Origin of the sequence: Archangium minus (genome assembly GCF_044360475.1) — a bacterium.
GTDB lineage: Bacteria > Myxococcota > Myxococcia > Myxococcales > Myxococcaceae > Archangium > Archangium minus.
In genome coordinates this window covers 11,589,155-12,042,432 of sequence record NZ_CP043494.1, presented here as the reverse complement: position 1 = coordinate 12,042,432, position 453,278 = coordinate 11,589,155, and the positions used below count along the sequence as shown (strand labels likewise).

The following is a 453,278-nucleotide window of genomic DNA, read 5'->3' as shown; positions in this document are numbered from 1 at the left end:
CGAGAGGTGCATGGCCCGGAGTGCTGGCCCCCCCTAGGAGGGAGCCGCCGGGCGTGGGTCGGAGGGTGGGCGCCTCACGAATGGCAGCGGCTCCATCTTCAGGGCATGGCGGAGCATCCAACAACCCTGGAGACCTCGGGGCGCCTGCATCTGCACGAGTTCATCCGGGAGCACCGCTCACGTATCCTGGAGCACTGGGAGCGAGCGGTGCGCCTGCTGCCTGGCACCCGGGGCCTTCCCTATCCCCGGCTTGGCACCCACCTCCCGCTCTTGCTCGACCGGATGGCGGGGATGATGGAAGCGCTCCACCAGGGGGCGGAGCATGGGGCGCTCGCAGAGACGCCGGAGCTCGATGCACTGGAGCGGTTGGATTTAGGTTACGACTTGGAGGAGGCCTCGGGCGAGTACTCGGCTCTGCGCACCAGCATCCTGCGGCTCTACGCCGAGCACCTCGAGCGCACTGCTCCGGGCGAGCTGGCCGCGCTCCTCTGGGAGCTAGAGCGCTTCAACGGGGCCTTCGATGAGCTGGTGGCCGCCGCTGTGGCCCGGCATGCCCGGGCGCGCGAGCGCACCTTCCAGGTCCTCGAGCGCATCTCCCAGGCGGCGCTCGGGACGGAAGACCTGGACGTCTTCCTGCCGAAGCTGCTGCGCGTCATTCTGGAGTCCACCACGGTGGTGGACTCGGTCACGCTGCTGCTGCGCGAGGGGGACCTGCTCCGGGCGAGGGCCTCGGTGGGGCTGGAGGAGCTGGTGACCTCCGGCTTCAGCATCCGGCTGGGCGAGGGCTTCTGCGGACGCATCGCCACCGAGCGGCGTCCCATGGCGCTGCGTTCGGCGGCCACGGCCCCTCAAGTGAAGGCGGGGGTCTTCCGGAGTCAGGGCACGCGGGGCCTCTATGGGGTGCCGTTGATGCAGGGGGAGGAGGTCCTCGGGGTGGCGATGATGGGCAGCCGCACCGTCTTCGAGTTCACCCAAGAGGACATGCTCCTCTTCCGAGCGATGGTGGGCCGCGCCACCGTCCTCATCCTCCAGGCGCAATTGGCCACGCGCGAGCGCCAGGCGCGGGAGCAGACCGAGCGGGCGTTGGCGCGGCTGCGAGAGCAGGAGTCGCGCACCACCCGCCTGCAGGAGGTGACAGCCGCGCTGTCGCAGGCGCTCACCAGTACCGAGGTGGCCCACGTGGTGGTGGAGAAGGCGGTGCGGGCGCTGGGGGCGGCGGGCGGCTCGCTCGGGCTGCTGTCGGAGGACGGACGGTGGTTCGACCTGCTGGAGACCACCGGCTACCTCGAGGAGGAGCTGCGCGAGTGGAAGCACTTCCCCTCCGACACCCGCGTCATGTTCCGCGAGGCGGTGCGCACGGGAGCCCCCGTCTTCTATGAGTCCCGCGAGGCCTTCCTGGTGGAATATCCGGAGTGGAAGGGGCACCCCCAGGTGGAGGACTACGACGCCTTCGCCGCCCTGCCGCTCTGGGTGGAAGGGCGGGCCTTGGGTGCCATCGGACTGTCCTTCTACAGGCGGCACCCCTTCCCCGAGGACGAGCGAGCGTGGATGCTCGTGGTCGCCGGCCAATGTGCCCAAGCGCTAGAGCGTGGGCGCCTCTACGACGCGGAGCTGCGGGCGCGTACTGCCGTTCAGGTGGCCCTGTCCCGCCTGGACGCCATCATGGAGACGGTCCCCGTGGGGCTGGGCTTCTGGGATACAGAGCTGCGCTTCGTCCGCCTCAACGAGCGCCTGGCCCGAATCAATGGGCTGCCCTCGCATGAGCATCTGGGGAAGAAGTTGCGCGAGGTGCTACCGGACGTTGCTTCCCAAGTGGAGCCCCTCCTGCACCGAGTGTTGGAGACGGGGCAACCGGTGATGGACGTGGAGATTTCGGGGGAGACTCCCGCCTTGCCTGGAGTGAGGCGGCACTGGCTGGCCAGCTACTACCCGGTTCACGACGAGGACGGCACCACCTCGGGGCTGGGGTCAGTGGTGGTGGACATCTCCGAGCAGAAGCGTGCGGAAGAGCACCTCCGCCGGACAGCGGAGTTCCGCGAGCGCTTCATGAGCATCGTCTCGCACGACCTGCGCAACCCGCTCAACGCCATCCTCCTGTCTGCTCACGCGCTGCTGCGCTTGGAGGACCTGGGCGAGCGGCACGTGAAGGGGGTGCGCCGCATCGTCACGAGCGCCGAGCGCATGAAGCGGATGATTTCCGACCTGCTCGACTTCGCGCGAGGGCGGTTGGGGGGAGGCATTCCCATCAGCCCGAGAGAGCTGGAGCTGGGCGCACTCTGCCGCGAGGTGGTGGACGAGCTGGAGGCGGGGCGTCCCGGGCGGGAGGTGGTGCTGGAGATGGAGGGGGACCTGCGAGGGGAGTGGGACCCGGACCGGCTCACCCAGCTGCTCGTCAACCTGGGCAAGAACGCGCTCGACTACAGTCCCGAGGAGACGCGAGTCCACATCGTGCTGCATGGGGAGGACGGGACCGTCCGGTTGGAGGTGCACAACGAGGGTCCGCCCATTCCGCCCGAGCGGCTCGCGTCCATCTTCGAGCCCTTCCGGCGGTTCGCGGAGGAAGAACACCCCTCATCCTCTAGCGCCGGGCTGGGGCTAGGACTCTACATCGTCGAGCAGATCGTCCAGGCGCATGGGGGCACGGTGGCGGTGCGCTCCACGGAGCAAGAGGGCACCACGTTCACGGTGAGGCTGCCGCGGCGCCCGGTCGGGCAGGGAGGGCACTGAGACTTCACCTACCCAGCGTCGGGAGTGCCCCCATCCAGGGCTGGGGCGGACTCCAGGGGCACGGCAACGAGACCGCCGTCCCGATACTCCCAGGTGTACCCAGAATCGGGTGGGAGCATCGTCACGAACGGAATGACTCCTGGCTCCGCTTCCACCGGGCCCGCCGAACCCTCGAATGGCAGCATTGACATGCCTGGGACGATTCCATTGCCCTCTCTGATTGGCTTGGAGTCCTGGAGCGGTTCGATGACCATTACATCCGGCATGTTCACGGGGTCCGTGGTGATTTTCAGGATTCCACTGTCGGGTTTGTCCAAATCCTCCAGGTCCGGGCTGTCTGCCGATTCCGTGACGACTGTCACCGTCCCACCATCGGGTGTTTTCAGGCTCCAGACGTGATCGTCCTCATCAAAACCATCAATGACGCGCCGGAGGATACGGCCATCCTTGCTGATCGCGTACTTCGCGCCATAGTGAATCGGCCTGAGCTTTCGGTCACAATATTCGAAGTTCTCACCGATGTAGACGAAGATGATGTCCTCCCGGCGGGTGAATCGGTAGGTGAGTGCTTCATGTCGGGCCCAGCACGGTGGGTTGCGGATACCGGGAGGGATGTAGTCATTGGCGGCAACCATCAGGGCCTTCATGACTTCGCCATCCAGGTCATAGGTTGCTTTTTGCGCCTCCACCTCAACAAGGCCTTCCCCAACGGACAGGGGGAAGATGATGGACCTGTCGCGTCCCGCTGGGGTCGAGAATTGTTCCGGCTTCCGTACGCAGCTCGAGAGGGCGATGGTGGTGACGAACATCAGCTTTCTTGGTGTCATGAAGTGCCCTCGATGTGGATTCCGGCGGAAGGCTGTCTATATTTTGTTGAGTCGGTAGGTCTTGTCATTGATCCAACTGACGATTCCGTAGTCTGTCCTCTCCCAATAGCCATCTATTCGGCTCCACGTCATGAGCTCACGCGTAGCGGGAATGTACTGATGGAAGCCATCGCAATTGGGGGCCGCGGGGTCCTTCGAGTTCGAGAAGAAGGCGATGATTGAAAGTCGAACCTTGCTGTTCTTTGGGTTGATTTCCCAATCGTGAATGCTTGCCTGCTGCTCGATGAACCGAAGATCCACCGGGGAGAGCCTCGAGCCAAATGGGTGATTGTGGAGTGCGAAGATGTACTTGATCTCGCCTCGTTCGTAGCGCGGATCGCTCACGAACGTGGGAAGCAAACAGGTCTTCTTGTTGGCCACGAGATCATCCAGCTTCGCCAGGTCCGTCAGCATGCTCATCTCGTACTTGTGCTCCGGCGTGTAATAGAGCCAAGCGCAGTACTCGGTAGCCGTCCGGGCCGCCAACTCGGGATTCAAGTCCTGGAGGTAGCCCACGGTGGCGTTGGGTTTGGAGAGGATTCCGCGTAGGCGTCGAACGGTCCGAAGTTCTTCATCGGTCCCGGGATGTGCTCCGAATCCTCCCCGGGCCCCGGGCGCCAGACGCCTTCGACGGGCCGGGGCGATGAGCACCCCAGGGCGAGGAGGAGTGGACCCAGGGGCCACCTGGCGAACCGCTTCGTTCCGGACATGGGGACCAGCCTATACCTATAGGAGACGCCTGTTCGCCAGGAGCGCTGAAACCCGCGCGGCGCTCGGGCATCCTCCTCGCACCATGGTACGTCACGTCATCGTCGTGGGAGCGGGACCCGGGGGCCTGTTGGCGGCCATCAACCTGGCGGGGTTGGGCCTGAAGGTCACGGTGGTGGAGAAGGAGCCGATTCCCGGGGGGCGCATGAAGGGGCTCACCCTGGGCGAGCGGGGCGAGTACGCCGTCGACACGGGGCCCTCCATCATGCAGCTGCCCGGCGTGCTGGAGCGCATCTTCGAGCGCGCGGGCAAGCGCATCTCCGACTACGTGAAGCTGGTGCCGCTGGACACCAACACCCGGGTGCATTTCTGGGACGGCACGCACCTGGACACCACGCGCGACGTGGCGCGGATGGAGCGGGAGGTGGCGAAGTTCGGCGCGGAGAAGGGGCCCGCGCTGCGCCGCTGGCTGGAGGAGAGCCGGCAGAAGTACCCGCTCGCCTACGAGAAGTTCATGGCGACGCACGCCGACAGCCTCGCCTACTACGCGCCCTGGCGGCTGCTGCCCACGCTGCGCTTCAAGCCCTGGCAGACGCTCTACAACCACCTGAACGAGCACTTCCACGACGACCGCCTCATCTACGCCCTCTCTTATCCCTCCAAGTACCTGGGGCTGCACCCCACCACGTGCTCCTCGGTGTTCAGCATCATCCCCTACCTGGAGCTGGCCTTCGGGGTGTGGCACGTGGAGGGCGGCTTCCGGGCGCTGTCGCGCGGGATGATGAAGTGCGCGGAGGACCTGGGGGCCACCGTCCGCCTGGGCGCTCCGGTGGAGCAGGTGCTGGTGGAGTATGGCCGAGCGGCGGGCGTGCGGCTGAAGGGCGGTGAGCGGCTGGAGGCGGACGCGGTGGTGGTGAACGCGGACCTGCCCTATGCGGCCCAGAAGCTCGTCCCCGCCGAGGCTCGCGCCGGCACCCGGCTGACGGACGCCGCGCTGGAGCGGGCGAAGTACTCGTGCAGCACCTTCATGGCCTACTACGGGCTGGAGCGCGTCTGGGACGACCTGCCCCACCACCTCATCTACCTCTCCGAGAGCGCGCGGCGCACGGACAAGGCGGCCCTGGAGGACCAGGAGCTGGACCTCGAGGACCCGCCCTTCTACGTCTGCAATCCCTGCGTGACGGACAAGTCGGGGGCGCCCGCGGGCCACTCGACCCTCTACGTCCTGGTGCCCACGCCCAACACCTCGCGTCCGGTGGACTGGGCGGCCACGGAGCGCACGATGCGCGAGCGGATTCCAGCCATGCTGGAGAAGGTGGGCATGAAGGGGGTGCGCCAGCACATCCGGGCCGAGCGCTACTTCACCGCGGAGACGTGGCGGGACGACTTCAACGTCTTCCGGGGCGCGGTGTTCAACCTGTCGCACAACTGGACGCAGCTGGGCCCCTTGCGCCCACATGTGAAGAGCCCCAGCGTCGAGGGGCTGTACTGGGTAGGAGGCGGGACACACCCGGGGAGCGGGTTGCTCACCATCATGGAGAGCGCGAATATTGCGGCGGATTACCTGTCCCGGGAGGCAGGAAAGGGGCCCCTGGCCGGCTGGCCGTATGTTCCACCGGTCGAGGGGGGCGCGGCCGAGCCCACTGCTCGTGTAGGCTGAGGTCGCCCGGAATACGTGGTAGGACTCCGGGACTTCCGACACGCGAACGAATGAACGAAGCGCTCCAAGTCCTGCTGACCGATGGTGTGATTGACGAGGTGGTGGGCCGCCTCAAAAGTGGCAAGGAGGCGGACGTGTACCTTGTTCGCCACGGCGGCGAGGTCGTCGCGGCGAAGATTTACAAGGAGCGCGAGCACCGCAACTTCCGCAACAACTCGGGCTACCGGGAGGGCCGGCAGGTGCGCAACAGCCGCACCGCGCGGGCCATCGCCAAGGGGAGCCGCTTCGGCGTGCAGGCCGCCGAGGATGCGTGGAAGACGGCGGAGGCGGACGCCCTGGGCAAGCTGTACGCGGCCGGCGTCTGCGTGCCCAAGCCGGTGATGTTCTACGAGGGCGTGCTGCTGATGGAGCTGGTGCTGGACCTCGAGGGCCACCCGGCGCCGCGGTTGGAGGAGGCCGCGCTCACGCCCGAGGAGGCCTCGGCGCTGTACTTCGACCTGCGCAACCAGGCCATCCGGATGCTGTGCTGCGACCTCATCCACGGGGACCTGTCAGCCTTCAACATCCTGCTGGGCAACCGCGGGGCCACCATCATCGACTTCCCGCAGGTGGTGGACGCGGCGGCCAACAGCCAGGCCGAGTTCTTCTTCAAGCGCGACATCGAGAACCTGCGCCGCTACTTCGAGGCGACGGACCCCAGCCTGCGTTCGCGCTCGGGAGATGCGCACGAAATCTGGCGGGCGTACGTGAAGCGCGAGCTGACGCCGGACTTCGTGCCCACGGGGCGCTTCCAGGGCGAGGGCGGGCCGCGCGATCGCCGCTTCTCGGGTCCGCGCAATGGCTCGGACGGTGGCTTTGGCGGAGGACATCCGCGAGGAGACCGTCCCCAGGGCGAGCGCTTCCCGCGAGGAGACCGTCCCCAGGGAGAGCGCTTCGAGCAGCGGGGAGACCGTTCCCAGGGGGAGCGTTTCCAGCAACGCGGGGACCGGCCCCAGGGCGAGCGCTTCGAGAAGCGAGGAGACCGTCCTCAGGGTGAGCGCTTCCCGCGAGGAGATCGTCCTCAGGGTGAGCGCCCGCCTCGGGTGGACGGAGAAGGCCAGCGCCCGTGGCGCGAGCAGGGCGCGAGGCCCCCGGAGTCACAGGGTCCTCGGGAGATGCGTCCTCGAGGAGACCGTCCTCCACGTGGCGATCGTCCTCGGGGCGAGCGTTCTCCCGAAGGAAACGGAGACGGTCAGCGTCCGTGGCGGGAGCAGGGCGCGAGGCCCTCGGAGCAGCAGCGGGGTCAGCAGCAGGGCCCGCGCGGGCGTCCTCCGGAGCAGCGGAGGGACGGCGGAGCCGGGCGTGGGCCGCGTCAGGGTCGGGGGGGTGGTGGTCCGCAGGTGTCCTACGTGCAGAAGACTCCGGTGGCTCCCACTCCATCCCCGGCGAAGCCGGACGACGAATCCTAGCTAGCGGTAGCGGTCCGGCTCGGGCTGGCAGGCCACCTCGAGGAAGGTGGTGCTGCGCCCGCGTAGGATGACCCACAGACAGCGCAGGAGACAGGCGGCGCCGAACTCCCGGTAGATGAGACCGAGGTTCTCGAGCACCTCACGGCTGGTGATGACTCCGCGCATCGCGCACCCCCTCTAGAAAGCTTCGCCTGGGGCCCTCTGCAAAGGCTTTGCCGAGCCACTCCTGGCGGAACTACAGGGTTTGTTCTGCGCTGGACGCGCCAAGCCCCCTGTCTTCCGTTGGGCGATGCACGTGGAGCTGCTCCGAGGTGTGACTGCCCTCCCTGAAGCCTGAAGTTCCTACAGGCGGCTTGTGGAACGGTTGACGGGGGCTCGTGGATGATGGGCTCGCGGTTCAACCCTTCCTCGCGGGAGTCTCCTGATGCGTCGCACCGTCATCGCTGTCGCTGTTGCCTTCGTCCTGGGGGGGTTCACCCAGCGGGCCTTTGCCGAGAAGCAGCCCAAGCTGGAGGCGGCGCTCGTGCACCTGCGCTACGCGTTGGCCTCGCTGAAGACGGCCCCTGAGGACAAGGCGGGCCACCGCGCCAAGGCCATCGAGCTCACGGAGAAAGCCATCGAGGCGGTGAACAAGGGCCTCGACCCCAACGCCAAGCCCTGACGCCTCGCGTCAAGAGCCCCGCCGGGGTGGGTGCTCCGGTGGGGCCGGGTGATCCGGAAATCGGACCCGCGCAACTAGAAATCTACAAGTCCGATAATCTGAAAGCAGGGAGCTCCCCTGACATACCCCGAGCCGCGCGCACCCCAGAGGAGACGCGAGGCCTTCGCGAGATTCCATTCATGGCGATCGACAAAACCGGTGGTCCGAAGTCCTACAACAAGCCGAAGCCGCCGGAGCCGAAGCCCGCCAACACGGTGAAGACCCCGTCTGGGACGACCGCGAAAGGTGCTCAGGGCCCCACGAGACGCAACGAGGCGACTCCGCGGCGAACGGGGGGGGACGGTTTTGAAGGCGGCAAGCAGGCCACGTCGGCGCAGCGCGGCCAGCAGGCGCAGCGGCTGGGGTCCACCACGGCGCCCGTGGCGGCGCAGTCCTCCGGTGCTCCGGATACGAGCGCGCTGTCGAAGATTGGCCTGACGGAGGATGACCTCAAGAAGGCGGGGCAGGCGGCGCAGCCGCACCTGAAGAAGGCCGCCGATTCTGTGAAGGGAGGGCACCCGGAGCAGGCGCTGGAGCACCTGCGCAACGCGGCGCTGGCCGCGCCCGAGGTGGCGCAGAAGGCCATCCGGGGCCTGGCGCAGAACCTGCCCGAGGGTCCGGCGAAGTCGCTGCTGACGGATGAGAAGGTGGCCAAGGCGCTGGTCACCAACAACGCGCTGCACGCCTCGATTGGTAAGCTGATCAAGAACCCGGCGGACACGGGAGCCCTGCGCGAGTTGCTCGGCAACGACAGTGCACGCGACGCGGTGCTGGGCGCGCTGGGGAACGACAAGACCATCAAGGAGCAGCTGGCGAAGGTTGGCCTGGAGCCGCAGGACCTGGTGGGGTTGGGCGCGGCCGCGCCGAAGCTGCTGGATGCCGCCGAGAAGATTCGCGCGGGGGATGTGAAGGGCGCTCTGGCGGACATTCAGGCGGCGGCGGAAGCCGCGCCGAGTGTGGCCGAGAAGGTTGGCGAGAAGCTCGAGAAGCTCCTGCCCCAGAGTGTGAAGGACCAGTTCGCCAAGCTGGGCATCACGCCGGAGCAGATCCGCACAGCGGGCCCGGCGCTGCCGCACCTGTATGAAGCGGCGGACGCGGCGAGCAAGGGGGACTGGGGCAAGGCCTTCAACAGTCTGAAGGATGCGGCGATCTCCGCGCCGGACCTCTCGACGCAGGCGCTGAAGGGCCTGGCGCAGCAACTGCCCAGCCAGCTCGGCGCGGTGAAGACGCTGCTGACGAATGACGCCTTCCTCAAGCAGGTCGTCACCAACGGCGAGCTGCATGACCAGGTAGGCAAGCTCTTCAACGAGTCCACGCGCCTGGAAGGCCTGCGCGGGCTGCTGGGTAACGACAAGGTTCGCGACACGGCGCTCACGGCGCTCGGCAACGACCCGGGCATCAAGGATGCGCTCAAGAAGGTCGGCCTGGAGCCGCAGGACCTGGTGGGGATGGGCGCGGCTGCGCCGAAGCTGCTGGATGCCGCCGAGAAGATTCGCGCGGGGGACGTGAAGGGCGCTCTGGCGGACATCCAGGCGGCGGCGGAAGCCGCGCCGGAGCTGGCGGTGAAGCTGGGTCAGAAGCTCGAGAAGCTCCTGCCCCAGAGTGTGAAGGACCAGTTCGCCAGGCTGGGCATCACGCCGGAGCAGATCCGCACGGCGGGCCCGGCGCTGCCGCACCTGTACGAGGCGGTGGACGCGGCGAGCAAGGGCGAGTGGGGCAAGGCCCTTGAGGGACTGAAGGAGGCGGCGATCTCCGCGCCGGACCTCTCGGCGCAGGTGATGAAGCGCCTGGGGCAGCAGCTGCCCAGCCAGTTTGGCGCGGTGAAGACGCTGCTGACGAATGACGCCTTCCTCAAGCAGGTCGTGTCCAATCGGGACCTGCACGGGCAGGTGAGCAAGCTCTTCAACGAGTCCACGCGCCTGGAAGGCCTGCGCGGGCTGCTGGGCAACGACAAGGTGCGCGACACGGCGCTCACGGCGCTCGGCAACGACCCGGGCATCAAGGACGCGCTCAAGAAGGTCGGCCTGGAGCCGCAGGACCTGGTGGGGATGGGCGCGGCTGCGCCGAAGCTGCTGGATGCCGCCGAGAAGATTCGCGCGGGGGACGTGAAGGGCGCTCTGGCGGACATCCAGGCGGCGGCGGAGGCCGCGCCGGAGCTGGCGGTGAAGCTGGGTCAGAAGCTCGAGAAGCTCCTGCCCCAGAGCGTCAAGGACCAGTTCGCGAAGCTGGGCATCACGTCGGAGCAGATCCGCACGGCGGGCCCGGCGCTGCCGCACCTGTATGAGGCGGTGGATGCGGCGAGCAAGGGGGACTGGGGCAAGGCCTTCAACAGCCTGAAGGACGCGGCGATCGCCGCACCGGACCTCTCAGCGCAGGCGCTGAAGGGCCTGGCGCAGCAACTGCCCAGCCAGTTTGGCGCGGTGAAGACGCTGCTGACGAACGAGGCGTTCCTCAAGCAGGTCGTCACCAATGGAGAGCTGCACGCGCAGGTGGGCAAGCTCTTCAACGAGTCCACGCGCCTGGAGGGCCTGCGTGGGCTGCTGGGCAACGACGCGGCGCGCGACACGGCGCTCACGGCGCTCAGCGAGGATCCGGGCGTCAAGGAGATGCTGTCGAAGGCGGGCCTGGATTCGAAGGACCTGCTCCAGGCGGGCGCGGCCGCGCCGCACCTGTTCGACGCGGTGAAGGCGTTCTCCGAGGGCAAGTTCGATGACGGCATCACCGCGCTGGGCAAGGCGGCCGATGCGTCGCCGGACTTGCTGAACAAGATTGGCGAGCGGCTTGTCAGCAAGCTGCCCGAGGGCCTGCGCAACAACATCAACAGCCTGGGCATCACCCCGTCCGAGCTCATCCAGGCGGGCCGTGCGCTGCCGGACCTGCTCAAGGCGGGCCAGGCGCTGGGCCAGGGTGACTTCCAGGTCGCGCTCAAGAGCCTCAAGGACGCGGCGGGCAAGATGCCGCCGTCCATCATCGAGAAGGCCATCACCACGACGGCTGGCAAGCTCTCGGACGAGGGCTTCGCGGGCGTGGCCAGGTCGCTGCTCACGGACAAGGACTTCGTCCACGAGCTCGTCACCAACAAGGACCTGCACGCGTCCTTCGACAAGATGATGTCGGGCGACCTGGTGCAGGGCACCAAGGAGCTGCTGACCAACGAGAAGCTGGCCACGGCGGCGGGCAACGCGCTGGCGAAGAACGCGGGCCTGATGGAGAAGCTCGCGCCGTTCGGCATCCAGAACGGCCAGGACATCGCGTCGCTGGGCGGCACCATCTTCGACGTGATGCAGGCCGGCCAGCAGCTGGCGAGCGGCCAGCCAGGCGAGGCCCTCAAGTCACTCGGCAAGGCGCTGGCGGACGTGCCGCCGGATCTCCGCGGTCGGATGGTGGGCGCCCTGGCAGACAAGCTGCGCGTGCCGGAGTGGGCCAAGGACACCCTCGTCGCGGCGGCGAGCCTGCTGGGCAACGACGATGTGGGCAAGGCGTTGGGCGATGCGTTTGGCGCCCTGCAGCGTGGGGACCTCAGTGGCTTCGTGGCGGGCATCGCCACCACGGGCAAGGCCATCGCCGAGACGGCCCCCGAGGCGGCCAAGGCGTTCCTCGACTCGCTGTCGAAGATTCCGGGCAGCCTCGGCAAGCTGTTCGCGGACAGCGAGCTGAACGCGGCGATGGTGGACTCGGGCGCGGTGACGAACCTGTTCGAGGCGGCCGAGAAGCTGGCGCGCGGTGACATCGGCGGGGCGCTGAACGAGATTGCCCAGGCGGGTGGGGCGCTGCTCACGCAAGGGGACCACTTCGAGGTGGCGGGCCAGGAGCTGCCGTTCGGCAGTCAGGGCATTGAGAACCTCACGCGGATGTTCGGCCGGTTCGTGGATGCGCTGCCGGATGAGCTCAAGGAGAAGATCACCAAGGAGGCCACGAAGTTCGCGGCGAAGGCGGGCCTCAAGTCGGTGCCCCTCCTGGGCAACATCGTGAGCGCGGGCAGCGCCATTGGCAGCGCCAAGGACCTGTGGGACGAGCTGCACAAGGACCCGAAGGACGCGCTCAACATCGCCCTGACGGCCGGCCAGCTGGGCCTGGACATCGCCGGGGTGATACCGGGCCTGAACAGTATCACGGGCCCGCTGCAGATCGTGCTCGGGACGGCCAAGGTCATCAAGGGAGCGGCCGATCTCATCGGAGACATCAGCGAATTCCAGAAGGGCCTCATCGGCGCCTGAGGGAGCTCCACCGGGGGGAGGGCCTGAGCCTCCCCTCCACCGGAGAGGGTCGAGCCCCCTGTGCCGCTGCGGGGGCTCCTGGGTGTATGGTGTCGGCGGGTTTCAATCGCCCTGGGGGGCGCCTTGCCACGAGTACCATCACCATGAAGCGCTTGTTGTCGGCTGTTCTGACCCTGGTCCCCTTCCTCCCCCTTCCGACCCTCGCCGCGCCGGCGATGAAGGTCACCCTGCCCGAGAAGACGAAGAACGCCTGCATTCGCAAGGTGGCCCGTCTCTCGTCCACCCAGAAGTACGATGCCGCCCTCACCGAGCTCTCCACGCCCGAGTGCACCGAGAACCTCGGCACCGAGGAGCAGCTATGGGTCGCGCTGATGCAGGGCGTCCTGTACCAGAGCCTCGCGAAGACCCCGGAAGCGGAAGACGCTTTCTGCCGTGCGTTGAAGCTGGAGCCCCTCGCCAGTCTGCCGCTCGCCAAGCCTTCCGCGGAGCAGGACGCTCTCTTCGAAAAGCTGCGGATCGACTGCCCGGAGCGAGAGCGGCTCGAGGCCGAGAAGGCCGCTGCCGCCGCTGCTGCTGCCGAGGCCGCGGCGAAGCAGGCTGCGCTGGCGGAGGCCACGCCCCCGCCGGCCGCGGAGACGCCTGCTCCTGTCGATAGTGAGCCCGCGGAGCCTCCCCTCTTCGGCGCGTTCCAGCTGTACGCCGGTGTTCACAGCGAGGCCGACTTCCAGAGATCGCTCCCCCTGCCGCTGTTGGGGGTGAGCGCCCAGGGCACGGTGCACCTCATCCACGGGCTGCGGGGAGGCGTGGGCCTCACGGCGCTCGCTTCCTCCGTGGGCACCTCCACGCCCGTCTTCCTGCTGATGGCGGACGTGCGGCTGGCCTATCCGCTCATCGCGCCCAATCCGCGCTACGGCCTGCAGGTCTATGCGACGGGTGGACCGCTGCTCTACACCATGGACTCGGGGGGCGGCGGAGCGAGGGCCGGCCTTGGGCTGGCCCTGGACCTGTCCCGGGTGCGTGTGTCCCTGGGCGGCGCCTACGAGTGGCGCGACCACTACCGCCTCGGCTACCAGGCGCCCATGGCCTGGCTCGAGGTGGGTTGGCGGCTCTTCTAACGGAACGAGCGTGACAGCTCGTCGATGCGGTTCAGCTCCTGCTGCGAGAGCTTGAAGCCCATCGTCCCGACGTTCTCCTCGGCGTGGCGCCGCTTCGTCGCGCCGGGGATGACGACCACGGTGTCCCCGTGGAAGTGGATCAGCCAGTTGAGGGCGACCTGCGAGGCGGTGACCCCGTGGGCGGCGGCGATCTTCCGGAGCTCGTCGATGAGCGGGCGGCTGCGCGCGAGCCCCTTGGCGCGGAAGCTGGGCAGGTACTTGCGCGGGCCCACGCTCTTCTGGATGAGCGTGGGGTCATCGTGGAACTTGCCCGAGAGCAGGCCCTGCGCGAGCGGCGAGTACGCGATGATCGTAATGCCGAGCTCCTTGGCGGCAGCGAGCACGCCATTGGACTCGATGCGCCGATCGAGCAGGCTGTATTGCATCTGATTGGAGACGAGCGGGATGCCCCGGGCCGCGAGCGCCGCGTGGGCCGCGCGCATGCGCTTCTCGGAGAAGTTGCTGACGCCCACCGTTCGAATCTTCCCCGCCTGGACCAGGTCCGCCATGGCATGGGCCTGGGCCGCGACCGTGGTGAACGCAAAGGGCTGGTGGATTTGGTGCAGGTCGATGGGGAAGGGGCTCAAGCACGCGAGCCGCTCGTCGATGGTGTTGCGGATGCTGGAGGCGCCGCGAAAGGGATAGGGGAACCACTTGGTCGCGACGGCGACGTCACCGGGCTTTTTGCCCAGGCTCGTGAGCGCGGCGGCGAGCGCCTTCTCCGAGCGGCCGTTGCCATAGGCCTCGGCGGTGTCGAACCAGTTGATGCCGCCGCGCAGCGACGCATCGACGATCTCCTGGACCGTCTCGGACGGCAGCGCCTCCCAGAAGCCACCCGCCAGGCCGAAGCCCTCGGAGAACTGCCAGCACCCCAACCCGACGGCGGAGATTTCGAGCTCCGACCGCCCCAGTCTTCGACGCTCCACCGTGTGTTCCTCCTGATGCCCCCATCAGAGGGCCAGCGGGCAATCTCCCGCGCTTTGCTGCGGAGGGCAACGGCGTCAGGCTCATTCTTCCTGTAGGCCGCGAAGCGTTCGTGCGGCGTCATCGAAGACTTTGGCCAGGACCGGTTCTGTTGGGCGATGTGCTTCGATGAGCGAGGCGTCTTCTGGCCTCCCAACGAGCTTGAGCAGGATGGCGGCTCGGAGGGAGCAATTGGGAGCGGTCGCTGCGACCAGTGTCCGGGTCAGGTCTCGCAGCTCGGCTCGAGCCTCCTTGGGGAGCGCGGGGAGGACTCGCTCTTTGTACAGGAGCAGCAGGGTGAACAGGCGGTCACAGTAGTACGAGGCTTCACCGTTCTGCCGCGCGGCCGTCTCCGCCAGGGCGTGGGCCGCGGAGATGAAAGAGGGAAGGGTTGCTGCCAGCGCATCCGGCAGCTCCGCGTCGAGTACCGTGAGTACTTCCGTTTTGTGCGCCACGGGCACCGAAGGGTTTCCGGCCCACGTGCTGACTTCCTCGGGGGTCTTCTCCAGAAGTACGAGCAGTCCTTGCAGGACCTTGGAGGTTGATGGGTCGAATCGCTCCAGGCACCGTCGGACGGCTGGGATCATCTCCGGGTGGCGCTTTCTCCAGAGTGCATTGACCACCGTCCCCACGTCTGAGGACTCCTGCGGGCCTGTCGCCAGGCGCTCCAGCTTTCGCATCAGGCTTGCCCGTGCGCTTGCGTCATCAATGCGTCCCAGTGCTCGGGTGATGGCCTCCACTACCGACTCGCCATCGTAATCTCCCCGAGCCTCCTCCAGAGCAAGTTGCTGTTCCAGACGCTTGGCGCTGGCTCTGCCGCCAAGTTCACCCAGACCGAATGCCGCTGCTTGTCGCACGAGTGCATCGGGGGCTGCGAGCATGGCCTCCAGGATGGCTCTCGCCTGTCGAGGTTGCACGGCAAGCTGGGCTACGAGCCCTCGCGCCCGGAGCTCATCCCCTTCATGGACCGCGTCGATCAACTCGTCCTGGAATCGTGGGGGAATCATGGCTCGGTCCAACCTCCGCCCTATGGGAAGCTCACTCCAGGAGGGATATAGCGTCTGACCAGGGTTCCATTGAGCAGGTACAACTCATGGATGGCAGACGGATCCGCCCGGAGCATGGAATCGAAGGCATCCAACTCACGCTGTATCTCTCTCGGATTGGAGACGTAGTTGGTGTTTTGCCGTACTCCATCCGGCCGGACCGAGGAGACATCCGGTTTACGGAAGTGCACGCCCTTGACTGGAGTTGGATCGTAGACGTCCCTACCGCGGGCATCCTGCTGGGCTTTGTTCTTCCTCAAGTGGGCATGTCCAGCCGCCTCTCGCCTGGCCAGTTCCTCCTCAATGGCCTCGTTGTGCGGTGGGTTCTGCCGGGTGTGGGGTTTACCATAGCGTGTGGAGAGCCTCGGGCCACCGCTCGAAGCACTCCCTTTTGTATCCGCCATAGTGCAGGCGGTGAGTTCGCCACAGATGGACACTGCGGAGGTCCCCGCGGCCACCCCCGTAACGAGGAGAGTTCCATTGGACACCACCTGAACCGTGGTGATGGAATCCAGCAAGGGTCCACCTGCTGGTGCATGGCGCAGAGGGCTCAAGAGGGTCCATAGGCCGCCACCAGGCATTTTGGGAAGCACCTGAGGGACACCGAGACTGGCCACCACCACCAGGACTCGCAGGGCCGTACCTCCCACTGATTTTCCGAAGCGCTCAGCCGCGCCTTCCAACTCTTTGGGCGTGGTGGCGATCTCCGCCTCGTGGTGCAGGCGCATGCACGCCTGGGCCAGGCGGCCCAGTTCCACCAGTCCCACGAGCAGGGCCAGGCGCACGGTGAGCGTGGCCGCGAAGGTTTTGGAGAAAAGGGGTTCCGGAGCCAGCCAGGCGGCGAAGTACACCATTACGGACAGCGTGAGACTGGCCAGGAATGCCGGAGCGCTGAAGAGTTCCTGTGCAGCCTCGCGGATACCGTCGTCCATGTAGCGGGTAGAGAGTGTGAGCGCGAGGGTGAGGCGACTTGTCTCCAGGGTCGCAGGGACGGGGAGGAGTGCTGGACCGAAACGGGAGAAGAACTCCTCGCGCAGTCGTAGTTCCCACGGAGGGGTGGGCCTCTGGCTCGGGTTGACCAATCCCGGGGGCTCCAGCATGAGCCTGAGTTGACGGCTGACCTGTGGACGGAAGGATGCGAAGGCAGTGAGCAGCGGGCGTATCTCCTCCACACGCAGCCTCTCCATGCCTGGAGGGAAGGCAGGGGCTGGGAAGGAGAGCCGCAACTGGCCTTTGGGCATCGTGCTGATGAGCACTGGCAGGAGTTCTGCCCAGGTGGGTTCGCCCGCGAGGGCCTGATGCTGCTGGTGTATGACGGCGGGTGCCTCCGTGCTTGAGGGCACTTCGGCGGGTGATTTCGAGGACAGGGAAACGCCTGCCGGGGTTCGTGCCTGTCGCTGCTCCCCGTCCGGAATTCCTGTCCGTGACGTAGCGCACGCAATGGGGAAGAGGAGACTCAAGGCCAGGGCCAGGTGCAACAGCAGGGGCGCTATCCTCATGTCCTGGCAGCATGCCTGATGCCAGGGTCCTCCGCTCGCGATGCCTACTCCACTTGCTTCTTCCTCCACTCCAGATGAACCCCGGCTCAGCAGACGCAGTCCATAGCCTTCAACCTCGAGCTTCCTCGGGATGGCATGCCCTACGACCTCGCTCGCTATTACCCGAGCTTCTTGATGAACGCCGCGGCGAGCTCGGCCTTCTTCGCGTCCTTCTCGTTGGCGGGGAGCACGAGGATGCGGTCAGCGGGGAGCACCTTGCGGGCGCGCTCCTGCAACTGGGCGGAGTACTTCGCGACATACTCGTCGGCGGTCTTCTGGGGGACGCCGGAGGCGAGGCCCTTCTTGCGCTGCTCCTCGAGGCCGGAGAAGTCGAGCACGCAGCCATCGGCCTGGCCGAGGTAGAGCAGCCAGCTGGCGCTGTAGAGGCCCACGCGCGGCTTGTCCGCGGCGACCTTGTCGAGCGCGGCCTTGTAGAAGGGGGCGAGCTTGGGGTTCTCACCGGGAGGCAGGCCGCCCTGGAGCATGAGCTTCTGGGCGTCCTTGTTGTCGGAGACCACGTCAGTGATGGCGTCGTTGTCCACGAAGGTCAGCCCGGCCGCCGAGCAGGCGCTGGCCATCCAGGGAGCCGCTTCTGCCGGCTCATTGTCGAAGACGATGACGAAGCGCTTCATCGAGGAGTCTCCAGGAGAGGGAAGTCGGACCATCATAGCCGCAGAGTCTGGACGGAGGGCACCCAGTCAGGCACGGGCCCAGAGGGAATGGGGGGGCCGGGAAGCCCGCACTTAGGGTGTTCCTCGGGCTCGCGAGATGCGGCACGCGTGGGAGGGCTGAGTTAGACAGAGGGCGTGTCTCCTCCGTATCGAGCCCCTCCTCCTCCCCAACCCCTCAAGGTCCGGCTGCAGAGCACGGGCAGCCTCTTCCGTCAGCTACCGGGCACCTTTCGCCTCTTCTGGGCGGCGAGTCCCCGGGGCGCGGTGACGCTGGCGGCGCTCACGCTGGTGGCGGCGGTGCTGCCGGCGGCGATCGCCTGGGTGGGCAAGCTCATCGTGGATGGGGTGGTGGCGGCGGCGAAGGACGGGAACGACGCGGCGCGGGCGCAGGTGCTGCGACTGGTGGCGCTGGAGTTCGGGCTGATGGTGGGCTCGGCGACGGTGGACCGGGCCCTATCGCTGACGCGTGAGCTGGTGCGTGCCAGCCTGGGCAACCTGCTCAACGAGCGGATCCTCCAGAAGGCGCTGAAGCTGGAGCTGCGGCACTTCGAGGACTCGGACACGTACGACAAGATGCAGAACGCGCGGCGCGAGGCGAACAGCCGGCCGCTGGGGCTGGTGATGGACGCGTTCGCCATCGTGCGCAACCTGGTGACGTTGTCGACGTACGCGGTGCTGCTGGTGTCGCTCTCTCCGTGGAGCGTGGTGGTGCTGGTGGCGGCGAGCATCCCGGCGTTCATCGCGGAGGCGCGGCTGGCGGGTGAGGGATTCCGGCTGCACTCGTGGCGAGCGCCCGAGGGCCGGAAGCTGAACTACCTGGAGTGGATCCTCACGCGAGACAGCCACGTGAAGGAGGTGAAGGTGTTCGGGCTGGGCCCGCTGGTGCTCGGGCGGTACCGGACGCTCTTCCAGAAGTTCTTCCAGGAGGACCGGGCGCTGGCGACGAAGCGGATGGGGTGGGGGCTGGGACTGGGGCTGCTGTCGCTGGGGGCGTTCTACGGGTGCTACGGGTTCGTGGCGGACCGGGCAGCGCGAGGCGCCATCACCGTGGGCGACATGGTGCTGTACCTGGGGGTGTTCCGGCAGGGGCAGGCGGCGTTCCAGGGGATTCTCTCGAGCGTGGGCAGCATGTACGAGGGCGCGCTCTTCATGAGCAACCTCTTCGCCTACCTGGAGATACCGACGGGCCAGGAGGCGCCGAGGGTGGTGCCAGCGCTGACGGCGCCGAGGGGACGGGGCAACGCCATCGAGCTGCGCAACGTGTCGTTCCGCTACCCGGGGAAGGACGCGTGGGCGCTACGCAACCTGTCCTTGCGGCTGGAGCCGGGGGAGAAGCTGGCGCTGGTGGGCGAGAACGGGGCAGGGAAGAGCACGCTGGTGAAGCTGCTCTTGCGGCTGTACGAGCCGACGGAGGGAGAAATCCTCTACGGGGGCGTGAACCTGAAGGACATGGACCCAGAGGACTTGCGCTCGAGGTTTGGTGCGGTGTTCCAGGACTTCGTGCGCTACCAGTTCAACGTGGCGGAGAACATTGGGCTGGGACACGTGCCGGCGCTGGAGGACCGCGACCGCATCGTGCGAGCGGCGGAACAGGGCGGGGCGAGTGGGGTGATTGCAACGCTGCCGAATCAGTACGACACGATGCTGGGAGGCTGGTTCGAGAAGGGACACGAGCTGAGCGGCGGACAGTGGCAGAAGCTCGGGGTGGCGAGAGCCTTCATGCGGGAGGATGCGGAGGTGCTCATCCTGGACGAGCCGACGGCGAGCATCGACGCGGAGTCGGAGCACGCGCTCTTCGAGCGGTTCCAGGAGCTGGCGGCGGACCGGATCGCCCTGGTGATTTCACACCGCTTCTCGACGGTGCGGATGGCGGATCGGATCGCGGTGCTGCACAACGGCGAGGTGGAGGAGATGGGCAGCCACGCGGAGTTGATGGCGCGCAATGGGCGTTACGCGCACCTGTTCAACTTGCAGGCCCGGGGCTACCGGGACTGAATCCTCGCCCGACCTCGATACGCCCCGAGGAGGCCCAGGAGCGCGAAGAAGAGCGTGGAGTGCGGCGCACCGGAGCCCGCTCCACAGCCGCAGCCGCTGTCGGAGATGCCCGGGTCCTCGGTGTCTGCATCTGGCTCCGTCCCTCCATCGAACGGCGGCGGCTCGCCCGCATCGGTGCCCGCGTCGTCATCCGGAGTGCCCGCGTCGTCATCCGGAGTGCCTGCGTCAATGCCCGCATCCGTGCCCGCGTCCACGCCACCATCCACGGGGCCTGAGTCCCCGGCGAGCACGCGGATCTCCACGGTATCGACGGTCGCACGGTTGTCTTGCCCCACGGTGACTCGGAAGCCCAACACCGTGTCCTTGGGCACCACGGGCGCAGTGAACGTCGCGGCGCTCTTCCCACTGTTCTCAAGCACTACGGGAGGACCCGACACCTGGTGCCATTGGAACGTCAGAACGCCGGCCTTCGGAGCATGGCTTCCGGAGGCATCAAGGGAGACGCGTCGGCCACCCGGGACGGTCTGGTCCGGACCCGCCTGCGCCACCGGATTGCCGGGGCTGTTCACGGAGAAGTCCTCGACGACACCGGTCAGGTCCATCGAGTCTCGCCGTGGGGAGATGGCGCTTGGCCCCGCTCCTCGGCGGGCATAGGCCTCTGCCAGGAGCGCATGGTCCGTCAAATCCTGCGCCGCCGCGACCGCCAGGAGCGCCTGGAGTTGCTCGGTATAGGTCGCGTTGGAGGGCGCGAGCTTCATCCCGGCGACGATGTAGTCGGCCATGCGGCGCCTGGCCGTCTGGAAGCTGTACCGGGGCGTGGGAAGCCGCGTCTCTCGGAGCAGGGCGATGTACCCCTCGAACAACATGCCCGCGAAGATCTCCCCCGCGTTGTGGATCTCCGAGTTCCCCGGCTTCCGGCTGGCCATGGGGTGATGGGTGGGCAAGGGCTCGCCTTCGGAGATGTGACGGAAGCTCAAGTCATTGATGCGCTTGTTGACGGAATAGGGAGCCCGACGGATGCCGAAGTAGGCGCTGTTGCCGAGCGCGGTGCCCGCATAGGAGGCGAGGGCATAGCTCCCCTCGAGCGCATCACCCTCACGGAGCAGCATGTGCAGAGCGATGAAGTCCGCCCAGCCCTCGCTCATGGCCTGGCACTGCGTCGTGGTGCACGGGTTCATCAGGCGCAGGTGCAGGTAGTGTCCCCACTCATGGGCCACGAGCGTGTTGTCGATGGCACCCTCTCGGTCGGTGGCGCCTCGCCACAGGGTCGCGGTGAGGGGGTTCTGCTGCTCGGCGAGCCGCTTGAGGCGCTCTCCGTCCTCGTAGGTGACCGAGAGCACGGGGAGCTTCACGACAATGGACGCGTCGTCGTTCGTCATCCGGGGCGGTGGGGCGCCCGGTATGTTGTTCAGGATGATCACCCCCGAGGCACCCGCCTGCTCGGCGTTCCGGGCCTTGAGCGCCATGGGGCACGTCCCTCGTTCAATCATGACCAGGGTGCCACCCAGGTTGCTGCCCAGGGGCTCACATCCGTCATGAGCGCTCGGGTTGGCGATCCCATCATTCAAGAGCACCAGCGGTTTCGTGACCTGGAAGGACTGCGAGCCGAAGAAGGCCATGCCTGTCGGGTAGCGCTGGCCAGAGACCTCCACGAAGTGCTCCTCGCCACCCAGCCAGGTGAAGATCTGCATGCGCGGTGACAGCCCATCCGCGGGCACAGTCATGAAGGCGTTGTTGGACCCTTCATGGCCCTGGGCTTCGGCGAGCAGCGGATCTCCTTCCACCCCACCCCGACCGAGATTGCTGGCCTGGGCATTTCCAGCAGCCTCGTCAAAGCCAGAGACGTAGAAGTCATCGTGGAGCCAATTGGTCGTGTAGAAGAGCTGGGTGACGGCGGCCTGGGTCTGCTCGGCACGAGCCAGGGGGCCGAGGTTCGTGTCATAGACATGGTCGAACCGCCTGCTCCCCGGGATGGTCGCCGCGCGGACATCGTGCCCGGGCGTGAAGCCATCCGGAGCGGTGAGATCCGCATAGGCATCGACGTTGTTGCCTCGGCTCTCGGTCGCACCCGAGGGGAGCCAGACATCTCCCTTCCCGTTGAAGCCCTCCATCGACACCCGGCGCGAGGGAATAAACGCGGGCCCGGTTCCATCCGGAGTGCCCGTTGGATGCGGTGTGTAGTCGGCCTGGGGTCCATCGAGCGGCGTTCTGGCCCCGTCCGTTTCTGCCCAGACCCGATACTCGAACGAATCCGCATGAGTCAGCCCCTGGCGCAGCAAGACGGTGCCATCCTCCGCGGAGATGACGGAAGCCTCCGCGATGGAGCTGTTGCTCGCGGTCGCCCCAAGGAAGGTCTCGACGTAGTACGCGGGAACGAGCTGGCCGTCCTTTGGATAGAGGACCTGCTTCGCCCGGGCGGGTGAGACCAGGGTCATCCGGGAGCTGTCGAAGGCCCTGCCAGGAGACAGCGCGAAGGCGCGGAATCCTCCTGGCATCGGCTCCGTCTCACGCAGGTCCGCGGAGGCGCCCGCGACACGGGATAGCTCGCTGAGCGCGTGCGCCACGGCCTCTCCATGCGAGAGCCGAAAGGCAGGAGGCTGGGAGCTTGCGACGTCCTGGAGGTTGCCTCCCACGGCGACCAGCCGGAGGTCTCGCGTCAGCAGCACCTCGAGCTCGCTGTCGAGGACCTCGAGGCCCTCGAGACGCTGGCGGAAGGAGACGATGATTCCGCCGCGACCCGTATCGTGGACCTGGCGGATGGATGCCGTGCGGAGTGTGTCTTCCTTTAGGTGATAGAGCGGTGCGAGCTGCTCCAGGTACCAGGACGCGGCGGCCTCGGGCGTGGAAGGCGTTTCCGCGCTCGACTCCCAGGTCTGGCTCCAGAGGAGCGTGGGCACACCCCGCAGCGGCTCCAGGGAAGTGAGGTGGACGTGAGCGGGTGTGTCGGGGACGTCGCGCAGGGGAGCGGGATTGTCGCAGGCCGAGAGTGCGGCGAGCGCGAGGATTGTGATGGCTTCGCGGCGAAGTTGCATCTCCTACCCCTGGGCGATCACGCCACCACATGTGGCTCGAACCATTCTGAAACGACGAAAGGAAGGACGCCAGGGCTTCCGTCCTTCCTTCCGTCAGGTACTTCTCCTGGGCGGTTTATTACTTGTTGATGAAGAGCGAGTTCGAGCCGCAGCCAGCGCCCACGCCCTGGTTGTTCACGACGATGGTGTAGTCGTAGTAATCAATGACCTTGTCATTGTTGAAGTCCGCCGCGGGGTTGCCGGGCGGAACGGTGGCGCCGTAGTTCGCGAGGACCTCGGAGTAGTCCGTGTTGTCCACGCAGAAGTCCTGGTTGGTATCACCAAAGACCGGAGCCGGCTTCGAGTCCACGATCTCGGTGTAGGAGCCACCGGAGTTCTGCGCCAGCGTCTTGAGGAACGTGAAGTAGTTCGCCATCGTCGACATGGAGCGCGGGGTCATCACCTGGCCCGCCGGGGAGTACTCAGGGGCGGAGGCCGACATGTTCCACAGGCTGATGTAGCCGCTCAGCACGGTCACGTTGAGCACCGCGGGGAAGAAGGCACCAGCGGGGGGAGGCGTATTGGGATTACGGGTCGCGAACTTGTTGTAGACCTTCCACTCCCAGGAGTTCGTCGTGTAGGGCGGGGCATCCAGCGTGCTGGAGGGGCCGTAGCACTGGGTGCCAACCGGCGTGTTGTTCTCCTCGCCATCGGAGACCAGCTTCACCACCTTCTTCGCCTTGTTGCCCAGGTCCGGCCTGTAGGTGAAGAGCGCGTCAATGGCATCGCAGACCGTATAGGCCAGGGGCGTGAGGCCCGTGCCAACCGTCAGCCTGTTCAGGGTGGCGATCGTCGTCGTGGCGCTCGCGAAGCCCTGCTCCTTGATGTAGCTGGAGCCCTCGAAGGTCCAGACGGCGAAGAAGTGGGGGATGTTGAGGGGCAGGTTGACGTAGTCCTTGGCATTCTGGATCGCCACCTTGAAGCGGGTCTGGCCATCGCTGCGAACGGCCGTCATGGAGCCACTTCGATCCACGACGATGATGCTGTGCTGCTCGGTGGGAAGCGGAGGCGGCTGCGCCAGGGCCTCGCCCGCCTGCATAAACAAGGTGAAAATGGCAGCAGCCAACAGTTGGATCGTACCCTTCTTCATCTTCGTTCCTTTCGCTTTGTGGCTTGGACTGTCTTTCTACTTGTCTACTGCGGGGCTCGAGCCACAACCCGAGCCGTAGTTGTTCACGACGATGGTGTAGTCGTAGTAGTCGACCACGCCGTCACGGTTCACATCCGCCGCGACGGGCGCGGGAGGAACCGTGTTGCCGTAGTGGTTGAGCACCAGGTGGTAGTCGGTGTCGTTGACACAGTAATCCTGGTTGGTGTCCCCCTGGACGGGGACGGGACTTGAATCGCCAATCGCTGTAAAGGTGCCTCCCGAGTCCTTGGACACACCCTGGAGAAAGGCGAAGTAGGCGGAGGTCAACAGGGGGCGGATGGGCGCCGCGTTCCCCGTGGAGGACACTTCGCGAACCGGGCTCCCAGCCCTGGCGAAGCGGACGTAATCATACAAGACATTGACGTCGAACACGAGCTTGTAGGGGCCGGGATCATCCCTCAATGGATCCCCCGTCTTGAGCATGTTGCGGACCTTCCACTGCCAGGAATCCATCGAGAAGTTGGGGTAGGGGCTGGTGCTGTCGGGGCCATGGCATTGGGAGCTGGAGGGCGTGCTGTTCTCCTCGCCATCGGACACCAGCCGGACCACCTTCTTCGCATTGACTCCGGGCTCGTATTGCAAGAGCTCGTCGACGGCATCGCAGACCGCGTAGGCCAGGGGCGTCACTCCGTTGCCAACGCTCAGGCGGTTCAAGGTGGAGAGCGTCGTCGCGGCATCCGCGAAACCCTGCTCCTTGATGTAGCTGACCTCCTCGAAGGTCCAGACCGCGAAGGAGCGGGGCCGCGACGACGGCAGGTTGACGTAGGCCTTGGCCTGTCTGATGGCCTCGGTGAACCGGGTCTGGCCATTGTTCCGCACCAGCTGCATGGAGCCACTGCGGTCAATCACAATGAGGATGTGCTCTTCACTGAAGGTTTGAGCTACCGCCTCGCCGGCCCCTAGAACCGGCGCGAGGGCGGCGACCAGGAGCACCTGCAGGGCCAACCAGGACAGTCTTGTCTGGGTCTTCACTTCCATCTCCTCTCAAATGCCCAGGACCCGGATGGGCACGAGGGTGTCGTTTCGCGTCCCGTCCCCAAGCTGGCCTTCGCCGTTGTATCCCCAGGCCCAAGCAGAGCCGTCCGAGCGCAGCGCCAACGTGTGGTAGTCCCCGGCGACCACGGACACCACGCCGCTCAGGCCCGTCACCTTCACGGGTGAGTGGCGATTGATGAGCGTCCCATCCCCGAGCTGGCCGTCGAAGTTGAACCCCCAGGCGCGCACCGTGCCGTCCGAGTGCAGCGCCAGTGAGTGGTAGTTGCCGGCCGCTACGGACACCACGCCGCTCAGGCCCGTCACCTGCACCGGTGCGGGCTTGTTGAGCACCGTCGTCCCATCCCCGAGCTGGCCCGAGCCGTTGTAGCCCCAGGTCCACACCGTGCCGTCCGAGCGCAGCGCCAGCGAGTGGTAGCCTCCAGCCGCCACGGACACCACCCCGGACAGTCCCGCCACCTGCACGGGCAGGATGTGCCAGGCGTACGAGCCATTGCCAATCTGGCCGTCGAAGTTGTACCCCCAGGCCCACACCGTGCCGTCCGAGCGCAGCGCCAGGGAATGGCTGTCTCCGGCCGCGATGGCTACGATTCCGGAGAGCCCAGAGACTTGCACGGGCTGGGGCCTGTCCGTGGTCGTTCCATCTCCGAGCTGTCCGTAGCGATTGAAGCCCCAGGCCCACACCGTGCCGTTCGAGCGCAGGGCCAACGCGTGGTAATTGCCAGCCGCCACGGCGGAGACACCGGAGAGCCCCACCACTTGCACGGGCCGGGGCCTGTCCGTGAAAGTCCCATCCCCGAGCTGCCCGTACTCATTGACGCCCCAGGTCCACACGGTGGTGTCGCCCTTGAGCACCACGGTGTGCTTGAACCCGGCGGAGACGGCGATGCTCCCGCTCAGATTCAGGGGGGCCGCGACGAGGCTGTCGAGCCCCGTCCCATTGCCGAGCTGCCCGTTGTAGTTGTCTCCCCAGACCCATACCGCACCGCCCGAGTCCACCACCACGGAGTGCAGCTGTCCGGACGTCACATCCGCCCTGCCCAAGGACAGAAACGACACCTTCACCGCGGAGCTTCGGGGGTTGAACGTGCCATCTCCGAGCTGGCCGAAGACGTTGTCACCCCAGGACCACACGGTGCCGTCCGAGCGCAGCACCAGCGAGTGCTTGTACCCCGCCACCAGGGTGACACCTCCGCTCAAGCCCGACTGCACGGGCACGCGGCTGCTGGTAGTCGTCCCATTGCCGAGCTGGCGGTAGCGATTGTCACCCCAGGACCACACCGCGCCATCCGAGCGCACCGCCAGCGAGTGGTAGTTGCCGGCGACCAGGGTCATCACGTCGCTCAGGCCCACCTGCACGGGTTGGAGGCGGTTGGTGTTCGTCCCATCTCCGAGCTGGCCATACGTATTGAGGCCCCACGCCCACACCGTGCCATCCGAGCGCAGCGCCACGGTATGGGAGGCGCCGGCGGAGAGCGTCACCACCCCACTCAAGTTCAGCACCTGCACCGGCACGTTGCGCGTGGCCGTCGTGCCATCCCCGAGCTGACCGAAGCGGTTGTCGCCCCAGGCCCACACCGTGCCGTCCGAGCGCAGCGCCAGGGAGTAATAGCCTCCGGCCATGACAGCGATGACGCCGCTCAGGCCCGGCACCTGCACGGGCAGGTTGCTGCTGGTCGCCGCCACGTTGCCGAGCTGGCTGTAACGGTTGTCGCCCCAGGCCCACACCGTGCCATCCGAGCGCAGCGCCAGGGCGTGGGAGAACCCAGAGCCAAGGGAAACGACGCCGCTCAGGTTCTTCACCCGCACGGGCACAGGGCTGGCGGTGTTCGTCCCATTGCCGAGCTGGCCGCTGTAGTTGTCACCCCAGGCCCACACCGTGCCGTCTGAGCGCAGTCCTAGAGCGTGGTAGTCCCCAGAGGCCACGGACACCACACCACCCAGGTTCGCCACCTGCACCGGCGTGGGGCTGTCGGTGAACGTCCCATTTCCGAGCTGGCCCTGACGGTTGTATCCCCAGGCCCACACCGTGCCATCCGAGTGCACGCCCACCGAGTGGTATTGACCCAGCGCCAGCCTCGCAGCCGCGGGCCGGCCTCCCAGCGGCGAGCGCACTCGCCCCGGGACGGGCTCCTCCAGGCCGGTCGCGGGACCACAACCCGTCACGAGCCACGTGCCGAGCAGCACTGCCAACGTCAGACACCCGAGCCTCGCACCGAGGGATTGCCTACCAGACATGCACCGCCTCAACGGAATGGCCGTCAGTGACGGCACCAGGTTTGCCCCTCGGGGTCCTTGCAACCTTCCAACACCCAGCGTGCGACGAGGCGCCGGAGCTCCAGGGGAAGCTCCACTCCGGCCATGGGCATGCCAGGTCGCGCGGCGACGAGCCCGTGCTCGGCCTCCAGCGCGCGAGTCTCCAACCGACGCCAGAACTCCTCACCCGATTTGCGGCGCAGGTAGGCCTTCAGCCCTTCCGCATCCGCGGTGAATGCGCTCGCGGCACGTGGGCTGGTCGCGTGACAATGGACACAGGTGGCGTCCCGGAAGAACGGCCCCCAGAGATAACTCAGCAGCGCGGGTGGCAGCGCCGTGGGGGTGGCCATGTCCTCCAGCTTCAGTCGGGAGACACGCGCATCCAGCTCGCGCTCCGCCTCGACTCGCATCTCTCCGAAAAGCCGGTGCAGGAGCTTCGCCTCTTCGGTGGAGAGGGGCACCACGGGCATGGTGCGCGCCTCGCGAGGAGCGCGGACCTTTCCAGCCGCGTAGTCCCGCAGCCACTCGGCGGTGTAGAGCCCCAGCGCCACTCCGCTCCGGCCCGATACCGGCCTCGGGCCTCCATGGCAGCTGAAGCAGCGGGTTGTCCACAGCGTGTCGGCCTGGCGCCGCTCCTCCACGCTCAGCTTCGCGGGCGTCTTCTCCCGGGCCTGTGGCCGCACCCCCAGGAGGTCGGCCACGGCCTTGAGCGCCTTGGGCTGAAGCGACGGGTAGGCCATCATCCGCGGGGCTCGGCTTCCTTCTTGGGGGGAGAGGTTGCTCGGGCGCTTCAGGAAGGCTGCGAGTCGCTCCCAGGACACCCGGGGAACGGTCCCTTCGGGTGGCTCCACGGTCTCCGGGGCATTCATGTACGCCAGCGGCGTGGTGGCGAGCTGCGCCAGCTTCTCCTCACGCACGGGCACGGCGAAATAGCGCCGGTCTACCTGCCCCTTCTGTTTCCGCGCGGCCACATCGTTCAGCTCCGCGTGGCAGCCATAGCATTGGCTGTCATTCCAGTGCCCCAGGCCATTGGCGAAGCGGGACTTCGGCTCGTTGCGCCGGGCGGTATGGCACCCGACGCACTCGTCCACCTCCAAATCGCTGGCGAAGGCTCCTGTGCCCACGAGCAGGATGAGGACGAACAGGACTTTCACTGCGTGCCTCCAGGGAGGGCGGTGATTCGCACCGAGGCGGAATCCGCTTCCAGTTGAGCAATCTCTTGCACCACGGCACGGAAGTCCGCGGCCGTCGCCTGCTCCGGCTTCTCCTGACACTTCACATAGGCATCCACCAGCATGTACCCGGACACCTTCCACTCCGTGGCCGTGGCCTCCGCGGGGGGTACCCGCTGAAGGATGCAGGCTTGGAGCTCTTTCTTCCTCTGCTCGGGATCCACGCTGTCGTTGCCCGGGCACGCGGTCCACCACACGAGCCCACCCAGAATCCACACATGCCTTGGCATCACCCGTGCTCCCACGCCGGAGCGGCCACGGCACCGGCCATGGCTGCTCCTGGCGTCCTGTTGATGGGGGTTGAAGCGCAGTCCGCGCTCTACCCGAACTGCAGGACCAGCGGGTCCGGCGTGCAGATGTAGACGGGCTGGCTTGCCGCGGAGGTAGACATCGTGGCCGTCTGGGCGTTCAGGTCCAGCGTGAACGCCTTGATATAAGCCTCCCAGCCCACCTGGGGATCCGAGGTGAGGAAGAGCGAGGGAGAGAGCTGGGCCAGCCGCGAGGACTCGAAGAGGACGTCCCAGCTGTTCCCCGTCAGGCCCGTGGAGGTGCTGCGCAGCACGCCGTCCGTCACGAGCCTCTGGTTGATGGCGGAGATGTTCAGCTTCTGGCTCGCCGGGCTACACAGCGGGATGGAGGCGCGCAGGGTGATGACCGGGCGCGCGTTGATGATGGACAGCACCTTCGCCTCGTCCTCACTGAAGAAGAAGAGGCTCAGGCTGCAGGCGATGGGGTAGTTGCCCGCGAGGATTCGCGGCGTGTAGCCCACGGGCATGTAGGAGAGCAGGTCTGCAATCTCCTCCGTCGGCTGGCACGCACTGGCCGGCGGCAGCACCTTCGCGTCGGTGATGCCATTCTGGGAGACAAAGCCGTTGTACAGGTTCTGCCGGTGGGCCGTCGGGAACAGGTTGACGATGAGCTTGCGCATCCCACTGACGTTGGTGGGCGGCCCGTTCGGAACCTGCTCGTAGCTCGTGTAGTAGATGGGGCCGCGGTTCATGCCCACGTACGGCACGAACACCATGCCGGACTGCTCGATGGTGCGCGCGTAGTCGAGCGGCGGTTCGGTCTGGGCGTGCGCGGCTGGCGCCACGAGGGTGAAGAGGCCCAGCACGGCTGCGGAAAGGACGTAGGGAAGACGCATGGAAGGAGGGGGGCGGGAGGGTGAGAGGAAATGAGGGGCGGGAGCTCTCCTCGTGGAGACTCCCACCCCCCTGGCTCACGTCTTGATTACTGCTGACCCAGCAGCGCGCGGCAGCCCGGATCGTTCATGTTCCAGTTCACGCGGCCCATCTCGAAACCGCCCGTGAGGCAGGACACGTTGAGCATGGTGGGGGCCTGGAAGTCCGTCGGGCCCGGGTTGTACTGAACGTAGACCACCTCGTTCTTCTCGAGGATGAGCTTCTCGTAGTTCGCACGCAGGGTGAAGATAGACGTCACCTGGTTGGACACCTGGCCATTGACCGGCGTGGTGTACTTGCGCACCTCGTTGAACAGCTCGTCCTGGAGCCGCCGCTGCACGGCGTTCACCACGTTGATGAAGTTGGCGTCATTGGGCGCCGTGGGGCCCCAGGTGCCGTTGGACTGCAGGTACTCGATGCGGATGCCGCACTCGTTCTCCGCCGAGCACTGCACCAGCCGCTGGAAGAAGGCGCGGACCTCGATGTCCACACACGAGCTGAGGTGGAAGGCGGCGAAGGCGCTGGCCTGCTCGAAGAGGGACTTCCAGTTCACGTGGAAGCGCGCCTGACGGGTGAGCTCGCTGGTCTTGATCTCCCAGTCAATCTTCGCCGACAGGACGTTGTCCCACTGGGCGCCCGTGGCCATGAACGTCCGCAGCTGGTTGGTCCAGCCGGGCAGCGTGGTCGCCTGGAAGGAGATGTCCTGCGCCACGACACTGCCGTTGAGCGCGGGCAGGCTGTTGAACTTGTACATCACGTTGGTGTCGAGGTCGTACGGCTGGGTCGGATCCTCGTGGGTGAAGCACTTCGGGACGGTGATCGTCCGGGTCTCGCCCGTCGTCGGGTTGGTGATCTGGAAGGTCTCCTTCTCACACTTGACCTCGACGCGGCCGTTGGGGGGCGCGTAGCCAGAGAGCAGGAACTTGGTCTGCGCCTTGGTCGCCGGAGCCGGGGTGATGCGCATGCCCTTCGCGGTCGCCTCGCTCTGAAGCAGGCCGAGCGCGCCGAGGTCGCTGGTGGTGGAGAGCGAGCCACCCAGGTTGGTGAGCTCCTCACCCGCGAAGAAGCCAAACGACGGGTAATAGGCGGAGACCTGGAAGCGCGGGATGGGCGAGGTGCTCAGCGGCGACTGCACGGCCACGCCACCGCGCCGCGGCACGTAATAGACGAGCTTGGTGTCATCCGTGTCCCCCAGCAGGATGAAGGCATCCTGCACGGTGGCGGAGAAGTACTGCGACACGTTGCGGGCGGAGGGAGACATGGGCGCGGCGACGGCCTGGCCGGCGGCGCCAGCGGACAGCGCGATCACTGCGGCGGACAGCAATGCTTTCTTCATGGTTTGAGGCCTTCCTTGTCGATGACGGCACGTCAGTCATGCCTGGAGGGCACACCACTCCCGTGTCTGCTTGCCCGAGAGCGCGCAAACCTGTCGCCGCCGTCCCCGTCGCTCGTTTGAGAATGCCGCTCGAGCACCAGGAACGGTGTATGCAAAAGACAAACGCACAGGACCGCCCGCGCGGACTGCCGTCAGCGCGGAACCGATCTGGGTGACGACGTGATGAAACCCCCTCTGATCCAAAGCGGAGCCTGCTCTGCTTGGACCATCACACAATACATATTATCAAACAGGACTGCGAGTAAAAACTGCGCAACCCGACAGATAAATGTAACATTTCTGTTCCAATGAAAAACGACTCTCGCGGGAGATGTCGGTTTCAATGGTTTCAAGGGCTTGGTGTGTGTTGCTTTGGAGTCTACAAGACGTGTGTTGCTTTGGAGTCTACAAAACGTGTGTTGCTTCAGAGTCTACAAGGGCGGCGACTCAGGAGCCGGAGGGGAGTAGGCCGGCTGGCGCCTACCCGATGACTTCTTGCGATGCGCTGCGTGAGCTGTAAGAGCTATCCCCTATGCGCTACACGCCCATCATCGGCACCCTTGGCTACGTCCTGTCTCCGGATGGGACGAAGGTCCTGCTCATCCACCGCAACGCGCGTCCGGACGACACGCACCTCGGCAAGTACAACGGGCTCGGAGGGAAGATGCACCCGGACGAGGACGTGGTCTCCTGCATGCGCCGGGAGATTCGCGAGGAGGCGGGTATCGAGTGCACCGAGTTGACGCTGCGCGGCACCATCAGCTGGCCCGGCTTCGGCCCGAAGGGTGAGGACTGGCTCGGCTTCGTCTTCCGCATCGACCGCTTCGAGGGCACGCCCTACGAGCGCAACGCGGAGGGCACCCTCTCCTGGGTCCCCGTGAAGGACATCATGAGCCTGCCGCTCTGGGACGGAGACCGCCACTTCCTGCCGCTGGTGTTCGATGGCGACCCGCGGGCCTTCCACGGCGTCATGCCCTACGCCGACGGCCACGCGGTGAGCTGGTCCTTCACGCGCATCTGAGGTGCGGCACTCCGCGGGTACGGCTCATCGCCTCCGGCCGGGCGCGTCCTCGCTGAAGGTGTCACAGGCCTCGACGGTGCCCTGCTCGAGCCCCCGGCGGAACCAGAAGGCACGCTGCTCCGAGGAGCCGTGGGTGAAGGACTCGGGGACGACCCGGCCCCGGGCGCGCCGCTGCAGCGTGTCATCCCCCACGGCGGAGGCCGCGGTCAGCCCCTCCTCCACGTCTCCCTGCTCGAGCACCTGGCGCTGGCGCTGCGCATGGTGGGCCCAGATGCCGGCGAAGCAGTCCGCTTGCAGCTCCTGCAGCACGGACAGGGCGTTGGCGTCCTCCGGAGACTGGCTCCGCATCGCGTGGACGCGCTCGGAGATGCCGAGCAGGTTCTGCACATGGTGCCCCACCTCATGCGCCACCACGTAGGCGCGGGCGAAGTCACCGGGCGCCTCGAAGCGCTGATCCAGCTCCCGGAAGAAGTTGAGGTCCAGGTACACGCGCTCGTCCAGCGGGCAGTAGAAGGGCCCCACCGCGCTCTCCTGGAAGCCGCAGGCGGACTCCACGGCGTCTGAGAAGAGGACGAGGTGTGGCTCGACGTATTGCACGCCCAGGGGCAGGAGCAGGTCCGGCCAGGTGTCCTCGGTGTCCGCGAGCACGACGGAGACGAAGTCCTCGAGCTGCGCCTGCGCGGGGTCCACCGGTCTGCCAGAGCCGCCGGTGCCCGGCCCCACTGCGGGCTCTCCCCCGGACAGGACGGTCCCGGGGTCGCCGCCGAACAGCATCACCAGGAGGGCGATCACGATGGTCGCGGCACCGCCTCCCACCGCCAGCGGGCGTCCCACGCCCATGCCTCGCCGATCCTCGATGTTCGAGCTGCGACGACCCCCTTGCCACCTCATCCGTTCCCCCTCCTCTCTGACTCTCTACCCGCTCCAAGGTAGGCAGCCCGGCATGGGCCATCGAGCAAGGTCTCACCCGTGTCCCGGTGCTCGGGCGAAGGGAGGGCAAGCAAGAGAGCAGCGGGCGTGCTCAGCGCAGGGGACGTTTGAAGCAGTAGTTGCGGTAACTGTCGATGGTGACGAGTTCCCAACCCTGTAGGCCCGCGGCCTGCAGCTGCGGGGTGAGGTCTCGCGGATCCATGAGATTGAGCGGCATTTCCGGTCGCATGCAGTAGTAGTCCCAGCGCGGCATGCTCGTCTCCGACTGCGCGAGCGCGGGGGGGAGCCACCGCACCTGGGAGGCCGCGCAGCCGGCCAGGAACGTGAGTGCGAACAGGATGTTGCGGCGGGTGTTGGTGTCCATGGTCCTCTCTCCTTGGGGTACCTTGAGCCTTCCATGGCCCAGTCAGCCCCTCCACTTTCGTCCTCTCCTCCGCCTCCGGCCTCCTCTGAAGTCTCTCCCCAGGGCGGTGCGCCGCGCTTCAGTTGGCTGCCCGCGCCGGGCACGTGGAAGTTCCACCTGCTGCTGAGCGCGGTGGCCATCTTCGTGCTCGGGCCGCTGGGCGGTATCGCCGCCTCGTACATGAACTTCAGCCTGGGCTTCTTCGTGGGCGGGCAGGTGCTGGCCGGCATCCTCGGCAGCGCCGTCACCTATGGCTATGGCCCCGAGGGCAAGCACGGCGCCAACTACATGCAGACGATGGCCGCCTCGGTGGCCTCGATGTGCGCCATGTCCGTGCTCATCCAGGCCATGGTGTGGCTGGGCATGCCGCAGCCGGCGGCCTGGCACCTGATGCTCTTCGTGGGCTGCGTGGGCATGTTCGGCGTGGGCCTGGGCATGCTCTACACGCCGCTGCTCGTGGACCGGCTGCAGCTGGACTACCCCTCGGGCTACGCGGTGGCCAACATCCTCCGGGCGCTCACCGACAAGCGCCTGCTGAAGGTCTCCATCGCCAAGCTGGGCGGTGGCACTGGCCTGGGCGTGGTGGTGGCGGGGCTCACCGAGCGCTTCGCCGCCCTGGGCTCCATCGGCTTGAGCGGCTCCACCTTGGGCGCGGGCATGGTGGTGGGCAGCCGCAACACCGTGCCGGCCATCGTTGGCGGGCTCGTCGGTGCGGCCTTCACGCCCTACCTGCGAGAGATTGGTTGGCTGGGCGCGGAGGAGCCGTTCCGCAAGATTGGTTTCATCATCGGTCTGGCCATGATTTGCGGCGCGGCGGCGGTGGACCTGTCGCTCCTGGCGGTGCAGGCGGTGGAGCGGATTCGCAACCGAGCGAAGGCCCCGCCCGACGAGGTGCCCGCGTGGAAGCAGGTGAACCTGCCGAGGCTGCTGGCGTGGGTCGTTTTCTGGGGCGTGGCGCTGGTGGGGGTTGCCACGTACCTGCTGAATCAGCCGCTGGGCTTCATCCTCTTCGGCATGGGGCTGTCGGTGTTGTTCGTGCTCATCAACGGCATCGCCTACGGCATCACCGACCAGAACCCCCTCTCCAGCGCCTTCGTCATCTCGGTGCTGCTGATGTCGATGCTCGGGCTGAGGAACCCGGTGGTGGGGTTGTTGGCCGCGAGCATCCTGCTCATCTCCACATCCGTGGGCTGTGACATGCAGCAGGATCGCTCCACGGGCTGGCGCCTGGGCACCAACCGCACCATCCAGTTCCGCTACCAGGTGATTGGCATCGTGATGGGCTCGGTGCTGTGCCTGGGACTGGCGAAGGTCTTCATGAGCGCCTATCCGGTGCTGGCCATCAACCAGCTCGACCTCCCGGAGGTTGAAGTGGGCCAGTGGAGCTCGGCGATGACGTACAAGCTCGTGGGCGCCATCCGCAGTCTGGGCACGCTGTCGGACTACACGGTGAAGGCGCTGCTGCTGGGCTTGACGCTCGGCTTCACCATCGAGGTGGCGCGCAAGCTGCTCAAGCGCAACGCGCGCTACCAGGCCTACGTGAAGGGCTCGCGCGCGGGCTACGCGGTGGGGTGGACGATGGACTCGGTGCTGCTGGCGAGCCCCTACGCCTCGTCGTTCGGCGCCTTCATCAACCTGCCCGCGGCGCTGTGGTTCGGCGTGGGCGGCATCGTGTCCTCGCTGTGGAACACGCTGGCGAAGAAGCCGGCGCCGCATGCGGCGGGCTCGCCCGGAGAGGGCGAGGCGCTGCCCGAGGACATGAGCACCACGTCGCTGGTGGGCGGTGGGCTCATCGCCGGCGAGTCGCTCTACTTCCTCTTCGTGGGACTCGCCGGCCTGGTGTCGCTGCTGTGGTGACGTCCCCTCGCTAGAAGAGGAAGTCGGTGGTGAGGAAGTCCGACTCGCGGCGGGTCAGGATGGATTGCACCAGCGTGGTGTTCTCGGTCGTCGTCTTCGCCGCGACGAGCGTGCGAATCGAGAACACCCGCAGTGCATCCGCCACGGACAGCGTGCCCTCCGCGGAGTCCTTGCGGCCGTTGAAGGGGAACGTGTCCGGCCCGCGCTGGCACTGGCAGTTGAGGTTGATGCGGCCCACCTGGTTGGAGAACGCGTCGATGAGCTTCCCGATGCGCGCCGAGTCCTTGCCGAAGATGCTTAGCTGCTGGCCGAAGTTGGAGTTGACGACGTAGCGGATGACCTCCTCTTCTTCGTCGAACACCATCACCGGAATGACCGGGCCGAACTGCTCCTCGGTTGCCAGGCGCATCTCGCTCGTCACCGGGTACACCACGGCGGGTGCGTAGTACGACTGGTTCGTCTGCCCACCGAGTTTGTTGACGACGCGGGCGCCCTTGGCCACGGCGTCGTCGACGAGTCCCTTCAGGTAGGCCGTCTTTCCAGGCTCGGGCAGCGGGGTGAGCGCGACACCCGGGTCCCAGGGCATGCCGGGCTTGAGGCGGTCCACCGCGGCGGTGAAGCGCTCGAGGAACTGCTCGACGATGCGCCGGTGCACCAGGAGCACCTTGAGCGCCGTGCACCGCTGGCCGTTGAAGGACAGTGTGCCGGTGATGCACTCCTTCACGGCGTTATCGAGGTCCGCGTCCTCGAGGATGATGGCCGGGTTCTTCGCATCCAGTCCGAGCACGGCCTTCAGGCGGTGCGGACGCGGGTGCATGCGCTTGAGCTCGCTGGCGCCCTTGTTGGTGCCGATGAAGGCGAAGACGTCCACCTTGCCGCTCTCCATGAGCGCGCCGACCGTCTCGCGGCCCCGGCCGTAGATGATGTTGATGACGCCCGGCGGGAAGCTGTCGCGGAACGCCTCCAGCAGTGGCCGGATGAGCAGCACGCCGAACTTCGCCGGCTTGAAGACGACCGCGTTGCCCATGAGCAGGGCGGGGAAGAGCGTGCTGAAGGTCTCGTTGAGCGGGTAGTTGTACGGGCCCATGCACAGCGCCACGCCCAGGGGCGCCCGGCGGATCTGCGCCATGATGCCCTGGTCCTGCACGAAGCGGGACGAGGTGCGGTCCAGCTCCTTGAGCGCGCGGATGGTCTCCACGATGAGGTCCACCGTGCGGTCAAACTCCTTCTCGGAGTCGGCCTGGGTCTTGCCAATCTCCCACATCAGCAGGTTGACCACCGCGGTGCGCTGCGCGCGCATCGCCACGAGGAAGCGCTCGACGTGCTCGATGCGCTCGGCGACGCGCATGGACGGCCAGACGCCGCGGCCGTTGTCGTAGGCCTGCACCGCGGCCTCCAGCGCCTCAAGCGATTCCTTCGAGGTGAGCAGCGGCGTGGCACCGATGACTTTGGGCTCCAAGCCCTTGGGCGTCTTCACGAAGACGGGGCTCTGCACCGGGTTGAGCTCGCCTTCCCAGACCCGGAGCTTGCCTCCCACGAGGTACTCGCGCTGCTCGAGGTACCCGGGGAGCCGCACGTTGGCGGGAATCTGTTCGTCCGTGGGGAAGAGGTCGTCAAGGGAGGTCATGGATGTCCTTTCTGCGCCACTATCTACGACCCGGGCTCCTTCCGCGCTCTTGAACTTGAGGGCGCACGTGAGCGGGTTGCTTGAATATTCCGCAGGGACTGTGCGTCCAGGCATCCTCGTGGGCATGGTGGACTGGGTGAAGAGTCATGACACGGTGGCGATTCCTCGTACCTGTTCTCCGACCCCTCCGGTCCCGATGCGACCACCCTCATGTGGGACTTCTTCAAACAGCACACGCGCTGAAGTGGGTCTTCGGGACTGCGCCGCCTGCCCTCATGTTCTCGGGCAGGTCCGACGCCGCGAGCCAACTGCGGCACGCGGCTCGAGGAGCGCAAGTGCAAGCTCCTCTGCACACGCTGCGGCTACTACATGAGCTGTGCGGACTACTACTGACACCTCCAACGGCCGAGCCGCCTTCGGCATCCAGCTGTTACATGGACGGGGGCCGTGCTCGTTCGCCTACTCGGTCTCGACCCAACACGCCCAGTGATGGTCCGAGCACTGGCAATACCCAATCGAGCCATTGCTGAAAACACACGCGGTCTCGAGGTAGTCAGCGCGGCAGTTGATGCGCATGAGGTACTCGCACGAGGCGAGAGCTTCGCTTCGAGGAGAATCATTCTCGGACGGAATCTGCTGCTCGGATTCGACACCACCACAGCCCGTGGTGACCGTGACGAGAGCAAAAGCAAACGCAAACAGGCGACGACGCAGCATGAAGCCTCCTGAGACTGCGGGTGAAGCCCGAGGTTCGAGCATGATGAGTCAATCTGTCAATACAAGTCCTTCTTCCAGGCCGGCAACAGCGTACAGGTGCTGCTTCCGTCCTGGTTCACATCACCGTGCTGGACTTGTCGCTCGCGCGGTTCCCCCAATCAGGCGCGGAGAAGGCGAGCGTGGCGCCCCAGGCAGCGGTCAGCAAGGAGCCGATGAAGGAGAAGGAGAGGGGTGGGGTGAGGGGATGCGAATCCGTGGGCGGCGCGTTATGAGGGCGCACCATGAAAGCGATTCGTTACCACCAGACAGGGGGACCCGAGGTCCTGCGGCTCGAAGACGTACCGGAGCCGGAGTTGGGTTCAGGGGAGGTCCGGATTCAGGTCCACGCGGCCGGCGTGAACTTCGCGGACACGGAACGGCGACGGGGGCTCTACGATGCGCAGGTTCCCCTGCCGCGGATCCTCGGGAGCGAGGCCGCGGGCGTGGTCTCCGCGGTGGGCCCGGGGGTAGACGCGGCCCTCCTGGGTCGGCGGGTCGTCACGCTGACGACGAGCACCTATGCCGAGTTCGTGAAAGCTCCCGCGAGCGGACTCGTCGTCCTGCCAGACACCGTGTCCTTCGAGGTAGCGGCCGCGGTGCCGGTGCAGGGCCTGACGGCGTACCACCTGCTGCACACGGTGACCCAGGTGCGTGACGGCCAGTCCGTGCTCGTCCATGCGGCGGCGGGAGGCGTCGGGGTGCTGGCGGTGCAGCTCGCGAAGGCCCTCGGTGCGCGCGTCTTCGGCACGGTCTCGAGCGAGGCCAAGGCCCGACTCGTCCAGGAGCTGGGCGTCGACGAGGTCATCCGCTACGACCGCGAGGACGTGGTGGCGGAGGTCCACCGGCGCACGGGCGGCAGGGGCGTGGACCTCGTGCTGGACGCGGTGGGCGCGAGCACGTGGGAGGCAAGCCTCCGGGTGCTGGCTCCCTTCGGACACGCGGTGAGCTATGGCTCGGCGAGCGGTCCGGCTCCCGCCGTGGACGTGGAGGTCCTCTTCGAGAAGTCCCTGAAGGTGAGCGCGTACTGGATGCACACGCCGCATCCCCCGGGGGCGCATCACCGGGCCCTCGAGTCGCTCATCCGCGATGTCGCGGACGGGAGGCTTCGGGTCCTCATCGGCCTGAAGCTCCCGTTGGCCGAGGCGGTCGAGGCCCACCGGCGGCTGGAAGGCCGGGAGACGGTGGGCAAGGTGGTGCTGACCGTGGCGGGGTAGGGGAGGACGTGGCCTACCGGCGGCCTGGGCTCGGCCGGAACCACGTGGGCTCGGGCCGGACCGTCGTGCCTCCCGTGAACATGCCGCCGGTGAAGAAGGCCTCCTCGAAGAAGTGGTACGGGTGGACGAGCTCGGGGCGGCTGGCGGCCTCCAGTCGCTCGGCGAGCGGAGCCGGAATCTCCACGTCGAGGGCGCGCAGGTTGGTCTCGAGCTGCTCCAGCCGCGTCGCGCCGATGATGGTGGACGCCACGCCGGGCCGGCGCGTCACCCACGCGAGGGCCACCTGTGCCGGAGGCCGGTCCAGTTGCCGGGCCACGTCCTTGAGCGCATCGACGATGTTCCAGTTGCGCTCGGTGAAGAGCTTGGTGAACCCCGGGTTGCCGGAAGTGGAGATGGAGGGGAGCCGGCCTTCGCCCTTCGCCCCTACGCCCTCACGCGTGTACTTGCCCGACAGCAGCCCCGATGCCAGCGGGCTCCAGGGGGTGATGGCCGCTCCGAGCGCCAGTGCCGCCGGGATGTGCTCGCGCTCGATGTTGCGCTCGACGAGCGAGTACTCCAGTTGCAGCGCCGCGATGCGCTCCAGGCCCTCGCGCTCCGCGAGCGTCTGCGCCCGAGCGAAGTACCAGGCCGGCACGTCGGACAGGCCGATGTAGCGGACCTTGCCCTCGCGCACGAGGTCGGTGAGCGTTTGCATCACCTCCTCCACGGGCGTGAGGCCGTCCCACGCATGCAGCCAGTAGAGGTCCACGTAGTCCGTCTTCAGCCGCCGCAGCGAGCCCTCCAGCGCGCGGTAGATGTTCTTGCGGCCGTTGCCGCCCGCGTTGGGGTCTCCTGGCGAGGTGTTGACGGTGAACTTCGTCGCGATGACCGCGCGGTCTCTCCCGCCATGTTGTGCGAAGTATTCGCCGATGAGTTGCTCGCTGGTGCCGCCCGTGTAGCCGTCCGCCGTGTCCAGGAAGTTCCCGCCCGCTTCCAGGTAGCGCGCCAGGATGCGGTGGGCGGTTTCCTTCGGGCTGCCCCAACCCCACTCGGTGCCGAAGGTCATGGTGCCCAGGCACAGCGGGCTCACGCGCAGGCCGCTGCGGCCCAGCAGGTGGTACTGCGCCAGCGAGTCGATTCGAGGTGTCGTCGTCATGTGTCTCCCCTGTGGATGGCTTCAAATTGCCGTCCAGGGGCCGCGGAATGAAGACGCGGAATCCGCACACACTCTTTAGAATCTCTTAGAAATGGCCCTCACGCCCCTCAATGCCCTGGCCGTGTTTGTCACCGTCGCCCGGCGTCGCAGCTTCTCCCAGGCCGCGAAGGAGCTCGGGGTCTCCTCCTCCGCGGTGAGCCAGGCCGTCCGTCAGTTGGAGGAGAAGCTCGGGCAGGCGCTGCTCGCTCGCACCACGCGCAACGTGTCGCTCACGGAGGCCGGGCGTCGGCTCATGGAGGACGCCGCGCCGGGTCTCCAGTCAGCGCTGGCGGCGCTCGAGTACCTGTCCGCCGACACCACGCAGCTCACGGGCTCGCTTCGCCTGTCGGTGCCCGCTTTCTCGTTGCCGCTCGTGGTCGAGCCCGTGTTGACGAAATTCCTCGTGGCCCATCCGCATGTCCGCGTCGACGTGTCCGTGCAGAACCGGTTCGTCAACATCGTCGAGGAAGGCTTTGATGCGGGCATCCGTCTGACTGAGGCGGTGGAGCGTGACATGGTCCAGGTGCGCCTCACGCCCGCCTTCCGGTTCCTCGTCGTGGGTGCCCCCTCGTACTTCGAGCGGCACGGTGCTCCGCGGCGGCCGAAGGATTTGGTGAATCACGCCTGCCTGGGTTACCGCTCGCCCTCGACGGGGCTGCCGTACCACTGGGAGTTCGAACAGGGGCGGCGGGAGCTCAGCGTTCCAGTGAAGGGGCCGCTTGCCTCGGACCACGCGCCGTTGCTCCTCAGCATGGCCGCCGCGGGACTGGGCCTGGCCTACGTAGCGGAGCTCGAGGCCGCACCCTGGTTGCGCACCGGTGCGCTGCGGCCCGTGCTGGAAGATTGGGCGCCCACCGTGCCGGGCCTCTTCCTGTACTTCCCGAACCGCACGCGAGCCTCTCGCCCGCTGCGCGCGTTCATCGACATGGCGCGAGACATCCTCCCACGCCGCTGAACCCTTGCACCGTCAACGCGGGCTGGGGGCGCGTCTACGTCCCTCCCCAGCCCGAGAGACAGGCATTACTTCGCCGCGGTGTCGCGCTTGCTGAGGACGTCGCACTCGGTGGTCATCTCGTAGATGAGCGGCACGCCCGTGGCCAGCTCCAGGCCCACCACCTGCTCGCCGGTGAGCTTGTCCAGCTTCATCACCAGGGAGCGGTTGGAGTTGCCGTGCGCCACCACGAGCACGTTCTTGCCCTGGCGCAGGTCGCCCGCGATGGCGCGGTCGTAGAAGGGCAGCACGCGCTTGGCCGTCATCTCCAGCGACTCGCCATTGGGGGGCGGCGTGTCGTAGGAGCGGCGCCACAGCTTCACCTGGTTGTCTCCCCAGCGCTTGGCGGCGTCCTCCTTGTTGAGGCCCTGGAGATCGCCGTAGTGGCGCTCGTTGAGGGCGGCGTCGCGGATGACGGGGATGGGCTGGCCGAGCGTCTGCAGGATGATGGCCAGCGTCTCCTGGGCGCGGGTGAGGGCCGAGGTGTAGGCCACGTCAAACTTCAGGCCGGCGAGCGCCTTGGCGGCCTGCTGGGCCTCCGAGCGACCCTTCTCCGTCAGGGGAACGTCCACGAAGCCGGTGAAGCGGTTCTCATGATTCCACAGGGACTGACCGTGTCGGACGAGAGCGAGAATGGGCATAGGCGCGCCCTACTAGAACCCGGGGCTGGATGTAAACCTCTATGATTCCGCTTAGTTGGCCGTGTGGTCCCCTCGCCGAGCCACCGGGCTCCTCAACGCGCGGGTGCGCTCCAGCAGCTTGAGGAATTCCTCGCGCTCGGCGTTGCCTCGGGGCGTGGCGTCCCGGGCAATCTTCACCACCTGCTCGAGGCTCCAGCGTTCGGCGTGCGGGCTGTGGCGCAGTAGCTCCGCGGCGCCCATGACGGCGGTGGCAAAGCGCAGGTCTTGAGGGGCTCCGGTGAAGGAGGCCGCGAGCGCGCTGGCGGGAAAGCGGTACACGTGCTCCGAGGCCGTCTCGCCCCGGGGCTGTTTGGCGCGGAGTCGCACGGTGGCCAGGCCATCGCCTGCTCCGGGCTTCAGCTCCAACTCGTAGAGCGCGGTGACCGTGTGGCCGGAGCCGATCTCCCCCGCGTCTACCTTGTCGTTGCGGAAGTCCTTGTCGGCGATGTTCCGGTTCTCGTAGCCCACGAGCCGGTAGCGGGCCACCTGGGCGGGGTCGAACTCCACCTGGAGCTTCACGTCCTGGGCGATGACCTCCAGGGTGCCGCCGAGCTGCTCCTGGAAGATGCGGCGCGCGGCCATCAGCGAGTCCACGTAGTAGTGGTTGCCATTGCCCTGGTTGGCGAACTGCTCCATGAGCGTGTCCCTGTAGTTGCCCATGCCAAAGCCCACGGTGGTGACGGTGACGCCCTCCTTCACGTAGCCGCGGATGAGCTTCAGGATTTCCTCGTGCGAGGAGGGGCCCACGTTGGCATCGCCATCGGAGAGGATGATGACGCGCGATACCGAGCGCCCATCCAGCGTCTTCATGGCTTGCCGGTAGGCGAGCTGAATGCCGGAGGCCATGGCGGTGGAGCCCCCAGCGGTGAGCTCCTCGATGGCGGCGTGGATGCGGGCCTTGTGCTCGAGGCCGGTGGGGGGCAGCGCGAGCCTCACGCCACCCGCGTAGGTGACGAGCGCCACGGTGTCGCCATCTCGCAGGTTGTCCACGAGCAGGCGCAGGGAGCGTTGCGCGAGCGGGAGTTTGTCCGGGGAGTTCATGGAGCCGGAGACATCCACCAGGAAGGTGAGGTGCGCGGGCTTGCGCTTGGAGATGCTCAGGCGCTTGCCCTGGACACCCACGCGCAGCAGGTGTTTGCCGGGGGTGAAGGGCGAGGGCGCCGCATCCAGGTGCACCGCGAGCGGAGCCTCCTGCTGGGGCTCGGGGTAGGTGTAGCGGAAGTAGTTGAGGAACTCCTCCACGCGCACGAGCTCGCGCGGCGGCTGCCTGCCCTCGAGAAGCGTGCGCCGCGCGAGGGTATAGGAGGCGGTGTCCACGTCGAGGGCGAAGGTGGACAGCCGGTCCTCGGCGGCGGTGACGAAGGGATTCACCGCGTGGTCGCTGGACGGCTCGGCGTTGTTGGCGAGCGGCTCAGCGGGGACATGGGCACGTGGGACGCTCACGCTGGCCTTGCCTCCGCCTCCCCGGCCCCGGGTCCCGAGGCCTCCAATCCCAATCCCCAGGGTCGTGTCGCCGCCCGCCCCCTGAGCCGCGCCCTTGAGCCCGAGCCCTCGGAGCCCCAAGGCGGTGCCTCCGCTGTCCGCATTGAAGACCTTCGCGCCGAACAGTGCGCTCCGGTCGGGCGAGGGAGGCGCGTCTTCCCGCTTCGGGGCCTCGGCCTGTTGCTGCTTCATGGCCTGAGGCTCCGCGAGCATCACCTTTCGGGACACCGTCTGCTCCATCGCGAGTGGCTGTGCCTCTTCGGCGCGCTGACATCTGCCGAGCGTCCCGCTTGCAACGGCCAGCGCGCACACGACTCCCGTGACGGCCAGGGTCTTTCGTCTCATGCACTGCCTCCAGGCTGGGTGGATTTCGTCTGTCGGAGCCCTTGGACAACGGCGTGCGCGACGGGTTCCCGAGGTGCAGGTGAAGGCCGGGTGCCCTTCCCTCCGGGGCGGGGATGGGACAGGCTGAATCCCATCGTGGAACGTTCACGCCCCTCCGTCCGTGCGTCTGAAGCGACTACCGAGGTCTCCGAGCTCGTGAGTCTCGGTGAGCTGCCATCCCCTCGCGAGCTGCCGTCCCCTCGCGAGCTGCTGGAGCAGGTGCGAGCCCCGGGAGTGAGCCGCTCCGACGTGGATGCGCTCCTGAGCGGGCTCGCGTTGCCGTTGGGGCCTGGCGAGGAGGCACGGGAGCGGGCGGAGCTGCTGCACGACATCCTGGAGGACTCGCAGGTCCGTACGTTCACGGGCCGCGATGGGCGCCAGGTGGGGCATGCGGCGGTGCTGGCGCTGGCGGAACTCGGTTATCCCCATGCGCTGGAGGTGCCACCAGAGCTGTTCGCCGAGGCGCGTGCCGCCGAACGGAAGGCCACCGGAGCAGGGGTGGAGCGCAGCTCGCGCCACGGTCTGGGCGCGGTGTCGACCAGTGTGGCGGGGTTGGTGGAGCTGCTGCCCGTGCTCTTCTTCGGCATCAGCGCGGGCGTGGAGGCGTGGCCGTTCGTTCTGCTCTGGGCGCTGCTGGTGACCCTCACTTCGTTCCTGCCAGCCTTCCTGTTGGGGTCCGAGCCAGTGTCGCGGAGGCCGTGGTTGCACTACCTCCTGCTCCTGCTGGTGGCGCTCCCGGGTCTGCCCTGGTTGGGTGTCACCCTCTCCATGCTGGGAGGAATGGACAGTTCCTATGTCTTATTGTCCCTGCTGCCCCTGGTGATGGCGGCGCTGCGGCTCGGGGGGGCTTTCTGTCTGCACGACAGGCCGTCGGACGCGGAACCCTCGGACAACGAGTAGACAGAGCGAGCCGAGGAGCGGGCAGGGGCTTGCTGCTCGGCATGCAAAGGGCGGGAGTCATCCTTAGCTTCGGCGTATGCGCCGCCGCACGAGCCTCACGCTCCTCAACGCGCTGTCCCTGACCCGTCTGCCCCTCGCGGCTGTTTTTGTCGTGCTGGAAGACCCGCTGGTCCGAGTGGGTCTGGTGGTGGCCGCGGCGCTAACGGACTTCCTGGACGGGTATATCGCCCGTCACAAACACCTGGAGTCGTACTGGGGCGCGCTCATCGATCCCATCGCGGACCGGGCCTTCGTCATGGTGGCGCTGCTGACCTTCGTCCTGGAGGGCAGCTTGACGCCGGTGGAGTTCGGCATCCTGGTGGTGCGCGACGTAGCGACGGGGCTGGGCTTTATCGTGGCGCGTATCGTGCCGCAGTTCCGGCCCGTGCAGTTCAAGGCTCGGATGCTGGGCAAGGTGGTGACGACCCTGCAACTCGGAGCGCTCCTCGCGGTGCTGCTGGTGCCGGTGCTGGTGCGTCCGCTGGTGATTGCCGTGGGCCTGACTGCGCTCGCCTCGGTGGTGGACTACACGGCGGCGGTGTGGCGGGCGAGGGCTCGTCCCGGCCCTCGCGGGCCTCACATCCCTACGCCTTCGGGGCGTGGGGCCGCGTGAGGAGTTGCTCCGCGGAAGCTACCATTCCACGTGGACGGTGAAGTCGGTGCCGGGGGTGTTCTTCACCTCCACGCGCACGCGCGCGGTCACCTTCGCCGCTTTCAGGAGGGCCTGCTCCACCACGCCTTGCATCCACGCGGGGCCGAGCAGTTCCCCCTGGCAGATCAGCCGGCCGGAGCGGGCCCCCACCCGTTCGTACGTGCGCTCACCGAAGGTGGTGACGGCTTTGTAGGCGGAGGGCGAGCTCGCCATGAGCCGGTGGGGCTCGTCTCCCGACAGGAAGGACATCATCTTTCCTGCCTGCGAGTCGAAGAAGTAGTTCACCGCCGCGCGGCCGAACTCCGCGATGGAGCCGTCGTAGTTGCTCGTGCCCGCCTTGCTGCGCTGCACGCCCAGGTCGGCCAGCTTGAGGAGATCGGCCACCGGGTAGCGGAAGAAGCTCACGATGCTGCGTGAGCCGAGGGCCTCCGCGCGCACGGCCATTGCCGCTGCCGGGCCCAGCATCCGCTCGAGGTTCTCCTGGGAGCTGTCGAAGAAGATGCCGAGCAGCTGATCCTTCTCGGTCGCTGCTCGGATGCGAAGGTTCAACGCCTCACGGCTGTCCACGAACTGCCCCCTGGGAAGAGTCGCTCGACAGGCTACTTCGCGTCGAGGTACGCGCGGTAGGCCTCAAAGCCGTAGGGCCGGCCGAGGAAGTCCTTCACCAGCTCGGCGGCGGGCTTGGAGCCACCGGGCTCGAGCACCGTCTTGCGGTACTTCATCGTGGTGGCCGTATCCAGGTAGCCGTGCTTCTGGAACTCGGTCTCCAGGTCCTTGGCGATGACGAGCGACCAGACGTACGTGTAGTAGGCGGCCGAGTACCCCTCCAGGTGGCCGAAGGCGAGCTGGAAGTACGTGCCGTCGCGGTACTCGTGGCGGAACGGGCTGTACTTCTCCTGCAGCTTCTTCAGCGACTCGGTGGTGTCGAAGCCCGGCGCGCGCGAGTAGTAGTCCAGCGACACCGCCGCCAGGAACATCTGCCGGCGCGTCCACAGGCCCTTGCCGAACTCCTTCGACGCGCGGAGCTTCTCCACCAGCGCGGCGGGGATGGCCTCACCCGTCTCGTGGTGGCGGGCGAACTCCTGGAGGATGGTGGGGTTGGTGGCCCACTGCTGCAGCAGCATGGAGGGCGTCTCCACGAAGTCCCACTCGGTGGAGATGCCCGTAATTCCCTTCCACTGCTGGCGGCCGGCGAAGACGTGGTGCAGCAGGTGACCGAACTCGTGGAAGAACGTCTCCACCTCGTCCTGCGTCATCAGCGCGCCTTCCTTGGGGAAGTTGCACACCAGCGCGCCCTCCGGGTAGCGCTTGCCGGCCTGTCCCGCGACGATGTCGAACTGCGCCGCGTGCTTGTACTTGTCGTCACGCGGGTGCATGTCCAGGTAGATGCGGCCCAGCAGCGTGCCGTTCTCGGTGACGTCGTAGGCCTCCACCTCGGGGTGCCACACCGAGGCGTCCTTCACCGGCACGTAGGTGATGCCCCACATGCGCGAGGTGATGTCCATCACGCCCTTCTTCACGCGCCCGTACTCGAAATAGGAGCGCAGCGACTGCGAGTCGAACCCGAGCTGCTCGGCCTTGAGCCGGTCCTCGTAGTAGTCCTGATCCCAGGGCTCCAGCACGGTGGCCTTGGGGTCGTCCTTCTTCTTGCGGGCCAGCAGGTCCGCGTACTCCTGCTTCGCGCGCTGCTCGGCGGTGGCGGCCACCTTGTCGATGAACTCCGAGGCCACCTGCTGCGTGCGCGTCATCTTCGTCTCGGTGACGTACGCGGCCCAGGTGGGGTAGCCCAGGAGCGTGGCCAGCTCGTGGCGCTTCGCGATGAGCTGGTTGAGCACCTCCAGGTTCTTCGGGTTCGCGCGCTGGCGGTAGGCGCGCCACACCTTCTCGCGCGCCTTGCCGTCGCGCGCGTACGTCATGAAGGGGAAGTAGTCGGGGTAGTTGGAGGTGATGACCACCTTGCCGTTGGCGCCCGGCGCGTGGGCCTTGATGAAGTCCTCGGGGAGGCCGGCGAGCTCCTTGGGGTCGAGCTCCACCTTGCGCACGTCCTCGGCGATGTTCTGGTTGAAGGCCTGGCCGAGCTTGAGGATTTCTTCGTTGAGCGTCTTCACCTTCGCGCGGGTGGCGTCGTCGCGGTCCACGCCGGCGCGGCGGAAGTCGAGCAGGGTGCGCTCCATCCAGTAGCGCGTGGAGGCATCGGCCTTGGAGAGGTCCACGGCGGCCAGGGCGTCATAGACGCCGCGGTCCTGGGAGATCTCCACGTTGAGGGAGTCCGCCTTCTGCTCGCACGCGCGAGCGGCATCGCGGAAGGCTGCGTCGGGATGCACCTCGCGGGTGAGGCTGGAGCGGCTGAGGGCATTGCCAATCGCGGCCGTGGCCTCGTCATAGGCCGCGAGGACGGCACGGCCGTCGGTGGCGGACTTGAGGGTCTTCAGGGTGGAGATCTGCGCGCGGGCCCTCTCCAGGTCGGCGGAGCAGGAGGCGTTGAAGGCCTCGAGCGTTCCGGACATGAGCTTGGAGCCCTCGGGGGCTGGCAGGGACTTGAGGGCTTCAGCCTGAACGGAGGAGGGCTCGGGATTCGTCATGGTCGAGTGGGAGCAGCCGGCCGCGCCGAGGGCGGCCGCGAGGGAGAGAGCGGCGATTCTCAAGTCGACTCCTTCTGGGGTGTACGGAGGCGCGGAATGTAGCGTTGGGAGCAGGGGACCGCAGCCGGGATGCGTACCGGTAGCGGGTAGACGTGCCCCACTGTGGATGTCCCCTCTCCCTCTGGGAGAGGGCTTGGGTGAGGGTCTTTCCCTGCACGCGGCCAGAGTCCGGAGCCGGGACTGCACGGGGACGTGGAGATCGCTCGCCGGTTCCTCACGATGCTCGAGGAGTCGCCGGAGGTGGACTCGGACCTGGCCTCGATGGAGGAGGCGGCCATGGCGTCGGAAGACGACGGCTGCCGCATCCTGCTGGACTGAGCGCGAGTCGACTCGGCGCGTCGTGCCACAATGCCATCATTTTCTGATCCGCTCGAAGGACACGTGGCCCCGCTATCCTGTGTTCAACAGAAACGTTGCCTTTCCCAATTCATTAGGTTGTCGTGAAACTCAGTGATTACCACTAGTCTGATGTTCTCAATTCGTCAGAAAGCAGGAGCCCGGAGACTCAGCTCAGCCACTCACGCCTACAGTGTGGTTTTTGTAGCAACGTTGCAAAATTACAGCGTGGTCGGGTACTAAGGGATGCGTCCCGTCTGAGCCCACACCCTGTCGCGAGGTGCCGATGCTGATGGCCATCAACTCGGGTTCCGCTGCTGCCTTGTCAGAAGAGGTGCCACTGCTTCAGGGTCCCAGCCTGTCGGCGCTGCGGATGCCCCCGTCCTGTCCGTTGGAGCCGAGCCTGCATGCGAAGGCCATCGACCGGGCCACGCGGGCGCGGGTGCTCGAGGTGAAGCTGCTGCCCAAGGAGCCGTCGCGGGTGAAGCGCTTCGATGCGAGCCAGTTCGGGCTGCTCACGGCGTACACCTACCCGAAGGGGACGCGGGAGCGGTTGGAGCTGTGCAATGACTGGCACGTGTGGCTGTTCCTCTTCGATGACGAGGCCGACGAGCAGAAGGAGGTGGGCCAGCGTCCGGAGTACCTCCAGGCGTATGTGGAGGCGTGCCTGAAGGTGCTGAGAGGGGGGCCCCTGCGCTCCCGTGCGACGCCGCTCGAGCGCTTTACCCATGAGCTGCACACGCGCATGTGTCGGCTGGCGAGCGACATGTGGTTGGAGCGCTTCGCCCGTGATGCGGAGGACTACCTCTACCGGGGCACGCTCCCGGCCGCGCGAAACTGGGCCGCGGGCAATGTCCCCGAGCTCGAGCCCTACATTGAGCAGCGCGCCATGGACTCGGCCATGTACACGGCCCAGGACCTGGTGGAGTTCGCGCAGGAGGGCCAGGAGTTGCCCGAGGCGCTCTTCCAGCTGCCGCTCGTGCAGCGGATGCGGCACCTGTGCACGCGGGTGGTGGGGCTGACCAATGATCTCTTCTCTTTCGAGAAGGAGGTCCTCTGGCACAACAACCCGAACAACTTCGTGTACGTGCTCCAGGTCAACCGGCAGCTGGGCCTGGAGGAGGCCATCGACGAGGCCATCTCGCTCATCAACGCGGACACGGACGCGTTCATCGCGTGCGAGGAGGAGCTGCTGGCGTCGGGGCCGGTGGATCCGCGGGTGCTCTCGTACGTGGAGGGGATGAAGGCGTGGATCCACGGCAACGTGCGCTGGTCACTGGTGACCGGGCGCTACTGCTCGCCGACCTCGCCCTTCCCCGAGCTGCGCCGCTAGCGCTCAGGCCGTGGGCAGGTGATCCCTGACGACGCCGAGCCAGTACTCGCGTCCATAGTACTGGCTCATCTTCCCGAGCAGCTTGCCGTCGCGGAACAGCAGGAAGGTGGGGATGCCGTACAGCCCGAAGCGTCGGGCCAGCTCCTCGTGCTCGTACGCGTTCACCTTCACCACGCGCATCCGCGCCCCTTCCAGCTCGGACAGGAGCGCGGGCTCGGCCGCCGCGTAGATGTCGCAGTTGGGGCAGCCGGGCCCCCAGAAGTCCACCACCACCAGCTCGTCCTTGGGTTGCAGCACCAGCGCGTCGAAGGTCTCCGTCGTCGCGTCGTAGCTCACGGGATGTGCCATGCCCCTGCCTAACCGCGCGGTGTGCCCGCTTCAACCGGAGAAGCGGGCTCCCGTGGTGGCTCAGCGGCGCTCGCCAGCGGGCGGACGGGCCTGCTTCTGCTGCGGCTGCGGCTGCGGCTGCGGCTGACCGGCCTGGGCCTGCGGCTGAGGCTGGATTTGCCCGAGGAGCTGGTACGCCTGTCTCCGGTGCTCTTGGAGCCGAGGCAGCAGTCCATCCAGCACGGGCGCGAGCTCGGGGTACAGCTGCCGCCCGATTGTCACGATCTGGATGGTTTCGTCGTGGGAGGCCACCTGTGAGGCCAGGTACTGCTGGTCGTAGATTTGACCCTGCAGCACGGACAGCTTCGCCTTGGTGGCATCGGTGGCGCTCAGGAGCCGGCGCTGGACGTCGTTGGTGGGCTCCATCATGGGATCAAGCCGGAGGTTGCGCTGCTTCGCGAGGTCCGCGATCTGCTGCTGGGCCTTCCGGTGGTCCTGCACCATGTGCTCGCCGTACTGCTGCACGGAGGGCGAGGAGGCCTTCTCATGGGCGAGCTCCCCGAGGGTGATCTCCGTCTCGTTGATGCGCTGGAGCTGCGAGAGGAAGGCGGGCACACCGTCGGCGACCATCGCCCGGCCCAGCTGGGTGGCTTGGAGCGCCATCGGGTCGCGTTTCTGCTGGTGGTGTGGCTGCTGTTGTTGCTCTGGAATCTGTTGGGAGGCGCCTGGCCGTCCCTGCGCCATCGCCGAGCCGCCCACCACCAGCGTTCCGAGCAGTGCCCATCGTCCCCACGAGCGCTTCATGTGCTCCACTCCTTGTCGGTCTTTTCCGGGAGAAGCTGGGCTCGGGAGGGGGCGGGAGGACAGGGGGGAAGAGCGGGGCAACGAGCGAGGCCCCCCCGGTCGGGCAGGGGGGCCCTGGCGTCCGAGGGTTAGCGAGCCGTGACGTCGAGGGTGAGGGTGATGGTGGCCTCGAAGTCGCTGCTGGTGCTCCGGGTGGTGGTTCCACGCAGCCCGAGGCGGAAGTCTCCCTTCGCCAGGTTGTTCTCCAGGGTTTCCAGGGAGTTACCGGTCGTGTCCATGTCCACCTGGGCGCTTCCGCGGGGCTCCTCGACGGAGGCGATGTCGACCTGGGTCCCCGTCTCGCTGGAGCGCAGGTAGGCCGTCGTCTCGCCGGTGAGCACGTCCTGGAGCGTGCCCACGTTCTTCGACTGCGTCACGTCGAGCTGCATGCGCGCGCCGGTCACCTCGAAGCGGGTGGCTGCCTCGCCCAGGGTCTCCCGGGCCTGGTTCAGGAAGGCTGTCCACTGGACATCACCTGGCTCCACGCGCAGGTCATTGGCGATGGTGCTGCCCGTCACGTTGCTGGGCTTGAGGCGCACGGAGTAGGTGACGGTGCCTTCGTGGCCGGCGCCGCCGCAGGCGATCAGGGAGAGGGCGAGGGGGATCAGGAGGAAGAGACGTCGCATGGGGACTCCGCGAGGGGATGTGGAGGGTGTTCCCGTGGGTTGACTCAACACGGGATCAGCAGCTCCCGTGGGTGCGGAAAGGCTGCCCACAGGGGCGCTGGCTGTGCACAATATCCGACGAGGCGCACTGCGCAGCAGGCCCCGGGCGCCATAAGTTGGGGCCCTTCGACGCGGAGGGGATATGTACGAGTGGCTGGAGGGACTTCAGAAGTCGGCGAAGCGGACGGCAGCCGGAGTGGGAGCGGAGGATGTCCGGCGGGCGGAGACCGAGTGCGGGGTGCCCTTCCCCGTGGAGCTCGGCCTGTTGTACCAGAGGTTCGACGGCGGTGAGTTCCAGGGAGATGTGACCCTCTTCCCGCTGCATGGCCCCGAGGGCGCGCCCAGCGTGCTGGAGAAGACGCGCCTGAAGCTGGAGAGCCTGCCGGCCGCGGGCGTCTGGCGCATCGGGGTGAAGGGTCCCCACCGGCAGCTCTTCGCGGCGCGCAAGTCCGCCATGGTGGAGCAGGCGGATAGCCCTCTGCCGAGCTGGGCGGAGACGCTCTCGGACGATGATTGGATCTACGGCACCTGGGAGACGGAGAAGCGCGAGCTGCGGCTGTATCGCTCGCTGCGCGACATGCTCGAGGTGCTCGTGCCTCCTGCTGAGGTGGAGGAGTTTGGTGACAGGACCTTCGCCCGGGCCCTTTCCGCGGTGCAGGGCGCCCTGAGCGAGCTCCACGTGGAGTACGAGGAGGGCGGGCAGCCAGAGGACGAGGAGGAGGACGAGGACGAGGAGGAGGTCACGGCCGAGGCGGAGGAGGACGAGGAGACCGAGGCGGTGCAGGTCACGGCTCAGGCCGATGAGGAGGAGGAGGAGTCCGAGGCGGAGCAGGCCACAGCCGAGGACGAGGAGGAGGAGGAGACCGAGGCCACAGCCGAGGACGAGGAGGAAGAGGAGGAGACCGAGGCCACAGCCGAGGACGAGGAGGAGGAGGAGGAGACCGAGGCCACAGCCGAGGACGAGGAAGAGGAAGAGGAGGAGTCCGCCGAGGACGAGGAGGAAGAGGAGGAGACCGAGGCCACAGCCGAGGACGAGACTGAGGCGGAGCAGGCCACAGCCCAGGCCGACGATGAGGATGAGGAGGAGGCCGAAGAGGAAGAGCCCGAGGAGCGGGCCGCGGCCGACGAGGAGTCTGAAGAGGAGGCTGATGAAGGACTGCTGCAGCCTGTGGTGGCCGCCGCGGAGCGCCGTGTGGTGCAGCTCCTGCAGTCCTCCGGGGAGGAGCAGGCCGAGCCCGTGGTGTCTGCACCGGCGGCGGTGAAGAAGGCCGCAGCCCGGGTGAGGACTGCCGCGAAGGGCGCCGCTGCTGTGGTGAAGACGGCCGCGAAGACAGTGCCTGCCCTGGCTACGTCCCCCACTGGCGAGAGGGGCTCGGTGAAACCTCCTGTCGAGGTGAAGCCCGCCGTGAAGGCGCCGGCCAAGAAGGCTCCAGCGAAGAAGGCCCCAACGAAGACGGCGGCAGCGAAGACGGCACCGGCGAAGAAGGCTGCGACGGCGCCGGCCAAGAAGGCCCCGGCGAAGAAGGCGCCAGCGAAGAAGGCCCCGGCGAAGAAGGCAGCCGCCAAGAAGGCTCCAGTGAAGAAGGCTCCGGCGAAGAAGGCGGCGAAGGCTCCGGCGAAGAAGCCGGTGGCGAAGAAGGCCCCGGCGAAGAAGGCAGCCGCCAAGAAGACGGCGGCGAAGGTTCCGGCTCGGAAGGCGGCGGTGAAGAAGGCTCCCGCGCGCAAGGCCGCGAGCACCCGGACCGCCGGCAAGCGAGGCGCGGCGCGCGGTCGGCGCTGAGCCACGTCAGCACCCTGGCGCTTCTTCCCAACGAGGGAGGGGGGGCTCAGTGCTGGATGACGGGCGGCTCGGCGGGGGGCCCTTCGCGGGGTCTCGTGTCCTCGGGCGCGAGGATGACCCGCCTCTCCCCGCCCTCGCCGTTGCGCCACTGCTCGCGCAGCTGCACCAGTCGATCCTGGAGCAGCACCTGCACTGCGCCGGCGATCGGCAGCGCCAGCAGGGCGCCGATGAGCCCTGTGAGGCTCGTGCCCACCAGCATCACCAGGGCGATGAGCAGCGGGTTCATCTTCAGCGTCCGGCGCTGGATGAGTGGCTGCAGCAGGTTGCCCTCCACCTGCTGGTAGACGAGGAACACGCCCAGGGCGATGAGGCCCTCCTTCGTGCCCACCGAGGCGAGCGTCGTCACCGACACCAGGATGGCGCCCAGGAGGGAGCCCACAAAAGGGATGAGCCCCAGTACTGCCATGGCCAGTCCCAACGGCAGGAAGTAGGGCACCCCCAGCAGCAGCATGGACACCGCCGTCACCCCACCGCCGATGAACGAGATGAGGAAGGCTCCCGCCACGTAGCCGCCCACCGTGCGGTGCATCTCGTGACCGAGGTTCCGCCAGTGCTCGCGCCGTGACGGCTCCACCCACTGCAGTGCCTTGTCGAACAGGTCCGCTCCGAACAGCAGGAAGAAGACCGTCAGCACGGCAATGGTCATCCCGGCCGCCAGCTCCCGGAGGATGTTCGTCACCACCCCGAGCACCGGCCCTGGCGCCATGGATATCCGGTTGCGCAGCTCCGCGGACACCCGGTCGATGAGGTCATAGCGCTCGTCCAGCTTCTGCACCCAGGGGTGGTGCTGGAGCCGTTCGATGTAGTCCGGTGCCGCCCTCACCAGCCCACGGCCCTGCTCGATGAGCATCGGCACCAGCGTCATCAACAGGGCCCCCAGCAGGCCCAGCCCCAGCAGTGAGACCGCCAGCACGCCCAGGCCCCGGCGCAATCCTCGCGCCTCCAGCCAGCGCACCAGCGGGTTCGCCGCCAGCGCCAGGAACAGGGCCACCATCACCCAGGTCAGCACTGTCCAGGCCTTGGCGAACAGCCACAGCAGGGCCACCAGCGCCAGCACGTTCAACGCCACCGTCCACACCGTGCGGGGCGTCACCTGGGAGCGGGGTCGTGTGTGGGTCGCCAAGCGCGCGGCCCTCCCGCCTAGCCTTCCGGCATGTCGTTGGGCGGCACGGGCCGCAACGGCTCCCTCGGACGAGCGGTGATTTCCTCCTCCTGCTCCTCCTCGTCACCCCGCCGGAACTCGTGAATCTGATCCGGGAGGATGTCCCGGTAGTCCGGGTCGTCCTCGAGGGGCGGGGTCGCGGTCAGCTCCGCGTCGGTGAAGTTGATCTGCTCTTGGCCGGTGACGGGGTCCCGGTTGCGCAGGGATTCGGACTCGCCCACGTCCTCGGACCCGAGATTCTTGAAGCGCATGGTGTTTCCTCCGAGCACGCCGGGTTGGCTGCTCCGAGCCAACGGTGCGAACCCGATGGATTCCACGCAACAGAGCGCGGCTGCCTGCCTGTCAGGTGGCTCAGCGCGACGAGGGGAGCGTCCGGCCGGAGGGGTAGCGGGGCTCCGCCTGGGCCAGCACCATCCCCAAGGCCAGCACCCGGGAGAACGTCTCGCGCAGGGCGTAGCGGCGGGTGCGGGGCCGCCCCTCGTCCGCGGCCACCCCCCAGGCGTCGATGCCCACCGAGTTGGCGATGTAGAGGGCGCGCGTCAGGTGGAAACGTTGGGTGACGAGCACTGCCTCTCGCACGCCGAAGACGGTGTGGGCCCGCACAGAGCTGTCGTAGGTGGACAGGCCCGCGTCGTCCTCCTGCACCGCGGAGGCTGGGACGCCCCGGTCCAGCACGTAGCGCACCATGGCTCGCGTCTCGTCATGGAAGCGGTCCGAGTTGTCCCCGCTGAGCAGCAGGGTGTCCACCTTGCCCGAGTGGTAGAGGTCGATGGCCGCATCCAGCCGTTGGGCCAGCACCGCCGAGGGGACACCCCCGGGAGCCAGCCCTGCCCCGTATACGAGCGCCACCGGCTTCTGGGGGGCCTCGGCCCGGGGGATGATGCGATCCACGTAGCGCCCCTCGACATAGAGGGAAATGACCCACAGGCACAGGACCGCCGCCAGCCCCAGGGCCAGCAGCCGCAGGATCCACCGACGCACCTGACGTGCTCTGTTGCCGCCTCTCCCCATGGTCCCCGGCCCAACCGCCGGGAAGCCTATTCTCGTCCCTTCATTCCCCGTGGGAAGTCGCTCTCTTGCCTGGTGCTCACACGGGGACACCGGCGGATGGTACCTCGGCCTTCAGCGAGTGCCGCTCCACGGCCTCCAGGACTTGCTTGGGATCGGCCGGTTTGCCCAGGAAGGAGGCCACCCCGTAGCTGGCCGCGTACAGGGCCCGATCCCTCGGGCTCATCCCCGCCATGGCCGCCGAGAGGATGATGACGGGGATGGAGTGCAGCGTGGCATCCCCCTTCCGGGCCGTGAGCAGCCGGTGGCCATCCATGACGGGCAGGGACATGTCGAGCACCACCACCGCCGGCCGGGGCACTTGCCCCATGCGTTCGAGGGCCTCCTTGCCGTGGCTCGCCGCGAGGACCGGGTAGCCATTGGACTCCAGGAAGTTCTGGAGGGACTCCCGGATGTCCGGGTCGTCCTCCACGATGAGTACCGGGCCACGGAGGGACGCCATGTGTCAGAGCTCCGCCGAGCAGTGGGAACCTGCCCTCCAAGGCTAAGCCTCCGGGTCCAGTCCGGCACCCCCGGAGGAGGGGGGACGTCGTGCCTGAATGCCCGGCATCAGTCTCGGGGCTCACTTGTTGGAAGGCCACGGTTGACCGGCCGGCACACCGCCCTATATAGGGGGCCGCGTCCGGGCTCCGCCCCTCCTGGAGGGGCTCACGCCCGCGTTTCCACAGGAGTTGGTGGCCCCATGGCGTCCCTTCGCGACATCCGCAAGCGCATCCGCTCGGTGAAGAACACGCGGCAGATCACCAAGGCGATGAAGATGGTGGCCGCCGCGAAGCTCCGCAAGGCGCAGGACGCCATCATCGCCGCGCGTCCCTACGCGCAGATGCTGGACCAGATCATCTCCGACCTGGCGACCCGCTCCGAGGGCGAGGGTCTGGCGCATCCACTGCTCGCCTCGCGCCCGGTGCGCAAGGTGGAGGTGCTGCTGCTCACCTCGGACCGCGGCCTGGCGGGCGGTTTCAACTCCAACGTCATCCGGCGCGCCAGCCGCTTCCTCTACGAGAACAGCGGCTGGGAGATTGAGGTCTCCACCGTTGGCCGCAAGGGCAACGACTTCTTCCGTCAGCGCGGCCAGAAGATGCGCAAGGACTTCGGTTTCCTCTACCAGCGGCTGGACTACCCCCACGCCTCGCAGGTGGCCGAGGAGCTGAGCGCTCGCTTCCTCAAGGGTGAGGTGGACGCCGTCTACGTCATCTACAACGAGTTCATCTCCGCCATCAGCCAGAAGGTGACCGTGGCGCAGCTGCTGCCGCTGCAGACGCTGTCGGTGGGCGCCCCCACGGCCGCCCAGGCTGGACAGGCCGCTCCGGTGGCCGCGCCTACCCAGGCGCTGGTGGACTTCAAGTACGAGCCGGGCCGTCAGGACGTGCTCGATCGGCTGGTGCCCCAGGCAGTGTCCATCAAGCTGTACCGCTCCCTGCTGGAGAGCGTCGCCAGCGAGCATGGCGCCCGTATGAGCGCTATGGAGAACGCGACGAGCAACGCCACGGACATGATCGCCAGCCTGTCGCTCACCTACAACCGCACGCGTCAGGCGGTGATCACCAAGGAGCTGATGGAGATCGTGTCTGGCGCGGAGGCTCTGAAGTAGAAGCTACGCTTCTGGCCGCGGGGCCTTGAAGCTTGACCCCCGGGGGAGGCCACCTGTAGAGGGGGCCCGCCCGTCCCCTGGATCCAAATTTCGACGAGGAACGGAAGAACAGTCCATGAGCGCTCAAGTTCCGACGGTAGGCAAGGTGACCCAGGTTCTCGGTCCTGTGGTCGACGTGGAGTTCCCGCCCGGTGGGCTCCCCGAGGTGTACACCGCGCTGAAGGTGACGAACGTCAACATCAGCTCGGCGGCCGACAACCTCACCATCGAGGTGGCGCAGCACCTGGGTGAGAACACCGTGCGCTGCATCGCCATGGACTCCACCGACGGTCTGGCCCGTGGCCAGCCGGTGAAGAACACGGGCGCGCCCATCCAGGCGCCGGTGGGCAAGGCCACCCTGGGCCGCATCCTCAACGTCACCGGCGACCCGGTGGACGAGAAGGGTCCCGTGGCTGCCAAGGAGAGCTGGCCCATCCACCGCCAGCCGCCCCAGTTCACGGACCAGGACGTGCGCGTCCAGATGTTCGAGACGGGCATCAAGGTCATCGACCTGCTGGCCCCCTACACCCGTGGTGGGAAGATCGGCCTGTTCGGCGGCGCCGGCGTGGGCAAGACGGTGCTCCTGCAGGAGCTCATCCGCAACGTGGCCGTGGAGCGCGGTGGCTTCTCCGTGTTCGCCGGCGTGGGCGAGCGCACCCGCGAGGGCAACGACCTGTACCACGAGATGCAGGACTCCAAGGTTATCAAGATCGACAACCTGGAGGAGAGCCAGGTGGTGCTGGTGTACGGCCAGATGAACGAGCCGCCCGGCGCCCGTGCTCGCGTGGCCCTCACGGCGCTGACCATCGCCGAGTACTTCCGCGACGTCGAGGGGCGTGACGTGCTCCTCTTCATCGACAACATCTTCCGGTTCACCCAGGCCGGTTCCGAGGTGTCCGCCCTCCTGGGCCGCATCCCGAGCGCCGTGGGTTACCAGCCCACGCTGGCCACGGAGATGGGCGGTCTGCAGGAGCGCATCACCTCCACCACCAAGGGCTCGGTCACCTCGGTGCAGGCCATCTACGTGCCCGCCGACGACCTGACGGACCCGGCCCCCGCTACCGCGTTCGCCCACCTGGACGCGACGACGGTGCTCAACCGCGCCATCTCCGAGCTGGGCATCTACCCGGCCGTGGATCCGCTCGACTCCACCAGCCGCATCCTGACGCCGGAAATCCTCGGCCAGGAGCACTACACGGTGGCTCGCCGCGTCCAGGGCATCCTCCAGCGCTACAAGGAGCTGCAGGACATCATCGCCATCCTCGGCATGGACGAGCTGTCCGAGGACGACAAGCTGGTGGTGGCGCGCGCCCGGAAGATCCAGCGCTTCCTGTCGCAGCCCTTCTTCGTGGCCACGGTGTTCACCGGCGCCCCGGGCAAGTACGTGAAGCTGCAGGACACCGTGCAGGGCTTCAAGGAGATCTGCGACGGCAAGCACGACGACCTGCCCGAGTCGGCCTTCTACATGGTGGGTGGCATCGACGAGGCGGTGGAGAAGGCTCGCAAGATGGCGGCGGCCTAGTCGGCCGACCGCGCCGGGGGGTCCGCTCAGGTGTTGCGCTCAGCCCTCATCGTGATGCTGTTGCTGGTGTCGCTCCCGGCGTTTGCCGCGGAGCGCTCCAGCCGTACGCGGGTGAGCGCCAACGGGACCTTCAGCGTGCGCCTGGTGGAGAAAGCCCCCGGGCAGTGCACGCTGGAGGTGTCGAAGGAGAGCGGGCCGGTCTGGAAGTTGAAGGAGTGCGTGGGCGGGGTGGACGACCTGTACTTCGTCTCCAATGACGGAGAGCGGGTGTGGGTGCTCTACCCGCTGGCGCCCAAGGGCACGAAGAAGCTGCCCGGCAAGAAGTTCAGGAAGGTGCCCGCGTGGGCCAACACGGTGGTGGCGGTGCAGTATGACCGTCAGGGTGGGCGGGTGCAGGAACGAAGCCTGTTGGACTTCGTGGGCCAGCGCGAGTTGCCAGAGGTGCGGCAGTTGGGCCAGCACCTCAAGTGGTTGGAAGGACTGCTCGGGGTTCCGGGCAAGGGCCCGCGCCTGACGGACGCTGGGCACATCGAGTTCGAAACGGTGGGCAGCAAGTCCCACAAGCTGACCTTCTGAAAAGAGCAGTACCGAGGGAGCACGGAAGCCCATGGCCAAGCTGACGGTCGAGATTGTGACCCCCGAGAAGCGCATCCTGTCGGTGCAGGCGGACGAGGCGATTGTCCCGGGCGGCAAGGGTCTGTTCGGCGTTCGGCCGGGCCACACGCCGTTCCTGTCGCTGATGGAGCCGGGAGTGCTGACGCTGATCGACGGGGGTCGGCGCGAGTACTACTTCGTGGCGGGCGGCTTCGCCGAGGTGAGCAACGACAAGGTGCTGGTGCTCGCGGACGTGGCGGAGGCGGTGACGGGCATTGACGTGGAGGCGGCGCGCCGGAGGATGCAGGAGGCGCAGGAGCGTCTGCGCGGCATGTCGTCGGACGACGTGCGCTTCGACATCGAGCAGGCGACGGTGCGTCGCGAGACGGCGCGCATGTCCGCCGCCACGATGCGCTAAGCTATAGAGACGCTCCCTCTCCCTCTGGGAGAGGGTAGGGGTGAGGGTATCTCGCCCCATGAGCAGTACCGCAGTACGGGCTCCACAGGCCCGGCGGTGCAGGACGCGAGGCTCCCTCTCTCGAGCCCCCCTGGCCGCCAGCCGTAAGCCTCTTCCCAACCCTGCCACCCCCTACGCAACGTCCGCTCGGACGCACGGACAGTGCGTGCCCTCTTGACGTCTCGTCAGAAAAGGTGCATTCCACATGCATCTTAAAAGATGCATTTCAAATGCATCATTAGCGGACCCGAGGAGGTCCGGGGGAGCGGGCACACATGAGCACCAACGTCGCGGAGAAGAAGAGCAGCCTGTACGAGCAGATTGGCGGGGAGCCGGCGATGGCGGCGGCGGTGGAGCTCTTCTATCGGAAGGTGCTGTCGGATGAGCGCATCAGCCACTTCTTCGAGGACGTGGACATGGAGCGCCAGGCGGCGAAGCAGAAGGCGTTCCTCACGATGGTGTGCGGGGGCCCGAGCGCCTACTCGGGCAAGGACATGCGCAAGGGACATGCGCACCTGGTGAGGCAGGGGCTGAACGACACGCACTTCGACGCGGTGGTGGAGCACCTGTCGGCGACGCTGACGGAGCTGGGGGTGGCGAAGCCGCTGGTGGAGCAGGTGCTGGCGATCGCCGGGGGGGCGCGGGCGGACGTGCTGAATCGCTGAGGACAAGGGGGGCACGCGCATGGCGAGGATCAAGCACGAGGGGCAGTGGTACGGGCTGGACGAAGGCGAGTCGGTGCTCGACGGACTGCTGCGGCGGGGGGTGGAAGTGCCGCACTCGTGCCGGGCGGGAGCGTGCCAGTCCTGCTTGATGCGGGCCGAGCGTGGGGGGGTGCCGGCCAAGTCGCAGGTGGGGCTGAAGGAGACGCTGAAGGCGCGAGGGTACTTCCTCGCATGCGCGTGCCAACCCGAAGGAGAGCTCGAGGTGGCCGGGGCGGGAGCGGACCTGCGGGTTTCCGCGCGAATCACCTCGCTGGAGCGACTCAGCGACAGCGTGCTGTGCGTGCGGCTGCGTCCCGAGGGCGGCTTCGAGTACCGGGCCGGCCAGTACGTGTCCGTGCTCCGGACGGACGGACTGGCCCGCAGCTACTCGCTGGCGAGTCTGCCGCACGAGGACACCCTGGCGCTGCACGTCCGTCGCGTCGCCGGAGGCCGGATGAGCGGCTGGCTCTTCGAGGAGGCCCGGCCGGGTGATGTGTTGGAACTCCAAGGACCCGCGGGCGAGTGCTTCTACGTGCCGGGGCGGCCAGAGCAGTCGCTGCTGCTGGCCGGTACAGGCACGGGCCTGGCGCCGCTCTACGGCATCGTCCGAGACGCGCTGGCACAGGGACACACGGGGCCCATCTGGCTCTTCCACGGCGCGGTAGACGCCTCGGGGCTGTACCTGGTGGAGGAACTCCGGGCATTGCAGTCGCGCCACCCCCAGCTCCACTACCGGCCCTGTGTCCTGAAAGGGCCGGAGCGGGTGGGGGTGACGGTGGGAGCGTTGGAAGCGCTCATCAAGGAGACGTGCCCTCGGCCGGCAGGCTGGAGGGGTTACCTGTGCGGCAACCCGGACCTGGTGCTATCCCTGAGGAAGAAGCTCTTCCTGACCGGGCTGTCGCTCAAGGACATCCACGCGGATGCATTCCTCCCGAGCACACCTTCGCCGCAGGTGGGAGCGGGAGTGATGGCCGGTGCATCTAACTCTTCACGCTGACTACGCGCTGCGCGTCCTGCTGTACCTCGCGGCCAACCCGGATCGGGTGGTCTCCACGGGCGAGGTGAGCGACGCCTACGGCATCTCCAAGCACCACCTCGTCCGGGTGGTGCAGGGCCTGGGCCGTCACGGCTTCGTGGAGGTGCGGCCGGGACGGGCGGGAGGCGTCGTCCTGGCGCGGCCGCCCGCGGAGATCTCCGTGGGGCAGGTGGTGCGGCACATGGAGCCGGACTTCCACATCGTGGAGTGCTTCAACGGGGAGCGGAACAACTGCCCCATCACTCCGGCCTGTGGGCTCATCGGCGTGCTCAACGAGGCGACCCGCTCCTTCCTGGCCACGCTCGACCAGTACACGCTGGAGGACATCCTGCGGCGCAGCCCGCGCAAGCTGTCCGCCTACTTCCTCAAGCCCACGGTGGATGTGGGCGAGACGGGCTGAGGCTCGGCCATGACGGGGCACGTGCTGGAGCTCTTCCACCGCATCGCGGACCTGCCCTCGGCCGAAGCGCGCCGCTACGTGGTGGACTACGAGCTCGAGGACCGGGTGCGCTTTCGCAATGTCGCCTTTCCCGAAGCGGAGGCGGCCTGGCGAGAACGAGGTGGACACAGCACGCCGGCGCTTTGGGATGGCGAGCAGCTGCACCAGGGCGCGCAAGCGGTCGTGGCGAGACTGCAGGCGGTTGTCAACCTCGGACGCGATCCGTAATACGCCCGTCATCTTCCGGGCACGTTGCGTGCCATGCACCGCACGTGCGTGCGTACCTTGTGGTGGGAGAGCGCCCTTCACCCAAGCTGTGCGTCGGCATGCGCGGAACTCACGAAGAGATGAAAGTCGGGGCTAGTCACAGAACGCGGCTCGGTTATCTTGCCGCTCCCCATGTCGCTGACTCCCGCCGAGCGCCAGGACAGGTTTCAAGCGGCATTCCTGGGACTCGCCATCGGGGATGCCCTGGGATTTCCCCTGCGCGGCATCCCTCCGGCGAGCCTGTCGCGACTCCCTGGACTGGCAGAAGACTTCGCACCTCGGCCTCGGGGGAAGTTCGCCAAGGGCCAGTTCTCGGATGACACGCAGCTGATGCTGGCGGCGGCCGAGAGCGTCATCCGCGAGGGCAAGGTGGACGGGCGCAGCGCAGCGGCGCACTTCGCGTGGCTGTGGCAGGAGGGCATCATCCTCCAGCCGCCCAAGCAGCTGGCCGAGGCGCTGCAGAAGCTGGCGCAGGGCACCCCGTGGATGAGCGCGGGGGCGCCGCTGGGCGTGAAGTGCCACTCGGTGCTCAGCCGCGCGGTGGTGGTGGGTCTCTTCGAGAGCAAGAGCCGGGTGCGCATCCGCCACGATGCGGGCGTGCTGTCGGTGCTGACGCACAAGGATCCAACATGCGCGGCGGCCGCGGCTGCCTTCGCGCAGGCCGTGGCGCTGGGGCTCACGACGAAGGAGCCCCTCACGCCCGCCGCCTTCTGCGAGGAGCTGGCGCTGTCAGCGGCGGCGCATGACAAGGAGCTGGCCGAGGAGCTGCGGCACCTGCCCCGGCTGTTGACGTGGGACACGGCGCGGGCGCTCGGGCAGCTGCGCAAGGTGAGCGTGCCGCCCAGCCAGCTTCGGGGCGTGGATGGCCTGCCGCCGCACGTGGTGCCGGTGCTGCTCACGAGCCTCTTCGCGACGCTCAAGGTGCCGCACGACTTCCGTCAGGCGGTGGAACTGGCGCTGCGCTGCGGGGGCGAGGCCGACGTGGCCGCGGCCTGCACGGGCGCTCTGCTTGGCGCGCACCTGGGCACGGCGGCCATTCCCGCGCGGCTGCGCAAGCACGTGCTGTACGCGGAGACGCTGCTGGACACGGCGGACCGGCTCTTCCAGGCCCGGCAGGTGCGCGAGACGCTGGCCACCGCGCTCGCCCAGCAGAACCCGCACAAGCGTCGCCGCTGATATCGAGCCCCTGGCTGCTCGCTCCCTCCTGGGGGAGGAGGCGGCCGGGCACCTCGCGCATCCTGGCGTCCCGACTTCCCCCGGTCTCATTCCGCGCCCACCTTCCGCGAGAGAGCGCGGGACGTACCTGGCACTCCAGCTGGGAAGCCCGCCGGATGCCCCGGGAGGCGGCGACGTGGAACTCGAATCGGAGCGTCTGGAGCGCAGACAACTGGAATCGCTATCGACGGCGGAGCTCATCCGCCATGCCATCGAGGAGGCTCGGCTCCTGGCGCGCGCCGAGGTGCTGCACGCCAAGAAGGAGCTGCGCGAGGAGGTAAAGGCCGCGCGCACCTCGGGCATCCTCCTGGGCTCGGGCGCCGTGCTGGGGCTGGTGAGTCTGGCGGCCCTCCTCGTGACGGTGGGATTGGCGCTGCCCCTGTCTGAGTGGCTTGGGGTGCTCCTGGTGGGGGCCTTCCTGCTGCTGCTGTCGGGGGGCCTGGCCTTCGCGGGCTACAAGCGGTTGCCCAAGAAGCCCCTGCCTCACACCCAGGAACGGTTGAAGACGGACATCGCCCGCACCCGGGAGACACTGCAATGAGCGAGCAGGAGAACAAGGGCGGTGGGCGCATCACCGCCGGCATGGACGACCGAGAGCAGGTGGAGAAGACGGCGGACCGTCTGCGCGACGAGCTGCTGCTCACCCTCGAGGAGCTGGACCGGCGCCGCGAGCGCGCGATGGACGTGCGCTACCAGGTCCGTCAGGCGCTCGACAAGAACCGCGACCTGTTGATCAAGGCGGGCGGTGTCGCGCTGGGCGCGGTCCTCGTGGGCATGGTCGTTTCCTGGTGGAGGCATCGCCACCACGAGGAGCTGTTGTGGAAGCATCGCCGCGAGGCCCTGCGGCGCGCTTGGGAGCACCCGGACCGGGTGGCCTCCCACGCCAGTGAGGGCCCCATCGGCGTCGAGCTTGGCCGGAAGCTCGTGCTCATCTTCGCCAGCACGCTGGCCTCGGCCATGGCCAAGAGGGCCGTTCAGACGCTGGTTCCTGCCTCCGAGCAAGGCCCGGAGCAGCAGGGCAGGAAACGTCTCGGGCTGCGCATCAACCAGTCCCCTGCACACGCGTAGTGCCCTGGGCCCGAGACGTCGAACGCGGCACTCTCCTGTGACGGGAGGGCGCCGCGTTCAGTCTTGGTAGATTCATAAGTATTCGTGATTGCATAGAATTCGCGCATAAAGCAGATTCATCCATGCCATGGATCTGCTCTACGCACGCGCACAGATGGGGATGTCCCTCGCCTTCCACATCATCTTCGCGGCGGCGGGCATCGCGCTGCCGCTGCTGATGGTGCTCAGTGACCTGAAGGCCCGGAGGACGGGAGACGCGGACTACGTCACGCTCAGCCGCAAGCTGGCGAAGGGGACGGCCATCCTCTTCGCGGTGGGCGCGGTGAGCGGCACGGTGCTGTCCTTCGAGCTGGGGCTGCTGTGGCCCGAGTTCATGGGGACATACGGAGAAGTGATAGGGCTCCCCTTCTCGCTGGAGGGGACGGCCTTCTTCACCGAGGCGGTGTTCCTCGGCATCTACCTGTACGGGCGGGACCGGATTCCCTCGGGGCTGCACCTCTTCTCGGGGGTGATGGTGGCGTTGAGCGGTGCGGCGAGCGCCTTCTTCGTTACGCTGGTCAATGTCTTCATGAACCACCCCTCGGGCTTCACGCCCACGCCGGGCGGGCCGGTGAATGTGGACCCGGTGGCGGCGATGTTCAGCCCGGGCTGGCAGTACCAGGTGGTGCACACGCTGCTGGCCTGCTACCAGTCGAGCGCCTTCGCCATGGCGGGCATCCACGCCCTCGTGCTGCTGCGCCACCCGGGGGCGACGTTCCACCGCAAGGCGCTGTCCATCGCGCTGCCGATGGCGTGCATCACCGCGCTGTTGCAGCCGCTCGCGGGACACCAGTCGGCGGAGCACATCGCCCGGGAGCAGCCGGCGAAGCTGGCGGCGGCCGAGGGTCTCTTCGAGACCCAGAGAGGCGCGCCGCTCACCGTGGGTGGGCTGCCGGATGAGGAGTCGCGCACCACGCGCTACGGGCTGGAGATACCCAAGGGGCTGTCCGTGCTGGCCTTCACCGACCCGAACGCCGAGGTGAAGGGACTGGACCAGTTTCCTCGTGACGAGTGGCCCCCGGTGCTCAAGGTGCACCTGGCCTTCGATCTCATGGTGGGCGCCGGCGGCGCGATGGCGTTGCTGGCGGTGGTGACGCTCTTCCTGCGCTGGCGGCACAAGGCATGGCCCGAGGGCCGACGCGTGCTGTGGGGCTGGCTGCTGTGTGGACCGCTCGGCGTGGTGGCGATGGAGGCGGGGTGGCTCGTCACCGAGTGGGGGCGCCAGCCGTGGATCATCCGCGGGGTGATGCGCACGGCGGACGCGGTGACGCCGGTGCCGAACCTGGCGGTGCCCTTCTGGACGTTCACGCTCGTCTACCTCTTCCTGGGCGCGATGGTGGTGTTCCTCCTGGTGCGGCAGGTGGCGGGCACGCTGCCGGGCCATGATGAGCCGCGGGAGGTGTCCCATGCCCACTGAGCTGCTCCTGGGGGGCGTGCTGGTGGCCGCCTTCGTCCTCTACGCGCTCTTCGGAGGCGCGGACTTCGGCGGGGGCGTCTGGGATTTGCTCGCCTCGGGGCCTCGCAAGGCGGAGCAGCGGGCGCTCATCTCCAAGGCCCTTGGCCCGGTGTGGGAGGTGAACCACGTCTGGCTCATCATCGGCATCGTCATCCTCTTCTCGGCCTTCCCTCGGGCCTTCGCGGTGCTGTCGGTGGCGTTGCACATTCCGCTGACGCTGCTGCTCCTGGGCATCGTCTTCCGAGGGACAGCCTTCACCTTCCGCACCTACGACGCGCGCGGTGACAGGGTGCAGCGTCGCTGGGGGCTCGTCTTCAGCGTGGCGAGCGTGCTGTCCCCGGCGCTGCTGGGCATGTGCGTGGGCGCCGTGGTGAGCGGGGCCATCCGCGTGCGGGGGTCCGTGGTGGAGAGCGGCTTCTTCGCCGGATGGCTGTCACCCTTCGCGCTGGCGGTGGGCCTGCTCGCCCTATGCCTCTTCGCCTTCCTGGCGGCGGTGTACCTGCTCGCCGAGACGCGCGAGCCCGCGCTCCAGGAGGACTTCCGCAAGCGGGCGCTCGGGGCGGGGGTGGCGGTGTTCCTGGCCGCTTTCGGCGTGCTGGTGCTCGCGCGAGAGGGGGCGCCCCGAGTGTGGTCGGGGCTGACAGACTCGCCCTTCGCGCTGGTGCTGCACGCGGCGACGGCCGTGGCGGCGGTGGCGGCCTTCGGGCTGCTGCTCACCCGGCGCTTCTGGTTGGCGCGCGTGGCGGCGGCGGCACAGGTGGGCCTCATCGTGGTGGGGTGGGCTGTCTCTCAGTACCCCTACCTGGTGGTGCCGGACCTCACCCTCCAACAGACGGCGGCGCCCGAGTCCACGCTGCGGGCCTTGCTGGTGGCGCTCGCGGTGGGCGCGGCCCTCATCCTCCCCTCGCTCCTGTTCCTGCTGCGTGTGTTCCAGTCCTCACCTCGAGGCGTCTCTCGGTAGTCGCGCCTTAGAGGTCCGGAGCGCTGTGCTAGGAGTCGGGTCATGCACAGCGCCCCTGGCGAACGCGTCGCGGTGACGATTGTCTCGTTGCTGCGGCTGGCGTGGCCCATCATCATCTCGCGGTCCACGCAGGTGGTGGTGGGGCTCGCGGACGCCATCATGGTGGCCCACCTCGGCGAGTCCGCCCTGGCCTCCGCCACCACGGGCGCGATGAACTCCAACCTGGTGTTCATCCTGCCCATGGGCACGGTGTTCATCGTCTCCAGCTTCGCTTCCCAGTCCTTCGGCGCTGGGGACCTGGGCGGAGCTCGGCGCTATGCCTTCTACGGGCTCGCCATCGCCGGGTTGGCCCAGGTGCTGTGCATGGCCCTGCTGCCCGTGCTGCCCGCGGGGCTCTCCCTGTTCGAGTACACCCCCGAGGTGCGCGACGGCGTGCGCACGTACCTCCAGGTCCGGCTGCTGTCGGGCGGGCTCGTCGTGGGCTTCGAGGCGCTCGCCAACTACTACGCGGGCCTCGGTAACACTCGGCTACCCATGGTGGCCAGCCTCGCCGCCATGGGGCTCAACATCCTGGGCAACTGGTTGCTTATCGACGGCCACTTCGGGCTCCCCGCGCTCGGCGTCGCTGGCGCCGCGTGGGCGAGTGTCATCTCCACGGGCGTCTCCTTCGTCGGGTTGCTCGCGTTCTTCCTCGTCCAGGGAGGAGGCGCCCGGTGGCCGCGCCTCCACGGGCGCGAGTTCCTGCGGACGCTGCGCTTCGGTCTCCCCTCGGGCCTCAACTGGTTCTTCGAGTTCCTGGCCTACAGCTTCTTCGTCAACGTGGTGGTGGCGGGGCTGGGCACCACCGTGCTGGCGGCGCTGATGGCTGTCATGCAGCTCAACTCCATGGCCTTCATGCCGGCGTTCGCCATCGGGAGTGCGGGCGCCATCGTGGTGGGCCAGGCCATCGGCGCGAGCGCCCGGGACGAGGTGCCGCGCGCCGTGCGGCTCACCTTCGTCCTCACGGGCTGCTGGCAGGGGATGGTGGGGCTCGTCTTCCTGTTGGCCCCCCGGTGGGCCTTCATGCCCTTCACGGGTGGGGTGTCGGAGGGAGAGCTGCTCGACACCGGTGCGCGGATGCTCCGGCTCTCCGTGGCGTGGCAGCTCTTCGATGCGATGGTCACCACCCTCGCCGAGGCGCTGCGGGCCGCCGGAGACACCGCCTTCACCCTCTGGATGCGGATGGCCCTCGCCTGGTTCCTCTTCGTGCCTGGGGCCTGGGTGAGCGTCCGGGTGCTCGGGGGCGGGGAGGTCGCCGCCATGCTCTGGCTGACTGTCTATATTGGCGGACTGGCGCTCGCCCTCTACCTGCGCTTCCGAGGAGGCGCCTGGCGGCGGTTCAACCTGTTGGAGCAAGATTTTCCACCTGGGGTGCGGACGAAAGTGCCGCCAGACCCATCCAGTAGGGACCCTAAATGAGGTAGCTTCCCGTGTTCTCAGGCATAGGGGGGGTCTATCTCCTGACGACCGCCCATCTCCCGACCCGAAGGAGCCCGAGCACATGGCGAGTCCCAAGTTCGAGACGCTGGTCGACATCTTTCTGCAGAGCACGGCCCACTACGGCCCCCGTAACCTCTTCGGCGAGAAGAAGAACGGGCAGTGGACGTGGATGACGTACGCCCGCTTTGGGCAGATGGTGGATGACCTGCGCGGTGGGCTGGCCCAGCTCGGCGTGATGCCGGGAGATCGCGTGGCGGTCATCTCCAACAACCGGCACGAGTGGGCGGTGGGCGCCTATGCCTGCGCCACCATGGGGGCCGCCTACGTCCCCATGTACGAGCAGCAGCAGGACAAGGAGTGGAAGTACATCCTCAACGACTGTGGCGCCAAGGTGGTGTTCGCCGCCACCGAGGCCATCGCCGCGAAGCTCAACGCGCTCCGGCCGGAGCTGCCCAAGCTGGAGCAGATCATCCGCTACACCGGCACCGAGCACGAGACGGACAGCTTCGCCTGTCTGCTGCGCCGCGGGGCCGAGACGCCCGTTCCCGTCACCACGCCCAAGGGCTCGGACCTGTGTAGCCTCATCTACACCTCGGGCACCACGGGCAATCCCAAGGGCGTGATGCTCAGCCACTCCAACATCGCGCGCAACGTGGCGGCCATTCACGAGATCTTCCCCATGACGGAGGACGACTGCTCGCTGGCGTTCCTCCCCTGGGCGCACGTCTTCGGGCAGACGGTGGAGCTGCACGGCCTGTTCTCCATGGGCGCCTCCATGGGCATCGCCGAGGCGGTGGACAAGATTATCGACAACCTGAGCGAGGTGCGGCCCACGCTGCTCTTCTCGGTGCCGCGCATCTTCAACCGCATCTATGACGGGTTGCAGAAGCGCATGGCCGCGGAGTCGCCCGTCAAGCGCCTGCTCTTCTCGCGCGGACTTGAAGTCGCCAAGCAGCGTCGAGAGCTTTCAGAGAAGAAGCAGAGCAGCGTCCTGCTGGACCTCCAGCACGCCTTCTTCGACAAGGTCGTCTTCTCCAAGGTCCGCGCGCGCTTCGGTGGCCGGATGAAATACGCCTTCAGCGGCGGCGCGGCCATTGCCCGCGAGGTGGCGGAGTTCATCGACAACCTCGGCATCACCGTCTACGAGGGCTACGGCCTCACCGAGACGTCCCCCATCGCCACCGCCAACTTCCCCAACAACCGGAAGATCGGCTCGGTGGGGAAGGCCCTGCCCGGCACGCGCGTGGAGATCGACCGCAGCGAAACCGGCGACCCCAAGCAGGGGGAGATCGTGGTCCATGGCCACAACGTGATGCTGGGCTACTACAACATGCCCGAGGAGAACGCGAAGGCCTTCACCGGCGATGGTGGCTACAAGACCGGCGACATGGGCTTCCTGGATGACGACGGGTTCCTGTGGATCACCGGCCGCATCAAGGAGCAGTACAAGCTGGAGAACGGCAAGTACGTGGTGCCGGTGCCCATCGAGCAGGCGCTGCAGCTCTCGCCCTTCATCACCAACGTGATGCTGCACGGGCAGAACAAGCCCTTCAACGTGGCCGTCATCGTTCCGGACATGGAATCGCTGAAGAAGTGGGCGACGGAGAAGGGGCTGGACACGTCCTCCATCCCCGAGCTGCTCAAGCGCGCGGAGGTGCAGCAGCTCTACCGGGAGCAGATCGCCGAGTACACCAAGAGCGTGAAGGGCTACGAGAAGCCGCAGCGCTTCCTGCTCATCAGCGAGGACTTCTCGGTGGCCAACGACATGCTGACGGCCTCGCTGAAGCTCAAGCGGCGCAGCGTGCTCAAGAAGTACGGCGAGGCGGTGGAGGAGCTGTACCGCGAGGCCGAGAAGAGCGGCGAGACGCGCGCCGCCTGACTTCCCCTCTCCCCCTGGGAGAGGGACAGGGTGAGGGTATCCGGATCCGGGCTTGAGTCCCCGGGTCCGCCGGCCCTCGGACCCTGGGGTGGGAACCCGTTACCCTCACCCCGCCCCTCTCCCAAAGGGAGAGGGAGGGGCCCACGGGGACGCTACTTGGCCGCGGGCGAGGCGACCTTGCCGTCTACCGGGCGGTACTTCATGCCCAGCTCGTTGAAGAGGAAGGCGTAGACGTCCACCTTCTCCTCAATGCTGTCGGCCAGCGGCGTGCCCATGCCGTGGCCCATGTTGTTGGTGCGCAGCAGCACCGGGCGCTTGGAGGCCGTGGCCTCTTGCAGCCGGGCCACCATCTTGCGCGAGTGGAAGGGATCCACGCGCGGATCGTTCTCGCCCGAGGTGAAGAGCACCGAGGGGTACTTCACCCCGTTCTTCACCTGGTGGTAGGGCGAATAGGCATACAGCGCCTTGAACTGCTCGGGGTCCTTCACCGTGCCGTACTCGGTGGTGTTGAACTGGCCGTTGGGCGTGAGCTCCACGCGGAGCATGTCGTAGAGGCCCACGAACGCGAGCACCGTGCGGAACATCTCCGGGTGCTGAGTCAGCGCCGCGCCCATGAGCAGGCCGCCGTTGCTGCCGCCCTGGATGGCCAGGCGCTCGGGCTTGGTCCACTTCTTGTCCACCAGCAGCTTCGCGCAGGCGTAGAAGTCATCGAAGACGTTCTGCTTCTTCGTGAGCGAGCCGTTGGTGTGCCACTCCTCGCCGAACTCGGAGCCGCCGCGCAGGTTGGCCACGGCCACCACGCCGCCCTGCTCGATGAAGGCGAAGTTGAGCACGTTGAGGCCGGGGCTGAGGGAGATGTTGAAGCCGCCGTAGCCGGTGAGCAGCGTGGGGTTGTTGCCGTTGAGCTTCGTGCCGCGCGCGTGGAGGATGTTGAGCGGCACCTGGGTGCCGTCCTTGGACGTGCACATGACACGGTCCACCACCACGTTCCGAGTGTCCACCGGCGAGGTCCGGCCCAAGGCCGTCTTCGTCAGCGAGCCGTCCTTCGCCGCATAGCGGTACACGGTGGGCGGCTCGGTGTAGCTGACGTTGGTCATGAGGATGTCATCACCGCCCAGGGGCACCGCGCCGCCCACGCTGGAGACGGGCGGGGTGGGCACCACGCCGAGCTCCTTGCCGTCCAGGCCCACCATGCGCATCTGCGAGGGGCCACCGAGCTGCTCCTGCACGTAGAGACGCGTGGCGGTGGGTTGGAAGCTCGCGATGGAGGCCTTGCCCTCGGGGATGAGGACGGTGGCCTTGTCGAGCGATGGCGTGGCGAGCGGAATCCGCAGCACCTTGCCGCGCGGCGCGTCCTTGCGCGACAGTGCGTAGAGCGCGCCGTCCTTGCCGAACTCCGCGTGGATGAGCTTGTCCTCGAACTTGGACAGCTGCGTCCAGGTGCCCTTGGGCCCGCGCAGGTAGAGCGCGTACTCGCCGCCGTCGCCGTTGCCCAGGGTGGCCAGCACGGAGGTGCCATCCTCGGACGTGGAGAGCTTGAAGTTGGCGATGCGCGGGGCGTCCTTGCCCAGCTCGTAGGTGTCCTTGTCCGTCGGCGTGCCGAGCTTGTGGAAGTACACCTGCTGGTAGAAGTCGCGGTCCGCCGCCGGGCGCTCCTCGCCGCGCGGGTAGCGCGTGTAGAAGAAGCCCGAGCCGTCCGCGTTCCACGTCAGGTCGCCTCCCGCGGTGCCGCCGTTCACTCGGGGCACCACCTCGCCGGGCAGCGGCTTGCCGGTGGCCACGTCGTAGACGGTGACATCACCGCTCTCCGTGCCGTCCTTCGACAGCGACACCGCCACCTTCTTGCCGTCCAGCGAGGGGACGAAGAAGTCGATGGTGGTGCGGCCGCTCGGGTCGAGCTCCATCGGGTTCACCAGCACGCGCGCCGTGGAGGGGTCCTCCGGCGAGGCCAGTACCACCAGCATGGACTGCTGCTGGGGCGGCTGGAACTTCATGGAGAACAAGACTCCGCCGCGCTGAATCAGCCCGAAGTGGGCCGGCGACTTGTGGGTCATCAGCGTGGTGATGCGGGCGCGGATGGCGTCACGCGAGGGAAGCTTGTCGAGCACCGCGCGCATGTGCGCGGTCTGCCCCTCCACCCACTTGCGGACCTCGGGGTCGTCGCTCTTCTCGAGCCACTGGTAGGGGTCCTCGACCTTCGTGCCGTGGTAGGTGTCCACCACGGCCTTCTTCGCCGCGACGGGCGGCGGGGGCACGGCGCTCTTGGCGTCAGCAGCCAGCGACGTCATGGGCAGCATCAGCGACAGCGCGGCGATCGCCGGCTTCATGCGTTGTTGCACGGAGTCCCTCGTGTGTCGGGTTGGGTGCCCCTAGCCTGCCACGAGCCGCCGCCGTCCGCTTGTCCCGGCGCGTCAGCGCGCCATCCGGAGGCCCGGATAGCTGCTCCGCAAGAGGGCTCACGCCCCGCCGCGCAGGTGAGCCGCCAGCTTCGCCAGCTCGGCGTGGTCGGTCGGGGTGCCACCGAAGGACGGCATCTCCGCCATGGAATTGGTAGGGATGAGGTGCACGTGCGCGTGCGGCACCTCGTAGCCGAGCACCACCTCCACCACGCGCTGGCACTGGGTGCGCTCCTTCAGCAGCCGAGCCACCGTGCGCACCGCCTGCATCAGCGCCCCATAGGCCTGGGGGTCCATGTCGAAGAGGTAGTCCACCGCCACCTTGGGGATGACGAGCGTGTGCCCTGGCCTCAGCGGGCGGATGTCCAGGAAGGCCAGGTGTTGGTCGTCCTCCCAGACCTTGTGGCAGGGAATCTCGCCTCGGACGATCTTCATGAAGAGGGTGTCTGCGGCCACGGTGCTGCCTCCGTTGAAGAAAGAGGCGGCAGGATAGCGGCTGCGGACGGGGAGGGCGCCGGGCACGTTGCGCGAAGTGCGGCTTGGCGACACTCAGGCCCGACGCGAGGGCCGGGCGGTCTTCTTCTTCGAGGGAGCGGGCTTCTTCGCCGCCGAGGGGGACTTCGCCTTCACCGGAGCGGGCTTCTTCGTCGCGGTGGACTTCTTCTTGGCGGGCTTCTTCTGCGCGGCCCGGAGGGCGGCGTCCACGGCACGGCGAGCCCAGGGCAGTAGCGCGTGGGCGTCGTCACTCGCGTCCGAGGGGGGAGTCCAGTACGACATGGTGACGGGCTTGCGGCCCGTGCCCGGGTCGTAGACGAACGGCTCGCCTCCCGCGGACTCGAAGGCGGCGCGCGTGGTGTCGTCTGTCTTCAGGTAGAGCCGTTCCTGGATGATCAGTCCGAACATCCTCCCGCCGTGGTACAGACCCCACCCGCCGAACATGGAGCGTGCTTGCACGAAGCCGAGCGGCTCCAGCAACTCCAGCGTGTACTCCACGTAGCTGTCCATGCGCGCCATGAGGCCTCCCGTTCACCCCATCATGGGGCCGGTGCCGCGGCGGGGCCATGCTCTTGTGTTGCGCATGCACCCTCTCCCTCTGGGAGAGGGCGGGGGGTGAGGGTATTCGAGCCCGCTCTTCAACCCGTGGCCCACGGGTGTGGACAGGGGGTTCAACCCGGGTGCACCCGATACCCTCACCCTGGCCCTCTCCCAGAGGGAGAGGGGACATCCACAGGCTTTCGGACCAGGTCCAGAGACTTCGTGGATGCTCCACCAGGGTGGGCCATCGCCGCGGCCTCGAACCGGACCTCGCCTCCCTCCCGCGTCCCGGTCGCCAGCACGAGCGTCTTGCCGAGCCAGGAGAGCCGCCCCTCCGGTGCCTCGAACCATAGGACCGAGCAGAAGTAATAGGCGTGCGCGGGGACCTGCTCTCCACGGGCGAGCGCGGCCATCACCTCGGGTGGACCATGGCGGTAGCCCTGGTTCCGCACCGACAGGAGGCCCCCCTCCTGGAGCTGTACGACGAAGCGGGCATCGATCTCGACCACCCCATCGCCTCGGATGAGCTGCCAGTCAGAGCCACCCGGGAGCACCTCGCCGGTGAAGAAGGGGCCCTCCACCCGACCTCCGGTGATGAGGCTCACCCTCCGCTGCCCCTGTGCGACGGAACCCACCGTCTGCACCTCCCCGAGCGCGATGCGGAAGCGTCCCACGGGATGAAGCCCCATGCCCTCGAAGGAGCCGAGGGCGCCTGGAAGGGCCGTCATGAGCGGTCTCCTCCGGCGTTCGACCCAGGCAGGACCGTGTAGCTCATCCGCTCGTTGAGCACCTTCGGGTCGAAGCCGGTGATGCGTTTGTACTCGTCTGCGATTGCCTTGCGCTCCTCGAAAGGCACCCGGGCGTCGAGGTCGTCGTCTGGGTGGGGCGCGCGCTGCTCGACGAGCTCCATCACCTGGTCCGGTCCGTTGGCGCGGTTGGTCATGACGATTCGAGTGGTCGCGGTACGCCGCTCACTCTCGTAGCGGGCCAGGGCCTCGTCGATCGAACCGGCGGTCGCGAGGTGATAGCTGAAGACGCGCGCGTCGAGGAGACCCTGGGTCGCTCCATTCGAGCCGATGGGGAACATGGGATGCGCGGCATCGCCCATCAGGGTCGCGCGGCCGAACGTCCAACGCGGCAGCGGGTCGCGATCCACCATGGGGAACTCGAACACCTGTTCTGTCGCCTCGACGAGCGCCGGCGTGTCGATCTCCGGGAAGCGCCAGCTGGCGAAGGCCGGCAGGAAGTCCGCCTTGTTCCCGGGCTTGTTCCAGTCCTCCTTGGGCGGGGTTCGGGTGCTGTCGCCGCGCAGCTCGCAGATCCAGTTGATGAGCGTCTTGCCGGTCGCCGGGTCGTGCCGGATGGGATAGGCGACGAGCTTCTGGCGGGAGTGGCCGGCCCAGACCATGGCGCGGCCTCCCAGGAAGGGCGGCGCCTCCACTGTGGCGCGCCACAGCGTCGCGCCGGAGAAGTTCGGGGGCCCCTCGTTCGGGTAGAACTTGCGCCGGACCGCGGAGTGGATGCCGTCGGCCCCTATCAGCACGTCGGCCTTTCGGGCGCCGAGTGACTCACCCGTCGCGCGCTGGACGAAGTGAGCCGTGACGCCCTGGTCGCTCGTCTCCAGGTCCGCGAGCGTGTGCCCCAGGAGCACGTTCTCCTCGCCGAGCCGCTCCACCGTCTTGCGCAGCAGCAGCATCTGCAGCTCTCCCCGGTGGATGGAGATCTGCGGCCACTTGTAGCCCGCGGCCAGCCCCCGCGCCTCGCGCCAGATGGGCTTGCCGTGCTTGCTGAGGTAGACGAGCTCGTTGGTCTCCACTCCCAGCCTGCGCAGGTCATCGAGCAGTCCGAGCTCGGCCAGCTCCCGTACCGCATGGGGAAGCAGGTTGATTCCCACGCCCAGCGGAGCGGGCCGGGACACCGCCTCGTACACGCGCGGCCTGAAGCCGGCCTGATGAAGGCTCAAGGCCGCGGTCAGGCCCGCGGGGCCGGCTCCGATGATGAGGATCTCCATGGCTCTCTCCCTGGGGCGCTCTTCCTGCGGCACGCGCCACCTCCACTCAGGAGGAGATTGTTATGGTGCATTACAAATGAATCAAGTCTCGGTGCGTCGATTGAGGCGTCGTAGGCTGGGGTCTGCTCGTTGAAGGTGGTGCGAATGAAGAAGGGACGAAGTGCGCGGTCGGGGGAGGAGTCCATTGGTGAGCGTCACTCCGCCCCACGCGTGGAGGGCGTGGACTACGGGGTGCTCGACGAGCTGGTCGGCTACGCGGTTCGCCGTGCGCAGATCCGCATCTTCGAGGACTTCGCGGCGTCGCTGTCGCACTTCGGCATCACGCCCGCCCGGTTCTCGACCCTGCAATTGATTGCCGCCAATCCCGGGCTGAAGCAGACCCAACTGGGCGACATCCTCGGCATTGCTCGTTCAGGCGTGATGGTGCTCATCGATTCGCTCGTGGAGCAGGGGCTCGTGCGGCGCGAACCGCAGCCGGACGACCGGAGAGCCTACGGAGTCTTCCTCACCCCGGCTGGCCAGACGGCCTTCGAGCAGATCCGACGCGAGGTGCTCGCTCACGACCGGCGCATCTCGGCACGGCTCAGTGCGCAGGAACGGGCTCGGCTGCTCCAGTTGCTGGAGAAGCTCGCGTCATCCACATAGCAGGGAGAGCAGGGCCTCTACCGCACGGCCGCTCGCCTGCTTCACCCCTGGAATACGTCTCCTCTATCTGGGTGAAAAAACCAAACTCTCCAATCCCAGACGCTTGCTTGCCTGCCTTCCAAGTCCAGCAGGCAAGCAGCGGGACGGAAAAGAGTTTGGAATAGTGAATAGGCGTTCTGTCGTTTTCGCGCGGCCCACTCATGATCCTGCCCACGCTCTTCTTGCTTGCTTCCGCTCCGGCAGTCCCCCCTGCTCGCAACACCGTGGTTCCCGAAATGGGTGTCCCCTTCGGATGTGGCCGTGTGTTCCAGGTCAGCCAGGGTCACGACACGGGGAGCCACCTGCAGAACGACACGTATGCGTGGGATTTCCGCATGCCCGTCGGCACGCCCGTCGTCGCCGCCGAGGATGGGACGGTTCGTCTCGCTCGGGGTGACAGCACCCAGGGCGCCTGCGACCCGAAGATGGCGCCGTACGCCAACTACGTCGTCGTCGCGCACTCGGGCGGAGTCGAGACCCAGTACCTCCACTTCAGCGCCGTGGTGGTGAAGCCCGGCGATCAGGTCCGTCGGGGGCAGCTCCTCGGCTATTCGGGTAACACCGGCTGGTCGTGCGGCCCGCACCTGCACTTCAAGGTGGCTCGCACTGCGGGCTCCGGGTGGAACAACCCCTCCGTTCCCGCGCTGATCGCCGGCTATGGCGACCCGGTGCGCGATACCCTCATCGCGGCGCCCTCGTGCGGCAAGAACCAGGACATGCCTGTGATGGCCGCCAACGACCCGCGCGGCAACGAGTCGCTTGCGCCCGCGGGTGCCCCTGCGCGCGAGGGTGAGCAGGCCGCCGGTGGTATCCCGCCCGGCGCCAAGGCCATCATGGAGCAGGTCTCGCGCACGGCTTCCCAGGCCTCCCAGAAGCGCCAGCCGCTGCCCGAGGCCCAGGCCTCGGACGGCGCGGGCGGCTCCCGCTAGCTCTTGGGTTTTTGAAGGTGAGCCGCGGATGGGACCCCCCGCGGCCCCTCCACCCGCGCTCACGCTGCGCCCGGTGGAGCCCTCATCCGCCCACGGGTGGTTCAGGGGGTGGGGGTGGCTTGCTGCAGATGCCTGAGAGGCACTTCAGCTCGGGGAGACAATCCGCGTCTTGTCTGCACGCGACCCCCTCCGCGCAATCCTGGGCCGCGCCTCCGCTCATCCCGGACACCTTGAAATCGGAGTCCTTGACCCACTCGAAGACGGGCTCATTGCCAGACGGGCCTGCCTTCTTGTTCAAGAGGTGCACTGTCTTGTCGAGAGGCACATGGATGGCCGCGACGATGTTGAGGTCGGAGTCGTTGATCGCCTTTTCGATGGCGATGGCCACTTTGTAGGCGTCAATGAGATCATCGCCGATTTTGACGGCGATGTGTTCCTCCTGTGCGTCCCCTGATTTGGTGAACTCGAAGAACAGCCGCTTTTGCCCGTCACTGAGGGAGAAGAGCTCGCCCGCGGCGATGTGTTTACTCGCCACGGCGACGATCTTTCCTGAAGCAGTTCCAGCTACCTGTTCTTTGGTGCACGTGGCATTGCAGGTGCCACAGGCTTCGGCGTTGCCGTCATCGCACTTCTCGCCCGCGGCGCTGTTGATGTGACCATCCCCACAGCGGGGAATCTTGCAGGAGGCGCCATCGCAGAAGGTGCTGTCGTTGCCATAGCTGTCGCACTCTTCTCCGGCAGCTAGGTTCTGGATGCCGTCGCCGCATCGCGAAAGCGTACAATTGATGTTGCATTTTCCGGCGTCATTCCTGGGATCACATTGCTCGCCTGACGCCGCGTTCGTGTATCCGTCACCACAGCGGGAAATCGTGCAGGTGAGGTGATTGCAGAAGGCGGAGTCCTCTTGACCGCTGTCGCACTCTTCTCCGTCAGCGGGGTTGTGGATGCTGTCGCCGCAGCTCGAAAGCGTGCAATTGAAGTTGCATCCTTTGGCGTCATTCTTGGGATCGCACTGCTCGCCAGCCTTCTCGTTCGTATAGCCATCGCCGCAGTGTGCGAGTGTGCAGTCGAAATTGCAGGTAGGGGTATCCACGCCTCGGCTGTCGCACTGCTCTTCGTTGTCGATACTTCCATTGCCACAGGTCGCGTACGAGCGACAGTCGGAGCTGCATTCACCTTGGGGGTTGTCGCCGTTGTCACACACCTCACCGGCGGCTTTGTCCGTGATGCCATTGCCACAGACTTCCGTCGACGCGCAGGTTGAGCTGCAGCCGTCGCCGTCGAGGCTGTTGCCGTCGTCGCACGCCTCACCTTCCTGGCGGATGCCGTCGCCGCAATCCGTGCTGATGCAGACGTTTTGATTGGCGGCGCACCGCTGTCCCGGGGGGCAGACCAGGTCGGGTCCACACTCCACGCTCAGGGGTTCGAGGCAGGACTGGAGCGGCAGGAGCAGGAGCACCAGGACGAGCGGGATGACGCTGCCCGGATGAACGCGGAGAGGGAGTTCTTGTCTCATCGTACGCCTCAGAATTGGAAGGTAGCCAGGAGGCCATTCGTCCCGCCGAGCAACGGGGTGACGCTCACCGTCTTTTTTCCCGGGTCCGGATTCACGGGGACTGCCTGGGGCTGATTGAGGTAGGCGAGAACCACGCCGGTGACGAAGGCTGCTCCGCCCAGGGCATAGGCGCCGTACGCCGCCCTCTGCAGGTTGTCTCCCCGGCTCCTGATGTCCGAGAGGCCATTCTCCCTGGGGTTGCAGCCGCTGTCGCACTGCTCCAGGACGATGTCATCGAAGCGGCGGTAGTTCTTGCTGGTCTCCAGGTGCAGCAGCCCGCCCCCCGCCGCCGCGGCCAGGCCTGTTCCCATCACCGTCCAGGGCATCCAGACCGGCCAGCGCCGCTGGTACTCCAGGCGGTACGGCCTCAAGTCGAGATTCACCTGAGCGCCGGGCAGCAAGGGTTGGCTCTTGTCCGCGGTGACATAGCCCTCCTTCATCGCGACGATGCTGTGCGTTCCCGGACGCACCAATCCCTGGTAGCGACCGGGACCCATGAACAGCGTCTGGCCATCCATCGTCACGGTGGCGCCGGGCTCGTCGCAGGAGATGCTCAACCGGACGAGCTGCGTGTCGAGGAGCTCCTTGTACCGGGTGGCGTTCTCGAACTTGTCGGTGCCCAGGGGCTCCGGTCCGTAGCGCATCGCGGACAGCAGGTGCTCGTGGACCTCGAGTGGCCGGTCGAGCTTCATCAAGGCCAGCGCCAGGTTGTAATGGATGGCGGGATGGTCCCAGTGACGGAGCGCCTGGAGATACTTCTCACTGGCCTCGACGAAGAGACCTTCGGTCAGGGAGGTGTTGGCCGCGTTGAACAGCTCGCGCGCCGCCTGCTGGTCCTTCCCACTGACATTCTGGACCCAGGGACGCTCCCCTCCCACGAGAGGCTGGGGGGACTGCGCGGCCGCCGGAAGGGCCCACGGCGATAGCAGCGTCACCCAGAGGCCAAGGCCGAACGAGGCCTTTCTCATCATGTCTCTCACGGTCATTCTCAATCCAATTCCTTGATGATCACGCCGATCTGCTGCTCCGCGCGTGCGGCGCGCTCCTGCTCACGGCGCAACGACTCTTCGAGCTGGCGCTGGGCCTGGTACGCCTCTTCCGCGCTCTTCTGGGCACGCAACCAGGCGAGCCGGGCGCGCTTCTGCAGCTCCTTGGCTCTCTTCAGTGCGGACTCCAGTTCGCCATTCTTGTTCAGGAGCGCGTTGTTGGTGAGCTCGACCTGCTCCATGGCCTTCTCTTTCGCCTGCTGTTCCCGGAGGCGCTCCAGCTCCTTGGCCTGCACTTCCGCCAGTCGCTGCTTCGCCTCTGTCTCGGCATTGCGTGCGAGCGTCTCCGCCTCGCGCGCCGTCGTCTCCGCCTTGCGTGCCACGGCCTCGGCTCGCAGCGCCGCCTCGGCCTGACGCTCGGCCTCCTGCTGGGAGTTGTGGATGACCACCAACGCCACCGCCGCCGCCACCACCAGCATCGCCAGGAAGGTCGTGGTGCCGATGACCAGGGCCCGCTTCATGCGTGTGGCCCGCACGGCCTGGGCGAAGACCGCGTCGAGGAAGTCGCGCTGAAGCTTCGGCAGCTCCCCGCGGTAGCGGCCTTGGAAGCGCCGCGCTTCCTCCACCATCTCTCCGCGCCACAGCAGGTTGTTGTCGAAGTTCTTGGCCTGCCACTGCCGGGCCGCGTTGCGCAGCTGCTCCAGGAAGCCCGCGTCCTCCTGGCCCTCGTCCAGCCAACGCCGCAGTGTGGGCCAGCTGTGCAGGAGCGACTCGTGCACGATTTCCACCGTCGCGCCCGTGGCGCCGCCTCCCGTCTGCACGACGAGCAGACGCGCCTGGACGAGGTGATCGATGAGCCGCTGCATCTCCCCGGTGTCCTTCGTCAGCTCGCGCAGCTCGTCCGCCGAGACGAGGGCTCGCGTGCGCTCGGGGGTGACGAGGCGCAGGAAGAGCGCGCGCACCAGCGTGCGCTCCGTGTTGGTCATGCCCGCGAGCACGCTGTCGGCGTGGCTGGCCAGCGCGCCGGCGATGCCTCCCATCGCCTCGTAGGCGCGCTCGGTGAGTTGTTTGTGCGCGGGGTCCCGGGACTCCCAGAGCTGGGTCGCGGCGAACTGGAGCAGCGGCAGCGCGCCCTGGGTGGACTCCAGGTGCTCGAGCATCTTGTCCACCATCGCCGGGGTTTCGAAGCGGTAGCCGGCCATCTCCGCCGGCTGCACCAGCGCGTCGCGCAGCCCCTCGCGGCTGGGCGGGGTGAGGAAGTAGAGCCCCTGGCTCAGCTCGGCCATGAAGCGCTCGTCCTCGGGCACCCGGTCCAGGAAGTCCGAGCGGATGGAGAGCACGACGCGGATGGGCGAGGTGGCGTCGTCCGCGATGCCCGACAGGCACGCGGTGAAGGCCAGGCGCTCACGCGCGTCCGGCACCAGCGTGTAGAGCTCCTCGAACTGGTCGATGAAGAGCAGGATGTTCCGGCGCTCACGCCGAGCGCGGCTGCGCAGCACGTTGCCGACGAAGCCGGGCTCGGCGCGAAGGTGCTCGACGAGCTTGCGCTGCTCCTGGATGTCCTCCTCGATGGAGCTCGACGAGCTCACCAGCGGCGCCACCATGCTGGCCAGCGCCGCCAGCGGATGGCGACCCGGGCGGATGACGAGCGACTCCCAGGGCGTCCCAGAGCGCTTGAGGACGGGCACGAGGCCCGCGCGCACGAACGAGGACTTGCCGGTGCCCGAGGGGCCCACCACCGCCAACAGCGGCTGGTCGTGGATGCGGTTCACCAGCGCGGCGATCTCTCGGGTGCGGCCGAAGAAGCGGTTGGCGTCCGCTTCCTGGAAGGAGCTGAGGCCGGCGTAGGGACTCTCGTCGATGCGCAGCTCGCGGGTGTAGCGGCCGGGGAGGAAGGGCTCCAGCGCGCGCAGCAGCGAGAGCGCGTCCGGGAAGCGCTGCTCCTTGTGCTTGAGCAGACAGCGATCGACGACTGCGGCCAGCTCGGGTGGGGCGTCCGGTAGCACGTCACGCAGGCGGGGCATGGGCTCGTCGAGGAGCCCCGTCACCGCGAGCTGGGGTCCACTCACCGAGCCCAACGGGTGTTGGCCCGAGAGCATCCGGAACAGCATGATGCCCACGGCCCAGATGTCCGTCCGATGGTCGATGGGCACGCCATTGCCCCACTGCTCCGGGGACATATAGGCCATCGTGCCCAGGATGGCGCCGCGGCGGGTGAGGTCGCGGGAGTCCTCGTCGGCGAGCTGTCCCACGAAGGTGCCGGTGGCGGCCGCCTCCGGGACCTCGTCTCCCTGGAGCACCTTGGCGATGCCAAAGTCGAGCACCTTGATGGCGCCCGAGTCGGTGACGAGGATGTTCTCGGGCTTGAGGTCGCGGTGGACGATGCCCTGCTCATGGGCGCACGCCAACGCGCGCACCACGGGCACCATCAGCTCCACCGCGCGCGCGGGTGGCAGCCGCTGGCCGGTGACGAGCTTCTTCAGCGGCTGGCCCTGGAGGTACTCCAGCACCATGAAGGGGTCGCCGTTGTATTCACCGACCTCGTAGATGATGACGATGTTCTCGTGGCTGCAGCGCGCGGTAGCGCGTGCCTCGAGGATGAAGCGCCTGGTGAGGTCCGCGTCCTGGGTGTGCAGGAACTTGATGGCCACGCGGCGGCCGAGCCGGGTGTCGCGCGCCAGGAAGACGGTGCCCATGCCTCCGCGTCCCAGCTCGCGGATGAGCTCGTAGTGGTGGATACGGGTGCCGGGCGCGAGCCCGCCTTCCGGCGCAGGGGGCCCCGTGACCGCGGAGACCTTGCGTAGGGCGTTGCTCTGGTGCGTGCTCATGTCTGGCCAGATCCCCCGAGGCAGCCACGAACCTGGTGGGACGTGGCTGGATGCGCGCACCGGCCTCGAGCGGGCCGCTGCACGTGTATGTGATTGGAGATTAAACCGATTGGAGCACGAAGGAGCTACATTCTCCCCCCCCGTACTCATATTCTCAATCCTTGGGAGCGCGGCGCCCGTTTCCGCCCACGTGCCCCGTGAGGGCGCCCCACCTGTCTGTCTCAAGGCAATGCCATCCACATCCTGAGCACGGCTGCTTGCTCGTCATCCCCAACGCGATTGCAGGGAGAGTGTTTGTTATTCAGCGGAGCTGGAGCAGCGCACGGGCGGCCTCGCGTCCGGAGCGGAAGCTGTCCTGGACGGATTCCCCCAGCCGGCCGCCGAGTACCCCGAGGAGCGAGGTGAAGCGCCCCAGGCCCGCGCGGCGCACGGCACGGGTTGTCCCCGCCAGGCTCACCGAGGCCAGCAGCGCCCCGGCTCCCGCCAGCACCGCGAAGAGCGCTCCCGCGTTGATGAAGTAGTCCACGCCCAGCAGGGGGCCCTCGAGGTACGCGCGCACCACGCGGTAGCCCACGTGTCCCAGCAGCGCCAGCAGGGGCAGGTTGATGAGCGGCAGCAGCAGCCAACGCGCCAGGCGCCACCAACCGGCCACGGCCTCCGCCACGGCCGTGGTGACCGTGTAGCGCCAGGCGCTCGCGCGTGCGGACTTCAGCTCCACCAGCAGCGTCTCCACGTCCGGAAGCCCCAGCGTCTCCGGGGACAGCCCGCTCGCGTGCGCCAGGCTCCGCGCCTCTGCCAGGGCGGCGCGTGCGGCTCCCTCCACGGAGAGGTCGTCCTCGAAGGGCTCCACCACCGCTGTCTCCGCCGCGCGGGCGCGCGTCTTGTCCCGCACCGCATCCAGCACGGTGGAGGTTGCCGCCACGGCCAGCCCCACCGGCAGGCTGCGCCGCGCCAGCAGCGTTGCCGCGCCCAGGCCTCCGGCTCCCACGTAGGAGAGCCGCATGCCCCACGCCGCTGGGCCCCAGAAGCGCCCCGCTGCCTGACTCCGCACCTCCGAGGCCAGGTGGCCCTGCGCCAGCTCCAGCCGCGTGTCGAAGTCTGTCTTCAGCCCCTCGGCGGCGCGCCCGAGGCCCGACTCCAGCGCGGCCCTCGCCCGTGCCAGCGTGTCCTCCGTCTCCTTGAGCGCACCCTCCACCCGCGAGGTGATTTCCTCCAGCGCGCCCTGGGCGTTGCTCCGCCGCACCCGCTCGGCCACCGCCTGCGTGGCCAGGGTCTTGAGGTGGAAGAGGAACGCGCCGAACTCGCCCGAAGGGTCCTGCCCCGCCTTCGCGGCCCGGCCGCTGATGGCGAAGACGGGCACGGACTCCGCCGGCAGCCCGTACTGCTCCAGGGCCAGCCGGCGCGCCTGCGTCTTGAGGGTCTCGCGCGAGTCGGCGGACAGCTCGTCCGCGAAGTTGATGAGGAACACGAGCGCGCGGCGCCGGGCGAAGTCGGCGAGGAACTCGGCCTGGGTGGCCTCGGCCACGCTCCCGCGGTGCATCACCACCAGCGCCACGTCCGCGCGCTCCAGGGCCGCGCGCGCTACGTCCCGGTGCATGGTGGCCACGCTGTTGAGGTCCGGCGTGTCGATGAACACCTGGCCACTCCACAGCCCTCGCGGGTCTGGCGTGTAGCGCACTGTCTTCGCGCCCACCTGGGCCAGGTCCTCGAGGCTGGCGCCCTCGGGGGCGAATACGGTGGCGGCCGTGCTGGTGGGCCGGTCCTCCCCCTCGCGCGCGAGCGGCTGTCCCGCCAGCGCGTTGAGCAGGGTGGACTTGCCTGCGCCCGTGGCACCCACCAGGGCCACGGTGAGGGGCGCGTCCTTGCGCTCCAGGCCGCGCGCGTAGTCGTGGCGCAGCCGCTCAAGGCGGGCGGCGTGGGGCTTCAGGGCCGGCAGGGTCAGCGCGGTGGAGAGGAGGGGCTCGAGTTGTTCAGGGGCGGGCAGGGTGTCCACGGGCCCCAGCCTCGCCAAGGAGCGCGCCTCTGCCCAGCACGGAGTTGGCGCGAGCGCCGTGTTTCCAACCCTCGCCCTTCCTTCGCCTCATCCGAGGGCTCCCCGCGCCGGGCTTCATGTTAGAGGCGTGGCGGGATGCAATTCCAAGAGCCCACAGCGACGGCGTTCCTCCTGACGGTGTTCGGTCTCCTGATGGGCGTGAGCGCGCTCTTCAGCCGTGCCGCCGGACGGTTCGGTGTGCCCGTGGCGCTGGTCTTCATTCTGCTCGGCGTGCTGGGCGGCTCCGAGGGCCTGGGTGGCATCGCCTTCGAGGACTACGGCTTCACCTTCCGCCTGGGCACCGTGGCGCTGGTGCTCATCCTCTTCGATGGCGGCCTCAATACCCCGCTGGCCTCGGTGAAGGAGGGGTTGCGGCCCGCGGCGGTGCTCGCCACGGTGGGCGTCATTGGCACGGCGGCCTTCATGGGGCTTGCCGCTCACCTCTTTGGCTTCGACTGGAAGCATGCGCTCCTGCTGGGGGCCATTGTGTCCTCCACGGACGCGGCGGCCGTCTTCGCGGTGCTGCGTGGCAGTGGTCTGCTCCTCAAGCGCCGGGTGGGGGTGACGCTGGAGCTGGAGTCCGGCCTGAACGATCCCATGGCCGTCATCCTCACCACGGCGCTCACCGAGGCGCTCGTGAGTGGCGAGCCCCTGGGCTGGGGCATTCTGCTGGGCGCCGTCGTGCAGATGGCCGTGGGCGCGGCCATGGGCCTGGGGTTCGGGTACGCGGGCCGGCTCCTGCTCAGGCGCGCGCGCTTGCATGCCGGTGGCCTCTACCCCGTGCTCACGCTGTCACTGGCCTTCCTGGCCTTCGGGCTGCCCACGCTCTTCTACGGCAGTGGCTTCCTCGCCGTGTACGTGGCCGCCATGCTGCTGGGCAATGAGGCCATCCGCTACCGCAGTGGCCTGCTGCGCGTGCATGACGCCATCGCCTGGCTGTCGCAGGTGGGCATGTTCCTCATGCTCGGGCTGCTCGTCTTCCCCTCACAGCTCGTCGCGGTGACGTGGACGGGGTTGGGGCTGGGGCTCGTGCTGGCCTTCGTCGCCCGGCCGCTGGTGGTGGTGCTCTGCCTGCTGCCCTTCCGCTTTCCCTGGCGTCAGTCCCTCTACGTGGGATGGGTGGGCCTGCGAGGCGCGGTGCCCATCATCCTGGCCACCTTCCCCGTGCTGGCCCAGGCCCCCGGTGCCCTCCCCATCTTCAACGTGGTGTTCTTCATCGTGGTGGTGAACGCGCTCGTCCCCGGCGCCACGGTGGGGTGGGTGACGCGCTGGTTGGGGCTTGTCTCCCAGGCCCCACCCCCACCCACGGCCACCATGGAGCTGACATCCACCCACCTGCTCAACGGCGAGGTGGTGCCCTTCTACATCGACCCGGCTTCGGCGGTGGCGGGGGCCACCATCGCGGATCTCCCCCTGCCCGAATCCGCCGTGGTGACGCTCATCGTCCGAGGCAGCGAGCTGGTGCCGCCCAAGGGCCGCTCCGCGCTGCTCGCGGGCGACCACGTCTATGTCTTCTGCAAGGAGGAGGAGCTCCCGCTCGTCCAGCTTCTTTTCGGTCAGCAGATGCAGGAGTGAGGTCGCTCCACGAGGAGAAAGCGGGTGGCCTGTACGTCGGAGCGAGGGTCAGGAAGGCGACCGGACCTCGTAAGGGGTACCCTCGCCCCGGTGGTTTGATTCCTCCATGCCTTCTCGTTCGCGTCGAACCCCGAGACATGTCTCCGCGATCGCTCCCTCCAAGGGGTCCCCTGCGTTCCTGGAACCGGCCACCCTGGAGCCTGACAGCCTGGACAGCGAGGCGGGATTCCGCCTCCTGGTCGAGAGCGTGGAGGACGCTGCCCTCTTCATGCTCGGCCCGGATGGCCGCATTGCGACCTGGAACGCGGGCGCCGAGCGCATCAAGGGCTACCGCGCCGGGGAGATCCTCGGACGGCACCTCTCGGTGCTCTACCTCGAGGAAGACGTCGCCGCGGGCCGTCCCCAGCGGCTGCTGGCTGAGGCGCAGGCCCAGGGCAAGGCTCGGGACGAGGGCTGGCGTGTGCGGCGGGACGGCTCACGCTTCTACGCCCTCGTCTCCCTCACGGCGCTGCGCAGCCCGGACGGCCAGCTGCGCGGCTTTGCCAAGGTGACGCGCGACATCACCGTCCGCCGTGAGACCGAGGCTCGGCTTCGTGAGGCGTTGGACGCGCTGCGTCGCAACGAGGCCTTGTCCCTCATGGGCACGTTGGTGGCGGGAGTGGCTCACGAGGTGCGCAATCCCCTCTTTGGTATCTCCGTCACCCTGGATGCCTTCGAGGCGCAGTACGGCGATGCGCCGGGGACCGAGCGCTACGTCTCCGTGCTCAGGCGCGAGGTGTCGCGCCTCAACGAGCTCATGCGCGGGTTGCTCACCTACGGTCGGCCGTCGAGCACGGAGCTGATTCCCTGCACCCTCTCCAGCGTGCTCGCGGAGGCGGTGGACGCCACCTCCGCCCTCGCTCGGGAGCGAGAGGCGCGCGTGGAGGTCCAGGTGGAGCAGGGCCTGCCCCGTGTGCCCATGGATCCGGGCCGGCTCGCCCAGGTGTTCCAGAACCTGCTCGCCAATGCGCTCCAGCACTCTCCGTGCGGCGCCTCCGTCCGGCTCACCGCGCGGCGGCTCCAGGATGAGGGCGCCACCCGGGTGGAGTGCGTGGTGGCGGACCAGGGTCCTGGCTTCTCCCCCGAGGACCTGGCGCGAGTCTTCGAGCCCTTCTACACCCGCCGTCAGGGGGGCGTGGGTCTGGGGCTCTCCATCGTTCAGCGCATCGTGGAGGAGCATCACGGAACGGTGTCGGTGGGTCACGGCCCCTCGGGAGGGGCGGAGGTCCGGGTGTGTCTTCCCGTAGAGGCGTAGGCGTGAGACAGGTGCGTGGCCGGGTCCTCGTGGTCGATGATGAGCCGTCGATCCGCTTCGGCATTCGCCACTTCCTCGAGGCCCAGGGGCTGGCGGTCCTGGAGGCGGAGGGCTGCCGTCAGGCTCGCACGCTCTTCCGCCAGGACCGGCCGGACGTGGTGCTGCTCGACTACCGCCTGCCGGACGGCACCGCGTTCGACTTGCTCCCGGAGCTGCGCGCGGTGGACCCCTCCATCCCCGTGCTGGTGCTCACCGCGCACGTGTCGCTCGACACAGCCATCCAGGCCATCAAGCTGGGCGCGGAGCACTTCCTCCCCAAACCCGTGGAGATGCCCGCCCTGCTCCTATTGGTGGACCGCCTGCTGGAGGCCCATAAGGCCCGCCGTCGCCAGCAAGCCCAGGTTGCCAACGGTCCGGGGGATTTGGAGCCCTTCCTCGGTGAGAGCCGGGCCATTCGCCGCCTGGAGGCCACCGCGCGCCGCGTGCTGGACAGCGACAGCCCCGTGCTCCTCCAGGGGGAGACGGGCACGGGCAAGGGCGTGCTCGCCACATGGCTGCACTTGAACGGTCCGCGCACTGGAGGCCCGCTCGTCCAGCTCAACTGCGCTGGGCTGTCGCCCCAGTTCTTGGAGACGGAGCTCTTCGGCCACGAGCGCGGAGCCTTCACGGGCGCCGTGAGCCGCAAGCAGGGCCTGCTGGAGGTGGCCCACCGGGGCACCGTGTTCCTCGACGAGGTGGGCGACATGGATCTCCAGGTGCAGCCCAAGCTCCTCAAGGTGCTGGAGGAGAAGCGCTTCCGCCGGCTGGGCGAGGTGGAGGACCGCGTGGTGGACGTGCGCCTCATCGCCGCCACCCACCAGGACCTGAGCGAGGCCGTGCGCGCGCAGCTCTTCCGCGGAGACCTCTACTTCCGCATCAGCACCCTGCCGCTGCGCATTCCCGCGCTGCGCGAGCGGCCCGAGGACATCCCCGTTATCGCTCGGACGCTGCTCGCGGGGCTCTCGCGAGAGCTGGGACGCCCTGGGTTGGAGCTCTCGTCTGGGGTCGATGCTGCCCTGCGCTCCTACTCCTGGCCCGGCAACATCCGAGAGCTGCGCAACGTGCTGGAGCGCGCTGTGCTTCTCTCGTCCTCGGCCACCCTGCGGCCGGCCGACCTGCACTTCAATCCCGTCATCGCCCAGGTGCTCTCTCCCTCTCCCTCCGGGCCTGGCGTGCCCGCGTCCGAGGGCTCGGAGCTGGACCTGACGCTGCGCGAGGTGGAGCGCCGCCACATCGCCCGGGTGCTCGCCGCCGAGGGCGGGCACGTGGAGCGAGCAGCCAAACGTCTAGGAATTCCGCGGAGTTCGCTCTACCAGAAGCTCAAGACCCTGGGCCTCTCGTCCAAAGTCTAGAATCCAGAATCCGGACACCAGACTCAGTCCCTGAGAATCCAAGCCACTCGTTGCGATTCCGAGGAGTTGTCACCTGGTTCACAGTGGCGTGTGGATTGCTCTTGCGCGGGGCAGATGAAGCCCGAGTTGGAGAAGGTCCACGCCGTCTTCCTCACCGAGACGGAGGAGCAGCTTGTCACCCTGGAAAGGGACCTGCTGACCCTCGAGTCCTGCCCCGGCCCGGAGAGCCTGCGAGCTGCCTTCCGGACGGTACATACCCTGAAGGGCGGAGCCGCGGTCATGGGCCTGACCGAGGCGGTGGAGCTCGCCCATACGCTCGAGGAGCTGCTCACCCGGCTGGAGGCCGGCGTGCTGGTGCTGCACTCGGGGTTGGGCACCCTGCTGCTGCAGGCCGTGGACGCGATGCGCGAGCTGGTGGGGCTGAGGCCCGTGACCGAGCCCGACCTGCGCCTGCCCGCGAAGGATGTGCACGCCCTGCTCGCCTCCACCGTGGAGGCGGCGCGGCCCATCGCGTCCAGCGCGGGGCGCGGCTGCGCGGAGAAGTCCGGGCTCGAGGTCCAGGCCGAGGCCCCGAACCGTGAGCGCACCCTGCGCGTGGGGTTGGACCGGTTGGACCGGATGTTGGACCTCACGGGAGAAATCGCCATCGCGCGCGGGCGCCTCACCTCCATGCTCACGCAGGCGCACCGCTACTCGCCCCAGCAACTGCTGGAGGCGCACCGCGAGGCGGACCGGCTCTACCTGGACCTGCAGGAGCTGGTGATGAAGGTGCGGATGGTGCCAATTGGCCGCACCTTCCAGACCTTCACGCGCACGGTGCGCGACCTGTGCCAGACCACCGGCAAGCTGGTGCGGCTGGAGACGAGCGGCGAGGACGTGGAGGTGGACACCACCGTCACCGAGCTCATCCGGGATCCGCTCACCCACCTGGTTCGCAATGCGATGGACCACGGCATGGAGACGCCGGAGGTTCGTCAGGCGTGTGGGAAGGACCCCACCGGCACGCTCTCGATGCGCGCCTTCCATGAGGCGGGCAGCATCGTCATCCAGGTGGCCGAGGACGGGCCGGGGCTGGACCGCGAGCGCATCCTCGCGCGCGCGCGGGAGCGGGGGCTGCTGGGACCGGACGAGGATCGTCCGGATGCGGACCTCTTCCAGTTCATCTTCGAGCCGGGCTTCTCCACCGCCCCGCGCGTCACCGAGCTGTCCGGCCGGGGCGTGGGCATGGACATCGTGAAGCGCAACGTGGAGATGCTGCGCGGCACCATCTCCCTGGAGACCACGCCCGGGAAGGGCACCACCTTCTCCCTGCGTCTGCCGCTCACGCTCTCCATCATCGAGGGCTTCTCCGTCGGCGTGGGCGAGGAGACGTATGTGATTCCGCTGGAGCACGTGGTCGAGTGCGTGGAGCTGCCCCAGCCCGAGCGCACCTCCGGCCGCACCGGCGTCTTCAACCTACGGGGCGAGCCGCTGCCCTACCTGCGCCTGCGCGAACACCTCTCGCTGGGAGGCGAGCCGCCGTCCCGCGAGAGCATCGTCGTCATCGGCCAGGGTCGCGGCCGGGCCGGCATCGCCGTGGACACCCTGCTCGGTCAGGGCCAGACGGTCATCAAACCCCTGGGCAAACCCTGTCAGGGATTGCCTGGCCTCGCCGGCTCCACCCTGATGGGTGATGGCCGGGTGGCGCTCATCCTCGATGTCCCCGCTCTTCTTCAACAGGCACTCAAGGCGGCCCCATCCGCCGCCGCTGCCTGAGCCCCTCTCTCGTTCGCAACTGACTCCATGACCTGGTTCTACAATCTAAAGATCTCCTCGAAGCTGGTTGTCTCCTTTCTGCTCCTGAGCTCCCTCACGCTCGTGTTGGGCGTCTTCGCCATCAGCCAGATGGAGTTGATGAACAACGCCACCGATGAGGTGACGGACAACAGAATGCCGAGCCTCATCTACGTCTCGGACGCGAACACCGACACCTCGGACTTCCTCATCGCCGAGTTGCAGCACGTCCTCTCGACCGATGCCAATGAGATGGCCCAGTACGAGCGGGAGATGCGGACGCTGTTGGAGACGATTGAGCGCGGCCTCGACAGGTATGAATCCCTCCTCAACCACGAGGATGAGCGGCGCCTGTACGGGGATTTCACCCGGCTGTGGAAGGACTATCTGGAAGTGCACGACAAGGTCATCGCGCTCTCGCGCGCGGGCCAGCAGGAGGAGGCCCGCCGGCTCTACCGTGAGAGCGCGAAGCCGGCCTACCTGGCCGCCAACGACAAGCTGGAGGAGTTGGTGGCGTTCATTCAGGCGGACTCGAAGAAGGCGTCGGACTCCTCGGATGCGATCTATGCGACCGCGCGGGGGTGGATCACCGGCACCATGGGGGCCAGCTTCCTCATTGGCCTGATCATCAGCCTCTTCATCGCCCAGGTCATCTCCCGGCCGTTGAACAACGCGGTGCAGGTGGCGGACCGCATCGCCGAGGGAGACCTCACCGTGCGCATCTCCTCGGAGACGCAGGACGAGACGGGCCGGTTGCTGAGCGCCTTGCAGCGCATGGTGCAGAAGCTGGCGCAGGTCATCGGCGAGGTACGCGAGGGCTCCAATGCGCTCGCGTCGGCGTCGTCGCAGGTGTCTTCTTCCTCGCAGAGCCTGTCACAGGGCACCAGCGAGCAGGCCAGCAGCGTGGAGGAGACCACCTCCAGCCTGGAGCAGATAACTGCGAGCATCACGCAGAACCGGGACCACGGCCGGCAGATGGAGCAGATGGCGGTGCAGGGCGCCCGGGACGCGGAGGAGAGCGGCAAGGCGGTGAAGGAGACGGTGGAGGCGATGAGCTCCATCGCGCAGAAGATCTCCATCATCGAGGAGATTGCGTACCAGACGAACCTGCTGGCGCTGAACGCGGCCATCGAGGCGGCGCGGGCAGGGGAGCACGGCAAGGGCTTCGCGGTGGTGGCCACGGAGGTGCGCAAGCTGGCGGAGCGGAGCCAGACGGCGGCGCGTGAAATCAGCGGGCTGGCCTCCAACAGCGTGAAGGTGGCGACGCGCTCGGGAGAGCTGCTGGGAGAGCTGGTGCCGTCCATCCGGAAGACGGCGGACCTGGTGCAGGAGGTGGTGGCGGCGTCGGTGGAGCAGGCCAGCGGGGTGGGGCAGATGAACAAGGCGATGGGGCACGTGGATCAGGTGACGCAGCGCAATGCGTCGGCGTCCGAGGAGCTGGCGTCCACGGCGGAGGAGCTGTCCTCCCAGGCGGAGGCGCTCAGCCAGCTCGTGTCCTTCTTCCGCGTAGGGGAGAGCGCCGAGCGTGTCGAGCGGAACAACTGGCGCGCGACGCCGCCCCGGCCCACGGCGGGTGGCCACCCGGTGGGGCACGCCATTTCTGCCGCTCATGGGTTGAAGGCCGCGGCCAACGGCGTCGTCCCCGTGGCTCCTTCCCCACGTGTCTCCGTCCCCGCCGCGCTGTCGGACGAGGACCGCGAGTTCAAGCGCTTCTAGGTGACAGCCATGAGCACACAGCCTGCTGCTTCGTCTATGCAATACCTCAGCTTCATCATCGCCGGAGAGGAGTACGCGCTCGGCATCCTGCAAGTGAAGGAGATCATCGAGTACGACACGGTGACGCGCATTCCCGGGGCGCCCGTGTGGGTGAGAGGGGTGTTCAACCTGAGGGGAAGCGTGGTGCCGGTGGTGGACCTGGCGGTGAAGCTGGGGATGGCGCCTTCCCAGCTCACGAAGTGGAGCTGCATCGTGGTGGTGGAGGTGAGGATGGGGGGAGAGCGCATCGTGCTCGGACTCCTGTCGGACGCGATCGGACAAGTCATCGAGCTGGAGCCAGGAGCCGTGATGCCACCGCCAGCGTTCGGCACGCCGGTGCACGTGGACTACCTGCAGGGGATGGGCCGCGTGGGCACGGGCAAGAAGTTCGTGCTGCTGCTGGACATCGACAAGGTGCTCAACAACCAGGAGATATTGGCGGCCAGCTCCTTGAGTGTCCCGGTGGCCGCTCCCTCTGAACCCGCGGTCCCGTCCCTTGGCACTTCCTCGTCCAGCTCGACGTAGAGACCGCTGCACGGATGCTCGGCCTGTTGCACGAGAGCTTCAACACCTTCACGGTGGCCCCGCCCGCTGCGGGGCCTGAGTTCCTTCGTTCGCGACCGATCTATGACCTGGTTCTACAACCTGAAGATCTCCTCGAAGCTGCTCATCTCCTTCCTCGGCTCGAGCGCCCTCACCCTCGTGCTGGGCGCCTTCGCCATCAACCAGATGGAGTTGATGAACGACGCGACCGATGAGGTGACCGACGATCGGATGCCGAGCCTCATCCACGTGTCGGACGTGAACACCGACACCTCGGACTTCCTCATCGCCGCGGTGCAGCACGTCCTCTCGACCGATGCCGAGGAGATGGCCCAGCTCGAGCGGAAGTCGCAGGAGCTGCGCGAATCCATCGAGCGCGGACTCAACAAGTACGAGTCTCTCATCACCCGCGAGAAGGAGCGGCGCCTGTACGAGGAGTTCACCCGGCTCTGGAGTGAGTTCCTGGAGGAACACGACAAGGTCGTCGTGTTCTCCCGCGCGAACCAGAAGGATGAGGCCAAGGCGGTCATCCGAGCCCGCTCGCGGCGAGCCTACCTGGCCGCCAGCGACAAGCTGGAGGAGCTGGTGACCGCCATCCAGGAGTCTTCAGGGAGGGTGTCGGAACGATCCGATGCCACCTATGCGACCGCGCGGGAGTGGATACTCGGCACGACGGGGGCCAGCTTCCTCTTCGGCGTGGTGCTCAGCCTCTTCATCGCGCGCGTCATCTCCCGGCCGCTGAACGAGGCGGTGCAGGTGGCGGACCGCATCGCCGAGGGGGACCTCACCGTGCGCATCTCCTCGGAGACGCAGGATGAGACGGGCCGGTTGCTGAGCGCCTTGCAGCGCATGGTGCAGAAGTTGGCCCAGGTCATCGGCGAGGTACGCGAGGGCTCCAATGCGCTCGCGTCGGCGTCGTCGCAGGTGTCTTCTTCCTCGCAGAGCCTGTCACAGGGCACCAGCGAGCAGGCCAGCAGCGTGGAGGAGACCACCTCCAGCCTGGAGCAGATAACTGCGAGCATCACGCAGAACCGGGACCACGGCCGGCAGATGGAGCAGATGGCGGTGCAGGGCGCCCGGGACGCGGAGGAGAGCGGCAAGGCGGTGAAGGAGACGGTGGGCGCGATGAGCTCCATCGCGGAGAAGATCTCCATCATCGAGGAGATTGCGTACCAGACGAACCTGCTGGCGCTGAACGCGGCCATTGAGGCGGCGAGGGCGGGAGAGCACGGCAAGGGCTTCGCGGTGGTGGCCACGGAGGTGCGCAAGCTGGCGGAGCGGAGCCGGACGGCCGCGAAGGAGATCTCAGGGCTGGCGACGAGCAGCGTGAAGGTGGCGACGCGCTCGGGAGAGTTGTTGGGATCGCTGGTGCCGTCCATCCGGAAGACGGCGGACCTGGTGCAGGAGGTGGTGGCGGCGTCGGTGGAACAAGCCAGCGGGGTGGCGCAGATGAACAAAGCGATGGGGCACGTGGACCAGGTGACGCAGCGTAACGCGTCGGCGTCCGAGGAGCTGGCGTCCACGGCGGAGGAGCTGTCCTCCCAGGCGGAGGCGCTCAGCCAGCTCGTGTCCTTCTTCCGCGTGGGAGATGGCTCCGTGCATGGTTCTCGTCCCAGGTACCTCCCTCCCATGGATTCCGCGGGGCACGGGCTGAAGAAGGTGGCGGCGTGAGCGAGAGCATCCAGGAGGAGCGAGAGCCCGGGCCTTCCCCCGAGCCATCGCCGATCACCGACAAGGAGTTCACCGGCTACCAGCGGCTCGTCTATCGCGAGGCGGGCATCTGGCTGTCACCGGTGAAGCGGGCGCTGTTGGTGGGGCGGATCTCGCGGCGGTTGCGGGAGCTGGGAGGATTGTCGTACGGCGCCTACCTGCGGAAGGCGGAGGAGGATGCGGCGGAGCGGGTGCGGCTGCTGGATGCCATCTGCACGCACGAGACGCACTTCTTCCGCGAGCCCAAGCACTTCGATTTCCTGGAACGCGTGGTGCTGCCGCAGTGGCGAGAGCGGGGTGACACCGGGAGCGGAGAGGGGCGGCGGGTGCGCGTGTGGAGCGCGGGGTGCTCGTCGGGGGAGGAGCCGTTCACCCTGGCCATGGTGCTGCGTCACCACCTGCCGCAGCGGGAGGGCTGGGACATTCAGGTTCTGGCGACGGACCTCTCCACGCGCGTCCTCGAGCGGGCCCGTCAGGCGCTCTGGCCCCTGGAGAAGTCGGAGGAGATTCCGACGCACTACCTCCGAGCCTACATGCTGAAGGGGACGGGCAGTCAGGAAGGGAAGATGAAGGCAGGCCCCGAGCTGCGCGAGCTGGTGCGCTTTCAGCGGGTGAACCTGAACGATGGACAGGGCGTGGTGGGGCGCTTTGATCTCATCTTCTGTCGCAATGTCCTCATCTATTTCGATGCGGCCTCGAAGGAGCGAGCGGTGGATCGGCTGTTGAACCATCTGTCGCCCAACGGGTTGCTGTTCCTCGGGCACTCCGAGAGTCTCTCGGGTCTGGGATGGCGCGTGCGCACGGTGATGCCTACCGTCTACGCGCCGCGCGGGTAGCACATGATCTCAATGCTACGGGTGCTCGTGGTGGATGACTCGGCGGTGGTGCGCCAGGGCGTGCTGATGCTCCTGGAGCACGTGCCGGGCATGGCGGTGGAGGTGGCGTCGGATCCCCTCATCGCTCGCGAGAAGATGAAGCGCCAGCGGCCAGACGTCATCCTGCTGGACCTGGAGATGCCGCGCATGGACGGGCTGACGTTCCTGCGCGAGCTGATGCGGGAAGACGAGCCGATTCCGGTGGTGGTGTGCTCGGGGTTGGCGGGGCCGGGCTCGGAGCTGGCGGTGCGCGCGCTGGAGGAGGGCGCGTTGGAGATCATCACCAAGCCGTCGCTGGGCGTGGGGGAGTTCCTGCGCGACTCGCGGACGCGGCTCGTGGAGGCGCTCCGGAACGCGGCGAGGGCGCGGACCCGGCTGGCGCGGCGGGGACCTCCGGTGCGTCTGGAGCCGGAGCTGCTGGAGCGGCCCTCACCCTCGCTGCTCGCGGTGACGACGGACAAGGTGGTGGCGGTGGGCGCCTCCACGGGCGGCACCGAGGCGCTGCGGCAACTGCTGGAGCCGATGCCTCCGGACTGTCCGGGGATCGTCATCGTGCAGCACATGCCGGAGCTGTTCACCTCGGCGTTCGCGAAGCGGTTGAACGAGCTGTGCCGCATCGAGGTGAAAGAGGCGGCGCAGGGAGATCGGGTGCTGCAGGGCAGGGCGCTCATCGCACCGGGCAACCGGCACCTGCGGGTGCGGCGCACCGGTGGGCACTACCAGGTGGAGCTGCTCGACGGAGGGCGGGTGTCGGGGCACAAGCCGAGCGTGGACGTGCTGTTCCAATCCGTGGCGCGAGCGGCGGGGGAGAACGCGGTGGGGGCGCTGCTGACGGGGATGGGGGATGACGGCGCGGACGGGCTGCTGGCGATGCGGCAAGCCGGGGCGTCCACCATTGCCCAGGACGAGGCGAGCTGCGTGGTGTTCGGCATGCCGCGCGCGGCCATCGAGCGAGGAGCGGTGGATGAGATTCTTCCGCTCGGAGCCATCTGCGCGGCCGTGCTGCGCCGGGCCCGTCAAACCCGCGCGCTCCGTTAGGTATATCCCCTCTCCCCACGGGAGAGGGAGTATCAGTCCACTCGGTTACTTCCCTGATGGGGATTCGGGACCCGCGTAGCCTCCCGTCGCCAGCCGCTCCGCGCTTCGCTCGTACACCTCGACCGGGTGCTCGCGTACACCCGTGGCATCCGCCCACCGGTTGTAGAAGTTGAACAGCGCGCAGACGGTAATGGCGTCGTAAATCGCCTCGTCCGTCCAGCCTGCCGCCTTCACCGCGTTCACGTCCTCCTGTTGGATGTGCTCCGACTCGCGGTTGACCTTCGCCACGAAGCGGAACAACACCCGCTCGGCCTCCGAAAGGGGAGCCGTCTCGAGATTCTCCAGGACAGCCTGGACCTTCTTTTCATCGCCCAGCATTCGCGCCGCGACCGCGGCGTGCGAGTTCGTTCAATACACACACTGGTTGCGCCGCGACGTGAAGGCGGCGATCAGCTCGCGCATTCCGGGCGGCAGGGGCGAGGGGCCTCGCATCACCGCCTGGGTGAACTGCGCCAGCGCCTCCGCCATCTGCGGTTTGAAGGCAAACAAATGCCAGAGGCCCGCGGGAGGCGTTGCACTCTGCCGAGCGCGCCGGATGAGCTCCGCGTAGGGGCCCGTGCCCTCGTGCTCCTCGATGTCCTTCAGGAACATGCTGTTTCTCCTGTCTCTCTTGTCTTCCGATGGATTCTCGTTATAGCACAGTGCGTCATGGTACCCGCCGCATGACGCGGGTGGGTGCCCGACAGAGGGCAACTTCCTTGAAACGACGTCTACAGAGCAACCCGGCGCGTGTTCTCGGGGCCGCGCTGACGCTGGGCGTGTGCCTATGGGTGACTCCCACCCGGGCGCAGCAGAACACCTCCGTGCTGACGGGCACGGTGGTGGATGCGAACAACAAGCAACCCGTCGCGGACGTGGTGGTGACCGCCACTTCGCCCAACCTCCAGGGCGAGCAGTTGGCCGTCACCGACGCCACAGGCCTCTACCGGATTCCGCAGCTGCCTCCCGGTGTCTACACGCTGCGTTTTGAGAAGGAGGCCTTCCAGCCTTACTCGCGCGGCGACATCACCCTGCGCCTCAACAGCACCGTCCGCTACAACGTGGAGCTCCTCCCCGACTCCTTCCAGGGAGACGTCTTCGTCGAGGCCACCGCGCCCGCCGTGGACGTGGGCTCCACCCGCACGGGCGTGAGCGTGGACAAGGAGATGGTGAACCGGCTCGCCCTGGTGCGCCCCGGCTCCAAGGGGTCGGCGTCCCGCTCCTTCGAGAGCCTCGCCGAGCTCGCCCCCGGTGCCAGCGCGGATGCCTATGGCGTGTCCATCAGCGGCACCACCTCGCCGGAGAACGGCTTCCTCGTGGATGGCCTGTCCACCGGCAACCCGGCGCTCGGCATCCTCGGCACGCCGCTGTCTGCCGAGTTCATTCAAGAGGTGAACGTCATCACCGGTGGCTTCATGCCTGAGTTTGGCCGCGCCACCGGCGGCGTGATGACGGCCGTCACGAAGTCCGGCTCCAACGAGCTCCACGGCTCCGTCTTCGGCAACCTCACTCCCGGCTTCCTCGAGGGCACGCCCACCCGCGTGGCGCGCGAGGGCACCGTCATCACCACCACCCAGCAGCTGTGGAACCTGGGCGACTTCGGCGCCACCCTGGGTGGCCCCATCCTCAAGGACAAGCTCTGGTTCTTCGCGGGCGTGGCGCCGTCCTTCACGCGCCGGGCGCTCGACCGGAGCCTCAACGCCTTCGTGCTGGGCGAGGACGGCAAGCCCCTCAAGAACGAGGACGGCTTCTCCCGCACCGAGCTCATTCCCAACAGCACCACCCGCTACTTCGCGGACCAGCGCTCCGTGCAGTACCTCGGCAAGCTCACCTGGCAGGTGCACGCGGACCACAGCTTCACGCTGTCTGTGTATGGCACGCCGGGCAGCTCCGGTGGCCCGGGCCGCTTCGGCTACAACCTGGACAACGGCGCCGTCGAGGTGGAGAACCTGAACGGCCGCTACGAGGCGCTCGCCCACCGGTACGACCAGGACGCGCGCGACGTCTCCCTCAAGCTGTCCTCGTCCTTCCTGGACAAGCGCGTGCTGCTCGACGTCAACGCGGGTTGGCATCACCAGTACGACTCCACCCTGCCGGTGGACGGCAGCGGCATTGGCAATGCGTCGGGCCTGTCCGGCACGCCTCAGTTCGAGATGCGCCGCACCGGCACCCGCGACGTGCCGAACTACTATTCCATCAACGACCTCGAGCAGCTGGCCGACCCGTCCCTGTGCGATCCCGCCGGCACGGCCAACGCCGTGCGCTGCCCGGTGTCCTCCAGCTACCTGCTGGGCGGCCCTGGCTTCTTGATGGAGCGCACGGTGGACCGCTACCAGGCCAACGCCGTCGGCACGCTGCTGCTCAACGCGCTCGGCCACCACGTCATCAAGGCTGGCATTGACGCCGAGGTGATGACCAACCGGGACGCGCGCGCCTACTCGGGTGGTGTGCTCTACCAGGAGTCGACCGATGGGACGAAGTTCCAGGACTTCCGCTCGTTCGGCTACCTGGTGGGCCCGGACCAGGTGAGGATCCAGCCGGTGGTCCCCTCTTCTACCCGTGCCAACGCCCTGGGCGCCTTCGTGCAGGACAGCTGGAGCATCCTGGATCGGGTCACCCTCAACGCGGGCCTGCGCTACGACGCGCAGGCCATCTACGGCAACGGCGGCGATCTGGCCTTCGCGCTGCCGAACCAGATTTCTCCGCGCGTGGGGCTCGTCTACGACTTCACCCAGAGGGGCCGCTCCAAGCTCTTCGCCAGCTACGCGCGCTACTACCAGAACGCGGTGCTGGCCATGGTGAACTCGCAGTTCTCCAACATCACCCGAATCCGCGCCACGCGCAGCCGCGCGCCCATCGCGGGAGGCCCAGGGTGTGATCCGCTCACCCAGGTCGCGCCCTACTCGGATTGCGCCGACGCGCGTAACGTGACCGTCCCCAAGGACACCAGCCCCACCACCCTCAGCGGCCGGTACTCGCAGACCTTCGCCATCAACAGCCCGGTGGACCCGGAGCTGAAGCCCCAGTCCTCCGATGAAATCGTCCTGGGTGCCGAGTACGAGGTGCTCCCGCGCGCCACCCTGGGCGCCACGTACACCCGGCGCTCCATGAACGACGTCATCGAGGACATGTCCATCAACGAGACGACGAACTACTTCATCGGCAACCCGGGCCGAGGCATCGCCTCCGTGTTCCCCAAGGCCATTCGCGACTACGACGGCGTCTCCGTCTACTTCAACAAGGCGTTCTCGGACCTGTGGCTCGTGCAGGCCAGCTACACCTGGTCCTACCTGCGCGGGAACTACTCCGGCCTCTTCCGGCCGGACGCCAACCAGCTCGCCCCCAATGTCACCTCGGACTTCGACCTCACCTCCATGGTGGACAACAAGGAGGGCCCGCTGCCGCTGGACCACACCCACGCTATCAAGGTGTTCGGCTCGCGCGAGTTCGTGCTCTCGCCCTCGTCGAGCCTCGATGTGGGGCTCTCGTATCGCAGCCTCTCGGGTGCGCCGCTCAACGTGCAGGCCTCGCACTATCTCTACGGCACCGGTGCCAGCTTCATCCTTCCGCGCGGCAGTGGCGGCCGGCTGCCCTGGGTGCACAACGTGGATGCCCACGTGGGTCTCAACTACAAGCTTGGCCGAGGCCTCATCGGCACGGTGACCCTGGACAGCTTCAATCTATTCAACTTCCAGGCCGTCACGTCGGTGGACCAGAACTACACCTTCGACAACGTCGACCCGCTCGTGGGCGGCACGGCGGCGGACCTCAAGACCGTGAAGAACCGGAACGGCGCGGCGCCGGCCCTCAATCCCAACTACCAGAAGCCTCTCACCTACCAGACGCCCCGCAGCATCCGCATTGGCGCGCGTCTGTCGTTCTGACCGGAGCAACGCATCATGAAGACACATCGAGCCCTTGTGTGGATGGTGCCGCTCGGGTGCGCGGCCTGGTTGGGCGCGTGCGGCGTCGAGCAGCCAGCGCCCCAGTGCACGGTGGGGCGCGGCGACCATGCCGTGCGCTACACGTTGAAGATGGGCGCGGGGACGTGCGCCCAGAAGAAGGCGGAGATCATCGGCGCGCAGGCCTTCCGGACGCCCGGCTCCGGCGTGCCTCCCACGCTGGTGCTGAAGCCGGCGCCGCTGGCGGCGCTGGAGGGGAAGGATCCGGACCACTCCGTCACGGCCTCGGGAGACTTCACCACCGAGTACCCCAATGAGGACGGGGTCTGCGAGGTGCCGAGCCTGTCCGAGGCGCGGCAGGTGGTGAGCCCGGAGCCCGGGACGACGGTGGACCTGCGCTACCAGTGGAGCAACCTGCGCATCCAGGGCCAGGCGGCGATTCCTGGCACGCAGTGGACGGCGGAGCTGACCTACTCGGAGGGGGACTGCACGGCCACGTACGAGGCGGTGGGCGTGTTCCCGGCCTTCAAGTGCGAGCGCCAGGAGAACGGCCAGACGGTGCGTGATCCGAGCCTCTGCAAGCAGCCGCGGCCGAGCCTGTCGATGGATCCAGCGTTCCCCATCTTCTGCGAGGAGACCACCAACCTGTGCGTGCTGGACGGCCAGCCGCCGGCGTTGATTCCCTGAGCGCCGAACGCAGGCATGCCCTTCTGATGACTTCCGCCGCCGGGGACCGGACTTCCGGGCGGCGGGAGAGGGCCGTTTCCCGTTCCCCCGGAGCCCGAGGTGCCGCCCTTGCCCCCCTGGCGGAGGGCCGCCTCGAGTCGTCTCTCCAGCTCTCGGATGTCGAAGGGTTTGCGCAGCGAGGCGAAGGCGCCAAGTTGCTGGTGTTGTAGCGCCTGCCTGTCGAGGTCCCGATGGGCGGAGATGAGGATGACGGGGATATGGATGCCTCGCTGGCGCAGCTCGGCGAGGACGCGCGTGCCGTTGAGCACGGGCATCATCAGATCGAGCACCACGACATCGAACTCGTGTTGTCCCAGCAGCTCCAGCGCGATGGCGCCGTCCTCGGCGGGGGTGACTGCGTAGCTGGCCTCGAGCAGCAATGTGAGCGAGTCGAGGATGTCTGGGTCGTCGTCGACGAGGAGCACGCGCTTCATGCCCGCCCCTCCTCCGGTGCCTCGGGAAGGAGCAGGGTGAGGGTCGTCCCCTGTCCCAGCTCGCTCTGGATGCGGAGCCCTCCACCGTGTGCTTCCAGAATCTCCTTCACCAGGGACAGCCCGAGCCCAAGCCCGGGGTAGTTCTCCGGGGAGACGTTGCTCGCGCGGAAGTAGCGCCGGGTCAGGGAGGGGAAGTCGGCGGCGGGAATCCCGATGCCGGAGTCCTTCACGGACAGCGCGAAGCCCGCGCCCTCGCGAGCGAGCGTAACGTGGATGGGGCCTCCCTTGGGCGAGTACTTGACGGCGTTGGTGAGCAGGTTGCTCAGCACCTGCTCCATGCTCAGCTCCAGCTCCTCCTTGTGCATGACGAGCGGCAGCTCCGCTTCCAGGCGGCCCGTTTCCTCCAAATCCTGCACCAGGGAGGAGACCCGCTCGAGCTGCGCGTTCAACCGGAGGAGTGGGCTGCTCGTCGCCAGCTCTTCCTGGGCCTGAGAGAGCTGTCGGCGCAGTGCCTCCATGTACATTCGCATCGAGGTGAGCGGGGTGCGCAGCTCATGGGTGGCGAGCGCGAGGAACGTCGCCTTGGCCCGGTTCGCCTCTCGGCGCTCGTGCACGTCCACGCAGCTGCCGATGAACCCGGCGAACTGGCCCGCGTCGTCGGTGAAGGGGACGCCCCGGTCGAAGATGTAGCGGTAGACGCCGTCGTGGCGTCGCAGTCGGTACTCCATCTCGAAGGCGGTGCGCCGCTCGAAGTTCGAGAGGTAGGTGTCCATACAGCGGCGCAAATCATCCGGGTGGACGCCCGAGATCCACCCGTCTCCCATCTCCTGTTCGAGCGTGCGCCCCGTGAAGCGCAGCCACGTGGCGTTGAAGTAGTTGCAGTGGGCGTCCACGCCGGAGCGCCACACCATCGTCGGGGCGTGCTCAACCAGGAGCCTGTACTGCTCGGGTGGGAGTGATGTTTCCATAAGGGCTGCGAGCGAAGGTGCTGGTGCGTTCTAAGCCTTCATTGGCAACGCTTTGTTTGTGTTGGAAGCTTGTGGTTGCTCCTGTTCAAGCCGACAGGCGAGCGCCTGACAGTCCAACCTGCTCTTCACTCCAGACCCAGAGGCGCTCGGCGAGCGCCAGGTCGCTCGCCTGCTTGGACACGGGGGAGATCTTCTTCCTGTAGAAGTACTCGCCGGAGACGTGGGTGAGCTCCGGGCTCGTCGCCAGGTACACGGAGGTCTCCGCGCCCTGGGCCGGCGTGAGGAAGAAGAGCTTGAGGAAGCCCATGATGGCTCCGCCGAAGCCCGTCTGCCGGTCGACGCCCAGGCTGGTGCCGACCGCTCCGGGATGCACGCAGTTGGCCGTGACGGAGGTTCCCCGGAGCCGCTGCGCGAGTCCCTTCGTGAACAGGATGTTGGCGAGCTTGGACTGCGAATAGCTCCTCCACACGTTGTAGTTCCGGGTGAGGAACGGGTCCTCCCAGTGGATGGACCCGATCTTGTGCGCGCCCGAGCTGAGATTGACGATCCGCCCCTGGGGCGCTCGCTCGAGCGCCTCGCGCAGCAGGTGGGTCAGCAGGAAGTGGCCGAGGTGGTTGACCCCGAGCTGCATCTCGAAGCCGTCACGGGTCGTCTCCCGCTTCAGGCTGATGACGCCCGCGTTGTTGATCAGCACATCCAGGGTGGAGTGCCGGGCCCGGAAGGCCGCGGCGAACTGCCGGATGCTGTCGAGCGAACCGAGATCGCACTGCATGAGCTCGAGCTTGTCTGATTGGCTCTGCCGGCGGGCTTCGGCGAGGGCCTTTTCGCCTCGCTCGGCACTGCGGCAGGCCATGACGACGGTCGCGCCCTGGCGGGCCAGCTCGATGCTTGTGGCGAGTCCGATGCCCGAGTTGGCTCCGGTCACGACGACAGTCTTGTTGTTCATGGGTTCGTTCCTGGTCGGTGAAGTGCTTCTCCCCAGGTGCGTGCCTACCCTGGAGGAGAGGCGCTCAAAAGAGGGAACGAACCATGAGACGGCTCACGGTGGTGGGATTGACGGTGCTGGGGCTCGCGGTGGGGGCGGGTTGCCGAGAGCGGGAGGAAGCTCGCACGGCGGCTACTCCAGCGGCGGAACGGGCCGTGGAGGATCCGCTGACGGGCTCGGTGGCGGGAACGGTCGCCCAGACTGCCGGGAGCGCGCTCCACCTGCACGAGGCGGACGGCAAGCGCATCGTCCTGAACACGGATGGGCAGACGCGGGTGGTACGAGACGGACAGCCGGTGGGGCTGGAGGCGCTCCAACCCGGGACCGAGGTGCGCGCCTCCTACGTCATCAGTGGGACGGATTGGATGGCGCGCGAGGTGGATGTGGTGTCCCCCGCGGCGAAGTGAGGCGCCGCGTCAGTGAGAGTCCGTGGAGGACGCGGTGCTGGTGTCCTCCTTCCACATGATGCACGTGCCGCGGTAGCCCCTGAGGGTGCGGCCGGAAGTGTGGCCTCCGTTCATCCCGCCGGTGCCGACGATCTCCACGCCGTCATTGCTGCCCAGCAGCACGAGCCCATCGCAGCCTCGGAGGGCCGCTTCCTCACGCAGCCGCGTGAAGACGGTCGTCTCGTTGTCGACGCTGTAGATGCTCTCCTGCTGGGTTTCGATGAGGCCCACCTCGACGAAGGGGCGCTCCGGCTTGGTGGCGGTGAAGACCTGCACCGAGTTCGCGCTTCGCGGTTGCATCATGCGCGGCGGCGTGTTGGTGGGCATGTACGCGACGCGTGTACCACAGCCAGTGATGGTCGCGGCGAGCAGGAGCAGAGAGCCAATATGCTTCAAGGATTCCCCCCAGAGGGAAAGGTGTGGGGGCGGACTCGTACCGAATGCGAGCACGAGGGGTCAAGTCGGGCACGGGCTTTCACTCCGAGGGTTCATCCAGGCCCGCCAGTTGGGGCAAGCTGTTCCGCCATGACTGCTACCGGTACCGTGTTGGTGTTGTCCCTGCTGGGCGCTCCGCCCGCTTCGTCGTCGGATCCGCTCTGCGCGAATCGCGAGCCCTGTCGTGTCGTGGAGACGCTCGAGGGGGGCAAGGACGCGCAGGGCCGAGCCCTGCAGGTGAAGCGGCTGGACCTGGGGTGGGCGGACGTGGAGACGTGGAGCCAGTCCGCTGGGCGTCGGTTCGGCCCGGGTGGGCGCAAGGCCCAGGGCTCGCGAGCGGAGGGCCAGTGTGAGGCCGCCGAGTGGTGGCTGCTGCGTCCGTCCCAGCCGGCCCAGCTCCTGCTGGCGGTGTGCAACGACGGTTATGGCGCCGCGGGTGTGGGCGAGGACTCGGTGACGGTGGTCGACAACTACTTCACCCACGAGCAGTCAGGCGGCAGCCGGGAACGGTGGTCACACGCGCGCACGTTGCAGCTCTCCCCGCTGCGGCTGACGAGCGAGAACCGCAGGTCCTCCGACGCCCTGGCCTCGGAGGGAGGAGAGAGCGGCGAGTCCTGGGATTATCAAACGCTGCGCGGAGACGTGGTTGTCGCCGCCCCCACGTGCAAGCCAGGCGAGTCCTCGCCGGGGGAGCGGACCCTGCCGTACCTGCCCCAGGTGAAGGTGGAGCCGGCGTACCTCCAGGGCGGGTGGAAGCAGGCGGGACTTGGCGAGTGTGGTTTCAGCTCGGGCCACTTCTTGTTGGGCAACCAGGACGACCCGAAGGATGCGTCGCTGAAGGCGCTGCTGGTGGCGCCGGACACGCTGCTTGTCGAGGTGCGCGACGACAAGTGGACGGGCCCGAGCGCGAAGTGGCTCAACGATGACCACGTCGAGCTGTGGCTGGCGCCTCAGGCGCCCCAGGAGCTCACGGGGTGCGGCAAGCCCACGGATGCGCAGAAGCCCTCGCAGTGGGGCATCCGCATCGCCGATGGCCAGGTGTTCCCCGCGTTCGGCTCGCCCAAGCAGCCCCTCCAGGTGGAGCGAGCGGAGCTGCCCGGCAAGCAGGGCTACGTCCTGAAGCTGAAGCTGCCCACGCCCTTCAAGGGCATCAGCGTCGTCTACAGTGACAGCGACAGCGGGAAGAAGCAGGAGCTGATGCTGGCCACCAGCCTGGTGAAGTTCGGCCGGCCCGAGACGCTCAACCCCGTGCGCGTGGTGCCCCCCGAGGAGGCGACGTGCGCGGTGAAGAACGGGCAGCTCTCGGTGGTGCAGGGTTCGCCGCTGAAGTCCGAGCCGGATGTGGCCGTGCTCCGCAACCCGTAGCGCGGCCGGGACCCCCAGTCCCTTTTCCTCACACCCGGTGCTGGGACATGCTCCGCGTCCTTCCATGGCCATGTCCCGTTCCGTCCCCGCCCTGTTGTCCCTGTGTGCTCTCGTCTCGCTCGGCGCCTGTCGCAAGAGCGAGCCCGCCCAGGGCCAGAAGACCGTGCACCCCGTGGTGGAGGCGCGCCGGGAGTTCCAGACGAAGCTCAAGGATGCGCCCGACACCACGCCGGCCCCGCAGCCGCCCGCGGGGGTGTTCGAGAAGGTGATGTACCCCGCGCCGCTCGGCAACAATGTCGCTTATGTCACCCCGGTGCGCGAGGGGCCCAAGCGGCCGGCCGTGCTGTGGATTCAGGGCGGCTTCAACTGGGGCATCGACGAGAGCGCCTGGGAGGCGAGCCCTCGCGACAACGACCAGAGTGCCCGTGCGTTCCGTGAGGCGGGCCTGGTGCTGATGCTGCCCGCGCTGCGCGGCTGCAGCGGCAACCCCGGCTCGCGCGAGTACTTCCTCGGCGAGGTGGATGACGTGCTCGCCGCGCTCGATTTCCTGGCGCGCCGCCCGGACGTGGACCCCGAGCGCATCTACCTGGGTGGCCACAGCACCGGCGGCACGATGGCCCTGCTCGCCGCGGCCAGTGGACCCCGCGTGCGGGGCGTCCTCGCCTTCGGCCCCGTCGCCTACGCCTACTATGGGGAGACCGGCACCGCGCTGGATCGCGCCAAGGGCGAGGAGCTGGGGATGCGCAGCCCGGTGGTCTTCATGAAGTACATCCGCGTGCCGACGCTGGTCATCGAGGGCGAGGAGGGCAACACCTCCGCCTTCGAGCCGCTGCGTAAGGCCGCGAAGGACGCGCCCGTGCGGTTCGTCACCGTGCCCGGGGGTTCGCACTTCAACATCCTGGCCCCGCTCACCGAGCTGCTGGCCCAGCGCATCCTCCAGAACGACCCGGCCGCGCTGCCCACCGCCCTGACCGAGCAGGAGGCCGTCCAGGCGATGCGGGCCGAGGCCTCCGCGCACTGAGGCCCGGCCTTCCCGCTAACGTGACTCGGTACCGCCCCGGTCTTCTCCCCTTCCCGGGGCGTGCACCACGCCCAGCCGGCAGTGGACGTGGAGCGACAGCCCCACCTCCTCGAGGGACGCGGGGCTCTTTTGTAGGACATGGCCGGGCGAGCCTATCCGCTGAAGGCCCGTGCGGCACCGTCCGTTGCTCAAAGGGGGTGGGAGCGAGTGGGGACCTCGGTGTCCTCGGCCAGGGCGCTGCGGAGCGCGGAGGCGCCGTCCTTCAGGATGGGGTCTCCGTGGGCGAAGCAGAGCACCTCGACGGGCAGGTGGTCGAGGATGCGTTGGATGCTCATGCGAGTGCGGCCGGGATCGTCCTGGTACTGGCTCTCCACGAAGCGCGGCGTGCCCTTCTCGACGTGGGTGAGGAGGTCCGAGAGGAAGATGACGCTCCGGGGCCGCTCCAGCCAGAGGGCGTACATGGACTCAGCGGGGCCGGGGGTGTGGTAGGCGACGAGGCCGCCGGGGAGGTTGTCGCCGCCGACATAGGTGGCGTCCGGTGTGTCCTCGAGGCCGTACGCGTCCTGCGGTGCCCAGACGGGTGCGCCGAACGCCTTGCGCAGGTGCCACGCCGCGCGCTGGTGGTTGCCCGAGGTGAGCACGATGGCCTCCACCCGGCCCAGCTTGCGCAGTGCCTTCTCGTCGATGGGCAGCGGGTCAATGAGGGTGACGGCTCCGTCCTCGGCCACCACGGCGTAGGCATCACTCTGAATGCCGCCGATGCGATCATCGCTGACGTGCCAGCGATGGATGCCGGGGAGGATCTGAACCGTGCGGTGGGCTCGTTCCTTGGGCTCGCTCATGCCGCAAAGCTAGGCACCCGTGCGCACGCGGCGTGAAGGCCTGGTCGCTCGGGCCCTTCCGGGGCGAGGGGCTTGCCATCATGAGCACGTCTCCTGGGGGACTCCCAGCTTTGGGGGAAGCAGGAGGGAGCCCATGCGAGCTGTCAGCCCCCGAGGCGCCAAGGCGTTCTTCCAGATGCTTCGCTCCTTGCCCGCCCGACGACCGCGCCGGCGGGCGAGGACGCGGGTGGCGCGGCTCCTGGACGGGCTCGCCGCACGTTCGGTGGCGCCACCCCATCACCGGCTCGTGAGGCAGGTCTTCCTCCAGGCGCTGGGGGGCCTCTACCTCATCGCCTTCACCTCGTTAGGGCGTCAGGTGCGGGGCCTCTACGGCTCGGGTGGCATTCAGCCCATGAGTCACCTGCTCGCCTCGCCGCGGTTGCTCGCCTTGGGGCGCGAGCGTTTCCACCTGTTGCCCACGCTGTTCTGGCTGGACGCGTCGGACAAGACGCTGGTGCGTGGCATCCGCGTAGGCCAGGTGCTGTCCGTGGCGGTGATGATGGGGCTCGCGCCCCAGGCGGCCCTGACGGGGCTGTGGGCCCTCTACCTCTCCTATGTCTCGGCGGGGCGCGAGTTCCTCTCCTTCCAGTGGGACGCGCTGTTGCTGGAGATGGGGGTGCTCGGAATCCTCACCGCGCCCGCGGGACTGCGGCCGGGGCCGGGCCGCTACGAGCCCTCCGCGGCGCAGGTGGCGCTGTGGCGGGCGCTCGTCCTTCGTCTCTACCTGGGCTCCGGGGTGTCCAAGCTGAAGTCCGGTGACAGGACGTGGCGTGAGCTCACCGCCTGCGACTACTACTACGAGACGGCGCCGCTCCCCACGCGTGGCGGTTGGTACGCGCACCACCTGCCGAAGAAGGTGCAGCGGCTCTCCACGTTGTCGGTGCTCGCGATGGAGACGGTGGCTCCGTTCCTCGCCCTCGCTCCCAGGCCGTTGAGGCTCGCGGGCTTCTGGCTCTTCTCCGGGCTGCAGGGCGTCATCATCGCCACGGGCAACTACGGCTTCTTCAATGTGCAGTCGCTGGCGCTCGGCCTGTGGCTGCTGGATGACGCGTCCCTGCGGCGCCTGCTGCCGTCCCCGCCCCCCGCGAAGCCGAGGCCCGTGTGGCGCACGGTGGGCGCGTGGCTCCCCGCGGCGCCGCTCCTCGTCCTGGGGGCGAGCGAGATATTGAGCCGCTTCGAGCGTCCGCGCCGTCTGGCGCCGAGGTGGCTGGACTGGCTGGAGATGAAGGTCCGTCCGCTGCGCCTGGTGAACCCCTACGGCCTCTTCGCGGTGATGACGGTGCGCCGGCCGGAGATTGCCCTCGAGGGCTCCGATGACGGCGAGACGTGGCGCGAGTACACCTTCCGCTACAAGGTGAGCGACCCGAATCAGGCGCCGAGGCAGGTGGCTCCGCACCAGCCCCGGCTGGACTGGCAGATGTGGTTCGCGGCGCTGGGCTCGCCCCCCACGTGGATACTCGCCCTCCTGCTGCGCCTGCTCGAGGGCTCTCCCGACGTGCTGAAGCTCTTCGCCCACAATCCCTTCCCCGAGCACCCACCGCGCTACATCCGCGCCGTCCTCTACGACTACCGGATGACGGACCTGGAGACGCGCCGGAACACGGGGGCATGGTGGACCCGCGAGCGGCTGGGGCTCTACCTGCCACCGCTGAGCCTCGCCCCGAGCGGGACGAGCTCCCGGCTGCAGTGGCACGCGGAGGAGTGAGGGCTCAGCGGCTGGGGGCGGGGGAGGGCTGCGTCTCCGGGTGCTCGGAAGCCAGCGGCTCGTTCTCGGCCTCGGGCGTGGAGTCCGCGTAGACGCCGCGGTACTGCGGGGGGAGCAGCTCGGCCACCCGCCGCATCATCGCGTCGGTGAGGGCCTGGCGCGGGTCCTCGGCCCCGATGGTTTCTGCTTCAAGCTCGTTCATGCGGAACGGCGGGCCGAAGCGGACGGTGAGGTGGGCCCGGCGCACCTGCTCCCGGCCCATGTCCCGGTCATCGATGGGCATGAACTTTTCCGTCCCGGTGAGGGCGACGGGCACAACGGGCACTCCGGCCCGCCGGGCGATGAGGCTGGCCCCCTTCTTGGCCTGGGTGAGCGCCCCCGTCCGGCTGCGGCCCCCTTCGGGGAAGATGAGGACCGAGTGGCCCGCCTTGAGCGTCTCCACCGCGCGCTTGAGGGGCTCGATGTCCGCCGAGTTGGGGCGGATGAAGATGGTGTCCACCGCCTCGGTGCCGAGCCGGGTCATCACGGTGGTTTGCAGCTTGATGCCGGCCAGGAAGTACACCTTGCGGGGCCGCAGGGCCCGGTCGAGCGTGAATCCATCCGCGTTGGAAAGATGGTTGCAGATGAAAAGACAGGGCTCGTCGGGGATGTTCTCGCGCCCGATGACCTGCTGGGTGGTGCGGAGATTCCACACCGTATCCATCAACCTGCGGACGGCCGCCCGGCGAGGGCGTTCCGGAAGTCGAGCGAGGAGCGAGAAGACGTTGTGAATCACGAACGGGTCCCCCTGTTGGCCACGAGCGTGAGCAGCGTACGCCCTTCGAGCGAACGCCGTCCTGCTTGAGTCCATTCCACCGTCTGGCATCGGGCAGAAGCAGGCGGACGGCCTGGCGAGCGGGCTTGCAAATGATTGCGCGAGGGTCGTATCGAAATACAGTCCTGTGCGCCTCAGTTCGAGACGCGCGCTGTACGCCCGCAAGCCCCCCTGACCGCCGCCGTGAAGATGCCGACGTCCATTCGCCCGTTGCTGTTGTTGTCCGCCGTCCTCGTGCTCGGTGCGTGCCGTTCCGCCCCGGCCTCGCTCTCGCTGGAGCTGCCGGAGAACCGGCCGCTGCACGCTCCGGGGGAGTCCATGGTGCTCCAGGCCGTTGCGCTCGATGCGAAGGGCCAACCGGTGGAGAACCCCAAGCTGCGCTGGGTGAGCTCGGCGCCGGAAGTGGCCACGGTGGACAACGGGGTGGTGGTGGCGCGCAGGTCCGGGAAGGCCACCATCGCCGCGGCGGCGTCCGGCAAGGTCCGGGCCGAGGTGGAGGTCCAGGTGTCCATTCCCAGCCTGGTGGACATCCGGGTGAATGGGGCGGACTTCCTGCTGGTCGGCAACTCCATCCCCATCTCCGCCGTGGTGAAGAACGAGCTAGGCAAGCCGCTGCTGGATGTGCCGCCCGAGTGGCGCTCCAGTGACGAGACCGTGGCACGCGTGGAGAACGGGCGGTTGATTGGGGTGTCGCCTGGGAAGGCCGTCATCACCGCCACGGTGCCGCCGCTGAGCCGCAGCCTGCAGGTGCAGGTGGTGCGCTCGGACTTCGCGCGGGTGGAAGTGGAGCCGACGCACCTGGTCTTCAAGAAGGCCGGGCAGACGCTGCAGCTGCGCGCCAAGACGTTCAACAACCGGGGCGTGGTGCTCGGTGACGTGCCCGTGTCGTGGTACAGCTCGGACTGGTCGGTGGCGACGGTGTCCCCCAACGGGCAGGTGACGTCGGTGGGTCCGGGGCGCACGGTGGTGACGGCGACTGCCGGCCGGCGCAAGGCCGCGGCCGAGGTCGTCTTCGAGGTCAAGACGGCCAACCGCTAATCGCAGTAACCCGAGGTGGCCGGCACGCGGCCACCTCTTGGTTGTGCTCCACCCCCCCCCGAAGCCTGCCGCCTCCCCTCAGGGACGCCCTCAGCGAGCGTCCGAGGCGGACCTGGCGGGCTCCGCGGTCTGCCGCTTCTTGCCCTGCTTGACCGGCGGAAGCGCCTGCTCAGCGGCGGGATCCGGCGGGCAGGCGGGAAGCGGCCCATCGACGGGTGGCTGGATGGTGAACTCGACGCGACGGTTGAGCGCCATGTTCGACTCGGAGTCGTTGGACGCCACCGGGCGGCTGCGGCCGAAGCCCGCCGAGCACAGGCGCTCCACGGCGATGCCGCTGTCGAGCAGGTAGTTCATCACGCTCGCGGCGCGGCGGCGCGACAGGTCGTAGTTGTAGGCGTCGCTGGCGCGCGCGTCCGTGTGGGCCTCGACGAGCACGCGCTGGATCTCCAGGTGCTTGAGCAGCTCGTCGGCCACTTCCTCGAGGATGGGGAAGGACTCGGGGAGGATGACGTCCTGGTCCGTGGCGAAGTGGACCTGGTCGAGGATGACGATCTTGTTGCCCTCGATGCGCGCGAGCGGGCAGCCCTCGCGGCCACGTAGGCCGGCGGGGTGCTCGGGGCAGCGGTCCAGCCGGTCCACCACGGCGTCGTTGTCCTTGTCGGTATCGGGGCAGCCGCCGTTCTCCACGGGGCCGGCGGCGGTCGGGCAGCGGTCACCCTCGCCGATGACGGAGTCTCCATCCGGGTCCACGGGCGGCGGAAGCGGAGTCTTCGGCTCTGGAGGCTCCTTGAAACGCTCGATGGCCTCGTACTCCTTGGTGATGGCCGGCACCCAGATGACGGAGGTGAAGAGGCGCAGGGTCGGGGACGTCAGCGCGCAGCCGCAGCCGGCGCCACCGCCGACGGTGAAGGTGAGGCCGAGCCCGCTGTACCAGCGCAGGCCGAGGAGGAACTCGGCGGGGATCTGCCGCACGTCGTCGGGGAACTTGTCCAGGGGGGTGCTGCCGGACAGCGTGCTCACGGCGGTGACGCCCCAGCCGCGGACGATGGGGACCTCGGCGCCGATACCGAAGGTGGCGGCGTTGCCCCACTTCACACCGGCGAACTCGCGCGGCGGGCGCAGCCAGAAGCCCGCGTTGAAGGCCAGGAGGATTCCCGACTCCCAGCGGTAGTCCATCATCAGGCCAGGCGTCCACGTGGTGGCGCCGTCACTGGTGAAGGCGTCCTGGATGCCGGTGGGCAGACCCATGCCGAAGGTGAGCGCGCCGCCCCACCCCGAGCCGGCGGGCTCGCGCCGCAGGCCGGGGATGGACACCTTGGTGGTAAGGCGCAGGTCTCCGGGGGTGAAGGATTGGATGAAGCCCTCGGTGCCGATGGCCTCCAGGTTGTCCGAGCTCTGGAACATCACCAGGGGCATGTCCAGGCCGAGCTCAATCCAGTCGAGGAGCCCCACGGAGGCCATGATGTCGAGCTGGAGGCGGTTGCCTACGATGCTGAGCGACTTGGAGTTGGTGCCCGCGGCGACGAGCACCAGCGGATCCAACGCGAAGTTGAGGTAGGCGCCACCGGAGACGGAGAGGTGCGAGATGGGACGGGTCTGGCCGACGCCGACCAGGTCCTGCGCCGCGCCGAGCGGACGGAAGGCCTGGACGTCGAAGCGGGCGTCCTGCGCGGAGGCGAGCCCCGCGGTGAAGAGCCCCACGGCGAGGCCGAGGGGGATGAGGACGGAGCGCTTCACGCGGTGCCTCGCGGGCGGAGGGCCAGGAAGGCCGCCACCAGGAGGAGCAGGGCGATGCCGCCGGGCGTGCTGTCCGCGGTGGTGCCGCAGCAGAAGCCGCCCCCTTGCGGCTCGCTCCCGGGCTTGCGTCGGCCGCGCTCACACTGCTGGGTGGCGGCAGAGCAGTGCTGGACGCCGAGGCAGTCGTTGCTGTCGTCGCACGAGGTGGTGCAGACGTTGAGGGCGGTGTCGCAGGTGCCGCCGCAGGGGCAGTGGGCATCGGCGAAGCACTGGACGCAGGCGTCGCCGTAGCACACCGAGCCCTCCGTGCAAGTCACCGAGCAGGTGGAGGCACTGCAGGTGCGCGTGGTGGGATCGCACGTGCCACCCGGGCCGCAGTCGGCGTTCTCGCGACAGCCCACGCAGGAGCTGCCCGCGGAGGTGCCGTCGGTGATGCAGAAGGGGGCCTCGGAGGGGCAGGCCTCGCAGCGCCCACCGCAGCGCTTGTCCGTGGTGCACGAGGCGCATTCACCACTGAGGCAGAACTTGCCGTCACCGCATTCGAGGTCCGTGCGGCACTCGACGCACACCTGGCCGTCCAGGCAGTAGGGCCGGTCGTTGGGGCATTTGGCGCACTGCGCGCCGCAGCGCTCCGAGGTGTTGCACTCGGCGACCTGCTCCACGCAGCGGCCGTTGGCGAGGTCGCACTTCTTGCCATCGGTGCAGTCGTCGTTGCTGGAGCACTCCACGCAGGAGGGGGTGGCCCCGGGAGTGGTCGCGGCGCACTTGAGCCCGCCGGGGCAGCAGTTGCAGGAGTTGCCCGCGCAGCTGTCCTGGGTGGAGCAGGGCTGGCAGGTGTTGTCCGAGCAGACCTCTCCGCGCGCGCAGTGGGCATCCGTGGTGCACTCGTGGCACTCGTTGTCGGTGCCGCAGTGCTGGCCACTCGGGCAGTGGTCGTCGGTCCTGCAGCCGCGGCACTCGTTGGTGTCCGGGTCGCAGCGGCCATTGGGGCAGTGCGAGTCCTCCGTGCACTGGACGCAGGTGTACGTGCCGTTGCGGTTGAGGCACTCGGGGGTGGAGGGACCGCAGGGCGAGCAGCTGGGGCCGCAGAAGAACGAGGTCTCACAGGGCGCGCACAGCGCGGCTCCGTTGCAGTAGTAGCCCGGGTCGCATCCGTTGTTGCCAGCTCGGTTCGCGTACTGGCGGTTGCACTGCTGGCACTGGTCGAGATCCGGGAACGACGGGCGCCCATTCTCCGTCTGATAGAAGGAGGTGGGGCTGGCCAGGGCGAACCCTGCGTCCTTCAGTCTGATGACGGGCGCCTCGTTCGCCGGTCTCTCGAAGTCGCTGAACGTCCCGACCAGGATCGCCAGCTCCAGCGCGGCGTGCTCACCGAACTCGGCGTACATCACCTCGACGGGGTAGAGGCCCGGCTTCGTGAAGGTGACGCTATTGGTTGTGCGGTAGGTCGGGAACCCGATCCGTGGCGGCCGGTTGATGATCTGATAGGCGCGGGAGCTGTTGTCGTAGATGACGAGCGCCACCGCATCGTCGGCGTAGAACCCGAAGTGGACCGGCAGGCCCACCATGTCCGGGGTCACGTTCAGGTAGCCACGCAGGCGGCTGGCGAAGGACGAAGCGGGGTTCACGCCGAAGAAGTCGCAGCCACCATTCGGGCAGCCCGGCACGGCGTTCTCGTAATCGCCGTAGCTCAGCTTCAGCCCAGAGGTGTTGTTGTTCGAGAGATCGAACAACGTCCGGAGCACCGACGTGACGCGGGCGTTGGGATTGGCGCTGTCGGGCGGGGTCTCCAGGAAGGAATTCAGTCCTCCACTGAAGCCGGAGTTGCTCTGTGGGAAGTCCCCCCCCGGGTCCATCGACACTCTCGAGGCCACGCACAGGCCCGTTCCAGGCTGTGCGGGCGAGGGCGCCACTGGAGCCCCGGTGATGACCACGGTGGGCAACTGCTCGGCGCGGGCCGTAAGGGCCAGCCCTACCAGCAACGTCGCCGCCAGAGCGGCCATTCTTCGGAAGAGGTGCACGGACACGGGCCTGGAAGATCCCCTGACCTACCTCTGCGGTCAAGTTAAGGCCGGGGACACTGTGAGGGGTGGGACGAAGTGTACCCGGCTCCCGGCTCGGCCTCTAGCGGTGGGTGATTTGGTGGACTGCCTACTCCTTCTTGAGGGCTACAGCCAACCGACCCAGGAGCTTGATCTGCCCGGAGTCCAGCTGACGCAGCACGCGCAACACCGCGCGGACTTCCGGCTTCTCACCCTGCTCGCTCGGTGGCTCGGCGAGCTTCAACGTTCCATCCGGACCCGCCAACCCCAACAACTCGTCCGCGGAGATTCTCAGCGCGCGGCACAGCCGCAGCAATGTTGGAACGCTCGGCACCATGCCGCCGCGCTCAATACGGCCGTACACTTCGGTCACCAGGTCGACCATCTCCGCTACATCCGCCTGGGTGAGCTGCGCACGCAGTCGGGCCGAACGGGCGGCCTCCCCAATCGTCTTCGCCAGTTTCTTGTCCATTCCTGAACCCACCCTACAGTGTAGGCAAGGCGGAATACGACGCATCAGGTTGTCGGAACAGGACTGTAAAGGTCACTTGTTCAACCCTATTTCTAAAGTCACCCTGTTCTCTCCTGCTTCCCGCGAAGGCCGGAACACACAGCCTTCGCCCCCTTCGACCGACCCCATTCCTCCCTCGGGATAACCTATGTGCGAAGCACTCCCACCCGCCCTCGTGGTCCGCGAGATGCGGTTGGACACAGAATGCCCGGGGGGTCTGACACGGCGGGTGTTCAGGGGGAGATCCGGGAGGTCGTCTCGGACAGGGTGGAAGCGGTGCGAGCCCAGGCCGAAACCTGGGTATCGAGGTGGCCCAGCAGGTCCGCGAAGAAGCGCCGTTCCAGCGCCTGGGCGAGGGTGGTGCCGTGGGCGTCCGCCCACTTCCGAGTGACGCGCTCGCGGATGTCCGCGCCCAGCATGTCCACGAAGCGCTCGAGCAGGGGCGTGGACAGGAGCGTCCCGGCCCAGATGACGGCGTCGTGGCCGAAGCCTCCGGTGGCCACCGTCACCACCGCGGCCCCCGCCGAGGGTACCGAGTAGACGAGCGTGGTGAAGGTCTGCAGCATCTCCTCGCGCATGCCGCCTTGCAGCTCCGTGCCCACCAGCCCCCGGCAGAAGGCGTAGAGGCTGTCGCGGTCCGCCGCGTGGGCATGGAGCGCCTCGAAGCCTAGGGGCTCGTCCAGGCGCGCCAGGTGGGTGGGGCCGAAGGCCTCGGAGAGCAGCTCGCGCGTCCGGGCATCACCGTGCCAGGCGGCTACTTCCGGGGCGAAGAGCTCCACCATCCGCCGGACTCCATCCCGGAGGGTGTCCTCCGTCACCTGCACCACGGGGGCGGAGGTGGGCTCGGGGCCGGTGAAGGAGCGGCGCACCTGGCGCGAGAGGAAGGTGAGGGCGGTGGCCAGTCCCCGGAAGGGCAGACGCACGTAGCGGTGGAAGGCACTGCGCGCGTCCAGCTCGTCGCGGAAGGCCTCCACCAGCACGTCCGCGGGGACCGCCTTGAGGGCTGCGTGACGGCCCACCGTGAGCAACTCGTGACGCAGCCGCTGGCGCAATCGCTCCGGCTCGTGCGCCGCTGTTGTGGCGGCCCGGGCCAGTTGCTCCATCTCCGCGCGCGCGTCTCGGAGCGAGGCCTCCAGGGCGCGGGCTTTGAGAGAGCGGACATGCTCGGCTTCGCCCAGCAGCGCGGAGAGGGAAGGCGCGCCGTCCAGCGGGTGCGTGGCAAGGGGCTTCTCCCCGGCCTCCACCTCCGGCTGGTGCGGAGCAAGGTAGCGCGCCAGAGGCGGGTGACCCACGTCCGAGGCCAGCTTCTCCAGGTGCCCGCGAGCCACCTCCTCGCGCGTGGCCTCGTTGTAGACGAGCAGGTAGGGGCGCCCATGGCCCACGGCGGCGCGCAGGAAGTCCACCAGCGCGGCGTTCTGGTACGTCTGCCGGCTGACGACGAAGACGAGCACGTCCACGGTGACGAGCAGGGCCTCGGCGCGCTCGCGGTTGTCGCGGTAGACGCTGTCGAAGTCCGGCGTGTCCATCACCACCAGGCCCCGGGGCACCGCCTCGGCGAGGACGAGGTAGAGGCGTCCGGCCGGCCCTGCCTGGTCCACCGGCGCGGCCTCGCCCGAGACCACGGGGACGATGTCGTAGCGGCGCGTGAGGAAGTCCTTGAGCGAGCCCGTCCAGGTGTCCGGGTGCGCGGCGGCGAGGCACTGCTTGGTGAGGCCTCCCTCGGGGCGGGCGGGGGACAGGGACGTGCCCACCAGCGCGTTGAAGAGGGTGGACTTGCCCACGTTGTTCGGCCCGGCGATGGCCACCAGCAGCAGGGGCGCGTCCGCGCTGCCCAGCCGGGGCAGCAGGTCACGCCGCAGCCGCTCCAGGAGGCGACGGGCGGTGTCCGCGTCGGCTGCCTCCGGGAAGCTCTCGGGGGAGGGAAGGGTGTCTCGGGCGGACTCGAGTGCGGTGCGCAGGTGGGCGAGGTCTTTCATCCGTTCGCCCGGAAGACAGCACGTGGCGGGCCGGATGCCCATGGAAGACGTGCCGGTTCTGTCGGCCCTGGACGAATGTCACCGGCCAGAGAAGCCACTCAAGCTGCGACTCACTTGGGCTGGGGAGCGGCGGGCCGCTCCAGCTTCGGCCCCGTCTTCGCCATGTTCCGCACGTCGCGCTCGAGCTGCTTCTGGATGCGTGCGGACTGGGCGCGGAGCAGGCGGATCTCCCGGGCGGCCTCGTCCTCCAAAGCGGCGTGGGCGCTCGGGGCGAAGGTCAGGGTCATGAGCACGGCCAGGGCGATGCGCTTCATGGGGTTCTCCAGCAGCCTTGCAGCGGGTCGCGGAGGGGTATTGCGACCGGCGTGCCAGAGCGTCCGCCTCGGGAGGAGGCCGGTGCTGAGAGGAGGCCGGTGTGGCGTTCCGCCGCAGGGCAGGGGCTCGGGAGGGGTTCGTGCCGGCGCGTCCCCGGAAAATGAAGGGAGAAGGGGTCCGGTGCGGCATTTGGGGACTGGGGCAATCCGCCACAGTCCCTTCCGGAGGGCCAGGGGGCTCAGCGGCGCGAGCGCAGCGCTCGGCTCACCTTCCGGGCCAGGTCCGTGGGATCCATCGGGAGGGGGACGTAGTCGTACACGCCGCTCGCCACGGCGCGCGACATCAACGAGAAGTCCTCTCCGCTGCCACAGAGCAGCACGGGGGGCGCGTGGGGCCGGGTGGCCAGGGTGCTCGCCAGCGTCAGCGCCTCCTCTTGGGCCTGGTCGCTTCGGGGTACCACCACCAGGGCGAACATCCCCTCCAGGGAGTCATGCTCGCCAACGGGCACCACCCGGTAGCCCGCCACCGACAGCGCGGTGCCAATGCCGTGGGGATTGGCGGGGCCGCCTGGCTCGATGAGGGCCACGGGCTTCGCGAGGAGCTCGGTCGGAGGCGAGGTGGGGGCAGTGGGCGGAGGCTGGGTCCGCTCCTGCTTCTTGCCCTCGCCGCGCGTGGGAGGTGGGGGCGCCAGGGCCTCTCTCAATCGGGCGGCCAGCTCGCGCGCGCTCGCCGGACGCCGCGCCCTTTCCTTGTCGAGACACGCGAGCACCAGTGTCTCCACCTCTTGAGGGATGTCACGTTCCGGTACCAACTGGCGGACGGGCGGAGGCGGGCGGTAGAGATGGCCGCTCATCACCTCCACGGCGGGCGAGTCCCCGAAGGGAGGCCGGCCCACGAGCAGCTCGTGCAGCAGGCACCCCATGGAGTACAGGTCCGCGCGCCCATCGAGCGGCTCGCCGCGGCAGTGTTCGGGGGACATGTACGCGGGCGTGCCGAGCACCTGTCCGCTCCCTGTGAGCCGCTCCTGCTTCTCATCGTGGACGAGCGCGGCCAGCCCGAAGTCGAGCACCTTCACCTTGGGCGCGGAGCGCTCGCCTACCAGCATCACGTTGGAGGGCTTGAGGTCGCGGTGCACCATGCCCAGCGCGTGCGCCGCGTCCAGCACCTCCAGCACCTGCGCGGCGAGCTCCACCGCGGCCTTCACCTCCAGCGGACCCTGGGTATCCAGCACCGCGTCCAGCGGCAGGCCGAACACCCGCTCCATGGCGAGGTAGAGGTCCTCTCCGTCCGTGCCGTGGTCGAACACGTGCACCGCGCCCGGGTGCTTCAGCCGGGCCATGAGCCAGGCCTCGCGCTGGAAGCGCAGCGTGGCGCCGGGCGTCTTCGCGACATGCGGATGCAGCACCTTGAGGGCCACGTAGCGCTCGAGGCCAAGCTGCTCGGCCTCGTACACCGTCCCCATACCGCCCTGGCCGAGCTTCCCCGTCACCTGGTAGCGCCCAGCCACCACCCGCCCCAGCCACGGGTCCGCTGTCCCTGCCATGGGCTACTCCCCGGAGCCCTTGATGCGGTCGAGCTTGCGGTAGAGCGTCTTGCGGTCCAGCCCCAGAATCTGCGCGGCGAGCGACTTGTTGCCCTTCACCTCCTCCATGACGCGGAGGATGTAGCGGCGCTCCACCTCTTCGAGCGTGGTGAGCTCCGAGGGGTCTCCGCTGGCCACCACCACGAGCGAGGCGCGGTAGGCGCGAATCTTCTCCGGCAGGTCCTCCACCGAGAGGCGCTCGGAGACGGTGACGGCCACCGCGCGCTCGATGCAGTTGCGCAGCTCGCGCACGTTGCCGGGCCAGCTGTAGCTCATCAGCCGCTCGGCCACGGCCTCGTTGAGGCCCGTGACCCGCTTGTTGGCACGAGCGGCGAAGTGCTCGATGAAGTGCTGGGCCAGCAGGAGGATGTCGCCCCCGCGCGCGCGCAGCTGCGGCAGCTCCATCTGCACCACGTTGAGCCGGTAGTAGAGGTCCTCGCGGAAGCGGTTCTCCTCCACCATGCCCTCCAGGTCGCGGTTGGTGGCGGCCACCAGGCGCACGTCGAAGGACACCTCATGGTCCCCGCCCACCGGGCGCACCACCCGCTCCTGCAGGGCACGCAGCAGCTTGGGCTGCAGGCCTAGGGGCATCTCCCCCACCTCGTCGAGGAAGAGCGTACCGCCATGCGCCTGCACGAAGAGGCCCGAGCGCGCCGCCTTGGCGTCGGTGAAGGCACCCTTGGCATGGCCGAACAGCTCGCTCTCCAGCAGGGCCTCGGGCATGGCCGCGCAGTTGACGGCCACGAAGGGACCCGAGGCGCGCCGGCTCTTCTCGTGCAGCGCTCGCGCTACCAGCTCCTTGCCCGTGCCACTCTCGCCGTTGATGAGCACCGTGGCGTCCGAGTCCGCGACGCGGGTGAGCAGGTCGTACACCTTGCGCATCGGCGGGCTGGAGCCGAGCAGGCCTCCCAGGCGCTGGGACTCGGTGACGACCTTCTTCAGGCGCACCACCTCGCCCTTGAGCTGGTGGTGCTGCACGGCTCGGGTGAGCGTGTGCACCAGCGCGTCCATCTCCACCGGCTTGGTGATGAAGTCGTAGGCACCGGCGCGGATGGCGGCGATGGCCGTCTCCATGCTGCCGAAGGCCGTCACCACCACCACGGGCAGGTCCGGCACGTTGGCCACCACGCGCTCGCACAGCTCCGTGCCACTCAGCCCCTTCATGTTCAGGTCCGTGAGGACCACGTCGAAGGGCTGCTCCATCACCAAGGGCAGGGCCGCGTTGGGGTCGGTCAGCGAGGTGACGGTGAAGCCGCGGCGCGTGAGGCGCGCCTGCAGCAGCTCCACCATGCTCGGGTCATCGTCGATGAGGAGGACTCGGCCGCTCATGTGTCCTTCAAAGGGGTGAAGAGGCTGAAGTGCGCCGTGTGGCGGCGGATGACCTGCGGGCGGGTGCTCTCCGCCTACCATATCGCACTCCCCCTCGCCCTGGACGTGGCCCTGCTTTCTCCCCTGCTCGTCCCCGGAGTAGGGTGCCGGGCCCATGCGATCGCACATCTCCCGCCTGTTGCTCGTGGGTGTATTGGGGTGCTCCGCTGCGCGCACCACGGCCGTGTCCGAGCCGCCAGCCGCGCAAGCCCAGGCTCCCCTGCCGTTCATCGAGGATGACTACGCGCGTGCTCTCGAGGAGGCGAAGGCGAAGGGCTTGCCCCTCTTCGTCGACACCTGGGCCCCGTGGTGTCACACCTGCCGCTCGATGAAGGCCTACGTCTTCACGGACGCGACGCTCGCGAAGCACGCTGGGCGCTTCGTCTGGCTGGAGATCAACACGGACCTGCCGGGCAATGCGGTGTTCCAGGAGAAATACCCGGTCGAGATCTGGCCCACCCTCTTCATCATCGACCCGAAGACGGAGAAGGCCCTGGTGCGCTTCGCGGGCAGCGCCACCGTGCCCCAACTCGAGAAGATCCTCGAGGACGGCGAGCGTGCCTTCCGAGGCGGAGCCGAGGGGCCGGAAGCCCTGCTGGCTCGAGGGGATGCCCTCTATGGCGAGGGCAAGGCGGCCGAGGCGGCGGATGTACTTGCCCAGGCCCTGGCCGAGGCACCGGCCGATTGGTCTCGCCGTAGCCGTGCGTTGGAGTCGCTCCTCGTTGCGCAATACGGGGCGAAGCGCCACGAGGTGTGCGCTCGGACAGCACTGGCCGAGCTGCCCCGGGTACCTCACTCGGCCTCGTGGGCGAACGCGGCGGGCCTGGGGCTCATGTGCGTGTTGCAGGTAACGGCGGACACCCAGGGGGCAAAGGAGCTGAAGGCCGCGTTGGAAGAGAAGGGGCGCGAGGCGCTCTCTCCGGACATCTCCATGCCGGCGGACGACCGCTCGGGCGTGTACGAGTTGCTCGTCGAAGCCCGCAAGTCGGCGGGTGACGAGCCCGGCGCCAAGGTGCTCGCCGAGCAGTGGCTCACCTTCCTCGAGGGCGAGGCAGCCCGGGCTCCAACGCCTGAGGCGCGCACCGTGTTCGACTCGCACCGCATGTCCGCGGCGCTGGTGCTGGGGACTCCGATGCGGGTGGTGCCGGCCATCGAGCAGAGCGAGAAGGACCTGCCGGACGACTACAACCCGCCCGCGCGCCTGGCCAATCTCTACCGGCGGTTGGGGCGGCTGGATGATGCGCTGGCCGCGAGCACTCGGGCTCTGGAGAAGGTGCAGGGGAGCCGGAGGCTGCGTGTGCTCTCGGAGCGGGCGGAGATCCACCTCGCCCGGGGCGAGCGCGACGCTGCCGTGCGCACGCTGGAGGACGCCCTCACCTACGCGAAGACGCTCTCTGGGGCGCAGGCCTCCCCGCGCGTGGTGGCCGGGCTCGAGAAGAAGCTGAGCGAAGTGAAGGCGAAGTGAGCTTCGCGCTCAGGGTTACTCCTCGTCGAGCAGGTCGCCCGGGTCGTTCTGCCACTGGGCGAGCTGCTCCTCGGAGGGGAAGCCCTTCACCCGGTAGCGCTCCGGGTAGAGCCCCTCCACCGGTGTGAGGAGCTGTCCGGCCACCTTCTCCACCTCCTCCCACCGCGCGATGCCCACGGGGGGCGCCTCCTCGCCGAGCGTCGGGTCCATGAAGAAGATGACATCGGTCCTGGGGAGGAGGGAGTCCACGCCCTTCAACCAGATGGCGTAGCTGATGCTGCGCTCGCGCTCGTCCTGGTACGGCGTGTAGGCGGCCACGAAGACGTCCTCGCCCCGCTCCTCGTAGTGCTGCTCCAACTGCCGTGTCTGCTCGGCGTAGTCGCGCGCCCGGGTGAAGAGCTCCAGCTGACGGAAGTCCGCCCAGGCATTGCTGAGCCGCTCGGGCATGAAGGGGACCCAGCCCTTGGGCGTGAGGCGCAGGGCGCGGCCGTCCATCGCGCGCGGGGCCATGACCGCCTTCATGGCCCGGTTGGCGACCAGGCGCAGCCCGTCCTCGTCCTCGGAGCCGGTGATGAGGAGCAGATCTCGATGAGGCGCGAGCACCACGGGCGCCCCGCTCACCTTGCAGCGGCGCACCACCTCGTCGAGCAGCAGGCGCGAGGCCGCGTAGTTGTCGTCCCAGGGGGACTGGCAGGTGCCCGGGGCGAGCTGCTGGAGGGGCTCGGTGCTGCGCTGGCGCAGGTTCTCCAGGGCCACGTCGAGCGCCTGGTCGAAGGAGACGCCCCAGCGAGCCAGCTCCTCGGGTCCGAGGTAGCGCAGCGTCTCCGGCCCATCGAAGGCCAGGCCTATGCCGAGGAAGGTGCCCAGAGGACTCCAGGAGATGGGCACCGGCTGTCCGGCGCCGCCCTTCACCACCAGCCGGAGCTGCTCGAAGAAGGTGCGCCCGCGCACCACCGGCAGCAGGTTGGGCCGGGCCTCGGCGAAGGTCTTCGGCATCTCCGGAAGCTCTCGCACGCGGGAGAGCCGAGTGAAGACCTCGTCTCGCTTCTGCGGAGAGGCGGCGAGGTACTCGTCGAAGAAGTTGGACAGGAACACCGTGCTCCCGTCCTTGTCGCCGAGCCGCAGCAGGAAGCCCTCGGCGTCGTAGTGGATGGGGCGCGTCTCACCCGCGGCGCGCAGGGCCCGGATGGCTCGCTGGGCGAAGGCATCCCGCTCCGCCTGCTCTTCCTCGGCAGAGGGCTGCTCCTGCTCGTCCGCGTGCTCCGCCAGACGTGCCTCCGCCTCCCGTGCCGAAGCGTTGCCCTGCCCCGCGCGCGAGTGCCCCGCACAACCGCCAAGGCCCAGGGCCCCCACGAGCGCCAGCCCCACGAAGCTCCGCATCATCATGTCTGCTCTCCCCGAGGGGCGTTTTCCAGCGGCCGTGCCGGTTGTCGGGCGTCGAGGTCGAAGAGCTCGAAGCGCTCCAACGGCGACTCGCGCATGCCGCCGTCGGTGAAGATGAGCACCGCCTCGTCAGGTCCGGTTGGGGGTGGGGGACCGTGGCGGTAATGGAGGGTGGTGCCGTCGGTGACGAGGTGGCGCAGCACGCCGTCCCGGGTCTCCTCGACGGGGAGCCTGAGCAGCTCGCGGCTGCGCTTGTCGCGCGTGTGGCCCACCACCTGGATGAGGCCAGGCGGAAGCCGATACGGGTCGAAGCGGCGCCGGGGCGTGGCGGCGCACCAACGGGCGTCCTCGGGGAGGAGGCTGGCGCGCTGGTAGAAGATACCCCGGCCCTCGCCGTACGCGGCGCTGCCGGGGTGGTGCAGTCCGGGGATGGAGAAGGGGCCCTGCTTCCAGTCCGCCACCGCTTTGTCGAGCACCCGGTTGAGCGTGTCCGCCACCGTGGGCGCGTGGGCCTGGAGGGACTCGGGTAGCCCCACCGTGTGCAGGTCCTCGCGAGTGACGCCCGCGTGCAGCACGAGCAGGTGCTCCGCTGCGGCGTGGGCCACCTGGAAGCGCCCGGCGCGCAGCAGGGAGGCCACCCAGTCTCGCTGGACTTCGCGGAAGTTGCCGAAATCGCGGGCGACCAGCTCGACGTTGGGGACCTCTGGATAATGGGAGAGGAACTCGCGCTCGCGGGCCTCGTCGGTGTTGTCTCCCCGGTAGATGAGGTCCGCCTGCGCCTGGGCGGCGGCGAAGCGTGCGTCGGTGAAGCTGGCCAGCTCGCCCACCCGCCCCAGGTCGTGGTTGCCCAGCAGCAGCACCGCCTGGTCGGCCGGGTGTGCGGCCATCCAGGCGACGAGCCTCACTGCGCTCGTGGCCATCTCCTCGCGCTCGTGGGCCTTGCCCCAGTCGAAGTGGTCCCCCACCGACACGAGCTGCACCTCTGGCCGCAGCCAGCCGTCAGGACCGAGCAGCCCATGCCGATCGAGCACGGCGAGGAAGCGGGTGATGTCCGCTTGCGGGTCGCCAATGGCGAGGTGCCGGGTACGGGGATGGCCGTTGGGCGGTGCCGAGAAGGGGCCACGGTGGGCGGCCTCGGTGGCGCGGGCGAGGGCGGCCTCGATGCGGGGTGTGCTCACGCGCGCATCCTAGTCCCGCGCGCCCGACGGCGCCGCATCTCCTCCGTCGGGGGTTGTCCGCTGTCCGGTTGCTCGCCGGGCTCAGGAAGCCAGAAAGCACCGGGCGATGAGCGCCGAGCGGCTCTCCACCTGGGCCTTGGCGAGGATGCGGGTGACGTGGACCTCCACGGTGCGCTCCGCGCATCCCAGGTGCAGGGCGATGGCCTTGTTGGACTCACCGCGCACCAGCCGTCCGAGCACCTCCGTCTCGCGTGCCGTGAGCCCCCAGTGCGCGCTCACCGAGTGCATGCGGGCGAAGGAGTTCGCGGGCTCGCCCTGAACGACGGCCAGGTAGTGCGGGGGGACGCCCGCGAGGCGCAACGGCGTGAAGGACAGCTGCTCTCCGGGCTCGCCGCGCAGGTACCTTTTCAGGGCCTCGGCTACGAGCTCCGCGTTCTGCCCGAGCCACGCCCGTCCCGCGTGGTTGGCATGCGCCACGCGACCGGTGGACGACACCACGAACGCGGGCTGGCCGATGGCCTCCAGCGCTCCCTCGAGCGCCGCGCTGAGCATTCCCGCCTCACGCAGGCGCGACTCCACCTTCATCCTGCGTTGGAGCGACGGGATGAGCTCCCGCATCAGGCTCACCTCCCGCGCCTCGAAGGGCTCCGAGCGCATCGCCCCCACCCACCCCAGCAGGGCCGGGCCATCGCAGACGAGCACGCGCAGGAAGACCATCTGGTCCAGCCCGACCGCTCGGAGGAAGTCGCCCATGGCGGTGCGGACCTGGGTGTGCATCCGCGCCTGCTCCTCCGTGGCAATGCCGAGCTTCTTCCAAGGCGCGAGCCGCTCATCTTGCGAGAGGGGCTCGACGTGGGTCTCCGTCACGGGGACCTGGAATTGAAGCACCCGGTTGCGTTGAGAGGGCTGGGGGCAGGCGGGATTGAAATACCCCCACGGGTCACGCCGTGTGCCGACGAGTCCTTCCAGACACGCGTGGCCTTCCTCCAGCGTCATGGGGAAGCCAGACATATGAAGGAAGCTCACTTGATAGCGCTCGGGACCGATGTCCACGCCATAGGCGAGTCCTCGCTCCGCACGCAGCACATCCCGGAGCGAGTCCACCAGTGCGGGCAGGACGTCCACTCCAGGTTCCACCGTGTCGATCAGGGCGCGCAGGTCCCCCAGAAGCCGTTGATCCTGCGAATTCAATGGTTCCACGCTGTTCTGAATATAGGCGTTGGTTCCAAAGGAATGCCAAGGATCGATGCGTGAGGCAAAACATCAGTGCGTGAGAAGAGGGGTGCTATGTGTTTCCCCTCATCTCCGTATGGCTTGGACGACGACGAGTCGTCCAGTCACGCATAACAGTGAAGCATTAGCGGACGGGGAGCTCGCGTCGGAGGCGACGCCGCTCCGCCAGGGGGCACGAGTACACGCCCGCCGCCGCGCCGATGAACATGCCGACGGCGTTGAGCACGCTCCAACCCCAGAAGCCGAGGCCGTAGAAGAGGTAGAGCATGTCTGGCGTATCCCAGCCGTAGAGGAAGGCGAAGAGCGCGGGCACCGCCACCGAGGAGATGGCCGCCGCCGCGAACGCGCGGCCCCAGCGCTTGGCGAAGAAGCCGCCGAAGAGTCCACCCAGCAGGGCGTTGAAGCCCGGGATGAAGAAGGTGATGGCGCTGATCAACACCATGGTGAAGGCCCCGATGACGACACCGCGGTGCCTGATCTCCAGACCATTGGTGGGCACATCGCGCACGAGCACCTCGCGGTAGCTGGTCTCCTCGATGTCGGGCAGGGGCTCGGTGGCGGTGGTGAGGATTTCGGGTCGTCCCATGAGGTCACGGTCGCACTGGCCGCTCTCGAGGATTTCCCGGCGGGTCCTCGGCCTGGGGTTCTTGGGGTCGAAGGTCTCGGACATGCGTGCTCTCCCGATGGGTGGAGGCGGAAGGCTCCGCCGTGGGTCTGATGCTGTTGAAGATGTGACATCCCGTGACGGGAGACAGGTGGGGGGGCCTCATTGGAGGCCGGGCATCCGAGCTGGCGTGGCGGTGCTTGGCGGCTGGGGGATGGCCGGTATGCTGCGCCTGCCTCGAGCCCCTGCCTGCCTGGAAGGAGTGAGCCATGCGTCCTTTGCGTCCTCTTCTGTGTGTTGCCGTGCTCTCCCTGGGCCTGTCGGCCTGCACGTTGCGTCCGTACTACCGGCAGGTGCTGCCGCCGGAGGCGTCCCGGCTCAAGCCCCAGGAGGCGCGGGGAATGGAGGACGTGCTGGTGCGCGTGATGGAGCCGGGGCTGAATCGACCCATCTCAGGGGCGCGGGTGCTCGTCGGGACGGGCCGGGAGCGCGTCAACGTGACGAGCGACGTGAACGGCTTCGTCCGGTTGCCGGTGACGCCGGAGCTGCTCGCGGAGAACCCCCTCGTGGAGGTGATTCTGCCTCCTGGGGTGCGTGGTTACGCTCTCGAACTGGTGAGGCTGGAGCCCCAGCCCCAGCCGTCGAGGGAGCCCGAGCCCCAGCCGTCGAGTGAGCCCGAGCCCCAGCCGCCCCAAGGGTGAGGAGAAGGGGGGCATGAAGGCGACGCACGCACGGGGCTGAGGTATCCTCTCCGGCCATGTTTCGTGCGTGGATCGTCGGGTGTGTTCTGCTCCTCTCCGCCTGTTCGAACAAGGCGACGGACAGAGCGGTGGCTCTCACCATTACGTATCAGGGCTATACACCGGCCTGCCTCCGGGTGACCGCCGAGGACGCGGCGGCCCCAGATCGCAGGAGTGACAACCTCATCGAGCAGTCCAAGCTGGCCTCGGACGAGGATCGGAAGCTGATCATCGCCGTGTACCGCCAGAAGAACTGGAGCGAGCAGCTCCAGGTGGAGGTGGCCTCCTACGCCACGCCGGACTGCACTGGCTCCGCCATCGAGAAGCGCCGCCTGCCCTCAGCGGTGACACTGTCCGCCAAGGGGAGTGAGCCGGCGGCGATCGCGCTGCTGGCCAAGGATGACGATGGTGATGGCCATCCCGCCGACACCCAGAGCGACAGCGCCATTCAGGGCACGGACTGCGACGACGGCAATCCCAAAATATACCGCGGCGCCGAGGCCGTGTGCGACGGAAAGGACAGCCTCGGTATCGACTTCAACTGCGATAGGAAGTGGGATTGCAATGGCTCGAACTGCTCGGGCTTTGGCGATGAGAAGTGCGGCTCGGGCCACTGCGTGGAGGGCATCTGCTGCAACACGGCCTGCAACCCGCAGGGGCAGTGCTACTCGGCCACCTGTGCCACTGGTACGTGTCGGGAAGAGGCCCTACCCAACACCGCGTCTTGTGATGACGGACTCTCCTGCACCTCGCCGGACAAATGCGATGGCGCGGGAGCTTGCATCAGCACGGAGTACTGCCCGCCGCCGAACGAGTGCAAAAAGAACGGTTCTTGTGCCAACGATGGCTCGTGCCGATTCGAGGTGGACGCCTCGATGCTGGGCAAGGTCTGTCATGAGAATGGAAACACGGGGACGTGCCTGCAGGACGGGACGTGCCGGTGGTTCAAGTACGCTGTCACGGGCAACTTCACCCCGGCTGACATCGCGACGAACAACACCATCGAGGACCTGGAGATCGCGTGCGCTACCACCTTCGATTCCACGGCGCTGACGTGGACTTCATCCCAATGCAGCTTCGCTACACCTACGCCCGTGACGACCTCCGCCGATGTCGTGGTGATTCCGGTCCGCAACCTGACCGTGAATGCGCCTCTGCGGATGGTGGGGTCGCGCCCGGTCGTCTTCGCGGTGTATGGCGACGCCACGTTGAACAGTGAGATTCGCGCCAACTCGGTCTTCGCGGAGACGCAGGTGGGAGCAGGGAGCGAGGTGCGGTGCAGTGGACGGACGGGAGGGGAGGGCCTCGTTGCCGATGATGCGAGCGGTGGTGGGGGTGGCGGCCTTGCGACGATGGGAGGCAACGGTGGCACCACTGACGGAGGCCTCGCTGGGGGCTTGGGAGGAGCCGCCGCGGGAAGCGGATTCTCCCCGTTGATGGGGGGCTGCCGGGGTGGCAATGGCCTCGGTGCCAACCCAACGAAACCTGGCGCGGGAGGCGCGGGCGGTGGGGCGCTGCAGATTTCGGTGGCGGGCAGGCTCACCCTGAAGAGCGTGGTGACCGTCAGTGGCGCGGGAGGAAAGGGTGGCAACTCTGCCAACAACAAGACGGCGAGTGGTGGAGGTGGCGGTAGCGGGGGAATGTTGGTGCTGGAAGCCGACCAACTCGTTGCTGATGTCGCCGCCAGGCTCACCGCGAACGGGGGTGGGGGAGGGGAAGGCGGGAGTATCGCGGGAGTTGTGCATTACAACGGAAATAACGGGGTCGATGGGAGTACGTCCTCCGTTACGCGGGCCAACGGCGGTGCCGGTGGCGGGGATTACGGAGGCGATGGTGGACAGGGCGCGGCGGGGAGCTCCGGTCCTTCCAATGGTGGCAATGGTTCGGGGGAGCATGGCGCTGGAGGCGGTGGCGGTGGTGCTGCTGGCCGCATCCTCCTGCGAGGTGTGACGAGCTGCTCCGTCGACACGGGGAGCATCATCAGCCCAGCACCCATCAAGACGGGCGGCGCCTGCCCGTAACCGGGCACTCCGTGGGCCGGGCGAGGAGCTCCGCCTCTCCGTCCGGCCCCACTGCCCGGCTCAGCCGAGCTTCGTGCGCAGGAACTCCACCGAGCGTTTCCAGGCCAGCTCGGCGTTCGGAGGCGAGTACACCTCGGGCCGGTTCTCGTTGAAGAAGGCATGGCCCGCGTCGTAACGGTGAATCTCCGCCGCTACGTTCGCGCCCTTCAGCTTCTTCTCCAGCGCGTCCACCCGGTCCGGCGAGCACCAGTCATCGATGTTCGCGAAGTGCCCCAGCACCGGGCAGCGGATGTTCGCCACGTCCGCCGCCTCCGGTTGAGGAATCCCATAGAAGGGCACGGCGGCGGCGACGTGTTCGTCCTTCGCCGCAGCGGCCAGGGTGAGGGCCCCGCCCATGCAGAAGCCCAGCACCGCCACCTTCGTGCCCGGAGCTCGCTTTCGCAGCGCCTCCACCGCGCGTGAGATGTCCTCCACGGCCTGCTTGGGGTTCAAGGCGCTCATCAGCTTTTCGGCCTCGGCGGCATCCTTCGCCAGCTTGCCCCGGTAGAGGTCCGGCGCGAACGTGGTGAAGCCCTCGCGAGCCAGCCGGTCCGCCACGCTGCGCATCTGGTTCGTGAGGCCCCACCACTCGTGGATGATGACCACCGCGCCGCGGTGGGTTCCGCCCTCGGCTGCCTTCAGGTAGCCCGGGAGCTCCGCTCCGTTCGCCGTGGTCAGCTTCGCCTGTTCCGCCATGTACACAATCTCCCTGTGTGGATCTGGAAAGCGCGCAGCCTGGAGCCGACCGGGCGCTATGGTGTGTTTCCTCTCCGTTCCGATGGAGTTCTCGACATGAAGAAGCTCTTCCTCTCCGCACTGCTGCTCCTACCCGGCGCGGCGCTCGCGCAGTTCGATCCCGCCTCGCTCGCGAAGGTCCAGGTGAAGTCCAGCGCGGTGGCGGGCAACGTGCACATGCTCGAGGGCGCGGGCGGCAACATCGGCGTGTCCTCGGGCCCGGATGGAATCCTCATCGTGGACGACCAGTTCGAGCCGCTGGTGCCGAAGATTCGCGAGGCGCTCGGCAAGCTGACCAAGGGCAAGAACAAGAAGCCCGAGTACGTGCTGAACACGCACTGGCACTTCGACCACACGGGGAGCAACGCGGTCTTCGGTCGTGAGGGCACCATCGTCGCGCACAAGCACGTGCGCACGCGGTTGCTCAACGGGCTGGAGAGCGCGGCGTTGGGGATGAAGATTCCGCCCGCTCCGAAGGAGGCGCTGCCGGTCATCACCTATGACCAGGGGCTCTCCATCTTCTTCAACGGAGAGGAGATCCAGGTGACGCACCTGCCCGCGGGCCACACGGATGGCGACAGCATCGTGTACTTCACGGGCTCCAACGTGCTGCACATGGGGGACCTGTTCACCGGGGAGAAGTACCCCTTCATCGACCTGGAGAGCGGAGGCTCGCTGGAGGGCTACCTGCGCAACGTGGAGCAGGTGCTGCAGACGCTGCCCGCGGGGGTGAAGATCATCCCGGGCCACGGTGCGATCTCAGGGCGCGAGGGGCTCGAGAACGTCGCGGGGATGCTGCGCGACACGGTGGCGCTGGTGAAGGGGAAGCTCGCCGCGGGCAAGACGCTCGAGCAGGTGAAGGCCGAGGGCATGCCCGAGAAGTACAAGAGCTGGGGCGACGGCTTCATCAAGCCGGACCAGTGGCTGACGATTGCGTACCAGAGCCTGAGCGGGCAGAAGCCGGGCGCGACGAAGAAGTAGGGTGTTCCGCCCCAAGCTCTCGGAGCCGGGGGGCCGTGCGCGTGAGCACGTTCCGCTGCTCGCGGTGGAGCTTCACCCCGGGACGTGCGCGCCGCAGGTGTCGTTCGGCGCCGTGCACGTCCTCGCTGTGGCCCAGGGCGAGCAGGACGGCCGCGGCGATGGTGCTGGACCTCCCATGCCCCTGGGCGCAGTGCACGTACACCGGGCCGGGCTCCGCGAGGACGGCGCGGACGACGGACACGAGCCCGTCCTCATCCGGCGCGCATGTGTCGAGCACGGGGTGGCAGAGATAGCGGACCCGGGTGCGGACCTCGCGGGGCTCGGCGAACTCCGAGGTCAGGTCCACGACCAGGGCCACATCTCGCGGCAGCTCGTGCACGAAGGGCCTGCGTCCCAGGAGGAGTCCGGGGGCGACCTCGTCGAAGCAGTGCTCCCGCGAGAGGGCGCGCCGCGTGTGCCACAGCGTCCAGGTGAGCAAGAAGTAGGGGAGGAGCAGCAGCACCGGGAGCCAGGCTTGCGAGCCATCCGTTCGCTTGCCGAGCAGCCACGTCCCGCGGCCCAGGTACGCCCCGCACACCACGAGCAGGCTGATGCCGAGCCACGCGAGTGCCCAGGCCCCGCTGGAGCCCAGGAGGAACGCCAGCGTCAAGCAGGCGCCGCCGCAGGCCATCAAGAAGAGTCCCATTCCCATCAGACGCAGTGTCGCACGGGCCAGGCCGGTGGGGCGCATGCAGCGCTGGGTGGAGGGCTACTACGAGTCGACGCAGGAGTGGGTTTGGGTCTCTGGCCGCCGTGGCCCCTATGCGCATGGCTGAGCGGTACGCCTACCTCTGAAGCTGTTCTTCCCGGACGCCTCGGCCTGTATGGCCGGGGCGTTCGTCTTGCGGGTTCCCATTTCCCGAGAGCCACCGGCGTTGGGACGCACGCTCGGTGGAAAAGTCTCCCGGGGCGGGCGCCAGCGGTTCTCCACTGGACAGGAGCGCGCGGGTGTTCGACTGCCCCTGGGGCGGAAGCCGGGGTAGAGTCCTGGGCGTGTCTCTCCACGAGTCTCTCCTTGGCGTCCTCCTGGTACCCGCGGCCTCGGCCGCGCGCGAGCCGCTCGCTCGTGCCTCGGCCCAGGCGGGAGTGCGCGTGGTGGAGACGCCGGAGCAGGCCACCATTGGATTGGTGGACCTCACCGCGCCGGAGGGGTCCTCCGCGCTCTCAGCGCTGCTCGCCACGCCCGCGGGAGCCCAGCTCTCCCTGGTGGCGCTGGTGGAGCCGACAGAGGCGGCCTTCGCCGCCCTGGAGTCCTTGAAGCCCGCGGAGGTGATGACCGCGGGGAGCGCGTCTTACGAGCTCGCCTGGAGGCTGCGTCGCGTCGCCGAGCGGCATCGCGAACGTCAGGAGTTGATGAGGCGGCAGCAGGACCTGTCGCTGCTGGTGGAGCTCACCGCGGACTACGCCGAGAGCCTCGACGTGGAGGCGCTCCTGCACGATGTCACCCGCAGGCTCGCCGAGCGGCTTGGCATTGGCCGGGCCGCGCTGGTGATGTTGGACCGCAACGGGGAGGGAGCCCGGGTGGTGGCCGCCAGCGACGCTCCCGGCCTGGAGGACACGCGCATCGACCTGGAGCGCTACCCGGAGGTGCGCGAGGCGGCGCGCACGGGCAGGTCCGTCATCGTGGAGGACGCCTCCAACCATCCGCTGCTGGAGGGCGTGCAGAACGAGGTGGCCGCGCGGGGCATCCACACGCTCGCGGCGTTGCCTCTGCACATCCGAGGCGAGGTGCGCGGGGTGCTTCTGCTGCGCGCCTCGGGAGGGGACCGACGCACCTTCGCCCAGCACGAGCTCGACTTCCTCAACACGGTGGCGCACGCCACGGCGGTAGCGCTGCGCAACGCCTCCTTGCTGCAGTCGGTGCGCGGGCAGACCGAGCGCGAGATGTCGGCGCGCATCGCCGCCGAGGCCAAGGCCGCCTCGCTGGAGACGTACCACCTCTTCTTCGCCAACGTGCGCGAGGGCGTGGCCATCCTCGATGACCGGGCGTGTGTGCTCAGCCTCAACCCCGCGGGCGAGTCCATCCTGGAGACGCCCTCCGAGGCCGCGTATGGCCGCCACCTGGTGGAGGTGACGCACCCGCTGGACGAGACGGTGCTGATGGAGCTGGTGACGGCGGCCCGGCGCGGCGAGTCCCGCTCGGACGTGGACCTGATGGTTCGCGCACCCGGGGGCCGGCGCCTCACGCTGAGCTTTTCCGCGGGCCCGCTGGAGGATGGCCGTCGTGCCATCATCCTCTCCTTCCGGGACGTGACGCAGGCGCGCCAGCTGGCCGACGAGCTGCACCACACCAAGGACTTCCTGGAGCGGCTCATCGATTCATCGGTGGACGCCATCGTCTCCGCGGACATGCGGGGCCACGTCATCCTCTTCAACAAGGGGGCCGAGGCCCTCTTCGGCTACACCGCGCAGCAGGCGCTGGGCGGCATGCACGTGAACCAGCTCTACCCGCCCGGGGTGGCCCGCGGCATCATGCGCCAGCTGCGCAGCCCGGACTTTGGTGGGCGCGGCCGGCTGTCGGTGTGCCGTCAGGACGTCGTCAACCGCCTGGGGCAGCTGGTGCCGGTGAACATGACGGCCTCCATCATCTACGAGGGAGGCCGCGAGGTGGCCAGCGTGGGCATCTTCACGGACTTGCGCGACCGCATGGAGCTGGAGCGCAAGCTGTCGGACGTGGAGAACCGCCTGGAGGAGAGCGAGAAGAACGCCGTCATCGTCGCGCTGGCCGGCACCGCTGCGCACGAGCTCAACCAGCCCCTCACCTCGGTGATGGGCTACGCGGAGCTGCTCAAGCGCAGGCTCAAGGAGGAGGACTCTTCCTACAAACCCGTGGACATCATCTACCGCGAGGCCGAGCGCATGGCGGAGATCGTCCGGAAGATTGGTCGTATCACCCGTTACGAGACGAAAGCCTACATGGGGTCCCAGCAAATCCTGGACCTCGACAAAGCCAGCTCCCATGACGACTGAGTCGCGTCGCGTGCCCTTGCCCGAGGGACCCTCGGCCGAGGACTTCCGAGCCTTCTTCGAAACGGTGGAGCTGCCCTCGGCGCTTTGCGACACGGGGCTGCGGCTGCAGCTGGGCAACACCGCCTTCGCGCGCTTCTGCTTCGACCACGGGCTGACGGTGGAGCAGATGATGGAGTCGCTGTCGGGGGCGCGGGTGCCCGACGATGGGGCCTCGTGTGTGGTGGAGGTGCCGCTGCCGCAGGGGGGCGTGGTGGTGATGGAGCTGGCGCGGCGGGGGGCGTGTGTGTCGGTGGTGGGGCGGCGCGAGTCGGAGCTGATGCGCGGCCAGCTGGTGGTGGTGGAGCAGGCGCTGCTGGAGCAGGCGCGCACCGAGGGCGTGCTGTTGGACCTGGGGCGCAGCGTGGCCGAGGCCGGCAGCGAGGAGGAGCTGGTGGCGGCGGTGGCCCGTGGGGTGAAAGAGCTGTTCCCCGGGCGGAGCTTCTGCATCCGCATCATCGACGCGCGCACCGGCGTCCTGACGAGCCTCTATGCCGAGGGCCGGCTGAAGGAGGGCTCTCGCGAGCCACTGGTGCTCAAGCGCAGTGCGGTGGGCAAGCTGCACCTGTCCACGGACGCCATCCCCGAGGGCAAGGTGGTGGTGGCTGCGCAGGTGCCGCTGCTCTTCGAGAGCAGCACGGGCGGGGTGAGCGCGCCGCTGGTGGCCAGCGGGCAGCTCTACGGCGTCATCAACCTCGAGTACCCCTCCACGCTGCGGGAGGAGGTGGACCTGCAGCAGGACGAGCGGGTGCTGGTGCAGCTGGCCAACCAGGTGGCGGTGGCGGTGAAGAACGCCAAGCTCATCGACGAGCTGACGTTCGTGCGCAAGTACCTGGAGGAGCTGCTGGAGAAGGCCAACGCACTCATCCTGGTGGCCAACCGGGACAAGAAGGTGGTCGTCTTCAACCAGGCCATCAGCCGCCTCACGGGCTTCGCCAAGGAGGAGGTGCTGGGCCAGGACGTCTTCACGCTGGTGCCCGAGGACGAGCACCTGCGGCTGGCCTCAGTGCTGGCGGCGGCCCTCCGGGGCGAGCCGGTGCCCAACTTCGAGCTGCGGCTGCGCACGCGTACGGGCGAGGCGCGCGTCTCGTTCGCCACCTCCTCGGCGCTCACCTCCCAGGGCGAGGTGGAGGGCGTCATGGCCATCGGGCAGGACGTCACGGTGGTGGAGCAGCTGGAGCAGCGGGTCATCCACGCGGAGAAGCTGGCCTCCATGGGGCAGCTCGCGGCGAGCGTGGCGCACGAAATCAACAACCCGATGACGGCCGTGGTGATGAGCGCGGAGTCGCTGCTGCAGCGCGCCATGATGATGGGGAGCGCGGGGGCGGCGGACGCGGAGAAGCTGCGGAAGATACTGGAGAGCGGCCAGCGGATCCTCCGCTTCACGAGGGATTTGACGTCGTACGCGCGGCCGGCGAAGGACAAGCCGGAGCGGGTGCTGCTCAACGCGCTACTGGACAGGGCGCTGGGCTACTGCGAGCACGTGGTGACGCAGGCCAAGGTGAAGGTGGAGCGCGACTACGGAGAGCTACCGCCGCTGTCCGCGGTGCCGGCCAACCTGGAGCAGGTGTTCGTCAACCTCATCACCAACGCGTGCCATGCGATGCAGCCGGGTGGGCAGGTGTTTCTGCGGACGCGGCGGGAGGGGCGCGAGGCGGTGGTGTGGGTCAAGGACACGGGAAGCGGCATCGACCCGGCGAACCTCTCACGCATCTTCGAGCCCTTCTTCACGACGAAGACGGAGGGCCGAGGAACGGGGCTGGGACTCTCCATCGTGCAGCGCATCGTGGAGAAGCACGGGGGCCAGCTGAGCGTGGAGAGCGCGCTAGGCCAGGGCACGACCTTCACCGTGCGTCTGCCGCTCGCAGACTAAGCCCAACAACCCCTCTCCCCCTGGGAGAGGGACGGGGTGAGGGTATACCGCCCTTGGGCCCACACCCGTGGGTCAGCCCTCGGACTCGTCGTCCAGCTCGCGGGTGAACTCTTCCTTCGTGAGGAGCCCCTTGCGCGCCATGATGCGCATGAGGGCCCAGAACTTGCGTTCCAGCTCCTCCACGGGGTCCTCCGCCACGGGGGCGTCGGGCAGGACCTCGCCGAACAGCGAGTCCAACTCGGCGCTGATGTCACCGGCGCGCTTGGCGGCGGAGGGCTTGGCCTGATCCCTCTTGCGCCGCCGCTGCTGCTCGCGCTGCTGGATGAGCTCCTCGAGCGAGACGCGGCGGGTGTGCTCACCCGGGGGGAGCTCCTCGCCGACGATGATTTCCTCGACGTCGTCCTCACTCACCTCGGGGACGGGCTCCGGAGCCGGGGACGGGGTGGCCGCGGCGGCCCGGTGGTAGTAGCGCTGGATGGCGGCGCGCACGATGGACAGGGGCGCCACGCGGGGGCTCACCTTCAAGCCGGTGGTGAACTCCATCTCCTGGATGGCGGTGGAGTCGAGCGGGTCGGCCATGGCCACCACCAGCAGCCGGCGCCCGCCCACGGTCTCCAGGGCCACGGGGAACAGCTCGTGCTGCTCGCAGAAGCGCGGGCGCAGCAGGTGGATGGCGCTCCAATCCGGGGTTCGGGCCGCCAGGTCCATCACCGGCACCCCCAGGGCCTCACTCAGCGCATGGGACAGGGTTTTCTCGGTGATCGCACCCAGCGACACCAACGCGGCGCCCAGCCGCTGATGGGTCCTCTGTTGCGCGTGGAGCGCCGCTTCCAACTGGGCCGCGGTGATCGCCCCCCTCTCCAGGAGCAGCTCGCCGATCCGCTTTCGCGCCATGATCCGGCGGCCCTTAGCCCCACCCCCGCGAGTCGTCAAGCAGGCGACCTGTTACGGTAGGTGCTGTCCGTCCGCCATCACACCTGCCAGCCTGTCGGTGTCTGATCGCAAAATTCTCATGGGATTTCAGCAACTAAGAGCACTGGCCGTGCCTTGACACCCATGAGATGCCGTTCCTAAAGTCCGGCGTCCATTCATGCCAATCCCGGGCGGCAAGCCATGTGGGAGTCCGCATGGGGAACTACCTGGAAGGCAAGGCCCGCCACGTCGGGCACGCCCCTCTCTGGAGGCCATAAGCAATGTACACGGGGTTTTTGACGAATCTGACCATCCTCGCCAACGCCGGAGGCCCCTCGCGGGGCTTCTTCGAGGAAGTCGCCAAGCGCTGGGAGGCGGGTCAGTGGGGTATGTACCCTATCGCCGTCTGCCTGGTGTTTGCGCTGGCCATCATGATCGAGCGCGGTATCGTTCTGTTCGGCAAGGCGGCCATCAACAAGGACGCGTTCCTGCGCGGCCTGAAGAAGCACATCTACGCCGGTGATCTGGACAAGGCCATCAACTACGTGGCCGGCCAGAAGCAGACGCCGCTGACTCAGGTCATCAAGGCCGGCCTGATGAACGTTCCGAAGGGTGAGGAGGAGGTCCAGGCCGCGCTCGACGAGGCCAGCCTCCGCGAGACCCCGAAGATCGAGGCCCGCACCGGTTACCTCGCCATGCTCGGCAACGCGGCGATGCTCGCCGGTCTGCTCGGTACGGTGTCCGGTCTGATCGCCTGCTTCGAGGCCGTGGCCAACGTGAACCCGGCCGACAAGGCGACCATTCTCGCCAACGGTATTTCCGAAGCCATGAACTGCACCGGCTTCGGTCTGCTCACGGCCATTCCCGCCGTCGTGGCCTTCTCCATCCTCTCGGGCCGCGCCACCTCCATCGTCAACGACATCAACGAGACGAGCGTTGCCGTCCTCAACCTGATCGTCAACAACCGCGACAAGTTCAAGAACGCCACGGTCTCCGCGGCGGCCGGCCGTCACGACGAGGAGTAGTTCGTCCTTTTCGGAACCCGGAATCCGGGCGCGTTGTCGGTGGGTGTGACGCGCGCCCTTCTTCATTGAACGTCGTACTCAGCGCGGTCGGAAGGAGAGCTCCATGGCCGGCGGAATGGATCTGGGGGGAGGTAAAGGCAAAAAGTCGCTCGACGTTGCCATCAACCTCACCCCCTTCATCGATCTGATGGCAGTGACCATCAGCTTCCTCATCATGACGGCGGTCTGGACTCAGATTGGCCGACTCCAGGTGGCGCAGGCCGGAGGCCCGGCCACCGAGGAAGAGCAGAAGCAAGAGGAGCAGACCAAGACGGTCCAGCTCACGCTGTTTGTCACGCCCACGGAGCTGCGCCTGGTCGCTGACCAGAGCGAGTTCCCGGCCATCGAGGCCAAGCGCGGCACCAATGGCAAGCTCGACCTGGCGCCGCTGCTGGCCCGGTTCAAGGAGCTCAAGGCCCAGTTCCCGGACCAGTCGGCCATCACGCTGCAGACCGAGGACAAGGTCAAGTACGACGACCTGGTGCGCATCATCGACCAGTGCATCGGCGCCGGCCTGCCTCAGGTCTCGGTGTCCGCCATCATGGGTTAGGAAAGAGACGCGACCATGCCCATCAAGGCTCCCGGTAAGCGGTACGGCAAGCGCCTGCAGCACTCGAAGGTGTTCGGCCACGGCGCGCACCACGGCAAGCACGGCGGCAATGCCGACGTGCTCATCACGCCGCTGGTCGACATGTTCGTGATCATCGTGCTCTTCCTCATCGCCAACTTCTCGGCGACGGGCGAGGTGCTGATGATGACCAAGGACATCCAGCTCCCCGAGGCGAGCAACGTCAAGGAGGTGGAGATGCACCCCGTGGTGATGGTGTCGGGAGAGGAAGTCTCCATCTCCGGCACCGTCGTCGGTCGGGTGCAGGACCTGGTGAAGGAGGAGTACCTCAACATCCCCGCGCTGGAGGAGAAGCTGCGGGACATGAAGAAGCAGTTCGAGGACCTCCACGCCATGGCCCAGGACACCACCAACACCTTCAAGGGTGACGTGAACATCCAGGCCCACAAGGACGTGGAGTTCTCCATCATCAAGCGGGTGATGTTCAGCTGCGCCAGCGCCGGCTACAACAACATCAACTTCGCCACCCTGCAGAAGGGCGAGGCGGGCGCCGGTGGCGAGTCCACGGCTGCCGCCACCCCGTAACAAGCTTCGCTCCGGGCACTCTGCCCGAAAAGCCCGCGCCCCGCGCCTCGGACTTGTCCGGGCCGGGGCGTTGGTGTTTCCAGGGGACATGCACATGCACCTGCGCGCCGCGCTCTTCGACCTGGATGGGACACTGTTGGACTCGCTGCACGACATTGGCGCGGCGATGAACCACGCGCTCGCCAGCCAGGGCCTGCCCGTCCACCCGCTGGCCGCCTACCGCCACTTCGTGGGTGAGGGCGTCCAGGTGCTGGTGTCCCGCGCTGTGCCTGTGGACCGGGCGGAGCTGCATGCGCCGGTGCTCGCCGCCTACCGGGCCTTCTACGCCGAGCACATGCAGGACCACACCCGACCCTTTCCCGGTATCCCCGCGCTACTTGCCCGGTTGGCGGACGAGGGAGTGAAGCTGGCGGTGTTGAGCAACAAGCCCGACGCGTCCACCCGACGTCTGGTGGCGGACCTGCTGCCGGACGTGCGCTTCGGCGCCGTCTACGGCGAGCGTTCGGGGGTGCCTCGCAAGCCAGACCCCACAGCCGCGCTCAGCATCGCGGCCGAGCTGGGTGTGGGGCCTGGGGACTGTGCCTTCATCGGAGATACAGGGGTGGACATGGAGACCGCACGCGCTGCCGGCATGTACGGCGTGGGCGTCACCTGGGGTTTTCGCGGCGAGGAGGAGCTTCAGACGCATGGGGCTCGGGTGCTCGCCCGGACGTCGGACGAGCTGCTCCAGGCCCTCGTGGGCGCTCCCCGCGCCGTTACGCGACCCTGACGGGGAAGCTCCTCGTCTTCTCCTTGTCCTCGGCGCGGCTGTGCGCGGTGGCCGCGGCGATGAAGTGGCACACCCAGCCGAGCAGGCCGCCGGTACCCAGCCAGAAGCCCGGCGTGATGATGAGCCAGAAGAGACCCCGGAGGATGTCTCCATTGTAGAGCTGACCCAATCCGGGGATGAAGAACGACAGCACGGCGGCAATTCCAGGGCGGGACATGTGTTCGACCTCCTTGCTCCTCCCTACGAGGCTGGCGCCAGGCCATTGCATCCTTGGAACAAGGGTGAAATGGGCGACGTCCATCTGTCGGGTGGGCGGACAGGCGAGCAGAGAGGGCGTTTTCCAGGCGGGCCGGGCGGGATAGCATGCTGCCTCCGTGACGCTGGTTGGTCAGTGAGTACTTGGGGGGAACCACCATTCAGTCGCATCCACAGCGCCTCGACCGTTCTTCCGGGTACGGCCCTAGAGGTTTCGCCGAGATGCTCGGGCTGGCGGTCGTGTATTTCGTCACGGCCTGGTTCGGGCTGACGCAGGCGACCATCAGCGTGGCGAGCCCGGTCTGGCCCGCTACAGGGGTAGCGCTGGCGGGTCTCTATCTCCTCGGGATATCGCGATGGCCGGCCCTCCTGGTGGTGGCGGTTGCCACCTACATGGGGTTCGGAGACCTACCGTTGTCGGCCGCGCTGATCATTGGTGTGGGTGACACGCTGGAGGCAGTGCTGGGGGTGCTGCTGCTGAGGCGCCTCGGTTTCTCTCCCCTGTTCGCACGCACCCACGACGTACTGGCGTTCACCACCGTGGCTGTCACGTGCACACTGGCCAGCATCCTCCTGGGGACGTTGGGCCTCATGGTGGCCGGCCGGCCCCCCGCGAGTGGATTCGCCCTCACGGCCTGGGTGTGGTGGCTGGGCGACGCCATGGGGGCGCTGGTGGTGGGCTCGGCGGTGCTGCTGCTGTCCCGGCGGCACCCGGAGCCGCGCTGGCGTGAGGCGCTGGTGCTGGCGGGGTTCACCCTCGCGGTGGGCCTGTGGTCGTTCAGTGGATGCCGCCAGGGGCCTCCGGTGTCCTACGCGCAGGTGTTCCTCCTCTTTCCCCTGGTCGTCTGGGCGGCGCTGCGCTTCGGGTCTCATGGGGCGGCGCTCTCCACCCTCCTCATCGCGGCGGTGTCCATCTGGGGGACCCTCGCGGGCCATGGCCCGTTCAGCTCGACGACCCACGGGCCAACGGTGGACCTGCTGGAGCTGCAGCTCTTCATGGCCGTCGTCGCCTTCACCGGCCTGCTGCTGGCGGCGGCGCGCACCGAGCGGGGCCATGCCAACGCACAGCTGGAGCTGCTGGCTACCGCCGTGCGCGGCGTGCGCGAGGGCGTGCTCATCTGCGAGGTGCGCCCGGGCGAGGAGGCTCGCTTGGTGTTCGCCAACGAGTCCTTCCAGGAGATGGTGGGCTGGAGGCACGAGGCGCTGGTGGGTCGCACGCCCTGGCAGCTGTGTGGGACCGGGATGGAGCCGGAGGTCGTGCAGGGAATGGAGAAGGCGCTGCGCGAGGGAGGCTTCTTCCGGGGCGAGGTGGTGCTGGCGCACAAGGACGGCTCGCGGGTGTACAGCGAGATGCAGCTGTCGCCGGTACGCGACGCAACGGGCCGGGTCGCGCACTTCGTGGCCACCCACCGGGACGTCACCACGCAGAAGCTGCTCCAGGCGAAGCTGGTGTCCGCCGAGCGCATCGCCGCGGTGGGCACGTTGGCCGCGGGCGTGGGGCATGAAATCAACAACCCGCTCGCCTACCTGGTGCTGAACCTCGAGGGCGCGGAGCAAGGCCTGAAGAGGGGGCCGGAGGGGCTCGCCGAGGCCCGAGCCCGGTTGGAGTGTGCCCGCGAGGGCGCTGAGCGCATCCGCGTCATCGTGCGCGATTTGAAGGTGTTCAGCCGACAAGCAGGGGAGGAGCGCGCCATGCTAGATGTCAACGAGGTGGTGGTCCCCGCGTTGCGAATGGCGGCCCACGCGGTGCGACCGCGTGCCCGTCTGGTGGAGGAGTTTGGCCAGCCGCCTCGGGTGATGGGCAGCGAGGCGCGGCTCGGGCAGGTGATGCTCAACCTGCTCGTCAACGCGCTGCAGGCCATCCCCGAGGGCAATCCGGAGAAACACGAGGTGCGCGTGCGCACTGGCAGCGACGCCGCGGGCCGCGCCCTGGTGGAGGTGTCGGACACGGGCTGTGGCATGTCCCCCACCGTGCAGGCGCAGATCTTCGACCCCTTCTTCACCACCAAGTCGCCCGGAGAGGGCACCGGGTTGGGGCTCGCCATCTGTCAGCAGATTGTCCAGGCCCACGGTGGCGAGCTTCAGGTGCGCAGTGAGGAGGGCAAGGGCTCCGTCTTCACCGTGCTCTTGCCCGCCGCCGAGGCAGCGTCCGTTCCTGCTCCCGTGCCCGTGGCGCCCGCCCCCGAGCCCACGCACCCTCCCCGTCGGCGCATCCTCATCATCGACGACGAGCCTCGCCTGGCGCAGTCCATGCGCATGCTTATCGAGCCGTCGCACGACGTGTTCGTCACCACGCGCGGCGCCGAGGCCCTGGCGTGGGTGGGCGAGGGCCAGCGCTTCGACCTGGTGCTGTGTGATTTGCAGATGCCAGGGACGACGGGGATGGACGTCTACTCGCACCTGCGCGCGCATGCGCCGGAGATGGCCGAGCGGCTCGTCTTCATCTCCGGAGGAGCCTACACCCAGGCCACGCGCGACTTCGTCCGCTCGGTGCGCAACCGGATATTGGAGAAGCCGGTGCGGCCCGACGAGCTGCTGGCCACCATCGACGAGGCGCTGGCCGAGAACGCGGCCTGAGGCGCCCCGGAGGTCCGCTTCAGACGCGCAGCCACTTGCGGGCGGTGGGCCCGAAGAAGCGCATCACGCCGGACACCGCGAAGAAGCGCACCGAGCGCCCCAGCACCGCCGCCAGGAAGAAGCGGTCCAGCGGCACGCCCACCATGCCGCTGCCGATGGCCACCACCTTGAACGGGGTGGGCAGCACCGAGCACAGCAGCGCGAGCGCCCAGAAGTTCTGCCCCAGCAGCTCGCCCAGCGTCGCGTCGATGCCGAAGCGCTGGATGCGCATGTTCAGGTCAATGTGAAGGAAGCTGACGGCGCCCTGGCGGAGCAGGTCTCCCAGGTAGTACCCGATGAAGCCGCCGAAGATGCTGGCCACCGTGCCCAGCAGTGCGTAGCGGAACCACTTCTGCGGCTGTGCGAGCACCATGGGCACGAGCAGCGCGAAGGGAGGAATCGGGAACACCGAGCCATCGACCACGGACACCAGGAGCATCGCGGCCACGGCGTGCTTCGTGGAGGAGAGCGCTTCCACGCGCAGGTAGAGCCGGCGGTACCAGGAGAGCTTGGCCGGAGGAGCAGCCACGGGCATGGGGTCGGTCATTTCGGGCGCGCACCCTAGCGGAATGGGGAGACTTTACCAGCCTTGCGTCCCTGGACTGACGTCTGCCTGGCGGCTGAGGATGCGCCGCGTTCACCCGGCCGCTATTACCGGGTTACGGTGCTTCCTCCATGACGACGGCCCTCGAACGTATCGAGCGTACAACCCAGGCGCTGAAGGTCTTCCCGCTGCCCTCCGCGGTCCTCTTCCCGCACGCGGCTCTGCCGCTCCACATCTTCGAGCCGCGTTACCGGGCCCTGGTGCGCGACGCGCTGGCCGGGGACAAGGTGATGGCGCTCGCTCAGCTAGAGCCCGGGTGGGAGGGCCAGTACGGTGAGCGGCCACCCATGCTGCCGATGATGTGTGCCGGGCTCATCATCTGGCATGAGGAGCTGCCAGACGGGCGCTACAACATCCTCTTGCAGGGCGTGGCACGTGCTCGCCTCCTCTCCGAGCTGCCCTCCGAGAAGCTGTACCGCGAGGTGCGCGTGCAGCTGTTGCCGGACCCCGTTTACCAGGGGCCAGAGGAGGAGCGGTTGCGTCAGGCCGTCTTTGAGCTCGCAGGACGCGTGCCCGCCTCCTTCGCTGAGAACCTCCTGCCGGTGGTCGCCCGTACCCAGGGAGGGGCCCTGGCTGACGTGGTGGCTGCCGCTGTCATCCCGGAGCCGGAGCGCCGCCAGGAGCTGCTGTGCGAGCTGGATGTGCGCAAGCGGCTCGAGTCAGTGCTGGACGACGTGGGGGAGCTCATCGCCCGCCTCAGTCCGGTGAAGCCCGTGGGGCCCTTGAACTGAACGCGGTGGCTTTCGCCTCGAAGCCCTGTTGAATTCCTTGCGCGCCGCCCCTCACGGGGCGTCTGCTAGCGCCCTATACCCGGAGGAACACCTTTCATGCGGCTCGTGAAGATTGGGCTCGCCAGCGTCAACACCACTGTGGGCGCTTTCGCTCGGAACGTGGACAAGGCGCTCGATGTGGCGCGCCGGATGGCCGCCGACGACGTCACCGTGGGCGTCTTTCAAGAGCAACTCATCGGTGGCTACCCGCCCGAGGACCTGGTGCAGTGGCAGGGCTTCGTCGAGCACCAGTGGCCCCAGCTCGAGCGCTTCGCTCGCGAGACGGCCTCGCTGCCCACCCTGTTCCTCGTGGGCGTGGCAGTGAACCACCAGGGCCTGCGCTACAACTGCGCCGCGCTCGTGGCTGGAGGGAAGATTCTCGGCCTGGTGCCCAAGGAGAAGCTGCCCACCTACAACATCTTCTACGAGGGGCGCACCTTCTCGCGCGGCGCCCCCGGCATGCACGAGCAGTATCGAGGCATCCCCTTCGGCGACTACCTCTTCCGCTTCGACTTTGGCCTCATCGCCCCCGAGGTCTGCGAGGACATCTGGAGCGCGGATGTCCCCATGCGCCGGCGCACCTACTCGGGTGCCGAGCTGGTGGTGAACCTGTCCGCCTCGCCCTTCCGCGTGGGCCATGGGGACACCCGGCGCGAGGTGCTCGCCACGCGCGCGTCGGACCACCAGTGCACCATCGCCTACTCCAACGCGCTGGGCAGCAACGACGGCATCATCTTCGACGGGGGTGGCTTCATCTACCAGAACGGCAAGCCCGTGCTGGAGGAGCCGCGCTTCCAGGAGGGCTTCGCCGCGGCCGTGGTGGACCTGGACCGGACCCTGCGCTTGCGCGCGGAGAACACCACCTGGCGCAGCGATCGTGAGTCGTGGTTGCGCGAGGGCGGCAAGCTGGTGCCCACCATCGAGTGCACGAGCGCCTTCACCAGCCGGCGCGAGAAGCTGCGCTACCCGGTGCCCGCGCACCGCAGCTTCTTCCTCCCGGGTCCCGACACGCGCCGCTCCCCCCGCGAGGCCCTGTGCGAGGACATCCTCGACGCGCTCTCGCTGGGCATCGGCGACTACTTCGAGAAGAACCGCGCCTTCAAGGTCATCGGCATCGCGCTGTCGGGTGGACGCGACTCGCTGCTCACCCTGCTCATTGCCCACCGTTACGCGAAGCGGGCGCGGCCGGACAACCCCGGCAGCCTGCTGCGCGCCTTCTACATGCCCAGCCGCTACTCCAGCGATGCCACCCGCGACGCGGCGGAGACCATTGCTCGAGACCTGGGCGTGCCCTTCCAGGTGGTCCCCATCGAGGAGGCCTTCGAGCGCGAGCTGGCCATCGCACGCACCATGCTCGCGGGGGCTGAGGTGACGCCCATCACCGAGCAGAACGTCCAGGCCCGCCTGCGCGCCCAGCGCATGTGGAACTGGTCCAACTCCAGCGGCGGCCTCTTCCTGCAGACGGGCAACATGAGCGAGCGCGCCGTGGGTTACACCACCACGGGTGGAGACCTCATGGGCGCGCTGGCCGTCATCGCCAACGTGCCCAAGACGGTCGTCATGTACCTGCTGGACTACCTGCTGGAGCAGACGGGCTACGAGGGTATCCGCAAGGTGCTGGCCAAGCCGGCCGGGCCGGAGCTGGCGCACAACCAGGTGGGCGAGGAGGAGCTGATGCCCTTCCCCATTCTGGATGCCTGCTTCTACCTGTTCGCCGGAGAGAAGATGGTGCCCGCGGAGATGCTCCTCGCGCTGGAGGCCATGTTCCCCGAGGTGCAGCGCGAGCGGCTCAACGGCTACGTGGAGAAGTTCACCCGCCTCTTCCTCCAGTCCATCTACAAGTGGGTGCAGGCCCCGCTGTCACTGCACATCGGCAACCTGGACCTGGACCGTGAGCGCGCGTTGCAGCTCCCCGTCGTGACGAGCAGCGACTGGACGCGTGGGTAGAGTTGTCGTCGTGGGGAGTGGCCTGCTGAGAGGTTTCTTTCACCCATCAGTCAGCGGGCCACTCACTAAGCTGTTCACCCCTCTCGTCTGTGCCAGCTGCCCTCGCCTGGCTGGGTGCTTCCCGAGCGGGGTCCCGTCACATGTCTGGGGTTGTCCCGTGCCTTGCCGGATGTCTTCCCGGTAACGAAGTTTTCGTCAGTCACCTGACGGAGGGTACGGATGAAAGTGAAAATTCTCGCGGGCCTCGTGACGGCGCTCTTCTACGGCGGGGCTGCGATGGCTCAGGATGTTGACGACTCGAACCTCGGGAGCGAGCAGCAATCGCCGGACAACATCGGCGGCTCCGGTCAGGATGATGCTGTCATCCTCGATCAACAGGATGTCGCACCCGTGCCCGGCTCCGACATCCAGGACCAGGGCGTGGGCGGCTCCGGAGATCAGGGCCTCTCGGGTGATGTGAACCAGGACGCCTTCGGCGGCTCGGGCCAGGTGGGCCAGGGCCATGCCAAACCCGGTATCCCCATGCAGGGCCAGGGCGGCGTGACGCTCTACTGCACTCCGGTGGACCAGCAGTCCACGGGCGGGAGCGGGATGATCCACAGCGACCCGCAGTCCTCGCTGGAGCGTGACTACGACGTGGGCTCGGTGGACGTCGCCCCTGCTCCGGATGATCAGGCCTTCGGTGGTTCCGGCTACGAGGCGCAGCCGAAGGACCAGGGCCAGGATAAGGGAGACATGCGCGGCCTGTCCGTGCTCATCGGCGGCGGTGTGGAGGGCTACACTGGCGGGCTGGCTCCGGAGATCAACCCCGGCGCGACCGCGGGCGTGACGGCGGCCCTGCGGCCCAGCAAGGTGTTCGGTCTCGAGCTCGGCTACAGCGGCGCGGTGAACAACCTGGAGACCGACGTGGGCGGCACCGGCCCGGACATCGTGCGCAACGGCGCCGTGGCCAACGTCACCCTCGGCCTGACCGCGGCCCCCATCCAGCCCTACGTGCTCGGTGGCTTCGGCATGAACTGGTACAACGTCCGCAACGGCGAGGCGCTCGGCTTCAGCGACGACACCAATTCGCGCGTCCCGGTGGGCGTGGGTCTGCGCACGCACATCGGTGACTTCACCGCCGACGCGCGCGTCAACTACAACTTCCTCATCGCCGACGACTTCGCGGCGGGTGTGGACCAGGGTGATGCCGGCACCGGTAGCTACAACGGCACCATCAACCTCGGCGGTACCTTCTGAGTGGATGGTGTGATGGCGGTATGACAGTCCAGCGGCGCGGTGCCTCAACGAGTGGGCGCCGCGCCGCGTTTTTCCTTTCGAGAGGGCAGCGCGCGCGGACCTGGCGCGTTAAGGTGTTGGCTTTCACGGGAGACAGTTCATGAGCTTGAAGGTGGAAGACCTGAAGGTGGGGACGGGCGCCGAGGCGACTCCGGGGAAGACGGTGACGGTGCACTACGTGGGCACGCTCACCAACGGCTCGAAGTTCGACAGCAGCCGCGACCGCAACGAGGGCTTCACCTTCCCGCTCGGCGCGGGCCGCGTCATCAAGGGGTGGGACCAGGGCGTGGCGGGCATGAAGGTCGGCGGCGTGCGCAAGCTCACCATCCCGCCTGAGCTGGGCTATGGCGCGGGTGGCTTCCCGCCCGTGATTCCCCCTAACTCCACGCTCGTCTTCGAAGTGGAACTGCTGGCGGTTCGCTAGGAGGCCCCCATGGCCACACTGGAAATTGGCAAGGAGAACTTTGAGTCCACGGTGTCCAAGCAGGGCATCGTGATGCTCGACTGGTGGGCGGCGTGGTGCGGCCCGTGCCGGGCCTTCGCGCCCGTCTATGAGAAGGCGTCCGAGAAGCACGCGGACATCACCTTCGGGAAGATCGACACGGACGCGCAGCCGGAGCTCTCCGGCATGTTCCAGATTCGCTCCATCCCCACGCTGATGATCTTCCGTGACGGCATCATGCTCTTCGAGCAGGCCGGGGCGCTGCCGGCGCCGGTGCTGGAGGAGCTCATCGGCAAGGTGCGCGCGCTCGACATGGACGAGGTTCGTCGGGAGATCGAGAAGCGCAAGAAGGAGCAGGAGCCGCAGGCCTGATGATGGCTCCGAACGCCGTTCTCTTCGACATGGATGGCGTCCTCGTGCGCAGCGAGGAGGCCTGGCTGAGGGTGCTGGAGGACGCGGGACGGCTCTTCCGGGGCAGCCCGGTGACGCGCGAGGAGTTCGCGCCCACCTTCGGGCAGGGCACGGCCGAGGACGTGCGCGTCTTTGGCCTGCGCTGCACCCCCGCCGAGCTCGATGCCTTCTACGTGGAGCACCTGCCGCGCTACGCCGGCGAGGTGTGGGTGAACCCGGATGCGCGTGCGCTGCTGGAGGCCCTGGCCTCGCGTGGCGTGCGGCGAGCGGTGGTGACCAACTCGGTCTCTGCTCTGGCCCGGACGCTGCTTGGGGCCGCACGCCTGCTCGACTACTTCGAAGTGCTGGCGTGCTCGGACCTGGTGGCCAACGCGAAGCCGGCACCGGACCTGGTGCACTACGCGCTCGGCCGGTTGGGTGTGGCGCCGGGTGCGGCCCTCATGGTGGGCGACTCGCGCTTCGATCGGGGGGCGGCCGGGGCCGCGGGCGTGCGCTTCGTCGGGCTGGGACTGGACGGAGATGCGCGCATCGAGCGGCTGGGCGAGCTCTTGCACTTCACGGATGCGCGCATCCCGGGTTGAACCGGTGTGAGTTCGAAGGCGAGGGCGAGCGTTTGAAGTGGCGCTCCCCCCTTCACTCATGGAATCGCGATTCGTTGCGCCACGGTGAAGCTGCCGAAGGGCAGGTTCGAGTTATCCGGCTGGTACTTGGAGACGCTCACACTGTAGGTGCCCGGCATCACCTGGATCGAGAAGGAGAAGTCCTTCGCGCTGCACGGGATGAAGGTGGTGGCGGTTGTACCGTAGGTCGTCTCGGTGAAGGAGACGGAGGCCGTGACGTCGTCGCAGGAGGCGGACTGCTGCGGGGTGGCTCCATTCAGGGTCACCTTGCCACTGACGGTGACGGGCCGAAGCGCGGCCTCGACGTTGCTCGTGGGGCCGGTGACTTTGAGCTCTGGAGTCGCGACGAAGGTGCCGCTCGGCAGGTTCGTGTCATCCGGCCGGTGTTCAGAGACGCTGACGCGGTAGGTGCCCGGCATCACCTGGAGCGAGAAGGAGAAGTCCTTCGCGTTGCACGGGATGTAAGTGGTGTCGGTTTTGCCATGGGTCGTCTCGGTGAAGGTGACGAAGGCCGCGACGTCGTCGCAGGAGGCGGATTGCTGCGGGGTGGCTCCATTCAGGGTCACTTTGCCACTGACGGTGACGGGCCGAAGCGCGGCCTCGACGTTGCTCATGGGGCCGGTGACTTTGAGCTTTGGAATCGCGACAAAGGTGCCGCTCGGCAGGTTCGTGTCATCCGGCCGGTGTTTAGAGACGCTGACGCGGTAGGTGCCCGGCACCACCTGGAGCGAGAAGGAGAAGTCCTTCGCGCTGCACGGGATAAGGGTGGTGGCGGTTGTGCCGTGGGTCGTCTCGGTGAAGGTGACGGTGGCCGCGTCGTCGTCGCAGGAGGCGGATTGCTGCGGGGTGGTTCCATTCAGTGTCACCTTGCCACTGACGGTGACGGGCCGAAGCGCGGCCTCGACGTTGCTCGTGGGGCCGGTGACTTTGAGCTCTGGAATCGCGACGAAGGTGCCTTGGGGTAGGTTCCATTCAGACAGTCGCTGTTGAGAGACGCTCACACTGTAAGTGCCCGGCATCACCTGGAACGAGAAGGAGAAGTCCTTCGTGCTGCACGGGATGAGGGTGGTGTCGGTTGTGCCGAGGGTCGTTTCGGTGATGGTGACGGTGGCCGCGTCCCTGTAGCAGTAGGTCAGCTGCGGTGTGGCTCCGTTCAGGGTCACCTTGCCACTGACGGTGACGGGTCGGAGATCCAAATTCAGTTGTGCCGGGTTTCCACCCACGCAAATACCCTGTCCGTTGCAGGTGTACTCATGGGGACAGCTCACCGCGCAACTCGCACCACAGACGTTGGCTACGCCTCCTCCGCCACACGTGAGCGAACCGGTACACCCGCCGCAGGTGATGTCTCGGGTCATGCCACAGCTATCCACTACGGTGAGCGAGCCGCATTGTGCCGCGTGTTGGGCGCACAGCTCGGCATTGGATTGAACGTCACATGGGGTGTCTGGCCCCGTCTGCTCGACGCATGCAGACACGCCCATGCTGGCTACCAGCAAGGCCAACATCCTGGGCAACAGCTTCCATGTAGATTTCGCGCGCATTCGATCCCCCAGCATTCCGCTCTTTTCATTGTCTCACGCCCATGACACGTCTTCATGAAGGACGAGGCACGCTGTGGCTGCGTGTGGAAGACCTGACCCGGCCCGTTGCCTGTTAGGATGACACCGCTCGGGTGGGGTGTGTGGAGAGGTGCAGGTCAGAAGCTGGGTGAGGATGGGGCCCGACAGGAAATCCGGAGGCAGCTCCGGACGTTGCCCGAGGAGGAGGAGCGGAGATGGGGAAGGGGAAGAAGCCAGCGACCTACGAGGACATCGAGGCGCTGCCAGTGGGGTGGGTGGGGGAGATCATCGCCGACGAATTGGTGGCCTCACCGAGGCCGGCAATGGGCCATGCGCGGGTGACGTCGGTGCTCGGTACGGAGCTGGGGGGACCCTTCGATTTGGGAAGAGGAGGACCCGGCGGCTGGTGGCTCTTCGACGAACCGGAGATTCACCTCGGTCGTGATGTGCTGGTACCGGACCTCGCCGGCTGGCGCCGGGAGCGTCTGCCGAGGCCGCCCGCTCCCAACGAGGCCTTCATGACCGTGGCTCCAGACTGGTTGTGCGAGGTGCCCTCTCCCTCCACCGTGGCCATGGATCGCGGACGGAAGCTGCCGCTCTATCTCCGCGAGGGAGTGGGCCACGTGTGGCTCGTGGATCCGCTCGCACGCACCCTGGAAGTGCTCCGACGCGAGGCCCACGGCTGGTTGCTCGTGGCGACCTACACGGGGGACGAGTCGGTGCACGTCGAGCCGTTCGACGCGGTGGAACTCGGGCTGGGGTTGCTCTGGCTCCCCGAGGCCCGGCCCGAACCCTGAGCGAGGACGGTGGCTCGCCCTGAGTCCGGCCAGCCTGTGAACATTCGGGGAACCCCGCGTTTCAAGCAGGGCTGTTCTGAGGCAGGCTCGGGGCATGGTGTTGGAACAGGTCCGGTCCTGGTGGCGGGGCGAGACGTCGCAGCCGCTGCGTCCCTTGGTGGAGTGGCTGGGCCGCTGTCCGCTGCTGCTCGTGCTCCAGGCGCTGCCGGTGTCCATCGTCTGGGGCGGGTTTGATGCGCTGGGGCTGCCGAGTCTCTTCTTCCATGACGTGCCTCGGGTGACGTTCGTCGCGGGCTTCATGGCGGCGATGCTGCTGGGGCAGCTGTGTTTCATTGGCTACCTGTTGGACGCGGATGAGCCGTGGGCGCTGGCGCCCCGGCGGGGCAAGCCGGGTGGGGTGCCTCCCACCATTCGTTGGTACCTCTTCCGCACCGGCACCTATCCGACCTGGCTGGTGCTGCTGAGCATCCCGAGCCTCATCGATCGGCACTTCGCCTTCCTCTTCGGCGTGCTAGCTGGAATGGGGGTGATGTTGTTGCTCACGCGCGGCGCCGAGTGGCTGCAGCGCTGGTATGAGTCGGACCGGCAACGCCACCGGTGGATGCAGCGCATTGAAGAGTTGCTCTTCAGTCGGCGCCCGACGCACATCGTGGCGCTGCACGTGTTGCAGGCCGGGTTGCTGACCCTCTTCGTGTTGGGCTACCTGCTGGTGGCCGCGCACGTGGCCTTCACGGGGAACCACGGGTGGGTGTCACCGGCCGTGGTCATCTGCGTGGCGATCGGGCTGTGCGGAGCCGTCTACGGGGCCGTGCGTTTCTTCTTCCCGATGCACCACATGGGTGCGCTCGTCCTCTCGGGCGTCCTGATCGTGTTCGCCGGGCGTGGGTGCTCGGATGTGTCCTTCTACGACGAGCTGTCCCTGCCCCAGCCTCCCGTGTACGCGAGCACGAGCCTTGTGCCCCCGCGTGACGCGGGGCTGTTGGCGGATGACGCGGTGCTGAGTGCGTGGCTGGCGCGGATGCGGACGGAGCCTCCTCCAGGCGTGGCGTGGTCCACGCAAGGGGAGACGCAGCAGATGTCGGGGCGGACGGCGATGCGCTGCGAGCCGGGGCCGAAACCTCGGTTGGCGCTGGTGGCCACGAGCGGCGGAGGCATTCGCGCGGCGGCCTGGACGGCGCACGTGCTCTCGAAGCTCCAGGGCCCCGACGGCGTACCGGGCTTCCACCGCTACGTGCGCCTCGTCACCGGAGCCTCGGGCGGCATGGTGGGGGCGGGCGCGTGGGTGGCGGGGCTCCAGCGACAGGGCCTGTCGGACCCGGTGTCGCTCACGGAGATGATGCAACAGGACAGCCTCTCGTCGGCGGCCATCGCGCTGCTGCTGCCCTTCGGCGACAACCGCGGGCGGTCACTCGAGCAGGCCTGGGTGAAGTACACGAACGGCCTGCTGGGGCGCTCCTTCCAGGAGCTGCGCGCGGGTGAGGCGGAGGGTTGGCTGCCCTCGCTGGTGTACTCGCCCATGCTGGTGGAGGATGGGCGGCGGCTGCTGGTGAGCAACCTGGACCTGTCGGCGCTGACGGCGTCCGAGGCGAGCACGCTGGTGGTGGAGCGCAACGGCGACGAGCCTCGCGAGGGTCAGCGCGCCCTGCTGTCTCTGTCCGGGGTGCAGCTCTTCCAGCTCTTCCCGAACAAGCAGTCCGTGTTCTCGGTGGCGGCGGCGGCGCGGATGAGCGCGTCGTTCCCCTACGTGAGCCCGGCGAGCGCGCTGCCCACGTCGCCACGCGTGCGGGTGGTGGACGCGGGCTACTACGACAACTACGGGGTGGACCTGGCGGTGATGTGGCTGCACACGCATCGCGAGTGGGTGCGCGAGTGCACCTCGGGCGTGGTGCTCATCCAGATTCGTGATCACCTGGGCAACGGTCGGCGCACGAAGTTGCAGGCGGCTGGAGCGGGCGAGCTGCTGGGCGGGCTGATGTCGCCGGTGGAGGCGGTGCTGCGGGCGCGCGAGTCCAGCATGTCCTTCCGCAACGACGAGCTGCTGAGCCTGGTGCAGGACGAGCTGAACGGGGGCGCGCCGTGCTTCTTCACCACTGCCATCTTCGAGTTCAGCGAGACGGCGCCGCTGAGCTGGGCGCTGACGACACACGACACGGCGCAGCTGGAGCGCGCGGCGAGCAGCCCGGCCCTGCAGTCGCGGGTGGACGCGGTCCGCGAGTGGCTCACGGCGGACCCCGAGGCCCGGGAGCGAGCCCGCGTGCTCGGCCTGTGTCCTGGCGGGCGCGCGTTGATGCCTTGAGCCGGAGCGTGCCCCGGCTCTCTCCTCACACGCCGGGGATGATGGGCCTCAGCGCTGCGGCGAACTCCTCCTCACCCTCGTAGACGGGGTGGCGCACCCACGTCCTCGCCTCCACGCCGCCTCGGAGCAGCTGCGTGCCGCTCTCGGGCTCGAACGTCCACTCGGGCACGTCGCCCACCAGGTATTCCACTCCCCACGGTGAGGCACACTCCTCCCAATCCTGCTGGGGAAGGTTTCCCCACGGGTAGCGCCGTCCATCCGTTCCCCGGGCCGCCATCTCCCACTCGTCCGCCGTTGGGAGACGGATGTGTGCTTCTTCGATGTGAGAGAATTCCGCACAGAGCCGCTCGGCCTCTTTGTAGGAACCGAGCCACACCTGTTCGTGGTCAAGCACGACACGGGTGGGTAGCGGATTACCCACCCACTTGGCCAAGGGGCGGTCCACGGGGACCTGGGCCACGAAGAAGCCCGGGGAGGACGCCTGGCGGGCGGGATTGGCGCCCAGCCAGTGCTTCACGGGAGCCACCCAGCGCAGCGGCAGCCCCGAGCGCTGCAGGTAGAAGCGACCCTCCTGCTCCACCACCCCGGGAGGCAGCCGCGTCGGCCGCTCCGCGGGCTCCAGGGGCGTGGTGAGCGAGTGGAGCAGCATCGACGCCGCGTCCGTCACCTCCAGCTCTCCGGCCAGCAGGCGCCACAGCGGCTTGAGCGGATCCCTCCCCGGCACGCTGTCACCTGGGTAACGGCGCTCCTGGAGGTACCGAATGACCCCTTGCCAGAGCTGCTCCAGGAAACGGCGCTCCCGGGGCTCGTCGACCTCCTGGAGCAGGGTGGGCATGTCAGAGCTCTGGAGGGCCGGCAGCACCTCGCGGGCGCGCAGCTTCGCGGTCGCCAGCACCGCCGTCATGCGCACTTCCAGGTCGGAGTCGCGCAGGGCGGCGCGCAGCACCTCGTCGATGCGGGGGTTGGAGCCCGGCTCGCGCATGAGCCAGCGCAGCGCCTGGCGCCGCTCCTCGAGGCTCGACAGGCCCCGGGCCAAGACGGTGTTCTCCTCGGTGGAGCCGGACTCCGGGGCGGAGGGGAGCGGGTGCGGCCAGACCCCAAGCGCCTGCGCTCCCGCCGTGCCCTTACCCACGAGCGACTGCACCCTCAGGGTGTACGGGCCGATGACCAGCTCGTCCTCGAACTTCAGCACCGCGGGATGGGCCACGGGCTTGCCGTTGAGCCAGGTTCCGTTCTTCGAGCCTTCGTCCAGCACGATGGCTGCTCCTTCGATGGCGACCAGCCGGCAATGGGTGCGCGACACGCTTCCGCTGTCGAGGACCAGGTCATTGGTGGGGTCCCTCCCGATGGCGATCTCTCGCGACGCCAGGGTCCCCGTCTTGGTGGTGCGCTCTCCGATGAGCCCGACAGTGATGTTGAACACGCGTGCTCCTGGGGTTGGAGGGCCGGTTCATCCGGCTGCTGGCCGAATTTCCAAGCACGACGCGTGCCAGCGGAGTCTCCCCAGGAACGATCCCGTTCCCCCAGGCATTTCGGAGCGCGGGGCCGGTCTCTTACCACCCCGCCACCGGCGGAAGCCTGTCAAAACTGCTATCAATCGTGACAGCAGGACTGAAGGCGGGGGACGCGGATGAAGACCGGGGACGAGGAGTCGAGCGGAGCGGGGGGAAACGGTCGGTCCTCCACTCCGGGTCGGCCTTCGCGCAGCAGGACCCAACACTCCGAACCGGCGAGCAGCACTCCGACCGAAGAGCTGGCCTTCGACACGCGCGGCGGAGAGTACCGAGAGCCCAAGGCCCTGCGCGTGCAGCGCGAGGGCATTGAGGAGTTGACCGTGCGGCTCTACCCAGACCGCTCCTATGTCTTCGGGCGAGCGCCTGAGTGCACGGTCGTCTTTCCTCACGATGCGGTGTCTCGGCAGCACGGACGGCTCGCGTTTCGCGAGGACCACCGCTGGGTGTACCGCGATCTCAACTCGAGGAATGGCAGCTACCTGGGACGCGAGGAGGAGCAGGGCCTGCTGGACCCCCGCCTGCACTTCCAGCGCGTAGGACCCTCGCGCGATTGGGTGCTCGAGGTCGGGGACGTGGTGTTGCTCGGCAATGGCAAGAGCCGGGTCACCCTGCTGGCGGAGGTGCCCCCCGAGTTGGTGGCCGGCGCTCGCGCGAAGCGGGACGCCTCTCCTGCCACCGTGCAGCTCGAGCGCTCCATTGAGCGCTGTGCTCGTCACCACCTGCCGGTGTTCCTGCGAGGTGACTCCGGCACGGGGAAGACCTTCATCGCGAGGGAGATCCACAGCCGCAGCGGGCTCGAGGGCAACTTCGTCATCCTCAACTGCGGGCGGTTGCCGCAGGACCCGGCCGCGCTCCAGAGTGAGCTGCTCGGGCATGTGAAGGGCGCGTACACGGGGGCGTCTATCGCGCGGGTGGGCAAGCTCTACAGCGCCAACGGGGGCACGCTCTTCCTGGACGAGGTGGAGTTCCTGCCCCGCCTCGCGCAGGACTTCCTCGTCGATGTGCTGGAGGGCTCGGGCAGCCTGGCGCCGCTAGGGGCTCCCGCGGACTTTCGCGAGCCGCCGCCGCGCTTCCGGCTCATCTCCGCGTCCAAGGCGCCGCTGCGGCAGACGGACTTGCGGCCGGACCTCGCGCAGCGGCTCGCGGCGGGGGACTTCATCATCCTCCCCACGCTCGAGGAGCGGCGCGAGGACATCCCGAACCTGGTGGAGACCTTCCTGCACCGCCTCAAGGTCGAGCAGCAGTACGACGCCGAGCTCACGCGCGAGGCCATCGAGTTCCTGCGCGAGGCGAGCTGGCCGGGGCAGATCCGCGAGCTGGAGTCGACGGTGAGGACGGTGGTGGCGCGCGAGGTGGCCCACCAGGAGCTGGAGGGACTCGCGCCCTATCGGACCCTCGTCACGCTGGAGGCGGTGAAGTCCTATCTGGAGCAGCGAGAGCTGGGCTTCGGAGGCACCTCCTCAGCGCCTACGAAGAAGCGGACGACTCAGCCCTCCGTGGAGTCAGTCGCGGCCGTGCGCAAGCGCCCCGGGGATTTGACCGAGCAGGACATCCGCGGGGCCTTGGAAAAGCACCAGGGCAATAAGACCCGCGCGGCCCAGGAGCTGGGCATCGCGCTCAACACACTCAAGGCCCGGATGAAGGCGCTCGGCGTCGAGTGAGGTCGCTCCTACCGCGTGACCACCTGATCTCTCCCCGCTTGCTTCGCCTGCACGCACGCCGCCTCCGCCGCGTCCAACAGGTTGCCGTAGGGCTCTCCCGCGCGCAGCCCCGCGACTCCCACGGAGACCGTGAGGTGGAAGTCGCCTGCTTCCGAGTGGAAGCGTCTCGCCGCGAGCCGGCGGCGCAGCCCTTGTGCGAGCCGCGCTCCCATGTCTGGCGTCACCGCGTAGAGGCTCACCGCGAAGGCGTCCCCCTCCATGCGGCCAATGGGCCCTCGTCCATCCAGCTCCGCCGCGAGCTCGTCCACCAACCCGCTCAGCGCCGCGTCCATGGCCTCGTGCCCTCGCGCGTCGTTGCCCTCCTGCGTTTCATCCGCGTCGACCCAGAGCACCGTGAGCGGTAGTCGCGCCAGGTGCGCGTCCGACACTGCCTTGGCCAGCAGTGATTCGAAGTAGGTGCGCAGGTACGCCCCTGTCAGTGGGCAGACTTGTGGGGCGTGTTCGCTCATCGTGCTTGGAACCCCCCCTGTGGGAAGATGGGCCCGGATACCCTCACCCCGAGGGAGAGGGAGGAGGAGTGGGCTCCTCAGCTTGCCTTGCGCGAGGCCGCCTTGGTTTTTGCGTGCGCCTTGTCGAAGCCCTCGTAGAAACGCACCGCGTGGTCCCCCACCTTCTGGATGTGCTGGTTGTTGAGGTACGCCGTGACCGGCGCTGACACCAACGGCATCGCCCTCCCCAACGTCTGCAGGCCTCCCTTCGTCAGCAGCACCTCCGCCACCTTCCCCAACACCCTCGGACTCGAGCGCTGCACCGGCCCCACTCCCGTCGTGTAGCCGTACAGGTCCAACAGCTCGTTGCGCGCCCGCTCGCTCTTCAGGTTCACCTTGTAGAGCGTGGCCAGGTCCACCAGCAGCGTGAGCTGCAGCCACGCCATCACCGTCAGGTCCGCCGGCAGCCCGAGCAACCCGAAGGCCCCACTGATGCCCCCCACCATGCTCGCCACGTGCTTCTTCTCGTCGATGAGGCGCTGGGCCCGCTCGCGTACTCCCGCGGACGGATAGCGCTGCTCCAGCTCCAACACCCGCTTGCGCGAGCGCGGCACCTCCTGCTGCACCAGGTCCGACAGCTTCGTGTCCGCCAGCCTCTTCAGCTCCGCCGGGGTGAACTTCTTCACCTTGTCGGCGATGGGGTCATAGAACGCCATGCGTCTCTCCTCCCCTCAGTAACCCCGCTCGGCGAGGTATAGGTCCACCAGTGCGCCTTCTTCGTACCAGGCGTGACGCATCTCCGCGTTGAACCAGCGCGAGTCCGGCCTCGCCGTGCGCACCTCGAGCTTCACCTGGTTGGGCGCCGTGTCGATGACCGCCGCCCGCGCCTTGCACGCCTGCCCCGGCTCGTCTCCGTAGCCGCCCTCCAGGCACACCTCGTCCCCCACGGCCAGCCGCCGCGTGTACTCGGTCCCCAGGTACCTTGCTTCGTCGCAGTGGCTCCGCACCGACGAGGTGCCGTGCTGCGCACACCGGTCCTTCAGCGGCGCACGCACCACCGGAATGGACCCCACGAAGGGGTCCTCGTCGTTGGGGTTGGGCCGGAAGGCCTCCCGGGTGGCGCTACAGCCCGCCAGCACCCACAGCAGGCCTGCACAGGCCCACGTCCACTTCATCGCGTCCTCGCCTCCGGGGCTCGGCAGCCCCTCCCTCAAGAATGGACGCACGAGCATGGCAAGCCCGCGCGGGAGCGTAAAGCGGCAGCAGACGCGAGCGTCCGGCGCTGCTCAGGCGATGCGTCGCGCCGGGCCCGGAATCTCCTCCGTCCGCCCAGGCACGATGCGGTTCTTCTCGTCCACGAAGACGACCGTCGGCTTCCACTGGGCCGCCTCGTGCTCCTCCACCTCGGCAAAGGTGGCCAGGATGACCAGGTCGCCCGGCTTGTTCAGGTGCGCCGCCGCGCCGTTGATGCAGATGACGCCGCTGCCCGCCTCGCCCTCCAGGGCGTACGTCTCCAGGCGGGTGCCCCGCGTCACGTTCCACACCGCCACCTTCTCGAAGGGGAGGATGTCGGCGGCACGCAGCAGGTTGCTGTCGATGGTGACCGACCCCTCGTAATCCAGATCGGCCTGGGTGACGGTCGCGCGGTGGATTTTGGATTTGAAGAAGATGCGGCGCATGGAGGGGCCCGGAAGAATTCGGCGCAACCGTAACGGGTGGAACGGCGGGGGACAACCTTCAAGAGCTTGCTTGCCTGGATGCCCCCCGCCAGAAACCGGTTAACGCCGGAAATTCAATAGCTGGGAGATGTCCAGGGGCACGTTTTGTGATCCCGAGACGAGCTGTCCGTCCCACTTGACCTGGGCATTGCCGCCCGAGCGCAGGGCGTTGGCCGCGGCGGCGGCGCTCAGGAAGTTGATTTTGAGGGGCAGGGTGAGCTGGCGGCTGTTGCCGGCCTCCAGCATCCCCAGGTTGCCGGTGGAGAGGTTACCCACATTGGCACCGGCCACCTTCAGGGCGCCGCTGATGCCCGCTACCGGCAGCGGGAAGCTGTTGCGGTTCTTCACCGTGAGGGGGAACTCCACCGTGGCGCCCTGGACGGTGACGTTGGTGATGCGGGGCGAGTCGAACTGCACCTGGGGAATCTTGGGGACCTCGAAGGTGCCCTCGTGCTCCAGGGGGAAGCTGATGACGCCGATGGGCGTCTTGATGCCGATGCTGCCCTGGGCCTTGTACGCGGCGCTGTCCTTGTTGAGGAACGTCATCACCACGGGGGCGATGTCCGCGAACTTCACGTTAGCGGGGAAGACGAGCTCGGACTTGCCGTTGGCGGCGATGTTGAGGCCCTTGGGCGGCGTGCCGGCCACCACCTGCTTGCCCTCGACGAAGAAGGCGTAGTTCACCGAGGCCAGGCTCAGCCCCAGCGGGTTGGGGTTGTTGAGCTGATAGACGAGGTCGACGGTGGCGTCGGAGAGCGAGGCCTGTGACAGGCGCGCCGTCTTGAAGGTGAGCTGCGGCTTCTTGAAGGCGCTCTTGAGCCACTTCTGCATCGAGGCGCAGCCGGCGAGCAGGGTCAGACTGAGGGTCGCGAGGACGAGGAGCGAGCGTTTCATCTTCATGGTCATGGGCTTATCAGCGGACGGGTAGGGGAGCCGAGCAATTCAAACCAGCTCGCTGGGTGAGCCGCCACCTGGAGGACGTGCGCGGGGTGGGTCAGGGGTGGTACTCCTGAGGACACCGTGAGAAATCACCTCGCCCGGATTCTCCCCGCCCTCCTCAGTGGCCTGCTGTCGCTGTCCGCCTGCACGCGCAGTGTGGCCCAGGAGCCGGTGCGCAAGATGGCGCTCACCCCGTGCCGGTTGGAGGGGGCGGGCCGGCAGGGCCTGTGTGGCACCTATGAGGTGTGGGAGGACCGAGCGGCGAAGCAGGGGCGCAAGGTGCCGCTGAAGGTGGTGGTGGTGCCGGCGCTCGCGGCCTCGCCGGAGCCAGACCCACTGGTGCTGCTGGCCGGTGGCCCCGGGCAGGGCGCCGCGAAGCTGGCCGGGCAGATGGTGCCCTTGTTGGAGCGCATCCAGCGCAACCGGGACCTGGTCTTCGTGGACCAGCGAGGCACTGGGGACTCGCGGCCACTCGAGTGCGAGCCGGTGCCTCCTGATGCGCCGCTGGCCCAACAGTTCGACGACACCTTCTTCGAGGAGGCGTTCCGCAAGTGCCTGGCCGGCTACGACGCGGACGTGCGTCTGTACACCACGCCCATCGCCATGGATGACCTGGACGAGGTGCGCGAGGCGCTCGGGTACGAGAAGCTGAACCTGTATGGCGTGTCCTACGGCACGCGCGCCGCGCTGGTGTACCTGCGCCAGCATCCGGAGCACGTGCGCACCGCCATTCTCGAGGGCGTGGCGCCTCTGTCGCTCCTGCTGCCCCTCTACGTCGCGCGCGACAGCCAGCGGGCTCTGGACTTGCTCTTCACCCACTGCGAGCAGGACGCGGCGTGCACCAGGCGCTACCCGGAGCTGCGCGGCCGCTTCGCGTCCCTGCTGGCCCAGCTCCAGAAGGAGCCGGTGCGCTCGCGGGTGGAGCACCCCCTCACCGGCGTGCCCGAGGACATCACCCTCACCTACGAGGGTCTCACCGCGGTGCTGCGCGGACTGCTCTACGTGCCCGAGGCGGCCTCCCTGGTGCCGCTGGTGCTGGACCGGGCCACCCAGGGAGACTGGCGCTCTCTTGTCGCCATCCACCAGAGCATGACGGGCAGCTACGACCGCAACCTGAGCCAGGGCATGTTCTTCTCGGTGGTGTGCTCGGAGGATGTGCCCCACATCTCGGACGAGGCCATCACCCGCGAGGCGAAGGGGACCTGGCTGGGCGAGGCGGGGGTGCGCAAGATGCTCGCGCCGTGCGCGTTCTGGCCGCGCGGTGAGCTGGCCAAAGACTACCGTGAGCCGGTGAAATCGGACGTGCCGGTGTTGCTGCTATCCGGCGAGTTGGATCCGGTGACGCCTCCCTCCTGGGCCGAGGACGCCAAGCGCACGCTGTCGAACAGCCTGCACGTGGTCCTGCCCGGCGTGGGACACGGGACGAGCTCCATCGGGTGCGCGCGCTCGCTGATGGCGGACTTCGTGACCCGCGGAAGCGTGGAGGGGCTCGAGCCGAAGTGCGGCGAGGGTCTCAAGCGTCCGCCCTTCTTCACCTCCTTCGCCGGTCCGGTGCCCTGACATGATTGAAGTGACGAACCTGCACAAGCGCTTCGGCGCGGTGACGGCGGTGGAGGACGTGAGCTTCCGCGCCGAGGACGGCGTAGTGACGGGTCTGCTCGGGCCCAATGGCGCGGGCAAGACGACCACGCTGCGGATGCTCTACACGCTCATCCGGCCGGACAAGGGCAGCGCGAAGGTGGACGGACTGGAGGTGGCCGAGCACCCGCTGGAGGTTCGCCGGGCCATCGGCGTGCTGCCGGACGCGCGCGGCCTCTACCCGCGCCTCACCGCTCGCGAGCACGTGCGCTACACCGGCGAGCTGCACGGCCTGTCCGGCGCCGCGCTCGATGCGCGCATCGCCGAGTTGGTGGAGCTGCTGGACATGAAGGACATCGCCGACCGGCGCACCGAGGGCTTCAGCCAGGGCCAGCGCATGAAGGTGGCCTTGGCCCGGGCGCTGGTCCACGGGCCTCGCAACGTGCTGCTGGACGAGCCCACCAACGGCCTGGACGTGATGAGCACGCGCGCGGTGCGCACGCTCATCCGCCGGCTGCGCGAGCAGGGGCACTGCGTGGTGTTCTCCAGCCACGTGATGCAGGAGGTGGCGGCGCTGTGCGACCGCATCGTGGTGGTGGCGCACGGGCGCGTGGTGGCGGACGGCACCCCGGACGAGCTGCGCGCTCGCACGGGCAAGGACAGCCTCGAGGAGGCATTCGTGACGGTCATCGGCAGTGACCAGGGGTTGATGCAGTGAGGGCGCTCCTTTCCACGGTGTTTCGCAAGGAGCTGCGTGACCACCTGCGCGACCGGCGCTCGGTGATGAGCGCGCTGGGCTTCACCCTGATGGGGCCGATCCTCTTCGGGGTGATGTTCACGGTGATGGCCTCCTGGTTCCGCAAGGACAAGCCGCTGGAGCTGCCGGTGACGGGGCGGGCGAACGCGCCGAGCCTCATCGCGTTCCTGGAGCGCTCTGGAGTGGAGCTGTCCGAGCCGCCCGCGGATTACGAGGCGCGCATCCAGGCGGGCAAGCTGGACGCGGTGCTCATCATCCCCGAGGACTACGGCAAGGCCTTCGAGGCGGGGCGCACGGCGGAGGTGCAGCTGGTGCTGGACAACTCGCGCAACCAGGCGCGCGCCACCGTCCGCCGGGTGGAGCAGTTGCTCAGCGCGTACTCGGGGATGCTGGGCTCACAGCGGCTGCTAGCGCGCGGCGTGGCGCCGCAGTTGGCCATGCCGGTGAAGGTGGATGAGGTGGACCTGTCCACGCCGGAGCGGCAGGCGGCCAACCTGCTCACCGTCATCCCCATCTTCCTGGTGTTCGCGGCCTTCTCGGGCGGGATGAACGTGGCCATCGACGCCATGGCGGGCGAGCGCGAGCGCGGCTCACTGGAGTCGCTGCTGCTCAACCCCGTTCAGCGCGAGGCCCTGGTGGCGGGCAAGTGGCTCTCCACGGTGGTGTTCGCCTGCGGGGCGGCGACGGTGTGCCTGGTGGCCTTCCTCCTGGTGATGCACCGGGTACCCTTGCAGGACCTGGGCGTGAAGGTGCGGCTGGACGCGGCGACGGTGCTGGGCCTGTGGGCCGCGGTGCTGCCGCTGGCGCTGATGGCCTCGGCGATGCAGATGTTGCTGTCCACCTTCGCGCGCTCCTTCAAGGAGGCGCAGACGTACATGCAGGTGCTCTCACTGCTGCCCACGGTGCCGGGCATGGCGCTGGTGCTGTCGCCCGTGCAGAGCAAGCCGTGGATGTTCGCTGTGCCCGTGCTGGGACAGGAGATGCTGGTGCAGGAGCTCATGCGCGGCGAGTCGCTGGGCGCGATGCCGTTCCTCATGGGCACGGTGAGCTGCTGCGTCCTGGCGCTCGTCTTCCTGGCGTGGACGGCCCGGCTGCTGGCCGACGAGCGCATCATCTTCGGCCGTTCCTGAGCCGCCCCCTCGCATCCGTGGACACCCAGGTCGTGATGACCGTGCCCTGGGCTGTCCACGCGAGTGCTGTCTTGGGCGCGCCGCTCAGAAGCACTCGTTGATGTAGCGGTAATCGGAGTAGGCGCTCGTCCTGCCGTAGGTGTTGATTCGGTCCCAGCCGCAGATGCATACCCACCTGCCCACCTCGTTGATGAGCTCGGGCTCGCTGTAGAAGACGAGCTCGTAGTCCTCGTTCTGGCACGAGGGGAGCGCATCCTCCCGGGTGGCGAGGTCCGACTGAGCACCGACGTCCACCTCGGTACCGCCGCAGCCCGCCGAAAGCAGGCCCACCATCAACAGCACGCCACCGATACACTTCGCTCGCACGCGTCACTCCCTGGATGTGAATTCCTTCAGTTACGGCGTAATCAGGATAACACATTTCACGGAGTGTCAGGGCTCGTGAGCACGGGCTTTGGCTGTGCCAGAGTGACTCGGGAAAGGGTCCACCCGCCCACAATCGGGACTTCGTTCTGTGTGCGAGTGATCCGTCGCACCAGGGGTCCGGGTGGCATGTGGGAAGCCCATAGCCCACCTTGTGAATCGAAATGACCCCGGAGCGAGAATTGAATCTCCTTCCCGCGCCGGCCTCCGTGGCCACGGCGTCGGGTGAACCCAGATTCGGTACCTACCAGGGCGAGCTGCCCCAGGTGGACCTCTCCCTGCTGAAGGGACGGTGGGCCCCCGCGGCGGCTCCCGCCCGACTGCTCAAGCGCAAGCGCTGGCATTACACCCTGGCGGCCACGCCCGAGGTGCTCGCGCTCTTCGCGGTGGTGGACGTGGGCTACTCGGCCAACGCCTTCGCCGTGGCGCTGGACCTCAAGGAGCAGCGGCCCCTCTGCGATGTCAGCTTCCTGGGAGCCCCTGGCCCGCTCGCCGAGGTGAGCGACAGGCCTGGCGCTGGGCTGATCGCCGCGTTCCGCACCCTGGGCGGACGCATCTCCGCGCGGCGTGGCGAGGAGGATGAGCGCTACCGCCTGCAGGTGGACGTGAGCCGGTTGCGCACGGGCAGCCTCCAATCCTTCCAGTGGAACGGCGACCTGCTGGTGGCTGGGGGCCCTCCGGCGCTGACGGTGATCGCCCCCGTGGAGGGGGATGGCTTCGTCAACGTCACCCAGAAGCGCAGCGGGATGCTGGCCTTCGGCAGCCTGGAGGCGGGAGGCAAGCGCTTCCGGTTGGATGGCGGCGTGGGCGGCACCGACTACACCCAGGGCTACCTGGCTCGGCACACCGCGTGGCGATGGGCCTTCCTGGCAGGCCGGCTGGCGGATGGCACACCGGTGGGCCTCAACCTCGTCGAAGGTTTCAACGAGAGCTCCGGTACCAACGAGAACGCGTTGTGGTTGGGCAACCGGCTCTACCCACTGGCCCGGGCGCGCTTCGAGTACGACCGAAGCGAGCTGATGAGCCCGTGGCGCATGAGGACGGTGGACGGCGCGGTCGACCTGCGCTTCCAACCCCTCTACGTCCACCGGGAGGATCACGACTTCAAGGTGGTGGTGAGTCACTTCGCCCAGCCGCTCGGGCTCTTCGAGGGCACTGTCCGGGTGGGCGGCCAGACGCACCGCCTGTCCGGAGTGCCCGGCGTCACCGAGGATCAAGACATGCTGTGGTGAGGGTCTCGTCGGCGGGAGCTATCCTTCTTCCCTGAGCGGTGATCCCACCCGCTCAGTTCCCCTCAATACTGGCGGTAAGGGGTTGGCGCGGTGGCTCATGCCGCGTCTGGAAGATGAGCTCCATGCGACTGACGATGTCTCGAGGATTGGGCGTGCTGTGGACAGGGCTGCTGCTCGTGGGGTGTGGCGATGAGGCTCCAGAGCCACCACGGCCCCCGAGCAGGCCCCTCTGGTCAACGGACAACCCAGCGGTGTCCAACAACAACCAGCCGCGGCTGAAGGCGAGCGTCGAGACGGATGCGGTCCTCGAGGTCTTCCTGGGCCCTGGCTGTGAGGGAGAGCCCCTCCAGCGGGTACAGAAGTCGGGCGCCTACTACACCGAGTTCTCACTCTCCGTTGAGGACAACTCCACCACGGTTGTCTCGCTCCGGGCCACCAAGGGTGACCAGGTCTCCGTGTGCTCCGAGCCGTTCACCTATACCGAGGACAGCATTCCGCCTGCGGCTCCGAGGTGGGCGGAGGGCAACCCGGTGCTGGTCAAGGACACCAGCACCGTCCTGCGGGTGCTCGCGGAGCCGGGGACCGCGCGTGTGGCCCTCCACCTGGGCGACGAGTGCGAGCCGTCCTGGTCGACCGCCGTCAAACCGGATGAACAAGGGGCGGCCTCTTTCTACCCGAGCGTTTCGAGCAACAAGAAGAGCCACTTCATCGCCCTGGCCCTGGACGAGGCGGGCAACGTCAGTGAGTGCTCGTCGGTCCACGTCGTCACCCACGACAGCAACCCGCCCGCGGCTCCGCGCTGGTCGGCGTCCACTCCCCGGATCGCCAACCGCAATGATCCCACCCTGACGGTGGACGTGGAGGTCGGCGCCCAGGTGGAGTTCTTCGCCAATGCGGACTGCACGGTGCCGGCGCTCGGGACCGTTACGGCGGGGGAGTCGGGTCAGGCCCTCTTCACGGTAACGGTGGCAGACGACAGCACCTCGTCCTTCTCCGCCCGAGCCAGGGACGCGGTCGGCAACCGGAGCGGGTGCTCGGAGGTCCTCAAGTTCATCGAGGACAGTCAGTCGTCCGCCGCGCCCTCGGGGCTCTCGCTCTCTCCTTCCTCGCCTGGTTCTTCCTCCTCCGTCTCCGTGAGTGGCAGGGCCGCCGGGGGAGATCCTCGTGCGCTCCTCTTCACCACCGAGGGCTGTGCGGGGACTCCCGTCGCGGAGGCGGCGGTGGCAGGGTCGGGCTCCTTCACCGTAACGACCTCTGTCTCCACCAACGCCACGACCTCCCTCTTCGTGGCCACGGAGGACGCGGCGGGGAATCGCTCGGCGTGCGTGGGGCCCCTGGTCTATCTGCAGGACAGCGTGCCTCCGTCGGCCGTGGGTGCGAAGGTGGCGAATGGCTCGGGGGCGCATCTGCGCTACCAGCGCGTCACCGACATCTTCGAGGCCAACTGGCGCGGCTTCTCGGACTCGAACGGCGTCGTGCTGTTCGAGCACGTGATCTCCGTCTCTTCCCGGTGCCAGGGGTACTTCACGGAGAGCCTGCACACCACGGAGCAGACGTCCACGCGGCTCACCGGCTTCTCGCTCTGGGAAGATGGACCCTTCTTCCACTGCGTGCGCGCGAAGGACGCAGCAGGCAACTGGAGCCCGTTCGTGGCGTCCGAGGGCTTCTGGGTGGACCTCACGCCTCCTTCCGTCGCGAGTGTGTCCCCCACGCAAGCCGCGGTGGAGGTGGACATCCTGGCGCCCATCCGCTTCACCTTTAGCGAGCCGGTGGATGTCTCCAGCCTCACGCCCGAGGGCTTCTCGTTGGAGGTGCGTGGCACGCGCGTGGCGACGACGATGGCCTGTGATGACTCGGCGACGAGTTGCGCCTTCACTCCCGTCAGCCCGCTGCCCTACCGCGAGACCGTGCGCGCGGTGCTGTCCGCCCCGGTGAAGGATCGGGCCGGATGGACGATGACGTCGACCTCGACTGTGGGCTTCACCACGCGTGGCCGGGAGTGGCAGCCGCCGCGCGAGGTGCAGTCGGTGCGGCCCGGACTCTTCCCGGACGTCGCCATCGATGGACAGGGCTACGCACTGGCCCTCTGGGTGCAGGACACCCCCCATGTCGCCTTCCGTCCCTTCGCCAGTCGCTTCTCGCCTCACGTGGGCTGGGAGCCAGCGCGCGAGCTCGACACCTTGCACCCGGGGGATGTGGAGCGCCCCGCTGTGGCGGTGAACGAGGCCGGTTTCGGCGTGGCCGTCTGGGAGCTTCATGTCGGCACGCAGGTGGACCTCTATGCTGTCGAGTACTCCCCGGGCTCGGGCTGGAGCACCCCCCACCTGCTGGAGACGCGCGCCGAGCCGGTGAGCACGCCGCGAGTAGGGGTGGATGCGCAGGGCAACGCGCTGGTTGTATGGAAGCAATCGGACGGCAGTGCGGAGAGCCTGTGGGCCGCTCGCCTCGTGAAGGACGGCGGGTGGAGCGCACCGCTGTTGCTGGAGTCGGAGCCGGGAGCCACCTCCGTGCCGGCGTTGGCGTTGGAGGGCTCCGGCCGAGCCCTGGTGGCGTGGTTGCAGCCTGACTCCGGGGGCACCGTGCGCGTCCGGGCCAGCCGCTTCGTTCCCGGCTCGGGGTGGACGCCGCCGGAGCAGGTCGCCTCATCCGGAGAGGGCTCCTCGGTGTCCGCCGCCCAGAGCGCGGATGGCTCGGCGTTCGTCCTGTTCCGCGGGCACGATGCCGGGACGGGCGGCTCCTCCCTCTACGCCACCCGCTTCGTCCCAGGCGAGGGCTGGCACGCAGGGGCCTCCGCGCTGGGCGACGCTCCACCGGGAGGAGATGACCCCATGGTGGCCATGGATCGCTGGGGCCGCGCGATGGTCTCCTGGACGGGGCCACGTGCCGGCGGCTCGACGGTCTTGTTGAAGCGCTTCACTCCCGAGAGTGGATGGCAGCCCGTGGCGTTGGACCGCGGCCAGTCCGTGCAACCCTCGGTGGCGGCGGACGGGCAGGGCAACTTCCACATCGTCTGGGTGGAGAACGTGAGCGGCGTGGACCGGGTGTTCGGGGCCCGCTACCCCGAAGGCGCCACCACGCTGAGTTTCATGGGGGCGCTCGAGCCTGTTCATGGAGGGACCTCGAAGCGACCGAGGGTCCGAGCGAACGGTGCGGGGGCCGCGGTGACGGTGTGGTACCGGGACAACGGTGGAGGTTTCTCCAGCAACCTTGTCTACGCCACCGTCTACGAATAGGGGGGTTGTACCTCCGAGAGTCTCGCCTGGCCTAGACTGGGGGTCCTGCTTCGGACCCCTCCATGAAATGCTCCCACTGCAGTCACCCCATTTCTGATGAGTCGCTAGGCTTCTGCACCGAGTGCGGCCAGTTGCTCGAGACCCCGGGGGGTGAATTCTCGGGGGGGGGCGAGCGCGACTTCTCCGAGGACTACAACGCGGGTGATTACAACCCGGGCCCCTCGTGGGATGCACCGCCTCCCTCGGCCGCCGAGCGGTTGGAGCAGCTGCTCTCCAAGGTGGCCGGGCCCGTCGGCGCCGTGGCAGGGCAGGTGGGCGGGGTCTTCCAGGATGTGCTGGACAACCCGCGCCTACGCTCGCTGCTTCCGGGGGGCTCCCTGACGCTGCTCGGCCTGGCGGTTGTGTGGCTGGCGCTGGTGCTGTCCTTGCTGCCATTCGTCATGGACATCGGGTTCATCAGCTCGTGGGTGATGCTCCTGATGGGCGTGCTGGTGGCCGTGAACGAGTGGCGCCTCATCAGCCAGCCCGAGGTGCAGGTGCCGGGCTCCGCGCCCCTCCGCCGCCTGCCCTCATCGCTCGAGAACCTCCCCGAGGACACCCAGCACCCAGCCATCGCGCAGGCTTTTGCCCTGCTCACCTGCACGTACGCCCTGTTGATGCTGGGCTATGGGCCCATCTCGCTGGTGTGGATGCTCGCTGCCCTGATGATTGGCTATGACCAGGGCCGCATCTACTTCGCGGAGGGTCCCGCGGAGGAGTTGGACCTGTACTCTCACGGTCCCCGGCTGCATCGCTGGGTGGTGGTGGGCGTCGTCCTCTGCTCCTTCTCGCTCCTGCTTGCGTGGGGGCGCAGTACCCTGCGCGCGCCCGGATTGTCAGGCGCGGAGCAGCCGCTCTCGGTGCTCACTCAGGGCGCGCTGCTGCTGCTCGCGTGCTCCGCCGTGAAGCACCGGGGCCTCTCCGCGCTGCACCCGCTCGCGCTCATCCTCATGGGCGTGTGGCTCACGCTCTGGTTCTTCCTGATGATGAGCCCCTACGCCGTGGGCCCGTGGTTCTACCTGCCGGGCCTCCTGCTGCTCGATGCCGTCATCGTGTTCCACCTCGTGCGGTTGGGCCGGGGGGACACTCCGGCCGAAGAGCCGGCCTCGGACATGGACATGCAGGGCTGAGCAAGAGCAGCCGTGAGGCTTTGCTGGGTTGATATGTCATTACATGCAAGATGTGTCGTTCTTGTGTAGTGCTCGTGTTGTGTCTTTGTAACCTCGGGCGACACGGCGATGTCTCGTTTGGTAGGGAATGGCTTCCACCCTTTCCTTTCGAGCCATGAAACCCACCCGTATCTCTTCCTTGATGCAGGCTGTATGGGCTTGCGCGCTCCTGGTCTGGAGCGTGACGCCAGCCCAGGCCGCCACGGCCCTCGTTACCCACGGTCGCTACCAATATGGCTACGCCTTCGATACGGCGTACCGGACCGAGGAGCAGCGGAGGCTCCTCGAGAAGCTGCCCATCGCCGGCTCGCCCATCGAGTTCGAGCAGGGGGCCCTCACCGACGGCGATGCCACGACGGGCGGTCGCGTTGCTTGGACCGGGAAGAGCGGCGCTCCCACGCGTGTCACCGTGGTGTTCGACTTGCTCCAGGACCTGCCTCTCGACAGGGTCGAGGTGGTGGCCCAGGGGCCCAACTCCTATTGGAGCGTCCAGGAGATGGAGCTCCACGATCGAGAGGCGGGCTCCGATGTCTTCCGCTCCGCGGGTCAGCAGTTCTGGCAGTCGGGCAAGACGGTGGTGTTCTCCCTGGGGGGTCGCAAGGCGCGCTTCCTCCGCCTCCAGCTGAAGCGGGCGCACTCCTTCGTGCACCTGCCCTTGAGCGAGGTCCGCATCCATACGACGGGAGCGGTTTCCACTTCGGGCGGGACCCCGGCCGACCTCACGCCGGAGCTCACCCGTGAGGCTCAGCTGGTGGACCGCTACGGGCAGTTCCTGTACGAGGAGTGGCCCGGGAAGATCTCCTCCGACGCGCAGCTGGTCGCGGATGCCGCGGCGGAGGCGCAGCGGCTGGCTCAGCCCCCGGCGAGCACCTCTCCCTCGGGCACCATCGGCTCGCCACCTGCCCCCCGCTATGCGTCGACGGGCTTCTTCCGCCTGGAGAAGATCAACCAGCGCTGGTGGCTCATCACCCCCGAGGGGGACCCCTTCTTCGTCATCGGCATTGATGGCGCGAAGTTCCTCGACGGCGGGTATGCGACGCCCGTCCACAACTCCGAGGGCAGCCGGCGCAAGGCCTTCAAGGAGTTGCCGGATCCCACCCAGTTCAGCGGCGCCTACACCACCTTGGATGGCAAGAGGTACGTCAACTTCGTGACGGCCAACCTCCAGCGGAAGTACGGCGCCGACTACAACGCCCAGTGGGCGCGGATGATGGACAAGCGGCTGCGCGCCTGGGGCTTCAACACCCACGCGAAGTGGACGCGGGATGACCGCATCGCCTTTCCCTTCATCTCCGTCCTCCGTCCGAGCAGCAGCGAGACGCGCAGCATCCTCTGGGCGCCGGACCCGTTCGACCCGGGCTGGGAGCTGGCGGTGGAGAACGGCGTGAAGGGCAACCTCGCCACCCTGCGGGACAACCCGCGCGTCATCGGCCATACCTTCGAGAACGAGCGGGGATGGGATCGCTCCGTGGTGGAGGCCGCGCTCAAGCTGGGCTCGGGCAGCGCGGCCAAGAAGGCGTTCATCGACTTCATGTTGGCCAGGAACGGAGGGCAGACGGCCGTCGTGGCGCGCAAGCTGGGGCTGCCAGAGACCACCACCGTGGACGGGCTCGTCGCTAAACCGGTCACCCATTACTCCCAGCTGGGGAGCGACATCTCGGACTTCCTCCGGCTGGCTTCGCGCCGCTACCACGAGGTGGTGCGGCGAGTCCTCAAGCGGCTCGACCCCAACCACCTCTACCTGGGTGGTTCTCTGGTCCCCACCTGGAGGAACTCACCGGAGTGGATTGAGGGCAGCGTGGAGTTCGTGGACGCCCTGAGCTTCGACGTCTACCAGAAGGACCCGTCGTGGATTTCGCAGTACCTCTCCCACGACAAGCCCATCCTGTTGCTGGAGTTCTCGTTCTCGGTGGTGGGGCGCGGCCTGACGGCCCACTCCCTCGCGTCCGCCGTCCCCCACCAGCGCTCCCGTGGCCTGCACTACCGCTACTTCGTGGAGCAGCTCGCCTCCAAGCCTCAGTTCATCGGCTTCGGGTTCTTCCTCCTCTACGACCAGGCGGTGACCCATCGCTCTCTGCCAGATGGCGAGAAGTTCAACATGGGGCTCATCAACCAGGCCGACCAGCCGTACGAGGAGATGCTGGAAGAGGTGAAGAAGACCCATCAGCGGCTGTATGACATTCACAGAGGCGTGCTGGCGCCAGTCGGTGCTGAAATCCTCTCGGGCGGCTCCGCCGCGGGTGCGCCATGAAGCGCCTGTTCCGGGATTGGAGGCCAGCGCCGGCTCCGACACGAACACCGGAAGAGCCTCCGACCAGGCCTGGAAGACGCTGAGCAGGTTGAACGCGCTCACGTTCCAGCCTGGAGGATGGCATCGTCGTCTTCAGCGGGAGCGCGGGTGTCGGGTTCAGTGGAGGTGCCGGCCTACGGGTCCGTCATCCTGCTCAACTGCGAGTGCAACTCCGACGGCGCGTGCAACAACTTCGAGACGGCATCCACCTGCCCCTCGGACTGTCATTGAGCTGCCGCCCCTCTTCGTTACCTGAGGGGGGGGGCCTGAACCTCATGTGGGGTTCTGTTAGAACTGCCGCGGATGAAGCCCGATGACAAGAAGCCGCGACCGGAGCAGGACCGCACGGACCAGAGTCTTCGCCAGGAGAGGGAGAAGACCGACGACGAGTTCAGCAAGAGGCAGGACTCCATTGAAGAAGATTCGGATGCGGTCATGCGGCGCGCGCGGGCCGACGCGGACGCGTCGCTGCGGGTGGCTCGGGAGAAAACGGATGACAAGCTGATGCGGAGCGAGGCCCCGCATCAGGAGCGCCAGAGCGTGGCCAGGGAGCGGGTCCAGGAGGACACGTCCCTCCGGGAGGAGCGGGCCACCACGGACGAAAAGCTTCGTGAGGAGCGCGCGGCACGTAAACGCGCCCTGGCGAACCTCCTCCGGCTGGAACGAGAGACGACGGACCAGCACCTGTTGACGGAACGGGCGCGCTCGGATGAAGCCCTGGCGGCGCGAGACGACTTCCTGGCGATGGTGAGCCACGATTTGAGGACGCTGCTCGGGGGCATCGCCATGCGCGCGGCCATGCTCGTCAGGAACGCACCCGAGGATGAGGCCGGACAGAGAACCCGCAGAGACGCGGGGAGCATTCAACACTTCACTGCTCGAATGAACCGGCTCATCGGAGACTTGCTGGACGTGGCCAGCATCGAGGCGGGCAAGCTCACGGTGGAACCTCGGCCAGAAGATGCGATTCGCCTTGTCCGGGAAACGATGGAGGTATTCCAGCCCACCGCATCGGCCAAGGGCATCTCGCTCGATTCGGACGTGGCCAGGGACTCACTGCTGGCCCGCTTCGACCATGAGCGGATCCTTCAGGTGCTCGCGAATCTCCTGAGCAACGCCATCAAGTTCACTCCCGAGGGAGGCAGGATTTCGATTCGCGTCGAGCCCGTGGAAGATGAAGTCCGGTTCTCCGTCATGAACACGGGCCCGGGTATCGCCGAGGAGAATCTGGGACGAATCTTCGAGCGCTTCTGGCAGGTCCGCCCAAGCGACAGACGAGGGATGGGCCTTGGGCTCTACATCTCCAAGTGCATCGTAGAGGCTCACGGCGGAAGGATATGGGCCGAGAGCAAGATGGATGTGGGCAGTACCTTCTTCTTCACCCTTCCGGGGGCGCGGACCTCCGGGTAACGGCGGGCATTGGGTTGCTGGGTGTGGGGTGCCCCATCACCCAGCAGGTTCTTCATCGGTTCACGGCTGACGCTTGAGCCAGGCGCTTACCTCGGACAGGGCTCGCTCTCGCAGGGCCACGTCCTGCTCCAGTCTCTCCAGCGTCTGCTCCGTGGCCTGCTTCGCCTCCTCCACCGGGTGGGTCGTCAGCAGCTTGCGCACCTCGTCCAGTTGCTTGCGCTCGCGCAGCGCTCCCATCGACTCCACCACTCGACGCAGCAGCATCGGCGCCCGGCCCGTCCTTCCCAGCACGTCCTCCCACCGCTTCTGCGTCTCCGCCCACCACGCGTCGCGGCCCGTCCGGTTGCTCATCAGCCCCATCATGAAGCTCGCCACGTCCTGCATCTTCACCTTCTCCGTGAAGAACAGCTTCTGCGCCTCCGCGGCCAGCGTCGGATCCTCGAAGGCCGTCAGCGCCATGAGGTAGCGCCGCTGCGTCGCTGGATCCGGCTCCCCCGGCATCTTCTCCAGCACCTTCTCGTAGAGCGCCCGGTCTCCCGCTCGCGACACCATGCCCACCGCCACGTCCAGCAGGTTCGGCTCCAGCGCCGTCTTGTCCCCGTTCAGCATCCGCTCTACCCGGGGCCTCGCCTCCGCCAGCGCCTCCGGGCTGCGTGCCACCGAGCCCACCGCTCGCACCAGCGCCGCGCGCCGCAGCTTCACCCGGTCCGACTCCCCCGGTGCCGAATCCCAGCCGAGCTTCTTCAGCCCCGCTCCCAGCAGCTTCTCCACCCACCGGCGGAAGCGCTCCTGCTCCTCGCCCTCCACCAGTCGGCTCTCCACGTACGCCAGCCGGCCCACCAGCTCGTCCAGCACGGCGTCGTCCTCCTCGCCTCCGAAGCGGCCCGCGAGCTCCAGGAAGGCCGCCACCGTCGCCTGCCCGCTGCGCGCCAGCGCCCACTGGTCCGCCAGCAGGGAGATGCGCTCGGACGGCTCCAGCGCTGCCAGGTTCGCCGACATCCGCTCCAGCGCCGCCGCGTCGTACTGCACCCGGTAGAAGCCCGTGGAGCCCGCGTTGGCGCACAGCCACTTCACCTCGCCCGAGCCCTCCAGCGTCACCTTCGTCTGCGCCTCGCGCAGTAGCACCCGCTGCTCGCGCACCCCGCCCGCATCCGCGAACCGCAGCACCATCGGTACCGGCCAGCGCTCGTTGCTCTTCACGCCCGGCTCCGAGTAGTACCGCTGCTGCGACAGCGTCACCGTCCGCCCGTCCAGCGCCACCGACACCAGCGGGAAGCCGCTCTGGCCAATCCACGCGTTGGCCAGCTCCAGCACCGGCTGCGACGAGGCGTTCGCCAGCGCCTTCCACAGGTCGTCCGCCACCGCGTTGGAGCGCGCGTGCTTGCGCATGTACTGGCGCATGCCCTCGCGGAAGGCCTCCTCGCCGAGGAAGCCTTCAATCATCCGCAGCACCGCGCCGCCCTTCTCGTAGGTGATGAGGTCGAAGCTCTCGCCCGCCTCGTGCGCGTTGCGCACCTCGCCGCGGATGGGGTGCGTGGAGCGCAGCGCGTCCAGGTGCAGCGCCGCCGCCTTCCCCGTGTCGAAGTCCAGCCACACCCGCCAGTCTGGCTTCCAATCGTTGACGATCTTGTACGCCATCCACGTGGCGAAGGCCTCGTTCAGCCACAGGTCGTCCCACCACACCATCGTCACCCAGTTGCCGAACCACTGGTGCGCCAGCTCGTGCGTCACCACCTCGGCCACCCGCTTCTGCACCGACAGCGGCGCCGTGGCCGGGTCCAACAGCAGGGCGATCTCCCGGTAGGTGATGAGGCCCGCGTTCTCCATGGCGCCGGCCTCGAAGTCGGGGATGCCCACCTGGTCCACCTTGCCGAAGGCGTAGGGCAGCCCGAAGTAATCCTGCAACCGGGGCAGCGCCGCGAGCGCCGCGTCCTGGCCGAAGCGCGTCAGGTGCTGCTTCTCCGGCAGCGCCCACGTGCGCACCGGAATCCCCTGCACCTTCTCCTCGGGCGTGCCCACCAGCGGGCCACACACCAGCGCCACCAGGTACGAGCTGAGCACTTCCGTCTCCTGGAAGGTCAGCTTGCGCAGGTTGCCGTCCTGCTCGTCCTTCACCAGCGCTCCGTTGGCCAGCGTCGTCAGCCCCGGAGGCACCCGCACCGTGAGCGCCCAGCGCGCCTTGAAGGCCGGCTCGTCGAAGCACGGGAAGAGCCGCCGCGCATCCGCCGCCTCGAACTGCGTGGCCGCCACCTTGCCCGCCGCGTACAGGCCTCGCAGGCCCTCGGTGAAGCGGCCCGTCCACGCCACGTCCAGCGCGCCCTCGCCCTGCGGAAGCGGCTCGTTGAAGCGCAGCACCACCGTCTCGCTCGCCTGCACTGGCCGCAGCTCCGTGGGCTTGAAGCTCTTGCCGTTGCCCGCGCGGAACGTCACCTCGCCCAGCTGCAGCGCGATGGCGTGCAGGATGATCTCATTCGAGGGCTTCTCGAGGTCCAGCTCGATGGTCTGCTGGCCTGTGAAGCTCTTGCCCTCCATGTCGAGCGTTAGCGTGGCCGCGTACCGCCGCGGGCGGATGGTGAGGGGAAGTCGGAAGTTCTTGTCGTCAGTCGCGTGCGCCATAGGGGTCTGACTCTAGCGGGAGTGCAGGCGAGGGCCTGTTACGGAGTGAAGAACTCGTGGGACTGGCGTCCACCGGGTGACGGCTCGACCTGATGCGCCCGGCCAGGATTCGTTGGCCCAAGGACGGGGGAAGCTGCTCCCAGCGGCGCCCATCGAGGAGATTGCCGGCGCGGGACGCACCCCACTGCTTGAAAAAGAAGGGAACCCCGGATGTGTGGCATTGATCGCGTAAGCCGCGAACCCAGTCTGGATGGACCGGGCGGGCTCCAGGACCGCTCTCCCCACCCGCGATGACCCAGTCGAGCGCGGGGGCCCACGGGGTGAGGTTCACCGGCCCGAGGAGTGGCTCACAGCAGAGGAAGCGCAGCCGGGCGGGGGTCTCGAGCAGCAGGGGGACGCGTTGAACTGCCACCGCTGGGTCCTCCACCGTGACGCCGAGCCAGACGTTCGCGTAGCCGTCCTCCCAGTCCGGCGGAAGGCTTCGTTGGATACGGGCGGGGCGCTTGGTGAGCAGCAGCCAGTCGAGGTGGGGCGTGCGGCGGATGAGCTCCCAGAGCCGCTCCAGTGCACCCGCGGGGCGCTCGGCGTCGAACACGTCCGCCATGGAGGCGCAGAGCACCCGCGCGCGCTGGCCGAGCCGTGCCGCCTCCGCGTCCCATTGCAGGGGCTTGGCCCAGTACTTCTCCCCGAAGGTACGGCGAGGGGCTCCCTTGCCCCAGTGCCCGCCACCCGCGCGCAGATCAATACGCTCGGCATAGCAGTGGTCGCAGCCGGCGCTGACGCGGGTACAGCCCCACCAGGGGTTGAAGGTGTAGGGGATGAGCTCCATGGGAGTGGCCGACGGGGAAGGTAGGAACCCTCTTGTCCGTGGGCGAGAGGTGCCAGCCGGAGGCCTGAAGGGCTGGCTCTTGCCCGCTTGGGTGGCCGTCCACCCTCCGTGCTAGCGTTTCCCGGAGCGATGTCCCTCTCGTCCCGTGCTCGCGCCGTGTCGCTGGCCTGTGCCGCCGTGGTGCTGGCCGTGCTGGTCGCCCATGGCCTCATGTTGGTGCAGCAGCCGGTGTCGCCGGACATCCTCTTCCTCTTCCTGCCCAACGCCGCCTTCCTGCGCGAGCAGCTCCTGCGCGGGGAACTGCCGCTGTGGAACTCGCTCCTGCTCGCGGGCCACCCGTTCCTGGCCGAGCTGCAGACGCAGGTGCTCTATCCGCCGAGTCTGCTCTTCCTCGTGGCGCGGCCCGAGCGCGTCCTGGGCCCCTTCCTCTTCCTGCACCTGGTGTGGCTGGGGCTCGGGACGTGGCGGCTGGCGCGGTACTCGGGGGCGAGCCGCCGCGCGGCTGTCCTGGCTGGGCTCGCCGCGAGCCTCAGTCCCCTCGCTGTGGAGCACTATGCCCACCCCAACATGCTGTGCGGGTTGAGCTGGGTGCCGTGGGTGTGGGGCTCGGGTCGGCTCCTGGCGCGTCGTCCCACGCGGCGCGGGATGGCGCTGCTGGGCGTGTTGGTGGCGTGCAGCGTGCTTGCGGGTTCTCCAGAGCTGACGCTGCTCGCGCTGGCGGGGCTGGCCGTGAGCCTTTGGAAGCGGACGCGGTGGACGGTGGGCGCGGTGGCGCTCGGGGCCGGGCTCTCCGCGGCCACGTGGATTCCCTTCTTGGAGTTGCTCGTCCGCTCGGACCGGAGCGCGGGCCTTGGCGCGAACGAGGCCTCGAGCTTCGCGCTGTCTCCGGCCGAGGTGTTGGATCTCGTGCTGCCCTTCGTCCGCTTCGGCGCGGACCGCTCGGGCACGCAGGGCTTCCAGTCGGTGCTCTTCATGGGCTCGAGTCTCCTGCTGCTGGCGGGCTGGGGACTGTGGCGGCGCAAGGGGCTCGCCGTGTTGTGCGGGGTGCTCGTGTGGCTGGCGCTCGGAGACGCGGGAGGTCTCTTCACGTGGCTGCACCGGTGGGTGCCGGGCGCGGGCCTCTTCCGCTTTCCCATCAAGTTCCTCTCACCGCTGCCGGTGTTGCTGGCGCTGGCGTTGGCTTCGGGCTTCTCCGCGTGGGAGCGGGGCGTGCAACCCAACACGCGGCGACCGGGGGCGGTGTTCGCCATGGTGAGCCTGCTGGGCGCGTGTGCCCTCGCGGTGGCGGGCGCGGGGGCGGGCTGGGCGGTGAGTTCGGCCTGGGTGGGATTGGTGGGTGGCGCGCTGCTGGCCTCGCGCCGGGCGGCTCCGGAGCGGCGTGGGTGGGCGGTGGCGGCCATCCTCTTCATTGAGTGCGCCGTCTTCCAGCAGGGTGTGGGGACGCTGGCGAGCAGGAGTGGCGGGGCGCCGTGCCGTCCCTCTCCGGAGTTCCGGCCCGAGGGCCGCGTGGCTTACGACATCGACTGGGGACGCGTGGACCTTGATCACCGCGAGGAGGCGTGCGCGGTGGGCATTCCCAACGCCAACATGGCGGCAGGCTTCGCCGCGCTGGAGGGCTTCGTGGTGCCGGCGCCCGCGTTCGTGAAGCAACTGGTGCGCGAGGAGCCGGAGCGAGCGGCGAGGCTGCTGGGGGCCACGGTGGTGGTCATCGACGATGAGGCGAAGCGCGCGGCCTACTCGGGGGAGGTGCTCTTCCAGAATGGGAGCTATGTCGCGCTGAAGCTGGGTGGTCGTCCGGGCCGGGCGCTGCTGGAGTCGGGCGGGGAGCGGCTGGAGTTGGAGCCCGAGGTCGATTTGCCCTCACGGCTCGTCTTCACGCTTCCGAGAGGAGGAGAGCGGCTCACCGTGAGGGATGCGTGGTTCCCGGGCTGGGAGGCGGAGGCGGACGGCGAGCCGGTGCCGCTCCGCGAAGCCGAGGGCCTACGCACCATTGACCTGCGCGGGAACGAGCGACGCGTGGAGTTGCACTACCGTCCAGGCTCCTTCCGCACGGGGTTGGCCTTGTCGCTCGTGAGCCTCGGAGTGCTGGGGCTGCTGTGGTTCCGCGCGAGACGTGGGGACTGATAACCCTTCTGTCACGTCGGAGCGGGCCGGTGCTCTACAACAAGTTTGAGCAGACCTGGTACATCCCCACGCTCGCGCGAGAACGTAATTCATGCGCTCGGCGTTTGGCGCCGATCGCCCACCTCTCTGAGAAGACCTCGCTCCTCGAGCAGTCGCTGGATGCGGTGGCCGAGGGCTACGTGCTCGGTGTTGGTTGCGGTGAGGCGCTCGGGAGTCAAAATGATGAGGTTGCCCTTACCCTCCACGGGTTCTATGCGGACGGGCTCTGTTAGCGGGAGTACCTCGCCCCAGTTGTGTGAAATGTACGTCATCCACCCCACGAAGGTGTCGGCTTCTCCGTGACGCGAGAGCTGCTCCCAGAGGTCGTCACTGGTGACGACGGCCCAGTCTGGCTCCCAGGCCACCGCAAGGACCCGCATCACGCCGGCAGCCACCGACATGGTGAGCATGGGCTCACTCCCCAAGGGCTCCTTGGGGAAGTATAGCCGGACACTGTTCGGTGCTCCCTCAGCGTCCGAGCCACAGTGAATCATGACCATTCCCCCCTCACCCGCCTGTCGGTCATGGCCCGTCCACGCGCTAAAATGGAATCCGTCACCGTCACTTTGGTACTTCTTCTTGCCGAAGAAACGCACGAAGGAGTCCTCCGTGGGCTCGAACTGAAGTTCGAGCGCTCTCTTGGGCGAGCTGGCCTGCTCGTACCAGCGTGCATAGCTAGGGTGACACTCCGCCAGTAGACGGAAAAAGGTCGCCGCGCGCCGCGCGCACTCCCCAGCCGACTCCCTACGGCACCCCCAATAGGCTCCAGCTAGATAGGATTCGCTCATGCGTAGCGGGCCTCAAGGGAAGGGACGGGTATACACGACCTCTATACCTTTGATTTTCGCCTCTCTGAAGGCTCTCTGGAGGATGGCGACCATGCGGGGCTCCGCCACGTGCCAGCGAAGGTGAAGCCCTCCAGCCAGCGCTCTCTGCCGTCGGGCTTGCAAAACCATGCCCTCCAGCCCTTCGTAGCCCCACTTGGGCTGGAGGTCCGCATCGAACCACTTCTCATACTCGCGCGCCTTGGCTTCGAGCAGAGTTCCCGTCTTGGGGTCAAACCCATCGTAGTCCACGCACTTACCGTCGCGACAGACCCTGTAGGCCCACCGATTGGGCGCGCCCGTTACCTGGGCCTGATAGGCTCGGGCCTGCTCGGACATGCTGGAGGTGTCCTCCACCCACTGTCCGGGCCCGCCTACCGGAGGCCACCCAGCACCGACTCCCGAGCCCTGGGCGCCGGTGTTGGCCATGTGCAGGACGTAGGTGGCACTCAGCGCTGGAGCAGCCGCGGTGGCGACACTCCCCACCGGCACCGCCACCAGGCGCACCGCCATGAAGCCGTCGCTTGTGAGCGACAGCAGCGGAACGGTGAGGTTCCCCAGCTTGCCGCCCCAACTCACCGCCTTGGCAGTTCCAGCCCCGGCAGTGCCCACCGTCAGCACCGCGCCCGTGGCAAGCCGCGAGACGGTGCGCACCCTCTCCGCATAAGGCTTGTGGCGGAACTCTTCCCAGAACTGGGGCGCGTTCTCATACATTGCGCGCACGGCGCCAGGGAGCTGCGCCAACCCCTCGAGTGTCTCCCCCGTGGAGAAGGCGAGCTGGTAAAGGCCCTCCACCATGTCCACTACCGCCAGCACGGCCCCCTCTGCCACCGCCAGCCCCGCGTTCTTGTCAGGCGTGTAGATGCCCGCGGGTCGGGCCCCGTGCGGCACCTCGAGCTTTTCGTCTATGGGGAAGAGACGTCCTCCGTTGATGGCGTAGAAGGGGCCCACTTCGAAGCGACCGGCGCGCAGGGTGCCGTCCTCCGCCAGAATCACCGCACCTGCCTTCTGCACGGCCTCACCCGTGGTGGGCCTTACGAGGTAGCCGTCCGGGCGCAGCACCAGCAGCAGCGAGAAGCGCCGCATTCGCACGTGCAGCTCGTCTCGTGACACAGGCAACCCGCCAGTGGCTACCTCCAGGAGCAGGTGAGCCGCCATGCGGCGCGGTCCGAAGTTGCCCAACGTCACCGGCGTGGCCAGCAGGTACGGCAGCAGCTCCAGTGCCTGCTGAGGGTTCAGCGAGCGCCCGTCTTCGGGCATCGCGGCGGAGGGCACCCCAGCCCGCACGAGGAAGCCCTGGAAGTAGTCCAGGGTGATGGGAACCGCATAGGGACGGCCATCTCCCACCCCGTCCCGCCACCCTGCACCTTCCGCTTCCAGATCCTTTGCTTCGTCCGCCTCGCCATCATGGCGGCTCTGGTGCAGTCGCCGGGAGCGGGCGCCCTCGCCGTTGGTGACTCTTTTCTCCGCGCCGCCGCTGGTGGAGTCCTGTGTGTTGGCAGGGTCCTCCACTGCGCCGTGCTCCAGCGCTGCCCGTTCTTTTTCCCCTGTGTTCGAGGGGGGAGCCAGTCCTCGGGGGTGATAGCTCCGCGCCAATGCGCCTCCCATAGGGTAGCCCGTGGCACACGCCGCCTGCAGTCCCAGGAGTAACAGCACCAACGCAGCGGACACCGTCCTGCGCGGCCGACCCCGCCCATTCCCTTGTCGAGCCTCAACCTGTGTGCCGACGCCCTCCCCCGCTCCAGGACTCCTGTACTCCTTGGGCATGACAGTGGCCTTTCCCCCAGAAGTGAGGAGCACGGGCTCTACTCCGGACCGCGGTCCGCGAGCCACGCCGCGAAGCGCTTGTCGAGGAGTGGCGCCGCTTGGTCGACGGCGTCCCAGGTATCATCATCGAGCACCGGCTCGTCGTGACCGAACGGGCCCGCGCGCTTTCCGAACGTCTCCTTGAGGTCGGCCGTAATCCAGAGGCCTTTCATGTTGTGGAACCAGCGCCACGCCAACTGGCGGAGTCCCGGCGCATCGCGGAGGTGGTCGTTCCACAGGCCGCGCGGAAGCGCCTGCTTCACGAGCTCCGACCCCTTTGCCTTGCGCTTCGCGACCGCCTCGAGCAGCTCGCGGTGCGCCGGGAACCGCGAGGTGTCGAGCAGGCCTCGTGTCGCGGCGTAGCCGACGAAGAGCCCGGTCGTGACATCGGAATGCCGGCTGAGCGCACCCGCGCTCTTCACAGCGAGCGTGACGGTGATGGACTCATCGAACGAGAGCTTGAGCTCCACGTGCGCCGCGGTGTCGAGCGAATAGGCCCAGTAGGCGACGGTGAGCTCATCCTCGTCCGTGAACGCGGCCCGACGACCGGTGGGCGGTCCGAGCACCTTCGTGATCTCCGCCTCCGAGGTCACCTTCCACGGCACTCCCAGGACCTCCTCCCCGATCTTCGCCCTCACCCAAGCGTAGGAGACGTACGGGATGAACGTCTTGGCGGTCTTCGGAACCGGCGGATAGGCATCGTTCAGGATGTCGTGCGAGAAGACGAGCTCGACACCGTGCTTCGTTGCCGAGACGTTCACCGAGTCGGTGTTCTCGCTGGTCGACGGCGGAACCTTCTTGCCGAGCACCTCGGTCACGTAGGCGATGACCCCGGGGGCATCCGCGCGCGTTCCGAGGATTGACGCCAGTTGCTGCGTCTTCGGTCCGAGCTGCTTCATCACCGGGGTCGGCGCGGACTTGCGTGCGGCGACTGTCGGCGTTTGCGCCGTGGGGGGGACAGCGGCGTCACCGTCGAGCCAGGCCGCGAAATCGAAGGCCTTCGCCCTTGGCTTCTTGACCTTCTTCGCTTTCAGCCACGAAGCCAGCGCCTCTCGCCCGGAGGCTCCCTCCTCATCGTCGAGTTCGTGGAGCTCCGTCTCGCCCTGGGACCAAAGCGTCAGGAACTCCTCCAGGCTGTTCGCGACGGTCCTCGCCTCGCCTTCCGAACCGAGCAGCGCCACCGCGGGCGGCGTCTTGACTCCCGTGTTCACGAGCACGAGCAGCGAGCCATCGGCGAGGCTCATGAACGCGAAGGCGTTACGGCGAAGCCGGTCCGCCTTCTCCGGACTCCACTCCTCCGGAATGTCGGTGGCCTCCAGCGCATCGAACCAGCCCAGCGTTCCATGGGGCTGCTCGCCAATCCAGGCGCCGACCTCCGCGAGCAGCGGCGGAATCTCATGACCTTGGGGAGCTGCGGAGAGCCTGACCGTGTAGCTCGTCATTCGCGTCAGCTTCGAGCATCTTCTCTGTAAAGGCGAGTTGCGATTTTCCCTGGCGCTAGGGTGCGGCGATGTCGAGCATTTGCATGCGTCTCCTTCTACCGCCCTGGTTCATCTTGGCGATGAACGGGCCGATGATGGGCAGGCCCATGGCCTTGATGATCGTCGCGCGCATGGCCCGCTCGGCCTCGCCGGCTGGGGTGAAGAACCGTCTCATGCCCCAGGCCTGGCTTTGGTGGTATTCGATGAACGGGCGCAGTCTCGCTTCCCATTCGACCAGCGCGCGGCCCAGGTTGTCCGGGTACTTCTCCAGCATGTTGCCCAGCAACTCGGCCCCTGCCATGCCGCTCGAGGCGCCCATGCCGGAGTACAGCGTCAGGCACCACGCGGAGTCTCCGACCAGCACGACCCGCCCCTTGTGCCAGCGTTCCATGCGAACCTGGTTGACCGAGTCGAACAGGTATTCGTTCGCCGCTCCGAAATCGTCGAGGAGCTGCCCCAGCACTGAGCCCGCTGGCTGCGGTCCGAAGGCCTCGCGCAGCGATTCGATGGGACGACGGCGGAACTGCGCATCGATGTCATCGGCACGGTAGGAGAACAGGACCGCGGGGTTGTGATTCGCGAAGGGGAACACCCACGCCGACCGGCCCGCCTCGGCCAGAATCAGCCCGTCGTGTGAGCTGAAGCCAGCAATGGGCTTGGAGAGGATGCTCGCCGCGATCATGTAGTTCATCGGGTGAAGGAAGTCCTCGGGCGGGCCGAAGACGAGCTGACGGACGGTCGAGCGCATTCCATCGGCTCCCACTACGAGCTCGAAGCGCTCGGTCGTGGTCGTACCCGTCTTCGTGTGGGTCATCGTGACGTCGACACCGTGCTCGTCCTGAACGATCCGGGTGGGAACCGTCGAGAAACGGATCTCGACCTCTTCGGGCAACGCACGGAACAAACCATCTTCCACGTCGCCGCGCAGGAGTGCGTACGGCATGCCGGGCAGCTCAACGAAGCTCATGCCTTTGTGGTGGTGACCGGCCCGATCGAGCTCATACGTGATGCTCCTCGGGTGCTGACGGTTGAGAATGCTCTCGAGCACCCCGAGCCGGGCAGCGGATGCCTTCCCCGTGCCGAACAGGCCGATGAAGTAGCCGCCTTGACGGCGTGTGGGTGCTCGCTCGACCACCACGGGCTTCCAGCCAAGGCGGTGGAGTCGCAGCGCCGTGGCGATGCCGCTGATGCCCAGTCCGACCACCAGAACGCGTTGGCTGCGTGTCGTTGAGTTCGTCATGCGGGAAACTCTGTCGTTCGACGAGTCCCGCTGCCAGAGCGTGGGTTGTGACGGAAATCGGCCTAGATTGGAGCGCGACGGTGCTGCTCGCGCCAGACCCGGGGCGTCATGCCGTGGGCGCGCCGGAAGGTGCGGATGAAATGTGTGACATCGGCATAGCCCACCTGGCTCGCGATGCGCTCCACGCTCGCCGCTGTTTCCAGCAACTGCCGCCGGGCCTCGGACATGCGGTGCTCGCGCAGCCAGTCACCCACCGTGAGTCCTGTCTCCCGGCGGACGGCGTTGGCGACGTACGCGGGCGTGCGCCCCACCGCCGCCGCGACTTCCTGAAGCGAGATGGGCTCCAGACAGTGCGTCTCGACGAAGGTGAGGGCATCACGCACGAGTCCTCCGAGCAGGGGAGGGACCAGGGGCGCATGCTCCTGCATTTCGCGAATGAGCTCTGTGATCAGCAGGGTGAAGAAGGAACGCGCGGCGCCCTCCGCGCCCCACCGGGACTGGCGCAGCTCGGTGTCCAACTCGGAGATGAAATGTTGGATGCGCCGCAGCCGGGGTGGCTCGGGACGCAGCCGGAACAGTCCTCGAATGAAGAGACTGCGGAGCGGCTCGGGCCTCGGTTCTCCCGTGATGCGGGGTTGCCCTGGCCAGTGCTCCTGCCCTAGCAGGCGCAGCAGCGTCGGGTCGAAGGCCACCAGCCACCCCCGCAGGTTCTTCGCATCGATGGCATGGTGCGGGATTCCCGGCGGGAGGAGGTGGATGTCCCCAGCCTGGAGCTCGAGTTCCTCGAGATGACGGCCTCGTCCCGTTCCTTCCGTGAACAGCAGGATCGCGAAGAAGGTATAGATGACCGGTTCGAGTGGAGTCGGGTACGAGGGATCCGATCTTCGGTTGACATACAAGGGCATGCCCCTGGCGCCCAACCCATCCAGGGTCAGGACTGGGGGCGGCGGGCGTTTAGTCGTTCGGTGCATGGGGACGGGCCGGCTAGCGCGCCGGCGTGGGCGTGGATGCCGGCGCCACCGGCAGCAGCAGTGTCGCGCGCAGGCCACCACCGTCACGGTTGGCGAGCACGAGCTCGCCGCCCAGCGTGGCCACCAACTGCTGGGCGATGGCCAGCCCCAGCCCGGTGCCGCCGGTATCGCGGTTGCGCGAGCTTTCCAGCCGGTAGAACGGTTGCAGCACCGCCTGCATCTCCTGTTCGGGAATGCCCGGGCCACGGTCGCACACGTCCACGGCCATGCGCCCGTCGTCGAGCCGGCGCACGCCGACCTCGGCGCTGCCGCCGTACTTCACCGCGTTGTCGATCAGGTTCTCGACGATGCGCCGCAATGTCGGTGGCCGCGTGCTCAACGAAGCGCGCGCGCATTCGCCCAGCGTGACCGGCTTGCCCGCATCCTGGTAGTCGCACACCACGCTGTCGAGCAATGCGTGCAGGTCCAGCCACACCGCCGGGCCGGTGGCTCCGTGGGTGCTGCGCGCGTAGGCGATGCCCTCACGCACCAGTTGCCATAACTGCTCCAGGTCGTCGCTCAGGCGATCTCGGTCGGCGCCCTCCTCCATCGCTTCCAGGCGCAACTTCATGCGCGTGATCGGAGTCTGCAGGTCATGCGAGATCGCGGCGAGGATCTGCAACCGCTCCGCGAGATAGTGGCCGATGCGTGCCTGCATCGCATTGAACGCGGTGGCGGCCTTGACCACTTCCACCGGCCCTTCCCGCGGCAGCGGCGGATGCGCGCGCGCCGGGTCCAGCCGCTCGACCGCGTCGGCGAGCTGCACCAGCGGCCTCGTCGCCAGCCGCACCGCCAGCCACGCGCACAGCAACAGCAGCACCAGCTGCGCCGCCAGCACCACCGGCAGCCAGCGCGCGATCGGCATCACCGAGGGCGTGACCTCGAGGGTCAGCAGCTGGCCATCGGCCAGGGTGAGCTGCACCTCGAAGCGCTCCGGCGAGGTGGACACCGTGCGCGCCTGCAAGCGGTAGCGATGGTCCAGGCTGCGGTCGATCAGCGCGGTGACCTCGCGCGCCCGGTCGCTGGTCAGCGGCACGCCGGGCCGCGCCGGGCCGAGCAGGTAGCGGTAGGTGCGCCGCTCCAGGCGTGGGGCCCATCGCGCGCGCTCGGCCGGGCTCAGGCGTTCGAGCAGGGCCACGCTGACGGCCACGTCCTGGTCCAGGTGGGTGAGCATCATCGAACGAGCGACCATGTAGCGCTCGGAGAACAGCAGCGCGAAGGATAGCGCGTGCGCGAGCAGCAATCCGGTGAACAGGATCAGGGTCAGGCGCGCGGCGAGGGTGCGTGGCAGCAGGCGCCGCCAGCCGGTGCTCGGGGCGGCGTTCATGCGTTCTCGCCGAGCAGGACCACGGGATGGCAGAACACGTAGCCCTCGCTGCGCACGGTCTTGATGTAGGCCTGCTCGCGCGCATCGTCGCGCAGGCGCTGGCGCAGGCGGCTGACGAGCAGGTCGATGGAGCGGTCGAACAGCTCGGCGTCTCGGCCCTGGGTGAGGTTGAGCAACTGGTCGCGGCTGAGCACGCGCTGCGGGTGGTCGAGGAACACGCGCAGCAGGCGGAACTCCGCGCCGCTGAGCGGATAGGCGGTGCCATCTTCGTCGAGCAGGTGGCGCGCGGTGGTGTCCAGCCGCCACTGGCCGAAGCCGATCAGCCGGCCGGCCTCGGTGACCTGCAGGTTGGGCGGCAGCATGCGCGTGCGCCGGAGCACCGCGTTGATGCGCGCCAGCAGCTCGCGCGCGGAGAACGGCTTGACCACGTAGTCGTCCGCACCCATCTCCAGGCCGATGATGCGATCGGTTTCATCGTCGCGCGCGGTGAGCATCACCACCGGTACGCTGCGGTGCTTGCCGGCGCGCAGGTTGCGGCACAGCGACAGGCCATCCTCACCGGGCATCATCACGTCGAGCACGATCAGATCGATATCGCTGGTGTCCAGCGCCGCGCGCATCTCGCGGCCGTCGGCGGCGAGCGTGGTGCGCAGGCCGTTGCGCTGCAGGTAATCGCCGACCATGCGGCGGATCTCGCGGTCGTCGTCGACGATGAGGATGTGGTCTGTATGAGCCATGGTGTCGTTCGGGAGAAGGATGGCGACGGCCGCGCCGCGGCCATGTTAGCGCACCGGACTCAGCGCGCGGCCGGCTTCTTGTCACACAATGTATCGACCGCCGTCCGCGACGCAGGCGCTGACAAAACGCCGGCCCGCCCGACACGGTACGGATACCTCGCCCCCTTGCAATGGCCACCCTCCGCTCACCGCCACCCTTGCAAGGAGCCGTCCATGTCAAAGCAGCATTCCGCCTCCCCCATCCGCGAGAATCCGCTCCCTTCGCCCCGCCGCTTCGGCGGCTGGAAGTTGTTCCTGATGCTGGCCGCGCTGCTGATGGGCGCCGCGGGCGCCGCCTATCTGCTCGGCCCCGACGCCGTGGAAGGCAGCCGCCGCGCCATCCGCGTCACCGCCCGTACCTCCTTCGTGCTGTTCCTGGCCGCGTTCACCGCGTCCTCGTTCGCCTCGCTGCTGCCCGGCCCGTTCACCCGGGCCTTGCTGCGCGAGCGTCGCATCGTCGGCCTGTCGTTCGCGTTCTCGCACCTGCTGCACGCGATCGCGATCTACGCCTTCGGCCAGCTCAATCCCGAGTTCTGGCCCAGCCGCTCCCCCCTGACCAACCTGCCCGGCACGCTCGGCTACGTGTCCATCCTTCTGCTGGCGGTGACCTCGCATCGCGGTCTTGCCCGGCGCATGGGCCCGACCGCCTGGCGACGGCTGCACGTCACCGGCATGTGGGTGATCGCGGCGGTGTTCACCTATTCGTATTTCAAGCGCGTGCCGATGAACTACTGGTACGCCGTGCCTTCGGCGCTGCTGTTCACTGCGGTGGTGGTGCGGCTGATCGCCCGGCGCGCTCAGGCCCTCCGGCGGAACTAAGAAGAAGGTCTGAACGACATTCAGCACTGATGGCAAAAGGCCCGCTACCGTCCGGTACCGGGCCTTTCGTTTGGTAGCTTAGCGTGCAACCAGCTTCGCCACATCGAGAACCGCCTGGGCGAATGCGCGCGGTGCTTCCTGCGGCAGGTTGTGGCCGATGCCGCCGGTAAGGTGGCGATGCTCGTACTTGCCTAGGAATTTCTTGGCGTAGACCTTGGGGTCCGGATGCGGAGCACCATTGGCGTCGCCCTCCATCGTGATGGTCGGGACAGTGATGTTGGGAAACTGCGCGAGCTTTTGTTCCAGCGCTTCGTACTTCGCCTCGCTCGGCGCCAGGCCCAGACGCCAGCGATAGTTGCTGATGGAGATCGCGACGTGGTCGGGATTGTCGAGCGACGCAGCGGAGCGCGCGAAGGTCGCATTGTCGAACTTCCACTGTGGCGACGCCAGTTCCCAGATCAGTCGGGCGAACTCGTGCGTGTATTGCCGATAACCCGCCTCGCCGCGCTCGGTGGCGAAGTAGTACTGATACCACCACTGCAGCTCGGCCTTGGGCGGCAGGGGCTTTCGGTTTACCTCCTGGCTGCCGATCAGATAGCCGCTGACCGACACCAGCGCCGTGAAACGTTTCGGCCACAGCGCGGCCAGCGTGTTGGCGATGCGCGCGCCCCAGTCGAAACCGGCGACGACGGCCTTGTCGACCTTGAGCGCATCCATGAAGGCGATCGCATCGGCGGTGAACACGGACTGCTGCCCGTTGCGCAGCGTATCGGCGGAGAGAAAGCGCGTCGTGCCGTAACCGCGCAAATGCGGAATGATGACGCGATAGCCGGCTGCGGCAAGGATGGGTGCGACGTCTACGAAAGCGTGGATGTCATAGGGCCAGCCATGCAGCAGCAGGATGGGGTAGCCATCGGCGGGGCCCGCTTCGGCATAACCGACATTGAGCACGCCGGCATTGAGCTGTTTCAGCGTCGAGAAGCGGGTGCCAGCGTTGGTGATACCTCTGTCGCTGGGGGGGCTGTCTTGCACGACCGGCGCGGCTTCGGCATTGCCCATCAGGCCGAGCTGGGTTGCAAGCAGGCCGAAGGCTGCCGTACCGAGAAAACCCCGACGCTGCTGGTTGAATTCTTCTGACATGAATTTTTCCTTCGAGGATTGTTTGCTGGATCGGCAGTGCATGCCGATCCAGTCGGTATTGATTACTTTGCTTGGGCAGCCTCTTCGATCACCTTCGCTACCGCATCCGGGTGCGAGACCATGACCACATGCGAAGCGCCCTTCACTTCGACGACATCCTTCGGGTTGGCGCGCTTGGCCATGAAGCGCAGGCCTTCGAGCGGGATGTTCTTGTCGGCGGTGCCGTAGACGAAGTAGGACGGCAACTGCTTCCAGGCAGAACCGCTCGCGGCTTCATTGAGCGCGGCCATGGTCACTGGGCGCTGGCCGGCGGCCATCAACGCGGCTTGCTTAGGCGCCACGTCGGCGGCGAACTGCTGGTGGAACTTGTCCTGTCGGATGTAGAGCTCCTTGCCGCCGTCAGCCAGCGCCACCGGATCGGCGAGCGCATCGCCCAGCGTGCCGCCGGGAAACTTGCCGGCCAGGCCGGCGACGGTCTCTCCCTGCTCGGGCGCGAAGGCGGCGACGTAGACCAGCGCCTTCACTTCGGGGTTGCCCTCGGCAGCCTTGGAAATCACCATGCCGCCGTAGGAGTGGCCGACCAGGACCAACGGGCCCTTGACGGCGCCGATCACGCTGGCGGCATATTGCGCGTCATTGCCGACACTGCGCAGCGGATTGGCCACGCTCAGCACCGGATAGCCCTTGGCCGTGAGCTTCTTTGCCACACCGTCCCAGCTGCTCGAGTCGGCAAAGGCGCCGTGGATCAGCACGATGGTGGGCTTGGCGACGGTGCCCTGTACGGCAGTGATGGGTGCTTCGGCATGGGCCGTCGGTACGACGGCGGCAAGGACGCTCGAAGCGGCGAGAGAGAGCAGCAGGTTCTTCATAATGATTCCTTTGCAAACGATCAGATTGAGAAAATGGGTGTGGAAGTTTTCGCGCTTACTGGGCAGGACCCGTGAGCAACTCGGTAACGGGGTCGAGATTGGCGGTCATCTCGGGAGCGCTGCGGCTCCTGCTCTTCATCGATACTGCATTGATGGGTTGGAGGTTCGACGGTGAGGGGTGCCGGCCAGCAATGCGAGTGAAGCTTCTGTCGCTGTATTCATGATGCGGTCCTGTTTCTCAGATGACCGCATTTATGGCCCGCAACGTATCCGGGATGTGTCCCGAACCGGTCTCAGTTCAATGTCGTGCGTCTGTAGCCGCTCCAGATACAGTGAGATACAAATCTCCGGCTCGACCCCGGTATAAAGGCGACATGGAAATCAGCAGCCCCCAGCCGGACGGCCTGACCGTACGGGTGGTTCACAGCGGCTGTATCGAGTCGAGGATCGCCAGGTTGCGCGCCAGGGTCTGCTCGAGATGAGCCAGCGGCGACTTGGTGTCCATGCACAGGAGCGTCGTGCCGTAGGTGCGCACCTCGCGAATGCGCACGGTCGGGTAGGTTTCCTGGGTGCCGTAACGCATGGCCCGCGACCCGGCGTAGCGGGCCAGGTCCGGGTGATCGATGGTCGTTTCGACGCCGAAGCCCTCAAGGTTGAGCTCGGCCAGCTCCTCCAACTCCGCCGGGTCCACATCGCGGACTACCTGCAGGAGAAACTGGTTGCGACAGGGATTCTTCGAGTGCTCCAGCCAATCGATAGCCGGCGCCGAGAACGTCACCGCATCGGCCACTTCGCGAGTGAGCTGCCAGGTCTCCGGAAGCTGGAAGCGAAACCCCTTCGCCTCGACTGCACGCATCGGCACCTCGTAGGACGCTGCCAGCGCACGCAATGCCAGCAAGCCTGGCTCGGCGATCCGGGTGATGGATGCGTTCCGGGTTCTGGCCAGTTTGTCGTCGAGCCGTTGCAGGGTCGCCGCGTCCAGCGGGGCCTGGTTGAGGAAGAAGCGCATGCAGTCGTACTCGACCCAGTCGAAGCCGTCATCCAGATGCCGTAGCGCCAGCGGCGCCGCGTCGGCGTACCAGCGATGCGCGATGGCCTCCAGCGCCAGGCTGCCCAGGCGCCGCATGTGCGGCGAAGCCTGAGCGAACAACTGGCGGATCACGGCGAAGTCCTGCTCGTCCTCCACCATGCCGGCCAGCCCCTGGCCGACACGCAACTGCTCGGCGAAATCGACAATGCCGTCGCCTTCCGCCAGCTTCTCCTCGAACCAGCCGATGCGGCCGTTCATGCCCTCGAGTTGACTCGACATCACCCTCTCTGTGTTAGCGACCCACCCATTGAAAAAAAGCCGCATGCGCGGCCACCACCTCGGGTGGCACGTTGCCGAGCGACAGCTGCAGGCGGAAATAGTCCCTCAGCTGGTGCTCGCCCTCCTTCGACAATGGCGCACCCAGCAGCGTCAGTGGCTGGGTCTGGAGGATCTCGTATTCGCGGCCCGTCAGTGGCCGAAAGCCGCGCCGGGGACCGGGATTGATGACCTGTTGCAACAGCTCCAGGCGCGACTCGCCGCTATCCAGCACATGGCGAATCCTGGCCCAGACCGGGCCGGAGAACTCGCCCGACGTGGGCTGGGCGAGATTCAGGGCGCGGGCGTACGCATAGAACACCAGCACACCACCGCGTGCCGGCCAGCTCTCGGGGACGGGATCGGTCAGGGCGTATTGCCAGGCGAGATCGTCGCCCCGCGGGCAGAGCTTTTCCCAGACCGGGCGAACGAGGTCATCAATGAGGGTGAGACGCTGCGGGTTCGTCAGCATCGTGGGTCAATTCGGGCTCTGATCGTCGCTGCAGCACGTAGCGCCGACTGCTGGTGCTGTCGTGGTGGTCTACCACGGAGAGAGCCCACCCGAGCATAGGACGAACAAGCGCGCTCTTAGGGCGCGGCGCGGGCGTGGGGGGAGGGCGAGAGGTTTTCGGCCGAGGGGAGAGAAGGGGAGGCGGGCGTGCTGCGGCTTACCGCCGGCGCACCTCTGCCCAGCGCAGCGGAGGGCGCGGTGGGCGGGGCGGGGAGAGTGCGGGGGCCTACAGCCAGAAGTCTGGCTGCGGCGCAGCGTGCACTCTAGAGTCGCAACCGCCGTGGTCCCGATGCAGAGGAGCCCGAAGCGTGCCTCGTGCCATTGATGCCATCGAAGCCTTGAAGGAACGTCTCGGGCGCGAGAAGGGACTCCCCCTCCAGGCGGTGCGGTTGACGCCTGTCGACGCGAAGGAGCTTCACATCCTGGAGAGCGCCCTGGGCAAGGTGCTGCCCGAGTCGTACCTCCAGTTCATCACCCGGCATGGGTTGTTCTCGGCGACGGATGCGCATGGCGGCGAGCTCGCGAGGATGCTGAGCCCTGCGGAGGTGCTCGAGCGCCACGCGTGGCAGAAGCAGTTCATGGAGGGAGGCTCGTTCGGAGATGAAGAGGAGGACCTCGAAGCCGCCCGCCGTGAGGCGGCGGTGCGGGCGAGACTCGTTCCCTTCCAGTACGTCTCCCGCTACGTGAGCGACTTCTACTGCTTCGACATGGGGCTGCGCCGCGCCGAGGGGCTGCTCATCTTCCAGGCGTACCATGACGACTTCGACCTTGCGTCCTGGCTGCTGGCCGAGTCCCCCGACGTCTCCGCCTGCACCTTCGACTTCGACGAGCACCTGACCTGGGTGCTCCGGGAGTGCCTGAACGAAGGCAAGTGGGGGCGATAGCTTGGACGGACGATAGCCCGAGAAGGTGTCAATGGAGTTGAGCGGCACGACTCGGCACGACACGCGGTGGGAAGGAGAAGAGGGGGAAACGCGCCGAGAAGTCCCCGCGCCTCCACCGAGCCGACGCCTCTCGAAAGGCCGCGACGAAGGCCCGGTATTGCTCGCGCAGTTGCTTCAACGCCTGCCTCGTGGAGGCATGACCCAACGGCCGCGGGCTCCGAGCCAGGGCTTCGGCTTCCACTTCTGCCACCAGCCCCCGCACCGCACGCTGCCTCTCCTCCTGTCTCAGGCCTTAGCACCTGGACGTGGACACCTTCCCGGGGGAGCGAGGGCCGTCCCAGATCGGCCCGGCACCGCTTCAACGCTTTCGCCGTGGGCTCTTGTGCGGCGGCGGCATCGGCTCGGCCAGCGTTGCCAGGGCATCCACGAAGAGTCGGACCTTGGCCGGAAGATTCAGCCGGCTCGGGTAGACGACGTGGATGGCCCGCAGCGCCGCGGGCCTGGGGCCGAAGAGGATCTTCAGCCGGCCGTCACGGACGGCATCCCGGCAGAGGATGGCCGGGACGCGCGCAATGCCCACTCCGGCGAGCGCTGCCTCGCACGCGAGCTCGAGATCATTCACGGTCAGGACCGGATCGATTCGAGACCTCACCCCCTCGGCCTCCCACGTCTCGAACGCACTGAAGCCAATGCAGCGCGCGTCGCGGAGCTCCCTGGCGCTCGGCGTGCCGTACTTCGACAGGAAGTGGGGGCTCGCTACGAAATAGACCGGACTCTCGCCGAGCTTTCGTGCCACGAGCGACGAGTCGTCGAGCGGACCGATGTGAATCGCGACATCCAGCCCCTCTTCAATGAGGTGGATACGGCGATCCGCCAGCACCAACTCCACTCGCGCCTGGGGATGGCGGTCGAGGTACTTCGAAATCACGGGTGTCAGGTATCGCCGGCCGTAGAGCATCGGCGAGGAGACCCGCAGCAAGCCGGTGGGCTCCGCCTGCCGTTGTTGCACCTCACTGTTCGCCTCGTCGATCTGCGCGGCGATGGCGGCGCAGCGCTCGTAGTACGTCGCTCCGGCCTGGGTGACCCGCAGGCGCCGCGTGGTTCGTTCGAGAAGCCGCACCCCGAGCCGCTCCTCCAGGTTGCGGATGCGCTCGCTGATGGTCTGTTTGGTGATGCCGAGCTGGCGCGCTGCCCGGGTGAAGCTCTCCTCTCGAACGACCGCGGCGAAGAGCATCATGTCGGCGGGGGGGATCATGACCGTCAAGCCTAACCTGACAATGAGTTCGTTGGGGGCCGGATTGTCCGGCCACCCCGGTTGCCGCATGTTGCCGCCTCCCGCGACCTTCAGGAGCGTCACACATGAAGCTCTACTCTGCCCCCCGAACCCGAGCGATCCGTGCCCGATGGCTGTTGGAGGAGCTCGGGGTGCCCTATGAGCTGGTCAAGCTCGACCTCGCTCGACAAGAGAACACCACCCCCGCGTACCTGGCGGTGAATCCGCTGGGCGAAGTCCCCGCCCTGGTGGATGGGGACGTCACGCTCCTGGAGTCCCTGGCCATCTGCCTTCATCTGGCCGACCGGTTCCCGGAGAAGCACCTGGCGCCGCGGGTGGGGTCCGCGGAGCGCGGCCCTTATTACCAATGGATGGTCTTCGCAGAGGCGCGCCTGGAGCCCGTAGTGATGGAGTTCTACAGGCACGCGCAGTTGCCCGAGGAGCAGAAGGCCAGCGCGCATGCGAAGGATGAGCTCGCGAAGCACAGGACCCGCCTGACGGCCGTGCTCGACGTCATCCAAGGAGGCCTCGGCGGCCGTGAGTTCCTCGTGGGAGGAGCGTTCACCGCCGCCGATGTGGTGATGGCGTCCATCCTCCACCTGGCCTACACGCTGAAGCTGCTCGACGGGCATCCGCGGTTGGTGGAGTACGCCCATCGCCACGCTCAACGTCCGGCGGTACGGAAGGCCGTCTCGGGGTGAGCCGCGGTGGAGGTCCCCGACGGGATTCGAACCCGCAGGCAAGGCGATAGAAAACCCCAGGCAGGAGGGTTCGTCATCCCACCCCATACCGTTTCGTCCCGTTCAATTCCCCGCTGGAGGGGGGCGGTTGAACCCCGCTTCACATGCGCGGCCAGCTCCAGTGGGCTTCGAGAGGTGCAGTCGTCGGGGTTCAGGTCGCGAGGGTGCTTCGGCCGGCCGTGCCGCTTCAAATAGCTCGGTGCCGCGACGATGAGCCGTGAGACCGGACAGAGCTTGCGCGCGACCAGCGACGGCTCCAGGAACACCGCGATCCGGAGCGCCGCGTCGAAGCCCTGTCCCACCACATCCACGGTCGCGTCCGAGACGAAGGGCTCGGTCGCATACCGGTCCCGATGGACTGCAGCTCGCCCGGGCCGCGGTCCTCGGCGGTACAGTGCAAGGGAGTCATGCGCGTCGCCCTTCTCGCCTATCCCGGAGTCGCGGCCCTCGATGTCACCGGCCCGGCGGAGGTCTTCGCCGCCGCGGCCCGGCTCACCGGGGGTGGCTATGAGCTCGTGCTCCTTGGCACGAAGCCCGGGCCCATCCCGACCGTTTCGAGCATGGCGCTGCATCCCGCAGGGGTCATCTCGGAGGACCTCGGGAGGATGGACACCCTGCTCATCGCCGGCAGTCCCGGCATCCCCCCGGTCATCAAGGACGCCGAGGTGCTCGAGTGGACACGCCGGGAGGCCCCTCGCTGCAGGCGCCATGGCGCCATCTGTACGGGGGCCTTCGTGCTCGGTGCGGCCGGCCTGCTCGACGGCAAGCGGGCCACCACGCACTGGCGCTTCACGCGGGCGCTGGCCCACACCCATCCGCGTGTCACCGTCGAGCACGACAGCCTCTTTGTTCGGGATGGCTCGACGTACACCTCGGCGGGCGTCAGCTCGGGCATCGACCTGGCCCTCGCGCTCGTCGAGGAGGACTTCGGCCGCAAGCTCGCGCTGTCCGTCGCACGGGAGCTCGTGGTCTTCCTCAAGCGCCCTGGCGGCCAGTCGCAGTTCAGCCACCAGCTGGCGGCCCAATTCTCCGACCTGCCGGCCATCCAGGGGCTGCAGCATTGGGTCATCGACCATCCGCGCGAGGACCACTCGGTGGAGCGGCTTGCACGGCGCGTCCACATGAGCCCGCGCAACTTCGCCCGGGTGTTCCGGCGGGAGACCGGGGAAACACCCGCCGGGTTCGTCGAGGCCGTCCGTGTCGAGGCCGCGCGGCGGCTCCTCGAGAGCACGGAGCTGCCCATCCAGACCGTGGCGGACCGGGTGGGGTTCAGCAACACGAACGGCCTGCGCCGTGCCTTCCTCCGGCAGCACGGCACCGGCCCCGCGGAGTACCGTCACTCCGTGAAGGGGGCCCCTTCGAGCGCTTCGCAGAAGTCCAGGGGGCGGAAGCCGGGGACGTGACGCTGGCCGACGTCGGAGAGGAAGTTGCCGAAGGTGGTGTGGGGCTTGCGCTGGATGACGCCGCAGAGCACCTGGACGAAGTCCCGCTTGAAGGCCAGGCGCGGGAAGGCCGCGACGACGCCCGCGAGGCGCTCGTGTCCGACGAGCTCGGCGCCCTTGCCCACCACGTCGACGCTGATGCCCAGGTGGGTCAGCGCGACTTCTGGCTCCTTGTGCTCCGCGATGCCCACCGAGGTGTGGAGCGCGACGGCATCCCACACCCGGGAGACCGTCTGCCGTGGGGCGCCGCGCTGGACGAGGAAGTCCCGTGCGGCATTGGCGCCGTCCACCTCGAAGCGCAGGGCACCCTCGAAGCGCTCGGTGAGGCCGAGGTCGTGCAGCACCGTGCCCAGGTACAGCACTTCCGAGTCGTACGTGAGCCCTCGGGCGCGGCCGATGAGCTCCGCGAAGACATAGGAGCGCAGCGCATGGTGGTAGACGAGCGGGCTGGAGACGTCCCGTACCAGCTCCGTCGCCTCACGCGCGAGCTTGCTGTCGGGGATGCGGACGCCGGCGACTTCCTTGTGCATGGGGTTTCCCTTCTGTGAGAGGAACGCCCCCATGCTGCCGCCCGTCGGCGCACCGAGACGGACGAACCGGCATCAATTCCAGCCAGACATGAGGAAGGTGGGAGGCGGCGTGCAGGGACCTGGGCTGCCGGGTTGTCCCGAGCTATTGCTGCAAGGGTGTGCGACAGCCAAGAGGCCCAGGGCCCCTACCGCGAACCTCCTGGGAGGGCGCGTGGCTTCTCCACCGCCTGGCGCACTGCGCGGGCGGCCCCGTCAGCGGCCCTCCTCGGCCCCTCCGCTCCAGTCCGCCACCTCTCAACAGGCCTTCAATCCTTCTCATGCTCCAGACAATTGTTCCATAAACAATGGATTTTGGAACAATGGCGCACTACGGTGTCCGCCATGACACTTCCTCGGAACTCCGCCCGGACGAGTCAGCGGGCGCTGGATGCACTCACTTCACCCGCACGACATGAGGTGTTGGGGGCGCTTGCTGAAGGCCCCGCAACGGTCCGTGTCTTGGCGGAGCGGCTCGGGAGGAGCCGGCAGGCCCTGTATCACCACCTGGACGTCCTGGAGCGCGCTGGCGTGGTGCAGGTGGCTGGCGAGGTGGGCGAGGGCCGAGGCCGCGAGAAGGTCTATGGCGTGCGCCCCGAGGGGCTCCAACTGACGGATGCGCCCGCTTCGCGGGGAGAGGTCCGGGCGGCGGTGCGCGCGAGCCAGGCAATGCTGCGCCTCACGGCCCGCGAGGTCGCCGCGGCCATCCTCGCCAGTGGGCTGCGGCGGGACGGACCCGAGCGCGAGCTCGTGGCGGTGCGCGCGAAGGTCCGACTGAGCCCCCAGAAGCTCCGCCAGCTCAATGAGCACTTGGACGCGATTCATACGGTGCTGACCTCCACGGCCGACGCCGGAAAGGAGGACGCGCTGTACGCGGTGACACTGGTCCTCACTTCCGCGCGTGAAGCGGGGCTTGGGGACGCAACCCGGAAGCGCGCCCCCGCGCGACGGAGTGGACGATGATGCTCTCGGGCCTGGATCACCTGCTGGCCGCTGGGCTGGTCGTCGCCGTCCCCCTCTGCGGATCGTGGAGTCAACGGGTGCTCGAGCGCGCCACCGCGGAGGGCCGACCCGACGCGAGGATGCGGGACTACCACCTGACAATGCTGACGCTGTGGTCTCTTGCCGGGCTCACGCTGCTCCTCTGGGGGAGTGCCGGCCGACCGGGGTCCCTGCTTGGGCTCATGTTCTCGGACGGCATGCGGGTGCTGATCGGTGCTGGCGCCACCGTGCTCGCGCTGCTTGTTCTGGTCTCCCAGTGGCACGGCATCAGCCGTCTGGATGACGCGGGACGCGAGCAGCTCGCCGCCCAGGTGGGCTCCGTGTTGCAACTCCTTCCCCAGACCTCGCGCGAGTACCGAACCTTCCAGGCGCTCGCGGTCACCGCCGGCATTTGCGAGGAGGTGCTCTATCGCGGCTTCCTGCTCTGGTACGCAGCGGTGTTCTTCGGCGTCTGGCCTGCAGTCATCCTTACGGCGCTCGTCTTTGGTGTCGCCCACCTCTACCAAGGGGTCGCCGGGGTAGTGAAATCCGCGGTCGTCGGCCTGCTCTTCGGCGCGCTCTATGCGGCCACCGATTCCCTGCTCTGGCCCATCCTCATCCACACCGCTGTCGACTTGCAGGCGGGCGCCATTGGATGGGCGCTGCGTGGAGCACGGAGGGGAGCCGTTTGATTGTGGGTGACGGGGGAGGAGTACCAACCGCTGGGTTACAAAGTGATCAGCGGCGATCGCTCCGGCCTCGCGCGAGCCACTCCATCAGCGCGCGCACCCTGGGCACACGCTGCTTCGAGCGATGCACCACCATCCAGATGTCGCGCGGAGGGAGCCGGTCACTGCTCCGCGCCCCGATCTGCCGCGGAGCAACCTCCACCATGCCGCCGAGCCGCTCGGCGAGGTCTCGGGACAGGATGGCCACGCCCAGGCCGGCTTTGACCGCGAGCCCGAGGGACTCGATGTCTTCGACGAGCAGGCGCGGAGGACGGGTGGAGAAGGCTCGCTCGGCGTGGCGCTGATCGGGGATTTCGGCGAGCGAGCCCGTCAGGCCCAGCCAGGGGACCTCCGGGTGCAGCTCGAGCGAAGAGGCCGCGAAGAACGCGTACGACACCGAGAGCACCTTCCGCGCGACGAGCTCCCCGCGGACGGGGCGCGCCAGCCGGAGTGCCACGTCGGCCTCGCCAGCGGCGAGGCTGTTGCGCCGGTTGTCCGCCAGGATGCGCAGGCGCAGGTGCGGAAAGGCCCGGTAGAACTCCGGCAGGCGGGGAGTCAGCTCCCAGCGCACCACTTCGCCCACGGTGGTCAGGGTGACTTCGCCGTGGAGTTCCGGCGTGTCCTCGAGCGCGGAGCGCGCGGCGAGCGCGGCGTCCACCATGGGCTGCATCGCCGCCAGCAACGAGCTCCCGCGCTCCGTCAGGCGCAACGGAGCTTCGCGCAGCAGCAGCGGAGAACCAGCGCTCTGCTCCAGCCGGGCCAGATGCCTGCTGATGGTGGATTGGCTCACTCCCAGGGCCTTCGATGCGGCGGTCAGGCTCCCGAGCCGCGCCACCGCCTCGAAGGTCCGCAACAGATCCCACTCCATCCAAGCCTCCTTGCAGAAACGGATGCCGGGCATCCGGATCTCGCGGTTTCCATCCGTTCCCGCGGTCTCTAGCTTACAGGACGTCTCTCTCACGGGAGTGCCCTCATGAAGCTCCACCACCTGCGCAATGACTCCGCCGTCCTGACGCTGGGAAGCAAGAGGGCCCCCATTCCGCCCATACTTTGGACAGACGTCATTACTCGCCAAGCTGACAAAGAAAGCCGAACTCGTAGCCAAGATAGGATGTAGCCATGAGCGTTGGGCAGATATCATCAACACAGCAGATTCGAGAGGATAGAAGAACCCCGCGGGAGTTGCTGTCGGACGATGCCGGGCCGAGCTGGCAGAGCCGCTGCATCAATGGTCTGCTACGGCTTCTTCCCATCAAAAAGCGGCTGGCGTCCGCTGCTGTCGTGCAAGAGCACGTGCGCAGATTGGCATTGCGGCCGGCCTCCTATGAACCGACGGGTCTGGGTCGCGGCGTCGAGGTGACCTTGAAGAGCGTGGCGGGATGGCCCGTCTATTATACGGCGCCGTCCGCAAATCCCGACATCGGCAACTACGTGGTGTTCCTACACGGCGGCGGCTTCATCAACGAGATCGTTCGCGCCCATTGGCGCTTCATCGAGAAGGCCGACAGGCGCGTGAGATCATCCTGCGCGTCGTTGCCTAGGGATTGAGCACACATAGCCATTCACGCCCGGCCGCCAGCGTTCTTGAGTAAGGCTGGGGCCGAGGGTTTGGATCCCTCCGCCCGGTCCAGAATTTCTCACCATCTTGTGGCGGCGTGGGGCCGTCTGTCCCGCGCTTCGCCTACGCCGCCAGAGCATAGCGCCATCTTGAGGATATCTCTTATGAGCTTGAGACAAAGAACTTCCCGCCCTACCGCGTTCAGCAAGGCGTGCTCGGTCCTGCACGGAATGATCCGCCCGCGCCTCCGCCTGGCGATCCTCCCCCTTGCGGCCAGCGTTCTGTCCGGCGCCGCCTCGGCGCAGCCGCGCCAGCCCGAGCCGGCCGCGTTTGCCGACACGGTCTTCGTGAACGGTCGGATTTTCACCGCGGACACCTTCTCCAGCATCGTCGAGGCCGTGGCCATCGACGACGGGAGGTTCGTCACCGTCGGATCGAATGAGGCGGTTCGTCGTCGGGTCGGACCCAAGACGACCGTCTACGATCTCAAGGGCGGCATGGCGATGCCCGGCATCACCGACATGCACGTCCACCCGGTCAGGGGCGGGCTTGCGGAGCTGACCTACTGCAAGTTCTCGGACCAGCTTGAGCTCACCCGTGCGCTCGACGCCGTCCGCAAGTGCGTGAAGGACAAGAAGCCGGGCGAATGGGTCGAGGGCGCGCAGTGGGACACGGGCCTTGCGTTGTCCCTCGACAAGGCGGCGCTCGACCAGATCGCGCCGAAGAATCCCGTGTACCTGCACGACAACACCAACCACGTCATCTGGGTGAATTCGGCCGCGTTGGCCGCCGCCGGGATCGACAAATCCACGCCCGATCCCGCGGGCGGCAGGATCCTGCGCGATCCGAAGACGGGCGAGCCGACGGGCGTCCTGATGGAATCGGCCATGGCTCTGGTCTTCAACGCGAAACCCAAGCCGAGGAACGGAGACATCGAGCGCGCGGCCGCGTGGATCTTCCGAAAGTTGAACGCCTACGGCGTCACCAGCATCCAGACGGGTCAGGCCGACGCCGCGGATCTCGCGGCGTTTCGCAAACTCGAAGCGGAAGGTCGCCTGACGATCCGCTTGAAGACGAACTGGGATTTCAACACGCCGCTGGCGCCGGTCGGGCCCGAGAAAATGCTTGAGCGCTTCGACACCCGCGCCGAGCGTGGCCCAGTCACCGACCTGATCAATCCCGACGGCGGGAAAATCTACGCCGACGGCATCCCGATCGGAGCCGCATCGCCCTACCTGGAGCCATACGCCTTCGCGCATACGTTCGGACGCCCGGCGATCGACCAGGCCAGCCTGAACACCGCCGTGATGCAGATGGACGGGCTCGGCTTGTCGATCATGATCCATGCGATGGGCGACGCTGCGGTGCGCATGTCACTCGACGCTATCGAGGCCGCCAGGCGCGCCAACGGCGCCAGCGGGCGGCGACATGTCATCGCGCACACCTTCAGTGTCGACCCGGCGGACATGGGGCGCGCGCAGAAGCTGAATGTCGTCTTCGAGAACTCCCCGCCGGTCGTCCTGTTTCCCAATGACCTCACTGCCGACACCGTGGGCCTGATCGGCCGCCAGAGGGTGAGGGCCATCGCGCCGATCCGCTCGCTCTTGGCCGCCGGCGAGACCGTCGGCTACGGCAGCGACTGGGACAACATACCCGAGCCCAATCCTTGGCTTGCGCTGCAGGTCATGATCACACGGCAGAATCCATCGGCCCCTGACCGCGGGTTCCTCGCGCGCTCCGAGGCCGTCGACCTGATCACCGGTTTGGAGATCTTGACCATCAACGGCGCCTATGGCCTCGGCCTCGAGAACCGCACCGGCTCCATCGAGATCGGCAAGGACGCCGATCTCATTGTCCTCAACCAGGATCTACTGAAGGTGCCTGTGGGCGACATCCACAAGACCAGGGTCTTGAGGACGGTCCTCCGGGGCAAGACCGTCTTCGTCCAGGAGTGATCGATAACAGCCATTCCAAGCTTGTCTGGCCGCCCTTTCTTGAGGAGAGGGATATGATAATGATTGGCGATTTCAAATTGTCGCTGCAGAAGGTATCGCGGGCACCGGGCACGGACGAGGGGCGCCCGGCTCGTCAAGCGAGGCATGCATGAGCGCGCGCGCCGTCTCTGACGGAAGAGGCGCGAAGCCCGTCGTGGGCCTGGGGAGGTTCCTCGCACTCCAGTGGCCCATGGTTGGAGCCTCAGCGCTGAGCGCGACGATCGCGGCGGCACTGGCACTCGTGCCGTTCGTGGTCGTCGCGAAGATGGCAACGGCCATCTATGCGGAGCCCCCGCGCCTCGGCGAGCTGCGGTCCCTGGCGCTCGTCGCGGTGGTGGCCCTCGGGGTCCGATACGCCTTCGTGGCCGCGGCCAACATGTTCGCGCACGTTGCGGCGTTCCGCATCCTCCACGAATTGCGGCTGCGGCTCGCCCGCAAGCTCGGCGCCGTCCCGCTGTCGTTCTTCAGCCGCCGCTCGACGGGGGAGCTCAAGAAAACGCTCATGGACGACGTGAATCAGGTCGAGGCATTCGTCGCGCACAACCTTCCCGACGGTATCGCTGCCCTCATCGTTCCGATCTCCACGGCGATCGCGCTCCTCTGGACGGACTGGCGGATGGCTCTGGCCAGCATCGGCGCCGCGCCGCTCGCGATCGCCGCGATGGCGATTGCGATGCGCGACGCCGGCAAGGCGCACGAGCAGTGGAACGGGATCCAGGACCGCATGAACGCCTCGCTTCTCGAGTACCTGCGCGGCATCCACGTCATCAAGACCTTCGGGCTGTCGGCTCAGCGCTTCGGCGACCTCGCGCGCTCGAGCGAGGAAGGGCTCGCGTGGATGGAGGGGTTCATGCGCACCAACGGTCGCGGCTACGGCGTCTTCGGTGCGCTGATCGGCTCGAGCCTCGTCGTGCTCGTCCCGGTGGGCGGATGGCTCTACGTGCAGGGCACCCTGTCGCTGGAGTCGCTCGTGCTCTTCCTCGTGCTGGGGCCTCAGCTCCTGACGTCCATGCTCCGGCTCGTGTTCGCGTGGGGCAACGTCGAGCGGCTCAAGACCGGCAACGCTCGCATCCGGGAGATTCTTTCCTCGCCAGACCTCGAGGGCCCGACGAGCGACGCGCGGCCTGCTCACGACGGCATTGCGTTCCGCGACATCTGCTTCCAGTACACCGACGAAGGACGCAGCGTGCTCGAAGGCGTGAGCTTCGAAGCACCGGCCGGGAAGGTCACGGCCCTGGTGGGGCCTTCAGGGGCTGGCAAGACGACGCTGCTTCGGCTCATTCCCCGTTTCTGGGAGCCGACGTCCGGGGTTGTCGAGCTCGGAGGAGTCGATGTCCGGAAGTTGCCGCTGGACATCCTCCTCTCGCGCATCGCGATGGTGTTCCAGGACGTCTTCCTGTTCCACGGAACGGTGCGCGAGAACCTGCGGCTTGCTCGCGCGGACGCAACGGACGATGAGATCATGGAAGCGTGCCGCGCGGCGCAGGCCCACGACTTCATCAGCGCACTGCCGCAGGGCTACGAGACCGTGCTTGGCGAACGCGGCGCACGCTTGTCGGGCGGTGAGAAGCAGCGCCTCTCCATCGCGCGCGCTCTCCTCAAGCATGCCCCTATCCTCCTCCTCGACGAGGCGACCGCGTTCGCCGACCCGGAGAGCGAGGCTCGCATCCAGGAAGCGCTGTCCACGCTCTGTGAGGGCCGCACCGTGCTCGTTGTTGCCCACCGACTCTCGACCGTCGTCACGGCAGATCACATTGTCGTCCTCGACGCCGGCAGGATCCAGGACCAGGGCACGCACGCGGCGCTGCTCGCGCGCTGCTCCCTCTACCAGAGGCTCTGGGCCGACCACACCGATGCGCTCGACTGGTCCCTCGGAGCGAGGGTCGAGGAACGGTTGGCCTCCGCGGAGGTGGCATGATGATTGCCGAGCTCTTCAACCTCGGGGAGCGCCTCGCGGGGCGCAAGGATGCGCGCTTGCGCAGGGGCCTCGTCTTCGCGCTCTGCGAGGCCATGGCAACGGCCGTCCCCTACGCGCTTGTCCTCTTCTTCGTGCGTGCCGCGCTCGAACATCGGCTCACGTTGGGCCTCACGTGGAAGGTCACCGCGGGCATCGTCGTGGCGGTCCTCGTGAGGATGCTCTTCTCGCAGTCCGCGATGGCGAACATCTTCGTCGGAGCTCACGCCTTGATGGGACAGGCGCGCATCCGAGCGGCAGACCACCTGAGACGCCTCCCCATGGGCTTCTTCACGAAGAACCGGAGCGGCGATCTGGCGGGCGTGCTCACGACCGATATGGCTTTCGTCGAAGACGTCTGGTCGCACATCATCGGCGTCTTCGCGGCCAGCCTGGCCCTGCCGCTGGTCGTGGGGCTCGGTCTCTGCGCTCTCGAGCTCCGCCTCGGGCTCGCCGTACTGGCGACGCTGCCGGTGGCGCTCGTCGTGCTCGCCGCGACGACGCCCCTCTTCGTTCGCGAGAAACGCTCGGTGCTGGAGGCGACCGCCGACGCCAACGCGCGCATCGTCGAGTACGTGCAGGGTATCGCTGTCGTCCGCGGGTTCGGGAGGTACGGTGAGGTGTATCAGCGGCTCGTGAAGGCGATGGAGCGACTTCGCGACGCGTTGATCCGCACGGAGGTGCTTCCATCTCCGCTGCTCGCCGTCGCTGGCTTCGTCATCGAGGCGGGGTTCGTCGTGGTGGCCTTCGCAGGGAGCTCGCTTGCCCTCGATGGCGCCGTCTCGCCGGGCACGCTGCTGGTGTTTCTCGTCGTCGCGGTCGGTGTGCTTCGGCAGGTCGGAGAGTTCGGTGTGGCGCTCCTGATGCTCCGTGGCTCGCAACGAGCACTTGACCGTGTCGATGGCCTGCTCGCCGAGAAGCCTCTCAGCGAGCCCGCCGCGCCGGCCCCGCCGATCTCACGCTTCGACATCGAGTTCGACGATGTCTCCTTCGCCTACGAGGACAGGCGGGTGATAGAGGGCGTCTCGGTGCGCTTCCCGGCGAGATCGCTCACGGCGATCGTGGGGGTGTCAGGATCCGGGAAGTCGACATTGGTTCATCTCGTGGCTCGGCTGTGGGACGTCCCGCGTGGCCAGGGCTCCATCCGCATGGGCGGCGTCGACATCCGCGACGTGCCCTTCGAGGAGCTCCATCGTCACATCGCCATGGTCTTCCAGGACGTCGTCATCTTCTCCGGCACGGTCCTCGAGAACATTCGTGTCGGTCGGCCGGATGCGTCCCGCGAAGAGGTCGAACGTGCGGCGAAGGCAGCGCGGGCGCACGACTTCATCCGCGCGCTTCCGAAGGGCTACGACACGGAGCTGGGCGAGACGGGGGGGACGCTCTCGGGTGGCGAGCGGCAGCGGCTCTCGCTCGCCAGAGCCATCCTCAAGGATGCCCCCATCGTGCTCCTCGACGAGGCGACGGCCTCGGTCGATGCCTCCGCGGAAGCCGACATCCAGCGCGCCATCGATGAGCTCGTGAATGAGAAGACGGTCGTCGTCATCGCCCACCGACTTCGGACGGTGCGACGCGCGAGCCGCATCGTCGTCCTCGACCGCGGCCGTGTGGCAGAGACCGGAACGCACGAGGAGCTCCTCTCCCGCGCCGGGGTGTACGCCACGTTATGGCGGGAGCAGGAGCGCGCGAAGGGATGGCGGCTGGGCCGCAAGATGACCGAACACGCACGAGCAGGAGTGGAACCATGACTCTGGCGAGACGCAACAGAGCCCCGCGATCGCCGAGGGTCTGGGCATCTATCTCTCCGCACTGGCCGAGGTCGTTCCGGGGTCGGAACTCGAGGTGAGTCGTGGATGGCCATATCCCGAGGCCATTGCCGCAACGGCCCCGGGCCACTACCTGGTGGCCTATATCGACGCCGACGCCAGTGGCGGCCCCCGCGTGAAGTTACGGCGGGTGACCGAGGGGTAGGTGCTGCATCCCTGTCCTGCACCCCCGCGGTCGAGCTCCTGGTGACGACGATGACAGAACATCCGCTCCCCCAAGCAGGTGAGGAGGAGGTGAGGGTGGCGCTTGAGGCAGCGGCCAGGAAGGAACCGATGAGGGAGAGGACGCCACGAGTGGACTTTCGCAGAGCTGCTGCGCAGGACCTTCGCGGTGGACGTGTTCGCTAGCGTGCGGTGTGGAGGCAGGCGGAGTGTGTTGGCGTACGAGAAAGGACATCCCCTCGGCAGAGCGATGAACGGCGTCATTCACTCATTCCAGGGGCGTAGGGGGGTGAGGAGACCTGCCCGGGCGAGGCGCTCGGAGACGTCGCGGGCCAGGGCCACGTGGGCGGGATTGGAGGCGGTGAAGCGCTCGGGGGAGAGGATGACGAGCGTGCCCTTGTCCTCCACGGGCTCGGTGTGGACAGGAGAGGGAAGGGGCGGCAGGGGGCCTCGGCGGTGGGCGAAGTACGTGAGCCAGCCGATGAAGGTGCCGCCCTCGGCGGATTCTGGCGCCACCAGCTCGCGAAGCTCATGGGAAGTGGCGATGCCCCACTCGGGCTCGAAGGCCACAGCCATGGCGTGCATGATCCGCGCGAGGACGGGGGCTTGCAGCATGCGTTCCGCAGCGAGACCTTCTCTGGGCGGTCTCATCACACAGTTGTTGGAGACCCAGACCGAGGCATCGCCGCAAAGCAGGGAGAGGCCGCTTGCCGCTTCGTGGGTCTGACCATTCCAGAGCGCGAGAGAGAAGCCTTCGTCGGCGAAGCGTCCTTCTCTTGTCTCTTGCCGGCTGAACACCTTCGCAATGCTCGCCGCATCGGATTCGAAGCGGTGTTGCAGTGCCTCTTCTTGGGTTCTGCCCTTTTCGAACCATTGGCAGAGGCTTGGGTCACATCGGGCCAGCAGATTGAAGAAGGCCTCGGTGCGCTGGGCACAGGCTACGGCTGTCTCTCTCCGTACCAGCCAGTAGGTTCCTACGTAGTATGATTCATTCATGGGAGGACCTAGAGCTTGCGGATGCTCTTCTCCTGGAGCAGGCGTCGCACGAGAGCAGCCACCTCTGGCTCAGCGAAATGCCACTCGATGGGAGTTCCATTGGCCGCACGGAGTGCATCTTCTCGAGACGCGCCTTGTAGCCAGGACCTTTGACCTCCAGGAGCGCGCCGTTCTTGAAGCCGTCGAAGTCCACGAAGTCCTTGGGCCCAGGACCGGTGCGGACACGGTAGACCCAGCCCTCTGGAGCGCCTGTCTTCTGGGACTGGAAGCAGGTGCGCGCCTGGCCCCTGCCGCGGCGAGCTTCCCGCGCCGCGGGCCAGGGCCGGACGCCCATTCCCTGACGTCAGGCGGTGGGGCTTCCACTTCCGTCGGCTTCCTCGTCCAGGAGGCCGGTCGGCAGCCCGTCGAGGCTGCGGACGTTCTTCTTTCGCCGGTAGGTGTCGAGTCCCTCCGGGCCCTTGGCCTCGGCCCACTTGGTGAGCGTGGGGCGCTCGCTGGTGTACTCGAAGAGCGGCACGCCGTAGCCGCATGAGGTCTGCACCAGGTCGATGTCGAGCACGATGATTTGACGGGCCCCCAGCGGCTCCACGCCGCCGAAGTCGGAGGCGAGCAGGCGCGTGTACTCGGCGCTGCCGCGACGGACGGCCCGGCCGCGCCCGTAGAGGCGCAGAATCAGGGGCGGCCCCTCGAAGGCGCAGAACATGAGGGTCAGGCGCCCGTCCGCGAGCAGGTGCGCGGCCGTCTCGTTGCCGCTGCCGGTGAGGTCGAGGTACGCGACGGACTTCTCTCCGAGCACGCGCAGTGCGTCGAGCCCCTTGGGTGAGAGATTCACGTGACCGGTGGCCGCGGCGGACGCGGTGAAGAACACCCGCTGGCGCTGGATGAACTCACGGTGGGCGGGCTCGAGCTGTGGGAACTGTTTCGCCATGGGGGCGGACCTCCTCCGGCACGGTAGCCCCTCCGCCTTCGCCCGGCCACGCGGATGTGCGGCTCAGGGGATGACGCGGCGCCGCCGGAAGCGTTCGGCTCAAACCCTCCCCCCTGGGGTGGCTGTCTGCGCAGCCACCCCAGACGGTGCACGGCTCAGCTCACTGAATGATGGTGACGATCTGCGTCTCACACGTGGTTGGGTCGATGAAGGAGTTGACCGCGTCGACCGTACAGACGGCGCCGCCGTAGGTGCCGTAGAAGACCTGCGCCGAGCAGGAACCGCCGACGTCACTGACCTCCACCCGCCAGACACACGTCTTCGCGCCGGCCGGGTTCGCCGGATCAACCGTCCAGTAGTACTGCTGGGCCACCAGCGGCGTGGGGGCGGGGGCGCTGACCTGGAACCCGCCATAGGTGGCGGTGGGCACAGGATAGGGGTTGAACACGCCGTTGAGCGTCCCCGTCAGCACCTGAATTCCCAGGGAGATGTTGACGCCGGTCTGGTTGAGGACGAGGAGGTTCTCCAGGGCGGGGGCGACGGACGCCACCGGCCCGTTGCGCAGCGTGGGAACCTGGACCGCCACCTCCCGGATGGTGACGTACTCGTCACGCGGGGAGAGGAGGTCCAAGAAGCCGGACTCAACCTGCTCGGCGAACGCGATCGACGGCGTGAGGGACAGCAGCGAGGCAGCCAGGAAACGCTTCACGTTCCTCGTCATGGTGTTCTCCTGATTGGATTGTACAGGGGTGGGCCGAAGCCAATGCTTTACTAGCACTGTTAGCTATTCAATTTCAAATCAAGGCCCTATCTAGAAGAATTTCCTGTAAAACTGGATGATTGCATTCCGGCGCTCATGGCTATGGATTCCGGTCTAAGGGGTTCCCCTGGGTCATCCAAAACCATCCGTCTCCCTCCCGCAAACGGCCGCGTCGCAGGGAGTCTCGTCACGACGGGGCCCGGCGAGCAGTTACTGTCGTCTCGCGTCCTGGGAAGTTGTGCTGGGATATCTACCGCAGAAGTCACATGCGGTTTCCACCGACTGCCAGCGGTGTGCCTATGTGGATGGCGAGTTCTCCCAGCGACGGTGTTCCCGCGTCATGGCGGGGCACTGTCTACAACGCTCCCCGAGATGCCTGGCAGCTCTCGGCGGGGCGTTGTTTTTTGGTGGGACGTGACCAGAACTTCCGAGCGGTCTCCGGCAGTGGGCGGGAGTCGTAACCAGTCTGGGACGCAGGACGCCTTGCGGCGTCGCTTGTCCAAGAGGTTGGGGGAGATGGCTCGGGCGGCACGGCTCCAAGCGGGCCTGACGCAAGTGGATGTGGCCTCGCTCCAGCGAGAGGCGTAGGGCGCTCGTCTCCTCCATGAGCCCACCTGTCGCTCCCTGGCTTGCCCGCTTCTTCTGTGACTGGCGGGAGCGCGACGCTTGCGTTAGAGCCGCCCTCCAGAATGGCCTCTCCCGACCCGTCAGCCGCCCCTCCTTCCGTCTTCCGTCACCGTGACTTCCGCATCTACCAGCTGGCACGCCTGTGTGCGGTGCTCGCCGTGCAGATTGAGTCCGTGGCCATCGGCTGGCAGGTGTACGAGCTGACGGGCAGCGCTCTGGCCCTGGGCTACACGGGGCTGGCGCAGTTCCTGCCCTTCTTCGCCTTCTGTCTCATCGGCGGGCAGGTGGCTGATCGCGTGGACCGGCGCCTCATCCTGGTGGTGTGCCAGACGGTGATGCTGCTGTGCAGCCTGCTGTTGCTCTCCTTCACGTTGGGCCACATCCAGGACGTGCGCTTCGTCTACGGCGTGCTGGTGCTCTTCGGGACCGCGCGTGCCTTCTACTCGCCCGCGGGCTCCGCCATCACGCCGCACCTGGTTCCCCCCGAGGAACTCACGCGTGCCATTGCAATCAACTCCACCACCTGGCAGGTGGCCACCATCGCCGGTCCCGCCGTGGGTGGTGTCCTCTATGGATGGGCGGGCGCTACGGGGGCCTATATCGGCTCGGCGACCCTGTGCGCGCTCACCGTGGTGTGGATGCTCTCGCTGAAGGTGAGGACGGGCAGCGCCTCCAGCGAGTCGTTCTCCCTGGAGACGCTCCTGGCGGGGTTCCGCTTCGTGCGCCGGCAGCGGCTGCTGCTGGGCAGCATCACCCTGGACCTGTTCGCGGTGCTGCTCGGCGGAGCGGTGGCGCTGCTGCCCATCTACGCGCGAGACGTGCTACACACCGGGCCCTGGGGCTTGGGGCTGCTGCGCAGCGCACCGGCAGCGGGTGCGGCGGTGGTGGCCATCCTCCTCGCCACGCGTCCGCTGGGTGGGCGCGCCGGTTGGAAGATGTTCATCTCGGTGGCCATCTTCGGCGTGGCGACGCTCGTCTTCGGCGTGAGCCGCTCGCTGCCCCTGTCCGTCCTGGCCCTGGCGGTGGCGGGCGCCGCCGACATGGTGAGCGTGGTGATACGAGGCACGCTCGAGCTGGTGTCCACGCCGGATGACATGCGAGGCCGCGTGGGCGCGGTGAACATGATGTGCGTGGGGGCCTCCAACGAGCTGGGGGAGTTCCGCGCGGGCGCGTTCGCCGAGCACATTGGCGCGGTGTCCTCGGTGGTGGCGGGCGCGTTGGGGACGCTGGTGGTGGTGGGGCTCTGGGCCTGGGCCTTCCCCGAATTGCGGCAGGTGGATGATGTGGAGCGCGCCGCTCGCGAGCCCCTGCCCGCGGACGGTGTGGCCGAGGCCACCACCTCGGACTGAGCGCGGGCTCCGAAGGCCGCCGCTGCGACTACGGGCGCTGCTCCCTCCTCGAAGGGGGCGGTTTGCGTCCCACGCGGCGAGCGGGCTCCGGCTGGAGGCCGTGCAGCAGCTCCAGGAAGACGCCGTTGGTCCACCCGAAACCGACGACGTTCTCCGTATAGCCCACGATGTGCTTCATCTCCGACGAGCGCGTCACCACGTTGTACTTCTCCCGGATGGTCCCATCGCGGCGGAAGTTCTCGGCGACCATGTCGAGGAACTTCCGAGAGAGCCGGTCCGCGTCCAGGTCGTAGCCGTAGCGGCGCAGCCCCTCGATGGTGAGCAGGTGGAGGGGCGCCCACCCATAGGGGTAGTCCCACTGGGTGGAGGTGTCTTGCCGGCTCATCGCCAGCCCACCGGGTTGTTCGAAGTGGAAGAGGTTGCTCACCACGGCCCGTGCCTGCTCGGGAGACGCCAGCCCCGCCCAGAGCGGGTAGAAGGTCGTCGCGTATTCGTAGGTCGAGCGCTGGCCCGTCACGAAGTCATGGTCGAAGTACATGCCGCGCTGGACGTCCCACAGGTAACGGTCCACCTGCTGCTTGCGTCGCGCGGCGCGCTCTCGCCAGGTACGCGCTTCATCGGCGCGGCCCAGTGCCGTGCTGATGCGCTCCAGGTCCGTCTCCGTCTTGTACAGCAGGCTGTTCAGGTCCACGCCAGCGTGGTGGTGGGTCCGCGCGCTGAAGGGCCCGAAGCGGAAGGAGATGTCGAACCCGGACTCGCGCATGGAGCGGTCGCCCTTGTAGTAGTCCTCGGTGAGGGCGAGGGTCTCCTGAGTCGTGCAGGAGGTCGTTCCGACGGTCTGTTCACACACCTGCAGGGTGAACACGGGGCTCGTCGGAGTTGGCGCGGGGGCCTTCGGGTCCACTTCGCGCAGAAAGGGTTTGCCTTCCTCGGGGTGGCGCACGAGGTAGCCCACCACATCGCGGTAGTAGCGCTCGTGCGTGGAGAGCTCGGGGACCGGCCCCTGGCCATGGTCGAAGTAGCGCGACAGCCCCGTGTCTCCCGCCAGGTGCGCTCCCTGGGTCCACATCTCGTAGTCGCGGACCAGGTAGGGGTGGGCCTCGGCCAGCCACGCGCGTCTCTCCTCCTTCCCCAAGGTGTCGTGGACCGCCATCACCATCGAGGAGAGGAAGGGCGGCTGCGAGCGGGTGAGGTAGTAGGTCCGGTTGGCGTTGAGCACTGCGCCGTAGTGTTCGATCTCGAAGAAGAAGTTGCGCACCATGTTCTGCGCCAGGTCTCTTCGCCCGTCACGCAGCAGCCCGCGGATGATGAAGTAGCTGTCCCAACCGTACATCTCGTTGAACATGCCGCCGGGCACGACATACGGATGCTCCAGGTAGAGCAGCCCCTGCGCCTCGAAGGCGCGCACGTCCACCTGGCCTGGCGCGGTGATGTCCGAAGGCAGGCGTTGGATTCGTACCTGAGGGCATTGTCGACGCAGCTGCTGGACGGACGCGGGCTCGGGCAGATCCTTGGGCAGGTAGAGCACAGAGCGCTCCGGGACCTTGGGATCCTTCAGGACCTCGCAGTTGTCCATGGTGCGTGTCAGCACCTCCCAGTTCCGCGAGATGTACGCGCGGACATCCCCGTACTCGCGTCCGACCTGGGCGGGTGCGGCGCTCGCGACCAGCGAGAGCGTGACGATGAGCCCGGGTACCCATGCGGGCAAGCGCGAGCGTCGAGTGCCTTGCATGTGCCTTTCCCCCTCCCGGACAGGCTTTACGAGGGTGAAGCTCGTCATGCCGGTGGAGGCATGCAATGGGACGGCGGGCTGGGACGTGCCATGTTGGACGGGTGATGAGACGACTCGGACCTTCTGACTACCGTGACATGCCCTGGAAGAACGGGGGCGGGGTGACCCGTGAGCTGTTGAAGCTGCCTCATCCCTCCGAGCCCGCTCGCTTCCTGGCTCGGTTGTCGATTGCCTCGGTCGCGGCCTCCGGACCCTTCTCCGTGTTCCCGGGCATCGAGCGGACCATCCTGGTGCTGGAGGGAGCGGGCATGGCGCTGTCCCTCGGGGGCGCGCCGGAGGTGGTGCTCGACCCGCGCTCACCGCCCTTCGTGTTTCCCGGCGAGGCGGAGACCCACTGCCGTTTGCTCGCGGGTCCGGTGCGCGACTTCAACCTCATGGTGGAGCGCGCCTTGGCCGAAGCCACGCTCGAGGTGGTTCACCTGGCTCCGGGAGGGACTCGCGCGGTCGCGGGAACGGGGAGCCTGGTGCTCCATGGCGTGGCGGGCCGTGCAGAGCTGTCCGGGACACCGCTGGCCCAGGAGGAGACGCTCTGGCTCGAAGCGCCAGGGTCGCGGGTGTTGCGGAGCGATGAGGGCGCCACGGTGATCTCCATCCACCTGACCCGCAGAGGGTAGGGAGGACCTCCCGGGCGCGTTCTTCTCGAACTTGTCCGACTGTCGGACAGGTCGCGCGAGTGGTACACCGGGCCGCGCATGAGCAAGGTGGAGACAGCCTCGTCCGGGTTCGGCGCTACGGAGGACACAGGCTCACCGCGGAGGCTGTGGTTCTTCGCACTGGGCCTCTGCTCGCTCATGCTGGTCCACCACTTCGGGCTGTGGGCGTGGACCGCGCACCGCCGAGGCTTCCCGCTGCTCCAGGGGTTGCTGCATTGGGACTCCTCCTTCTACAGCACCATCGCGACGCAGGGGTACACCCCGTACCAGTGGGCGTTCCTGCCGCTCTACCCCATGACGGTGCGGCTGGTACGGGCGCTCCTCGGGGGAGCGGTGCCGCCCCAGGTGGTGGGTTGCGTCCTGTCCTCCGTCTGCCTGCTGGCGTTCGTCTTCTGGGCGCAGCGGCGAGGCTTGGAGCGGGACAACGTCTTCCCGCTCGCCCCTCGGACGATGTGGGGGTGGTTCTTCTTCCTCTACACCCCGGCCAGCTACGCCCTGCACTCGCATCACACCGAGGGGCTGTTCCTGCTGCTGTCCTTGGGCGCCTTTCTCTCCGCCTGGGATGAGCGGTTCTGGCTGACGGCGCTGTTCGCCGGGCTGTGCGTGTGGACGCGCAACCAAGGCATGTTCGTGGCTGCGGTTGCGGCGCTCCTGCTGGCCGAGCGCGCGCAAGGAGGGCGTGAGCGGCTCATCCGCTTCGCCGGAGTCGGCGCCCTGACGCTCGCGGCGTTCGGAGGCCTGCTGGCCGTCGAGTGGATAGACACGGGAGATGCTCTCGCGCACTTCCATGCCCAGGCGAACTGGCAACACGTGGACTCCGCGTGGGGCGCGCTGCGCACCCTCTGGTACGGAAACCCTGGGCAGCACCTGGGCGGGTGGTCGCTGAGGCGAGGCATCTTCTTCGCCCTGTTGCTCGCGCTCTCGGTGGCGATGCTTCGCAAGAGTTGGCCACTCGCTCTGTACGGACTGCTCTCGTTGGTCGTGATGCTGCCGCAGGGGGACTTCTCGAATGCCTTCCGGTTCGGCGCGGTGCTCTTCCCCCTGCTGTTCTTGCTGGGGGACTGGCTCGCCACGTGGCCGGCCTGGCTGCGCTGGCCCGTGGCGGGCTACATCCTGGTCTTCAACCACAAGGTGACGCACGGGTTCATCATTGGCGTCTGGGCCTACTGACGCCCTGGATGGCGTAGAGTCCCGCCCCGCCATGCCTCCTCGCGCTCCCCTCGTCCACATCCACGACCACGCCCTCCCTGACGCTGACTTCTCGCGGCTGTGGCGCAAGGTCCGCGCGCTGGGCACCGAGCGCCTGCGCCAGACGTACCAGACGACCTTCTGGTTCGACCTCGGCGAGCCCACCAACATCGTGGAGCAGATCATCCTCGAGCTGCGTCCGCGCGTGCCGTTGCGCCGGGGCCTCGCGGGCGTCGAGTGGTGGTTCTCCCGGATGCGCACCACGGACGTGCAGGTGGACTTCCACCAGGACCGAGACGAGAAGCTCGCCCTGCGCGGAGGTCCGCTCGTGCACCCGCGCTTCACCTCCCTGCTGTTCATGAACAGCGTCCGGGGTGGGGCGCTCGCGGTGACGAAGGCCCTGCCCTGCGAGGACAACCCGTCGCTCGCGCCAGACACGGCTGACTTTGACCTCGTGGCGCCCAGGCCCAACCGCTTCGCCTACTTCCGGGGGGACCTCACCCACGGCGTGCTGGATGCGAACAACCAGATTCCCGACGGGAAGCTGCCGGGCACCTCGCGGCTGCGGGTGACGCTGGTGATGAACTGGTGGGGGCAGCGCCCCACGGACATTCCCACCTTCAACGAGTCGAAGGTGTACCGCTCGCTCGCGCTTCCCCCCGCGGGCCGGACGCGATGACGCCGGGCTTCCCGGGGCATGTCAGACCTGTGCGCTAGGAAACGTCCTTGCGCGGGCCGGAGGGGGGAGCCCGTGGCGCGTGTCGTCACAGCGGGGAGCCGGGTCCGGGCGGGTCTCGGGCCCGGCTTCCGCACTTCTCTCAGAGCCCGCTGGGGCCCAGCGCGCCCTCCAGCCCCTGGAAGGGCTTGGAGACGACGACGTGCAGGACGATGTCCTCCAGCCGGAGCTCCAGCGGCAGCGCATCACCAATGCCCGCCTGCGTCACCGTGTTGTTGACGATGACCCAGACGCGCTTCTTGCCAATGGCCTTCACGAGCGTGGGCGAGTCGGTGAACACCGGCGTGCGCGTGTTGGGCGGGTAGGAGGCCTCGGGCAGGAACTCCTCGGCGGTGGCGTAGTACGGAGGCGGGTTGTTGTCGCTGTAGACGATGGGCTTGTCCGGCGTGGCGTTGCCCGTGAGAGACAGCCGCGCGGACGACTTCAGCGTGAACGCCCTCGAGGGGTTGAACACGTTGAGGGAGACGCTGATGTCCTTCACGTCGACGTTGAGCTCCTGCGTCTCGGCGGGCATGTCGACGGCGACCTCCACGTAGACAGGCTTGATGACCGACGTGACGGGAATGGTCACCGACTGAGGCGGCGTGTCCACGGCCAGTTCGGCGGAGCACGCGGTGAGCAGCAGCGGGCAGAGCAGGGCGAGGAAGTGGCGTCTCATTGGAAGGTCCAGGACAGGTCGAAGGTGGGGAGGACGGGGATGCGGCCGTCGTTGATGGGCAGCAGGGGCTCGGTCAGGTCCACGTAGGCGGCGCCGAGTGAGAAGCCGAAGTTCTCCCCGGCATAGCGGATGCCGGCTGCGCCGCGCAGGGGGTAGCCATCCTTGAACCGAACGCCGAGCTCACCGACGATGGACAAGTGGCCGATGAGGTTGAGCACCACCGCGCCCGTGGCCGTGGTGGTCGTGGTCTGGTAGCGCCAGTGCCGGACCTCGGCCTGCACCAGCACCCGGCCGAGTTGCAGGCCGTACAGGGCGTAGGCGCTGGGCCCCTGGAAGTCGATCTCAAAGTTCTTCACCGCCGGCTCTTGGGAGGTGACGAAGTCCTTGAGGAGCTCATTGCCCAGGAATTTCGTGTAGCGCGCGCCGACGACGAAGCGGTGAGGCCCGGCCTCCAGCCCCCAGCGCACGCCCAGGTTGGCCGCGAGCGCCGCGTCCGCGAGGACAGAGGTGTCCACCGCGAAGCCCAGCGCGATCGGCACTGCCGAGCGCTGCAGGCCGAGCACGGGGTGCTTGATGACGGCGGCCTCATCCGAGGAGAGGAGTCGCGCGTTGCCGGCGTGGTTGAAGGCGTGGGCCACGCTCGGCTGGATGAGGGCAACGAGTGCCCACAGGAAGAGCCCGGACGCGGCGAGGCGCCCCAGACGGGGAAAGGTGTATCGAGGGATCAACCCAGTCACTCCTTGAGAGGACACGGAGACCCCTGGTGTACCGCGCTCGTGCCCGCGCTGTCACACGCACGGGGCGTGTAGCGTCGTGGACAAACGGCGACAGCCCGCCTGGGGCTCGGACAACCCGACCTTGGAGAGAGACCTTGCGGACGTCCCCGGCGGAACGTATTCGGACGATTGTATGAGCTCCTCGGATGCTACCGACAGACATGACGGTATCGACATGGAGCACCAGCGGGTGCTGGCGCTGCTCAAGCGCTACGGCTGGAACGCCACGTCCTTCCAGGTGCTGGAGCCGGGGTATTCGTACTGGTTCGACGGCGACGACGCGTGCGTGGCGTACGTGGACACGGGGCATGCGTGGGTGGTGGCTGGTGCCCCCATTGCCCCGTATGAGCGCATTGCGCAGGTGTCGGAGCGCTTCGAGGCGCACGCGGCTGCCTCGGGCCGGCGCCTGTGCTTCTTCGCCACCGAGCAGCGCATGTTGGACGCGGCTCCGGTGAAGGGGTTGTCCATTGGCGAGCAGCCCGTCTGGGACCCTCGGCGCTGGGAGGAGGGCGTGCGCGAGAGCCGGAGCCTGCGCGAGCAGCTGCGCCGCGCACGGGCCAAGGGCGTCACGGTGCGCGAGGTGTCACCGGCCGAGCTGAAGGACCCCGCACACCCCCTGCGGGCAGGGGTGGATCGGCTGATGGAGCGCTGGCTGCGCTCCCGGCGGATGGCGCCCATGGGCTTCCTGGTGCAGCTCTCCCCGTATGCCTGGGCGGATGAGCGGCGCTCCTTTGTGGCGGAGCGGAACGGGGAGGTGGTGGCCTTCCTATCTGCGGTGCCGGTGTACGCGCGCAATGGCTGGTTCGTGCAGCACCTGCTGCGAGACAAGAAGGCACCCAATGGCACCGCGGAGCTGCTGGTGGATGGGGTGATGCGCGCGGCAGCGGCGGAGGGACGGAGCTACCTGACGCTGGGGCTCGCGCCGCTGGCAGGTGAGGTGGCGGGCTGGCTGCGTGCCGCTCGGCTGGTCGGTACCCCGCTCTATGACTTCGAGGGGCTGCGAGCCTTCAAGGCGCGGCTGCGTCCGCATGCGTGGGACCGCATCCACCTGGCCTGGCCCGCGCGGCACGGCTCGCCCCTGCCGGTGTACGACGCCTTAACGGCCTTCGCCCAGGGGAGCCTGGCGCGCTTCGGCGTGGCCACGCTCCTGCGCCGGCCACAGCTGCTGGTGTGGCTCGTCACGGTGCTGCTGGTGCCCTGGACGGTGTTGCTCGCGCTGCCGGCCAATGCCCACCGCTTTCCCTCACCGCTGGTGCAGTGGGGTTGGGTCCTCTTTGATGTGGGGCTGACGGTGGGGCTCTTCTCGCTCGTGCGTCGCTGGCGCACCTGGCTGGCCACGCTGCTGGGCTCCGTCATCGCTGGAGACGCGTGCCTCACCCTGCTCGAGGCACTTCTCTACAACGTCCCTCGTGCGCGAGGGCTGGGTGACTGGCTCATTTTGGGGGTGGCTGTGCTCGCGCCCTCCGTGGTGGCGGTGCTGCTCTTCTGGGCGCGCCACCACCCGACGCTCGAGCCCACTTGAGTCCGCCGCACGCTTGGCGGGGTCAATCCTCGGGAGGCACCGCGGTGGGCGCGTTCGCGAGGAACACTTCCCGGCCCTGCACGCGCGCCACTCGGTGGTAGTGCACCATGTAGTCCCGTCGAGCAGGCGAGCCCTGGCCTAACTCAAAGTGGGTATCCCCCACGTTCGACACCGTTCCGAGCTTCCGCCCGTCTGTGTCCCTGACGGTCATGCCTTCGTGGATGTCTCCAGGGTCGATCATCTTGGCTCCTCCATGTGCGTGTGACGTGTGTCACTGAGGGGAAACGTCCCTTGAGACAACACTGCGAGCGGACTCCTTCCCGTGCCACCTGCCTCCTCCCAGAGGGAGGGAGGGACAGCCGTGCATCTTGGTTGAGGAGTGCACGGGCGGTTGGCGGTTTGAGTCACACCCGACGCCTCCACCTACTTTCTCCTGAGGGCTCATGTCGCACGGGGGAGGCACCCATGGCGGAAGCCCACGCCCAGAGGTTGGACGCGCTGAGGATCAACCGCTCGGTTCATCCTCGACGGAAGCTCGCACGCCGGTGGCCGTTGTGGGCGGGGCTCGGGGTCCTGCTGCTCCTCGCGGTGGCGGCGGGGACGATGGGGCGTGCCCCCAGCGTGCGCGTGGCCGAGGTCCGTGAGGCCCGTCCCGGAGAGCAGCAGACCGAGCTCACAGCAGCCGGCTATGTCTCCTCGCGCCGTCACTCCGTCATTGCAGCCCAGGTGGCGGGACGGCTGGTGGAAGTGGCGGTGGACGAGGGCGATGCGGTGAAGAAGGGGCAGGTGCTCGCCCGCCTGGATGACCGGGACGCGAGGGTGGTGGCTGCCCGGGCCCAGGCCGAGCTGCTGGCGGCCCAACAGCAGCTCATCGCCGCGCGGGCCACGGCGACGCGAGCGCGCAGTGACCTGGGGCGGGCTGAGCTGCTGGCGAAGGCGGACGTCATCACCCGGGCAAATCTGGAGGAGGCGCAGGCCCTGGCCCATGCGTCCACCGCGGAGGAGCAAGCGGCGAGCGCTCAATTCGTCGCGGCCCAACGGGCGGCGGAGGCCGCGGCGCTACAGCTGTCCCATACGGTGGTGCGGGCGCCCTTCTCAGGCACCGTGGTGCGCAAGCTGGCCGATGAGGGAGCGGTGCTCGCGCCCGCCGCGCTCGAGCAGGAGAACATCGGCGGCATTGTCGAGCTGGTGGACTTGGGGGCGCTCGAGGTGGAGGCCGAGGTGAGCGAGGAGCAGCTCCCGCGCATCGAGCTGGGACAGCCCGCGCTCGTCTTCCTCGATGCGTACCCGGACCAGGCCTTCCGCGCGACGGTGCGCTCGGTGCGTCCGGCCATTGATCGCTCCAAGGCCACAGCGGACGTGAACGTGGCGTTCGAGGAGATTCCCCCGGGCGTGCTGCCGGACATGGGCTCGCGTGTGGCCTTCCTGAAGGAGGAGCTGCCGCAGGATGCGCTCGAGAAGAAGGACGCGGCGCTGCGGGTGCCGGCGGCGGCGGTGGTGCAGAACGGTGGGCAGTCCGTGGTGTGGGTGGTGCAGGACGGGCGGGTGAAGCGCCAGCCGGTGCAGGTCGCCCGGAAGGTGGGGGACGAGGTGGCGTTGGCCCAGGGGCCAGAGCCGGGGACGCAGGTGGTGGTGGCGCCCGAGGGCAACCTGCGTCCGGGGCGCAAGGTGAAGGTGCGGACGGAGGAAGGATGAGCACCACGCCGGTGGAAGTGACGTCTCCCTTCATCCGGCTCCGGGGGGTCTCGAAGGCCTACCGGCGTGGCGACATCGTGGTGCCCGTGCTGGAGGATGTGGACCTGGACATCCCCGCTGGGTCCTTCGAGGCCTTCATGGGCCCGTCCGGCTCGGGCAAGTCCACGCTGCTCAACCTCATCTCCGGATTGGACCGGCCCACGACGGGGGTGGTGGAGGTGGGCGGGCAGGACCTGGCGCGCATGAGCGACAAGGAGCTGTCGGACTGGCGCGCGGGGCACGTGGGCTTCGTCTTCCAGATGTACAACCTGCTGCCGGTGCTCACGGCAGCGGAGAACGTGGAGCTGCCCCTGTTGCTCTCGCCCCTCTCCCGCGCCGAGCGTCGCGAGCACGTGGCCGCCGCGCTGGAGGTGGTGGGCCTGGGCCACCGGATGAAGCACCGCCCCCCGCAGATGTCTGGAGGCGAGCAGCAGCGCGTGGCGATCGCCCGAGCCATCGTCACGGATCCGGACCTGCTCATCGCGGACGAGCCCACGGGTGACCTGGACCGCAAGTCCGCTGAGCAGGTGTTGGACCTCTTCCAGGTGCTGCACCACGAGCTACACAAGACGCTCGTGATGGTGACGCACGACCCCCACGCCGCCGAGCGGGCCGACCTGGTGCGACACCTGGAGAAGGGGGCGCTGCAATGACGTTCGGGCGGCTCGTGTGGAAGGACCTGCTGCGCAACCCCCTGCGGTTGGCGCTCACGGTGCTGGCGGGTGGAGTGGGGGTGATGGCCTTCATCTTCCTGCGCACCGTGGTGGACCTCTTCTACTCGAGCGCGGAGTCGGCCCAGGCGGACCGGCTCTTCACGCGCGCCAAGGCGTCCATCACCGCGGACCTGCCCCTGTCGTACCAGACGCGCATCTCCGCCGTGCCGGGGGTAGATGACCTCACCTTCTACGGCTTCTTCGGTGGACGCTATGGCGAGTCCCAGCGCGACTTCTTCGGCTCCGCGTTCGTGGATCCTCCCTCCTTCATGCGGGTCTTCGACGAGCTCGTTGTCCCCCCTCAGCAGGTGGTGGCCTTCCAGGAGGACCCCTGTGGCGCCCTCATTGGGAAGGACCTGGCGAAGCGCTATGGGTGGAAGGAGGGGGACCGGGTGACTCTCAAGGGCACCATCTACCCGGGCGAGTGGAGCTTCACCGTGCGAGGCATCTACGACGTGCGCACCGGTACCCTGGACACCAGTTCGCTCTTCTTCGGCTTCCGCTGCCTCAACGAGAAGCTGCCGAAGGACCGCAAGGATCGGGTAGGGGCCTTCATGATTCGGGTGGAGGACCCGTCGCGCTCGGCGGCAGTGGCCTCGGCGGTGGATGCCATGTTCGCCAACAGCCCCTACCCGACGCGCACGGAGAGCGAGCGCGCGGCCACCCTGGGCTTCATCTCCATGCTGTCGGCCATCATCACCGCGGTGCAGGTGGTGGCCACCGTCATCCTGCTCATCATCCTGCTGGTTATCGGCAACACGCTCGCCATGAGCGTGCGCGAGCGGACGCGCGACCTGTCCACACTGCGGGCCATGGGCTTCAAGAGCGGGCGGGTGGTGATGCTCGTGCTCTTCGAGTCGTTGGCCATCGGCCTGGCCTCGGCGGGGCTGGGCGTGCTCGTCGCGCCGCCGCTCATCCGGGGCTTCGTCGCGCTCGTTGGCTCGCAGATGGGAGGCCTCCCCGCGGAGTTCATGCGTGGGAGCACGTTGGTGTTCGGGGCGCTGGCGGCCGTGGTCGTGGCGCTGCTGGCCGGGGCCATCCCCGCGCTGCGGGCCATCCGAATTCCAGTGGCCGAGGGGTTGAGGAAGGTGGCTTGAGCGATGATCCCGCTCTACTACAACACGCGCAGCCTCTGGGCGCGGCGCCTGTCTACGGGGCTCACCGTGCTGGGCCTGGGGCTCGTTGTCTTCGTCTTCGCCGCCGTGCTGATGCTGGCCAACGGTATTGAGTCAGCGCTCGCCTCCGGGGGAGACCCGCGCAACGTCGTCCTCCTGGCCGAGGGCTCCACCAGCGAGTTGATGAGCAACGTGGAGCGCGATGCGCTGCGCGCGCTGGGCAGTGCGCCGCAGGTGGCCTCCTCTCCGGAGGGGGAGCCACTGGTGGCTGGGGAGCTGATCGTCCCCGTGCTGCTGCCGCGAGGGAACGGCAACGAGTCGAACATCAACGCGCGGGGGATTGGCCCGGAGAGCTTCGCCATCCGGCCCACGGTGCGGCTCACTGCGGGCCGGGAGCCGCGGGTGGGCACGAACGAGATTGCCTTGGGCGAGGCCCTGGTGGGCCGCTCGCCGGGGGCGTACCTGGGAGGGGAGCTGGTGTTCGCCGAGGAGCGCTGGCCGGTGGTGGGCGTGTTCACCGCCGAGGGCGGGGCCTACGAGTCTGAGCTGTGGGTGGACGTCAACCGGCTGGGGGCCGCCTTTGATCGGCCGGGGTTCAGCGCTGTTGTGGTGCGGACGGGTTCGGAGCAGGCCCGGGACACGTTCATCCAGCAGGTGGAGAAGGATCCGCGCTTCACGCTCGATGCGAAACCGGAGCCCGAGTACTGGGCGGAGCAGGCCACGTGGCTGGCCACGTTCATCCGGGTGCTGGGGCTCTTCGTGTCCCTCATCTTCAGCGTGGGCGCGGTGCTGGGCGCGATGATCACCATGTACGCGCAGGTGGCGGCACGCCTGGGCGAGCTGGGGATGCTGAGGGCGGTGGGCTACCGGCGGCGCAGCGTGCTGGCGAGCATCCTCATCGAGTCGGCGGTGCTGGGCGCGGCCGGAGGGGTGCTGGGCGCGCTGGGGGCGCTGGCCACGCGGTGGATGGAGATCCGGACGCTCAACTTCCAGACGTTCGCCGAGGTGCGCTTCGGCTTCACGCCGACACCGGGCATCGTGGTGGCGGCGCTCGTCTTCGGGACGTTGATGGGGGTCATCGGCGGGATGCTGCCCGCCCTGCGAGCCGCGCGGCTGTCGATCCTCGATGCCTTGCGCGCCTAGCTTCCCTCTCCCTCTGGGAGAGGGTCAGGGTGAGGGTACGCGGTCCCGTGCCCTCACCCGTGTGACGAGGGCCTCCTGGGACCCAACCCGAGGTCCCAGGTACCCTCACCCCGTCCCTCTCCCGAAGGGAGAGGGGAGGAGGCACAGGCTCAGCCTGGCTGGCAGACCTGGCGGAGGATGTCGAGCGTCTCCAGCGCCTTGCCCGCGCCCATCACCACGGCGGACAGCGGATCCTCGGCGAGGAACACCGGCAGGCCCGTCTCCTCACGCAGCAGCGTGTCCAGGTTCTTCAGCAGCGCGCCACCACCGGCCAGCACGATGCCGCGGTCCGCGATGTCACCGGCCAGCTCCGGCGGCGTGCGCTCGAGCGTGAGCTTCACCGCCTCGACGATGCCGTTGACGGGCTCGGCGAGCGCGTCGCGCACCTCGTCGCTGCTCACCGTCAGCGTGCGCGGCACGCCGGCCACCAGGTCGCGACCCTTGATCTCCATGGTCATGACCTCCTCGGTGGGGTACGCGGTGCCGATGCCCATCTTGATGAGCTCGGCCGTGCGCTCGCCGATGAGCAGGTTGTACTTGCGCTTCACGTACTGGATGATCGCCTCGTCCAGCTTGTCGCCGCCGATGCGCACGCTCTTGGCGAACACGATGCCGGCGAGGCTGATGACGGCGACGTCGGAGGTACCACCGCCGATGTCGACAATCATGTTGCCGCTGGGCTCGGTGACGGGCAGGCCGGCGCCGATGGCCGCGGCCATCGGCTGCTCGATGAGGTAGACCTCACGGGCTCCGGCGTTGGCGGCGGCCTCGCGCACGGCGCGGCGCTCCACCTCGGTGATGCCGGAGGGGATGCCGATGACAATGCGCGGGCTGACGAGCGACTTACGGTTGTGCGCCGTCTGGATGAAGTAGCGGAGCATCGCCGCGGTGATCTCGAAGTCGGCGATGACGCCGTCCTTCATGGGGCGGATGGCCACGATGTTGCCCGGCGTGCGGCCGAGCATCTCCTTGGCCTCCTTGCCCACGGCGAGCACCTTCTTGCCGCCGCGCGCGTCCTGCTGGACGGCCACCACGGAGGGCTCGTTGGAGACGATTCCCTGACCGCGGATGTAGATGAGCGTGTTGGCCGTGCCCAGGTCGATGGCGAGGTCACGCGAAAAGAGGGTGTGGAGCCAGTCGAACATACGGGGGCGGAAACTTTCAGAGGTGCTTCGTCATTTCCCTGCACCAAAAGGGAACGCGCGCCAACCTACTACGCAGGGGCCAACCCAGGAAGAAAAGCCAACTGTCAAGTGGAGGGCCCGGCCGGAGAGCGTCCAACCCGATGGGCCCCCTGTCCTCTCGCTTCGCTCCCTATTTCTCCCTCTGAGAGAAGGTCCGGAGTGAGGGGTTTTCTCCACAGCGGGCTCGCCTCCTTGGCCCCTCTCAGGAAACCGGGTGGAAGTCGCTCTTCTCGGCCAGGAGGAAGGTGTCCGCCGCTTCCCCGGCCTCCTGCTCGGCAGAGACGGGGGAGAGGTGCTGAGGCTCAACCACGGCGCCATTTTCCACGGCCTCGCGGTATTCGGGCGTCTGGCGCAGGGCCTCGCTGGTAATGCGCAGGAGCGCCTCGCGCACGGGCTCGAAGAGCAGGGCGGCGGCGTACCAGAAGGGGGCATAGTCCAGGCGGATGAGCCCCTTCACGCTCCAGCCGTGCTTCTCGTAGTCCCAGGGGCAGCGGCCGAGCCCCTTGCGCAGCAACCATCCAGTAGTGAACTCGGCCCCGTAGATGACGGCGGTGTAGGCGAGCGCCCGCACCGGCCGAGGCAGGAAGCGCAGCCGGTCATGGAGGAGCTCCATCCCCAGCGCCGTGGCGCCGTAGATGGGATGCATCCAGAGGTACGTCTTCGCCGTGCCGGCCCGGTCCTTCTCGAAGAGGGCGGCACTCATGCCGGTGAAGCACACCTCCATGACCCAGCCTGCACACCCATAGAGGAGGAATCGCGGTAGCACGCCCTGAAAGTAGGGACCCTTCTCGAAAAGAGCACCTGGGGGGCGAGCAAGGGAGCAGCCGCAGGAGGGCAGAAGGGCTCTCAGCGTTTGATGGCGTACTTCCCGATGGCGTAGAGGGCTCGGACGCCGTCCTTCCAGCCAATCTTCTTGCCCTCCTCGTAGGTGCGCCCGTGGTAGCTGATGGGCACCTCGAAGACGCGCCAGCCGCCGCGAGCCACCTTGGCGGTGATTTCGGGCTCGATGCCGAAGCGGTCCTCCTCGATGTGCACGGACCGGATGACCTCGGCGCGGAAGGCCTTGTAGCAGGTCTCCATGTCGGTGAGGTTGAGGTTGCTGGCCATGTTGGAGAGCATGGTGAGGAACTGGTTCATCACCGAGTGCCAGAAGTAGAGGACGCGCCGGGGCGTGCCGGTGAAGCGGCTGCCGAAGACGACGTCCGCGTCGCCATCGACGATGGGCTGGATGACGCGGGGGATTTCGCGCGGGTCGTACTCGAGGTCCGCGTCCTGGATGATGACGATGTCCCCGGAGGACTCGGCGAAGCCGCGCCGCAGGGCCGCGCCCTTGCCCTGGTTCTTCTCCTGGAAGAGGACGCGCACGTCGTTGCGGTTCTTCGGGGTGCCGCCGATGGCGGACAGGCCCTCGTTGGCCAGGCGCTGGAGCAACTCGCGGCTACCATCCCGGGAGCAGTCGTCCACGATGACGAGCTCCTTGGGGAAGTCCACGGCGGTGACGCGGCGGAGGATTTCGGCGAGGGTGGAGATCTCGTTGTAGACGGGGATGACGACAGAGACGAGCATGGCGAGGGGGGCTCTACCCGATTTCCGCCCCTCGCGCGACTCTTCGGTGGGGGGTTCCTCCAGGGGCGGTACTGGAGGCGGGTATCCGTGCTCTTCCTGGCTGGGAGGGCGTTCGGAGGCCCGCGACGAATCGGGCGCGACACCCGGGGTATTCGCGCTATGGCTCCTGTCCGGCCGGATGGCCATGATGGCTGGAGGGCAATCGGGCTTTCCGCGAGAGGTGGAACATGGCGTTCACACTGAGCGTGCGTAACTACCGCGGCCTCCGCCGTGTCGATTGGAGCCCCTCGGGCGTATGTGCCCTCGTGGGGCCGAACGGGAGCGGGAAGACGACGCTGATCGACGTGCTTCAGCTCCTGCAGGACACGTATCGGAGTGGCTTCACGAATGCGATTGCCGGGCATGGAGGGGCATACGGCCTGCGTCACTTCGAGGCGGAGAAGGGCGAGCGGATCTCCTTCAAGCTCCGTGTCGATAGCGCCATCTGGGAGTTCAGTCCTGAGGTCTCCCTGGGCCCAGGTGGCGCACGCATTCCTCTTTACGAGCGCATCACTGACGGGGATGTCCTCTCCGCTGAGTTCGACGGGAGTATGGATGAGGTGCTCGGCGATGCTTCTCCCAACGATGTCGGCTTGCGCGATCTGATCTACCAGGATGGTCTTGATGGGGTCCCTGAGTCGACGCGGCGACTCGTGGAACTCCTCTCTTCCTACCGCCATCATCATCACTACGCGCTCGCAAGTCTCCGTCGGGAGGGTTCGCTCCTGGGTGGAGACCTCCGGCTGAACGATGACGGACGGAACCTCTTCGCGGTCCTGATGAACTGGCGAAACCGACGTGATCAGCGGGAGCGCTGGACCTTCGTATTCAACACCATGCGGGACTGCTATCCGGAACTGTTCTCGGACTTCTCCTTCCCGATCGCGGCGAACATCGTGTCCTGCGAGGTCCACACTCCGGCTGGCCACTCGTTGACGCCCGTGCTGCTCCCAGACGGGTTCCTCGTCGCGCTGATCCACCTCTGTGCCGTTGCTTCATCGGCACCGGGAGCCGTGCTCGCCATCGACGAGCCCGAGAATGCCCTGCACCCATTCACCCTCCGCCGCCTGATGGAGGCCTTCCGCGAGTGGTCCGACGCGCATGACGTGACGGTGCTGCTGGCGACGCACTCTCCGGTCATCCTCGACACCTTCAAGGAGTTGCCGGAGAAGGTGTTCGTGATGGAGCCAGGCGAGGAGGTGCTGCCGGTACCACTCGACAGCTTGAAGAAGCGCAGCTGGCTGGCCCACTTTGCGCTGGGAGACCTCTACAAGGACCTCAAGTACGGAGCTCCAGCGGGAGCGGATGAGGCGTGAGCGCGAGCGTCGGGCTCATCGTCACGGGGAAATGTGAGCAGAAGGGACTGTGTGACTCGCTTGCACGCGTCTTCCCCGAGGTCCGGTTCGAGCTGCTCGACCGGGTCGAGTCGTTCACGAGCGCCGATGTCCGGGAGCTTCCCGAAGCTGCTGGTTCAGGCACGACGCTCGACAAGTTCGCGGCCAGTCTCGTGGCCGCGGTCGAGGAGGAGCCGCCAGACCTCGTGGTGGCGATTGACGACCTCGAACTGGTCAACGCGCCCCATCCCGAGCTGGTGGCCAGCAGAGTCCGCGACGCGGTTCATGCGCACCTCGCCCGTCATACGTGGACGTCCGAGGCAACGCGCGACAAAGTCACCCAGCGCGTCCGGGAGCGTTGCTCGTTTCACCTGCTGGCTCCGATGATCGAGGCCTACTTCTTCGCCGAGCCGGAGGCACTCGTGCGCGCGGGCGCGGGCCGGCCTTCCCAGGTTGATGCGTCGTCAATCGACCTGGAGGCGTTCGTCACGGGCGACCCCGACTTCCTCAACCATCCCGACGTTGCGCACAAGCAGAGCCCGAAGCGGAAGTCCTGGGCCATTCCCCTGCCGGAGCGGGCCCGGCATCCGAAGCACTACCTGCGCTTCCTCTGCGACCCGACGAACCCCTACACGGACCGTTACGTCGAGACGAAGGGGGGAGCCGAAGCCCTGCGCAAGCTGGATTGGGCGCGTGTCTTCGCGCACACCGAGCGGGTCCGTCTCGCCCGCTCGCTCTTCGAGGACATCGCCGACCGGCTCGGGGTGCCCCATCCCTTTCCCGGGCAGGGACACCCGGCGACGGCGGACTTCAAGAACGCCCGCGTCCTGCGCAACCTCTGATGGGCTCCCTCGGGCTCAGGCCGCCCGGCGCAGGGCCTCCAGCAGTGCCTCCAGGTCCTCGTCCGTGGTGAGCGGGTTGATGAGGGTGGTGCGCAGCCACACGCGCCCGCCGAGCGTCGTCTGCACCAGGTAGAAGTCGCCGCTCGTGACGAGCGACTCGCGCAGGCGCACCTGGAGTGCGTCGAGCTCCGAGGCGGGCAGTCCCTTCGGGGTGTGCCGGAAGCAGACGATGTTGCAGTCGGGGGCGACGGCCAGCTCGAAGTCGCCGGAGGACTGGAGGCGCTCGGCGAAGCGGCGGGCCAGGTCGAAGCTCTCGGTGACGGCGTCCGCGAAGAGCTTCGTGCCCAGTGCGCTCAGGCAGACGTACAGCTTGAGGGCCATCATCTCCTTGGTGCACTCGAGGGTGCGCAGCGCCACGTCGCTCCAGCGCCGCGTGTCCTGGCCCGTGAAGAGGTAGGAGGCCTCCTGGGCAAAGGCCTCGAAGGAGCGGTTGCCGTCGCGGAAGAGCACGGCGGTGATGAGCGCCGGCATCATCATCATCTTGTGCGCGTCCCACACCACCGAGTCGGCGCGTTCAATCCCCTTCACCTGGTGGCGGTAGCGAGGGCTGAGCGCGGCCGAGGCACCGTGGGCCCCATCTACGTGGAACCAGAGGTCGTGCTTCGCGCAGAAGTCGGCCACGGCCTCGAGCGGGTCGAAGGCGCCGGTGGCGGTGGAGCCGGCACTGGCCACCACGGCGATGGGACGGCGACCGGCGCGTCGGGCCGCGGCGAGCGACTCCTCCAGCGCCTCGGGGCGCAGTCGGTAGTGCGCGTCCACGGGGACGGGGGTGATGCCCTCGGCACCCCAGCCCATCACCTTGGTGGAGCGAGCGACGCAGTAGTGGGTCGTCTCGGGGACGAGCACGGTGAGGGGAGGGCCGGCGGTGGGGCCGCCATTCCACGCGTCGAAGCCGGCCTTCGCCTGACGCGCGGCGAGCAGGGCGGTGAGGTTGCCGGCGGAGCCCCCCGAGGTGAGGACGCCGCCCGCGCCCTCGGGCAGGCCGAGCACCCCGGCCATCCAGCGCAGCACGTTGTGCTCCATGGCGGTGGAGACGGGCCCCATCTCATAGACGGCCATGCCGTTGTTGAGGAGCGAGGAGGCGAAGTCGCAGAGGGCCGCGAGGGGGAGGGGGGCGGACACCTGGTGGCCCACGTAGTGCGGGTGGTGCAGGTGGTGCGAGTCGGTAATGACGCGCGTGAGGAGGTCCGGAAGTACGCCGGAGGGCTCCTCGGGGAAGTTCGCGGGGAAGCGCTCGACGTGGGTGGCGGGCGAGGCCCAGGGCAGCACGGGCCCCTCGCGGCGGAGGGTCCGGGCGAGGTGGTCGGCGAGCTGGTCCACCCATTGGTGACCGAGGCGGCGGAAGCTCTCGGGATCGTAGGCGGCGGCGAGGTTCGGGCGGGTGGCGGACATGGGGCGTGCATCGCGCTGGTTCACCCGGGCGTCAATCCCCTCCGATAGAGTCCGGCCATGGTTTCCCGGTGTGTTCTCTGTGGCGCTTCACTCCAGGCAAAGGACGTTCGCCGCGAGGCGGTCTCCATCCAGTGCTCGTCCTGTGGGGGGGTGTACTCGTTCTCGCGCGTGCACGTCAGCGGCGGGTCTTGGGTACGCATGCCCGTCGAGTCCGCGGAGCTGGAGAAGGGCTGGTCCCTGACGCGGGAGGGCGATGTCCTGCGCTTGCGCTGGCGCTGGTACCTGCCCGACATCTGGTGGTCGCTTCTCCTCCTGGCGGGTATGGCGTTCCCGATCGTGCAGGTGCTCAACGGGGCACACGTCAGGAAGGGCTCGCCCGAGTCCTTCGTCGCGGGGTTCGCCGGAATCTGCTTCGTGTTGGCCTACGCCATCCTCGTGTCGCTCATCAATCGCACGACGCTCGAGGCCTCACCCCGTACGGGCATCCGGGTACGCAATGGTCCGCTCCCCTCGTTGCTGCTGCCGCGCACCGTTGCGATGCAGGACATCCGCCAGCTTTACGGGAGGCAGACCGGCTCCCGTACGCGCAAGGGCAGGCGTTTCCCCGTGTACGCGCTGTATGTGTTGGGTCGGGACGGGAGCCGCCGTCGGCTGGCCGGGTACCTGCTCACGGAGAGACAGCTTCTCTTCCTGGAGCGCGCGCTGGAGGAGCACCTCGGCCTGGAGGACTGGCCCGTGTCCGAGGAGCCGTAGGCGGCCAGGGCTCGAAACTCCCTAGAATACGCCTCATGGGTTCAAGAGCTGCTCAGGGAGAGCGCTTGTGTGTGGAGCGTGAGGGCGAGGTCCTGTGCCTGCGCCTGGAGTGGTACACGCATGCCACCTGGAGATTTCTTCCCTTCGCCCTGGGCTTCCTGGTCTTTGGCGTGGGGGGACTCCTCGTGCGGAACGACGCGCTCGTTGGCTTTCTCCTGTCCGCTGCCTTCGGTCTGTTGTTGAGCTACGTGACGACTGCGGGGTTGATCAACCACACGCGCATCAAGGCCTCGCCACGGGAGGGCATCGCCGTGGAGCATGGACCCTTTCCCGCGTTCTTCTTCCGCTCGCCCTCCGTGGACATGAAGGACCTCCGGCAGGTCTATGCGACACGGTTCGAGGACACCGACGGTGACGTGTTCCACGCGTTGTGGGTGATGAAGAAGGATGGGCGCAGCGTGCTCCTGACGCGGGACAACCTCCTCATGGCCCCCTTCACCTCCGAAGTCGTGCTCGAACTGGAGCGCAGGCTGGAGGAGCACCTGGGCATCCAGGACGCGCCCGTGTCCGTGCTGGGGGAACTCAGGGCCCACTGAGCGGGCCGGTGCGGAGCGGAGGGTGGGCGGCTATCTTCTACCCACCTGGAGGCGCAACCCCGCGCCCCATCACGCAGGAGGCCTCTCATGGCCGCTCGTATCACCATCCTGTTCTGCAGTGCTTGAGGCTACAAGCCTCGGGCCGCCCGTGCGGCGGCCGTGCTGAAGAAGGAGCTGAACCTGGACGCGGAGTTGAAGGTAGGCCCATCCGGCAGCTTCATCGTGGAAGTGGATGGCAAGCCGGTGGTGAAGAAGGAGTCGCTCGCCTTCCCCACCGAGCAGCAAATCCTGGAGGCGGTGTCCAAGGCGGTGGGCGGCCCTTCCCAATCACCTGGTTCATAGTCTTGAGGCAGGCGGGCGGCCGGGGGCCTGGCTCCCGGTGTCCGTGCTCCCCAGCGTAGGCCCTGGGCCCCACCTTGTGTGCGTGGAGGTGAGGCCATGGCCGTGGAGTGGTTGGAATCCCCTTTCAAGCGGAAGTCCATCCAGCACTGGATGAAGGTGCTGGACCTGGATGGGAAGGTGCTGGGGCGGGTGGACTGTGTCGGGCAGACGGTGCTGTTCGTGCGCCGACGCTTCTCGCGCAAGCTCTGGGCGGTGCCCCTGGGGCGTGTGGAGCGGGTGACGGGCAAGGGCGTGTACGTGGCGGGGCGGGAGCGGGAGGTCCTGGAGCCCGAGGCGGGCCGGAAGCACACGGAGCTCGTCACGGCGACCTACCCGCTGGCGGAGCCCCCTGCTACGAGCCTGGAGGCAGCGCAGCACGCGTCCGCATGAGGATGGTGCGCCGGGCGGCGTTTCGTGCTTGAAGGAGCGGCCATGTCCTCCATCGAGAATCTGTCCCAGAAGGTGTCCGCGGCATTCGCGGACAGGGCGAAACTGAAGGAAGCGGAGTACGCGGCCGCCGTGCGCGAGACGCTGGCGCTGCTGGACTCGGGCGAGGTGCGAGTCGCGGAGAAGGGGCCCGAGGGCTGGAAGGTGAATGCCTGGGTGAAGGAGGCCATCCTCCTGTTCTTCGCTATCTCCGACATGAAGGTGATGGAGGTGGAGCCCTTCGAGTTCTTCGACAAGATTCCGTTGAAGAAGGGGCTGGAGGCGGCGGGCGTGCGGGTGGTGCCGCCGGGCGTGGTGCGCTACGGGGCATTTGTCGAGCGCGGGGCGGTGGTGATGCCCGGCTACGTGAACATCGGCGCGCGGGTGGGGGCGGGGACGATGGTGGACACGTGGGCCACGGTGGGCAGCTGCGCGCAGGTGGGCCGCGACGTGCACCTGTCGGGCGGCGTGGGACTGGGCGGAGTGCTGGAGCCACCCACGGCCTCGCCGGTCATCATCGAGGACAGGGCCTTCATCGGCAGCCGCTGCATCGTGGTGGAGGGCGTGGTGGTGGAGGAAGAGGCGGTGCTGGGAGCGAACGTGGTGCTGACGGCGTCCACGCCCATCATCGATGTGACGGGCCCCGAGGAGAAGGTCTACAAGGGGCGGGTGCCGGCGCGTAGCGTGGTGATTCCGGGGATGAAGGAGAAGCAGTTCCCCGCGGGCCGCTACATGGTGCCGTGCGCGCTCATCATCGGGCAGCGCAAGGAGAGCACGGACAAGAAGACGAGCCTCAACGCGGCGCTGCGCGACTTCGCCGTGCCAGTGTAGTTGCGCATGCTCCCTCTCCCTCTGGGAGAGGGCGGGGGGTGAGGGTAGTCGAGCCCGTTCTTCAACCCGTGGCCCACAGTGGGGACAGGGGGTTCAACCCGGGTTCATCCGATACCCTCACCCCGTCCCTCTCCCGAAGGGAGAGGGGACTTTCCCTAGTGTCGCTGGTGGACCCGGCGGCGCGAGGCACCCGTTTTCGAAGCGCGCTTGAGGGCGGTGTTCTTCGTGGCGGCCGCCTTGCGCGCAGCGGTGGCTCCGGTGGTCTTCTTGGCCGCGGTTGTCTTCCGCGCACCTGTCTTCTTCGCCGCCGTGCGAGCGCCAGTGCCAGCTCGAGCGCCAGTGCCCGTTCGAGCGCCGGTACCCGCTCGAGCGCCGGTGCCAGCCCGAGCTCCAGCTCCAGCCCGTGCACCCGTGCCAGCCCGAGCGCCAGTGCTGCGCTCCTGGGCTCTGGTGCGCAGGGCCGCCTCGGCCCGCTTCGCCTTCTGTTTCACCGACTTGCGCTTCGTGGGCTGCTTCGAGCCGAGGCCGCCGCGCCGCGTCCCGGGGCTCTTCTTTGCTACCTCTTCACGGCTGGGGCCTCCACCGCCAGGCGGAGTGCCGCCCAGGCCCGAGGCCTGCGAGTCTGCCGTCCCCTGGGGTGTCACCCGCGTCTCTTCTTCGGGCATCTCGTCAGGGGGGTTCATCGCGCCGTGCATCTCCTGGGTCATCGGGTCCTCCAGTGGGTTGTGCTGCACGCCTGCCACACACAGCGTATGCCTTGTGCGAATGCGCGCGGAGACCCGGCGGGGTGGAGGTGAACGCCACCCAACGAAAGCGCGTCCTTGCGAAGGGCGGGTAACTGCTGGAGGGTACAGAAGTCTCCTAGGAGCAGACCCATGAGTGACCTCGCGACCCGCCTCGCGCAATCCACGCTGGCCCTGTGCCAGATACCCAGTCCCATCGGCGAGGAGCGCGCCATCGCCGACCACGTGGAGCGCTGGGCACACGCGCACTTCCCACCGCGAGAGGTGTTCCGGCTGGGACACTCGCTGGTGCTGGGGAGCCTGCAAGACGCGCGACCCACGGTGGCACTGGTGGGGCACCTGGACACGGTGCCGGCGCACCCGAACGACCGGGAGCCGCGCATTGAAGGCGAGCGCGTCTTCGGGCTGGGTTCCTCGGACATGAAGGGCGGGCTGGCGGTGATGATGGCGCTGGCGGAGGACCTGCCGCGCGCGCAGCTGCCGGTGAACCTGGTGGTGGTGCTCTACGAGCGGGAGGAGGGCCCGTACCTGGAGAGCGGGCTGGGGCCCCTGTTCGAGACGCGTCCGGAGCTCAAGCGGGTGAAGTTCGGCATCGCGATGGAGCCGACCGACGGCGTGGTGCAGGTGGGGTGCGTGGGGAGCCTGCACGTGACACTGAAGTTCAAGGGCCGGAGCGCGCACTCGGCGAGGCCCTGGCAGGGAGAGAACGCCATCCACAAGGCAGGGCCGCTGCTGGCGCGGCTGCTGGCGCTTCCCCGGCGCGAGGTGGTGCAGGATGCGTTCACCTTCTATGAGGTGATGAACATCACCAAGGCCTCGGGAGGGCGTGCGCGCAACGTGATACCGGAGGCCTTCGAGCTGAACCTGAACTACCGGTTCGCCCCGGGGAAGACGGTGGCTCGGGCGCAAGAGGACGTGCGCGAGCTGGTGGGGGACGCAGCAGAGGTGGAGTTCACAGACCTGGCGCCGAGCGGCCGGGTGTGCGCGGACAACCCGCTGTTCCAGCAGTTGATGAAGCTGACGGGGCTACCGGCGGCCTCGAAGCAGGCGTGGACGGACGTGGCGCGCTTCTCGGAGCTCGGCGTGGACGCGGTGAACTTCGGGCCAGGAGAGACGGCACAGGCGCACCAGGCGAACGAGAGTGCGCCGATTCCCGCGCTGGCGGTGGCCTACGAGAAGCTGGCGACGTTCCTGAAGCAGGCGGGCTGAAAGCGCGAGCTCTGGCTGTTCGAGATTCAAATGAACCCGCAGCTGCTCCTACAGGACTCCCCCTCCTTCCGGCGCACGGTGGTGATGATGGTGCTGATCGCCATCCTGCTGTTCGACTGGCAGCCGGACTCCCGCCTGCTCAGCACGCCGGCACAGCGGCGTGAAGAAGACCGGCCCCTGCCCGAGGACGGGAGCGAGGTGGGCTCCCAGGCGGCGAGACCGCTCCGCTCCGCGCACCTGGAGGCCGTGGCCCGGCCGCTGCCAGGGGGACGACAGGCGGCGAGGCGTCGGCCAGGGCGTCGCGGCTGAATCCCGATTCGGGTGGCTTCGTGGACACTCCGCTAGCGCCAGAACCCCACCGAGACACCGAAGTTGGAGTAGCGCCGCGATGCATCGAAGGACGCCGTGAGCGCCCAGTCATCCCAGTAGCGGAACAGGAACAGCTCGAAGCCTCCCGTCAGGTGCGGCCTGGGCAGGTGTCCCTCGAAGGGCGAGGGCTCAATGAAGGTCCCTAGCCGCGTGCGCAGCCGCCCCGGCCAGGTCTCGTGCTCCACGCCCAGGCGCGGCTGCAGCATCGCTGACGCGCCCACCTTCCGCGGCTCGGTGAGCGCCGTGAACGAGTGCACCGACACCGCGTTCTCCACCCGCGAGATGAAGTCCGCCTGCGCGCTGATGAGCCACCGGCCTGCCAGGGCGCTCGGGTCGTCCTCCACGGGCAGCTCCGCGAAGTGCTCTCCCTCCAGCATCTGCCGGCGCGCCGCGGGGGAGAGCCGGTTGTAGAGCTCGGCCCCTTTGCCCAGCCGCCAGCTCGCGCCCAGCGACAGCACCGCGGGCGATACCACCGCCGAGTAGAGCTGCCGGCCCGCGAGGAACGGCACCTGCCCCGTGCTCCGTCTCCAGGCACCCACCACCTCCGGCCGCACGGACACTCCCACTCGGTACGGCCGTCCGTAGGGCCGGTACAGCATGTCCAGCGCGATGCCCGTGTTCCCGTAGCGCCAGTCGCCCTCCGGCTTGTGGCTGAAGACAGCCTGCGCGCTGTAGATGCCGAAGCCGAGGATGAAGTCGTCCCGCCCCAGCGCTATCGCACCGGCCAGCGCCGACTGGAGGAAGGACACACGGATGAGATCATTCGTGTCGCAGAGGACCGTGTTGCAGTAGCCCACCTGGTAGTTGCGCAGCGAGAAGCCCAGGCCGAAGTTGCGGTACTGCAGCATGACCGCGCCCAGCAACTGCAACGTCGTCGGGGCGTCGTCGGCCAGGCCGTCGTTGTCCAGGTCCTTGCCCTTGGCCTTTGACAGGGGCAGGTCCAACCAGGACAGGGTGAAGCCCACGTCCCAGTCCTTGTCCAACCCCGGCGAGCGTTGGGCGAGCGCGGCCAGGCTGGTGGTGAAGCCGGCCACGCCCTCGGCGATTCCCACGTAGGCGCCGCCCAGCCCCACCACTCGCGAGGAGCCCATCAGCAGGCCCGAGTTGAGGTACAGCCGCTCCGGCCGGGTGGCGTCGGGCACCTCGTCCTGTGCCCTCGCCACCCCAGCCGTCAGCAGCACCCACGCGACGACGAAGAGTGCTGCCCTCATCAGCCCTGCTTCACCACCTGGGCGAACAGCGTGTCCGCCTCGGATGCCAGCTTCGTGTCGCGCCAGGTGAGCCCGCCCGCGTCGTGCGTCACGAGCGCTAGCGTCACCTTGCGCCAGCGGATGTCGATGTCCGGGTGGTGGTCCGCGGCCTCGGCCGCCTTCGCCACCTGGCTCACGAACTCGATGCCCGCGAGGAAGCTCGGCGCCTCGTAGGTACGGCGAATCATGCCGCCCTCGTGCTTCCACTCGGGGTGCTCGGTGAGGAACTGCTTCAGGGCCTCGGGGGTCAGTTGCGTACGGTCGTAGGCCATCGGTGCTCTCTCCTATCGCGAATGGGGGACGGCTGTCTCAGGCGCGCTCCACCGCGCGCCGCCACTTGGTCAGGTACCGCTCACGCGCCTCGGGCTTCATCTTCGGCTTGAAGACCTTGCCCACCTTCCAGGCGCGGCGGATGGCATCCGTGTCCTTCCATACGCCCGCTCCCAGGCCCGCCAGGAAGGCGGCCCCCAGGCTGGTCGTCTGCAGGTTCTGAGGACGCACCACCTCCGTGCCGAGCATGTCCGCCTGGAACTGCATCATCAGGTTGTTGGCCGAGGCGCCTCCGTCCACCTTGAAGGAGGGAATCTCCCGGCCGCTGTCGCGCCGCATGGCCTCGGCGAGGTCATGAATCTGCATGGCCACACCCTCGAGCGCCGCGCGCGCCAGGTGGGCCACCGTGGTGGAGCGGTCAATGCCGGCGAAGAGGCCGCGCGCCTCGGGACGCCAGTGCGGTGCACCCAGGCCGGCGAGCGCCGGGACGAACACCACGTCCCCGCTCTCCTTCACGCTGGCGGCGAGCGGCTCCACGTCCGAGGCCTTCTTGATGACCTTCAGGCCATCACGCAGCCACTGCACCGCGGCGCCCGCGATGAAGGAGCTGCCCTCCAGTGCGTACGACGTCTTGTCCCCGATGCGCCAGGCCACCGTGGTGAGCAGGCCCGCCTTCGAGAACACCGGCGCGTCGCCCGTGTTCATCAGCAGGAAGGCGCCCGTGCCATAGGTGCACTTCGACTCGCCGGGAGTGAAGCACGCCTGCCCGAAGAGGGCCGACTGCTGGTCCCCCGCCATGCCGCTGATGGGGATGCCGTCCGGCAGGCCGCGCATGCCCTTCGTGGTGCCATACACCTCGGCCGAGCCGCGAATCTCCGGCAGGCACGAGGCCGGCACCCCGAAGAGGTTGCGCATGCCCTCGTCCCACTGGAGCTTGCTCACGTCCATCAGCAGGGTGCGGCTGGCGTTGGAGACGTCCGTGACGTGCACCAGGCCCCCCGTCATCTTGTAGACCAGCCAGGTGTCGATGGTGCCGAAGCACGCGTCGCCCTTCTCGGCGCGCTTCCGGGCTCCCTTCACGTGCTCCATCATCCAGGAGAGCTTGGTGCCCGAGAAGTACGGGTCCAACACCAGGCCCGTCGTCTGACGGACCCGGGGCTCCTCTCCCTGCTCGCGCAGCTTCGCGCAGTGCTCCGAGGTGCGCCGGTCCTGCCACACGATGGCGTGGCCCAGGGGCTTGCCGTCCCCGCGCGTCCACAGGCCGGTCGTCTCACGCTGGTTGGTGATGCCCACCGCGGAGATGTCCTTGCCTTCCAGGTCGGCGTCCTTCAGGGCTCGGCGGATGCACTGCTCGACGGTGGCCCAGATTTCCTCCAGGTCGTGCTCCACCCAGGAGGGCTTGGGAAAGTGCTGGGTGAACTCACGGTAGGCGCTGCCCACCACCCGGAGTTTGTCGTCGAGGATGGAGACGTGGGTTCCCGTGGTGCCCTGGTCCACTGCCAGCACGTACTTCGCCTTCGCCATGGATGTAGCCTCCTGCGGCTGCCTGGGTGGTGTGCGGGCGCACCATACCCGAGCCATGGCTCTTGGCACGCGCGACGTGCGCGCCTAGCCTGCGCGCCATGCCTTCGGTGAAGGAATTGAGAGCGCTGCCCCAGGTGGATGTGAGGACCTTCCAGTCCGAGCACGGCCCGGTCGCGCTCATCCAGCAGCCCCCCTCGCCCGTCTTCCAGCGGGTGGCCCAGCAGATGGGCAGTGCGCGCACGGTGTTCATGGCCCACCGCTCGCGCCTGGCGGACCGGCTCATGGCGATGCTGCAGGGCTTCGAATACCTGCAGGTGCTCTTCCTCAAGCCGAAGACAGACGGCGAGGTGTTCGCCGTGGGTCGGTTGGAGACGAGCTCCCTGGTGATTCACGACCCGTCCGTCTCCAAGTTCCACGCGCTCATCCGCTGGAACGCGGCCGATGACAGCTGCTATGTGCGCGACGCGGGCTCGATGAATGGCACGTTCGTCAACGCCATCGCCCTGGGCGACCAGGAGCAGCAGTTGTTCGACGGGGATGGCCTGGCCTTCGGCGACGCGCAGTTCCTCTACGTGCGCACCGATACCCTGCACGCGCACCTGGCCATGGCGGCCCCCTCGACGGGCCGCTGAGCCTTTCTCTCACTCGCAGCCGTAGCTCTCGAGGAGTCCAACAATGGATTCGACCTCTCTTCGCGCCCTCCAGGCGCCCATCAAAGACAAGTACCGCACCGACCCCCAGTCCGCGGTGGTCACCCTGAAGGCGCAGGGCTCGCTGGATGACCAGTCCATCGCCTGCAAGGTGGAGACGGGCCGGGCGCTCGCCGTCGCTGGGCTGCACCCCGCCACGGGTGGCTCGGGGCTCGAGCTGTGCTCGGGTGACATGCTGCTCGAGGCCCTGGTGGCCTGTGCCGGCGTGACTCTCAAGGCTGTGTCGACGGCTCTGGAGATTCCCCTGCGCAAGGGCGTCGTCCGGGCCGAGGGCGACCTCGACTTCCGGGGCACGCTCGGGGTGGACAAGACCGCGCCGGTCGGCTTCCGGGCCATCCGGCTGTCGTTCGAGCTCGACACCGATGCGCCCCAGGAGAAGATCGATCAACTCCTGAAGCTCACCGAGCGCTACTGCGTCGTGTTCCAGACCCTGAATCACCGGCCGGAGCTCAGCGCGCAGATCCAGAAGCGCTCGGAGTAGCGCCTCCCGGCTCTCGCGCGTGCACTGCCGAGAGCCGGTGCGTAGCCCCGGGGCGGCCCTCATTGGTCGCGCGTGCCGCACCCGGGGTCATCGCCCTCTCCGCCTCCAATCTCCTTGAAGTACCGGATGATTCGCCGTCCCTCGGCGTCCTTCCGCGTGCTGGCCATGCTCACAGGGGTGACGCAATCGATGCCCATGGTGTGGATGTCCGCGCCTCTGTCCACCAGGAGCTTGACGCTGGCGAGATTGGAGTGGCCCGCGGCGTCGATGAGGAGGGAGTTGCCGTCCATGCCCGCGTTATCGATATCGGGCTTCAGTTCATCGAGGAGCAGCTCCAGGAACTCGACGTCCTGTCCTTCCGTGATGACGTTCCAGAAGATGAACCTGTCCACGCTGTCCGGCCGGGTGAGGACCAGGTGCAACACGGCGCTCCGCAGCTCCGGGACGCTCGCATACGAGGCCAGGTCGTGGGGAGACGCGCTTCCGAGGGTGGCGAGCTTGTCGATGCGTCGCCAGTTCTTGGCCTCCGCCAGCAGGCGGAACACCTTGCTCTTCGGGTCGGCGGCGCCGAGCTCGAGGAGGAGGTCCACACTCCAGGACCATCCCTGGGCGGCGGCGAGGGTGAGGGCGGTTTCCCCCTCCGTGCCGGCCGCTCGGGCCCTGGCTCCGTAAGAGACGAGCAGCATGGCGGCATCAGACGCCCGCTCGCTCATCGCGAGCAGCAGCGCTGAATCGAGGGCCGCCGCATCCCCGAGCCGGCCATCCTTGGGGGCTCGCTCGAGAAGCTCCGCCGCCACGTCGCCAAGCTGGTATTTCAGGGCGAGCGTCACATAGGCCAGCTTGTCCTCCTGTGTGGGCGTGGTCTGGATGCCCAGGCGCAGGAGCGTCCGGGCCCCGAAATCGTTCCTGTGCTTCAGGACATCCGCGAGCACGTTCAACCCGGAGTCATCGGTCGCGTTGAGGTCCGCCCCTCGCTTGACCAGGAGCTCCAGTGCGCGGGGGTCCTGACAGGAGGCGAGGTTCGCCACCGCCGGTCTCGTCCGGGTCTTGATGTCCTCTGGCTTCATGCGGTCCAGGATGGACTCCACGAGGGGCAGCATGTCGCAGCGCATGTCGGTGATGCCCTCGAGGAGCTCGGCGAGCTGCTCCGGTGTCCAGGCGGGTTCCGCCACGAGCGCGCGCAACTTCTCCACGTGCTCGGGTCCTCCTCTGGGCCTGGCTCGCATCGTCTCGAACACCCGGACGCCCACGAAGAGCGCCTCGAAATAATCGAGCACGGGTCTGGTCTGTGGCCGGGCGCCATGTTGGAGCAACAACCGTGCGATGCCGAGCTCGCCGTAAGCCACCGTCTGGGCGAAGGGCTCACCATAGAGAGCGAGCCAGTCCAGGCCGGCATCCGGCTGCAGGGCGGCGTCGGAGTTGGTGGGGGCGCCCTTGCTGATCAGGTAGGCGGCCATTTCCTCGCTGCTCGCGACGCCCAGCATCTTCGTGCCGCGTGACTTCATGTCGGCCCCTGCCTCGACGTAGCCACGGACGAGGTCCATGAACCCTCCCGCCACCGCAGGCTCCAGGAGATTGGGGTCCGCCTGGATTTTCGCCCATACCTCGGGTCGCGCGGCCAGGAGCTCGATGACCTTGTGCTCGCCAGCTATCAGCGCGCGCGCCACCGCGGAACCATTCTTCTCCGAAGTCCACAAGGGGTCGGCGCCCCGATCGAGCAGCAGTGCCACCACCTCGGGATGCCCCTTGTAGGCGGCAGCCCTGAGCGTCCGCTCCAGCGTGAAGGCGGGAGTTGCTGGCACCCCGCCCTCCAGCAGCAGCTCGATGATGGCCCGCTTGCCGTTCTCGGCGGCGACCTCGAGCAGCTCCGCTCTCTCCTTGTCACCGCTGGCCTCGGGGCGCTCCAGTAGGTGACGGAGGACCCTGGCCAGGCCGGACCTGGCGGCCTTCTGGCGCAGCTCGCGGACCACGTCGGGAGTGAGTGGCTTCGCGTACTCGAGGAACTTCAGGGCCTCTTCCTCCCGGCCCGCGCTGATCGCCGACGAGGCCGCCTTGCTCCAGCATTTGACGTCCGCTTCCGGCGGTGCGCCGCGCGAGAGCAGGAGTGCCGCGAATTCCTCGTGGGATTCACACAAGGCGAACTCCAGCGCGATGTGTCCGCTCGCCGTCTTCGCCGTCAGGTTGGCTCCCGCATCGAGGAGCGCCGTCACGGCGGGGAGACTCTCCTTTTCCAGCGCGGCCATGAGTGGGGTGCGCTCGTGGCGCTCCTCGCGCCGGTCCTTCGCCGGGAGGTTGACGTCCGCTCCCGCTTGGACGAGCCGGCGGATGACCTCGTCATTCCCAAGGGCCGCGGCCTCATGGAGCGCCGTCGCGCCACGCTCGTCCCGCAGGTTGACGTCCGGAGCCAGACGCAGAATCACGTCGAGGGCCGCGGCGTTCGAGGCGAGGACGGCGTAATGCAGCGGGGTCCGGCCCCTGGCATCCACCTCCGCCTTCCGGATGTCAGCCTCCAGCTCCGGCGTCAGCGGCTCACCCCGCAGGATGCGCCACTGGAGCGGCGTGGGGCCAGGCGTCAGGGTTTCGGGAATCGCCCCCTCCCGCAGGAGCGCTGGGAGCTCGGTGAATTGCCCATTCCGCCAGGCCTCCAGGAGCTTGTGGTTCTGGAGGGCGCGGAGCAGCGGCTCGCGCATCTTCGAATCGTAGAGACTGCTCGAGAGCCGTGACAGGGTCGCGCCCCTCTCGACGAGCTGTCCGACCGCGGTGTGGCGACCCGAGCGGGCCGCGGCCTCGAGTGGTGTCTGTTGGCTCTTCGGGTCCCAGGCGTTCACGTCGAAGCCCTTGGAGACGAGCCACGCCACGCTCTTGTCCGCATCGGCGAGGGCCGCCCAGTGAAGCAGGGTCAGGCCCTCCTCGCCGAGCAGGGACTCGAGCATCTCGGGCTTCTCGGTGGCGAGTGCCTCGAGCTTCGAGGGCTCGTTGCCAATGGCCGCCAGATGGAAGGGGGTCAGTTTGAGCTTCTCGAGCGTGGTCGCATCGGTTGCCCCCGCGCGCAGGAGCGCGGCGACACGCGCGAAGCTGCCCGTCTCCGCCGCCCAGCGCAGCAGGAAGCGCTGGTGGGCCTGCTCCAATCCAGGGGAAGGCCGGGTCAGCACCGCGCCCGCGTCCATCAGCCGGGCCACCGTCTTGGGGTTGTCGCCCTGGGCCGTCAGGGTGAGCGCGGTCTGGCCGGTTGCGTCCTCCGCGTTCACCGAGGCGCCTCGCGCGATGAGTGCCCCGACCATGAGCGCGCGTCCCTTCTGCGCCGCCAGCATGAGCGGCGTCTGGCCCGCCTGGGTCCGTGCATCGATGCTCGCGTGGTGGGAGAGGAGCAGTTCGGCCGTCCGAGGCTCGGCGGCGAGGGCCGCGTAGTGCAACAATCCGAGTCCACGGGCGTCCGAGTGCGCGATTGCCCTGGGATTGTCTTTCAGCAGCTCCGCCAACGCCTTGCGGTCGTTCTGGAGAACGGCGAGGTGGACGGGGGTGAGCCCCAGCGCATCCATCAGCTCCTCGTTCGCCTCGGTGGCGAGCGTCTTCAGCGTCTCGATGTCTCCCTTCTCGACGGCGCTCTTCACGCGGTACGCCAGGTGGGCGATCTCCAGCTGGCGTTGGATTTCCGGGTGCGACGGCTCGGGGATGGCCTTGGGGTCATCGAGGACCGCGCCGGCCTTGACGAGGAGCGTGACGAGCTCCGCGTCCCCCGTGCGCGCGGCATGGGCGAGGATGCCGCCACGCCCCTTGTCGAGCGCATTGACGTCCGGGACCTTGGGCAGGAGCTGGCTCGTGAGGAGACCGCCTCGGCGGTGCGTGATGGCCTCATGGACGGGCGTGAGGCCCTTGCCATCGGCGCGAAGCGGATCCGCTCCGATGCGGAGGAGCTCCTGGACGATGTCCTCGGCGCCGGCCACCGCCGCGTGGTGCAGGAGGCTGCGTCCCTCCGAGTCGACGAAGTGGGCATCCGCGCCAGCGCCGACGAGCGCCAGGTAGGCGGGGAACTGCTTCGCCTGCACCGCCTTCACCAGCCAGGGGCCGCCTTGGGTCGGCAGCTTCGCCTGGACCTCGGGAGTGGTCAGGGCTTCCTGGACCTTCTCCAGGTCGCCGGACTCGATGGCTTTTTCGATGCCACCTCGGCAGGAGCAGAGCAGTGCCAGGGCGGTGATGACGAGCCATGCGCGTGAGTGGGTGTTGCGGACCATGGAGGATTCGTAGCTGAAATCTGTTTGGAGATGCAGTGGGGGGTCCGAGCGGACTCGTGTTGTTGAGCGCACTTCACGCTCCGTGGTGGCTCCAAATCGCGGGCAGACGCACCGCTCCGGCTTGTTAGGCTTTCCGGCTCGGGAGGAAGCGCACCCCATGTCCTTCACGCTGACCGTCAACGGGAAGTCCCACGCTCTTGACGCCGATGATGACACCCCTCTCCTCTACGTGCTCCGCGACGAGCTCCGTTTGAACGGAGCCCGATACGGTTGTGGCGTGGGTCAGTGCGGTGCCTGCACGGTGCTTTGCGATGGGATACCGCTTCGCTCCTGCTTCGTCCCCGCGGTGTCGCTGAGCGGACGGGAGCTCACCACGCTGGAAGGTCTGCGTGCGCCAGATGGAACATTGCATCCCTTGCAGCGGGCCTTCCTGGACGAACAGGCGGGCCAGTGTGCCTACTGCATTCCGGGGATGATCATGGCGGCGGCGGCCCTGCTGCGGCAGAAGGCCCGTCCGTCGGAGGCGGAGATCCGCACCGCGCTGGATTCCAACCTGTGCCGGTGTGGCTCTCACAACCGCATCGTGCGCGCCATCCAACGTGCCGCGGCGGAGATGGCCCGATGAGCGCCCGCATGGATCGCCGCTCACTCCTGAAAGGCTCGCTGGTGCTGGCCTTCGCCCTGGCCCACCCGCGCGCCTTCAGTGAAGCGCCGCGCCAGGGGAGGTTGCCGGGAGACCTGGCGCGCCATCCACAACTCGATGCCTGGCTGCGCATTGGCGCTGATGGCGTGGTCACCCTGATGACCGGCAAGGTGGAGCTCGGTCAGGGCATTCTCACGGCGTTCGGGCAGCTCTGCGCCGACGAGCTGGAGATTGAGCTGTCGCGGTTGGTCATCATCTCCGGCGACACCCGACTCTCTCCCAATGAGGGGACCACGGCTGGCAGCATGTCCATGTCCCAGGGGGGGACGGCAGTGCGTTATGCCGCCGCCGAGGTCCGCGCCCTCCTCGTGGACATGGCCAGCGAGCGCCTGGGTGCACCGGCGAAACGGCTGCGCGTCCAGGACGGAACGATCTCGGATCCGGTTGGCGGTGGCAGCATCACCTACTGGAGTCTGGTGGGAGGGCGGACGCTGAACCGTCAAGCGACCGGCACCGTCGCGCCCAAGCCCGAGTCCGTGAGGCGTTACGTGGGCCGCTCGGTTCCTCGCCTGGATCTGCCCGCCAAGCTCACGGGTGAGGCCATCTTCGTGCAGGACTTCAGGTCCGACACCCTGGTCCACGGACGCGTCATCCGAGCCCCTTCCCATGGCGCGACGCTCGTCGAAGTCGATGCGTCCGAAGTGGAGCGCATGCCGGGGGTCTTGAAGGTGGTGCGCGACGGCGACTTCCTGGGAGTGATTGCGTCCAAGGAGTGGCAAGCCATCAAGGCCGCCTCGCGTCTGGCCGGCGCCGCCCGGTGGCGCGAGCACGCCGCGCTGCCTGTGGATCCCCACGCCTGGCTTCAGGCTGCTCCGGCTCAGAACATCGTCATCGAGAACACCGTGCGCCCGGCGGGTCCGCCTCCGGCGCGAACCCTGGAGGCGAGCTACCGCCGTCCCTACCAGATGCATGGCGCCATCGGCCCCTCGTGCGCCGTGGCGGAGTGGGATGGAGAGCTCCTGACCCTCTACACCCACAGCCAGAGCGTCTTCGACACGTCCGAGGCGATCGCGAAGATGCTCGGCTTGTCGAAGGACAAGGTACGCGCTCGGCACATGCACGGCGCGGGTTGCTATGGCCATAACGGTGCGGACGATGCCGCCGCTGACGCCGCGCTCCTTGCCCGAGCACTGCCTGGCCGCGCCGTTCGTGTTCAGTGGTCGCGCCAGGACGAGCACATGTACGAGCCCTACGGCTCGGCGATGGTGATGAAGGTCCGCGCCGGAGTGGACGCGAAGGGTGACGTGCTCGATTGGTCCTATGAGCTCTGGTCCACGTCCCATGGCATGCGGCCGGGTGGCAACCCTGGCAACCTGCTGGCGGGTCGCGCACTGGCCCAACCCTTCGCCATGCCAGTCCCGAGAAATGGCGGGCCGCCGAACTACGCTGCGGATCGCAACGCCCTCCCGCTCTACGCGTTTCCCGGTCGGTCGGTGACGACCCACTTCGTGACCGAGATGCCGCTTCGGACCTCGTCCCTTCGGAGTCTCGGCGCCTACGCCAATGTGTTTGCCATCGAGTCCTTCATGGATGAGCTGGCGCATGCGGCACATGTCGACCCGGTTGAGTTCCGGCTTCGCCAGCTCCAGGACGTGCGAGCCAAGGCCGTCATCCTCAAGGCCGCGGAGCGCTTCGGCTGGTCCGCGGGCCGTCGCTCACCCCATCACGGGCGCGGTCTGGGCTTCGCCCGTTACAAGAACCTCGCGAGCTACTGTGCCGTCTGCCTGGAGGTTGTTGTGGATCCACGCAGCCAGGCCATTCAGGTCGTGAGGGCTGTGCTGGCCGCCGATGCGGGCGAGGTGGTCAACCCGGACGGACTCCGCAACCAGCTCGAGGGAGGGCTGATCCAATCCTTGAGCTGGAGCCTGAAGGAGGCCGTCCAATATGACAGCCAGCGCATCCGCTCACGAGACTGGAGCACCTATCCCATCCTCGGCTTCTCGGAAGTTCCGCCCGTTGACGTTGAGCTGCTCGACCGCCCGGGCGAGCCGTTTCTGGGTGCAGGTGAGGCTGCTCAGGGTCCCACGGCCGCGGCTCTGGCCAACGCCGTCTTCGAGGCAACGGGCACGAGGGTCCGCGACCTCCCCATCACGCCCCAGCGGCTGGGTACACGAAAGGATTAAGGCTTCGGGCAGTGGGCACCCGTGTCGATCCATGCCTGGATCAACTCGCCGAACGCCTGCTGCGTGCCTGGAACGGGTTGGAGGCCCGGTCCGGGGTTCCAACCCCAGCCGACCAGGACATCCTCGGCCATGTGATGGTGGAGCTGCGTCAGGCTCTTGCCGCCGTTGCGCTGAGGGTCCTTGAGCTGCTCACAGATGTGCCCCAGCGACCTGCCCACCCAGGCCATCTCGACCGGAGCGAGGGCCCACTTTGGATTCCCTGGGATGCTCTGGAGGCTCTCGCCCACGACGGGTGTATTGGACTCCCGATGGCACGACGCGCAGGGAAGGCCCGGGTCTCCATGGCCGCTGGGGCCGCCGGAGACTCGGGGGATGTGGAGCCGCTGTTCCATTCCCTGTCGCGGGATGCCGTCCGCTGGATGACAGTTGGTGCAACGCGGATGGGTGATGACCCGGCCCGCCTCGGCGAAGAGCGCGATGGACCGGGCCGCCGGGTCGGCGATGGTGGAGAATGCCGAGACGGGCTGAAGTGCCTGTCGTGTTTCGGCTTCCACCGAGGCGCGAGCCGCGGGCTCCACGGGGACGGGTTGTGCGGTCCCCTTGCACTTGCAGCCCGCGAGCACCACGACAGCAGTCCACATGAGGGCGGGAAGGCTTCGCATGGGGCACGAGCGTAGCCAGGTGCGGCACGGCAGGCAGCCCTCTCTTCCCGGCATCGTCCTGTCTGAGGCACCCCTTCACCCGGGTGGCCTACGAGCGCCCCTCGTCAGGCGTGGCGCTGGCGGGCCATGAACCGGCGCGCGGCGAGGAACGCCAGGCTCCCGAGCCCCAACCGACCGATGGGGGTACTGAGGAGTCCTCCCGTGGCGGGACGCTGGTACGCGCGGCCCCGAGACCAGGCACCGCGGCGGTGACGCTGGCGCTGGTTGAGGTACTTGCCGAGGAACATTCCGCCGATCGTCTTCGTGAAGGCGCCCATGGTGTCGCTCCTGTGAGGAATCGCTCGCGAGGTCCATCCTCGCGAAACGTGTGGTTTCAAACTGGGTGTGGGGGCGGTGGGGAACAGCCTGCGCAGGAGTCAGGGCCTGGCCGTCCGCCTGCCCTGCGAGCTCCGAACGTCAACTGTCAGGCGTCCGCACTTGAAAGGGTTGGCAGTCGAGCGTGCCATCCGTGGGCAGTGCCTACCTTGCTTGGCGTCGCGGTCGGGGCGGAGCACCCGGGAGAGGGAGGTCGAGGGATGAAGGGGTTCATCTTCGAGGAGCTGAACGGAGGGGCGAGCTGTCGCACGTACCTCATCGCCTGCCCGCGGACGCGCGAGGCACTCATCGTGGATCCGGTGTTGGAGCTGGTGCCGAGCTACATGCAACGGCTGGGGAAGGACCAGCTCCGGTTGGCCATGGTGGTGGATACGCACACGCATGCGGACCACCTGTCCGGAGGACGCGAGCTGGCCCGGATGACGGGCGCGGTGCATGCAGGGGCTCCGGCGGGCTCGGTGCAGCGGCTGTTGAGCGAGGGAGATGTCGTCGCGGTGGGGAACCTGCGCCTCAACGTCTGGGCGAGCCCGGGGCACACCGCGGACGCGATGGTGCTGGTGATGGAGGACCGGGTGCTCTCCGGGGACACGTTGCTCATCGGCGCCACGGGCCGGACGGATCTGCCCACGGGTGATGCCGAGGCCGAGTACCACAGCCTCCAGCGGTTGCTGTCATTGCCAGGGGACACGCTCGTGTTCCCCGCCCATGACTACGGTGGGCGCACGTTCAGCACGATTGGCCACGAGCGCCTCACCAACCCCCGCCTTCGGCTGGAGCACGACGCGTTCATCCGGCTGATGACGACCCCGCGCAACGAGAAGCCCGCGCGGTTGGCGGAGTCGCTCGCCTACAACACGCGCCCGTTGTCGGCGCACGATGAGCCGGCCGAGCAAGTGTTCATGCTCTAATCGACCGCAGCTCCCTCTCCCTTCGGGAGAGGGTTGGGGTGAGGGTAGTTGAACCCGTTCTTCAACCCGTGGCTCACAGCGTGTGGGCAAGGGGTTCAACCCGAGTTCACCCGATACCCTCACCCCGTCCCTCTCCCGAAGGGAGAGGGGAAATGGCCGTGGTTGTCAGCGCATTGAAGGGGATTAGCGTCGTGCCGGTGGAGAGGGCTCGGCCACCTGGGCGTTGTGTTTGGCCCGCTGTCGCGCGAGGGCGGCGGGTGCCTCCTCGGGGGTGGCGACGAACTCGACATCGGCGGTGTATTTACCGGCCAGGTAGAACACCACGGACAGGCTCTTGACCGCGGCTTTCGCCACGAAGCTCGCTCCGACGTAGACGACGCCTCGGTACCACTCCGGGCGGATCTTCTTGGAGGCGAAGCCCCGGGCTTCCGAGGGGATGGAGCCAATCTCCGACATGTCTGCGATGAGGTAGAAGGGCTCCCGGTCGCCCAACTCCGCGCATACATCGATGAGCTGCCCCGCTTCGTCGACCCGGATGTCACCCCGGATCTTCACGCTCAGGGTGTTGGGGGGCTCGAAGCGGACCTCGTGGGCTCCGATCTTCCATTCGCGAGGTGGCGTCATGATGTGGGCGCTTGCTTAGGCGACGCGCGTGTTGCGCTGGGCCCGCTCGCGGTCGATGAGTGCGCGTGCCTCGTCTTCCGTGGAGACGAAGTGGAGGTCGAAGGTGAGCCGGCCGGTCATGGCGTGCACGAAGGCGAGGCTCTTGGCCACGGCCTTCTGGACAAAGCCCGCGCCAATGTAGACGGAGCCGAGGAACCACGAGGGATTGGTGTTCTGGGAGACGTGGCTGCGGGCCTCGGTCTCCACGGAGGTGGCCTCCGTCAGGTCCGTCACCACGAAGAAGGGCTGGTTATTCCCTATCTCTCCATAGAGCGCCGTCAGTGAGATGGCATCCTGCAGGGTGGTCTCCCCCTGGATTTTGACCCACAGGATGTCTGGCTCCTCGAAATGAGCCGTGTGAGTCCCGAGCTTCCACTCGCGGCGATTGCCCATATATCCCCCGTGAAGTTTCGCAACCATCCTACTGGGGCGGTGGGAGTTGGATAGCGGGGTTGCCCGGGTTTCAGAGGGATTTGTCCAACAGGGAGCGCTCGTGGGCGATGAGTGCGCGCGCTTCGTCTTCCGTGGTGACGAAGTGCTGAGTGATGACGGGTTGGCCCACGACGGAGTGGAGGAAGGTCATGCTGTTGGCCACGGCGCGCTGCATCAGGCCTGCGCCGATGTAGATGGAGCCCCGAAACCATTCCATTCTCAAGTTCCAGGAGACATGGTCCCTGGCCTTGAGGTCCACGGAGGTGGCCTCCGAGAGGTCCGTCACCGCGAAGAAGGGCTGCTTGCTGCCGAGCTCGCGGTAGAGCTCGAGGATGCGGATGGCGTCTTCAAGCGTGGTTGTGCCCCGGACCTTCATCCACAGCTCGTCAGGGGGCTCGAACCAGGCGTGATGCGTCCCGATGTTCCAGTCGCGCGGCTGCATGGGGCTGCCTCCGTCCGCGCGAGTCTACAGTGTGAGGGGGCTCTCAGCGCCCACGCGGAGGCGCATCTCCGTAGCCAGTCAACTCTACGTAGCCACGACCGTCTACGGAGCGGCCTTCGTTCGAGCCCGATAGTCGAACCGCACCTTCCCAGTAGTGCACAGTCAATGGCAGTTCCTGATTGGTCAAGGCAGGGGTGAGCTCCAGTGTCAGGTGGCGTGAGGGCACCGCGAGCCGCCAGCGGGCCGGGTACGTCGCGCCGCTGTTCGGGCTCGTCCAGGTGTCCAGCACCTCCAGCCGCACGTCCTCGCGTGAGAGGCGCACCGGCTCGCCCTGGGCTGGGATGAGGGTGCCCGCGCTGAACGGGTCCACCGTGCCGTCGCGGTGGCGGAGCTGGTAGTACATCAGCTCGCTGCCATCCGAGAGCTGGAGCGAGAACCAGTCCCAGCCCACCTGCTCCTTCCCGAGCGCGCTCGTGCTCCACTCGCGGTCCATCCAGCTCTGGCCCGTCACTTCGTACGCGCGGCCCTCCACCGTCACCTGTCCACGGGTGGGCATCCGCGTGAGCGAGTAGTAATAAGACGCGTCGCCCGGCTCGGGACCCTTCTGGCTGAGGCCCCGGTCACCTTGGAGCACCGGCGGCTTGCCCTCCTCGAGCACCAGTGACAGCGCCACGCCCCCGGCTCGTGCGGTGAGCCGCATGGGCAGGGCTCTGGCACCCACCGCCTCCGCGCTCCAGTCCTCCAGCCATACCCGGAAGGGCTCGGTCTGCGCGCCTGACAGTCCCAGCGCGTCGCGGCTGAAGCGCTCGGTGGCGTGGATGCGTCCACCGCCCATATCGGAGATCGCCAGGTGCCCCATGAACACCCGCCGCGAGCCCCAGGCGGACGCACGCGACTCTTCACCCGGGGCCAGTGCGCTGCGGAAGAGGGTGAGCTGGTAGCCGAAGTCCCGCCCGTCCGCGGTGGAGAGGTTGCCCGTCCAGTACCACCACTCGTTGCGGAAGCCCGGGTGAGGGCCGTGGTCCTCGGGGAAGTGGAACTCCCGTGGCGCGAGCGCCCGCTCGTAGCCCTCCGTGCCGCCCCTGTCTCCGAGCGCGTCCGCCACCTTCAGCGCTGGCTCGCGCTTCGAGGAGGGAGGTGACGCCTCGCGCGTGACATAGGTCGCTCCTGCCGCGAGGCCCGCGAGCACCACCGCCACGCCGATGACGAGTCCGCGTCCGCGCATCGCCTACTCCTCCCTCAGCGCCATCGCGGGGTTGGCGCGCGACATCTTCCAGGACGGATACAGGCCCGCGAGCGCCGCGGCCGACAGCGCCAGCACCAGGGCCTGGGTGAGCACGTCCCCCGACACCAGCAGTTGCAGCGTCCACCCGAAGGAGCGCTGGTTGATGACGTGCACCAGCACGTACGCGAGCGCCACGCCGAGCGGCAGGGAGAAGAGCCCCGCCAGCAGGCCCAGCAGCCCCGTCTGGAGGGACACGAGGCCCCAGAGCTGGCGCGGCGTAAGGCCCGTGGCGCGCAGGACGGCGAGCTCCCGGGCCCGCTCGAGCTGGAGCGCCATGAGCGCGCTCAGCACCCCGATGAAGGCCACGCCCACCGCGAGCAGCCGCAGCACGTGGGTGATGGTGAAGGTGCGGTCGAACACCTCCAGGGACGTCTCGCGCAGCGCGCGGTTGGAGCGGATGTCGAGCGCCTGCACGTTCCCGGCGCGCTCGCGTACCCGGGCCACCAATTCATCCACGTCCTGCCCGGGCGCGGCATAGAGCGCCACGCCACTGACGCGGGCGTCATCGAAGTGGCGCAGGTACGTGTCACGCAGCATCAGCACCGTGCCCGTGTCCGAGCCGTAGTCGAAGTACACGCCCACCACGCGGAAGCGGCGAGGGCCTTTGTCCGTCGCGAGCTCCACCGTGCCGCCCACACTCAGGCGGCGGTGGAAGGCGAGGGGCTCGGAGACAAGGACGGCGTCCGGTGCCTCCAGCTCCTTCCACACACGCTCCGGGTTGCCCTCCTTGAAGCGGTAGGGGCGCACCGGCGTCTCGCCGAAGTCCACCGCGCGCACGTCCGTGGGCACGCCGTCCACGCGCACCTGCACCGTGCGCAGGGTGCTGCTGCTGGCCACTCCGGGCGTGGTGCGTACCTGCTCGGCGAGCCCTGGCGTGAAGGTGGCGCCCCCACGTCGGGTGACGAGCGAGGGAGGGGACACATAGATGTCCGCTTGCAGTGAGGACTCCAGCCAGGCGGCCACGGTGCCGCGGAAGCTCGTCACCATGAGCCCCACGCCCACCGTGGTGGCCACCGCCACCATCAACGCCGCGAGGGCCACGGCGGTCCGGCTGAGGCTCGCCGTCACGCCTCGCGCTGCCATGCGTCCCAGCAGTCCGAAGGGACGTCCCAGCGGGCCCGCTGCCACGCTCGCCAGCAGCGCCGTCAACCAGGGCACCAGCAGCGCCGAGCCCAGCAGCACCGAGAAGAGGCCACCGTAGGCGGGGAGCAGCTCGGGAGAGGGCAGGGAGAGCAACCCCACGCCCAGCGCGAGCACGAGCAGTCCCAGCAGCGCGAGCCGTGGAGCCCTCCCGCGCGACGTGTCCTCCAGCGTGGAGCGGCGCAGCGTCACCGCGGGGGCCGAGCGTGCGGCCTCCCAGGCGGGCAGCAGTGCGGCGGCGAGCGTGGCGCCCAGGCCCAGCAGCACGCCCTTCATCAAGGTGAGGTTCTCCAACGAGAGGCCCCGCACGCTCACGACGAGGTACAGGTCGTTGAGCGTCCGGGTGACGAGCTCCACCAGCCCGCGCCCCATGAGCACGCCCAGGAGCAGCCCCGCCAGCGTGCCCACCACACCCAGCACCGCCGCCTCGCCGAGCACCAGCGCGAACAGCTCCCGCCGGGTGATGCCCACCGCGCGCAGCCGTCCGAGCATCTCGCGCCGCTGCACCACCGAGAAGGTCATCGTGTTGTAGATGAGGAACGTGCCCACCACGAGCGCCAGCAGCGACAGCGCGGTGAGGTTGGTGCGGAACGCCCGGGTCATCTGCTCCACGGCGTTGCCGCGCGCACGGGGCCGCACCACTTCGGCGCCCTCGGGCAGCAGCGGGCGCAGGCGCTCCAGTTGGGACTCTCCGGCCTTGCCGTCTGGCAGCTTCAGGTCGATGCGCGAGAGGCGCCCCACCTGGCCGAGCAGCTCCTGCGCGGTGGAGATGTCCGTGAGCACCAGGCCCTCCATCGCCCGGGCGCTGCCCTCGTCCTGGGGCTGGAGCAGTGCCACCACGTGGAGCTGCTTTGTCACGCCCTCCATGCCCACTGCGAGAGAGTCTCCGGCGCCCACCCCGAGCGCCTGGGCCGTTTGCCGCGTGAGGATGGCGGCGCCGGGCCTGGTGAGGAAGACGCCCATGTCCACCGTGCCTCCGCCCCTCGGCACGTAGGAGCGGAAGGGGCCCTCCGCGAACGGATCCACGCCCAGGACAGTGAGGGGGCGCAGATCCCCGCTCCTCGCGCGCACGTAGCCCTCCACCACGGGGGCGGACGGGGGGGCGTCGGGCAGCAGGCGCAGGTCGCGGTACACGGACTCCGGCAGCCCCGCGGGCCCACCGACGAGCTGATGGGTGGCGCGGCCCGCCACCGTGTCCGTGGAGCGCTCGAAGGCGCGCATGGCGCTCGCGTTGGCCAGGTCGATGGACACCACCACCGCGACACCGAGCGCGATGCCCAGCAGGGACAGGGCGGTGAGCCACGGGTGGCTGCCCAGGTGGCGCAGGCTGGCGCGGACCAGGAGGCGCTGTTTCACGCGCGAGCCCCCTGCTCGACGAGCTGGCCCGCCTCCATCTTCAGCACGCGATCCGCGCGTGAGACGAGGCCCGGGTCGTGGGTGACGATGAGCGCGCAGGCCTTCTCCTTGCGCGTGAGGCCCTCGAGCAGGTCCAACACCTTGCGTCCCGTCTGCTCATCGAGGTTTCCGGTGGGCTCGTCGGCCAGCAACAGGGGTGGGGCGTGGGCGAGCGCGCGGGCCACCGCGACCCGCTGTTGCTCGCCGCCGGAGAGCCGATCCGGGAAGCTCGCGGCCCGGTTGCCCAGGCCCACCGTGTCGAGCAGCTCGCGCACGCGTCCGCGCGACTCGGGGCCCTCGCGCCCGGTGAGCTCCAGGGGCAGGAGGATGTTCTCCTCCACGGTGAGGGTGGGCAGCAGGTTGAAGGCCTGGAAGATGAAGCCGATGCGCTCGCGGCGCAGCAGGGTGCGCTCGTGCTCGCTCAGGGTGACGAGCTCGCGGCCGTCGATGCGGACCCGGCCTCGCGTGGGCAGATCGATGCCACTGATGAGGTTGAGAAGCGTGGACTTCCCCGAGCCGCTGCGGCCAAGCAGCACGACGAACTCTCCTGCGTGCAGGGTGAGCCGGATGTTGGAGAGCACCTCGCGAACGGCATCGCCCTCGGCGTAGGACTTGGAGACGTCGTGGAGCTCGACAACGGGCTGGGCGGGGGGCATGCGGCGGAGTGACTAATCGATGCGCAAGCCCCTTGCACGTCCCGTGTGCAGGACAGGTCCTCGTCAGCCTGCCTGCCATGAAGGACGCCGTGCGGCTCGGGTCTGAGGTTGGTACTGTCCATGGCACTGAGAGGTGCGGTGCATGAAGCTGACCGAGGACATCAAGCCGGTGACCTGCATGAAGACCCGCGCCGCGGAATTGCTGCGGGAAGTGAAGCGCTCGCGCAGGCCCGTTGTCATCACGCAGCATGGGGATGCGCAGGCGGTCGTCCTCGACGTAGCCACTTATGAGGCCCTCCGAGATGCGTCGTTGCTCCTCCAGCTCACCTCTCAGGGCGAGGCGGATGTGCAGGCCGGGCGGACGACACCTCAGTCCGAGGTGTTCGCGAGTGCGCGGCGGCGGCTCAAGCGGGAGAAGTAGGCGTGGCAAAGCGCTTCGTGGTCGACTGGGCGGAAGTCGCGCGCACCGACCTCGACGAGTTGCTGGACTACCTCGAGCAGGATGAGTCCGGTGCGGCTGGTGCTCGCGATCCTGGATGGGAGAAGGGAGCTGGAAGAGTTGTTGCTCTTGGTGCGCTTCCGTACCAAATGAGTGCTTCCCCTGGAGTAGAGCAGGCGGGGAGGCGTTCCCTCTTGGGCGTGGTCTCGTGCCTTGCGGACTGGAATGCTCCGGTCCTGTGTATTGTCTCAGTCAGCCCCTGAACTACTTGTACCTACTCCTTCGGTTGGAGGAGCAGAGGAAGACGCGAGCAGATGGAGATCCAACAAGAGCTTCAGCGCATGGGCCATGGAGACCACCTGTGCCTGGTGTACGAGAACGCCGCGGAGCAGTGGGACGCAGTGGTCCCCTATATGGCCCAGGGGTTGGCTCGTAACGAGGCGTGCCTGTACGTCATCGACGACCGGAGCCTCGACGAGGTTCGGCAGGCCTTCATCTCCCGCGGGGTGGATGTCGATGCGCACCAGCGCTCGGGCCAGCTGCTCTTCGCCACCAAGCGTGATGCCTATCTGTGCTTCGGGACGTTCGACCCGACGTCGATGATCTCCTTCCTGGAGCAGACGGCCCGGCAGGCGCTCGCGGCAGGCCGCACGGGCTTCAGGGTGACGGGCGAGATGACGTGGGCCCTGGGTCACGAGTGCGGGGGGGATCGGCTCATCGAGTACGAGTCGCTCCTGAGCAACTTCTTCCCGGGTAGCCGCGTGACGGCCATCTGCCAGTACAACCGCACGCGCTTCGGCGCGGACGTCATTCGCGACGTGCTCCGCACGCACCCTGTCGCCATTCTCGGCAACCAGGTGTGCCCCAACCTCTACTACGAGTCGCCCGCCATGGTGCTGGGTCAGGACTCCACCGAGCAGCGCGTGGAGTGGATGATCCAACAGCTCCAGCGCTTCCGGTCCGCCGAGCGCACGCTGGAGCGAGCCGTCCAGGCCCGCGACGACTTCCTCTCCGTGGCCAGCCACGAGCTCAACACGCCGCTGACGTCACTCAAGCTGCACATCCAGTCCCTGACGCGCGCCCTGGGACGTGGAGACCTGTCGTCCTTCTCGCCCCAGAAGATGATGGGGGTCTTCGACCGCACGGACAGGCAGCTGCGTCGTCTGTCGCGGCTGGTGTCCGATCTGCTCGACGTCTCCCGCATTCACGCCCACAAGCTGACGCTCCACCTGGAGCACGTGGAGCTGTGGGAGCTCGTGGCGGACGTGGTGGAGCGCATGTCGGGTGAGTTCGCGCGCGCGGGCATGCGGCTCGACATCGCCCCGGGTCCTCAGGTGAAGGGCTTGTGGGACCGGGGGCGGCTCGAGCAGGTGGTAATCAACCTCCTGACCAACGCGCTCAAGTACGGAGCGGGCAGGCCGGTGCACGTCGAGGTGTCGTCCGATGGGGCGAGGGCCCGGCTGGCGGTGAAGGACCAGGGCCTCGGGATTCGGGAGGAGGACCGCGACCGTATCTTCGAGCGCTTCGAGCGGGCCATCAGCGCCAACGAGGCCAGTGGCCTGGGGTTGGGGCTCTACATCGCGCGGGAGATCGCCCAGGCCCACGGCGGGACTATTTCGGTGGAGAGCCAGCTCGGAAAGGGCTCCACCTTCACGGTCACCCTGCCGCTGGACGTGGAGGGCTGAGCTTCGGGTCTCCGGGCGGGGCGTGCACTCCGCGTATTCGGTCGAAGAAGCTCCCCACCTCGGAGGAGAGCAGCGGCCCGCCCTTGTCGCGCGGGATGATGTGGAAGCCGGCCGTCAGCGAGATGAAGCGCACCTGGGGTGAGGCGGTGAGGCCGCGCGCCAGCATCTGGCCGCCCTCGGGGTCCACCACGTGGTCCTGCTCGGCAACGGCGGCGAGCGCGGGGCTGCGCACCCGGTGCAGGGCGCTCATCGCCGCGTCCTGCAACTCCCACATGTCCTGCAACCGCGCCGAGGGGAAGGCCGGGAGGATGGGCGCCTCTGCCAGTGCTTCCGGGTCAGAGAGGTCCGTGCCCGACTTGAGCACCCACGGCTTCACCCGCTCCAGCAGTCCGTAGTGCCGCAGACGCTTGAGCAGCCACATGTGGGGCCCCTTGAAGCGCACGGCGGGGGCAACGAGCGCCAGCCCGTGCACCCGCTCGGGGTAGTCCGCCGCGAGCCGCAATGCCAGCAGGGCTCCCATGGACAGGCCCGCCACGAAGGTGCGTCGGTAGTCACGCAGGGTGAGCAGGGCCTGGGCCGCGGCCTGAGTCCAATCCCGGTGGCCCACGCTCAGCAGGGCCTCGGGAGTAGAGCCATGGCCTGGGAGCTGGATGGCTCGGACGTAGAGGCCTCGTGCCGCCAGGGCCTCGCCCAGAGGGCGCACGTCCCAGGGGCTCCCGGTGAAGCCGTGTAGCAAGAGGCAGGCATCGTCTCCCTGCCCCAGCTCGAACGGCGCCGTCTTCTCCGGATCCATCCGCTGTGCTCGCACTGTCTCTCAGTCTAGTCACGGCGGGCGTCTGGCGGTATGCCCCCCTCCCATGTCGGATACTCCTCCCAAGCCCCCTGATGTCCCTTTGCAGATTCAGATTGATGACGATGTGGCCAACGGTCAGTACGTGAACATGGCGCTCGTCAACCACACGGAGACGGAGTTCACCCTGGACTTCATCTACGTCCAGCCGCACCAGCCTCGTGCGAAGGTGCGCTCGCGCGTCATCCTCAACCCCAAGCACCTCAAGCGCCTGATGGCGGTCCTTCAGGACGGCGTCACCCGGTACGAGGAGCGCTTCGGTCCTATCGTCCTCTCTGACGACGGCCGTCCCATGCACTGAAGGTGCTCCCGCCCGTCAGGGGCACGGGCGGGAGGAGGGACACGACCGGCTCCGGCTACCAGTTGTAGCGGGAGAGCACGGGGAAGTGGTCGCTGGTGGTGCTGCTGTAGCTGGAGATGTACGAGTCCACCCGGTACGCCTGCACGGAGCCCGAGACGTAGGACGCCTTCAGCTCGTTGGTCACGAGCTGGTGGTCAATGGCGTCCGGGTAGCTGGCGGTGGTGGCGATGCGCGCGTCGGACAGGGCCTTGGTGGGGAAGGAGTAGTCGGCCGAGTCGTCCACGAGGTTCTTGTACGGGGACGCCTTGCCGGAGGTGATGGAGGTGTCCACGTCGTCGTTCCAGTCGCCGAACACCATCACCTTGGTGGTTGGGTAGGTGCTGTCCAGGTAGCTCTTGAGGGCCTGCGAGGCGTTGTAGCGGCGCTGCCAGCTGGTGGAGTCGTCGTAGGCCTTGGCGTGCAGGACGATGACGACGACGTCCCCAGTGCGGCCGTTGAGGTTCACCCGCAGCTTCACCTCGAGCGGCGGCCGGCCGGCGAAGTCGCTGTCATACGAGGTGAGGATGACGCGGGCACTCACCACCGAGGCGACGCTCGTCTTGTAGAGGATGCCCACCTTCTGCTCGCTGGAGCTGTAGTACGCGCTGCCGTTCGTCACGGTGGCGTCGTTGGCGAGGAAGCCCGCGTAGCCGGTGAGCTGCGACTTGAGGTTGTTGAAGCTGGTGGTGCTCACCACCTCCTCCAGTCCCCAGATGTCCAGGTCGGCGCCCTTGATGACGTCGCGCGCGTTGGAGAGCTGCAGGGACTCGTTAGAGGGGCCGTTGGAGGTGGAGCCGAACCACTCGATGTTCCAGTTGCCGAAGTCGAGCGTGGAGGCGCTCCCCCGGGCGGGGATGGTGACGGCATCCTCGCGCGTGGCGAGCTCGGACTCGGAGGCGGACTCCTCGAGGGAGCCACCGCACGCAGTGGCGAGAGAGGCCAGCAGCAGCAGGGACGGACGCAGACGGGACATGGGGGGTTCCCGGTGGGTGGGGGTGGGGCGCGCACAGTGCGGGCTGTCGGCCGAGCGGCCAAGCCAAGACTCGGTAACGTCCTCGCTGGCCACACGTCCCCGCGCCGGTGTGCCCCGGAGGGCGGGGTCGCGTCAGGGCCCGGATGTTGCCGAGGGGACAACACCATCCGGATGCTGGCCTCCGGCAGCAGGCCGGCGCAGACTCGGTGGTCTCGTGCGAACCGTCGTCCTGCTCCTCGCTCTGCTCGTCCTATCCGCCCCCGCACACGCCGCCTGCCCCGAGGATGGGGTGCAGGTGTTTCCCATGCCTGGTGCGGTGGTACCCACCAACACGCGCTTCCTGCTGGAGGGCCTCGGCGCCTTCAGCTCACGGGTGGCCGACCTACCGGGCCGCATCCTGCGGCTCCAGTCAGAGGGCCACGAAGTGGAGGTACGCATCCAGCGTGGCTGGACGAGCTCCCTCGGGCGCACCACGGTCGTCCTGCGGCCCTCGGGCTCGCTCAAGCCGGGTCGTGTCTATACGTTGCGTCTGGATGACGTGCTGCCCGGGGCGAAGGTGCTCAATGGAGGAGGCACCTCGCAACCCGAGTGGCACAGCGGCCGAGGCCAGGACGTGGCGCGCCCGCGTTGGCTCAAGCAGCCCGCTGTCAGCGAGGGACTGCTGCGCCGAACCCGTGACGGCACCGAGCGCTTCGTCAAGCTGCGCATGTCCTTGCGCGAGGACAGCCCCGCCTACGTGGTGGTGACGCTCTGGCGTCGCGGCGAGGACGTGGCGCCCCAGCACTACATCACTCCGTTGCACGACGGCGTGGCCCTGGTGGGGCACTCGGCTTGTGGTGGCGCCTTCGCCCTGGAGGAAGGACGGAGCTATCGCGCGAAGTTGGAGGTCTTCGACGCGGCGGGTAATACAGCGCCCGCGGTGTCTTCCCTGCAATTCGAGGCGCCGGTGGCGACTCAGGAGAATCCATGACGGTGGATGTGGAGAAGCTGAAGGAACGGATGGGGGAGTTCATCCACGCGCTGCAGGACGACATCTGCGGGGCGCTGGAGCGGCTCGACGGGAAGGCGCGGTTTCGTGAGGACCCCTGGCAGCGTCCGGGAGGCGGGGGTGGGCGCAGTCGCGTGCTGGAGGACGGGGCCGTGCTGGAGAAGGGCGGCGTGAGCACCTCGGTGGTGTTCGGCGAACTGGAGGAGGCCTTCGCGAAGAAGCTGCAGGGAGAGGGGCGTACCTTCTGGGCCGGGGGCATCTCGCTGGTGCTCCACCCGCGCAACCCGCACGTGCCCACCGTGCACGCCAATTACCGCTTCATCCACCAGGGCGGGAAGGCCTGGTTCGGCGGTGGCGCGGACCTGACGCCGTACTTCCTCTATGAGGAGGACGCGGTGCACTTCCACCGCGTGCACAAGGAGGCCTGCGACCGGCACGACCCGGCGTACTACCCGCGCTTCAAGGACGCGTGCGACAAGTACTTCTACCTGCGTCACCGCGAGGAGGCGCGCGGCGTGGGAGGCATCTTCTTCGAGAACATGGGCGGCGACCTGGAGCGCGAGTTCGCCCTCGTGCGCGACGCCGGCCGGGCCTTCCTCCCCGCGTACCTGCCCATCGTCGAGCGCCGCAAGGACATGCCCTTCACGGAGGCGCAGCGCTTCTGGCAGGAGGTGCGGCGCGGGCGCTACGTGGAGTTCAACCTCGTCTGGGACCGGGGCACCATCTTCGGGCTGGAGACGAAGGGGCGCACCGAGTCCATCCTCATGTCCCTGCCGCCGCAGGTGCGCTGGCGCTACGACTACCACCCGGCTCCCGGTTCCGAGGAGGCGAAGCTGGTGGAGGTGCTCCGCAACCCGCGCGACTGGGCGGGCTCCCGGTAACGAGGAGGAGCGTCCATCGTGGAGAGTCCCGTACCCAACAAGCCGCGCATGGCCCCTTGGAAGAAGGTGGCACTGGTGGTGGCGGTGCTCGCGGTCCCGTGCCTCATGGCGGTGGCCGGCGGCGTCTTCTACGCCATCAGCCGCAAGTATCCCCCGCAGGACCAGGCCCTCTCCAACGAGGCGCGCGTCAACGTGCTTCGCCTCTGTAGCGACGTGCAGTCCTACCGGGACGAGCACGGCGTCTTCCCCGTCGCGGGCCCGGTCCCCAAGGAGGTGCCGCGAGGTGGCAAGGCGGTGCCCTTCGAGCCGGACGAGAACCTGAAGCACATTGGCTTCGAGCCGGGCGAGCGCGTTCGTTACCAGTATCAGGTGGTGGTGCAGGAGACGCCCCTGGGCGAGGCGGAGGTCACCTGTTACGCGCGGGGTGACCTGGATGGAGATGGTCAGGTGTCCGTCTTCAGCGTCACGCTGGATGCCAATGGGATGACATCTCCGGTGAAGGTGGAGCGGGAAGAGGAGTAATCAGGGGCTCCCCTGGCAACTTGGCCGCCGCCCGGACGACAATCTGGGTGATGAGCCACGCCGGAAACATCAAGGGAGGACCCGGGAACCCGCTGGGTCAGGTCCCCACCCGCGCCCCCGAGGGCGGCCTCCCGGGTCGTCCTGACAGGTCGGGCCCTGGTTCCGGTGGGGGCCGCGAGGAGAAGACGCGCATCGCGCGAGTGCCCCTGGAGGCCGACCCGCCCACCCTGACGGATCGCCCTCGTCCAGGTGGCCAGCGCGAGCCGCGGAAGAACGAGGCGAAGGAGTCGAAGAACGACGGTAGGACAGGCATCTGGAACTTCGCCCAGGATGGACTGGAGGTGGGCGGCTCCTCCCGCTCCGGAAGGACGCGTGAGAGCAAGTCCTCCGGTGTCTTCGAGGAGCCCAAGGCCCAGGAGCACCCCCGGCGCACGGGCGAGCAGCTCCGGCTCCAGAGCCCTGACGCTCTCGTCACCGAGACTTCTGCTCCCCAGGCGCAGCAGGGCAGCCAGTCCGAGGCCCCTTCCGTCCACCCGGAGAAGAAGGACAGCCAGTTCGAGGCCCCTCCTGCCTCTCAAGAGCGGAAGGGCCGCCAGCTCGAGGCTCCTCCCGAGCGGACGCTCCGGCAGGACAGCGCCCCTTCGGTCGTGTTCGAGCAGAAGGAGCCAGAGCCGCACAAGGAGCCGGAGCAGCCCGACTTGCCCGCTCCTCTGACGAGCGAGCCCTCCGCGGCCGTGCACCCAGGGATGGTTCCCTCAGGCGTAGCCCTGGCGAATCAGGGCGTGGTTCTGAACCCGGACGACGTGCCGGAGTCAGGCCTCGAGCGCCGGGGCTCCTCCAGACGTCTGGGCCCCCACATGCTCTGGAACGCCCTACACGGCTTGCGCGACTCCCCGGAGGACAGCTCCCTCCTCCAGGAGAAGTGGAGCCAGGTGGCCTTCGGGGCCGTCATCGCCCTGGCGGGCGCGGCTCTGTTGGTGGGGATGCTCGCCAGCCTGTGAGGCCGCCCACCGGTGAACGTTTCCCCCCCATTTCAGAATGCTTGGGGCCTGGGGCGCTCATGCTAGGGTGGCGCACCCTTGGCTACCGACGATCTCACTCTCGTCAAGCGCGTCCGTGATGGAGACCAGCGCGCCTTCAAGCTCCTCGTCGAGCGCTACCAACGCAAGGTCTATGCCGTTGCGCTGGGCATGCTCAAGGACAAGGAAGAGGCGATGGACGTCTCCCAGGAGGCGTTCGTCAAGGTCTACAAGTACCTCGACCACTTCAAGGGCGACTCGTCCTTCTACACCTGGCTCTACCGCATCACCGTCAATATCTGTATCGACGTGATGCGTCGGAAGGGAGCGGCTGGGGGTGAGGCCGAGGAGTTCGACGAGTCCGTCGCCACCGACCTGTCCGAGGCCCGCATTGGTGCGCTCGGCAGCCGGTTGGGCACCAACCCTCAGAAGAGCGCCCTGCGCCGCGAATTGGCGGAAAAAATCCAGGAGGCCCTCGCGGCCGTTCCTGAGAAACACCGCGCCATCCTCCTGCTGCGCGAGATCGAGGGCATGAGCTACGAGGATTTGTCCCGCACGTTGGAAATTCCGAAGGGCACGGTGATGAGCCGACTCTTCCACGCGCGGGCCAAGGTTCAGAAAATCCTCAGTGAATACCTGGAGTTGGACGAGGCCAAGAGTGGGGTGGGCAGTGAGTGACAGGGGCTGGAATATCGGTCCCGAGCTGCCGTCCAACCTCCAAGTCCCCCATTACACCGGGTGAGGAACATGGCCGGAAATCCCGCGTGCGAGCGCTTCGTCCCCCTGCTGTCTCCCTACATCGACGGGGAAGTCTCCCCTGCCGAGCGCGTCAACGTCGAGCGTCACCTCGCAGCCTGCCGCGACTGCGCCAGCCGGGCCGCGGACCTGCGTGCCGAGTCCGCGCTGCTGCGCGTGGGGCTCGAGATGGCGGTGGACGAGGTGGACTTCAAGGACTTCACCCAGCGCGTCATGGCCCGGGTGACGCCCGAGCGTCCGCCCCTGCTGGAGCGGCTGCGCATCTCGTTCTCTGAGATGTTCCTCTACCACCGCACCGCCATGGTCTCCTCGCTGGCCACGGCGGCCGTGCTCGCGCTGGTCCTCGTTCCGCTCCTGGCGAGCCAGAACGACGCGCCCATGGGTTACGGCGCTGACCGGATGCGGGTGCGCGCGGTCCGGGCCTCCGAGGGCGCCAAGGTGGCCCCGGTGGTGCTTGAGTCAGATGATGGCAACACCATCATTTGGATGATGGACCAGGACGCGCAGCCGGCGCACGATGCGTCATCGGTCAAGCCCCAGGGCGTGCCCGACGATGACTCGGACGAGCTGGACGGGGAGCCGCTGAAGAAGAAGAAGGACCCGGCCCAGCAAGTCGAGCCCCCCAAGGGAGGAGAGCTGTGACGATGATGATGCGCATGCCGGCGGCCCTGTCGACCCTCGCTCTGCTGGGGTTGTTCCTGTTGCCGGCGGCGGCCCAGGCCCAGGAGGAGAAGCTCAAGGTTCAGGTGGAGGTGGTGCTCGTCTCCCGCAAGGGTACCGAGGTGGATCCGCCGCAGCTCCAGAAGATGAAGGAGACCTTCCAGCGGCAGAACTTCAACTTCACCTCCTTCAAGCGCCTGTCGCAGCAGACGCTGGAGGTGGGCAGCAAGGATGCCACCGAGGTGAAGCTGCCCAATGGCGCCAACGCCTCGTTGAAGTTGCTGCGCATGCAGGGCGACACCGCCACCCTCCGCGTGGAGGTTCCCCAGGGCGGCGGCATGGACGTGGAGCTGGGTCGCCAGGGCTCCGTCTACCAGAACGTCGGCAAGCACGTGGGCGGCGAGCTCATCCTCGTCCTCTCCTCGCCTCCCGCGAAGTAGCGCCCGCGCTCACCAGGTCATCTGGTACGTGCAGGAGAAGTCCCCCTTCTGGCGGCAGCTCTGGGGGCTGTGCTCGACGCGCACCCACATCGCTTCCTTCGGCCGGAAGCGCTCGCACAGCGCCTCGACAATTCCGTGGTCGAAGTTACACGGGTAGGGGTTGTCGCAGATCATCCGGCCGCCGCGTCCCCCCTTGTCGGACTCGAAGCGGTAGCCGCCGATGTTGCCGCTCTGCTGCCCCCGGTGGTTCATCTGGTAGGCCACATCGAGTGAGCGCAGCGCGTCCTCCAGGAGGCGGATGTTGGAGGGGAACTTCGCGTGCTCCGGAATCTTCCGGCCCACCGCCCGCATTGTCACCGGGCCAATCTTCTGCTCGATGCTCTGGATGGCGGTGATGGCGCTGCGCATGGAGTACCAACGCATCGGCTCGAGCTGGGGGATTCCATTCTCCGCCAGGATTCTCTGGGCCCTCGCCTTGAGGAGCTCCATCCCTCCAATCATCGCCATGATGGACTGACCCAACACCTCGACTTCGGGGGGAATGACCCGATTGCTCATGCTGGACCTCTGGGGGTTTGCGGGGGGCTTCGAGTAGACGTCATCCCTGCTCCACCGGGCAGGTACCCTCACCCCGTGGCTCCGGTGGCACGTCGTCTGGGTGACATGTTTTTCGCCAGGTGCGTGCGTCTCCGCAGGTGTCGTTCCCGGTCATTCGTTCCGGAGAGGCTCCACCCCCTTTTGTAGAAATGACAGGCCGTGGCATGCCGCTCGCGGGACTCCCACCTTGTAGGCCCCTTGTATTTCCAAGGGGTTGTGAGCAGGCACGCGGGTTGCTCTGAGGGTCTGTCGTGAAGGCGGCGGCGTGGGGCGTCGGCGGCGAGACGGACAACCTAGACCAGAGGGAAGGGCGAACCATGGCGAAGACCCAGCGGCGTGGACAGGTGATGAATCGGGTGGCGCGTGGGGTGAAGGGCACGGCGGGGCGAGCGGTCGCGAAGGCGAAGGCGAGCAGGTCCGTGCGCAAGGTGCAGGTGACGCTGGGTGATTTGATCGCCGCGGCCATGGACGTGGCCGGTGAGGCGAAGGCCGCTGCGCAGCTGATGTCGTCGCGCTCCATGTCCGCGGCGACGGGCAAGCAGATTGTCTTCGTTGGTTGAGAGAGGGGCCTGGTTACTCGCTTTCCGAGGAAGCGAGTCCACGGGGTGTTTAACGTCCTGTCACCGGGCGTTGGGCGGGAAGCGCGGTAGAGTGGCGCGCCATGATTGGTGCCCTCGTCCTTGCCTCCGTGCTCCAGCAGGCCCCCAAGGCCTTCGTCGAAACTCCTGAAGCGCCCGCGGAAGACGGCGTCCACTTCCACGCGGCCCTCGAGGTGGGCGGACAAGCCCTTCCCTCGGGGAGCGGCGCCAATGGGATGGACATCTTCGGGGTCGCATTCCCCCGCCTGGGTGTAAGGGGCGGCGAGGAATTCGAGTTCGAGCTCGGCGCGCCGTTGCGCCTGAACCTGCTGGATCAGGAGCCGAAGCAGACGGGGCCAGACTTCAGCGGCCGGCTGCGTCGCCAGGACTGGGACGAGACCAGCGACTTCGCCCAGATTCTGCGCGGGCTGCGCATCGGCCGGGAGGATGGCCGCTTCCAGCTGCGCGCGGGCGCCTTCTCCACCTACACGCTCGGGGCGGGCTGGCTGGTGAACCGCTACCACAACCGGATTTCACCGGACTACCACCCCGCGGGTGCCAACTTCACCGCGTACCTGGGGCCCACCCGGGTGGAGCTCTTCGCCAGTGACGTGCTGGCCAAGCGACTCTTCGCCGGCGAGTTCCGGTTGGACCTGGGCCGCGTGCTGAGCAGCTCGGAGACGGCCTTCGACCGTTTCCTGTTCTCGGTGGACGTGGCGCACGACTTCGGTGAGGGCGGTGGCACGTCGCCCTCGCTCTCCGCGGCGAGTGTTGGACTCCAGGCGGGCGTGGTGAAGAGCGAGACGCTCCACCTGTGGGTGCAGGCCGCGGCGGGCGCGCGTGCGGACACGCTCATCGAGTCAGAGCCGGAGTACGGCGCAGCCGTCGGCCTGGTGGTGCGGGGCAAGCCCCAGCAGACCTTGGACATTACGGGCCGGCTGGAGGCCCGGCGTCAGGGCGGTCGCTTCCGCTTCGGCTTCTTCGGCGCGGGCTACGAGTTCGCACGCTTCTCGGGCGTGGGCCTGCGTGAGCAGCCGCTCGCCGAGGAGGTGCTGCCGGGGACCTTCTCTGGCTACGGCGAGGTGGCGGCGCTGGTGAGTCCGGGTGGACCGGAGGACCTGGAGCTGAGCGCCAGCGCGTCCGGCGAGTACTTCGTCTCCACGGGCCGAGTGGACGTGGACGCCGTGCTCCAGGCGCACCTGCCTGGGGGCAAGACGCGGGGCGAGCTGCGCGTCATCCTCACCGACCTCACCGTCAAGCCGCGCTACTCCGCGGCGCTCGAGCTGCGTCACCGCTTCCTGCCCGCGGTCTACGGCCTCGTCACGGGAGGCACGGAGCTCTTCCCGCAGGCGGATGGCACCCTGATGCATGGCTTCACGGGTGGCCTGGGAGTGGGCGTGGACTTCCAGCGCTGAGCCCGGCACGCGCCTCCGCTGTACCTATCCTTAGGGGAGTGGGTGACGCGGAGGCGCGTCCATGCAGACTCCCGAGCTGCTCCAGGAACTGGTGGTCGTCTTTGGAGTGGCGGTGGCGGTGGTTCTGGCGCTCAGCCGGTTGCGCCTGCCCACCATTGCCGGCCTCATCGCCGCGGGAGCGCTCATTGGCCCGAGTGGCTTCGACTGGGTGCATGACACCTGGCACCTGGAGGCCCTGGCCCAGATAGGTGTGGCCTTGCTGCTCTTCGGCATTGGCCTGGAATTCTCGCTCGAGCGGCTGCGGCGGTTGTGGAAGGTGCTCACCCTGGGTGGGGGCATCCAGGTGGCGCTCACGCTGCTCGCGGTGGTGGGAGTGGCGGGGGTGCTGGGCTTCCCGGCACGTCAGGGCGTCTTCCTGGGCTTCCTGGTGGCGCTCTCCAGCACGGCCATCGTGCTGCGCGTGCTCGCCGAGCGGCAGGAGACGGATGCTCCCCACGGGCGGCTCATCGTGGGCGCGCTCATCTTCCAGGACCTGTGCGTGGTGCCGATGATGCTCGTCATCCCGCTGCTGGCCGGGCAGGAGGTGGGCGCGGCCGGCGTCGCCTGGGTGCTGACCAAGGCGGCGCTGCTGGTGGTGGCCACGGTCGTCTTCGGTCGGGTGGTGGTGCCGTCGCTGCTCGCGGTGGTGGCGGGCACGCGCCGACGCGAGCTCTTCCTCCTGGCGGTGTTGGGGCTGGGCGCTGGCATCACGTGGCTGGCCTCGCTGGCGGGCTTGTCTCTGGCGCTGGGGGCCTTCATGGCCGGGGTGGCGCTGGCGGACAGCGACTACGGCTACCAGGCGCTGGCGGACATGCTGCCGCTGCGTGAGACGTTCGCCAGCCTCTTCTTCATCTCCATCGGCATGCTCTTCGACGTGCGCGTCGTCCTGGAGCACCCGCTGCTGGTGACGGGGCTGGTGGTGGGCGTGCTGGTGAGCAAGTCAGTGCTCGGCGGGGTAGGGGCCTTGGTGATGCGCTTCCCGCTCCGGGTGGCGGTGCTGGCGGGCGTGGGGCTGGCGCAGATTGGTGAGTTCTCCTTCGTGCTGGCCAACGAGGGTCTGTCGGCGGGGCTGCTCAGCGCCGAGGAGAGGGATCTCTTCGTGTGCATGAGCGTCCTCACCATGGCCGTGACTCCGGTGGCGCTGAGCTTCGGGCCCAGGCTGGCGGCGGGCATGGCGCACCTCCGGCCGCTGGAGGTGCTGTTCGGTGCGCATGGGCCGCACCGGCTGGAGCCCGAGCACAAGGAGCTCTCCGACCACTTCATTGTCGCGGGGCTGGGCACCGCCGGACGCATGGTGGTGCGGGCCCTGCGCGCCAGCCAACTGCCCCACGTGGTCATCGAGTTGGATCCGCACGTGGTGGCCGAGGCACGGCGGCGCGGCGAGGTCATGTACTACGGGGACATCACCAGCCCGGAGATCTTGGAGCGGGCGGGCATCCACCGGGCGCGTGCGCTGGTGCTGCTCATCAGCGATCCCGAGGGCTCCCAGCGGGCGGTGTCCGCGGCGCGCAGGCTGTCCCCGGATGTGCCCATCCTGGTGAAGGTGCCGCGGCTGCGCGACATCGGGGACCTGCACGAGCGGGGCGCGAGCGACATCGTGGCCGGCGAGTTCGAGACGGCGCTGGAGGCGGTGACCCGGGTGCTGCACGCGGGCGGCGTGGCGGAGGAGGTCATGAACGCGCTGCTGGCCGCGCTGCGCCACGAGGGCGTGCCCGAGCACGGCCCTGTCTCCGGCCCCAGGCGCATGCTGGGCACGATGGGCGGGCTACGGCATGGCACGGCCACCACGTGCGTGCACCTGGACCTGTTGCGGCAGGACGTGCTGCCGCGCACCTCGGGCTGCGAGGAGTGTCTGGTTCAGCACCTGCGCTGGCACAACCTGAGGATGTGCCTGATATGCGGCCACGTGGGCTGCTGCGATGCCTCTTTCGGCCGGCACGCGATGCGGCACTTCGAGGCCACGGGACACCCGCTGATGCGCTCCTTCGAGCCCGGAGAGCACTGGGGCTGGTGCTACGTCGACGCCATCGAGATCGACCCAGCCCCTCCTCCTCCGATGGCTCCCACTCGGCCCTCGCTGGAGCCGGAGCCCGTGTCACCTTGACGCTTCGCCAGGGGAGGCCCTCCGGAACAGCAAGTAATGCCGTGTCCGCGCCTCTGGCTTGTAGTCGCGCTCGAGGAGCTCCTTCAGCGCCGGAAAGTCATTCAGCAGCGTGACGGAGGTGCCCCGGTACAGGTTGTTGTCGATGCGGTCCGCCACGACGATGAGCTTGGGCGGGTGGGCCTCGAGCGCCGCGAGGAACTCGGCGCGGTAGCGGGCCTTGTACTCCTGCGTGCCCACGACCAGCGGGTACTGGAAGCCGAAGCGGGTCGGGGAGTGCCGGTTGGACAGGAAGTTGATCCCCGCGTCGAACCCGTAGACGAGCACTGTGTCCTCGGGAGCCGTGCTCTCGGTGATGTGCTCGGCGAGGGCCGCGATGTCCTCGTAGTAGAAGTCGAGCCCGTTGAACGTGGCGTTGTACTCCACGGCGGAGAGCTCGCCGTTGAGGTAGTCGAGGCCGTCCTCGGCGCGCATGGACATCATCAGGACGAGCGGAAAGAGGCCGAAGCCGAGCAGCCCGAGGGCACCCAGTCTCGGCAGGAGGCGCAGGGCCCGGGGCTTCTCCTTCAGCACCTCGCCCGTGGCCTGCAGCGCGAGCCCCATTCCGACGAAGAGTGCCGGCAAGAGGATGAAGAAGTGGTACGGGTAGAACTTGTTCTGGATGCAGAGGGAGACGAACCCGACGAGGTAGGCGGTGTACAGCAGCGTCACCTCGCGACGCGCCGAGCGCGCGTACCACGCCGGGCCCACCAGTCCCAGGACGTGCAGCGCCAGCATGTGCGGCTCCATCAGCCGGGCGCGCAGCTCGTGCAGACTCGCCGCGAACGACCGCTGGTGGGTGCCCTGGTACACGGAGGGGTTGAAGTGGAACTGGATGTCGACGAGCGCCTCCAGTCCACCCCGCAGCCAGAAGACGAGCACGAACAGGCCGAGCGTCGCGAGCACGCCGAGCGCCGCCGTGGCGACGAAGGTGACGTTGGCCCGCCAGGCGCGCGGCTCGCTGACGAGTGCGTAGACGGGAGGCAGCACGCAGAAGAGGCCGTAGAGGGGCTTGAAGAGGGTCAGCAAGCCCAGCAACACCCCGGCGAGGAGCGCCACCCAGGGACGCCTTCGCCCCCATCTGCGAAGAACAGCACGAGGCAGCCCAGCAGCACGAGCGACGCCCAGCTGTCCGCCTGCGCCGAGTCCCAGAAGTTGTAGGTGTAGTACGTGAACAGCACCAGCGCCGTCAGGATGGCCAGGGGCGTGCTCACCCGGGGCCGGAGGGCCACGTACAGCAGGCGCATGCCGCCCACGACGAAGAGCAGATCCACCAGGCGCACGCCCCAGGACACGGAGCCGAAGAGGCTGACGGGGAGGGCGTACACCAGGTACACCAGGGGGCCCTTCACCTCCCACGCGTCGCGGTAGGGCAGGCCCCCGTCGCGCACCACCATGGCGACCCAGGCGAAGAGGCCCTGGTCCCGCGCGAGCGGCATCGACAGGTAGAGGGGGACATAGGCCAGCGCCACGAACGCGAGCACCACCGCGGCCACGCGCTCAAGGGTGTCGGGCCTCAGTCCTGGAACGGCACGCTTGGGTTCTTCCATGAGCAGGCGCCGGACCATACCAGAGGCTTCCCGAGCCCCAGCCGCTCTCCGGGAGCCCTCCTTTCCTCCGCTACCTCGGCCGCCCGCCGGACGAAGTGGCTCTTGAGGTGCCTGCTCGACGTCCCGGCAGCGGTAGAGTGCCCCGCGTGAATTCCTTCAGCTGGCGTTCCGAGAGCGACGAGTCGGCCCCGTCGCGACTCTCTCCTGTCGATGACCGCCTCACCGCCGACGCCGCGCTGCGACGGGTCCGGCGCGGCGAGCACCTGCTCTACACCGGCGATTTCCAGAACGCGAAACAGCTCCTCGCGGCCATGGGTCGCCGCCTCCCCGCCCCCACCGCGGCGCGCTCGCCCCTCGAGGCTTTCCGGGCCGAACGCCGCGCGCGCCAGCTCGAGCATGAGACGCTCTCGCGCATCGTGGTAGCGCTCGACCGCTCCTACCGGCTCGAGCTGAGGCGTGCTCCCGACGTCGCCGAGGCCTGCCGGTGGGTGTGGGGCGAGCCCGACGCCGACAAAACCGTGGTCTCCCTGAAGACGCTGATCGGCATGCTCGGAGCCGCGGAGTGGCGCCGCAAGGGCCTCTCGGTCCCCGGGCTCGAGGGCAAGATTCACCCGCACTACGGCGTCTACCTGCCCACGCGCACGGACTATGTCGAGCTGCTGCTCTCGGTCACCGACGTGAAGGGCAAGAAGGTGTTCGATGTGGGCACGGGGACCGGGGTGCTCTCGTTCCTGCTCCTTCAACGTGGAGCGAGCTCGGTGACGGCGACCGACTGCGATGAGCGAGCCGTGGCCTGCGCTCGGGAGAACGCCGAGCGGCTGGGCCTCTCCAAACGCTTCGAGGTCCTCCAGGGAGACCTCTTTCCACCCGGCAAGGCCGACCTCGTCGTGAGCAATCCGCCGTGGCTTCCCGAGCCGCCGAAGAACCGTGTCGACCGCGCGGTGTTCGACGAAGACAACCGCTTCCTCCTCGGCTTCCTGGAGGGCCTGGCCGAGCACCTCAACCCGGGGGGCGAGGGGCTGCTGATCCTCTCGGACCTGGCGGTGCTGCTTGGGCTGCGTTCCGCGGAGTGGCTGGACCAAGAGCTCGCGCGCTGTGGGCTCGTGGTGAAGTGGAAGAAGTCGACTCCCGCGCGCCACTCGAAGGCGAAGGACAAGTCCGACCCGCTCCACGCGGCGCGCTCCCGAGAGGTCACCACTTTGTACGGGCTCGTGCCCGCACCCGAGCAAAAATCCTCGTGACGGAGGACACTCCCTCTCCCTTCGGGAGAGGGTTGGGGTGAGGGTATCCGAGTCCGTTCTTCAACCCGTGGCCCACAGTGTGGATAAAGGGTTCAACCCGAGTTCACCCGATACCCTCACCCTGTCCCTCTCCCGGAGGGCTGAGGATTGCACACGCTAGGCAGGCGGGGGGGCGGCGGAAAGGAACTGGGCAAGGGAGAAGCCCGCGACGTAGTCGCGCAGCCGTTCGTAGCCGCGCCAGAGGACGAGCCAGCCCGGAGGGCGCTTCTGCGGGTTGGCCATGTAACCGCCCAGGGCGGCGATGAGCAGCAGGGCCTGACGAAGCGTCAGCGCCCCTTGCAAGGGCATGCGTGGAGAGAGTTGGGGTGCCATGGCTTGGAGCACTTGCACCTCGGCCGGAGCCAGCACTGCGTCGGCGGGCTCATCCGGGAGGGTACGGCTCAGGGTGCGCAGGCGCAGCAACTTGACGGAGGTCAGCAGGGTGAGGGCGAGCAGGTTCTCCAGGTGCTCGCGTGCCTCGTGCTGACGCCCCTCCAGTCGGCAGCCCGTCTTCAGGGCCTTGTGCAATTCCTCAATGCCCCACCTCTTCTGGTAGGCCGTCACTGCGCCCCAGGCCGCCTCCTCACTTTCAATGGGCGCGTTGCTCAGCAGCAGCCACTCCACGGCTTTCTGTCCCTGTGGCGGCGCCTCTTCGCGCACCAGTACGCCCCACACCCGCACCGGCTGCCCACCCTGGCGCCCGGGGGGCAGCAGCGTGAGGGGGGCATAGCGCAGCGACAGCGTGGCGTCGCGTGCCGTGCGCGCCACCCTGTCGGCCCGGGCTGGCTGGGCCGACACGTGCAACGGCCGGCTGCCCACCACGGGTAACCCTTCCAGGGTGGCCCACAGCTTCCCCCCTTCCCCCTCCACTCGCCTGTCCTGGCCGGCGCGCACCAGCAGCTGAAAGCCCTCGCCGGTCGCGCGGGAGAGCAACTCGAAAATGTCTCCTTCGGCGTCGATGATGTGCAGCAGCCGCCCTGGCTCTCCCACGCGCTCTTCGGCCTCCACCAGGGCCCGCCACCACAAGACGCTCTCCTTCTGCTCGAAGGGCCGCTGCTTTCTGCTCTTGGCCTTGCCCCTTTGCGCGGCCGGGCGCTCCCAGGTGCACGCTCCCAGCACTCCAAAGGCGGCGCCGTCCGTCTGCACCACCAACGCCGTCTGCACGAAGAAGCCCTGACAGACGGGGTTGCCCACCTGTCCTACCCCGCTCATGGACAGGTGACTGAGTTCCACCTCGGTCCGGTCGTGCACGCACAGCGCCACTTCTCCCGCCAGCCCTTGTGCCACCGCCTTGCCCACTGTCTGGGCCGCCGGCTCCAGCAGCCTCTGGAAGCTGACGTCTTCATTCTCCACCATCCGGTAGGCCCCCATTCGCTCCGCCCGGCTGGTGCCCAATCGATTGAGGGTGACCCCAGGCTGCCCCTCCATCAGGTGAAGGGTGTGCAGCAGCCTGTCCCTCAGCCACACCTCGTCCTGGGGACCGAAACTCCCGGCCGGATAGAGAACCTCGTACGTCAGATACAATGCGGCAGCGTCCATGGGCTGCCTCCCTATCGGACCCTACCGCTCAAGTCATGCGCCTTCCTGCTTGCCCACCCCTTGCTCCCTCTCTCCCTCTGCGTGTGCATTCTTCAGCCCGGAGGGAGAGGGGAAATGGCCGCGGGTGTCAGCGAATGTTCCCAGGGGCTCAGCGCCCGAAGAGGCCCTTGCGCTTCTGGGGCCCCTTGTCCTGCTGTGCCATCCTCGCCAGCCGCTGCCCGAGGATGCGGCTCATCTCCAACGCGATGGCGGGGTTGCCCATCACCACGCTGCGGAAGTCATCCCGGCCCACGCTGGCCAGCTCGCACACGGTGCCGGCCACGGCGCTGGTGGCGCGAGGCTCGCCGGTGAGCAGGGCGATCTCTCCGAAGAATCCCCCGGGCTTCACCACCTCCACCAGACGCCCTCCCTCGGCCAGCAGGTTCACCTGGCCGGAGACGACCACGTAGAACGTCTCCCCCGCGTCGCCCTTCTTGAAGATGGCCTCTCCCGCCTCCTTGCGCAGGTACTCGGCGCCGCGCACCACTGTGGTGAGCTCCTCGGCGCTCAGCGGCGCGAGGAAGTCCACCTTGCGCAGCATCTCGGCGAGCGGCGTGTCCTCCTGGCGCTGGGGCTCGAGGGTGAGGCACTCCACGGCTCGAGCCAGCTCGGCGCGGCGCGCCACGAGGATGACGGTGTGCCCCGCGCGCAGCGTCGTGTTCCCGTCCGGAAGCGTGATGCGGCCCTCCAGGTCCACCAGGCCGATGAAGACGCACTCGCGCGGGAAGTTCGGCATGCCGCGCACCTGCGCCACCGTGCGGCCCGCCACCAGGGCCTTCGCGCTCACCTCCAGCTCGAAGAGGATGACGTGCCCGGCCGCCAGCGGCAGCGAGCCCGCCACCTGCGGAAAGTCGATGGCCGTGGTCATCTTCGCCACCACCACCTCGGCCTCCTCCACCAGCTCGCTCACCCCGGCGAGCCGGTAGGCCTGGCGGTAGCGGCTGTCCAACATGCGCACCATGACGCGCGCGCGGCTCATGGAGCGCACCAGCGTGGAGAAGGCCAGGTTCTCCGCGTCTCGCGCCAGCACTCCGGCCGCGATGTCCGCGCCAGAGATGCCCGCTGACTCCAGCACCTGCGGGTCGTTGGCGTCCCCACACACCGTCACCACCCCGATGTCCTCGAAGAGCCGGTTGCAGGTGTTCTGGTCCCGATCCACCACCGTCACATGGTGGTGCTCCGCCACCAGCCTCGCCGCCAGCGCCCCGCCCACCCGTCCACCGCCCGCGATGATGATCTTCATGACGCCTTCCTCTCGCTGCCCGCCTCGCCTTCCGGGGCCCCCGACAACACGTGCTCCAACTCCAGCGTGCGCTCGTCCAACCGCGCGAGCTGCGCCTCGGCGGTGGCCTCGGGGATGAGGCCGGAGCGCCGGGCCTCCAACAGCGCCGTGCGCTCCGCGTCGATGAGGCGGCGACGCGTGGCCAACACGATCTTCGCTCCCTGCGCCAGGTGCTGCTCACTCAACCGCCGCAGCTCGCGCTCGGCGCTGGCGATGCCCACCTGGTAGTCGCTGCGCAGGTGCTCGTACGCCGCGCGGGGGATGAGCCCCTGGTCATGCAGCTGCTCCAGCTCCTGGCGCGCGCCGCGGCTGGCGATGAGGCGGGCCTGCTGCTCGGCCACCGCGTAGGCCACCGGGTCCTCCTGGAAGAGGCCGAGCCGCTGGAGGATGCCCGTGAGCGCCAGCCCCTGGATGACCAGGGACAGGAAGGTGACGCCGAAGGCGATGGCCACCAGCAGCTCGCGCGCGGGCGTGGCCTCGGGCAAACCGAGCGCCAGACCGATGGAGAGCGCGCCCTTGATGTTGCCGAGCACGAAGACGTGCTGCCAACGCAGGGGGACAGCCTCGGAGGGGCGAGTCAGACGCAGCAGCAGGAAAGGCAGGTAGATGGCCACCGCTCGCCCAGCGAACACACACGCCACCGCGAGCACCGTCTGGGGCATGTAGCGCACCAGCGTCTCCGGCTTGGTGGTGAGCCCCACCGACAGGAAGAGGAAGGTGTTCACCCCGAAGGCGGCGTACTCCCAGAAGGAGTGGATGGCCACCTGGCTCTGTGGGGCCACGTGACGCCGCAGGTTGATGCCCGTGCTCAGCCCGGCCGTTACCGCGGCGATGGCTCCCGACATGTGCAACTGCTCGCCGATCACGTAGGAGGCGAAGGCCAGTGCCGTGGTCACCATGATCTCCGCGAGCGGATCCTTGGTGTGGCGGATGATGAAGCCGGCTGCGAGCCCCAGGGTGAGGCCAATGGCCAGTCCTCCCAGGGTGGCCCCCAGCACCTTGGCGCTGAGCAGCGGCAGTGACAGCGAGCCCTCGCCATTCACCACCACACGGGCGATGGCCGCGTAGGCCACGAGCGCGGTGCCGTCATTGAAGAGGCTCTCTCCCTGCATGATGCCGGAGAGGCGCCGGGGCACGGGTGCGCGGCGGAAGGCGTAGAGGATGGAGACGGTGTCGGTGACGGCGAGCATGGCCCCGAGCAGCAGCGCGGGCCCCCAGGCGAGCGCCAGGGTGAAGTGGAGCGCCGTGCCGGTGGCGGCGATGGCCAGCACCATGCCCAGGGTGGCCAGGGTGGCGATGGGCAGGAGGTTGGCGCGCACGTTGGCCACGTCCGCGGTGATGCCGCCCTCGAAGAGCAGCAGCGGCAGGCAGACGAGGAAGACGACCTCCGGGTTGAGGGGAGGGACGCCCGTCAGGATACCCGCCACGGAGAGGATCATCCCTCCCACCACCAGCGCGACGTTGTACGGAATGCGCACGCGCTTAGCGGCGATCGCGAGCGAGCTGGCGGCCACCATCAGGCCGATGATGAGGGTCATCTCAAGGTGCAAGGCAGGGCCAAGATTCGCAGATGCGCGAGATGCCTGCACGGGTTGAGTGCACTGCCTCCCCCGTCCAGCGAGCAGGGGGCCTCGGGTACAGTGAGAGCGTGCCCATCTTCTGCGCTTGAAACTCGATGCAGGGGAGGAGAAACGATGGGTCGAAGCGTGAAGGTGGCGTGTCTGCTGGGACAGGGCTTCGAGGACTCCGAGTTCCGCAAGCCCTATGACGCGCTGAGACAGGCCGGGCACGTGGTGGACGTCATCGGCACGAAGGCCGGGGAGCACCTCGAGGGCAAGCAGGGCAAGGAGGACGTGAAGGCGGACAAAGGCATCGGGGACGTGCGGCCCGAGGACTACGACCTGCTCTTCATCCCCGGTGGCTACTCGCCGGACCACCTGCGGCACGACACGCGCTTCGTGGACTTCGTGCGCGCCTTCGATGATGCACGGCGCCCCATCGCGGCGGTGTGCCACGGACCCCAGTTGATGATGTCGGCGGGCATCGTGCACGTGGGCCGCAAGCTGACGGCGTGGGACACGGTGCAGAGCGACCTGCGGTACACGGGCGCGGAGGTGGAGGATCAGCCCGTGGTCATCGACGGCAACTGGGTGACGAGCCGCAAGCCGGATGATCTGGAGCAGTTCAGCCGAGCCATGCTGAACGCCGTCCAGTAGCAGCGCGTCGGTGGTTGTCGCACCGGGGGGGGAGGGGGAGGCGAGCCCCTGCGCGGGTGCCTCGGGAGCCAAAGGGAAGGCGGGATGACGCGGGAAGGCCTTTCGGTTCCGGGGGCCATGACGAAACACACCATCGTGTCGCTTGCCTTCCTGGTGTTTGCGGCCTGCGGGCCCGAAACGCCTGGAGACCTTGCCTCGGACAACCAGGAGCCTCGCCTGGAGAACCGCGAGGCGGCTGTTGTTACCCCCCCGGCGGGCAACATCCCCACGGGACTTCCCTCGCGCCTGCTGGTGGGCCTCTTCGAGGACACCGGACAGACGTGGATGAAGGACAGCAAAGTGTCCTGGGATGTGCGTTACCGCTACCTGACCAAGGGGTGGATCAACAACTGGGGCTGGTCGGCCGCAGATGGATCCTACGCGCTGGACTACATGAAGGAGTCCTCTGCTCAGGGCTTCCTTCCAGCCATCCAGTACTACCAGCTCAACGGCGAGCCTGGAGGTGGCGAGGCCCAGAACCTCGCCAAGGTGCAGGACGTCACCACGATGAAGAATTACTACTCCGACTTCAAGACGCTGATGCAGAAGGCGAAGGAGTTCGGCAAGCCCGTGCTGGTGATGATGGAGGCGGATGGCTACGGGTTCTTGCAGCAGCAGTCCAAGGACAACCCCAACACCCCCGCGGCGGTCGCGTCCACGGGGATTCCGGAGCTGGCGGGACTGCCCAACACGGTGGCCGGATGGGGGCTCTCCTTCCTCCAGCTGCGCAAGGCGGTGGGCGCAAACAACGTCATCCTGGGCATCCACATCTCGGGGTGGGCCAGTAGCAAGGACATCGCACACTACTCCGTGACGGACCCGCTGCAGCCGGAGGTGGACAAGGTCTACAACTTCCTCAAGCCGCTCGGTCTGGGCACCAACGTCACGGGGGCCACCTATGACGTGCTGGTGGGAGACCCGCTCGATCGCGACGCGGACTTCTTCAAGCTCGTCCAGGGCCAGGACCGGTGGTGGGACGCGAACGACAATGCCTCCATCTCGTCCAAGAGCTTCAACCGGTACGCCGAGTGGCTGCGGCTGTGGAACGTGACCTCGGGCAAGCGCTGGGTGCTGTGGCAGATCCCCGAGGGCAACTCCAACAGCGCGAACGTGGCCAACAACGACAGCAACGCGCCGCGCGCGGGCTACAAGGACAACCGCTCCGAGTACTTCTTCGGTACCGGCGGAGACAAGCACCGGGAGAAGTTCGCCAGCAGCGGGGTCATCGCGCTGCTGTTCGGACGGGGCGAGGGCCAGCAGGCCTCGCACCTCACCGACGTCTACACGGACGGCCAGCTCTTCCTGAAGAGCCGCGCGGGCGCCTTCCTGAAGGCCGGTGGCCTGGCCATCCCCGCGACGGGCTCCACGACCCCTCCGCCGACGAATCCTCCGACCAACCCTCCGACGAATCCCGGCACGGACAACGCGCCGTACAACTTCGAGTCGGGAACGCAGGGGTGGGCCTTCTCGGGTCCGGGTATCACCGGGGTGGCCTCGTCCACCGCGCGGGCCGCGGTCGGCAGTCGCTCCCTCGCGGTGACGATGGGCGGCACGGCGTCCGGGACGTCTCCGGTCTACGTCGACAATCCCTCCGCGACCGCGGGCAAGACGGTGTCCTTCCGGTTCTGGCTCCCGGCGGGCAGCCGCATCACGGCCCTCCAGCCCTTCGTGCAGCAGGGGGCTGCGGCCAACTGGCTGTTCACGTCGAAGTGGGTGCCTGTCTCGACGCTGAAGACCGGTGACTGGAACACCGTCAGCGTGCAGGTGCCCGCGGGGGCGACGCCGCTGGCCAAGCTCGGCATTGATATCATCACCGATGCCGTCTGGTCCGGCACGGTGCATATCGACTCGGTGAGCTGGTGAGTCCGAGGAGCCGCGTGCGGAAGTCGGGCACGCGGCTCCTTCCGTTTCAACGACGGATGCGCAGGATGACGTCCTTGCGCGCCTCGCAGTCCCCCCGGCCATCGCAGTTGCTGGTGGTGACGTAGAGGTGGCCATCCGGGCCCATGATGGTCTCTCTCAGACGGCCCCACTGGTCGCGCAGGTACACCTCGTGCTGAGCAACCTGGCGGGGGTTGTCCTGGGAGAAGACCACGCGGTGCAGGTGACTCGAGCCGAGCGTGCCGATGAGCAGCGAGCCCTTCCACTCGGGGATGGCGGTCCCGGTGTAGATGGCGGCACCGCCCGGGGGCGCTGCGTCGTCCCAGGTGAGTGAGGGGGTGACGAACCCCTCGGCGGACTCGCAGCTGTAGACGGTGGGCCAGCCCAGGTTGTCTCCCTTTCGCACCACACTGACCTCATCGTGGCCGCGGCGCAGCGTGTCGCCGCTGGGCCCGTGGTCGGTGAAGTAGAGGGTGTCGTTGTCCTTCCAGTCGAACCCCTGGGTGTTGCGCACGCCGAGGAGGAACGCGGGGTTGCCCGGGAAGGGATTGTCCGCGGGCACCTGCCCGTCGGGCGTGAGGCGCAGCAATTTGCCCGAGGGCGTATCCCGGCTCTGCGCGTTGTCCGGCTCGCGGGCGTCGCCCGTGCCCACGTAGAGCATGCCGTCCGGGCCGAAGCGGATGCGTCCGCCATCGTGGTACTTGGCGCCTGGGATGCCATCGAAGATGACGCGCTCGAAGGTGGCGGTGGCGTGGTCCTCGGAGAGGGTCCAGCGCTCCACGCGGTTGCGCGTCGAGCCGCCCTCGTCCGTGGTCACGTAGATGTAGAACTGCCGGGTGCTCGTGAAGTGGGGATGGGCCGCGATGCCGAGCAGGCCGCTCTCTCCGGTGGAGGTGATCTTCACGGTGGCGACGGGAGCAGGCTGGAGCGCTCCATTGCGCAGCAGGCGGATGCGGCCAGGGCGCTCGGTGACGAGGGCGTCGCCACCCGGGAGCCAGGCGATGCCCCACGGCACCTCGAGTCCCTCGGCGACGACGTCGACGGTGATGGGCACGGTGCCGTTAGGGCCGAAGTCATCCTCGACGAGGATGCAGTCGGGAGCGGTCAGCTGCTTCACCTGAGTCCGACGGCAGCCGGAGGTGACGGCGAGCAGCAGCAAGGTGGAGAGCACGAAACAGGTACGCATGCCGCATCTATGCCGGGCGGGCGGGCAGTCTGCCACCGGACTCTTGTGGGCGAGTCGGGCGCTGGACGCGTGGGGACTGCGCATAGCCTCCTCCGGAGCTGTGCTCCGGGAGGTGGTGATGCGGCGTTCCGCTTTGCTGCTCGGGCTTGGCGCCCTGCTCTGCGCGACGGCTTGCGTGTCGCTCGTCGGTGGGGACGGTGGAGAGGGCGGTGGGGGCGGCATCTCGCCGTCGCAGTTCATGTTCGAGCCCTACGTACCTGCGGATTTACTGGAACCAGGTGGGTGGAAGGTCGCGCGGGTCATCATCACATTGGTGCGCAAGTCAGATGAGGGAGTTCGATTCGTTCCCTGCCAGGTCCAGGTCGAGGTGCCGGAGAGCAACTATCGTGGTGTCGTTTCCAATGAGTTCGCACAGCAGGAAGCTGCGAAGGCGGCAGATACGGCCGTGGAGCGTGTGCTTCCACAGGGACTCATGTCGGCGGAGATGTGCAAGCGGTTCCGCGACGAGATGCAGAGGCTATTGCAAGGGGCTGTTCCTGGGACGCGTGTCAATGAGTTCCTCGAACGCCGAGGCTCCAGACAAAAACGGCCCTGAGTGTTACCTGGATACCCTGCGTTGGAGCGTAGACAGATGAGTGTCGATATCTCTGCCCCACAACTCCTCGAGTTGGTCCACCGCTACTACCCCACGAACCTCTACAGCAGTGAGGCGGGCTACCACGAATCGGAGCAGTACCAACGCCTGGAGAAGGCGCGTGACGTGGCGATGGGGCAGTCGGCGATCTGGAAGGGATGTCTGGCCCGGCTCAGAGAAGCTTTACCGGAGTGCAAGGTGCAGGACTGGACTGCGCTCTTCTCGAATGACAACTGCTGGCGCGTCCGGGTGTACCTCCCTGAGGTCCTGAAGCTTCCTGGTGGATCCGAGGAGGTTCGCACAGTGGTCGTTCTGGTGAGCATCCTCGTGCCTGTGTACGTGCTCTACAGCTCGTTCCAGCAATACTCGGAGAAGGGAGCATCCCCCTCGCGGACCTTCTATGAGGACGTGCCGGAGACGAAGTCCCATGCGGACAAGATCGACGCCATCGTGCGGGACGTGCTCCACGTTCACCGTCTACCCAACGAGACGCTCTTCACGCCTGTTCCCGACATCCAGGTGCGCAACACCAGCCTTGGCGAGGCGAAGTTGATCGACTGTCTCTTCACCGATGACCGGTGGTAGAGCGGGCTGTGCTCCGGGAGGTGGTGATGCGGCGCTTCGCCTTGCTGCTCGGGCCTGTTGTCGTGCTCTGCGCGACGGCTTGCGTGTCGATCGTCGGTGGGGACGGTGGAGAGGGAGGTGGGGGCGGCATCTCGCCGTCGCAGTTCATGTTCGAATCCTACGTGCCACCCGATTCACCGTGGCCCGGTGGGTGGAAGGTCGCGCGGGTCATCATCAATCTGGCACGTAGTTCGGGCGAAGGACTGCGGATTGTTCCGTGTCAGGTTCAGGTTGAAGTGCCGGAGCGCAACCGGGGTGGGGTCATCTCCGATGAGTTCGCTCAGCAGGAAGCCGCGAAGGCCGCGGATGCCGCGGTGGAACGTGTACTTCCGCAAGGGCTCCTCTCGGAAGAGATGTGTCAGCGGTTCCGTATGGAGATGCGGAAGATATTGGAAGTCCCCATTCCCGGAGTGCGTGTCCGTAGATTCATCGACATGAAAGGAGTCTCGAACAAACGTAGCTCCCCCTGAGCTCCTCAACCTTGTATTGGAGCAAGTGCCATGAATGAGGACATCTCCGCCTCTCGGCTCATCGAACTGGTTCACCAGTACTACCCCGTCAACCTGTATGGCGGTGAAGAGGGCTACGATGATTCAGAGCAGTACCAGCGCATGTTGGCGCTGCGCGAGCAGGCACTGAAGAGCCCGATGAGTTGGAAGAGGCTCCTCGCTCGGCTGACCGAGTCGCTACCGGAGTGCAAGGTGCAGGACTGGACCGCGCTCTTCTCGGACGACAACTGCTGGCGCGTCCGGGTGTACCTCCCCGAGGTCCTGAAGCTTCCGGGTGGAGCCGAAGAGGTTCGCGCAGTGGTCGTGCTGGTGAGCATCGTCGCGCCTGTGTACGTGCTCTACAGTTCGTTTCAGCAACACTCGGAGAAGGGGGCCTCTCCCTCGCGGACTTTCTATGAGGATGTGCCCGAGACGAGGCCCTATGTGGACAAGGTCGAGGCCATCGTGCGGGACGTGCTCCACGTTCACCGTCTGCCCAACGAGACGCTCTTCACGCCTGTTCCCGACATCCAGTGCGGCAACACCCGCCTCGGCGAGGCGAAGTTGATCGACTGTCTCTTCACCGATGATCGGTGGTAGAGGGCTTTCGGGCCCGTGAACTCCTCAGACGACCGCGTATATGGTCCGTCCAGAATGCCCCTGTCCCAGCAGGCCAAGACGCGCATCTCAGTGGTGGCCATCGCCTTCCTGGCCCCGCTGCTCTACTTCCATCGGGCGACCTTCTCCGGCGACATCTTCATCTCGCGCGACATCCTCCGGGTCTACTACCCGCTGAAGAAGTACTGGGCCGAGCGCGTGTCTCAGCTCCAGTTCCCGGACTGGTATCCCTATGACGGGCTGGGGCAGCCCTTCACGGGCATGGTCATCTCCGGGGCGTTCCACCCGGCCAACATCCTCTACCTGCTGCTGCCGTTGGGTTTGGCGCTCAAGGTCATCACCCTGCTGTCCTACGTGGCCGCGTTGGGCGGCACGTATCTGTTCGCTCGGCTGTGGGGGATGGGACGAGGCGCCGCGCTGCTCTCCGCCTTCACCTACGCGCTGTGCGGCTACATGGTGGGCATCAGCAACAACCTGCTCTACCTGATGGCGGCCGCCACGTTCCCCTGGGCCCTCTGGGGCGCCGAGCGTTTCCTGCGCCAGCCTTCCGCGGGCCGCGCGGCCACCGCTGCCATTCCGCTGTGCCTCGTGCTCCTCTGTGGTGACCCGCAGAGCTTCGCGGTGTGCAATGGCCTGCTGCTGGTGCTCGCGCTGCTGAGGCCAGGCCGTGCCGACATGTCGCGGGCGTTGCCGAGGGCGGGGGTGCTCATCGTGCTCGGTGCGCTCCTGTCCGCGGTCCAACTCGTCCCGGCCTTCACCGTCATCCGAGAGGCAGCACCCAACGCGGGGACTCTCGCCAAGGCGACGGCCTTCTCCTTCCATCCGCTGCGGCTGCTCGAGCTGCTCCTTGGGCCTCTCTTCGTGGACCCCGAGGTGGGCGCGGTGAGCTCGCCCTCGCTGGCCAATCAGGTGTTCGACTCCGGCATGGGCTCGCTCTGGGTGAGCTCGGCGCACTTGGGGGTCACGGCTTTCCTGCTCCTGCTGGCGGCCCTCTGGACACACCTGCGCCACCCGATGACCTGGAAGGTCGCGGGGCTCGCGCTCCTGTTCCTCGTGCTCACCCTGGGCCGCAACCTGCCGCTGTACGGGTGGCTCTACGAGTGGCTCCCGCTCTGGCGCTCCTTCCGCTACCCGGAGAAGCTGCTCCCCTATTTCCTCTTCCTCTGCGCGCTCGGCGTGGGCGCGGGGTTGGAGGCCGTCCAGCGAGAGCCCGCCACGCGACGGCGCACCCTCCAGTTGGGGCTGGTGCTCGCGGCGCTCTGCGGCGTGTTGGCCTTGGGCGAGGGCCTGTTCCAAGTGCTCTCGCAGGGCGTCATCGGCTCGCTGTGGAAGCGGCCCGAGCCCTTTGTGCTCGAGTACATCCACGACAACGTCATTCACCTGTCCTGGATGGCCGTCGGTGCGCTGCTCCTTTCCTGCCTGGTGCTGGGGGGAGTGGAGAAGCCCGGGCTGCGCGCGGGCCTGCTCGCGGGGGTTCAGCTCGGCTCACTCTACCTGGCCAATGAGAGCACGTACCACGTGTCCTTCGCGGAGCTGCTGGAGCAACCCGTCAGCACGGTGAACACGCTCCTCCAGCGCGAGCCGGATACGGGCGCTGGCAGGCCTCGCGTGATGGGGGCGGTGGAGGGGCTCGTTCCGGCCGAGGTGCCGGGGGTGAGTCCTCAGGACAGCGCGTTCTTCACCCTGGTTGCGGCGCTCGAGCCGGACACGCCGGGACTCTGGCACCTGGAGAGCGCCATTCCCTATCTCCCCGCCACCTCTCGCCGTTACGGCCTCGTGCGCACCTCCTCCCGAGACTGGTGGGAGCGCGTCGGCGGGCTGTTCCACGTGCGCTACGCCAGCGTGAATGCGCGGACGTTCCGGGGCAACCCGGACAGCGTCGTCGGTGGAGACCGTCTGCTGGGCGTGGTGCTCATCCAGAATCCCCGCACGCTCCCACGGGCCTACCTGGCCATGCCCCTGTGCGCCTCGGACGAGCGGTCCGCGCGGGAGCTGCTCCTCTCCGCGTCCTTCCAGCCGGGCCGGCAGGTGGTGCTCGAGTGTCCAGCCGCGGAGCCCTCGGGAGCGCCCACGGAAGGGGAGCTGGGGCAGGTGTCCTTCCTTCGCTATGCGCCGGAGCACGTGGAGCTCGAGGTGAAGGCGGAGCGGCCCGCGGTGCTCGTGCTCAACGACGCGTGGTATTCCGGGTGGAGCGCCACCTTGGATGGCGAGCCCGTCTCCTTGCTCCCCGCCAATGTCGCGGTGCGCGGAGTGCGAGTCCCCGCCGGTACACACCGGGTGCTCTTCACGTACCGCACCCCCGGCCGGGACGTCAGCGTGGCCATTTCGCTGGGCACCCTGGCGCTGCTCGCACTCGCGACGCTCGCGAGCTACCGGCGGCGTCCCGCGAACCACTCGGCATAGGGGGTGTTCTCAACGAGGTGGCGGTTGAAGTCCGGGGCGCCGTCGGTCCACCACGGCGCTCCCCGCTCTCCGAGCGCCACCTTCGCCCGGTGCACCCGCGCCCGGGCCTTTCGCTCGGCCTCCAGGTCGCCCGAGCGCAGCGCGCGGCCCACGTCCCGCCGTGCGTGCATCAGCGCTTCCACCAGGAGCGCGCGCTGCGAGGGGCCGAGCGCCGGATTCGAGTGCCGCCACAGCCGCCCCTCCACCACGAGGTAGCGTCCATCCGGGGTGGTGAGCGGCTCGGCTTTCGGCTTGGGGCTCAACGTCCTTCTTCGCGGCGCATGAGAATGCGGCTGCTCTCGCCGCCCTCCTCGGTCCCATCGGGGCGCGTGTAGAGGTAGTCGTCCACCTCCGGCAGGGTGACGCTCACGCTCGAGCCACGGCGCAGCCCGCTCACCCCGAAGGGCTCGTTGGCGAGCGTGCCGCGCAGCCGGTCCTTCTCCCACGCGGTGACCTCGAACCACATGTGCTCGGAGCTGCCGTCATCGGTGCGGAAGCCCGCCTTGACCATCAGCTGCTCGGGGGGGTGCAGTCCCTTCTCCACGCGAGGCCGCAGCTCGTTGAGCCGGGTCCGGGCCTTGCGCGCCACCGCCTCCAGCTCGGCGTCTCCCGGTTTGACGGGGGTGATGTTGTCGGGCTTCTTGCCGAAGAGCGTGTCGAGCGCCGCCAGTTGCCGCTCGTGCGGCGTCCCGTTGCCCGGGAAGGACAGCTCGAGCAGGTGGTTCTCCGGATCTCCCCGATCGCGCCTGGCCTCAATGGCCCGCAGCTTCATGCTCCGGCGCGCGTCCTTCTGCGTCCTGGCCTCGAGCTGGTTGCGCGCCCGGATGTGTTTCACGCGCGTCAGGTCCACGTTCAACGTTCCATCCGCGGACAGCGTGAGGCCCTCGGCCAGCAACTGCGCGACGCCGTTGAGGAGCACGCCCATCTCCTGCGTCATCGAGCGCGGCACCTGCTCCACCACGAGGTCCGGCAGGCCGAGCTTCCCCATCCCCAGGGTGATGAAGCGCACGTTCTCATCCTCGCCGTACACGTGCACGGTGATGTGCGCCTGCACGAAGGGCGTGTTGGTGTACCAGGTGTCCATCCGCTCCTGCTTCCAGTGCTGGGGCGCGTAGTACTCGCGCGTCTCGGCGTCCCACAGGAAGGCCCCGTGCTCGGCGGCGAGCTGGTGGGCGAAGCGCGTGGCCTCCTGGAGCGACTCGTTGCGCTTGGCGAAAGGCACGTGGAAGGACAGCTTCGTGGCGTGCTGCGCGCCCATCAGGCGCTTGCGCTCCTCGTCGTTCAGCCTCCGGGCGAAGTAGCGCAGGTAGTACTCCTCGAGGTGTTCGATATCCTCGGTGGGGACCGAGCGCACGTCGACCTCGGGGGCGGGCGCGCCGGGCTTCCACGTTCCGGCGAGCTTCTTGTAGTTCGACGTCAGCAGCGTGCGCGCACCCGCGACCACGTCACCCTTGGGCGGGGTGGGGTGGTACAGCACCACCGAGTAGGTGATGTCCTTCGAGTGGAGCAGCGGTGCGGGGAAGGCGGTGCCCGCTGGGGGCGAGGCGCTTGGCTTGCTCGCGTGGGCCAGGGGCGCGAGGCACAGCAGCAGCACACCGAGCAGCCGCGCGGCGCGAGGGAGGGGCATGGAAGGACTCCAAGAGGAAGATCGTGTGAGGCTACGGCACGCATCATCCCCACATCTCTGACGTGAGGCCAACGCCCCTCGTCCTATTCAGGACCTCCGGCCCTGGCGGGATGAAGTAGCCTGCTTCCCATGGCAGCGGGGGACAGAGAACTGAGGGACACCCTGGAGCGACTCCAGGTGGAGTTGCGCGAGGCGAAGGGCGAACTGGCCCGGAGCCGAGCCGAGGTGGAGAGATTGGAGCGGGTGGAGGCCGAGCTTGCCGCCGCCGACTCCCGCGCACGCGAGGCGGAAGCGGCCTTCGAGCGAGCGCTCTACCATCTCAACCGCTTCCGCCAGGAGCGCAGGCTCGCGCCCGTGGACTCCAAGGCGCTCGCGAGCGAGCCCCTCGAGTCCTCGGACGACGAGGTCTTCTGGTTGTACCGCCTGGAGTCGAGGGCCCGTTTCATCAAGGGCGCCGCCGTGGGGGCCGTGCTCGGCCTGGCTTTCTTGCGTTTCTTCCAGTCCTTCCCGCCGCCCTCCTCCGCCACCAGGCTGGGCATCATCGTGGGCACCGCGCTGATCTCGGGCCTGATCTGGAAATGGCTCTACGACATCCGCTGAACCCGGGCCCGAGCTCCCCTGGCGCCAGAACGACGATGGGGCGCTCCGGTCTCCCGGAAGCGCCCCGTTGTCACTCAGGAGGCCGCGCTCAGATGTCGAAGTAGAGCTGGTACTCCATGGGGTGCGGACGCAGGCGGATGGCGTCCACTTCCTTCTGCTTCTGCTCAATCCAGCTGTTGAGCGAGTCCTCGCTGAAGACGTCGCCCTTGAGCAGGAACTTGTGGTCCTTCTTCAGGCAGTCCAGCGCCTCCTCCAGCGAGCCCGGCATCTTCGGCACGTCCTTGAGCTCCTCGGGAGACAGGCCGTAGATGTCCTTGTCGAGCGGCTCGCCCGGGTCGATCTTGTTCTCGATGCCGTCGAGGCCGGCCATGAGCTGCGCGGCGAACGCCAGGTACGGGTTGCAGCTCGGGTCCGGCGAGCGGAACTCCAGGCGCTTGGCCTTGGGGCTCGCGCTGAACATGGGGATGCGGATGGACGCGCTGCGGTTGCGGCTGGAGTACGCCAGGTTCACCGGCGCCTCGTAGCCCGGCACCAGGCGCTTGTACGAGTTGTTCGTCGGGTTGCAGATGGCCGCCAGCGCCCGCGCGTGCTTGAGGATGCCGCCGATGTAGTGCAGCGCCATCTCGCTCATACCCGCGTAGCCCTCGCCGGCGAACAGGGGCTTGCCGCCCTTCCACAGCGACTGGTGCGTGTGCATGCCGCTGCCGTTGTCCCCGTACAGGGGCTTGGGCATGAACGTCACCGTCTTGCCGTGCCGCGCCGCCACGTTCTTCAGCACGTACTTGAACCACATCAGGTTGTCGGCCGTCTTCACCAGCGTGTCGAAGCGGAAGTCGATCTCCGACTGACCTGCCGTGGCCACTTCGTGGTGCTGGCGCTCCACGGTGATGCCCACCTCACCGAGGATGCGGCACATCTCGTCGCGCATGTCGTTGTGCGCGTCCGTGGGCATCACCGCGTTGTAGCCATCCTTGAAGCCCGGCTTGTAGCCCAGGTTGCCGCCCGGCTCCTCGCGGCCCGAGTTCCACGCGCCCTCGATGGAGTCCACCTCGAAGAACATGTGGTGCGGGTCCGTGCTGTAGCGCACGCTGTCGAAGATGAAGAACTCGGCCTCGGGGCCGAAGAAGGCCGTGTCCGCGATGCCCGTGCTCTTGAGGTACTTCTCCGCGCGCGCGGCGATGTTGCGCGGATCCCTCATGTACTGCTCCTTGGTGATGGGATCGCTCACGTTGCACAGCAGCACCAGCGTGGGCGTCTGCGTGAACGGGTCCATCACCGCGGTGTTCGGGTCCGGCATCACCAGCATGTCGGAGTTGTGGATTTCCAACCAACCCTTGATGGACGAGCCGTCGAAGCCGAGGCCCTCCTCGAAGATGCCTTCCTGCAGCTCGTGCAGGGGTACCGCGAAGTGACGCCAACGACCGATGAAGTCGATGAAGCGCAGGCTCACCATCTGCGCGCCGTGCTCCTTCGCGAACGCCAGCACGTCCTTCGCCGTCTTGGTGGTCATGGTTCCGGAGTCCTTTCCTGCCGGGTGGGTACTTCACTTCTCAGGGCGTCGCGGACACTAGGAACGAGCACCGCCAGAGGAAAGAGGAACGTGCGTAGGGCGTGACAATCCGCCCGCGCTCCAGGGGGGAGAGCGGGGGGTTCACGTCATCGTGATGACATTCGGGCTTGACGCGACCGTGAGTTCGGGACGTCAGCGCTTGGAGCGGGTGATGAGCACCACCGAGCCGAGGATGGCGCCCATGGCCATGAAGCCCCAGACGCTCAGCGACTCGCCGGCCAGGAAGGTGCCCAGCAGCACGGCCACCATGGGGTTCACGTAGGCGTAGCTCGTGGCGACCGCGGGCCGGGCGTTGCGCAGCAGGTAGCCGTAGGCGCTGAAGGCCACCAGCGAGCCGAAGACAATGAGGTAGCCCACGGAGAGCAGGGCGCGCGGGGGCGGCAGCGTGGTGAGGTGCTCGCCCATGCAGGCGCTGACCAGGAAGAACATGACCCCACCGGTGAGCATCTGCGTGGCGGTGGACATCAGCCCTCCGGCCAGGGGCAGCCGGCGCGACCAGATGGAGCCAAAGGCCCAGCTCACCGGCCCCACCAGCAGGGCGAAGGTGGCCCACAGGTTGCCGCTCATGTCGCTGCCCAGGTTGAGCAGGATGAGGCCGCAGAAGCCGATGGCCAGGCCCCAGCGCTCGGCGCGTCCGGGCCACTGGCCGAAGATGCCCCCGAAGAGCGCCGTCCACAGCGGCACGCTGCCCACCACGAGGGCCGCCAGGCCCGAGGGGACCCACTGCTGCGCGAAGACCACGCTGCCATTGCCCATCAGCAGCAGGAGGAAGCCCATGAGCGCGCCCGCTCCCCACTGGCGCAGCGAGGGCCTGGCGTACCCGCGCAGCCGCAGCACCGCGTAGAGGATGACGCCGGCGATCGTGAAGCGCACCCCCGCCATGAGGAAGGGCGGGAAGCCTCCGCGCAGCGCCCAGTGAATGGCCAGGTACGTTGACCCCCAGATGACGTAGAGCGCGAAGAGGCAGAAGACGAGAATCCCGCGATTCTGCTCCGCGGGCGCGGTGTCCGCGGGCAGTGTCGCGGCGGGAATGGACGTGGTGGCGGAAGACAAAGCGCCGCGCTTTTAACGCCCTGCTCCGCACCTCGCGATGTACTCCGTCGAACCACCCTGGAGGCCGAGTGTCCGGTTGCTCAGAGCACAGCGGCGGATAGACACGAGGTTGGCGGTCTTTCGTGCTCCAAGCGTCCCGTTCGGTGCTGGGACTTCAGGACATTGTTCGTCTGGACGGGGCGACGAAGGGCCCTGGTCCTTATCCATGAAGGAGGCCGTCCCTGCCGCTTATGGTGGCCCTGAGCCATGTGTGGGCAGGTGGCGGACGGTGGCCTGCTCGGTGGGTTCGTGACCGGTATCTCGTCCAGGCGCCGTAGGGGACCCCCGTCCAGCGGGCGGGGGGATTGAACCGGCCCCTCCAACTTCTTAATCTTTCAGGGCATTCTCGATGTTTTCGCCGACCATCGTGGGCGGAACGCCATTGGGGAGCGTGAGGAAGGATGTCCGAGGAGCTGGGTGAGCGCGAGAAGGAAGTCCTCCGCGCCGTCGTTCAGGAATACATCGCCACGGGTGGCCCCGTTGGGAGCCAGCATCTCGCGCGCAAGCCGGAGTTTGATGTGTCCTCCGCCACGCTGCGCAACGTGCTGGCGGACCTGGAGGAGCTGGGCTTCCTCGAGAAGCCGCACACCTCCGCGGGACGGGTGCCGACGGATCGGGGCTACCGCTTCTACGTAGACACCATGGTGCGGCTGAAGGACCCCGCGCCACGTGACCGCGAGCTCATCCACGCGGGGTTGGCGCACGAGTCGGGGATGGAGGAGCTGCTCGCGGAGGCCTCGCGCCTTCTGCACTCGCTCACCCGGCACGCGGGCGTCGTCGTCACGCCGCGCCCGGACGCAGCCGTCTTCCACCGGATTGAGTTTGTGCGGCTGCGAGAGGACCGCGTGCTGGCCATCCTGGTGGGGCAGAACGGCCAGGTGCACAACAAGCTGTTGTCGGTGGACTTCCCCGTCACCTCGGACGAGCTGCTCAAGGCGAGCAACTACCTGTCCGAGCTGCTGCACGAGGTGACGCTGGAAGAGGCGCGCGAGCGCATCCGCGCCGAGCTGGACCACGACCAGGAGCTGTACAACGCGCTGACGGCCAAGGCGCTGAAGCTGGGGGCGGCGGCCACGGACCTGCAGACGGGGGAGCGGGTGCTCATTGAGGGCACGGGCTCGTTCCTGGAGCAGCCCGAGTTCGCCGACGTGGAGCGGATGCGTGCGCTCTTCAAGGCGCTGGGGGAGAAGCACAAGCTGCTGGCGCTGTTGGACCGGGTGCAGCGGGCGCGCGAGATGCAGATCTTCATCGGCACCGAGAGCGAGTTCTCCTCGGCGGGCGACGTCACAGTCATCGCGAGTCCGTACGGAAGCCGCGAGCAGGTGCTGGGAACGGTGGGAGTCATCGGGCCCACGCGGATGAACTACCAGCGCATCATCCCGCTGGTGAACTTCACGGCGCAGGTGCTCTCGCTGGCGTTGGACAAGGCCTAACTCCACGCCACTCCCTCTCCCTCTGGGAGAGGGTCGGGGTGAGGGTATGTTGCCTCCACTGAGGTTCAGTCGGCCCGGGTAATCCGCAACGTCTGCTCCGCACCGCCCGAGCGCCGCACGGTCACCTGCACGGGAGAGCCAGGGGGCCCCTTCGTGCGGCTGTCGGCCTCGAGCCGGTTGCGCACCACCAGCCCATCGACGGCCAGCAACAGGTCTCCCACACGTACTCCGGCCCGAGCGGCTGGACCCTCCGGCGTCAGCCACGCAAAGGACACCTGGCCGCGAGCCTCGCTGAAGCCCGCGCCGACGGAGCCCTTATCCGCCTTGCGCGGCGTCACCCGAATATCGCCGAGGTCCACGGCCTCGCTCGTGGCCACCGTGACAGGGCGAGCCTCAGGGGTGCCGCCGGTGGCGAGCAGTTGCACGGTGTGTGAGCCCGGTGTCACCTCGTCCAGGCGGAAGCGACCATCGGGGCCCGTGTACGTATCGGCCCGAGTGCTCGGCGGGTGGTCCAGGGAAACACCCACGCCCTGGGCGGGCTCGCCCGAGTCACTCCACACCGTGCGCCCGGAGATGGAGGACGCGCCACCGGTCAGCAGCACCTCCACGTCTGCGCGCTGTCCTGGGGAGAGCGTCACCTGCGTCTCACCGGTGCGTCCATCGGTGGTGCGCACGCTCACCCTCAGTGGCCAGGCGGGTGCGTCGGTCATCAGGAACTCGTTGCCCGGGAAGGTCCGCTGCGCATCGCGAGCCCACTCCGGCACGGAGCCATCTGCGTTCAACAGGCGCAGCGAGAAGCCGCTGGGAGGGGGGCCATTGCGTGCCGCCACCACGCGTCCCCGGAGGGTGGCTGCGGGCCGGAGCTGAAGCCTCTGCTCGCTCGAGCCGTTCGTGACAGGGGTGGGCTCGCTCAACCGGCCCGTGTTGTACGCCTGCAGCGTCAGGGTGGTGGGCTGTCCATGGGGCGGAAAGCTGAAGTGCCCCTCGCCGTTGGCCTGCTGGGTGATGGAGAAGGGGAAGTCTCCGCCCTGGGTTGCCACCACCACGGCATGGGGACTCGGCGCTCCCGAGGGCTCCAGCACCAGGCCCCGCAGCCCGCGCTCGTCCAGCAACGTCAGGTCCAGGGTCACGGTGGCGCCGGCCTCCACGGTGACCGCGGGGTCGTCCACGTTGAAGAAGACGTAGGAGGCACCTGGCAGCACGGCGGTGAGCTGGTAGACGCCCGCGGGCAGCTCGAGCTGGTAGTGACCTTCCGCGTCCGTGTCGGTGAGGCCCATGTCGAGCACGCCGCCCTGGCCCTGCTTTGCCATCGCGCGGACCAGGGCGGGCTCGGGCAGTGGCGCGCCCGAGGATTGCGTCACCCGGCCCATCACCCTGCCCGTCTCCGAGAGGGTGAAATCCACGCGGGTCCGCGCGCCCGTGCTGAGCTGGACCGTCCTGCTCGCCCACACGGCCGAGCTGTCCTGTCTGGCGCGCACCAGCACCGTGCCCACGGGCAGCCCTTCCAGGACGAAGGCCCCCGCTGCGTCGGTGCGCGTGAAGTGCTCCTCGCCCGAGGCGCCCCGCATCAGCCCCGCGCGCACGGCCACGCCAGCCAGGAGGCCTCCGCGTGCATCCGACACCGTGCCTTCCACCGACGCAGTGCCCTCCAGGCGGAAGTCCGCCACGGTGTGCCGATTCGCCTCCACCACCAGCCCCTCGCGCGAGGTGCCCGTATGGCCCGGGGCCGACACCGTCACGTCGTAGTCTCCCGGTGGCAGCTCCAGCGCATAGTGGCCCGCCGCGTCCGTCCGCACGCGACCCAGCTCACCGCCCGCGCCCGCCGGGCTGACCGCCAGCAAGACATTCTCCACGGGCCTCGCGTCCGCGCCGTGCGTCACCGTGCCCGACAGGTGCCCGGAGGCACCGAGCCGTACCGTGAGATCTCGCACGGTCTCTCCGGGTGCCACGACGATGAGGCCTGGTGCCCGTCCCACCTGCTGGCCCTTGTGGGCAATGACCCAGTACGTCCCGCCAGGCACCTCCAGGGAGAAGCCACCGCCCGCGCCCGTGGTGGTCCGGAAGCTTGAGGGCCCACCCAAGACCCGCACCTCCGCGTCAGGTGCTGGCTGTCCGTCCGAGCCCAGGACGAAGCCCTCCAGGGTCGAGGCTGACCACAGTCCCACCACCAACTCGCCAGAGGCGGGCACGGAAACAAAGCGCAGGGTCCGCGGGCTGAAGCCCGGAGCTTCCGCCACCAACTCGTAGCGGCCCGGCGCGAGCCCGGTGAAGCCGAAGCGCCCGCGCTCATCGCTCGTGGCCACCGCCACCTCTTCAGGCAGCGCGTGGGCCCGCGCTGAGGGCCTCGACTCGGTGTACGGGCGGAGTGTCACCTCGGCCAGGGGGACGGGATCTCCCTCGCGGCCCTCGGCCACCGTGCGTCCCCGCAGTGGGACACCGGCCGGCAGCGACAGCTCCACCTCCGTCTCCGACTCACCCGTGGGTCGGGGCACCTCGCGCCGCGCGGGAGCCATGCCTTCGGCGCGGGCGGTGAGGAGGTAGAGGCCCGGTGCCGCGGGCAGTCGCAGCGTACCGTCCTCTGCCGTCGTCCCTTCACCCGCACGACGCCACGTGGGCTGACCCAGGCTGTTGTCCGGGCCCTTCGCCCAGGCCCGCACCGTCGCCCTCGAAACGGGAGCGCCCGAGGCCACCACCCGCACCACGAAGCTGCCATCGGCCAGCGTCGCGGGCGTGTCGAGCGGAGGAGTCGGGCGCGGAGGCGGACGGGTGGAGGCGTTGTCGCTATGCCCGGGACGCGCGGAGGGCCGGGCCGCGAGGGTCACCGTGCCGGAGGTCTGTTCCTGACGCTGAGGGCGGAGCCACAGCAGGAGAAGTGCCGCGACGGACAGGAGCGCGGCCACCATGAGCGGGAAGAGGGGACGTTGGCGCACGGGCTGCTCCGCGATGGGGGCAGGTCGACAACCCTTCCCCGTCGCGAGAGCCTAACCGTAATCCTGTTGTCTTTCGAACTTCCGACTCAGTGGGTCGTGGGCGCGGGGGCGGGGACGTAGACGCGGAGGGCCGCGGAGGCCAGCTCGAAGCGCACCGGGGTATGGCCGATGAGCTCCCCGTCCGCGTTGATGTCTTGTGGCGGTTGGGCGTCCACGTACAGGTGCGCGCTGCGCACGGCGGTGACGGCCGGGTGAGCCACGTGCTCGCCACGGCGCAGAGACAGCGCGACGCGCGCCAGGGTGGAGAGGTCCTGGACGTGGCCCAGTCCGGTGCCCTCGCGCCCGGACTCCGCCGAGGGCGCGGCGATGGTGTAGGCGTCCAGCCGGTGGTCGTCGATCGTGGCGTCGGGTGTCACCATGTTGCCCGCGCCGTGGTAGCGCCCGTTGCCCACCACGAGCTGGAGCACCTCCGCCTCCATCTCCCCGCTGTCGGTGACCATGCGAACGTGGAAGGGCTGGTGCTCCCAGAGCTCAGCGGCGGCGGCCACGGGGTAGGCCAGCTTACCCACGCGCCGTTTGAGGCGGGGCGTCAGCCTCCGAGCAATGGCGGAGGCCAGGCCGAGGCTCGCCGCGTTGAGGAAGGGCCGTCCGTTGGCGAGTCCCACGTCCACCCGCGCCGTGTAGCCCGCGGCGATGATGTCGCAGGCGGCCTCGAGCGTGGGCGGAATGCCGAGCGAGCGCGCGAAGTCGTTGCCCGTGCCCAGTGGCAGCACGCCCAGCGTCACCTCGCGCCCGAGCAGGTGTTGGAGGGCGTTGTTCAGCGTGCCATCTCCGCCGCCGATGATGATGCGCCGGACGCCGCTCTCCAGGGCCTCACGCAGCACCTGGTCCATTCGCTTGTGGCGGGAGAGCTGGTGGCTGGACGCCAGCGGGATGCCTCTTGCCTCAAGCGCCGCGAGCGTGGCCGGGAAGGCCTCGTGTCCCATGCGGCACTTGCTGTTGACGATCAGCAGCGCGGGCCCTTCATCGAGGGAGCCGCGCTTGGGTGGAGCGCTGAGTGCGACGTCTGGAGAAGCCTCGCTAGCCATTGCCGACAACGGTGTGCACGAGCGGGCCAGACAGCCAGTACCGGGCGGGCTCGTTCAGGCTCCGCTCCCTCCGTTGCTCGCATGGCGGGAGAGGGAGCAAGGTGCCGTCAGCGCGACTCCTCATCCTTGGCGGCGGCCACCGCGTCCGCGGCCCACGGCCAGGTGTCGCGCGAGGACTCGTAGTGGGCCAGCAGGTCCGCCGGATCCTTGTAGATGGCCCGGCAGCCCGCCGTGCGCAGGTCTTCCTCGGGGAAGCCGCCGCACAGCACGCCCACGGTGGGCACCCCCGCCTTGCTCGCGGCGAGCGCGTCGTAGGGCGTGTCCCCGATGACCACCACGGTGCGCGGGTCCGGCCGTCCCAGCTGCTCCAGCGCCGCCTCGAAGAGGTCCGGGTGGGGCTTCGACTTCGATGCGTCGTCCTTGGACGTCTCGCCGTCTGTCATCCCCTCAATGCCGCACAGGCGCAGGTAGAACTCGAGCTCGTCGCCCTTGGCGCTGGAGGCCAGCGCGATGCGCAGCCCGTCCTGGCGCAGCCGCTGGAACAGCTCGCGCACCCGTGGGAAGGCGCGCAGCTTGGGCATGAACTCACGCTTGAAGAGCGCGGAGCGGAAGTCGCTCAGCTCCTGGCCGAACTTCTCCAGCTCGTCCTCCGTGAAGAAGACGGGCATCAGCTGGTCCGCGCCCTTGCCAATCTGGCTGCGCACGTGCGCAAAGGGCACGTCGCGGCCGAATTCCAAGAAGGCTCGCCTCCAGGCCTCTGCGTGCTCGTCCACCGAGTCCACCAGCGTGCCATCCACATCGAAGATGACGTTCTGCACCAGGGCCATTCCGTCGTACTCCTTCCCGGTGCGGAAGGTGGGGATGGCTCCGGGCGGGTTCAACCCCGGAGGTGGGTGTCAGGGCGCTCCGAACGCCGCGAGCGTCTTCGCCTCAACGGCGTAACCCTCTGGTGCGCTGAGCGTGAAGGTCTCCGCGGGGAGGGCGGGGTTGAGCTCCACACGCGTGAGCTGCGTCTCCGCCACCTGTTGTCCCGCGGTCCATTGTGTCAGCCGCTTGGGCACGCACAGGGCCAGGGCCTGCTCGCACTGCTCCTCCTCGACCCGGATTTCCGCGGTGGCGTCGCCGCTGCGGGTGCGCTTGCCCAGGAAGTCCATGCCGGGCCAGCGCAGCACGTACGTCACCTCCACGTTGCCCGCAGGCTTCACCGTCAGCTCCACGGCCTCGGGGCCCCGCGGGTGCGAGGCCCGGCGAGCGCTCACTCCCTGGCTTGGCAGCAAGGGGGCGCGGAAGCCCTCGGGGGCAAAAGGTGTGAAGAGCCCGGTGAGCAGGCCCGTGCGAGCCTCCGGGCTGAGCCCGCCGTCATAGGTGCGGAACCTCTTGGCCGTGTCGTCGCGCTCGAAGAGGTGCTCTCCGTCCCAGGCGAAGGTGCGCGAGGTGGGCGCGCCGAGCGTCCCCAGCATCTTCTGCGGCGCGCGGTAGGCGAACTGAAAGTCCATCGTCTGGGTGCCCTCGCGGGCAGTGCCCGCCAGCACGTAGCTGGTGAGCTTGCCGTCGCGCGCGGACAGGCGCTGCTTCGCCTCGGCGAGCAGGGTGGACGTCTCGTCGCCGCGGCGGCAGCCGGCGAGCAGGAGGAGGAGCGGGGGCAGGAGGCGAAGGCGCATGGAGCACAAAATGAAAAGGCCCCGCTGTCGCCAGGGGGCCTTCGCACACTACGAGGAAATGCTGGAGGCTGACTACTTCACCGCCACGCCAGTGGCCTGCGACATCGGGAAGCCGATGATGAAGGGGGCGCTGGTGAGGAGAGCGAAGATGCCGTGGCGCGGCGTGGTGTTGGCGTTGAGCAGCTGCACCTTGTTGCCGCCCATGGCCTTGGCCTCGGCCACCAGGAGCTTGTTCACCACGGTGTCCAGGTCGCTCTGGACCAGGTCGATGACGTGGAAGATGGCCGTCAGGCCGAGCGCGGTGCCCTGCACCACGGCGATGGGCTCGCCACCCGCGGCGGAGACCTCGTTGCCGGAAACGACGGCCGTCTCCACGCTGGTGCACGCCACGAGGCTGGTGGCCAGGAACGCCGAAACAAGGGCCTTCTTCATGTGTGATTCCCTCCCATTGAACGCTCGGACTGCTGTCCGGTAGATGACCGTGCGCCCGGCGGGTCTCTTGGACCTAAAGTTGCCGGGCGTGTCGTAGCAAAGGCACCTATCAAGTCAAGCAATGGATCCTGGGGGTATAAGGAGTTGTCCAACGGGAGCCGCCCAGCGTTGAAATGCGTGCGGGGCATGACTACTCCCACGGTTCTCATGGAGAGCGCCCCCGTTCGCATCACCGACCGCCCCTGGCTGCACCTGCTGCTCTTCGTGCTGACTGTCGGGACGACTTCGTTCACCTTCGACAAGGCCTTTCCCATGGGCCCCCTGCCGGATGGCGAGCGCCTCGCCAATGCGTTGACTTTCAGCGCCGCGCTGCTTGCCATCCTCGGCTCGCACGAAATGGGACACTACGTGTTGGCGCGCCTGCACGGGGTGGACGCGTCCTTGCCGTACTTCATCCCGTTGCCCTACCTCGGGGTGGGCACGCTGGGCGCGGTCATCCGCATCCGCAGCCGCATCCCCACGCGCAACGCCCTGGTGGACATTGGGGCCGCTGGGCCGCTGGCGGGCCTCGTGGTGGCGATTCCCTTGCTGATGTGGGGCCTGGCGCACTCGCCCCTCATTGATGCGCCTCCGGCACAGGCCTCCTTCCCGGGCGATACCTCTCTCTGGCGCTTGGGGGGGGATCTCCTCCAGTGGGCCCAGGTGAAGCTCTCCCTGGCACCTCCCCCTCCGGAGCTGCCCTTCTTCGGCAATCAGGCCATCATCTTCAGCGACAGCCTGCTGATGCGGGGCTTGAAGTGGCTGGTGCTGGGGCCCCTGCCGGTCGGCAAGGACATCCAGGAGCACCCGGTGGTGATTGCCGGCTGGTTCGGTCTGCTGGTGACGCTGCTCAACCTCATGCCGGTGGGCCAGTTCGACGGCGGGCACCTGGCCTTTGCCCTGTGGGGCAGGCATGCTCGGTGGGTAGGCAAGGCCATGGCCCTGGTGCTGCTTTTCCTCACCCTCTTCTACACTATCTCCTGGGTCGTCTGGCTCCTGGTGGCCACGAAGCTGGTGGGCTTCGGTCACCCGGAGGTGACCCAGCCAGACGAGCCTTTGGGGCTCGGGCGGAAGCTGGTCTGCGCGGTATGCTTCGTCGCCCTGGCGGGGTGTGCCATGCCCGTCCCCATCCGAATGGTGATCTGGTGAAGTACTTCTGTGAGGCTTGCGAGCGGCTCGTTCCACCGGCGTCATACCGGTTGGAGTTCGGTCTGCTCGTGGTCAAGTGCTCGCGCTGCAAGGTGGAGATGCGCTGCGGGCCCGATCAGGACGAGGAGCCCGCTCCGACGGCGTCCAAGTCGTCGGCGGGGGGGCCGCTGATCATGCTGGGCCAGAGCGAGGTCGAGCCGGATCCCATCGAGAACGAGCCCACCCGGCGCGTCGCGGTGCCGGCGTCGGTCCTGGCGGCCATCGAGGCAGAGGCCCAGGAGTCGCGTCGCAAGAAGGCGAAGGAGTCCGGGCCGGCGAAGACTCCGCCCCCAGAGCCCGCGGCAGCGAAGGCTGCGCCGCCCAAGCTGGCGATGTCGGAGGCCGCGGCGGCGTCGAACCTGATGGTGCTGCGGCTCTCGGAGATGAAGTCGCGCGACTCCGCGCCGGCGTCCACACAGGCCGCTCCGGAAGTGCCAGCAGCACCTGTGACGTCTTCAACACGGCCCTCGACCACCCAGCTGCGCGTGGTGCCGGATGCCGCGTCGTCATCCACTCCGGCCGCGGCCTCCTCGCCGTCAGCTCCGGAGGACCCCTTCATGCCGCCGGCGGGCTACTGCCCCAAGTGCATCGGGCCGCGCAAGGACGGCGCGGTGGTGTGTCCCTTCTGCGGGCTCGAGTACGCGCGCTTCCGGGTCGAGGAGTTCCGCCCCTCTCCGGTGCTCTCCTCCACGTGGTTGGGCGTGGTGGAGTTGTGGGACAGCAAGGGCGCCCACGACAAGGTGCTCGCGCTGGCCTCGGAGCGAGGGGAGCTCGCCGGACTGGGCCGGCTCTATCGCATCCGTCTGGCCCGCAACCCGGAGGACGCCATGGCGAAGCGGGGGCGCGAGGAGGTGCTCCGGCTGGCCTCCGCCGGCTCGGTCTTCATGCCCACGGCACCGCCGGACAAGCGCGCGAAGATGCGGATGGCGGGGTTGGGCGTGCTGTTCTTCATCCTGGTGGTGATGGCCGTGTTCATGGGCGCCCAGGTGCGCCGCATGTTGATGACGGGTGGCGGCCCGTAGCCGGTGCGCGACGCCCACGCCATCAACCTCTCGTGGCTGCTGCGCCTGCGGTGGGGTGCCATCATCGGGCAGGTGACGCTCATTCTGGGCGTGCACTTCGGGCTGGGCATGCCGCAGCGGTTGGGGCCCCTGTTCGCCACCATCGCCGTGGCGGCAGCGAGCAACGCGGCCTTGGGGCTGTGGGCCCGGCGCGAGCGTCCCATTCGCGAGGGGCTGCTGTGGTCGGTGATGGCGCTGGACGTGGTGGTGCTCACCGTGCTGCTGGACCTGAGCGGCGGTCCCTTCAACCCCTTCAGTGCGCTGTACGTGGTGCACATTGCGCTCGCGGCGGTGGTGCTGGGAGCGGGGTGGACGTGGGCGCTGGCGGTGCTGGCCATCTCCTGCTTCGGCGCGCTCTTCGTGGACCACCTCTGGTTTCCGACCCAGGGCAGCGAGCTGTCATCCACGCATCATCCGCAGCACCACATCCATGACGTGCGGATGCACCTCGAGGGCATGTGGGCGGCCTTCGCCATGGCAGCGGGGTTCATCGTCTATTTCGTGCAGCGGGTGACGCGGGCCTTGGCTGCGCGTGAGGCGGAGCTGGTGGCGGCCCGGGCGGCCTCGGCGCGCCACGAGAAGCTGACGGCGCTGGCCACGCTGGCCGCGGGCGCCGCGCACGAGCTGTCCACGCCGCTGTCCACCATCGCGGTGGTGGCTCGGGAGCTGGAGCGTCACCTGATGCGTACGGGGGCGGAGGCCTCCTCGCTCGAGGACGTGCAGCTCATCCGCGAGCAGGTGGCGCGCTGCCGGGACATCCTCACGCAGATGGCCACGGATGCGGGGGCGAGCCGAGGCGAGTCCATGGTGACGCTCGCGCCGGCGGCGCTGGTGGAGGAAGCGCTGGAGGGGCTGCCGGGTCGGGAGCGGGTGCGCGCCGACGTGGAGGCCCGGGCCCGAGAGGAGCGGGAGCTGATCCCCGCGCACGCCTTCGCCCGTGCCATCCGAGGGGTGGTGAAGAACGCCCTGCAGGCGTCGGCGCCGGATGCACAGGTGCGGCTGGCGCTGGCGCGCGAGCCGGAGGCCTGGAGGCTCACGGTGGAGGACTCGGGGGCGGGCATGCCGGCGGAGGTGCTCGCGCGCGCGGGAGAGCCCTTCTTCACCACGAAGGCTCCGGGGGAGGGCATGGGGCTGGGGCTCTTCCTCACGCGCGCGGTGTTGGATCAGCTGGGAGGCCGGTTGGTGCTTCACTCCACACCGGGCCAGGGGACGACGGTGGTGCTGACGTGGCCCGCGGGGGGGCTGCGACAATCCGCCACGTTGCCTCCAGAGCCGTCCCGGGTGCAGCTAGCCCCATGACGAGCCCGACGCCCGGCCATGCTCCCACCCTGCTGCTGGTAGACGACGAGGCGGTCTTCCGCGAGCGCCTGGCGCGGGCCTTCCGCGAGCGGGGCTTCGAGGTGAGCACCGCCGGCTCCTACGACGAGGCGCTCGTCCTGGCCACGAAGGAGTCCCCCGAGCTGGCGGTGGTGGACTTGAAGATGCCCGGGCGCAGCGGCTTGGAGCTGGTGCGGGCCCTGCATGCGCTGGACGCGTCCACCCGCATCATCGTCCTCACCGGCTATGGCAGCATCGCCACGGCGGTGGAGGCGGTGAAGCTGGGCGCCTTCAACTACCTGCCCAAGCCCGCGGACGTAGACGACCTGGTGCTCGCCTTCTCGCGGGGGCCGGGCGAGCCCACGCAGGTGACGGAGGACTTCCAACCCCCCTCCCTGGCGCGCGCGGAGTGGGAGCACATCCAGCGCGTGCTCACGGACTGTGGCGGCAACATCTCCGAGGCGGCGAGGCGGCTGGGCCTGCATCGGCGCTCGCTCCAGCGCAAGCTGCAGAAGTACCCGCCGGCGCAGTAGCGCCCGCGCCTACGGCAGGCTCTTCGGCTGCGCCGAGTCCGCGTTGCGAAGCCAGTGGACCGCGGAGGCGAGGTCTTCGAACAACACGGCCGTGTTCGGGTCCGCGTGCTGCAGGGTGGTGGTCGTGGAGATCTGGCTGAGCCGTGAAGGAGAGAGCACCCAGGCGAAGTGGCGGAGCCCGGCCTCGCGCATCCTTGGGAACCAATAGGTGGCCAACCAGTACGCGGCCCCCACCCAGATTCCCGAGACATGGGTGTTGTCGTTGAGCACCTTGGAGAGTCGCAGGGCCGCGAGGTGGCGGAGGAGCTCCTCGCAGCCGGACTTCACCATGTCCACGGACTGGTAGCCCTTCCAGTCCACGTAGAGCCACCCCTCAGACTCCTCATGGTGGATGTCGATGTGTTCGCTCGCATGTAGCAGCCGGCGACCCAAGTGCGTCCTCCCCTCCTTGACGAAGAGTTTAAGTCCCGGTTGCTCGGAGTGCACTCGGACAGGGGCCAGATGAAGATGGGGGCCGTCTCCAGCCCCTCAGGCGAGCACCCGAGCTTCTCCGACACAAAACCCGACGAGCGAGCGTCGCGCTGTTATCCTCCTGTGTCCGACCCCCACCGTTTCGCGCCTCCACCCTCAATGTCCCTGCCCGCTCCCTCGCTCCGACTCTCCGTCGATACGTTGCTCGGCCCCGGTGGCGCGCTCCAAAACGCGTTGGAGGCCTACGAGTACCGCCCGGAGCAGTTGCAGATGGCGCGCTCGGTGGAGAAGGCCTTCAACGAGCGCGGCTACCTGCTCGCCGAGGCGGGGACGGGGACGGGCAAGACACTGGCCTACCTGGTGCCGGCGCTGCTGTCGGGCCGGCGGGTGGTGGTGTCCACGGCGACGAAGACTCTTCAGGAGCAGATCTTCTTCAAGGACCTGCCGCTGCTGCGCGAGCGCATGGGCCTGTCCTTCGAGGCGGCGTACCTCAAGGGGCGCAGCAACTACCTGTGCCTGCACCGGTATGAGTCGTTCAGCAAGGATCCCCAGTTCGCCACGCGAGAGGAGGGGCGGTACTGGAAGCACCTGAAGGCGTGGGCGAGCCGGACGGAGACGGGGGACCGGAGCGAACTGGAGCTGCCCGAGTCCTTCAGTGCCTGGGGTCGGCTGTCGACGACGTCAGACACGTGCCTGGGCTCGAAGTGCCCGCTGTACGAGAACTGCTTCGTGACGCGGGTGCGGAGGGCGGCGGAGTCGGCGGACCTGCTGGTGGTGAACCACCACCTCTTCTTCGCGGACCTGGCGCTGAGGGGCCGGGGCCAGCGGGGTGAGGGAGTGCTGCCGCAGTACGACGCGGTCATCTTCGACGAGGCGCACGCGCTGGAGGACGCGGCAGGGAGCCACTTCGGCCACTCGGTGTCGAGTTTCCGGCTGGAGGAGCTGGTGCGCGATGCGCTGGGGACGCTGTCGCCGGAGGACTCGCGCTTCGGGATGCTGTCCTCGCTGGTGGTGCGACTGCGGACGCATTCGGAGGCGCTCTTCTCGCAGGCGCCGCGGGTGCTGGGCCTGCACGAGAACGAGGGTGCGGTGGCGCTCAAGCCCGAGCGGCTGGCGCTGCTGTCCACCTCGCTCGAGCAGGTGAAGGAGTCGCTCTCGGCGCTCTCGGCCTTCACCACGACGGAGCGGGAGCCGGAGCTGACATTGCTCACGCGCCGGTGCGCGGAGCTGGTGGCGGACCTGTCCTTCCTGGAGAAGGTGGAGTCGAACGACCACGTGTACTGGGCGGAGGCGCGAGGGCGAGGGGTCTTCCTGCGCGCGAGCCCCATCGAGATTGCCTGGGAGCTGCAGGAGCGGCTCTACGGAGGGGTGGACACGGTGGTGTTCACCTCGGCGACGCTGGCGGCGGAGGGCCGCTTCGACTTCTTCGCGCGGCGCATGGGGCTGTACGACGAGGAGGGGGTGCCGGTGGCGAGCGTGCGCACGGTCTCGGTGCCCAGCCCCTTCGACTTCGAGCAGCAGTCGGCGCTGTACCTGCCCACGCACCTGCCGGACCCGGCGGCCCCCGGCTTCATCGAGGCGGCAGCGGAGGAGATCATCCGGCTGTGCGAGGTGACGGGAGGCCGGGCCTTCGTGCTCTTCACCTCCTTGCGCAACATGGAGCGAGCGCACGGGCTTGCGCGCAACAGGCTGCCCTACCAGGTGTTGCTGCAGGGAGAGCGGCCCAAGCAGCAGCTGCTGGAGGCCTTCCGCGAGCAACCCAGCGTGCTCTTCGCGGCGCACAGCTTCTGGGAGGGCGTGGACGTCCCGGGGGACGCGCTGAGCCTGGTGATCATCGATCGGCTGCCCTTTGCTTCACCGGGAGATCCGGTGGTGGCGGCGCGAATCCGCCAGCTTGAGGCGCGGGGCGAGGAGGCCTTTGGGGGCTACCAGCTTCCGCAGGCGGCGCTGGCGTTGCGGCAGGGCTTCGGCCGGCTCATCCGGACGAGGGCGGACCGGGGCATCGTGGCGATGCTGGACAGGCGCATCGTCACCAAGAACTACGGGCGCGCCTTTCTCACGAGCCTTCCCCCGGCGCGACGCATCGACCAGCTCGACGCGCTGAGCGCCTGGTTCAACGGCACGTCTGAAGACGACATCGACTACTGAGCGTCTCCCAGGCGGGACGATGCGAGCCGAAGCGGACAGTGCCTTGCCAGCGGGTCCGTCGCGAGGCCGCGTTGGTACGCGGCGTGCTGGGGACTGCTCTTCATGTCTGGTCCCCACGATCTCTTCGCGCGCTTCACCTGGGGCCAACCCGAGCGCGCGGCAGCCGAGCTGCGTGCTGTCCTGCCTCCGGATGTCGTGTCCCGGGTGGACTGGTCCTCGCTGCGTCGCGAGCCTGGCTCCGTCGTGGATCCGGAGCTGAGGGAGACCCAGAGCGATCTGCTCTTCTCGGCCCGTCTTCACGGTGGGCAGCAGCTTCTGCTCTACATTCTTCTGGAGCACCAGTCCCGGGTGGACAGTTGGATGGCGCTGCGAATGCTCCGCTACGTGGTCCGTCAGCTCGAGCACTGGCGCAAGGAGCATCCCGAATGCGAGCGGCTGCCGGTGATTGTGCCCCTGGTCATGTACCACGGACCAGACGGGAGCTGGACGGCGCCTCGTCGGGTCGAGGAACTCTTCGAATTGCCAGAGGAAGCGGAGGTGCGGGAGCGCTGGCGGACGCTCCTCCCGCGCTTCGAGTTCCTACTCGATGACCTAACAACCGAGCGTGCGGAAGCGTTGATGGCGCGTCCTGGACCGCCTCTCGTGCGGCTGGCGTTTCTTGTCTTGCGCTATGGACGCTCGGAGGAGCTCAGTCAACGGCTGGCGAGCTGGACGGCGCTGTTCGCGGAGGTTCACGCGGCCCCCGATGGGCTCGAGAATCTCCGTGTGGTTGTTCGTTATCTCCTCCAGGTAGGGGACAAGGCGGCACGCGGGGTGACTCGGGAAGTGCTACGTTCCGTAGCAGGTGCGCAGCGAACGGAGGAACTGATGATGACCGTAGGTGAGGAACTCATCGAACAGGGCCGCCAGAAAGGCATTCTCGAAGGACGTGCTGAGGACATCCTTCGGATTCTCATCGCGCGTGGCGTTCATGTGGACGACACCACTCGCGAGCTCATCCTGACGTGCAAGGACCCGGTTCGTCTCGACCAGTGGTTCGATCGGGCCCTGACAGCCACCAACATCTCGGACGTTATAGCGGGAGCGTGACGCCCAGCCCCTCGCGTGCGCGCGTGGGGTTCAGTGCCCGCCGCCTGCCTCCCCGGTGTCGAACTCGGGCGCCTGGAACTCCGGCTTGAGGCGCTGGAGCACCTTGGCGAAGGCCTCCTTGTCCTGTGCCTTCTCCAGGGCGGCCTCGGGGGTGATGGTGTTCGCGGCCACCAGTCGCTCCAGGTGCATGTCCAGCGTCTGCATGCCCAGGTTCTGGCTCGCCTGCATCTTGCTCGCGATTTGAAACACCTTTCCCTCGCGGATCATCGCCGCGATGGCGCTCGTACCGATGAGGATCTCCAGCGCGGCCACGCGGCCTTTGCCGTCCGCGGTGCGGATGAGCTGCTGGGCGACGATGCCAACGAGTCCCTCGGCGAGCATGCCGCGCACCTGGGGCTGCTCCTCGGCGGGGAAGGAGTTGATGATGCGGTCGATGGTGGCCGGCGCGCTGTTGGTGTGCACCGTGGCCATCACCAGCACGCCGAAGCTGGCCAGTTGCAGCGCCAGCTTCATCGTCTCGTTGGTACGCAGCTCTCCGATGAGGATGACGTTGGGGTCCTCGCGGCCCGCCGAGCGGATGGCGGTGGCGAAGTTGGAGGCGTGGATGCCCACCTCGCGGTGCGTCACCTGGGACTTCACCGATTCGTGCACGAACTCCACCGGATCCTCGATGGTGAGGATGTGCGCTGAGCGGGTGTGGTTGATGTGGTGGATCATCGCCGCCAGCGTGGTGGACTTGCCGCTGCCGGTGGGGCCGGTGACGAGCACCAGTCCGCTGCGGCGCTCGGCGAGCTTGCGCACCACCTCGGGGGCATTGAGCTCCGCCAGGGACAGCACCTTGGAGGGAATGGTGCGGAAGACGGCCGCCAGTCCTGTCGTCTTGTAGAAGTAGTTGGCGCGGAAGCGAGCCCGAGTGCCGTAGCTGTAGGCGAAGTCGAGGTCGAGCTCCTCGGTGATGTGCCGCTTCTGCTCGGGGGAGGTGAGCTCGAAGAGCATTGCCTCCAGCTCGGGCTGGGTGAGGAGGGCCTCGCGCAGCGGGGTGAGCTCGCCGCGGATGCGACCGAGGGGCGGGTGGCCGATGCTCAGGTGCAGGTCGCTCCCTTTGTGCTCGAGGAGCTTGTCGAAGAGGGCGGCGATGCGCGGGACGGAGCTCATGGTCAGGCGCTCTTGCGGTTGAGGAGATTGCCCATCTTGGACAGCAGCTGCTTGGCGCCATCGGGCGAGGTGGGGGGCTCGGGAGGCGCGCCGGGCCGCTTGCCCGTCACCATGGCCTCCAGCTCGTCAGGGCTCTCGGCGTAGCCCTTGGCGATCTCCAGCGTCGTCTTCCCGGCGCGCACCAGGTCCGCGAGCGAGTCGTCGAAGCGCACGATGCCCAGCGACTTGCCGCGCTGTTGCAGGGAGGGAATCTGGTACGTCTTGTTGTCGCGGATGAGGTTGCCCAGGGCCACCGAGCCCGGGAGCAGCTCGGCGGCGGCCACCAGGTGTTTGCGGTCCGCGCTCGGCAGCAGCCGCTGGCTGACGATGAGACGCAGGCTGCTGGCGAGCGTCATGCGCACCTGGGCCTGGTCCCCCGGCGGGAAGAGGTCGATGAGCCGGTCAATCGTCTTCGCCGCGCTGGGCGTGTTCATCGTGGAGATGAGCAGGTGGCCCGTCTCGCTGGCGGCCAGCGCCATGCGGACCGTCTCGGTGTCACGCAGCTCACCTACCAAGATGACGTCCGGGTCCTCGCGCAGGCTGCCCTTGAGGGCGGTGGCGAAGGTCTTGGTGTGCGTGCCCACCTCGCGCTGGCTCAGCAGGGCCTTCTTGCGCGGGTGGAGGTACTCCACGGGGTCCTCCACCGTGAGCACGTGGTGCGTCGTCTCACGATTGATGATGTCCACGATGGCCGCCAGGGTGCTCGTCTTGCCGTGGCCGGAGGGGCCGGTCACGACGATGAGGCCCTGGTGGTGGTGGGTGGCTTTGGCGATGTCCGCCGGCAGGCCGAGCGACTCGAGGGTGGGAATCTCGCGGGGGATGATGCGGAAGCAGCCCTTGTAGCCGGTGCGCTGGCGGGAGATGTTGACGCGGAAGCGGCCCGCCTGGCGCAGGTCGAGCGCGAAGTCACAGCTCCCATCCCGGTCGAGCACGGGCCGCAGCCGCTCGGGCACGTGCGGCAGCAACAGGGTCTCCACCGTCTCGGGGGGGAGCGGCTCGCCGTGGGGCAGCAGCTCGCCGACGATGCGGAAGAGGGGAGGGCGGCCGGCGATGACGTGCAGGTCGCTCGCCCCCACGGCACGCGCGTCCTCTAGCAGCATCGCCAGGTCGCGTGCGGACTCCGGCCGTACGACGATGCGGAGCCCCTGGGGAGCCTCGGGCGCGGGCTCGGCGGCGGGAGGCGGGGGCTCGGGCGCGGGTGGCGGCTCAGGCGTGTTCCGCTCCGCGGGGAGGATCTGCATTCCGGCCTTGGCGGTCCTGGGAAGAGGGCTCCCTGGCGCGGGCGCTGGACGCGAGGCCGTGGGCGTGGCCGGAGGAGCGGCGGGTGGGCTGGTGTGGGGCGCGGGGGCGGCTGGAGCAGGAGCGCGAGCGCCCTGGAGCTCGTTGCGCACGACGCGCACGTTGAGCACATCTCCGCGGCGCAGGGCTCCGACGATGACGGGGCCGATTCCCTCGACACGCATCGCCCACTGGTTGGGCTTGTCGGAGACGCTGGAGGCGCGGGACTCGCCCACCAGGCCCTGAAGCGTGGCCTGCAGCCCCTCCAGCGTGAGGGGAGCGTTGTCCACAGACTCGAAGCCGCCGCCCGTCTTCACCATGGGTGGGCGCCCGCTGATCAAGGCGAGCTCCAGTACACCCGGGCGAGTCAGGTGGCGCAGCAACTCCGCGATGCTTCTCATGCCCTGCGTACCCTTCTTCCGTCCCGGGGGACCCTTCACCGGGAGAGCGGGCGCAGCATAGCCGGGATTTGTCACGAATCCCGGAAACCGAACGGCCCCAGGCGCCCGTTCCGGTGCGTCGGGCCGGAGGGCGGGCGAGGTGGCACCCCGCAAAAGGCTCCGCCCGGCGCGACCCCTCGAGGAGGGACCCGGCCGGGCGGATTCAGGAGTTGGAGGAGACAGCCCTGGAGGACATGACCGCTCCTCCTCTCCGGGGCTCGGTCACAGCTCGCGCGACATCAACAGGCGCAGCTTGCCGGACTTCTTGGACACCACCGTGGCCACGGTGGTGAAGCCCGCGTTGCGGTAGAAGCTCACCGCGGGCGCGTTCGCCGGGTCCACCCGCAGGGCGATCGTCTTGCGGAACATGTCCCGCGCAACCTGGAGGGCCTGGTTGAGCACCGCCATCCCGACGCCGCGGCGACGCAGCTCCGGCTTGACGACGATGTTGCGCATGTAGGCCGCGCCCGGCACCGGGCCATCCCGCTCCACGGTGACGTAGCCCACCAACTGGTTCTGCACCTTGGCCACGTGGATGTACGGCCTGAGCGCCGTCAGGGCCTTCAAGCTGTCCTCCAACGTCTCACCCCGGCTCTTCCAGGGATCCGAGTTGGCGCGCAGGGCGGCCACGGACGCCATGTCCTCATCGGTCGGGGCGGAAAACTTCACCGCCGGCGCCAGGTCGTTGGGCAGGTTGGCCATATCCGGCACAGGGATCGCGCCCACCTCCACGCCCGGGTCCACCCGCTTCATCGTCATGCCTTCTTCCTCCATTACGCTACGATCCGATCCTAACCGCTTCACCGGTGCCCATGCACGCTCTGGGTGCGGCGCACATTTCCCCTCACGGGTGGAAGGGAGCCGGACTTTTCCAAACTGCGCACGCCAACCCGGCATTCCAAGGCCGCCCGCTTCCGCCCCATCCGGGGGGTCCTACATGGATAACGCGGGGGGCGGCTTTCAATGCTGAACACCTTTCACTATAAAAAACCGTCCGCCTGGAGCGGGTTGGCCGAACCTTCCCCCTCCCTCTCGGCAGCCTGAGCTCCGCACGTGCAACTCAATCACGCCCAGCGCGAACTCACTCTGAAGATCGTCTACTACGGCCCTGGGCTGAGTGGGAAGACGACCAACCTGCGGTGTATCCACGCTCGGGCTCGGCCCGAGGCACGTGGCCGGTTGCTCAGCGTGGAGACGCACGAGGATCGCACCCTCTTCTTCGATCTGCTCCCGGTCTTCTTCACCAGCAGCACGGGCTTCAAGGTGAAGCTCAAGCTGTTCACGGTGCCCGGGCAGGTCGTTCACGACGCCACGCGCCGCGTGGTGCTGCAGAACGCGGACGCGGTGGCCTTCATCGCCGACAGCCGCCGCGGCGCCGCCGGGGAGAACAACGCCTACTGGCGCAAGCTCCGGGCCAACATGCGGGAGAACGGTCTGGACGTCTTACAAGTGCCGGTGGTCATCCAGTTCAACAAGCGCGACCTGCCGGACGCGCAGACGGACGAGGAGCTGGAGCAGGCGCGCAAGCGGGGCGGGGAGCCGGTGGTGGGCGCGGTGGCGCTGCGCGGCGAGGGTGTGATGGAGACGCTGCATGAGCTCCTGGTGGGCGCGTGGCGTAACCTGGACGAGCGCATGCGGCTGGCACGCAACATCGGTCTGACGGAGAAGGAGTTCCTCACGCACATCTTCCAGCAGATGGATCTGAAGGGCACTGCCCTGGAGTCCATGTACCCGCCGTCCGGGGGGCAATCGCGATGAGCGCCGACAAAGCGGGCGCCGCGGGGAGCGGACCGGAGCACGCTGGCTCGGTGCTCCAGCGCAAGCTGTCGCTGGTGGACCTGTTGGACCCGGTCACCTTCGGGGACGTGGTGGACAGCCTCGGCGAGCTGTACCGGGTGGGCATCCGGGTGCTGGACGAGCGAGGCCGGACGCTGGCGGACGCGAAGGGCAGCAACGGGGACTTCTGCGGCTTCGTCAATGCGAGTGGCGATGGCCGTACCCTCTGTTCCGCCCTGCTGGCGCGGCTGAGCGAGGGGCCGCTGACGCCCACGCAGGGTGCGCAGGTGCTGCCCGGGGTGAGTCCCCTGGGAGGCGAGCTGCTGGCTCAGCCCTGCTTCAGCGGACTGCGCTACGTGGTGATGCCGGTGCTGTGGGAGGGGGACCTGCTGGGGCGCGTCGTCTTCGGGCCCTTCGCCCCCGAGGAGCTGGGTGACCTGTCCGCCTCGCTGGGCGAGGTGCAGGGGCTGGAGCTGGAGCGGGCGCACGAGCTGGTGACGCACGTGCGGCGCATGCCCGACTCCAAGGTGATGAAGATGCTGGCGCACTTCGGCCAGGTGCTGGCGGCGCTGCTGGCGGCCGGGCAGAAGTCCTACCTGGCGGGGCAGCTGCACCTCGAGGCCATGCTGGAGACACAGCGCGAGCTGGAGTCGCAGAACGCCCAGCTGCTGCGGCTCAACCAGCGGTTGAAGGAAGCCGACCGCATGAAGTCCAGCTTTCTGGGCACGGTGAGCCACGAGTTGCGCACGCCGCTGGCTTCCATCATCGGCTACTCGGAGATGCTGTGCGAGGGGCTGGTGGGCACGCTCAACCCGGAGCAGACGCAGTTCGTGCGCACCATCATCGACAAGGGCAACACGCTGCTGAAGCTCATCTCCTCCATCCTGGACATGAGCCAGATCGAAGCGGGCAAGGTGCGGCTCGCCTTCGAGTGGGTGGACGTGCAGGAGCTGGTGGAGAGCGCCATCACCAGCGTGTCACCCCAGGCGCAGCGCAAGGGGCTGACCGTGAAGGTCCAGCTGCCTTCGGTGGTGCAGCCGAGGGTGGTGGCGGACCGGGAGAAGCTGCGGCAGGTGGTGGTGAACCTGGTGGCCAACGCGGTGAAGTTCACGCCAGCGGGCGGGCGGATAGAGGTGCGGCTGTCAGAGCTGGGCTCGCAGGTGGAGCTGGGCGTGGCGGGCTACCGCATCGAGGTGGAGGACACCGGGGTGGGAATCCCGGAGGACCAGCGCGAGCGCATCTTCCAGAGCTTCTACCAGGTGGACGACAGCCCCACGCGCGAGTACGGGGGCGCGGGGCTGGGGTTGGCCATTGTGAAGAGCTACGTGGAGGGACACGGCGGTCAGGTGGCAGTGAGGAGCGAGTTGGGTCGCGGCTCGTGCTTCCGGGTGGTGCTGCCCAAGGAGCCGCCGCAGTCAGGGCAGGGGCCGGCGTACATTCCCCCGCCCATCGACATGGACCCGGATCCCGATCGTTTCTGAGTCCTCCACGTGAGCGCGAAGCCAGCGGGCGAATTCACCCTCATCGACCTTTTCCTGTCGCATTTCCCGAGGGCCCGGGTCCCAGTGGGCCCCGGAGATGACTGTGCCGTCCTCACGCCCTCGAGGGGCGCACAGTGCATCACCACGGACGCGGTGGTGGAGGACGTGCACTTCAAACGCGCCTGGTTCTCGCCCGAGGACATCGGCCACAAGGCGTTGGCGGTGAACCTGTCGGACCTGGCGTCCATGGGCGCGGTGCCGCGCTGGTTCGTCTGCGCGCTCGCGCTGCCTCGGGACTTCCCGCGCCGCGAGCTGCTCGGCATCGCCCGGGGCATGAGCGCGCTGGCACGAGAGCACGGCATCGTGCTCGTGGGTGGCAACTTCTCCTCCGCGCGCGAGCTGTCCATCACCATCACCGCCGCGGGAGAGCTGCCTCCGGGCACTGCGCCCATCACCCGCGCTGGAGGCAGGCCCGGTGATGTGCTGTACGTCTCGGGCACGCTGGGCGACGCGCGACTGGGCCTGCAGCAGCTCCAAGCCGGTCAGCGGCGCTCCGCGGCCATCCTCCGCCAGAAGCGCCCGGTGCCGAAGGTGGAGCTGGGCCGACTCGCTGCACGCTTCGCCTCGGCGGGGCTCGACCTCTCCGATGGGCTGGCGCAGGATCTCGAGCACCTGTGCACCGCCTCGCGTGTGAGCGCCGAGCTGGAGCTCGAGCGCCTGCCTCTCTCCCGTGCCGTGCGCGCCTCCCTGGGCGCCGAGGGAGCGTTGGCAGGTGGTGAAGATTACGAGCTGCTCCTCGCCGTCCCACCTGAGCGCACGTCCGCTTTCGAGCGAGCCTGCCTCCGAGTGGAAGAACCTCTCACTCGAATTGGCAGTCTCACCCAGGGGCAGCCCGGACACGTCCGTGACACCTCGGGACGGAGCCTGCGCCTGCCTGCTGGCTTCGACCACTTCCGAGGGGGTGGGCGGATTGACCGTTCCAGACGGTAGGGCTAAACCGACACACCGCTGTCGCCGTCTCTCGGAAAAGCGAAACCGTGCGCCGCCCTCTCCGCGACGATACCTCCCCTGGCCTCTCTCCCCGCCGTGATCCCGTGCAGCGGCTGCTCCGCAACGTCGAGCAGCCCGGCACCGGGGGCCACGAGGTCTCCCTGCAACTGAAGATCTTCAGTGGCTACATCGTGCTCGGGGGCGTGCTCACGGGCGCGCTCATGGCCACGGAGCCGCTGGGGCCGACCTGGTTCTGGGGTCGCATCTGCATCGGTGTGGCCATCAGCCTGGCGCTGGCCGTCACCATGCCTCGCTACCTGGCGCGGGTGACGCGCGTGCGGGTGCTGTCGCGCTCGGCCTTTGAGATCTCCCAAGGCGACCTGTCCAAGCCGCTGCTGGTCGAGCCGCCGCGGGCGCTGCGCCGCGATGAGATCGACGAGCTGGCGCTGGCCATCCGCAAGATGCAGGAGAACCTGCGCGACCTGGTGGGCAAGATTCAGGACACCGCCAAGAGCGTGGCGGACACGGCGAAGGACCTGCAGGGCTCGGCGGAGAACGTCAACGCGACCAACGAGGAGGTGGGCTTGTCCATGGACAAGATCGCCCAGGGCGCGGAGACGCAGTCGCAGCTGGTGGGCAAGACGTCCAAGGTGATTACGGAGATGGCCGGCAGTATTCAACGCACCGCGGCGAGCGCCGAGGACGCGGCCCGCACCGCCGCCGAGACGAGCAGCGCGGCCGAGAACGGCAGCAAGGCGGCGCTGCTGGCCGGCGAGAAGGTGAAGAAGGTCTTCAACCGCATTGAGGCGGCGAGCCAGCAGGTGTTCGCCTTCGGCGAGAAGACGCAGGAGATTTCGAAGATCGTCGATGCCATCACCCAGGTGGCACAGCAGACGAACCTGCTGGCGCTCAACGCCACCATCGAGGCGGCGCGCGCGGGTGAGTACGGCCGCGGCTTCGCGGTGGTGGCCGACGAGGTGCGCAAGCTGGCTGAGAGCGCGGGTCGCTCGGCCGAGCAGATCTCCCGGCTGGCGCGCGACATCTCTGGCCAGTCCACGGCGGTGGTGAGCGCCATGAAGGAGGGCATTGAGGAGCTGGCCGAGGGCCGTGAGGACCTCACCGGCATCGTGCGCTCCATGGGCGCCATCACCGACACAGTGCGTAAGGTGGCCGAGAAGGTGCACCTCATCTCCGACAGCGCCCGTGAGCAGCTCAAGGGCAGTGAGGAGATGGTGAACGCCACCGAGGAGATCTCCCTGGTGGCGCGCAACAACGCGGCCTCCACGGAGGCCATCCAGGCGGTCATCCAGGACCAGACGGACGCCATGGTGCGGATGACGTCGCTGGCCAGCGAGCTGACCAACCTCTCCATCGAGCTGCAGAGCGTGGTGCGCAGTTTCCGGCTGAACGCCTGAGCCCCTTTTCCTCCCCCCGGCCCTCGCCCAGGGGGCGGATCGTTCGGTTGTTTGCTGGCGCGGATTTCCCAGAACCCGAGCCCTGCTGGTAGAAAGCCATCTTGTGCGGCACGTCATCTTCCGGGTGGAGAAGGAGCGCTACGGCCTGCCGCTGTCGGCGGTGAAGGAAGTGGTGGTGCCACCGGAGCGCTTCACGCGGGTGCCTCGGGCGCCCGCGGCGGTGGCGGGGGTGATGAACCTCCGAGGGCGGGTGGTGACGGTGGTGGAGCTTCGTCAGTTGTTGGGCCTGCCGGATGGGCCCACGCCACCGGCCCGGGTGGTGCTGTTGGAGCGCGGGCGCAGGGACCTGGGGTTATTGGTGACGGACGTGGATGGAATCGAGGCGGTGGAGCGGGTGGGGTCGGCTCCAGGCAAGGCCGTGCCGGCGGTACGCGGGGTGGCCCGGTTGAAGGGGTTGGCCGTGACGGTCTTGGATCCAGAAGGGCTGGATTCCGCGGTGGTTGGACTCTTTACCGCGGGACAACAGAAGTGAGTAGCCGCCCGAAATCAGCGGGTGGTAGTGTCCGCGGCCCTCTTGGGGCCTTAAGCGGAGGCGGAGCTGCACATGGCTAAGCGGGTGCTGGTCGTCGACGATGCCATCTTCATGCGCAACATGATCAAGGACATCTTCGCGTCCGGCGGCTTCGAGGTCGTCGGAGAGGCGGCCAACGGATTGGAGGCCGTGGAGAAGTACAAGGAGCTCAAGCCGGATCTCACGACGATGGACATCGTCATGCCGTTCAAGAGCGGCATCGAGGCCACGCGGGAGATCATCAAGTATGACGCCAACGCGGTGGTCATCATGTGCTCGGCGCTGGGACAGGAGAGCCTGGTGATGGAGGCCATTGAGGCGGGAGCCTCGGACTTCATCGTCAAGCCGTTCCGCGCCGAGGACGTGTTGGCGGTCGTCAAGAAGGTGTTGGGCGAGGGCTGAGCGCCTCCCCCCCCTGCGCACGTCCGAGGCCGGACATGACGATGGACATGTCCCGCTACCTCGGTCTGTTCCTGACCGAGGCGAGCGAGCATCTAGAGGGTCTAGGACGGGACCTCGTGCAGCTGGAGCGCGAGGGAGCGCCCGCGGTGGTGGACTCCATGTTCCGCCACGCACACTCGGTGAAGGGCATGGCTTCGTCGATGGGGTTCGAGCCCATCGCCGTGCTGGCCCACCGGGTGGAGGATCTGGTGGACGCCATCCGCCAGGATCCCAGCCGGCTGGAGCGCAACCTGGTGGACCTGCTCCTGGCGGCCACCGACGTGATGATGTCCCAGGTGCGCGCCGTGGCGGAGAACAAGCCGCCGGATGATGCCTCGGCGCTGCTCGGCCAACTGGCGGAGCGGGTGAGTGTGCTCACGGGCCGCACCCCGGGCGCCACGCGGGTGCTGAACCGGACCGCCTCCGTGTCCGCCAGTGCGCCGCCTGCTCCGGCCGCTGCTCCAGCTCCCGCTCCCGCCCCGATTCGGGTAGCCGCGGCTGTCTCCGAGGCGCCTCCCGCGCCCGTTTCCGAGATGACCCCGGCCGCGGAGACTCCCGCTGCCAGCTCCGCGACGGCCCAGCTGGCCGCTTCGGTCGCGATGGTCATCCGGACGGCGGAGGAGGAGGCACCGAAGGCCCCGTCGCGGTGGGCCGTGCGCCTGCGCATCGCCCCTACCTGTCAGACGCCGGGAGTGCGCGCCTTCCTGGTGCACAAGCGGATGACGGGCCTGGGGACGCTGCACGACCTGCGACCGTCGCTGGAGGACCTCAAGGCGGGCCGCATCCCGGAAGGCAACATCCAGCTCGAGCTGGAGACGGCCGAGGGCGAGGAGGGCATCCGCAAGGCGCTGCGGAACATCGCGGAGGTGGAGCTCGTCTCGTTGAAGCCGGCGGTGGTTGCGCCGCCGCCCGCGCCCGCCACGGCGAACGCAGGTCCGGTCTCGGTGGATGGCTCCCGGTCTTCCCCCGTGGGCGCGGACGCCACGCGCACGGTGCGCGTGCGCACGGAGCTGCTGGACTACTTCCTGGACACCGTGGGCGAGCTGCTGCTGGCCACGGCGCGCCTGCGCGAGCTGGGCAAGGTGCTGCCGGAGAACTCGCGCCCGCCCATCGAGGAGGGAGTCTACCGGCTGCACGCGCTGGTGAAGGATCTGCACGACAAGGTGATGAGCGCGCGCATGACGCCGCTGTCGCTCATTACGGATCGGCTGCCCCGCGCGGCGCGCGACATTGCTCGGCGCAAGGAGCGCGAGGTCGACCTGGTGATCACGGGCGCGGAGATTGAGCTCGACCGGGCCATTCTCGACGAGCTGGCGGACCCGCTGATGCACCTGCTGCGCAACTGCATCGACCACGGCCTGGAGTCGCCGGAGGAGCGGGTGGCGGCGGGCAAGGGCCCGCGTGGGCGGGTGCTGGTCTCGGTGCGACGCGCGCGCGACCGGGTGGTGTTGGAGATGGAGGATGACGGCCGCGGCATGAACGCGGCGAAGCTGAAGGCGGCGGCGGTGGCTCGCGGCGCCCTCAGCGCGGAGGCGGCGGCACGGATGACGGACCGCGAGGCCTTCCTGCTCGCGTGCCTGCCGGGCGTGTCCACCGCGAAGGATGTGTCGGAGATTTCCGGCCGCGGCGTGGGCATGGACGCGGTGAAGCGGGTGGTGGAGAACGTGGGCGGGACGCTGGAAATCGAGAGCGAGCTGGGGCGCGGGACGCGCTTCACGCTGCGCCTGCCGCTGACGGTGGCGGTGGTGCACCTGCTGCTGGTGGCGGTGGGGGACGAAGTGTTCGGCCTGCCCATCGCCAAGGTGGTGGGCGCGATGGAGGCCGATGGCGAGACGTTGGACCGCAGCCGGGAGATGCCGTTGCTGCCACACGGCCAGGGGCTGCTGCCGGTATACGCGCTGGACGAGCTGGTGGGAGTCCAGGCTCCGCCGCGTAAGGGCGTGCGGCCCTTCGTGGTGATGGAAGGAGACGCGGGACGGGTCGCGCTCGCGGTCGATCGATTGGTGGGGCAGGAGGAAGCGGTGCTCAAGCCGTTGTCCCGGCCCTTGGACTTGCTACCGGGGCTCTCAGGGGTGACCATCCTGGGAAGTGGCCGCCCGGTCTTCATCCTGGACGTGCCGAGGTTATTGTCCGCGTGAGCCCTCTTCCGAGCGACATTCAGCTGGACGCCCTTCGCGAGGTGGCCAACATTGGCTGCGGGCACGCGGTGAGCGCGCTCGCAAGGCTGGTGGGAGGACGCACGGTGAACCTGTCCGTGCCGCGCGCGGTGCTGGCGACGGCTTCGGAGGTGGCCGGGCTGCTGGGCGGTGGTGACGCGCCCGTGGTGGCGGCGAAGCTGGGCATGCAGGGACAACTCCGGGGTGTGCTGATGCTGGTGCTGCCCCAGGAGGACGCCTCGGCGCTGGAATCGCTGCTGCTGCGGCGTCAGGACGCGCCGCAGGAGGAGCGGGAGAGCGCGCTGGCGGAGACGGCGAACATCGTGGCGAGCGCGTGCCTGTCGGCCATTGGCTCGCTGACGGGCTGGAGGCTGCTGCCCACCGTGCCGGTGTTGGTGCGGGGCGAGGCGGGCCCGGTGGTAGCGGACGCGGTGACGGAAGCCCAGGGAGACAAGCGCATGGTGGTGCTCGAGACGCGCTTCTCCTCGGTGGGAATCCCCTCGGTCTCCGGCCAGGTGCTGCTGCTGTTGGATCGCGACAGCTCGAAGGCATTGATCGCGCGCCTGGGCGTGTGACGGTGCCTACTCCCTCTCCCTCCGGGAGAGGGTTGGGGTGAGGGTCTAGAGCAACCGGGCGCCCGTTCCTCCCAAACCCGCTTGTTGCGACCCCGCACCTCCGGCTTCACCTTCACCCGTTGTGAGGGGTGAGGCTCTGCGCCCCGGGGGGGAGTCGGGCATGAGGAGGGTCATCTGGAGCGCGGTGGTGGGCGCGGTGGTGCTCGCGGGCTGCCGGACGGACGGCACAGTGGCGATGCGCCAGGGCTCAGGCAGCGAGGGGACCCTCGCGAAGAATCCCTACTCGCTGGAGCGAGGCTTCACCATGAAGGGCACGGTCACTGCCGAGTACTCGGACGTGCTCGTCATCGAAGACAAGAAGGGCAGGGAGCGCTACCTGCGCATCACCGAGCAGACGCGCTACTACCAGGACGGCAAGCTGATTGGCCGTGAGTTCCTCGCCCCCGGCTCCACGGTGCGCGCCTCCTTCGCCAGCCAGGAGACGGAGATGATCGCCCGGGAGATCACCATCGTGGAGGACGTGGGCAAGGCGGATCCGCTCCAGGTTCCGGACAGGACGAACACCACTCCCTGAGCCGATGCGCGATGCGCGGTGATGGCGCGTCGTGTCAAAGCCACCAACCTTCGCGAGTGGATGTGACGGGTGGTGCACGCGCGGCGCTCGTCACGTGAAAAAACGAGGGTGACCCCGCGGAGTGACGTCCGCTTCCTGACACACGAAGTGGAAGGGTTCACTTTCGATAGCGGGTGTGGAAAAGTCCGGCGCAATGGTTGATTCGTCGCCTTGTCGCCCCCCGGCCAGACGCGCGAATAGTCGTCATCCTCTCACTTCCTTGTTGTTCGTACCCCTGGCGTTGGCGGCTTGCGCCCACCCGCAGCCGCCGCCCCGGGTCGCGACCTCGGAGGTGGGTACGAGCACGTCCGCCACCGCTCCGGTCGCGGCGCCCGCTCCGGCTGTTGCTCCCGTGCGCCACTGGGCCGACGAGGTCCTCTACTTCGTCGTGCTGGATCGCTTCGCGGACGGGGACCCGGCCAACAACCTCCAAGTCGACAAGAAGGCCCCGGGCACCTTCCACGGCGGGGATTTCAAGGGCCTGCGCGAGCAGCTCGACGAGCTGTCCTCGCTGGGCGTGACGGCGCTCTGGCTGACTCCGGTGGTGAAGAACATCGACGGCTTCGTCACCGGCGCTGGCTTCCCGGACTGGGGCTACCACGGCTACTGGGCGGATGACTTCCATCAGCTCGACCCGCGCTTCGGCTCCGAGCAGGAGCTGAAGGCCCTGGTGGACGCGTGCCACCAGCGGGGCATCCGCGTGCTGCTGGACGTGGTCTACAACCACCCCGGCTACAACTCGCGCTACCAGAAGGCGCCCGAGACGAAGGGCTGGCTGCGCTCGGAGGAGCTGGGCACCTGCGGGCAGGATGACGTGACGAGCTGCGTGTCGGGCCTGCCGGACTTCAAGACGGAGCAGCCCGAGGTAGCGAAGTACCTGCTCGACGCGCAGCTTGCCTGGGGCAAGCGCTCGGGCGTGGACGGCTTCCGCCTGGACACGGTGAAGCACGTCGACCATCCCTTCTGGCAGGAGCACCGCCGCCGCACGCGGGAAGAGCTGGGCCGTGACTTCTTCCTGCTCGGCGAGGTGTGGGGTGGGGACCGCGAGTCGCTCGACCCGTGGTTCGTCAACGACGAGATGGATGCCGGCTTCGACTTCGGCTTCCAGGGCAGCGCGCTCGCGTGGGCGCAGGGGCGCGGGCGCACCGTGGCCTTCGATGCCTACCTCCGCTCGCGGCACAAGGTGCGCAAGGGCTACCACCTGTCGCACTTCCTGTCCTCGCACGACGTGCCCGGCGCGCTCTTCCAGCTTCAGGGCGACAAGACGCGCTTCCGGCTCGCGGCGGCGCTGCAGCTCACCACCTCCGGCATCCCCGTCATCTACTACGGCGAGGAGGTGGGGCGTCCCGGGGGCGACTGGCCGGCCAACCGCGGCGACATGCCCTGGGGCGAGCGCGCAGTGCAGCCCGGCGCGGGCCTGCCTCGCGACGAGTCCCTGCGCCAGTTCTACCAGAAGCTCATCGCCATTCGCCGCGCACACCCGGCGCTGTCACGTGGTAGTCACAAGGGCCTCGCCACGGAAGGTGACGCCTACGCCTTCCTCCGGCACGAGCCAGAGTCGGGCGATGCGGTGGTGGTGGCGGTGAACCGCAGTGACAAGAAGGCGTCCGTTTCGTTCCCCTGGCCCGAGGCCTGGAGCGGTGCGGACGCGGAAGATCTGCTCGACGGTGGCCGCCTGACGGCGGGTGCCACGATGGACGTCACCGTCGAGCCGTTGTCCGTTCGCATTCTGGGACGGGCGCGTTGAGTTGAACGAAAACACTCGCGAGTGGAGAACTGAATGGCCGGGGTTGTGTTCAAGGATGTGGCCAAGAGGTACGGCGATGTGTCGGTCATCGAGGGGCTGAACCTCGATATCCGGGATCACGAGTTCATGGTGCTGGTGGGTCCGTCGGGCTGCGGCAAGTCCACCGCGCTGCGGATGATCGCTGGCCTGGAGGAGATCTCCGGAGGCTCGCTCGCCATCGGAGATCGCGTGGTGAACGAGCTCCCGCCGAAGGAGCGGGACGTCGCCATGGTCTTCCAGAACTATGCGCTCTACCCGCATATGACCATCCGGGAGAACCTCGAGTTCGGTCTGAAGATCCGCAAGACGCCCAAGCCGGAGATGGACCGGCTGGTGAACGAGGCCGCGGAAATTCTCGGCATCACGCACCTGCTGGAGCGCAAACCCAAGCAGCTCTCCGGCGGTCAGCGACAGCGCGTGGCGCTCGGGCGCGCCATCGTGCGCAAGCCGGCGGTGTTCCTCTTCGACGAGCCGCTGTCCAACCTCGACGCCAAGCTGCGCGTGCAGATGCGCTCGGAGATCAAGAAACTCCAGCAGCGCCTGGGCGTGACCTCGGTCTACGTGACGCACGACCAGATCGAGGCCATGACGATGGGCCACCGCATCGCGGTGATGAAGGAGGGCAAGCTCCAGCAGCTCGGCACTCCGCTCGAGGTGTACGAGCGCCCGGCCAACGTCTTCGTGGCCCAGTTCATCGGCTCGCCGCCCATGAGCTTCATCTCCGCCACGCTCTCGGCCAATGGAGAGGTGCTCGAGGGCGACGGCTTCAAGCTGCCGGTGCCGCAGAGCCTGCGCCCGATGACCGCAGGCAAGGGCGGCCGGAAGCTGAAGGTCGGCATCCGTCCCGACAACATCATCTCGCCCTCGGCCACCGCCCGCGGTGAGACGGCCCCGGTGGAGGTGAACGTGGACCTCGTCGAGCCCCTGGGCAACGAGGTCATCGTCCACTCCCGCCTCGCCGAGCATTCGATCGTCTTCCGTCTCCCGCCGCAGCACACGCCGGATGCGGGCGCGAAGGAGAAGGTCGTCGTCGAGCTGGATGCGCTGCACCTCTTCGACGCCGAAACCGAGCAGCGCCTGTCCGCTTCCTAGTCCGAGTTCGAGTCCCTACCCCCGGAGCTCCCGATATGAAGAGCCTGCGATTGATGATCGCGGCCGTGTGCCTGTGCGCGCTCGGCCTGCTGTCCACGCCTGCCGCCGCCGAGACGAAGGAGATCGTCCTGTGGCACGCCTACCGCGCTGAGGAGAAGACGGCGCTGGAGAAGGTGATCGCCCAGTTCAACGCCGCCAATGCCGCCAAGGGCATTAAGGTGACGACGCTGGCGGTGCCCTACGACGCCTACGCGGACAAGATCTCCGCCACCGTGCCGCGCGGCAAGGGGCCGGACCTCTTCATCTTCGCCCAGGATCGCCTGGGCGGGTGGATTGAGGCGGGCAACACGGTGGAGCCCATCGACTTCTACCTGGATGACGCGCTCCGCAAGCGCTTCATCCCCACCACGATGGAGGCGATGACCTACCGCGGCACCGTCTACGGCCTGCCGCTGAACTACAAGGTCATCACGCTCATCTACAACAAGAAGCTCGTCCCCACGCCGCCCAAGACGAGCGGCGAACTGGTGACGATCGCCAAGAAGCTGACCGACAAGAAGGCGGGCCGCTTCGGTCTGGCGTACTCCTACGGTGACTTCTACTACCACGCGGCCCTGATGAACGGCTTCGGCGGTGGCGTGTTCGGCCCGGGCACCACGCCCACGATCAACAGCCCGCAGAACGTGAAGTCGGTGGAGCAGATGATGAAGTGGGCGGAGAGCATCATGCCCGCCGAGCCTTCCACCGCGCTCATCACCTCGCTCTTCAACGAGGGCAAGGCCGGCATGGTGTTCTCCGGCCCCTGGTTCCTGGGTGAGATCGCCAAGGGCGTGGACTACGGCCTGGCCCCGCTGCCCACGCTGGACGAGGCCGGTGGCAAGCCCATGCGTCCGTGGATGACGGTGGAGGGTGTCTACGTCTCCGCCCCGTCGAAGAACAAGGACGCCGCCTTCGAGGTGGCCCGGTTCCTCACCAGCGACGAGGCCTCCAAGATTCTCGCGCTGGAGGGCCGCCAGAGCCCCGCGAACCAGGCCGTGTACTCCGATGCCAAGATCTCTGCTGACGCGCAGCTCAAGGCGTTCCGCGAGCAGGTCGAGACGGCGGTGCCGATGCCCAACGTGCCGGAGATGACGATGGTCTGGTCGCCGGCCACCTCGGCGATGAACGCCATCCTCAAGAAGGCCTCTACCCCCAAGGCCGCCCTCGACGTGGCCCAGAAGGCCGTGGCCAAGGACGTGGCCGGTCTGCGCAAGAAGTGAGGAATTGAGTGAGCAACACAGCCCCACAGCGTGCTGGCGACAAACGGGGTAGCGCCAGCCACCCGCTCCCTGAGCGGGGTACCACCGAATCCCTTCACAACGCGGGCTCGTCCTCGGGCGGCTCGCGGGGTCCTGGTGAGCTCCGCCCGGTGCGGGTGCTCGTGGGGCTGTTCCTCGCGCTTGGCGTGTCCCTCGTGCTCGCTCAGGGCCTCTTGGCCCGGACGTTGGAAACCATCTCCACCGAGCGCGCAGATCGCCAGGCTCTCGTGTCCCTGCGTGCGCTGGAGGACCTGGTCCAGCGCGCGGGGGGCTCGGGTGACTCCGTGCGCGCCGTGGTGTCCACCTGGAAGGAGCAGCTTCCTCCGGGCAGCGCGGTGCGCGTGATTGCCTTCTCGGGCATCCAGCTCGAGGCCTCCACCTTCCCCGAGGATCAGGGGGATCGCGCGGCACCACGCCGGCTGTCGCGCGAGGAGAAGCCCATCTATGACCGCGGCCAGCGGTTGCGCGCCGCGGTGGAGACGAACCGCGAGGAGGGCTCCGCGCGCAAGCTGGAGGTGGAGACCGAGGCGCTGCCCAACGGTGGACGCCTGCTGAGCGCACCGGTGGAGGTGGACGGCTCGGTGGTGGGGCTGGTGGAGCTGGCCATCGGTCCGCTGGCGGCTCCGCTGAAGCCGGGCCTGGGGCCGCTGCTGCTGTGGTTGCTGGTGCCTCTGGCGGTGTGCGCCGGGGCGTGCTTCGTGCTGCGCCGTCAGCTCCTGCTCGTCGCCGTGTCGGTGTTGGCGCTTGGGGTGGGCTTGGGCGGCTACGCGTCCTACTCGCTGGGCCTGCTGAGCGCCGAGGTGCGTGGCACGCAGGAACTCGTGGCCGGACAGCTGCGCACCATGTCGCAGCGGGCCCAGGCGGTGATGGCCGAGCGTCAGCTCGCCGTCGAGCCGGCGCTCCAACCCGGCAACTGGGACGCGGACCACTTCCGTCGTCCGCTCGGACTCGTCACCCCCGAGGGAGCGGTGAACGAGGCGGCGGTGTCCGCGCGCGTGGAGGAGCTGCGCTCGGGCGCGAACCGTGCCTTCGGTGGGCTCGGAGTGGTGGCGGTTGCCCTGCTGCTCTTCATCGGCATGGGCGGCCTGGCCCGCACGATAGAGACGGTGGTGGAGAACCGCACCGCCTACCTCTACATCGCCCCCGCCATGGTGGGCATGGTGGTGCTCGTCTTCTTCCCGTTCTTCTACGGCATCACCCTGTCCTTCACCGACTCCAACCTCTACAACACGGGGCAGTCGCTGTCGGACATCTGGGTCGGCTTGCGCAACTACGCGGAGATTCTCGGCGACTTCAACATCGCCCGCCGCGCGCAGGACGGCTCCATCGTCTTCAACTACCTCAACTTCTATTACACGCTCTTCTTCACGGTGGTGTGGACGGTCACCAACGTGACCATCGGCGTCACGGTGGGCCTGATTCTGGCCCTCATCCTCAACGTGCAGGGGCTGGCGCTGCGCCCGGTGTACCGCGTGCTGCTCATCCTCCCCTGGGCCATGCCCAACTACATCACCGCGCTCATCTGGAAGGGCATGTTCCACCAGCAGTTCGGCGTGGTGAACCACGTCATCCGGATGTTCGGTGGCCAGGGGCTCGCCTGGTACGACACGCCCGTCACCTCGTTCCTCACGGTGCTGGCCACCAACGGCTGGTTGAGCTTCCCCTTCATGATGGTGGTGTCGCTGGGCGCGCTCACGTCCATCCCCGTGGAGCTCTACGAGGCGGCGCGCGTGGATGGTGCCTCTCGCTGGCAGCAGTTCATCTCCATCACCCTGCCGTCGCTCAAGCCCGCGCTCGTGCCGGCCATCATCCTGTCGGTGGTCTGGACCTTCAATCAGTTCAACGTCATCTTCCTGGTGACTGAGGGCGAGCCGAGCAACTCGACGGAGATCCTCATCACCCAGGCCTACAAATACGCCTTCCAGCGCTACCGCTACGGGTACGCGGCGGCGTACTCGACGGTCATCTTCGGCATCCTGCTGCTCTACAGCGTGGTGCAGAACCGCGTATCCCGCGCCACGGAGGCTGCCTGATGTTTTCGCGTCGAGATGGGGTGCCCCACTGGCCCCTGCACGTGCTGCTGGTGGGCTTCACCCTCTTCACCCTCTACCCCATCCTCTGGGTCATCACGATTGCCCTGTCGGGCAAGCAGAGCCTGGCCATCACCACGCTGCCCGAGTCCCCCACGATGATGGACCGGGTCCGCGCCGTCACGCCGTGGCCGGAGACGCTGTCGTTCTCCAACTTCACCTCGGTGATGACGGATCAGCCCTTCGCGCAGTGGATGCTCAACAGCGCCATCATCGCGCTGGGCACCACCGTGGTGGGCGTGTTCCTGGCGTGCACCGCGGCCTATGCCTTCAGCCGCTTCAAGTTCACCGGCCAGCGCACGGGCATGATGGCCTTCCTCGTGTCCCAGATGTTCCCGGGCACGCTGATGCTCATCCCGCTCTACATCATCCTGGTGCAGTGGCTGGGGCTGGGCAGCTCGCGCCTGGGCCTGATGATCGTCTACGCCACCACGTCCATTCCCTTCAGCGTGTGGATGCTCAAGGGCTACTTCGACACCATTCCGAAGGACCTGGAGGAGGCCGCGCTCATCGAGGGCGCCTCGGTGGGGAAGATCTTCTGGACCATCATCCTGCCGCTGGCCAAGCCGGCGGTGGCGGTGACGGCGCTCTTCTCCTTCATGACGGCGTGGAACGAGTTCATCCTCGCGGCCACCTTCATGGACCAGGAGAACATGTACACCGCGCCGGTGGGGCTGCGCTTCTTCGTGGGCGGCTTCTCCCAGCAGTGGGGCTACTTCGCGGCCGGCTCCATCATCGTGTCCGTCCCGGTGGTCGTCCTCTTCCTCTTCCTCCAGAAGTATCTCGTGTCCGGTCTGACCGCTGGCAGCGTCAAGGGTTAGTCCGCGCAGTCGCCTTACCCCTCAAGGAGAAGTCGCACATGAAGACCTCGCGTTTCGCTGTGCTGTCGCTGGCCGCCGCGCTCCTGGGCGCTCCCGCGCTGGCCGCCAACAAGGTGTCCTTCAAGGACCCGTCCGGTGACGACAACGGCCCCGGCGCCTACAAGTACCCGACGGACCCCGTGTACAAGCGCGGCTCGTTCGACCTGACGGAGTTCACCTTCGACAAGAAGGGCGCCAAGGCCGACGTCTCCCTGGGCTTCAACACCACCCTGGAGGATCCCTGGAAGACGGGCTCCGGGTTCTCCGTGCAGATGGCCTTCATCTTCATCGACACGGATGGCAAGCCGGGCAGCGGCTCCACGGACTCCCTGCCGGGCCTCAACGTGAAGTTCGCCCCCGAGTTTGGCTGGGAGAAGGTCATCGTCATCTCCCCGCAGGGCTCCGCGCGCGTGAAGGCCGAGGTGGGTAACAAGGCCAGCGCTTCCAAGGACAACGTCATCGTCCCCACCCGCACCAAGGGCTCGGGCCGGAAGATCACCGCCAGCATCGACACCGCCGGCCTGGAGGGTGAGCCCTCCGATTGGCGCTTCCAGGTGCTCGTGCAGTCCAACGAGGGCTTCCCCGCGGGCAATGATCTGCTGACCCGCAAGGTGAACGAGTACGAGGGCCAGCACCGTTTCGGCGGCGGCAACGACGGGGAGTGTGATCCGCACGTGATGGATCTGCTCGCCGGCGCGGGCAAGGGCGAGGCCTCCGAGGCCAAGGCCCAGCAGGAGATGCTGAGCTACGAGTGCGCCGAGGACGGCACCGCGAAGAAGCCCGCGACCCTCACCATGGTGGGCGCCGCGACGAAGCCGGTGGCCGCCGAGGAGCAGAAGTAGTCTTTTGAGGTAGTCTTTCCCAACACGAGCATTTCTGCCGGATGGTCGCGCGGGGGGTGTTGAGCCCTCCGCGCCGGCAGCCGGGAAGCCCCCTTCCCGGTTCGGCTGCAAAAGAGAGGGGATTCACCCATGAAGACGAAGTCCCTGCGGAAGGGCGCTGTCGCCCTGACCGCTGCCGCTACCCTTCTGCCCGCAGTGCCCTCGCTGGCCCAGGAGGCGCCCAAGCTGCAGATCGGCGGTACCACCTATACGAAGTGGCTGTACGGTAACTCGCGTACCCAGGGTGCGCTCTACAATTTCAGCGTCGTGCCGGGCGAAGGTTATGGAGAGAACGGTATCGGCACCGAGCTCGAGCTGCTCCTCAACGCTCGGCTCTCCAGCGCGGTTGAGGTTCGCGGCCGCATCCACAGCCGCTTCAGCCAGAACTTCTGGTCGAACTTCGGTGGCTTCGGTGGTGGCCCTGGCAACTGCGTCAACGGCGACTGCGGTGAGTTCGACCCGCGCTCCAACCAGTACATCAAGCTGCGTGGTCTCGCCGTCACGCTGACGCCGGGGTACCTCGTCGACTCGGCCACCATCGGCGCCAACGACTTCGGCCAGTTCGACCCGTACGTCGTCGGCCGCATCCGCTACATCGACCGCGACAACGCCTACGGTGTGCTCGTGCAGGGCTCGGCGTTCGAGCGCAGGCTGACGTACGACGTGGCGGGCATCTCGCTGCCTCGCCTCTGGGCCGGCCCCAACTTCACGACGGGCGCGTTCCACACCACGGACGCCTCCTACGTCTTCCAGGGCAAGTATGCCTTCAACGACATGTTCGACGTCGGCGGCATCTTCCAGTACGCCATCGACAACGAGCTGAACACCTCGGACAACATCCTGGACGACGGCCGGCAGCTGTTCCCGCGCTACCGCAATGGCGTGGGCGGTCTCAAGGCCGGCTTCCACCTCGGCTCCATCGTGGACGTGAGGGGCGCGTTCTACCGCTCGTACTCGCACGCGGAGAACACCAACTACTTCGGCGAGACGGGGAAGGACAACCCGCGCTGGGTCCCCAAGAGCTTCGAACTGAACGGCTACTCGGCGATGCCGGCGGGCAGGCACGAGGACAACACCTGGAAGGTGGACCTCACACTGAACGATCCGCTGGAGATCGGCCTGTCGCTCAACGCGCAGGCGTTCAGCATCGGCGCGGACTACGTGTCCGTCATGGCCGCCCGGCGTGAGTCGGACGTGCTGCTGACCGAGGGCTCCGATGGCTCGTTCGCCTTCCCCGGTCCCGTCAACGGGAGCTACGGCGGCACCTCCGGCATCGGCTACGGCGGCTTCACGAGCGAGACCCAGCAGGTGGCCACGGTCAACGTGGACAACAGCTTCACCGACTTCGACGAGCCCATGGCCGAGACGGCCATCGGCTGGAAGGGCGTGACGTTCAACCCGGTGTACAGCAACGGCGCGCTGGACATCGCCGGTGAGTACTCGTTCATCACCTACAACACCAACTGGCAGGCCTGGGGCGACGACACTCGCGCCATCACCGACACCGACTACCCCGGCACCGAGCTGACCGCGGGCGTGCTGCACAACTTCCGCAGCGCCTACCAGCCCTTCCAGGACAAGCGGACCCACATCCTGGTGGCCAAGGCCCGCTATGCGCTGGACATCGGCCGCGGCGTGGACGTGTTCGGCAAGGTCAAGTACATCCACGAGAACGACAAGCGCCTGAACGACAAGAAGTACCTGCCCTACCAGGACAATGACTGCGTGGGTGGCGCTGCGTGCAAGAACGTGCAGCGCTTCTACGATCCCGAGGGCAGGCACTCCACCGCGAGCTTCTTCAGCAACCCGAACCTCCTTCCCGATGGGTCGGGCTATCAGTTCAAGCCCTTCGACGACATCGCCGATGATGACCGCGTGCTGAACTACACCAGCTTCAACCTCGGCGCCGGCTACCAGCTGACCGACGACCTCTACATGTCGCTCAGCTACACCAAGTTCCTGGCGGACCTGCAGGACGGCAACACGGCGCTCCAGGGATTCAACTGGCACCAGATGGCGTCGGGTCAGCACAACAAGAACCTGATCGCCCTCAAGGCCAAGTACATCCTGGCGGGCGTGGAGTTCGGTCTCGAGGGCCAGTACAACTTCGGCACCTTCACGCCGGACTTCGGCACGGGCTTCACGCCCCAGGTCGCCGATGAGACCATGGCCAAGAACTACAACGTGCCGGTGGACTCCAAGGGCTTCCTCAGCCGCTACAACACCTGGAACAGCCTGGAGACGCGCAACTTCGAGCACGTGCGTCTCAAGGCCTTCATGAAGGCGCAGTTCTAGTCGTCCGCTTCCAGGTAGTTTGAGGGGGTCCGGTGCGCGCGCTGACGCCGCCGGGCCCCTCGCTTTTTCCGCCCCGAGGAACCTCCGCATGGTGCTCGTTCGTCGCTTCTCCCTGCTCCTGTTGCTGGCCACCCTGACCGGCGCCTGCCATGGCGGTACGCGTGGAAATGCACCGCTCTTCTCCCTGGAGGACCCGCGAGGGGATGACCACGGCGATGGAGAGCTGCGCTACCCACTGCGCAACGACATGGGTCCCGGCACGTTGGATCTGCTGTCCTTCCGAGCCTTCCCCGAGAGTGGCGGCACCCGCTTCGAGGCCACCTTCGCCCGGCCCATCGCCGTGCCCCAGCGGCGCACGGTGGACGCAGCGGGCACCACCCAGGCGGACCAGGCGCGCTTTGGCTTCTACACCTTCAACCTGGATGTGTACGTGGACCAGGACCAACAGGAGGGCTCTGGCCGTACGGACACGCTCCCCGGGCGTCACCTCTCGCTCGCGCCGGGCAGCGCCTGGGAGAAGGCCATCGTCCTCACTCCACGCCCCTACGAGGCGCGCGACGTGCTGCGCAAGCTGTGGCGGAATGCGGCGCTCGCGGAGGCCCAGCAGCAGCAGGGCTCGGTGAGCGAGTCCGCCGTGCGGGCCCTGGAAGCGCAGGTGGAGCGGCAGATGGAGGAGCGCGTCTTCTTCCCCACTCGCGTGCGCGTCTTTGGCCCCTCGGTGTCCTTCTTCGTCCCGGACAGCTTCCTTGGCGGACAGGCGCAGCCCTCGTGGGGCTACGCGGTGGCCGTGACGGGCGCCACGCTGGAGCAGCGGGTGGAATTGCCCACGCTCTTTGGTGGCGTGACCGCGCCAGGCCCGCAGGGGATGATGGTGCTCGGCATCGGACCTGGCGTGTCGCAGGAGCGCTTCGGCGGCGGGCGCGTAGGCGGCTCGGCTCAGTCCCCGGTGGTGGACCTGCTGGTGCCCGAGGGCGTGCGGCAGGAAACGGTGCTCGGGCCCGAGGCGCCGGGTTGGCCGGCGGTGGTGCCCGCCTCGCCCGCGCTACCTCAGGCGCCAGATGCCAGTGGCGCGGCCGGACAGACTGACGCTCCAGGTCCCTCCGTCCCTCACGAGTGAGCCCACCGTGGGGTCGGCGAAGAGCACCTCGGCCGACTCCGCCTCCAATTCAAAGGGGCCAGCCGTCTTGGAGGAGTCGCTCAGGCTGTGCACCACGAGCACGCGCTCCTCTCCGAACGTGCGCAGGAAGGCGAGCGTGGGCGCGCGGCCCTGAGTGGAGGTGAGCAGCTTGAGACCGCCACGGTCCAATGCCTCGGAGGCGTGGCGAGTCCGGATGAGCGCGCGGTAGCGCGAGAGCAGCGAGCCCGGGGCGTTCGACTGCGCGGCCACGTTGTTGCTCTCTCGGCCCGGGGAGAAGGGGAACCAGGGCGTGCCGGTGGTGAAGCCGCCCCCAGCGCTCGAGTCCCACGCCATGGGCGTGCGCTTGGCCTCGTCGTTGTTGGTGGTGCCGTTGGCCATGCCCACCTCCTCGCCGTAATAGAGAAACGGCGAGCCCTGCAGGGTGAGGAGCAGCGAGGCCACGGTGGTCAGGTCTCCCTGATCGCCAGCCAACTGCGTGGCCACGCGCACCTGATCGTGGTTGGTGAGGAAGGGCGCATCCGCCACGCCTTTGGGATAACGGCTGCGCATCTCCGCCAGCTTCAGGGCCACCCCATTGCCGTCGCCTGTCCGAGCGGCCTTCAGGAGCTCCTCGGCGAGCGGGAAGTTGAAGTTGAGCGGCAGCTCGTCACCACCGGGCACCTTATCCGTGGAGCCGTAGTAGGTGGCGATGGTGGGCGTGGTGCTCCAGTTCTCCCCCACCAGCACCGCGTCCGGCTTCACGTTCCGCACGTGCGCGGCGAACTCCTTCCAGAAGGCGTGCGTCTCCGCCGTGTCGGCCTGGCCCAGCGTGCCGCCGCCCGTCTCGATGAGGTAGCGCGCCGCATCCAGCCGGAAGCCATCCACGCCCTTGCCCAGCCAGAACGAGGCGATGCGCTTGACCTCCTCGCGCACGGCGGGTGTCTTCATGTTGAGGTCCGGCATGCCGCCCCAGAAGACGCCGTAGTAGTAGGCGCCGTTGAGCGGGTGCCAGGTGGAGCCCGTGGCGAAGGTGTCCCAGGGCGGAGCCCAGTTCGGATCGGTGTCGCTCCACATGTACCAGTCCCGCTTCGCCGAGGTGCGCGAGGAGGCGGAGTCCACGAACCACGGATGCTGCGAGCTGGTGTGGTTGAGGACCAGGTCCAGGATGACGCGCATGCCTCGGCGGTGGGCCTCGGCGCACAGGCGCTCGAAGTCTTCCAGGGTGCCGTAGTCGGGGTTGATGCGCTCGTAGTCCACCACGTCGTAGCCGTGGTAGCTGGGCGAGTCGAACACCGGCATCAGCCACAGCGCGTCCACGCCGAGATCCGTGGTGGTGCTCGGGTCTCCGTCGTTGAGGTAGTCCAGCCGCGAGATGAGACCGGGCAGATCTCCCATCCCGTCGCCATTGGAGTCCTGGAAGCTGCGGACGAAGACCTCGTAGAAGACGGCGTGCCGATACCACTCGTTGCCCGCGGGCGGGGCCAGCTCCACCGGAGGCAGGGAAGGCGGCGGGGGAGCCGGGTCCGAGACGCAGGCCGTCAAAGCGAGGACGGGGAGGAGGCGCAGGGAATGGGAGCGCGGCATGGGTGCGAGGCTTTAACAGCGCGCTGATCTCCGTGCCAGTCGCCCCAGGTGAAGGCTCCGGGTCCTCTCTGCTATACGCTGTCGTGCACTCCGGCGTGCCGTGTCCTCGCGAGGCGGTTGCGCCGGAGTGTTTCCCTTCGCCCCAACAGCTGTCCGGTCGTTCCGTCCCGGGGACGGTGCGTCCGGGCAACAAGGTGTCCCGAATGAGAACTGAAGTCCCCCCCCTCAGAATGCCCCGAAAGGGGGCGCTGCTCGGCGCACTCGCCTTCCTCTCGGCGGGAACCGCGGCCGCGGAGCCGACGAGCGTCACGCTCGTGGGTTCCGTGCAGACCCCACTGTCGTGCACCGCCGGTGACGCGACGTGTAACAACTCCCGCCTGAGCTTCGACGCCAACGACAATGCGTGGCAGGGCGTGTTCACCCTGCCTGCGGGCTCCTATACGTTCCGTGCGGCCGTCGACGAGGGTGGCACCCTCACCACCTATGGCCAGAGGGGCGCCGCCGACGGAGCCGAGCTCTCCCTGACGCTCAACGCGCAGACGCAGGTCAAGTTCTACTACGACAGCACGACGCACTGGGTCACCACCCGGTTCAACTCCGTCATCGCCGTGGCTCCCGGCAACTTCCAGAGCGAGCTGGGCTGCTCCGGTGACTGGATGCCGGACTGCCTGCGCTCGTGGCTGACGGACGTGGACGGAGACGGCATCTACTCCTTCTCCACCACGGCGTTCGCGGCGGGCACCTACGAGGGCAAGGTCGCCATCGACGAGGACTGGAAGGAGAACTACGGGGCCAATGGCGCGCCCGGTGGTTCCAACATCAGCTTCACCGTGCACGCGGACAACGCTCGCGTGCTCTTCCAATACGACTCGGTCACCCACGAGCTGGGGATCGACGTGGCCGGTGCGCCCAAGGGGGACATCATGAAGGCCCAGGCGCACTGGGTTTCGAGCGAGTTCCTGGTGTGGAAGCCGAAGGTGGTCGCCATCCCGGCGGGGGCGTCCTTCCGGCTGCACTATGACTCCACGGGGGCGATGACCCTGGGCCCCTCGGGCATCTCGGGCGGCGAGTCCATCACCCTGACGCGCGAGACGCCGGGGCTGCCCCCGCAGATCTCCGCGAAGTTCCCGCACCTCGCGGGCCGGCCGGTGCTGCGCATCGCCGATGCGGACCTCATCAAGGTCAAGGACATCCTCAAGGGGCAGATCGCCCTCTCGCTCACGGACGCGGATGGCAACCTGTTGGACGCGACCTCGGCACAGCTCCCGGGCGTGTTGGATGAGCTGTACGCCAATGACGAGGCCATGGGTGTCACCTGGCAGAACGGCGTTCCCTCGCTGAAGGTGTGGGCGCCCACTGCCCGGAATGTCACCCTCCACGTGTTTGGTAGCTCCGATCCCTCCACGCCCGCCGAGGTCACGCTGCCGATGACGCTCGCCGCCTCCACGGGCGTCTGGAGCGTCACTGGTGACGCGAGCTGGAAGGGCAAGTTCTACCTCTACGAGGTGGAGGTGTACGTCCCCTCCGCGAAGCAGGTCGTGAAGAACCTGGTCACGGACCCCTACTCGCTGAGCCTGTCCACCAACAGCAAGCGCACCCAGTTCATCGACCTGGCGGACCCGACGCTCGCGCCCTCGGGCTGGGACTCGCTGGCGAAGCCCGCGCTGGCGGCGCCCGAGGACATCGTCCTCTACGAGCTGCATGTCCGCGACTTCAGCATCGGCGACATGACGGTGCCGGCGGAGAAGCGGGGCACCTTCCTGGCCTTCACCGAGTCTGGCTCCAACGGCATGAAGCACCTGCGGCGCCTGGCCACGAGCGGCCTGACGCACGTGCACCTGCTGCCTGTGTTCGACATCGCCACCATCGAGGAGGATCGCTCCAAGCAGCAGGAGCCGGCGGGTGACCTGGCCTCCATGGCTCCCGACTCGGAGCAGCAGCAGGCCGCGGTGACGGCGGTGGCGGACGCGGACGGCTTCAACTGGGGCTATGACCCGTACCACTACACGGTGCCCGAGGGCAGCTACGCGGTGAACCCGGACGGCAGCGCGCGCATCGTCGAGTTCCGCCAGATGGTGAAGGCGCTCTCGGACAGCGGCCTGCGCGTGGTGATGGACGTGGTCTACAACCACACCAACGCCTCGGGGCTGGCGGACAAGTCGGTGCTCGACAAGGTGGTGCCCGGCTACTACCACCGGCTCAACGCCGACGGGAACGTCGAGACCAGCACCTGCTGCCAGAACACGGCCTCCGAGCACGTCATGTTCGAGAAGCTCATGCTGGACTCGCTCGTCACCTGGGCGAAGTACTACAAGGTGGATGGCTTCCGCTTCGACCTGATGGGCCACCACATGAAGGCCAACATGGTGAAGGTCCAGGAGCGGCTGCGTGCGCTCACCCTGGAGAAGGACGGGGTGGACGGCTCCCGCATCTACATCTACGGCGAGGGCTGGGACTTCGGCGAGGTGGTCAGCAACGCGCGCGGCTTGAACGCCACCCAGCTCAACATGCCTGGCACGGGCATCGGCACCTTCAGCGACCGCCTGCGTGACGCGGCTCGTGGCGGTGGCCCGTTCAGCGGTCTGCAGGAGCAGGGCTTCATCAGCGGCCTCTGGTACGACCCCAACTCCATCTCCTCGGGCAGCGACGAGGAGCAGCGCGAGCGGCTGCTGCACCACATGGATCAGATCCGCGTGGGTCTGACGGGCAACCTGCGCGACTACACGCTCGTCAACAAGGCGGGCGAGACCGTGAAGGGCTCGCAGGTGGACTACAACGGCCAGCCCGCGGGCTACACGCTGGACCCGCAGGAGGTCATCACCTACGTCTCGGCGCACGACAACGAGACGTTGTTCGACGCCGTGCAGCTCAAGGCGCCCGCGTCGGCGGACCTGGACGCCCGCGTGCGCATGCACAACATGGGCTTGAGCCTGGTGGCACTCAGTCAGGGCATTCCCTTCTTCCACGCCGGTGACGAGCTGCTGCGCTCCAAGTCGTTGGATCGCAACAGCTTCAACTCGGGTGACTGGTTCAACAAGCTCGACTTCACCTACCAGTCCAACAACTGGGGCGTGGGCCTGCCTCCTGCCGCGGACAACCAGGACAAGTGGTCCACGATGAAGCCGCTTCTCGCCAACCCGGCGCTGAAGGCGGACTCGAAGCACATCCTCCGGGCGCTCGAGCACTTCGAGGAGCTGCTGAAGATTCGCAAGAGCGCGGCCCTGTTCCGCCTGCGGACGGCCGAAGACGTCCAGGCGAAGGTCCGCTTCTTCAACACCGGCCCCTCGCAGGTTCCCGGCCTCATCGTCATGAACATCCGGGACGAGGCGGCGGCGGATGGCATCACGGACATCGTGGTGCTCTTCAACGCGCATGATGAGCAGCAGGTGTTCAACATCTCCGAGTACGCAGGCCGCCCCATGAAGCTGCACTCCGTGCAGCAGTCCTCCTTGGACCCGATCGTCCGGTCCGCTGCGTTCGAGTCGTCCGGCGACTTCCGCGTGCCCGGCCGTACCACGGCGGTGTTCGTGAACGGGTCGGCCTCCGAGCCTGACGATGGCGGTGGCTGCGGCGGTTGCGCGGGCACCGGTGGCGAGGCCTTCGGCGCCCTCGCGCTGCTCCTCGGCGGCGTGATGCGGTCCCGGAGCCGTCGGAGGGCGTAGCGCGTCACCCGCTCCGAAGGCATGGGGGCCGACGCTTCTAACGTCGGCCCCCGTGCCGTCTTCTCACTCGCCCCATTCCTCCAACCCGCACAGTGGGGTAGAGGGGCGGGCATGGACGAGAAGACGCTCACCCGACTGCTCGAGCAAGTGAAGGGCGGCAAGGTCTCCGTGGATGATGCCGTGGGCCGGCTCAAGGACCTGCCGTTCGCCGAGCTTGGCTATGCCACCCTGGACACCCACCGCAGCCTGCGCTTCGGCTTCCCAGAAGTCGTGCTGGGCGAGCCCAAGACGGCGGAGCAGGTGCTGGGCATCGTAAGCAAGCTGGTGGAGCGCAAGCAGACGGTGCTGGTGACTCGGCTGCAACCGGACAAGGCCGAGGCGCTGCTGGCCGCCTTCCCCAAGGGCGAGTACCACGCGGTCGCGCGCATCTTCCACCTGAAGCAGGGCAAGCCGAAGGCGGGGACGGTGGCCGTGGTGACGGCGGGGACGAGTGACATCCCCGTTGCCGAGGAAGCGGCCATCACCGCGGAGGCGATGGGGGCCACGGTGAAGCGCGTATACGACGTGGGCGTGGCGGGCATCCACCGGTTGCTGAAGCGGCGCGAGGAGATTCAGGACGCGCACGCGGCGGTGGTGGTAGCGGGCATGGAAGGGGCGCTGGCGAGTGCGCTGGGCGGGCTGGTGGGAATTCCGGTGGTGGCGGTGCCGACGTCGGTGGGCTACGGGGCCAACTTCGGTGGCGTGTCCGCGCTGCTGGCGATGGTGAACTCGTGCGCGTCCAACGTGGCGACGATGAACATCGACAACGGCTTCGGAGGCGGCTTCTACGCGGCGCTCATCTCGCGCACGAAGGGCCGGCGCTGAGCCAACAACCTCCCCTCCCTCCGGGAGTGGGACGGGGCGGGAGAGCCGTCCCCTTGGGAGAGTGAACCGTGCGGAAAGTGCTCTACCTGGAGCCGGTGGGAGGCATCGCCGGGGACATGTTCCTGGCAGCGGGCGTCGACCTGGGCGTGTCGCCGGAGGCCATCGCGCAGGCGCTGAGCGGGTTGAAGGTGCCGGGTTGGAAGCTGTCGGTGAGCCGCGCGGTGCGGCACGCCATCAGCGGCACACACCTGGACGTGGTGCTGGACGAGCGCGAGGCACACCCGCACCGGGCCTACTCGGACATCCGCCAGCTCATCGAGGCGGCGCCCACGCTGTCGCCCCGGGCGAAGGAGCGGGCGCTGGCGGTGTTTCGGGCCATCGGCGAGGCCGAGGCGAAGGTGCACGGGGTGTCCATCGAGGACATCCACTTCCACGAGGTGGGGGCGGTGGACTCCATCGTGGACATCTGCGGTGCGGCGGTGGTGTTGGACCTGCTGGGAGACCCGGAGGTGTACGCGGCGCCGCCTCCGCTGGGCAGTGGCACCATCCGGGTGGCGCACGGGAACATGCCCATCCCTGTACCAGCCACGCTGGAACTGCTCAAGGACGTGCCGGTGCGCTTCGAGGGAGTGGGTGAGCTGACGACGCCCACGGGCGCGGCGCTGCTGAAGGTGCTGGCTCGCATCGGCCAGCCGCCGCCGGACTTCATCGTGGAGCGCATTGGCTACGGCGTGGGGACGAAGGACTTCAAAGACAGACCCAACGTGCTGCGCGCGTCCATGGGACGTGCCGAGGCACGGGCCGAGGGCCTCTGGGTGCTGGAGGCGAACCTGGATGACAGCACGCCACAGCTGCTCGGGTACCTCCTGGAGCACCTGCTCGGGAAGGGCGCGCTGGATGCGTGGGTGGTGCCCGCGACGATGAAGAAGGCGCGGCCGGGCCACGTGCTGAGCGTGCTGGTGGAGGGAGGCGCGAAGGAGTCGGTGATGGACTCGCTGATGCGGGAGTCCACCACGCTCGGAGTCCGTGCCTACCCAGTGGAGCGGATGGCGCTGGAGCGGGACTGGGTGGAGGTGGAGACGCCGTGGGGCAGGGTGCGCGTGAAGCGGGGCCTGCGCAACGGCGTGGTGCTCAACGCTCATCCCGAGTTCGAGGATTGCCGCAAGGTGGCCGAGGCCGCCGGGGTTCCGCTGAAGCAGGTGATGGCGGCCGCGCTCGCGGCGCTTGGCTCGGGGGCCAGGTAGCGATGACTCAGCGTTCCAACCTTCCGCTCGACCATGCGCTCAGGATGTTGGGGATGGTCGCCCGTATGTACCGGTGGGCCGAGGCGCGTGCACAGGCTCGCCCGGATCAGGATCTGAGCTTGCGTCAGCTCAGCGCGCTCTATGGGATCCGGGATGGCATCTCCTCTCCCGGGCAGTTGGCGCGGCGGATGGGCGTCACGCCAGCCGTCGTCACGGGACTGATCGACCGACTCCAGCAGCGGGGCTACGTGCGACGAGATGCGGATCCGAATGACAGACGGCGGTTCCGCCTGTCGTTGACGGAGAGCGGCCTGGCGGTGGGCGACGCCCTCGGACAGGCCCTGGGCGAGGAGCTGGCGGCCCAATTCGAGAACATCTCGAAGACGGAGTTGGAGTCATTGGGCCGCACGCTGCTCCTGATGGAGCGTGCCCTGAGCGCACTGGAGGCGCGCATGCCCACGTCCCTGCCCGAAGGCGCTGGCGAAGCCGACGATTCGTGAGCGCGACACATCTTGTTCGAACGGTGGAACTTCTGACGGAGACAGCACGATGAAACGTTTTATTGGGAAGGCAGCGGCGCTCGCGCTCGTCGGTGTGGTCCTACACGGCTGTGACGGCAATGACAGTCCTCCAGAGGAGCAGAATCCTCCGCCCCCGGAGCCGGAGGAGACACGCGCTCAGGACTCGCGAACGTATACGGTCAACGAGGCGGCCCTGCCTTTCTCCGCCCTTGCCGACGCACCGGAGTCCGATCGCTGGTGGGGGGTCCTCAACGGCAGCGGCTACCGTATCGAGGTACCCAAGAACTGGAACGGCATGCTCGTGATGTATGCGCACGGGTACGCCGGGACCGGGACGACCTTGAACGTGACGACGCCCAGCATCCGGCGTCACCTGCTCGCGAACGGTTATGCGTGGGCCGCGTCGAGCTACTCGAGGAACTCCTATGACGTGCGCGCCGGTGTCGAGGACACCAACGCGCTCGCGCTGGCCTTCACGCGGATCGCCGCCGAGAAGGGCCGTACGCTCGAGGCGCCCAAGAAGCTCTACATCATCGGTCATTCCATGGGAGGACACATCGCCGCCGCCGCGGTCGATGAGGAGAACCTCCAGACCGCCAACAACAAGGTTCGCTACAACGGCGCGGTGCCCATGTGCGGCGTGCTGGGCGACACGGAGCTGTTCAATTACTTCGCCGCCTACCAGACCGCGGCCCAACAGCTCGCGGGCTTCCCGGCCACGAGCTGGCCGGTGACGAACTGGGACCAGCTCCAGCCAGAGGTGAGGGCCGCGCTCTTCACCACCTTCCCCACGGAAGTGACGCCGCAGGGCGAGAAGCTGAAGCAGACCGTCAAGTTCCTGACGGGCGGAGAGCGGCCGATGTTCGACCTCGGGTTCGGTGGCCCCATCGCCAAGGGCATTCAGGACACGGTTTGGGGCACCTTCGGTAGTGACGGCACGGTGGACGGAATCCTCAACAAGGATCTCATCACCACCCGGGACCTCCAATTCCAGCTCGACAACGATGCGGCGGTCTCCGCGGAAGAGCAGACCTTCAATGCGTCGATCTACCGCGTGCAGGGCGATCCCGAGGCCAACAGGCTTCGTCGGGACGGCCTGCGGTGGATTCCGAAGGCGAACGCCCGTATTGGCGTACCGGTGGTCAGCATCCACACGCTGGGCGACCTGTTCGTGCCCTTCAGCATGGAGCAGATCTACAAGCGGAGGGCGGATGCCAATGGCACCTCGCAGTGGCTCGTCCAGCGCGCGATCCGTGGCATCAGCCACTGCGATTTCACCACGGCGGAGCAGGTCGCTGCGTTCGACGCGATGGTGAAATGGGAGCAGGAGGGCATCAAGCCACAAGGCGACGAGGTGCTCGATCCCGCGGTGGTGGCGAGCCCGACGTACGGATGCGCGTTCACCAACAACACGGTGACCGCGGAGGAGGGTCCTGCCTTGGGGCAGCTTCGTGCCTCCCTCGCCGCGGCCTACCCCTGCCCGGCGCCGTGAAGCGGACGGGGCGGATGTCAGAGAGATAGAGAATTGCTCCCGGGTACGTATCATCCGGGCCCATGCATCCTTCTGGCTACCGAGTGCCCCTGCTGCTCCTCCTGGGCTTCCTCGTCGTGGGAAGCCCACTGGGGTCCGCATATGCGGCGAGCGATTTCGAGCGGTATCTCACCGACGCGACACGGCTCTACGAGGAACTCGAATATGAGAAGGCGCTCGAGCAGCTCGCACGAGCCAGGGAGGTGGCTCGGGGTACGGAGGAGGAGATCTCCATCACGCTGTACGAGGGCATCCTCTTCGCCGAGCTCAACAAGTGGGAACAGGCCCGCGCCAGCTTCCTGACGGCGCTCTTGCTGAATCCTCAGGCGAAGCTGCCGGTTCGCGTGTCACCCAAGCTGAGTCGTGAGTTCGAGGCACAGCGGGAACGTGCGCGGCAGGTGCTCGCGAAGAGGACTCCGTCCGCTTCGGCCTCATCCCCTGGCTCCTCGCGGAGCTCCCCTGCGAGCGCGCCTGGCGGGGTGCCCACGGACAGGCCCGAGCAGAAGTCCAAGCAGGGGGCTCGGCTGATGCCTGAAACGCCTCCTGCTCCGACGGGGCTCGTGGAGGTGAGGGAGCCGGCTCGCCGAATACCGGTCGTGCCACTGGTGTTGCTCGGCGCGGGCGTCGTGGCCGCTGGAGCGGGGACCGCGTTCGGCCTGGCGTCTCGTGACCAGGTGGATGCGGCCTGGAGCGCGCGCTACCAGAGCGAGGTGATCTCCCATCAGGCACAGGCGCAGCGAAGCGCGCGCACCGCCAATATCCTGTTCGGCACCGCGGGCGCCGCTGCGGTGGGCGCCCTGGTGTCCTGGTTGCTCTTGCCTTCCCCCGCGGCGCCTTCGTCCGGAGAGACTCGATGAACCGCTCCTGCTTGTGGCTGATGGGACTGCTTCTGCTGTGCTTCGGGTGCACCGTGCCCGACCTGTCGGACTTCGAGGAGGATGGGCCTCGTGCCTGCGACACGTTGCATCCCTGCACTGAGGGCTATCGGTGCCTCGAAGGGGTGTGCATCCTTGACTCCTGTGAGCAGCCTCGCCCCTATTACCTGGACAAAGACAAGGATGGATACGGAGTGGACGGCACATCCTTCGTCGCCTGCGCTTCTCCGAATGACTCCTTCGTCACTCGTACTGGGGACTGTGACGACAACAGTGCCGATGTGCACCCGGGCGCGCAGGAACTCTGCAACAACCGGGATGACAACTGCAAAGACGGGACGGACGAGGGCTTCAATGTGGGCCTCGTGTGTGACAAGCCTGACGGTTGCCAGGGCGCGTGGACCTGCAATGCCGAAGGGACGGAGAGCACGTGTGAGGCGAAAGAGGGCCAGTGGCATCCCGATAAGGACAAGGACGGCAAGGGCTCGAACACGGTCCCGGGCATCACGGCTTGCAAGCAGCCTGAAGGTCACGTGCCTAACGATTTCGACTGCGACGACACCAACGCGCAGCGCTACCTGGGTGCCCCTGAGCTGTGCAACGCGGCGGATGACAACTGCGACGGTGTGCATGACGAGGGGCTCGGCCTGGGCGACAGCTGCGACTTGGGTTCGGGCTGTACGGGCATCAAGGCCTGCGCGGCGGACGGAGGCATCGAGTGCAGCGACGTCACTCCGTCTTTGACCTATTACCCGGACGAAGACCGCGACTCCTATGGGAAGACAGATGCGGGCGTCCTGACCTGCACGCCGGGCGCTGGGTACATCCCCAGGGCCGGCGATTGCAACGACGGCAACCCCTTCACGCACGCGGACGCGCGCGAGCTGTGCGATGGGGAGGATAACAACTGCAACGGTTTGGTGGACGAGGGCGGTGTGTGTCCTGAGGGCGGTGGGAAATGGGTGGACTATTCCTCGGGGCGCGGGGACAGCTGGCGGTCCGTGGCCGTGTGGGGCGATGGGGGGGTGTGGGTCGCCGGAGCCTCTGACACCCTGGCGGTGCGCCGGCCGGGGCAGACGTACTTCGAGAGCCTCACGGGGGTCTGCCCGGGGGCTTCGGATTGGCATTCCGTCTGGGTGGATCCGCGCAATGGGACCGCCGTGCTCGGAGGGTTCAATGGCGCGGTGATGCGGTACGGGCTCGGAACCTCGACATGCGAGAACAATTGGGCCCACGACATGGACACGAATGTGCAGAGCGTCATCGGCGTGCCCTTGCCGGACGGCAACTTCGACATCCATTTCGTCGGTACCAACAGGCAATCCCCATTCCATGGACGCGCGCTTCGGTATACCGGCCCCAGCACTCCTCTCGAGACCAACGTCGTGGCGGAGCCACTCTGGAACGCGCATGGTATCTCGCGGGAGATCCTCTTCGCGGTGGGCGGCTACCTCAATTCCGAGGGGGTGGATGCGCGCATCTACCGCTACAATCCGGACCAGAGCCGCTGGGTTGACGAGAACGTCCAGCACATCCCGGGCATCGTGGACAATCCCCTCTGGGATGTTTGGGTCGTGAACCCGCGGCTGGCCTATGCCGTCGGAGGCGGCGGTAGCGTGCTCATGTGGAACGGCACCTCGTGGAGCCTGCACTCAAAGCCTTCCTCGGAGGACCTGCTCTCGGTGCTCGCTTTCGGAAGGAACTCCGTCTACGTCTCCACGGATGGCGGGAAGCTCTACCGGTACGACGGCAGCTCCTGGCGCGTGGTGCCTGGCATGAACGTCGTGTCCTCCCCCAGTGACCTCGCCGGCACCAGCCCGGAGGACATCTGGGTGGTGAGCTTCGAGGGCTGGCGCCTCCACTGGCCACAATAGAGGCCGAACCACGGCATCCAGGGTTCAGGCCAAACCCAAACAAGTACACGGATGAACAATGAACAAGGTTTCCCAGAGCAGACGTCCGCTGCGCCGCTTCCTCTCCGTCCTGGCCGGGGTGCTGGCCCTCTCCGTGGGAGGCGTGGGCATGGGCGGCTGCATCTTCTCCGCGCCCACGTGGAAGGGGCCCAAGAGCGACCACTTCGATGGCAAGCGCTTCGTCAACCTGGAGCCTCGCGAGCAGCAGGGGAGCGTCCTGAAGTGGCAACTGAACCGCGACCCGGGCCCGTGGACGGAGTGGCACGACGTGCCTCCCGGACCACCACCGCCCGAGCGCGTGGGCCGTGGAGGTCTGCGCGTGACGTTCATCAACCACGCCACGGTGTTGTTGCAACTGGACGGGCTCAACATCCTCACCGACCCCATCTACAGCGAGCGTTGCAGCCCGGTCTCCTTCATCGGCCCCAAGCGGGTCCGGCCTCCAGGCATCCGCTTCGAGGACCTACCCTCCATTGACGCGGTGGTGCTCAGCCACAACCACTATGACCACATGGACATAGCGACCCTGCGGCGGCTCCAGGAGAAGTTCCCCGAGGTGCGCATCTTCGCCGGCCTCGGCAATCGCGCCTTCCTCGAGGACAAGGGCCTGCGCCACGTCACCGAGGTGGACTGGTGGCAGGCGTTTCCTCTGAGTCCCGAGGTGACCCTGGTGAGCGCGCGCACCCAGCACTTCTCCAACCGGGGCCTGTTCGATCGCAACGGGACGCTGTGGACGGGCTACGTCTTCCGAGGGCCGCACGGCACCACGTACTTCGCGGGGGACACCGGCTGGGGCCGGCAGTTCGCCGAGACTCGAGAGCGCTTCGGTCCCATCCGCCTGGCGGTGCTCCCCATTGGCGCCTACAAGCCCGAGTGGTTCATGTCCCCGGTGCACATCTCTCCGCACGAGGCCGTCCGGGCCAGCGTGGACCTGGGCGCGCGCTACAGCGTCCCCATCCACTACGGCACCTTCAGTCTCGCGGACGACGGCGAGATGGAGCCGCTGGAGGACCTGGGGCGCGCCCTAACGGAGCGGGGCGAGACCGCGCCCGAGTGGTGGGTGCTGGGCTTCGGCGAGGGGCGGGACGTGCCGCAGGTGGTGGGGGCCTCCGTCCCCGTACTGCCCGTGACAACTCCGTAGACAAACGCTCTCGGAGCGGGGTCGCGGTCTGAGAAATCCAGAAATCGAGAAGTGAGAAGCTCAGCAGCAAGGTTTGCGCATGTGTGTTTCGCAATCGCTGATCATTCTCGATATTCAAGTTTTATAGGTCTTCATGATTTCCGTCTGGTTTTAGTCTATGAATGCCGAGGCGGTTGGGGGGCGCCGGACCACGGAGGTCGTGCATGAAGACAGTCGGAATGTTTCTGGGGATCGCGCTATTCGCAGCGGCATGCGGAGGTCCCGCGCCGGAGGAAGCGCCAGGCCAGCCGCAGGTGCAGCCCGCGCCGGGGGAAGCATCAGACGTGGGGCAAGATCAGCCGCAGGTGCAGCCCGCGCGCGTGCCTGTGTCTTTCTTCATCCAGACACCGAGCAATGATTGGTGGATGGAGACCCGCGTGACGGCGGATCCAGCTCCAGGGCGGGTCGAGGTGTCGGTGAATGGTGGTGCCTGGACCGCGATGAGCCCTGCCGCCTGGGACGCGAATGTGTGGACGCGCTCGCAGGGGTTCGCCGGCTCGCGCGTGCGGGTGCGCGCCGTGAACAGCGGCGGCACGGCCACCTCGTGCGAGGTGGCCTATCAGCCTGGGATCTCGCTGCCGCTGTGTGCGGCGGACGGCGTGTACCAGACGGACCTCCCCACGGACGCGGGCGTGGACGGCGGCGTGGACGCGGGGACGGATGCCGGCACGGACGCGGGTGTGGACGCGGGGACTGATGCGGGCACGGATGCCGGCACCGACGGGGGGACTCCGGGCGGGGCCGCGGGCTACCTGCATACGCAGGGCGCGCGCATCTACGCGTCCAACGGACAAGAGGTGCGGCTCACGGGCGTGAACTGGTTCGGCTTCGAGGGCCCGTCGCGCGTGCCCTACGGCCTGCATAAGCGCACGCTGGGGAGCCTGCTGGATCAGGTGAAGTCGCTCGGCTACAACATGATTCGCCTGCCCTTCAGCAACGACATCCTGCGCGCGGGCGTGTACCCGAACCCGCTGGACATCAGCTACACGATCAACCCCGAGCTGAATGGGCTCACCTCGCTCGAGGTGATGGACCGCATCATCGCCGCGGCGAAGGCGCGCGGGCTGCGCATCGTGCTCGACCGGCATCGCCCGGACTCCTACAGCCAGTCGGAGCTCTGGTACCGCAACAGCCGCGCCACGGAGGAGCAGGCGTGGATCGACGACTGGAAGATGCTCGCGCGCCGTTACAAGGGTGATCCCACCGTGGTGGGCGTGGACCTGCACAACGAGCCGCACGGCCGCGCCACGTGGGGTGATGGCAACCTCGATACGGACTGGAGGCTCGCCGCCGAGCGCGCGGGCAACGCCATCCTCGCGGAGAACCCGAACCTGCTCATCATCGTGGAGGGCATCGAGATCTACCAAGGCAACTGGTACTGGTGGGGCGGCAACCTGCGCGGTGCGCGCGACTTCCCGGTGCGGCTGAACGTGGCGGGGCGCGTGGTGTACTCGACGCACGACTACCCGGAGAGCGTCTACGGGCAGCCCTGGTTCCAGAACAAGCCGTCCACCGGCTACCCGGCCAACCTGCCGGGCGTGTGGGACGCCACCTGGGGTTTCCTGGTGAAGGAGAATCGCGCTCCGGTCTTCGTGGGTGAGTTCGGCACGAAGCTGCTGATTGACTCCGACCGCCAGTGGCTCCAGACGCTCTCGAGCTATCTCAAGGGCAACGGGATGAGCTTCTCCGTCTGGTCGCTCAATCCCAACTCGGATGATACCGGGGGCGTGCTCCAGGATGACTGGACGACGGTGCAGCAGGGGAAGCAGACGCTGATCGCTCCCGCGCTCGCCCCGCTCATCCCGTAGCAACCGGCGGAAGGGGAGCCCCTGTGCATGTCGCGGGGGCTCCATCAGATTTCGACCGAATCGTGACACGGCGCATGAACCTGGATGGGTGACCGTCCGCCCCCGCGCCTCCGGGCGCAGGGGAGAACACATGCGTAGATGGATGGGCCCTGTCGTCGGTGCACTGACCGCGTGCTTCTTGCTTGCCGCGGGGTGTGGACAGGAAGAATTTGACGGAATCGACACGGAGTTTGGGCGCTCCATCGGAGCCTGGGAGCTGACAGGCGCGCAGAGCACGTCATTCCAGGACGGGGTGTCTCCGTCTTCGAGCTACGCGGGCACCCGCGACTCGATGATCGAGGAGGAGAACCCCGACACCAACAACGGTGGCGACACCAGCATCTCGGCGAGCGGCGACACGCCCGCGGGGAGCGGCAACGAGAACTACATCCTGTTGCAGTGGGACGTGTCGAGCATCCCCGCGAATGCGGTTGTCCGCTCCGCGTCGATCGTTGTCACGGTGTCCGACAAGGCGGATCAGACCTACGACTTCTACGAGCTGACGCGCGCGTGGACCGAGAGCCAGGTCACGTGGGAACAGGCGGACAGCAGCCATGACTGGGCCTCGAATGGCGCGGATGGCAGTGGCGATCGGGACACGACCTCGCTGGGCTCCATCCGGGCATCCTCGACGGGGACGTACACCGTGACGCTGAACGCGAGGGGCCTCGCGGTGGTGCAGAAGTGGGTGTCCACGCCCTCCAGCAACCACGGGGTCATCATCGCCAACAAGGACAACGACAACCGGCTGGAGATCCGCTCGAGTGAGTATTCCACTCGTTCCTCCCGCCCGAAGCTGACGGTGACCTGGGAGCTGCCCGGCTCGGACGGCGGTACGGATGCGGGGACGTACAAGGGCACCTGCGATGGCTCGGGCGGGGTGTGGATCGACGCCACCCACTTCCTGAACTTCAACGACGAGTCCCAGTCCGCGCGCATCTTCACCCAGGGGGCGACTGCCTCCTCGGTCCAGAGCAAGGACTTGAGCAGCGCGCTGGGCCTCTCGTCCTCGGACGAGGCGGACTTCGAGGACGCCGCTCGCGTGGGCAACCGCATCTACGTGACTGGCTCCCAGGCGCGGAACAAGGACGGGGAACTCGAGACCTCGCGTTACAAGTTCTTCGCCATTGATATCTCGGGCACGGTGCCCGCTGTCTCGCTGCAGGTCGCGGGGACGTACTCGAACCTGCTGAAGGACATGCTGGATGCGTCCAACTGGCTCAATCCGAACACCTCGGTCATCTCGCTGCTGAATGAGCGCTCACAGTTGTCCGTGGGCACGGTGGCGGAGCTGGCGCCGAAGTTGAATGGAACCAACGTCGAGGGGCTGGCGGCACTGCCTACTGGTGAGCTGGTGATTGGCTTCCGCAACCCGCAGTCTGGCTCGAGTGCGCTGATGGTCACGCTGACCAACCCGGACGCGGTGGTCGCGGGGTCCAGGGCGAAGTTCGGTCAGGTCATCCTGGTGAATCTGGGTGGGTACGGCATCCGGGGCCTGGCGTGGTCGGAGGCGCATCAGGCGATGCTGATCCTCAGCGGACCGCATGACGAGAGCAGCGGGCCGTTCGCCCTCTGGAAGTGGAGCGGCAATGCGAGCAGCGCGCCGGTGAAGGTGAGGGATTTGTCCGCGCCGTCGAACTCCGCTCCGGAGGCGGTCATCCCGTACCCCGGCTCGAAGGACGTGCAGGTCGTGTTCGACATGGGCTCGAACCTGATCAACGGGACGTCCTGCAAGGACGTGTCGTCCTCCAGCCAGTACTTCAGCGACGTGATCGTTCGCGTGGACTGAGCAGGGGACGTTCAGCTCGGAGCGGTGAGGCGGTCCAGCACCAGCCCGAGGAAGTCACTCTCGCCGCGGAAGGCCCACCCCAGGTGGGTCTTGCACGCGGCGCACAGGGCGAGCTGCCAGACGAAGCCTGGGAACCAGCTCGCCTCCGCGGTGGGAGGGCCGATGACGAGGCAGCCCTCGGCCCGAGCGAAGCAGCCGAAGTGGAAGACGAACCCAGACGGGTTGGCGCGGGTATGGGCATGGCGGCCGTTGACCGTGGTGCGGTCTCGCTCACGCGTGATGACGTGGCCGCAGCGTGCGCAGCACAGCGGCGTCTCAGGGGCGCGAGACTCGGTCTCCTCCTCGGACTGATGGGCGGGCGTGACCTCGGCGGGGGCGGCAGGAGTGCCCTTGAGCCGTCGTGTTCCTGGGAGTGGCCATGTTCCTGGGATGTGATTCATGGCACGGGGACTCTCCTCGCATGCTCTTGCCCATGTGCGTGGCCGGATGCAAGGCCGCTCCCTCGTGGTATGTCCGCCGTGCGAGTGGGAGGACGGTCGCTTGGCGGAAAACGTTCACGTGCCACTGGAGGTCTCCGGAGTCACCAAGGTGTACCCCGGTGGCATCCAGGCGCTCGACCAGGTCAGCTTCCGGATTGCGCCGGGTGAGCGGGCCTGCCTGCTAGGCCCTAACGGCGCGGGGAAGACCACTCTCATCCGCCTGCTCACCGGTGCGCTCCGGCCCTCGTCCGGACGGGTGAGCCTCTTTGGGCTCGGCGTCGAGGACCCTGACTTCCTTGGGGCCAAGCGGCGCGTGGGCATCGTCCCCCAGTCTCCGGGCATGTACCGGGACCTCTCGGTGGACGACTACCTCCAGTTGGTACGTGACCTGTACGGCAGTGGGAACATCGCCGAGGTGGTGGAGGCCTTTGGCCTCGGACCCTTCCGCGCGCGGAAGATGGCGGAGCTGTCCGGAGGGATGCAGCGCCGGCTGTCGATGGCCGCCGCGCTCGTGTCCTCGCCGGAGGTGTTGTTGCTGGACGAGCCCACGGTGGGGTTGGACCCCGTCGCCACGCGCGAGGTGCACACCTTCCTGCGCAAGGTGATGCCTGGACGCACGGTGCTGCTGTGCACGCACAACCTGGCCGAGGCCGAGGCGCTCTGCGAGAGCGCGATCATCCTTCGCCAGGGCCGGGTGTTGCTGCACGAGCGCATCGCCACCCTGCGCCAGCGCATCCAGCCGGTGCTCGTGCTGCGCGCGGCCCAGGGTCCCGAGCGGTTGATGGAGGCGCTCGTCGCGCAGGGTCACGCACCCACGCGTGAGGAGGACGCGGTGCGCGTGCACGTGGCGGACGCGGTAGCCCAGGCGCCCGAGTTGTTGCGCCGGCTGCTCGCCACGGGCCTCGAGGTCTACGAGTGCCGCGTCGTCACTCCAAGCCTTGAGGACCTCTTCCTGGACGTGGTGGGGGCGAACGATGCTCGAGCGTGAGGTGCGCATCCTCTTTCGCAAGGAGTGGCGCCAGTTGCTGCGCAGCCGCGGCGCGATGGTGTCGGCGCTGCTGCTGCCGATGATTTTGCTGGTCATTGTTCCGGGGCTGCAGATGGTCGGGTTGAAGACCGGGATGTCGAAGCCGGTGAACCTCCCGTCCGGGGTGGAGTTGCCCCCGGGGCTCCGGGAGTTCACGCAGGACCCCATGTCGATGATGCGGGGCATGCTGGTGCCGTTCATCGCGCTCGGCGGGCTCATCGTGCCCTCGGTGACGGCCAGCTACATCCTCATCACCGAGCGCGAGTCGCGCACGCTCGAACTGCTGGTGGCGCTCCCGGTGCGCGTGGGGCAGATACTTCTCGCCAAGCTGCTGGCCCTGCTCGCGCTGGCGTCTGCCGTGACGCTGGCGCTCTTCTCCATCGACGCGGTGCTGATTCTCGGGTTGGGCATTGGCTCGCCCGGCTTCGTGTTGGCGCTCCTGGTGATGCTGCTCACGGCGATGGCCTTCTCCACCACTACCGCGCTGCTCGTCAGCCTGCTCGCGCGCGACTTCCGCACGTCCAACAACATCAACGGGCTGCTGATTGGCCCGACCATCCTCGTGTGCTTCGCCGTCATGCTGGTGGTACCGGGCCCTGTCCTCACCGCGCTGCTGCTCGCGGCGTTGTTCTCGGCGGGGGCGGCGGTGGCCACCTTCGTGGCGTTGAAGGTCATCACCTTTGAGCGGCTGCTACGCTGAGCCCCATCCTGGAGACCCATGCTCCCGACTCTCATCACTGACCTGCACATTGAGCCGCTGGACCTTGCTCTCACCGAGCCCTTCGCCATCGCCACGGGTGCTCCCGACATGGCGAACAACGTGCTGATTCGCCTGACGCTGGCGGACGGGACGGTGGGTCTGGGCGAGTCGGCGCCCCTCACTGCTGTGTCCGGTGAGACGCAGGCGAGTACGCTCGAGGCCATCGCCTCCGTCCGCGAGGCGCTGCTGGGGCGGGACGCGCGGAGCTGGCGCCCCATTGGAGCGTGGCTCGGTGAGGCCCTTCCGAGTGCTCCCTCGGCGCGCTGTGGCATTGAGCTGGCGCTGCTGGATGCGCTGGGCCGTCATTACCGGATGCCGCTGTTCGCCTTCTTCGGTGGGGCGGGCACCGGGCTGGACATCGACATGACGGTGACGGCCGGTGACGAGGCGCATGCGGCCTCCTCGGCCCGGTCCATCATCGCGAGGGGCATCCGTACCCTCAAGGTGAAGGTGGGCGCGCGCTCGCCGGAGGAGGATGTGCGGCGCATGGTGGCTGTCCGCCGGGAGGCGCCCGAGGCGCGGTTGTTCGCGGACGCCAACGGCGGCTACACCGTGGCGCAGGCGCGGACCTTCCTCGCGGGGCTGGAGGCGGCGGGCATCCCCCTGGCGCTCTTCGAGCAGCCTGTGCCTCGCGAGGACTGGGAGGGCATGGCCGAGCTGACCCGCTCGTCTCGGGTGCCCGTGTGTGCGGACGAGTCGGCCCGCACCGTGAAGGACGTGGTGCGCCTGGTGCGCGAAGGGGGCGCGCACGGTATCAACCTCAAGCTGATGAAGAGCGGCGTGGTGGAGTCGCTGGCCATGTGGAACCTGGCGCGCGCCCACGGGATGGAGTTGATGATGGGCGGCATGGTGGAGAGCACGCTGGCCATGAGCAGCGCGGCGCACTTCGCGGCCGGGTTGGGCGGCTTCGACTACGCGGACCTGGACACGCACCTCTTCATCCGAGAGCACTCCTTCCGCGGCGGCCTGCGGATGCAGGACGGGCGGGTGGACATCGGGCATGTCCAGGCGGGCCACGGGGTGGATCTCGGCTGAGCGCACTGGGCGCCTCGGGCCTCTGTGCCAAGGAGGTGCGCACCGGCGGTGAATGCCGGCCGGGGGAGGCACCACACATGTTGGACGCACTGGTGGTGGGAGCGGGCCCGACGGGCCTGACGACAGTCGCGGAGCTGGCGCGGTATGGCCTGCGGTGCCGCGTCGTGGAGCAGCTCGAGAAGTCCTCGCTGCTGTCACGTGCGCTGGCGGTGCAGGCCCGCACGCTCGAGGTTGGGTACGTGGGGCACCGCGAGAGGCCCATCGAGCCGAAGCGGCTCGAAGCGGAGCTCTCGCGGCGCTTAGGTCCGCCGGGGGCGAGCGACGAGAAGCGTGTCGTGGGGTGAGCCCGCGTCTCAGTCGCCGGCGAGAGAGAACTGCCAGTGTCCGTTGGACAGGATGCCGAGGCGCAGGCCCAGGTAACCCGTCCCCTGGCGACGCATCTCGGCGAGCTGCTTGGGCGGGTACACCGCCTCGACGGCCTTCCAGTCCTCATCTGTCGCGTTCTCACGATGCACGGACGGCCAGACGTAGAGGTCGCCGAGCTTGGCGTAGGGGAGGTTGAGCAGCTTCACCATTTGAGCGAGCACGGGCTGTCCGCGGCTCGTCTCGAGCTCGCGCCAGTAGCCGGCCACGTCCGTCACGTCGCCGAAGCTGGCCTTGAAGCCCATGTCCTTCTCGCGGGTGAGGGCGGCGAGGCCCTCGTAGTCGCAGGCCACGGCGGCGGCGATGATGCGGCGGCGCATCGAGTCGACCGCTTCGGGCACGGGCGGCTGGGTGGGCTTCGGCTCGGGGCTGAGGTTGCTCGCCGAGCAGCGCGCGGTGGGTGCTCCGCTGGTTCCGGCATCCGTCTGCGCGGTAGCACCGGTCCCCGCGTCCGGAGCGATGGCGCCCGCGTCAGGGACAGCGGCCTCCGTACCGCGAGAGGTCACGGGAGCGCCGGCATCCACCGGAGTCGCGGGAACGGTGGTGGGTTTCGTGCAGGACAGCAGCAGTGAGCAGATGAGTGGGACGAACCTTTTCATGTCGGGCACGTTGTAGCCCATTCGACTCCAGTTGCTAGTGCTGGCGGAGCTCGCCCTCTTCTTGCTCGTTACTCAGGTTTCGGCCGGACGAGGTGGCCCAGCGAGAACTCCTTCCCATCGAGGAAGAAGACCTTGTCGGGCTGGAACCCGATGACGGACAGATTTCGCAGACTGGCGCCCTCGGGCATTGGCAAGCTCCCCAGCACGGTCTGACCGGAGATCACGACGAGCTCGGCCTTGGACCTGGGAGCTCCCATCCAACGTTCATGCTGGTCTCCCAATATGAGCGTGTTTCGCTCACCGCCCGCCCCCACGAACACGTCCGTTCCTACCAGATTGCCTCCTCCCTTCAGTGGAAGGCGATCCGCGAGGCGATTCTCTACCAGCTCGCCGAGGAGGGACTGTGGGTCCGTGCCGTGCTTTGCGGCAATCGCTGCCAGCGCTTGTTCTGCCTCATCCACTGCTAGCGATGCGGTCGGACGCCCCGCTGTGTATGCCATGGCGCCTCCCATGGCGATGCCCACCAACGCACTTCCCGCGAGCACCCCGACCAGGCACTTGTCTAGACGTTTCATTTTTCCTCGGTAGGTGAATTGGCAACGTGTCGATTGCCATTTCAACGCCTGTGGCTCGCCGACGGTTTCATCTATGTGCTTCCGTGCGTCGGGGCTTTGTCCGCCGGAGACTCGTTGCCAGCCCTGCCACCCAGCAGTGTGCGCCAGGCGGTGGCCAACAGGATGATGGTGCCGCCCACGAGCGCCCAGGGACCGGGCCGCTCCCCGGCGAAGAGGAAGGCCCACACGGGGTTGAGCACCGGTTCGAGCAGGATGAGGAGCGAGGCCTCCACCGCGGGCGTCTCGCGCAGGCCACGCTGGAAGAGCGAGTAGGCCATGCCGAGCTGGAACACACCGAGGAAGACGAGCAGTCCGATGTCGACGGGAGTGGGCTTGGGGCCCTCGAGCGCGGGCAGCAGGACGCTGACGCCGGCGATGAAGTTGCCCCACACGAGCACCGAGGAGCCCTCGTCGCCCACGGCGCGCAGCCCGAGGATGCACAGGGCGAAAGTGAGGCCCGAGCCCAGTGCGATCATGTTGCCCCAGAACTGACCGGGGTTGAGCTGATCGAGGAAGAAGAGGCTCAACCCGAGCAGGAACACGGGCACGGCGGCCAGCTCACTGCGTGAGGGTCGCTCGCGCAGCAGGAGCGGGGATAGGAGCAGCACGTAGAGCGGTGCGGTGTCCTGCAGGAAGATGGCGTTGGCGGAGGTGGTGAGCTTGTTGGCGATGATGAATGACACCACCGTGACGGCATAAGCCACCGACGCCGCGAGCCCTCTCCGGGACGGGAGCCGGCGGCCAGCGGGGATGGCAAGCGCGAGCACCAGGGCCGCGATGAGGGAGCGGCCGGAGGCGAGCTGCCACGCCGACAGGGTAGAGAGCTTCACGGCGGCGCCGGCGGTGGACCAGAGCACGGCGGCCGCGAGGAGGTAGAGGCGAGAGCGGAGCATGGGAGGCGCGGGTGACTCATATTCCGGTCGCCCAGGGAACGCCACAGCGCCCTCCAAGCCCGCGGCACTCTTCACCTCTGATTAACAGCCTATGAATCGCCTGGGCCCTGGTGCTCAGCGGGGCTGGGGCGTACCTCTCGTGGTGTCCCCGAGTACTCGCCTCGATGTAACGGAGCCCTGCCTGCCCATGCGGACTTGTCCAAGTCCACGGATGGCACGCTCTGGCTACCCGCACCGCCGCCACCTACCCACCATGAAACCGAGGACGGACATGAAACTGCTTGCTGCAACGCTCGTCTCTCTGCCACTGCTCGGTATGGCAGTCGCCCAGGCCAACCCGAAGGCCACGGCCGCCGATGCAGGCGCTCCCTCGGCCGCCACACGCGAAGGCCCGCAGGCCCTGCGCATCACACGCAGCGGCACGCAGCCCTCCGCCAAGGGGCCCGCCGAGAGCTTCACCGGCGCCGTGCGCGTCGACCCACTATTCCAGGCGAACGCCCCCGCGCGCGCCGCGGGCGCCTCCGTCACCTTCGAGCCTGGTGCCCGCACCGCGTGGCACACCCACCCGCTGGGGCAGACGCTCGTCGTGACGGCGGGCGTTGGCCGGGTGCAGCAGTGGGGTGGCGCCGTCGAGGAGATTCGTCCAGGGGACGTGGTGTGGATTCCGCCCGGCCAGAAGCATTGGCACGGCGCCTCGCCCACTACTGCCATGACCCACATCGCTATTCAGGAGGGGCTCGACGGCAAGGTCGTCGAGTGGATGGAGAAAGTCACCGACGCGCAGTACGGCGCCCGTCCCTGAAAGGAGCCGAAAGCAGATGAGCTTCCACTTCCCGCGCGCCATAGAGAACGGCGTGACGCAGGAGGAGCTCGTCGAGCTCATCACCCACCTGGCCTTCTACGTCGGCTGGCCCAACGCCATGTCCGCCATCACGCGCGCCAAGGAGCTGCTTGGGAACAAGCAGCCCTGAGCTCGTTGGGTGAGCTGCGGAATTCAATCCGACAGCTCATCCTTTCGCCGATCACAGCCCGGTCATTCGCTCCAGTCTTTCTGGATACCGGGCCCCTTGTACCGGGATCTTCGCGGCGGCGCTGTTGATGTCACGGAGATCATCGGGAGTCAGTTCGATCGCGGCGGCTCCATTGTTCTCGTCCAGGCGGTTCAGCTTCGTAGTCCCCGGGATTGGAACAATCCACGGCTTCTGGGCGAGCAGCCAGGCCAGCGCTATTTGAGCAGGAGTCGCCTTCTTCCTTTTCCCAATCTCGCCAAGCAGCTCCACCAAGGCCTGATTCGCCTTCATTGCCTCCGGCGTGAATCGAGGAATGGTGCTGCGGATGTCGGAACTGGCGAAGGTGCTGCCTTCGGTGATCTTGCCCGTGAGGAAGCCCTTGCCCAGAGGGCTGAAGGGAACGAAGCCGATCCCGAGCTCCTCGAGGGTCGGCAGCACTTCTGCTTCAGGGCCTCTCGTCCACAGCGAGTATTCACTCTGGACGGCGGTGACCGGCTGGACCGCGTGTGCACGACGGATCGTCTTCGCTCCTGCTTCAGAGAGGCCGAAGTGCTTCACCTTGCCCTCGCGAATCAGGTCCTTCACCGCCCCCGCCACGTCTTCGATCGGCACGTTCGGGTCGACCCGGTGCTGATAGAACAAATCGATGACCTCGACCTTGAGTCGCTTGAGCGAGGCCTCGGCTACCTCCTTGATGTGCTCTGGCCGGCTGTTCAGACCGCCGCGATTCACCCCCGTCTCCGGGTCGATGTCCCAGCCGAACTTGGTGGCGATCACCACTTGCCCACGGAAGGGAGCGAGCGCTTCGCCCACGAGTTCTTCGTTCCTGAAAGGACCGTAGACTTCGGCGGTGTCGAAGAAGGTGACGCCACGTTCGACGGCCGTTCGAATCAGAGAGAGCATCTCCTGCTTGTCTGCAGCCGGGCCGTAGCCGCCGCTCATTCCCATGCAGCCGAGCCCAATGGCCGAGACTTCCAGGTGACTGCTTCCGAGTTTGCGCTTCTGCATTGTTCCTCCTCGTTCCTCCGTGGCTGACGCAACAGAGGTACGCCCCGGTCCCGTCAAGGACTAGTGGAGTGTCCGCGAAGTTTTTGGACATAGTCGCGGGGGGCTGAATAACTCCGGTGGATGAGGAGACGCCCCCCACGACTCATCCACCTCTCGCCCGAAGAGGTGACGTACCTCGAGCAACTGGTGCGAGACGGACGTACCGAGCAACGCATCGCCCGGCGGGCGCGCATCCTGCTGGAGATGGCTGACCCAGCCACCATCGTCTCGGAGTTGGCCGACCGACTCGGCCAGGACCGCAGGACCATCTGGGCACTGTGTCGTCGCTTCGAAGCTCTCGGCGTGGATGTAGTGAAGGACTCCTACCGCCCCGGGCGACCGCGGGAGCTTTCCCCCCCTCCAGCGAGTCGAGGTAGAGCGCCTGGCGTGCAGTGAGCCGGCTGGAGTAGGGCTGCACATGACCCACTGGTCCACGCGTAGTCTGGCGCGTGCTGCTCGCCTGAAGGGTATCGCCCCCGCCATTTCACACTCCACGGTAGCTGTCATCCTTCGGGATGCCGCCCTGCAACCGCATCGCTCCCGGTACTGGAAGACACCGACTCCTGATGACGCCTTCCGCCACCAGGCCGCGCAGATTCTCTGGTGTTACGAGCAGGCCCAGAGGCTGGCCGCACGAGGTGAGGTGGTTTTGTGCCTGGACGAGAAGCCCAACATCCAGGTGCTGGAGCGTAACCATCCCTCGCGCTCGACGAGGCCTGGGCTCATCGAGAAACAAGAGTTCGAGTACACACGGCACGGCACGGTGAACTTCCTGGTGAAGTTGGTGGTGCATACCGGCCAGATGCGGGGCTGGTGCCTGGAGCGCAACGACGGCGCTTGCCTGCGAGCAGTGCTCCCCCAACTGCTTGGGGACCACAGCGACGCGCACCGCATCCACCTCATCTGGGATGGAGGTTCCAGCCACGTCGCCCGGGAGACTCTCGACTTCCTGTACAGCAACTACCCTCATGTCCGGGTGCTCTTCACGCCCGCTCACGCCTCCTGGCTCAACCAAGCCGAATTGCTGCTGCGCGCCTTCGCAGCGCACTACCTGCAGCGGGGAAGCTGGGCCAACCGTGACGAGCTCATCGAGCACCTCGACGCCAGCTGGCCCGAATACAACCGCCTCTACGCCCACCCGTTCACCTGGTCGTGGACTCGCTCCAAGATGCACGAGTGGGTGGATCGCCGCCTCTTGTGACTATGTCCAAAAACTTCGCGGACACTCCACTAGGTGCCAGGGAACAAATGGGCTCTGAATCCCTGCTTAACAATGGAGCTCGAGACAGGCGTCAGGGTCTCGAAGGGACGCAGCTCGAGGAGTCCGCTCCTCCCGCCACCGCGAGGTCCGTCGTAGGCGCGTTGGCCGGGCGGACGTGAGAGGAGAACCGCAGGTTCAGGTCCTCCACCGAATCCTCCTTCAACAGCCTGGTGTCGGAGAAGTAGTCCATCGACATTAGCCATGGGGCCCGGTTGCCCTGGCGCGGCAACGCGTTGACAGCGCGCTGCACGTACCCGGCGCCGAAGTCGAGCAGCGGCCGAGTCGGCATCGCCGGGTCGTTCTGTACGGGGCTGCAGATGGTGTGGCCGTGGGCATCCATGTGCGCGAGCAGGCGGCAGAAGTGCTCGCACAGCAGGCCGATCTTCAACGTCCAGGACGCGTTGGTGTAGCCGATGGCGACCGCGAAGTTCGGCACATCGTTGAGCATCATGCCCCTGAAGACGACCTTGTCGGGCAGGTGCACCGGCACTCCGTCGACGGTCAGCGCGATGCCGCCGAGCGCCAGCAGGTTCAGCCCGGTGGCGGTGATGATGATGTCGGCCTCGAGCTCCCGGCCCGACTTCAGCTGGAGGCCCCGCTCGGTGAAGGTCTCGATGTGGTCGGTGACCATCGACGCGCGACCGCTGCTGATGGCCTTGAAGAGGTCCGCGTCCGGGACGGCGCACAGCCGCTGGTCCCACGGGTTGTAGGGCGGGTTGAAGTGCTCGTCGACCGGATAGCCCTTGGGGAGTTGCTTGGCGGTGACGTAGCGGATGAAACGCCGGGCCGCACGCGGGTAGCGCTGGCAGAAGCTCCAGACCAGACGCTGCTTGGCGATGTTCTTGAGCCGCGTGAGCGCGTGAGCCCAGTTCGCCGGGAGGAGCTTTCGCAGGAGCTTCGCGATCGCGTCCTCGGAGGGAATGGGCAGGATATAGGTGGGCGTGCGCTGCAGCATCGTCACGTGCGCCGCCGCTTCGGCCATCGACGGCACCAGGGTCACGGCGGTGGCGCCGCTCCCGATGACGACGACACGCTTGCCGGCGTAGTCGAGCTCCTCGGGCCAGTGCTGCGGATGGATGATCCGGCCTTGGAAGCGCTCGGTTCCCTCGAACCGGGGGGTGAACCCCTGGTCGTAGCGGTAGTAGCCACTGGCGCAGAATATCCACCGGCACGAGAGCTTCGTGCGCTCGCCGGTGTCGGTGCGCTCGACGTCGACAACCCATCGCGCATCCGCGCTGGACCAGGCCGCACCGTGCACCTTGTGGTGGAGTCGAATCTTGGGGTCGATCCCATTCTCGGCCGCGGTCTCGCGCAGGTAGGCGAGGATGGCATCCGCGCCGGCGATCGCCTTGTCGCTCGTCCACGGTTTGAATGCGTACCCGAACGTGTGCAGGTCCGAGTCGGAGCGGATGCCGGGATAGCGGAAGAGATCCCACGTGCCGCCGGTCGCACCCCGGGCCTCGAGAATGGCGTACGACTTCGAGGGATGCTCCCGCTGCAGGTAGTAGGCGGCACCAATCCCCGAGATGCCGGCGCCGATGATCAACACGTCGACATGTTCGGGAGGAGCTGCGGCGAGCGTGAGGGTCATGGGGGGCTCCATTGCTCTGTCGGAGAGGAAGGACGCCTCGGTGAGCGCGCCCGGACCTCGAAATGACTCGAGGATGGTGAAAGCGAGGCACTGGAGCAAGGTGCGGACTGCACCAAAATGAACTAGGAATGGTGCAACATGCACCGTCGACAAGGCAGGTCGGGCTCGCGGCAGCGCCCCTCGGAGCGGGTGCGCGAGTTGATGCGCCTGGGGGCCGAGAGGGCCCTGAACGCGCCACCTCAGTGGCTCGAGGAGCTCGACGAGGCGACGCTGTCACCCGAGAACATGAAGGTCATCGCGGAGGACCCGGTCCTCGCGGCGGCGACGCGCAGAACGAGCCGCGCGAACCTCATCCACTGGGCGGCGGCGAACGTGCGTGACCCAGGTGCGCCCGTCGCGGCGAACCTCAGCGCGGAGGCGCTCGGCATCGCACGCGACCTCGTGCGCCGTGGAATCAACGAGGCCGCGCTGAACGCCTACCGCACCGGGCAGAACGCGGCCTGGCTCCGGTGGATGTCCATTGCCTTCGAGCTGACCTCCGACCCGGACGAGCTGCGCGAGCTGCTCGACGTATCGGCCAGGTCCATCTCTTCGTTCATCGACGCGACGATTGCGGGCATCTCCGCCCAGATGAGCGCGGAGCGCGACGAGCTCACCCGCGGCACCACCCACGCCGAGCGCCGCGAGGTCGTCGCGCTCATCCTCGACGGTGCGCCCATCTCCCCCCAGGTCGCGGCACAGCGCCTCGGGTACAAGCTCGACCAGCTCCACCGCGCTGCCATCGTGTGGAGCGAGGAAGCTGGGTCGGACCCCGGCTCGCTGGAAGGTGCGGCCGACGCCCTGGCCCGCGCGTCCGGCGCGCAACGCCCCCTCACCGTCGTCGCCAGCGTGGCAACCCTGTGGGTGTGGCTGCCGGGAGGAGCTGAACCGGACCTCGAGCAGGTGCGCTCATCGACCCAGCGGCTGCCGGGCGTTCGTATCGCCATCGGCTCCACGGGCCGCGGAGTCGAAGGCTTTCGTCGCAGTCACCTCGACGCCCTCGACACCCAGCGCATGCTCGCACGCCTGGGGGCTGAGCAGCACATCGCCACCTTCGACATGGTCCGACTCGTCTCTCTGGTCACCCAGGACACCGAAGGCGCGGACCAGTTCGTCAAGCACACCCTCGGTGACCTGGAGACAGCCAGCCCGGAGCTCCAGAACACCCTCCTGACGTTCCTCAACGAAGGGTGCAACGCCGCCCGCACGGCGGCCCGTCTCCACACCCATCGCAACACGCTGCTGCGCCGGCTTCTCCGTGCTGAGGAGCTTCTGCCGAGGCCGCTCAAGCACAACCGCGTGCACGTTGCCGTTGCGCTCGAGGTGCTCCGCTGGCGGAAGAGCGTCAGATGACGGACGGCCCGAGCTCAGCGGCATGCAGTCTGTGGCCGGGGACTCAGGCGCCCAGGAAGCGCCGGTACCGGGCCTCGACGGCCATGTAGACGGCGTAGGCGACGAGTCCCGCGGCGGTCAGCGCCAGCAACACCGCTCCGTAGGGCTGGGATGCGAGCGACTCGAGGGCTCCATCCAGCCCGCGGGCCCGCTGGGGATTGGCAGTGAGCGCCGCCTGGACGAGGAACACGCCCATCAGCACGAAGATCAAGCCTCGCGCGAGGATGCCCAGCTTGGAGATGCGCACGGCCCACTCGGCCTGCTGCGGGCGCAGCTCGTCCAGCCGGAGCTTCTTGCGGAACTTCTCCTTCCACGCCTTGTAGATCTGCCAGCCGCCCATGCCGGCGATGACGAGCCCCACGACGGCGACCAGGGCCTGACCGAAGGGTTTCTCCATCAACCGGGCTGTCCAGGACTGGGCGCTCTGGTCTCCATGGGCGCCGCCGCCTCCGGTGCCGAGCACCAGTTGGAAGGCCGCCACCGCGAGCGCGGTGTAGATGCCGGCGCTGATGAGATAGCCGGCTCGCACGACAAGACCCTTGGCGTTGGTGCCCTTGCCGTCCGGGTCCATCCAGGCCTGCACCACGCGCCAGAGCACGTAGCCCACCAGGCCCACCGCCACCACGGCGAGCAGGGCCTTGCCCCAGGCGCCCTGGGCCAGTGTGGCCAGTGCTCCGTGGGTATCGGTCGTCTTTCCGCCGGAGCCGATGGCGACCTGGAGCGCGAGCACGCCAATCACCGCGTACACCACGCCCTTGGCCAGATAGCCCAGGCGGGCCAGCCGCTCCGTCCAGGGGTTGTGCATCGTCTCCGCCCCGAGCTGGTCTCCCCGCTGTTTCAACTCCGACGCCTTCCGGCCGATCTCGTTCGCCATGGTCCCCTCCCACTGCACCGCGGGGCCGGAGCCATTGTCCGGAGGTGCGGTGCGTTTCGCGGAAGGTAGGCACACGCGGCGGCGCGTTTCAGGGAGCGCCTGCCTGGTTGTATGGCCTTCGGGCCACTATCCAGGGCCCTACGGTGCGGTGCCGAACGTGAAGCGGCTGAGCACCGGGTAGTGGTCCGTGGTGGTGCTCTTGTACGACGGGATGGGGATGTCGATGTCCGGGCGAAGGACCCGGGTCGAGTTGTTGACGTAGCTCATTCGCAGCTCGTCGCTGATGAGCTGGTGGTCGATGAAGTCCGGGTAGCTCACCGTGCTTCGCTGACCCGCGAGCGACAGGGGCTGGGTGACGAAGGTGTAGTCCGCCGGGTCATCCAGGAAGTTCTGGAAGGGGGTCGGCAGGAAGCCGCCGCTGCTGGAGGCGACAATGGACTGGTCCACATCATCGTTCCAGTCGCCCAGCACGATGAACGGCGTGTTCGGCAGCTGCGTGTCCAGGTAGCTTTTGAGCGCCTGGGCCGCGGCCTGGCGGCGGTCGTAGGACTCCGTGCTGGAGTCTGTTTGCGCCTTCATGTGCATCACGATGGCCACCAGGTCCATGCTTGCTCCGCCCTGCGTGATGCGCAGGTCCACACGCAGGGGCGGCCGTCCGGCGAAGTCGTAGTTGCTCGAGGTCAGGATGATTCTCGCGTCCCGCACGCTGACCACGTCCGGGCGGAAGAGGATGCCGACCTTCTGCTCGTCGTCTGCGTAGGAGAAGGAGCCGTTCAGGACGCGCGAGTCGTCATTGGCCATGAAGCCGTCGTAGCCGAGCGACTGCTTCAGCGCGTTGAACTCCGTGGCGTCCACCAGCTCTTGCAGGCCCCAGAAGTCGGCGCTGGCGCTGAGCATGACCTTCCGCACGTTGTCGAGCTGCAGTGCATCGTTCGAGGGGCTTTTGCTCGGGTCGCCGAACCACGCCAGGTTCCAGTTCCCCACGTTGAAGCCCGTCTGCCGTCCCGGGAGGACATTCAGGTTGAGTGTCCTCGACGCCTGCGCGCCATGGAGGTCCTGCACGCTCACGACGGGGGCGTAGGTCCCTGACTGCACCGGCACGCCCGTGAGCTGACCGTCCTCGTTCAGCGAGAGCCCCGCGGGCAGTGTCCCGCCCGCCAGGGCCCAGCGCATGGGCCCCTTGCCTCCACTGACCTCGAGCTGAGCTGTGTACGACTCGCCCACCGTGGCGGCGGCGAGCAGAGGCGTGCTGACGCCTATCGCAGAGTGGACGAGCAGCCGATACGTCCGCGTGTCCACGGCGCCCTCCGCGTCCTTCACCTGCACCGTGAAGGTGTACTGGCCCGGCGCCTCGGCTGGGCCCCGTAGCAGGCCTTCGGTCATGTAGAAGGTGAAGCCAGGCGGTAGCTTCTCCAACGAGTGCCGCAGCGGCGGGGTGCCGCCGGTGGCGCCGAGGCTCACCTCGTAGGGCGCGCCCTCGGTCGTCTCTAGCAGCTCCAGGTCGGGCAGCTGGAGCGCTTCAGGCTCGGAAGATGACCCGGTGCAGGCAGCGACCAGGGCGAGGATGGCGAGCATCCCCAACAGACGGGCGGAGGGCATAGGAGGTCGGGCTTGTGGCCTACGGCGTCTGCGTCGCGAGGATGCGCTTGAGCTCATCCTTGTCGCTGGAATAGTCGAAGGCCTCGTACAGCTTGAAGCCGTTGTCCAGGTCCAGCAGGCGCGGGCGCAGCAGGCGCATGGCCTTCATTCGGTCGGAGGAGAAGCTGAAGAGGCGGAGGAGCTGCTGCGCCTGGGCCACCAGGAAGTACTGGGTCGACACGGCCTCCCCCAGCACGGAGAGCTGATCATCCGCGAAGGGCTCGTTGCGGATGGCCGTCACGAGCGAGCGCAGCATGCCGTCGGAGATGGGCTGCACCGTGGGCTGCGGCGGCGGGGGCGGGGGGCGCTGGGGCTGCTGCGCCAGTGGGGCGTTTGACACCTGACGGCCCGTCTCCTTGAGCTCCGCGCGCGCGTCGTCGAGCAGCTTCTGCAGCTGCTTGTCCTTCTTCGCCCGGCCCGTGGCGATGGCAAGCTTCTCGTTGATGCTGGAGAGCTGCTGCATCAGCGCCTCGCGGTCCACCACCACGGAGGTACCCTGGGGTGGGCGGCCGGGGTTGCCGTGAGACGGACGGCCCGGCATGGGCATGGCTAGGGTGGTGGGTTGCGCATCCGCGCTGTCGTTCTGGGCCAGGGCCGGGACCGTCAACAAGGTCACGACGGCAATCAGTACCGCTCTCATCCGTTGCTCCAGGGGTGAAGATTGCTTTGCGTGTCGGGCGGGTGTGCAGTCAGATGGAAGGGCATTCGCTCGCCGGACGGGGGCGCACTATAGCCTTGTTCGGCCGAGCCATCCGGCTCGCACTGTCCGTGAGAGGGAGAGAGAGACCAATGGCCGCGAAATGGGACAAGCAGTTGATGGACCTCCTGAAGCGCACCGGCGAGGAGCTGAAGCGCACCGGGGATGAGCTCAAGACGGAGGCGCAGAAGCTGTTGGTGGAGGTGAAGGATCCCGCCAAGCAGGCCAAGGTGAAGGAGGGCTTGGAGAACCTACGCACCTGGGCGGTGGCGACCGGCAAGCAGGCAGCAGAGCGTCTGGAGACGGCTGCGCGCCATGTCGAGGAGACCATCGAGAAGACCTTCGAGGGCAGGGAGGTCCCCACGTCGGCCGAGCCCCAGCCCCCGCCAGCCGCCCCCACCCCGAGCGCCTCCCCCCAGCCGCCCGAGCCCCAGCCCCGGGCCGCGAAGAAGGCGGCGGCCAAGACGGGCAGCCAGAAGTCCATCGGCCGCAAGAAGACGGCCACCAAGGCCCCCGCGAAGACGCCCGCGAAGAAGGCGGCGGCCAAGACGGGCAGCCAGAAGTCCATTGGCCGCAAGAAGCCCGCCCGTCCGACGTCCTGACTGGCATCCATCCGCTCTGGAAACCTCCAGAGGGGGCACATGGGCGACCCGGTTCCGGCCACCCGGGACGTTGGATCAACCCCCGCCCCATGACATAGTGCGCCCGTGGCCGGCTCGAACCGTGACGAGAAGGGCAGCATCCAGGCAGATATCTCCCAGGACGTCATCGACGCTGCGTTGAAGAGCGTCGAGCGTCATGCCCAGCCTCCCTCGGAGGACGAGGGGCTGTCCGAGGGCATGAGGACGTTGGAGGTGGACATGCCCGAGGGCGGGTTGACCCTAGAGGTGGACGTTCCCGCGTCCGTCTTCGGGGAGGCCGTGTCCGAGGCCGAGGCCGAGTCGGGAGCCAGCGCGCTCCGGGCCGCGCTGCATGAGTCTCATCGCGAGCTGAGCGAGATGCGCCAGCAGCTGGAGCAGGCTCGCCGCGAGCTGGAGGAGGCGCGCGCGCAGCTTGAGTTCAGCCAGTCCAAGAGCCGTGAGACGATGGAGCGCCTCAAGGAGAGCCACGAGCGTGCCCTGCGCGCCACGGCCGACCTGGAGAACTACAAGAAGCGCGCTCAGAAGGAGAAGGAGGAGGTCCAGAAGTTCGGCTCCGAGCGCCTGCTCAAGGACTTCCTCCCGGTGATCGACAACCTGGACCGCGCGATGGAAGCGGCCCAGAAGTCCGCCGACTTCGAGAGCCTCCGCACGGGCGTGGAGATGACGCGCAAGCTCTTCGAGAGCGCGTTTGGCAAGCACGGCGTGAAGGGGTTCTCCGCCGTCGGCCAGCCGTTTGATCCGCGCCTGCACGAGGCCATGCAGCAGGTGGAGAGCGCCGAGGTGCCCGCGGGCCATGTCGTCTACGAGGCCGTGCGCGGTTACACGCTCAACGAGCGGCTCATGCGGCCCGCGCTGGTCGTCGTGGCGCGTGCGCCGGCGACTCCGCAGCCCTCGACCGAAGCCACTTCAAGTTCAGCCGAGCAGACCGGGACCACTCCCAAGGGGAGCGAGTAGGACGCCATGGGCAAGGTGATTGGAATCGATCTGGGGACGACGAACTCGTGTGTCGCCGTCATGGAGGGCGGCGAGCCGGTGGTCATCCCCAACAGTGAGGGCAGCCGCACCACGCCGTCGATGGTGGGCTTCACCGAGTCCGGGGAGCGGTTGGTGGGCCAGATTGCCAAGCGGCAGGCCATCACCAACCCGGAGAACACGGTGTTCGCCGTCAAGCGGCTCATCGGCCGCAAGTTCGACTCGCCCGAGGCCAAGAAGGCCATTGGTGTGAGTCCCTTCCGGGTGGCGCCCAGCCCCAACGGGGATGCCTGGGTGGAGATCCGCGGCAAGGGCTACAGCCCGCCGGAGATCAGCGCCATTGTGCTGATGAAGATGAAGCAGACGGCGGAGGACTACCTCGGCGAGCCCGTCACCGAGGCGGTCATCACCGTTCCCGCCTACTTCAACGACAGCCAGCGCCAGGCCACCAAGGACGCGGGCCGCATCGCCGGCCTCAACGTGCTGCGCATCATCAACGAGCCCACGGCTGCGGCGCTCGCCTACGGCCTGGACAAGGTGGGCAACGCCAACGCCGAGCGCATTGCCGTCTACGACCTGGGCGGCGGCACGTTCGATATCTCCATCTTGGAGCTCAGCTCGGGAGTCTTCGAGGTCAAGAGCACCAACGGCGACACCTTCCTGGGTGGTGAGGACTTCGACCAGCGCCTCATCGACTTCCTGGCCAAGCGCTTCGCCGAGCAGAACAACGGCCTGGACCTGCGCAAGGACCGCATGGCGCTGCAGCGCTTGAAGGAGGCCGCCGAGCGCGCCAAGCACGAGCTGTCCAGCGCGACGGAGACGGAGGTCAACCTCCCCTTCATCACCGCGGATGCCACGGGCCCCAAGCACCTCACCGAGACGGTCGAGCGCAGCACCTTCGAGTCGCTGGTGGCGGACCTGGTGGAGCGCTCCATTGAGCCGTGCCGCATCGCGTTGAAGGACGCCGGTGTTACCGCGCAGCAGATCCACCAGGTGTTGTTGGTGGGCGGCATGACGCGCATGCCGGCGGTGCAGCAGAAGGTGAAGGAGTTCTTCGGCAAGGAGCCGCACAAGGGCATCAACCCGGACGAGGTCGTCGCCGTGGGCGCGGCCATCCAGGGTGGCGTGCTCAAGGGCGAGGTGAAGGACGTCCTCCTGCTGGACGTGACGCCGCTGTCGCTGGGCGTGGAGACGGCCGGCGGCGTGTTCACGAAGATCATCGACAAGAACACCACCATCCCCTGCAAGAAGGGCCAGGTGTTCTCCACCGCGGTGGACAACCAGCCGCTCGTGTCCGTCCACGTGCTCCAGGGCGAGCGCGAGATGGCGGTGGACAACAAGACGCTGGCCCGCTTCGAGCTGGTGGGCATTCCCCCGGCGCCCCGTGGCGTGCCGCAGATCGAGGTCTCCTTCGACATCGACGCCAACGGCATCGTGCACGTGAGCGCCAAGGACCTGGGCACGGGCAAGGTCCAGCAGGTGCGCGTGGTGGGTAACTCCGGCCTGTCCGAGGCGGAGATCCAGGCGATGATCTCCGACGCTCAGGCCAACCAGTCCAGCGACAAGGTGAAGAAGGAGCTGGCCGAGCTGCGCAACAACTCCGACTCGCTCATCTACACCACGGAGAAGAGCCTGGAGGAGTACGGCAACGTGCTCCAGGAGAAGGACCTCGCGGAGATCAAGGCCGACGTGGACCGGCTCAAGGAGCTGCTCAAGGGCTCGGATCCGGCCGCCATCAAGGAGGCCTACCAGCAACTGGAGACGAGCGCCTACCGCATCGCGGACGCGCTCTACGCGGACCAGTCGAAGTCGGGTTCCTGACTCCGGTACGGGCCCCTTCCCGGGGCCCGCCTTCCCGGTGTTCAATGAGCATCGTGGAATTCCCCTCGCTCGACGCCGAAGTCGCCTTCCTGCGCGGCCTGAATGCCGTGGTGCGGATGGCCGATGACATCCTCGAGGACTGCCTGGAGCGAGGCCTCGACCTCGATGCGGCGGTGGATGTCTTCCTCACTCAGTGCGCGCGGCTGGTGCATGCCTCGGCAGGTTTCGTCTGTCTCCGGGGCACCGCGGGTCCCGTACTCACCCGGGTGTTGGGTCAGCTCAGTGTGGACGTCTTCGAGGCCGCGAGCTGGAAGGGTCCTCAGCGCTTGCCCGATGGGCGGATGCTCTTCTGCGCCCCCCTGGCGCTCGGCAAGCTGGAGCTGGGCACGCTGGGGTTGGTGGTGGAGGGGTGCTTCGACGATGGCGGCCGGCTGGTGATGAAGCTGGTGGAGGCCATTGGAGATCAGCTCGACAATGCGGTGCTGGCCTTCCTCTCGCTGACCGACGGCCGGAGCGTGCTGGAGCGGCTGGACGACATCGCCCCCGTGGATGACCCCGTGACGGGACCGCGAGGCCGCATCGGCCGCTACGAGCTGGTGACTCCCCTGGGGACGGGCGGCATGGCGCAGGTGTTGGTGGCGCGCACGAGAGGCCCTGAGGGGCTCGGGCGGCTGGTGGCGCTCAAGCGGATTCTTCCGCACCTGTCCTCGGACCCCACCATCGTGAAGCAGTTCCTGGACGAGGCGCGCATCGGGCTGCGGCTGTCGCACCCCAACCTCGTCACCTTCTACGACTTCGGCGAGTCGCAGGGCGCCTACTACCTGGTGATGGAGCTGGTGCGCGGGGTGGACTTCGACCGGCTCTTGAAGACCACGAAGCCCTCGCCGGACGTGACAGTGGCTATCGTGGTGCAAGCGCTGCACGGGCTGCACGCGGCTCATCTGGCGCGAGGCGAGGACGGGGCTCCGCTGCACCTGGTGCACCGGGACTTGTCGCCGCACAACCTGATGGTGGGCTTCGACGGACGGGTGAAGGTGCTGGATTTCGGCGTGGCCAAGGCCCGAGCCCAGCGCACGGTGACGCTGCCGGGCATCGTGAAGGGGAAGCCCCTCTACATGTCGCCCGAGCAGGCGAGGGGCCAGCGCCTGGACGCTCGCAGCGATCTCTTCTCCATGGGCCTCATCCTCTATGAGGCGTTTACCGGCGTGCGCGCGTTCGATCGCGGGGACGAGCTCGAGTCCATGCACGCCATCTGCGATGACCGGCTGAGCCGGCCGAGCTCCATCTCGCTGTCGATGTGGGAAGTGATGGAGGTGGCGCTCTCGAAGCATCCGGAGCACCGCTTCACCAACGCGCTCCAGATGGCGGAGGCGCTGGTGGAGGCGTGTCCCCCGGCGCGTGATGGAGAGGTGGGGCGGCTCATGGCCACGCACTTCCCGGAACGCCTGCGTGGCTTTGAGCGCCTGGAGCGTGTTCACCTCTCTTCGGGGAGCAGCGCGAGTACGTCCCCTGCGCCGACGCGGCAGCGTGTCGCCGCGCCGGACAGGACGGGCCGTTAGAAGCCGCGCTTGTTCTTCGGGTCGGTCTCGCCGCTGAGGTCCAGCTTGCGCGTGCCCTCCTCGCTGGCCCTTCCATGGGAGCCCAGGTGCTCCAAGTGGTGGGGCTCGTCGTAGAGCTCGTCGTGGACGACGGGGAGATCCTCATCCCTCATCGTGCGGGCGCGGGCCGACTCTTCCTCGGCGCGCAGGGGCGTCCCCACCACCGAGTCCTCAGTGGAGGCGCGCATGACGGGCCGGTCCACCACCTCGCGGTGAATGGGGATGCCCACGCCCCGGGCCCGGTCTTCCTCGGTGAGGATCGGGCTGGCCCGGGCTCCTTCGGTGTTGTACGGGCCGATCTCCTGGTTGCCCAGGTCCTGCGTGCGCAGGTCCGAGCCCAGCGGCACTCCCGTGCGCTCGCCCGCGTTCATCCACGCGGCGTCCGAGGCCTGGGCGCGGGTGACGGGGCTGGTGCCGATGCCCTCGCGCTGGGCGATGGCGTCGGAGCCATAGGGCACCTCGTCGGAGAACGCGCGCAGGCTCTCCTTGCCGTGGGCCAGGATGATCTCCCCGTGCCGGATGTCACTGATCTCCGCGTACCGGACAGAGTAGTCCTTGGGGAAGAAGAGCCCCTTCTCGATGTGGAACTCCGTATCGCCGACGGCATACACCTTGCCGAGCTTGTGACCGTCGACGCTGCGGACCGTCATGCCTTCCTTGAGGTCTCCGCGCTGATACATGTCCGTCTCCTCCTGGATGGTCTTCTTGTCGAAAGGTGGGCGTCCCGACGGGAGGAGGGCAGTCTTGGAGTTCGAGGCGGGAAAGGCCTGGCAGCCAGGTGGCCTGGTGGGGGAACGAAGGGGGGCCTGAGCTGAACCTTGGGGTGTAAAAAAGTCTGGGGACCGTTCGAACAAGGTGTTGCGAGCTTGACCCCTCTTTCGCATCCCCATAGAAAACCGGGGCTTTGCCGTAGCCCTTGTCCCAGGAGGCTGCTCCGCATGCGCCGTTTCGCTCCGATGCTCCTCACCGCGTTCGCGCTTTTGGCGGCCGGCTGCGAGAAGAAGTCCCAACCCACTCCTTCCGGTGAGGGAGCCCAAGGTGGCCAGGCCGCTCAGCCGGCGACCACTGGAGGTGCTCCCGCCGACTCAAACACCATCTTGCTCGGAGAGGTGGGGAGCCTTACCGGCGCCCAGGCCACCTTCGGCGTGTCCACCCGTAACGGTATCGACCTGGCCATCAAGGAGGCCAACGCCGCCGGTGGGGTGAAGGGCAAGAAGATCGCCGTGCGTGTCTACGACAACCAGAGCAAGCCCGAGGAGGCTGCCCAGGCGACCACGCGCCTCATCACCCAGGACAAGGTGGTGCTCATCCTCGGTGAGGTGGCCTCGTCCAACTCCCTGGCCATGGCGGAGAAGGCCCAGTCGGCCGGTGTGCCGATGATCACGCCTTCCTCCACCAACCCCTCCGTGACGGAGAAGGGCGACTACATCTTCCGCGTCTGCTTCATTGACCCCTTCCAGGGCTTCGTGATGGCGAAGTTCGCCCGCGAGAACCTGAAGGCGGAGCAGGTCGCCATCCTCCAGGACAACAAGAGCGCCTACTCCATCGGCCTCACGGACGTGTTCCAGCGCAAGTTCACGGAGATGGGCGGGAAGATCACCACCTTGGAGAGCTACTCCCAGGGCGACACGGACTTCCGCGCGCAGCTCACGGCCATCAAGAAGACGAAGCCGCAGGCCATCTACGTGCCGGGCTATTACAACGACGTGGGCATCATCGCCCGCCAGGCGCGCGAGCTGGGCCTGACGGTTCCGCTGATGGGGGGCGATGGCTGGGACTCGGAGAAGCTGTTCGAGCTCGCGGGCAATGCGCTGGATGGCAGCTACTTCTCGAACCACTACTCGCCGGAGAACCCGGAGCCGCGCGTGCAGAAGTTCATCGCGGACTACAAGGCGGCCTACGGCAGTGTGCCGGACGCGATGGCGGCGCTCGGCTACGACGCGGCCAAGGTGGCGATTGCCGCGCTCGAGAAGGCCAAGGATTTGAGTGGCCCGGCCATCCGTGATGCCATTGGCCAGACCAAGGACTTCCCGGGCGTGGCTGGCACCATCACGCTGGACAAGAACCGCAACGCGGTGAAGTCGGCGGCGATCCTCAAGATCGGCGACGGTAAGACGCAGTTCGTCACCACGATCAACCCGTAATGGCCCAACTTCTCCAGCACCTCATCAACGGCATCGCCGCGGGCACCATCTACGCGCTTGTCGCGCTCGGCTACACGATGGTGTACGGCGTGCTCAAGCTCATCAACTTCGCCCACGGCGACGTGATGATGGTCGGCGTGTACATGGGCTACTCCACGGCCTTCCTGCTCGGCCGTCAGGCGCAGAGCACGCCTTGGGGGGTGCTGGTCATCTTCCTCGTGGCCATGGGGGGCTGCGCGCTCATGGGGTTCCTCATTGAGCGCTTCGCCTACCGGCCGCTGCGCGACAAACCCCGGCTCACCGCGCTCATCACCGCCATCGGCATCTCGTTCGCGCTCTCGTACGGCTTCCAGCTGGACATCGGCTTCCTGCCGGGCTCGGCGCCGCGGGCCTTCCCTCAAATCATCAAGCCGGCGCAGTGGTTCACCGTCGGAGACCCCGAGTTCCCGGACGTGGTGCTGTGGAACTGGCAGGTCATCTCGCTGATGTTGGCGGTGGGGCTGATGGTGGGCCTGCAATACCTCGTCTACCGCACGCGCTTCGGGCGGGCGATGCGGGCGGTCTCCTTCGACCACCGCGTGGCGGCGCTCATGGGCATCCCCACCGACCGGGTCATCTCGCTGACGTTCATGATTGGCAGTGCACTGGCCGCGGGAGCGGGCCTGCTGTACGCCATCAAGGACACCTCGGTGAGCCCGCTGATGGGCCTGTACGTGGGCCTGAAGGCCTTCGTGGCGGCGGTCATCGGTGGCATCGGCAACGTGCCGGGCGCCATGGTGGGTGGCCTGCTGCTGGGCCTGGTGGAGGAGTTCGTGGTGGGCTACGCGGCGAGCACCTGGCGTGACGCGGTGGCCTTCGGCTTCCTCATCCTCGTGCTGCTCGTCCGGCCCGGCGGTCTGTTCGGCCGTGTCGCGGCGGAGAAGGTCTGACGCCGCGCATGGACACCGCCGCTGCTGTTTCCTCCAAGCCAGGGAATCCCTCCTCCATGGTTCCCGCATCCCTTCGCGGCATCCTCCCCGTCTTGGTCGCTCTGCCTGTGCTGCTCCTGGTGGAGTGGCTGCTGAGCGACTCGCCGTTCGCCGTCTACCTGCTCTCCATCATGGGGGTGAACGTCATCCTCGCGGTGAGCCTCAACATCGTGAACGGGATGACGGGCCAGTTCTCCATCGGCCACGCGGGCTTCATGGCGGTGGGGGCCTACCTCTCCGGCGTGACGTCGTTGGCGCTCAAGGACGTGGCCATCTCCTTCCTGCCCGTGGCGGTGAGCGACCAGGTGTTCCTGCTGGCGGCGCTGCTGGTGGGCGGAATCGCCGCGGCCATCGCGGGCTTCCTGGTGGGCCTGCCCAGCCTGCGCCTGCGCGGTGACTACCTGGCCATCGTGACGCTGGGCTTCGGGGAGATCATCCGCGTGGCGGTGACGAACACCGAGGCCTTCGGGCGGGCGCTGGGGTTGAGCGGCATCCCCCAAACGTCCTCGGTGGCCATGGTGGGCTTCTGGGTGTTCATGGTGGTACTGGTGGCGCGCCGCATCGCGGGCTCGAGTCACGGCCGCAGCCTGTGGGCCATCCGCGAGGACGAGGTGGCCGCCGAGGCCATGGGCGTCAACACCACGGGCTACAAGGTGCGCGCCTTCGTCATCTCGTCCTTCTTCGCGGGCGTGGCCGGCGCGCTGTTCGCGCACTTCGTCCCCATCATCAACCCGGGCTCCTTCACCTTCGTGAAGTCGATGGAGGTGGTTGTGATGGTGGTGCTGGGGGGGCTGGGCTCGACCACGGGCGCCATCGTGGCGGCGGTGTTCCTCACGCTGCTGCCCGAGGGGCTGCGCTCTGCCTTCGCCGCCTTCGGCTCCGGGGGCAGCCTGGCGCAGCAGGTCGACCAAATCCGCATGCCTGTGTACGGCCTGCTGCTGGTGGTGCTGATGCTGTCGCGCCCGCAGGGGTTGTTCGGCACGCGCGAGCTGTGGGAGGTCATCCCGCGGTGGATTCCTCGTCGCCGGAAGGGGATGTGATGAGCGGGCCGTTGCTCGAGGCGGTGGGGGTGAGCATCCAGTTCGGGGGCCTCAAGGCGCTCTCGGACTTCAACCTCGCCATCCACAAGGGAGACCTGCAGGGGCTCATCGGCCCCAATGGCGCGGGTAAGACGACCGCGTTCAACGTGCTGACGGGCGTGTACCGGCCCACCCAGGGCGAGGTGCGCGTAGCCGGGCAGCGCGTGAACGGGTGGCTGCCGCATCAAATCAACCACCTGGGACTGGCGCGCACCTTCCAGAACATTCGCCTGTTCCGGGCCCTGACGGCGCTGGACAACGTGAAGGTGGCGTGTCGGGCACAGGGCTCGCTCAACCCCGAGGGCGTGGGGCTGGGCGTGAAGTTCCGCGGGGCGCTGAGCAACTACCGCGACTGGTGGCGGGCGCTGATGCTGACGCCGGGCTTCCAGGCCGAGGAGCGCGACCTGACCGAGCAGGCCGAGCGCCTGCTGGAGGTGATGGGGCTGTCGCACCGGCGCAATGAAGAGGCGCGCAACCTGCCCTACGGCGAGCAGCGGCGGCTGGAGATTGCCCGCGCGTTGGGGACGCGGCCCAAGGTGCTGCTCTTGGACGAGCCGGCGGCGGGCATGAACACCCGCGAGAAGGCGGACCTGATGGTGCTCATCCGCAAGCTCCGGGACGACTTCAACCTGGGCATCCTGGTCATCGAGCACGACATGAAGCTCGTGATGGGCATCTGCGAGAAGATCACGGTGCTGGACCACGGCGAGACGATCGCCCGGGGCGCGCCGGCCGAGGTGCGCAACGACCGGAAGGTCATCGAGGCGTACCTGGGAGACAGCTACCTGGAGTCGCAGGGAGGCGCGGCGTGAGCGAGGCGCAGGTGAAGCTGCTGGGCGAGCGCCGGGAGTTCCCTTCGCTGCTGGCGGTGGACGGGGTGAAGGTGTCCTATGGGGCCATCCAGGCGCTCAAGGGCGTGACGCTGAAGGTGGGCAAGGGCGAGGTGGTGGCGCTCATTGGCGCCAACGGAGCGGGGAAGACGAGCACGCTGCGCGCGGTGAGCGGGATGCTCAAGCCGGTGGGTGGGCGCATTACCTTCGGGGGCGAGGACACGACGGGAGCGAAGGCGCACACGCTGGTGCCGCGCGGCATGGCGCACGCGCCCGAGGGCCGGGGCATCTTCCCCAACCTGACGGTGCTGGAGAACCTGGAGCTGGGTGCCTACCTGCGCAATGACGCGGAGGGCATCGCGGCGGACATGGAGAAGAGCTACACGCTCTTTCCGCGGCTCAAGGACAGGCGCAAGCAGCTGGCGGGGACGCTGTCGGGAGGCGAGCAGCAGATGCTGGCGATTGCCCGCGCGCTGCTGAGCCGGCCCAAGCTGCTGTTGCTCGACGAGCCCTCGCTGGGGCTAGCGCCGCAGGTAACGGAGACGATCTTCCGCAACCTGAAGGACGTGAATGCCTCAGGGGTGAGCATCCTGCTGGTGGAGCAGAACGCGCACCTGGCGCTGAACTTCGCCCATTACGGCTACGTGCTGGAGACGGGCGAGGTGGTGATGGCGGGTCCGGGCAAGGCGCTGCTGGACAGCCCGGAGATCCGCAAAGCCTACCTCGGCGAGTAACGGACGCCCTTGCCGACGCCCCTCCCTCTCCCTCTGGGAGAGGGTCGGGGTGAGGGTATTGGCTTGATACCCGGACACCCGAGGACCATGCGCTGACCTGACGGGAGAAGACTGCTAGCATCCGGTGACCAGGGAGGTCACGTGTTTCCAGCTTTTCTCCGGCGAGTGCCGGTGCTGGCGGTGCTGGTAGTGGTCGAGGTGTGGGCGAGGCCCGAGCCGGAGACGGCGAGGGTCATGAAGGCGCGTGAAGTGGTGCTGCGAGAGGGGCCCGAGGAGTCAGCGGAGCTGCGTGTGCACCCGGGTTTCCTGACCACGCTGGCCTTCGAGTCGGGGCTGGTGCCCGGTTCCGTGAAGGTGGAAGCGCCCGAGCGCGTTCGCCTCTTGGGAGCAGAAGGGCGAGTGGTGGTGCTCGAGCCTCTGGTGGAACTGGCCGAGGGCGAGCGGGTGCGGCTCGGGGTGACAGTGACTCGGGGTGGTGCGTCGATGCACGCGGTGCTGGTGCTCGTGCCACATCCGTCCGAGGTGGATGGGCAGGTACGAGTGGCGGTGGCGCTCCCGGAGAAGCTCGCGCAGGTGATAGCGCCGACGGAGCCGCGAGCGCAATCGGAGCTGCTGAAACTGTTGCTGTCGGGAGCGGTGGAACTGGGGGAAAGGCTCGTCGGGAATCAACTTTGGGCCACACTCTTGCCCGAGGGAGTGGATGCGAAGGCCCCCTGGCTCTATCGCGTGGGTAGGCAACGGGTACTCGCCATTCCCATCCACAATCCCGAGGAGTCGGTTCCCTGGGAACCCCGGGTTGTGCGGCTGACGAGTGCGTCGCTCGGTCCGAAACCCGTGGCACTCCCAATCCATATGCGTGCTCCCCCGCTCATGCCTGGGGAGAGTGGCTGGGTACTCATGGAGTGGCCGCTCAAGGATGAGACCATGGCCTTTCGCCTGGAAGTACGGGAGCGTGAGGCGGGACGAGGCGTGCGGCTGGAGCGAGAGGGCCGATGATGGGTGAAAGCTCATCCTCTTCGACGTCTCTCCTTCCCGGGGCCCTGGGAACACGGATGATTGAGGAGGTGTTTCCGCACGGATTGTCGGCGGGAATGTGTGTGGGCCCCTGGCGCATCCTGCGATGGTTGGGGCAGGGCGGTTACGGGGTGGTGTACCTCGCGGAGGACACGCGGCTGGCGTCGGCTGGGAGCGCCAAGGGACTCGTGGCGCTGAAGTTCGCCGTAGGCCGGACAAAGGTCGAGGACCCGCAGGCGAGGCGGAGGCTGCTCAGGGAGGGGAACATCCTGAGCAAGGTCGTGCACCCCCATGTGGTGCGGTGCCTCGGACAAGGGGTGCTCCATGACGTGCCCTATCTGGTGTTGGAGTACATCCCTGGTTCGGACCTCTACGACTGGTCAGCCCTCCGCAACCGGACGGCGAGGGAGGTGGTGGGGTTGGTGGGAACGCTCGCGCGGACCCTTCGTGCCGTGCACGGGGCCGGTGTGCTCCATCGGGATTTGAAGTGCGCCAACGTCCTCGTTCGCGAGCCGGACGGACAGCCGGTGCTGCTGGATTTCGGAGTAGGGGACTACGAGGGTGCATCCACTCTCACTGGGACAGCGTTGCCGCCGGGCACCGCGCACTATCGAAGTGCGCAAGCGGTGCGCTTCCTGCTGGACGACAAGAACCCGCCCTGTGCCCGCTATCACTTCACGATCGCGGACGAGCTCTACGCTTTGGGTGTCATCCTCTACCGACTGCTGACGGATGAGTACCCCTTCGCCCCCGAACTTCCTCAACCCATCCTCTACGAGCGCATTGGTGAGGAGGAACCCACCGCGCCGATGTTGCTTAACCCTCGCGTGCCGCGTTCCGCGAGCGATCTGGCCATGCGTCTTTTATCGAAAAGGCCGGAGGAGCGCGGTGCGAGCGCTGCGGAGGTAGACGAGGCCATCCAGCGGGCCCTGTCAGATGGAAATGGCCAGTGGGACGGCTTCCTTTTCGACTGGGACGACGGTCCCTCCGGCCACTCGCGGACGACGGAGGAGACGGACACCCTGGGGCCCATTGCTCCCGGGCATGAGGTCGCACTCATGCATGCTGCTGCCCAGCGGCGTGAGTACCGATGGGCGCAGCGGAAGAAAAAGGGTTTGCGCAAACGTCCCCGCCTTTCAGTGCCCACCACGCCAGCGCCCTCCGCTTCTTCGAAGCCAGACCCAGGAAGGTTGGGCAGGAGAGCCGCGTGGGGGCTGCTGGCCATCGCCTGTCTCACGGGCCTTGTGTGGTCCACTCGTGAAATGGCGCTGTCACGCGCTGCTTCCCAGGTGTCTCCCACAAAGGATGGTCAACCCGTGAATACAGAGAAGGTTCGCAGTGCCCGGTCGCAGGAACAGTTGGTTTCCGATTCCACGACGGTGAAGCATGAGGGGCAACTGCTGGAGAAGTGCGCCGCAGCGGCAGCAGTTGGTCTGGTCCTTTCCGCGTGTGCGGGAGTTCCGGCTCGGGCCCCAGAGCGGGAGTGCCCGAGCGCAGCGCGCAAGGCCATGAACGCGCTGGATGTTACACTGGACGACGAGGCGGTCCTGGTGCTCGACGTCAATCGTCCAGGTGGCATGGCTGACGTTGGGACCTTCCAGGATGGCCCCGTGGTGAGCGTGCTGCACGAGGGGTTCCATCTCATGCCCCCAGGGACATTGGTGTACGGTCGTCTCTGGGTGAGTGGTGCTCGGATCATCGGGCACTATGATCGCGCGAAGCTGCCAGGAGGAGAGGTCATCCCCGTGTGCTTCGCGATCGGTTCGGGCTACGAACAGCGGCCGGGCATTCCGAAGCTCTGGGGCACCAAGGCTCCCGGGACCGTGGAGATTTCCCGGGAGGTTCCGATCATGGTGGTCCGGCGCTTCGAGTCCGAGTAGCGCGTCCGCGTCAGGGGTTCAGGGCAGGAAGCCGAGGACGCTTACGCCCTGGGGACCCACCGAGAGGGCGGCGACACCCGGAGCGGGCGTGGCAGGCCGGTCGTTGAGCCAGAGGTAGGCGCCCGCGCCGACGAGCACTGCGCCTACGCCTGCGCTCACGCCCGCAGCCGTGCGCTTGTTGCTGGCCTTTTCGCGGAGCGAGACGATCTCGGGGAGCTGGTTGAGGGTCGGGTAGCTGTTGTCCTTGTAGAACTCGTTGGACCTGGCCATGTCGCTGTTGCTCGAGATGGCGAAGAAGCCCGCGAGGCCGAGTGCCACGACGCCCGCTCCCGCGGAGGCATAGGCCGCGGGGGTCTTCCAGGTGCGTCCGGTCCGCCGAGCCTCCTGGGTCATGGCGAGGGCTTCCGGAGGGACGGAGGGCTTGGGGCCGGAAGCCTCCGCCGTGCCCTGAGTAGGCCCCTGAGCGGGCGGGGGCGCCGCCACGAGCGGGGGGGGCGTCGGCTCGACGAGAGGGGTGATCTTCAGGGGGACGAGGTTGAGCTGCTCGCGCAGGCGGGTGAGGGCGGTGCGCAGGAGTTCCTCCTGAGGCTGGCCCCGGCTGCGGATCTGAATGCTCTTCTGGTCGACGACCTCACCCCCCGGGTTCACGACGAGGCCGGAGACGCGCGTGAGTTGCCCGGGGTTGACGGTGATGAGGACGGCGCGACTGGCCTGGGTGGCGGTGGCGAGCCTGCCGAGGCACTCGGAGGGCTTCTTGGTCTGCGCGCACGACTTCCTGGGCTCCTTGTCGAGGAAGGCGCGGACCTGCTCGGAAGGTACGAGCTGCACGTCACCGCGGGCGATCTCCGTGGCGCAGGCGGCCTGGTAGTCGGGGATCTTGTCCTTGTTCTTCTCGCCGACGATGGCACACGGGTGCAGGGCGACGAGATCCGTCTGCGCGGTGCTCGAGGCGGTGGGCTCCAGGGCCTGTGCGGCGGGAGCGAGCAGCAGAGCGAGCGCGAGGAGGGTGGGTCGCGAGGAGGAAGGATGTTTCACAGTGGACCCCGCGTGAAGGGACAGGTTTCGCGGAACCGGTCATCGAGTGGAGATGGCCGAGACAGCGCAACCTTCCGCGAGTAGGGAGCCCATGCTATCCACCCATGCTGGGCCGTCAAAGGGTTTGGAGAGGTGACGTGATGCTGCGCAAGGTCCTCGGAACCGTGCTGCTGCTGGGGGCGCTCTCGGGATGCACCCAACCGCTTCGCGTGTGCGAGACGGACAGTGACTGTTCGGAAGGAGGCGCGTGCGATCAGGCGTCGCACCTGTGTTACCGGGTCGTATGCGATACACCCTGCGCGCCGTACGAGGCCTGTGTGGCCACGAACACGTGTGGGCCTCTGTACACGGACCTGGTGGTGGAACCGGGTGAGGGCACGGTGTTGAAGGCGGGTGAGGTTACGGTGCGCGCCGAATTGCGCGTGCGTACCGGGTTCACACCGAACTACCCGGAGACCTTGAGCTTCAGCGTGGTGCGGAGTGGCGGTGGAGCGGGTTCGGGCGGGACGCTGGTGCAGGTCGAGAAGAACGAGGGCGTCTACACCGCTAAGTGGACGACGCCGCCTGGGGACGGGGTTTTCCGCCTGACGGTGGCGTACCCGGAGGCTGGTGGCCCGAGCGCAACGGTGAACCTGTCGGTCGATTCGACTCCGCCCACTTTCGTGGTCACGGTACCTCCAGCTGACGCCGGTGTGCCTGGTGGGGGGACGACGTACGCGGACCCGGCGCCGGGCTTCGCGACCGCGTGGCGGCGCGATCAGGTGGCGCCGGTGGAGATTCGGACGAACGAGCCGAACCTGGACCCAAGCACCCTCACAGTCGTGTTGCAGGGCACGGATGGAGGGACGGTGCCTGGAACTCCTGTCACCGCATTTGCGTCGAGCGAGCCCTGTGACGCGGGCTTCTGTGGTGTGGCTCAGGTGAAGCTGTGGGAGCCCCCTTTCGATACCTTCCGCGGCACGATGACCGTCGATGTGAGCGGCGCGGACAAGGTGGGTAATCCCGGCAGTGGCTCAACCACCTTCAATGTTACCCGTTGGAAGTGGGTGTTTGATGCTAGCGCTGGGGGAACATTTGCCATCAAGGCTTCTCCAGCTATTGGTGCTCAAGGAAACATTTATTTCGGTACGAATGCGAATACGAATGGCAAGGTGTTCGCTCTTACTCCTGACGGGACATTGAAGTGGGAGTCGCAGGTTGGTGCGGTTGTTGGCGGTCCTGCTGTGGGGACTTCCGATAGTGGCACTGAGCCGATTTATGTGGGGGTAAATCGTAACAGCACTGGGGCTTTGTATGTGCTCCAGAGCGGTGACGGTGGGACGTTGCTGGACTGCCCCATGCCATCGAATGGAGCCTTCGTGGGGGGGGTGGCTCTTGGCAAGACGAGCACAGCCCAGGTCGAGACTGCGGTCAGTGTCTATAATGGTAATTCCGGAGATTCTGTCATTGTTGGCATCAGGCCTGGCGCCACCAATCCCTGTCCTAAGATTGAGCCTCTTCCCGGTGGAGTGCAGATTCCGGTGCTGACCCCTGGGGCTCCAATCGTGATGAGAAACGACAACATCTTCTTCTCTGGGGGGGTGTCGGGCGAGTTCAAGGTTACAAGCTATGTCTTCGGTTCCCCCAGTCCGCGGAGTAACTGGCCAGTGACACCGCCTACTGTGACGCGCAGTCTGGCGTTAGTCGGATCTGATATCATCGGTGCAGCGGCTAGTTCCGAGACTGTTACTGGTGGGTTGTTCAAGGTTCCAGAGGGTGGCGCACCGGAGGTCACGCGTCTTTATCCGACGAACTCGACATGGTCTTCGCGGGTTTACGGCTTTGCGGTAGGGGGCTCTGACAATGTCTTCTTTGGCTCAGAGCCAGCCAGCGGTGTCGAGTTCAGCCGATTCAACCTGACCAGTAAGGCGGTACAGCCCGCATCGAGCAACTCGGCGATTCGGACCACACCAGTCGTTGGTGTGAATGGGAACGTCTACACCGTTACGACCAACGGTTCCGTCAGGGCGTGGAGCGCGGATGCGCATTCTCCGCGTTGGACCCTCGAGTCTGCTCTGGGCACAGTGGAGGCCTCGCCCACGCTCGACTGTCCGCGCGATGCCTCGGGTGCGTTGGTGGAGGGCTCCCACGGTGTGCTCTATGTGCCCGTAGGCGGCAAGCTGCACGCCTTCGTTGTCGATAGTCGGGGTCTGGACACCTCGGCTCCTTGGCCCAAGTACCAGCACGACCCGCGCAACACCGGCAACCCGGACACGCCCCTTCCCTCGTGCCAGTGAGGTGTGAGGGGGTGGTTTCTCGCACTTCGTGAAAGCCGCCACTCTCGATAACTCGAACGTGGCGACTGACGGCGGACTCGTCTAGGGTCCGCCGACGTCCGTTCCACCCTCAACCTTCAGGACTCGCACATATGTCATCGCTGTCCCGACTGTTCGCCGCCCTCGTCACCATTTCGTTGATTGGCGCCGCCTGTGCGACCAAGGAGGGCGCCACCTCCGGTGGTTCCTCCACCGTCGAAGAGCTCCCCAACGAGGGCTCCACCCCCACCGACGAGGCCAAGCCTCAGGCTGAGCTCCAGCGGATCTCCGCTCCCGAGGGCTTCAACGTGATGTTCCCCGGGAACCCCCAGCCCCAGCGCGGCAAGGTCGCCATCCCCGGTGGTGAGGTGCAGACCGCCGCCTGGACCATCTCCGACCCGAACGGCGTCCTCTACTCCATTAGCACCGCTGACTACCCCGAGAAGGTCGTCGCTGCTAATCCCGCCGCCGCCTTCCTCAACGAGGGCAAGACCGGCCTCGTCAACCAGCTCAAGGGCACCATCAAGGCCGAGGAGGACATCACCCTCCAGGGCTACCCCGGCAAGTCGTTCACCGTCTCCTCCGATGCCGGTGAGGTGCGGGCCCGCAACTTCCTCGTCGGCCCCCGCCTCTACACCCTGATCGTCCTCTACAACCCGAGCATCGGCGCTCCCCAGGCTGATCAGTTCCTCTCCTCGCTCGAGCTGGTGAACCCCCCGCCCGCTATCACCCCGGCCAGCGCGGGCTCCGCCACCGATGGTGGCACCGCTGGTGATGCCGGTACGCCTGCTGGCGACGCCGGTACCGCCACCGATGCCGGTACGCCTGCTGGCGACGCCGGTACCCCCGCCAAGCCGCGCCGGTAGTTCTCTCCACCGGGACACGTAGGGCCTCGGCGCTCGCGTGTCCCGGTCGCCCGGCGCGGTGCCTTCATCCGCCGGGCAATCCCCTCCGCCGAGCCCCTCCTTACTTCGCTGCAGCGCGCGAGGGCGCCTCGTGCGGCCAGGACTCGCGGAGGCACTTCATGTGGGATCCCCAGCAGTACGAGCACTTCCGCGACGCGCGCAAGCGCCCCTTCTTCGAGCTGCTCGCTCGGGTTCCGGTGTCCGCTCCTGGGCTCGTCGCCGACCTCGGCTGTGGCACGGGTGACCTCACCCTCACCCTCGCCGAGCGCTGGCCCGGAGCTCATGTCATTGGTGTCGACTCGTCCGAGTCGATGATTGCCGAGGCCCTCCGTCGCCCCGCCCCCGAGCGCGTTCGCTTCGAGCTCGCTGACCTCGCTCGCTGGCGTCCGTCCTCACCGCTTGACGTGCTCGTCTCCAATGCCGCCCTGCACTGGCTGCCCGACCATGCCTCTCTGCTCTCGGAGTTGGTGGGGCTGCTCGCTCCGGGCGGGGTGCTCGCCTTTCAGGTCCCCGCCAACTTCGAGGAGCCCTCGCACCGGCGCATCGACGAGGTGCGAGCGCTCCCTCGGTTCGCCTCCGTGCTCGCCTCCGTGCGCCGTGGGCACGCGGAGTCACTCGCTTTCTACGAGGCCCACCTCGCGCGGCTCGGCTTCTCCGTGGATGCCTGGGAGACGGCGTACCTCCACGTGCTTCCGGGTGAGGACGCCGTGCTGCAGTGGCTGCTCGGCACCACGCTGCGGCCCGTGCTCACGGCGCTCGGCCCCGAGGAGGGCCAAGCCTTCCTCGACACCCTCCGGCCTCTCTTGCGACAGGACTACCCGGCGGCCGCGCACGGCACGCCCTTTCTTTTCCGCCGACGTTTCGTCGTGGCTGTGCGCGCCGCCGCTCCCTGAGGCGCCGCGCTCACTGCGGCCAGTGGAAGCGTTTGCCCTTGTCGCCCACCACCCAGATGTCCGCTGGGCTGGTTCCGGCGAGGTCATTGAGGGCACCTGTGGGGGAACTCGAGTTGAGCACTGTGCTCCAAGAGCTGCCGTTGTAACGGTAGACCTTCCCGTTATCCGTGGAGACGTAGACGGCGTTCTTTCCGAAGGCGAGTACCGAGAGCAGATTCTCCGTGGACGGCTTTGAGTGCAGGTTCCACGACGCGCCGTTCCACATGAGCACGGTGCCTCCCATCCCGACGGCATAGGCCAGCCGCGGGTTCACGACCCAGACACCCCGGAGGATTTTGTCTCCGATCCCCGAGATGCTCTGGACGTTCTCGTCAACCCAGAGGTTCTGGTCCGGCTTGAAGCTGTAGATGCGCGCGTCTTCCCCGGGCCTCTCGTGGCCGCCTACTGCGAAGAGGATTTCTTGCGAGATGCCATGCACGTCCCAGAGTTGGCCCCCCACGGGGTTGCCCACAAGGGGAGCGGTGAGGCCAGTATACCGAAGCACTCGTCCTTCGTAGGGATGGAGCCTGTCCTTACCGATGAGGTGGATGTCGAAGCCGCTATCAGTCGGCACTCCGATGATTCCCCGCACATCCGTGTCCGTGGCGTAGGTCCCGTTGTTCTCGCAATTCGTGGCTCCAGGCAGATGGCTGCCCACGGTGGCGTTCTCCCCTCCGAGTATGGCTTTCCCATCTCGTGGATCCACCCAGACGGCATTCCACGCTCCCGTGCATTGTCCAGAGAGATTGTCGAAGGACATCTCCCCCGGTCGGCGCACCTGCAGGAGGTTGGAGCCTCCGGTGACCCATACGCCACCATCACCCCAGACTGCCACGGACTTCCAGTTGTCTCCGCTCCCAGAGGATTGCTCCACCCAGCTCCCACCATCCGGGGTGGGGCACACGGTGCCCTCGTCCTCCGTTGTGCCGTTGCAATTGTTGTCCTCCCCGTCACACAGCTCGCCCGCGTCCGGGTTCGTGAAGGGGTTGCCGTCGTTGCAGTCGTCAGCATTGAGGCTATACCCGGCGTCCGGCGCGCAGATCATGACTCCCGCGTCTGGATTCCCATAGGAGTCGCGGTCTTCGTCCGTGTAATAGGTTGAGGGCGGGGTGACGTAGGCGCATAGGACGCCGCCGTCTGAATTATCGCAGGCCTTTTTGCCCGTGCAGCCCAGCTCCTGGCCGCAGTCTTCGCCCACGCCGAACCCCTCGTCCTTCGGGCCGTTGCAGTTGTTGTCCAGGTCGTCGCAGATTTCCGGCGCTCCGGTGTACACGTTCGCCCGCGTGTCGTCACAGTCGTCCGAGCTGGCCACGTAGCCGGGGAGGGTGGACCCGCAGTGCGGCTTTCCCGCATCAAGTGCGCCGTGGGTGTCCTGGTCCTTATCCGCGTACAGGATGGTGAGCTCGGGGCTGTCGCACACTACGCCTCCATCCGTGGCGCAGGCGCGCTTACCCCCGCATCCGCTCTGGCCCGTACAGTCTTGTCCCACGCGCAGCCCGTCATCCTCTTCACCGTCGCAGTTGTCATCTACCGCGTTGCACAGCTCGGGAGCGCCCGTGTAGCGCTGCACGTTGTTGTCGTCGCAGTCGAGATCATTGGCCACGTAACCGTCGGGCTGCTTGCAAGCCGTGATGCCCGGGACCTTGTTCGAGCCCTTGCCGTCCTTGTCCGCATCGGGGTGCCACTGGCCCTCCTTCGCCTCACACGTGGTCGCCGTCCCTTCGGCGTTGCAGGTCCAAGCGCCCTGGCAACCGTCAGACTTGTCGCACACGAGGCCCACGTTGAAGCCCTCGTCCTGTACGTCGTCGCAGTTGTCATCCTGGTTGTTGCAGATCTCCTTCGCGCCCGGATATGCCGCCGTGCTCTTATCGTTGCAGTCGCTGCCTCCGGTGGCCTCGGACACGTACCCATCCTGGTCCGCGTCGGTGGCCGCCAGCTTCAGCTCGAGCTTGGACACGTCTCCTTTGTTCACCGTCATCGTCTCGGAGGCGGAGACCACCTTCGTGCCCGTGCACTCCTTCTCGAAGGCCTCGGCGGTCAAGAGCAGGGAGTTGCTCCAACTGGCCTCGCGGAAGACGGCCACCGTCACTGCTCCTCCGGTGAACTCTCCCTTGCCCGGGACCTCCGTCGTGCGCGCTTCGCCCTCGCCATTTGCATCCTTCACTGCCACCCGGATGCAGCCGGGCTTGAAGCCTTCGTAGGAGACGGTGAGCTTCACCGCCCCTTCAGTGTTGCGGCAGCCGGTGCCGAGGAGGGTCAGAACGCCAACGAGGAGCAGAACACGCGAGGACATGGTCACGCATTATGCCCTCATTTGGTCTTTCAGCGGACACCTGGAAAGTCCGAGTGCACCACCGTGAGGCGCTCGTCCGCGGCCAGGCTCGCCGGGGTGATGAGCTCCAGCTCCAGGGGCACCTTCCCGTTGTAGCGCTCCCGGATGGCGGGCCCCAGCTTCTTCACGTTCAGCGTGCCCAGCCGCTCCATCTTTCCGTAGTCTACCTCCGCGGCGGCCGAGTACGCCTTACGCGCCAGCTCCGAGCAGTACATCGCCTCGTCCCCCCAGCCGAAGTGCCAGTCGTACGGCTTGCCCAGGTGTCGTCGGGCCTCCGCCACCGCCGCCTCGCGCTTCTCCTCGGGGAGCTGCTCGGGTCGCAGCACCAGGATGCGCCCGTTCACCCCTCGCGCCTTCCACTTCGCGAACGGTACCCGCTTCACCGGCTGTACCGCCTCCACCACGAACACGCCCGACGGCGTTACCTCCACCAGCCCCACGTGTGACAGGGGGCTGCCCGTCGCCGCCTGGATGACCGCCGACTGCTGCGAGCGCGAGGTGTGGAAGACGAGGTCCCCCGTCTTCAGCCTCTCCTCGAGCGGCTGTGGCGCGGCGACCGCACCGTGGGCCAGGAGCGACAGACACAGCACCGAGAGCATCCACCAACGCATCGAAACCCGGTCCTTTCCGGCGCGAGCTCCGCGCCTGACCGGTCCTTACTGCACAGTCGGTGCCAGGGGGCACACTGTCTCAAGAGGCGCGACTCAGGGGCACCTCAGCGCGCACGTGGTACTTGCCACCCAGGCTCTCGAAGAGGACGAGCCGGTCCACCCGCGCCTCGCCCCACTTGGCGTCCTGCAGCGCGCGCGCGCACTCGGCCAACTCCCGGTCTCCCCGGGGGACCTTCGCCCGCGCCAGTGTGAGGTGCGCGGAGTACTCGCGGTGCTCGGGCTCGAAGCCCAGCGGCTTCAGCGCTCCAGCCACGTCCGCCTGTAGCGCTCCCAGCGCCTTCGTGTCCCCTCCCACTCCTGCCCACAGCACTCGGGGATGCGACGGCGAGCCGAAGCTCCCTCCGCCCTCAATGGTCAGCACCAAGGGCGCGTGTGCCGGGCCCACGCTCACCAAGGCGTCCTTCAAGGCGGGCAGTCGCTCGGCCTCTACCTCTCCGAGGAAGCTGAGCGTGAGGTGCAGGTTGGCCGGTGGCACCCAGCGCGCTCGGGGCGCCAGGCCCTTGAGACGTTGGAGGGCCGCGGTGGCCTCGGACTCGATGGTCTTCCCCAGCGTGACGGCGACGAAGAGGCGCATGGGGGATTAAATCTGCACTGTCTTGCGGCGGGGCCAGAGCGCATAGGCCCAGAAGGGCAGGAACAGGACCAGTTCCACCATCACCACGTACAGGCCGCGCGCGGAGAGCATGCGCGCGCCGATGGGGGCCACGGGGATGGGGCGCAGTGGGAAGAAGTAGCGGAGGTTGTCGATGGGCCAGAGGAGCGCGGCGCCCAGGCCGCCCGTGGTCATCGCGTCCAGCAGGCCATGGCTCCCCAGGGCGGCGAAGCTGAGCAGCCCTACCTTCAGTGCCGGCCCTCGGGCCACGAGCGTTCCGGCCGCTATCGCCAGGGCCACCCCTGCCGCGAGGAAGAGCGAGTGCGAGGCGCCCCGGTGTCCCCACGTGGCCGCGTAGGGAATCCCCAGCTTGAAGGCGATGACGTCCGCGTCCGGCAGCATGGCCAGCGCGGACAGCAACAGCATGGAAGCGGCCACGCGCCCCGGAGGTGCCGCTCCCGCGCCGAGACGTCCGAGTGCCATTCCCACCGCCACGTGACCGATACTTGCCATGCGACCGAACAGGATAGTCCATCCTGTCCCTACCTGGAGAACTCGCGGGTGCTGGACTAGCCTCCCCACCCCGTGGTCACCGCTTCTGTTCTCGACGACATCCTCCGCCAGCGGCTCGAGGCGCAGCACATGCGCACCGGGCGTTGGGTGTACCGCTTCCGCGTGCTGGGCGCCGTCGGTTGGCTGGCCTGTGTGTACGTCTTCGACTGGACCATGCCCCTGACGGGCGTAGCGGCGTACGTGCTGCTCGCGGCGGCTTTGTGGGCGGGCGGGCGCTTGCTGCCGGTGCTTCGCCGACGGCCAGACCTGGGCGTGTTGCTGCTCGACATGCCCGCCTTCTATGCCATCCAGGCTCCGGCGGTGGTCTTCTCTCCCAATGGCCAAGGCATCGCCGGGCTCTCGGTGGGCATCTACATCGTCCTCGTGATGATGACCGCGCTGCTGGGCGGCGCGCGCGTGAGTCTGGCTTTGGCGACCCTGCTCGGCATTGTCCTCGAGACGGCGCTGCTCCACCGCGCAGGCCTTGGCGTGGGAGAGAACCTTCCGGGCGTGGCCCTGGTGCTCGTCATCGCGGCCGTGGCGGCGGCGTACACCCGTCAGCGGATGCACAAGCTGGTGCTCGAGGTGGCGCAGGAGCAGACGCACCGCACGCGTCTGGGGCGCTACTTCTCCCCCGAGGTCGCCCGGCGCATCCTCGAGGCCGGCGCCAGCGCGGACGGAGGGCAGGGGGAGCACCGCGAGGTGACGCTCCTCTTCGCTGACATCCGCGGCTTCACCTCCATGTCCGAGCGCATGGAGAGCCCCCAGGTGGTGCGACTCCTCAACGAGTACCTCGCGCGCATGGTGGAAGTGGTGTTCCGCCACGGGGGCACGCTCGACAAGTTCATCGGTGACGGCATCCTCGCCTACTTCGGTGCGCCCCTGGAGTTGCCCGGACATCCGCAGGCCGCCGTGGCGTGCGGGCTCGCGATGCTCGAGGCCCTGGAGACGCTTAACGCCGAGCGCCGCGCCCGGGGCGAGGAGCCCCTGCACATCGGCATCGGCATCCACACGGGCAGTGTCGTCGTCGGGGACGTGGGCCCCGAGCAGCGCCGCGAGTACACCGTGATTGGAGACGCCGTGAACCTGGCCAGTCGCATCGAGGGGCTCACCAAGAAGGTTGGCGTGTCGATGCTCGTGTCCGAGGTCACGCGTGCCCGGTGTGGTGAGGCGTTTGGCTTCGAGGCCGCGGCTCCGCTCCCTGTCGCAGGGAAGACGGAGCCGGTGGCCACCTTCCTTCCGGTCAGCAAGACGCTTCGCGACGCGGGATGAGGCGTCATCTGGGGTGTGCCACGCGATTCCACAATCCTGTCACGTCACGTGACTTTTGAAGTCATGTCCGGTATGCTCCTATTTTAAGATTATCGGTTCTTTGATGTACCGCTAGTCTATTCGGTTGACAGGGTCTATGTGTTCTGCTCTTAAAATACGGGGATTGGTTCACGGCTTCGAGAGCGAGACCAGGAACGGAAAGGTCCAACTCGCCGTCATCGCGTTTTTCTCGAACTCAAATGACTCCGAGCAGCCCTCGTGCGACGGTTTCTTCCAATACATTCCGCTCAAGAGCCAATTATTGAAATGGACCAATACACGGGGCGGGTGGCGTTGCCAGCAAACCGGAACCGTCAGATGGCTCAATGAGGTAGACTTTCGTATCGAGAAGAGAACGGCTCCCTGCCACAGCTCCACCGAGGGTGCTCCATGAGACTGAGAAACCTGCCCCTCGTGTTGACCGTTGTGCTGTCGAGCTGTGCGCTGTTCCAGAAACCGGCGCCACAAGAAGACACCTCCATCAGGTTCCCCAACTTCCACGAACACTTCGCAACCACCCTTGGTGAACAAGGCAAGCCGTACGAGTTGGACGGTGTGACGCTTCGGGCCCTCACCATCGCGGCCAATGACTTCATTCCCCCCAAGGGCAGAGACCGGCAATGTTGGGAGAAACAAGAGTCACATCGCTACCGGGTCATTCGCCAGGGGGACATCATCTTCGTGCGGATCTCCACGGACCAGGCGGCGTGCGACCACAAGGTTTTGGTACTTGATGCGGGAGCGATGTACGCGATCAGTGCGGAGGGCCGCATTCTCCGCCGGTTATTCGACGGTGAGCCCGAGAACCTGAGCCCAGCGTCTCACGATGCCGGTGAGCAGGAGTCGCAAGGCATACCTGTTCCTGATTCGCAGGTGGGCACCACCTCGGCCGAAACAGCGCCCGACCTTCCTGCCTCGTGGTTCGATGGTGGCACGCCGGACGCGGGTTGAGCCGCTGACGGATGGGTCTAGCGTTTTTTCGGCCGGCGCGGAGTCTCCTCGCCGCCAATCAGGGCATCGACCTCGGCTGCGTAGAGGAGGGTGGGATCGATGCCCATGACCGAGAAGTGGCCCAGGAGCTCCAGACTGAGCAGGCCGTGCAGCCTCGTCCAGAAGAGCAGCCCGTGCCGCGCCACCAGTCCCTGAACCTTCGGACCGAGCCGCCGTTCCGCCCACTGCTCGAGTTGGCGATCCAGCGCGGCCTGCGGCTCGATGGTTGTGGGCGATGCCGACATCAGCTTGACCAGCGTGTCGAAGAGGAAGGTCATCGTCCGGTGGGCGGCGGGAATTGTCCGCTCGGGCGCGAGCTGGCCTGAGCCGGCGCTGGAGGCGAACAGCAGCTGGTAGCGGTGGGGTTGGGCCAGGGCCCACCGCCGGTAGGCCTCGGCGAGGGCGTGCAGCCGGGCGCGAGGTGAGTGGGCACCCTCCTGTTCGGCAGCGGCCTGAAAGACGTCGGCCAGGTCGTTGTAGGCGTCAGTGACCAGCTCGGCGAGGAGCTCGTCGCGGCTCGCGAAATACCGGTACAGCGCCGGGCCTGTGAGCCCCATCTCCTTGGCGATGGCGTTCAGCGAGATGGCGCCAGGTCCGCCCTCGGCGAGCTGACGCGACGCGATGCGTTTGGCCTCCTCGGCCGTCTGGACTCGGTAGCGCTCGCGGGGGCTGGGGGGCCGTTGGCTCATGAGCCCTGTTCTCTCGTCCCGTCTCGTTACCGAGTCAAGCCCCGTTGAGTCGTCCGCGGAGCACTCGGGCATCCCCTACGGGTGGAGTGATGACTACCCGGCCCGTATAGGCCTGATGCGCCGTGACGGGCCTGTCCAGGTGCGTTGGTTCGAAAAAGTCCTGGAACTGGTGGGCTGGAGCGGAGCACGGTTCCGCGCCCGTCTCGGGTTCACACAAGCGGATTCCCGACGCTCCCACTGTGTGACGCTGGGCATCCGCCCTGAGGCTCACGGCTGCGGCCCCCCCAGCTCCGGAAGCCTGCGCCAGGTCGGGCGTGAAATGAAAGGAAGGCGATTCGGAAGGGGAGAGGGGCTTGCCCGCGGCGCCCTCGGGGTTGAGGATGGTCGTCGCCATGAGTGCACGCACTTCCCGCGACAGGCTGTCTCTTCCCCTGCTCGTTTCAGTGCTCCTGCACCTGCTGCTCGGCGTTTGGCTGTGGCTGGAGGTGGAGTCGGCTCCTCCCGCTTCGTCCCTGACGCGGGTAGCGCCGGAGCCGCTCTCCGTGGAGTGGGAGTTCATTGAGGCGCGACCCTCCGTCGTCGAGGTGCCGAAGCCTCCTCCCGCGAAGGGCACCAGGCGCATCCGGTCCGCTACCCGCGCCGAGCGCCCGCGCGAGGCGCAACCCCCCGTTGCCAAGAGTCCAGAGCCTGAGGCGCCCGTGAAAGGGCCCTCGGACTCACCTCCTGCGGGGACAGCAGAAGCCGATGTGCCACGTGCGCCTGTGCTCGTCCCTTCTTGGATGCAGGCGCCGCCCTCGGCGGGTTCCCTCGCGGTGGCGCCAGCGTCCCGCGGGAGGACGTTGCGCCCGGGCGATCCCGAGCTTCGGCCCGAGTCGAAGGAAGAAGAGTCGGAGCGGCTCACCGCGCGCGTGCAGAACTGGATGGACGACGACATGGCGGAAGAGCGTGTCCGGGGCATCGGAGGGCATCCCTACCTGGAGGAGGCGCGGGATTCGCTCGAGGGCGCCCTGGCTCGGACGGATGGCGGGACGCCCGAGCAGCTCGGCATCCACAACCCCATCGCGGGCCTCTTGAAGAACTATACCGACGCCGCCGAGGAATACGGCCGGACAGGAGGACCGGGGTATGCCCCTCCATCGCGCACGCCGCTGCACAGCGAGAAGCTCTCCGAGCGTTTCAGGGACGATCCGCTGGCGGCCCAGAAGATGATCGGACCTGCGCAGGCCCTTGAGACGCTCCAGGCGTTGGAGAGCCGGGGCGCGCTGCTCACGGTCCAGCTTGAGCTGCGCCACGCCCGAAGCGGAGCGCTCCTGGGCGCAAGACTCGAGCAGGGGTCGGGAAATCGCCTCTTCGATGCGTTCGTGCTGAAGGTCGTGCCCGCCGCCCTGGGTGAGCTGAAGCCGCCACCTCCCGAGGTGATTCGGGACAAGGCGGAGCTCAAGACCCGGTGGCTGGTCGAGGGTTGGCAGCATCCCCCCAAGAAGCTGACCCAGGCGATCGCGTCCTCGCTGGTTTCGGGCCAGCTCATGCTCCCCTTGATTCCCCTCGAGCAGCTCATGGAGCCCGAGGATTCGGAGCAATCGTCCTTCGAGTACCGGGCGCGCCTCATCGGGGTCTATTAATCGCACCCGCCAGGCTGACTCAGGGCTCGGGAGCGAATCGCGCGAGGCCCAGGAGCTCCTCGGGAGCAGGGGCCTCGGGAGGTTCGAGGCCCGCCGCTTCGAGGAGTGTCGCTTGCGACAGCTGCCCCATCGCCTGGAGGGCATGCTCGGCACGCTTGCGGTGGAGTTGCTCGAGTCGCTGTTCCACGAGCCCGGTCGTGCCCGCCCAGTTGCTCACGATCGGTCCGTCGGGCAGGCCGTCCCGTGCGCGGGCTCGCATCGGATTGAACAGGAACCGCTTGGTGAGCATCAGGTGCGAACTGGACACCCTCGCGCTGGCTCGCAGCACGCGGTAGCAGGGGACCAGCCACGGATGGGCTCGCACCAGCACCAGCAGCTCGCTCGCGGGGAGTTCGGGCAACCGCTCCAGGGGGAACCCCAGGGTCTCGGAGAGGACTGCGGGCAGCGAGGGCATGCACATGGCGGTCTCGAGCTTCCGCCGATCCTCCTCCAGCATCGCGGGGAAGAGCCGTCGCACGTGCGCCTCGTAACCGTGGCCCGCGGTCCCCAGGAAGAAGTCCCGCATCAAGAACTCGGGATCCAGCGCGCCGCTGGGAGGAATATCTCCTGGAACCCAATGGACGGCGAACTGCCGAAGGATGTCCATGAAGTACGGGGCCTCAAGTCGTGGCTGGCCCTCTTCCCCTCGCGAAGTGAACTGGAGGTTGAGCTGATGGACGGCGTCCAGGAGCAGGACGCACACGCTGAGCCGCTCCCGAGCCTCCGGGCCTGTGAGGGGAACGGCACGGTGGAGGAGTGGCAGGAGTGTTTCGTTCGCCACCGCCTCCAACGCCTCCGCCTTCTTGAGCTGCTCGAGGAAGAACGAATCGCTGGGTACACCGGTATAGGTGCGGATGGCCTGGGTGCCGAACGCCCCCGGTAGCGTGCCCAGGTTCTGGCCCCGCCAGTGGACCTCGACGGTGGGGACGTTCCAGCGCACCAGCGACGCGTAGGCATCCCGAGGCGGATGGCCCGCGCCCGTGCGCTCCGCGACGCGCGCCACGTGGTCGAGGAACGGGATGCGCTCCCGTGTGGCCCTGAGCCGATGCAGCGGCTCCTGGGGCGTGTCCTTCAGCGCGGGCTCGCGCTCCTGGAAGTGCCTGCCGACGGAGGAGCCAAAGAGGCCCAGGTACACCATCCACTGCTGGGCCTGGAGGGGCGTGAGCTCGCTGGCCAGCGGGGACTCCGCGAGCGGCGTACGGTTCAGCTCCTCGACCAGGAGTTCCGGCTGGGCCCTCCGGGCCAGGATGGCGTGGTTGAGCTCCGGAAGCTGCTGGAGGGTCCACGTCTCAACCCTCGGGAAATCGATTGAGTGATGCAGTTTCATACCCCCCCTCATTGCCAGATGAACGAAGAACCGGGGAGCGCATATCGGGTCTCCCTGTCATGTGAGGCGGCGCGTGTGCTTCCTCGCGGGCTGCGTGCCATAGGAGTCCACGGCTCGGCGGCTGGGGCTCGCTCCGCCTGGCTGAACCGCTGAAGGCGCTGGAAGCCCCAGTGGGCGCTCCGCGAAGTAGCGCCCGAGGTGCTCGACCAGCGCCTTGACCGCAGGCGGGGTAACGCGGCGGGCGGTGGTGATCGCGAAGACGCCAATCTCCTCTTCCACCCAACCGTCCAGCACCGTCTCGAGCCGTCCGCTCCGCACCAGCTCGGCCACGGTGAGCGAGGGGGTGATCAGCAGCCCGACTCCGGCCAGCGCCGCCTCGCGCAGGGCCACGTCGTCGTTGGTCTCGAAGTTCGACACCACGGGAATCGAGTACCGCGCTCCGGGACGGCCGAACCGCCATTCGTTGCGCCTGTCGAGGAGCGTATAGCGAAGGCAGTTGTGGTGGAGCAGCTCCTCGGGCTGTGTCGGCCGGCCCATCCTCGCCAAGTAGGAGGGCGCGCCGACGACGACCACGCGGTCACGGGCCAGCCTGCGAGCGATGAACGTCTGCTCTCCGACCACCGCCATGCGGATGATGATGTCGTAGCCGGACTCGACGAGGTCGACGAGCCGGTCCTCCACCGTGAGCTGAAGGGTGACGCCGGGGTGGGCGCTCAGGAAGGACTGGAGTGCGTCACAGAGCAGCTCCCGCCGGAAGGACGCCGGGGCATTCAACCGCACACGGCCCTGGATGGCGGCACTCGCGGCACTGACGGCCCGGGTGGCCGTTTCGGTGACTCGAAGGAGGGTCGCGGCATGCTCGTAGAGGCGCAGCCCCTCCTCGGTCAGGGAGAGCTTGCGCGTGGAGCGGCGCAGCAGCTGCACGCCGAGCCGGCGCTCGAGCCGTGCCACCCGCTGGCTGACGGCCGATTTGGCCAGTCCCATCCGGCGGCCTGTCTCCGCGAACGACTGGCTTTCGACGACGTGGGCGAAGAGCGCGAGCGAAGGGAGATCCTCAATGCCAATCATCCATCGTTCATATCACGTGAACGGCGAGTTCATCGTGCCCCGTCTACTGGGCGGGGACGGCGGCGCGCATATTCAGTGGCGTGGTTCCCCTGAACATCCCGGCCCATCCTGGCCAGAGGAGAACATCCATGTCTGCGTATTGCTTCTTCGACAACCTCGAGGTCCTTCATCCCGCGGGACTCGAGGAGTACAAGCGCCGCGTCGCACCCGTGGTCGAGAAGTACGGTGGACGCTACGTCGTGCTCGGCGGTCGGACAGAGGTGGTGGAGGGATGCTGGCGTCCCACCTACCCGGTCGTCATCGAGTTCCCCAGCCTCGCGCAGGCGAACCTCTGGTACGACTCCGAGGAGTACCGGGAGCTGAAGGCGCTGCGGCTCTCTTCCACGCGGTCGAACGCCGTCTTCATCCAAGGGCTCTGACAAGGTCTACGTCGGGCGGGACGCCGAGGTGTCCCTGGCCGCATCGCTCGAGATGCTCGAGCGCGGTGACACCACCGAGGAGCAATACCGCACCACCAACCTCGTCAGCACGTCGCTGTCGAAGATCTGCATCAACGGCTCGACGTTCACCGGCGTGTTCAGCACGGCGCTCGATCTGGCCATCCAGAACTACGAGGAGCTGCCGCTCACCTTCGCCATGGCGCGGACGCCGAGCACCGGCTGCAGCTTCACCATCAATGCGGTCATCCAGCCGGGCGTGGTTGGAGGCTCGGCCGGGTTCCCGTCCGGCGGGGGCACTGCTGAACCACGCCGAGCACGTGACCGAGCAGACTTCGTCGACGGAGCCATTGCAGTTGTTGTCCACCCTGTCGCACGCCTCGGCGGCTCCGGGATGTACGCTGGAGTTGCCGTCGTTGCAGTCGCCGCCTAGGGCGGAGTAACCCGGATCCGGAGTGCAGCTGAAGGAACCCGGGGGAGTCGGGCCCGCAACAAAACTAGTGCCGTACCCGTCCCTATCAGAATCATGGAGGAAGTAGCGGGGCAGCGTGTTGTCGGAATCGTTGCAGTCGTCGGAGGTGGACACATAACCGGCCGGTGCTGAGCACGCCCGGGTGCTCACCGATGGACTGCCGCGCCCGTCCCCATCCGCGTCGCGGTACCAGGTGCTCAGGGCCACCTCCTCGTCGATGGCGCCGCTGCAATTGTCATCCACCCCGTTGCACACTTCGGTGGCTCCGGGCTTCACGCTGGCTTGGGTGTCGTTGCAGTCCCTGGAGTCGGACACGTAGCCCGAAGGTTGCACGCAGGCCCGGGTGCTCACCGCCGCATCGCCGTACCCATCCCCATCCGCGTCGCGGTACCAGGTGGTCAGGCCTCCCGCCTCGTCCGTCTGGCCATTGCAGTTGTTGTCTCGGTGGGCTGCGCTTCTCCCGTTCGTGCCGAGAGCTCGCTCTCGCGCAGGTCACCTTCCGAGCCGACCACTCCACAACCTGTCACCCACAGGCCCCAAAGCACTGCCCACAAAATCCGGGTGCCCGACGGCTGTCTTTGCATTGCACACTCCTCCGCCTCGATGAAATCCCGCCACCCTATAAGCCGTTCACCCGGTGTGAAAACCATTTCCCTTTGAGCGATTCCTCTCCCTGGTTTCTTTGGCCTCAAATGTCTTCCAAGGCCTTGAAACTCCTGTGAAACACCTCTCAGACACTTTGTACGGCGACCTGACGGGGACGGCTCACTTGCCACGGGCGAGGACAGCTCGGCCCACCTTCAGCTCCTTTGCGACGTTCGCCACGCGTTTCCCGAGGAACTCGGCGGTTCTCAAATCCGCTGGTGGCGGCGTGACATCCGCGGGTTGATCGAGGTTGGACTGGGCCGCTACGCCGAGGGTATAGGCATCCCGGTTGAGCATGTCCTCGTTCGTGAAGGAACGGTTGTTGCCGTACGGCAGGCCCAGGTTCACCCAGTGCATGTGGTGCTGTGCCGCGAACGTCATGAGTTGAATCAAGGACGTCTGCTTGTCGCCGCCACGGGAGCCGCCATTGGTGAATCCCGCGGCTACCTTGTTGGCCCAGCGCTTCTGCGCGTACTGCAGGTGTGAGGTTGCATCCATGAAGGCCTTGAACTGAGCCGACAAGCTGCCCATGTACGTGGGCGCGCCCATGATGATGGCATCGGCGGAGTCCAGGACGTCCCAGCGTCCCGGCGCCTCTTCAGCCCTGATGAGCTGGACCTCCGTGTCGGCCACCTGGGCCGCACCGGCCGCGACCGCCTCGGCCACCTTCGCCGTGTGGCCACCATGGCCGCTGTGATAGACAACGACTACGCGAACAGTCTCTCTCCTATACAGCTCCTCTTCACCCTTGCTCGATACGTTGCTCATCGCCGTTCTCCATTTCGGCCAGCTGACTTGCTGGTTGATGATGAGAAGAATAGCGTGGACCCGCATGTCCCGACGGTCATAGATGCCACCTTTTGGGACATTCGGGGCAGGGTTCATCCGGGGGCCCCTTGCAGGCGATCGGACGGGTTGGACGGAGGGTCCGCTCCTCCGGGGATGGGTTGCGAGGACCCCGAGGGGCCCTCATGCGTTGGCGACGTGCCGCGGCATCACTTCAATGCGCCCGCCGGAATCTCGACCACGTACGTATCGACGTCGGTGGCGCTGCCACTGCCCCAGTTGGAGTTGAAGACCACTCGCGTGAAGTCGCGGTTGACGCTGGCGACCGGTTCGGTCCAGTAACCGTTAGACGCGGTGCGGTGGTGCGCCAGCGTGTAGAGGGTCGGGTTGGCATTCAGCTGTACGGCCATCACCTTGCGGTGCAGCCACTGCAGCGCACCGCCGTAGTCGGCATAGGTGCTGACCACCACCCAGCCGGGTCGGGCGAACGCCTTGCCCGAGACATGCAACGCCGTCGCGGTGCCGCTCAGGTAGGTCGAAAACAGCGCCGTGCGCACGCCCGTGCGCAGGTTCACCATGAACACGTCGCCCGCGTTGGACTGGTAGTCGACGGCCACGTAGACATCGTCGCCGTTGGCGTCCAGCGCCAGGTCCGAGTGCTCGGACTTCGCGAGCAGTTGGGTCTTCTTGCTGAAGTCCCGTGAGAACGCCACCGTGCCAAGCGCACCGTCGCTGGACACCACGCAGTGATTGCCGCTGGGGGACATGCTCACATGGTCGGGACGCTCGCCATGGGTGTCATACATGCCCAGGACGGTGTTGGTGTCCCGGTCCCAGGTGAACACGCCGAGGCTGCTCCAGTCGCTCGAGTCGACCATGAAGCACCAGTAGCGTCCGTCCGCCGAGGGGGAGCCCTCCGACTTCGTCCATGCCGCCATCGCGGTCGGCCACCTGGCCTTCAACCGCGCGCCAAAGTCGCCCACGACGCGTGAGGCCCCCGTCGAGACATTCAATTCGTGGAGCTGCATGCCGACACCATTGGTGGGCAGGTAGTACAGCAGGTCCGGATTCGTCGGGTGCCATTGCGGCTCCGCGTCCGCGGCCGGGCCCGACAGCTGCTTCAGGCGCGCATGGGTGTTGGCGTCATACACATGCCAATACCCATCGAGGGCATACACCAGCTGTTTCGTGCTGTTCGAGTTGAAGGCCTGGCGGCGCGAGTAGTCGTTCCGGGCAAAGCCTGACACGCCGTCAGCGGTGTGGTCGGTGGCGCGCACGACACACGTCTTGTAGGTGGGCTCCGAAAACGCCGCCCCCTTGGCGGGTTTCGCCAGCGTGGGGATCGGCGTGGCCTGGCGGGTGCTGGTGAGTGCGAAGTCGGGTGCATAGAACGTGGCACACGCGGGGCTGAGCGCCGGCTCGTTCACTGGAGCCGGCTGTGTGCTGCGCTGGCACGTCTTGAACTGGCCGGGCGCGGGGTCCGGATTGAAAAAGCAATACGCGCTGCCCGCCGGCAACTCTCGAGTGACCCAGGTATCACCTCGCCCGAATCTCACGGTCGAGGGCTTGTCCAGCGTGAAGGTCTGATACTGGTTCGCGACCGTCTCCCACCCCTCCGTGGCGAGTCCAGAAGCGTCCAGCATAGAAGGAAGACTGCCGTCGACCGTGTCGCCGCCACAGCCCGCCAAGGAGAGACACACCAGAGCCACCCTCCACACACCTACGTCGCACTTCAAGTCACGATTCATGTCGAACGCTCCCCGTCGATGACCGACAGCAGGGCACTGTCAGCATGTTCTTGACGTGCCTTGATTGCGGAGCTTGCATTCTTTTCGTTTTTTGAGACGGGGCGATGCGGCGCGTGCTTCCCCCGGTCCTGGCCGACCTTCAGTGCGATGGCGCGGGCGGAGCCACCCCGACGCCTTCCACCGTCCGCTTCGTTTCGCCACGCAGCTTCTGCATCAGCACGTAGAGGCCGGGGATGAAGACGAAGTTGACCACCGTGGACACCAGCATGCCGCCGAACACCGCCGTCCCCAGCGAGTTGCGCGAGGCCGCACCCGCGCCGGAGGCCGTCATCAGCGGCACCACGCCGAGGAGGAAGGCAATGGACGTCATGAGGATGGGGCGCAGGCGGACCTCGGCCGCCTCCACCACCGCGTCGATGGGGCTCTTGCCACGCTCCCGCAGTTGCTCGGCGAACTCCACGATGAGGATGGCGTTCTTGCTGGCCAGACCCACCAGCATCACCAGTCCCACCTGGCAGAACACGTCGTTGGCGAACCCGCGCAGCCATTGCAGGCCCAGCGCGCCCAGGATGGCCAGGGGCACCGAGAGGATGATGACCAGCGGCAGGCTGAAGCTCTCGTACTGTGCCGCCAGCACCAGGAAGACGAAGAGCAGGCCCAGGCCGAAGATGATGGCGGCCTGAGCGCCGCTCTGCTTCTGCTCCAGGCTGATGCCCGTCCACTCCGCGCTCATGCCCTGGGGCAGGTGCTGCGTGGCCAGAGTCTCCATGGCCTCCATGGCCTCACCCGAGGACACCCCCGGCGCGGCCTGACCGCTGATGTCCACCGAGCGGAAGAGGTTGTAGTGGCGGATGACCTGCGCGGACACCGTGGGCTGCACCTTCACCAGCGACTCCAGCGGAATCATGTCCCCGCTGTCGCTGCGCACGTAGAAGGCGCCGATGTCCTGTGGGCTGTCGCGGAACTGCTGTTCGGCCTGCACATAGACGCGGTACGCGCGGCTCGCGTAGTTGAAGTCGTTGACGTACTGGCTGCCCATGTAGACCTGCATCGTTCCGAAGATCTGCTCGATGGGCACTCCGAGCGCCTTGGCCTTCTGGCGGTCCACCTCCACATCCAGCAGCGGCGTGTCGGCGTTGAAGGCGGTGAAGACGCCGCGCAGGCGGCTGTCCTCGTTGGCCCTGGCCACCAGGCCCTGCACGGCCGAGGCAAGCTGGTCCAGCGAGTGGGTGCCAGCCGTGTCCTCGACGACGAACTGGAAGCCGCCCACGGAGCCGACGCCGCGGATGGCCGGGGGCTGGAAGGGCACCACGCGCGCGCCGTCAATCCGGCTGAAGGGTCCGCGCAGCCGCTCCACCAGCGCGGCCGTCGTCTGGTCCTTCCCGGGCCGCTCCTCCCAGTTCTTCAGGGCGACGAAGATGTTGGCCATGTTGGAGCCCGTGCCCTGGGCGGAGAATCCGCCCGTGCCGAAGATGACGCGCACTTCGGGCTGCGCCTTCAGGATGGTCTCCACCTCCGCCATCACCTTCTCCGTCTGGGCCAGAGACATGCCCTCGGGGCCCTGCACGGAGATGATGAGGTAGCCCTGGTCCTCGTCGGGGATGAAGCCCGTGGGCGTCACCCGGACGAGCACCACCGTGCCGCCGATGCAGAGGAGGAAGGCCACGAGGATGATGGCCGGGTGCCTCAGCAGCCGCCGCAGGTTGCGGCCATAGAAGGCCCGCGTCCCATCCAGCACCCTGTCCACCTGGCGGAAGAACACCCACTTCTCACCGGGGGGGTGCTCGAGCATCCGCGCGGACAGCGCGGGCGTCAGCGTGAGGGCGCAGAAGGTGGACAGGGCCACCGACGCGGCGATGGTCAGCGCGAACTGGCGGTAGATGCCGCCGGTGGTACCGGGGAAGAGGGCGACCGGCACGAACACCGCCACCAGCACGATGGAGATGGCGATGACCGCGCCGGCCACCTCCTTCATGCCCTCGCGAGCGGCCTGTGCGGCCGAGAGCTTCCGCTCCACCATCAACCGCTCGATGTTCTCGATGACGACGATGGCGTCGTCCACCACGAGGCCCGTGGCCAGGGTGAGGCCGAAGAGGGTGAGGGTGTTGATGGAGAAGCCCAGCACCTTGACGAAGGCGAAGGTGCCCACCAGCGAGACAGGGAGGGTGAAGGCGGTGATGAGCACGCTGCGCCAGCCGTGCAGGAACAGGAAGATGACGAGGGTGACGAGCGCAATCGCCTCCACGAGAGAGCGCAGCACTTCGTGGAGGGTGGCGCGCACTGCGAGCGTGGTGTCCAGGCTTCGCTGGTACTCCATGCCCGGAGGGAAGTGCCTGGACAGTCGCTCCATCTCCGTGAGGACGGCGTCACGCACGTCCAGCGCGTTGGCGGTGGGGAGCTGGAGGATGGCGATACCTATGGCCGCCTTGCCGCCGAAGCGCAGCAGCGTGCCGTAGTTCTCCGCGCCCATCTCCACGCGGCCCACGTCCTTCACGCGGACGCTCCGGCCGTCGTTCTGGCGCATGAGGACGATGTCACCGAACTCGTCCGGCTCCACCAGGCGGCCCCGCGCGCGCACCGCCAGTTGGTAGGGCTGGTCGGCGGCCGACGGCGGCTGGCCCACGGCGCCCGCGGCCACCTGCAGGTTCTGCTCCTGGAGGGCGCGCGTCACGTCCTGCGGGGTGAGCTTGCGGCGCGCCAGCTCCGTGGGGTCCAGCCACAGGCGCATGGAGAACTTGCGCTCGCCGAAGATGCGCACCTCGCCCACGCCGCGGACACGCTTGAGGGCGTCCTTGAGATTGACGTCGGCGTAGTTGCTGAGGAACTTCGCGTCGTAGCGCTCGTCCGGGCTGAAGAGCGCCATGGACATGAGAATCTGACTGGAGGCCTTGTTGACGACGATGCCTGCCTGATTGACCTGGGACGGCAGGCGCGCGGCGGCGCGGCTGACGCGGTTCTGCACGTCCACCGTGGCCACCTCGATGTCGCGCGTGGACTCGAAGGTGATGATGATGGTGCTGGTGCCGTCATTGCCGCTGGTGGAGGTGATGTAGCGCATGCCCTCCACGCCGTTGAGCTCCTGCTCCAGGGGAATGGTCACGGCGCTCTCCACCACCTCGGCGCTGGCACCCACGTAGGTGGTGCTGACAGTCACCTGGGGTGGCGCCAGGTCCGGGTACTGGGCAACGGGCAGCGTGGGGATGGCGATGGCCCCCGCCAACGTCAGCAGGATGGAGCAGACGATGGCGAAGACGGGCCTGCGGATGAAGAAGTCGATGAACATGGTGTGCTCCGTTCCTTCGACTCAGCGACCAGCCGCTGACGGCACGTTCGCCAGGGTCCTGGTCAGAGGTCCCGCTTCGGCGCGAGACGCGGTCTTCACCTTGACGGGCATGCCGTCACGCAGGGCCTGCATGGACGAGACGGCCACGAGGTCTCCTGTCTTCAGCCCCTTCTCCACCACGTAGGACAGCTCCCCCAGCGCGCCGAGGGTGATGGGCCGGCGCTCCACCACCGTCCTGCCCTCCTTCTCCCGCACCACCAGGGCGAAGGGCTGGCCGCTCTGGCGCACCACCGCGAGCGCCGGAATCTGCAGCGCATCGCGCACGGAGTAGACGATGCGCGCGCGTACCAGCTCGTTGGGGCGCAGGCCCACCGTGTTGCGGAAGGCGGCCTTCACCTCCACCAACTGGGTGCGCGGGTCGGCCTGCGGTGCGACGAAGAAGACGTTGCTGGTGAGCAGGACCTTCCCCTGTGCATCGAGGATTTCCAGCGCCGTGTCCGGCTTCATGGAGCGGGCGCGCCGCGAGGGCACCGAGACGCTGACCTCCAGCACGTCTGCCTGCGCCACGCTGGTCAGCGGAGTGGAAGCGCTGACGAAGTCTCCCACGCGCACCAGCACGTCGCCCACGGTGCCAGGGAAGGGCGCGCGCACCACGTTGAGCTGCAGCTGCACCTGGCGCTGCGTCACCTGCGCGGCCGACGAGCGCGAGGCGGCCTCGGCGGCCTCCACCTGGGCACGGGCGTTCTCCAGTTCCTGCGCGCTGGCGAGGCCTTCTTGATGGAGGGCCTCGGTGCGGGCCAGGGTGCGGCGGGCCAATTCCAGATTGACTTGCGAGGAGCTCAACTGGGCCTGCGCGCTGTCCAGCGCGGCCGTCGCCTCCCGGGCGTCCACCTCCACCAGCGGCGCGCCTTCCTCCACCCGCTGGCCGGGGCGTACGTGGATGCGGCGCACGTAGCCGGCCACCTGCGGCAGCACCGTGACGCTCTGCCGCGAGAGCAGGCTGCCCAGGTATTCGCCGGTGTCGCGTACCTCGCGCGGTGTGAGTGAGACCACGTCGATTTCCCGAGCCGGAGGTGCCGCTGGGGGCGCCTTCGTGCCCGAGCAGCCAGCCACCACCGTCAGCACCGCCATGCCCCACATCATCGTCTTCACCCGTCGCATCGGGCCTCCGTCAGGAATGCGTCCAGGCGCGCCTGGACGAGCTCGAATTCACGCAGCACCAGGTTCAGCTCCGCCTGGCGAAGGGCCGCACCGCTCTGCACCAGCTCAAGGCTGCTGCCGCGGCCCACTTCAAAGGAACGGCGGGTGAGTCGGTCGGTGCGCTCGGCGAGGTCTCGCGCCTCCACCGCCGTCTTCACCAGCGACTCGGCCACCTCCACGCTTCGGCGGGCCCGCGCCACCTCCAGCTCCACCTCGCGGCGGGCGCTCTCCAGCACTGCTTCCGCCTGGGCCTCCACGCCCGCGCGCTCACGCACCAGCCCACCGCGCCCGCCACCTTCCCAGAGGGGGACCGAGAGCACTGCGGCGACGTTCCACGTCGCGAAGCGGCCGAAGCCTGGGTCCGTGGTGAGGCCGTAGACGGTGCTGCTGACGCCCAGCGTGGGCAGGTAGCCCGCGGTGGCCTGACGCCGGCTGTCGCGCGCGGACTCCACCTGGGCGCCTGCCGCCACCAGGTCGGGCCGCTCGTCCAGGCGCTCCAGCGGCGCGCAGTCCTCGCGCGTCTGGTCCACCAGCCCCTGGAGGTTGAAGGCCGGGTCGACGCCGATGGCCTGACCGAAGCCCAGCGAGAGGCCCAGCACCTCGCGCGCCTGGCGCAACTGCTCGTCCCCGGCGATGAGGGCGCCGCGCGCCACGGCCACGTCCTGATTGACGCGCACCACGTCCAACTGGTTGCCGGCGCCCAGTTCGACGGTGCGCTGGGTGAGGGCGGCGCGCTCCAGGGCACGTCGCAGGCCCACGCGGTTGATTTCGGCGGCGCGCTCGGCGGCCACCGTGGCCACCAGCACCTGGGCCAGCCCCAGGGTGAGGCGGCGGCGGGTGTCCTGGAGGTTGGCCACCGCGCTCGTCTCGGCGGCCCGGGCCGACGACAGGCCTCGCCAGGCGCCCAGGTCCACCACCGACTGCGTCAGCGTCATGCTGAGGGTGCCCGCGGGGGTGGTAGCGGTGCGGCCGTCACCGGCGGCCCCCTGGGTCACCCCCGAGGGAACGTCCGGATTGAGGAGGTCATACGCCACGCCTGCCTGGGCGCGCGCGTTGGGCAACAGCGCCGACAGGGCCTGGCGCCACCGGCCACCGGCGCGCTCCACGCCGGCCACGGCGTTGCGCAGGTCCGTGGACCGCTCGCGCATCAGGGCGAGCGCCTCGTCCCAGCTCTTCACCCGCCGGGGGGCGGGCGGGACGGGGGTGAGCATCGCGTCCTCCACGTCTGGCTGGAGGGCTGCTGGAGGAAGGTCGGAGGAGGAGGCCGCCTCGGCCTGAATCGAGGCGGCGGCGAGTGCGAGGAGAAGGACGGAAGGAGTAGCCATTCGCCGGACGTGGAGGACGGAAGGGAGTCACTGCGCCTGCAGCCCGCTGCTCAGCTGCGCGGCGTCACCGGCTTGAAGGTGGCGGCGTCGATGGGCGCGTCGTAGCGGGCGCTCTGGATGACCTTCTCGCCCCGCTTGCCGTCTGCCTCCCACTGCGTGCGGTGGCTCAGCATGATGCCGTCCACGTCGCGGTAGTCGGAGAAGGTGAGGGCCTTGTTGTACGCCTTGCCCTCATGGGTGCCGGCATACGTGCGGCGTACCTCCAGGAAGGACTTCTGGTCGATGAAGCGGACCTCCGTGTTGGCGCCACGGGTGAGGACCAGCTTGAACGCGGGAGCGCCATTCACCTCCTCCACGCCGTCCAGCTTCAGCGCGACGCCCTGGGCCTTCGGGTCCAGCAGGGCGTCGTCGAACGCGGCGCCCTCGGCCATCATCGCGTTCTTCTCCTTGTCCAGGCGCTGCGGAGCAGCCGAGCCCTCCACCACCCAGCCCTGCTGCCCGTCGAACATCTTGCTGACCCTGGCGCCGTTCTTGTCCGAGTCGTAGCGCACGAGGTTGGGACGTGCGCGCTGCATGGTGGACGTCGCCACGGTGGTGTCCCCCTCCCTGAAGAGGGTGGTGATCTGGACGGTCTTCACGGCCTTGAGCCGCTCCTTGCCGCCCACGGCCTTCAGGTGCTTGTCGACGACGGTCTGGAGCGTCAGCTTGCCCTGGGTGCACTCAGCGCCTTCGCCGGCGGCGGCGATGGCGGGGGTGAACGTCAGACCGAGGGCCAGGAACGAGGTAACGAGAGACTTGCGCAGCATGGGGTGTGCCTCCGTGTGGAGTGGGTTGCGGGAGGCACAGTGCCCGCGCGAGCAGCGCATGGGTGGAGTGTTCAGCCGGTGGGGACTTGCATGCGGCGAACGGGTCCTGCCGTGCAGCGGACGGGCCCGCTGCTCAGCGCAGGTGCTGGAACTTCTCGCGGTGGCTGCGAGCCACGCGCAGCTCGGCGCCGCCCATCAGCACCACGACGAGGTCCCTGCGCCCTTCGCTGCGCAGCTCGCGGATGCGGCGCGAGTTGACGATGGCCGAGCGGTGGATGCGCATGAAGCGCTCCGGGTCCAGCCGCGCCTCCAGGCTCTGCATCGTCTCGCGGTGGAGGTACGCCTTCCCGCCCGCGTGAATCTGCACGTAGTAGTCGGCGGCCTCGATGTACTCGATTTCGTCCACGTCGAGGAACACCACGCGCCCCGTGTCGCGGATGGCGAGCCGGCGCAACCACGGCTCGGGAGCCGTCGTGGGGGCCGGTGTCGGCGGAGGCGTGACGTCCCGCTCGCCATAGGTGGAGAGCACGGACATCAGCCGTTGACTGAGGTCGGACATGCGCGCCAGGCGAATCTGCGCCTTGGCGCGGCCCACGGCGTCGTGGAAGCGGTCGTCGCGGAAGGGCTTGAGCAGGTAATCGAGCGCGTGGATGTCGAAGGCGCGCAGGGCGTAGCGGTCGTACGCGGTGACGAAGATGACGGCAGGCACCTCGCCGGGGCCCAGGTGGGCGAGCACCTCGAAGCCATTGAGCTCCGGCATCTGCACGTCGAGGAGCACGAGGTCGGGCCGCTGCTCGCGGATGAGGCGCACGGCCTCGGGGCCGTTGCCAGCCTCGCCCACCACGCTGATCTCCGGGTCCGAGGCGAGCAGCAGGCGCAGCCCCTCGCGCGCCAGGGGCTCGTCATCCACGACGAGCGTGCGGATGCAGGCGGTCGAATTCATGGCACGGGCACCTCGGGCGAGGCGGACTGGAATGGCAGCTCCAGGCGGGCGCGCACACCGCCTCCGGCGCGGTTCTCCAGCGTGAAGGCGTGGCGGTCTCCGTAGAGCTGGTGCAGGCGCTCCCGCACGTTGGCCACGCCGATGCAGCCGCCATGGGTGTCCCAGCCGGGGGCGAGCCCGGGGCCGTCATCGAGCACCTCCAGCACCAGCCGGGCGCCCTCACGCGACGCGCGCAGCTCCACGCATCCGGCGCCGGAGCGGGTGGCGAGGCCGTGCTTGATGGCGTTCTCCACCAGCGGTTGGAGGATGAGGCTGGGCACGAGCGCGCCGAGCGTGGCGGGGTCGATGGCGCGGACTACCTGGAGCCGGTCCTGGAAGCGGGTCTGCTCGATGTCGAGGTAGCGCTCCAGGAAGTCGAGGTCCTCGTGGAGGGGGACTTGCTGGCGGCCGGTGGTGTTGAGGGCCATGCGCAGCAATTCGCTGACGCCGGTGAGCATGCGGATGGAACCGGCGGTGTCCTGCTTGCGCACGAGGACGGAGATGGCGTTGAGCGTGTTGAAGAGGAAGTGCGGGTGGAGCTGGGCGCGCAGGGCCTCGAGCTGCGCGTGGGCCAGGCGCGTCTCGAGCTGCGACTGGGCCAGCTCTCCCTCACGGTAGCGGCGGTGGTACTCCAGGGCGTAGCCGACGGAGAGGATGCCGCCGTAGATGATGATGTCGGTGAGGCCGTACTTGCCCAGCATCATGGGCAGGATGAAGCCCAGCGAGTTGTCCACGAACCACTTCTCCCCCGCGGCGCGGGAGAGGAAGACGATGAGGAGCAGATGGGGGACGATGAACCCGAGGAGGGCGGGCCCATGGACCGCAAGGGCGCGGGGCCAGACGCCACGCTCCAGGCGGAAGCGCCGTCCGAGCGCGAGGATGAGCGGGGTGGCCAGCGCCCAGTACGACCAGGGCGGCACGTGCATCATCAGCGCCCGGGCGAAGGGATAGGTGGGGTCCTTGGCCTGGGCGTAGAAGTAGGTCTGGCTCGAGGTGATGACGCCCGGCACGGCGTAGACCAGCAGGAGCAGCGGCAGGCGGCGCGCCAGCAGCAGCAGGGCGGACGGCGCTGACGTGGAAGAACTCGGCCGGAGTGTCACGGCGGAGGACGGCAGGAGGGGGCTCGCTGCGGGAGAGGAGGATTCCACGGTCAGTGGATTCTACGCCCGCGCCAGGGTCCCTTTCGAACCGGTGCAGCCAAAGGGCTCCGGGGTGCAGCGAACGGGCCCGCCTGTCTGCTCCTCTTGACCACACGCGTCGTGCAGCGAAGAGCCACTCCCCGGCGATTTCCAGCGCGAAGCAGGTTGCTCCCTCGCGCCCAGGTGAACCAACCTTTCCCCTCCAGAGGGTTTTCCAGTCATGACCTTCCCGCCGTGGGTCGCGCCAGGTCGTGTCGCGCGAATTCTTCGACACCCTATCTGTCATGAGACGAACCACCGTGTTGCTCTTGGCTATGGTGGCGTGGATGCCCGTCACTCCCCAGTTTCCGCATCCCTTCTACGTCGTTCATGATCACCAGGATGGCCGCTCAACGACGGTTTCGTGGCGATGGCGTCAGATGTATCCCGCCATCTACTTCTTCGTGGCGATCTATGCCGTCTTCGCGATCTTCATCGTGTCCGACTCCTTCTCGGATGGAGTCTTGCACGATGTCCTCGGAGGTCTGTCGCCTTTGGCGCGGATGAAGAGGGCAGATCTGCTGCCCGTGATGTTCTTCACGGGGGTCAGCTACGTGGTGGCGGCCTGGCTCCTGAATCGCACCTTCCTCGAGGTGGATGGTTCGCGCCTGCGCATCCGCTATGCGCCCCTTCCCTGGCCGGGAGGCCGGACATTTCGTGCGGCGGAGGTATCGGGTGTCCTCGTGAAGGACCGCACATACAAAGACAAGAATGGCTTCGCTCGTTCGGTCTATGACCTCTATGTGGTGCTCAACGCCAGGCGCCGGGTGCGGCTGCTGTTGGGACTGCCAGAACGGCGTCAGGCGGAGTTCCTCGAGCAGCGCATCGTGGAAGGCGTGCTCGGCATCCGGTCGTAGCCTCCGGGCGCCGTCCCCGTCATCGACTCGCTGACCGCCAGCCGCAGCGAAGTCGAGCCGGGCGCCAAAGTGACGCTCGCCGCTGCCGCGCATGATGCCAATCCTGGCAACATCCTTTCCTACAGCTGGTACGCTTTTGGGGGCCGCCTTCCGGAGGTTGGTAAGGCGGCCCGCCCCACTCATTGCCCGTTTAGGACTAGGACAGGCTTTCCTCCTCTGGCCCCGGCTTTGCCCCCGCTCGAGGGAGTCTCTCGTAAATCCCGTGCCCGTGCTCTCGCGCACCCTGGCGTCCCTGGAGGAACTGGCCCGCGTTCTGGTAGCGCGCCAGTACGGAGAGGGGCTCAGCCCGGGGACGAACGCCATGCCCCGCCGGATGATGTTGCCCGGGCCGTGCAGCGCCGAGCGGTCATCCGGAGAAGGCCTGGCGCTCGAGCTGGCTTAGGAGTCGTAGCCGTGGTGCCCGTCGAGCACGATGACCTTGCGGCTGGCCGGGTAGTAGAGGACGCCCCACTCTTGGAAGTCGTGGCAGTTGTGGCAGGCCACCTCTCCCCCGGAGAACCAGGCCTGGACGTCGCCGCCGCCGGCGTAGGTATCCAGCTGCGAGAGCAGCGCGGCGCCCTTGCTGCCGGAGAAGAAGTAGCTCTGCGCCAGGCCCGCGCGGTTCGTGACGGTGCCGTCAGTGAAGGACGGCAGGGACCGGTCCGCCCCGAGGTGCTCCACGATGGCCTGCAGCGTCACCGGCTGGGCCGGGCACTCGGGCGTGGTGTAGGCGGCGATGGAGGAGATTTCATACCAGGACAAGGGGGTGGACCCCACGTTCCACGCCGCGCGCGCGGGCTCCAGGGACGAGGCATCGGCGGCGGTGAGCGAGAACGGCTGGGGGGACACCTCGCAGGCGCTCGCGTACGTGCAGCGCAGGACCTGGCGGTAGGTGCCGCACTGGCCGAAGTCCTTCGTGCCCGCGGGCTGGGAGTGGTAGCAGTTGTAGACGGCGGGGTCGCAGCCCGGGCTGGGCCAGACGTCGTAGGCGTCGCCATCGGTGAGCGCGAGCTCCGTCACGCGCGCGACGAGGCGCGCCGTCTTCTGCATGGCCACGCCGTCATCGGCGCCCGCGCTGAAGGTGAGCGGGACGGTGTGCGGGTCGATGGCTTGGTGCAGCGTCGGGTACGACCAGTCGAGGCGGTAGCTGGGCCGGCCGTAGACCTGCGGGATGCCGTCGGGCGCCGTGACGGAGAGCCAGTCCACGTACCCGGACACCGAGGCGCGGCCGCGATAGAGGAGGTTGCTGTTGCCCTGGACGACGTAGAGGGGGTTCACCGCCTCGTCGATCCAGATGCCGCTGTCGCCGCGGAAGTCGAAGAACCGCGGGGCAATCACGATGCGAGCGGTGTACGAGCGCGGCGTGCCCGTGAAGGTGTCGACGCGGACGAAGAGCGGCAGGCCGGAGAGCACAGTGTTGAGCTCGTGGCCCTCGTGGAGGACGATCTCGAACCGGCGCTCGCTGATGATGTTCGCGTCCCCGAAGGCGTCGTCGGGGACGAAGCTCAGGACGTTCGAGAGGTAGCGGTTCGCGGTGGCGCGGAGGATGAGGGCGCGGACGCCATCACGCTCCTCGAAGGTGCCGAGCGTCTCGAAGCTGAGCTCGTTGTCGCCCACCGAGGCGTAGAGGCGGGTGGCCGTCGCTGCGGCGGTGCTGACGCCGGTCTCCTCCGTGGTCTCGGGAGTGGCGTTGGTACAGGCCGCGAGCGCGGTGAAGCTGGCAAGGGCGAGGGTGCGTAGTTGCATGGGGGGGTCTCCAGGTGAGGCCCCCCGAGTACCACGTGCCTATGACACGCCGCGGGCGGGGACTGTGTCAGTCCTGTAACGCGAGTTGGTGTAAGGTGGGCCTCCCGCTCTCCTGTTCGTGAACATCCATGATCTCCGCTGCGGATTCAGTCCCCGAGTCGAGCGCGCTGCGCACCCCGGGTTATCGAACCTTCCTGCTCACGTTCATGTTGGCGATGATGGCCGACAACATCGAGCACGTGATCAGCTACTGGGTGGTGTTCCAGAAGTTCCACTCGGCGGCGTTGGGCGGGTTCGCGGTGGTGTCCCACTGGCTGCCCTTCCTGGTGTTCTCGGTGCCGGTGGGCGCGCTCAATGACCGGTTCGACTCCAGGCGCCTCATCCAGTGCGGGATGGTGCTCTTCATCATCGCCTCCGTGGGGTGGGGCTACTTCTTCGTCACGGATTCCCTGCAGGTGTGGCACGCCATGGTCCTGCTCACGATTCACGGCTGCGCGGGCGTGCTGTGGGGCACCTCCAGCCAGATGTTGCTCTATGACATCGTGGGAGCCCGCTCCCTGCCCAGCGCGGTCCGCCTGAACGCGACGGCCCGCTATCTCGGAGTGCTGGTGGGCCCCGGCGTGGGCAGCCTCATCATGCGGACGCTCGGTCCCACCTGGGGCATCTTCGTCAACACGGTGTTCTACCTGCCGCTGCTGCTCTGGCTGGTGCGCGCACCCTATGGCCGGCACTTCCGTGGGGTGGCGGCGGGCCCCAAGCGGGCTGTCCGAGGCCTCGCCGACATCATCCAGACCGTCCGGGACGTGCGCGAGGTGCCCGTGGTCGGGGCCATGGTGCTGCTGGCGGGGACGGCGTCCTTCTTCATCGGCAACAGCTACCACGCACAGATGCCGGGCTTCGCCCAGGACCTGGGCCATGGAGATCCCGGCGCGACCTATACGCTCCTGCTGGGAGCGGATGCGGCCGGGGCCCTGCTCGCGGGCATCCTGCTCGAGACACGCGGATCCTGGCTGCGGACCGAGCCCGCCTCCGCGTTGAAGATGGCCCTGCTATGGGGATGCGCGCTCTTCGCGTTCTCGCTCATCCGCGTGTATCCGGTGGCCATCGTCGTGCTCTTCCTGGCCGGGTTCTTCGAGCTCTCCTTCAGCAGCATGACCCAGGCGCTCGTGCAGCTGAATGCGCCGGACACCATCCGTGGCCGTGTGCTGGGGCTCTTCACCATGTCGGCCTCCGGCCTGCGCGCGTTCAGCGGCGTGACCGTGGGGCTGCTGGGAAGTATCACCAACATCCACCTGTCGCTCGCGGTGTCCGCGCTGGCCTTCGTGACGGTGGCGGGCCTGCTGCTCCTCCGTCGAAGCCCACAGGGTGCCTGAGCGGTCGGTTGTGGCGACCCGTGAGAGCGTTTCTGCTAGGTCTCACCGCATGCACCTCTCCATCTCCCGCATCGTCCCTGGATGGTTCGCTCTGGCCCTCTGCCTTTTGATACCCGCTGCTCACGCGGCCGAGGTCTCCTCCGCCAGCCGGGTGGAGACTTCCCCTGGCCTCTCTCCCGAAGCAGTCAAGCGCGTCTTCGACCAGCAGCGGCCGGCGCTGGCCTCCTGCATGCGCCTGCTCACCGAAGAAGCCGTCAGGGAAAACACTCCCTGGAACCCTCCTCCTGATGTGGATGACCGGATCCTGCTGCGCTTCGAGGTAGGGCGTGACGGCAAGGTGCTGGATGACGCGCGCAACGGACACATCCCTCGTGGGGAAGGCCTCTATCTGGACAGGAATTGCGTCAGGCTGCTCGTGCGCTCCTGGACCTTTCCCGCCTTTCCCGCCCGCAAGGGTGAGGAGGTGAGGGTGGAGATCCAGGCGCGTTTCAGTACCACGGCGGCCGAGCGCAAGGCCGAGCTGGCTCGAATCCGCGAGGAGCTCGAAGCCCTCTGCCGTGCCCTCTCCGCGCTGGGTGGAGGCAAGCCGCCAACGACGCAGGACACGACGCAAACCGTCCAGCGCTTCCTCGCGGAGCGCCGCAGCCGCCTGTCCCCACTCATGCGGAGCGGTCTGGAGTCGCTGTTGCATGTCAACGCGCCGGACCTGGCGTCCATCTACGAGAACCTCGCCATGGAACTCCTGAGCACGCCTGTCGCATGCCCCACGGTCCATGGCTGGGGTGGCTCCACGCGGGAGGGCTGAGGAAGCCATGAGAAACGTCCCCCTGTTGCTGCTCCCGCTTGCCGTGGGCGCCTGTGTTTCCACCATTCCCATCACGTCCATCACGCTCGCGCCGCCCTCGGAGAAGCTCACCCGGCGGGAGTCCATCCGGGAGGTGATCGGGTCCCACCGCGAGGAGATCCGGGACTGCTACCTACAGGCCCTCCGGACGCGCGGCTCCATTCCGGATGGGAAGGTAGTCGTGCGCTTCGGCATCTTGGCGGACGGCACGGTAAAGGAATGCCAGGTTGAATTCTCCTCGATGGATTCCCCGATGTTGGAGCGCTGCGTTCAGGACCGGGTGCTGACCTGGGTGTTTCCCCGCGAGGATGCCCCCGGGACCACGGTCGTCACCTATCCGTTCCTTTTCATGCGAAATGCCCCGGAAGCACCAAAGCCCCCTCCCGCTGCCACGCAATGAGCGGGCGGAACTGGCGTATGAACAGGGCATGACCGACCTGCCGCCCCTGCTGGGCCGCGTGGCCTTCCTCGCCGTCGCCTCCGGGCTGACGCCGCTCATCCCTGTGCCGTTGCTGGACGACTATGCCCTGCGCCAGACGCGCGAGGGCATGGTCCGGCAAATCCTCCGGGAGCACGGCCTGCCCACGCCGGACCCGGCCGTGCAGGTGCTCGCCGGCTCCCACGTGAGCACCTCCCTGGGCGGCGCGGTGAAGGGCTTCCTCAAGGGCGTGCTGCTGTTCCCCGTGCAAAAGCTCTTCCGGAAGGTCTTCTTCGTCCTCTGGGTGAAGGACTGCGTGGACATGGCCTCGCTGTCCCTGCACCACGGCTTCCTGCTTACCCACGCGGTGGAGCGCGGGGACCTGGACGCGGCCTCGCTGAACGGAGATACGCCGCGGAAGGTCCACGACGCCATCGTCGCCGCCTGCGCGGAGGTGGACTCGCGCCCCATCAACCAAATCCTCCGCCGGCTCTTCGCCAGCAGCCGCCTGCTGATGGCCGAGGCCGCCCGCGCCTTCTTCAGCCCGAAGAATCCGGGTCCCCGCACGCCCGAGGCGGAGGGGAGCGCCGAGGTGAAGTCGCTGACAGACCGGCTGCTCGCGGAGCTCTGGGAGGAGCGCGGGTACTTCGCCGCCCTGCAGGCGCACTACGACAAGCACCTGAAGGCCCGTCCGGCGCAGGTCTCCTCAGGGCGCTGAGCCCGCGGAGACTGCCTTAATCAAATCCTGTACCAACTCGACGAAGTGCCGTTGAAGTACTCGGTCATCCACTTGCCATCGGTCGACACGGTGATGCTCACAGGCACCCAGACAATAGTGGTGCCCTGACAAATACCGCACTCTCCCGAATACACGTTGGGATTACTACTACTCTTGACGAGGTTCCGGAAGCTCTGAGCGCCAACGCTCCAGCAAGGATATCCGGAGGCGACTTTCGACATGTAGCCGTTTCCAGTCGCATCAATTGTCTGCACCCACCCGCCGTTCGCCCAGCTTCCTATAACCGAGTCCCCGGCATCGAGCTCAGCCCGCAGCGAGCCAGGGACGTCCGGATTGCCAGCCTCGTTCACCGGCCCGCCGCATGCCATTGTCAAGAGGGAGAGGAAAACAACAAGCGCTCCGGGTGATTTCATTGGGTGACTCCGGTGAGAGGCATCGAGCATTCGCGCCTGACTACCTTTTTACTCCTGCCCCCCCTCTTGAGGGAATGCCCTCCATCAGGACCTTGATCGCGGCATCAACAACGGGCGTTCGCCGATCATGCGCGTATAGACCGTATTGGACGGTCAGCGGCTCAGGTACGTCCGCTGACGCCTTCAGCACCCGCATTGCGCCTGCACGAACGGACTCAGGCGGCAGCAAGCCGATGCCCAGCCCGTTTTCGATCGCCGCCTGCAAGGCCATGACGCTCTGGCTGGTGAACGTCACTCGATGCTCCCGGCCGGTCGCGACCAGCGCATCGATCATTCGTCGACGCCAAAGGCAGGGGGCGGGAAATGCAACGAGATCCAAAGGCCGTTCCTGCTCTGGGACATAGTCCTGGGCGCATACCCACTGGAGCTCGACGTTCCATGCGCTCAAGGCATCGGCATCCACGACGGAGGCCGGGCCGATCAGGATATCCAACCCGTCTTCGCTCCAGAGCCGTCCCAGCGCGATGCTGTGCTCGACCACCACGTCAAGACGGATGTCCGGATGGGCACGATGAAGCCGTCCCAGCGCGGCCGGGAGCGCTGCAGTGGCCACCTCTTCCGCAAGGCCAATGCGCACGCCGCCGCTGAGCTCCGTCTCCCGCATGCGCGCCAGGGCTTCCTCACTCAGTGCGAGGATACGGGTCGCGTATCCCAGAAAAAGTTCACCCTCGGCGGTTGGCACAACGCCACGGCCAGTACGCTGAAACAACTGCCGATCAAGCAGGCTCTCAAGCCGGCGCATCTGCATGCTCAGCGTCGATTGGGTTCGGCCCGTCTGCACCGCGACCCGGCTCAAGCTGCCTTGCCGACAGACCGCCACATAGGTGCGAAGAAGGTCGAGGCCGATTTGATCAGCTATCATATCTGTTGAACTCTAATATCAACGATATCAGCCTACAATCATATCTCGCCACGCGTTATCTCTCGGCACGTCAATTCCCAAGTTCTGGGCTGACACGCATCTCAACGAGAGGGACGAAACCCGTGAAAGCAATCCGTGTTCACCGCCACGGCGGGCCAGATGTGCTCGCCTACGAGGACGTCGACATCGGCCAGCCCGGCCCCGGCGAGGTCCGCGTCCGCAATAAAGCGATCGGCCTCAACTTCACCGACGTCTACTTCCGCACCGGCGCCTATGCGCCGCCCAGCCTGCCGTTCACGCCCGGCAACGAGGGCGCTGGCGTGGTTGTGGCGGTCGGCGAGGGCGTCAGTGACTTCGCTCCAGGCGACCGCGTGGCCTATGTCTCGATGCTCGGCGCCTATGCCGAGGAGCGTATCGTGCCGGCCCACTTCCTCGTGCACCTTCCCAGCACAATCGATTTCGAGACCGGCGCCGCGATGATGCTGAAGGGCCTGACGGCGCAATATTTGCTGCGTCGCACCTTCCGCGTCGAGGCGGGCCATACCCTCCTCGTGCACGCCGCGGCGGGCGGCGTCGGCCTCATCCTCACGCAATGGGCGAAGCACCTTGGCGCGACGGTCATCGGCACGGTTGGCTCGCCCGAGAAGGCCGAACTTGCGCGCAAGAACGGCTGCGACCACGTCATCGAGTACCGCAAGGAAGACTTTGCTGCGCGCGTCAAAGCGCTCACGAACGGAGAGGGCTGCCACGTCGTCTACGACAGCATCGGCAAGGCCACCTTCCCGGCCTCGCTCGATTGCCTGCGACCCTTCGGCTACTTCGTTAGCTTCGGCTCGGCGTCGGGCCCGATCGAGGCGTTCGACATCACCCTCTTGGCGAAGAAGGGCTCGCTCTTTGCCACATGGCCCATTCTGTTCGCACATCTTGCAAAGCGCGAGGACGTGCTCGCCATGAGCAAGGAGCTCTTCCACGTCGTCTCGAGCGGCGCGGTGAAGATCCCCGTCCATGCCCGCATGCCGCTCGCCGGGGTGGCCGAGGCCCACCGCCAGCTCGAAGCGCGGCAAACGACAGGTGCGACGGTCCTGCTGCCGTAGCAATGAGCGGGCATTCCGATGGGACGCGGAGGGTAGAGTCGAATCCTTGATAGGGTGTCTGGCATGGACAACAACCCTCTCCGAAGCCCGGGAGTCCATCCTCGACACCATCCGGCAGGACCGAAACAATTTCTCAAACGCCGGTAGTCATTGGAGCCCGGGGCATCGCTACATTGACGGACTTCAACCTCATGCGTTACGAGGCCTTGGCCAAGGCCCGGTCCGTTCTGGGGCAGGCGCAGCGAAAACCCCCCTGAGGAAACCATGTTCCTGCTCCTCCTCACCGCGGTCAGTGCCCTCTATTCGCTCAACCTGGCCGTTCAGCTGATACGGGTCATGCGTGCCATGCCCCGGATCGAGCGGTTGAGGGCGCCGCCGCCCGTGCAGTGGCCTCGGGTGTCGCTGGTCATGCCCGCGCGCAATGAGGAGCGCACGTTGGAGTCCGCCATGCGCTCCAAGCTGGAGAACACCTATCCAGCGCTCGAGCTGGTGCTGGTGGATGACCGCTCGACGGATGCGACGGGAACCATCGCCGACCACTTCGCCCGAGCCGAGCCCCGACTCCAGGTGGTGCACGTCGAGCACCTGCCAGAGGGCTGGCTCGGGAAGGTCCACGCCATGCAGCGGGGGCTGGAACGTGCGAGCGGCGAGTGGCTCCTCTTCAGCGACGCGGATGTCCACCTGGCCCCGGGAACCTTGGAGAAGATCATCGCCTACGCGGAGCACGAGGGGCTCGACCATGTCACCGTGTTGCCCGAGATCACCTGCTCCGGCTTCGCGCTCCAGATGACGCTCGTCTCCATGTTCCGGCTCGTGTGCGTGAGAACCCGGATGTGGGAGGTGTCCGATCCGCGCTCGTCCGCCGCCATCGGAATTGGAGCCTTCAACCTCGTGCGCCGCTCGGCCCTGGAGCGCACACCCGGGTTGGAGTGGCTGAAGATGGAGATCGCCGACGACGTCATGTTCGGAACGATGCTCAAGCGCTCCGGCGCGAAGCAGGCCGTGCTCAACGGCCGGAACGCCGTGAGCCTCGAGTTCTATCCCTCTCTGGGCGCCTTCACCCAAGCCATGGAGAAGAGCGGTGCGTCCTTTCCCTTGTCCTCGCTCATCCTGGGCAACCTGCTCCTGGTGGTGCTCGAGTGCGGGTTCCTCGCGGGGTTGGCCTCGGGACGCCCGGCGCTCGTGCTCCTGGGAGGGGCAACCTGGGCGCTGGGAGCCGTGATGGCCTGGGCTTTCAGTGTCTGGGCAGGCTTTTCCCGATGGCCCGCACCCCTGGTCTTCCTGGGCATCCTGCCGACCGCTTGGGTCTCCATCCGCTCGGCCGTGCTGGCGCTCATGCGAGGGGGCGTCTTCTGGCGAGGGACGTTCTACCCGACGTCCGTGGTGCGAGCCGGACAGCGCTTGGGGCGCTGACGAGTGTTTCCAGTACCCGTCGAGAAGGAGTTCAGCGATGTCCGCCCACCAGACGAACCCGAGTGAGAACCCGCCCGCGGTGCAGTTCAATCCCTACGCGCCCGGGTATGACGTGAATCCCCATCCCGCGCTCGAGAAGCTGCGAGCGCAGGCGCCGATCTTCTACTGGGAGCAGGGGCGCTGCTGGGTCGTCAGCCGGTATGAGGATGGCCTCACCGTGCTCCGCGATGACAAGCGTTTCTCACCCAACCGGGACGATTGGGAGTTCGCCTCGGTGCTGGGCTCCGACGCGCTCATTCCCGAGATGGAGGAGCTGAACAAGAATGGGCTGTTCGCCTTGGGCGAGCGCAACCATGCCCGTGTGCGCAGGCTCGTCAGCCCGGCGTTCACCCCGCGCGCCACCGAGCGGCTGCGTCCGGAGATCCAGGCCATCGTCGATGAGCTCCTCGACTCCGTGGCGGCGAAGGGCCGGGTGAACATGGTCCATGAGTTCTCGGAGCGCATCCCGGCGCGGGTCATCGGCTCCATGCTGAAGATCCCCAAGGGGAATGAGGCGCTGTTCGTGGACTTCACCAACGCGGTGGCCAAGAGCGTCTTCGCCGGTGCGCTCGCGCCCGAGGAGCTGGCGCCCCTGCGCCGGCAGATCCGCGAGGGGATTGTCCTGGTGACGGAGACGATCGAGGACCGGCGCCGCAACCCGCGGGAGAACGACCTCCTGACGACGCTCATCCAGACGGAGGAGCAGGGGGACAAGCTCAACAAGCAGGAGCTGCTCGCGCTGGTGTCCTCGCTCATCGTGGGAGGCTTCGAAACCACCGTCCACCTGTTCTCCTTCTGCGTCTACAACCTGTTGCAGTACCCCGAGGTGTTCGCCGAGGTGAAGGCCAGGCCCGAGCTGACCAAGAACCTGGTCGAGGAGGTCCTGCGCTTTGACAACTTCGTGAAGATGGGGCCCGCCCGCTACGCCCTGGAAGACGTGGAGCTGGGGGGGATGCCCATCAAGAAGGGGCAGATGCTGGTGGTCCTGGTCGGCAGCGCGCTGCGCGACGAACGCGCGTTCGACAAGGCCGATGTCTTCGATATCCAGCGCAACGCGAACTCGAGCATCGCGTTCGGACACGGGGCGCACTACTGCCTCGGGGCGTACCTGGCGCGGCTCATGGCGCAGATCTCCATGGAGTCCCTGGTGCGCCGGTTCCCGGAGCTGCGGCTCGTGAAGCAGCCCTCGTTCGGGCCGCACTCCCTCATGCGCAAGATGGAAGTGCTCGAGGTGGACCTGGGCTCGCCCTCGGCGTGACCGGGTCATTTCCTCCTCACCTGCATGGGGGAGAACCTGCTCGCCCAGGTGGCCCGTTGTACACCTCCAAACTGTTTTCTCTGTAATCTGGAAAAAACTCGCGTTGCCTGACAACCGGGAATCCGTTAGGAGCAACACCGCCATCCCCCCAGGCGAGCGTTTCCACCCATGAACACCGTGACCCCTCCGACCGCTGTCACCGCCCCCGAGGTGCCAGGCGGATTGCCGCTGCTTGGCCATGCGCTCCGGCTGCTTCGCTCGCCTGTCGCCTATATGCAGTCGTTGCGTGAGTTCGGTGACATCGTCCAGCTCCGCATCGGCTCTTCGCCCGTGTATGTGGTCACCTCCCCTGAGTGCATCCATCAGGTGCTGGTCACTCACGCCGACAGCTTTGAGAGAGGGCGCGTCTTCGACAAGGCGACGTCCGCGATCGGCAAGGGGCTCATTGTCTCCAACGGAACTTTCCACCGGCAGCAACGAAAGCTCCTGCAGCCGGGATTCAACCGGCCGCGCATCCACGGCTACATGGAGATCATCCATCGGCAAGCCGAAGTGCAGATTGCCGGGTGGTCGCCGGGGTCCCGCCTCTCACTGCGCCAGGAGATGCATCGGCTGACGCTCAATGCCGTCACCCGGACGCTGTTCGGCGCGAACACCGAGGAGCGCATCGCCGCGGAGATCGGCGACTACATCGACGCCGCCAACTCGTGGGTGGGTCTCCACACCGTGCTGCCTGGCCACTTCTTCGAGAAGATGCCAATGCCAGTCAACCGGGCCTTCGTGAGCAAGAAAGCCCGCTTCGACGAGATCATCAATACGTTCATCGACTCGCGGCGCGCGGATGGCCGCGACCAGGGGGATTTGCTGTCCGCGTTGTTGTCGGCGCAGGATGACGAGACCGGCAAGGGGATGAGCGATGAACAGCTCCGGATGGAGATCGCCGGCCTGTTCGTCGCCGGATCCGAGACCACGGCGACCGCGTTGACCTGGCTCTTCCACGAGCTGGGACGCAACCCCGAGGTGGAAGCGCGGATCCACGCCGAGGTGGACACCGTGCTAGGTGGCAGGCCCGTCACCACGGAGGACCTGCCCCGGTTGCAGTACATCCAGAACGTGATCTCCGAGACGCTGCGTCGCTACCCGATCGCCTGGTTGCTGATGAGGCGCGCCATCCGTGACGTGGAGCTGGCGGGCACCCTCCTGCCGGCGGGGGCCGAGGTCGTCGTCAGCCCGCTGATGGTCCACCGCAACCCACGTCTCCACCCCGAGCCGTTGCGTTTTGACCCCGATCGGTGGCTGCCAGAGCGGGCGCGGGAGATTCCGCGCCAGGCCTTCCTCCCCTTCGGGGATGGGAAGCACAAGTGCATCGGTGACTACTTCGCCCGCACTGAGATGGTGATCGCCGTCGCCACCATCGCCGCCCGGTGGCGGCTCGTTCCGGTGCCAGGTCATCGCGTCTGGGAAGTCCCCCGCTCGGTCTTGCGACCCAACCAGGTCCTGATGACCGCCGTTCCCCGTTCCTCCACCCCCGCCCCCCAGGAGCGCCACTAATGATTGACACCCAGCGTGCCGCGATCGAGTTCCACTTTCCGTTCCCTCGCGACCTCAGCCCTGACATTGAACAGGCTCAACGTCACAGCCTCGCCTGGGCCCGTCAGATGGGATTGGCCACCACCGACACCGCGCTCCGATATCTGGAGGCGTGGAACTGGGGACGTCTCACCGGTCACTGTCTGCCCACCGCGCGCGGTGCCGACCTGGAGCTGGCCACGGACTGGATGACCTGGGGGTTCCTCTACGATGACCAGTTCGCCGGCCCCCTCGGCAACCAGCCGGCGCGGGTGGCTCGAATCACCGAGAACATGATTGGCGTTCTCTACGCCACATCCGCGGCCCCGAAGGAAGACGCCTGCGCGCGGGGCATCACGGACATCCTCCAGCGGCTCGAGTCGAAAATGTCCGCGGCCTGGATGGCCCGCTTCCGCGACGACCTGAAGTGGTACTTCCTCGGGGTGCTGCGGATGACCACCTTCCGCAACCGCCTCAGCCAGATCGACACGCGGACCGCGTTTGAGATCCGTCGCCTCGACATCGGCATGGGCGCCGTGATCGATCTCATTGAGGTCGCGGAGGGTTTCGAGTTGCCCGAGGCGCTCTTTGGCACCACTCAGATCCAAACCCTGCGCCAGTGCGTCATCGACATCGTCATCATGCAGAACGATGTCTTCTCCCTGCCCAAGGACCGGCACCAGCAGGAAGTCAACGTAGTCCTCGCCATGGAGCGCTCGGAGAACCTCACCACCGCCCAGGCCCTGGCGCGGACCTCCGCCCTGGTCGACGAGAAGGTCCAGGAGTTCCTCGCCGTCAAGGCCGGAATGCCCGCCTTCTACGAGACCCTCGGGCTCGGTGCCACGGACCGGGCCCGCATGGACCGGTACCTCCACTGTCTCGAGCTCATGATCCACGGCTGTGTCTACTCACATGCCGAGTGTGTTCGTTACTCCACCAGGTCCGAGCACACCCAACCCATCGCGGGCCGAGGCTTCATCCAGGACCTGCACCTGGACGCGGGCCTCGAGCTGGCGCAAGCGCTCACCCGAACGGCCCAGATGTGAGCCCCTGATAGGGAAACGCGCGATGAAGATCACCGTGTTGGTATTGGGGACTCGTGGGGACGTGCAGCCCTTCATCGCGCTGGCGATCGCCTTGCAGCGCCGCGGTCACGAGGTCTGTGTCGCCACGTCCCGCGGCTTCGCCGACATGGTCGCGCACAGCGGTGCCCGGTATGTCCCCGTCTCGGCGGATTATGAGGAGTGGTTCCAGTCGGAGGAGGGCATCCGGTGGATGGCCGGCTCCGACAACACCGCCAGGTTCATGCGGATGCTGGCCGGGGAAGGGGTGGGGATCGATAGCAGGCTCAAGCCGCGAATGCACCGCGAGCTCCTGGCTGCGTGCGAGGGCGCCGACGCCATCATCGCGAACCTGGTGATCGAGGACTGCGCCGCCTGCATCGCGGAGAAGCTCAAGGTGCCCTTGATCCCCGGGTACACGATGCCGATGCTGCCGACGTCGGAGTTCCCCAGCCCGTTCCTCTCCGCGCACAAGCTGCCGCTGCGCGCGATGAATCGGCTCACGCACTCTCTTCTCGAGACGCTCTACTGGCAGGGGCAGAAGCGCCTCATCCAGGCCTGGCGTGCGGAGCTCGGGCTGCCGCCCACGGCCATCTCGATGCGGGAGAAGCTGTGGCGCGCCGGAGCGCCGATCCTGCATTGCTACAGCAGTCAGCTCGTCCCGCGTCCGTCGGACTGGAGCGCCGCGAATGTCATCACCGGCCCCTGGATGATGCCCCCGGACGTTCGCGTCAACGCGGGCGGCGTCCCGTCGCCGGAGCTCATCCGCTGGCTGGACGAGGGGCCACCGCCCATCTACCTGGGTTACTGGCGGCTGCCCTCGATGGACAAGGCCGGGATGCTGCGGCTGGCAATCGAGGTCTCGAAGACGCTGGGAGTCCGCTTCGCCATTGGAGCGAGCTGGAGCGAGGAGGAGATCGCGGCGCTCCGAGTGCCCGAGAGCATCTTCATCACGCGCTCGGTGGACCACGACTGGCTGTTCGCGCGCTGCAGCGCGACCGTCCACCACGGCGGCGCGGGTACCACCGCGGCCACGCTGCGTGCCGGGCTGCCGACGGTCATCTGCTCGATCTGCAATGATCAGCCCTTCTGGGGAAACCGGGTGACGGCGCTCGGTGTTGGCTACAGCATGTCGTTCAAGCAGCTCACCGCGGAGCGGCTCACCCAGGCGCTGCGCCACATCCAGGACGGCGCGGTGCGCGCCCGTGCGAACAGGCTGGGAGAGCTGATGCGGCAAGAAGATGGCACTGCCACGGCGGTCCGCATCATCGAGGAGCGCCTGCCGGGCGCCCCTCTGCTCTCTTGAGGTGCTCGGCGTCAGTCCAGACGCAGCTCCCAGAGGATGCGGCTCCGGCGCAGGAGGTCGAGTTGCTCCGGGGTCGTGCCGACGCGCTCCGCGGAGGAGAGCGCGAAGGAGCCGTCGATCTGCGGACGGGGCGTGACGCGGAAGCCCAGCTTCGAAAAGAAGTCCTTCACCTCGTCCACGTGGGTGAAGGACGCGTCGCGCAGGTTGCTGTGGGTAGAGCGCGCGATCGACGAGAAGATTCGTGCGAAGTGGGGATGGGTCCAGCGCTGCCGTGAGCCATCGTCGTTCACCTCGAAGTCCGGGGTCAGCCAGACTCCGCCGTGGCGCTTCAGGAGCCCGGCGATCAGCAGGGCCGCCGCCCGCTTCTCGTCTCGGGTGAAGTATTGGAGCAGCCCCTCGTGAATCACGGCCACCGGTTCGCCCGGGACGAGGTGCTGCTCCAGGACGGCGGCGTCGCTTGGTGCCACCGCGTTCAAGGGGGCGAAGAGCACGTGCTCCTGGACCGGGAGCACACCGTCCCGCCGCAACTCGTTGCGCAGGCGCAGCCGGGTTTCGTGCATCTCGGGGAGGTCTGTTTCGATATAGCGGAGGAGCGTGGTGCGGTTCATGGCGTCGCCACGGAACGAGAAGCCGCTGCCCAGTTCCACGACCTGCTTGACGCCAGAGGCCTTGAGGGCCGTCTCCAGGCACTTGTAGCGGGCTTCGAGCGTCGGTGCCATCCAGCTCAGCAGCTCGGGAGCGGGGGAGTCTCCGTCCAACATTCTCCGCACCAGCTCCGCGGAACCCATGCGCGTGGCGATTTCCTCGGCGAAGGGAATGTCGGAATGGCGCCGCATCTCGGCGACCAACACGGCCGTGGGGCTGATGTTGTCATAATTGCGGAGGCTCATCTCGTTTTCCTCGGTTGCGCCTGGTTTGTCGCCGCCCGATAGGCCGGTCACGGTTGGAGTGCAAGCGTGTTTTGCGCGTTCAGCGGGAGTCAGTCCCGCCGGGGCAACCGCTTGCGCGTTCGGAGGCGCTGTTCGAGTGCGGCCACCAGCAAGTCCATGCCGAAGTCGAACTCCTCCTCGTGATTGCACGCGGCCAGGTGGGGCGCGGCCCTGGCCACGTGGGGGAGACCGGAATTCTCGAGTTCCTCCCGGCGCTCCACCAGGTCCCCAAGGTTCTGGCCGCTGAAGGTCGGCCCGGAGGACACCTCGCGCAGAAGTGCTCCGACCAGGAAGGCGAGGACGGTCCTCAGGGCATGGACGGCCTCCTCCGGTGGAAAACCAGCCGCATGCAGGATTCCGAGCACTGACTCCGTGCCCACGAGGCCCTTGAAGGACGCGAGCTGGCGTGTGAGCACCAGCGGGGCCGCCCGGGGGTGCTGGGCCGCCGTGCGGCGGAAGGCCGCCGCGAGCGCGCGGACGTCCCGCTGCCAGTGACCGGTCGGTTCGGGCAGGTCGATGCGTCCCAGGAACAGCTCCGCGATTCCGTCGAGGACCGCATCCTTGTTGGCGACATGGTTGTAGAGGCTCATCGCGTCCACGCCGAGCTCCGTGGCGAGACTCCGCATGCTCAGCGCCTCGGTCCCGCCACGGTCCACGAGCATCAAGGCCGCCTCGAGGACCTTCTCCCTCGTGAGCCGTGGGCCACCCCTCGGTCGTCCGCGCGGGGGCGCCGCGCCGTCCGGACCCATTTTCGATCCACTCCTGCCGGAACGCTTCATGACATTGACAATACCTACATTGTAGAATTATCTCCAATCTACAGCGTAGGTAAACACGGGATGTGCTCCATGGCGCTCGAGTGGCGGAGGTCCGATGTCGCGGACATGTCATCACCGGGGCTGACCGCACCGTCCCTTGAAGTCTTCCCCCAAAGAAAAGAGGCACGCGTGCTCACCGAGCAAGTCCGCAAGGCACGGCAGAAGCTGGTGTTGAACCACTTCCACGACGAGGTGAAGCAGGACTGGGATGCAGTCCTGTCGACCTTCCCTCACCCCCATTACGAGCTGATCCCCACCCTGACGGTGCACGACGGCGACAGCGGTGTGCGCGGGTACTACCGCGAGACTCGCATCGCGTTTCCGGACCAGCACCACGAGATCATCGCGCTGCGGCACAGCGACGACGCCGTCATCGTCGAATTCTGGTTGATGGGCACCCACCTGGGGCCACTGGGCCAGATTCCTCCCACCGGCAATAAATTCCGGGTGCGCGTGACGGCGTACTTCATCTTCGACGAGACCGAGACGCTTGTCTGCGAGCGCGTCTACTTCGACACGCTCAGCATCCTCAAGCAGCTCGTCGGCGGCCTCGACATGAAGAATCCGAAGAACTGGCTCCTCGCCGTCCGATGCCTCAAGGGTCTCCTGGCGATGTCCAGCGACAAGCCGGCCCCCTCCCTGACCGAGACCACCCCGCCCACCTTCACCGACTGACTCCAGCGCCTCCGAGGACGTTCGCGGTGCGCGCCTACCTGCGTCCCTGGCGAGAGCGCCGGGGCGGTGAGCGTCTCACAGGGCCGCGCCCACCCGCGGGCTCCTCGAACAGGTTCGGGCCGAGCAACTCGAGGCACTCGGCGAGAACCTCGCCCGGGTCGCGCTTCTTCCCCGCGGACAACGGCTGCTCCAGCGCGAGGCGTCCCGCGGTGGCCAGGACGGCGCCGGCCAGGCGCGCCCGCTGCGAGTCCCGGGAAATACCCATCCACTCGGCGGCGACGTGCGCGAGAGCGACCTCCGCGTCGGTGAGGATCTGCAGCCACACCGCGCGGAGACTCTCCGTCTCGTTCAGCACGGAGAGGAGGTTCTCCCAGTTCATGGCGTTCTCCTCCGCGAGGCTCCGGCTGAGCGCCTCCACCAGCGCCTCTTGCAGGGTCTTGCCGCGGGGGGCGGCGCGCAGGTCGGCGACGATGCGCGCGAGCCCCATGTCGACGGCCGGGCGGATGGCGTCCTCCTTCCGGGGGAAGTAACGGTAGAAGGTCCGCTCGGAGAGGCCCGCGTGGGCCGCGAGCTCCTTGACGGAGAAGTCGCTGGTGCGCTCCCGCAGGAACAGGCCGATGACGGCGCGCGAGGCCTCGAGCACCGCCTGGTCGCGCCCCTCGCGCGGGACGAGGGTGAGGGGCGGAGGCTCCCGGTCCGCACCTGCGGCCAGTCGTTCCTGGGGTTGACGGCGCACTTTCTGGGGCATAGCGCGAAACCTAACAAGTCGTGGCAGGAACTGTCACACCCTGACGCAGGTGGCGGTTTCTGCCAGTCCTGTGGCATAAACTGCCACGAGAGCCAGAGGCCTTTGCATGGCCTGAGAATCCCACGACCATGAATCCAGCACTCGCCATCGACACGCCTCGTCCCCTCAACGAGTACACCCCCACCACCCTCGAGATGCTCAAGGCGGTCCGGCGGGAGGGGTTCCTCGGCTGGATGTTGAACACCTGGCGCCAGCAGGGGGATCTGTTCCGCATCCGGATGGGCTCGCAGTCGTTCGTGTTGGTGACCCACCCGGACCACGTGCGCGACATCAATGTCACGCGCCGTGAGCGCTACGACAAGGGCGAGAGCTATGACGTCCTGCGCGAGCTGCTGCTCGGCAATGGCATCGTCACCGCCACCGGGGATGACTGGCGCCGGCAGCGCAAGCTCATGGCGCCGTTCTTCACCCCTCGCGGCGTGGAGAAGTTCTACCCCATCTTCCTCTCCGACACGCAGCAGCTCATGGAGCGCTGGCGGTCCCGCCACCTGGGCTCCGGCCGCCCTGTCGAGATGCTCGACGAGATGATGCTGGTCACCGCCTCCGTCATCCTCCACTCGGTCTTCAGCACCGAGTCGGACGAGGCCGTGCTGCGCATCAAGGACTCGATCGAGACGATGCTCACCCACATCTCGGACATGCGGGTGCGCCCCGTCCGTGTGCCCCAGTGGGTGCCCACCCCCGGGAACCTGCGGTTCCGCCGGGCCCAGAAGCTCGTGACGGACTACATCCGCGAGCTCATCGCGCGGCGCCGGGCCCTTCCCACCGAGCAGTGGCCGGACGACCTGCTGACGAAGCTGATGACGACGAAGGACGAGGAGACGGGGATGCTCATGGCGGAGCAGCTCCTCATCGACAACGGCCTGACCATGTTCGCCGCCGGGCATGAGACCACGGCGCGGACGCTCTCGTTCTTGTGGTACGCGCTGTCCCAGAACCCGGAGGTGGAGCGGCGGCTGCACGCCGAGCTGGACTCGGTGCTGGGCGACGCGCCTCCGACGCTCAACGACTTGAAGCGGCTGCCCTATACCCTCCAGGTCGTGAAGGAGGTCCTCCGGCTCTATCCGGCCGCGCCGATGTACGCCCGTGACGCCGTGGCCGATGACGAGCTCGATGGGGTGCGCATCCCGGCCGGCACGAGGATGATTATCTTCACCTACGGCACCCACCGGCACCCGGCGTTCTGGGACGAGCCGGAGCGCTTCGATCCCGACCGCTGGTTGCCCGAGCGCGAGGCGGCACGCCATTCATATGCCTACCACCCGTTCGCCATCGGACCGCGCATCTGCCTGGGCAATAATTTCTCCCTGCTCGAGACACACGTGATGACGGCGATGCTCGCACGCCGCTTCAAGCTGCGCCTGAAGCCCGGCCACGTGCCGCGGATCGACATGTCCGGCACCCTTGGATCGCGCAACGGCTTGCCGATGCTGATTGAAGCGCGGTGAGCCCCTGTTCATGGGCTTCCGGACATCACCTGCCCGTGGGCCCGGGTGTGAGGCCGCCAACGCCAGCCCCGCGCGGGCATGGCGAACGGACGCGTGACGGGACAGGGTGGTGCGCATGGCCCTCGCGCCGGAGACCGTCAGCTATTCGAGTGGCCGAGGCCGTGGCGTGCTGCTCGCCAGCGTGCTCGGCAGCAGCATGGCGTTCCTCGACTCCACCGCCGTCAACGTGGCCCTCCATGCGCTCGGCGAGGAACTGGGCACCGGACTGTCCGGCCTGCAGTGGACCGTGGATGCCTATCTGCTCACCCTGGGCGCGCTCGTCCTCACGGGGGGCGCGCTCGGGGATGCCTTCGGCCAGCGGCGCATCTTCCTTGCCGGGCTCGGCGCCTTCGCCGCCACGTCCGTGCTGTGTGGCGTCGCCACGAGCGTGGGCCTGCTCGCCGCCGCCCGCGCCGCTCAGGGTCTCGGCGCCGCGCTCCTCGTCCCCACCAGCCTCGCCCTGCTGCGCACCTCCTTCTCCGAGCAGGACCGGGATCGCGCCGTCGCCGCCTGGGCCGGGCTCTCCGGTGTCAGCACCGCCGTGGGGCCCCTGCTCGGAGGATGGCTCATCGGCGTCTGGTCCTGGCGCGCCGTCTTCTTCCTCAACCTTCCCCTCGCCGTGCTTGCCGCCCTGGCCGGCCGCCGCTTCGTCCCCGACATCGCCCCCAGCCGCTCCGTGCGCGAGCTCGACTACGGCGGAGCACTGAGCGTCACACTCGGGCTCGGGGGCATCGTCTTCGCCCTCATCGAAGGCCCCGTGCATGGGTGGTCCACACTCTCTGTTGCCTCGGGCCTCGGGGGCCTCTTCGCGCTCGGGCTCTTCGTCCTCCTCCAGGCGCGCGGCGCGCATCCCATGCTGCCGCTCGGACTCTTCCGCTCCCGCACCTTCTCCGGCGCCAATCTCACCACGCTCACCGTCTACTTCGCGCTCGGGGGCGCCATCTTCTTCGTCGTGCTCGCGCTCCAGCAGGAGGTGGGCTACTCGCCGCTGGAGGCCGGCGCGTCGCTGCTGCCCATCACGGCGCTGATGCTCCTGCTGTCGCCCTCCGTGGGCGGACTCGCCCAGCGCGTGGGCTCGCGCCTGCCCATGCTCGTCGGGCCGCTCGTCTGCGCGGTGGGGCTCGCCCTGTTCACCCGCATCGAGCACGGGGGCAGCTACGTGGGCTCCGTGCTCCCGGGAGCGGTGGGACTGGGGCTGGGGCTCGCGCTCACCGTGGGGCCTCTCACCGCCACCGTGCTCGACAGCGTCGCCGGGAGCCAGGCGGGCATCGCCTCGGGATTCAACAACGCGGTGGCGCGCATCGCGGGACTGCTCGCCGTGGCACTGCTGCCCGGCGTGAGCGGGCTGGCGGGCCAGTCTGGGACGGACTTCCTGGCGGGCGTGCATCGCGCGCTGTGGCTCTGCGCCGCGCTGTGCGTGGTGGGGGGAGTGTGCTCCTGGCTGTTCATCCCCGGCGGGAATCGCGGGGACGCGACGAAGCCCGGGTGAGCGTCCCGCCATCCGGACGAGCATGGCCTTGGCCTCTCCAGGTCCGAGAGGGTAGCGCCTCACTGCGTCACGGGGCAGGGGGGCCCTGGAACCCCTTCGCGCGGAACGTCAGGACCAGCGTGTCCCGGTGTCCCCGGCCGGCCAGCGGCTGGATGGGCGTACTCTCGTGGATCACCCGCTCGTCATCGAGCAGCAGCGCCGACCACGGCTCGGTGAGGGTGAAGCGGATGCCGTGCGGGCCGGCAGCCTCGAACACGCGCGTCTCGCCGCCCTTGATGTTCTCGCGCCCGACGAGCAGCACGGCGACGAAGTCCACGCCGTCGCGGTGTGCTCCCTCGGGGGTCGGCCGGCCGATCCCGTCCGTCGTGTCGATGCGGAACTGGTGCGCCTCGATGAACCATGGCCGCTGCCCCTTCAGCGCGGAGCAGCACGCGGCGAGCCCACGCAGCAATCGCGGCCAGACCGGCTGGGCGACGACGGCGGGCGTCATCGGTTCGAACCAGCGCTCCAGTCCGCCGTGCAGCGCGTTGTATTCGACGGGCTGCCAGTGCGCGCGGTGCGGCACCGGACGGACCTCTTCGCCCTCGACGACGAAGCACGAGTGGCGGCGTGTGCGATAGCGGCCTCCGTCGCGCAGGTAGGTGTCGGGTGGCAGGCTGTCCCAGGTCGGACGCAGGGCATCGAGTGCGGCGGCCGGGGTATCCACCAGCTCGCACAGGCCCGTGCGGTTGAGGACGGCGTAGCCGCGGTCTCGCAGGACGGCGGTAACCTCGGAGGGTGGTGTGATGGGCGGCGAGAGGCTCATGGGCGCGGTGGGGACGTGGTGATTCGGTTCATCGTCCCGCATTCGAACCATCGCCGGGCGGCGCCTGCTTGGAAAGAGCCTCTTACAGGTGGAGCTGCTCTTCACCCAGCATCTCCTGGGAGAGCTGCCGGAAGTCCTGCTCGGGTAGCTCGAAGTGGCCACGGCGGAAGATGTAGCCCCAGCGCCGCACGTCCTCGATGAAGCTCAACCGCCCGAGCCACGGGCGGATGGGCACCTCGCGGCACGGGAGGAAGGCCACCGCCCGACGGAAGGGCTTGAAGCCTCCACCCAGGTCCACTTGCTCCACCGGTGCCTCCTCCACGCGACCGATGGCCGTGAAGGCCTGGCAGGGCTCCTCGCCCTCGAAGTGCCTCCGCGGCGAGTAGTAGATGACCCAATCCCCTGGCGCCATGCGGCGCAGCGGCGCGGCCTTCCCGTGGCAGGCCTGAGCGAAGCCCCCCTCCACGCCCGTGCGCACATGGTCGCACGAGGCCACCGCCACCCAGTAGCGCGGCTTTCTCACGGAGCCTTCCGCGCGTGCACGGAGACCACCTCGTAGAGGTGCGGCTCGTACTTCTGGACCAGTGCCGCCGCGGCCCGCATGTGGTGCTGCGCCTCCGGGTTGCGGAGCATGGCCTCGAAGTGCTCGCGGCTCGCCCACTGTGCGTAGTTGGCCACGTGAGTGCCCTCCAGACCCCGGTGGATGTTTGCCGAGACGAAGCCCGGCAGGTGCCGCATCACCCGCTCCGTCGCGTCCTCCAGCAGCTTCACCAGCTCCGCCTGCCGCTCGGGCTCCACGGTGAAGACGTTGATGAGGGTGCACAGCCCACTTCCGGGCTCGATGCTCGTGGTGATCACTTCCATGTGGTTAGCCTCCTAATCATCAGGTCAAAAAAAGACTCAGGGGTCCCGGACGTGGGGAATTCCAGCAGCGACCTTCGCGAGCAGTCTGGTGAGGTGCTGGCGCTCCTCGGTGGACAGTCCCGCCATGAGCGCGGTTGTGCGGCGGTAGTGGTCCGGGAGGACTCCCTCCAGCCGCTGGCGCCCCTTGGCCGACAGCCGCACCAACGACATGCGCCCATCCTCCGCGTGCGCCCTGCGTAGGACGAGGCCCTCCTTCTCCAGCCCATCCAGCAGGCCCGTTATCGTGGCGCGCGTCACTCCCGTGCGCTCGGCCAGCTCCGCCGGGCGCAGCTCGTCTTCCCGCTGCAACGTCATGAGGACGATGAAGCGCGCCTGCGACAGGCCATGCCGCGCAAAGTGCGTCCCGTAGGCGGCCTCCACGTCCCCCGAGACACGCAGCAGGACGAGGCACGTCTCCACGGCCGACACATCCGACCCCGGGTAGCGCTCCGCGTCCTTTTGGAGGGCCGCGTGCTCCGGGAGCTGTTTCAATTCGAGCGCCATCTGATTAGGAGCCTAACGACATGGACGCTCGCGAGCAACGGAAAACACGGGGCTCCGCGACCGCTCGCCTCGGTCCTGACGCACATCCTGGTGCGAGGCCGTGTCGCCGTCCCGTGCCAGGTAGCGCTCGAGCAAGGTCACCAATTCCTCGATGAAAAGGGAGCTCTCCAGAAGTTCGACGGCGCGCGGATTCGACACGTGTCCGATGGAGGGTTTTGACGCCTTCAAGGTGGGACGGCTCCTGGGCCTTCCCCGAGGCAGCATGATCTCCTTGGTGATCGCCATCGGGCACCGCCGCGCCGATGCCCTCGTCGAACCGAGGCTGCGCCGCCCGTTCGACGAGGCCGTCGTCGTTCACTGACGCGGGAATGCGTATCAACGAAGTGTGCGGCAGGGCCTGAGCCTGTTGGCCCCAAGACGAGAGAGCTACCTTCTCCGGTTCAGACGTTCTCCGTCACTTGCAGGCGCGCCAAGGGGAGTTCTCCAGGGCCCCCTGCTCCGTCCAGTACACCGTGCTGTAGCGAGCCGTGGAGAAGGCGCTCAGCAGATTGATGGCCTCCTGGGTGGACAGCGTCTTGTCCTCGATGACCTTCTGCTCGAAGGACTTCGTCACCTCGACAATCCGAGCCGTATCGAGAGGGTTGATCGTCTCGAAGTAGCGCACCAGCCACTGGCCCTCGAGCTCCGTCAGCTTTCCGCTCGCCACTCGCTGCTGGATGACCGCGTCGACCTCTTCCTGGCTGCCCTTCGCGGCGAAGTCGAGCGCGTCGCTCCAGGCCGCGCTGAGCTCGGGCGCGTCGAGCAGCGCCTTCGGCGCCTGCATCCGGGTCGCCGCGAACTCCCACACGATGGGCTTCAACCGCTCCCGGGGGAAGGGGAAGGGGTTGGGGATGCATCCCCCCGGGCCAATGATGGACACCACGTAGTGCATTCCGCTGCAACATCCGGCACGTGGGGGCGGCCCTCGACGTGTCGAGCAGACAATGATAGACAAACCGCTAGAGCGGGCGGCCAGGGCTTCGGACTCGTCGAGGCATGACAGAGATTGTGACGAGCGTGTCGGCCCCCTGCGCGCCTACCGCGTGCTCGTAGGAGTTTCGGGTCCCCAGGCCCTGCGCCGATGAGGTAGACCTTTCCCTCGTGCATTCCGACCTTCTCAGCTCGTGGTGTGCGCGAGGCCCGCCCACGGAGAGCGCACCCATAGGCGGAATCGCAGGATGACGGCGGCCCCCAGGGAGATGAGCCCAAGGATGAGGAAGCCCCCAGCGAAGGAGCCCGTCTGGGCCCTGATGGTGGCAAGCAGCGTCGGGAGCATGAAACCGCCCAATCCTCCCACCGCTCCGATGATGCCTGTCACTCCCCCGAGCTCTCTCGGGAATCGCAAGGGCACTATCTGGAACACGGCGCCGTTCCCCATGCCGAGGCAGGCCATTGCCACGAGGAGCAGCAACATCATGGCGCTCAGCGACGGGAGCCGGGTGGCGAACTCGTATGTCATACCCACCACCACGAGGATCACGAGCAGCAGCCGCACACCCCCCACCTTGTCCGCCAGGTAGCCGCCCAGAGGACGCGAGGTGCTCCCCAGCAGTGCGACGAGCGCGGTGAGATACCCCGCCGTCACCTGACTCACCCCATACTGGTCCCGAAAGAAGAGTGGCAAGAAGCTACTGAGCCCCACGTATCCACCGAAGGTGATGGAGTAGAAGAGGCAGAACCACCAGACGTCCCCTTTCTTGAGGAGGCTGAGCAGTCCTCTGTCAGCAGGGCGCCTCGCCTGGTCCGGGTTTTCCTTTGCGAGGAGCAGGAACGCGAGGAGCACCAGCGCAAGGGGGAGCATCGCCAGCCCGAAAACCCTGTGCCACCCGAATAGGAGAGCGAGCTTGGGCGCGAAGAGGTTGGTGAGGACCGTCCCGCTGTTTCCGGCGGCGGCGATCCCCATCACCAACCCCTGGCGATGGCGTGGATACCACCGGCTGGCGAGTGGCAGGGCCACCGCGAAGGAGGCTCCGCCCACCCCCAGGAGCAGCCCCACTGCGACAAGCGATGAGAAGCTCCCCCCGGTCTGCCAGCCCAGCGCCAGCGGAAGGAAGAGGAAGCTCAGCAGCGCCACGCCTACCCGCTTGCCACCGAGGTGATCGCTGAGCAGGCCCACGGGAATCCGCGCGAGTGACCCGCTCAAAATGGGCATGGCCACCAGCCACCCCTTCTGCGCCGCGCTCAAGCCTGTCTCCTCCGCCGCGAAGACTCCGAGCGCGCCGAGCAGCACCCACAGCATGAAGCTCAGGTCGAAGTGCATGAAACAGGCGATGAGGGTCGGAAGGTGTCCGCTGGGCGCGTCTGCTTCAGGCTTTGGATTCACGGGACGCTCCTGCTTCGGAAATGAACCGGGCGAGGCTGACGATCATCGCCCCCATCTTCGGGCGCTCCGGCACGACATGGGGTGTCACCCCGGACGCCTCCAACGCACTGGCACACGTCGGGCCAACGGCAGCTACCACGGTGTCGTTCCGCAGCGCGGATATCAGCGCCTCGGCGCGCCCCTGCTCCGAGGCAACCTGGAAGAGGTGCCGCACCTGCACCTGGCTGGTGAAGGCAATCGCCCCCACCCGGCGCTCGATGATTTCCTGGACCAGGGACTGGAGTGGCCCCAGGTCCTCCGGGAGCTTCCATTCATAGAGCAAGGTCTCCTGGATGCGAGCCCTCCGGCCCGCGAGCGCTTGGAGCAAGGGCAGATTGCGCTCGCCATAATGGAGGAGGACCACGCACCGGCCCTCCAGGTCCAGGGGTGCAAGTGCCTCGATGATCGCTTCGGTGGTGTAGGGCTCCTTGACTCGAATGGATGGCTCGAGCCCTTCCTTTCTCAGCGCCGCGTGGGGCTTGGGACCCCGACACACCAGCGTGGCCCGGTGCAGCCGCTCCAGCAGCTCTGACTTGCGCCCGAGTCGCTCCGCCGCTTGGAAGAGCGCTTCCACCCCGACACCCGTCGAAAGAACGACGACGGGCGAAGACTCCTGCACGAGCACGCCGAGCAGCGCCGCGACCTCCTCCTCCCCCGACACGCTCTGCTGCTCGCGCACGGCGGGCACGCAGTGCGGCTCCCCGCCATGGCGGCGCACGAGCGTGGCCAGCTCGTCCGTCATCCGGCCCTCCAGGAGGGCCACTCGCACTCCCTCAAGCCCTTTCACGAGTCCTCCACCTGCAGGAGGAGCTCCCCTCTGTCGCTCAGCTCGACCGGGTATGTCTTGAGTGAGCCACAAGCGTGGCCCATGGCGAGCCCCGTCTTCACGTCGAACTTGTACCCATGCAGGGGGCACACCAATACGTTGCCGCCCAAGAGCCCGTCCGCGAGCGGCCCCCGCTGGTGTGGGCACTCCGCCTGCGTGGCGAAGAACGTTCCGCCCCGGGTACGGAACACCGCCACGGTGCGTCCCCCGACGATGAAGGTCATCCCCTCTCCCAGGGGAACCCGGGTGGCCAGCCCAAGGTTGTACACGACTGACATGGATTGAGCCTGCTCGTGCTGCATTGCTCATGCCTCCGGCTGCGCGACCGAGCCGGACGCTTCAGACTCCGTCGGCAAGGTGCGGGTGAACTGTGAAGGATGATGCGGGCGCACCGCCTCCTCCCAGGGGTCCACGTATGCGTCCACTGCCGCCTGGATTTCCGCATCGAGCCTGGCGGCGAGCTTTTCCTCATCCTCCACGAGGAGGCGGCGGAGCTTGTCGATGCCGACTCGCTCGACGAAGTCATGGGTTCGCTCCAAGTACTTTCCATGCTCCCGGTAGTACTGCATGAACCGTCCCATGAACTTGAGGACGTCCTCGTGAGTGTCCACCACGCAGAGGATGTCGCCCTTGCGCACGCGCGATCCCGCCGCCCCTCCCACAAGGATTTCCCATCGGCCTCCTCCGATGGCAACTGCCCCCAGGTCCTTGGTCGTCGCCTCGGAGCAGTTCCGCGGGCAGCCTGCCGTCGCGAGCTTCATCTTGTGGGGGGACTCGAGGCCCTGGAATCGCTTCTCTATGGCAATGCCGAGCCCGGTGCTATCCCCCAAGCCATAGCGGCAGAAGTCACTGCCTACGCACGTCTTGCAGGTGCGGAAGGATTTGGCATAGGCGTGCCCAGAGGGCATTCCCAGCTCGCGCCAGACCTCGGGCAATTTCTCCTTCGGGATGCCCAGCAGGTCGATACGCTGACCCCCGGTGATCTTCACCATCTTGACATTGTGCCGCTCGGCCACATCGGCGATCTGCCGGAGCTGGGCTGGGGTCGTCACGCCGCCGAAAATGCGGGGAACCACGCTGAAGGTGGCGTCTCGCTGGATGTTGGCATGCACCCGGTCATTGATGAAGCGGGCATCGCGCTCGTCCTCATAGTCCTTGCCCCAGAGCGTCTTGAGGAGGGACGCCAGCCCGGTCTTGCTCGCCACGTCCTCTCGTCCGTCCGCGAGCGCGTCGAACACGGCGGAGACGCTGCGCAGCCCTCGTGCCTTGATTTCCGCCACGAGCTCCGGTTTGGAGAGGGGTACGCCGGGGACATAGTAGTGGACGGAGGGATCCTCGATGGGGGTGTCGCCCACGGCATTCTCGAGCAGCGCCTGGACGTCCTTCTTGCAGGAACCGCAGCCAGTCCCGGCACGTGTCGCATCGCACAGTCTCTTGAGCGTGCGGTGGCCCTTGCTCACGGCCTCGAGGATTTGCTGCTTGGAGACTCCGTTGCAGTTGCACACCTGGGCGGTGTCTGGAAGCTGGAGGACGCTCGGGAGCGCTGCTTCCCCCACGGAGGGGAACAGGAGCTCCGAGCGGCTCTCGGGCACCTGCGTGCCCCGCTCGAACGTATGCAGGAGGTTGGGAGCCGTCGACGTGTCCCCCAGGAGGATGGCCCCTGCCAGGCGTTGGTCGCGGATGATGAGCTTCTTGTAGATGCCCCGCGCCGCATCCACATAGGTGACCTCCTCGTCCTGCTCGCCCGTCACCTCGCGTGTGCCCATGACGGCCAGCTCGATGCCCATCACCTTCAGCTTGGTGGAGACCTGAGAGCCCGTGTAGAGCGCTCGGGGGTTGCGGCCCGACAAGCGGTCGGCGAGCACCTGGGCTTGCTCCCAGAGCGGAGCCACCAGGCCATAGGTGCGCCCGCGGTGCTGAGCGCACTCGCCCAGCGCGTAGATGTCCCGGTCATGAGGCGTGCAGAGGTCGTCTCCGACGACGATGCCCCGCTCCACCAGAAGCCCGGCCTCACGCGCAAGCTCGACATTGGGGCGGATGCCCGCGGAGATGACCACGAGGTCGCAAGCCAGAGAGCCCCCGTCTTCGAAGCGCAGACCGCTGACACGCTCGTTGCCGAGTATCTCCCGGGAGTTCTTCCTCAGGTGGATGTGGAGCCCCATGGCCTCTAGCGAGCGCTGCAGGATGGCGCCCCCCTTGGCATCGAGCTGAAGCTCCATGAGGTGCCCCATCAGGTGAACGACATGGACTTCGAGGCCGAGCTCCAGCAACCCGCGTGCTGCCTCCAGGCCCAGCAACCCCCCGCCGATAACCACCGCCCTCCTCGCCCTGGCGGCATGCTGGGTAATGGCAGTGCAATCATCCAATGTCCGGAAGACGAAGACCCCCTCCTTGTACTGGCCGCTCTCGTTCTTGAGACCGGCGAGGGGTGGCACGAAGGCGTTGCTGCCCGTGGCGATGACGAGCTTGTCATAGTGCTCGGTGATGCCCCCGGCCCCGTGGACGAGCTTCTGGCGGCAATCAATCCGCTCGACACGCACGCCGGCGTGCAGCGTCACGCCTGTCTCCTGGTACCAGGAGAGCGGGTTGATGAAGATGTCCTGCGGGTCATGGGTGCCGGCCAGGACCCCAGAGAGCAGGATGCGGTTGTAATTGCCGTAGGGCTCGTCGCCGAACATGACGATGTCGAAGCGCTCCGCGCCCCCGCGTGCCAGCAACTCCTCAACCAGGCGCGCGCCTGCCATTCCGTTGCCGATGACGACAAGCTTCGCCTTCTTCACGAGGACTGTCCTTTCTTTCGAGAGGGCTGCTCCACACGAACCGCACATAGTACGCGTTCACGCGTTAGCGGATGAAGGAGCTCGTCAAGCAGCAGCATGAAGGGGAGGAAGAGAAGAGGGCAGCAGAGAGGGCGCGCCGTGACCATGCAGCCAGGACTCAACAGCACGAGTGAGGAAGGGGAGAACGGGACGGTTCTGCAACCGCAGTGTGGTCACGGCGGTGAGAATGCGCTCGATGAAGCGGCTGCCTTCGGGGCTCTTGGTGCCGAAGGACACCTTCCGCATACAGACGGCATGGCGCAGCAGCCGCTCCGCATGATTGTTGGTGGCGGGCACGTCCTCGTGGTGCATGAATGTCCATAGCGCCTTGAACTGCCCCAGCAGCTCGCTGGCCGCATGGGCGGCTTTCTCATCCGCGCACTCCCGTGCCTTCTCCAGCAGCTCTCGTACCCGCTGGCGCACTTCGTCCATCCGCCGCACCATGGTGCCGCGCTCGAGGGTGCCGTCGTGCACCCGGCGCAACAGTTGGAAGAGTGTGGCGGTATATTCCAGCAATTGCTTGCCCACCTCGCACGCTCCCCGGCCTCTATCCACCCAACTCCGGAAATTGCGTTGCAGGTGGCTCCAGCACACCTGCCAGCGCTCCACTCCCAACCACCAGTGCGCTCTGGCTCTGTCGGCTACCACCATCCCCTTGAAGCCCTCGCCCAATATCCACTGCGCCACCTTCTTGCTCCGACCCTCGGCGATGAGAAAGACAGCCACCAGGGCCGTTGCCGCCACCCATAGGGCCTTGCGCAGGGGGCCTTCATGCCAGCCTGTGTCATCCAGGTGCACCGGGCCTGTCTGCTTCCGGATGTATTGGCGCGCCTGTTCCACCGGCTCCGCCAGCGCCTGGCTTACCTGCGCCTCCACCTTGGAGATGCTGCCCAGGGCCACCTCCACCCCCAGCACATCTCTCAATAGCCATTGTACCGGCCGCTTGGGCAGGCGGAGCAGGCCTGTCATGTATGCCACCAGGGCCATGAGTCTGGGGCCGAACGTCCCCGTGGGTACTCCCTCGGGCAACTCGCCCTGCGTCCAACGCTGGCACCCGGCGCAATACCCATACACAAGCCGCCATTCGGTGACGTGCGGCTTCACCTCCGGCACCTCCCACACCTGGTGCCTGCTGGCTGGCGGCCCCTCCTCTCTCTCCTCCACCGGCCCTCCACACTTGCTACACGCCCGGGGCAGCACAGGCCTCACCTCATCCACCTGGTCCTCGGGCAGCAACTGTCGCCCGTGCGCCTCGTGCCCTACCTGCCCTCCCGGCCTGCGCCCGCTACCCCGGGGCTTCTTGTTTCGCCGTCGCCTTCCCTCGGGCCCGTCCGTGGACGGCGGCTTGTCGGAATTGCTCGAATCGCGCCCCAGTCTCTCTCTCAACTCGGCAATGGTGGCTCGCAACTCGGCAATGGTGGCTCGTGCCGCAGCCAACTCCCGTCGCAGCTCGGCGATGGTCGCCTGGTCCTCGGCATGCCGCGCTTCCAATTGCGCGATTCGCGCATCCCTGGGGTCTACTTCTCCCATAGGTCTCTACTGCTCAACTTCTCCCGTCCTGTCTACCCCTGATTGTTCGCCTGCTCGTCTACTGCCTCGTCCCTCAACATGCCAGACGCGTGAACGCGTACCGCACATAGCTTGAATTCGGGCATCCGGCTGATGGGGTCCAGCGCTGGGTTGGTGAGACGGTTTACCGCCTGCTCGCCTCCCCAGTGGAATGGGACGAAGACGGTGTCCTCGCGGATGAGCTGGGTCAGGTCGACGGTGAAGCGCGCCGACCCACGCCGCGTGGAGAGCGTCACCTCATCCCCATCCACGAGCCCATACCGCCGGGCAGCCGCCGGGTGCATCTGGGCAATGGCCCTGGGCGCCAGCCTCTCGAGCTCAGGTACACGCCGCGTCTGTGTTCCTGACTGGTATTGGGCCAGCACTCGCCCGGTGGTCAGGTATAGCGGGTAGTCCGAGTCCGGCGTCTCGGAGGCAGGCTGGTGCTGGACCGGATGGAAGCGGGCACGCCCGTTCGGAGTGGCGAACTGCTCGGAGAACAAGCGCGGCGTCCCAGGATGGTCCTCGCTGGGGCAGGGCCAGAAGAGCCCGCCGGACGCCGCGATGCGTTCGTAGGTGACACCCGCGTAGTCAGCCGGGCCGCCGGCACTGGCGCGGCGCAGCTCATCAAAGACCTGGCGTGGCTCGTTGAATTGGAAATGCGACCCTTTGCCAAGCCGCTCAGCAAGCGCACAGAGGATTTCAATGTCCGTGCGGACTCCCGGTGGCGGCTCGAAAGCGCGACGCCGCAGGATGACGCGCCCCTCCAGGTTGGTCATGGTCCCTTCCTCCTCCGCCCACTGGGCGGCCGGGAGGACCACGTCCGCGAGCGCAGCCGTCTCCGAGAGGAAGAAGTCAGCGACCGCCAGGAAATCGAGCGAGCGCAGGCGGGACTCTATCTCGCGCGCGTTGGGGGCGGAGACCACCATGTTCGAGCCGACGACCAGCAGCGCCCGGATGCCGCGCTCCTGGCCGATGGATGCGAGCAGCTCGTACGCCGATAGCCCGGGACCGGGGAGCTCCTCCTCACGGATACCCCAGACAGCCGCGAGGTGACGCCGTGCCGCCGGGTCATCAATCTTCCGGTAGCCGGGGAGCTGATCCGCTTTCTGGCCGTGCTCGCGCCCTCCTTGCCCGTTTCCCTGCCCTGTCATGCAGCCGTACCCGCTAAAGGGCCGACCCACCTTCCCAAGGGCGAGCGCCAGGTTGATGTAGGCGAGCGTATTGTCGACACCGCGAGCCTGCTGCTCGGGGCCTCGGCCGGTCAGGATCATGGCCGTGCGGGCTTTGCCCAACAGGTGCGCTGCCTGGATGAGCTGGGCCTCGGGCACCCCGGTGATGCGCTCGACCCGCTCGGGCCAGTAACCGGCCACGAGCGCCTTGACCCGCTCGAAGCCCTCGGTGCGGGAAGCGATGTACTCGCGGTCGACGAGGCCGTCGCGGACGAGGACGTGCAGCAGCCCATTGACCAGAGCGGTGTCCGAGCCTGGGATGAGGCGCAGGTGCATGGAGCCCGCCTGCGCCGTGGGCGAGCGGCGCGGGTCGACGACGATGAGCTGACCGCCATGGGCGCGTTGTGCCTCGAGGTACTGCATGAAGGGAGGCATGGTCTCGGCCATGTTTCCCCCCGCCAGGAGCACCACCTCGGCGCTGGGAATGTCTTCGAGCGGGAAGGGCAGCCCCCTGTCCAGACCGAACGCCTTGTTCGAGGCTGCCGCGGCCGAGGACATGCAGAAGCGGCCGTTGTAGTCGATGTTCGAAGTGCCGAGTGCGACCCGGGCGAACTTGCCGAGCAGGTAGCCCTTCTCGTTGGTGAGCGCTCCGCTTCCGAAGAGGCCCACCGCGTCCCGACCGTAGCGCTCCTGCGTCTCGCGGAGCCGTGTGGCCACGAGCGCGAGCGCCTCGTCCCAGGTGGAGGGCGCGAGGACACCGCGAGCATTGCGTATCCAGGGGGTCAGAAGACGCTCCGGGTGGCCGAGCACGGAGCCTGCCGTCCATCCCTTGATGCACAACCGCCCTTTGTTGACGGGGAACGCCTCGTTCCCCGCCACGACGACCCGCTCACGGGCGCCCGAGAGCTGGACGCCACACTGGAAGGCGCAGTACGGGCAATGCGTCGCCACACCACCCTGGTTCGCGGGACTCTGAGGCATACGGTCCCGCATTTTTTGCAAACGGGACGCCAGCGTTGACGCAGAGAGTCATCAGGCCAACCCGAGGAGGAAAATCAGAAGTCAAAACAAGGCTTTGACTCTTCGGGCCGGAGCCTTGGGGTACTCCAGGGGCATCGCCGGGCGGGATACAAAACTGTAGGTCCCGGCCTGGGAACAGACAAAAATGTAGGAATCTTGTCTGGCACCAGGAATGCCGAGGCGGCCAAGGCCCACTGCGCTCTTCGGAGCGAGTCTCTCCGAGGTTCCGACAATATTGTAGGCTCAGGGGAGGAGGCCGACATTTTTGTAACCTCGAGGCTGTCGCTCTCGGAGGCAAGCGGATGTCGCCTTTCTAGCAGCAAGGCTCGTACCGTCATGGGGAGACAGGGCAGTCGTACGTCAGCCATCTGCTCCCAGCCGCACCTGCGTTCCCGCCGGGACTCGTGCCTCCGGCCCCACCGGGCCCAAGGTCTTGCTCGGAGAGCGTCGTGGAGGAGACGAAACCGGCATCCGGGCCGCACCACACGCCCACCGACGGGCCTCCGCCACCACCTCCACCCGCGCCGCCCGCGCCGCCACCGCCGCCCTTGCCGCCGCTGCCACCCTGGCCACCCGTGCTGTAGATGGTCTTGCCGATGGGCGTTTGGTTCTCCGAGATGATCTCGAAGCCCCCTGTCCCTCCGGTACCGCCCAAGCCGCCCAAGCCCCCCTCTCCACCCGCGCCGCCGCTGCCACCCGGGCCACCGCCGAGCACGCGCAACTGTGTGCCTTCACCCACTGTCACCCGAGCATCGACCAGGAGCAGCGCGATGGAGGCCCCACCGCCACCGCCACCCTTCCCACCTGTGCCGCCGCAGCCACCACCACCGCCACCGCCACCGCCACCACCGGCTGCGGGAGTGAAAAACGGGTTGTCGCCGTCGCTGCTTCCGCCGCCTCCACCGCCCCCGCCCCCCTCGCCGGGGAGGCCCGAGCCACCAGCGCCACCTTGCTGGCTGGGGCGCCATACTCCAGCCTCCCAATCCAGTGTCCCCAGGCCACTGCCCCCCGCGCCGGAGGGACCCTTGGCGCCCATGGCTCCCGAGAGCCCGTTGCCACCCGGGTAGCCATTGCAATTGCAGGAGTCGACATCCGACCCGCAGATGAAGTCGCCGTTACCGCTGCCCCCCGCCCCGCCTCTCGTATTGGGCTTGCCTGGACTGCCCGCGTTGCCGTCACCGGAGGTCATGCCCGCTCCACCAGCCCCGCCCGAGCGGTCGCTCCCCGCGCAGGCCGTCGTTCCTGCCTGGCCGGCGCTGCCCGGGATGGTGTCATAGGCGTCGCTGCCGTTGCCTCCGTTCGCACCACCCTGGCCCGGAGTCCCGGAGCCTCCGTCCGCGCCCGGCGCCCCGAGGCCCGCTTCCAGCGCGACGTGGCTCAGTTTCACTCCGGAGGACCGCAGCACGCGCAATGCAATGGAGGGCTCACCGGGCGCCACCCCGTTCGCGGAGTGGATGCTCACGGACTCCAGCACGATGCCCGCGTCGGGCAGGTCGCGCACGGTCAACCCCACCGTGCCACCCGCAAGTCGCGAGCGCTGACCTTCCCTGCGCACCCAGTCGTTGACCCCACCATATCCACCACACAGGGACACGGGGACATCCAGGGTGAGTGCGGCCTCGTCGAATGACCCGCTTGCCAGGTAGATGGCCACCTTGTCATGGACCTGGCCACTGCGAAGCCGTTGGAGTGCTTCTCTCAGTGTGCGCAGGGGCACGTCCGGTGAGCCTGAGCTGCCAGGCGCATCACTGCCCTTCACCGGATCCACGAAGAGCCCGGCCTCGGCCACGCCGTTGCAGTGGGAGTCCACCCCGGCTTGTTCGTCCGGCAGGTTCTCCGGGTTGCGTTGGCGCCAGTCCATCAACGCATCATCGAAATCCGCGCAGGCGGAGATGCCGGCGAGCAACACCGCCATACCCAAGATGAATCGCGACTCAATCGAAGCAGTCATTGCCAACTCCCGTGGACGAAGGCCGACGTTCCATCCGTACTCACACCGAGTGCCATGGGCTCGGACGGTCCGCCCAGCAGGTACAGGCCCACCGCGACGCCCAGCCCCACCACTCCCGCCCCCGCGAGTCCCAAGCCCATTGTCTGCAATGTCTTGCCACGCGACGCGCTGGCCCGTGCGTCCTCGTACGTGGCGAGCCTCGGGTCGTCACCGCGCAGCTTCGACAGCTCGCTCCTGGACAGCCCATAGGACACCCCTCCCGCCGCCAGGAGAACTCCACCCGCGACTGCGGGAAGGAGTGCATGCGAGCGCGAGGCAAAGGTCTTCTCTGGCGGTGGTGGCACGCCGGGCTTCGTCTCCCGTTGAGCGATGGCCGCTTCGTACCGTTGCTTCGCCTCGCGCATGTCGCGAACGAGCTCCATTTCCCTCTGCACCTCCGCGCGAACGAACTCGAAGTGCTTTTTCAGCTTGGGAGCCACCTCCACAGGCAGCTTCGCATCCGGCCGGAGAAACAACGCCGCCCTGAATGCGCGGTTGGCCTCATCCATCCGGATCATCTCAGCCAGGATGATGCCCTCGTAGAGCACGAGCGTGACGCTCGCTTCCACGCCAGGCACCATGCGTTTGGCCTGCTCGATCTTCTCCAGCGCGCGCTCGTACTCGAGAGCTTCGTACAGACGATTCACCGAGGCCAGGTTGTCCTCAACGGTCTTGGAGCCCCTGCCGCCCTGCGCATGCACAGCAAGGGGGAGAACAAGTAGCACTGCGAGCAGAGAGGCCGAGAAAGGCTGCCGCCGGGAACTCAAGAGCTGTGCGCCAACGCTGGGTCGCGGTGCGCACGAATGCGGGATTTTCTCGCAACCGCCTGACGGAGGTGCGGCAGGGCGAGGGGCACCTGCGGGTTTCAAGAGTTCAGATGGGCACATCTCCACTCCGTGAGCGAGGCGGCCAGGGCTGTCCCAGGCTTTCGGGCGTAAAAGAGGGACTGGCCCGGCCGGCATCCCAAAAAACATCAGGTCGCTCGTGGGTGGGCCCTATTCAACCCCTCGACAGGCCGGCTCATCGACTTCGGCGTGGCGACGTTGCAGAAGGTGGAGCACCTGGACGCGGCACCGACCCATCTGATTGAAGGCACTCTGGCGTACATGTCGCCGGAGTAGACGGGGAGGGTGAACCTGGCGTTGGACTACCGCACGGACTTCTACTCCCTGGGGGTCACGCAAGGACGGCCACGCGTACGCCGCCTGCGCGGCGGCCGCTCACCACTCGAAGCCGGCGACGAACAACTTCTGATCCGTCGGTCCGTGGCCACAGCTGCTGGAAGGAATGACGGTACCGGCTTCCAGCACGCCGCGGATCTCGCGCACCGCCTGTGACTCTCTGATGCAAGAAGGCCGCTCCTCGCCGGCCATCCGCGGAGCCGGCCGTACGTGCTCCACCAACACGATGCGACTGCCGCGATTGAAGGGCTCGATGCGCACCTTGCCGCGGCGGTCGGGACTGAACCTGCATGGCGCCGAGATCGCCAGCGGCACCACCAACGTCTCGCCACGCAGCAGCACGCAGCGACCATCGCGTTCGCCCAGTTGCAGCGCCTGGCCGGCGAACTGGACCTGGGTCAACATCGGGGCGTCCGCCGGCGCCGCGGCCGGCTGTGCATGAGCACCTGCGGCGACCAACAGGGCGGTGGATAAGGTAACGAACACTGCTCTCAGTCTCACAATCACGCCTTCCTTGAAAGATAGAGGCACAGTCTGGAGACACAGTCTGACAGATGCGGCGAGTGCTTCATCCCCGTGAAGAAGCCGGAGCCCTTGCCGCGCTCCGTGATGCCCTGAGCTCCAAGGGGGGCAGGGCGTGACGGCACGGGCGGCATGGAGGCAGGACGTGGTGTTGGACGACTCGTAGGGAGTGATGTGTCGGCACGAGTTCAACAAGTCCTTTGACATCTTCCCGGAGGCCCCAGGTCAAAGCCCGAGCATCCTATCTTTCAGGGCTGTTGCACCTGGGGAAAGGCCAGCGTCATGGCGAATGAGTACCGGAATCCTGGGGTAGGGGGGGCGGGCGGCGGTACGCAGCTTGGGAATCGGCGGAGTTCGCGGGACAGGCCGTGGTGGGCTCTGCGTGCGGTGGTTCTGGCGGTACTCGGGTTGGAGATGGCGTGCGCGACGGGCTACCCCATGGGCGGAACGCTGGCGGGCGGTGCGCGCCAGCGGTGGTGGGTGCATCGCGCGAGTCCCAAGTTAGAGGAGCGCGCTTTCGGGGCCCGGGCGGCGGTCGTGGCAAGGCCGGGGAGTGCCAGCGAGGACCGGGAGGGCACTGACGCCAGCGCAGAGGGGCGCGAAACCGCGATCTCGGCAGAGGTGAGCGTGGCCGAGGGTGGCAGAGCGGCAGAGCGACCCCGGCACCGCCGCGCGAGTGAGGCGGACGAGGAGGAGCAACTGGAGGGGAAGGGCGTCGGATGGCCAGATGGAGTGGGCAACGGACGGCCGTTCGAGGTGCCCATGTCGCTCGACTACTTCCAGGGCTTCCTGGTGCAGGCCGGTGTATCGAGCACCTTGATGCCCAGGGACGGGCGCACGCTGTCGCCCCGGCAGGCGTTGGAACTGGTGCCGCACCTGCTCTCCACGCCAGTGACGCTGGGCAACTTCGCGCTTCGCCGCATGGCAGCTCACCTGCTCATGGAGGTGGCCACGGGTGGGGAGGTGGTGACACGGGACGAACTCCACGCGCGCATGCGGCGCTTCTCACAACTGCTGATGCTGCGCCCGGACGGCTACCTGGTGAAGCCCACCACGGGCGTCGCGGTACAGAAGGCGGGGGAGGTGGTGCTGGCCGAGGATGGGACTCTGCGGGCCGGGCGCTTCGAGGTGGGCCCGTTCTATGCGATTGACGGCGGGCGCCTCTTCCCGATGGACCAGACACTCAAGGTACCGGAGGGGGCGCGTTCAGCAGGCATCTACGATCCGGACGACGACCCGGGGCTCGCTGTAGCCGAGGGTGCGGTGCTCGCGGTAGTGGACATGGTGGAGGGGATCTATCGGCTTGTCTTCTACACGGGCGAGACGTTGGAGGGACTCGCGCAGCTCCCAGGCGCGGTGAGGCAGCTCTACGAGAACTCGCCGCAACGATGGGAGGAGTTTCGTCACAAGCCCCATGCCGAGAAGGTGCGCACCCTCTCGCGGCTGGCCACGGCAATAGTCCTCACCGTGGGGACCTCGGGGGCGGGGGCTGCGAAGGTCGCGTCGTGGGGAGGGAAGTTCGGGAGCCTGACCGTTCCATCGTTCTCGCTCTCGGGGGGCGGGCTCCTCACGGTGCGCTTGGTTGCGGTGCCTGTCGGGGGAGCCGTTGCCGTGGCGGGTAACGTGCTGAGTGCCACCTACGTCTTGCACATGGCCAACATGGGCGCCCAGGGTGGGGGTGGGTGGCCTCCTTCCGGCGGCCCTGGGAAATGGGAGCCAGCAAACGAGAGCATGTCGGAGGACTCTCGCTGCTACCAATGCCAAGTGACAGGTGCTCCGCCGGGTTGGGTCTACCGCGTGTGGAGGAATGGAGAGAAGGCGGACTTCGACGGCTACAGCATCTCCGAGGGTGTTCTGCAGGACGGCAAGGCGTTCAACTATGCGAAGCATTTCGACGAGAAGCTCGATCCCAAGCGGTATTTCCTGGGCGCCAAGAAGCTCCTCGAGACAGCGAGGCGCCAGATCAGGGTGGCGAATGGAGTCCCCATCCGGTGGTACGTTGCGGAAGAGAGGATGGTCGGGATTCTCAAGAAGATGTTGGAGCAAGACGGTCTTCTTGGCATCGAAGTGGTTTACGAAGGAGCTGCGGTGAGGGGTGCCCTATGACGGAGAGCTACTATGCAGGCATCTACTGGCCGGCCCGGCTGGAATCCGCGGAGGAGTGTGCTCGCAGAACGGAGACGTTCTTCCGGCTCCTCGCGCGCTGCGACGAGATGCTTGGTCGATGGTATGAGCAGGCGGACTCCGCAGAGGAGGCAATCCAGCGCGGGTTCACGCCAAACTACGAGACCCTTCTGCGCTTCTATCGGGCCGAGGAAAACCAACTCGGCAAGGACGGCTTTAGCTTCTCTGCCTGGACGGGGCACGTTGACGACGGACGAGGGAGCATGGTGCGCGTCACGTGCGGGGACGCATCCGGGGCCTACCCAAACTGCTGCGTGCTGCACCTCCCATGGCCCGAAATCGAGCCAGAGGGGGCGCGCGTGATGACAGAGCCCGTTCTCGTGAACGTCCTGCGGGCCATGGTGCTCGCGTGGGAGCCTGTCTTTGGCGTCGTCGCCAGCGACGAGTTGCGGTGGTCGCTGCGGCCAGAAAGAGATCCCAGGGGCTTCGCAGGGTGGCTCACGTACGTTTCGCGCACGCGTGGGGAGGTGCCTCCGTTGCCGCCACCTGTCCGAACTGAGCCCATAGAGGACAAGGGCTCGCTGATCGTTCTCGGGCCGGAGCGACTCAGCGCCTCCAATGCCGACCACCTCACTCTGGGTCGCCGGGTTCAGGAGGTGCTGGACTCGAAGGGACTCCTTCGACCGGTTCTCTCATGAGGGCCGCGTGACGCCCAACGTTTGCTAAGAAGACCATACAAGGGAGGCGGCCTGCGCCAGTCACCAGGGTGTGGCCTCCGCAAAATCGGGGCAGGCGCAGGGGCCGTGTTGCCCGTCGTGACTCTGGGTTCGAGAGCCTGGAACTACCTCGAATCGGGGTTTACTGCTCTTCGAGAAGGAAGACCTCCCTATCGAGGTCATCCATATTCCCCCGGCTCTACCCGAGAAGGTGTCAGACACTTCGTACTGGCGCCCATTTTGGCCACCAGGACGAGGCGTGCCGCGACCCTGTGACATCGACGTGGAGTTCCGCCTTCTGCAGCCCGGCTCCGGACACTCGCCCGTGAGCAGACTCCGCTGGTCTCACCTTGACCGCCTGGAGCCTTGCCAGGACCAAGGTGCGGCAGTCATCTTGGCGAGGCATGCAGCCCACCCTCGACAGAGCCGATGTGGTCCGTTGGCTCACGCCCCTGCTGCGCCAGCGCACGCTCTTGTTGCCGGCAGCCCGCGCGCAGAAGCCAGAGAGGAAGTTCCGCACGCAATTCGGCGGCAGGCCAACCGCACTCAGGGGTGAGAGATGGCCCCGTTGCGGCCGCTGCCACGGGGCCCTGCGCTTCGTATGCCAGGTGGACTACCGCCATGACGCGCTCCACGAGCCCCGGCTGGAGGTGGCATTCATCACCTTCTTCTACTGTTGGGAGTGCCATCCCTGGGGCAAGGAGCAGGGGCCAGCCCGGTCCTGGTGTGTACGCGCCTACCCGCATGCGGCGGAGCAGGACGCGATCGTGCTCCGCTCGCGGGCAGCCCCCTTCACCCAGCATTTTGTCCGTGTCCGGTTGGGCCTCTCGTTACCGGATGCGATGGGCTTCGAGCGGCACTGCCCTGAGCTCTGGGCGGCGGTGCCGGGCACCAGCGGCTCCCGCCAGGCCTGGGCCAATTGGGACCTCGTCGAGCGTGCCGCGGGGGAGTTGCAACGGGCGGAGGACCTGAGCCATTCGCACACGCGCAACCGAGGCCTGGCGTTGGGCGGCTACCCCCATTGGGTCAACGGCCCGGATGAAACCCCGGACTGCGGGACGTGTGGCCAGGGGATGGAGTTGCTGGTGCAGCTGTCCCCCAGTCCCGTGGTGGACGCCGAATGGGGGGACGTCGGGACCCTCTATCTCTTCATGTGCCGGGTCCACATCAACGAGGTGGGCCTTCGCATCCAGTGCACGTAAGGGGAACGGCGCCGGGAGTCGGACTTCCTCACCACCGACTTCCTCTTCTGACAGTGTCGGCGACCCGGCAGGGGCGGAGTACGAGCCCGTGCCATCGCTGCGCGCCGGGCTCCACCGCGGTCAGAACCCGAGGAATTCGAGCTCTTCATCGGTGAGCTCGTGCAGGGGCTGGCGGGACTTGACCTCGCCCGTCTTCGGGTCGTTGTAGAGCTCCGTGTCGGGGAGGTTGCGCAGGATGAGCTCCATCTTGCGGATCTGCCCGCGTTCCGAGTCGATCATCTCCCGCTCGCGGATGAGGTTGGCGATCACCCCGGAGGGGACGACGACGGCGGGACCGCTCGAGGAGCCTTCTGTCCTTAAGGGAGAATCAACAACGTCCGCACCCGCTCGGCGCGGACGTACTGACGCAGGTAGGGCGGCAAAGCGTTGGAGGTGAGCGCCCGGTTTACGTGCTCCTCCCGGAGGCGAAGGATGTCCGCCCGGCCGGTGGCGCGGAACACCCGCGCGATGTTCACGGCCGAGGCCGTGAATGCCTGACGGTGGAGATCCTCCATCAGGCTCACGCGCAGGCTCTCGGAGGCGGCCGGTTTGGCTTTGGTCATCCGGTCGACGTGCCCGTCGAGCGTCGCCAGCATGCTGGGGACCAGCTTCCGAGCCTCCTCCTCGCGGACATTCCTCATCAGGTCCACGAAGCAGTCGAGCACCGTCAGTCCATCCAGTTCCTGGTGATACACCGAGAAGGACCTGCCGAGCGGATACTCGTCTCGTTTGAGATTCTCCTGCATCCACGAATGCATGGCCTCTTGCGCCGCCATCATCTCGGCGTACTTCCCCGAATAGCGGCCCGGCAGCGTCAGCACGAAGTGGAGCTGCGGCACCTTCACGGGCCCGCGCACGACCTCCATGGTGACTTCCCCGGGTACGTCCTCGAGCATGGGGGGTGGAGTGCGCTCCACGGGAGGAATTCGCGCCTCGGAGCCCAGGCCCGCGAGGTTGGCGAAGGCCTTGCGCACCTCGAACTTCGCATCCGCCAGAGACAGGGGGCCGGACACCACCAGCACCGCATGGGCCGGGGTGTAGTTCGCCTTCACGATGGCGCGCACGTCTTCCAGGGTGACCTGCTGGAGCGACTCGGGCGTACCTCCCACGGGGCGACCGTAGGCATGGCCCGCCAGCATCTTCTCGTACAGCCATCGCTGGGCAGGACCCTCGTTCGGGCGCTCGTAACGCGCCCACAGGTCGTCCGTCTGCCGTGCGCGCACCCGCTGGAAGTCCTCCCCGGTGACGTGCGCAAGGGGCTCCAACATCCGTTGGGCCTCCAGCCCCACCACGGTGGCGAAGTGCGCCGGCGCCACGGTGACCCACAGCTCCGTGTCGTCATGGGTCACCACGTTGTTCGTCGTCACGTCCACGGCCGCGAGTCGTGCCTCCAGCGTCTGGGCACTCGCCCCGCCGTGTCGCGCCATCCGAGTGAGGCGGGCGGCCAGCTCGGCCAGTCCCGCCTTCCCCGCAGGCTCGTCCGTGGCCCCGACACGATAGGACATATACATCGACACCCTGGTCGCCTTGGGGTCCTCTCGTACCACCAGCCGCATTCCCGAGGGGAAGACCGCGGTCGAGACCTTCGCGGCGGCGACGGGCTTGAACTTCCGGGTGGCGGAGGGAACACGCCTCACTGCGGCGGATGGCGCCGTCGCGCAGCCCTGCATGACGAGCGAGGGCAGCAGGAGCAGGCCGAGCAGAGGGACCTTGCCCATTGCCAGCCGGGGGAGATGCGAAGAGAGAGCCGACACGTACGAAGCCTCCGTGGACGCGGTTACCCGCGTGGGGGCGGCACGGTCGCGCGGTATGGCCGAGCAGCGCAATCCCTTTTGCTCGGACACGGGGTGCCCAAACCCGCGACGGCAGGTTGTCACGAGCAAAGACATGGAGACGCTCGGCCCCTGGCGCGCAGGGCCTTGCATGCCCTCCTACACCCGTCTGCACGACGTAGGGCCTCAGTCGGGAAGCGCCGCGTGAAGCAGTGGGCATTCCGGCCACAGCGCTTCCAGGCGCTCGCGCGCGATTGCAAGCTTTGGCAGGGCGGGCTCGCTCAAGCGCGGCGAGTGGAGGTGCAGGAGGTTCATTGGATCTCCGTGCGTCGTGCCGAGCGCGGGGAGTTCAAGTTCGACCGTCCCGCCCCCGAGACTCCGCTGTCGTCCTCTCCTTCAACAGGCCTTCCCTCTTTCTTATGCTTAAGGGCTGACGCTCCGCGGGTTGAAGAGCTCCGACGCGTCGACGTAGGCGTTGTACTCGGCGAGCTTGCCCTCCTCGAAGCGGGAGATGGTCGCCCACGGCACGGTAAGCTTGCTGCCGTCCTTGCGCACGTACGTGACGAACCCGTTGGCGAAGGCGCGGTCCCCCAGCGTCCAGCAGTTCTCGAACTGGTGGCTGATGCCGCCAATCGCTCCGAAGAACCCGCGGATGAAGTCCTCGATGCGGGCACGGCCGGCGACCGGCTCGTTGTTTCCGAAGTGGAAGACGCCCCTTTCGGTGAAGCACGCCGCGAAACCGCGCGCGTCGAGCGCATCCACCTGCGCGAACATCTCGTCGAAGAATCCCTTGTGATTCATGGCCGCGTCTCCCTACGTGATAGCGCACCCGATTGAGCGCTGCGCACACACAATAAGTCTGCGAGCCGAGGGAGAACACCTTCGAACAGACCGCAGAGGGCTCCTGGTCCTCCTTGACTTGACGGGTCCAATCCGCTCCCCTTTGAGCCTCCACGGAGGAACCTCATCATGGCGGACGAGAAGAGCGGGAAGGGAGGCGGGCTGGGACCCTTCGAGCTGGGCAGGTGCTACGAGGTGGATTCCCGCCTGAGGCGCCTCCACGAAGCGCGGAACGTGGCCACGGGCACTCCGGCCCTGAAGCTCATTCCGAGGAATGACGTGGAGTGGCAACCCGCAGGGGCCTGCCGGATGCGTCTCCTCTACGAGCCGGAGCGGGACTCGGTGACGGTGGACGAGGAGCAGGCGCCCGCCTCGGTGCGCACGTCGGAACTGACCAACCTCCTGGTCATGATGACGGCCGCGTTCAAGCGCGTGGAGGATGATGACGAGGTAGAGGCCCACCTCGCCAGCGGGCCTGTGCTGCGCCTGGGGCTCAGGGACTCGCGCGTGCGCCGGATGGGGCCTTCCAGGATGTGGCTCACCGCCGCCGGGGTCGCCGTGCTCGCGGTGGGCCTCGGTGTCTGCTCTTCGTTACTCTGGCCTCGCGAACCCGAGCCCCTGCGGACGGATGAGGCACCCGGCGGGTCTCCGATCTTCGCGGATGGACAGGACCTCTCCCTGGCGGTCATTACCTATCCGATGCCGGAGACGCCTTTCAAGGAACAGCGCAAGCCGCCGTGTCTCGAAGGGACGGAGACGGAAATCCGGGGGGGCTGCTGGATCCAACACAAGCGGGATGCGCCCTGTCCGCGAAACACGGCCGAGTACCAGGGCAAGTGCTTCATCCCCGTGAAGAAGCCGGAGCCCTTGCCGCGCTCCGTGATGCCCTGAGCTCCAAGGGGGGCAGGGCGTGACGGCACGGGCGGCATGGAGGCAGGACGTGGTGTTGGACGACCCGTAGGGAGTGAGGTGTCGGCACGAGTTCAACAAGTCCTTTGACATCTTCCCGGAGGCCCCCCGGTGTGAGTGGGCTCGCGGGCTGTCGGGGACGGACTTCCTGGCGGGCGTGCATCGCGCGCTGTGGCTCTGCGCCGCGCTGTGCGTGGTGGGTGGATGGTGCTCCTGGCTGTTCATCCCCGGCGGGAAGCGCGGGGACGCGACGAAGCCCGGGTGGGCGTCCCGCGCCCGGCGTGTTGGCGTGCAGGGAGAAGCCCCCGTATTGACGGGCATGTCATGTTTGCCCTGTAGTTCCTGGTTGTGCACCCGGAGAGCGGGGCCATGGCCAGGAGGCTTTACATGCCACGCCAGGCGATTCTGTTGCTGGCTTCGTTCCTCGTTGGATGCAGCGCCACAACGAAGGCAGTCCGCCTGGACACGGGCCAGGGCACGCCCATCGTCCACGTCCCGCGCCAAGACGTGGAGCCGGTGGAGGTGAGCCATGAGGAGCTCAAGGAGGCCGCTGCGGAATACGCACCCTCCGTGCCTCCGGTGGAACGTCCCCTGGAATACGCCCGTCAGTTGCTCGGAGTGCCCGAACGAAGCGGCTGGTTCCGGTACGAGGCGAGCAACTCGCGGCTCCTGCCCACGGAGCCGGGGAGCCACCAGAACCTTCGCCTGTTGCCAGAAGACGAGGAGTTGAAGCGCCGCTACCTGCTGTGGTGTGAGCGCACGTGGGGAGCCGGGGATTGTCTGCGCCTGTTGGTGGATAGGCCCATTCTGGATGGTGATGCAAGGTACGCTCTGGCCATGGCGATTGCCCAGAACAAGGTGCTGGGGGCCATGAAGGAAGAGCTCGCGCGATTGGTGAGCCCCCAGGCGGTGCTCGCCACGGTCGTCGGTGGCCTGACCCTGTATGCGATTTTGCTGGCGATGCCCGAGCCCGTGAGCAAGGGCGTGGCCGCGCTGCTGACACTGGGGGCCATTGCGTACCTGGGCTGGGACACGGTGTGGCGTCTGATGGATGGGTGGCTGGTGCTGATGAAGGAGGTGGATCGGGCCACCACGTTCGACGAGCTCCGTGCGTCAGGAGAAAAATTCGGGGATGTGATGGGGGAGAAGGCGGCCCGAGCGTTCGTCATGCTGACCACCGTGGCCATGGGGAACACGGCGGCGGGCATGGCGACGACGCTGCCGAAGTTGCCTGGAGCCAGGCAGGCAGCGGTGGTGGCAGAACGACAGCTGAAAATCCAATTTTCGGCAAAGGCTCTGGCTCAGGTGGAATCGGTCGCCATCAGTGCCGAAGGCGTCACCATCGCGCTGGCCCCCAATGCCGTGATCATGGCGGCACAGGGGAGCGGAGGCGGCAATGCTGGCGTGCAGGTTCAGCCGCCCCGCTCCGGTGGCCCGGGTCAATGGGTCCAGACGAACGAGTCCATGTCCGAGAGCGCCCGGAGCTATCAAGCCCAGGTGACGGGGGCTCCCAAGGGCTACGCCTACCGCGTGAAACGGGGTAACGAGGATGTGGACTTCGATGGCTTCGACCAGGGGGTTCTCCTCGATGCCAAGGGCCCTGGCTACGCGCAGTGGATCAATACAAAGCTGGAATTCTTCGGGAACTTCCAGGGGCGAGACAAGCTGCTTGACCAGGCGGAGCGCCAGTTTGTAGCCGCCAATGGAACACCCATCCGGTGGATCGTCGCCGAAGAGAAACTCGCGGGTGCACTCAAACTGCTCTTCGAGAAGGAAGGCCTTCCAATCGAGGTCATCCATATTTCCCCGGCTCCATATTATTGAGGAGTAGCCGTTCAATGATGGAAACCTATTACGCTGGCTCCTATTGGCTCGCCCGGCCCGAATCGGCCGCGGTTTGCGCACAACGCGCGGAGCATTTCTTCCATCTCCTGAGCCAATGCGATCCAGCATGGAGCCGCTGGTATCAACCGGATGACTCCTTCGAGAAGGCACGCCAATGCCAGTTCACTCCAAATGCCGCGAGCTTCCAGGCGCTGTTCGCACAGGAGGGACACCAGCGCGGTGATGGCTTCAGGTTCCGGCTGTGGACGGGCGACAGCCAGGAGGAAACCTCTTCCGCCGGAGCGTCGTGCGGTTCAACTGAAACCTTGCTTCCATCCAACTGCTTGCTCGAGCCCTTCGATGAAGGCCCTGTCGGGGAACGGCTCCTGACCACTCCAGTGATGACCCAGGTGCTGCGCGCCATGGCCCTGGCCTGGGACCCGGAGTGGGGCGTGGTTACGAGCAACGCGCACCGACAAATGGTGGTGAAGGGTTTTCCGTACGCAGGCACCTTCGTGGGCTGGGTGATGTACTTCTCGCGGCTGCGAGGCACGGTGCCTCCACTGCCAGCTCCTGTGCGCATCGAACCAGTGGAGGACAAGGGCACTCTCGTCATCCTCACCTCAGAGAGGTTCTCCGCCTCCAACCCGGAGCACGTCACACTGGCTGCTCGCGTCCACGAGATATTGGACCGGGCCGGGCTGCTGCGACGATTGCAGCCCTGGTCGGCTCAGCAGGTGTCAGACGACTCGTAGGGAAGCCGAGAAGGATGAGCGGGAGCAGCTCGGAACTACTTCGAAGGGGGATTATTGCCCCTGTTCCCGCCCGAGGGGTTCCCAGTCGTACTCGGCCAGTTCCCCGGTCCCGTTCCTCCGCTCTTGCCACCACCTCCTTGCCACCGCCGCCACTCTTGCCACCACCCCTCTGGCCACCTCCGCCGCCCTTGCCACTACCAGCACTGCCCTGGTCACCACTACCCTTGCCACCACCCTGACCCATTGCCGTCTCCTTCGTTGTTCCGCATTGGAAGAGATTCTTGTGCTTCGATGCGTCGCACACCTCAAAGCGTGCTTTCGGCAGCAGGCGCGTTCAACCAGGTGAGCCCGCCGGGTGTTCACAGGCATTCTCCCAAAGGGTTCACCGTTTCCTGCTGAGCAGGTCCGCTTGTCGAGGAACGAGCAGCTTGTAGGCCCTGGACCCGTCCTGTTAAGTTGACCAGCGCATGCGAACCTCCAAGATAACCAGGTATGGCCTGCTCTTCGTTTTCGTTGCGTCCATGGCACTGGCCAGGGACTCGGACGACAAGATCATGATTCGGACCCTCAAGGTCTCGGATCACCCGGGTCTGGAGGCGCACGGCATCTACGTTGCCGGGCAGGTGGTGACGGCCCTCCGCTTCGAGAAGGAGGTCGATCCGGCGAAGACGAAGCTCCTGGCCTGGGAGGGTCGTTTCGAGCCCCCGCTCGTGGGCGGTAGGAAGGTGGTTCTGGAGCCGATTCGGGATCTCGACGGCGATGAGGCTGTGCCCCTGCTCGTGACGCTCGTTGACGGAACCGAGTTCGCGTTCCTCGTGAAGCGTCCGAGTCGCGAGGATTGGGGGTGGATTGACCATCAGGTCAACGTGTTCAAGGACCCCGACAGCTACAACGCGGTGCTCTCGTCCCTCTACGACTCGCTCAAGAGAGAGCGCGAACTGAGCAAGGAGAACGAGCGGTTCAAGAAGGAAGAGAACTCAATCGACCACGCCTACGCGACGCTTCTCGCGAACGGGCAGGTGAAGAAGACGCCGTTTCGTCGCAAGAGGTACTGGCGCTCGAAAAACGAGGACATGGACATGAAGGTTGAGCTTTTCGAGGGCCCCGGGAAGGCGGCGGTCGTGATTCACCTGAAGAACACCTACTACGGCGAGCCCTGGAAATTCGATGGCGCCTACCTGACTCGCGACTTCACCAGCTACACGGCTCGCCCCTTCGCGCTTCGCATGGATCGACCTGAGATCATTTCCGGTCAGTCCGGAAAGATCGCGGTCGTCGTGGACAAGAGCGCCTTCCAGACGGACGGGGGGCAACTCGCCGATCTGGCCCTCCAGATCTTCCGTGGGGATGGTCTCCTTCAGGTGGCCGTGACGATGGATCACACGCTGATTCGGCAGTAGGAGTGTCGCTCATGCTCCCGATCAAAGCCCTGCTCAGCTCTATCGTCCTGCTCACGATGGCTTCCGGCTGCACCACGACTGGAGGGGTGGCGCTGCGCCCGGATGGCACTCCAGGTCCACAGGAATGCCCCGAGGAAGCCAAGACGGTGATGCGAGCACTGAAGCTGCGCGTCGGGGATTCCGCCTGGGTGGACCTCGATGCAAACCAGCTCGACGCGAGGCAGATCACGCTCTACGACGGGCCGATTGAGAGCATCCTGTCGGAGAACCTCGGCACGCTCGAATCAACGACTCGCTTGTACGGACAGGTCTGGACGAGCGGCGCTCAGGTCGTGATCCGGTACTACGAGGTCCATCCACCAGACAGCGAGAAGTTCCCTATCTGCGCAGTGGCCCGGCTCAGCCGGGATCAAATGCGGAAGCGGCCCGAGTCGAAGCCCGGAATGGCCATCCTCGACGGTTCTACTGCGGCGGCCTACATCGTCGATGCTTTTCGCTAACCGCGTTCTTATCTCCCCAGCGAGTAGAGGCTACATCGTCAGTTGTCCTTGCTGCGCCGGATGGGATGGGCGAGGGCTAACAGCTTGAGCGCATCCGGCACGCCGCGCAACTCAAGCATGACCTTCTCCAGGAGGAGGGTGAAGCGCGGAACGAGTCTTTCGACACCTCCGGAGCGGTCTTGAGGGGGAACACCTTCGAACAGACCGCAGAGGGCTCCTGGTCCTCCTTGACTTGACGGGTCCAATCCGCTCCCCTTTGAGCCTCCACGGAGGAACCTCATCATGGCGGACGAGAAGAGCGGGAAGGGCGGCGGACTGGGGCCCTTCGAACTGGGCAGGTGCTACGAGGTGGATTCCCGCCTGGGGCGCCTCCACGAAGCGCGGAACGTGGCCACGGGCACTCCGGCCCTGAAGCTCATTCCGAGGAATGACGTGGAGTGGCAACCCGCGGGGGCCTGCCGGATGCGTCTCCTCTACGAGCCGG

Annotated in this window: 405 protein-coding genes and 4 pseudogenes (1 of these 409 cut by a window edge); 223 read left to right on the top strand and 186 right to left on the bottom strand. The window is 67.6% G+C overall.

Going from position 1 to position 453,278, the window contains the following annotated elements; translation table 11 throughout:
* The first annotated feature begins 105 nt into the window (after positions 1-105).
* Entirely contained in the window at positions 106-2,727 is a 2,622-nt protein-coding gene (locus tag F0U60_RS49430) for a GAF domain-containing protein (RefSeq protein WP_395811320.1), read from the top strand.
* An 8-nt stretch (positions 2,728-2,735) separates the two neighbouring features.
* Here the strand turns inward: F0U60_RS49430 and F0U60_RS49425 are convergent, their stop codons facing one another.
* Both F0U60_RS49425 and F0U60_RS49420 read right to left on the bottom strand, forming a co-directional pair.
* On the bottom strand, positions 2,736-3,554 hold the full coding sequence (locus tag F0U60_RS49425) for a hypothetical protein (protein WP_395811318.1): 819 nt from the start codon (positions 3,552-3,554) through the stop codon (positions 2,736-2,738).
* 36 nt (positions 3,555-3,590) lie between these two features.
* The gene (locus tag F0U60_RS49420) at positions 3,591-4,277 is read right to left on the bottom strand and encodes a hypothetical protein (RefSeq protein WP_395811316.1); all 687 of its coding nucleotides are present in this window, start codon (positions 4,275-4,277) and stop codon (positions 3,591-3,593) included.
* Between the two features lie 109 nt (positions 4,278-4,386).
* On the opposite strand from F0U60_RS49420, the gene F0U60_RS49415 reads away from it, so the two are divergent.
* Positions 4,387-5,961 carry a phytoene desaturase family protein gene (locus F0U60_RS49415; RefSeq protein WP_395811314.1) on the top strand — a complete coding sequence of 525 codons (1,575 nt, stop codon included), beginning with the start codon at positions 4,387-4,389 and terminating at the stop codon, positions 5,959-5,961.
* A gap of 50 nt (positions 5,962-6,011) precedes the next feature.
* Positions 6,012-7,409 carry an RIO1 family regulatory kinase/ATPase gene (locus tag F0U60_RS49410; protein ID WP_395811312.1) on the top strand — a complete coding sequence of 466 codons (1,398 nt, stop codon included), beginning with the start codon at positions 6,012-6,014 and terminating at the stop codon, positions 7,407-7,409.
* On the opposite strand, the gene F0U60_RS49405 is transcribed toward F0U60_RS49410, so the two are convergent.
* Positions 7,410-7,574, bottom strand: coding sequence for a hypothetical protein (locus F0U60_RS49405; protein WP_395811310.1), 165 nt, complete (start codon positions 7,572-7,574; stop codon positions 7,410-7,412).
* 259 nt (positions 7,575-7,833) lie between these two features.
* Between F0U60_RS49405 and F0U60_RS49400 the strand changes: the two genes are divergently transcribed.
* From F0U60_RS49400 to F0U60_RS49390, 3 genes are all read left to right on the top strand, one after another.
* Complete coding sequence (locus tag F0U60_RS49400) at positions 7,834-8,070, top strand: hypothetical protein (protein ID WP_395811308.1); 237 nt, start codon at positions 7,834-7,836, stop codon at positions 8,068-8,070.
* Positions 8,071-8,249: 179 nt separating this feature from the next.
* On the top strand, positions 8,250-12,326 hold the full coding sequence (locus F0U60_RS49395; RefSeq protein WP_395811306.1) for a hypothetical protein: 4,077 nt from the start codon (positions 8,250-8,252) through the stop codon (positions 12,324-12,326).
* A 143-nt stretch (positions 12,327-12,469) separates the two neighbouring features.
* On the top strand, positions 12,470-13,441 hold the full coding sequence (locus tag F0U60_RS49390; protein ID WP_395811304.1) for a hypothetical protein: 972 nt from the start codon (positions 12,470-12,472) through the stop codon (positions 13,439-13,441).
* Here the strand turns inward: F0U60_RS49390 and F0U60_RS49385 are convergent.
* The 4 genes from F0U60_RS49385 to F0U60_RS49370 all read right to left on the bottom strand — a co-directional run bounded on the left by F0U60_RS49385 (position 13,438) and on the right by F0U60_RS49370 (position 17,659).
* Positions 13,438-14,406: an aldo/keto reductase gene (locus F0U60_RS49385; RefSeq protein ID WP_395811302.1), complete on the bottom strand. Its 969-nt coding sequence runs from the start codon at positions 14,404-14,406 to the stop codon at positions 13,438-13,440. The two genes, F0U60_RS49390 and F0U60_RS49385, sit on opposite strands and share 4 nt — an antisense overlap.
* 81 nt (positions 14,407-14,487) lie before the next feature.
* On the bottom strand, positions 14,488-15,450 hold the full coding sequence (locus F0U60_RS49380) for a HEAT repeat domain-containing protein (RefSeq protein WP_395811300.1): 963 nt from the start codon (positions 15,448-15,450) through the stop codon (positions 14,488-14,490).
* A gap of 20 nt (positions 15,451-15,470) precedes the next feature.
* Positions 15,471-16,661, bottom strand: coding sequence for a hypothetical protein (locus F0U60_RS49375; protein WP_395811298.1), 1,191 nt, complete (start codon positions 16,659-16,661; stop codon positions 15,471-15,473).
* A 485-nt stretch (positions 16,662-17,146) separates the two neighbouring features.
* Positions 17,147-17,659 carry a hypothetical protein gene (locus tag F0U60_RS49370; RefSeq protein ID WP_395811297.1) on the bottom strand — a complete coding sequence of 171 codons (513 nt, stop codon included), beginning with the start codon at positions 17,657-17,659 and terminating at the stop codon, positions 17,147-17,149.
* A gap of 174 nt (positions 17,660-17,833) precedes the next feature.
* Here F0U60_RS49370 and F0U60_RS49365 point away from each other — a divergent pair, with 174 nt between their 5' ends.
* Positions 17,834-19,693, top strand: coding sequence for an ABC transporter ATP-binding protein (locus F0U60_RS49365; RefSeq protein WP_395811295.1), 1,860 nt, complete (start codon positions 17,834-17,836; stop codon positions 19,691-19,693).
* Here the strand turns inward: F0U60_RS49365 and F0U60_RS49360 are convergent.
* The 8 genes from F0U60_RS49360 to F0U60_RS49325 all read right to left on the bottom strand — a co-directional run bounded on the left by F0U60_RS49360 (position 19,681) and on the right by F0U60_RS49325 (position 30,912).
* Positions 19,681-22,725, bottom strand: a complete 3,045-nt coding sequence (locus tag F0U60_RS49360) for a M36 family metallopeptidase (RefSeq protein ID WP_395811293.1) — start codon at positions 22,723-22,725, stop codon at positions 19,681-19,683. The genes F0U60_RS49365 and F0U60_RS49360 overlap by 13 nt on opposite strands.
* A gap of 118 nt (positions 22,726-22,843) precedes the next feature.
* The gene (locus F0U60_RS49355) at positions 22,844-23,854 is read right to left on the bottom strand and encodes a VWA domain-containing protein (RefSeq protein ID WP_395811291.1); all 1,011 of its coding nucleotides are present in this window, start codon (positions 23,852-23,854) and stop codon (positions 22,844-22,846) included.
* A 36-nt stretch (positions 23,855-23,890) separates the two neighbouring features.
* Positions 23,891-24,892 carry a dockerin type I domain-containing protein gene (locus F0U60_RS49350; protein ID WP_395811289.1) on the bottom strand — a complete coding sequence of 334 codons (1,002 nt, stop codon included), beginning with the start codon at positions 24,890-24,892 and terminating at the stop codon, positions 23,891-23,893.
* Between the two features lie 6 nt (positions 24,893-24,898).
* Entirely contained in the window at positions 24,899-27,145 is a 2,247-nt protein-coding gene (locus F0U60_RS49345; RefSeq protein WP_395811287.1) for an RCC1 domain-containing protein, read from the bottom strand.
* Positions 27,146-27,168: 23 nt separating this feature from the next.
* Entirely contained in the window at positions 27,169-28,317 is a 1,149-nt protein-coding gene (locus F0U60_RS49340) for a hypothetical protein (protein WP_395811285.1), read from the bottom strand.
* Positions 28,314-28,625 carry a hypothetical protein gene (locus tag F0U60_RS49335; protein WP_395811283.1) on the bottom strand — a complete coding sequence of 104 codons (312 nt, stop codon included), beginning with the start codon at positions 28,623-28,625 and terminating at the stop codon, positions 28,314-28,316. The genes F0U60_RS49340 and F0U60_RS49335 overlap by 4 nt, the downstream gene beginning before the upstream one ends.
* An 89-nt stretch (positions 28,626-28,714) precedes the next feature.
* Positions 28,715-29,539, bottom strand: coding sequence for a hypothetical protein (locus tag F0U60_RS49330; RefSeq protein WP_395811281.1), 825 nt, complete (start codon positions 29,537-29,539; stop codon positions 28,715-28,717).
* Positions 29,540-29,625: 86 nt separating this feature from the next.
* Positions 29,626-30,912 carry a hypothetical protein gene (locus tag F0U60_RS49325; RefSeq protein WP_395811279.1) on the bottom strand — a complete coding sequence of 429 codons (1,287 nt, stop codon included), beginning with the start codon at positions 30,910-30,912 and terminating at the stop codon, positions 29,626-29,628.
* Positions 30,913-31,483: 571 nt separating this feature from the next.
* Between F0U60_RS49325 and F0U60_RS49320 the strand changes: the two genes are divergently transcribed.
* Positions 31,484-31,972, top strand: a complete 489-nt coding sequence (locus tag F0U60_RS49320; RefSeq protein ID WP_395811277.1) for an NUDIX hydrolase — start codon at positions 31,484-31,486, stop codon at positions 31,970-31,972.
* Between the two features lie 24 nt (positions 31,973-31,996).
* On the opposite strand, the gene F0U60_RS49315 is transcribed toward F0U60_RS49320, so the two are convergent.
* Positions 31,997-32,863 carry a neutral zinc metallopeptidase gene (locus F0U60_RS49315; RefSeq protein ID WP_395811275.1) on the bottom strand — a complete coding sequence of 289 codons (867 nt, stop codon included), beginning with the start codon at positions 32,861-32,863 and terminating at the stop codon, positions 31,997-31,999.
* A gap of 130 nt (positions 32,864-32,993) precedes the next feature.
* Positions 32,994-33,266 (bottom strand): hypothetical protein, encoded by a 273-nt coding sequence (locus tag F0U60_RS49310; protein WP_395811273.1) that lies wholly within the window; start codon positions 33,264-33,266, stop codon positions 32,994-32,996.
* A gap of 33 nt (positions 33,267-33,299) precedes the next feature.
* On the opposite strand from F0U60_RS49310, the gene F0U60_RS49305 reads away from it, so the two are divergent.
* The gene (locus F0U60_RS49305) at positions 33,300-35,162 is read left to right on the top strand and encodes an OPT/YSL family transporter (RefSeq protein WP_395811271.1); all 1,863 of its coding nucleotides are present in this window, start codon (positions 33,300-33,302) and stop codon (positions 35,160-35,162) included.
* A gap of 10 nt (positions 35,163-35,172) precedes the next feature.
* Here the strand turns inward: F0U60_RS49305 and F0U60_RS49300 are convergent, their stop codons facing one another.
* The 3 genes from F0U60_RS49300 to F0U60_RS49290 form a co-directional block, all read right to left on the bottom strand.
* Positions 35,173-36,789, bottom strand: a complete 1,617-nt coding sequence (locus F0U60_RS49300) for an NADP-dependent glyceraldehyde-3-phosphate dehydrogenase (protein ID WP_395811269.1) — start codon at positions 36,787-36,789, stop codon at positions 35,173-35,175.
* 459 nt (positions 36,790-37,248) lie between these two features.
* Positions 37,249-37,506, bottom strand: coding sequence for a hypothetical protein (locus F0U60_RS49295; protein ID WP_395811267.1), 258 nt, complete (start codon positions 37,504-37,506; stop codon positions 37,249-37,251).
* Positions 37,507-37,621: 115 nt separating this feature from the next.
* Positions 37,622-37,789 (bottom strand): hypothetical protein, encoded by a 168-nt coding sequence (locus F0U60_RS49290; protein ID WP_395811265.1) that lies wholly within the window; start codon positions 37,787-37,789, stop codon positions 37,622-37,624.
* Between F0U60_RS49290 and F0U60_RS49285 the strand changes: the two genes are divergently transcribed.
* Positions 37,788-38,759 (top strand): quinone oxidoreductase family protein, encoded by a 972-nt coding sequence (locus tag F0U60_RS49285; protein ID WP_395811263.1) that lies wholly within the window; start codon positions 37,788-37,790, stop codon positions 38,757-38,759. The genes F0U60_RS49290 and F0U60_RS49285 overlap by 2 nt on opposite strands.
* A 13-nt stretch (positions 38,760-38,772) precedes the next feature.
* Here the strand turns inward: F0U60_RS49285 and F0U60_RS49280 are convergent, their stop codons facing one another.
* Complete coding sequence (locus F0U60_RS49280; protein WP_395811261.1) at positions 38,773-39,894, bottom strand: aldo/keto reductase; 1,122 nt, start codon at positions 39,892-39,894, stop codon at positions 38,773-38,775.
* Positions 39,895-39,985: 91 nt separating this feature from the next.
* Here F0U60_RS49280 and F0U60_RS49275 point away from each other — a divergent pair, with 91 nt between their 5' ends.
* On the top strand, positions 39,986-40,888 hold the full coding sequence (locus F0U60_RS49275; RefSeq protein ID WP_395811259.1) for a LysR family transcriptional regulator: 903 nt from the start codon (positions 39,986-39,988) through the stop codon (positions 40,886-40,888).
* Positions 40,889-40,953: 65 nt separating this feature from the next.
* Here F0U60_RS49275 and F0U60_RS49270 read toward each other — a convergent pair whose 3' ends face one another.
* Together F0U60_RS49270 and F0U60_RS49265 are read right to left on the bottom strand one after the other, a co-directional pair.
* Positions 40,954-41,565: a 2,3-diphosphoglycerate-dependent phosphoglycerate mutase gene (locus F0U60_RS49270; protein ID WP_395811257.1), complete on the bottom strand. Its 612-nt coding sequence runs from the start codon at positions 41,563-41,565 to the stop codon at positions 40,954-40,956.
* Between the two features lie 51 nt (positions 41,566-41,616).
* Complete coding sequence (locus tag F0U60_RS49265; RefSeq protein ID WP_395811255.1) at positions 41,617-43,431, bottom strand: von Willebrand factor type A domain-containing protein; 1,815 nt, start codon at positions 43,429-43,431, stop codon at positions 41,617-41,619.
* A 135-nt stretch (positions 43,432-43,566) separates the two neighbouring features.
* Between F0U60_RS49265 and F0U60_RS49260 the strand changes: the two genes are divergently transcribed.
* Together F0U60_RS49260 and F0U60_RS49255 are read left to right on the top strand one after the other, a co-directional pair.
* A complete protein-coding gene (locus F0U60_RS49260) occupies positions 43,567-44,370 on the top strand; it encodes a hypothetical protein (protein WP_395811253.1) in 804 nt (267 codons plus the stop codon).
* A gap of 76 nt (positions 44,371-44,446) precedes the next feature.
* Positions 44,447-45,022 (top strand): CDP-alcohol phosphatidyltransferase family protein, encoded by a 576-nt coding sequence (locus F0U60_RS49255; protein WP_395811251.1) that lies wholly within the window; start codon positions 44,447-44,449, stop codon positions 45,020-45,022.
* Between the two features lie 18 nt (positions 45,023-45,040).
* On the opposite strand, the gene F0U60_RS49250 is transcribed toward F0U60_RS49255, so the two are convergent.
* Positions 45,041-45,628: a DUF2378 family protein gene (locus F0U60_RS49250; protein ID WP_395811249.1), complete on the bottom strand. Its 588-nt coding sequence runs from the start codon at positions 45,626-45,628 to the stop codon at positions 45,041-45,043.
* 32 nt (positions 45,629-45,660) lie between these two features.
* Positions 45,661-47,643, bottom strand: coding sequence for a M3 family metallopeptidase (locus tag F0U60_RS49245; RefSeq protein WP_395825775.1), 1,983 nt, complete (start codon positions 47,641-47,643; stop codon positions 45,661-45,663).
* A 252-nt stretch (positions 47,644-47,895) separates the two neighbouring features.
* On the opposite strand from F0U60_RS49245, the gene F0U60_RS49240 reads away from it, so the two are divergent.
* Complete coding sequence (locus tag F0U60_RS49240) at positions 47,896-48,021, top strand: hypothetical protein (protein WP_395811247.1); 126 nt, start codon at positions 47,896-47,898, stop codon at positions 48,019-48,021.
* A gap of 304 nt (positions 48,022-48,325) precedes the next feature.
* Positions 48,326-49,372 carry a hypothetical protein gene (locus tag F0U60_RS49235; protein ID WP_395811245.1) on the top strand — a complete coding sequence of 349 codons (1,047 nt, stop codon included), beginning with the start codon at positions 48,326-48,328 and terminating at the stop codon, positions 49,370-49,372.
* Between the two features lie 3 nt (positions 49,373-49,375).
* On the opposite strand, the gene F0U60_RS49230 is transcribed toward F0U60_RS49235, so the two are convergent.
* From F0U60_RS49230 to F0U60_RS49220, 3 genes are all read right to left on the bottom strand, one after another.
* Complete coding sequence (locus tag F0U60_RS49230; RefSeq protein ID WP_395811243.1) at positions 49,376-49,720, bottom strand: thioredoxin family protein; 345 nt, start codon at positions 49,718-49,720, stop codon at positions 49,376-49,378.
* Positions 49,721-49,780: 60 nt separating this feature from the next.
* A complete protein-coding gene (locus F0U60_RS49225; protein WP_395811241.1) occupies positions 49,781-50,503 on the bottom strand; it encodes a DUF4142 domain-containing protein in 723 nt (240 codons plus the stop codon).
* A 128-nt stretch (positions 50,504-50,631) separates the two neighbouring features.
* The gene (locus F0U60_RS49220) at positions 50,632-51,168 is read right to left on the bottom strand and encodes a hypothetical protein (RefSeq protein ID WP_395811239.1); all 537 of its coding nucleotides are present in this window, start codon (positions 51,166-51,168) and stop codon (positions 50,632-50,634) included.
* A gap of 181 nt (positions 51,169-51,349) precedes the next feature.
* On the opposite strand from F0U60_RS49220, the gene F0U60_RS49215 reads away from it, so the two are divergent.
* Positions 51,350-52,987: an SMI1/KNR4 family protein gene (locus F0U60_RS49215; RefSeq protein ID WP_395811237.1), complete on the top strand. Its 1,638-nt coding sequence runs from the start codon at positions 51,350-51,352 to the stop codon at positions 52,985-52,987.
* 46 nt (positions 52,988-53,033) lie between these two features.
* Here F0U60_RS49215 and F0U60_RS49210 read toward each other — a convergent pair whose 3' ends face one another.
* The 4 genes from F0U60_RS49210 to F0U60_RS49195 all read right to left on the bottom strand — a co-directional run bounded on the left by F0U60_RS49210 (position 53,034) and on the right by F0U60_RS49195 (position 55,719).
* Positions 53,034-54,170: an AI-2E family transporter gene (locus F0U60_RS49210; protein WP_395811235.1), complete on the bottom strand. Its 1,137-nt coding sequence runs from the start codon at positions 54,168-54,170 to the stop codon at positions 53,034-53,036.
* 17 nt (positions 54,171-54,187) lie between these two features.
* Complete coding sequence (locus F0U60_RS49205; RefSeq protein ID WP_395811233.1) at positions 54,188-54,460, bottom strand: hypothetical protein; 273 nt, start codon at positions 54,458-54,460, stop codon at positions 54,188-54,190.
* A gap of 100 nt (positions 54,461-54,560) precedes the next feature.
* The gene (locus F0U60_RS49200) at positions 54,561-55,190 is read right to left on the bottom strand and encodes a vancomycin high temperature exclusion protein (protein WP_395811231.1); all 630 of its coding nucleotides are present in this window, start codon (positions 55,188-55,190) and stop codon (positions 54,561-54,563) included.
* 106 nt (positions 55,191-55,296) lie between these two features.
* Complete coding sequence (locus tag F0U60_RS49195) at positions 55,297-55,719, bottom strand: response regulator (protein WP_395811229.1); 423 nt, start codon at positions 55,717-55,719, stop codon at positions 55,297-55,299.
* A 240-nt stretch (positions 55,720-55,959) separates the two neighbouring features.
* On the opposite strand from F0U60_RS49195, the gene atpG reads away from it, so the two are divergent.
* The 15 genes from atpG to F0U60_RS49120 all read left to right on the top strand — a co-directional run bounded on the left by atpG (position 55,960) and on the right by F0U60_RS49120 (position 70,023).
* Positions 55,960-56,868, top strand: coding sequence for an ATP synthase F1 subunit gamma (gene atpG, locus F0U60_RS49190; protein ID WP_395811227.1), 909 nt, complete (start codon positions 55,960-55,962; stop codon positions 56,866-56,868).
* 115 nt (positions 56,869-56,983) lie between these two features.
* Positions 56,984-58,429, top strand: a complete 1,446-nt coding sequence (atpD, locus tag F0U60_RS49185; RefSeq protein ID WP_395811225.1) for a F0F1 ATP synthase subunit beta — start codon at positions 56,984-56,986, stop codon at positions 58,427-58,429.
* A gap of 30 nt (positions 58,430-58,459) precedes the next feature.
* The gene (locus tag F0U60_RS49180) at positions 58,460-59,005 is read left to right on the top strand and encodes a hypothetical protein (protein WP_395811223.1); all 546 of its coding nucleotides are present in this window, start codon (positions 58,460-58,462) and stop codon (positions 59,003-59,005) included.
* A gap of 31 nt (positions 59,006-59,036) precedes the next feature.
* Positions 59,037-59,441: a F0F1 ATP synthase subunit epsilon gene (locus tag F0U60_RS49175; protein WP_203408625.1), complete on the top strand. Its 405-nt coding sequence runs from the start codon at positions 59,037-59,039 to the stop codon at positions 59,439-59,441.
* Positions 59,442-59,755: 314 nt separating this feature from the next.
* Complete coding sequence (locus tag F0U60_RS49170; protein ID WP_395811220.1) at positions 59,756-60,145, top strand: group 1 truncated hemoglobin; 390 nt, start codon at positions 59,756-59,758, stop codon at positions 60,143-60,145.
* Between the two features lie 19 nt (positions 60,146-60,164).
* Positions 60,165-61,181 carry a 2Fe-2S iron-sulfur cluster-binding protein gene (locus F0U60_RS49165; RefSeq protein ID WP_395811218.1) on the top strand — a complete coding sequence of 339 codons (1,017 nt, stop codon included), beginning with the start codon at positions 60,165-60,167 and terminating at the stop codon, positions 61,179-61,181.
* Entirely contained in the window at positions 61,159-61,620 is a 462-nt protein-coding gene (locus F0U60_RS49160; protein ID WP_395811216.1) for an RrF2 family transcriptional regulator, read from the top strand. The genes F0U60_RS49165 and F0U60_RS49160 overlap by 23 nt, the downstream gene beginning before the upstream one ends.
* A 9-nt stretch (positions 61,621-61,629) precedes the next feature.
* A complete protein-coding gene (locus F0U60_RS49155) occupies positions 61,630-61,887 on the top strand; it encodes a hypothetical protein (protein WP_395811214.1) in 258 nt (85 codons plus the stop codon).
* A gap of 171 nt (positions 61,888-62,058) precedes the next feature.
* Entirely contained in the window at positions 62,059-63,102 is a 1,044-nt protein-coding gene (locus F0U60_RS49150) for an ADP-ribosylglycohydrolase family protein (protein WP_395811212.1), read from the top strand.
* Between the two features lie 175 nt (positions 63,103-63,277).
* Positions 63,278-63,682, top strand: a complete 405-nt coding sequence (locus F0U60_RS49145; RefSeq protein WP_395811210.1) for a phage holin family protein — start codon at positions 63,278-63,280, stop codon at positions 63,680-63,682.
* A complete protein-coding gene (locus F0U60_RS49140) occupies positions 63,679-64,209 on the top strand; it encodes a hypothetical protein (RefSeq protein WP_395811208.1) in 531 nt (176 codons plus the stop codon). The genes F0U60_RS49145 and F0U60_RS49140 overlap by 4 nt, the downstream gene beginning before the upstream one ends.
* Before the next feature lie 127 nt (positions 64,210-64,336).
* On the top strand, positions 64,337-65,665 hold the full coding sequence (locus F0U60_RS49135; protein ID WP_395811206.1) for a cytochrome ubiquinol oxidase subunit I: 1,329 nt from the start codon (positions 64,337-64,339) through the stop codon (positions 65,663-65,665).
* A complete protein-coding gene (locus tag F0U60_RS49130; RefSeq protein ID WP_395811204.1) occupies positions 65,655-66,665 on the top strand; it encodes a cytochrome d ubiquinol oxidase subunit II in 1,011 nt (336 codons plus the stop codon). The genes F0U60_RS49135 and F0U60_RS49130 overlap by 11 nt, the downstream gene beginning before the upstream one ends.
* Before the next feature lie 42 nt (positions 66,666-66,707).
* On the top strand, positions 66,708-68,123 hold the full coding sequence (locus tag F0U60_RS49125) for an MATE family efflux transporter (RefSeq protein WP_395811202.1): 1,416 nt from the start codon (positions 66,708-66,710) through the stop codon (positions 68,121-68,123).
* A gap of 82 nt (positions 68,124-68,205) precedes the next feature.
* Positions 68,206-70,023 carry an AMP-dependent synthetase/ligase gene (locus tag F0U60_RS49120; protein WP_395811200.1) on the top strand — a complete coding sequence of 606 codons (1,818 nt, stop codon included), beginning with the start codon at positions 68,206-68,208 and terminating at the stop codon, positions 70,021-70,023.
* Positions 70,024-70,175: 152 nt separating this feature from the next.
* On the opposite strand, the gene F0U60_RS49115 is transcribed toward F0U60_RS49120, so the two are convergent.
* The 5 genes from F0U60_RS49115 to F0U60_RS49095 all read right to left on the bottom strand — a co-directional run bounded on the left by F0U60_RS49115 (position 70,176) and on the right by F0U60_RS49095 (position 75,465).
* Entirely contained in the window at positions 70,176-72,320 is a 2,145-nt protein-coding gene (locus tag F0U60_RS49115; RefSeq protein ID WP_395825772.1) for a prolyl oligopeptidase family protein, read from the bottom strand.
* A 159-nt stretch (positions 72,321-72,479) separates the two neighbouring features.
* Positions 72,480-72,875: an HIT family protein gene (locus tag F0U60_RS49110; RefSeq protein WP_395811198.1), complete on the bottom strand. Its 396-nt coding sequence runs from the start codon at positions 72,873-72,875 to the stop codon at positions 72,480-72,482.
* Between the two features lie 93 nt (positions 72,876-72,968).
* Positions 72,969-73,433: a TfoX/Sxy family protein gene (locus F0U60_RS49105; protein ID WP_395811196.1), complete on the bottom strand. Its 465-nt coding sequence runs from the start codon at positions 73,431-73,433 to the stop codon at positions 72,969-72,971.
* Between the two features lie 176 nt (positions 73,434-73,609).
* Positions 73,610-74,182 carry a DUF3237 domain-containing protein gene (locus F0U60_RS49100; protein WP_395811194.1) on the bottom strand — a complete coding sequence of 191 codons (573 nt, stop codon included), beginning with the start codon at positions 74,180-74,182 and terminating at the stop codon, positions 73,610-73,612.
* Positions 74,179-75,465 (bottom strand): flavin-dependent oxidoreductase, encoded by a 1,287-nt coding sequence (locus tag F0U60_RS49095; RefSeq protein ID WP_395811192.1) that lies wholly within the window; start codon positions 75,463-75,465, stop codon positions 74,179-74,181. The genes F0U60_RS49100 and F0U60_RS49095 overlap by 4 nt, the downstream gene beginning before the upstream one ends.
* A gap of 144 nt (positions 75,466-75,609) precedes the next feature.
* On the opposite strand from F0U60_RS49095, the gene F0U60_RS49090 reads away from it, so the two are divergent.
* Both F0U60_RS49090 and F0U60_RS49085 read left to right on the top strand, forming a co-directional pair.
* Positions 75,610-76,110, top strand: coding sequence for a MarR family winged helix-turn-helix transcriptional regulator (locus F0U60_RS49090; RefSeq protein ID WP_395811190.1), 501 nt, complete (start codon positions 75,610-75,612; stop codon positions 76,108-76,110).
* A gap of 302 nt (positions 76,111-76,412) precedes the next feature.
* Positions 76,413-77,078, top strand: coding sequence for a M23 family metallopeptidase (locus F0U60_RS49085; protein WP_395811188.1), 666 nt, complete (start codon positions 76,413-76,415; stop codon positions 77,076-77,078).
* A gap of 82 nt (positions 77,079-77,160) precedes the next feature.
* On the opposite strand, the gene F0U60_RS49080 is transcribed toward F0U60_RS49085, so the two are convergent.
* The 4 genes from F0U60_RS49080 to F0U60_RS49065 form a co-directional block, all read right to left on the bottom strand.
* Positions 77,161-78,537 (bottom strand): DUF4215 domain-containing protein, encoded by a 1,377-nt coding sequence (locus F0U60_RS49080; protein ID WP_395811186.1) that lies wholly within the window; start codon positions 78,535-78,537, stop codon positions 77,161-77,163.
* A 65-nt stretch (positions 78,538-78,602) separates the two neighbouring features.
* Positions 78,603-79,619, bottom strand: a complete 1,017-nt coding sequence (locus F0U60_RS49075; RefSeq protein ID WP_395811184.1) for a PEGA domain-containing protein — start codon at positions 79,617-79,619, stop codon at positions 78,603-78,605.
* A 2-nt stretch (positions 79,620-79,621) separates the two neighbouring features.
* Positions 79,622-82,447 (bottom strand): protein kinase, encoded by a 2,826-nt coding sequence (locus tag F0U60_RS49070; protein WP_395811182.1) that lies wholly within the window; start codon positions 82,445-82,447, stop codon positions 79,622-79,624.
* A gap of 301 nt (positions 82,448-82,748) precedes the next feature.
* Positions 82,749-84,458 (bottom strand): GTPase, encoded by a 1,710-nt coding sequence (locus F0U60_RS49065; RefSeq protein WP_395811180.1) that lies wholly within the window; start codon positions 84,456-84,458, stop codon positions 82,749-82,751.
* A gap of 117 nt (positions 84,459-84,575) precedes the next feature.
* On the opposite strand from F0U60_RS49065, the gene F0U60_RS49060 reads away from it, so the two are divergent.
* The 9 genes from F0U60_RS49060 (at position 84,576) to F0U60_RS49020 (ending at position 96,433) form a co-directional block, all read left to right on the top strand.
* The gene (locus F0U60_RS49060; RefSeq protein WP_395811178.1) at positions 84,576-86,054 is read left to right on the top strand and encodes a potassium/proton antiporter; all 1,479 of its coding nucleotides are present in this window, start codon (positions 84,576-84,578) and stop codon (positions 86,052-86,054) included.
* A gap of 106 nt (positions 86,055-86,160) precedes the next feature.
* Positions 86,161-87,348: a nitrogen regulation protein NR(II) gene (locus tag F0U60_RS49055; protein WP_395811176.1), complete on the top strand. Its 1,188-nt coding sequence runs from the start codon at positions 86,161-86,163 to the stop codon at positions 87,346-87,348.
* 2 nt (positions 87,349-87,350) lie between these two features.
* Positions 87,351-88,739 carry a sigma-54-dependent transcriptional regulator gene (locus F0U60_RS49050; RefSeq protein WP_395811174.1) on the top strand — a complete coding sequence of 463 codons (1,389 nt, stop codon included), beginning with the start codon at positions 87,351-87,353 and terminating at the stop codon, positions 88,737-88,739.
* 114 nt (positions 88,740-88,853) lie between these two features.
* Positions 88,854-90,494 carry a chemotaxis protein CheA gene (locus F0U60_RS49045; RefSeq protein WP_395811172.1) on the top strand — a complete coding sequence of 547 codons (1,641 nt, stop codon included), beginning with the start codon at positions 88,854-88,856 and terminating at the stop codon, positions 90,492-90,494.
* A 27-nt stretch (positions 90,495-90,521) separates the two neighbouring features.
* Positions 90,522-92,228, top strand: a complete 1,707-nt coding sequence (locus F0U60_RS49040) for a methyl-accepting chemotaxis protein (RefSeq protein ID WP_395811170.1) — start codon at positions 90,522-90,524, stop codon at positions 92,226-92,228.
* 9 nt (positions 92,229-92,237) lie between these two features.
* Positions 92,238-92,792 carry a chemotaxis protein CheW gene (locus tag F0U60_RS49035; RefSeq protein ID WP_395811168.1) on the top strand — a complete coding sequence of 185 codons (555 nt, stop codon included), beginning with the start codon at positions 92,238-92,240 and terminating at the stop codon, positions 92,790-92,792.
* Between the two features lie 102 nt (positions 92,793-92,894).
* Positions 92,895-94,481: a methyl-accepting chemotaxis protein gene (locus F0U60_RS49030; RefSeq protein WP_395811166.1), complete on the top strand. Its 1,587-nt coding sequence runs from the start codon at positions 92,895-92,897 to the stop codon at positions 94,479-94,481.
* Positions 94,478-95,356, top strand: coding sequence for a CheR family methyltransferase (locus F0U60_RS49025; RefSeq protein WP_395811164.1), 879 nt, complete (start codon positions 94,478-94,480; stop codon positions 95,354-95,356). Before F0U60_RS49030 ends, F0U60_RS49025 begins: the two co-directional genes overlap by 4 nt.
* 12 nt (positions 95,357-95,368) lie before the next feature.
* Entirely contained in the window at positions 95,369-96,433 is a 1,065-nt protein-coding gene (locus F0U60_RS49020) for a chemotaxis response regulator protein-glutamate methylesterase (protein WP_395825770.1), read from the top strand.
* A gap of 45 nt (positions 96,434-96,478) precedes the next feature.
* On the opposite strand, the gene F0U60_RS49015 is transcribed toward F0U60_RS49020, so the two are convergent.
* Together F0U60_RS49015 and F0U60_RS49010 are read right to left on the bottom strand one after the other, a co-directional pair.
* Positions 96,479-96,811 carry a carboxymuconolactone decarboxylase family protein gene (locus tag F0U60_RS49015; protein WP_395811162.1) on the bottom strand — a complete coding sequence of 111 codons (333 nt, stop codon included), beginning with the start codon at positions 96,809-96,811 and terminating at the stop codon, positions 96,479-96,481.
* Between the two features lie 30 nt (positions 96,812-96,841).
* On the bottom strand, positions 96,842-97,084 hold the full coding sequence (locus tag F0U60_RS49010; RefSeq protein ID WP_395811160.1) for a peroxidase: 243 nt from the start codon (positions 97,082-97,084) through the stop codon (positions 96,842-96,844).
* A 107-nt stretch (positions 97,085-97,191) separates the two neighbouring features.
* Between F0U60_RS49010 and F0U60_RS49005 the strand changes: the two genes are divergently transcribed.
* Both F0U60_RS49005 and F0U60_RS49000 read left to right on the top strand, forming a co-directional pair.
* Entirely contained in the window at positions 97,192-100,356 is a 3,165-nt protein-coding gene (locus F0U60_RS49005) for a TonB-dependent receptor domain-containing protein (RefSeq protein WP_395811158.1), read from the top strand.
* A 15-nt stretch (positions 100,357-100,371) separates the two neighbouring features.
* Entirely contained in the window at positions 100,372-101,061 is a 690-nt protein-coding gene (locus tag F0U60_RS49000) for a hypothetical protein (protein ID WP_395811156.1), read from the top strand.
* Between the two features lie 146 nt (positions 101,062-101,207).
* Here F0U60_RS49000 and F0U60_RS48995 read toward each other — a convergent pair.
* The 3 genes and pseudogenes from F0U60_RS48995 to F0U60_RS48985 all read right to left on the bottom strand — a co-directional run.
* A pseudogene (locus tag F0U60_RS48995) lies at positions 101,208-101,534 on the bottom strand (response regulator); the annotation flags it as partial.
* Positions 101,531-102,502, bottom strand: coding sequence for an ATP-binding protein (locus F0U60_RS48990; RefSeq protein WP_395811154.1), 972 nt, complete (start codon positions 102,500-102,502; stop codon positions 101,531-101,533). The gene F0U60_RS48990 and the pseudogene F0U60_RS48995, both read right to left, overlap by 4 nt.
* Before the next feature lie 85 nt (positions 102,503-102,587).
* Positions 102,588-103,448, bottom strand: a complete 861-nt coding sequence (locus F0U60_RS48985; RefSeq protein WP_395811152.1) for an SDR family oxidoreductase — start codon at positions 103,446-103,448, stop codon at positions 102,588-102,590.
* Between the two features lie 83 nt (positions 103,449-103,531).
* Between F0U60_RS48985 and F0U60_RS48980 the strand changes: the two genes are divergently transcribed.
* A complete protein-coding gene (locus F0U60_RS48980) occupies positions 103,532-103,894 on the top strand; it encodes a hypothetical protein (protein ID WP_395811150.1) in 363 nt (120 codons plus the stop codon).
* Between the two features lie 9 nt (positions 103,895-103,903).
* On the opposite strand, the gene F0U60_RS48975 is transcribed toward F0U60_RS48980, so the two are convergent.
* Complete coding sequence (locus F0U60_RS48975; protein ID WP_395811148.1) at positions 103,904-104,329, bottom strand: hypothetical protein; 426 nt, start codon at positions 104,327-104,329, stop codon at positions 103,904-103,906.
* Positions 104,330-104,458: 129 nt separating this feature from the next.
* Here F0U60_RS48975 and F0U60_RS48970 point away from each other — a divergent pair, with 129 nt between their 5' ends.
* The gene (locus F0U60_RS48970; RefSeq protein WP_395811146.1) at positions 104,459-105,733 is read left to right on the top strand and encodes a hypothetical protein; all 1,275 of its coding nucleotides are present in this window, start codon (positions 104,459-104,461) and stop codon (positions 105,731-105,733) included.
* A gap of 64 nt (positions 105,734-105,797) precedes the next feature.
* Complete coding sequence (locus F0U60_RS48965; protein ID WP_395811144.1) at positions 105,798-106,754, top strand: alpha/beta hydrolase family protein; 957 nt, start codon at positions 105,798-105,800, stop codon at positions 106,752-106,754.
* Positions 106,755-106,942: 188 nt separating this feature from the next.
* On the opposite strand, the gene F0U60_RS48960 is transcribed toward F0U60_RS48965, so the two are convergent.
* Positions 106,943-107,596, bottom strand: a complete 654-nt coding sequence (locus F0U60_RS48960; protein ID WP_395811142.1) for an MBL fold metallo-hydrolase — start codon at positions 107,594-107,596, stop codon at positions 106,943-106,945.
* A 133-nt stretch (positions 107,597-107,729) separates the two neighbouring features.
* Between F0U60_RS48960 and F0U60_RS48955 the strand changes: the two genes are divergently transcribed.
* Positions 107,730-109,340, top strand: coding sequence for a lipase maturation factor family protein (locus F0U60_RS48955; protein ID WP_395811140.1), 1,611 nt, complete (start codon positions 107,730-107,732; stop codon positions 109,338-109,340).
* Between the two features lie 4 nt (positions 109,341-109,344).
* Here the strand turns inward: F0U60_RS48955 and F0U60_RS48950 are convergent, their stop codons facing one another.
* The gene (locus F0U60_RS48950; protein ID WP_395811138.1) at positions 109,345-110,115 is read right to left on the bottom strand and encodes a lysophospholipid acyltransferase family protein; all 771 of its coding nucleotides are present in this window, start codon (positions 110,113-110,115) and stop codon (positions 109,345-109,347) included.
* A 228-nt stretch (positions 110,116-110,343) separates the two neighbouring features.
* Here F0U60_RS48950 and F0U60_RS48945 point away from each other — a divergent pair, with 228 nt between their 5' ends.
* Complete coding sequence (locus F0U60_RS48945; RefSeq protein WP_395825768.1) at positions 110,344-111,192, top strand: Ig domain-containing protein; 849 nt, start codon at positions 110,344-110,346, stop codon at positions 111,190-111,192.
* A gap of 90 nt (positions 111,193-111,282) precedes the next feature.
* Here F0U60_RS48945 and traB read toward each other — a convergent pair whose 3' ends face one another.
* From traB to F0U60_RS48910, 7 genes are all read right to left on the bottom strand, one after another.
* On the bottom strand, positions 111,283-112,929 hold the full coding sequence (gene traB / locus F0U60_RS48940) for an outer membrane exchange protein TraB (protein ID WP_395811136.1): 1,647 nt from the start codon (positions 112,927-112,929) through the stop codon (positions 111,283-111,285).
* Complete coding sequence (gene traA / locus F0U60_RS48935; RefSeq protein ID WP_395811134.1) at positions 112,926-114,956, bottom strand: outer membrane exchange protein TraA; 2,031 nt, start codon at positions 114,954-114,956, stop codon at positions 112,926-112,928. Before traA ends, traB begins: the two co-directional genes overlap by 4 nt.
* Positions 114,957-115,080: 124 nt before the next feature.
* On the bottom strand, positions 115,081-115,443 hold the full coding sequence (locus F0U60_RS48930; RefSeq protein ID WP_395811132.1) for a helix-turn-helix domain-containing protein: 363 nt from the start codon (positions 115,441-115,443) through the stop codon (positions 115,081-115,083).
* A 272-nt stretch (positions 115,444-115,715) separates the two neighbouring features.
* Positions 115,716-117,458: a GTPase gene (locus F0U60_RS48925; RefSeq protein ID WP_395811130.1), complete on the bottom strand. Its 1,743-nt coding sequence runs from the start codon at positions 117,456-117,458 to the stop codon at positions 115,716-115,718.
* A 110-nt stretch (positions 117,459-117,568) separates the two neighbouring features.
* Positions 117,569-117,772, bottom strand: a complete 204-nt coding sequence (locus tag F0U60_RS48920) for a hypothetical protein (RefSeq protein ID WP_395811128.1) — start codon at positions 117,770-117,772, stop codon at positions 117,569-117,571.
* 239 nt (positions 117,773-118,011) lie between these two features.
* On the bottom strand, positions 118,012-119,316 hold the full coding sequence (locus tag F0U60_RS48915; RefSeq protein ID WP_395811126.1) for a protein kinase: 1,305 nt from the start codon (positions 119,314-119,316) through the stop codon (positions 118,012-118,014).
* Positions 119,317-119,319: 3 nt separating this feature from the next.
* Complete coding sequence (locus tag F0U60_RS48910; protein WP_395811124.1) at positions 119,320-120,684, bottom strand: sigma-54-dependent transcriptional regulator; 1,365 nt, start codon at positions 120,682-120,684, stop codon at positions 119,320-119,322.
* Between the two features lie 154 nt (positions 120,685-120,838).
* Here F0U60_RS48910 and F0U60_RS48905 point away from each other — a divergent pair, with 154 nt between their 5' ends.
* A complete protein-coding gene (locus tag F0U60_RS48905; protein WP_395811122.1) occupies positions 120,839-122,188 on the top strand; it encodes a thioredoxin family protein in 1,350 nt (449 codons plus the stop codon).
* 15 nt (positions 122,189-122,203) lie between these two features.
* On the opposite strand, the gene F0U60_RS48900 is transcribed toward F0U60_RS48905, so the two are convergent.
* The 4 genes from F0U60_RS48900 to F0U60_RS48885 all read right to left on the bottom strand — a co-directional run bounded on the left by F0U60_RS48900 (position 122,204) and on the right by F0U60_RS48885 (position 126,652).
* Positions 122,204-123,574, bottom strand: a complete 1,371-nt coding sequence (locus F0U60_RS48900; RefSeq protein WP_395811120.1) for a hypothetical protein — start codon at positions 123,572-123,574, stop codon at positions 122,204-122,206.
* Positions 123,571-124,749, bottom strand: coding sequence for a metallophosphoesterase (locus F0U60_RS48895; RefSeq protein ID WP_395811118.1), 1,179 nt, complete (start codon positions 124,747-124,749; stop codon positions 123,571-123,573). Before F0U60_RS48895 ends, F0U60_RS48900 begins: the two co-directional genes overlap by 4 nt.
* Before the next feature lie 81 nt (positions 124,750-124,830).
* Positions 124,831-125,949: a LuxR C-terminal-related transcriptional regulator gene (locus F0U60_RS48890; protein ID WP_395811116.1), complete on the bottom strand. Its 1,119-nt coding sequence runs from the start codon at positions 125,947-125,949 to the stop codon at positions 124,831-124,833.
* Between the two features lie 157 nt (positions 125,950-126,106).
* The gene (locus tag F0U60_RS48885) at positions 126,107-126,652 is read right to left on the bottom strand and encodes a hypothetical protein (protein ID WP_395811114.1); all 546 of its coding nucleotides are present in this window, start codon (positions 126,650-126,652) and stop codon (positions 126,107-126,109) included.
* Positions 126,653-126,855: 203 nt separating this feature from the next.
* On the opposite strand from F0U60_RS48885, the gene F0U60_RS48880 reads away from it, so the two are divergent.
* Positions 126,856-127,287 (top strand): hypothetical protein, encoded by a 432-nt coding sequence (locus F0U60_RS48880; RefSeq protein WP_395811112.1) that lies wholly within the window; start codon positions 126,856-126,858, stop codon positions 127,285-127,287.
* A gap of 542 nt (positions 127,288-127,829) precedes the next feature.
* Positions 127,830-129,347: a hypothetical protein gene (locus F0U60_RS48875; RefSeq protein WP_395811110.1), complete on the top strand. Its 1,518-nt coding sequence runs from the start codon at positions 127,830-127,832 to the stop codon at positions 129,345-129,347.
* 60 nt (positions 129,348-129,407) lie between these two features.
* On the opposite strand, the gene F0U60_RS48870 is transcribed toward F0U60_RS48875, so the two are convergent.
* Positions 129,408-130,082, bottom strand: coding sequence for a dienelactone hydrolase family protein (locus F0U60_RS48870; RefSeq protein ID WP_395811108.1), 675 nt, complete (start codon positions 130,080-130,082; stop codon positions 129,408-129,410).
* 96 nt (positions 130,083-130,178) lie between these two features.
* On the opposite strand from F0U60_RS48870, the gene F0U60_RS48865 reads away from it, so the two are divergent.
* Complete coding sequence (locus F0U60_RS48865; protein WP_395811106.1) at positions 130,179-131,102, top strand: MBL fold metallo-hydrolase; 924 nt, start codon at positions 130,179-130,181, stop codon at positions 131,100-131,102.
* Here F0U60_RS48865 and F0U60_RS48860 read toward each other — a convergent pair.
* Positions 131,029-131,832, bottom strand: coding sequence for a protein-tyrosine phosphatase family protein (locus F0U60_RS48860; protein WP_395811104.1), 804 nt, complete (start codon positions 131,830-131,832; stop codon positions 131,029-131,031). The genes F0U60_RS48865 and F0U60_RS48860 overlap by 74 nt on opposite strands.
* 302 nt (positions 131,833-132,134) lie before the next feature.
* Between F0U60_RS48860 and F0U60_RS48855 the strand changes: the two genes are divergently transcribed.
* Together F0U60_RS48855 and F0U60_RS48850 are read left to right on the top strand one after the other, a co-directional pair.
* On the top strand, positions 132,135-134,111 hold the full coding sequence (locus F0U60_RS48855; RefSeq protein WP_395811102.1) for a PAS domain S-box protein: 1,977 nt from the start codon (positions 132,135-132,137) through the stop codon (positions 134,109-134,111).
* Positions 134,101-136,020 carry an ATP-binding protein gene (locus tag F0U60_RS48850; RefSeq protein ID WP_395811101.1) on the top strand — a complete coding sequence of 640 codons (1,920 nt, stop codon included), beginning with the start codon at positions 134,101-134,103 and terminating at the stop codon, positions 136,018-136,020. The genes F0U60_RS48855 and F0U60_RS48850 overlap by 11 nt, the downstream gene beginning before the upstream one ends.
* A 72-nt stretch (positions 136,021-136,092) precedes the next feature.
* On the opposite strand, the gene F0U60_RS48845 is transcribed toward F0U60_RS48850, so the two are convergent.
* On the bottom strand, positions 136,093-136,914 hold the full coding sequence (locus tag F0U60_RS48845; RefSeq protein WP_395811099.1) for a hypothetical protein: 822 nt from the start codon (positions 136,912-136,914) through the stop codon (positions 136,093-136,095).
* Between the two features lie 299 nt (positions 136,915-137,213).
* On the opposite strand from F0U60_RS48845, the gene F0U60_RS48840 reads away from it, so the two are divergent.
* The 4 genes from F0U60_RS48840 (at position 137,214) to F0U60_RS48825 (ending at position 139,918) form a co-directional block, all read left to right on the top strand.
* Positions 137,214-137,957 (top strand): MotA/TolQ/ExbB proton channel family protein, encoded by a 744-nt coding sequence (locus F0U60_RS48840; protein WP_395811097.1) that lies wholly within the window; start codon positions 137,214-137,216, stop codon positions 137,955-137,957.
* A 103-nt stretch (positions 137,958-138,060) separates the two neighbouring features.
* A complete protein-coding gene (locus tag F0U60_RS48835) occupies positions 138,061-138,546 on the top strand; it encodes a biopolymer transporter ExbD (RefSeq protein ID WP_395811095.1) in 486 nt (161 codons plus the stop codon).
* Positions 138,547-138,561: 15 nt separating this feature from the next.
* The gene (locus F0U60_RS48830) at positions 138,562-139,149 is read left to right on the top strand and encodes an ExbD/TolR family protein (protein WP_395811093.1); all 588 of its coding nucleotides are present in this window, start codon (positions 138,562-138,564) and stop codon (positions 139,147-139,149) included.
* A gap of 94 nt (positions 139,150-139,243) precedes the next feature.
* Positions 139,244-139,918 (top strand): HAD family hydrolase, encoded by a 675-nt coding sequence (locus F0U60_RS48825; RefSeq protein WP_395811091.1) that lies wholly within the window; start codon positions 139,244-139,246, stop codon positions 139,916-139,918.
* Here the strand turns inward: F0U60_RS48825 and F0U60_RS48820 are convergent.
* Positions 139,905-140,135: a hypothetical protein gene (locus F0U60_RS48820; RefSeq protein ID WP_395811089.1), complete on the bottom strand. Its 231-nt coding sequence runs from the start codon at positions 140,133-140,135 to the stop codon at positions 139,905-139,907. The two genes, F0U60_RS48825 and F0U60_RS48820, sit on opposite strands and share 14 nt — an antisense overlap.
* A gap of 260 nt (positions 140,136-140,395) precedes the next feature.
* Between F0U60_RS48820 and F0U60_RS48815 the strand changes: the two genes are divergently transcribed.
* Complete coding sequence (locus F0U60_RS48815; protein ID WP_395811087.1) at positions 140,396-142,750, top strand: MASE1 domain-containing protein; 2,355 nt, start codon at positions 140,396-140,398, stop codon at positions 142,748-142,750.
* Between the two features lie 19 nt (positions 142,751-142,769).
* On the opposite strand, the gene F0U60_RS48810 is transcribed toward F0U60_RS48815, so the two are convergent.
* Positions 142,770-143,336 (bottom strand): YqaA family protein, encoded by a 567-nt coding sequence (locus F0U60_RS48810; RefSeq protein ID WP_395811085.1) that lies wholly within the window; start codon positions 143,334-143,336, stop codon positions 142,770-142,772.
* A 128-nt stretch (positions 143,337-143,464) separates the two neighbouring features.
* Between F0U60_RS48810 and F0U60_RS48805 the strand changes: the two genes are divergently transcribed.
* The 6 genes from F0U60_RS48805 to F0U60_RS48780 all read left to right on the top strand — a co-directional run bounded on the left by F0U60_RS48805 (position 143,465) and on the right by F0U60_RS48780 (position 148,822).
* The gene (locus F0U60_RS48805) at positions 143,465-144,124 is read left to right on the top strand and encodes an LON peptidase substrate-binding domain-containing protein (protein WP_395811083.1); all 660 of its coding nucleotides are present in this window, start codon (positions 143,465-143,467) and stop codon (positions 144,122-144,124) included.
* A 96-nt stretch (positions 144,125-144,220) separates the two neighbouring features.
* Entirely contained in the window at positions 144,221-146,110 is a 1,890-nt protein-coding gene (gene nadE, locus F0U60_RS48800) for an NAD(+) synthase (protein WP_395811081.1), read from the top strand.
* A gap of 219 nt (positions 146,111-146,329) precedes the next feature.
* Positions 146,330-147,349, top strand: a complete 1,020-nt coding sequence (locus tag F0U60_RS48795; RefSeq protein ID WP_395811079.1) for a hypothetical protein — start codon at positions 146,330-146,332, stop codon at positions 147,347-147,349.
* Between the two features lie 139 nt (positions 147,350-147,488).
* Complete coding sequence (locus tag F0U60_RS48790; protein ID WP_395811077.1) at positions 147,489-147,812, top strand: FKBP-type peptidyl-prolyl cis-trans isomerase; 324 nt, start codon at positions 147,489-147,491, stop codon at positions 147,810-147,812.
* Positions 147,813-147,821: 9 nt separating this feature from the next.
* Positions 147,822-148,202 carry a thioredoxin gene (gene trxA / locus F0U60_RS48785; RefSeq protein WP_395811075.1) on the top strand — a complete coding sequence of 127 codons (381 nt, stop codon included), beginning with the start codon at positions 147,822-147,824 and terminating at the stop codon, positions 148,200-148,202.
* Entirely contained in the window at positions 148,202-148,822 is a 621-nt protein-coding gene (locus F0U60_RS48780) for an HAD family hydrolase (RefSeq protein WP_395811073.1), read from the top strand. Before trxA ends, F0U60_RS48780 begins: the two co-directional genes overlap by 1 nt.
* A 56-nt stretch (positions 148,823-148,878) precedes the next feature.
* Here F0U60_RS48780 and F0U60_RS48775 read toward each other — a convergent pair whose 3' ends face one another.
* Positions 148,879-150,219 (bottom strand): hypothetical protein, encoded by a 1,341-nt coding sequence (locus F0U60_RS48775; RefSeq protein WP_395811071.1) that lies wholly within the window; start codon positions 150,217-150,219, stop codon positions 148,879-148,881.
* A gap of 419 nt (positions 150,220-150,638) precedes the next feature.
* Between F0U60_RS48775 and F0U60_RS48770 the strand changes: the two genes are divergently transcribed.
* The gene (locus F0U60_RS48770) at positions 150,639-151,220 is read left to right on the top strand and encodes a Uma2 family endonuclease (protein ID WP_395811069.1); all 582 of its coding nucleotides are present in this window, start codon (positions 150,639-150,641) and stop codon (positions 151,218-151,220) included.
* A 601-nt stretch (positions 151,221-151,821) separates the two neighbouring features.
* Complete coding sequence (locus F0U60_RS48765) at positions 151,822-153,516, top strand: patatin-like phospholipase family protein (protein ID WP_395811067.1); 1,695 nt, start codon at positions 151,822-151,824, stop codon at positions 153,514-153,516.
* Between the two features lie 25 nt (positions 153,517-153,541).
* Here F0U60_RS48765 and F0U60_RS48760 read toward each other — a convergent pair whose 3' ends face one another.
* Entirely contained in the window at positions 153,542-154,939 is a 1,398-nt protein-coding gene (locus tag F0U60_RS48760; RefSeq protein WP_395811065.1) for an FHA domain-containing protein, read from the bottom strand.
* 207 nt (positions 154,940-155,146) lie between these two features.
* Between F0U60_RS48760 and F0U60_RS48755 the strand changes: the two genes are divergently transcribed.
* The gene (locus F0U60_RS48755) at positions 155,147-156,691 is read left to right on the top strand and encodes a sigma-54-dependent Fis family transcriptional regulator (protein WP_395811063.1); all 1,545 of its coding nucleotides are present in this window, start codon (positions 155,147-155,149) and stop codon (positions 156,689-156,691) included.
* Between the two features lie 8 nt (positions 156,692-156,699).
* Here F0U60_RS48755 and F0U60_RS48750 read toward each other — a convergent pair whose 3' ends face one another.
* From F0U60_RS48750 to F0U60_RS48730, 5 genes are all read right to left on the bottom strand, one after another.
* On the bottom strand, positions 156,700-157,200 hold the full coding sequence (locus F0U60_RS48750) for a GGDEF domain-containing protein (protein ID WP_395811061.1): 501 nt from the start codon (positions 157,198-157,200) through the stop codon (positions 156,700-156,702).
* A 77-nt stretch (positions 157,201-157,277) separates the two neighbouring features.
* Positions 157,278-157,895: an EcsC family protein gene (locus F0U60_RS48745; protein WP_395811059.1), complete on the bottom strand. Its 618-nt coding sequence runs from the start codon at positions 157,893-157,895 to the stop codon at positions 157,278-157,280.
* A gap of 15 nt (positions 157,896-157,910) precedes the next feature.
* Positions 157,911-158,354: a hypothetical protein gene (locus F0U60_RS48740; protein ID WP_395825765.1), complete on the bottom strand. Its 444-nt coding sequence runs from the start codon at positions 158,352-158,354 to the stop codon at positions 157,911-157,913.
* A gap of 111 nt (positions 158,355-158,465) precedes the next feature.
* Positions 158,466-158,858: an aspartate 1-decarboxylase gene (gene panD / locus F0U60_RS48735; protein WP_203408558.1), complete on the bottom strand. Its 393-nt coding sequence runs from the start codon at positions 158,856-158,858 to the stop codon at positions 158,466-158,468.
* A gap of 99 nt (positions 158,859-158,957) precedes the next feature.
* Positions 158,958-159,803, bottom strand: coding sequence for an LEA type 2 family protein (locus F0U60_RS48730; RefSeq protein WP_395811057.1), 846 nt, complete (start codon positions 159,801-159,803; stop codon positions 158,958-158,960).
* Between the two features lie 114 nt (positions 159,804-159,917).
* On the opposite strand from F0U60_RS48730, the gene F0U60_RS48725 reads away from it, so the two are divergent.
* From F0U60_RS48725 to F0U60_RS48715, 3 genes are read left to right on the top strand one after another with little or no spacing between them, the layout of a single operon-like run.
* Positions 159,918-161,396, top strand: coding sequence for an alpha/beta hydrolase (locus F0U60_RS48725; RefSeq protein ID WP_395811055.1), 1,479 nt, complete (start codon positions 159,918-159,920; stop codon positions 161,394-161,396).
* Between the two features lies 1 nt (position 161,397).
* A complete protein-coding gene (locus F0U60_RS48720) occupies positions 161,398-162,132 on the top strand; it encodes an ATP-binding cassette domain-containing protein (protein ID WP_395811053.1) in 735 nt (244 codons plus the stop codon).
* Positions 162,129-163,301 (top strand): ABC transporter permease, encoded by a 1,173-nt coding sequence (locus F0U60_RS48715; protein WP_395811051.1) that lies wholly within the window; start codon positions 162,129-162,131, stop codon positions 163,299-163,301. Before F0U60_RS48720 ends, F0U60_RS48715 begins: the two co-directional genes overlap by 4 nt.
* 84 nt (positions 163,302-163,385) lie before the next feature.
* Here the strand turns inward: F0U60_RS48715 and F0U60_RS48710 are convergent, their stop codons facing one another.
* On the bottom strand, positions 163,386-163,667 hold the full coding sequence (locus tag F0U60_RS48710) for a hypothetical protein (protein WP_395811049.1): 282 nt from the start codon (positions 163,665-163,667) through the stop codon (positions 163,386-163,388).
* A gap of 221 nt (positions 163,668-163,888) precedes the next feature.
* On the opposite strand from F0U60_RS48710, the gene F0U60_RS48705 reads away from it, so the two are divergent.
* From F0U60_RS48705 to F0U60_RS48680, 6 genes are all read left to right on the top strand, one after another.
* The gene (locus tag F0U60_RS48705; protein WP_395811047.1) at positions 163,889-164,956 is read left to right on the top strand and encodes a DUF2804 domain-containing protein; all 1,068 of its coding nucleotides are present in this window, start codon (positions 163,889-163,891) and stop codon (positions 164,954-164,956) included.
* A gap of 122 nt (positions 164,957-165,078) precedes the next feature.
* Positions 165,079-168,189: an Ig-like domain-containing protein gene (locus F0U60_RS48700; RefSeq protein WP_395811045.1), complete on the top strand. Its 3,111-nt coding sequence runs from the start codon at positions 165,079-165,081 to the stop codon at positions 168,187-168,189.
* Positions 168,190-168,251: 62 nt separating this feature from the next.
* Positions 168,252-169,358 carry a hypothetical protein gene (locus F0U60_RS48695; protein ID WP_395811043.1) on the top strand — a complete coding sequence of 369 codons (1,107 nt, stop codon included), beginning with the start codon at positions 168,252-168,254 and terminating at the stop codon, positions 169,356-169,358.
* A gap of 154 nt (positions 169,359-169,512) precedes the next feature.
* The gene (locus F0U60_RS48690) at positions 169,513-171,648 is read left to right on the top strand and encodes a hypothetical protein (protein WP_395811041.1); all 2,136 of its coding nucleotides are present in this window, start codon (positions 169,513-169,515) and stop codon (positions 171,646-171,648) included.
* 147 nt (positions 171,649-171,795) lie between these two features.
* The gene (locus F0U60_RS48685; protein WP_395811039.1) at positions 171,796-171,918 is read left to right on the top strand and encodes a hypothetical protein; all 123 of its coding nucleotides are present in this window, start codon (positions 171,796-171,798) and stop codon (positions 171,916-171,918) included.
* Positions 171,919-171,990: 72 nt separating this feature from the next.
* Positions 171,991-173,097, top strand: coding sequence for a sensor histidine kinase (locus F0U60_RS48680; protein WP_395811037.1), 1,107 nt, complete (start codon positions 171,991-171,993; stop codon positions 173,095-173,097).
* A 60-nt stretch (positions 173,098-173,157) separates the two neighbouring features.
* Here the strand turns inward: F0U60_RS48680 and F0U60_RS48675 are convergent, their stop codons facing one another.
* Entirely contained in the window at positions 173,158-175,713 is a 2,556-nt protein-coding gene (locus F0U60_RS48675) for a M1 family metallopeptidase (RefSeq protein WP_395811035.1), read from the bottom strand.
* Complete coding sequence (locus F0U60_RS48670; RefSeq protein WP_395811033.1) at positions 175,697-176,542, bottom strand: DUF5131 family protein; 846 nt, start codon at positions 176,540-176,542, stop codon at positions 175,697-175,699. The genes F0U60_RS48675 and F0U60_RS48670 overlap by 17 nt, the downstream gene beginning before the upstream one ends.
* Positions 176,543-176,671: 129 nt before the next feature.
* On the opposite strand from F0U60_RS48670, the gene F0U60_RS48665 reads away from it, so the two are divergent.
* Positions 176,672-178,666 carry a hypothetical protein gene (locus tag F0U60_RS48665; RefSeq protein ID WP_395811031.1) on the top strand — a complete coding sequence of 665 codons (1,995 nt, stop codon included), beginning with the start codon at positions 176,672-176,674 and terminating at the stop codon, positions 178,664-178,666.
* Positions 178,667-178,755: 89 nt separating this feature from the next.
* Here the strand turns inward: F0U60_RS48665 and F0U60_RS48660 are convergent, their stop codons facing one another.
* The 7 genes from F0U60_RS48660 to F0U60_RS48630 all read right to left on the bottom strand — a co-directional run bounded on the left by F0U60_RS48660 (position 178,756) and on the right by F0U60_RS48630 (position 187,130).
* Positions 178,756-179,493, bottom strand: a complete 738-nt coding sequence (locus F0U60_RS48660; RefSeq protein ID WP_395811029.1) for an Imm52 family immunity protein — start codon at positions 179,491-179,493, stop codon at positions 178,756-178,758.
* 12 nt (positions 179,494-179,505) lie between these two features.
* On the bottom strand, positions 179,506-181,041 hold the full coding sequence (locus tag F0U60_RS48655; protein WP_395811027.1) for a Tox-REase-5 domain-containing protein: 1,536 nt from the start codon (positions 181,039-181,041) through the stop codon (positions 179,506-179,508).
* 293 nt (positions 181,042-181,334) lie between these two features.
* Entirely contained in the window at positions 181,335-182,777 is a 1,443-nt protein-coding gene (locus F0U60_RS48650; RefSeq protein WP_395811025.1) for a hypothetical protein, read from the bottom strand.
* A gap of 55 nt (positions 182,778-182,832) precedes the next feature.
* Positions 182,833-184,056, bottom strand: coding sequence for an FAD-dependent monooxygenase (locus tag F0U60_RS48645; protein ID WP_395811023.1), 1,224 nt, complete (start codon positions 184,054-184,056; stop codon positions 182,833-182,835).
* A 62-nt stretch (positions 184,057-184,118) separates the two neighbouring features.
* Positions 184,119-184,961 carry an AraC family transcriptional regulator gene (locus tag F0U60_RS48640; RefSeq protein WP_395811021.1) on the bottom strand — a complete coding sequence of 281 codons (843 nt, stop codon included), beginning with the start codon at positions 184,959-184,961 and terminating at the stop codon, positions 184,119-184,121.
* A gap of 79 nt (positions 184,962-185,040) precedes the next feature.
* Entirely contained in the window at positions 185,041-186,393 is a 1,353-nt protein-coding gene (locus F0U60_RS48635; RefSeq protein WP_395811019.1) for a sensor histidine kinase, read from the bottom strand.
* Positions 186,390-187,130 carry a response regulator gene (locus F0U60_RS48630; RefSeq protein WP_395811017.1) on the bottom strand — a complete coding sequence of 247 codons (741 nt, stop codon included), beginning with the start codon at positions 187,128-187,130 and terminating at the stop codon, positions 186,390-186,392. Before F0U60_RS48630 ends, F0U60_RS48635 begins: the two co-directional genes overlap by 4 nt.
* Before the next feature lie 213 nt (positions 187,131-187,343).
* On the opposite strand from F0U60_RS48630, the gene F0U60_RS48625 reads away from it, so the two are divergent.
* Entirely contained in the window at positions 187,344-187,988 is a 645-nt protein-coding gene (locus F0U60_RS48625; RefSeq protein ID WP_395811015.1) for a ferric reductase-like transmembrane domain-containing protein, read from the top strand.
* A 78-nt stretch (positions 187,989-188,066) separates the two neighbouring features.
* Here F0U60_RS48625 and F0U60_RS48620 read toward each other — a convergent pair whose 3' ends face one another.
* The 4 genes from F0U60_RS48620 to F0U60_RS48605 form a co-directional block, all read right to left on the bottom strand.
* The gene (locus tag F0U60_RS48620) at positions 188,067-189,128 is read right to left on the bottom strand and encodes an alpha/beta fold hydrolase (protein WP_395811013.1); all 1,062 of its coding nucleotides are present in this window, start codon (positions 189,126-189,128) and stop codon (positions 188,067-188,069) included.
* Between the two features lie 62 nt (positions 189,129-189,190).
* Positions 189,191-189,997 (bottom strand): alpha/beta fold hydrolase, encoded by an 807-nt coding sequence (locus F0U60_RS48615; protein ID WP_395811011.1) that lies wholly within the window; start codon positions 189,995-189,997, stop codon positions 189,191-189,193.
* A 421-nt stretch (positions 189,998-190,418) separates the two neighbouring features.
* Positions 190,419-191,306 (bottom strand): hypothetical protein, encoded by an 888-nt coding sequence (locus F0U60_RS48610; RefSeq protein ID WP_395811009.1) that lies wholly within the window; start codon positions 191,304-191,306, stop codon positions 190,419-190,421.
* 13 nt (positions 191,307-191,319) lie between these two features.
* A complete protein-coding gene (locus F0U60_RS48605) occupies positions 191,320-191,814 on the bottom strand; it encodes a hypothetical protein (protein ID WP_395811007.1) in 495 nt (164 codons plus the stop codon).
* 347 nt (positions 191,815-192,161) lie between these two features.
* Here F0U60_RS48605 and F0U60_RS48600 point away from each other — a divergent pair, with 347 nt between their 5' ends.
* Entirely contained in the window at positions 192,162-192,737 is a 576-nt protein-coding gene (locus F0U60_RS48600) for an SMI1/KNR4 family protein (RefSeq protein WP_395811005.1), read from the top strand.
* A 358-nt stretch (positions 192,738-193,095) separates the two neighbouring features.
* Here F0U60_RS48600 and F0U60_RS48595 read toward each other — a convergent pair whose 3' ends face one another.
* Positions 193,096-193,992, bottom strand: a complete 897-nt coding sequence (locus tag F0U60_RS48595) for a LysR family transcriptional regulator (protein ID WP_395811003.1) — start codon at positions 193,990-193,992, stop codon at positions 193,096-193,098.
* A gap of 104 nt (positions 193,993-194,096) precedes the next feature.
* On the opposite strand from F0U60_RS48595, the gene F0U60_RS48590 reads away from it, so the two are divergent.
* Positions 194,097-194,711, top strand: coding sequence for a glutathione S-transferase family protein (locus F0U60_RS48590; RefSeq protein WP_395811001.1), 615 nt, complete (start codon positions 194,097-194,099; stop codon positions 194,709-194,711).
* 446 nt (positions 194,712-195,157) lie between these two features.
* On the top strand, positions 195,158-196,153 hold the full coding sequence (locus tag F0U60_RS48585) for a GlxA family transcriptional regulator (protein WP_395810999.1): 996 nt from the start codon (positions 195,158-195,160) through the stop codon (positions 196,151-196,153).
* Here F0U60_RS48585 and F0U60_RS48580 read toward each other — a convergent pair.
* The gene (locus F0U60_RS48580) at positions 196,087-196,722 is read right to left on the bottom strand and encodes an HD domain-containing protein (RefSeq protein ID WP_395810997.1); all 636 of its coding nucleotides are present in this window, start codon (positions 196,720-196,722) and stop codon (positions 196,087-196,089) included. The genes F0U60_RS48585 and F0U60_RS48580 overlap by 67 nt on opposite strands.
* Before the next feature lie 381 nt (positions 196,723-197,103).
* Between F0U60_RS48580 and F0U60_RS48575 the strand changes: the two genes are divergently transcribed.
* Both F0U60_RS48575 and F0U60_RS48570 read left to right on the top strand, forming a co-directional pair.
* On the top strand, positions 197,104-197,721 hold the full coding sequence (locus tag F0U60_RS48575; protein ID WP_395810995.1) for an ArsR/SmtB family transcription factor: 618 nt from the start codon (positions 197,104-197,106) through the stop codon (positions 197,719-197,721).
* Entirely contained in the window at positions 197,718-198,431 is a 714-nt protein-coding gene (locus F0U60_RS48570; RefSeq protein WP_395810993.1) for a CPBP family intramembrane glutamic endopeptidase, read from the top strand. The genes F0U60_RS48575 and F0U60_RS48570 overlap by 4 nt, the downstream gene beginning before the upstream one ends.
* A gap of 46 nt (positions 198,432-198,477) precedes the next feature.
* On the opposite strand, the gene F0U60_RS48565 is transcribed toward F0U60_RS48570, so the two are convergent.
* A complete protein-coding gene (locus F0U60_RS48565) occupies positions 198,478-199,335 on the bottom strand; it encodes a LysR family transcriptional regulator (protein ID WP_395810991.1) in 858 nt (285 codons plus the stop codon).
* A 251-nt stretch (positions 199,336-199,586) separates the two neighbouring features.
* On the opposite strand from F0U60_RS48565, the gene F0U60_RS48560 reads away from it, so the two are divergent.
* The 5 genes from F0U60_RS48560 to F0U60_RS48540 all read left to right on the top strand — a co-directional run bounded on the left by F0U60_RS48560 (position 199,587) and on the right by F0U60_RS48540 (position 205,944).
* Positions 199,587-200,015 (top strand): hypothetical protein, encoded by a 429-nt coding sequence (locus F0U60_RS48560; protein ID WP_395810989.1) that lies wholly within the window; start codon positions 199,587-199,589, stop codon positions 200,013-200,015.
* 174 nt (positions 200,016-200,189) lie between these two features.
* Positions 200,190-201,980: an amidohydrolase gene (locus tag F0U60_RS48555; RefSeq protein ID WP_395810987.1), complete on the top strand. Its 1,791-nt coding sequence runs from the start codon at positions 200,190-200,192 to the stop codon at positions 201,978-201,980.
* A gap of 148 nt (positions 201,981-202,128) precedes the next feature.
* The gene (locus F0U60_RS48550; RefSeq protein ID WP_395810985.1) at positions 202,129-203,937 is read left to right on the top strand and encodes an ABC transporter ATP-binding protein; all 1,809 of its coding nucleotides are present in this window, start codon (positions 202,129-202,131) and stop codon (positions 203,935-203,937) included.
* Positions 203,934-205,721 (top strand): ABC transporter ATP-binding protein, encoded by a 1,788-nt coding sequence (locus F0U60_RS48545; protein ID WP_395810983.1) that lies wholly within the window; start codon positions 203,934-203,936, stop codon positions 205,719-205,721. The genes F0U60_RS48550 and F0U60_RS48545 overlap by 4 nt, the downstream gene beginning before the upstream one ends.
* A 94-nt stretch (positions 205,722-205,815) precedes the next feature.
* Positions 205,816-205,944 (top strand): hypothetical protein, encoded by a 129-nt coding sequence (locus F0U60_RS48540; protein WP_395810981.1) that lies wholly within the window; start codon positions 205,816-205,818, stop codon positions 205,942-205,944.
* A gap of 281 nt (positions 205,945-206,225) precedes the next feature.
* Here the strand turns inward: F0U60_RS48540 and F0U60_RS48535 are convergent, their stop codons facing one another.
* From F0U60_RS48535 to F0U60_RS48525, 3 genes are all read right to left on the bottom strand, one after another.
* Positions 206,226-206,957 (bottom strand): immunity 52 family protein, encoded by a 732-nt coding sequence (locus tag F0U60_RS48535; RefSeq protein ID WP_395810979.1) that lies wholly within the window; start codon positions 206,955-206,957, stop codon positions 206,226-206,228.
* 343 nt (positions 206,958-207,300) lie between these two features.
* On the bottom strand, positions 207,301-207,885 hold the full coding sequence (locus F0U60_RS48530; protein WP_395810977.1) for a pyridoxamine 5'-phosphate oxidase family protein: 585 nt from the start codon (positions 207,883-207,885) through the stop codon (positions 207,301-207,303).
* A gap of 160 nt (positions 207,886-208,045) precedes the next feature.
* Complete coding sequence (locus tag F0U60_RS48525) at positions 208,046-208,606, bottom strand: hypothetical protein (RefSeq protein ID WP_395810975.1); 561 nt, start codon at positions 208,604-208,606, stop codon at positions 208,046-208,048.
* A gap of 728 nt (positions 208,607-209,334) precedes the next feature.
* On the opposite strand from F0U60_RS48525, the gene F0U60_RS48520 reads away from it, so the two are divergent.
* The gene (locus F0U60_RS48520) at positions 209,335-210,621 is read left to right on the top strand and encodes an MFS transporter (RefSeq protein WP_395810973.1); all 1,287 of its coding nucleotides are present in this window, start codon (positions 209,335-209,337) and stop codon (positions 210,619-210,621) included.
* 28 nt (positions 210,622-210,649) lie between these two features.
* On the opposite strand, the gene F0U60_RS48515 is transcribed toward F0U60_RS48520, so the two are convergent.
* Positions 210,650-212,353, bottom strand: coding sequence for a trehalase family glycosidase (locus F0U60_RS48515; protein ID WP_395810971.1), 1,704 nt, complete (start codon positions 212,351-212,353; stop codon positions 210,650-210,652).
* Positions 212,354-212,457: 104 nt separating this feature from the next.
* Here F0U60_RS48515 and F0U60_RS48510 point away from each other — a divergent pair, with 104 nt between their 5' ends.
* The 3 genes from F0U60_RS48510 to F0U60_RS48500 all read left to right on the top strand — a co-directional run bounded on the left by F0U60_RS48510 (position 212,458) and on the right by F0U60_RS48500 (position 214,933).
* A complete protein-coding gene (locus F0U60_RS48510) occupies positions 212,458-213,027 on the top strand; it encodes a HutD family protein (RefSeq protein ID WP_395810969.1) in 570 nt (189 codons plus the stop codon).
* Positions 213,028-213,105: 78 nt separating this feature from the next.
* Entirely contained in the window at positions 213,106-214,236 is a 1,131-nt protein-coding gene (locus F0U60_RS48505; protein ID WP_395810967.1) for a mannosyltransferase family protein, read from the top strand.
* 31 nt (positions 214,237-214,267) lie between these two features.
* Entirely contained in the window at positions 214,268-214,933 is a 666-nt protein-coding gene (locus F0U60_RS48500; protein WP_395810965.1) for a hypothetical protein, read from the top strand.
* A 139-nt stretch (positions 214,934-215,072) separates the two neighbouring features.
* Here F0U60_RS48500 and F0U60_RS48495 read toward each other — a convergent pair whose 3' ends face one another.
* The gene (locus tag F0U60_RS48495) at positions 215,073-215,648 is read right to left on the bottom strand and encodes a hypothetical protein (protein ID WP_395810963.1); all 576 of its coding nucleotides are present in this window, start codon (positions 215,646-215,648) and stop codon (positions 215,073-215,075) included.
* Positions 215,645-216,376 carry a hypothetical protein gene (locus F0U60_RS48490; protein ID WP_395810961.1) on the bottom strand — a complete coding sequence of 244 codons (732 nt, stop codon included), beginning with the start codon at positions 216,374-216,376 and terminating at the stop codon, positions 215,645-215,647. The genes F0U60_RS48495 and F0U60_RS48490 overlap by 4 nt, the downstream gene beginning before the upstream one ends.
* A gap of 181 nt (positions 216,377-216,557) precedes the next feature.
* On the opposite strand from F0U60_RS48490, the gene F0U60_RS48485 reads away from it, so the two are divergent.
* Positions 216,558-217,946 (top strand): phosphatidylglycerol lysyltransferase domain-containing protein, encoded by a 1,389-nt coding sequence (locus tag F0U60_RS48485; RefSeq protein ID WP_395810959.1) that lies wholly within the window; start codon positions 216,558-216,560, stop codon positions 217,944-217,946.
* Between the two features lie 22 nt (positions 217,947-217,968).
* Here the strand turns inward: F0U60_RS48485 and F0U60_RS48480 are convergent, their stop codons facing one another.
* Positions 217,969-218,187, bottom strand: a complete 219-nt coding sequence (locus F0U60_RS48480) for a DUF2171 domain-containing protein (RefSeq protein ID WP_395810957.1) — start codon at positions 218,185-218,187, stop codon at positions 217,969-217,971.
* Between the two features lie 224 nt (positions 218,188-218,411).
* Here F0U60_RS48480 and F0U60_RS48475 point away from each other — a divergent pair, with 224 nt between their 5' ends.
* Genes F0U60_RS48475 through F0U60_RS48460 form a run of 4 tightly spaced genes read left to right on the top strand, consistent with a single transcriptional unit; the run spans position 218,412 to position 222,651 of the window.
* Complete coding sequence (locus F0U60_RS48475; RefSeq protein ID WP_395810955.1) at positions 218,412-219,641, top strand: efflux RND transporter periplasmic adaptor subunit; 1,230 nt, start codon at positions 218,412-218,414, stop codon at positions 219,639-219,641.
* A complete protein-coding gene (locus F0U60_RS48470; RefSeq protein WP_395810953.1) occupies positions 219,638-220,333 on the top strand; it encodes an ABC transporter ATP-binding protein in 696 nt (231 codons plus the stop codon). The genes F0U60_RS48475 and F0U60_RS48470 overlap by 4 nt, the downstream gene beginning before the upstream one ends.
* Complete coding sequence (locus F0U60_RS48465) at positions 220,330-221,490, top strand: ABC transporter permease (protein ID WP_395810951.1); 1,161 nt, start codon at positions 220,330-220,332, stop codon at positions 221,488-221,490. The genes F0U60_RS48470 and F0U60_RS48465 overlap by 4 nt, the downstream gene beginning before the upstream one ends.
* Before the next feature lie 3 nt (positions 221,491-221,493).
* Positions 221,494-222,651, top strand: coding sequence for an ABC transporter permease (locus F0U60_RS48460; protein WP_395810949.1), 1,158 nt, complete (start codon positions 221,494-221,496; stop codon positions 222,649-222,651).
* A 149-nt stretch (positions 222,652-222,800) separates the two neighbouring features.
* On the opposite strand, the gene F0U60_RS48455 is transcribed toward F0U60_RS48460, so the two are convergent.
* The 3 genes from F0U60_RS48455 to F0U60_RS48445 form a co-directional block, all read right to left on the bottom strand.
* On the bottom strand, positions 222,801-223,835 hold the full coding sequence (locus F0U60_RS48455; protein ID WP_002621977.1) for a rod shape-determining protein: 1,035 nt from the start codon (positions 223,833-223,835) through the stop codon (positions 222,801-222,803).
* Positions 223,836-224,076: 241 nt separating this feature from the next.
* A complete protein-coding gene (locus F0U60_RS48450) occupies positions 224,077-224,640 on the bottom strand; it encodes a hypothetical protein (RefSeq protein ID WP_395810947.1) in 564 nt (187 codons plus the stop codon).
* A gap of 80 nt (positions 224,641-224,720) precedes the next feature.
* The gene (locus tag F0U60_RS48445; RefSeq protein WP_395810945.1) at positions 224,721-225,440 is read right to left on the bottom strand and encodes a glycosyltransferase family 2 protein; all 720 of its coding nucleotides are present in this window, start codon (positions 225,438-225,440) and stop codon (positions 224,721-224,723) included.
* A 227-nt stretch (positions 225,441-225,667) separates the two neighbouring features.
* Here F0U60_RS48445 and F0U60_RS48440 point away from each other — a divergent pair, with 227 nt between their 5' ends.
* Both F0U60_RS48440 and F0U60_RS48435 read left to right on the top strand, forming a co-directional pair.
* Positions 225,668-226,795 (top strand): AAA family ATPase, encoded by a 1,128-nt coding sequence (locus F0U60_RS48440; RefSeq protein WP_395810943.1) that lies wholly within the window; start codon positions 225,668-225,670, stop codon positions 226,793-226,795.
* Positions 226,792-227,655 (top strand): hypothetical protein, encoded by an 864-nt coding sequence (locus F0U60_RS48435; RefSeq protein ID WP_395810941.1) that lies wholly within the window; start codon positions 226,792-226,794, stop codon positions 227,653-227,655. The genes F0U60_RS48440 and F0U60_RS48435 overlap by 4 nt, the downstream gene beginning before the upstream one ends.
* Before the next feature lie 15 nt (positions 227,656-227,670).
* Here the strand turns inward: F0U60_RS48435 and F0U60_RS48430 are convergent, their stop codons facing one another.
* Positions 227,671-229,107 (bottom strand): pyridoxal phosphate-dependent decarboxylase family protein, encoded by a 1,437-nt coding sequence (locus F0U60_RS48430; RefSeq protein ID WP_395810939.1) that lies wholly within the window; start codon positions 229,105-229,107, stop codon positions 227,671-227,673.
* A 198-nt stretch (positions 229,108-229,305) separates the two neighbouring features.
* On the opposite strand from F0U60_RS48430, the gene F0U60_RS48425 reads away from it, so the two are divergent.
* From F0U60_RS48425 to F0U60_RS48405, 5 genes are all read left to right on the top strand, one after another.
* Complete coding sequence (locus F0U60_RS48425) at positions 229,306-229,860, top strand: hypothetical protein (RefSeq protein ID WP_395810937.1); 555 nt, start codon at positions 229,306-229,308, stop codon at positions 229,858-229,860.
* A gap of 35 nt (positions 229,861-229,895) precedes the next feature.
* Positions 229,896-230,456: a hypothetical protein gene (locus tag F0U60_RS48420; RefSeq protein WP_395810935.1), complete on the top strand. Its 561-nt coding sequence runs from the start codon at positions 229,896-229,898 to the stop codon at positions 230,454-230,456.
* A gap of 159 nt (positions 230,457-230,615) precedes the next feature.
* Complete coding sequence (locus F0U60_RS48415) at positions 230,616-230,798, top strand: hypothetical protein (protein ID WP_395810933.1); 183 nt, start codon at positions 230,616-230,618, stop codon at positions 230,796-230,798.
* A 96-nt stretch (positions 230,799-230,894) separates the two neighbouring features.
* Positions 230,895-231,227 (top strand): PRC-barrel domain containing protein, encoded by a 333-nt coding sequence (locus tag F0U60_RS48410; RefSeq protein WP_395810931.1) that lies wholly within the window; start codon positions 230,895-230,897, stop codon positions 231,225-231,227.
* 42 nt (positions 231,228-231,269) lie between these two features.
* Positions 231,270-232,094, top strand: coding sequence for a 2,3,4,5-tetrahydropyridine-2,6-dicarboxylate N-succinyltransferase (locus F0U60_RS48405; RefSeq protein WP_395810929.1), 825 nt, complete (start codon positions 231,270-231,272; stop codon positions 232,092-232,094).
* Between the two features lie 155 nt (positions 232,095-232,249).
* Here the strand turns inward: F0U60_RS48405 and F0U60_RS48400 are convergent, their stop codons facing one another.
* A complete protein-coding gene (locus F0U60_RS48400) occupies positions 232,250-232,801 on the bottom strand; it encodes a hypothetical protein (RefSeq protein WP_395810927.1) in 552 nt (183 codons plus the stop codon).
* Positions 232,802-232,969: 168 nt separating this feature from the next.
* Between F0U60_RS48400 and dapE the strand changes: the two genes are divergently transcribed.
* Positions 232,970-234,046: a succinyl-diaminopimelate desuccinylase gene (gene dapE, locus F0U60_RS48395; protein ID WP_395810925.1), complete on the top strand. Its 1,077-nt coding sequence runs from the start codon at positions 232,970-232,972 to the stop codon at positions 234,044-234,046.
* Positions 234,047-234,076: 30 nt separating this feature from the next.
* On the top strand, positions 234,077-234,355 hold the full coding sequence (locus F0U60_RS48390) for a hypothetical protein (protein ID WP_395810923.1): 279 nt from the start codon (positions 234,077-234,079) through the stop codon (positions 234,353-234,355).
* 32 nt (positions 234,356-234,387) lie between these two features.
* Here the strand turns inward: F0U60_RS48390 and F0U60_RS48385 are convergent, their stop codons facing one another.
* Genes F0U60_RS48385 through glpK form a run of 3 tightly spaced genes read right to left on the bottom strand, consistent with a single transcriptional unit; the run spans position 234,388 to position 237,459 of the window.
* The gene (locus F0U60_RS48385; RefSeq protein WP_395810921.1) at positions 234,388-235,626 is read right to left on the bottom strand and encodes a hypothetical protein; all 1,239 of its coding nucleotides are present in this window, start codon (positions 235,624-235,626) and stop codon (positions 234,388-234,390) included.
* A complete protein-coding gene (locus tag F0U60_RS48380) occupies positions 235,626-235,937 on the bottom strand; it encodes a 4a-hydroxytetrahydrobiopterin dehydratase (protein ID WP_395810919.1) in 312 nt (103 codons plus the stop codon). Before F0U60_RS48380 ends, F0U60_RS48385 begins: the two co-directional genes overlap by 1 nt.
* A 37-nt stretch (positions 235,938-235,974) precedes the next feature.
* Entirely contained in the window at positions 235,975-237,459 is a 1,485-nt protein-coding gene (glpK, locus tag F0U60_RS48375) for a glycerol kinase GlpK (RefSeq protein ID WP_395810917.1), read from the bottom strand.
* A gap of 98 nt (positions 237,460-237,557) precedes the next feature.
* Between glpK and F0U60_RS48370 the strand changes: the two genes are divergently transcribed.
* Complete coding sequence (locus tag F0U60_RS48370; protein ID WP_395825762.1) at positions 237,558-238,091, top strand: FHA domain-containing protein; 534 nt, start codon at positions 237,558-237,560, stop codon at positions 238,089-238,091.
* Positions 238,092-238,134: 43 nt separating this feature from the next.
* Positions 238,135-238,650 carry an OsmC family protein gene (locus F0U60_RS48365; protein ID WP_395810915.1) on the top strand — a complete coding sequence of 172 codons (516 nt, stop codon included), beginning with the start codon at positions 238,135-238,137 and terminating at the stop codon, positions 238,648-238,650.
* A gap of 59 nt (positions 238,651-238,709) precedes the next feature.
* Here F0U60_RS48365 and F0U60_RS48360 read toward each other — a convergent pair whose 3' ends face one another.
* Positions 238,710-242,882: an ankyrin repeat domain-containing protein gene (locus tag F0U60_RS48360; protein ID WP_395810913.1), complete on the bottom strand. Its 4,173-nt coding sequence runs from the start codon at positions 242,880-242,882 to the stop codon at positions 238,710-238,712.
* A 157-nt stretch (positions 242,883-243,039) separates the two neighbouring features.
* Here F0U60_RS48360 and F0U60_RS48355 point away from each other — a divergent pair, with 157 nt between their 5' ends.
* Together F0U60_RS48355 and F0U60_RS48350 are read left to right on the top strand one after the other, a co-directional pair.
* A complete protein-coding gene (locus F0U60_RS48355; RefSeq protein ID WP_395810911.1) occupies positions 243,040-243,507 on the top strand; it encodes a (2Fe-2S)-binding protein in 468 nt (155 codons plus the stop codon).
* Positions 243,504-245,708, top strand: coding sequence for a molybdopterin cofactor-binding domain-containing protein (locus tag F0U60_RS48350; protein ID WP_395810909.1), 2,205 nt, complete (start codon positions 243,504-243,506; stop codon positions 245,706-245,708). The genes F0U60_RS48355 and F0U60_RS48350 overlap by 4 nt, the downstream gene beginning before the upstream one ends.
* Here F0U60_RS48350 and F0U60_RS48345 read toward each other — a convergent pair.
* Together F0U60_RS48345 and F0U60_RS48340 are read right to left on the bottom strand one after the other, a co-directional pair.
* Positions 245,705-246,349 (bottom strand): Isoquinoline 1-oxidoreductase subunit, encoded by a 645-nt coding sequence (locus tag F0U60_RS48345; RefSeq protein ID WP_395810907.1) that lies wholly within the window; start codon positions 246,347-246,349, stop codon positions 245,705-245,707. The two genes, F0U60_RS48350 and F0U60_RS48345, sit on opposite strands and share 4 nt — an antisense overlap.
* A gap of 125 nt (positions 246,350-246,474) precedes the next feature.
* The gene (locus tag F0U60_RS48340) at positions 246,475-246,687 is read right to left on the bottom strand and encodes a hypothetical protein (protein ID WP_395810905.1); all 213 of its coding nucleotides are present in this window, start codon (positions 246,685-246,687) and stop codon (positions 246,475-246,477) included.
* 258 nt (positions 246,688-246,945) lie between these two features.
* Here F0U60_RS48340 and F0U60_RS48335 point away from each other — a divergent pair, with 258 nt between their 5' ends.
* The gene (locus tag F0U60_RS48335; protein WP_395810903.1) at positions 246,946-247,653 is read left to right on the top strand and encodes an MBL fold metallo-hydrolase; all 708 of its coding nucleotides are present in this window, start codon (positions 246,946-246,948) and stop codon (positions 247,651-247,653) included.
* A 183-nt stretch (positions 247,654-247,836) separates the two neighbouring features.
* Here F0U60_RS48335 and F0U60_RS48330 read toward each other — a convergent pair whose 3' ends face one another.
* From F0U60_RS48330 to F0U60_RS48305, 6 genes are all read right to left on the bottom strand, one after another.
* Positions 247,837-248,277 (bottom strand): hypothetical protein, encoded by a 441-nt coding sequence (locus F0U60_RS48330; protein ID WP_395810901.1) that lies wholly within the window; start codon positions 248,275-248,277, stop codon positions 247,837-247,839.
* Positions 248,278-248,292: 15 nt separating this feature from the next.
* Complete coding sequence (locus F0U60_RS48325; RefSeq protein WP_395810899.1) at positions 248,293-248,709, bottom strand: hypothetical protein; 417 nt, start codon at positions 248,707-248,709, stop codon at positions 248,293-248,295.
* A gap of 70 nt (positions 248,710-248,779) precedes the next feature.
* Positions 248,780-249,190, bottom strand: a complete 411-nt coding sequence (locus F0U60_RS48320; protein WP_395810897.1) for a hypothetical protein — start codon at positions 249,188-249,190, stop codon at positions 248,780-248,782.
* A gap of 43 nt (positions 249,191-249,233) precedes the next feature.
* Positions 249,234-250,415 (bottom strand): lipocalin-like domain-containing protein, encoded by a 1,182-nt coding sequence (locus F0U60_RS48315; RefSeq protein ID WP_395810895.1) that lies wholly within the window; start codon positions 250,413-250,415, stop codon positions 249,234-249,236.
* A 3-nt stretch (positions 250,416-250,418) separates the two neighbouring features.
* Positions 250,419-252,971: an FtsX-like permease family protein gene (locus tag F0U60_RS48310; protein ID WP_395810893.1), complete on the bottom strand. Its 2,553-nt coding sequence runs from the start codon at positions 252,969-252,971 to the stop codon at positions 250,419-250,421.
* Positions 252,968-253,666 carry an ABC transporter ATP-binding protein gene (locus F0U60_RS48305; RefSeq protein WP_395810891.1) on the bottom strand — a complete coding sequence of 233 codons (699 nt, stop codon included), beginning with the start codon at positions 253,664-253,666 and terminating at the stop codon, positions 252,968-252,970. Before F0U60_RS48305 ends, F0U60_RS48310 begins: the two co-directional genes overlap by 4 nt.
* A 142-nt stretch (positions 253,667-253,808) precedes the next feature.
* Between F0U60_RS48305 and F0U60_RS48300 the strand changes: the two genes are divergently transcribed.
* Positions 253,809-254,087, top strand: a complete 279-nt coding sequence (locus F0U60_RS48300) for a type II toxin-antitoxin system Phd/YefM family antitoxin (RefSeq protein WP_395810889.1) — start codon at positions 253,809-253,811, stop codon at positions 254,085-254,087.
* Between the two features lie 332 nt (positions 254,088-254,419).
* Positions 254,420-255,790, top strand: a complete 1,371-nt coding sequence (locus F0U60_RS48295) for an MEDS domain-containing protein (protein WP_395810887.1) — start codon at positions 254,420-254,422, stop codon at positions 255,788-255,790.
* Here the strand turns inward: F0U60_RS48295 and F0U60_RS48290 are convergent.
* Entirely contained in the window at positions 255,762-256,583 is an 822-nt protein-coding gene (locus F0U60_RS48290; protein ID WP_395810885.1) for an alpha/beta hydrolase, read from the bottom strand. The genes F0U60_RS48295 and F0U60_RS48290 overlap by 29 nt on opposite strands.
* A gap of 64 nt (positions 256,584-256,647) precedes the next feature.
* Between F0U60_RS48290 and F0U60_RS48285 the strand changes: the two genes are divergently transcribed.
* A complete protein-coding gene (locus F0U60_RS48285; protein ID WP_395810883.1) occupies positions 256,648-256,941 on the top strand; it encodes a DUF3467 domain-containing protein in 294 nt (97 codons plus the stop codon).
* Positions 256,942-256,996: 55 nt separating this feature from the next.
* Here F0U60_RS48285 and F0U60_RS48280 read toward each other — a convergent pair whose 3' ends face one another.
* Positions 256,997-257,953 (bottom strand): endonuclease/exonuclease/phosphatase family protein, encoded by a 957-nt coding sequence (locus tag F0U60_RS48280; RefSeq protein ID WP_395810881.1) that lies wholly within the window; start codon positions 257,951-257,953, stop codon positions 256,997-256,999.
* Between the two features lie 214 nt (positions 257,954-258,167).
* Between F0U60_RS48280 and F0U60_RS48275 the strand changes: the two genes are divergently transcribed.
* The 7 genes from F0U60_RS48275 to F0U60_RS48245 all read left to right on the top strand — a co-directional run bounded on the left by F0U60_RS48275 (position 258,168) and on the right by F0U60_RS48245 (position 263,219).
* The gene (locus F0U60_RS48275; protein WP_395810879.1) at positions 258,168-258,923 is read left to right on the top strand and encodes a hypothetical protein; all 756 of its coding nucleotides are present in this window, start codon (positions 258,168-258,170) and stop codon (positions 258,921-258,923) included.
* Entirely contained in the window at positions 258,920-259,822 is a 903-nt protein-coding gene (gene hemF, locus F0U60_RS48270) for an oxygen-dependent coproporphyrinogen oxidase (RefSeq protein ID WP_395810877.1), read from the top strand. Before F0U60_RS48275 ends, hemF begins: the two co-directional genes overlap by 4 nt.
* A gap of 18 nt (positions 259,823-259,840) precedes the next feature.
* Positions 259,841-260,344: a hypothetical protein gene (locus F0U60_RS48265; RefSeq protein WP_395810875.1), complete on the top strand. Its 504-nt coding sequence runs from the start codon at positions 259,841-259,843 to the stop codon at positions 260,342-260,344.
* Between the two features lie 50 nt (positions 260,345-260,394).
* Positions 260,395-261,345, top strand: a complete 951-nt coding sequence (locus F0U60_RS48260) for a hypothetical protein (RefSeq protein ID WP_395810873.1) — start codon at positions 260,395-260,397, stop codon at positions 261,343-261,345.
* Between the two features lie 78 nt (positions 261,346-261,423).
* The gene (locus F0U60_RS48255) at positions 261,424-262,041 is read left to right on the top strand and encodes an RNA polymerase sigma factor (RefSeq protein WP_395810871.1); all 618 of its coding nucleotides are present in this window, start codon (positions 261,424-261,426) and stop codon (positions 262,039-262,041) included.
* 69 nt (positions 262,042-262,110) lie between these two features.
* Complete coding sequence (locus F0U60_RS48250) at positions 262,111-262,761, top strand: anti-sigma factor family protein (RefSeq protein WP_395810869.1); 651 nt, start codon at positions 262,111-262,113, stop codon at positions 262,759-262,761.
* Between the two features lie 2 nt (positions 262,762-262,763).
* Complete coding sequence (locus F0U60_RS48245) at positions 262,764-263,219, top strand: hypothetical protein (protein WP_395810867.1); 456 nt, start codon at positions 262,764-262,766, stop codon at positions 263,217-263,219.
* A gap of 9 nt (positions 263,220-263,228) precedes the next feature.
* Here F0U60_RS48245 and F0U60_RS48240 read toward each other — a convergent pair whose 3' ends face one another.
* On the bottom strand, positions 263,229-263,777 hold the full coding sequence (locus F0U60_RS48240) for a hypothetical protein (protein ID WP_395810865.1): 549 nt from the start codon (positions 263,775-263,777) through the stop codon (positions 263,229-263,231).
* Positions 263,778-264,133: 356 nt separating this feature from the next.
* On the opposite strand from F0U60_RS48240, the gene F0U60_RS48235 reads away from it, so the two are divergent.
* From F0U60_RS48235 to F0U60_RS48225, 3 genes are all read left to right on the top strand, one after another.
* Complete coding sequence (locus F0U60_RS48235) at positions 264,134-264,376, top strand: chaperonin (protein WP_395810863.1); 243 nt, start codon at positions 264,134-264,136, stop codon at positions 264,374-264,376.
* A gap of 101 nt (positions 264,377-264,477) precedes the next feature.
* Positions 264,478-265,809 (top strand): hypothetical protein, encoded by a 1,332-nt coding sequence (locus tag F0U60_RS48230; RefSeq protein ID WP_395810861.1) that lies wholly within the window; start codon positions 264,478-264,480, stop codon positions 265,807-265,809.
* A gap of 61 nt (positions 265,810-265,870) precedes the next feature.
* Positions 265,871-267,952 carry a cation:proton antiporter gene (locus F0U60_RS48225; protein WP_395810859.1) on the top strand — a complete coding sequence of 694 codons (2,082 nt, stop codon included), beginning with the start codon at positions 265,871-265,873 and terminating at the stop codon, positions 267,950-267,952.
* Here the strand turns inward: F0U60_RS48225 and F0U60_RS48220 are convergent.
* Both F0U60_RS48220 and F0U60_RS48215 read right to left on the bottom strand, forming a co-directional pair.
* Positions 267,944-269,047, bottom strand: a complete 1,104-nt coding sequence (locus F0U60_RS48220) for a hypothetical protein (RefSeq protein ID WP_395810857.1) — start codon at positions 269,045-269,047, stop codon at positions 267,944-267,946. The genes F0U60_RS48225 and F0U60_RS48220 overlap by 9 nt on opposite strands.
* A complete protein-coding gene (locus F0U60_RS48215) occupies positions 269,011-269,538 on the bottom strand; it encodes a hypothetical protein (protein ID WP_395810855.1) in 528 nt (175 codons plus the stop codon). Before F0U60_RS48215 ends, F0U60_RS48220 begins: the two co-directional genes overlap by 37 nt.
* A gap of 146 nt (positions 269,539-269,684) precedes the next feature.
* Here F0U60_RS48215 and F0U60_RS48210 point away from each other — a divergent pair, with 146 nt between their 5' ends.
* Positions 269,685-270,779 (top strand): methyltransferase, encoded by a 1,095-nt coding sequence (locus F0U60_RS48210; protein ID WP_395810853.1) that lies wholly within the window; start codon positions 269,685-269,687, stop codon positions 270,777-270,779.
* Positions 270,780-270,935: 156 nt separating this feature from the next.
* Here F0U60_RS48210 and F0U60_RS48205 read toward each other — a convergent pair whose 3' ends face one another.
* The 3 genes from F0U60_RS48205 to F0U60_RS48195 all read right to left on the bottom strand — a co-directional run bounded on the left by F0U60_RS48205 (position 270,936) and on the right by F0U60_RS48195 (position 275,216).
* On the bottom strand, positions 270,936-272,357 hold the full coding sequence (locus tag F0U60_RS48205; protein WP_395810851.1) for an IS4 family transposase: 1,422 nt from the start codon (positions 272,355-272,357) through the stop codon (positions 270,936-270,938).
* Positions 272,358-272,505: 148 nt separating this feature from the next.
* Positions 272,506-273,639: an NAD-binding protein gene (locus F0U60_RS48200; protein WP_395810849.1), complete on the bottom strand. Its 1,134-nt coding sequence runs from the start codon at positions 273,637-273,639 to the stop codon at positions 272,506-272,508.
* Entirely contained in the window at positions 273,636-275,216 is a 1,581-nt protein-coding gene (locus tag F0U60_RS48195) for a cation:proton antiporter (protein WP_395810847.1), read from the bottom strand. The genes F0U60_RS48200 and F0U60_RS48195 overlap by 4 nt, the downstream gene beginning before the upstream one ends.
* 156 nt (positions 275,217-275,372) lie before the next feature.
* Here F0U60_RS48195 and F0U60_RS48190 point away from each other — a divergent pair, with 156 nt between their 5' ends.
* Both F0U60_RS48190 and F0U60_RS48185 read left to right on the top strand, forming a co-directional pair.
* Entirely contained in the window at positions 275,373-275,894 is a 522-nt protein-coding gene (locus tag F0U60_RS48190) for a type 1 glutamine amidotransferase domain-containing protein (protein WP_395810845.1), read from the top strand.
* A 117-nt stretch (positions 275,895-276,011) separates the two neighbouring features.
* Entirely contained in the window at positions 276,012-277,796 is a 1,785-nt protein-coding gene (locus tag F0U60_RS48185; protein WP_395810843.1) for a hypothetical protein, read from the top strand.
* A 46-nt stretch (positions 277,797-277,842) separates the two neighbouring features.
* On the opposite strand, the gene F0U60_RS48180 is transcribed toward F0U60_RS48185, so the two are convergent.
* Positions 277,843-279,000, bottom strand: a complete 1,158-nt coding sequence (locus F0U60_RS48180; protein ID WP_395810841.1) for a PQQ-dependent sugar dehydrogenase — start codon at positions 278,998-279,000, stop codon at positions 277,843-277,845.
* 118 nt (positions 279,001-279,118) lie between these two features.
* Here F0U60_RS48180 and F0U60_RS48175 point away from each other — a divergent pair, with 118 nt between their 5' ends.
* The 5 genes from F0U60_RS48175 to F0U60_RS48155 are packed head-to-tail and all read left to right on the top strand — an operon-like array spanning position 279,119 to position 283,767.
* Positions 279,119-279,595, top strand: a complete 477-nt coding sequence (locus F0U60_RS48175) for a hypothetical protein (protein ID WP_395810839.1) — start codon at positions 279,119-279,121, stop codon at positions 279,593-279,595.
* Positions 279,596-279,631: 36 nt separating this feature from the next.
* Positions 279,632-280,219, top strand: coding sequence for a hypothetical protein (locus F0U60_RS48170; RefSeq protein ID WP_395810837.1), 588 nt, complete (start codon positions 279,632-279,634; stop codon positions 280,217-280,219).
* 26 nt (positions 280,220-280,245) lie between these two features.
* Positions 280,246-280,728 (top strand): hypothetical protein, encoded by a 483-nt coding sequence (locus F0U60_RS48165; protein ID WP_395810835.1) that lies wholly within the window; start codon positions 280,246-280,248, stop codon positions 280,726-280,728.
* 30 nt (positions 280,729-280,758) lie between these two features.
* Complete coding sequence (locus F0U60_RS48160; protein ID WP_395810833.1) at positions 280,759-281,346, top strand: hypothetical protein; 588 nt, start codon at positions 280,759-280,761, stop codon at positions 281,344-281,346.
* Between the two features lie 54 nt (positions 281,347-281,400).
* Positions 281,401-283,767 carry a hypothetical protein gene (locus F0U60_RS48155; protein ID WP_395810831.1) on the top strand — a complete coding sequence of 789 codons (2,367 nt, stop codon included), beginning with the start codon at positions 281,401-281,403 and terminating at the stop codon, positions 283,765-283,767.
* Here F0U60_RS48155 and F0U60_RS48150 read toward each other — a convergent pair.
* Together F0U60_RS48150 and F0U60_RS48145 are read right to left on the bottom strand one after the other, a co-directional pair.
* Positions 283,734-284,069 carry a hypothetical protein gene (locus tag F0U60_RS48150; protein WP_395810829.1) on the bottom strand — a complete coding sequence of 112 codons (336 nt, stop codon included), beginning with the start codon at positions 284,067-284,069 and terminating at the stop codon, positions 283,734-283,736. The two genes, F0U60_RS48155 and F0U60_RS48150, sit on opposite strands and share 34 nt — an antisense overlap.
* A complete protein-coding gene (locus F0U60_RS48145; RefSeq protein ID WP_395810827.1) occupies positions 284,066-285,433 on the bottom strand; it encodes a DUF2314 domain-containing protein in 1,368 nt (455 codons plus the stop codon). Before F0U60_RS48145 ends, F0U60_RS48150 begins: the two co-directional genes overlap by 4 nt.
* A gap of 129 nt (positions 285,434-285,562) precedes the next feature.
* On the opposite strand from F0U60_RS48145, the gene F0U60_RS48140 reads away from it, so the two are divergent.
* Positions 285,563-286,033: a hypothetical protein gene (locus tag F0U60_RS48140; protein ID WP_395810825.1), complete on the top strand. Its 471-nt coding sequence runs from the start codon at positions 285,563-285,565 to the stop codon at positions 286,031-286,033.
* Between the two features lie 88 nt (positions 286,034-286,121).
* On the opposite strand, the gene glnA is transcribed toward F0U60_RS48140, so the two are convergent.
* A complete protein-coding gene (gene glnA / locus F0U60_RS48135) occupies positions 286,122-287,543 on the bottom strand; it encodes a type I glutamate--ammonia ligase (protein ID WP_395810823.1) in 1,422 nt (473 codons plus the stop codon).
* Positions 287,544-287,735: 192 nt separating this feature from the next.
* Positions 287,736-288,656, bottom strand: a complete 921-nt coding sequence (yedA, locus tag F0U60_RS48130; RefSeq protein ID WP_395810821.1) for a drug/metabolite exporter YedA — start codon at positions 288,654-288,656, stop codon at positions 287,736-287,738.
* A gap of 440 nt (positions 288,657-289,096) precedes the next feature.
* Here yedA and hrcA point away from each other — a divergent pair, with 440 nt between their 5' ends.
* The gene (gene hrcA, locus F0U60_RS48125; protein WP_203408415.1) at positions 289,097-290,128 is read left to right on the top strand and encodes a heat-inducible transcriptional repressor HrcA; all 1,032 of its coding nucleotides are present in this window, start codon (positions 289,097-289,099) and stop codon (positions 290,126-290,128) included.
* Between the two features lie 65 nt (positions 290,129-290,193).
* Here the strand turns inward: hrcA and F0U60_RS48120 are convergent, their stop codons facing one another.
* The 5 genes from F0U60_RS48120 to F0U60_RS48100 form a co-directional block, all read right to left on the bottom strand.
* Positions 290,194-293,058, bottom strand: a complete 2,865-nt coding sequence (locus tag F0U60_RS48120) for a carboxypeptidase regulatory-like domain-containing protein (protein WP_395810819.1) — start codon at positions 293,056-293,058, stop codon at positions 290,194-290,196.
* Positions 293,059-293,144: 86 nt separating this feature from the next.
* A complete protein-coding gene (locus F0U60_RS48115; protein WP_395810817.1) occupies positions 293,145-294,146 on the bottom strand; it encodes a lipid kinase in 1,002 nt (333 codons plus the stop codon).
* 107 nt (positions 294,147-294,253) lie between these two features.
* Positions 294,254-294,967, bottom strand: coding sequence for an HAD family hydrolase (locus F0U60_RS48110; RefSeq protein WP_395825759.1), 714 nt, complete (start codon positions 294,965-294,967; stop codon positions 294,254-294,256).
* Positions 294,968-295,042: 75 nt separating this feature from the next.
* On the bottom strand, positions 295,043-295,807 hold the full coding sequence (locus F0U60_RS48105) for an outer membrane lipoprotein carrier protein LolA (RefSeq protein WP_395810815.1): 765 nt from the start codon (positions 295,805-295,807) through the stop codon (positions 295,043-295,045).
* A gap of 72 nt (positions 295,808-295,879) precedes the next feature.
* On the bottom strand, positions 295,880-296,239 hold the full coding sequence (locus tag F0U60_RS48100) for a hypothetical protein (protein ID WP_395810813.1): 360 nt from the start codon (positions 296,237-296,239) through the stop codon (positions 295,880-295,882).
* 186 nt (positions 296,240-296,425) lie between these two features.
* On the opposite strand from F0U60_RS48100, the gene F0U60_RS48095 reads away from it, so the two are divergent.
* From F0U60_RS48095 to F0U60_RS48080, 4 genes are read left to right on the top strand one after another with little or no spacing between them, the layout of a single operon-like run.
* Positions 296,426-297,427, top strand: a complete 1,002-nt coding sequence (locus F0U60_RS48095; protein ID WP_395810811.1) for a site-2 protease family protein — start codon at positions 296,426-296,428, stop codon at positions 297,425-297,427.
* Entirely contained in the window at positions 297,367-298,488 is a 1,122-nt protein-coding gene (locus tag F0U60_RS48090; protein WP_395810809.1) for a hypothetical protein, read from the top strand. The genes F0U60_RS48095 and F0U60_RS48090 overlap by 61 nt, the downstream gene beginning before the upstream one ends.
* 3 nt (positions 298,489-298,491) lie before the next feature.
* Entirely contained in the window at positions 298,492-299,826 is a 1,335-nt protein-coding gene (locus tag F0U60_RS48085; protein WP_395810807.1) for an ATP-binding protein, read from the top strand.
* A complete protein-coding gene (locus tag F0U60_RS48080; protein ID WP_395810805.1) occupies positions 299,823-300,377 on the top strand; it encodes a response regulator transcription factor in 555 nt (184 codons plus the stop codon). The genes F0U60_RS48085 and F0U60_RS48080 overlap by 4 nt, the downstream gene beginning before the upstream one ends.
* A gap of 9 nt (positions 300,378-300,386) precedes the next feature.
* Here the strand turns inward: F0U60_RS48080 and F0U60_RS48075 are convergent, their stop codons facing one another.
* On the bottom strand, positions 300,387-300,809 hold the full coding sequence (locus F0U60_RS48075; RefSeq protein ID WP_395810803.1) for a hypothetical protein: 423 nt from the start codon (positions 300,807-300,809) through the stop codon (positions 300,387-300,389).
* A gap of 198 nt (positions 300,810-301,007) precedes the next feature.
* Between F0U60_RS48075 and F0U60_RS48070 the strand changes: the two genes are divergently transcribed.
* Both F0U60_RS48070 and F0U60_RS48065 read left to right on the top strand, forming a co-directional pair.
* Positions 301,008-302,996, top strand: coding sequence for an ATP-dependent DNA helicase (locus tag F0U60_RS48070; RefSeq protein WP_395810801.1), 1,989 nt, complete (start codon positions 301,008-301,010; stop codon positions 302,994-302,996).
* 102 nt (positions 302,997-303,098) lie between these two features.
* On the top strand, positions 303,099-304,085 hold the full coding sequence (locus tag F0U60_RS48065) for an Rpn family recombination-promoting nuclease/putative transposase (protein WP_395810799.1): 987 nt from the start codon (positions 303,099-303,101) through the stop codon (positions 304,083-304,085).
* A gap of 30 nt (positions 304,086-304,115) precedes the next feature.
* On the opposite strand, the gene F0U60_RS48060 is transcribed toward F0U60_RS48065, so the two are convergent.
* The 3 genes from F0U60_RS48060 to F0U60_RS48050 form a co-directional block, all read right to left on the bottom strand.
* Positions 304,116-305,240, bottom strand: a complete 1,125-nt coding sequence (locus tag F0U60_RS48060; protein ID WP_395810797.1) for a type IV pilus twitching motility protein PilT — start codon at positions 305,238-305,240, stop codon at positions 304,116-304,118.
* A 2-nt stretch (positions 305,241-305,242) separates the two neighbouring features.
* On the bottom strand, positions 305,243-306,958 hold the full coding sequence (locus F0U60_RS48055) for a type IV pilus twitching motility protein PilT (RefSeq protein WP_395810795.1): 1,716 nt from the start codon (positions 306,956-306,958) through the stop codon (positions 305,243-305,245).
* A 261-nt stretch (positions 306,959-307,219) separates the two neighbouring features.
* Positions 307,220-307,756: a GNAT family N-acetyltransferase gene (locus tag F0U60_RS48050; protein WP_395810793.1), complete on the bottom strand. Its 537-nt coding sequence runs from the start codon at positions 307,754-307,756 to the stop codon at positions 307,220-307,222.
* 294 nt (positions 307,757-308,050) lie between these two features.
* Here F0U60_RS48050 and F0U60_RS48045 point away from each other — a divergent pair, with 294 nt between their 5' ends.
* The 17 genes from F0U60_RS48045 to F0U60_RS47965 all read left to right on the top strand — a co-directional run bounded on the left by F0U60_RS48045 (position 308,051) and on the right by F0U60_RS47965 (position 328,434).
* Positions 308,051-308,755 (top strand): GTP-binding protein, encoded by a 705-nt coding sequence (locus tag F0U60_RS48045; protein WP_395810791.1) that lies wholly within the window; start codon positions 308,051-308,053, stop codon positions 308,753-308,755.
* On the top strand, positions 308,752-310,254 hold the full coding sequence (locus F0U60_RS48040) for an ATP-binding protein (RefSeq protein ID WP_395810789.1): 1,503 nt from the start codon (positions 308,752-308,754) through the stop codon (positions 310,252-310,254). The genes F0U60_RS48045 and F0U60_RS48040 overlap by 4 nt, the downstream gene beginning before the upstream one ends.
* A gap of 9 nt (positions 310,255-310,263) precedes the next feature.
* Positions 310,264-311,244 carry a thiamine-phosphate kinase gene (gene thiL, locus F0U60_RS48035; RefSeq protein ID WP_395810787.1) on the top strand — a complete coding sequence of 327 codons (981 nt, stop codon included), beginning with the start codon at positions 310,264-310,266 and terminating at the stop codon, positions 311,242-311,244.
* 47 nt (positions 311,245-311,291) lie between these two features.
* Positions 311,292-312,659 carry a methyl-accepting chemotaxis protein gene (locus tag F0U60_RS48030; RefSeq protein ID WP_395810785.1) on the top strand — a complete coding sequence of 456 codons (1,368 nt, stop codon included), beginning with the start codon at positions 311,292-311,294 and terminating at the stop codon, positions 312,657-312,659.
* Between the two features lie 103 nt (positions 312,660-312,762).
* Complete coding sequence (locus F0U60_RS48025; protein WP_395810783.1) at positions 312,763-313,191, top strand: chemotaxis protein CheW; 429 nt, start codon at positions 312,763-312,765, stop codon at positions 313,189-313,191.
* A gap of 72 nt (positions 313,192-313,263) precedes the next feature.
* Positions 313,264-313,632: a response regulator gene (locus F0U60_RS48020; RefSeq protein WP_108067310.1), complete on the top strand. Its 369-nt coding sequence runs from the start codon at positions 313,264-313,266 to the stop codon at positions 313,630-313,632.
* Between the two features lie 35 nt (positions 313,633-313,667).
* Positions 313,668-315,809 carry a chemotaxis protein CheW gene (locus F0U60_RS48015; RefSeq protein WP_395810780.1) on the top strand — a complete coding sequence of 714 codons (2,142 nt, stop codon included), beginning with the start codon at positions 313,668-313,670 and terminating at the stop codon, positions 315,807-315,809.
* The gene (locus F0U60_RS48010) at positions 315,806-316,402 is read left to right on the top strand and encodes a chemotaxis protein CheC (RefSeq protein ID WP_395810778.1); all 597 of its coding nucleotides are present in this window, start codon (positions 315,806-315,808) and stop codon (positions 316,400-316,402) included. The genes F0U60_RS48015 and F0U60_RS48010 overlap by 4 nt, the downstream gene beginning before the upstream one ends.
* Positions 316,403-316,562: 160 nt before the next feature.
* Positions 316,563-316,976 carry a hypothetical protein gene (locus F0U60_RS48005; RefSeq protein ID WP_395810776.1) on the top strand — a complete coding sequence of 138 codons (414 nt, stop codon included), beginning with the start codon at positions 316,563-316,565 and terminating at the stop codon, positions 316,974-316,976.
* 331 nt (positions 316,977-317,307) lie between these two features.
* Positions 317,308-318,762: an alpha-amylase family glycosyl hydrolase gene (locus F0U60_RS48000; protein WP_395810774.1), complete on the top strand. Its 1,455-nt coding sequence runs from the start codon at positions 317,308-317,310 to the stop codon at positions 318,760-318,762.
* Between the two features lie 33 nt (positions 318,763-318,795).
* Complete coding sequence (locus F0U60_RS47995; RefSeq protein WP_395810772.1) at positions 318,796-319,893, top strand: ABC transporter ATP-binding protein; 1,098 nt, start codon at positions 318,796-318,798, stop codon at positions 319,891-319,893.
* Positions 319,894-319,928: 35 nt separating this feature from the next.
* On the top strand, positions 319,929-321,152 hold the full coding sequence (locus tag F0U60_RS47990; protein ID WP_395810770.1) for an extracellular solute-binding protein: 1,224 nt from the start codon (positions 319,929-319,931) through the stop codon (positions 321,150-321,152).
* Between the two features lie 8 nt (positions 321,153-321,160).
* Entirely contained in the window at positions 321,161-323,224 is a 2,064-nt protein-coding gene (locus F0U60_RS47985) for a carbohydrate ABC transporter permease (protein WP_395810768.1), read from the top strand.
* Positions 323,224-324,102 (top strand): sugar ABC transporter permease, encoded by an 879-nt coding sequence (locus F0U60_RS47980; RefSeq protein WP_395810766.1) that lies wholly within the window; start codon positions 323,224-323,226, stop codon positions 324,100-324,102. The genes F0U60_RS47985 and F0U60_RS47980 overlap by 1 nt, the downstream gene beginning before the upstream one ends.
* Positions 324,103-324,140: 38 nt before the next feature.
* Positions 324,141-324,983: a glucodextranase DOMON-like domain-containing protein gene (locus F0U60_RS47975; RefSeq protein ID WP_395810764.1), complete on the top strand. Its 843-nt coding sequence runs from the start codon at positions 324,141-324,143 to the stop codon at positions 324,981-324,983.
* Between the two features lie 129 nt (positions 324,984-325,112).
* Positions 325,113-327,317 (top strand): hypothetical protein, encoded by a 2,205-nt coding sequence (locus F0U60_RS47970; RefSeq protein WP_395810762.1) that lies wholly within the window; start codon positions 325,113-325,115, stop codon positions 327,315-327,317.
* A gap of 88 nt (positions 327,318-327,405) precedes the next feature.
* On the top strand, positions 327,406-328,434 hold the full coding sequence (locus F0U60_RS47965; RefSeq protein ID WP_395810760.1) for a glucodextranase DOMON-like domain-containing protein: 1,029 nt from the start codon (positions 327,406-327,408) through the stop codon (positions 328,432-328,434).
* On the opposite strand, the gene F0U60_RS47960 is transcribed toward F0U60_RS47965, so the two are convergent.
* Positions 328,360-330,018 carry an alpha-amylase family glycosyl hydrolase gene (locus F0U60_RS47960; protein ID WP_395810758.1) on the bottom strand — a complete coding sequence of 553 codons (1,659 nt, stop codon included), beginning with the start codon at positions 330,016-330,018 and terminating at the stop codon, positions 328,360-328,362. The two genes, F0U60_RS47965 and F0U60_RS47960, sit on opposite strands and share 75 nt — an antisense overlap.
* 230 nt (positions 330,019-330,248) lie before the next feature.
* Between F0U60_RS47960 and pulA the strand changes: the two genes are divergently transcribed.
* From pulA to F0U60_RS47910, 10 genes are all read left to right on the top strand, one after another.
* The gene (gene pulA / locus F0U60_RS47955) at positions 330,249-333,680 is read left to right on the top strand and encodes a pullulanase-type alpha-1,6-glucosidase (RefSeq protein WP_395810756.1); all 3,432 of its coding nucleotides are present in this window, start codon (positions 330,249-330,251) and stop codon (positions 333,678-333,680) included.
* A gap of 111 nt (positions 333,681-333,791) precedes the next feature.
* Entirely contained in the window at positions 333,792-334,544 is a 753-nt protein-coding gene (gene larB, locus F0U60_RS47950; RefSeq protein WP_395810753.1) for a nickel pincer cofactor biosynthesis protein LarB, read from the top strand.
* A 68-nt stretch (positions 334,545-334,612) separates the two neighbouring features.
* The gene (gene larC, locus F0U60_RS47945; RefSeq protein WP_395810751.1) at positions 334,613-335,788 is read left to right on the top strand and encodes a nickel pincer cofactor biosynthesis protein LarC; all 1,176 of its coding nucleotides are present in this window, start codon (positions 334,613-334,615) and stop codon (positions 335,786-335,788) included.
* Positions 335,789-335,841: 53 nt separating this feature from the next.
* Positions 335,842-336,288, top strand: a complete 447-nt coding sequence (locus F0U60_RS47940; RefSeq protein WP_395810749.1) for a MarR family winged helix-turn-helix transcriptional regulator — start codon at positions 335,842-335,844, stop codon at positions 336,286-336,288.
* Between the two features lie 49 nt (positions 336,289-336,337).
* Positions 336,338-337,801, top strand: a complete 1,464-nt coding sequence (locus F0U60_RS47935) for an alpha/beta hydrolase (RefSeq protein ID WP_395810747.1) — start codon at positions 336,338-336,340, stop codon at positions 337,799-337,801.
* Between the two features lie 62 nt (positions 337,802-337,863).
* On the top strand, positions 337,864-338,697 hold the full coding sequence (locus tag F0U60_RS47930; RefSeq protein ID WP_395810745.1) for a hypothetical protein: 834 nt from the start codon (positions 337,864-337,866) through the stop codon (positions 338,695-338,697).
* Positions 338,694-340,589: a MopE-related protein gene (locus F0U60_RS47925; protein WP_395810743.1), complete on the top strand. Its 1,896-nt coding sequence runs from the start codon at positions 338,694-338,696 to the stop codon at positions 340,587-340,589. The genes F0U60_RS47930 and F0U60_RS47925 overlap by 4 nt, the downstream gene beginning before the upstream one ends.
* A gap of 58 nt (positions 340,590-340,647) precedes the next feature.
* Positions 340,648-341,769, top strand: coding sequence for an MBL fold metallo-hydrolase (locus F0U60_RS47920; RefSeq protein WP_395810741.1), 1,122 nt, complete (start codon positions 340,648-340,650; stop codon positions 341,767-341,769).
* A gap of 203 nt (positions 341,770-341,972) precedes the next feature.
* Entirely contained in the window at positions 341,973-343,616 is a 1,644-nt protein-coding gene (locus F0U60_RS47915) for a glycoside hydrolase family 5 protein (RefSeq protein WP_395810739.1), read from the top strand.
* 130 nt (positions 343,617-343,746) lie between these two features.
* The gene (locus F0U60_RS47910; RefSeq protein ID WP_395810737.1) at positions 343,747-345,444 is read left to right on the top strand and encodes a DUF3616 domain-containing protein; all 1,698 of its coding nucleotides are present in this window, start codon (positions 343,747-343,749) and stop codon (positions 345,442-345,444) included.
* Between the two features lie 11 nt (positions 345,445-345,455).
* On the opposite strand, the gene F0U60_RS47905 is transcribed toward F0U60_RS47910, so the two are convergent.
* On the bottom strand, positions 345,456-345,884 hold the full coding sequence (locus F0U60_RS47905; RefSeq protein ID WP_395810735.1) for a cereblon family protein: 429 nt from the start codon (positions 345,882-345,884) through the stop codon (positions 345,456-345,458).
* A gap of 100 nt (positions 345,885-345,984) precedes the next feature.
* On the opposite strand from F0U60_RS47905, the gene F0U60_RS47900 reads away from it, so the two are divergent.
* From F0U60_RS47900 to F0U60_RS47885, 4 genes are all read left to right on the top strand, one after another.
* Positions 345,985-346,911 carry an ATP-binding cassette domain-containing protein gene (locus tag F0U60_RS47900; RefSeq protein ID WP_395810733.1) on the top strand — a complete coding sequence of 309 codons (927 nt, stop codon included), beginning with the start codon at positions 345,985-345,987 and terminating at the stop codon, positions 346,909-346,911.
* Complete coding sequence (locus tag F0U60_RS47895) at positions 346,898-347,650, top strand: ABC transporter permease (protein WP_395810731.1); 753 nt, start codon at positions 346,898-346,900, stop codon at positions 347,648-347,650. The genes F0U60_RS47900 and F0U60_RS47895 overlap by 14 nt, the downstream gene beginning before the upstream one ends.
* A gap of 18 nt (positions 347,651-347,668) precedes the next feature.
* A complete protein-coding gene (locus tag F0U60_RS47890) occupies positions 347,669-348,745 on the top strand; it encodes a dipeptide epimerase (protein ID WP_395810729.1) in 1,077 nt (358 codons plus the stop codon).
* Between the two features lie 77 nt (positions 348,746-348,822).
* On the top strand, positions 348,823-349,089 hold the full coding sequence (locus F0U60_RS47885) for an FAD-dependent monooxygenase (RefSeq protein WP_395810726.1): 267 nt from the start codon (positions 348,823-348,825) through the stop codon (positions 349,087-349,089).
* A 9-nt stretch (positions 349,090-349,098) separates the two neighbouring features.
* Here F0U60_RS47885 and F0U60_RS47880 read toward each other — a convergent pair whose 3' ends face one another.
* From F0U60_RS47880 to F0U60_RS47870, 3 genes are all read right to left on the bottom strand, one after another.
* Complete coding sequence (locus F0U60_RS47880; RefSeq protein ID WP_395810724.1) at positions 349,099-349,767, bottom strand: hypothetical protein; 669 nt, start codon at positions 349,765-349,767, stop codon at positions 349,099-349,101.
* Between the two features lie 68 nt (positions 349,768-349,835).
* On the bottom strand, positions 349,836-350,342 hold the full coding sequence (locus F0U60_RS47875) for a hypothetical protein (RefSeq protein ID WP_395810722.1): 507 nt from the start codon (positions 350,340-350,342) through the stop codon (positions 349,836-349,838).
* A gap of 71 nt (positions 350,343-350,413) precedes the next feature.
* Positions 350,414-351,274 carry a DMT family transporter gene (locus F0U60_RS47870; RefSeq protein WP_395810720.1) on the bottom strand — a complete coding sequence of 287 codons (861 nt, stop codon included), beginning with the start codon at positions 351,272-351,274 and terminating at the stop codon, positions 350,414-350,416.
* Between the two features lie 271 nt (positions 351,275-351,545).
* Here F0U60_RS47870 and F0U60_RS47865 point away from each other — a divergent pair, with 271 nt between their 5' ends.
* Both F0U60_RS47865 and F0U60_RS47860 read left to right on the top strand, forming a co-directional pair.
* Entirely contained in the window at positions 351,546-352,076 is a 531-nt protein-coding gene (locus F0U60_RS47865; RefSeq protein WP_395810718.1) for a cupin domain-containing protein, read from the top strand.
* Positions 352,077-352,092: 16 nt separating this feature from the next.
* The gene (locus F0U60_RS47860; RefSeq protein ID WP_395810716.1) at positions 352,093-352,245 is read left to right on the top strand and encodes a carboxymuconolactone decarboxylase family protein; all 153 of its coding nucleotides are present in this window, start codon (positions 352,093-352,095) and stop codon (positions 352,243-352,245) included.
* Between the two features lie 51 nt (positions 352,246-352,296).
* Here the strand turns inward: F0U60_RS47860 and F0U60_RS47855 are convergent, their stop codons facing one another.
* Complete coding sequence (locus F0U60_RS47855) at positions 352,297-353,292, bottom strand: aldo/keto reductase (RefSeq protein WP_395810714.1); 996 nt, start codon at positions 353,290-353,292, stop codon at positions 352,297-352,299.
* A 120-nt stretch (positions 353,293-353,412) separates the two neighbouring features.
* Here F0U60_RS47855 and F0U60_RS47850 point away from each other — a divergent pair, with 120 nt between their 5' ends.
* Together F0U60_RS47850 and F0U60_RS47845 are read left to right on the top strand one after the other, a co-directional pair.
* Complete coding sequence (locus F0U60_RS47850; RefSeq protein WP_395805451.1) at positions 353,413-353,727, top strand: helix-turn-helix domain-containing protein; 315 nt, start codon at positions 353,413-353,415, stop codon at positions 353,725-353,727.
* A gap of 22 nt (positions 353,728-353,749) precedes the next feature.
* A complete protein-coding gene (locus F0U60_RS47845) occupies positions 353,750-354,532 on the top strand; it encodes an IS630 family transposase (protein ID WP_395805450.1) in 783 nt (260 codons plus the stop codon).
* Between the two features lie 91 nt (positions 354,533-354,623).
* Here the strand turns inward: F0U60_RS47845 and F0U60_RS47840 are convergent, their stop codons facing one another.
* Positions 354,624-356,183, bottom strand: a complete 1,560-nt coding sequence (locus tag F0U60_RS47840; RefSeq protein ID WP_395810712.1) for a flavin-containing monooxygenase — start codon at positions 356,181-356,183, stop codon at positions 354,624-354,626.
* Between the two features lie 138 nt (positions 356,184-356,321).
* Between F0U60_RS47840 and F0U60_RS47835 the strand changes: the two genes are divergently transcribed.
* Positions 356,322-357,575, top strand: a complete 1,254-nt coding sequence (locus F0U60_RS47835) for a PucR family transcriptional regulator (protein ID WP_395810710.1) — start codon at positions 356,322-356,324, stop codon at positions 357,573-357,575.
* Positions 357,576-357,618: 43 nt separating this feature from the next.
* Here the strand turns inward: F0U60_RS47835 and F0U60_RS47830 are convergent, their stop codons facing one another.
* The 3 genes from F0U60_RS47830 to F0U60_RS47820 all read right to left on the bottom strand — a co-directional run bounded on the left by F0U60_RS47830 (position 357,619) and on the right by F0U60_RS47820 (position 360,766).
* Positions 357,619-358,488: a DUF1206 domain-containing protein gene (locus F0U60_RS47830; RefSeq protein WP_395810708.1), complete on the bottom strand. Its 870-nt coding sequence runs from the start codon at positions 358,486-358,488 to the stop codon at positions 357,619-357,621.
* A gap of 138 nt (positions 358,489-358,626) precedes the next feature.
* Positions 358,627-360,087: a putative Ig domain-containing protein gene (locus tag F0U60_RS47825; protein WP_395810706.1), complete on the bottom strand. Its 1,461-nt coding sequence runs from the start codon at positions 360,085-360,087 to the stop codon at positions 358,627-358,629.
* A gap of 19 nt (positions 360,088-360,106) precedes the next feature.
* Entirely contained in the window at positions 360,107-360,766 is a 660-nt protein-coding gene (locus F0U60_RS47820; protein WP_395810704.1) for a DUF4476 domain-containing protein, read from the bottom strand.
* A 149-nt stretch (positions 360,767-360,915) separates the two neighbouring features.
* Between F0U60_RS47820 and F0U60_RS47815 the strand changes: the two genes are divergently transcribed.
* The 4 genes from F0U60_RS47815 to F0U60_RS47800 all read left to right on the top strand — a co-directional run bounded on the left by F0U60_RS47815 (position 360,916) and on the right by F0U60_RS47800 (position 365,816).
* Positions 360,916-361,425 carry a transcriptional regulator gene (locus F0U60_RS47815; protein ID WP_395810702.1) on the top strand — a complete coding sequence of 170 codons (510 nt, stop codon included), beginning with the start codon at positions 360,916-360,918 and terminating at the stop codon, positions 361,423-361,425.
* 105 nt (positions 361,426-361,530) lie between these two features.
* On the top strand, positions 361,531-362,418 hold the full coding sequence (gene grpE / locus F0U60_RS47810) for a nucleotide exchange factor GrpE (RefSeq protein WP_395810700.1): 888 nt from the start codon (positions 361,531-361,533) through the stop codon (positions 362,416-362,418).
* 6 nt (positions 362,419-362,424) lie between these two features.
* Positions 362,425-364,257: a molecular chaperone DnaK gene (dnaK, locus tag F0U60_RS47805; protein WP_395810698.1), complete on the top strand. Its 1,833-nt coding sequence runs from the start codon at positions 362,425-362,427 to the stop codon at positions 364,255-364,257.
* Between the two features lie 44 nt (positions 364,258-364,301).
* Complete coding sequence (locus F0U60_RS47800) at positions 364,302-365,816, top strand: serine/threonine-protein kinase (RefSeq protein ID WP_395810696.1); 1,515 nt, start codon at positions 364,302-364,304, stop codon at positions 365,814-365,816.
* Here the strand turns inward: F0U60_RS47800 and F0U60_RS47795 are convergent.
* On the bottom strand, positions 365,813-366,535 hold the full coding sequence (locus F0U60_RS47795; protein WP_395810694.1) for a hypothetical protein: 723 nt from the start codon (positions 366,533-366,535) through the stop codon (positions 365,813-365,815). The genes F0U60_RS47800 and F0U60_RS47795 overlap by 4 nt on opposite strands.
* A 258-nt stretch (positions 366,536-366,793) precedes the next feature.
* Between F0U60_RS47795 and F0U60_RS47790 the strand changes: the two genes are divergently transcribed.
* The 7 genes from F0U60_RS47790 (at position 366,794) to F0U60_RS47760 (ending at position 374,504) form a co-directional block, all read left to right on the top strand.
* Positions 366,794-367,999: an ABC transporter substrate-binding protein gene (locus tag F0U60_RS47790; protein ID WP_395810692.1), complete on the top strand. Its 1,206-nt coding sequence runs from the start codon at positions 366,794-366,796 to the stop codon at positions 367,997-367,999.
* Positions 367,999-368,928 (top strand): branched-chain amino acid ABC transporter permease, encoded by a 930-nt coding sequence (locus F0U60_RS47785; protein ID WP_395810690.1) that lies wholly within the window; start codon positions 367,999-368,001, stop codon positions 368,926-368,928. The genes F0U60_RS47790 and F0U60_RS47785 overlap by 1 nt, the downstream gene beginning before the upstream one ends.
* A 56-nt stretch (positions 368,929-368,984) precedes the next feature.
* A complete protein-coding gene (locus F0U60_RS47780; protein ID WP_395810688.1) occupies positions 368,985-370,007 on the top strand; it encodes a branched-chain amino acid ABC transporter permease in 1,023 nt (340 codons plus the stop codon).
* Positions 370,007-370,858 carry an ABC transporter ATP-binding protein gene (locus tag F0U60_RS47775; RefSeq protein WP_395810686.1) on the top strand — a complete coding sequence of 284 codons (852 nt, stop codon included), beginning with the start codon at positions 370,007-370,009 and terminating at the stop codon, positions 370,856-370,858. The genes F0U60_RS47780 and F0U60_RS47775 overlap by 1 nt, the downstream gene beginning before the upstream one ends.
* A complete protein-coding gene (locus F0U60_RS47770; protein ID WP_395810684.1) occupies positions 370,855-371,610 on the top strand; it encodes an ABC transporter ATP-binding protein in 756 nt (251 codons plus the stop codon). The genes F0U60_RS47775 and F0U60_RS47770 overlap by 4 nt, the downstream gene beginning before the upstream one ends.
* Positions 371,611-371,751: 141 nt before the next feature.
* Positions 371,752-372,606, top strand: a complete 855-nt coding sequence (locus F0U60_RS47765) for a DUF2381 family protein (RefSeq protein ID WP_395810682.1) — start codon at positions 371,752-371,754, stop codon at positions 372,604-372,606.
* 83 nt (positions 372,607-372,689) lie between these two features.
* On the top strand, positions 372,690-374,504 hold the full coding sequence (locus F0U60_RS47760; protein WP_395810680.1) for a serine/threonine protein kinase: 1,815 nt from the start codon (positions 372,690-372,692) through the stop codon (positions 374,502-374,504).
* A gap of 18 nt (positions 374,505-374,522) precedes the next feature.
* On the opposite strand, the gene F0U60_RS47755 is transcribed toward F0U60_RS47760, so the two are convergent.
* Positions 374,523-375,539 (bottom strand): hypothetical protein, encoded by a 1,017-nt coding sequence (locus tag F0U60_RS47755; RefSeq protein WP_395810678.1) that lies wholly within the window; start codon positions 375,537-375,539, stop codon positions 374,523-374,525.
* Between the two features lie 137 nt (positions 375,540-375,676).
* Here F0U60_RS47755 and F0U60_RS47750 point away from each other — a divergent pair, with 137 nt between their 5' ends.
* From F0U60_RS47750 to F0U60_RS47740, 3 genes are all read left to right on the top strand, one after another.
* Complete coding sequence (locus F0U60_RS47750) at positions 375,677-377,815, top strand: hypothetical protein (RefSeq protein ID WP_395810676.1); 2,139 nt, start codon at positions 375,677-375,679, stop codon at positions 377,813-377,815.
* A 131-nt stretch (positions 377,816-377,946) separates the two neighbouring features.
* Positions 377,947-378,699, top strand: coding sequence for a hypothetical protein (locus tag F0U60_RS47745; RefSeq protein ID WP_395810674.1), 753 nt, complete (start codon positions 377,947-377,949; stop codon positions 378,697-378,699).
* 158 nt (positions 378,700-378,857) lie between these two features.
* Complete coding sequence (locus tag F0U60_RS47740) at positions 378,858-379,631, top strand: methyltransferase domain-containing protein (RefSeq protein WP_395810672.1); 774 nt, start codon at positions 378,858-378,860, stop codon at positions 379,629-379,631.
* 10 nt (positions 379,632-379,641) lie between these two features.
* Here the strand turns inward: F0U60_RS47740 and F0U60_RS47735 are convergent, their stop codons facing one another.
* The 4 genes from F0U60_RS47735 to F0U60_RS47720 all read right to left on the bottom strand — a co-directional run bounded on the left by F0U60_RS47735 (position 379,642) and on the right by F0U60_RS47720 (position 383,778).
* Positions 379,642-381,963, bottom strand: a complete 2,322-nt coding sequence (locus tag F0U60_RS47735; protein WP_395810670.1) for a MopE-related protein — start codon at positions 381,961-381,963, stop codon at positions 379,642-379,644.
* 29 nt (positions 381,964-381,992) lie between these two features.
* On the bottom strand, positions 381,993-382,613 hold the full coding sequence (locus tag F0U60_RS47730) for a YiiX/YebB-like N1pC/P60 family cysteine hydrolase (RefSeq protein ID WP_395810668.1): 621 nt from the start codon (positions 382,611-382,613) through the stop codon (positions 381,993-381,995).
* 79 nt (positions 382,614-382,692) lie between these two features.
* Positions 382,693-383,247: an RNA 2',3'-cyclic phosphodiesterase gene (thpR, locus tag F0U60_RS47725; protein ID WP_395810666.1), complete on the bottom strand. Its 555-nt coding sequence runs from the start codon at positions 383,245-383,247 to the stop codon at positions 382,693-382,695.
* 6 nt (positions 383,248-383,253) lie between these two features.
* Positions 383,254-383,778, bottom strand: a complete 525-nt coding sequence (locus F0U60_RS47720) for a metal-dependent hydrolase (protein WP_395810664.1) — start codon at positions 383,776-383,778, stop codon at positions 383,254-383,256.
* A gap of 72 nt (positions 383,779-383,850) precedes the next feature.
* Here F0U60_RS47720 and F0U60_RS47715 point away from each other — a divergent pair, with 72 nt between their 5' ends.
* Together F0U60_RS47715 and F0U60_RS47710 are read left to right on the top strand one after the other, a co-directional pair.
* Entirely contained in the window at positions 383,851-385,089 is a 1,239-nt protein-coding gene (locus F0U60_RS47715) for an adenylate/guanylate cyclase domain-containing protein (protein ID WP_395810662.1), read from the top strand.
* Positions 385,090-385,518: 429 nt separating this feature from the next.
* Positions 385,519-386,079: a hypothetical protein gene (locus F0U60_RS47710; protein ID WP_395810660.1), complete on the top strand. Its 561-nt coding sequence runs from the start codon at positions 385,519-385,521 to the stop codon at positions 386,077-386,079.
* A gap of 17 nt (positions 386,080-386,096) precedes the next feature.
* Here the strand turns inward: F0U60_RS47710 and F0U60_RS47705 are convergent, their stop codons facing one another.
* Positions 386,097-386,807: a TetR/AcrR family transcriptional regulator gene (locus F0U60_RS47705; protein ID WP_395810658.1), complete on the bottom strand. Its 711-nt coding sequence runs from the start codon at positions 386,805-386,807 to the stop codon at positions 386,097-386,099.
* A gap of 392 nt (positions 386,808-387,199) precedes the next feature.
* Between F0U60_RS47705 and F0U60_RS47700 the strand changes: the two genes are divergently transcribed.
* Positions 387,200-388,429, top strand: coding sequence for a hypothetical protein (locus tag F0U60_RS47700; protein ID WP_395810656.1), 1,230 nt, complete (start codon positions 387,200-387,202; stop codon positions 388,427-388,429).
* A 19-nt stretch (positions 388,430-388,448) separates the two neighbouring features.
* Here the strand turns inward: F0U60_RS47700 and F0U60_RS47695 are convergent, their stop codons facing one another.
* Positions 388,449-389,795, bottom strand: coding sequence for a hypothetical protein (locus tag F0U60_RS47695; RefSeq protein WP_395810655.1), 1,347 nt, complete (start codon positions 389,793-389,795; stop codon positions 388,449-388,451).
* 57 nt (positions 389,796-389,852) lie between these two features.
* A complete protein-coding gene (locus F0U60_RS47690) occupies positions 389,853-390,863 on the bottom strand; it encodes a LysR family transcriptional regulator (protein ID WP_395810653.1) in 1,011 nt (336 codons plus the stop codon).
* A 128-nt stretch (positions 390,864-390,991) separates the two neighbouring features.
* On the opposite strand from F0U60_RS47690, the gene F0U60_RS47685 reads away from it, so the two are divergent.
* Positions 390,992-391,282, top strand: coding sequence for a DUF1330 domain-containing protein (locus F0U60_RS47685; protein ID WP_395810651.1), 291 nt, complete (start codon positions 390,992-390,994; stop codon positions 391,280-391,282).
* A 16-nt stretch (positions 391,283-391,298) separates the two neighbouring features.
* A pseudogene (locus tag F0U60_RS47680) lies at positions 391,299-391,733 on the top strand (M57 family metalloprotease); the annotation flags it as partial.
* Here F0U60_RS47680 and F0U60_RS47675 read toward each other — a convergent pair.
* From F0U60_RS47675 to F0U60_RS47635, 9 genes and pseudogenes are all read right to left on the bottom strand, one after another.
* Positions 391,677-392,087, bottom strand: a pseudogene (locus tag F0U60_RS47675) (putative metal-binding motif-containing protein); the annotation flags it as partial. The pseudogenes F0U60_RS47680 and F0U60_RS47675 sit on opposite strands and share 57 nt — an antisense overlap.
* A 450-nt stretch (positions 392,088-392,537) precedes the next feature.
* A complete protein-coding gene (locus F0U60_RS47670; RefSeq protein WP_395810649.1) occupies positions 392,538-393,185 on the bottom strand; it encodes a flavodoxin family protein in 648 nt (215 codons plus the stop codon).
* A gap of 227 nt (positions 393,186-393,412) precedes the next feature.
* Positions 393,413-394,951 (bottom strand): hypothetical protein, encoded by a 1,539-nt coding sequence (locus F0U60_RS47665; protein ID WP_395810647.1) that lies wholly within the window; start codon positions 394,949-394,951, stop codon positions 393,413-393,415.
* A 139-nt stretch (positions 394,952-395,090) separates the two neighbouring features.
* Positions 395,091-398,234: an efflux RND transporter permease subunit gene (locus tag F0U60_RS47660; protein ID WP_395810645.1), complete on the bottom strand. Its 3,144-nt coding sequence runs from the start codon at positions 398,232-398,234 to the stop codon at positions 395,091-395,093.
* A 21-nt stretch (positions 398,235-398,255) separates the two neighbouring features.
* Complete coding sequence (locus F0U60_RS47655) at positions 398,256-399,395, bottom strand: efflux RND transporter periplasmic adaptor subunit (RefSeq protein ID WP_395810643.1); 1,140 nt, start codon at positions 399,393-399,395, stop codon at positions 398,256-398,258.
* Positions 399,383-400,759 (bottom strand): TolC family protein, encoded by a 1,377-nt coding sequence (locus F0U60_RS47650; protein ID WP_395810641.1) that lies wholly within the window; start codon positions 400,757-400,759, stop codon positions 399,383-399,385. Before F0U60_RS47650 ends, F0U60_RS47655 begins: the two co-directional genes overlap by 13 nt.
* Positions 400,760-400,809: 50 nt before the next feature.
* Complete coding sequence (locus tag F0U60_RS47645; RefSeq protein WP_395810639.1) at positions 400,810-401,565, bottom strand: hypothetical protein; 756 nt, start codon at positions 401,563-401,565, stop codon at positions 400,810-400,812.
* Between the two features lie 133 nt (positions 401,566-401,698).
* Positions 401,699-402,508 carry a LytR/AlgR family response regulator transcription factor gene (locus F0U60_RS47640; RefSeq protein WP_395810637.1) on the bottom strand — a complete coding sequence of 270 codons (810 nt, stop codon included), beginning with the start codon at positions 402,506-402,508 and terminating at the stop codon, positions 401,699-401,701.
* Positions 402,505-403,695: a sensor histidine kinase gene (locus F0U60_RS47635; RefSeq protein WP_395810635.1), complete on the bottom strand. Its 1,191-nt coding sequence runs from the start codon at positions 403,693-403,695 to the stop codon at positions 402,505-402,507. The genes F0U60_RS47640 and F0U60_RS47635 overlap by 4 nt, the downstream gene beginning before the upstream one ends.
* A gap of 290 nt (positions 403,696-403,985) precedes the next feature.
* Between F0U60_RS47635 and F0U60_RS47630 the strand changes: the two genes are divergently transcribed.
* Positions 403,986-404,582, top strand: coding sequence for a hypothetical protein (locus F0U60_RS47630; RefSeq protein ID WP_395810633.1), 597 nt, complete (start codon positions 403,986-403,988; stop codon positions 404,580-404,582).
* Positions 404,583-404,844: 262 nt separating this feature from the next.
* On the top strand, positions 404,845-405,024 hold the full coding sequence (locus F0U60_RS47625; protein ID WP_395810631.1) for a hypothetical protein: 180 nt from the start codon (positions 404,845-404,847) through the stop codon (positions 405,022-405,024).
* Here the strand turns inward: F0U60_RS47625 and F0U60_RS47620 are convergent.
* Entirely contained in the window at positions 405,021-406,367 is a 1,347-nt protein-coding gene (locus F0U60_RS47620) for a hypothetical protein (protein ID WP_395810629.1), read from the bottom strand. The genes F0U60_RS47625 and F0U60_RS47620 overlap by 4 nt on opposite strands.
* 128 nt (positions 406,368-406,495) lie before the next feature.
* On the opposite strand from F0U60_RS47620, the gene F0U60_RS47615 reads away from it, so the two are divergent.
* From F0U60_RS47615 to F0U60_RS47600, 4 genes are read left to right on the top strand one after another with little or no spacing between them, the layout of a single operon-like run.
* The gene (locus F0U60_RS47615; protein WP_395810627.1) at positions 406,496-407,740 is read left to right on the top strand and encodes an MFS transporter; all 1,245 of its coding nucleotides are present in this window, start codon (positions 406,496-406,498) and stop codon (positions 407,738-407,740) included.
* A gap of 49 nt (positions 407,741-407,789) precedes the next feature.
* Entirely contained in the window at positions 407,790-408,545 is a 756-nt protein-coding gene (locus tag F0U60_RS47610) for a hypothetical protein (RefSeq protein WP_395810625.1), read from the top strand.
* Positions 408,546-408,552: 7 nt separating this feature from the next.
* A complete protein-coding gene (locus F0U60_RS47605; RefSeq protein WP_395810623.1) occupies positions 408,553-408,984 on the top strand; it encodes a TonB family protein in 432 nt (143 codons plus the stop codon).
* A 28-nt stretch (positions 408,985-409,012) separates the two neighbouring features.
* On the top strand, positions 409,013-409,720 hold the full coding sequence (locus F0U60_RS47600; protein WP_395810621.1) for a hypothetical protein: 708 nt from the start codon (positions 409,013-409,015) through the stop codon (positions 409,718-409,720).
* Positions 409,721-409,740: 20 nt separating this feature from the next.
* On the opposite strand, the gene F0U60_RS47595 is transcribed toward F0U60_RS47600, so the two are convergent.
* Both F0U60_RS47595 and F0U60_RS47590 read right to left on the bottom strand, forming a co-directional pair.
* Positions 409,741-410,154 carry a hypothetical protein gene (locus tag F0U60_RS47595; protein ID WP_395810619.1) on the bottom strand — a complete coding sequence of 138 codons (414 nt, stop codon included), beginning with the start codon at positions 410,152-410,154 and terminating at the stop codon, positions 409,741-409,743.
* 40 nt (positions 410,155-410,194) lie between these two features.
* The gene (locus tag F0U60_RS47590; RefSeq protein WP_395810617.1) at positions 410,195-411,076 is read right to left on the bottom strand and encodes a LysR substrate-binding domain-containing protein; all 882 of its coding nucleotides are present in this window, start codon (positions 411,074-411,076) and stop codon (positions 410,195-410,197) included.
* A gap of 122 nt (positions 411,077-411,198) precedes the next feature.
* On the opposite strand from F0U60_RS47590, the gene F0U60_RS47585 reads away from it, so the two are divergent.
* The 6 genes from F0U60_RS47585 (at position 411,199) to F0U60_RS47560 (ending at position 418,816) form a co-directional block, all read left to right on the top strand.
* Positions 411,199-412,170, top strand: coding sequence for a quinone oxidoreductase family protein (locus F0U60_RS47585; RefSeq protein ID WP_395810615.1), 972 nt, complete (start codon positions 411,199-411,201; stop codon positions 412,168-412,170).
* A 264-nt stretch (positions 412,171-412,434) separates the two neighbouring features.
* The gene (locus F0U60_RS47580; protein ID WP_395810613.1) at positions 412,435-413,583 is read left to right on the top strand and encodes a glycosyltransferase; all 1,149 of its coding nucleotides are present in this window, start codon (positions 412,435-412,437) and stop codon (positions 413,581-413,583) included.
* 37 nt (positions 413,584-413,620) lie between these two features.
* Positions 413,621-414,880, top strand: a complete 1,260-nt coding sequence (locus F0U60_RS47575; protein WP_395810611.1) for a cytochrome P450 — start codon at positions 413,621-413,623, stop codon at positions 414,878-414,880.
* Positions 414,881-415,048: 168 nt separating this feature from the next.
* Positions 415,049-416,431, top strand: coding sequence for a cytochrome P450 (locus F0U60_RS47570; RefSeq protein WP_395810608.1), 1,383 nt, complete (start codon positions 415,049-415,051; stop codon positions 416,429-416,431).
* Positions 416,431-417,495: a terpene synthase gene (locus tag F0U60_RS47565; protein WP_395810606.1), complete on the top strand. Its 1,065-nt coding sequence runs from the start codon at positions 416,431-416,433 to the stop codon at positions 417,493-417,495. The genes F0U60_RS47570 and F0U60_RS47565 overlap by 1 nt, the downstream gene beginning before the upstream one ends.
* A 22-nt stretch (positions 417,496-417,517) precedes the next feature.
* A complete protein-coding gene (locus F0U60_RS47560) occupies positions 417,518-418,816 on the top strand; it encodes a glycosyltransferase (protein ID WP_395810604.1) in 1,299 nt (432 codons plus the stop codon).
* 11 nt (positions 418,817-418,827) lie between these two features.
* Here F0U60_RS47560 and F0U60_RS47555 read toward each other — a convergent pair whose 3' ends face one another.
* Together F0U60_RS47555 and F0U60_RS47550 are read right to left on the bottom strand one after the other, a co-directional pair.
* Positions 418,828-419,706: a class I SAM-dependent methyltransferase gene (locus F0U60_RS47555; RefSeq protein ID WP_395810602.1), complete on the bottom strand. Its 879-nt coding sequence runs from the start codon at positions 419,704-419,706 to the stop codon at positions 418,828-418,830.
* Between the two features lie 89 nt (positions 419,707-419,795).
* Complete coding sequence (locus tag F0U60_RS47550; RefSeq protein WP_395810600.1) at positions 419,796-420,494, bottom strand: TetR/AcrR family transcriptional regulator C-terminal domain-containing protein; 699 nt, start codon at positions 420,492-420,494, stop codon at positions 419,796-419,798.
* Between the two features lie 198 nt (positions 420,495-420,692).
* Between F0U60_RS47550 and F0U60_RS47545 the strand changes: the two genes are divergently transcribed.
* Positions 420,693-421,238 (top strand): ester cyclase, encoded by a 546-nt coding sequence (locus F0U60_RS47545; protein WP_395810598.1) that lies wholly within the window; start codon positions 420,693-420,695, stop codon positions 421,236-421,238.
* Between the two features lie 34 nt (positions 421,239-421,272).
* On the opposite strand, the gene F0U60_RS47540 is transcribed toward F0U60_RS47545, so the two are convergent.
* Positions 421,273-421,986 (bottom strand): TetR/AcrR family transcriptional regulator, encoded by a 714-nt coding sequence (locus tag F0U60_RS47540; RefSeq protein WP_395810596.1) that lies wholly within the window; start codon positions 421,984-421,986, stop codon positions 421,273-421,275.
* 128 nt (positions 421,987-422,114) lie between these two features.
* Here F0U60_RS47540 and F0U60_RS47535 point away from each other — a divergent pair, with 128 nt between their 5' ends.
* Positions 422,115-423,494, top strand: a complete 1,380-nt coding sequence (locus F0U60_RS47535) for a cytochrome P450 (protein ID WP_395810594.1) — start codon at positions 422,115-422,117, stop codon at positions 423,492-423,494.
* A 115-nt stretch (positions 423,495-423,609) separates the two neighbouring features.
* Positions 423,610-425,022 carry an MFS transporter gene (locus F0U60_RS47530; RefSeq protein ID WP_395810592.1) on the top strand — a complete coding sequence of 471 codons (1,413 nt, stop codon included), beginning with the start codon at positions 423,610-423,612 and terminating at the stop codon, positions 425,020-425,022.
* A gap of 67 nt (positions 425,023-425,089) precedes the next feature.
* On the opposite strand, the gene F0U60_RS47525 is transcribed toward F0U60_RS47530, so the two are convergent.
* From F0U60_RS47525 to F0U60_RS47510, 4 genes are all read right to left on the bottom strand, one after another.
* Complete coding sequence (locus F0U60_RS47525) at positions 425,090-425,827, bottom strand: 2OG-Fe dioxygenase family protein (protein WP_395825756.1); 738 nt, start codon at positions 425,825-425,827, stop codon at positions 425,090-425,092.
* Between the two features lie 82 nt (positions 425,828-425,909).
* Positions 425,910-426,350: an EVE domain-containing protein gene (locus F0U60_RS47520; RefSeq protein ID WP_395810590.1), complete on the bottom strand. Its 441-nt coding sequence runs from the start codon at positions 426,348-426,350 to the stop codon at positions 425,910-425,912.
* On the bottom strand, positions 426,347-426,691 hold the full coding sequence (locus tag F0U60_RS47515) for an antibiotic biosynthesis monooxygenase family protein (RefSeq protein WP_395810588.1): 345 nt from the start codon (positions 426,689-426,691) through the stop codon (positions 426,347-426,349). The genes F0U60_RS47520 and F0U60_RS47515 overlap by 4 nt, the downstream gene beginning before the upstream one ends.
* 36 nt (positions 426,692-426,727) lie before the next feature.
* Entirely contained in the window at positions 426,728-427,234 is a 507-nt protein-coding gene (locus F0U60_RS47510; protein ID WP_395810586.1) for a MarR family winged helix-turn-helix transcriptional regulator, read from the bottom strand.
* A 151-nt stretch (positions 427,235-427,385) separates the two neighbouring features.
* On the opposite strand from F0U60_RS47510, the gene F0U60_RS47505 reads away from it, so the two are divergent.
* Positions 427,386-427,595, top strand: a complete 210-nt coding sequence (locus tag F0U60_RS47505) for a nitroreductase family protein (protein WP_395810584.1) — start codon at positions 427,386-427,388, stop codon at positions 427,593-427,595.
* A gap of 93 nt (positions 427,596-427,688) precedes the next feature.
* On the opposite strand, the gene F0U60_RS47500 is transcribed toward F0U60_RS47505, so the two are convergent.
* From F0U60_RS47500 to F0U60_RS47460, 9 genes are all read right to left on the bottom strand, one after another.
* On the bottom strand, positions 427,689-428,165 hold the full coding sequence (locus F0U60_RS47500) for a hypothetical protein (RefSeq protein ID WP_395810582.1): 477 nt from the start codon (positions 428,163-428,165) through the stop codon (positions 427,689-427,691).
* Positions 428,166-428,390: 225 nt separating this feature from the next.
* The gene (locus F0U60_RS47495) at positions 428,391-429,596 is read right to left on the bottom strand and encodes a nitrate/nitrite transporter (RefSeq protein WP_395810580.1); all 1,206 of its coding nucleotides are present in this window, start codon (positions 429,594-429,596) and stop codon (positions 428,391-428,393) included.
* On the bottom strand, positions 429,580-430,422 hold the full coding sequence (locus tag F0U60_RS47490; protein WP_395810578.1) for a uroporphyrinogen-III synthase: 843 nt from the start codon (positions 430,420-430,422) through the stop codon (positions 429,580-429,582). The genes F0U60_RS47495 and F0U60_RS47490 overlap by 17 nt, the downstream gene beginning before the upstream one ends.
* Positions 430,419-430,739 carry a Rieske (2Fe-2S) protein gene (locus F0U60_RS47485; RefSeq protein ID WP_395810576.1) on the bottom strand — a complete coding sequence of 107 codons (321 nt, stop codon included), beginning with the start codon at positions 430,737-430,739 and terminating at the stop codon, positions 430,419-430,421. The genes F0U60_RS47490 and F0U60_RS47485 overlap by 4 nt, the downstream gene beginning before the upstream one ends.
* A 27-nt stretch (positions 430,740-430,766) precedes the next feature.
* A complete protein-coding gene (gene nirB / locus F0U60_RS47480; RefSeq protein ID WP_395810574.1) occupies positions 430,767-433,241 on the bottom strand; it encodes a nitrite reductase large subunit NirB in 2,475 nt (824 codons plus the stop codon).
* Between the two features lie 84 nt (positions 433,242-433,325).
* On the bottom strand, positions 433,326-434,810 hold the full coding sequence (gene tnpC / locus F0U60_RS47475; RefSeq protein ID WP_395810572.1) for an IS66 family transposase: 1,485 nt from the start codon (positions 434,808-434,810) through the stop codon (positions 433,326-433,328).
* A gap of 32 nt (positions 434,811-434,842) precedes the next feature.
* Positions 434,843-436,981: a molybdopterin oxidoreductase family protein gene (locus F0U60_RS47470; protein ID WP_395810570.1), complete on the bottom strand. Its 2,139-nt coding sequence runs from the start codon at positions 436,979-436,981 to the stop codon at positions 434,843-434,845.
* Positions 436,982-437,354: 373 nt separating this feature from the next.
* Complete coding sequence (locus tag F0U60_RS47465; RefSeq protein WP_395810568.1) at positions 437,355-438,971, bottom strand: hypothetical protein; 1,617 nt, start codon at positions 438,969-438,971, stop codon at positions 437,355-437,357.
* Entirely contained in the window at positions 438,968-439,657 is a 690-nt protein-coding gene (locus F0U60_RS47460; RefSeq protein ID WP_395810566.1) for a hypothetical protein, read from the bottom strand. Before F0U60_RS47460 ends, F0U60_RS47465 begins: the two co-directional genes overlap by 4 nt.
* 369 nt (positions 439,658-440,026) lie before the next feature.
* Here F0U60_RS47460 and F0U60_RS47455 point away from each other — a divergent pair.
* Positions 440,027-440,191, top strand: a pseudogene (locus F0U60_RS47455) (AAA family ATPase); the annotation flags it as partial.
* Positions 440,192-440,230: 39 nt separating this feature from the next.
* Here F0U60_RS47455 and F0U60_RS47450 read toward each other — a convergent pair.
* Positions 440,231-440,596 carry a hypothetical protein gene (locus tag F0U60_RS47450; protein WP_395810564.1) on the bottom strand — a complete coding sequence of 122 codons (366 nt, stop codon included), beginning with the start codon at positions 440,594-440,596 and terminating at the stop codon, positions 440,231-440,233.
* Between the two features lie 504 nt (positions 440,597-441,100).
* Here F0U60_RS47450 and F0U60_RS47445 point away from each other — a divergent pair.
* The 3 genes from F0U60_RS47445 to F0U60_RS47435 all read left to right on the top strand — a co-directional run bounded on the left by F0U60_RS47445 (position 441,101) and on the right by F0U60_RS47435 (position 444,755).
* Complete coding sequence (locus F0U60_RS47445; protein WP_395810562.1) at positions 441,101-442,819, top strand: Tox-REase-5 domain-containing protein; 1,719 nt, start codon at positions 441,101-441,103, stop codon at positions 442,817-442,819.
* Positions 442,816-443,535, top strand: coding sequence for an Imm52 family immunity protein (locus F0U60_RS47440; protein WP_395810560.1), 720 nt, complete (start codon positions 442,816-442,818; stop codon positions 443,533-443,535). The genes F0U60_RS47445 and F0U60_RS47440 overlap by 4 nt, the downstream gene beginning before the upstream one ends.
* Positions 443,536-443,957: 422 nt before the next feature.
* Positions 443,958-444,755, top strand: coding sequence for a DUF1963 domain-containing protein (locus F0U60_RS47435; protein WP_395810558.1), 798 nt, complete (start codon positions 443,958-443,960; stop codon positions 444,753-444,755).
* A 120-nt stretch (positions 444,756-444,875) separates the two neighbouring features.
* Here the strand turns inward: F0U60_RS47435 and F0U60_RS47430 are convergent, their stop codons facing one another.
* The 3 genes from F0U60_RS47430 to F0U60_RS47420 form a co-directional block, all read right to left on the bottom strand.
* A complete protein-coding gene (locus tag F0U60_RS47430) occupies positions 444,876-445,064 on the bottom strand; it encodes a hypothetical protein (RefSeq protein ID WP_395810556.1) in 189 nt (62 codons plus the stop codon).
* Positions 445,065-445,111: 47 nt separating this feature from the next.
* Entirely contained in the window at positions 445,112-446,548 is a 1,437-nt protein-coding gene (locus F0U60_RS47425) for a M16 family metallopeptidase (RefSeq protein WP_395810554.1), read from the bottom strand.
* Between the two features lie 441 nt (positions 446,549-446,989).
* Positions 446,990-447,367: a nuclear transport factor 2 family protein gene (locus F0U60_RS47420; protein ID WP_395810552.1), complete on the bottom strand. Its 378-nt coding sequence runs from the start codon at positions 447,365-447,367 to the stop codon at positions 446,990-446,992.
* 168 nt (positions 447,368-447,535) lie between these two features.
* On the opposite strand from F0U60_RS47420, the gene F0U60_RS47415 reads away from it, so the two are divergent.
* The 6 genes from F0U60_RS47415 to F0U60_RS47390 form a co-directional block, all read left to right on the top strand.
* On the top strand, positions 447,536-448,297 hold the full coding sequence (locus tag F0U60_RS47415; RefSeq protein ID WP_395810550.1) for a hypothetical protein: 762 nt from the start codon (positions 447,536-447,538) through the stop codon (positions 448,295-448,297).
* Positions 448,298-448,702: 405 nt separating this feature from the next.
* Entirely contained in the window at positions 448,703-450,139 is a 1,437-nt protein-coding gene (locus F0U60_RS47410; protein ID WP_395810548.1) for a restriction endonuclease fold toxin 5 domain-containing protein, read from the top strand.
* Positions 450,140-450,153: 14 nt separating this feature from the next.
* Positions 450,154-450,894 (top strand): immunity 52 family protein, encoded by a 741-nt coding sequence (locus F0U60_RS47405; RefSeq protein WP_395810545.1) that lies wholly within the window; start codon positions 450,154-450,156, stop codon positions 450,892-450,894.
* Between the two features lie 467 nt (positions 450,895-451,361).
* A complete protein-coding gene (locus F0U60_RS47400) occupies positions 451,362-452,294 on the top strand; it encodes a DUF2381 family protein (protein WP_395810543.1) in 933 nt (310 codons plus the stop codon).
* A gap of 11 nt (positions 452,295-452,305) precedes the next feature.
* The gene (locus F0U60_RS47395) at positions 452,306-452,794 is read left to right on the top strand and encodes a serine/threonine protein kinase (RefSeq protein WP_395810541.1); all 489 of its coding nucleotides are present in this window, start codon (positions 452,306-452,308) and stop codon (positions 452,792-452,794) included.
* Positions 452,795-453,076: 282 nt separating this feature from the next.
* On the top strand, positions 453,077-453,278 hold the start of the coding sequence (locus F0U60_RS47390) for a hypothetical protein (RefSeq protein WP_395810538.1). Its footprint extends 560 nt past the window's final position; the window shows 202 of its 762 coding nt (coding positions 1-202); it begins with the start codon at positions 453,077-453,079; its stop codon lies off the right edge, out of view.

Bases quoted from the DNA above. Each gene is read 5' to 3' on its own strand.
- F0U60_RS49205 (WP_395811233.1), bottom strand. From the start codon at position 54,460: ATGCGCTTCAAGAATCTCGGGTCCGAGGACGTGGGCGAGTCCGAATCC.
- F0U60_RS48470 (WP_395810953.1), top strand. From the start codon at position 219,638: ATGAGCACCACGCCGGTGGAAGTGACGTCTCCCTTCATCCGGCTCCGG.
- F0U60_RS48920 (WP_395811128.1), bottom strand. From the start codon at position 117,772: ATGAAGCGCATCGCCCTGGCCGTGCTCATGACCCTGACCTTCGCCCCG.
- F0U60_RS49355 (WP_395811291.1), bottom strand. From the start codon at position 23,854: ATGAAGAAGGGTACGATCCAACTGTTGGCTGCTGCCATTTTCACCTTG.
- F0U60_RS47865 (WP_395810718.1), top strand. From the start codon at position 351,546: ATGAAACTGCTTGCTGCAACGCTCGTCTCTCTGCCACTGCTCGGTATG.
- F0U60_RS48480 (WP_395810957.1), bottom strand. From the start codon at position 218,187: ATGATCGACCCTGGAGACATCCACGAAGGCATGACCGTCAGGGACACA.
- F0U60_RS48720 (WP_395811053.1), top strand. From the start codon at position 161,398: ATGATTGAAGTGACGAACCTGCACAAGCGCTTCGGCGCGGTGACGGCG.
- F0U60_RS48580 (WP_395810997.1), bottom strand. From the start codon at position 196,722: ATGCACAAGGAAGTCGCCGGCGTCCGCATCCCCGACAGCAAGCTCGCG.
- F0U60_RS48745 (WP_395811059.1), bottom strand. From the start codon at position 157,895: ATGGCGTTCTATGACCCCATCGCCGACAAGGTGAAGAAGTTCACCCCG.
- F0U60_RS47960 (WP_395810758.1), bottom strand. From the start codon at position 330,018: ATGCCGCGCTCCCATTCCCTGCGCCTCCTCCCCGTCCTCGCTTTGACG.
- F0U60_RS47920 (WP_395810741.1), top strand. From the start codon at position 340,648: ATGAACAAGGTTTCCCAGAGCAGACGTCCGCTGCGCCGCTTCCTCTCC.
- F0U60_RS47560 (WP_395810604.1), top strand. From the start codon at position 417,518: ATGAAGATCACCGTGTTGGTATTGGGGACTCGTGGGGACGTGCAGCCC.
- F0U60_RS48005 (WP_395810776.1), top strand. From the start codon at position 316,563: ATGAGGAGGGTCATCTGGAGCGCGGTGGTGGGCGCGGTGGTGCTCGCG.
- F0U60_RS48945 (WP_395825768.1), top strand. From the start codon at position 110,344: ATGCCGACGTCCATTCGCCCGTTGCTGTTGTTGTCCGCCGTCCTCGTG.
- F0U60_RS47670 (WP_395810649.1), bottom strand. From the start codon at position 393,185: ATGAGCAACGTATCGAGCAAGGGTGAAGAGGAGCTGTATAGGAGAGAG.
- F0U60_RS48530 (WP_395810977.1), bottom strand. From the start codon at position 207,885: ATGGCGAAACAGTTCCCACAGCTCGAGCCCGCCCACCGTGAGTTCATC.
- F0U60_RS49055 (WP_395811176.1), top strand. From the start codon at position 86,161: ATGCCTTCTCGTTCGCGTCGAACCCCGAGACATGTCTCCGCGATCGCT.
- F0U60_RS47740 (WP_395810672.1), top strand. From the start codon at position 378,858: ATGTGGGATCCCCAGCAGTACGAGCACTTCCGCGACGCGCGCAAGCGC.
- F0U60_RS49280 (WP_395811261.1), bottom strand. From the start codon at position 39,894: ATGACGACGACACCTCGAATCGACTCGCTGGCGCAGTACCACCTGCTG.
- F0U60_RS48775 (WP_395811071.1), bottom strand. From the start codon at position 150,219: ATGACCCGAGACATCACCTGCGGCGGGTGTACCGGTTCGCTCACGTGT.
- glpK (WP_395810917.1), bottom strand. From the start codon at position 237,459: ATGGCGAAGGCGAAGTACGTGCTGGCAGTGGACCAGGGCACCACGGGA.
- F0U60_RS48155 (WP_395810831.1), top strand. From the start codon at position 281,401: ATGCCCCTGTCCCAGCAGGCCAAGACGCGCATCTCAGTGGTGGCCATC.
- F0U60_RS47540 (WP_395810596.1), bottom strand. From the start codon at position 421,986: ATGCCCCAGAAAGTGCGCCGTCAACCCCAGGAACGACTGGCCGCAGGT.
- F0U60_RS47410 (WP_395810548.1), top strand. From the start codon at position 448,703: ATGCCACGCCAGGCGATTCTGTTGCTGGCTTCGTTCCTCGTTGGATGC.
- F0U60_RS47885 (WP_395810726.1), top strand. From the start codon at position 348,823: ATGTTGGACGCACTGGTGGTGGGAGCGGGCCCGACGGGCCTGACGACA.
- F0U60_RS48900 (WP_395811120.1), bottom strand. From the start codon at position 123,574: ATGATGATGCGGAGCTTCGTGGGGCTGGCGCTCGTGGGGGCCCTGGGC.
- F0U60_RS47875 (WP_395810722.1), bottom strand. From the start codon at position 350,342: ATGAAACGTCTAGACAAGTGCCTGGTCGGGGTGCTCGCGGGAAGTGCG.
- F0U60_RS48215 (WP_395810855.1), bottom strand. From the start codon at position 269,538: ATGGAAGAACCCAAGCGTGCCGTTCCAGGACTGAGGCCCGACACCCTT.
- F0U60_RS49215 (WP_395811237.1), top strand. From the start codon at position 51,350: ATGTACGAGTGGCTGGAGGGACTTCAGAAGTCGGCGAAGCGGACGGCA.
- F0U60_RS49320 (WP_395811277.1), top strand. From the start codon at position 31,484: ATGCGCTACACGCCCATCATCGGCACCCTTGGCTACGTCCTGTCTCCG.
- F0U60_RS48420 (WP_395810935.1), top strand. From the start codon at position 229,896: ATGGGTTCAAGAGCTGCTCAGGGAGAGCGCTTGTGTGTGGAGCGTGAG.
- F0U60_RS48845 (WP_395811099.1), bottom strand. From the start codon at position 136,914: ATGGCGCGAAAGCGGATCGGCGAGCTGCTCCTGGAGAGGGGGGCGATC.
- F0U60_RS47620 (WP_395810629.1), bottom strand. From the start codon at position 406,367: ATGCAACTACGCACCCTCGCCCTTGCCAGCTTCACCGCGCTCGCGGCC.
- F0U60_RS48335 (WP_395810903.1), top strand. From the start codon at position 246,946: ATGAAGGGGTTCATCTTCGAGGAGCTGAACGGAGGGGCGAGCTGTCGC.
- F0U60_RS48610 (WP_395811009.1), bottom strand. From the start codon at position 191,306: ATGTCGAGTCAACTCGAGGGCATGAACGGCCGCATCGGCTGGTTCGAG.
- F0U60_RS49035 (WP_395811168.1), top strand. From the start codon at position 92,238: ATGAGCACACAGCCTGCTGCTTCGTCTATGCAATACCTCAGCTTCATC.
- F0U60_RS47665 (WP_395810647.1), bottom strand. From the start codon at position 394,951: ATGAATCGTGACTTGAAGTGCGACGTAGGTGTGTGGAGGGTGGCTCTG.
- F0U60_RS48285 (WP_395810883.1), top strand. From the start codon at position 256,648: ATGTCGGATACTCCTCCCAAGCCCCCTGATGTCCCTTTGCAGATTCAG.
- F0U60_RS48555 (WP_395810987.1), top strand. From the start codon at position 200,190: ATGAGCTTGAGACAAAGAACTTCCCGCCCTACCGCGTTCAGCAAGGCG.
- F0U60_RS49255 (WP_395811251.1), top strand. From the start codon at position 44,447: ATGCGCCGCCGCACGAGCCTCACGCTCCTCAACGCGCTGTCCCTGACC.
- F0U60_RS49170 (WP_395811220.1), top strand. From the start codon at position 59,756: ATGAGCACCAACGTCGCGGAGAAGAAGAGCAGCCTGTACGAGCAGATT.
- F0U60_RS48070 (WP_395810801.1), top strand. From the start codon at position 301,008: ATGTCCCTGCCCGCTCCCTCGCTCCGACTCTCCGTCGATACGTTGCTC.
- F0U60_RS47980 (WP_395810766.1), top strand. From the start codon at position 323,224: ATGTTTTCGCGTCGAGATGGGGTGCCCCACTGGCCCCTGCACGTGCTG.
- F0U60_RS48260 (WP_395810873.1), top strand. From the start codon at position 260,395: ATGAGCCACGCCGGAAACATCAAGGGAGGACCCGGGAACCCGCTGGGT.
- F0U60_RS48160 (WP_395810833.1), top strand. From the start codon at position 280,759: ATGAATGAGGACATCTCCGCCTCTCGGCTCATCGAACTGGTTCACCAG.
- F0U60_RS49070 (WP_395811182.1), bottom strand. From the start codon at position 82,447: ATGAGCACGCACCAGAGCAACGCCCTACGCAAGGTCTCCGCGGTCACG.
- F0U60_RS48795 (WP_395811079.1), top strand. From the start codon at position 146,330: ATGAAAGTGAAAATTCTCGCGGGCCTCGTGACGGCGCTCTTCTACGGC.
- F0U60_RS48980 (WP_395811150.1), top strand. From the start codon at position 103,532: ATGAGACGGCTCACGGTGGTGGGATTGACGGTGCTGGGGCTCGCGGTG.
- F0U60_RS48635 (WP_395811019.1), bottom strand. From the start codon at position 186,393: ATGAACGCCGCCCCGAGCACCGGCTGGCGGCGCCTGCTGCCACGCACC.
- F0U60_RS48675 (WP_395811035.1), bottom strand. From the start codon at position 175,713: ATGGCGCACGCGACTGACGACAAGAACTTCCGACTTCCCCTCACCATC.
- pulA (WP_395810756.1), top strand. From the start codon at position 330,249: ATGCCCCGAAAGGGGGCGCTGCTCGGCGCACTCGCCTTCCTCTCGGCG.
- F0U60_RS49100 (WP_395811194.1), bottom strand. From the start codon at position 74,182: ATGACGGCCCTTCCAGGCGCCCTCGGCTCCTTCGAGGGCATGGGGCTT.
- F0U60_RS47890 (WP_395810729.1), top strand. From the start codon at position 347,669: ATGCTCCCGACTCTCATCACTGACCTGCACATTGAGCCGCTGGACCTT.
- F0U60_RS47815 (WP_395810702.1), top strand. From the start codon at position 360,916: ATGGCCGCGAAATGGGACAAGCAGTTGATGGACCTCCTGAAGCGCACC.
- F0U60_RS48520 (WP_395810973.1), top strand. From the start codon at position 209,335: ATGGCCTCTCCCGACCCGTCAGCCGCCCCTCCTTCCGTCTTCCGTCAC.
- F0U60_RS47965 (WP_395810760.1), top strand. From the start codon at position 327,406: ATGGTGCTCGTTCGTCGCTTCTCCCTGCTCCTGTTGCTGGCCACCCTG.
- F0U60_RS49135 (WP_395811206.1), top strand. From the start codon at position 64,337: ATGGATCTGCTCTACGCACGCGCACAGATGGGGATGTCCCTCGCCTTC.
- F0U60_RS48445 (WP_395810945.1), bottom strand. From the start codon at position 225,440: ATGCTCGTCTCTGTCGTCATCCCCGTCTACAACGAGATCTCCACCCTC.
- F0U60_RS48690 (WP_395811041.1), top strand. From the start codon at position 169,513: ATGAAACCCACCCGTATCTCTTCCTTGATGCAGGCTGTATGGGCTTGC.
- F0U60_RS49425 (WP_395811318.1), bottom strand. From the start codon at position 3,554: ATGACACCAAGAAAGCTGATGTTCGTCACCACCATCGCCCTCTCGAGC.
- F0U60_RS47565 (WP_395810606.1), top strand. From the start codon at position 416,431: ATGATTGACACCCAGCGTGCCGCGATCGAGTTCCACTTTCCGTTCCCT.
- F0U60_RS48410 (WP_395810931.1), top strand. From the start codon at position 230,895: ATGGCCGTGGAGTGGTTGGAATCCCCTTTCAAGCGGAAGTCCATCCAG.
- F0U60_RS49075 (WP_395811184.1), bottom strand. From the start codon at position 79,619: ATGACCGTGAGAGACATGATGAGAAAGGCCTCGTTCGGCCTTGGCCTC.
- F0U60_RS49105 (WP_395811196.1), bottom strand. From the start codon at position 73,433: ATGGCGCGCATGGACAGCTACGTGGAGTACACGCTGGAGTTGCTGGAG.
- F0U60_RS48840 (WP_395811097.1), top strand. From the start codon at position 137,214: ATGTACACGGGGTTTTTGACGAATCTGACCATCCTCGCCAACGCCGGA.
- F0U60_RS48870 (WP_395811108.1), bottom strand. From the start codon at position 130,082: ATGGCGGAACAGGCGAAGCTGACCACGGCGAACGGAGCGGAGCTCCCG.
- F0U60_RS48990 (WP_395811154.1), bottom strand. From the start codon at position 102,502: ATGGAAACATCACTCCCACCCGAGCAGTACAGGCTCCTGGTTGAGCAC.
- F0U60_RS48820 (WP_395811089.1), bottom strand. From the start codon at position 140,135: ATGTCCCGCCCTGGAATTGCCGCCGTGCTGTCGTTCTTCATCCCCGGA.
- F0U60_RS47615 (WP_395810627.1), top strand. From the start codon at position 406,496: ATGATCTCCGCTGCGGATTCAGTCCCCGAGTCGAGCGCGCTGCGCACC.
- F0U60_RS48050 (WP_395810793.1), bottom strand. From the start codon at position 307,756: ATGACGATGAAGCGGGTGGACCCGGGCGTGGAGGTGGGCGCGATCCCT.
- F0U60_RS48790 (WP_395811077.1), top strand. From the start codon at position 147,489: ATGAGCTTGAAGGTGGAAGACCTGAAGGTGGGGACGGGCGCCGAGGCG.
- nadE (WP_395811081.1), top strand. From the start codon at position 144,221: ATGCGGCTCGTGAAGATTGGGCTCGCCAGCGTCAACACCACTGTGGGC.
- F0U60_RS48550 (WP_395810985.1), top strand. From the start codon at position 202,129: ATGAGCGCGCGCGCCGTCTCTGACGGAAGAGGCGCGAAGCCCGTCGTG.
- F0U60_RS48425 (WP_395810937.1), top strand. From the start codon at position 229,306: ATGCCCGTCGAGTCCGCGGAGCTGGAGAAGGGCTGGTCCCTGACGCGG.
- F0U60_RS48475 (WP_395810955.1), top strand. From the start codon at position 218,412: ATGGCGGAAGCCCACGCCCAGAGGTTGGACGCGCTGAGGATCAACCGC.
- larB (WP_395810753.1), top strand. From the start codon at position 333,792: ATGGACGAGAAGACGCTCACCCGACTGCTCGAGCAAGTGAAGGGCGGC.
- F0U60_RS49220 (WP_395811239.1), bottom strand. From the start codon at position 51,168: ATGCGACGTCTCTTCCTCCTGATCCCCCTCGCCCTCTCCCTGATCGCC.
- F0U60_RS47640 (WP_395810637.1), bottom strand. From the start codon at position 402,508: ATGAATTCGACCGCCTGCATCCGCACGCTCGTCGTGGATGACGAGCCC.
- F0U60_RS48885 (WP_395811114.1), bottom strand. From the start codon at position 126,652: ATGTCCGAGACCTTCGACCCCAAGAACCCCAGGCCGAGGACCCGCCGG.
- F0U60_RS49225 (WP_395811241.1), bottom strand. From the start codon at position 50,503: ATGAAGCGCTCGTGGGGACGATGGGCACTGCTCGGAACGCTGGTGGTG.
- F0U60_RS48100 (WP_395810813.1), bottom strand. From the start codon at position 296,239: ATGAAGAAGGCCCTTGTTTCGGCGTTCCTGGCCACCAGCCTCGTGGCG.
- F0U60_RS48925 (WP_395811130.1), bottom strand. From the start codon at position 117,458: ATGAAAGACCTCGCCCACCTGCGCACCGCACTCGAGTCCGCCCGAGAC.
- F0U60_RS48625 (WP_395811015.1), top strand. From the start codon at position 187,344: ATGTCAAAGCAGCATTCCGCCTCCCCCATCCGCGAGAATCCGCTCCCT.
- F0U60_RS48340 (WP_395810905.1), bottom strand. From the start codon at position 246,687: ATGGGCGCCTTCACGAAGACGATCGGCGGAATGTTCCTCGGCAAGTAC.
- F0U60_RS48705 (WP_395811047.1), top strand. From the start codon at position 163,889: ATGACCCCGGAGCGAGAATTGAATCTCCTTCCCGCGCCGGCCTCCGTG.
- F0U60_RS49305 (WP_395811271.1), top strand. From the start codon at position 33,300: ATGGCCCAGTCAGCCCCTCCACTTTCGTCCTCTCCTCCGCCTCCGGCC.
- F0U60_RS49115 (WP_395825772.1), bottom strand. From the start codon at position 72,320: ATGCTGCCCATGACGTCGCTGGCTGCTGACGCCAAGAGCGCCGTGCCC.
- F0U60_RS47705 (WP_395810658.1), bottom strand. From the start codon at position 386,807: ATGAGCCAACGGCCCCCCAGCCCCCGCGAGCGCTACCGAGTCCAGACG.
- F0U60_RS48095 (WP_395810811.1), top strand. From the start codon at position 296,426: ATGACTACTCCCACGGTTCTCATGGAGAGCGCCCCCGTTCGCATCACC.
- F0U60_RS49370 (WP_395811297.1), bottom strand. From the start codon at position 17,659: ATGAAGCGCTTCGTCATCGTCTTCGACAATGAGCCGGCAGAAGCGGCT.
- F0U60_RS47830 (WP_395810708.1), bottom strand. From the start codon at position 358,488: ATGGCGAACGAGATCGGCCGGAAGGCGTCGGAGTTGAAACAGCGGGGA.
- F0U60_RS47570 (WP_395810608.1), top strand. From the start codon at position 415,049: ATGAACACCGTGACCCCTCCGACCGCTGTCACCGCCCCCGAGGTGCCA.
- F0U60_RS47915 (WP_395810739.1), top strand. From the start codon at position 341,973: ATGAAGACAGTCGGAATGTTTCTGGGGATCGCGCTATTCGCAGCGGCA.
- F0U60_RS48295 (WP_395810887.1), top strand. From the start codon at position 254,420: ATGGAGATCCAACAAGAGCTTCAGCGCATGGGCCATGGAGACCACCTG.
- F0U60_RS48345 (WP_395810907.1), bottom strand. From the start codon at position 246,349: ATGTGGACTGCTGTCGTGGTGCTCGCGGGCTGCAAGTGCAAGGGGACC.
- F0U60_RS47735 (WP_395810670.1), bottom strand. From the start codon at position 381,963: ATGTCCTCGCGTGTTCTGCTCCTCGTTGGCGTTCTGACCCTCCTCGGC.
- F0U60_RS47605 (WP_395810623.1), top strand. From the start codon at position 408,553: ATGAGAAACGTCCCCCTGTTGCTGCTCCCGCTTGCCGTGGGCGCCTGT.
- F0U60_RS47610 (WP_395810625.1), top strand. From the start codon at position 407,790: ATGCACCTCTCCATCTCCCGCATCGTCCCTGGATGGTTCGCTCTGGCC.
- F0U60_RS48280 (WP_395810881.1), bottom strand. From the start codon at position 257,953: ATGTCCCGTCTGCGTCCGTCCCTGCTGCTGCTGGCCTCTCTCGCCACT.
- F0U60_RS48585 (WP_395810999.1), top strand. From the start codon at position 195,158: ATGCGCGTCGCCCTTCTCGCCTATCCCGGAGTCGCGGCCCTCGATGTC.
- F0U60_RS48730 (WP_395811057.1), bottom strand. From the start codon at position 159,803: ATGACCATGAAGATGAAACGCTCGCTCCTCGTCCTCGCGACCCTCAGT.
- F0U60_RS47655 (WP_395810643.1), bottom strand. From the start codon at position 399,395: ATGCGACGGGTGAAGACGATGATGTGGGGCATGGCGGTGCTGACGGTG.
- F0U60_RS47800 (WP_395810696.1), top strand. From the start codon at position 364,302: ATGAGCATCGTGGAATTCCCCTCGCTCGACGCCGAAGTCGCCTTCCTG.
- F0U60_RS48300 (WP_395810889.1), top strand. From the start codon at position 253,809: ATGAAGCTGACCGAGGACATCAAGCCGGTGACCTGCATGAAGACCCGC.
- F0U60_RS48015 (WP_395810780.1), top strand. From the start codon at position 313,668: ATGACGATGGACATGTCCCGCTACCTCGGTCTGTTCCTGACCGAGGCG.
- F0U60_RS48630 (WP_395811017.1), bottom strand. From the start codon at position 187,130: ATGGCTCATACAGACCACATCCTCATCGTCGACGACGACCGCGAGATC.
- F0U60_RS49010 (WP_395811160.1), bottom strand. From the start codon at position 97,084: ATGTTCCTGAAGGACATCGAGGAGCACGAGGGCACGGGCCCCTACGCG.
- F0U60_RS47535 (WP_395810594.1), top strand. From the start codon at position 422,115: ATGAATCCAGCACTCGCCATCGACACGCCTCGTCCCCTCAACGAGTAC.
- F0U60_RS48245 (WP_395810867.1), top strand. From the start codon at position 262,764: ATGATGATGCGCATGCCGGCGGCCCTGTCGACCCTCGCTCTGCTGGGG.
- F0U60_RS48370 (WP_395825762.1), top strand. From the start codon at position 237,558: ATGCCTTCGGTGAAGGAATTGAGAGCGCTGCCCCAGGTGGATGTGAGG.
- F0U60_RS47860 (WP_395810716.1), top strand. From the start codon at position 352,093: ATGAGCTTCCACTTCCCGCGCGCCATAGAGAACGGCGTGACGCAGGAG.
- F0U60_RS47845 (WP_395805450.1), top strand. From the start codon at position 353,750: ATGACCCACTGGTCCACGCGTAGTCTGGCGCGTGCTGCTCGCCTGAAG.
- F0U60_RS48880 (WP_395811112.1), top strand. From the start codon at position 126,856: ATGCGTCCTTTGCGTCCTCTTCTGTGTGTTGCCGTGCTCTCCCTGGGC.
- F0U60_RS48185 (WP_395810843.1), top strand. From the start codon at position 276,012: ATGACGAAACACACCATCGTGTCGCTTGCCTTCCTGGTGTTTGCGGCC.
- F0U60_RS47420 (WP_395810552.1), bottom strand. From the start codon at position 447,367: ATGAATCACAAGGGATTCTTCGACGAGATGTTCGCGCAGGTGGATGCG.
- F0U60_RS48225 (WP_395810859.1), top strand. From the start codon at position 265,871: ATGCAGACTCCCGAGCTGCTCCAGGAACTGGTGGTCGTCTTTGGAGTG.
- F0U60_RS47600 (WP_395810621.1), top strand. From the start codon at position 409,013: ATGACCGACCTGCCGCCCCTGCTGGGCCGCGTGGCCTTCCTCGCCGTC.
- F0U60_RS49030 (WP_395811166.1), top strand. From the start codon at position 92,895: ATGACCTGGTTCTACAACCTGAAGATCTCCTCGAAGCTGCTCATCTCC.
- F0U60_RS48250 (WP_395810869.1), top strand. From the start codon at position 262,111: ATGGCCGGAAATCCCGCGTGCGAGCGCTTCGTCCCCCTGCTGTCTCCC.
- F0U60_RS48195 (WP_395810847.1), bottom strand. From the start codon at position 275,216: ATGACCCTCATCATCGGCCTGATGGTGGCCGCCAGCTCGCTCGCGATC.
- F0U60_RS49245 (WP_395825775.1), bottom strand. From the start codon at position 47,643: ATGACGAATCCCGAGCCCTCCTCCGTTCAGGCTGAAGCCCTCAAGTCC.
- F0U60_RS47855 (WP_395810714.1), bottom strand. From the start codon at position 353,292: ATGCAGAAGCGCAAACTCGGAAGCAGTCACCTGGAAGTCTCGGCCATT.
- F0U60_RS48565 (WP_395810991.1), bottom strand. From the start codon at position 199,335: ATGGAGTGGGATCTGTTGCGGACCTTCGAGGCGGTGGCGCGGCTCGGG.
- F0U60_RS48355 (WP_395810911.1), top strand. From the start codon at position 243,040: ATGTCCTTCACGCTGACCGTCAACGGGAAGTCCCACGCTCTTGACGCC.
- F0U60_RS48765 (WP_395811067.1), top strand. From the start codon at position 151,822: ATGCAGCGCATTGAAGAGTTGCTCTTCAGTCGGCGCCCGACGCACATC.
- F0U60_RS48665 (WP_395811031.1), top strand. From the start codon at position 176,672: ATGTCCCTCTCGTCCCGTGCTCGCGCCGTGTCGCTGGCCTGTGCCGCC.
- F0U60_RS48405 (WP_395810929.1), top strand. From the start codon at position 231,270: ATGTCCTCCATCGAGAATCTGTCCCAGAAGGTGTCCGCGGCATTCGCG.
- F0U60_RS48510 (WP_395810969.1), top strand. From the start codon at position 212,458: ATGAGACGACTCGGACCTTCTGACTACCGTGACATGCCCTGGAAGAAC.
- F0U60_RS48545 (WP_395810983.1), top strand. From the start codon at position 203,934: ATGATGATTGCCGAGCTCTTCAACCTCGGGGAGCGCCTCGCGGGGCGC.
- F0U60_RS47405 (WP_395810545.1), top strand. From the start codon at position 450,154: ATGATGGAAACCTATTACGCTGGCTCCTATTGGCTCGCCCGGCCCGAA.
- F0U60_RS49360 (WP_395811293.1), bottom strand. From the start codon at position 22,725: ATGCAACTTCGCCGCGAAGCCATCACAATCCTCGCGCTCGCCGCACTC.
- F0U60_RS49405 (WP_395811310.1), bottom strand. From the start codon at position 7,574: ATGCGCGGAGTCATCACCAGCCGTGAGGTGCTCGAGAACCTCGGTCTC.
- F0U60_RS49020 (WP_395825770.1), top strand. From the start codon at position 95,369: ATGCTACGGGTGCTCGTGGTGGATGACTCGGCGGTGGTGCGCCAGGGC.
- F0U60_RS49275 (WP_395811259.1), top strand. From the start codon at position 39,986: ATGGCCCTCACGCCCCTCAATGCCCTGGCCGTGTTTGTCACCGTCGCC.
- F0U60_RS48650 (WP_395811025.1), bottom strand. From the start codon at position 182,777: ATGACGAGCTACACGGTCAGGCTCTCCGCAGCTCCCCAAGGTCATGAG.
- F0U60_RS48240 (WP_395810865.1), bottom strand. From the start codon at position 263,777: ATGAGCAATCGGGTCATTCCCCCCGAAGTCGAGGTGTTGGGTCAGTCC.
- hrcA (WP_203408415.1), top strand. From the start codon at position 289,097: ATGTCCGAGGAGCTGGGTGAGCGCGAGAAGGAAGTCCTCCGCGCCGTC.
- F0U60_RS47840 (WP_395810712.1), bottom strand. From the start codon at position 356,183: ATGACCCTCACGCTCGCCGCAGCTCCTCCCGAACATGTCGACGTGTTG.
- F0U60_RS47710 (WP_395810660.1), top strand. From the start codon at position 385,519: ATGAGACTGAGAAACCTGCCCCTCGTGTTGACCGTTGTGCTGTCGAGC.
- F0U60_RS48605 (WP_395811007.1), bottom strand. From the start codon at position 191,814: ATGCTGACGAACCCGCAGCGTCTCACCCTCATTGATGACCTCGTTCGC.
- F0U60_RS47530 (WP_395810592.1), top strand. From the start codon at position 423,610: ATGGCCCTCGCGCCGGAGACCGTCAGCTATTCGAGTGGCCGAGGCCGT.
- F0U60_RS49395 (WP_395811306.1), top strand. From the start codon at position 8,250: ATGGCGATCGACAAAACCGGTGGTCCGAAGTCCTACAACAAGCCGAAG.
- F0U60_RS47450 (WP_395810564.1), bottom strand. From the start codon at position 440,596: ATGTTGACCCAGGTCCAGTTCGCCGGCCAGGCGCTGCAACTGGGCGAA.
- F0U60_RS48750 (WP_395811061.1), bottom strand. From the start codon at position 157,200: ATGAGCGAACACGCCCCACAAGTCTGCCCACTGACAGGGGCGTACCTG.
- F0U60_RS48590 (WP_395811001.1), top strand. From the start codon at position 194,097: ATGAAGCTCTACTCTGCCCCCCGAACCCGAGCGATCCGTGCCCGATGG.
- F0U60_RS47795 (WP_395810694.1), bottom strand. From the start codon at position 366,535: ATGTATCAGCGCGGAGACCTCAAGGAAGGCATGACGGTCCGCAGCGTC.
- F0U60_RS48805 (WP_395811083.1), top strand. From the start codon at position 143,465: ATGACGACGGCCCTCGAACGTATCGAGCGTACAACCCAGGCGCTGAAG.
- F0U60_RS48115 (WP_395810817.1), bottom strand. From the start codon at position 294,146: ATGGCTAGCGAGGCTTCTCCAGACGTCGCACTCAGCGCTCCACCCAAG.
- F0U60_RS49165 (WP_395811218.1), top strand. From the start codon at position 60,165: ATGGCGAGGATCAAGCACGAGGGGCAGTGGTACGGGCTGGACGAAGGC.
- F0U60_RS48040 (WP_395810789.1), top strand. From the start codon at position 308,752: ATGAGCGCCGACAAAGCGGGCGCCGCGGGGAGCGGACCGGAGCACGCT.
- F0U60_RS48385 (WP_395810921.1), bottom strand. From the start codon at position 235,626: ATGAGGGCAGCACTCTTCGTCGTCGCGTGGGTGCTGCTGACGGCTGGG.
- F0U60_RS48140 (WP_395810825.1), top strand. From the start codon at position 285,563: ATGGCAGCGGGGGACAGAGAACTGAGGGACACCCTGGAGCGACTCCAG.
- F0U60_RS48575 (WP_395810995.1), top strand. From the start codon at position 197,104: ATGACACTTCCTCGGAACTCCGCCCGGACGAGTCAGCGGGCGCTGGAT.
- F0U60_RS48570 (WP_395810993.1), top strand. From the start codon at position 197,718: ATGATGCTCTCGGGCCTGGATCACCTGCTGGCCGCTGGGCTGGTCGTC.
- atpD (WP_395811225.1), top strand. From the start codon at position 56,984: ATGAGCGCTCAAGTTCCGACGGTAGGCAAGGTGACCCAGGTTCTCGGT.
- F0U60_RS49155 (WP_395811214.1), top strand. From the start codon at position 61,630: ATGACGGGGCACGTGCTGGAGCTCTTCCACCGCATCGCGGACCTGCCC.
- F0U60_RS49315 (WP_395811275.1), bottom strand. From the start codon at position 32,863: ATGAGGTGGCAAGGGGGTCGTCGCAGCTCGAACATCGAGGATCGGCGA.
- dapE (WP_395810925.1), top strand. From the start codon at position 232,970: ATGAGTGACCTCGCGACCCGCCTCGCGCAATCCACGCTGGCCCTGTGC.
- F0U60_RS48325 (WP_395810899.1), bottom strand. From the start codon at position 248,709: ATGGGCAATCGCCGCGAGTGGAAGCTCGGGACTCACACGGCTCATTTC.
- F0U60_RS47500 (WP_395810582.1), bottom strand. From the start codon at position 428,165: ATGCACTACGTGGTGTCCATCATTGGCCCGGGGGGATGCATCCCCAAC.
- F0U60_RS48660 (WP_395811029.1), bottom strand. From the start codon at position 179,493: ATGAGCGAATCCTATCTAGCTGGAGCCTATTGGGGGTGCCGTAGGGAG.
- F0U60_RS48465 (WP_395810951.1), top strand. From the start codon at position 220,330: ATGACGTTCGGGCGGCTCGTGTGGAAGGACCTGCTGCGCAACCCCCTG.
- F0U60_RS48740 (WP_395825765.1), bottom strand. From the start codon at position 158,354: ATGAAGTGGACGTGGGCCTGTGCAGGCCTGCTGTGGGTGCTGGCGGGC.
- F0U60_RS49175 (WP_203408625.1), top strand. From the start codon at position 59,037: ATGGCCAAGCTGACGGTCGAGATTGTGACCCCCGAGAAGCGCATCCTG.
- F0U60_RS48700 (WP_395811045.1), top strand. From the start codon at position 165,079: ATGCGACTGACGATGTCTCGAGGATTGGGCGTGCTGTGGACAGGGCTG.
- F0U60_RS48290 (WP_395810885.1), bottom strand. From the start codon at position 256,583: ATGGATCCGGAGAAGACGGCGCCGTTCGAGCTGGGGCAGGGAGACGAT.
- F0U60_RS48905 (WP_395811122.1), top strand. From the start codon at position 120,839: ATGCGATCGCACATCTCCCGCCTGTTGCTCGTGGGTGTATTGGGGTGC.
- F0U60_RS49290 (WP_395811265.1), bottom strand. From the start codon at position 37,789: ATGGTGCGCCCTCATAACGCGCCGCCCACGGATTCGCATCCCCTCACC.
- F0U60_RS47905 (WP_395810735.1), bottom strand. From the start codon at position 345,884: ATGAATCACATCCCAGGAACATGGCCACTCCCAGGAACACGACGGCTC.
- F0U60_RS47505 (WP_395810584.1), top strand. From the start codon at position 427,386: ATGAAAAGGGAGCTCTCCAGAAGTTCGACGGCGCGCGGATTCGACACG.
- F0U60_RS47775 (WP_395810686.1), top strand. From the start codon at position 370,007: ATGAGCGGGCCGTTGCTCGAGGCGGTGGGGGTGAGCATCCAGTTCGGG.
- F0U60_RS47575 (WP_395810611.1), top strand. From the start codon at position 413,621: ATGTCCGCCCACCAGACGAACCCGAGTGAGAACCCGCCCGCGGTGCAG.
- F0U60_RS47660 (WP_395810645.1), bottom strand. From the start codon at position 398,234: ATGTTCATCGACTTCTTCATCCGCAGGCCCGTCTTCGCCATCGTCTGC.
- F0U60_RS48090 (WP_395810809.1), top strand. From the start codon at position 297,367: ATGCTTCGTCGCCCTGGCGGGGTGTGCCATGCCCGTCCCCATCCGAAT.
- F0U60_RS47400 (WP_395810543.1), top strand. From the start codon at position 451,362: ATGCGAACCTCCAAGATAACCAGGTATGGCCTGCTCTTCGTTTTCGTT.
- F0U60_RS48145 (WP_395810827.1), bottom strand. From the start codon at position 285,433: ATGCCCCTCCCTCGCGCCGCGCGGCTGCTCGGTGTGCTGCTGCTGTGC.
- F0U60_RS49415 (WP_395811314.1), top strand. From the start codon at position 4,387: ATGGTACGTCACGTCATCGTCGTGGGAGCGGGACCCGGGGGCCTGTTG.
- F0U60_RS49270 (WP_395811257.1), bottom strand. From the start codon at position 41,565: ATGCCCATTCTCGCTCTCGTCCGACACGGTCAGTCCCTGTGGAATCAT.
- F0U60_RS49120 (WP_395811200.1), top strand. From the start codon at position 68,206: ATGGCGAGTCCCAAGTTCGAGACGCTGGTCGACATCTTTCTGCAGAGC.
- F0U60_RS48640 (WP_395811021.1), bottom strand. From the start codon at position 184,961: ATGCCCTTGTATGTCAACCGAAGATCGGATCCCTCGTACCCGACTCCA.
- trxA (WP_395811075.1), top strand. From the start codon at position 147,822: ATGGCCACACTGGAAATTGGCAAGGAGAACTTTGAGTCCACGGTGTCC.
- F0U60_RS48205 (WP_395810851.1), bottom strand. From the start codon at position 272,357: ATGGACGCTGCCGCATTGTATCTGACGTACGAGGTTCTCTATCCGGCC.
- F0U60_RS47790 (WP_395810692.1), top strand. From the start codon at position 366,794: ATGCGCCGTTTCGCTCCGATGCTCCTCACCGCGTTCGCGCTTTTGGCG.
- dnaK (WP_395810698.1), top strand. From the start codon at position 362,425: ATGGGCAAGGTGATTGGAATCGATCTGGGGACGACGAACTCGTGTGTC.
- F0U60_RS48170 (WP_395810837.1), top strand. From the start codon at position 279,632: ATGAGTGTCGATATCTCTGCCCCACAACTCCTCGAGTTGGTCCACCGC.
- F0U60_RS48200 (WP_395810849.1), bottom strand. From the start codon at position 273,639: ATGAAGATCATCATCGCGGGCGGTGGACGGGTGGGCGGGGCGCTGGCG.
- F0U60_RS48320 (WP_395810897.1), bottom strand. From the start codon at position 249,190: ATGCAGCCGCGCGACTGGAACATCGGGACGCATCACGCCTGGTTCGAG.
- F0U60_RS49150 (WP_395811212.1), top strand. From the start codon at position 62,059: ATGTCGCTGACTCCCGCCGAGCGCCAGGACAGGTTTCAAGCGGCATTC.
- F0U60_RS47720 (WP_395810664.1), bottom strand. From the start codon at position 383,778: ATGGCAAGTATCGGTCACGTGGCGGTGGGAATGGCACTCGGACGTCTC.
- hemF (WP_395810877.1), top strand. From the start codon at position 258,920: ATGACGGTGGATGTGGAGAAGCTGAAGGAACGGATGGGGGAGTTCATC.
- F0U60_RS48080 (WP_395810805.1), top strand. From the start codon at position 299,823: ATGACGAGCCCGACGCCCGGCCATGCTCCCACCCTGCTGCTGGTAGAC.
- F0U60_RS48235 (WP_395810863.1), top strand. From the start codon at position 264,134: ATGGCGAAGACCCAGCGGCGTGGACAGGTGATGAATCGGGTGGCGCGT.
- F0U60_RS48970 (WP_395811146.1), top strand. From the start codon at position 104,459: ATGACTGCTACCGGTACCGTGTTGGTGTTGTCCCTGCTGGGCGCTCCG.
- F0U60_RS48645 (WP_395811023.1), bottom strand. From the start codon at position 184,056: ATGACGAACTCAACGACACGCAGCCAACGCGTTCTGGTGGTCGGACTG.
- F0U60_RS47695 (WP_395810655.1), bottom strand. From the start codon at position 389,795: ATGAAACTGCATCACTCAATCGATTTCCCGAGGGTTGAGACGTGGACC.
- F0U60_RS48835 (WP_395811095.1), top strand. From the start codon at position 138,061: ATGGCCGGCGGAATGGATCTGGGGGGAGGTAAAGGCAAAAAGTCGCTC.
- F0U60_RS48965 (WP_395811144.1), top strand. From the start codon at position 105,798: ATGGCCATGTCCCGTTCCGTCCCCGCCCTGTTGTCCCTGTGTGCTCTC.
- F0U60_RS48020 (WP_108067310.1), top strand. From the start codon at position 313,264: ATGGCTAAGCGGGTGCTGGTCGTCGACGATGCCATCTTCATGCGCAAC.
- F0U60_RS47835 (WP_395810710.1), top strand. From the start codon at position 356,322: ATGCACCGTCGACAAGGCAGGTCGGGCTCGCGGCAGCGCCCCTCGGAG.
- F0U60_RS48560 (WP_395810989.1), top strand. From the start codon at position 199,587: ATGAGCGTTGGGCAGATATCATCAACACAGCAGATTCGAGAGGATAGA.
- F0U60_RS47700 (WP_395810656.1), top strand. From the start codon at position 387,200: ATGAGTGCACGCACTTCCCGCGACAGGCTGTCTCTTCCCCTGCTCGTT.
- F0U60_RS49265 (WP_395811255.1), bottom strand. From the start codon at position 43,431: ATGAGACGAAAGACCCTGGCCGTCACGGGAGTCGTGTGCGCGCTGGCC.
- F0U60_RS47990 (WP_395810770.1), top strand. From the start codon at position 319,929: ATGAAGAGCCTGCGATTGATGATCGCGGCCGTGTGCCTGTGCGCGCTC.
- F0U60_RS48910 (WP_395811124.1), bottom strand. From the start codon at position 120,684: ATGAGCGGCCGAGTCCTCCTCATCGACGATGACCCGAGCATGGTGGAG.
- F0U60_RS47780 (WP_395810688.1), top strand. From the start codon at position 368,985: ATGGTTCCCGCATCCCTTCGCGGCATCCTCCCCGTCTTGGTCGCTCTG.
- F0U60_RS48460 (WP_395810949.1), top strand. From the start codon at position 221,494: ATGATCCCGCTCTACTACAACACGCGCAGCCTCTGGGCGCGGCGCCTG.
- F0U60_RS47850 (WP_395805451.1), top strand. From the start codon at position 353,413: ATGAGGAGACGCCCCCCACGACTCATCCACCTCTCGCCCGAAGAGGTG.
- thpR (WP_395810666.1), bottom strand. From the start codon at position 383,247: ATGCGCCTCTTCGTCGCCGTCACGCTGGGGAAGACCATCGAGTCCGAG.
- F0U60_RS47470 (WP_395810570.1), bottom strand. From the start codon at position 436,981: ATGCCTCAGAGTCCCGCGAACCAGGGTGGTGTGGCGACGCATTGCCCG.
- F0U60_RS47485 (WP_395810576.1), bottom strand. From the start codon at position 430,739: ATGTCAGTCGTGTACAACCTTGGGCTGGCCACCCGGGTTCCCCTGGGA.
- F0U60_RS48365 (WP_395810915.1), top strand. From the start codon at position 238,135: ATGGATTCGACCTCTCTTCGCGCCCTCCAGGCGCCCATCAAAGACAAG.
- F0U60_RS49045 (WP_395811172.1), top strand. From the start codon at position 88,854: ATGAAGCCCGAGTTGGAGAAGGTCCACGCCGTCTTCCTCACCGAGACG.
- F0U60_RS48830 (WP_395811093.1), top strand. From the start codon at position 138,562: ATGCCCATCAAGGCTCCCGGTAAGCGGTACGGCAAGCGCCTGCAGCAC.
- F0U60_RS47555 (WP_395810602.1), bottom strand. From the start codon at position 419,706: ATGAGCCTCCGCAATTATGACAACATCAGCCCCACGGCCGTGTTGGTC.
- F0U60_RS49060 (WP_395811178.1), top strand. From the start codon at position 84,576: ATGCAATTCCAAGAGCCCACAGCGACGGCGTTCCTCCTGACGGTGTTC.
- F0U60_RS47825 (WP_395810706.1), bottom strand. From the start codon at position 360,087: ATGCCCTCCGCCCGTCTGTTGGGGATGCTCGCCATCCTCGCCCTGGTC.
- glnA (WP_395810823.1), bottom strand. From the start codon at position 287,543: ATGACCACCAAGACGGCGAAGGACGTGCTGGCGTTCGCGAAGGAGCAC.
- F0U60_RS47415 (WP_395810550.1), top strand. From the start codon at position 447,536: ATGGCGGACGAGAAGAGCGGGAAGGGAGGCGGGCTGGGACCCTTCGAG.
- F0U60_RS47590 (WP_395810617.1), bottom strand. From the start codon at position 411,076: ATGATAGCTGATCAAATCGGCCTCGACCTTCTTCGCACCTATGTGGCG.
- F0U60_RS48915 (WP_395811126.1), bottom strand. From the start codon at position 119,316: ATGGCAGGGACAGCGGACCCGTGGCTGGGGCGGGTGGTGGCTGGGCGC.
- F0U60_RS48500 (WP_395810965.1), top strand. From the start codon at position 214,268: ATGCCTCCTCGCGCTCCCCTCGTCCACATCCACGACCACGCCCTCCCT.
- F0U60_RS47910 (WP_395810737.1), top strand. From the start codon at position 343,747: ATGCGTAGATGGATGGGCCCTGTCGTCGGTGCACTGACCGCGTGCTTC.
- F0U60_RS48525 (WP_395810975.1), bottom strand. From the start codon at position 208,606: ATGACGAGGAACGTGAAGCGTTTCCTGGCTGCCTCGCTGCTGTCCCTC.
- F0U60_RS47595 (WP_395810619.1), bottom strand. From the start codon at position 410,154: ATGAAATCACCCGGAGCGCTTGTTGTTTTCCTCTCCCTCTTGACAATG.
- F0U60_RS48815 (WP_395811087.1), top strand. From the start codon at position 140,396: ATGCTCGGGCTGGCGGTCGTGTATTTCGTCACGGCCTGGTTCGGGCTG.
- F0U60_RS47650 (WP_395810641.1), bottom strand. From the start codon at position 400,759: ATGGCTACTCCTTCCGTCCTTCTCCTCGCACTCGCCGCCGCCTCGATT.
- F0U60_RS48230 (WP_395810861.1), top strand. From the start codon at position 264,478: ATGATTGGTGCCCTCGTCCTTGCCTCCGTGCTCCAGCAGGCCCCCAAG.
- F0U60_RS48780 (WP_395811073.1), top strand. From the start codon at position 148,202: ATGATGGCTCCGAACGCCGTTCTCTTCGACATGGATGGCGTCCTCGTG.
- F0U60_RS48985 (WP_395811152.1), bottom strand. From the start codon at position 103,448: ATGAACAACAAGACTGTCGTCGTGACCGGAGCCAACTCGGGCATCGGA.
- F0U60_RS47895 (WP_395810731.1), top strand. From the start codon at position 346,898: ATGCTCGAGCGTGAGGTGCGCATCCTCTTTCGCAAGGAGTGGCGCCAG.
- F0U60_RS49040 (WP_395811170.1), top strand. From the start codon at position 90,522: ATGACCTGGTTCTACAATCTAAAGATCTCCTCGAAGCTGGTTGTCTCC.
- F0U60_RS48680 (WP_395811037.1), top strand. From the start codon at position 171,991: ATGAAGCCCGATGACAAGAAGCCGCGACCGGAGCAGGACCGCACGGAC.
- F0U60_RS49350 (WP_395811289.1), bottom strand. From the start codon at position 24,892: ATGGAAGTGAAGACCCAGACAAGACTGTCCTGGTTGGCCCTGCAGGTG.
- F0U60_RS49310 (WP_395811273.1), bottom strand. From the start codon at position 33,266: ATGGACACCAACACCCGCCGCAACATCCTGTTCGCACTCACGTTCCTG.
- F0U60_RS48065 (WP_395810799.1), top strand. From the start codon at position 303,099: ATGTCTGGTCCCCACGATCTCTTCGCGCGCTTCACCTGGGGCCAACCC.
- F0U60_RS47925 (WP_395810743.1), top strand. From the start codon at position 338,694: ATGAACCGCTCCTGCTTGTGGCTGATGGGACTGCTTCTGCTGTGCTTC.
- F0U60_RS49410 (WP_395811312.1), top strand. From the start codon at position 6,012: ATGAACGAAGCGCTCCAAGTCCTGCTGACCGATGGTGTGATTGACGAG.
- F0U60_RS48315 (WP_395810895.1), bottom strand. From the start codon at position 250,415: ATGCGCGGACGCGGACTCGTCATCGGCGTGGCGGTGGTGCTCGCGGGC.
- F0U60_RS47580 (WP_395810613.1), top strand. From the start codon at position 412,435: ATGTTCCTGCTCCTCCTCACCGCGGTCAGTGCCCTCTATTCGCTCAAC.
- F0U60_RS47465 (WP_395810568.1), bottom strand. From the start codon at position 438,971: ATGACTGCTTCGATTGAGTCGCGATTCATCTTGGGTATGGCGGTGTTG.
- F0U60_RS48860 (WP_395811104.1), bottom strand. From the start codon at position 131,832: ATGCGCCCCACCGGCCTGGCCCGTGCGACACTGCGTCTGATGGGAATG.
- F0U60_RS48495 (WP_395810963.1), bottom strand. From the start codon at position 215,648: ATGAGACGCCACTTCCTCGCCCTGCTCTGCCCGCTGCTGCTCACCGCG.
- F0U60_RS48190 (WP_395810845.1), top strand. From the start codon at position 275,373: ATGGGTCGAAGCGTGAAGGTGGCGTGTCTGCTGGGACAGGGCTTCGAG.
- F0U60_RS48400 (WP_395810927.1), bottom strand. From the start codon at position 232,801: ATGACCCAGGAGATGCACGGCGCGATGAACCCCCCTGACGAGATGCCC.
- F0U60_RS48330 (WP_395810901.1), bottom strand. From the start codon at position 248,277: ATGACGCCACCTCGCGAATGGAAGATCGGAGCCCACGAGGTCCGCTTC.
- F0U60_RS48810 (WP_395811085.1), bottom strand. From the start codon at position 143,336: ATGACCGACCCCATGCCCGTGGCTGCTCCTCCGGCCAAGCTCTCCTGG.
- panD (WP_203408558.1), bottom strand. From the start codon at position 158,858: ATGCGCCGCATCTTCTTCAAATCCAAAATCCACCGCGCGACCGTCACC.
- F0U60_RS48055 (WP_395810795.1), bottom strand. From the start codon at position 306,958: ATGAGAAGCATCGCGGAGTTGCTGCGCCACCTGACTCGCCCGGGTGTA.
- F0U60_RS48755 (WP_395811063.1), top strand. From the start codon at position 155,147: ATGAAGACCGGGGACGAGGAGTCGAGCGGAGCGGGGGGAAACGGTCGG.
- F0U60_RS48960 (WP_395811142.1), bottom strand. From the start codon at position 107,596: ATGAGCGAGCCCAAGGAACGAGCCCACCGCACGGTTCAGATCCTCCCC.
- F0U60_RS47785 (WP_395810690.1), top strand. From the start codon at position 367,999: ATGGCCCAACTTCTCCAGCACCTCATCAACGGCATCGCCGCGGGCACC.
- F0U60_RS48455 (WP_002621977.1), bottom strand. From the start codon at position 223,835: ATGTTCGACTGGCTCCACACCCTCTTTTCGCGTGACCTCGCCATCGAC.
- F0U60_RS47975 (WP_395810764.1), top strand. From the start codon at position 324,141: ATGAAGACCTCGCGTTTCGCTGTGCTGTCGCTGGCCGCCGCGCTCCTG.
- F0U60_RS49390 (WP_395811304.1), top strand. From the start codon at position 12,470: ATGAAGCGCTTGTTGTCGGCTGTTCTGACCCTGGTCCCCTTCCTCCCC.
- F0U60_RS48390 (WP_395810923.1), top strand. From the start codon at position 234,077: ATGAACCCGCAGCTGCTCCTACAGGACTCCCCCTCCTTCCGGCGCACG.
- F0U60_RS48615 (WP_395811011.1), bottom strand. From the start codon at position 189,997: ATGAAGAACCTGCTGCTCTCTCTCGCCGCTTCGAGCGTCCTTGCCGCC.
- F0U60_RS49430 (WP_395811320.1), top strand. From the start codon at position 106: ATGGCGGAGCATCCAACAACCCTGGAGACCTCGGGGCGCCTGCATCTG.
- F0U60_RS49295 (WP_395811267.1), bottom strand. From the start codon at position 37,506: ATGCTGCGTCGTCGCCTGTTTGCGTTTGCTTTTGCTCTCGTCACGGTC.
- F0U60_RS49380 (WP_395811300.1), bottom strand. From the start codon at position 15,450: ATGATTCCCCCACGATTCCAGGACGAGTTGATCGACGCGGTCCATGAA.
- F0U60_RS49325 (WP_395811279.1), bottom strand. From the start codon at position 30,912: ATGAAGAAAGCATTGCTGTCCGCCGCAGTGATCGCGCTGTCCGCTGGC.
- F0U60_RS48305 (WP_395810891.1), bottom strand. From the start codon at position 253,666: ATGCCCCCCGCCCAGCCCGTTGTCGAGCTCCACGACGTCTCCAAGTCC.
- F0U60_RS48485 (WP_395810959.1), top strand. From the start codon at position 216,558: ATGAGCTCCTCGGATGCTACCGACAGACATGACGGTATCGACATGGAG.
- F0U60_RS47820 (WP_395810704.1), bottom strand. From the start codon at position 360,766: ATGAGAGCGGTACTGATTGCCGTCGTGACCTTGTTGACGGTCCCGGCC.
- F0U60_RS48620 (WP_395811013.1), bottom strand. From the start codon at position 189,128: ATGTCAGAAGAATTCAACCAGCAGCGTCGGGGTTTTCTCGGTACGGCA.
- F0U60_RS48175 (WP_395810839.1), top strand. From the start codon at position 279,119: ATGCGGCGTTCCGCTTTGCTGCTCGGGCTTGGCGCCCTGCTCTGCGCG.
- atpG (WP_395811227.1), top strand. From the start codon at position 55,960: ATGGCGTCCCTTCGCGACATCCGCAAGCGCATCCGCTCGGTGAAGAAC.
- F0U60_RS48515 (WP_395810971.1), bottom strand. From the start codon at position 212,353: ATGCAAGGCACTCGACGCTCGCGCTTGCCCGCATGGGTACCCGGGCTC.
- F0U60_RS49300 (WP_395811269.1), bottom strand. From the start codon at position 36,789: ATGACCTCCCTTGACGACCTCTTCCCCACGGACGAACAGATTCCCGCC.
- F0U60_RS48695 (WP_395811043.1), top strand. From the start codon at position 168,252: ATGAAATGCTCCCACTGCAGTCACCCCATTTCTGATGAGTCGCTAGGC.
- F0U60_RS49400 (WP_395811308.1), top strand. From the start codon at position 7,834: ATGCGTCGCACCGTCATCGCTGTCGCTGTTGCCTTCGTCCTGGGGGGG.
- F0U60_RS49235 (WP_395811245.1), top strand. From the start codon at position 48,326: ATGCTGATGGCCATCAACTCGGGTTCCGCTGCTGCCTTGTCAGAAGAG.
- F0U60_RS49285 (WP_395811263.1), top strand. From the start codon at position 37,788: ATGAAAGCGATTCGTTACCACCAGACAGGGGGACCCGAGGTCCTGCGG.
- F0U60_RS47510 (WP_395810586.1), bottom strand. From the start codon at position 427,234: ATGGCGCTCGAATTGAAACAGCTCCCGGAGCACGCGGCCCTCCAAAAG.
- F0U60_RS47440 (WP_395810560.1), top strand. From the start codon at position 442,816: ATGACGGAGAGCTACTATGCAGGCATCTACTGGCCGGCCCGGCTGGAA.
- F0U60_RS47690 (WP_395810653.1), bottom strand. From the start codon at position 390,863: ATGATTGGCATTGAGGATCTCCCTTCGCTCGCGCTCTTCGCCCACGTC.
- F0U60_RS47870 (WP_395810720.1), bottom strand. From the start codon at position 351,274: ATGCTCCGCTCTCGCCTCTACCTCCTCGCGGCCGCCGTGCTCTGGTCC.
- F0U60_RS48505 (WP_395810967.1), top strand. From the start codon at position 213,106: ATGAGCAAGGTGGAGACAGCCTCGTCCGGGTTCGGCGCTACGGAGGAC.
- F0U60_RS48865 (WP_395811106.1), top strand. From the start codon at position 130,179: ATGAAGAAGCTCTTCCTCTCCGCACTGCTGCTCCTACCCGGCGCGGCG.
- F0U60_RS48770 (WP_395811069.1), top strand. From the start codon at position 150,639: ATGGGGAAGGGGAAGAAGCCAGCGACCTACGAGGACATCGAGGCGCTG.
- F0U60_RS47970 (WP_395810762.1), top strand. From the start codon at position 325,113: ATGAAGACGAAGTCCCTGCGGAAGGGCGCTGTCGCCCTGACCGCTGCC.
- F0U60_RS47685 (WP_395810651.1), top strand. From the start codon at position 390,992: ATGTCTGCGTATTGCTTCTTCGACAACCTCGAGGTCCTTCATCCCGCG.
- F0U60_RS47730 (WP_395810668.1), bottom strand. From the start codon at position 382,613: ATGCGTTGGTGGATGCTCTCGGTGCTGTGTCTGTCGCTCCTGGCCCAC.
- F0U60_RS47745 (WP_395810674.1), top strand. From the start codon at position 377,947: ATGTCATCGCTGTCCCGACTGTTCGCCGCCCTCGTCACCATTTCGTTG.
- F0U60_RS47935 (WP_395810747.1), top strand. From the start codon at position 336,338: ATGAAACGTTTTATTGGGAAGGCAGCGGCGCTCGCGCTCGTCGGTGTG.
- F0U60_RS48430 (WP_395810939.1), bottom strand. From the start codon at position 229,107: ATGTCCGCCACCCGCCCGAACCTCGCCGCCGCCTACGATCCCGAGAGC.
- F0U60_RS47515 (WP_395810588.1), bottom strand. From the start codon at position 426,691: ATGGAAGTGATCACCACGAGCATCGAGCCCGGAAGTGGGCTGTGCACC.
- F0U60_RS47645 (WP_395810639.1), bottom strand. From the start codon at position 401,565: ATGCTGCGCAAGTCTCTCGTTACCTCGTTCCTGGCCCTCGGTCTGACG.
- F0U60_RS49335 (WP_395811283.1), bottom strand. From the start codon at position 28,625: ATGCCAAGGCATGTGTGGATTCTGGGTGGGCTCGTGTGGTGGACCGCG.
- F0U60_RS48165 (WP_395810835.1), top strand. From the start codon at position 280,246: ATGCGGCGCTTCGCCTTGCTGCTCGGGCCTGTTGTCGTGCTCTGCGCG.
- F0U60_RS49095 (WP_395811192.1), bottom strand. From the start codon at position 75,465: ATGGAGATCCTCATCATCGGAGCCGGCCCCGCGGGCCTGACCGCGGCC.
- F0U60_RS48670 (WP_395811033.1), bottom strand. From the start codon at position 176,542: ATGGAGCTCATCCCCTACACCTTCAACCCCTGGTGGGGCTGTACCCGC.
- F0U60_RS48380 (WP_395810919.1), bottom strand. From the start codon at position 235,937: ATGGCCTACGACCGTACGCAACTGACCCCCGAGGCCCTGAAGCAGTTC.
- F0U60_RS48180 (WP_395810841.1), bottom strand. From the start codon at position 279,000: ATGCGTACCTGTTTCGTGCTCTCCACCTTGCTGCTGCTCGCCGTCACC.
- F0U60_RS49000 (WP_395811156.1), top strand. From the start codon at position 100,372: ATGAAGACACATCGAGCCCTTGTGTGGATGGTGCCGCTCGGGTGCGCG.
- F0U60_RS48105 (WP_395810815.1), bottom strand. From the start codon at position 295,807: ATGCGCCTTCGCCTCCTGCCCCCGCTCCTCCTCCTGCTCGCCGGCTGC.
- F0U60_RS47395 (WP_395810541.1), top strand. From the start codon at position 452,306: ATGCTCCCGATCAAAGCCCTGCTCAGCTCTATCGTCCTGCTCACGATG.
- F0U60_RS49125 (WP_395811202.1), top strand. From the start codon at position 66,708: ATGCACAGCGCCCCTGGCGAACGCGTCGCGGTGACGATTGTCTCGTTG.
- F0U60_RS47995 (WP_395810772.1), top strand. From the start codon at position 318,796: ATGGCCGGGGTTGTGTTCAAGGATGTGGCCAAGAGGTACGGCGATGTG.
- F0U60_RS49140 (WP_395811208.1), top strand. From the start codon at position 63,679: ATGAGCGAGCAGGAGAACAAGGGCGGTGGGCGCATCACCGCCGGCATG.
- F0U60_RS49230 (WP_395811243.1), bottom strand. From the start codon at position 49,720: ATGGCACATCCCGTGAGCTACGACGCGACGACGGAGACCTTCGACGCG.
- F0U60_RS48360 (WP_395810913.1), bottom strand. From the start codon at position 242,882: ATGGTCCGCAACACCCACTCACGCGCATGGCTCGTCATCACCGCCCTG.
- F0U60_RS47435 (WP_395810558.1), top strand. From the start codon at position 443,958: ATGCAGCCCACCCTCGACAGAGCCGATGTGGTCCGTTGGCTCACGCCC.
- F0U60_RS49130 (WP_395811204.1), top strand. From the start codon at position 65,655: ATGCCCACTGAGCTGCTCCTGGGGGGCGTGCTGGTGGCCGCCTTCGTC.
- F0U60_RS49195 (WP_395811229.1), bottom strand. From the start codon at position 55,719: ATGGCGTCCCTCCGTGGCCCGGTACTCATCGTGGAGGACGACCCGGAC.
- F0U60_RS48350 (WP_395810909.1), top strand. From the start codon at position 243,504: ATGAGCGCCCGCATGGATCGCCGCTCACTCCTGAAAGGCTCGCTGGTG.
- F0U60_RS47880 (WP_395810724.1), bottom strand. From the start codon at position 349,767: ATGAAAAGGTTCGTCCCACTCATCTGCTCACTGCTGCTGTCCTGCACG.
- F0U60_RS47930 (WP_395810745.1), top strand. From the start codon at position 337,864: ATGCATCCTTCTGGCTACCGAGTGCCCCTGCTGCTCCTCCTGGGCTTC.
- F0U60_RS48440 (WP_395810943.1), top strand. From the start codon at position 225,668: ATGGCGTTCACACTGAGCGTGCGTAACTACCGCGGCCTCCGCCGTGTC.
- F0U60_RS47550 (WP_395810600.1), bottom strand. From the start codon at position 420,494: ATGGGTCCGGACGGCGCGGCGCCCCCGCGCGGACGACCGAGGGGTGGC.
- F0U60_RS48060 (WP_395810797.1), bottom strand. From the start codon at position 305,240: ATGAGCTCCGTCCCGCGCATCGCCGCCCTCTTCGACAAGCTCCTCGAG.
- F0U60_RS48535 (WP_395810979.1), bottom strand. From the start codon at position 206,957: ATGAATGAATCATACTACGTAGGAACCTACTGGCTGGTACGGAGAGAG.
- F0U60_RS49345 (WP_395811287.1), bottom strand. From the start codon at position 27,145: ATGTCTGGTAGGCAATCCCTCGGTGCGAGGCTCGGGTGTCTGACGTTG.
- F0U60_RS48955 (WP_395811140.1), top strand. From the start codon at position 107,730: ATGCGAGCTGTCAGCCCCCGAGGCGCCAAGGCGTTCTTCCAGATGCTT.
- F0U60_RS47940 (WP_395810749.1), top strand. From the start codon at position 335,842: ATGGTCGCCCGTATGTACCGGTGGGCCGAGGCGCGTGCACAGGCTCGC.
- F0U60_RS49330 (WP_395811281.1), bottom strand. From the start codon at position 29,539: ATGCGTCTTCCCTACGTCCTTTCCGCAGCCGTGCTGGGCCTCTTCACC.
- F0U60_RS48825 (WP_395811091.1), top strand. From the start codon at position 139,244: ATGCACCTGCGCGCCGCGCTCTTCGACCTGGATGGGACACTGTTGGAC.
- tnpC (WP_395810572.1), bottom strand. From the start codon at position 434,810: ATGGGAGAAGTAGACCCCAGGGATGCGCGAATCGCGCAATTGGAAGCG.
- F0U60_RS47525 (WP_395825756.1), bottom strand. From the start codon at position 425,827: ATGAGCCTCTCGCCGCCCATCACACCACCCTCCGAGGTTACCGCCGTC.
- F0U60_RS49090 (WP_395811190.1), top strand. From the start codon at position 75,610: ATGAAGAAGGGACGAAGTGCGCGGTCGGGGGAGGAGTCCATTGGTGAG.
- F0U60_RS48850 (WP_395811101.1), top strand. From the start codon at position 134,101: ATGACGACTGAGTCGCGTCGCGTGCCCTTGCCCGAGGGACCCTCGGCC.
- F0U60_RS48595 (WP_395811003.1), bottom strand. From the start codon at position 193,992: ATGATCCCCCCCGCCGACATGATGCTCTTCGCCGCGGTCGTTCGAGAG.
- F0U60_RS49015 (WP_395811162.1), bottom strand. From the start codon at position 96,811: ATGCTGGGCGATGAAAAGAAGGTCCAGGCTGTCCTGGAGAATCTCGAG.
- F0U60_RS48930 (WP_395811132.1), bottom strand. From the start codon at position 115,443: ATGGACAAGAAACTGGCGAAGACGATTGGGGAGGCCGCCCGTTCGGCC.